General features: G+C 26.1%; 392 protein-coding genes, 32 tRNA genes, 6 rRNA genes, 2 other RNA genes, 3 pseudogenes, 1 CRISPR repeat array and 1 riboswitch (1 of these 437 only partly in view). Of the genes and pseudogenes, 243 read left to right on the forward strand and 192 right to left on the reverse strand.

The window, feature by feature from the left end:
• Positions 1-276: 276 nt before the first annotated feature.
• From dnaA to V2E26_RS00050, 10 genes are all read left to right on the forward strand, one after another.
• Positions 277-1,638 carry a chromosomal replication initiator protein DnaA gene (gene dnaA / locus V2E26_RS00005; RefSeq protein WP_330463425.1) on the forward strand — a complete coding sequence of 454 codons (1,362 nt, stop codon included), beginning with the start codon at positions 277-279 and terminating at the stop codon, positions 1,636-1,638.
• A gap of 18 nt (positions 1,639-1,656) precedes the next feature.
• Positions 1,657-2,760, forward strand: coding sequence for a DNA polymerase III subunit beta (gene dnaN, locus V2E26_RS00010; protein WP_330463426.1), 1,104 nt, complete (start codon positions 1,657-1,659; stop codon positions 2,758-2,760).
• Entirely contained in the window at positions 2,761-2,973 is a 213-nt protein-coding gene (locus tag V2E26_RS00015) for an RNA-binding S4 domain-containing protein (RefSeq protein ID WP_330463427.1), read from the forward strand. It begins immediately after the preceding gene.
• 78 nt (positions 2,974-3,051) lie between these two features.
• Positions 3,052-3,249: a 50S ribosomal protein L28 gene (rpmB, locus tag V2E26_RS00020; RefSeq protein WP_330463428.1), complete on the forward strand. Its 198-nt coding sequence runs from the start codon at positions 3,052-3,054 to the stop codon at positions 3,247-3,249.
• Positions 3,250-3,334: 85 nt separating this feature from the next.
• Entirely contained in the window at positions 3,335-4,048 is a 714-nt protein-coding gene (locus V2E26_RS00025) for a phosphorylase family protein (protein WP_330463429.1), read from the forward strand.
• Positions 4,049-4,067: 19 nt separating this feature from the next.
• On the forward strand, positions 4,068-4,838 hold the full coding sequence (locus V2E26_RS00030; RefSeq protein ID WP_330463430.1) for a TatD family hydrolase: 771 nt from the start codon (positions 4,068-4,070) through the stop codon (positions 4,836-4,838).
• 5 nt (positions 4,839-4,843) lie between these two features.
• Positions 4,844-5,608 (forward strand): 16S rRNA (adenine(1518)-N(6)/adenine(1519)-N(6))-dimethyltransferase RsmA, encoded by a 765-nt coding sequence (gene rsmA, locus V2E26_RS00035; protein ID WP_330463431.1) that lies wholly within the window; start codon positions 4,844-4,846, stop codon positions 5,606-5,608.
• A gap of 175 nt (positions 5,609-5,783) precedes the next feature.
• A tRNA-Cys gene (locus V2E26_RS00040) sits at positions 5,784-5,858 on the forward strand.
• Positions 5,859-5,864: 6 nt separating this feature from the next.
• Positions 5,865-5,941, forward strand: a tRNA-Arg gene (locus V2E26_RS00045).
• A 120-nt stretch (positions 5,942-6,061) separates the two neighbouring features.
• Complete coding sequence (locus tag V2E26_RS00050) at positions 6,062-6,271, forward strand: hypothetical protein (protein ID WP_330463432.1); 210 nt, start codon at positions 6,062-6,064, stop codon at positions 6,269-6,271.
• Positions 6,272-6,780: 509 nt separating this feature from the next.
• On the opposite strand, the gene V2E26_RS00055 is transcribed toward V2E26_RS00050, so the two are convergent.
• Together V2E26_RS00055 and V2E26_RS00060 are read right to left on the reverse strand one after the other, a co-directional pair.
• The gene (locus tag V2E26_RS00055) at positions 6,781-7,032 is read right to left on the reverse strand and encodes a hypothetical protein (protein WP_330463433.1); all 252 of its coding nucleotides are present in this window, start codon (positions 7,030-7,032) and stop codon (positions 6,781-6,783) included.
• 452 nt (positions 7,033-7,484) lie between these two features.
• Complete coding sequence (locus tag V2E26_RS00060; protein ID WP_330463434.1) at positions 7,485-8,060, reverse strand: Eco57I restriction-modification methylase domain-containing protein; 576 nt, start codon at positions 8,058-8,060, stop codon at positions 7,485-7,487.
• A 197-nt stretch (positions 8,061-8,257) separates the two neighbouring features.
• On the opposite strand from V2E26_RS00060, the gene V2E26_RS00065 reads away from it, so the two are divergent.
• Together V2E26_RS00065 and V2E26_RS00070 are read left to right on the forward strand one after the other, a co-directional pair.
• A complete protein-coding gene (locus V2E26_RS00065) occupies positions 8,258-9,052 on the forward strand; it encodes a dimethylarginine dimethylaminohydrolase family protein (RefSeq protein ID WP_330463435.1) in 795 nt (264 codons plus the stop codon).
• A gap of 680 nt (positions 9,053-9,732) precedes the next feature.
• On the forward strand, positions 9,733-10,074 hold the full coding sequence (locus tag V2E26_RS00070; RefSeq protein WP_330463436.1) for a hypothetical protein: 342 nt from the start codon (positions 9,733-9,735) through the stop codon (positions 10,072-10,074).
• 191 nt (positions 10,075-10,265) lie between these two features.
• On the opposite strand, the gene V2E26_RS00075 is transcribed toward V2E26_RS00070, so the two are convergent.
• From V2E26_RS00075 to gpmI, 3 genes are all read right to left on the reverse strand, one after another.
• Positions 10,266-10,391 (reverse strand): hypothetical protein, encoded by a 126-nt coding sequence (locus V2E26_RS00075; protein WP_330463437.1) that lies wholly within the window; start codon positions 10,389-10,391, stop codon positions 10,266-10,268.
• Between the two features lie 445 nt (positions 10,392-10,836).
• A complete protein-coding gene (locus V2E26_RS00080) occupies positions 10,837-11,598 on the reverse strand; it encodes a variable surface lipoprotein (protein WP_330463438.1) in 762 nt (253 codons plus the stop codon).
• A 101-nt stretch (positions 11,599-11,699) separates the two neighbouring features.
• The gene (gene gpmI, locus V2E26_RS00085) at positions 11,700-13,220 is read right to left on the reverse strand and encodes a 2,3-bisphosphoglycerate-independent phosphoglycerate mutase (protein WP_330463439.1); all 1,521 of its coding nucleotides are present in this window, start codon (positions 13,218-13,220) and stop codon (positions 11,700-11,702) included.
• Positions 13,221-13,564: 344 nt separating this feature from the next.
• Here gpmI and V2E26_RS00090 point away from each other — a divergent pair, with 344 nt between their 5' ends.
• From V2E26_RS00090 to V2E26_RS00105, 4 genes are all read left to right on the forward strand, one after another.
• Positions 13,565-16,294: a DUF885 family protein gene (locus V2E26_RS00090; protein ID WP_330463440.1), complete on the forward strand. Its 2,730-nt coding sequence runs from the start codon at positions 13,565-13,567 to the stop codon at positions 16,292-16,294.
• A 235-nt stretch (positions 16,295-16,529) separates the two neighbouring features.
• Positions 16,530-19,265, forward strand: coding sequence for a DUF885 family protein (locus tag V2E26_RS00095; protein ID WP_330463441.1), 2,736 nt, complete (start codon positions 16,530-16,532; stop codon positions 19,263-19,265).
• Positions 19,266-19,438: 173 nt separating this feature from the next.
• Positions 19,439-19,525: transfer RNA gene (locus V2E26_RS00100), tRNA-Leu, on the forward strand.
• A 2-nt stretch (positions 19,526-19,527) separates the two neighbouring features.
• Positions 19,528-19,603: transfer RNA gene (locus V2E26_RS00105), tRNA-Lys, on the forward strand.
• A 46-nt stretch (positions 19,604-19,649) separates the two neighbouring features.
• On the opposite strand, the gene V2E26_RS00110 is transcribed toward V2E26_RS00105, so the two are convergent.
• A complete protein-coding gene (locus tag V2E26_RS00110; protein ID WP_330463442.1) occupies positions 19,650-21,305 on the reverse strand; it encodes an ABC transporter permease family protein in 1,656 nt (551 codons plus the stop codon).
• Position 21,306: 1 nt separating this feature from the next.
• On the reverse strand, positions 21,307-22,431 hold the full coding sequence (cypl, locus tag V2E26_RS00115) for an ABC transporter thiamine pyrophosphate-binding lipoprotein p37/Cypl (RefSeq protein WP_330463443.1): 1,125 nt from the start codon (positions 22,429-22,431) through the stop codon (positions 21,307-21,309).
• A gap of 40 nt (positions 22,432-22,471) precedes the next feature.
• Positions 22,472-22,559: riboswitch (TPP riboswitch) on the reverse strand.
• An 88-nt stretch (positions 22,560-22,647) separates the two neighbouring features.
• Between cypl and V2E26_RS00120 the strand changes: the two genes are divergently transcribed.
• From V2E26_RS00120 to V2E26_RS00160, 9 genes are all read left to right on the forward strand, one after another.
• Positions 22,648-22,983, forward strand: coding sequence for a S1 domain-containing protein (locus tag V2E26_RS00120; RefSeq protein ID WP_330463444.1), 336 nt, complete (start codon positions 22,648-22,650; stop codon positions 22,981-22,983).
• Complete coding sequence (locus V2E26_RS00125) at positions 22,973-24,316, forward strand: glucose-6-phosphate isomerase (RefSeq protein ID WP_330463445.1); 1,344 nt, start codon at positions 22,973-22,975, stop codon at positions 24,314-24,316. The genes V2E26_RS00120 and V2E26_RS00125 overlap by 11 nt, the downstream gene beginning before the upstream one ends.
• Complete coding sequence (locus V2E26_RS00130) at positions 24,309-25,277, forward strand: lactate/malate family dehydrogenase (protein WP_330463446.1); 969 nt, start codon at positions 24,309-24,311, stop codon at positions 25,275-25,277. Before V2E26_RS00125 ends, V2E26_RS00130 begins: the two co-directional genes overlap by 8 nt.
• A gap of 98 nt (positions 25,278-25,375) precedes the next feature.
• The gene (locus V2E26_RS00135) at positions 25,376-26,119 is read left to right on the forward strand and encodes an ATP-binding cassette domain-containing protein (RefSeq protein ID WP_330463447.1); all 744 of its coding nucleotides are present in this window, start codon (positions 25,376-25,378) and stop codon (positions 26,117-26,119) included.
• Between the two features lie 194 nt (positions 26,120-26,313).
• The gene (gene mgtA / locus V2E26_RS00140; RefSeq protein WP_330463448.1) at positions 26,314-29,106 is read left to right on the forward strand and encodes a magnesium-translocating P-type ATPase; all 2,793 of its coding nucleotides are present in this window, start codon (positions 26,314-26,316) and stop codon (positions 29,104-29,106) included.
• Positions 29,107-29,258: 152 nt separating this feature from the next.
• Positions 29,259-30,230, forward strand: coding sequence for a ribose-phosphate pyrophosphokinase (locus tag V2E26_RS00145; RefSeq protein WP_330463449.1), 972 nt, complete (start codon positions 29,259-29,261; stop codon positions 30,228-30,230).
• The gene (rsmG, locus tag V2E26_RS00150; protein ID WP_330463450.1) at positions 30,202-30,921 is read left to right on the forward strand and encodes a 16S rRNA (guanine(527)-N(7))-methyltransferase RsmG; all 720 of its coding nucleotides are present in this window, start codon (positions 30,202-30,204) and stop codon (positions 30,919-30,921) included. Before V2E26_RS00145 ends, rsmG begins: the two co-directional genes overlap by 29 nt.
• Before the next feature lie 121 nt (positions 30,922-31,042).
• The gene (locus V2E26_RS00155; protein WP_330463451.1) at positions 31,043-39,403 is read left to right on the forward strand and encodes an ABC transporter permease; all 8,361 of its coding nucleotides are present in this window, start codon (positions 31,043-31,045) and stop codon (positions 39,401-39,403) included.
• A complete protein-coding gene (locus V2E26_RS00160) occupies positions 39,403-40,317 on the forward strand; it encodes an ABC transporter ATP-binding protein (protein WP_330463452.1) in 915 nt (304 codons plus the stop codon). The genes V2E26_RS00155 and V2E26_RS00160 overlap by 1 nt, the downstream gene beginning before the upstream one ends.
• Positions 40,318-40,357: 40 nt before the next feature.
• Here the strand turns inward: V2E26_RS00160 and V2E26_RS00165 are convergent, their stop codons facing one another.
• Complete coding sequence (locus V2E26_RS00165) at positions 40,358-41,122, reverse strand: hypothetical protein (RefSeq protein ID WP_330463453.1); 765 nt, start codon at positions 41,120-41,122, stop codon at positions 40,358-40,360.
• Positions 41,123-41,354: 232 nt separating this feature from the next.
• On the opposite strand from V2E26_RS00165, the gene V2E26_RS00170 reads away from it, so the two are divergent.
• From V2E26_RS00170 to V2E26_RS00210, 9 genes are all read left to right on the forward strand, one after another.
• Positions 41,355-43,538, forward strand: a complete 2,184-nt coding sequence (locus tag V2E26_RS00170) for a HinT-interacting membrane complex protein P80 (protein ID WP_330463454.1) — start codon at positions 41,355-41,357, stop codon at positions 43,536-43,538.
• Position 43,539: 1 nt separating this feature from the next.
• The gene (locus V2E26_RS00175) at positions 43,540-45,273 is read left to right on the forward strand and encodes a HinT-interacting membrane complex lipoprotein P60 (protein WP_330463455.1); all 1,734 of its coding nucleotides are present in this window, start codon (positions 43,540-43,542) and stop codon (positions 45,271-45,273) included.
• Between the two features lie 5 nt (positions 45,274-45,278).
• Positions 45,279-45,602 (forward strand): histidine triad protein HinT, encoded by a 324-nt coding sequence (gene hinT / locus V2E26_RS00180; protein ID WP_407942409.1) that lies wholly within the window; start codon positions 45,279-45,281, stop codon positions 45,600-45,602.
• Positions 45,603-45,640: 38 nt separating this feature from the next.
• Positions 45,641-47,107, forward strand: coding sequence for a lysine--tRNA ligase (gene lysS / locus V2E26_RS00185; protein ID WP_330463456.1), 1,467 nt, complete (start codon positions 45,641-45,643; stop codon positions 47,105-47,107).
• Positions 47,108-47,212: 105 nt separating this feature from the next.
• On the forward strand, positions 47,213-48,055 hold the full coding sequence (gene whiA / locus V2E26_RS00190) for a DNA-binding protein WhiA (RefSeq protein WP_330463457.1): 843 nt from the start codon (positions 47,213-47,215) through the stop codon (positions 48,053-48,055).
• 190 nt (positions 48,056-48,245) lie between these two features.
• Positions 48,246-48,350: ribosomal RNA gene (gene rrf / locus V2E26_RS00195) — 5S ribosomal RNA — on the forward strand.
• Between the two features lie 90 nt (positions 48,351-48,440).
• A complete protein-coding gene (locus V2E26_RS00200; protein ID WP_330463458.1) occupies positions 48,441-49,619 on the forward strand; it encodes an acetate/propionate family kinase in 1,179 nt (392 codons plus the stop codon).
• Positions 49,620-49,723: 104 nt separating this feature from the next.
• Entirely contained in the window at positions 49,724-51,556 is a 1,833-nt protein-coding gene (locus V2E26_RS00205; protein WP_330463459.1) for an ABC transporter ATP-binding protein, read from the forward strand.
• Positions 51,549-53,435: an ABC transporter ATP-binding protein gene (locus V2E26_RS00210; RefSeq protein WP_330463460.1), complete on the forward strand. Its 1,887-nt coding sequence runs from the start codon at positions 51,549-51,551 to the stop codon at positions 53,433-53,435. Before V2E26_RS00205 ends, V2E26_RS00210 begins: the two co-directional genes overlap by 8 nt.
• 76 nt (positions 53,436-53,511) lie before the next feature.
• Here the strand turns inward: V2E26_RS00210 and V2E26_RS00215 are convergent, their stop codons facing one another.
• The 8 genes from V2E26_RS00215 to V2E26_RS00250 form a co-directional block, all read right to left on the reverse strand.
• The gene (locus tag V2E26_RS00215; protein ID WP_330463461.1) at positions 53,512-54,204 is read right to left on the reverse strand and encodes a pseudouridine synthase; all 693 of its coding nucleotides are present in this window, start codon (positions 54,202-54,204) and stop codon (positions 53,512-53,514) included.
• On the reverse strand, positions 54,204-55,466 hold the full coding sequence (locus V2E26_RS00220; RefSeq protein ID WP_330463462.1) for a M20/M25/M40 family metallo-hydrolase: 1,263 nt from the start codon (positions 55,464-55,466) through the stop codon (positions 54,204-54,206). The genes V2E26_RS00215 and V2E26_RS00220 overlap by 1 nt, the downstream gene beginning before the upstream one ends.
• A gap of 67 nt (positions 55,467-55,533) precedes the next feature.
• Entirely contained in the window at positions 55,534-56,775 is a 1,242-nt protein-coding gene (locus V2E26_RS00225) for an endonuclease (RefSeq protein ID WP_330463463.1), read from the reverse strand.
• Between the two features lie 332 nt (positions 56,776-57,107).
• Positions 57,108-59,921, reverse strand: a complete 2,814-nt coding sequence (locus tag V2E26_RS00230; protein ID WP_330463464.1) for a DNA topoisomerase (ATP-hydrolyzing) — start codon at positions 59,919-59,921, stop codon at positions 57,108-57,110.
• Positions 59,922-59,935: 14 nt separating this feature from the next.
• Complete coding sequence (locus V2E26_RS00235) at positions 59,936-61,861, reverse strand: DNA gyrase/topoisomerase IV subunit B (protein ID WP_330463465.1); 1,926 nt, start codon at positions 61,859-61,861, stop codon at positions 59,936-59,938.
• A 58-nt stretch (positions 61,862-61,919) separates the two neighbouring features.
• Entirely contained in the window at positions 61,920-62,315 is a 396-nt protein-coding gene (locus tag V2E26_RS00240) for a hypothetical protein (protein WP_330463466.1), read from the reverse strand.
• A gap of 16 nt (positions 62,316-62,331) precedes the next feature.
• Complete coding sequence (thiI, locus tag V2E26_RS00245) at positions 62,332-63,489, reverse strand: tRNA uracil 4-sulfurtransferase ThiI (protein ID WP_330463467.1); 1,158 nt, start codon at positions 63,487-63,489, stop codon at positions 62,332-62,334.
• A gap of 1 nt (position 63,490) precedes the next feature.
• Positions 63,491-65,122, reverse strand: coding sequence for a hypothetical protein (locus V2E26_RS00250; protein ID WP_330463468.1), 1,632 nt, complete (start codon positions 65,120-65,122; stop codon positions 63,491-63,493).
• A gap of 85 nt (positions 65,123-65,207) precedes the next feature.
• Between V2E26_RS00250 and rpmG (V2E26_RS00255) the strand changes: the two genes are divergently transcribed.
• The 20 genes and pseudogenes from rpmG (V2E26_RS00255) to V2E26_RS00350 all read left to right on the forward strand — a co-directional run bounded on the left by rpmG (V2E26_RS00255) (position 65,208) and on the right by V2E26_RS00350 (position 88,273).
• The gene (gene rpmG / locus V2E26_RS00255) at positions 65,208-65,354 is read left to right on the forward strand and encodes a 50S ribosomal protein L33 (RefSeq protein WP_330463469.1); all 147 of its coding nucleotides are present in this window, start codon (positions 65,208-65,210) and stop codon (positions 65,352-65,354) included.
• 2 nt (positions 65,355-65,356) lie between these two features.
• Complete coding sequence (secE, locus tag V2E26_RS00260; protein WP_330463470.1) at positions 65,357-65,647, forward strand: preprotein translocase subunit SecE; 291 nt, start codon at positions 65,357-65,359, stop codon at positions 65,645-65,647.
• Between the two features lie 10 nt (positions 65,648-65,657).
• A complete protein-coding gene (gene nusG / locus V2E26_RS00265) occupies positions 65,658-66,236 on the forward strand; it encodes a transcription termination/antitermination protein NusG (RefSeq protein WP_330463471.1) in 579 nt (192 codons plus the stop codon).
• 25 nt (positions 66,237-66,261) lie between these two features.
• Positions 66,262-66,966 (forward strand): hypothetical protein, encoded by a 705-nt coding sequence (locus tag V2E26_RS00270; RefSeq protein ID WP_330463472.1) that lies wholly within the window; start codon positions 66,262-66,264, stop codon positions 66,964-66,966.
• Between the two features lie 78 nt (positions 66,967-67,044).
• Positions 67,045-68,004 carry a tRNA (adenosine(37)-N6)-threonylcarbamoyltransferase complex ATPase subunit type 1 TsaE gene (locus V2E26_RS00275; RefSeq protein WP_330463473.1) on the forward strand — a complete coding sequence of 320 codons (960 nt, stop codon included), beginning with the start codon at positions 67,045-67,047 and terminating at the stop codon, positions 68,002-68,004.
• Entirely contained in the window at positions 68,004-68,936 is a 933-nt protein-coding gene (tsaD, locus tag V2E26_RS00280; protein ID WP_330463474.1) for a tRNA (adenosine(37)-N6)-threonylcarbamoyltransferase complex transferase subunit TsaD, read from the forward strand. The genes V2E26_RS00275 and tsaD overlap by 1 nt, the downstream gene beginning before the upstream one ends.
• Position 68,937: 1 nt before the next feature.
• On the forward strand, positions 68,938-69,489 hold the full coding sequence (yihA, locus tag V2E26_RS00285; protein WP_330463475.1) for a ribosome biogenesis GTP-binding protein YihA/YsxC: 552 nt from the start codon (positions 68,938-68,940) through the stop codon (positions 69,487-69,489).
• Between the two features lie 105 nt (positions 69,490-69,594).
• Positions 69,595-71,578, forward strand: a pseudogene (locus tag V2E26_RS00290) (GGDEF domain-containing protein).
• Positions 71,547-71,984 carry a 50S ribosomal protein L9 gene (gene rplI, locus V2E26_RS00295; RefSeq protein ID WP_330463477.1) on the forward strand — a complete coding sequence of 146 codons (438 nt, stop codon included), beginning with the start codon at positions 71,547-71,549 and terminating at the stop codon, positions 71,982-71,984. Before V2E26_RS00290 ends, rplI begins: the two are co-directional and overlap by 32 nt.
• Before the next feature lie 51 nt (positions 71,985-72,035).
• Positions 72,036-73,484, forward strand: a complete 1,449-nt coding sequence (gene dnaB / locus V2E26_RS00300; RefSeq protein WP_330463478.1) for a replicative DNA helicase — start codon at positions 72,036-72,038, stop codon at positions 73,482-73,484.
• Complete coding sequence (locus V2E26_RS00305) at positions 73,484-74,866, forward strand: YitT family protein (protein ID WP_330463479.1); 1,383 nt, start codon at positions 73,484-73,486, stop codon at positions 74,864-74,866. The genes dnaB and V2E26_RS00305 overlap by 1 nt, the downstream gene beginning before the upstream one ends.
• A 97-nt stretch (positions 74,867-74,963) precedes the next feature.
• On the forward strand, positions 74,964-76,076 hold the full coding sequence (gene mnmA, locus V2E26_RS00310; RefSeq protein ID WP_330463480.1) for a tRNA 2-thiouridine(34) synthase MnmA: 1,113 nt from the start codon (positions 74,964-74,966) through the stop codon (positions 76,074-76,076).
• A gap of 63 nt (positions 76,077-76,139) precedes the next feature.
• Complete coding sequence (gene alaS, locus V2E26_RS00315; RefSeq protein ID WP_330463481.1) at positions 76,140-78,800, forward strand: alanine--tRNA ligase; 2,661 nt, start codon at positions 76,140-76,142, stop codon at positions 78,798-78,800.
• Complete coding sequence (ruvX, locus tag V2E26_RS00320) at positions 78,793-79,224, forward strand: Holliday junction resolvase RuvX (RefSeq protein ID WP_330463482.1); 432 nt, start codon at positions 78,793-78,795, stop codon at positions 79,222-79,224. The genes alaS and ruvX overlap by 8 nt, the downstream gene beginning before the upstream one ends.
• A gap of 3 nt (positions 79,225-79,227) precedes the next feature.
• Positions 79,228-79,551, forward strand: a complete 324-nt coding sequence (locus V2E26_RS00325) for a hypothetical protein (RefSeq protein ID WP_330463483.1) — start codon at positions 79,228-79,230, stop codon at positions 79,549-79,551.
• Positions 79,552-79,571: 20 nt separating this feature from the next.
• Positions 79,572-80,306 (forward strand): BC85_0335 family putative methyltransferase, encoded by a 735-nt coding sequence (locus V2E26_RS00330; protein WP_330463484.1) that lies wholly within the window; start codon positions 79,572-79,574, stop codon positions 80,304-80,306.
• A gap of 19 nt (positions 80,307-80,325) precedes the next feature.
• The gene (gene greA, locus V2E26_RS00335; protein ID WP_330463485.1) at positions 80,326-80,796 is read left to right on the forward strand and encodes a transcription elongation factor GreA; all 471 of its coding nucleotides are present in this window, start codon (positions 80,326-80,328) and stop codon (positions 80,794-80,796) included.
• 337 nt (positions 80,797-81,133) lie between these two features.
• Positions 81,134-82,654 (forward strand): 16S ribosomal RNA (locus V2E26_RS00340).
• Between the two features lie 176 nt (positions 82,655-82,830).
• Positions 82,831-85,730: ribosomal RNA gene (locus V2E26_RS00345) — 23S ribosomal RNA — on the forward strand.
• Between the two features lie 1,457 nt (positions 85,731-87,187).
• Positions 87,188-88,273: a M42 family metallopeptidase gene (locus tag V2E26_RS00350; protein ID WP_330463486.1), complete on the forward strand. Its 1,086-nt coding sequence runs from the start codon at positions 87,188-87,190 to the stop codon at positions 88,271-88,273.
• A 173-nt stretch (positions 88,274-88,446) separates the two neighbouring features.
• Here the strand turns inward: V2E26_RS00350 and V2E26_RS00355 are convergent, their stop codons facing one another.
• A complete protein-coding gene (locus V2E26_RS00355; protein WP_330463487.1) occupies positions 88,447-88,614 on the reverse strand; it encodes a hypothetical protein in 168 nt (55 codons plus the stop codon).
• Positions 88,615-88,848: 234 nt separating this feature from the next.
• On the opposite strand from V2E26_RS00355, the gene V2E26_RS00360 reads away from it, so the two are divergent.
• The 14 genes from V2E26_RS00360 (at position 88,849) to V2E26_RS00425 (ending at position 96,868) form a co-directional block, all read left to right on the forward strand.
• Entirely contained in the window at positions 88,849-89,637 is a 789-nt protein-coding gene (locus V2E26_RS00360) for a tRNA1(Val) (adenine(37)-N6)-methyltransferase (RefSeq protein ID WP_330463488.1), read from the forward strand.
• A gap of 1 nt (position 89,638) precedes the next feature.
• A complete protein-coding gene (gene metG, locus V2E26_RS00365; protein ID WP_330463489.1) occupies positions 89,639-91,204 on the forward strand; it encodes a methionine--tRNA ligase in 1,566 nt (521 codons plus the stop codon).
• 29 nt (positions 91,205-91,233) lie between these two features.
• Positions 91,234-93,141, forward strand: a complete 1,908-nt coding sequence (locus V2E26_RS00370) for an MIP family Ig-specific serine endopeptidase (protein ID WP_330463490.1) — start codon at positions 91,234-91,236, stop codon at positions 93,139-93,141.
• 149 nt (positions 93,142-93,290) lie between these two features.
• Positions 93,291-94,562: a GTPase ObgE gene (obgE, locus tag V2E26_RS00375; protein ID WP_330463491.1), complete on the forward strand. Its 1,272-nt coding sequence runs from the start codon at positions 93,291-93,293 to the stop codon at positions 94,560-94,562.
• A 64-nt stretch (positions 94,563-94,626) separates the two neighbouring features.
• Positions 94,627-94,703, forward strand: a tRNA-Pro gene (locus tag V2E26_RS00380).
• 5 nt (positions 94,704-94,708) lie between these two features.
• Positions 94,709-94,785: transfer RNA gene (locus V2E26_RS00385), tRNA-Ala, on the forward strand.
• 3 nt (positions 94,786-94,788) lie between these two features.
• Positions 94,789-94,865, forward strand: a tRNA-Met gene (locus V2E26_RS00390).
• 29 nt (positions 94,866-94,894) lie between these two features.
• A tRNA-Ile gene (locus V2E26_RS00395) sits at positions 94,895-94,970 on the forward strand.
• 2 nt (positions 94,971-94,972) lie between these two features.
• Positions 94,973-95,063, forward strand: a tRNA-Ser gene (locus V2E26_RS00400).
• Positions 95,064-95,069: 6 nt separating this feature from the next.
• A tRNA-Met gene (locus V2E26_RS00405) sits at positions 95,070-95,145 on the forward strand.
• A gap of 1 nt (position 95,146) precedes the next feature.
• Positions 95,147-95,223: transfer RNA gene (locus V2E26_RS00410), tRNA-Asp, on the forward strand.
• 1 nt (position 95,224) lies between these two features.
• A tRNA-Phe gene (locus V2E26_RS00415) sits at positions 95,225-95,300 on the forward strand.
• Between the two features lie 111 nt (positions 95,301-95,411).
• Complete coding sequence (locus V2E26_RS00420) at positions 95,412-96,215, forward strand: PQ-loop domain-containing transporter (protein WP_330463492.1); 804 nt, start codon at positions 95,412-95,414, stop codon at positions 96,213-96,215.
• Between the two features lie 143 nt (positions 96,216-96,358).
• Positions 96,359-96,868 carry a hypothetical protein gene (locus V2E26_RS00425; RefSeq protein ID WP_330463493.1) on the forward strand — a complete coding sequence of 170 codons (510 nt, stop codon included), beginning with the start codon at positions 96,359-96,361 and terminating at the stop codon, positions 96,866-96,868.
• A 60-nt stretch (positions 96,869-96,928) separates the two neighbouring features.
• On the opposite strand, the gene V2E26_RS00430 is transcribed toward V2E26_RS00425, so the two are convergent.
• On the reverse strand, positions 96,929-97,279 hold the full coding sequence (locus tag V2E26_RS00430) for a YigZ family protein (protein WP_330463494.1): 351 nt from the start codon (positions 97,277-97,279) through the stop codon (positions 96,929-96,931).
• Between the two features lie 35 nt (positions 97,280-97,314).
• Between V2E26_RS00430 and V2E26_RS00435 the strand changes: the two genes are divergently transcribed.
• The 22 genes from V2E26_RS00435 (at position 97,315) to rpmE (ending at position 129,931) form a co-directional block, all read left to right on the forward strand.
• Positions 97,315-98,211: an RluA family pseudouridine synthase gene (locus V2E26_RS00435; RefSeq protein WP_330463495.1), complete on the forward strand. Its 897-nt coding sequence runs from the start codon at positions 97,315-97,317 to the stop codon at positions 98,209-98,211.
• Between the two features lie 68 nt (positions 98,212-98,279).
• On the forward strand, positions 98,280-99,260 hold the full coding sequence (locus tag V2E26_RS00440) for a hypothetical protein (RefSeq protein ID WP_330463496.1): 981 nt from the start codon (positions 98,280-98,282) through the stop codon (positions 99,258-99,260).
• Positions 99,261-99,283: 23 nt separating this feature from the next.
• Complete coding sequence (locus V2E26_RS00445; protein ID WP_330463497.1) at positions 99,284-100,390, forward strand: ABC transporter permease; 1,107 nt, start codon at positions 99,284-99,286, stop codon at positions 100,388-100,390.
• 6 nt (positions 100,391-100,396) lie between these two features.
• Positions 100,397-100,975 carry a hypothetical protein gene (locus V2E26_RS00450; protein ID WP_330463498.1) on the forward strand — a complete coding sequence of 193 codons (579 nt, stop codon included), beginning with the start codon at positions 100,397-100,399 and terminating at the stop codon, positions 100,973-100,975.
• 144 nt (positions 100,976-101,119) lie between these two features.
• Positions 101,120-101,536: a 30S ribosomal protein S12 gene (gene rpsL, locus V2E26_RS00455; RefSeq protein WP_330463499.1), complete on the forward strand. Its 417-nt coding sequence runs from the start codon at positions 101,120-101,122 to the stop codon at positions 101,534-101,536.
• A 29-nt stretch (positions 101,537-101,565) separates the two neighbouring features.
• Complete coding sequence (rpsG, locus tag V2E26_RS00460) at positions 101,566-102,036, forward strand: 30S ribosomal protein S7 (RefSeq protein ID WP_330463500.1); 471 nt, start codon at positions 101,566-101,568, stop codon at positions 102,034-102,036.
• A gap of 48 nt (positions 102,037-102,084) precedes the next feature.
• The gene (fusA, locus tag V2E26_RS00465; protein WP_330463501.1) at positions 102,085-104,178 is read left to right on the forward strand and encodes an elongation factor G; all 2,094 of its coding nucleotides are present in this window, start codon (positions 102,085-102,087) and stop codon (positions 104,176-104,178) included.
• Between the two features lie 708 nt (positions 104,179-104,886).
• On the forward strand, positions 104,887-106,629 hold the full coding sequence (locus V2E26_RS00470) for a transglutaminase-like domain-containing protein (protein WP_330463502.1): 1,743 nt from the start codon (positions 104,887-104,889) through the stop codon (positions 106,627-106,629).
• Between the two features lie 689 nt (positions 106,630-107,318).
• Positions 107,319-109,514 carry a putative immunoglobulin-blocking virulence protein gene (locus V2E26_RS00475; RefSeq protein ID WP_330463503.1) on the forward strand — a complete coding sequence of 732 codons (2,196 nt, stop codon included), beginning with the start codon at positions 107,319-107,321 and terminating at the stop codon, positions 109,512-109,514.
• Between the two features lie 40 nt (positions 109,515-109,554).
• Positions 109,555-112,359, forward strand: coding sequence for an Ig-specific serine endopeptidase MIP (gene mip / locus V2E26_RS00480; protein ID WP_330463504.1), 2,805 nt, complete (start codon positions 109,555-109,557; stop codon positions 112,357-112,359).
• A gap of 161 nt (positions 112,360-112,520) precedes the next feature.
• Positions 112,521-113,018 carry a 50S ribosomal protein L10 gene (gene rplJ, locus V2E26_RS00485; protein ID WP_330463505.1) on the forward strand — a complete coding sequence of 166 codons (498 nt, stop codon included), beginning with the start codon at positions 112,521-112,523 and terminating at the stop codon, positions 113,016-113,018.
• 40 nt (positions 113,019-113,058) lie between these two features.
• A complete protein-coding gene (gene rplL / locus V2E26_RS00490) occupies positions 113,059-113,430 on the forward strand; it encodes a 50S ribosomal protein L7/L12 (protein ID WP_004417132.1) in 372 nt (123 codons plus the stop codon).
• A gap of 141 nt (positions 113,431-113,571) precedes the next feature.
• Positions 113,572-117,165: a DNA-directed RNA polymerase subunit beta gene (gene rpoB, locus V2E26_RS00495; protein ID WP_330463506.1), complete on the forward strand. Its 3,594-nt coding sequence runs from the start codon at positions 113,572-113,574 to the stop codon at positions 117,163-117,165.
• A complete protein-coding gene (locus V2E26_RS00500) occupies positions 117,165-121,619 on the forward strand; it encodes a DNA-directed RNA polymerase subunit beta' (protein WP_330463507.1) in 4,455 nt (1,484 codons plus the stop codon). Before rpoB ends, V2E26_RS00500 begins: the two co-directional genes overlap by 1 nt.
• A 143-nt stretch (positions 121,620-121,762) precedes the next feature.
• Complete coding sequence (locus V2E26_RS00505) at positions 121,763-122,761, forward strand: IS30 family transposase (RefSeq protein WP_330463266.1); 999 nt, start codon at positions 121,763-121,765, stop codon at positions 122,759-122,761.
• 314 nt (positions 122,762-123,075) lie between these two features.
• Positions 123,076-123,378 (forward strand): 50S ribosomal protein L21, encoded by a 303-nt coding sequence (gene rplU / locus V2E26_RS00510; RefSeq protein ID WP_330463508.1) that lies wholly within the window; start codon positions 123,076-123,078, stop codon positions 123,376-123,378.
• 3 nt (positions 123,379-123,381) lie between these two features.
• Positions 123,382-123,642, forward strand: a complete 261-nt coding sequence (gene rpmA / locus V2E26_RS00515; RefSeq protein WP_330463509.1) for a 50S ribosomal protein L27 — start codon at positions 123,382-123,384, stop codon at positions 123,640-123,642.
• A 104-nt stretch (positions 123,643-123,746) separates the two neighbouring features.
• Positions 123,747-124,226 carry an MSC_0623 family F1-like ATPase-associated protein gene (locus tag V2E26_RS00520; RefSeq protein WP_330463510.1) on the forward strand — a complete coding sequence of 160 codons (480 nt, stop codon included), beginning with the start codon at positions 123,747-123,749 and terminating at the stop codon, positions 124,224-124,226.
• Complete coding sequence (locus V2E26_RS00525) at positions 124,216-125,763, forward strand: MSC_0619 family F1-like ATPase alpha subunit (RefSeq protein WP_330463511.1); 1,548 nt, start codon at positions 124,216-124,218, stop codon at positions 125,761-125,763. Before V2E26_RS00520 ends, V2E26_RS00525 begins: the two co-directional genes overlap by 11 nt.
• Entirely contained in the window at positions 125,760-127,139 is a 1,380-nt protein-coding gene (locus V2E26_RS00530) for an MSC_0618 family F1-like ATPase beta subunit (RefSeq protein ID WP_330463702.1), read from the forward strand. The genes V2E26_RS00525 and V2E26_RS00530 overlap by 4 nt, the downstream gene beginning before the upstream one ends.
• Positions 127,140-127,272: 133 nt before the next feature.
• Positions 127,273-129,654, forward strand: coding sequence for a phosphoketolase family protein (locus V2E26_RS00535; RefSeq protein ID WP_330463512.1), 2,382 nt, complete (start codon positions 127,273-127,275; stop codon positions 129,652-129,654).
• A 67-nt stretch (positions 129,655-129,721) separates the two neighbouring features.
• Positions 129,722-129,931, forward strand: a complete 210-nt coding sequence (gene rpmE / locus V2E26_RS00540; RefSeq protein WP_330463513.1) for a 50S ribosomal protein L31 — start codon at positions 129,722-129,724, stop codon at positions 129,929-129,931.
• A 55-nt stretch (positions 129,932-129,986) separates the two neighbouring features.
• Here the strand turns inward: rpmE and V2E26_RS00545 are convergent, their stop codons facing one another.
• The 3 genes from V2E26_RS00545 to ileS all read right to left on the reverse strand — a co-directional run bounded on the left by V2E26_RS00545 (position 129,987) and on the right by ileS (position 133,586).
• Complete coding sequence (locus V2E26_RS00545; RefSeq protein WP_330463514.1) at positions 129,987-130,229, reverse strand: hypothetical protein; 243 nt, start codon at positions 130,227-130,229, stop codon at positions 129,987-129,989.
• Positions 130,230-130,336: 107 nt separating this feature from the next.
• A complete protein-coding gene (locus V2E26_RS00550) occupies positions 130,337-130,924 on the reverse strand; it encodes a signal peptidase II (RefSeq protein ID WP_330463515.1) in 588 nt (195 codons plus the stop codon).
• Positions 130,917-133,586, reverse strand: coding sequence for an isoleucine--tRNA ligase (gene ileS / locus V2E26_RS00555; RefSeq protein ID WP_330463516.1), 2,670 nt, complete (start codon positions 133,584-133,586; stop codon positions 130,917-130,919). Before ileS ends, V2E26_RS00550 begins: the two co-directional genes overlap by 8 nt.
• Positions 133,587-133,783: 197 nt before the next feature.
• On the opposite strand from ileS, the gene leuS reads away from it, so the two are divergent.
• Positions 133,784-136,189: a leucine--tRNA ligase gene (gene leuS / locus V2E26_RS00560; protein ID WP_330463517.1), complete on the forward strand. Its 2,406-nt coding sequence runs from the start codon at positions 133,784-133,786 to the stop codon at positions 136,187-136,189.
• 89 nt (positions 136,190-136,278) lie between these two features.
• Here the strand turns inward: leuS and V2E26_RS00565 are convergent.
• Positions 136,279-136,353, reverse strand: a tRNA-Gln gene (locus V2E26_RS00565).
• A 3-nt stretch (positions 136,354-136,356) separates the two neighbouring features.
• A tRNA-Tyr gene (locus V2E26_RS00570) sits at positions 136,357-136,440 on the reverse strand.
• Positions 136,441-136,713: 273 nt separating this feature from the next.
• On the opposite strand from V2E26_RS00570, the gene rpsJ reads away from it, so the two are divergent.
• The 33 genes from rpsJ to V2E26_RS00735 all read left to right on the forward strand — a co-directional run bounded on the left by rpsJ (position 136,714) and on the right by V2E26_RS00735 (position 158,249).
• Positions 136,714-137,022 (forward strand): 30S ribosomal protein S10, encoded by a 309-nt coding sequence (rpsJ, locus tag V2E26_RS00575; RefSeq protein ID WP_330463518.1) that lies wholly within the window; start codon positions 136,714-136,716, stop codon positions 137,020-137,022.
• A 92-nt stretch (positions 137,023-137,114) separates the two neighbouring features.
• Positions 137,115-137,921, forward strand: coding sequence for a 50S ribosomal protein L3 (rplC, locus tag V2E26_RS00580; protein ID WP_330463519.1), 807 nt, complete (start codon positions 137,115-137,117; stop codon positions 137,919-137,921).
• A gap of 2 nt (positions 137,922-137,923) precedes the next feature.
• A complete protein-coding gene (gene rplD, locus V2E26_RS00585) occupies positions 137,924-138,847 on the forward strand; it encodes a 50S ribosomal protein L4 (protein WP_330463520.1) in 924 nt (307 codons plus the stop codon).
• A complete protein-coding gene (gene rplW, locus V2E26_RS00590; protein ID WP_330463521.1) occupies positions 138,847-139,284 on the forward strand; it encodes a 50S ribosomal protein L23 in 438 nt (145 codons plus the stop codon). Before rplD ends, rplW begins: the two co-directional genes overlap by 1 nt.
• Positions 139,285-139,393: 109 nt before the next feature.
• Entirely contained in the window at positions 139,394-140,242 is an 849-nt protein-coding gene (gene rplB / locus V2E26_RS00595) for a 50S ribosomal protein L2 (RefSeq protein ID WP_330463522.1), read from the forward strand.
• Positions 140,242-140,523, forward strand: coding sequence for a 30S ribosomal protein S19 (gene rpsS / locus V2E26_RS00600; protein ID WP_330463523.1), 282 nt, complete (start codon positions 140,242-140,244; stop codon positions 140,521-140,523). Before rplB ends, rpsS begins: the two co-directional genes overlap by 1 nt.
• 1 nt (position 140,524) lies before the next feature.
• On the forward strand, positions 140,525-140,890 hold the full coding sequence (gene rplV / locus V2E26_RS00605) for a 50S ribosomal protein L22 (RefSeq protein WP_330463524.1): 366 nt from the start codon (positions 140,525-140,527) through the stop codon (positions 140,888-140,890).
• Between the two features lies 1 nt (position 140,891).
• Positions 140,892-141,632, forward strand: coding sequence for a 30S ribosomal protein S3 (gene rpsC, locus V2E26_RS00610; protein ID WP_330463525.1), 741 nt, complete (start codon positions 140,892-140,894; stop codon positions 141,630-141,632).
• On the forward strand, positions 141,610-142,047 hold the full coding sequence (rplP, locus tag V2E26_RS00615; protein WP_330463526.1) for a 50S ribosomal protein L16: 438 nt from the start codon (positions 141,610-141,612) through the stop codon (positions 142,045-142,047). Before rpsC ends, rplP begins: the two co-directional genes overlap by 23 nt.
• A 2-nt stretch (positions 142,048-142,049) precedes the next feature.
• Positions 142,050-142,250 (forward strand): 50S ribosomal protein L29, encoded by a 201-nt coding sequence (gene rpmC / locus V2E26_RS00620; protein WP_330463527.1) that lies wholly within the window; start codon positions 142,050-142,052, stop codon positions 142,248-142,250.
• Positions 142,250-142,534, forward strand: coding sequence for a 30S ribosomal protein S17 (rpsQ, locus tag V2E26_RS00625; RefSeq protein WP_004417011.1), 285 nt, complete (start codon positions 142,250-142,252; stop codon positions 142,532-142,534). The genes rpmC and rpsQ overlap by 1 nt, the downstream gene beginning before the upstream one ends.
• Complete coding sequence (gene rplN / locus V2E26_RS00630; RefSeq protein WP_330463528.1) at positions 142,527-142,895, forward strand: 50S ribosomal protein L14; 369 nt, start codon at positions 142,527-142,529, stop codon at positions 142,893-142,895. The genes rpsQ and rplN overlap by 8 nt, the downstream gene beginning before the upstream one ends.
• 2 nt (positions 142,896-142,897) lie before the next feature.
• The gene (gene rplX / locus V2E26_RS00635; protein ID WP_330463529.1) at positions 142,898-143,233 is read left to right on the forward strand and encodes a 50S ribosomal protein L24; all 336 of its coding nucleotides are present in this window, start codon (positions 142,898-142,900) and stop codon (positions 143,231-143,233) included.
• A 19-nt stretch (positions 143,234-143,252) separates the two neighbouring features.
• Positions 143,253-143,807 carry a 50S ribosomal protein L5 gene (rplE, locus tag V2E26_RS00640; protein WP_330463530.1) on the forward strand — a complete coding sequence of 185 codons (555 nt, stop codon included), beginning with the start codon at positions 143,253-143,255 and terminating at the stop codon, positions 143,805-143,807.
• A gap of 11 nt (positions 143,808-143,818) precedes the next feature.
• Positions 143,819-144,004 (forward strand): type Z 30S ribosomal protein S14, encoded by a 186-nt coding sequence (locus V2E26_RS00645; RefSeq protein ID WP_004417000.1) that lies wholly within the window; start codon positions 143,819-143,821, stop codon positions 144,002-144,004.
• Between the two features lie 2 nt (positions 144,005-144,006).
• On the forward strand, positions 144,007-144,417 hold the full coding sequence (gene rpsH / locus V2E26_RS00650; RefSeq protein ID WP_330463531.1) for a 30S ribosomal protein S8: 411 nt from the start codon (positions 144,007-144,009) through the stop codon (positions 144,415-144,417).
• A gap of 32 nt (positions 144,418-144,449) precedes the next feature.
• Positions 144,450-144,989 (forward strand): 50S ribosomal protein L6, encoded by a 540-nt coding sequence (gene rplF / locus V2E26_RS00655; protein WP_330463532.1) that lies wholly within the window; start codon positions 144,450-144,452, stop codon positions 144,987-144,989.
• 19 nt (positions 144,990-145,008) lie between these two features.
• On the forward strand, positions 145,009-145,356 hold the full coding sequence (rplR, locus tag V2E26_RS00660) for a 50S ribosomal protein L18 (protein WP_330463533.1): 348 nt from the start codon (positions 145,009-145,011) through the stop codon (positions 145,354-145,356).
• The gene (gene rpsE / locus V2E26_RS00665; RefSeq protein WP_330463534.1) at positions 145,356-145,991 is read left to right on the forward strand and encodes a 30S ribosomal protein S5; all 636 of its coding nucleotides are present in this window, start codon (positions 145,356-145,358) and stop codon (positions 145,989-145,991) included. The genes rplR and rpsE overlap by 1 nt, the downstream gene beginning before the upstream one ends.
• Before the next feature lie 38 nt (positions 145,992-146,029).
• Entirely contained in the window at positions 146,030-146,464 is a 435-nt protein-coding gene (gene rplO, locus V2E26_RS00670; RefSeq protein WP_330463535.1) for a 50S ribosomal protein L15, read from the forward strand.
• Positions 146,464-147,933, forward strand: coding sequence for a preprotein translocase subunit SecY (gene secY / locus V2E26_RS00675; protein ID WP_330463536.1), 1,470 nt, complete (start codon positions 146,464-146,466; stop codon positions 147,931-147,933). Before rplO ends, secY begins: the two co-directional genes overlap by 1 nt.
• A complete protein-coding gene (locus V2E26_RS00680; RefSeq protein ID WP_330463537.1) occupies positions 147,927-148,619 on the forward strand; it encodes an adenylate kinase in 693 nt (230 codons plus the stop codon). The genes secY and V2E26_RS00680 overlap by 7 nt, the downstream gene beginning before the upstream one ends.
• Positions 148,613-149,365, forward strand: coding sequence for a type I methionyl aminopeptidase (map, locus tag V2E26_RS00685; protein ID WP_330463538.1), 753 nt, complete (start codon positions 148,613-148,615; stop codon positions 149,363-149,365). The genes V2E26_RS00680 and map overlap by 7 nt, the downstream gene beginning before the upstream one ends.
• Positions 149,365-149,601 (forward strand): translation initiation factor IF-1, encoded by a 237-nt coding sequence (gene infA, locus V2E26_RS00690; RefSeq protein WP_330463539.1) that lies wholly within the window; start codon positions 149,365-149,367, stop codon positions 149,599-149,601. The genes map and infA overlap by 1 nt, the downstream gene beginning before the upstream one ends.
• A gap of 15 nt (positions 149,602-149,616) precedes the next feature.
• A complete protein-coding gene (rpmJ, locus tag V2E26_RS00695) occupies positions 149,617-149,730 on the forward strand; it encodes a 50S ribosomal protein L36 (RefSeq protein WP_002881082.1) in 114 nt (37 codons plus the stop codon).
• A gap of 6 nt (positions 149,731-149,736) precedes the next feature.
• Positions 149,737-150,105, forward strand: a complete 369-nt coding sequence (gene rpsM / locus V2E26_RS00700) for a 30S ribosomal protein S13 (protein WP_004416979.1) — start codon at positions 149,737-149,739, stop codon at positions 150,103-150,105.
• Positions 150,106-150,107: 2 nt separating this feature from the next.
• A complete protein-coding gene (gene rpsK, locus V2E26_RS00705; RefSeq protein WP_004416977.1) occupies positions 150,108-150,485 on the forward strand; it encodes a 30S ribosomal protein S11 in 378 nt (125 codons plus the stop codon).
• Positions 150,486-150,509: 24 nt separating this feature from the next.
• Positions 150,510-151,571, forward strand: coding sequence for a DNA-directed RNA polymerase subunit alpha (locus V2E26_RS00710; RefSeq protein WP_330463540.1), 1,062 nt, complete (start codon positions 150,510-150,512; stop codon positions 151,569-151,571).
• Positions 151,571-151,936 (forward strand): 50S ribosomal protein L17, encoded by a 366-nt coding sequence (rplQ, locus tag V2E26_RS00715; RefSeq protein ID WP_330463541.1) that lies wholly within the window; start codon positions 151,571-151,573, stop codon positions 151,934-151,936. The genes V2E26_RS00710 and rplQ overlap by 1 nt, the downstream gene beginning before the upstream one ends.
• A gap of 28 nt (positions 151,937-151,964) precedes the next feature.
• The gene (gene rpmF / locus V2E26_RS00720) at positions 151,965-152,162 is read left to right on the forward strand and encodes a 50S ribosomal protein L32 (protein WP_330463542.1); all 198 of its coding nucleotides are present in this window, start codon (positions 151,965-151,967) and stop codon (positions 152,160-152,162) included.
• A gap of 316 nt (positions 152,163-152,478) precedes the next feature.
• Positions 152,479-153,997 (forward strand): 16S ribosomal RNA (locus V2E26_RS00725).
• Positions 153,998-154,173: 176 nt separating this feature from the next.
• Positions 154,174-157,068, forward strand: a 23S ribosomal RNA gene (locus V2E26_RS00730).
• 182 nt (positions 157,069-157,250) lie between these two features.
• Positions 157,251-158,249, forward strand: coding sequence for an IS30 family transposase (locus tag V2E26_RS00735; protein ID WP_330463159.1), 999 nt, complete (start codon positions 157,251-157,253; stop codon positions 158,247-158,249).
• A 196-nt stretch (positions 158,250-158,445) separates the two neighbouring features.
• Here V2E26_RS00735 and V2E26_RS00740 read toward each other — a convergent pair whose 3' ends face one another.
• Positions 158,446-158,991: a deoxycytidylate deaminase gene (locus tag V2E26_RS00740; RefSeq protein WP_330463543.1), complete on the reverse strand. Its 546-nt coding sequence runs from the start codon at positions 158,989-158,991 to the stop codon at positions 158,446-158,448.
• 529 nt (positions 158,992-159,520) lie between these two features.
• On the opposite strand from V2E26_RS00740, the gene V2E26_RS00745 reads away from it, so the two are divergent.
• From V2E26_RS00745 to V2E26_RS00780, 8 genes are all read left to right on the forward strand, one after another.
• Positions 159,521-159,706 carry a hypothetical protein gene (locus V2E26_RS00745; RefSeq protein ID WP_330463544.1) on the forward strand — a complete coding sequence of 62 codons (186 nt, stop codon included), beginning with the start codon at positions 159,521-159,523 and terminating at the stop codon, positions 159,704-159,706.
• A 372-nt stretch (positions 159,707-160,078) separates the two neighbouring features.
• Positions 160,079-162,871: an OppA family ABC transporter substrate-binding lipoprotein gene (locus V2E26_RS00750; RefSeq protein WP_330463545.1), complete on the forward strand. Its 2,793-nt coding sequence runs from the start codon at positions 160,079-160,081 to the stop codon at positions 162,869-162,871.
• A gap of 22 nt (positions 162,872-162,893) precedes the next feature.
• Entirely contained in the window at positions 162,894-164,027 is a 1,134-nt protein-coding gene (locus V2E26_RS00755; protein WP_330463546.1) for an ABC transporter permease, read from the forward strand.
• A 21-nt stretch (positions 164,028-164,048) separates the two neighbouring features.
• On the forward strand, positions 164,049-165,359 hold the full coding sequence (locus V2E26_RS00760) for an ABC transporter permease (protein WP_330463547.1): 1,311 nt from the start codon (positions 164,049-164,051) through the stop codon (positions 165,357-165,359).
• A 2-nt stretch (positions 165,360-165,361) separates the two neighbouring features.
• The gene (locus V2E26_RS00765; protein WP_330463548.1) at positions 165,362-166,501 is read left to right on the forward strand and encodes an ABC transporter ATP-binding protein; all 1,140 of its coding nucleotides are present in this window, start codon (positions 165,362-165,364) and stop codon (positions 166,499-166,501) included.
• Positions 166,488-168,995, forward strand: a complete 2,508-nt coding sequence (locus V2E26_RS00770; RefSeq protein WP_330463549.1) for an ATP-binding cassette domain-containing protein — start codon at positions 166,488-166,490, stop codon at positions 168,993-168,995. Before V2E26_RS00765 ends, V2E26_RS00770 begins: the two co-directional genes overlap by 14 nt.
• Before the next feature lie 97 nt (positions 168,996-169,092).
• The gene (locus V2E26_RS00775; RefSeq protein ID WP_330463550.1) at positions 169,093-169,590 is read left to right on the forward strand and encodes a hypothetical protein; all 498 of its coding nucleotides are present in this window, start codon (positions 169,093-169,095) and stop codon (positions 169,588-169,590) included.
• Positions 169,591-169,633: 43 nt separating this feature from the next.
• Positions 169,634-170,362, forward strand: a complete 729-nt coding sequence (locus tag V2E26_RS00780) for a triose-phosphate isomerase (RefSeq protein WP_330463551.1) — start codon at positions 169,634-169,636, stop codon at positions 170,360-170,362.
• 186 nt (positions 170,363-170,548) lie between these two features.
• Here V2E26_RS00780 and V2E26_RS00785 read toward each other — a convergent pair whose 3' ends face one another.
• From V2E26_RS00785 to cas1, 7 genes are all read right to left on the reverse strand, one after another.
• Positions 170,549-171,547: an IS30 family transposase gene (locus V2E26_RS00785; RefSeq protein WP_330463266.1), complete on the reverse strand. Its 999-nt coding sequence runs from the start codon at positions 171,545-171,547 to the stop codon at positions 170,549-170,551.
• Between the two features lie 139 nt (positions 171,548-171,686).
• On the reverse strand, positions 171,687-172,538 hold the full coding sequence (locus tag V2E26_RS00790; RefSeq protein ID WP_330463553.1) for an FAD synthase: 852 nt from the start codon (positions 172,536-172,538) through the stop codon (positions 171,687-171,689).
• 46 nt (positions 172,539-172,584) lie between these two features.
• The gene (locus V2E26_RS00795) at positions 172,585-173,391 is read right to left on the reverse strand and encodes a YcsE-related riboflavin metabolism phosphatase (RefSeq protein ID WP_330463554.1); all 807 of its coding nucleotides are present in this window, start codon (positions 173,389-173,391) and stop codon (positions 172,585-172,587) included.
• Between the two features lie 17 nt (positions 173,392-173,408).
• Positions 173,409-174,248: a tRNA pseudouridine(55) synthase TruB gene (gene truB, locus V2E26_RS00800; protein ID WP_330463555.1), complete on the reverse strand. Its 840-nt coding sequence runs from the start codon at positions 174,246-174,248 to the stop codon at positions 173,409-173,411.
• 343 nt (positions 174,249-174,591) lie between these two features.
• A CRISPR array of direct repeats spans positions 174,592-175,090; the repeat unit is 36 nt; unit sequence GTTTTACTCTAATAAGAAATTGTACAGCACAAAAAT.
• Positions 175,091-175,095: 5 nt separating this feature from the next.
• On the reverse strand, positions 175,096-175,869 hold the full coding sequence (locus tag V2E26_RS00805) for a hypothetical protein (RefSeq protein ID WP_330463556.1): 774 nt from the start codon (positions 175,867-175,869) through the stop codon (positions 175,096-175,098).
• On the reverse strand, positions 175,869-176,207 hold the full coding sequence (gene cas2, locus V2E26_RS00810) for a CRISPR-associated endonuclease Cas2 (RefSeq protein WP_407942411.1): 339 nt from the start codon (positions 176,205-176,207) through the stop codon (positions 175,869-175,871). Before cas2 ends, V2E26_RS00805 begins: the two co-directional genes overlap by 1 nt.
• Complete coding sequence (gene cas1 / locus V2E26_RS00815; protein ID WP_330463557.1) at positions 176,194-177,063, reverse strand: type II CRISPR-associated endonuclease Cas1; 870 nt, start codon at positions 177,061-177,063, stop codon at positions 176,194-176,196. Before cas1 ends, cas2 begins: the two co-directional genes overlap by 14 nt.
• Before the next feature lie 195 nt (positions 177,064-177,258).
• Here cas1 and cas9 point away from each other — a divergent pair, with 195 nt between their 5' ends.
• The 3 genes from cas9 (at position 177,259) to V2E26_RS00830 (ending at position 181,094) form a co-directional block, all read left to right on the forward strand.
• Positions 177,259-180,789 (forward strand): type II CRISPR RNA-guided endonuclease Cas9, encoded by a 3,531-nt coding sequence (gene cas9 / locus V2E26_RS00820; RefSeq protein WP_330463558.1) that lies wholly within the window; start codon positions 177,259-177,261, stop codon positions 180,787-180,789.
• Positions 180,790-180,930: 141 nt separating this feature from the next.
• Positions 180,931-181,006, forward strand: a tRNA-Thr gene (locus V2E26_RS00825).
• A gap of 3 nt (positions 181,007-181,009) precedes the next feature.
• Positions 181,010-181,094: transfer RNA gene (locus tag V2E26_RS00830), tRNA-Leu, on the forward strand.
• 169 nt (positions 181,095-181,263) lie between these two features.
• Here the strand turns inward: V2E26_RS00830 and V2E26_RS00835 are convergent.
• From V2E26_RS00835 to V2E26_RS00850, 4 genes are all read right to left on the reverse strand, one after another.
• Positions 181,264-181,339, reverse strand: a tRNA-Val gene (locus tag V2E26_RS00835).
• Positions 181,340-181,341: 2 nt separating this feature from the next.
• Positions 181,342-181,417 (reverse strand) — tRNA-Glu (locus V2E26_RS00840).
• 4 nt (positions 181,418-181,421) lie between these two features.
• Positions 181,422-181,496, reverse strand: a tRNA-Asn gene (locus V2E26_RS00845).
• 109 nt (positions 181,497-181,605) lie between these two features.
• Positions 181,606-181,681, reverse strand: a tRNA-Thr gene (locus tag V2E26_RS00850).
• Between the two features lie 153 nt (positions 181,682-181,834).
• On the opposite strand from V2E26_RS00850, the gene V2E26_RS00855 reads away from it, so the two are divergent.
• The 12 genes from V2E26_RS00855 (at position 181,835) to V2E26_RS00910 (ending at position 191,256) form a co-directional block, all read left to right on the forward strand.
• A complete protein-coding gene (locus tag V2E26_RS00855) occupies positions 181,835-182,275 on the forward strand; it encodes a division/cell wall cluster transcriptional repressor MraZ (protein ID WP_330463559.1) in 441 nt (146 codons plus the stop codon).
• Entirely contained in the window at positions 182,269-183,183 is a 915-nt protein-coding gene (gene rsmH, locus V2E26_RS00860) for a 16S rRNA (cytosine(1402)-N(4))-methyltransferase RsmH (RefSeq protein WP_330463704.1), read from the forward strand. Before V2E26_RS00855 ends, rsmH begins: the two co-directional genes overlap by 7 nt.
• A 5-nt stretch (positions 183,184-183,188) precedes the next feature.
• Positions 183,189-184,238: a hypothetical protein gene (locus tag V2E26_RS00865; RefSeq protein ID WP_330463561.1), complete on the forward strand. Its 1,050-nt coding sequence runs from the start codon at positions 183,189-183,191 to the stop codon at positions 184,236-184,238.
• Between the two features lie 56 nt (positions 184,239-184,294).
• On the forward strand, positions 184,295-185,431 hold the full coding sequence (ftsZ, locus tag V2E26_RS00870) for a cell division protein FtsZ (protein ID WP_330463563.1): 1,137 nt from the start codon (positions 184,295-184,297) through the stop codon (positions 185,429-185,431).
• 83 nt (positions 185,432-185,514) lie between these two features.
• Positions 185,515-186,177: a 16S rRNA (uracil(1498)-N(3))-methyltransferase gene (locus V2E26_RS00875; RefSeq protein ID WP_330463564.1), complete on the forward strand. Its 663-nt coding sequence runs from the start codon at positions 185,515-185,517 to the stop codon at positions 186,175-186,177.
• 83 nt (positions 186,178-186,260) lie between these two features.
• A complete protein-coding gene (gene rplM / locus V2E26_RS00880) occupies positions 186,261-186,695 on the forward strand; it encodes a 50S ribosomal protein L13 (RefSeq protein ID WP_330463705.1) in 435 nt (144 codons plus the stop codon).
• Positions 186,695-187,093: a 30S ribosomal protein S9 gene (gene rpsI / locus V2E26_RS00885; protein ID WP_330463565.1), complete on the forward strand. Its 399-nt coding sequence runs from the start codon at positions 186,695-186,697 to the stop codon at positions 187,091-187,093. The genes rplM and rpsI overlap by 1 nt, the downstream gene beginning before the upstream one ends.
• 45 nt (positions 187,094-187,138) lie before the next feature.
• Positions 187,139-187,215: transfer RNA gene (locus tag V2E26_RS00890), tRNA-Ile, on the forward strand.
• A 135-nt stretch (positions 187,216-187,350) separates the two neighbouring features.
• Entirely contained in the window at positions 187,351-187,617 is a 267-nt protein-coding gene (gene rpsO / locus V2E26_RS00895; RefSeq protein ID WP_330463566.1) for a 30S ribosomal protein S15, read from the forward strand.
• Between the two features lie 102 nt (positions 187,618-187,719).
• Positions 187,720-188,247 carry a tRNA (cytidine(34)-2'-O)-methyltransferase gene (locus tag V2E26_RS00900; protein WP_330463567.1) on the forward strand — a complete coding sequence of 176 codons (528 nt, stop codon included), beginning with the start codon at positions 187,720-187,722 and terminating at the stop codon, positions 188,245-188,247.
• A 19-nt stretch (positions 188,248-188,266) separates the two neighbouring features.
• Positions 188,267-189,109, forward strand: a complete 843-nt coding sequence (gene ylqF, locus V2E26_RS00905) for a ribosome biogenesis GTPase YlqF (RefSeq protein WP_330463568.1) — start codon at positions 188,267-188,269, stop codon at positions 189,107-189,109.
• Between the two features lie 2 nt (positions 189,110-189,111).
• Complete coding sequence (locus tag V2E26_RS00910; protein WP_330463569.1) at positions 189,112-191,256, forward strand: SGNH/GDSL hydrolase family protein; 2,145 nt, start codon at positions 189,112-189,114, stop codon at positions 191,254-191,256.
• A gap of 183 nt (positions 191,257-191,439) precedes the next feature.
• Here the strand turns inward: V2E26_RS00910 and V2E26_RS00915 are convergent, their stop codons facing one another.
• The 3 genes from V2E26_RS00915 to V2E26_RS00925 all read right to left on the reverse strand — a co-directional run bounded on the left by V2E26_RS00915 (position 191,440) and on the right by V2E26_RS00925 (position 194,778).
• Positions 191,440-192,438, reverse strand: a complete 999-nt coding sequence (locus tag V2E26_RS00915) for an IS30 family transposase (protein ID WP_456238231.1) — start codon at positions 192,436-192,438, stop codon at positions 191,440-191,442.
• 136 nt (positions 192,439-192,574) lie between these two features.
• Positions 192,575-193,900 carry a signal recognition particle protein gene (gene ffh, locus V2E26_RS00920; RefSeq protein WP_330463571.1) on the reverse strand — a complete coding sequence of 442 codons (1,326 nt, stop codon included), beginning with the start codon at positions 193,898-193,900 and terminating at the stop codon, positions 192,575-192,577.
• A 197-nt stretch (positions 193,901-194,097) separates the two neighbouring features.
• Positions 194,098-194,778 carry a hypothetical protein gene (locus V2E26_RS00925; protein ID WP_330463572.1) on the reverse strand — a complete coding sequence of 227 codons (681 nt, stop codon included), beginning with the start codon at positions 194,776-194,778 and terminating at the stop codon, positions 194,098-194,100.
• Between the two features lie 211 nt (positions 194,779-194,989).
• Here V2E26_RS00925 and V2E26_RS00930 point away from each other — a divergent pair, with 211 nt between their 5' ends.
• Genes V2E26_RS00930 through V2E26_RS00945 form a run of 4 tightly spaced genes read left to right on the forward strand, consistent with a single transcriptional unit; the run spans position 194,990 to position 200,725 of the window.
• On the forward strand, positions 194,990-196,363 hold the full coding sequence (locus V2E26_RS00930; RefSeq protein WP_330463573.1) for a glycine--tRNA ligase: 1,374 nt from the start codon (positions 194,990-194,992) through the stop codon (positions 196,361-196,363).
• 29 nt (positions 196,364-196,392) lie between these two features.
• On the forward strand, positions 196,393-198,330 hold the full coding sequence (gene dnaG, locus V2E26_RS00935; protein ID WP_330463574.1) for a DNA primase: 1,938 nt from the start codon (positions 196,393-196,395) through the stop codon (positions 198,328-198,330).
• Positions 198,320-199,861, forward strand: a complete 1,542-nt coding sequence (locus V2E26_RS00940) for an RNA polymerase sigma factor (protein ID WP_330463575.1) — start codon at positions 198,320-198,322, stop codon at positions 199,859-199,861. The genes dnaG and V2E26_RS00940 overlap by 11 nt, the downstream gene beginning before the upstream one ends.
• 18 nt (positions 199,862-199,879) lie before the next feature.
• The gene (locus V2E26_RS00945; RefSeq protein ID WP_330463576.1) at positions 199,880-200,725 is read left to right on the forward strand and encodes a deoxyribonuclease IV; all 846 of its coding nucleotides are present in this window, start codon (positions 199,880-199,882) and stop codon (positions 200,723-200,725) included.
• Positions 200,726-200,846: 121 nt separating this feature from the next.
• On the opposite strand, the gene V2E26_RS00950 is transcribed toward V2E26_RS00945, so the two are convergent.
• The 6 genes from V2E26_RS00950 to holA all read right to left on the reverse strand — a co-directional run bounded on the left by V2E26_RS00950 (position 200,847) and on the right by holA (position 206,127).
• Positions 200,847-201,890: an aminopeptidase P family protein gene (locus V2E26_RS00950; RefSeq protein ID WP_330463577.1), complete on the reverse strand. Its 1,044-nt coding sequence runs from the start codon at positions 201,888-201,890 to the stop codon at positions 200,847-200,849.
• A 15-nt stretch (positions 201,891-201,905) separates the two neighbouring features.
• On the reverse strand, positions 201,906-202,058 hold the full coding sequence (rpmG, locus tag V2E26_RS00955) for a 50S ribosomal protein L33 (protein ID WP_004414614.1): 153 nt from the start codon (positions 202,056-202,058) through the stop codon (positions 201,906-201,908).
• A 166-nt stretch (positions 202,059-202,224) separates the two neighbouring features.
• Positions 202,225-203,067, reverse strand: a complete 843-nt coding sequence (pgsA, locus tag V2E26_RS00960; protein ID WP_330463578.1) for a CDP-diacylglycerol--glycerol-3-phosphate 3-phosphatidyltransferase — start codon at positions 203,065-203,067, stop codon at positions 202,225-202,227.
• Positions 203,057-203,581 (reverse strand): MHJ_0274 family protein, encoded by a 525-nt coding sequence (locus tag V2E26_RS00965; RefSeq protein WP_330463579.1) that lies wholly within the window; start codon positions 203,579-203,581, stop codon positions 203,057-203,059. Before V2E26_RS00965 ends, pgsA begins: the two co-directional genes overlap by 11 nt.
• 60 nt (positions 203,582-203,641) lie before the next feature.
• Positions 203,642-205,150 carry an alpha-amylase family glycosyl hydrolase gene (locus V2E26_RS00970; protein ID WP_330463580.1) on the reverse strand — a complete coding sequence of 503 codons (1,509 nt, stop codon included), beginning with the start codon at positions 205,148-205,150 and terminating at the stop codon, positions 203,642-203,644.
• Positions 205,151-205,158: 8 nt separating this feature from the next.
• On the reverse strand, positions 205,159-206,127 hold the full coding sequence (holA, locus tag V2E26_RS00975; RefSeq protein WP_330463581.1) for a DNA polymerase III subunit delta: 969 nt from the start codon (positions 206,125-206,127) through the stop codon (positions 205,159-205,161).
• Positions 206,128-206,285: 158 nt separating this feature from the next.
• Here holA and V2E26_RS00980 point away from each other — a divergent pair, with 158 nt between their 5' ends.
• The 3 genes from V2E26_RS00980 to V2E26_RS03130 all read left to right on the forward strand — a co-directional run bounded on the left by V2E26_RS00980 (position 206,286) and on the right by V2E26_RS03130 (position 208,928).
• Positions 206,286-207,020, forward strand: coding sequence for a YebC/PmpR family DNA-binding transcriptional regulator (locus V2E26_RS00980; RefSeq protein ID WP_330463582.1), 735 nt, complete (start codon positions 206,286-206,288; stop codon positions 207,018-207,020).
• A 91-nt stretch (positions 207,021-207,111) separates the two neighbouring features.
• A complete protein-coding gene (locus V2E26_RS00985; RefSeq protein ID WP_330463583.1) occupies positions 207,112-207,627 on the forward strand; it encodes an MAG0490 family ComEA-like DNA-binding protein in 516 nt (171 codons plus the stop codon).
• The gene (locus tag V2E26_RS03130) at positions 207,552-208,928 is read left to right on the forward strand and encodes an MAG0480 family ComEC-like protein (RefSeq protein WP_407942412.1); all 1,377 of its coding nucleotides are present in this window, start codon (positions 207,552-207,554) and stop codon (positions 208,926-208,928) included. Before V2E26_RS00985 ends, V2E26_RS03130 begins: the two co-directional genes overlap by 76 nt.
• Here the strand turns inward: V2E26_RS03130 and ligA are convergent.
• From ligA to V2E26_RS01010, 4 genes are read right to left on the reverse strand one after another with little or no spacing between them, the layout of a single operon-like run.
• Positions 208,909-210,903, reverse strand: a complete 1,995-nt coding sequence (gene ligA / locus V2E26_RS00995) for an NAD-dependent DNA ligase LigA (RefSeq protein ID WP_330463585.1) — start codon at positions 210,901-210,903, stop codon at positions 208,909-208,911. The two genes, V2E26_RS03130 and ligA, sit on opposite strands and share 20 nt — an antisense overlap.
• A gap of 2 nt (positions 210,904-210,905) precedes the next feature.
• Entirely contained in the window at positions 210,906-211,856 is a 951-nt protein-coding gene (locus V2E26_RS01000) for an energy-coupling factor transporter transmembrane component T family protein (RefSeq protein ID WP_330463586.1), read from the reverse strand.
• A gap of 19 nt (positions 211,857-211,875) precedes the next feature.
• Complete coding sequence (locus V2E26_RS01005; RefSeq protein WP_330463587.1) at positions 211,876-212,874, reverse strand: ATP-binding cassette domain-containing protein; 999 nt, start codon at positions 212,872-212,874, stop codon at positions 211,876-211,878.
• Positions 212,859-213,662, reverse strand: a complete 804-nt coding sequence (locus V2E26_RS01010) for an energy-coupling factor transporter ATPase (RefSeq protein ID WP_330463588.1) — start codon at positions 213,660-213,662, stop codon at positions 212,859-212,861. Before V2E26_RS01010 ends, V2E26_RS01005 begins: the two co-directional genes overlap by 16 nt.
• A 188-nt stretch (positions 213,663-213,850) precedes the next feature.
• Between V2E26_RS01010 and V2E26_RS01015 the strand changes: the two genes are divergently transcribed.
• Complete coding sequence (locus V2E26_RS01015) at positions 213,851-215,677, forward strand: hypothetical protein (protein ID WP_330463589.1); 1,827 nt, start codon at positions 213,851-213,853, stop codon at positions 215,675-215,677.
• A gap of 80 nt (positions 215,678-215,757) precedes the next feature.
• Here V2E26_RS01015 and hpt read toward each other — a convergent pair whose 3' ends face one another.
• The 13 genes from hpt to ruvA all read right to left on the reverse strand — a co-directional run bounded on the left by hpt (position 215,758) and on the right by ruvA (position 228,788).
• Positions 215,758-216,312: a hypoxanthine phosphoribosyltransferase gene (gene hpt / locus V2E26_RS01020; protein ID WP_330463590.1), complete on the reverse strand. Its 555-nt coding sequence runs from the start codon at positions 216,310-216,312 to the stop codon at positions 215,758-215,760.
• Positions 216,282-216,953, reverse strand: a complete 672-nt coding sequence (locus V2E26_RS01025; RefSeq protein ID WP_330463591.1) for a deoxynucleoside kinase — start codon at positions 216,951-216,953, stop codon at positions 216,282-216,284. The genes hpt and V2E26_RS01025 overlap by 31 nt, the downstream gene beginning before the upstream one ends.
• 151 nt (positions 216,954-217,104) lie before the next feature.
• Complete coding sequence (locus V2E26_RS01030; protein WP_330463592.1) at positions 217,105-217,977, reverse strand: bifunctional 5,10-methylenetetrahydrofolate dehydrogenase/5,10-methenyltetrahydrofolate cyclohydrolase; 873 nt, start codon at positions 217,975-217,977, stop codon at positions 217,105-217,107.
• Position 217,978: 1 nt separating this feature from the next.
• On the reverse strand, positions 217,979-218,155 hold the full coding sequence (locus tag V2E26_RS01035) for a DUF2188 domain-containing protein (protein ID WP_330463593.1): 177 nt from the start codon (positions 218,153-218,155) through the stop codon (positions 217,979-217,981).
• 130 nt (positions 218,156-218,285) lie between these two features.
• Positions 218,286-218,673, reverse strand: a transfer-messenger RNA (tmRNA) gene (gene ssrA, locus V2E26_RS01040).
• 2 nt (positions 218,674-218,675) lie between these two features.
• On the reverse strand, positions 218,676-219,107 hold the full coding sequence (gene smpB / locus V2E26_RS01045; protein ID WP_330463594.1) for an SsrA-binding protein SmpB: 432 nt from the start codon (positions 219,105-219,107) through the stop codon (positions 218,676-218,678).
• Between the two features lie 29 nt (positions 219,108-219,136).
• Positions 219,137-221,275 (reverse strand): ribonuclease R, encoded by a 2,139-nt coding sequence (gene rnr / locus V2E26_RS01050; protein WP_330463595.1) that lies wholly within the window; start codon positions 221,273-221,275, stop codon positions 219,137-219,139.
• Positions 221,276-221,282: 7 nt separating this feature from the next.
• Positions 221,283-221,537, reverse strand: a complete 255-nt coding sequence (gene secG, locus V2E26_RS01055; protein WP_330463596.1) for a preprotein translocase subunit SecG — start codon at positions 221,535-221,537, stop codon at positions 221,283-221,285.
• Positions 221,538-221,555: 18 nt separating this feature from the next.
• The gene (aspS, locus tag V2E26_RS01060) at positions 221,556-223,229 is read right to left on the reverse strand and encodes an aspartate--tRNA ligase (RefSeq protein ID WP_330463597.1); all 1,674 of its coding nucleotides are present in this window, start codon (positions 223,227-223,229) and stop codon (positions 221,556-221,558) included.
• Between the two features lie 6 nt (positions 223,230-223,235).
• A complete protein-coding gene (gene hisS / locus V2E26_RS01065) occupies positions 223,236-224,492 on the reverse strand; it encodes a histidine--tRNA ligase (protein ID WP_330463598.1) in 1,257 nt (418 codons plus the stop codon).
• An 18-nt stretch (positions 224,493-224,510) separates the two neighbouring features.
• The gene (gene secDF, locus V2E26_RS01070; protein ID WP_330463599.1) at positions 224,511-227,168 is read right to left on the reverse strand and encodes a protein translocase subunit SecDF; all 2,658 of its coding nucleotides are present in this window, start codon (positions 227,166-227,168) and stop codon (positions 224,511-224,513) included.
• Positions 227,169-227,245: 77 nt separating this feature from the next.
• A complete protein-coding gene (ruvB, locus tag V2E26_RS01075) occupies positions 227,246-228,193 on the reverse strand; it encodes a Holliday junction branch migration DNA helicase RuvB (protein WP_330463600.1) in 948 nt (315 codons plus the stop codon).
• Positions 228,171-228,788 (reverse strand): Holliday junction branch migration protein RuvA, encoded by a 618-nt coding sequence (gene ruvA, locus V2E26_RS01080; protein ID WP_330463601.1) that lies wholly within the window; start codon positions 228,786-228,788, stop codon positions 228,171-228,173. The genes ruvB and ruvA overlap by 23 nt, the downstream gene beginning before the upstream one ends.
• Before the next feature lie 106 nt (positions 228,789-228,894).
• On the opposite strand from ruvA, the gene V2E26_RS01085 reads away from it, so the two are divergent.
• From V2E26_RS01085 to V2E26_RS01095, 3 genes are all read left to right on the forward strand, one after another.
• Positions 228,895-229,443, forward strand: coding sequence for an inorganic diphosphatase (locus tag V2E26_RS01085; RefSeq protein ID WP_330463602.1), 549 nt, complete (start codon positions 228,895-228,897; stop codon positions 229,441-229,443).
• 141 nt (positions 229,444-229,584) lie between these two features.
• A complete protein-coding gene (locus V2E26_RS01090) occupies positions 229,585-229,998 on the forward strand; it encodes a hypothetical protein (protein WP_330463603.1) in 414 nt (137 codons plus the stop codon).
• A gap of 197 nt (positions 229,999-230,195) precedes the next feature.
• Positions 230,196-231,302 (forward strand): MHO_1580 family protein, encoded by a 1,107-nt coding sequence (locus V2E26_RS01095; RefSeq protein ID WP_330463604.1) that lies wholly within the window; start codon positions 230,196-230,198, stop codon positions 231,300-231,302.
• Positions 231,303-231,318: 16 nt separating this feature from the next.
• Here V2E26_RS01095 and nadE read toward each other — a convergent pair whose 3' ends face one another.
• Positions 231,319-232,092, reverse strand: coding sequence for an NAD(+) synthase (nadE, locus tag V2E26_RS01100; RefSeq protein ID WP_330463605.1), 774 nt, complete (start codon positions 232,090-232,092; stop codon positions 231,319-231,321).
• A gap of 138 nt (positions 232,093-232,230) precedes the next feature.
• Between nadE and efp the strand changes: the two genes are divergently transcribed.
• From efp to V2E26_RS01115, 3 genes are read left to right on the forward strand one after another with little or no spacing between them, the layout of a single operon-like run.
• Positions 232,231-232,788, forward strand: a complete 558-nt coding sequence (gene efp / locus V2E26_RS01105) for an elongation factor P (RefSeq protein ID WP_330463606.1) — start codon at positions 232,231-232,233, stop codon at positions 232,786-232,788.
• 1 nt (position 232,789) lies between these two features.
• Positions 232,790-233,101, forward strand: coding sequence for an MMB_0454 family protein (locus tag V2E26_RS01110; RefSeq protein ID WP_330463607.1), 312 nt, complete (start codon positions 232,790-232,792; stop codon positions 233,099-233,101).
• The gene (locus V2E26_RS01115) at positions 233,094-234,932 is read left to right on the forward strand and encodes a transketolase family protein (RefSeq protein WP_330463608.1); all 1,839 of its coding nucleotides are present in this window, start codon (positions 233,094-233,096) and stop codon (positions 234,930-234,932) included. Before V2E26_RS01110 ends, V2E26_RS01115 begins: the two co-directional genes overlap by 8 nt.
• Positions 234,933-234,939: 7 nt before the next feature.
• On the opposite strand, the gene V2E26_RS01120 is transcribed toward V2E26_RS01115, so the two are convergent.
• Positions 234,940-235,647, reverse strand: a complete 708-nt coding sequence (locus tag V2E26_RS01120; RefSeq protein ID WP_330463609.1) for a pseudouridine synthase — start codon at positions 235,645-235,647, stop codon at positions 234,940-234,942.
• A gap of 116 nt (positions 235,648-235,763) precedes the next feature.
• Here V2E26_RS01120 and V2E26_RS01125 point away from each other — a divergent pair, with 116 nt between their 5' ends.
• From V2E26_RS01125 to V2E26_RS01145, 5 genes are all read left to right on the forward strand, one after another.
• The gene (locus tag V2E26_RS01125) at positions 235,764-236,072 is read left to right on the forward strand and encodes an MG284/MPN403 family protein (protein ID WP_330463610.1); all 309 of its coding nucleotides are present in this window, start codon (positions 235,764-235,766) and stop codon (positions 236,070-236,072) included.
• On the forward strand, positions 236,056-237,186 hold the full coding sequence (locus V2E26_RS01130; RefSeq protein WP_330463611.1) for an MHO_1580 family protein: 1,131 nt from the start codon (positions 236,056-236,058) through the stop codon (positions 237,184-237,186). The genes V2E26_RS01125 and V2E26_RS01130 overlap by 17 nt, the downstream gene beginning before the upstream one ends.
• Entirely contained in the window at positions 237,186-237,704 is a 519-nt protein-coding gene (locus tag V2E26_RS01135) for an MHO_1590 family protein (RefSeq protein WP_330463612.1), read from the forward strand. The genes V2E26_RS01130 and V2E26_RS01135 overlap by 1 nt, the downstream gene beginning before the upstream one ends.
• A gap of 7 nt (positions 237,705-237,711) precedes the next feature.
• Positions 237,712-237,936: an acyl carrier protein gene (locus V2E26_RS01140; protein WP_330463613.1), complete on the forward strand. Its 225-nt coding sequence runs from the start codon at positions 237,712-237,714 to the stop codon at positions 237,934-237,936.
• Positions 237,937-237,973: 37 nt separating this feature from the next.
• Positions 237,974-238,048 (forward strand) — tRNA-Trp (locus V2E26_RS01145).
• 108 nt (positions 238,049-238,156) lie between these two features.
• Here V2E26_RS01145 and V2E26_RS01150 read toward each other — a convergent pair.
• A tRNA-Thr gene (locus V2E26_RS01150) sits at positions 238,157-238,231 on the reverse strand.
• Between the two features lie 85 nt (positions 238,232-238,316).
• Here V2E26_RS01150 and prfA point away from each other — a divergent pair.
• The 10 genes from prfA to V2E26_RS01200 all read left to right on the forward strand — a co-directional run bounded on the left by prfA (position 238,317) and on the right by V2E26_RS01200 (position 247,906).
• Positions 238,317-239,396: a peptide chain release factor 1 gene (gene prfA / locus V2E26_RS01155; protein WP_330463614.1), complete on the forward strand. Its 1,080-nt coding sequence runs from the start codon at positions 238,317-238,319 to the stop codon at positions 239,394-239,396.
• 1 nt (position 239,397) lies between these two features.
• Complete coding sequence (locus V2E26_RS01160) at positions 239,398-240,108, forward strand: peptide chain release factor N(5)-glutamine methyltransferase (RefSeq protein WP_330463615.1); 711 nt, start codon at positions 239,398-239,400, stop codon at positions 240,106-240,108.
• Between the two features lie 35 nt (positions 240,109-240,143).
• The gene (locus V2E26_RS01165) at positions 240,144-241,247 is read left to right on the forward strand and encodes a DnaJ C-terminal domain-containing protein (RefSeq protein ID WP_330463616.1); all 1,104 of its coding nucleotides are present in this window, start codon (positions 240,144-240,146) and stop codon (positions 241,245-241,247) included.
• Between the two features lie 70 nt (positions 241,248-241,317).
• A complete protein-coding gene (gene topA, locus V2E26_RS01170) occupies positions 241,318-243,162 on the forward strand; it encodes a type I DNA topoisomerase (RefSeq protein WP_330463617.1) in 1,845 nt (614 codons plus the stop codon).
• Positions 243,163-243,233: 71 nt separating this feature from the next.
• Positions 243,234-244,334 carry a hypothetical protein gene (locus tag V2E26_RS01175; RefSeq protein ID WP_330463618.1) on the forward strand — a complete coding sequence of 367 codons (1,101 nt, stop codon included), beginning with the start codon at positions 243,234-243,236 and terminating at the stop codon, positions 244,332-244,334.
• Positions 244,335-244,336: 2 nt separating this feature from the next.
• The gene (locus tag V2E26_RS01180) at positions 244,337-244,633 is read left to right on the forward strand and encodes a hypothetical protein (RefSeq protein ID WP_330463619.1); all 297 of its coding nucleotides are present in this window, start codon (positions 244,337-244,339) and stop codon (positions 244,631-244,633) included.
• Positions 244,623-245,291: a (d)CMP kinase gene (cmk, locus tag V2E26_RS01185; protein ID WP_330463620.1), complete on the forward strand. Its 669-nt coding sequence runs from the start codon at positions 244,623-244,625 to the stop codon at positions 245,289-245,291. Before V2E26_RS01180 ends, cmk begins: the two co-directional genes overlap by 11 nt.
• 2 nt (positions 245,292-245,293) lie before the next feature.
• Positions 245,294-246,610, forward strand: a complete 1,317-nt coding sequence (gene der / locus V2E26_RS01190) for a ribosome biogenesis GTPase Der (protein WP_330463621.1) — start codon at positions 245,294-245,296, stop codon at positions 246,608-246,610.
• A 2-nt stretch (positions 246,611-246,612) separates the two neighbouring features.
• Positions 246,613-247,590, forward strand: coding sequence for an NAD(P)H-dependent glycerol-3-phosphate dehydrogenase (locus V2E26_RS01195; RefSeq protein WP_330463622.1), 978 nt, complete (start codon positions 246,613-246,615; stop codon positions 247,588-247,590).
• Between the two features lie 19 nt (positions 247,591-247,609).
• On the forward strand, positions 247,610-247,906 hold the full coding sequence (locus V2E26_RS01200) for an HU family DNA-binding protein (RefSeq protein WP_330463623.1): 297 nt from the start codon (positions 247,610-247,612) through the stop codon (positions 247,904-247,906).
• On the opposite strand, the gene recU is transcribed toward V2E26_RS01200, so the two are convergent.
• The 4 genes from recU to V2E26_RS01220 all read right to left on the reverse strand — a co-directional run bounded on the left by recU (position 247,896) and on the right by V2E26_RS01220 (position 252,538).
• Positions 247,896-248,399, reverse strand: coding sequence for a Holliday junction resolvase RecU (gene recU, locus V2E26_RS01205; RefSeq protein WP_330463624.1), 504 nt, complete (start codon positions 248,397-248,399; stop codon positions 247,896-247,898). The two genes, V2E26_RS01200 and recU, sit on opposite strands and share 11 nt — an antisense overlap.
• Before the next feature lie 51 nt (positions 248,400-248,450).
• The gene (locus V2E26_RS01210) at positions 248,451-250,541 is read right to left on the reverse strand and encodes a UU173 family protein (protein WP_330463625.1); all 2,091 of its coding nucleotides are present in this window, start codon (positions 250,539-250,541) and stop codon (positions 248,451-248,453) included.
• Positions 250,534-251,382: an MAGa7180 family putative nuclease gene (locus tag V2E26_RS01215; RefSeq protein WP_330463626.1), complete on the reverse strand. Its 849-nt coding sequence runs from the start codon at positions 251,380-251,382 to the stop codon at positions 250,534-250,536. Before V2E26_RS01215 ends, V2E26_RS01210 begins: the two co-directional genes overlap by 8 nt.
• An 85-nt stretch (positions 251,383-251,467) precedes the next feature.
• Positions 251,468-252,538, reverse strand: a complete 1,071-nt coding sequence (locus V2E26_RS01220) for a hypothetical protein (RefSeq protein ID WP_330463627.1) — start codon at positions 252,536-252,538, stop codon at positions 251,468-251,470.
• Positions 252,539-252,752: 214 nt separating this feature from the next.
• On the opposite strand from V2E26_RS01220, the gene V2E26_RS01225 reads away from it, so the two are divergent.
• From V2E26_RS01225 to V2E26_RS01235, 3 genes are read left to right on the forward strand one after another with little or no spacing between them, the layout of a single operon-like run.
• Positions 252,753-253,700, forward strand: coding sequence for a hypothetical protein (locus V2E26_RS01225; protein WP_330463628.1), 948 nt, complete (start codon positions 252,753-252,755; stop codon positions 253,698-253,700).
• A 40-nt stretch (positions 253,701-253,740) separates the two neighbouring features.
• Positions 253,741-254,706: an ABC transporter permease subunit gene (locus V2E26_RS01230; RefSeq protein WP_330463629.1), complete on the forward strand. Its 966-nt coding sequence runs from the start codon at positions 253,741-253,743 to the stop codon at positions 254,704-254,706.
• Positions 254,699-255,874 (forward strand): ABC transporter permease subunit, encoded by a 1,176-nt coding sequence (locus tag V2E26_RS01235; protein ID WP_330463630.1) that lies wholly within the window; start codon positions 254,699-254,701, stop codon positions 255,872-255,874. Before V2E26_RS01230 ends, V2E26_RS01235 begins: the two co-directional genes overlap by 8 nt.
• A gap of 98 nt (positions 255,875-255,972) precedes the next feature.
• Here V2E26_RS01235 and V2E26_RS01240 read toward each other — a convergent pair whose 3' ends face one another.
• The 3 genes from V2E26_RS01240 to V2E26_RS01250 form a co-directional block, all read right to left on the reverse strand.
• Positions 255,973-258,072: a putative cysteine peptidase gene (locus tag V2E26_RS01240; RefSeq protein ID WP_330463631.1), complete on the reverse strand. Its 2,100-nt coding sequence runs from the start codon at positions 258,070-258,072 to the stop codon at positions 255,973-255,975.
• A gap of 276 nt (positions 258,073-258,348) precedes the next feature.
• Complete coding sequence (locus V2E26_RS01245; RefSeq protein ID WP_330463632.1) at positions 258,349-259,359, reverse strand: HxHSH motif-containing lipoprotein; 1,011 nt, start codon at positions 259,357-259,359, stop codon at positions 258,349-258,351.
• Between the two features lie 3 nt (positions 259,360-259,362).
• On the reverse strand, positions 259,363-261,228 hold the full coding sequence (locus tag V2E26_RS01250; protein ID WP_330463633.1) for an MAG3240 family lipoprotein: 1,866 nt from the start codon (positions 261,226-261,228) through the stop codon (positions 259,363-259,365).
• Positions 261,229-261,340: 112 nt separating this feature from the next.
• Here V2E26_RS01250 and V2E26_RS01255 point away from each other — a divergent pair, with 112 nt between their 5' ends.
• From V2E26_RS01255 to V2E26_RS01270, 4 genes are read left to right on the forward strand one after another with little or no spacing between them, the layout of a single operon-like run.
• The gene (locus tag V2E26_RS01255) at positions 261,341-262,294 is read left to right on the forward strand and encodes a ZIP family metal transporter (protein WP_330463634.1); all 954 of its coding nucleotides are present in this window, start codon (positions 261,341-261,343) and stop codon (positions 262,292-262,294) included.
• A gap of 26 nt (positions 262,295-262,320) precedes the next feature.
• Positions 262,321-264,681: an OppA family ABC transporter substrate-binding lipoprotein gene (locus V2E26_RS01260; RefSeq protein ID WP_330463635.1), complete on the forward strand. Its 2,361-nt coding sequence runs from the start codon at positions 262,321-262,323 to the stop codon at positions 264,679-264,681.
• Positions 264,674-265,138, forward strand: coding sequence for a variable surface lipoprotein (locus tag V2E26_RS01265; protein WP_330463636.1), 465 nt, complete (start codon positions 264,674-264,676; stop codon positions 265,136-265,138). Before V2E26_RS01260 ends, V2E26_RS01265 begins: the two co-directional genes overlap by 8 nt.
• 22 nt (positions 265,139-265,160) lie before the next feature.
• Positions 265,161-265,727: a hypothetical protein gene (locus V2E26_RS01270; RefSeq protein ID WP_330463637.1), complete on the forward strand. Its 567-nt coding sequence runs from the start codon at positions 265,161-265,163 to the stop codon at positions 265,725-265,727.
• Positions 265,728-265,807: 80 nt separating this feature from the next.
• On the opposite strand, the gene V2E26_RS01275 is transcribed toward V2E26_RS01270, so the two are convergent.
• From V2E26_RS01275 to cdd, 3 genes are read right to left on the reverse strand one after another with little or no spacing between them, the layout of a single operon-like run.
• Positions 265,808-266,371 (reverse strand): NAD(P)H-dependent oxidoreductase, encoded by a 564-nt coding sequence (locus V2E26_RS01275; RefSeq protein ID WP_330463638.1) that lies wholly within the window; start codon positions 266,369-266,371, stop codon positions 265,808-265,810.
• 27 nt (positions 266,372-266,398) lie between these two features.
• Positions 266,399-267,448 carry a helix-turn-helix domain-containing protein gene (locus tag V2E26_RS01280; RefSeq protein ID WP_330463639.1) on the reverse strand — a complete coding sequence of 350 codons (1,050 nt, stop codon included), beginning with the start codon at positions 267,446-267,448 and terminating at the stop codon, positions 266,399-266,401.
• A gap of 15 nt (positions 267,449-267,463) precedes the next feature.
• The gene (gene cdd, locus V2E26_RS01285; RefSeq protein ID WP_330463640.1) at positions 267,464-267,868 is read right to left on the reverse strand and encodes a cytidine deaminase; all 405 of its coding nucleotides are present in this window, start codon (positions 267,866-267,868) and stop codon (positions 267,464-267,466) included.
• Between the two features lie 187 nt (positions 267,869-268,055).
• Here cdd and rpsP point away from each other — a divergent pair, with 187 nt between their 5' ends.
• Genes rpsP through rplS form a run of 3 tightly spaced genes read left to right on the forward strand, consistent with a single transcriptional unit; the run spans position 268,056 to position 269,344 of the window.
• Positions 268,056-268,316 (forward strand): 30S ribosomal protein S16, encoded by a 261-nt coding sequence (gene rpsP, locus V2E26_RS01290; protein WP_330463641.1) that lies wholly within the window; start codon positions 268,056-268,058, stop codon positions 268,314-268,316.
• Positions 268,317-268,323: 7 nt separating this feature from the next.
• Entirely contained in the window at positions 268,324-269,001 is a 678-nt protein-coding gene (trmD, locus tag V2E26_RS01295) for a tRNA (guanosine(37)-N1)-methyltransferase TrmD (protein ID WP_330463642.1), read from the forward strand.
• Entirely contained in the window at positions 268,991-269,344 is a 354-nt protein-coding gene (gene rplS / locus V2E26_RS01300; protein WP_330463643.1) for a 50S ribosomal protein L19, read from the forward strand. The genes trmD and rplS overlap by 11 nt, the downstream gene beginning before the upstream one ends.
• A gap of 68 nt (positions 269,345-269,412) precedes the next feature.
• Here rplS and dcm read toward each other — a convergent pair whose 3' ends face one another.
• The 4 genes from dcm to tyrS form a co-directional block, all read right to left on the reverse strand.
• Positions 269,413-270,357 carry a DNA cytosine methyltransferase gene (gene dcm / locus V2E26_RS01305; protein WP_330463644.1) on the reverse strand — a complete coding sequence of 315 codons (945 nt, stop codon included), beginning with the start codon at positions 270,355-270,357 and terminating at the stop codon, positions 269,413-269,415.
• A gap of 43 nt (positions 270,358-270,400) precedes the next feature.
• Complete coding sequence (locus tag V2E26_RS01310; protein ID WP_330463645.1) at positions 270,401-270,802, reverse strand: Bsp6I family restriction endonuclease; 402 nt, start codon at positions 270,800-270,802, stop codon at positions 270,401-270,403.
• A 181-nt stretch (positions 270,803-270,983) separates the two neighbouring features.
• A complete protein-coding gene (locus tag V2E26_RS01315) occupies positions 270,984-272,051 on the reverse strand; it encodes an alanine/ornithine racemase family PLP-dependent enzyme (protein ID WP_330463646.1) in 1,068 nt (355 codons plus the stop codon).
• Between the two features lie 16 nt (positions 272,052-272,067).
• On the reverse strand, positions 272,068-273,309 hold the full coding sequence (gene tyrS / locus V2E26_RS01320) for a tyrosine--tRNA ligase (RefSeq protein ID WP_330463647.1): 1,242 nt from the start codon (positions 273,307-273,309) through the stop codon (positions 272,068-272,070).
• Positions 273,310-273,557: 248 nt separating this feature from the next.
• Between tyrS and V2E26_RS01325 the strand changes: the two genes are divergently transcribed.
• The 8 genes from V2E26_RS01325 (at position 273,558) to V2E26_RS01360 (ending at position 285,042) form a co-directional block, all read left to right on the forward strand.
• A complete protein-coding gene (locus V2E26_RS01325) occupies positions 273,558-274,439 on the forward strand; it encodes a DegV family protein (RefSeq protein WP_330463648.1) in 882 nt (293 codons plus the stop codon).
• 136 nt (positions 274,440-274,575) lie between these two features.
• On the forward strand, positions 274,576-276,780 hold the full coding sequence (locus V2E26_RS01330) for a putative immunoglobulin-blocking virulence protein (RefSeq protein ID WP_330463649.1): 2,205 nt from the start codon (positions 274,576-274,578) through the stop codon (positions 276,778-276,780).
• Positions 276,781-276,802: 22 nt separating this feature from the next.
• On the forward strand, positions 276,803-279,601 hold the full coding sequence (gene mip / locus V2E26_RS01335) for an Ig-specific serine endopeptidase MIP (protein ID WP_330463650.1): 2,799 nt from the start codon (positions 276,803-276,805) through the stop codon (positions 279,599-279,601).
• On the forward strand, positions 279,601-281,067 hold the full coding sequence (locus V2E26_RS01340) for an MSC_0624 family F1-like ATPase-associated membrane protein (protein WP_330463651.1): 1,467 nt from the start codon (positions 279,601-279,603) through the stop codon (positions 281,065-281,067). The genes mip (V2E26_RS01335) and V2E26_RS01340 overlap by 1 nt, the downstream gene beginning before the upstream one ends.
• Positions 281,067-281,576 (forward strand): MSC_0623 family F1-like ATPase-associated protein, encoded by a 510-nt coding sequence (locus tag V2E26_RS01345; RefSeq protein ID WP_330463652.1) that lies wholly within the window; start codon positions 281,067-281,069, stop codon positions 281,574-281,576. Before V2E26_RS01340 ends, V2E26_RS01345 begins: the two co-directional genes overlap by 1 nt.
• Before the next feature lies 1 nt (position 281,577).
• A complete protein-coding gene (locus V2E26_RS01350; RefSeq protein ID WP_330463653.1) occupies positions 281,578-282,486 on the forward strand; it encodes an MSC_0622 family F1-like ATPase gamma subunit in 909 nt (302 codons plus the stop codon).
• The gene (locus tag V2E26_RS01355; protein WP_330463654.1) at positions 282,486-282,962 is read left to right on the forward strand and encodes an MSC_0621 family F1-like ATPase epsilon subunit; all 477 of its coding nucleotides are present in this window, start codon (positions 282,486-282,488) and stop codon (positions 282,960-282,962) included. The genes V2E26_RS01350 and V2E26_RS01355 overlap by 1 nt, the downstream gene beginning before the upstream one ends.
• On the forward strand, positions 282,946-285,042 hold the full coding sequence (locus V2E26_RS01360) for an MSC_0620 family F1-like ATPase-associated subunit (protein WP_330463655.1): 2,097 nt from the start codon (positions 282,946-282,948) through the stop codon (positions 285,040-285,042). Before V2E26_RS01355 ends, V2E26_RS01360 begins: the two co-directional genes overlap by 17 nt.
• 40 nt (positions 285,043-285,082) lie before the next feature.
• Here the strand turns inward: V2E26_RS01360 and tig are convergent, their stop codons facing one another.
• Both tig and V2E26_RS01370 read right to left on the reverse strand, forming a co-directional pair.
• Complete coding sequence (tig, locus tag V2E26_RS01365) at positions 285,083-286,480, reverse strand: trigger factor (RefSeq protein WP_330463656.1); 1,398 nt, start codon at positions 286,478-286,480, stop codon at positions 285,083-285,085.
• Positions 286,481-286,529: 49 nt separating this feature from the next.
• Entirely contained in the window at positions 286,530-287,234 is a 705-nt protein-coding gene (locus V2E26_RS01370; protein ID WP_330463657.1) for a hypothetical protein, read from the reverse strand.
• A gap of 149 nt (positions 287,235-287,383) precedes the next feature.
• Here V2E26_RS01370 and eno point away from each other — a divergent pair, with 149 nt between their 5' ends.
• The gene (eno, locus tag V2E26_RS01375; RefSeq protein ID WP_330463658.1) at positions 287,384-288,760 is read left to right on the forward strand and encodes a phosphopyruvate hydratase; all 1,377 of its coding nucleotides are present in this window, start codon (positions 287,384-287,386) and stop codon (positions 288,758-288,760) included.
• 79 nt (positions 288,761-288,839) lie between these two features.
• On the opposite strand, the gene rplA is transcribed toward eno, so the two are convergent.
• The 11 genes from rplA to V2E26_RS01430 all read right to left on the reverse strand — a co-directional run bounded on the left by rplA (position 288,840) and on the right by V2E26_RS01430 (position 296,849).
• Positions 288,840-289,532, reverse strand: a complete 693-nt coding sequence (gene rplA, locus V2E26_RS01380; protein WP_330463659.1) for a 50S ribosomal protein L1 — start codon at positions 289,530-289,532, stop codon at positions 288,840-288,842.
• Positions 289,532-289,975 (reverse strand): 50S ribosomal protein L11, encoded by a 444-nt coding sequence (gene rplK / locus V2E26_RS01385; protein ID WP_330463660.1) that lies wholly within the window; start codon positions 289,973-289,975, stop codon positions 289,532-289,534. The genes rplA and rplK overlap by 1 nt, the downstream gene beginning before the upstream one ends.
• Positions 289,976-290,320: 345 nt before the next feature.
• Positions 290,321-291,319: an IS30 family transposase gene (locus V2E26_RS01390; protein WP_330463266.1), complete on the reverse strand. Its 999-nt coding sequence runs from the start codon at positions 291,317-291,319 to the stop codon at positions 290,321-290,323.
• Between the two features lie 141 nt (positions 291,320-291,460).
• Positions 291,461-292,060: an FMN-dependent NADH-azoreductase gene (locus tag V2E26_RS01395; RefSeq protein ID WP_330463661.1), complete on the reverse strand. Its 600-nt coding sequence runs from the start codon at positions 292,058-292,060 to the stop codon at positions 291,461-291,463.
• Positions 292,061-292,159: 99 nt separating this feature from the next.
• Positions 292,160-292,233, reverse strand: a tRNA-Gly gene (locus V2E26_RS01400).
• 2 nt (positions 292,234-292,235) lie between these two features.
• Positions 292,236-292,309 (reverse strand) — tRNA-Gly (locus V2E26_RS01405).
• A gap of 135 nt (positions 292,310-292,444) precedes the next feature.
• Positions 292,445-293,059, reverse strand: coding sequence for a hypothetical protein (locus V2E26_RS01410; protein ID WP_330463662.1), 615 nt, complete (start codon positions 293,057-293,059; stop codon positions 292,445-292,447).
• Between the two features lie 111 nt (positions 293,060-293,170).
• Positions 293,171-294,025, reverse strand: coding sequence for a putative cysteine peptidase (locus tag V2E26_RS01415; protein WP_407942414.1), 855 nt, complete (start codon positions 294,023-294,025; stop codon positions 293,171-293,173).
• Complete coding sequence (locus V2E26_RS01420; RefSeq protein ID WP_330463664.1) at positions 294,025-294,567, reverse strand: hypothetical protein; 543 nt, start codon at positions 294,565-294,567, stop codon at positions 294,025-294,027. Before V2E26_RS01420 ends, V2E26_RS01415 begins: the two co-directional genes overlap by 1 nt.
• A gap of 165 nt (positions 294,568-294,732) precedes the next feature.
• Positions 294,733-296,577 carry a restriction endonuclease subunit S gene (locus V2E26_RS01425; RefSeq protein ID WP_330463665.1) on the reverse strand — a complete coding sequence of 615 codons (1,845 nt, stop codon included), beginning with the start codon at positions 296,575-296,577 and terminating at the stop codon, positions 294,733-294,735.
• A 196-nt stretch (positions 296,578-296,773) separates the two neighbouring features.
• A tRNA-Arg gene (locus V2E26_RS01430) sits at positions 296,774-296,849 on the reverse strand.
• A gap of 146 nt (positions 296,850-296,995) precedes the next feature.
• On the opposite strand from V2E26_RS01430, the gene V2E26_RS01435 reads away from it, so the two are divergent.
• Positions 296,996-298,741: a S41 family peptidase gene (locus tag V2E26_RS01435; protein ID WP_330463666.1), complete on the forward strand. Its 1,746-nt coding sequence runs from the start codon at positions 296,996-296,998 to the stop codon at positions 298,739-298,741.
• Positions 298,742-298,853: 112 nt separating this feature from the next.
• On the opposite strand, the gene V2E26_RS01440 is transcribed toward V2E26_RS01435, so the two are convergent.
• On the reverse strand, positions 298,854-300,539 hold the full coding sequence (locus tag V2E26_RS01440) for a GIY-YIG nuclease family protein (protein WP_330463667.1): 1,686 nt from the start codon (positions 300,537-300,539) through the stop codon (positions 298,854-298,856).
• Positions 300,540-300,543: 4 nt separating this feature from the next.
• Positions 300,544-301,461, reverse strand: a complete 918-nt coding sequence (locus V2E26_RS01445; RefSeq protein WP_330463668.1) for a gamma-glutamylcyclotransferase family protein — start codon at positions 301,459-301,461, stop codon at positions 300,544-300,546.
• 277 nt (positions 301,462-301,738) lie between these two features.
• Here V2E26_RS01445 and V2E26_RS01450 point away from each other — a divergent pair, with 277 nt between their 5' ends.
• A complete protein-coding gene (locus tag V2E26_RS01450; RefSeq protein WP_330463669.1) occupies positions 301,739-303,532 on the forward strand; it encodes a hypothetical protein in 1,794 nt (597 codons plus the stop codon).
• A gap of 61 nt (positions 303,533-303,593) precedes the next feature.
• Here V2E26_RS01450 and V2E26_RS01455 read toward each other — a convergent pair whose 3' ends face one another.
• From V2E26_RS01455 to V2E26_RS01510, 12 genes are all read right to left on the reverse strand, one after another.
• Positions 303,594-304,205, reverse strand: a complete 612-nt coding sequence (locus V2E26_RS01455) for a hypothetical protein (RefSeq protein WP_330463670.1) — start codon at positions 304,203-304,205, stop codon at positions 303,594-303,596.
• Positions 304,206-304,217: 12 nt separating this feature from the next.
• Positions 304,218-304,312: signal recognition particle sRNA small type (gene ffs / locus V2E26_RS01460), an RNA gene on the reverse strand.
• A gap of 1,125 nt (positions 304,313-305,437) precedes the next feature.
• A complete protein-coding gene (locus V2E26_RS01465; protein ID WP_330463671.1) occupies positions 305,438-305,563 on the reverse strand; it encodes a hypothetical protein in 126 nt (41 codons plus the stop codon).
• Between the two features lie 137 nt (positions 305,564-305,700).
• Positions 305,701-306,303, reverse strand: coding sequence for a 30S ribosomal protein S4 (rpsD, locus tag V2E26_RS01470; RefSeq protein WP_330463673.1), 603 nt, complete (start codon positions 306,301-306,303; stop codon positions 305,701-305,703).
• Positions 306,304-306,498: 195 nt separating this feature from the next.
• Complete coding sequence (locus V2E26_RS01475) at positions 306,499-308,049, reverse strand: hypothetical protein (RefSeq protein WP_330463674.1); 1,551 nt, start codon at positions 308,047-308,049, stop codon at positions 306,499-306,501.
• Between the two features lie 6 nt (positions 308,050-308,055).
• The gene (locus tag V2E26_RS01480) at positions 308,056-309,624 is read right to left on the reverse strand and encodes a hypothetical protein (RefSeq protein WP_330463675.1); all 1,569 of its coding nucleotides are present in this window, start codon (positions 309,622-309,624) and stop codon (positions 308,056-308,058) included.
• A 6-nt stretch (positions 309,625-309,630) separates the two neighbouring features.
• Positions 309,631-310,554 (reverse strand): NAD(P)/FAD-dependent oxidoreductase, encoded by a 924-nt coding sequence (locus V2E26_RS01485; protein ID WP_330463676.1) that lies wholly within the window; start codon positions 310,552-310,554, stop codon positions 309,631-309,633.
• A gap of 28 nt (positions 310,555-310,582) precedes the next feature.
• Positions 310,583-311,533: a prolipoprotein diacylglyceryl transferase gene (gene lgt, locus V2E26_RS01490; RefSeq protein ID WP_330463677.1), complete on the reverse strand. Its 951-nt coding sequence runs from the start codon at positions 311,531-311,533 to the stop codon at positions 310,583-310,585.
• 69 nt (positions 311,534-311,602) lie between these two features.
• The gene (uvrA, locus tag V2E26_RS01495; protein WP_330463678.1) at positions 311,603-314,431 is read right to left on the reverse strand and encodes an excinuclease ABC subunit UvrA; all 2,829 of its coding nucleotides are present in this window, start codon (positions 314,429-314,431) and stop codon (positions 311,603-311,605) included.
• A 134-nt stretch (positions 314,432-314,565) separates the two neighbouring features.
• Positions 314,566-315,801: a hypothetical protein gene (locus V2E26_RS01500; protein ID WP_330463679.1), complete on the reverse strand. Its 1,236-nt coding sequence runs from the start codon at positions 315,799-315,801 to the stop codon at positions 314,566-314,568.
• On the reverse strand, positions 315,801-316,709 hold the full coding sequence (locus tag V2E26_RS01505) for an HAD-IIB family hydrolase (RefSeq protein WP_330463680.1): 909 nt from the start codon (positions 316,707-316,709) through the stop codon (positions 315,801-315,803). The genes V2E26_RS01500 and V2E26_RS01505 overlap by 1 nt, the downstream gene beginning before the upstream one ends.
• Positions 316,709-317,440: a hypothetical protein gene (locus V2E26_RS01510; RefSeq protein ID WP_330463681.1), complete on the reverse strand. Its 732-nt coding sequence runs from the start codon at positions 317,438-317,440 to the stop codon at positions 316,709-316,711. Before V2E26_RS01510 ends, V2E26_RS01505 begins: the two co-directional genes overlap by 1 nt.
• 135 nt (positions 317,441-317,575) lie before the next feature.
• Here V2E26_RS01510 and rmuC point away from each other — a divergent pair, with 135 nt between their 5' ends.
• Positions 317,576-318,985 (forward strand): DNA recombination protein RmuC, encoded by a 1,410-nt coding sequence (gene rmuC / locus V2E26_RS01515; RefSeq protein ID WP_330463682.1) that lies wholly within the window; start codon positions 317,576-317,578, stop codon positions 318,983-318,985.
• Between the two features lie 190 nt (positions 318,986-319,175).
• Here the strand turns inward: rmuC and V2E26_RS01520 are convergent, their stop codons facing one another.
• From V2E26_RS01520 to V2E26_RS01535, 4 genes are all read right to left on the reverse strand, one after another.
• Entirely contained in the window at positions 319,176-320,174 is a 999-nt protein-coding gene (locus V2E26_RS01520; protein ID WP_330463266.1) for an IS30 family transposase, read from the reverse strand.
• 154 nt (positions 320,175-320,328) lie between these two features.
• Positions 320,329-321,522: an elongation factor Tu gene (gene tuf / locus V2E26_RS01525; protein WP_330463683.1), complete on the reverse strand. Its 1,194-nt coding sequence runs from the start codon at positions 321,520-321,522 to the stop codon at positions 320,329-320,331.
• Positions 321,523-321,750: 228 nt separating this feature from the next.
• The gene (locus V2E26_RS01530) at positions 321,751-322,329 is read right to left on the reverse strand and encodes a diadenylate cyclase (protein ID WP_330463684.1); all 579 of its coding nucleotides are present in this window, start codon (positions 322,327-322,329) and stop codon (positions 321,751-321,753) included.
• A gap of 31 nt (positions 322,330-322,360) precedes the next feature.
• Complete coding sequence (locus tag V2E26_RS01535; protein ID WP_330463685.1) at positions 322,361-322,774, reverse strand: hypothetical protein; 414 nt, start codon at positions 322,772-322,774, stop codon at positions 322,361-322,363.
• 129 nt (positions 322,775-322,903) lie between these two features.
• Between V2E26_RS01535 and V2E26_RS01540 the strand changes: the two genes are divergently transcribed.
• Positions 322,904-324,097: a phosphoglycerate kinase gene (locus tag V2E26_RS01540; RefSeq protein WP_330463686.1), complete on the forward strand. Its 1,194-nt coding sequence runs from the start codon at positions 322,904-322,906 to the stop codon at positions 324,095-324,097.
• 221 nt (positions 324,098-324,318) lie between these two features.
• On the opposite strand, the gene V2E26_RS01545 is transcribed toward V2E26_RS01540, so the two are convergent.
• Positions 324,319-325,317: an IS30 family transposase gene (locus tag V2E26_RS01545; protein WP_330463687.1), complete on the reverse strand. Its 999-nt coding sequence runs from the start codon at positions 325,315-325,317 to the stop codon at positions 324,319-324,321.
• A 143-nt stretch (positions 325,318-325,460) separates the two neighbouring features.
• Positions 325,461-327,449, reverse strand: coding sequence for a V-type ATP synthase subunit I domain-containing protein (locus tag V2E26_RS01550; protein ID WP_330463688.1), 1,989 nt, complete (start codon positions 327,447-327,449; stop codon positions 325,461-325,463).
• A gap of 422 nt (positions 327,450-327,871) precedes the next feature.
• On the opposite strand from V2E26_RS01550, the gene asnA reads away from it, so the two are divergent.
• Positions 327,872-328,852, forward strand: coding sequence for an aspartate--ammonia ligase (gene asnA, locus V2E26_RS01555; RefSeq protein WP_330463689.1), 981 nt, complete (start codon positions 327,872-327,874; stop codon positions 328,850-328,852).
• A gap of 639 nt (positions 328,853-329,491) precedes the next feature.
• Here asnA and V2E26_RS01560 read toward each other — a convergent pair.
• From V2E26_RS01560 to metK, 4 genes are all read right to left on the reverse strand, one after another.
• Entirely contained in the window at positions 329,492-332,242 is a 2,751-nt protein-coding gene (locus V2E26_RS01560; RefSeq protein ID WP_330463690.1) for a hypothetical protein, read from the reverse strand.
• 259 nt (positions 332,243-332,501) lie between these two features.
• On the reverse strand, positions 332,502-334,472 hold the full coding sequence (locus tag V2E26_RS01565; RefSeq protein ID WP_330463691.1) for a V-type ATP synthase subunit I domain-containing protein: 1,971 nt from the start codon (positions 334,470-334,472) through the stop codon (positions 332,502-332,504).
• A 143-nt stretch (positions 334,473-334,615) separates the two neighbouring features.
• Positions 334,616-334,689 (reverse strand) — tRNA-Trp (locus tag V2E26_RS01570).
• Between the two features lie 46 nt (positions 334,690-334,735).
• Positions 334,736-335,875 carry a methionine adenosyltransferase gene (gene metK / locus V2E26_RS01575; protein ID WP_330463692.1) on the reverse strand — a complete coding sequence of 380 codons (1,140 nt, stop codon included), beginning with the start codon at positions 335,873-335,875 and terminating at the stop codon, positions 334,736-334,738.
• Positions 335,876-336,419: 544 nt separating this feature from the next.
• On the opposite strand from metK, the gene V2E26_RS01580 reads away from it, so the two are divergent.
• The 3 genes from V2E26_RS01580 (at position 336,420) to V2E26_RS01590 (ending at position 339,238) form a co-directional block, all read left to right on the forward strand.
• Positions 336,420-337,610: a V-type ATP synthase subunit I domain-containing protein gene (locus tag V2E26_RS01580; protein WP_330463693.1), complete on the forward strand. Its 1,191-nt coding sequence runs from the start codon at positions 336,420-336,422 to the stop codon at positions 337,608-337,610.
• Positions 337,583-339,064: a hypothetical protein gene (locus V2E26_RS01585; RefSeq protein WP_330463694.1), complete on the forward strand. Its 1,482-nt coding sequence runs from the start codon at positions 337,583-337,585 to the stop codon at positions 339,062-339,064. The genes V2E26_RS01580 and V2E26_RS01585 overlap by 28 nt, the downstream gene beginning before the upstream one ends.
• Before the next feature lie 98 nt (positions 339,065-339,162).
• Positions 339,163-339,238: transfer RNA gene (locus V2E26_RS01590), tRNA-His, on the forward strand.
• 6 nt (positions 339,239-339,244) lie between these two features.
• Here the strand turns inward: V2E26_RS01590 and V2E26_RS01595 are convergent.
• On the reverse strand, positions 339,245-339,820 hold the full coding sequence (locus V2E26_RS01595) for a thymidine kinase (protein ID WP_330463695.1): 576 nt from the start codon (positions 339,818-339,820) through the stop codon (positions 339,245-339,247).
• A gap of 130 nt (positions 339,821-339,950) precedes the next feature.
• Here V2E26_RS01595 and ychF point away from each other — a divergent pair, with 130 nt between their 5' ends.
• Positions 339,951-341,054, forward strand: coding sequence for a redox-regulated ATPase YchF (gene ychF / locus V2E26_RS01600; protein ID WP_330463696.1), 1,104 nt, complete (start codon positions 339,951-339,953; stop codon positions 341,052-341,054).
• Positions 341,055-341,085: 31 nt separating this feature from the next.
• Here ychF and msrA read toward each other — a convergent pair whose 3' ends face one another.
• From msrA to V2E26_RS01660, 12 genes are all read right to left on the reverse strand, one after another.
• The gene (gene msrA, locus V2E26_RS01605; protein ID WP_330463697.1) at positions 341,086-341,616 is read right to left on the reverse strand and encodes a peptide-methionine (S)-S-oxide reductase MsrA; all 531 of its coding nucleotides are present in this window, start codon (positions 341,614-341,616) and stop codon (positions 341,086-341,088) included.
• 121 nt (positions 341,617-341,737) lie between these two features.
• Positions 341,738-342,106, reverse strand: coding sequence for a F0F1 ATP synthase subunit epsilon (locus V2E26_RS01610; protein ID WP_330463698.1), 369 nt, complete (start codon positions 342,104-342,106; stop codon positions 341,738-341,740).
• Between the two features lies 1 nt (position 342,107).
• Positions 342,108-343,541, reverse strand: coding sequence for a F0F1 ATP synthase subunit beta (gene atpD / locus V2E26_RS01615; protein ID WP_330463699.1), 1,434 nt, complete (start codon positions 343,539-343,541; stop codon positions 342,108-342,110).
• A gap of 17 nt (positions 343,542-343,558) precedes the next feature.
• On the reverse strand, positions 343,559-344,434 hold the full coding sequence (gene atpG / locus V2E26_RS01620) for an ATP synthase F1 subunit gamma (RefSeq protein ID WP_330463700.1): 876 nt from the start codon (positions 344,432-344,434) through the stop codon (positions 343,559-343,561).
• Complete coding sequence (gene atpA / locus V2E26_RS01625) at positions 344,413-345,996, reverse strand: F0F1 ATP synthase subunit alpha (RefSeq protein WP_330463701.1); 1,584 nt, start codon at positions 345,994-345,996, stop codon at positions 344,413-344,415. The genes atpG and atpA overlap by 22 nt, the downstream gene beginning before the upstream one ends.
• Positions 345,997-346,009: 13 nt before the next feature.
• Positions 346,010-346,540, reverse strand: coding sequence for a F0F1 ATP synthase subunit delta (locus V2E26_RS01630; RefSeq protein WP_330463129.1), 531 nt, complete (start codon positions 346,538-346,540; stop codon positions 346,010-346,012).
• A gap of 3 nt (positions 346,541-346,543) precedes the next feature.
• Positions 346,544-347,098: an ATP synthase F0 subunit B gene (locus tag V2E26_RS01635; RefSeq protein ID WP_330463130.1), complete on the reverse strand. Its 555-nt coding sequence runs from the start codon at positions 347,096-347,098 to the stop codon at positions 346,544-346,546.
• 8 nt (positions 347,099-347,106) lie between these two features.
• Positions 347,107-347,415: an ATP synthase F0 subunit C gene (atpE, locus tag V2E26_RS01640; RefSeq protein WP_330463131.1), complete on the reverse strand. Its 309-nt coding sequence runs from the start codon at positions 347,413-347,415 to the stop codon at positions 347,107-347,109.
• 41 nt (positions 347,416-347,456) lie between these two features.
• Positions 347,457-348,272 (reverse strand): F0F1 ATP synthase subunit A, encoded by an 816-nt coding sequence (locus V2E26_RS01645; protein WP_330463132.1) that lies wholly within the window; start codon positions 348,270-348,272, stop codon positions 347,457-347,459.
• The gene (locus V2E26_RS01650) at positions 348,265-348,720 is read right to left on the reverse strand and encodes a hypothetical protein (RefSeq protein WP_330463133.1); all 456 of its coding nucleotides are present in this window, start codon (positions 348,718-348,720) and stop codon (positions 348,265-348,267) included. The genes V2E26_RS01645 and V2E26_RS01650 overlap by 8 nt, the downstream gene beginning before the upstream one ends.
• Before the next feature lie 126 nt (positions 348,721-348,846).
• On the reverse strand, positions 348,847-349,254 hold the full coding sequence (locus V2E26_RS01655; protein WP_330463134.1) for an MAG0920 family protein: 408 nt from the start codon (positions 349,252-349,254) through the stop codon (positions 348,847-348,849).
• 347 nt (positions 349,255-349,601) lie between these two features.
• On the reverse strand, positions 349,602-349,985 hold the full coding sequence (locus tag V2E26_RS01660; RefSeq protein ID WP_330463135.1) for a hypothetical protein: 384 nt from the start codon (positions 349,983-349,985) through the stop codon (positions 349,602-349,604).
• Positions 349,986-350,284: 299 nt separating this feature from the next.
• Here V2E26_RS01660 and V2E26_RS01665 point away from each other — a divergent pair, with 299 nt between their 5' ends.
• A complete protein-coding gene (locus tag V2E26_RS01665) occupies positions 350,285-352,426 on the forward strand; it encodes an ATP-dependent Clp protease ATP-binding subunit (RefSeq protein WP_330463136.1) in 2,142 nt (713 codons plus the stop codon).
• A gap of 37 nt (positions 352,427-352,463) precedes the next feature.
• Here the strand turns inward: V2E26_RS01665 and V2E26_RS01670 are convergent.
• Positions 352,464-352,539: transfer RNA gene (locus V2E26_RS01670), tRNA-Lys, on the reverse strand.
• 315 nt (positions 352,540-352,854) lie between these two features.
• Here V2E26_RS01670 and V2E26_RS01675 point away from each other — a divergent pair.
• Positions 352,855-354,468, forward strand: a complete 1,614-nt coding sequence (locus V2E26_RS01675) for an ABC-F family ATP-binding cassette domain-containing protein (RefSeq protein ID WP_330463137.1) — start codon at positions 352,855-352,857, stop codon at positions 354,466-354,468.
• A gap of 46 nt (positions 354,469-354,514) precedes the next feature.
• On the opposite strand, the gene V2E26_RS01680 is transcribed toward V2E26_RS01675, so the two are convergent.
• A complete protein-coding gene (locus V2E26_RS01680; RefSeq protein WP_330463138.1) occupies positions 354,515-355,774 on the reverse strand; it encodes a hemolysin family protein in 1,260 nt (419 codons plus the stop codon).
• A gap of 105 nt (positions 355,775-355,879) precedes the next feature.
• Here V2E26_RS01680 and def point away from each other — a divergent pair, with 105 nt between their 5' ends.
• A complete protein-coding gene (def, locus tag V2E26_RS01685; protein WP_330463139.1) occupies positions 355,880-356,437 on the forward strand; it encodes a peptide deformylase in 558 nt (185 codons plus the stop codon).
• 39 nt (positions 356,438-356,476) lie between these two features.
• Here def and V2E26_RS01690 read toward each other — a convergent pair whose 3' ends face one another.
• The 3 genes from V2E26_RS01690 to V2E26_RS01700 are packed head-to-tail and all read right to left on the reverse strand — an operon-like array spanning position 356,477 to position 362,001.
• Positions 356,477-357,598: a hypothetical protein gene (locus V2E26_RS01690; RefSeq protein ID WP_330463140.1), complete on the reverse strand. Its 1,122-nt coding sequence runs from the start codon at positions 357,596-357,598 to the stop codon at positions 356,477-356,479.
• A gap of 3 nt (positions 357,599-357,601) precedes the next feature.
• Positions 357,602-361,639, reverse strand: coding sequence for a DEAD/DEAH box helicase (locus V2E26_RS01695; RefSeq protein WP_330463141.1), 4,038 nt, complete (start codon positions 361,637-361,639; stop codon positions 357,602-357,604).
• Positions 361,639-362,001: a PTS glucose transporter subunit IIB gene (locus V2E26_RS01700; protein ID WP_330463142.1), complete on the reverse strand. Its 363-nt coding sequence runs from the start codon at positions 361,999-362,001 to the stop codon at positions 361,639-361,641. The genes V2E26_RS01695 and V2E26_RS01700 overlap by 1 nt, the downstream gene beginning before the upstream one ends.
• A 293-nt stretch (positions 362,002-362,294) precedes the next feature.
• On the opposite strand from V2E26_RS01700, the gene trpS reads away from it, so the two are divergent.
• Positions 362,295-363,299 (forward strand): tryptophan--tRNA ligase, encoded by a 1,005-nt coding sequence (trpS, locus tag V2E26_RS01705; RefSeq protein WP_330463143.1) that lies wholly within the window; start codon positions 362,295-362,297, stop codon positions 363,297-363,299.
• Positions 363,286-365,025: a threonine--tRNA ligase gene (thrS, locus tag V2E26_RS01710; RefSeq protein WP_330463144.1), complete on the forward strand. Its 1,740-nt coding sequence runs from the start codon at positions 363,286-363,288 to the stop codon at positions 365,023-365,025. Before trpS ends, thrS begins: the two co-directional genes overlap by 14 nt.
• Positions 365,026-365,081: 56 nt before the next feature.
• Here the strand turns inward: thrS and V2E26_RS01715 are convergent, their stop codons facing one another.
• From V2E26_RS01715 to V2E26_RS01735, 5 genes are all read right to left on the reverse strand, one after another.
• Positions 365,082-365,507 (reverse strand): hypothetical protein, encoded by a 426-nt coding sequence (locus V2E26_RS01715; RefSeq protein WP_330463145.1) that lies wholly within the window; start codon positions 365,505-365,507, stop codon positions 365,082-365,084.
• A 315-nt stretch (positions 365,508-365,822) separates the two neighbouring features.
• A complete protein-coding gene (locus V2E26_RS01720; protein WP_330463146.1) occupies positions 365,823-366,212 on the reverse strand; it encodes a hypothetical protein in 390 nt (129 codons plus the stop codon).
• A 213-nt stretch (positions 366,213-366,425) separates the two neighbouring features.
• Positions 366,426-367,166 (reverse strand): hypothetical protein, encoded by a 741-nt coding sequence (locus tag V2E26_RS01725; RefSeq protein WP_330463147.1) that lies wholly within the window; start codon positions 367,164-367,166, stop codon positions 366,426-366,428.
• Positions 367,167-367,384: 218 nt separating this feature from the next.
• Positions 367,385-368,023, reverse strand: coding sequence for a hypothetical protein (locus tag V2E26_RS01730; protein WP_330463148.1), 639 nt, complete (start codon positions 368,021-368,023; stop codon positions 367,385-367,387).
• A 9-nt stretch (positions 368,024-368,032) separates the two neighbouring features.
• Positions 368,033-368,740, reverse strand: a complete 708-nt coding sequence (locus tag V2E26_RS01735; protein ID WP_330463149.1) for a YgjP-like metallopeptidase domain-containing protein — start codon at positions 368,738-368,740, stop codon at positions 368,033-368,035.
• 149 nt (positions 368,741-368,889) lie between these two features.
• Between V2E26_RS01735 and rpsT the strand changes: the two genes are divergently transcribed.
• On the forward strand, positions 368,890-369,153 hold the full coding sequence (gene rpsT / locus V2E26_RS01740) for a 30S ribosomal protein S20 (protein ID WP_330463150.1): 264 nt from the start codon (positions 368,890-368,892) through the stop codon (positions 369,151-369,153).
• 40 nt (positions 369,154-369,193) lie between these two features.
• Here the strand turns inward: rpsT and rsmI are convergent, their stop codons facing one another.
• Genes rsmI through dnaX form a run of 6 tightly spaced genes read right to left on the reverse strand, consistent with a single transcriptional unit; the run spans position 369,194 to position 374,329 of the window.
• Positions 369,194-369,898: a 16S rRNA (cytidine(1402)-2'-O)-methyltransferase gene (rsmI, locus tag V2E26_RS01745; protein ID WP_330463151.1), complete on the reverse strand. Its 705-nt coding sequence runs from the start codon at positions 369,896-369,898 to the stop codon at positions 369,194-369,196.
• Entirely contained in the window at positions 369,888-370,763 is an 876-nt protein-coding gene (locus tag V2E26_RS01750; protein ID WP_330463152.1) for a DNA polymerase III, read from the reverse strand. The genes rsmI and V2E26_RS01750 overlap by 11 nt, the downstream gene beginning before the upstream one ends.
• Positions 370,763-371,404 carry a dTMP kinase gene (gene tmk / locus V2E26_RS01755; RefSeq protein ID WP_330463153.1) on the reverse strand — a complete coding sequence of 214 codons (642 nt, stop codon included), beginning with the start codon at positions 371,402-371,404 and terminating at the stop codon, positions 370,763-370,765. Before tmk ends, V2E26_RS01750 begins: the two co-directional genes overlap by 1 nt.
• A gap of 28 nt (positions 371,405-371,432) precedes the next feature.
• The gene (locus tag V2E26_RS01760; protein ID WP_330463154.1) at positions 371,433-372,023 is read right to left on the reverse strand and encodes a toprim domain-containing protein; all 591 of its coding nucleotides are present in this window, start codon (positions 372,021-372,023) and stop codon (positions 371,433-371,435) included.
• A complete protein-coding gene (locus V2E26_RS01765) occupies positions 372,023-372,316 on the reverse strand; it encodes a YbaB/EbfC family nucleoid-associated protein (RefSeq protein WP_330463155.1) in 294 nt (97 codons plus the stop codon). The genes V2E26_RS01760 and V2E26_RS01765 overlap by 1 nt, the downstream gene beginning before the upstream one ends.
• Positions 372,317-372,325: 9 nt before the next feature.
• Positions 372,326-374,329 (reverse strand): DNA polymerase III subunit gamma/tau, encoded by a 2,004-nt coding sequence (gene dnaX / locus V2E26_RS01770; RefSeq protein ID WP_330463156.1) that lies wholly within the window; start codon positions 374,327-374,329, stop codon positions 372,326-372,328.
• Between the two features lie 123 nt (positions 374,330-374,452).
• On the opposite strand from dnaX, the gene V2E26_RS01775 reads away from it, so the two are divergent.
• On the forward strand, positions 374,453-374,965 hold the full coding sequence (locus V2E26_RS01775; RefSeq protein WP_330463157.1) for a hypothetical protein: 513 nt from the start codon (positions 374,453-374,455) through the stop codon (positions 374,963-374,965).
• Between the two features lie 2 nt (positions 374,966-374,967).
• A complete protein-coding gene (locus V2E26_RS01780; RefSeq protein WP_330463158.1) occupies positions 374,968-375,393 on the forward strand; it encodes a bis(5'-nucleosyl)-tetraphosphatase in 426 nt (141 codons plus the stop codon).
• 197 nt (positions 375,394-375,590) lie between these two features.
• Here the strand turns inward: V2E26_RS01780 and V2E26_RS01785 are convergent, their stop codons facing one another.
• The 11 genes from V2E26_RS01785 to V2E26_RS01835 form a co-directional block, all read right to left on the reverse strand.
• Entirely contained in the window at positions 375,591-376,589 is a 999-nt protein-coding gene (locus V2E26_RS01785; RefSeq protein WP_330463159.1) for an IS30 family transposase, read from the reverse strand.
• 145 nt (positions 376,590-376,734) lie between these two features.
• Positions 376,735-379,308, reverse strand: coding sequence for a preprotein translocase subunit SecA (secA, locus tag V2E26_RS01790; protein WP_330463160.1), 2,574 nt, complete (start codon positions 379,306-379,308; stop codon positions 376,735-376,737).
• 86 nt (positions 379,309-379,394) lie between these two features.
• The gene (locus V2E26_RS01795) at positions 379,395-379,586 is read right to left on the reverse strand and encodes a hypothetical protein (protein WP_330463161.1); all 192 of its coding nucleotides are present in this window, start codon (positions 379,584-379,586) and stop codon (positions 379,395-379,397) included.
• A gap of 3 nt (positions 379,587-379,589) precedes the next feature.
• Positions 379,590-380,627 carry a carbohydrate ABC transporter permease gene (locus V2E26_RS01800; RefSeq protein WP_330463162.1) on the reverse strand — a complete coding sequence of 346 codons (1,038 nt, stop codon included), beginning with the start codon at positions 380,625-380,627 and terminating at the stop codon, positions 379,590-379,592.
• Positions 380,569-381,585, reverse strand: a complete 1,017-nt coding sequence (locus V2E26_RS01805) for a carbohydrate ABC transporter permease (RefSeq protein WP_330463163.1) — start codon at positions 381,583-381,585, stop codon at positions 380,569-380,571. The genes V2E26_RS01800 and V2E26_RS01805 overlap by 59 nt, the downstream gene beginning before the upstream one ends.
• Positions 381,585-383,540, reverse strand: a complete 1,956-nt coding sequence (locus tag V2E26_RS01810) for an ATP-binding cassette domain-containing protein (RefSeq protein WP_330463164.1) — start codon at positions 383,538-383,540, stop codon at positions 381,585-381,587. Before V2E26_RS01810 ends, V2E26_RS01805 begins: the two co-directional genes overlap by 1 nt.
• Positions 383,541-383,558: 18 nt before the next feature.
• A complete protein-coding gene (locus V2E26_RS01815) occupies positions 383,559-384,518 on the reverse strand; it encodes a thermonuclease family protein (protein ID WP_330463165.1) in 960 nt (319 codons plus the stop codon).
• Positions 384,519-384,580: 62 nt separating this feature from the next.
• Positions 384,581-386,695 (reverse strand): P68 family surface lipoprotein, encoded by a 2,115-nt coding sequence (locus V2E26_RS01820; protein ID WP_330463166.1) that lies wholly within the window; start codon positions 386,693-386,695, stop codon positions 384,581-384,583.
• A 297-nt stretch (positions 386,696-386,992) separates the two neighbouring features.
• Complete coding sequence (locus V2E26_RS01825) at positions 386,993-388,972, reverse strand: hypothetical protein (RefSeq protein WP_330463167.1); 1,980 nt, start codon at positions 388,970-388,972, stop codon at positions 386,993-386,995.
• Positions 388,973-389,102: 130 nt separating this feature from the next.
• On the reverse strand, positions 389,103-389,936 hold the full coding sequence (locus V2E26_RS01830; RefSeq protein WP_330463168.1) for a hypothetical protein: 834 nt from the start codon (positions 389,934-389,936) through the stop codon (positions 389,103-389,105).
• Between the two features lie 100 nt (positions 389,937-390,036).
• A tRNA-Leu gene (locus tag V2E26_RS01835) sits at positions 390,037-390,121 on the reverse strand.
• 127 nt (positions 390,122-390,248) lie between these two features.
• Between V2E26_RS01835 and V2E26_RS01840 the strand changes: the two genes are divergently transcribed.
• Positions 390,249-390,734, forward strand: coding sequence for a dUTP diphosphatase (locus V2E26_RS01840; RefSeq protein ID WP_330463169.1), 486 nt, complete (start codon positions 390,249-390,251; stop codon positions 390,732-390,734).
• A 56-nt stretch (positions 390,735-390,790) separates the two neighbouring features.
• On the opposite strand, the gene tsf is transcribed toward V2E26_RS01840, so the two are convergent.
• From tsf to arcA, 5 genes are all read right to left on the reverse strand, one after another.
• Positions 390,791-391,669 carry a translation elongation factor Ts gene (gene tsf / locus V2E26_RS01845; RefSeq protein ID WP_330463170.1) on the reverse strand — a complete coding sequence of 293 codons (879 nt, stop codon included), beginning with the start codon at positions 391,667-391,669 and terminating at the stop codon, positions 390,791-390,793.
• Between the two features lie 21 nt (positions 391,670-391,690).
• Positions 391,691-392,545 (reverse strand): 30S ribosomal protein S2, encoded by an 855-nt coding sequence (rpsB, locus tag V2E26_RS01850; protein WP_330463171.1) that lies wholly within the window; start codon positions 392,543-392,545, stop codon positions 391,691-391,693.
• A 241-nt stretch (positions 392,546-392,786) separates the two neighbouring features.
• Entirely contained in the window at positions 392,787-393,761 is a 975-nt protein-coding gene (locus tag V2E26_RS01855; RefSeq protein ID WP_330463172.1) for a hypothetical protein, read from the reverse strand.
• Between the two features lie 10 nt (positions 393,762-393,771).
• Positions 393,772-394,758: a hypothetical protein gene (locus V2E26_RS01860; RefSeq protein ID WP_330463173.1), complete on the reverse strand. Its 987-nt coding sequence runs from the start codon at positions 394,756-394,758 to the stop codon at positions 393,772-393,774.
• A gap of 119 nt (positions 394,759-394,877) precedes the next feature.
• Positions 394,878-396,110: an arginine deiminase gene (arcA, locus tag V2E26_RS01865; protein ID WP_330463174.1), complete on the reverse strand. Its 1,233-nt coding sequence runs from the start codon at positions 396,108-396,110 to the stop codon at positions 394,878-394,880.
• 337 nt (positions 396,111-396,447) lie between these two features.
• Between arcA and rpoE the strand changes: the two genes are divergently transcribed.
• The 6 genes and pseudogenes from rpoE (at position 396,448) to V2E26_RS01895 (ending at position 400,754) form a co-directional block, all read left to right on the forward strand.
• The gene (rpoE, locus tag V2E26_RS01870) at positions 396,448-396,714 is read left to right on the forward strand and encodes a DNA-directed RNA polymerase subunit delta (protein ID WP_330463175.1); all 267 of its coding nucleotides are present in this window, start codon (positions 396,448-396,450) and stop codon (positions 396,712-396,714) included.
• 34 nt (positions 396,715-396,748) lie between these two features.
• On the forward strand, positions 396,749-397,591 hold the full coding sequence (locus V2E26_RS01875) for a class II fructose-bisphosphate aldolase (protein WP_330463176.1): 843 nt from the start codon (positions 396,749-396,751) through the stop codon (positions 397,589-397,591).
• Between the two features lie 9 nt (positions 397,592-397,600).
• Positions 397,601-398,539 carry a hypothetical protein gene (locus tag V2E26_RS01880; RefSeq protein ID WP_330463177.1) on the forward strand — a complete coding sequence of 313 codons (939 nt, stop codon included), beginning with the start codon at positions 397,601-397,603 and terminating at the stop codon, positions 398,537-398,539.
• A 57-nt stretch (positions 398,540-398,596) separates the two neighbouring features.
• Positions 398,597-398,971: pseudogene (locus V2E26_RS01885) on the forward strand (thermonuclease family protein); the annotation flags it as partial.
• Between the two features lie 75 nt (positions 398,972-399,046).
• Positions 399,047-399,139, forward strand: a tRNA-Ser gene (locus tag V2E26_RS01890).
• A 589-nt stretch (positions 399,140-399,728) separates the two neighbouring features.
• Entirely contained in the window at positions 399,729-400,754 is a 1,026-nt protein-coding gene (locus V2E26_RS01895; protein WP_330463180.1) for a hypothetical protein, read from the forward strand.
• A 58-nt stretch (positions 400,755-400,812) separates the two neighbouring features.
• Here V2E26_RS01895 and argS read toward each other — a convergent pair whose 3' ends face one another.
• Positions 400,813-402,438 (reverse strand): arginine--tRNA ligase, encoded by a 1,626-nt coding sequence (gene argS / locus V2E26_RS01900; protein WP_330463181.1) that lies wholly within the window; start codon positions 402,436-402,438, stop codon positions 400,813-400,815.
• 435 nt (positions 402,439-402,873) lie between these two features.
• Here argS and V2E26_RS01905 point away from each other — a divergent pair, with 435 nt between their 5' ends.
• The 13 genes from V2E26_RS01905 (at position 402,874) to V2E26_RS01965 (ending at position 414,621) form a co-directional block, all read left to right on the forward strand.
• Positions 402,874-403,818: a DnaB-like helicase C-terminal domain-containing protein gene (locus tag V2E26_RS01905; RefSeq protein WP_330463182.1), complete on the forward strand. Its 945-nt coding sequence runs from the start codon at positions 402,874-402,876 to the stop codon at positions 403,816-403,818.
• Positions 403,819-403,820: 2 nt separating this feature from the next.
• The gene (locus V2E26_RS01910) at positions 403,821-403,982 is read left to right on the forward strand and encodes a hypothetical protein (protein ID WP_330463183.1); all 162 of its coding nucleotides are present in this window, start codon (positions 403,821-403,823) and stop codon (positions 403,980-403,982) included.
• Entirely contained in the window at positions 403,976-405,622 is a 1,647-nt protein-coding gene (locus V2E26_RS01915; RefSeq protein WP_330463184.1) for a hypothetical protein, read from the forward strand. Before V2E26_RS01910 ends, V2E26_RS01915 begins: the two co-directional genes overlap by 7 nt.
• 2 nt (positions 405,623-405,624) lie before the next feature.
• Complete coding sequence (locus V2E26_RS01920) at positions 405,625-406,839, forward strand: hypothetical protein (RefSeq protein ID WP_330463185.1); 1,215 nt, start codon at positions 405,625-405,627, stop codon at positions 406,837-406,839.
• Complete coding sequence (locus tag V2E26_RS01925; RefSeq protein WP_330463186.1) at positions 406,829-408,976, forward strand: hypothetical protein; 2,148 nt, start codon at positions 406,829-406,831, stop codon at positions 408,974-408,976. Before V2E26_RS01920 ends, V2E26_RS01925 begins: the two co-directional genes overlap by 11 nt.
• Before the next feature lie 91 nt (positions 408,977-409,067).
• Entirely contained in the window at positions 409,068-409,568 is a 501-nt protein-coding gene (locus V2E26_RS01930; protein ID WP_330463187.1) for a hypothetical protein, read from the forward strand.
• Positions 409,569-409,590: 22 nt separating this feature from the next.
• Positions 409,591-410,493: a hypothetical protein gene (locus V2E26_RS01935; RefSeq protein WP_330463188.1), complete on the forward strand. Its 903-nt coding sequence runs from the start codon at positions 409,591-409,593 to the stop codon at positions 410,491-410,493.
• 9 nt (positions 410,494-410,502) lie between these two features.
• On the forward strand, positions 410,503-411,852 hold the full coding sequence (locus V2E26_RS01940; protein WP_330463189.1) for a hypothetical protein: 1,350 nt from the start codon (positions 410,503-410,505) through the stop codon (positions 411,850-411,852).
• Between the two features lie 15 nt (positions 411,853-411,867).
• Positions 411,868-413,034, forward strand: coding sequence for a hypothetical protein (locus V2E26_RS01945; RefSeq protein WP_330463190.1), 1,167 nt, complete (start codon positions 411,868-411,870; stop codon positions 413,032-413,034).
• Between the two features lie 2 nt (positions 413,035-413,036).
• Positions 413,037-413,426 (forward strand): hypothetical protein, encoded by a 390-nt coding sequence (locus V2E26_RS01950; protein WP_330463191.1) that lies wholly within the window; start codon positions 413,037-413,039, stop codon positions 413,424-413,426.
• A gap of 17 nt (positions 413,427-413,443) precedes the next feature.
• On the forward strand, positions 413,444-413,671 hold the full coding sequence (locus V2E26_RS01955; RefSeq protein ID WP_330463192.1) for a hypothetical protein: 228 nt from the start codon (positions 413,444-413,446) through the stop codon (positions 413,669-413,671).
• Complete coding sequence (locus V2E26_RS01960; protein ID WP_330463193.1) at positions 413,664-414,224, forward strand: DNA polymerase beta superfamily protein; 561 nt, start codon at positions 413,664-413,666, stop codon at positions 414,222-414,224. The genes V2E26_RS01955 and V2E26_RS01960 overlap by 8 nt, the downstream gene beginning before the upstream one ends.
• Position 414,225: 1 nt before the next feature.
• Positions 414,226-414,621, forward strand: coding sequence for a hypothetical protein (locus tag V2E26_RS01965; protein WP_330463195.1), 396 nt, complete (start codon positions 414,226-414,228; stop codon positions 414,619-414,621).
• 39 nt (positions 414,622-414,660) lie between these two features.
• Here V2E26_RS01965 and V2E26_RS01970 read toward each other — a convergent pair whose 3' ends face one another.
• A complete protein-coding gene (locus V2E26_RS01970) occupies positions 414,661-415,443 on the reverse strand; it encodes a hypothetical protein (RefSeq protein WP_330463196.1) in 783 nt (260 codons plus the stop codon).
• 266 nt (positions 415,444-415,709) lie between these two features.
• Between V2E26_RS01970 and V2E26_RS01975 the strand changes: the two genes are divergently transcribed.
• The 4 genes from V2E26_RS01975 (at position 415,710) to rlmB (ending at position 419,613) form a co-directional block, all read left to right on the forward strand.
• Positions 415,710-416,669, forward strand: coding sequence for a tyrosine-type recombinase/integrase (locus tag V2E26_RS01975; protein WP_330463197.1), 960 nt, complete (start codon positions 415,710-415,712; stop codon positions 416,667-416,669).
• Positions 416,670-416,672: 3 nt separating this feature from the next.
• Positions 416,673-417,188 (forward strand): excisionase, encoded by a 516-nt coding sequence (locus V2E26_RS01980; protein ID WP_330463198.1) that lies wholly within the window; start codon positions 416,673-416,675, stop codon positions 417,186-417,188.
• Between the two features lie 524 nt (positions 417,189-417,712).
• Entirely contained in the window at positions 417,713-418,918 is a 1,206-nt protein-coding gene (cysS, locus tag V2E26_RS01985; RefSeq protein WP_330463199.1) for a cysteine--tRNA ligase, read from the forward strand.
• The gene (rlmB, locus tag V2E26_RS01990) at positions 418,918-419,613 is read left to right on the forward strand and encodes a 23S rRNA (guanosine(2251)-2'-O)-methyltransferase RlmB (protein WP_330463200.1); all 696 of its coding nucleotides are present in this window, start codon (positions 418,918-418,920) and stop codon (positions 419,611-419,613) included. Before cysS ends, rlmB begins: the two co-directional genes overlap by 1 nt.
• Positions 419,614-419,656: 43 nt before the next feature.
• Here the strand turns inward: rlmB and arcC are convergent, their stop codons facing one another.
• From arcC to V2E26_RS02010, 4 genes are all read right to left on the reverse strand, one after another.
• Entirely contained in the window at positions 419,657-420,592 is a 936-nt protein-coding gene (arcC, locus tag V2E26_RS01995; RefSeq protein WP_330463201.1) for a carbamate kinase, read from the reverse strand.
• Positions 420,593-420,594: 2 nt separating this feature from the next.
• Complete coding sequence (gene argF, locus V2E26_RS02000) at positions 420,595-421,638, reverse strand: ornithine carbamoyltransferase (protein WP_330463203.1); 1,044 nt, start codon at positions 421,636-421,638, stop codon at positions 420,595-420,597.
• A 208-nt stretch (positions 421,639-421,846) separates the two neighbouring features.
• On the reverse strand, positions 421,847-422,305 hold the full coding sequence (locus V2E26_RS02005) for a large conductance mechanosensitive channel protein MscL (protein ID WP_330463205.1): 459 nt from the start codon (positions 422,303-422,305) through the stop codon (positions 421,847-421,849).
• A 22-nt stretch (positions 422,306-422,327) separates the two neighbouring features.
• Positions 422,328-422,717, reverse strand: coding sequence for a hypothetical protein (locus tag V2E26_RS02010; protein WP_330463207.1), 390 nt, complete (start codon positions 422,715-422,717; stop codon positions 422,328-422,330).
• 163 nt (positions 422,718-422,880) lie between these two features.
• Here V2E26_RS02010 and V2E26_RS02015 point away from each other — a divergent pair, with 163 nt between their 5' ends.
• Entirely contained in the window at positions 422,881-424,698 is a 1,818-nt protein-coding gene (locus V2E26_RS02015; protein ID WP_330463208.1) for a ribonuclease J, read from the forward strand.
• Between the two features lie 67 nt (positions 424,699-424,765).
• Here V2E26_RS02015 and recO read toward each other — a convergent pair whose 3' ends face one another.
• From recO to lepA, 5 genes are all read right to left on the reverse strand, one after another.
• On the reverse strand, positions 424,766-425,431 hold the full coding sequence (recO, locus tag V2E26_RS02020; RefSeq protein ID WP_330463209.1) for a DNA repair protein RecO: 666 nt from the start codon (positions 425,429-425,431) through the stop codon (positions 424,766-424,768).
• Between the two features lie 39 nt (positions 425,432-425,470).
• A 5S ribosomal RNA gene (gene rrf / locus V2E26_RS02025) occupies positions 425,471-425,575 on the reverse strand.
• A gap of 38 nt (positions 425,576-425,613) precedes the next feature.
• Positions 425,614-425,838 (reverse strand): YneF family protein, encoded by a 225-nt coding sequence (locus tag V2E26_RS02030; protein ID WP_330463212.1) that lies wholly within the window; start codon positions 425,836-425,838, stop codon positions 425,614-425,616.
• A 1-nt stretch (position 425,839) separates the two neighbouring features.
• Complete coding sequence (locus V2E26_RS02035) at positions 425,840-426,736, reverse strand: MSC_0882 family membrane protein (protein WP_330463213.1); 897 nt, start codon at positions 426,734-426,736, stop codon at positions 425,840-425,842.
• Between the two features lie 11 nt (positions 426,737-426,747).
• Positions 426,748-428,550 carry a translation elongation factor 4 gene (lepA, locus tag V2E26_RS02040; RefSeq protein WP_330463214.1) on the reverse strand — a complete coding sequence of 601 codons (1,803 nt, stop codon included), beginning with the start codon at positions 428,548-428,550 and terminating at the stop codon, positions 426,748-426,750.
• Positions 428,551-428,634: 84 nt separating this feature from the next.
• On the opposite strand from lepA, the gene V2E26_RS02045 reads away from it, so the two are divergent.
• Entirely contained in the window at positions 428,635-429,498 is an 864-nt protein-coding gene (locus V2E26_RS02045; RefSeq protein ID WP_330463215.1) for a diacylglycerol/lipid kinase family protein, read from the forward strand.
• 11 nt (positions 429,499-429,509) lie between these two features.
• Here the strand turns inward: V2E26_RS02045 and V2E26_RS02050 are convergent, their stop codons facing one another.
• On the reverse strand, positions 429,510-432,368 hold the full coding sequence (locus V2E26_RS02050; protein ID WP_330463216.1) for a cation-translocating P-type ATPase: 2,859 nt from the start codon (positions 432,366-432,368) through the stop codon (positions 429,510-429,512).
• A 137-nt stretch (positions 432,369-432,505) separates the two neighbouring features.
• A complete protein-coding gene (locus V2E26_RS02055; protein WP_330463217.1) occupies positions 432,506-434,242 on the reverse strand; it encodes an APC family permease in 1,737 nt (578 codons plus the stop codon).
• A 188-nt stretch (positions 434,243-434,430) separates the two neighbouring features.
• Here V2E26_RS02055 and V2E26_RS02060 point away from each other — a divergent pair, with 188 nt between their 5' ends.
• Positions 434,431-434,961, forward strand: a complete 531-nt coding sequence (locus V2E26_RS02060; RefSeq protein WP_330463218.1) for a cysteine hydrolase family protein — start codon at positions 434,431-434,433, stop codon at positions 434,959-434,961.
• Between the two features lie 132 nt (positions 434,962-435,093).
• Positions 435,094-436,092 (forward strand): IS30 family transposase, encoded by a 999-nt coding sequence (locus tag V2E26_RS02065; protein WP_330463266.1) that lies wholly within the window; start codon positions 435,094-435,096, stop codon positions 436,090-436,092.
• Positions 436,093-436,290: 198 nt separating this feature from the next.
• Here the strand turns inward: V2E26_RS02065 and V2E26_RS02070 are convergent.
• The 11 genes and pseudogenes from V2E26_RS02070 to V2E26_RS02120 form a co-directional block, all read right to left on the reverse strand.
• Positions 436,291-436,380: transfer RNA gene (locus V2E26_RS02070), tRNA-Ser, on the reverse strand.
• A 73-nt stretch (positions 436,381-436,453) separates the two neighbouring features.
• Positions 436,454-437,008: pseudogene (locus tag V2E26_RS02075) on the reverse strand (DNA methyltransferase); the annotation flags it as partial.
• 24 nt (positions 437,009-437,032) lie between these two features.
• The gene (locus V2E26_RS02080; protein WP_330463220.1) at positions 437,033-437,539 is read right to left on the reverse strand and encodes a DNA methyltransferase; all 507 of its coding nucleotides are present in this window, start codon (positions 437,537-437,539) and stop codon (positions 437,033-437,035) included.
• A 306-nt stretch (positions 437,540-437,845) separates the two neighbouring features.
• Positions 437,846-438,256, reverse strand: a complete 411-nt coding sequence (locus tag V2E26_RS02085; RefSeq protein WP_330463221.1) for a hypothetical protein — start codon at positions 438,254-438,256, stop codon at positions 437,846-437,848.
• A 181-nt stretch (positions 438,257-438,437) separates the two neighbouring features.
• Complete coding sequence (locus tag V2E26_RS02090; protein ID WP_330463222.1) at positions 438,438-438,869, reverse strand: 23S rRNA (pseudouridine(1915)-N(3))-methyltransferase RlmH; 432 nt, start codon at positions 438,867-438,869, stop codon at positions 438,438-438,440.
• Positions 438,870-438,874: 5 nt separating this feature from the next.
• Entirely contained in the window at positions 438,875-440,701 is a 1,827-nt protein-coding gene (mnmG, locus tag V2E26_RS02095; protein WP_330463223.1) for a tRNA uridine-5-carboxymethylaminomethyl(34) synthesis enzyme MnmG, read from the reverse strand.
• A 5-nt stretch (positions 440,702-440,706) separates the two neighbouring features.
• Positions 440,707-441,033 carry a 30S ribosome-binding factor RbfA gene (rbfA, locus tag V2E26_RS02100; RefSeq protein WP_330463224.1) on the reverse strand — a complete coding sequence of 109 codons (327 nt, stop codon included), beginning with the start codon at positions 441,031-441,033 and terminating at the stop codon, positions 440,707-440,709.
• A 1-nt stretch (position 441,034) separates the two neighbouring features.
• The gene (infB, locus tag V2E26_RS02105) at positions 441,035-442,840 is read right to left on the reverse strand and encodes a translation initiation factor IF-2 (protein ID WP_330463225.1); all 1,806 of its coding nucleotides are present in this window, start codon (positions 442,838-442,840) and stop codon (positions 441,035-441,037) included.
• Positions 442,801-443,097 carry a YlxR family protein gene (locus V2E26_RS02110; RefSeq protein ID WP_330463226.1) on the reverse strand — a complete coding sequence of 99 codons (297 nt, stop codon included), beginning with the start codon at positions 443,095-443,097 and terminating at the stop codon, positions 442,801-442,803. The genes infB and V2E26_RS02110 overlap by 40 nt, the downstream gene beginning before the upstream one ends.
• Positions 443,084-444,691, reverse strand: coding sequence for a transcription termination factor NusA (nusA, locus tag V2E26_RS02115; RefSeq protein ID WP_330463227.1), 1,608 nt, complete (start codon positions 444,689-444,691; stop codon positions 443,084-443,086). The genes V2E26_RS02110 and nusA overlap by 14 nt, the downstream gene beginning before the upstream one ends.
• Positions 444,692-444,839: 148 nt before the next feature.
• Positions 444,840-446,996, reverse strand: coding sequence for a helix-hairpin-helix domain-containing protein (locus V2E26_RS02120; RefSeq protein ID WP_330463228.1), 2,157 nt, complete (start codon positions 446,994-446,996; stop codon positions 444,840-444,842).
• 147 nt (positions 446,997-447,143) lie between these two features.
• On the opposite strand from V2E26_RS02120, the gene V2E26_RS02125 reads away from it, so the two are divergent.
• Entirely contained in the window at positions 447,144-448,055 is a 912-nt protein-coding gene (locus tag V2E26_RS02125; protein ID WP_330463229.1) for a nucleotidyltransferase, read from the forward strand.
• Positions 448,056-448,616: 561 nt separating this feature from the next.
• On the opposite strand, the gene pip is transcribed toward V2E26_RS02125, so the two are convergent.
• The 7 genes from pip to V2E26_RS02160 form a co-directional block, all read right to left on the reverse strand.
• Entirely contained in the window at positions 448,617-449,558 is a 942-nt protein-coding gene (gene pip, locus V2E26_RS02130; RefSeq protein ID WP_330463230.1) for a prolyl aminopeptidase, read from the reverse strand.
• Positions 449,559-449,693: 135 nt separating this feature from the next.
• Positions 449,694-450,614 carry a DHH family phosphoesterase gene (locus V2E26_RS02135; protein ID WP_330463231.1) on the reverse strand — a complete coding sequence of 307 codons (921 nt, stop codon included), beginning with the start codon at positions 450,612-450,614 and terminating at the stop codon, positions 449,694-449,696.
• A complete protein-coding gene (locus tag V2E26_RS02140) occupies positions 450,614-452,782 on the reverse strand; it encodes a PhnE/PtxC family ABC transporter permease (RefSeq protein ID WP_330463232.1) in 2,169 nt (722 codons plus the stop codon). The genes V2E26_RS02135 and V2E26_RS02140 overlap by 1 nt, the downstream gene beginning before the upstream one ends.
• Positions 452,775-453,680, reverse strand: coding sequence for a phosphonate ABC transporter ATP-binding protein (gene phnC / locus V2E26_RS02145; protein ID WP_330463233.1), 906 nt, complete (start codon positions 453,678-453,680; stop codon positions 452,775-452,777). The genes V2E26_RS02140 and phnC overlap by 8 nt, the downstream gene beginning before the upstream one ends.
• 7 nt (positions 453,681-453,687) lie before the next feature.
• Positions 453,688-454,971: a type 2 periplasmic-binding domain-containing protein gene (locus V2E26_RS02150; protein ID WP_330463234.1), complete on the reverse strand. Its 1,284-nt coding sequence runs from the start codon at positions 454,969-454,971 to the stop codon at positions 453,688-453,690.
• A gap of 182 nt (positions 454,972-455,153) precedes the next feature.
• Positions 455,154-456,077, reverse strand: coding sequence for a primosome protein (locus V2E26_RS02155; RefSeq protein ID WP_330463235.1), 924 nt, complete (start codon positions 456,075-456,077; stop codon positions 455,154-455,156).
• A gap of 16 nt (positions 456,078-456,093) precedes the next feature.
• Positions 456,094-456,963: a DnaD domain protein gene (locus tag V2E26_RS02160; RefSeq protein ID WP_330463236.1), complete on the reverse strand. Its 870-nt coding sequence runs from the start codon at positions 456,961-456,963 to the stop codon at positions 456,094-456,096.
• Between the two features lie 413 nt (positions 456,964-457,376).
• On the opposite strand from V2E26_RS02160, the gene dnaE reads away from it, so the two are divergent.
• Both dnaE and V2E26_RS02170 read left to right on the forward strand, forming a co-directional pair.
• Entirely contained in the window at positions 457,377-460,355 is a 2,979-nt protein-coding gene (dnaE, locus tag V2E26_RS02165) for a DNA polymerase III subunit alpha (protein ID WP_330463237.1), read from the forward strand.
• Complete coding sequence (locus V2E26_RS02170) at positions 460,355-461,227, forward strand: 5'-3' exonuclease (RefSeq protein WP_330463238.1); 873 nt, start codon at positions 460,355-460,357, stop codon at positions 461,225-461,227. The genes dnaE and V2E26_RS02170 overlap by 1 nt, the downstream gene beginning before the upstream one ends.
• 20 nt (positions 461,228-461,247) lie before the next feature.
• On the opposite strand, the gene V2E26_RS02175 is transcribed toward V2E26_RS02170, so the two are convergent.
• On the reverse strand, positions 461,248-461,373 hold the end of the coding sequence (locus tag V2E26_RS02175) for a valine--tRNA ligase (RefSeq protein ID WP_330463239.1). The gene runs 4,752 nt beyond the window's last position; 126 of the gene's 4,878 nt are visible here — the last part of the coding sequence; its start codon lies beyond the right edge, outside the window — the gene reads right to left on this strand; the stop codon is at positions 461,248-461,250.

A 461,373-nucleotide genomic window follows, 5' to 3' on the forward strand; every position in this document is an offset into this window, starting at 1 on the left:
AAGCAAATTATTAATCAAAATTAATAAAATATCATAAGGTTTGATTAACTTTGAATTAGACAGAAGATGTATAAACTAATTTCTTAATTTAGAGATGTAGTTATCTACAAAAAAATTAATACTATTTTTCTAAATGTAAATTTATATAAAATCTATGAAAAATAGCTAATTTTTAGTTGAAAAACAGATATAAAAAATGTTGATGAAATGTCAATAAATGTTATAAAAAACGATTTTAAGTAAAATAATATTGTGTTTAAAATATAATTTTAAAATATGGAATATCAAGATAAAGAATTAGATTTGAATGTAAGAAACCAAATTTTTCAAAATGAGTTAAAAAACAATGCAAGCGATGCAATGATTTATAATAATTTTTTCTCAGTTTTAAAATTAGTAAGTGTTGAAGAAAGTAATGCTTATGTTATTGCTCCTGATGCAATAATTGATTATATAAAGACACAATATTATCAAACAGTTCAAAGGGCACTAATAAATACATTAGAAAAAAAAGTTGTCCTATCATTAATTTCATCCGTGAGTGAAATTGAACAGATAATTGATAAGGACAAAACTCAACAATTTATCAACAATCAAAAAGCAACAAATGTAAAAGACAATTTAACTTTTGAAAATTATGCAACTGGTAGTTTCAATAAAATTGCACTAAAAGCAGCTAAGCAAATATGTTCAAAATATGAAGATAGCTTTAACCCGTTGTTTATTCATTCGAATAGTGGATTAGGAAAAACTCATTTACTACATGCGATTGGAAATGAGTTAAAAAATAAAGGATTAAATTGTTTGTATATAAATCCTGATAATTTAACAAGAAGATTAGTTGAACAATTAAGATCAAAAAATCAAGAACAAATAAACAAAATAGTTGATGAATTAACTGCCTATGATTGTTTAATGTTTGATGATGTACAACAATATGGCAATAAAGAAAGTACGCTTAATGTTTTATTTAATATCATTAACACGATGAAATCTGATGAGAAACAAATTATTTTTTGTGCAGATAAAAGACCTAATGAACTCGGTGGATTTCAACAAAGATTTTTAACTCGTTTTGAAGGTGGATTAATAATAGAAATTAATAACTTAGAGTTAGATGATGTTATTTCAATTCTTAAATTTAAATTAAAAGAAAATGGTGTTAATCCTCAATTATGAGAAGAAGAAGCATTAAAATATATTGCAAGGAATTTCTCATCTTCAATAAGAGCATTAGAAGGCGCTATCAGCAGAATTAAATTATTCTCTGACGGAGATGATTTCTTTACATATGATATTCGAACGATGCAAAACATTTTTAAAAATGTGACAAGAAATACAGAAGCCATAACACCTGAAAAAATAATTGAAACTGTATGTAAGTACTATGGAATTGATAAGAAAAAAATTACAAGTAATACAAGAGTTCAAGAAGTAGTTATACCTAGAAAAATAATTATATATTTATTAAAAAATAACTTTGATTATACCCTTAAAGAAATTGGGCAAAAAGTAGGTGATCAAGCTCATTCAACTGTTATTGCTTCATTAAATTGAATAGAGGCAAATTTACAAAGTAATCCTTCATTAAAAATGGCAATAGAAAAAATACAAAATACATTAAAGAAGATAATTTAAGATAAGGAATTTTAAAATATGGAATTAAAAATAAAAATTAATAAATTGTTATTAGATAATGCAATTGAAAAAGTAGCAAAAGCAATTGATTCAAATCCTTTTATGCCTGAATTAAAAGGTATATTACTTGTTGCTGAAGGTAATAAGATAACTTTGATTGGTTCAAATAGTGCGATCAGTATAAAGCATGATATCATTACCTCTTTAGATGCTGAAATAATAGTACCAGGAAGAATTTTAATTGATCTTTCTTTATTTAGAAACATCGTTAAAAAATTAGATGGCGATATTATCTTAAAATCAGAAGAAAACAAGTTAGAACTAATTACTGAAAATGATCGTTTTTCATTAAATTTATATGATGTTACCGAATATCCATTAATTGATTTTTCTATATATGGAGACCAAGTAAAAGTAAATTGACAAAAGATAAAAAGTATTGTAAGAAATGTAGCTGTTTCAGCCTCATCGCTAGAAACAAATATAATTTTATGTTGTATAAATATTTCTGCACAAAATAATAAGTTAAAATTCGTAGCAACAGATAAATATCGTTATGCCGAAGAAGTTATTGATATTGAAGAAGATAATAATTTCAATATTTCATTACTAGCAAAAAATTTAAAGGATATTTTAAACTTTGATTATAACGGAGATGTAGTTTTAAATGTATCAGAACAAAAAATATCTTTCGAAATCGAAGGAACAACAGTTCAGTCAAAAGTATTGGATCAAGTATATATCGACGTATCAAAAATCATTCCAAAACAATTTGCTAATACACTAATAATTTCAAAAAGAGAATTAAATAATTTATTAAATAAAGCTTCAGTAATTATTTCAGAAAATTATAATAAGATAAGATTACATATATCTGACGATGTCTTAACAATTTCATCAACAAGAGAAGAAATCGCAAATGCTGAAATTAAAACAAAAAACTTTTCATACACTGATAGCGAACTTAAATTAGCCTTAAATTCTAAATTCTTAAAAGATGCAATTCAAAGTTTAGATGATGAAATTAAATTATCTTTAACTGCTGATAAAATGAGAATTGTAATTACTTCTGATTCTAATAAAAATTTATTCCATTTAATTACACCACAAAGAGGTTTTTAGATGAAAGTAGAAATTTTTGGAGAAGAAATTAAACTAAGTCAGTTTTTAAAAAAGGTAAATGTTTGCAGAACTGGGGGAATGGCTAAATATTTTTTAAATGTTCATACAGTTAAAATAAACGATAGAACACCAGATGGTAGAAATGCTAAAATAAGAATTGGTGATACAGTTTGAATTGATGAGCAAGTTTACTTTATAACACGTGCTTCATAACAAAAGCAACAAAAAAATAAAAAAAAATTAAATTAATATAAAATATTAACATACTATTTACATAATTAAGGAGATGCGATGCCAGGAAGAGATCAATTAACAGGTCAAAAACCATTAAGTGGAAATAAAAGATCACACGCTTTAAACACTTCAAAAAGAACATTTGACCTTAACTTGCAAAAAGTAACCGTTTTAACAGAAAACGGATCTAAAAAAACTGTCAGAGTTACTGCAAAAAATGCTAGAACTCTAAAGAAATACGGACTAGTTGCTTAATTTATATATATAATAAGTTCTTGGATTACCAAGAATTTTTTATTAATTATTTAATGTAAAATTTTTAAATTAAAGTAAGGTAAAAATGGAAAAAATAAGTTTAATCGTAATAGCTGAAGAAGAAGAAATAGAAATTAATAAGCAACAAAATCTGTTATTAGATTCTGTATTTTCGATTAATAATATAAGACTATTTTTGTACAAAAATTTAGTTTCATCAAAAGAGTTTGCATTACTTTTTTGTGGCGTTGGTAAAAGTAATTCAGCCTTTTCATTGACAAATAGCATTTGAGCATTAAAAGAAAAAGGATATTTAATAAACAACATAATTAATATAGGACCTGTTGGTTCTATACAAGATGAATCAATTGGGAATGAATTTTTGATTGAAAAGGCATATTTTTATGATGTCGATTTAACATATATTCCTGGATATAAACTAGGTCAATTACCAAATAATGAATATGATTTTATAACATCTGCTTCATTGAATAAAAAAATATCTATGCTTTATCCTAAAAAAATTCAATTAAAAAATATTTGTACAGCCGATAAGTTTTTTTTCAAACAAGATATCAAAAAAATAAATAATTTATTTACAAACGTAAGCTTAGTCGACATGGAAACCGCTTCCTTAGTTCAAATTGCTAACAAACTTAACATTGAAATTAGTATTATAAAAATAGTTTCTGATTTATTAAGTCATGGTGAAAATTATTATATAAGCAAAAAAAATATTTGAAAAAGCAAAGTAAATTCAGTGTTCAAATTTTTAACTGAAGAATTTATAAAAAATTAAAATAAAGAAAGAGAAAATAATGGAATTGAAATATATTGATGTTCATACACACCCATTTAAGGAATATTATGATGACCCATTTGCAATAGTATCAGAATGAAGAAAAATGGATATGGAAAAATTATTCATCGTTGGGACTAGCAAAGAAGATAGTCTTGAATTAATGGAATTATGTAAAAAAGATAAGGAATTTTTACATCCTATTATTGGAATTCATCCAACTTTGGCAAGTGGAAAAGAAGATGGTGCATTTTTAGAAACTATAATTGATAAAGATGTTATTGCGATTGGTGAAATTGGTTTAGATTATCACTATAATGATTCTCCTTCTAAAGAAATACAAAAAGAATCATTTATAGCTCAATTAGAAGTGGCTAAAAAACACAATATTGTTGCTATGTTACATATTCGTGATGCATTGGATGATGCTTTTGATATTATTACAAAAGAAGAATACAAAGATTTAAAAATTGTAATGCATTCATTTAGTGGTGATTTGGAATTTGTAAAAAGAATCTTACCTTTTAAAAATATTTATTTTTCAATTTCAGGTGTAGTAACTTTTAAAAATGCCAAAACATTGCAAGAAGCAGTTTTAAATATACCTATTGATCGATTATTTTGTGAAACCGATACCCCTTATTTAGCCCCAACGCCAAAGAGAGGACAACCAAATATAAGTCCTTATGTTCAATATACATATAAATATATTTCTAATTTAAAAAATATTAGCGAAGATGAATTTGTTATACAAATTAGAAACAATATTGAAAAAGTTTTTGGAGTTTAATTTTTATGGAAATAAAGGCAAAGAAAAGCTTTGGGCAAAACTTTTTGATAAATAAAAAAATTCAAAATAAGATTATAGATTCTTCAAACATTGAAAATGAAGATGTTATTGAAATAGGTCCGGGTTTAGGAGCATTAACAAATTTATTAATTAATAAAGTAAAATCGCTTGTTGCATATGAATTAGATAAGGAAATATATGAAATGTGAATCTCAAAAAATCTTGGCCAAAAAATAAAATTTATTAATCAAGATTTTTTAGAAGCAAACTTATATAGTATTGATAAAAGAGTTGTAGTTGGTAATATTCCATATAATATAACATCACCTATATTGTTTAAATTAATCGAAAATAAACAATATATAAAATCAGCAACAATAATGATTCAAAAAGAAGTTGGAGACAGATTAATTGCAAAGCCTAATAATAAGAGTTATAGTAAGCTGACTGTATCACTACAAAGTGTTGCAAATGTTCAAAAGATATTAATTGCAAAATCATCTGATTTTAACCCTGCGCCAAAAGTGGATTCAATGGTTGTAAAGATTGATTTTAATATAGATATTGATTTTGAATTAGAAAAATATTTAGATTTTATAAAAAGATGTTTCCAATTCAAAAGAAAGACCTTAATGAATAATTTGATTACTTCATATGATAAAGATAAATTATTAAAAGTTTTTCAAAAAAATCAAATCAATCTTCTTTCACGGCCAGAATCATTGGAAATTAAGCAATATATTTCTTTATTTAAAGATCTTGTTATTTAATTTTATAAAGTTTTTTTTATTAAAAATATCAATATAATATATTATAATAATAAATATATTTCAAAGATATATTAACGCACAACCCACAAGTGCGTTTTTATTTTTATTGCTTTATTATAAAAAAATAATAAAAAACTAAAAAAGAAGTATAATACTAGAGCAATAAATTAGTGTTGCCACCATAGCCAAACGGCCAAGGCATAGGTCTGCAACACCTTGATTACCGGTTCGAATCCGGTTGGTGGCTCCAATAAATGCGCCCGTAGCTCAATTGGACAGAGTGTTTGGTTACGGCCCAAGAGGTTGCGGGTTCGACTCCTGCCGGGCGCGCCAAAATCAGTGATGACCGAAAAAACGCCAAATTGGCGTTTTATTTATTTATTTTTTTTCAGCTGTAAAATTTCAACGTGTTAATATAAAAGTTATAAAATTAATTTCATAAAGAAAACTGCTATGAAAAAAGAAGGAAAATTAAATTCATTGAAAAAATTATGTGATTTTGATGGAGAAAAATTTGTTTCTAAAAAAGGTAAGAAATACGTTAATGCATTATCTGATTTATTTGAATTGAAAAATATTAATGATAAACCTTTTACGGAAAATGAAATAATTAATCAACCCACTTTGGATATTTTTTCATTTAAAGTCGTTAAAAGAATTTAAAAAAATATGTAAATTAAAGGCAGAACCACTTTTAATTATTGGTAATAAAAGAATAAATGAAAGGATTATCGAATTTGATTTTGAGGACGAGGAATCTAAAAATATTTTTGAAAATACACCAGGAGTCGTTTATATAATAATTTGTGAAATTAGAAAAAAAGAACATATTATCAAAATAGGAAGTACAAGACAACAATTTAAAGGAAGATTAATTTCATATAATTGTGGTGTTGTAAATAATTGACGAACCGCATCAACTACAAATATTAAGATTTTGCAATCAATGGTAACAACAAGAAAAACTTTCAATCTTTATATACTTAAGTGTTCAAAATATGTAAATTATAGTTGGCATAATGTTATTTCAACATATTTTGCAAAGCCGAATATTTAGCTTATGAAGATATACTAATAAAAGAGTTTGTTAAACAATTTGATAAAAAGCCATTGGCTTAATGTACAGGCTAATGCTACTAAGATAAGATAATTTATAATAAAGGTATCAAAATTTAATATTTTATTAATGATACAAGCTCATTTATTTCTGCTTTTTCTTCTTCTGTAAATTCAATTTTGTTGAAAAAATTTAAATGTTTTAAAACTTTTATATTATTAAAATTTCCAAATCTGCTTAGGTGAATAATAAGTTTAAATTCATCTTTTTTTATTATTTTTAACACGTCTTCAGCTTCTTTTTTTGAGTTAAAACTCATATAACCTACAGATTGAGTTATATTTACGTTGTGTTCAATGTAAGGCAAATAATAAGTTGATAAAGGAAAATAATTATTCAATTATCGTATATATCTTGTTTTTTACTTGAATATCTTATTTTTCTTGGTGTATGTATCGTTTTATAAATAAATTCATTAGTCTTTTCATCACTTAAATAGTTTCTCTGTGTATGATTGTGTAAATCACATCTATAATTAAAGGAATTTCATTTTTCGCTAATTATTTTTCTTATAATGCTCATTATATTATTGAAAATATATAAAGGTATAAAAGGAATATCCTTTAATATAACCCCCCCTTGAACATCTTTTTTTAAATAATTATTAATTATTGTTGTTTTATTATTTATTTTACTTTTTTGTCAAATAAATATAGTGAATGAAGACCCAACGCCCTTAAAATATTTTTTAGCATCATTATCTATAATTAGAAAGCTACCTTGTGTTAGTAATTTTTTTAGAGTTGTATTATTTGTATTTTAAGTCATTCAATTATTTGGTGTTATAAAACATAAATAACCACCGTCATTTAACATATCCATAGATTTTTCTATAAAATGATTGGAAAGACTCTTATTTTTATTGCCTCCGCCAGAATACGGAGGATTAGCCATAATTAAATCAAAATGATTATTTCATTCATCAGTTAACTCAAAAAAATTATTGTTTTGAATATTCTTTGGGTTTAGTAGGGTTTTGCAATTGTTATATCTTACCAAATTCATTTTCGTTATATCAAATATTGTCTTCACTTGTTTTAGTTCTACAATACGACCGAAGTTCCCATTACCACAACATGGGTCTAAGATTTTTAGATTCTTATTTTTCCAAAAATCACTTGGTATATAATCGATCATTTTTTTAACGCATTCCATTGGCGTGCATATATCATCGTTAGTTATTTTATGGCTATTATCATTATTTAATTTATTGAAGTAATCAAAAATATAATCTATTTCTCTATCGCCTATATAATATATTTTTGAATTATTTTTATCATTTTCTATATGGTTATTAATTTCAAAATTATCAACTACATCTATATATTTTGACATATGCTTTTACCTCTATATTTAATTATAATCAATTATAATTAATGACTAATAATAATTTAGTTTCATTTTACATAAACTAACTTTCATTTTAAAAAAAACATTTCCTACGACGTTTTTAATCATTAATAATCGGGTAAAATTAATATGTGGGTTAATAAAAACCCGCAAACAAATTTTAAGGAGCATTTACAAATAATATGACACAAATGAAAGATAAATTTAAAAACGTAATCGTTAAGGTACCTGCATCATCTATGGTTGATGGTATTACATCGGCCCCAGAATTAGGCAAACCTATTTACGATCTAGCATTAGTACAACACGGAAAATATATTGAAGCATTAAGAAGCTGTGGAGTAGAAGTAACAATATGTCCGAAGAATGAACAATTCCCAGACTCATGTTTCGTTGAAGATACAGCTGTAATAGTAACTGGGGAAATTGCTATTTTATCAAACCCAGGAGCATCTACACGTAATGGTGAAAAACATGAAATGTTACCATATCTAGAAAAATTCTTCGATAAAGACCACCTATTTAAAATTGAAGCACCAGGAACATTAGATGGTGGTGATGTTATGATGGTTGGAGATACATACTATGTAGGTATGTCTGAAAGAACAAACCGTGAAGGAATTCGTCAATTCCACAATATTTTAGCAAGCGTTGGAAAGAAATGTATTCCAGTACCAATGACTGAAATGTTACATCTAAAAACAGGTGTTAACTACCTAGAACATAATAATTTATTAATTTCAGGTGAATTCTTACACTATCCAACATTTAAAGATTTTAATCAAATAGTTGTTGATAAAAGTGAAGGATATGCAGCAAACTGTATTTGAGTAAATGAAACTGTTATTGTTCCAGAAGGATACCCAAATGTTTTAAAAGCAGTTCAAGACTTAGGTATTTATAGAGTTATTACATGTGACACCTCAGAATATAAAAAACTTGATGGTGGATTAAGCTGCTTATCTCTAAGATTCTAATTGATCATATTTAATTTAAAATGCAATAGGTAAAATCAAAGCCTATTGCATTTTAAATGCTTGAACAATAATGTTTTAAAAAAGGGATACTATAATTTTATATGAATATAAAGAGTGAATATGTTTTTAAATTTAATGGAATAAAATAACCAATTAAAATAAAAATAATTATTATTTTTTAATTAATTTTTAAACTATTTTATTAAAGCATTAAATGTTTCTATTTTTAAATTAGATGAGCGGTATATTAGAACATTTCCAAATAAGTTTTTAGGAGATAATTTAGGATAATATGATTTTATTAAGTACTTCGTTAACGGTTTCCTTGATAGTTTTAATTACAAATATATTAATAGGAGTTAAACAACATAGTCAATATTATTTCATTAATGAAACTCTAGATTTTCTTACTAAAAACAAAAAAATAGCACCGTTTAGTTTAAAAACCGAGTTATTTTGACTAAAGATAAGGATAATTACATTTTCGATATTGTTATTTTTTGCAAATTACTATATTTTTACTTGCAATTACAATCAAAATTTATTATCCATTAAGTAGCGGTAATCCAAATGTTAATTTTATATTTTTAGTATTTTTGATCCTTCCAGTATTTTTATTATATTCTTCAATAAAAACTTTTATGATATTAAAAACAAAGATTAAAAACTATAAGACAAATATGAATAAAGATGGAGATTGAGAAAATTATTATATTTCAATTGAAAAAATTAATTTGAATGACCCTATATTCAGATTTATTGATGAATATTTTTTAGGAAACAATATTAAATTAAATAAAATATTCAGTGTAAGTAACACATTTTTTAATACATTTTCCACCTTTAAAAAACTTAACAAAAAACTCTCAAAGATTGAATCAATTAATGATCGAATAGATTTTATTGATGATTTAATGTTTGCAAAACCATCAACTTTTCAGGTTGATAATAATATTTTAGATCTGGAACAAGTCAGTCTATTACGTTATAAATTAACAGAATTAGCAAATAATTTAAAATAATATTATAGAGAAAATATGAATATAAAAATATTGATAATTATTTTAGTAATTAGTATTATATTTACTAATTTATATAATTTTCTTTTTTATATTTTTATATTTAAAAGAAGGGTACTTCATTCCCTAAATGAAATTTCAATTATTGAGAATGAAAATTTATGATATGATAATTCATTTTTAAAAAAAATGTTTTATAAAAACGCTTTATATATTGTTTCTTGAATGGTTCCAAATATATTTTTATGTTGCACAACATCATTATTAATTGTTTTATTTTCGCGTCAAGAGTTGTCAAAAATTTTTCTATCAATTTTCATTATATTTAATTTTGTATTTCATACTCCTATAACTTCTTTCTTTTTTAAAGATATGAAATTTCTTAATAATCATGAAAAATTTTATAGATTTTTTAAATCACATAATTGTAATAAAAAACAATTTTTTTGACAATATAATAAATGAAGAAAAGTATGAACTTTTTATATCAAAATTAAATAACAATATTGACATAGAATATTTAGGCTTTAATGGAAAAGTTATAAAAAAATACCATTAAATGATCTTAAAAAAATTTTCTTTAGAAAAGGAAAGTTTATTCAATTTAATTTAGATAGATTTTTATTTATTGAACTTAAATATTTAAAAGTTAATAATATTGAAATTAATATGGATGAGCTTTCTTTCCTAAGATTATATTTAATCAAAAAATTTAATTAATTTAAAAGCACCTTTTTGGGTGCTTTTAAAACAAAATATTTAATCTTACCTTGTTGAAGGTGTTTCAGGTTTTGTAGTTGTATCTGAACCTTCATTTTCACTTGGTGTAGATGGTTTATCGCCTGATGTATCTGTTGTCTTATCAGGTGCTTCGGTATCTTTTTTCTCATCTAACTTTATTTTTTCTTCTTTAAAAGTATTTAGGGCTGTTTCTAAAATGGTTAAAGCATTTGTATAATTTTGAACAGAATCATTTTCGTTTCCAGCAACTGTTTTAGCGGCTTGAATTGCTTCATTTAAAGTAGCCTTTATTTCTTTATACTTTTCATCAGTAGCTTGTTTTACTTCTGCTTCTACTTCTTTGATTTTTTCTAATAGTTTTGTATTTGGATGAACAAAATCTAAATTATTTTGTTTTACTCAATCAGAAAAGGCCTTAATTTTTGAATATGATGAATTGAATAATAATTCAAAAGTTGTTTTACTGCTGATTGTTCTTGCCTTAACTGATGTAATAAGAACTGATAATATTTCAGTGATTAATGTATTAAATTTAGAAACAAATTCTTGCTTTTTATCAGCTTTATTTTCAAAATTATAATCAACATAATCAGCTTTTAATTGTTTTGTTTCTTTGTCATAATATCCATTAAAATTGCTTGATATGTTATCTAGTAATAAATTTAATTGTCTTACTTCTCCTTCATTTATTTCTACTTCTTTTGAACATGAAATAGAAATAGCAGGAATAATTGATAAGGAAGATAAACTTGCTAAACCAACTAATATTTTGTTTATTTTTTTCATAAATTCTCCAAAGTTTTATAACTAAAATTTTAAATTTTATTTATTTTTAAATAATAGTCTAATTATACATTAACTATTTAGTTTGTTTGGATTTGATTTTTTTAAAATCTTTTTAATAAGCTTTTTCCACTCATTTCCTTAGGTTTATCGATATTTAAATAATCAAGAATTGTCGGCGCAACATCACACAATGAGCCATTTTCTAATTCAATAGTCTTATCAGTAGTAATAAACATAACGGGGCTGGTAGTATGTTTTGTTGCAGGTTTATTATTTTCATCTTCAGTAATTTCAGCATTTCCATGATCTGCTGTAATAAATCATGTTATGCTATCTCTGTTTGCAATAACGTATTTCAATATTCTTTCAAATTGTTCATCTAAGAATTCAATAGCTTTAATTGTTGATTTTAAATTACCTGTATGGCCAACCATATCTGGGTTTGCATAGTTCATAATTACAAAATCAAAATCGGAAATTTTATCTAATAATTGATCTGTTATTTCTTTAGCAGACATATGTGGATAATCAGCAAATGACTCGGCCTTTATACTTTCTACTAATATTCGCTCTTGATTTTTAAAATTAATTTCTTTTCCACCATCCATAAAGAATGTAACGTGTGCATATTTTTGAGTTTCTGCTAATCTTAATTGTCTTAGATTATTATTTTGTATAACTTCTCCAAGTGGATTTTTTATTTCCATTTCTTTGAAAGCTATCAGCGAGTCTATTCCTTCGTATTTCATCATTGATGCAAATAAATTTACTTTTATTTTGTTATTAGGTTTGTAAGAATATAGATTGCTTCCTAGAATAAGGTGTGATAATTGTCTTGCTCTATCTGGCCTGAAATTAAAGAATAAAACATTATCATTATCTTTCAAAAATAGGCCATCTTTTGCTTGAGCAGGAATAAAAAATTCGTCATATATTTTTTGAGAATATTGATCATTTATATATTTATTAACATCTTCAAAAACATTTTCTGATTTACCTAGTATAGCACTTAAAGCAAGTTCGTTCCTTTCAAATATTTGATCTCTATCCATTGCATAAAACCTTCCAGAAATTGATGAAATAGGATAGTTAAATTCTTCTGATAATTTATTTAATACATTAAGTGAATCGTTTATTGATTGTGGTTTAACATCTCTACCATCACCAAAAATATGAATTGAAACTTTTTTTAACCCTTTTGATTTTGCAAGTTTCATTATTTCAAACAAATGATTATCTAATGAATGAACCCCGCCGTTACTTAATAATCCCATTAGATGTAGTGTTGAATTATTTTTAATTGAATCGTCAATTATTTTATTTAAAACTTCATTTTTTAAAAACTGTTTTGTTTTGATTTCATTATTTATTAATGATAAACCGGTATAAACTATTCTACCTGCACCGATGTTTAAATGACCAACTTCTGAATTTCCAATTTGTCCTTTTGGTAATCCAACAAATTCCCCAGAAGCTTGTAATACCGAATTAGGACACATTGCGAACAAATAATCAAAAATAGGGTGAAATGCTTGTGCATAGGCATTGCCTTGGTTTTCTTCTCTTAATCCTAGACCATCAATAACTGTTAAAATAACTTTTTTCTTTTTATTAGTATTCATATATAAAATTCCTTTTATTTTATAAAATAAGATTGTGATATAAATAAAATTATATATTGAAGTTAAGACGAAAAAAATTTTTAAATATTCAATTTAAAATAAATAATTTTTATCAATTTAGTTAAGTTTTATGCATTTTTTGGAATTATTGAATAAAAAGGTCTCAATTTAATTGTTTTATGTGAAAACTGTTTTTTAAAGTTGTAAAATAAAAATACCTGTTATTTTTAAAAAAGCAGGTAAAAATTTTTTATATTTATTTTACATTTTTAGTTAATTTAAGATGACTTCAAAACAGTTTTAAATTTAATAAATTAAATTATTTGAAAGGAAAAAAATTTTTTATGACTCCAAAAACAAAAAAAACTTTAATAACTAGTGCTATTGTAGGTGGACTAATTGCAGCTCCATTTGTTTTAACATTAACACCATGAGCAATACAAAAAAAAATAGTTAATAAAGAATATAGAGAAAATCCTTCAGCTTTCATCGAACGTACTAAAGAAAAAGCTAAGGCAGATAATCAAGAAATATTAGATAAAATTGAAGCTAAAGCTGAAATGATTGCGACTTTAGAAACAGAATACAATGCTATTGAAAACAAAGATAGCAATGAAGCCGTTGCTAAGAAACAACAAATTGATACGCTAAATCAAGAAAAAGCAACTTTAGAAGCTCAACTTAATGAAGCTATTGAAGAAGCTTTATATCCAGCTTTAGAAACATTAGCAGAAAATGGTGATGCTACTGTTAATAAGGACAATTACAAATATACAGCAAAATATGTTGTTAAATCTTATGAAAACTTTAAAAACGATCTTAAAACTTTAGGTGAAGAAGTAGATCTAAATTACCCTTCAAAAGAACAAGTTGAAAAAATTAGCGAATTTTACCAAGGATGAATTGATAAATTTAGCAAAATTAATCCAAATAACTTAGATGTTACATTAACTGCATGAGTAAGCGGTTTAAAATATGACTGAGAAATTGCTAAATCAATTTATGCTTCTGAAAGCCGTTTAGTAGGTTCATACTTAGAATGAGGTCTTTCATACGCTTATCCAGTAAACTCATTCTATGATTCAATAAGTGAAATCAAAGATGAAACAGCAACTAAATTATTAGCTAACCTAAGAGAAGGTATTGCTTCAAACGTTGTTTTATCAAAAGTTGTAATTAAAAATAACGTAAAAGCATTCTTATCAGCTCACTATGCAAAAGAATTACTAGAATTTGCTAAAGGAACTGAAGAAGAAAAAAGTGTTGCAGATATTATTGCTTCTTCATCATTAAGCGACGAAACAAAAGCATTCCATACTTTCTATGCTACAGAGTACTACAACGCTTCAACTCACGGCGTGGGTGAAAATCTACCTGAGTTAAAGGTATTTAAAACAAACAAAGACAATAAAGAAATCGAAAATACAATCGAATTATTTGATGAAACAGACTCAACAACTAAAAAAGTTTATGGTCTAGGATTAACACAAAAAGACTTAGAAGCTAAAAATGTTGGTCTTGCACACATGCCAGGTTCAGAAGAAACAACAGATGGTAAGAAAATTTATAGCTCAATTCTTAAATTCTCAACTACTTCTAACGACAGTGCACAAGATGTTTTTGAATCAGGATATACAACTTCAAAAACAGCAGCTAACAACATGACTTTAACTGCAAAAGCTGTAGCTAAGTTAATTACAGGAAGTGAAACAGGTGTTTGAGCACCAACAGTTAAATATGACGAAGATGGATTAGGCGAAAAAGAAGCAGCAGATGTACAACTAAACATTAGAAACGAAGCTGGCGAAATTAATTTAATTGAATTTAACAAATGAATGAACCAAGAACAATTCTTCTTTGGACGTGAAGATTCTTCATATTACACAGAAGAAAAGAAAAAAGAATTAGTTGAAGATGCTAAATTAGAAGACGCAATTAAGAACTTAAAAGATTTAGGATATGAATTTTTAAAAGATTCGGAAGAAAAATACGGTTCAATTACAAACAAACAATTCTACTACGGTGCTTTAGAAGCATTCAAGGGATATGGACAATTTAGAGAAACAACAATGCAAGAGGGATTTTCATACTTCCCTAACCAAGTTCCAAAATACGGTTTAACAACCTATCAATATTCAAGACGTGCTGACGAAGGTGTTGGTGCATATAATGAAAATTCTAAGGTTGAAAAAGATGGATTTGGGGCATTTATGTTTAATGCTGACCCATACTACAGCTTACCAAAATGATCAGTAACATCATTTGCTAACCACGAAAGTGTTATGGGACACCACAACCAAATTTACTATGCAGAACAATTCTTGAAAAAAGTAGACGGTTTAACAATTGGAAATATTTTCAATTACACGTCATACATCGAAGGATGAGCTCTATTCATGGAATGATTTGGAATTGAAGCTGGATGATATGGAACACCTGATTTTGCAAATGAAGATTACTACGCCTTACCTTCAAGTTTCAAAACTTCAAAAGGTATTACAAGTTTTGTAAAAGCTACAACAGCTGAAAATGTAACAGATGAGGAAGTTAAAGGTATTCAAGAACTTCATGGTGGAGTTTATTGAAAATTAGCAGCTAACGGAACTGAAATTACGGAAGAAAATAAGAAAGCTCACACTCTAAAAGCTGTTGAACTTGCAAACATGCTACAATACTACGGAGCTTTAAATGAAGCTCAATTACGTAATATGAGACGTGCAGTTGATACAGCATATCATGGTGATATTCAAGGTCAAGAAGATTTACCTGCAGGTGCATCAATTCAAGATGTAAGAAACTTCTTAAAAGCAAATTCAGCATTAGGAATTGGTGATATTACTTCAGAATCAAAACGTTACCTAAATCTACCAGGTCAAGCAACCTCATATAACTCGGGTAAGGAAGCTATGTTAAAACTATACGACAGAGTACGTAAATCAAAAGGTTTAACAAGAGAACAATTTGTTTCAGATAAAGAAAATATTAAAGAATTCTTAAATCTGTTATTAGAAACAGGTGCATTACCACTAGATACATTAAAAGAAATTGTTGAATTACATTACAATCTAAAATAATTAAATAGTTTATTTATTAAAATACCACGCGTTATGGCGATGGTATTTTAATTTGATACTGTTATTTTGAATAATAAAAAGTTAATAAATAGAAAATTAATAATTAACATATACAATTTATATTACCTACACAATATTTTAAAAGTAGGTAAATAAATTAATAAAACTAAACTAAAAAGAATAAAAATAGTATAAAAATATTTAAATTTTTAAAGGAATATAAAAAATTTTTATTATGACTTCACAAAATAAAAAAAGACTAATCATTAGTGCTATTACTGGTGGATTGTTACTAGCTCCAGTTGCTTTAACATTAACTCCATGAGCAATACAAAAATCATTAGTTACTAAGGCAAAAGTTCAAGCAAATATAAAACTTCAAGAAGACTATAAAAAAGCTGAAAACGAAGCTATTTTAGCAAACGCTGAACAAAAATCTACAATTGAACAAAAGACACAACAATTAGCTACACTTGAAGCTGAATACAATGCAATTGAAGATAAGAAAAGCGAAGAAGCAGTTAAAAAAGCTAAAGAAATTTCTGATCTTAAAAAAGAGCTTAAAAAATTAAACACAGAATATCAATCAGCAATTGACGAAGCAGTCTTTCCATTTCTTGAAAAATTAGCTGAAGAAGGCGATGCTTCAATTAATAACGAAAACTTTAAAAACACAGCTAAATATGTAGTTTTATCATATGAAAATTACAAAAAAAGCTTAAGTGAATTTAATAAAACTGTTGATATAAATTATCCTTCAAAAGAAGATATTAAAAAAATTAATGAATTCTATCAATCATGAATTGATAAATTTGAAAAAATTAATAAAAATAATTTAAACGTTACTTTAACAGCGTGAGTAAGTGGATTAAAATACGACTGAAGTATTGCACAAACAACTTATGCAGCTGAAGGTCGTTTATTAGGTGCTTGATATGAATGAGGTCCTGCATATGCATTCCCAGTTAATGCATTTTATAAAACTATAAACCGTATAAAAGGTCCAAGAGCTACAAAAGTATTAGCAAACTTAAAAGAAGGTTTAAATTCAAACGTTGTTTTATCAAAAGTTGTTATTAAAAATAACGTAAACTCATTCTTATTTGCAGATTACAAAAAAGAATTATTAGATTTTGCAAAAGGTACAGAAGATTCAAAATCAGTAGTTGATATTATTAACTCATCTACAACAGTTGCAGAAGAAACAAAAGAATTCCATAAATTCTATGTAACTGAATATTACAGTGCATCAAAACACGGTGTAGGTGAAAACTTAGAAGAATTAAAAGTTTATAAAGCTAATTCAATAAACGAGGTAGAAAACACATTAGAAATTTTTGATCAAACTTCAAACAGTGTAGTTTCTGTATACGGTTTAGGATTAACACAAAAAGACTTAGAAGCTAAAAATGTTGGTCTTGCACACATGCCGGGTTCAGAAGAAACAACAGATGGTAAGAAAATTTATAGCTCAATTCTTAAATTCTCAACTACTTCTAACGACAGTGCACAAGATGTTTTTGAATCAGGATATACAACTTCAAAAACAGCAGCTAACAACATGACTTTAACTGCAAAAGCTGTAGCTAAGTTAATTACAGGAAGTGAAACAGGCGTTTGAGCACCAACAGTTAAATATGACGAAGATGGATTAGGAAAAGGCGAAATAGTTGATCTAAAGCTAAACATCAGAGATGAAGAAGGAAACATTAACTTAGTTGATTTCAACAAATGAATGAACCAAGAAGAATTTTTCTTTGGTCGTGAAGATTCTTCATACTACTCAGATGCTAAAAAACAAGAATTATTAAGCGATCCAAAATTAGCAGATGCAATTAAAAACCTAAAAGAATTAGGATATGAATTCTTAAAAGATTCAACAGAATCATATGGTTCAATTACTAACCAACAATTTTACTACGGTGCTTTAGAAGCATTCAAGGGATATGGACAATTTAGAGAAACAACAATGGATGAAGGATTCTCATACTTCCCTAACCAAGTTCCAAGATATGGTTTAACAACATATGAATATGGAGCAAGAAGTAGTTCAGGTGTTGGAGCTTATAATTCATCAAGAAATGTCGAAAAAGACGGATTCGGTGCATTTATATTTAATGCTGACCCATACTACAGCTTACCAAAATGATCAGTAACATCATTTGCTAACCACGAAGGTGTTATGGGACACCACAACCAAATTTACTACGCAGAACAATTCTTGAAAAAAGAAGCTGGCTTAACAATTGGAAACATTTTCAATTACACTTCATATAAAGAAGGATGAGCTCTATTCATGGAATGATTTGGAATTGAAGCTGGATGATATGGAACTCCTGACTTTGAAAATGAAGATTACTATGCTTTACCTTCAAGTTTCAAAACTTCAAAAGGTATTACAAGCTTTGTAACAGCAACAGAAGCTTCAAATGTAACTGAAGAACAAGTTAAAGCTATTCAAGAACTTCATGGTGGAGTTTATTGAAAATTAGCAGCTAACGGAGCTGAAATTACAGAAGAAAATAAGAAAGCTCACACTCTAAAAGCTGTTGAACTTGCAAACATGCTACAATACTACGGTGCTTTAAATGAAGCTCAATTACGTAATATGAGACGTGCAGTTGATACAGCATATCATGGTGATATTCAAGGTCAAGAAGATTTACCTGCAGGTGCATCAATTCAAGATGTAAGAAACTTCTTAAAAGCAAATTCAGCATTAGGAATTGGTGATATTACTTCAGAATCAAAACGTTACCTAAATCTACCAGGTCAATCAACTTCATATAACTCAGGTAAAGAAGCTATGTTAAAACTATATGACAGAGTACGTAAATCAAAAGGTTTAACAAGAGAACAATTTGTTTCAGATAAAGAAAATATTAAAGAATTCTTAAATCTATTATTAGAAACAGGTGCTTTACCACTTGAAACATTAAAAGAAATCGTTGAATTACACTACGGTCTATAATATATTTTTTTAAAGTATATTAACTATTTATTTTAAATAAATTATTATAATAAAACTCAGGTTATTGATAATACCTGGGTTTTATTTATTATTTTAAGTTTTTTAAAAAAAATAAATTTTTTTGCACTTTTTTAAAAAAGTAATATAATAATATAGCATTAAATTTATTTAATGCCCAGGTGGCGGAATGGTAGACGCTACGGACTTAAAATCCGTTGGCTGTAATGGCCGTGCTGGTTCAAGTCCAGTTCTGGGCACCAGAGCGCCCTTAGCTCAGAAGGTAGAGCAAATGGCTTTTAACCATTGGGTCAGAGGTTCGAATCCTCTAGGGCGTACCATTTCAGGAAACTGACTTATAAAAAAACAGGAGATCATCCTGTTTTTTTATATTCATTTTTGTTTTGTTAATTTTAATCTAATTAAATATGAAACTAAACTTATAAATGCAATCACTAAGAAACCTATTCATAAATATGGTGCAATATTCTCGACATCATTAGCTCTGTTTAAATTTGTCTTTTGCCCTAATAATGATGACGATAATGAACCATAAGTAATAAAATTTCTAGTTATTTTTTCTAGTTCAAAACTTGCAAAAGTTATAAAGTCTAGTTTAATTTTAGGTCTTATATAATTTTTATAAATCCAAAAATTAGTATATTTTAATTTTTTTAATTCCTTAATTTTTGTTTCATTAACTAAATTTATAGTTTGATATAAATTCCTTGAAAGCGAAGCAGAACTGTGTATTGCAAATGCAAAAACAAAAGCTGCTGAAAATTCATTAAATAGATTTGATATTAATAAAAATAATATAACTGATGGAATTGAGCGAATAAAGATATTATAGTATTTATAAAATATACCAACCTTTTTGCCAACTAATTGCTTAGCCATCAAAAGCATTCTAAAATAAGAAATAACATAAACTAAAATAAAAGTTAAAAATACTAAAGCAAAAAGTTGTAATAATATTCAAATAATTCCATCATTAGAAAAGTCTCAAGTTAGTTTAGTTCATTCACCCTGGAACATTTTTGAAAAAAAGTTTGATGTTTCGGTTTTGTGAAAAGTTTGATTGCTTAAATTCTTAACTGTAATTACGGTTATTGTTAACCCAATTATTAAAAAAGCTACTGCTAAAACTTTTTTAATTAGTTTTTTAGTATTATATTTTTTAAAATTAATTTCATTAGTGGTTCTGTTTTCAAAAAATAATTTGTTGAAATATTCACTTATTACTTCAAGTAAAAATAAAAATGTAACAAGAATAATTAAAGGTATTAATAATTGAGAATAATCAACGGGATTGCTTTGAGGATTTGTTAAAATTCCCATACCTAAATAACCTAAATTAGCAAGAATTGCAGACCATCTTAAATTTGTTTCAAAAGCATAAAAGTAATAACTTATAAATTTTTTTCTAATTTGAGGTCATATTTCTAATCGAAAAGCTTTAAATTTTGATGTTTTTGATTTGGTTAGATGATAAAAAATATTAAAATTTGCATTCTCAATAGTTTGAGAAAAATACTCATGTAATCAAAGTCATGTAAATCAGCAATAAATCAATGTAATTGCAAGTTCTTTATCAAATGAAATTTTAAATAGGTATATGAAGAATAATTCAGGAAAAATTCTTAAAAATATAACTGTTATTTTTACAGGGATAGCAATATATTTTGAATTAGTTTTCATATTTGAAAAATAAGCAGTTAAAAAAGCAAATATAAATCCAAAAATTGTACTTAAGAAAACCAGCTTAATACTGTTTCATAAAAATGTAAAAGAAATTATAAATAAGTTTTGATTATATAGATTGCTATATGTAGAAGGTGTAAAAAAATCTTTTAAGCCTTCAAAAAATAGGCTTATTCCATTTCTTGAAAAACTAAAGTTAATAATATATATTGAAACAATTATTAGGGAAGAAATAATAAGAAAAAAACCTATTTTTCAAAACAGATTATACGGTCCGTTTTTCAAAATAGTGTTATTTAATTTTAAATGTTCTTTAAAAAATCCCTTTTTTAGTTCCATCTTAATTAAAAATTTCGTTGTATGGATTGATTACTTCTTCAACGTGATCATTAATGGTTTTATATCCATTAAAACCTACTGTTGGTCCATAATCATCCTGTTTTTCCCTTCACACATTAATTATAATGTTTTTTAAATCGTTTATTTCTTGATCATTAAAAGCTCTTTTATCGACGGCGATAATATTGTATTTTAGTGGTTCAGTTGCTGTTAAAAATTCAATTTTTGAATCATTATCTTCAGGAGTATATAAATTCCCCTTTTTATTATTTGTATAAGCAAAAGAAGCTAGTTCATCAAAAACAATATGGAATTTTTTTAGCGATCCTTTTCCAATATTTCTTGCCTTATCAATTGTATATTTATCTGCATTTTGTAATTTATCTTCAGCAAAAGAAGTGAATTTGTTGCCTTCTAAATTAAAGTGTTTTCTAAAAAGTTGCTCTTGAAGAATATATTTTGATCCGCTTGTTTGTTTACCGGTTATTAGACCAAAATTTCTAAATGAATTTCAATCTTTTTCATCTCATGCTTTTTTAATTGCATTTCTTTCATTTTCTGTTCCATGAATCATGATTAATCCACGATAATGTTCAACTAATTCATTTTCATTTGCATAAAAATGTTCATAAATGTTTCCATTTCATTTATATTCATCGTTTGTTCATTGTGTATAAGGTTTAGCTTCGAATAATTCTTGTGCATTTTTTGCAATTTGTCTAAGTTTATCGTCTTCCATACCGTTAGAATATTTATCATTGAAATTTTTATCAAACTTAAATGCTCTTGTTAATGTTTGGATAATTGGTAAAATATTGCTATTTTGATTTTCTTGCAAAACATAAAGCGGAGTTGTAATTACTCCTATGTTGCTTGTTCCTTTTTTTAATACTGAAACTAGATCATTGTTTTCTGCAATATACTTAATATCCATTTCAACCTTATTTTTTCTAGCTTCTTGATATTTTTCTAATATTTTATTAAAGAATTTGTGTTCTTTATTGCCAAATCATGGTTCATTAACTGAAAATAATAGCTTATTTTCTTGTTTGCATGAAATAGCTAATAATGGAGTTGCTAAAGCAACAAAGCCTCCTAATAATAAACCAATTTTTTTAATTTTCATCTTATAAAAATCCCTTCATATTTCTAAATATATAAAGGGATGCTAAAATATTGAAACTCACTACGCTGGTATTAACCAGATCAGTTAATGAGGGTATTTCTCAGCATTAAGCACCCCTGTTCTAAAAAAATTTTATAATAAATAATTTATTTTTTTGAAAGATACATTTATATATTTATTTAAATATATAATTAATATGTTGTTAGGAAGGTTAAAATGAATTATTCAGTTAATCAAATAATAAAAGCAAAAGTTACACGAGTATCAAAAAAGGTAGTTACATTCATAACAAAGGATTCAATAATAGGATATTTAAATATTCATGAAGTTAGCGATTACTTCATTAGCGATTTAAATCTAATGTTTAAGGTAAATGATATAAAAGAATTAAAAATTATTGAAATAATGCCAAATAAGGAATTAGTTTTTTCATTCAAAGCAATTCACCCAAAAGAGTTGAGAAACCCGTTTAGGTTTAAATTAGATAAAGATAACGCAAAATTTGATGCTTTATTAGATTTTACTAACAAAGGAATTAGTTATGGCGATTAAAAATAAAGTAGATTTTATTTGCGAACAAGTAATTGATCAAAAGGTATTTGAGGGTAAATATAATGATATCATTGAAAATATTAACTCAAAAATACAAAACAAACAAACAATAGGTCAAAAAAGTTTAGGATTCTTTGATGTCTTAAAGAATATTCAATCAAGTGATTATATAAAAATAAAAAAGATTGTCAAATTTCTTCATGAAGAAAAAATTGATACCTTAGTGATAATTGCACCTCAAACAATATGTCTTCAATCGCAAGCTATAATTGATTTAACCTTTTCGAAAAACACAAATTCTAAAAGCATTGAAGTTATTTATGTGAATGAAAGTTTTGATGGTATCGATATTGTAAAATTAATGCAATATTTAGAAAATAAAGCTTTTGCTTTAAATATTATTTCTAAAAACGGTGATGATTTAGAAAATTTAATTATTTTTAGAGAATTAATATCGCTTCTAAATAATAAGGTTGGAAAAAACAACGCACTCAAGTATATTTTTGCAACAACAAATAATAACTATGGGAAGCTATTTAATTTAGTACAAAATAAAAAATATAATCACCTAGTTTTATTAGATAATACAACAGCACGATTTTTAAATTATTCAGTTGCAACACTATTACCACTAGCATGTGCCAACATTGATATTGATGAATATATTACAGGAGCTAAAGAGGCAAACGAATACTATTCGAATACGAAATTATCAAATAATCCTGCTTATAAATATTCATTAGTTAGATATGTATTTAATAAATTAGATAAGAAAAAAGATGAAAAAGACATTTTCTCTATTGAAAACATTATAGTTTTTTCACCTTCATATAAAAAAATGGCAGACCTATTTTCAATGTATTTAAACTCAACATCTTATAGAAAATACAAAGGTATTAGAGTTGAAACTTATGTACATCCAAGTGATACGAAAACATTTACAAATTTATTCTTCGAAAAGCAGAGAAAGATGTTTGACACTCACTTTGTAGTAAAAAACCCGTACTATGATTATAATGTTGCAATAATGAATGATAATGAAGGTGATGAATTTAATTATTTAATGAAATATTCTTACAATAAGATAAACAAAACAATTGCTAAAGCAATAAAAGATTATCATTTAAGTAATCAAATCCCTTTTATTGAGATAATATTAGAGGATATAAGTGATAGAAGTATTGGATGATTGATAGCCTTTATTCACAGAGCTTCAATTATGACTTCTTATTTAATGAATTTTGATCCTTTTGAAGAAATAGGATTAAAGACTTACAATATTGAATTAACAAAAAAAATTACAGAACTAATTGGAGGAAATAAAAATGACTAAAATTGGAATTATAGGTGTTGGAGCAGTTGGATCAGCCTTCTTGTATGCTTCATTGAATAAATGAATTGAAGCCGATTATATTTTAGTTGATGCATTTGTTGATTATGCTAAGGCACAAGCAAAAGATTTAAATGATGCTGCATGTTCGATGCCAAACAATGGTTCAACATTTAAAGCTGGTGATTACACAGATTTAAAAGATGCTGAAATCATTGTTATTACTGCATCAGTTAAACCAAAAGATGGCGTTTTAAAAGATAGATTAGAATTGCTTACAGATAATGCAAAATTAATTGCTGACATTGGAATAAAAATAAAAGAATCAGGCTTTAAAGGAATTACAATAATTGCGTCTAATCCAGTTGATACGATGGCTTGCATTTTCCAACAAGTTACTGGCTTTGAATCATGCAAAGTAATATCATCAGGTACCATTTTAGAAACAGCGAGAATGAAAAAATTCTTATCAGAAAAAATTAATGTTAAAGCAGGTTCTATTACAGGCTTTGTTATTGGTGAACACGGTTCAAGATGCTTAATCCCTTTTTCAAAAATGAGAATTGGATTAGGTTCATTAAAAGACTGATTAGCAAACGGAACAATTACCAAGGAATGATTAGACAATCTAAATCAAAAAGTAAAAGATGAGGCTTTTGAAATAATTACAGGTAAAGGAATTACTAATTTTGGAATTGGTGAAAACTTAGCCGAAATTACTCAATCAATTTTAACTGACCGCCAATCAGTATATTCATTAGGAGTTAAACTACCTGAAGAATATGCAAATAGTGGAATATATTTTGGATTACCAGTTATTTTAGGAAAAAACGGTTATCGTCATTTACCAAAAATTAGATTAGAATTAGAGGAACAAATGATTTTTGATTCTTACTCAAAAGAAATGAAAGAAACTGCAATTCAAGTTTTAAAAAATTTAAACATTGAACCAGATTTTAAATAATTCATATATTATAAAAATGCCTAAAAATTAATAAATCATACAAGGCATTTTTATTTTTATATGTTTCTAAAAAATAAAATTTAAATATAATATTGATTATGAAAAAAATTGAATTTAATAATTATTCAGCATCCTACAAAAAAGATAAAGTTAATATTCTTAATAATATTAATTTAGAAATAAATAAAGGTGAAATGATTGCTATTATTGGAAAATCTGGTGTAGGTAAAACAACAATTTTTAACGCTCTTTTAAAACAATTAGATACAAAATCTGGTTATTTAAATATAGATGATAACAATATAGATTCTATTAATAAAAAACAATGAAAAAAGGTTGTTAGAAAGATAGGTTATTTATCGCAAGAAACAAACTTAATTGATTCTTTAAATATTTATGAAAATATATTACATTTTTATCCTAAATATAAAAATAAATTTTTCTCATTTTTTAAAATGATAACAAAACAGCAAAAACAAGAAATCTTAGAAACTCTTGATAATCTAGATATAGTTGATAAAATTTTTACTAAAATTTCAGATCTTTCTGGAGGTCAAAAACACAGGGTTGAAATAGCAAAATTATTATTAAAAAAGGTCGAAATTATTTTAGCTGATGAACCTACGTCGTCCTTGGATGTTAAAACTTCTAAAGATATCATGAATATTTTAAAAAATATTAATAAAAAATATAATACTACTGTACTTGTTAATATTCATGATTTAAGTATTATTCAAAAGTTTTTTGATAAATATATTTTTATTAAAAATGGCACTATATTTCAAATAGGCAACCCTAAAGATTTATCTAAAAAAGAAATGGAAAAATTATACGAATTATAGTTATAAACACTAGTTTATAACTTTTTTTATTTTTAAAATGGTGTTTATTGTAAAATTAATACATAAAATGAAAGGTGACTTAATGGAATTACAAAGTAGCGAACGATGTTGCATATACAATGTGTTTTCAGTAAGCACATTTTGTTAATCTTATAAATGCTACTTCTTTTATTTAAAAAATGAAAGGGGATAAAATGAAAAAGAACATTAAAAAAACAATTGTTGAAAACAATGTTTCTAAAATAAATAAGCAAGACCTTAAAAGAAATTTAATTAATCAAAGACTAGCTGAAGCATCGGAATCTGATGTTGATTTTCTATATAAAAAATATAACTCTACAAGTAAAGGTATTTTAAAAGAAGATATCGTTGATGAAAACCGTGATGAGTTTGGGGTTAACAAAATTTCTAAAAAAGGTTCTGATACAATTGGTAAAAGATTAGTTAGATCTTTCTTTAATTTATTCAATATTATCCTTTTTGTTTTAGCTATAGTATCTTCGGTTATTGATATTATTCTTCCATTAACTCAATCTAAACACGATGAAGTTAATTACATAACTGTTTCTATTATTTTAATACTTGTTTTTGCAAGTAGTATCATTCATTTTGTACAAGAACAAAAATCAGCATCTAGTGCTAACAAACTTATTGAAATCATTGAAACAACGTGTTTGGTAGAACGTAATGGTGTGTTAAAAGAAATACCAATGGATGAAATTGTAGTTGGTGATATCATTCATTTAGCTGCCGGAGATATTATACCTGGTGATGTAAGAATAATATCTGCAAAGGACTTATTCGTATCTCAATCATCATTAACAGGGGAAAGTGATGCTATTGAAAAATATAGCGATATTGATAAGAACAAAACATATGATAATATAACTGATCGTTCTAATCTTGCATTTATGGGTTCTAATATAATTTCAGGATCTGCAAAGGCAATAGTCATAGTAGTTGGGAATGATACATTTATCGGTAAAGTTGCTTCAAAACTTAATGAAAAACAGGTTCCTACAAACTTCGAAAAAGGCATTAAAAAAATATCAATAATGCTTACTGTAATAATTGCATGCGTTATCCCTATAGTATTTTTAATAGTGGGGCTTATGCATCAAAAAACAGAAGGTAGTGCAGCTTGAATTAATGCATTATTGTTCGGTATTTCAATTGCTGTGGGATTAACTCCTGAAATGCTACCTATGATTGTAACCGCTTGTTTATCAAAGGGTTCAATGGCGATGGGAAAGGCTAAAACAATTGTTAAAAATATTAATTCGATTCAAAACTTTGGCGCGATGGATATATTATGTACTGATAAAACAGGAACCATTACACAAGATGAAATTATTCTGGAACGCCATTTGGATGTTAATGGTAAAGAAGATACACACGTTTTAAAATATGCCTTTTTAAATTCGTATTATCAAACAGGCTTAAAAAATTTATTAGATAAATCAATTATCAATAGAACTCTTGATTTAGCAGATGAAGAAAAAACATTAGATAATTTAGAATTACATTATTTAAAAATCGATGAAGTTCCATTTGATTTTAATAGAAAAAGAATGTCTGTTTTAGTTAAATCATTAAAAAATGATAAGGTTACCTTGATTACAAAAGGTGCTGTTGAAGAAATAATAAATGTATGTAACAAAATTTATTTAGATGGAAAAGTTGTTCCACTAGATAAAAAAGTAGTTAAAAAAGTATTGAATAAAGTTGAGGAATTCAGTGAAGAAGGAATGAGAGTTGTAGCTGTTGCTTCTAAAAAATCAAATATTGAGGCAGTTGGTAAATTAAGTGTTGCGGATGAAAAAGATATGACCCTAATTGGCTATTTAACTTTCTTGGATCCTCCTAAAGATTCGGCTGAAGATGCAATTAAAAAACTACATAATTTAGGTGTTGAAGTTAAGATATTAACAGGAGATAATCCACTTGTAACAAAGGCTGTATGTTCAAAGGTTGGGATACCATACCAAAGAATTTTATTAGGTAAAGATATTTCAAGACTTTCAGATGTTGAATTAGCAATTGAAGTTGAAAAAACACAAATTTTTGCTAAATTAAGTCCTGACCAAAAGGCTAGAATTATTACTATATTAAGAAAAAATGGTCATGTTGTTGGATATATGGGTGATGGTATAAATGATGCCCCTGCAATGAAAGTGGCAGACGTATCTATATCAGTCGATACGGCAGTTGATATTGCTAAAGAATCAGCAAATATTATTCTTCTTGAAAAAGATTTAAATGTTTTAGCAACAGGTATTGTCGAAGGAAGAAAGACACATGCTAATATTAACAAATATATTAAAATGACAGTTTCTTCAAACTTTGGAAATATTTTTAGTGTTGTTATCGCATCTGCTTTACTTCCATTTATTCCTATGGCCCCAGTTCAAATTATTTTCTTAAATCTAATTTATGACTTCTGTTGTGGAACAATACCATGAGATAATGTTGATAAAGAATTTATTCAATCACCACGGCAATGGGGACATAAATCGATTTGGAAATTTATGTTATGATTTGGACCGGCAAGTTCGATTGTTGATATAATGGCGTTTTGTTTATTGTTCTTTGTAATAATACCAAGATCATTAAGTGGAACCACTTTTACAAAGATATCAGACTTTACTGCATTAAATGATGAACAACAAAAACTATTTAAGTACATGTTCTGAGCAGGTTGATTAGTTGTTTCTATGTGAACACAAACATTTGTAATTCATTTATTAAGAACTGATAAGATGCCAATATTTAAATCAAATTCATCTACTGCTGTAATTATTTCTACTCTTGGCGGTGTTGCGGTTGTAACGGCCTTACCATATATACCAAAAATTAATAGCTCATTACAATTAGCTCCTCTTCCAGCGGAATTTTATGGCTGACTTGCATTGCTTTTAGGAACATATACATTATTGGTTTTAATAACAAAAATAATATACAAAAAACTATATAAAGAATTTTTATAAAAAAATAATCATAATATAAAAATAAGTGCTAAATATAATGGTGCTTATTTTTATATTATTCTTAAAATAAAAACAAAAAATATAAAAAGAAAAGAACTTTAATATTAATATATTAAAATTTATTTGTAAAACTATAAAAGGAATTTATTAAAATGAATAAAAATGAAGACAATGTAATTATTTTTGGAATGGATAATTCCGAAAAGCTTGCAAAAGAAATAGGCGCATATTTAAATAAAGAAATTAAACCAATTAAAAAGATAACTTTCGCCGATGGAGAACAATTATTATATCCCGAAGAAACAGTAAGAAACAAAACAGTTTTTATTATCAACAATACTGGTAAGCCAGTAAATGATAACATAATGAGTTTATTAATTTTTATTGACTCTTTAAAAAGAGCTAGTGCTAAAAGAATTATTTGTGTTACAACATATTATGGATATGCAAGACAAGATAGAAAAACTAGCGGGAGACATCCAATTACTGCAAAATTAGTAGCAGATTTATTACAGACAGCAGGTGCTGATAAGGTTATAACCCTTGATTTACATAATGCATCAATTCAAGGTTTCTTTAGTATTCCAGTTGATGATTTAAGCGGTCAATTTATCTTTTCGAAAGAACTTAGATTAAGAGAAGACAAATTCGTTATTGTTTCTCCTGATCACGGTGGAGCAGTTAGAGCAAGACAATTATCAGAACTTTTAGATAGTGATGAACAAATAGCAATTATCGATAAAAGAAGAACAGGTCCAAACGTTTCGGAAATAATGGGTGTTTTAGGTAATGTTAAAGATAAAAATGTAATCATTTTTGATGACATTATTGATACCGGTGGAACAATTATTCATGCTGCTGAAACACTAAAAGAGCAAGGTGCTAAAAAGATTATTATCGCTGCTACTCACGGTTTATTTTCAAGAGGTTTTGAAATGTTTGAAAATAATCCTATTATCGATGAAGTTATGATTACAAATTCAACAGATCATTCACACCTTTCACATTTTAAGAAATTAAAAGAACTATCAATGGCAGAATTTTTAGGTCTTGTTATCAAGGCAAACATTAACAATACTTCTATAAGTGAAATTTATGAAAAGTATAGCAACGGAAAAATTTAATAATTTAATTAAAGAATTTCTACCTGAAGCTGATAACACTACTGTTTTAAAACTTTGAGACTATTATTTTCTTATCGAACAAGAAAATTCTAAATACAATCTAACTGGCTTTTATGAAGAACAATTAGTAAAAGAAGGGATAATCGAATCAATTTTAATATTTAAAGAAATTAATAAAAAAATATTAAATTTAGATGATAAAAGTGTATTAGACATAGGCTCTGGTGCAGGTTTTCCAATAATTCCTTATTTTATATATAATCCTAATTTTCAACTGACAATTTATGAACCAATGGAAAAAAGAGTAAATTTTTTAAATGCAGTTATTTTGAAATGTAATTTAAAAAATATAGTTGTAAAAAAAATTAGATCAGAGGATTCAAATGAAATAGAAAAATTTGATTTCATAAGTGCAAAAGCTGTATCGGAATTAAAAAATTTAGTTGAAATATCTAATCATTTAGGAAAAATTAATTCAACATTTTGTTTTCTAAAATCCTCTAATTTTAAAAAGGAAATTGATAATTCATCATGGATTAAAGATCAATTAAATATAGAATATAAAATCTTGAATTTAGATAAGTTTTTTAACATTAATAACATTCTAGTTTTTTATAGTAAGTACAGAAGTACGCCGAAAATTTTCCCAAGAAAATGGGCAACAATAATAAAAAATAATTTAAAAAAATAACATTAAATATGTCAAAAAATGATAGTGGCATATTTTATTTTATTTACCATAGATCACTTTTATTAAATAAATTATTTAATAAAATATATAATTAATTTATTCATTTTAGAAAGGTTTATATATGAAAAGACTATTTAAAGAGGTTTTTAGATCATTAGCTAAAAACAAAGTTACATTAATTTGTTTAACTATTCTTATATTTTTAACAACATTTTTATTCACTTTGTTAAATGATGTTAAGACATCTTATTCAAGAACAATCAATGCGTACGATAAGGTTTCGAAATTACATGATTTAACGGTTGATCTTGATATTAATCCGTCAGGAATTATTCCACATCAAGGTTATAATCAAATAGATGCTGATAATAAAACCTTAGTAAATTCACCTATAAAATTTGAATCATCAAGAAATGGTTCTGATATTTCATATACAATTAACCTTCCTGCTAATGAACAAAATTATATTAACGTTTCGAACAATATTGAAAATTGAAATATTGATTCTAGTTATTATATTTCGACTGAAGATTTTTTAAAAATTTATCACGAACAAACTAGCGGAGTTGTAACGAGTGTTGAGTTCGAAATAAATAAAGAAAACCCAAGTGAAGACAAAATTAGAGAATTTATTTTTTCTGGTGAAAATAGAAAATTTAAAGTTTATAAAAAAGATGGAAATAAATTTAACTTAGTAACATCAAAGAATAAAATATTACCAACCGATGTTATAACCCTAAAACACAATGTAAAACTTGGAGATATTATTACTATATCATATGGCCCAAAAGGCCCTTTTGGACAACAAACTGTTAAGGATACAGTTATTGAAGCTTCTCCGTTATTTATTAATACATTAACAAAAGAAGCCTCTTTCTTAACTGAGGATTATGACAATTGAAAATCGGAAGGTAATTTATCAATTATTTCTGCAAATGATGTTCTAACACTTTTAGGTTTTGAAAAAAATGACGAAGATCAAAAATGATACTTTAAGGATAATGCATATGAAAATGCAAAAATAAAGCTACAAGATGATAAAAAAACAACTGAATGAAACATAATAAATGACGACAATTTAGTTAATAACTTTACATTACAAGATTATGCATCACAAAAAGCAATCGAGTCAGATTCTCCTTTATTTGTGGAGTTAGAATCAAATAGAACATATAAAATACCTTTAAATTGAATTAGAAAATTAGAAAAATTAATTACCTATAATTGATATCGTTATGTTTTAAACTGAAATGAGCAACAAAAGGAAGAAAACTCTAACTGAAAAGGCTCATACTTCAAATTTATAGAACATTTTTATAAAAATAATAAAGCTGAATATGATAAAAAGTTGTATTTTTCATATTGAGACAAAACAATAACAACTAATTATTCAATTGGTGATAAATATACACAAAGTGTTTCAAAAAATGAGATTATTGATAAAGATGATTTAAATATTACTTTTAAAACACCATGAACAGGTGGAGAAGAAAATAAAAATATTCCTGATGAAAAAGAAAATCAAGAAAAATTTAATTTATGAAATATTAAACAAATTGAATTTAATAAGATTTCAAATGTTGAAGTAACTGAAGATGAATATTTATATGTTTCTGATGTTGAAAAATTAAACTCTTACCAAGATTTTATTAGAAACGGCGCTTTGAATTTTGCAAGATCTTCAATTTTAAAAGATATTGAAAGTACTGTTGGAAAAGAAAATTTAGGTATTAGAAAAACAGTTACAGTTGAAACGGTAAACGAAGAAGATGCAAAGAAAAATGTTTTTCACTTTGTCGATATTGGAGACAAAGAAAATAAATTATTAGGCTTTGAAAATAATGTTGGGAAATTATACAACGAAACACTTAACAAAACAATTTTACATTCAAGTATCTCTAATGAAAATGTAGATAAATTCTTATTAAAACCAGAAAAAAATAGCAATAAAATTGAAAAATTACCTTCTGTTTATACGAGAACTTTAATAGATACTATTTTCAAAAACTTCACTCCACATATTCAATATTTTAATGCTGATATTCGTTTTGAAAATTACTATGATTTCTTATCTAATACAAAAATCCCTAATTTAACAAACGGAAAGATTTTAGTCTTAACAACTTCTACTCCCGAAATTAAGAGAGGATTTGGATCGACAATAGTGGGCGCAATTGCAATGCCTCGTCCTAATAAATATATTTTCTTAAGACAAAGCAATATTGATGGTTTTTCAAACGAAATTGTTTGAAATAAAATATTAATAAATGATAAGGATTATTTAACGCTAGATGAAGTTTATAACTATTTAGTGGAACAAGATTACACTATAAGAGGTGAAATTGGTCCTAATGGTTGAGCTGTGGTTAATAATCAATTTAAAAACTCAATTAGTCTTCCTATTTCATTTGGAGCTATATCTAATGATTTAACTCAAGAAATAGTACAAAAAGACACAATTAAATCTCTTGTTGAAAGATTAAGAGCGGTATTCCTAGATACAGATTTTGCTAAATTATTTGATAAAAAAGATATATTCCGTTTATTTAAAGCTGTCAGTGATTCTGTTGAGGCAAATGGATTGCATAGATTATTAGCTATAGGTAAAACAAATCAATTTATTTTAGAAAAAACTATATTGGATATTATTAAATATTTAATAAAACCATTAGATCAAAAGAATAACCAAAATTTAGAATTTATAAACCTTAATGCTAATTCGTTTATTCATAATTTCTTTATTAAAGTATTTCAATACTTTAAGGAAAGATATATTTCTTCAGGTTCAAATCAAGAGGAAAGAGATACATACCTAATCTCGCAAATAAATAACTTAGGAGCAATATTTAATTTTTCAAAAGTTTATATCATTCCACAACTTAAACTTACATTGCAAGATATCTTTAATTATGTAAAAGATAAGGAACAAATATTTGATATATTAGGTGATATAGTTTCTTCTATTGATTTTATAAAATTTTCAGCAGTAATCAATGATTGATACGACAGACATCCATATAAACCATTCACATCAGTTAATGATACATACTGGACAATGTCTCATGAAAGAATGATCATTTCTTTACTTTCATCAGTTAAAGAAGAAAAATTCAAAAATGCAATTAAGAATTTAATTAATCTAGTAGATTTTTCTAAAATTTTAAACCCTGACGAAACAAGCAGTTATTATTCAAAATGAATCAGAGCACACATAAACGCTAATGTTGAAATTAGTCAAGAAACAAAAGACCAAGTTAAAAACTTCTTTTTGGCTTTAGATGGTAAAAAAGATAAAACATACTCAAATATTAATGAAGGTTTATTTAACATATTTTCAAATATAAGTATTGACCAATTTGCTAACTCATTAAATAAATTAATAAAAATTAATAATTATCCAATAACTGCTAATAATAAAATTTATAACGACTATAATACCGAATATTTGACTCAATCAGACTACTTAGCTGCATTTATGTCTTCATTGAACTTGACTGCCGATAATGAGTTTTCTTCAAGTAAAATAATTCAAATTCAAAATGCATTAATTAAAATATTTAATCTTTCTAACAAAACAAATAACTTTGTAAAAGAATTAAATATATCAATACCAGATAAAGAAGATGGGAAAATTTCATTGCTCGACTTAGCTGTTTTATCTAAACTTGCATTTCCAAATGATTCTTCTGTAGCAAGTGTTCCTTCTGTATATAATGTTGTGATTAATAAATATGATTTAACAGATATAAATAAGGTTATAACTAAAGTTGACAAAGCAATAACTTCAAATTCATTATTAAAACTTACCAAAAATGAATTTAACTTTATTAAAAATGAAGTATTAATAAATGATATTGAATTAAATAACCTAACTTTATTAAAAAATAAATTGTTAGCTTATTATTTATTTGTTGAAAAATTAAAACTAAAATCATTGAAACCAAAAGATGATAATTACAATTTTATTCTTGAAGATAATCAAGTTGCGCCTGAAACATATGGAGATCTTGCTTATTTATCAGCAACTATTGATTCAACAAACCCAGAAAAAGAAGAAGATATTGAAATTCTAAAAACATTACACAATTTATTAGTTAAATACTTTGCTTCTATATTTTTAGGAGAAAAAGAAAATTCAATTATTAAAAACAATTTTGTTTTACATAGCTTATGAATTAAGCTAGCATATTATTTAAATAGAATTGAACCTGATGAAGATAAGATAATAATAGATGAGGGAACTGGAAATAGAATAATTGAAAAACAATATAAAAATATTCTTACATTTGCCCAAATTAAATCGGTTTTAAAAGAAATTTATAATCTTGCTAAAAGCCAAGAATTTAATAGTGTAATTACTAATTTTGATAAGGTTATCAATCCAATTCCAAGTATGGGAATTTTAGGCAGTGATAAAGAATATAAAGCAACACTTCTAAAAATTCCATTTGCCCATGCACATACTAATTTAGCAAATAAAGAAGTTGTTGCATTGTTACAAAGTTCAAATGCAATTCAACAATTTAAATCAAATTTGTCAAATTTAAATATTGATAATGATCTAATTGAAAAGATTATTAATTTATTAATTAAAAATTCAAATGAATTAACTTATAACTTCGGTTATATAGCATCATCTTCACAAATGTCAACATATTACAATAATACATTAGAAATGTTTTTAAATTCATTTTTAAAAACAGATAATGAAGGAGAAATTAAACCACTAATAAATAACTCATATGAATTTGATCTAGCCTTTAAAATGGCGACAGAAAATTCAAAATTAAATAACTATTTAGCATTATTGAATATTCCAAATAATTTATTAAATCCATTAACACTATTAAGTTTTCCACAAATTCCTCTGTACTATGCATTGAGTCCTAATCCAGGTGAAGGAAATCTTGCTTATATTGTTAAAAAGATGTTAAACAATTTAAAATCTTCAAACATTCAAGACATAGTTTATCAAATTGAAAAACTAACACAAAGATTCGATAGTTCCTTAAGACATATTGAATCTAAAAATGACGATGCTGTTGATTTAGATATTTCAAGCTTTAATTATTTATTCAATCAATTGCTAAGAGATAAAAATGGTAATGAACTTGAAATGTTTGGATTGAATATAACATCATCTATAAAGAAACTGTTATTCAAAATCGTTGAACCTATTCAAATATCAAATTTAATTTCTTATTCAGATTCTGGTTCATATGTTGCAAAAGTAAATTATGGATATGCTTCAAAAAATAACAAAGAAGTTTATAAAGGTGATATTTCTAAATATTTATCTAATCCATATGAAATGCAGTTATTTATATCGTCATTAGATAGTAAATACAAAGTAAAAATTAATACTCAAGAGTATTTAATAATAGGCATTGATTCAACAGTTGATTATTTATATCCTGTTGTTAATGAAGAAAATATTCAAGTAGATACAAAATCACAAGCTATAGTTTATGTAAACTCAAAGGGATTTGACAGAATTTTTTCAGCGTACCCAACATTTGCAATTAAAACATATGCATTGGTTAAATCACCATTGGATGAAAGTGGAGATTATTTAAAAGGCAAAAGTCCTAAAGAATTGCAAGAAAAGTTTATAAATGATATTAATGTAATTAATCCAAATTCATTTAAAAAGGTATATTTAAGAGATGAATTAGATAGTATCAATCCTGAAAGACAAATTAGAATTGTGACAATTAGAGCAATTGTAAATTCTATTAAGAATGCTACACTATACTTAATAACTGTGTTAACAGTATTAGTTGCCTTTATTATATACTTCATTATGAAAAGATATATTGAAGCAAGAAATAAGGTTGTAGGTATCTTAAGGGCTCAAGGTTATAAAACAAGCAAAATAGCTATAGCATTTTGTGCCTTTGGATGAATACCAGCAATAGTTGGTGGATTAGCAGGTTATATTCTAGGATTTGCCTTACAAAAACCAGCTATGAATGTTTTATCATCATATTGGACGCTAGAAAATAATATAATTCCATTCCATCCAATTGCGATGATATCAACGATATTAGTTCCTTTCTTCTTTGTAAGTATACTAATATTTGCAATTACTACTTTATCTGTTCGTAAAAAACCAATTGAACTTATGAGCGGATTGACTGAGGTTAGTGTTGGAAATTTTGCTCAACGTATATCAGCAATGTTTAGAAAACTACCAGTTAAAGCTAGATTTATTGCTTCTATGGCATTAAATAATTTCTGAAAAATGCTTTCGTTATTCTTGGCCTTTTCAACAACATCATTAATTTCAATGTTTTTCTTATCTTCGAATAATATTTTTAATAAAGCAATAACAAAAACATATAAGGATAGATTATATAAATTTAAATTAGATTTAGAAAGCCCAACAACAGAAGGTGGTCCTTATGTAACATATAATAAAGATGATATCAATTCATTATTATATGTACCTAATGATTTGGCCGGAACTTCTTCGACAAGTGGAAGTCAATTAGATTATTCAAATCCAAACTTCTTAAGACCAGGACATTCATTCAATACTGATGTTATAAATAGACCATATGCGCCCACAGTTTTAACTAAGTCTTCATTAGATATTTTATTAGATTTATCGGTTGAACTTAGCCCATGGGATATTACTTATGCAAATATGCCTGAAACTCAAAGGGCCCGTGTTTCACAAATATTTAAGCGTGTTTCTAAAGAAATGCAAAATACTCAATATTTAATTGATATTACTAAGGTTAAAACTGGCGGAAATTATTTAGATATTTCTAATACTTCATTGGATAATATAATTGCAGTTAAGGATTTAGAAAAATTTAGAAGAGATGTTGAGAATCAATTACCTGAGGATATGAGTAATAGAAGCAGTTTCTTCTTCTTTACAAATGTCGCAACTTATGATGGTGGACAAAATGGTGGTCGTATCAATGAGCAATTTAAGTTTGTTGAATGAGATTCACTAAATGAAGTTTATTACAAACCAAAACCAGTATCTACTTCAAACTTTAGACAAGAATATAGAAACTTTTTAGTTGATGCATATCGTAAGATTCAAGGTTTAGATTTCTTTGTTTCATTTGGTGGAATTTATTGAAATGACACAACAAATGAAAAATATAGTTATGCAAAAGTTTCACACGACAATAAAGAATTAAAAATTTATGGATATTATGATGATAGTAAATTTATATCAATGCATAATAAAAATAATGAAGATTTACAACAAAAATTAGCAGATTACAAATTTGATATAAATTCAAACATTCCATTAATTGTAAATACTGTTGCTGAGAAGAAATATGGATTAAGTATTGGTTCAAAAATTGAGGTAGATTTATTAAATCATGTTGATAGATTTGCTTACAAAGCATTATTACAAAATGCACCTAAAACAAGATACACTTTCGAAGTTATTGATGTCTCTGAAACATATATAAATACTGAATTAATTACAAGAAAAGATATAATCGATAAGATTTTAGGATATGATACTTTATCAAAAAGATTAAGAGAGTCAAGAAAACAAGAATTATTAAATTCTATATTTAGAAATCCAGGAAAAGAAGAAAAATTAACTAAAGAATTCAATAGAAAATACGAAGCGTTCAACGGAATTTTATCAAACGATATTACCCCTGTTCAAACTATTGATACATTAACAACTTATTCATCAACAGGATTCTGAGGAGCAGCTTCATCGTTTGAAGTTGAAGGTGCAAGTGATCAATCAATTTGAGATTTCTTTAAACGTATATTCATATCTGATGAAAATTTAAATTATGTATCAGTTTATGAAAATAATGTAAATGCATATAATGAAGCACATCCAGAAGCTAAACTTTCATATAAAGAACAGTTATTTAAATTATTAGGAATAAATCAATTACAGTTTGAAAAAATAGTAAAAGAATCTAATTCAAATGAAGAGTTTAAAACAATAGCACGCGACGTTTTAACTAAGTTTTATGGAACTCAACCAGAAACAATATACGGCAAAAACATTATGTTTGGTGCATCATTCGATGTTAATAGTAAAGATATTGAAGCTGGATTTATTGTAGGTATCTCAGATACTGTAAATGTTGTCTTAGTTACATTTATTATAATGTCGTTAATTATTTCGATTATTATATTGATAGTTATTACAAATATTATGATTGCATCTAATCAAAAAGCTATTGCAACATTCTCTGTATTAGGTTATACAAATAGAGAAAAAATAATGTTATTCTTTGCTAACTTTGTTCCTGCAATACTGTTTGCATGTGTTCTTATGATACCAGCAACACTGTTATTGATTTCAGCATTTAATGCATTCATGATGTCAACATCACAAATCATATTACCACTTGTATTGCATTATTCAACAATAATAATTTCAGCTACAATTTGTTTAACAGTATTTATATTAACATCAATGGCTACTTGAAAGAGTTTAAATAAAGTAAAAGCAGTTGATGCCTTGAAAGGAAAATAATGGGAAGAAAAATAAAAAAAGATAAAACTGAAAATATAAATAATTTGAATATTATTGATATTAATAAACATAAAGAACCATTTGAAATTAAAGACGAAGGTTTAACTGTTAAAGTTTTAGATTCAGCAACATTAAAAAAATACAAACTAGCTAATAATAAACCACGTAAAAAAGATGGTTTAGAAAAAGAAAAAAATACTGATGATAATATTGTTGAAGTTATTGACGTTAAAAAAACATATTTATCAGGTAATGTTGCAACTGACGTTTTAAAGGGTGTTTCATTTAATATCAAAAAAGGCGAAATAGCAATTTTATACGGAAAATCCGGTTCAGGTAAATCAACCCTTTTAAATATAATTAGCGCACTTGATCGTCCAACCAGCGGTAAGGTTGTCGTTAATAACGTAAATTTGCCATATTTAAACGATAATAAACAAACCTTATTTAGAAGAGATAATATTTCATTTATTTTCCAAAACTATAATCTACTTCAAAACCTAAATAGCTATGATAATGTTGAAACTGGTTCTTATTTACAAAAAGATAAGAAAAAACATTTAGATATTAAAAAGTTATTTAAAGATTTTGATTTAGAAGAATGCATGTATAAATATCCATCTCAAATGTCTGGTGGTCAACAACAACGTGTATCTATTCTAAGAGCTATAGCTAAAAACTCAGATATATTAGTTGCCGATGAGCCAACAGGTGCACTTGATGAAAAAACTGGCCAAATTGTTTTAAAAATACTTCAAGAAATTAATAGAGACTATGGAACAACAATTATCATTGTTTCGCACGATCCCGATGTAGCTTTAATGGCTGATAAGGTAATTTATTTAGAATTAGGTCAAATTAAAGACATAATCATTCAAGAAAGAAAATGATTAATTGATAAGACAAAAAAATAACAATAATATTAAAAATTAAAGCCCAGTATATAATAGGGCTTTAATTTTCTTTTTCATCAAATGCTTCATATTTAATAATATTTTTTACATTAATATATCTTTTGTCTATTTCGATGTTTTTAATCTCATTTCATTTATTTCCATAGACATTTTTTAAATAGTTTTTATACTCATTAATAACATTAATCTTCATTCCATCTTTTTCAAAAATTCTTAAATGAAAATCGGTATTGGTTAATCATTTTTTTAAAAATGAGTTATTAATTATTGGTGATGTTATGATAAAACCTTCATATTTTTCATCGTATAAATATTCATTAATATCCTTATAATTTATAGATTTTAAAAAGGGCTTTACAAATTTAGATAATGTAATTTTGTTTTTAATTTTAGGTATATTTGTGTAATTAATCGTTGAATAAAATTGTGAGAATGACTTAATTTTATTTTTATTTTTGAAAAATTTTTTAATTCTTGAAATTGAGCTAGGAATGATTATATTTATATTTATAAAGGGACAATCATCATTTATTTTAAAAATATCATAGACAAATTTATTTTGCAAAGAAAAATAATCAGAATATTTAACCGAATCTAAAACCTTATTTGGATATAAATTCTTTAATTTTTCATAAGATTCAAATGTCATAAAAACTTCATGATGATCTGTTTCATTTCAATATTCCAAATCATTTACTAATGATAATAATGAATAATTATCCAAACTATACCATAAAGAATTTTTGTTGCAAATCTCAATAAATTCGGCTAGAATGGTATTTTTAAATTGAAAAATTTTAGTCATATAGAAATTATATTGTAATAATAGATATCATTAATTTTTTTTATTTTTTTTGCAATTTGTTGATAATTAAATTAATTTTTCTTCTTAAAATTAGACGTTTTTTACAATATTGTTTTGATAAAATAAATATATTAAAAAAGTGGTAAAATTATGTTTATATTCTTATTTATTTAAATAAATATGAATAATATAAATTTTTCAATGTTATTCAATATTGTTATGAAAGGCATATATGTCAGAAAAAATCAAAAAAACTAAAACAACTGAACAAAAAGCTAAAAGAAGAAAAGTTCTTTGAGGAACTTTCTGAGCAACTGCTATTTCTGCAGCTTTAGCAGCGGGAATAGGGATTCCTCTTGTTCAAGCATCAAAAGCATTACCTAAACCAACCCCTATTTTAGAAAAAGACAGTACAATCCTAGAAATTGAATTACCTGACGGAACTTCTAAAAAAATTGATTACGGTGATGTTGATAAAACCCCTACTTTAACAAATAAGAACAAAAATATATTTGAAGCAATAGAAAAAAATATTGCTAACTTTTTATACGAAAAAGAATATGAAGCCTCATTGTGATACCAAGCTGTTTATAATGCAAATAAAGCAAAAGTTGATGAAAAAACCTTTGCTCTAGATTCGATTGACAAAATTAAAGAAAGAGTTCAAAAAGAAATTGATGATCTTAAAAAACAATATCAAAAGCAATATGGCTTAGAAAAAAAATGAGAAGAAAAGTTTTTAGAAGCACTTTCAAGATCTGATTGAGGATCATCAAAGAATGAAACTCAAGCTTTAGAATATAGAGTTAATATCGAGGTAAACAAACATGCTTACCGCAGATACAAGACAGAAGTTAATACCGATTGAACATATGATGAATTAAAAAATGGTATTGTTGCTAACAAAGATGTTTTCTATGAATATAAGGGCAAAAAAGTTACAATAGCATCAAAAGGTGAAAAAATAATATTAGATTTTGCAAAAGAAAACAAAAACTATGTTTTACCTACAGAAGATTCAATCGAATCACAAACATCATCACAGTCATCGATTAAAATACCAATGTTTGTTACTAAATCATTCATTAAGGAATTTAAGGATCCTGAAAGATTTATTCAACCTTGAATTTCTAAAAAACAAGCTATTTTATCTGAATTTTCACTTTCAGCTCATCAAGATCAAACAGGAGCAGAAAAACCTTGAATCGTTTCAAAAACTGAAATTATTAATTTACTAAAATTCTCTTCATATATTGAAGATGAAACCCAAGTTAAAATTAAAGCAGCGATTGATGGACTAAAAGAATTTAAAGGGTTTAGTACACTAATTAAAGAAGATCAAATAACAGAACAAGATGAAAAAGTAGCAACAAATGATAAAAAATTAATTGAATATCTATCGGCAGATAAATCAAATTCATCTAAATTTGGTTCAAAAGGTTTTGTAAACTTAGAACAAACGATTTCAACAGCAGACCCATCATCTTATTTATCGTTGCTATCAATTTTATTAGGTGATGCAACTGAAAGCACTGGAATTTATAAATATACTGAAAAAGCTGATTTATTCAAGGATTTAAAAACAAACATAATTGGAGCCTTAAAATCTACACCAGATTTTGATAAATTAGAAAATGAATTTAAAAATAAATTAGAACAAGCCTTAACTTCTGAACCACAAACTAAGAATAAAACTGATAATTATGTTGAAGAATATTCTAAATATAACAACGAAGTAGAAAAAATCATTAACAACCTAGAAGAAAAAGAGTTTAACAAATTATTTGGAAATGCATTTAAAGACACATTTACTAAAGATGTTGAAGGGAACAAGGTTAATGCAATTTATAAAGTTGGAGATAACTTTGTAACTGTAAATTCTAAAGGTATATTAATTCAAAATTTACATAAATTTAGTTCAGTTGATTCAATTCAAAAATTAATAGTTAAAGATTTAGCAATTAAATCAAAAGCAAATTATAAAAATACATTTACATCGGAGTTATTTGATTTAAATACCATATTTAATGAAATCTTAAATTCTTCATATCAAATTAACGATCTTTTATCTAAAGAAGACTTTAAAACTTATTTAAAAGAGAAGAAATTCACTCCAATCGATTCAGATAAAGAAAAGAATTTTGAAGATCAAGATTTAAGTGGAGCTTTAGAATACATAAAAACTCTTGAACAAACAAACAAAACAACTATTGTAAATAACAAATATGGACAAATAAAAGAATTTATCAAGAAACAAATCGATCAAAATTTAGTTGCTGATTTTACATTTGATAATAACACGAATAAATTTAAAATTACACCACACACAAATCAAGATATTATTCCATACTTATTCGACATTATTGTTAAGTACGTATTAGAAGATAAACATATTGAAAACGAAGGAGGACAATAATATGAAAAAATCTACTAAAATATTCACTTCATTATTACCACTTTCATCATTATTAGCTCCTATTCTTGTCTCTTGTGGAAACAATGAAGGATCTTCTAAAAAAGAAACCCCTGGATATCAAACAGGATTTCTAAAACAACAAAGTTCTAAAAATCAACTAATACTTTCTGTTATTGATAGTTACTTAGAAAAATTTTATGCAAATGATTTAACTAACATTAATGAAAAAGATAAGATATTGAACGCAATTGAAAACAAAGAAAATAAATTACACAAAGATTTATATGATATTTTTAAATACTACGCCACAAAATTATTAGAAGGCAACCCTCAACTATTTTGAAATCTAAAACACGAATTAATTAAACTTAATATTGATACAGCAAATTACAATCCTGCTCCAGAAAATTTACCAAACGAAGATGAATTCATCTTTTTAATGAAAAATTCAAAGTTTTTAAGTTCAAATATTAGATTAGAATTAGAAAAACTATTAGTATCAAAACTATACCTATTAAAATCAAGAGAAGAATATAAAACTCTTACATTGAATGAACATGGTTTAGATAAATATCAAGTTAGTTTAGAAGAGGAAATGAAAAAAGATTCAACGACAAAAATAAAAAAAGATATTTATGAATCTTTAGATTTAACAAGCTCAAATCTTTATTTAGTTAAATATATTATTGAAAATCCGTTAATTCAAAAATGATCATTTACAGATGAAAAAGACATGAATTTAAGAGTTGGAAAAGCTAATGTTTCTACATTTGAGGATTTTAATAATTTAGCTAGCTATAATCCAAATAAATCACAACAATATGATTATAACCCTGTAGCCAAAAATCCAGAATACTTATTAAAAACTGGAACTTCTGAAGGGGCGGATGTATTAAAAACATTGAGAGCATTTTCGGGAATACAAGCCAACACTGAGGTATCAGGAGATTTATCAAATACATTATATTCAATACAAAAAGCTAAGTCACCAATTTTTGGTTTTGTCGATCCATCAACTAAAAAAGTTTTAGATCAAGATTATTTCAAATTTGCAAAAATTCTAAAACAAGAACAAAAATTACCAAAATTAAAAGCTTCAGCAGAATTAAAAAACAAACAAACTGATGAAGAAAAAATAAAATCATTAACTGCTGCGGATATTGAATTTGAAGGACTAACAAGAGATAATTCAAATCAAAGATTATTCACCAAAACTGTAACCTTAGATTCTAATAGCTACACTATGCAATTTGAGGTTATAGATTCAATTACTTTTAGTGGTCAGCTTTTAAGAGCTAAAATTAATTTGAGTATAAAAGAGCTAGGTGCAAGACATACATACGAATTCAGCACCGATCTTGAATATAAAGATAAAGAATTTGTTGATCAAACTGATTCAAATGATTACAACTTAGATAAATTACCTTCATTTATTGATATGATAAAAAACAATAAAATTGAAGCTTCATATGTTGTTAAAATAGCTCCTCTTCACCTTGAAAATAAAACTAAGAACTTAAAAGGCGAAGAGATTACAAAAAGAATTTTAACATTTGAAAATACTCCATGAAAAGAAGAAGATCAGCAAAATATATTAGCAAATTACATAGTTGTATCTAAGGGAACTTCTTTATTTAGAGAAGCTAACAAATATATTTTAGATAATCTAGGATTTAAACTATCAAACCTAAATGATGTAGTCTTAGAACTATTTAAAGTGGAAGGATTAATTTAATAAATATGGAAAAAGATACATTCCAAAGGATAATAGATCGTGAGATTCCTGCAACTATTATTTATGAAGATGCAGATGTTATAGCCTTCTTAGATATTGATCCAGTTGAAAAAGGGCACTTTCTTGTAACACCTAAAGAGTTCTCAGAAAACTTATATGATATTGAAGAAGAAGAATTATTAAAATTAATTTCAAAAGCAAGAGAATTAGCAGTTAGTCAAATGGAAAAACTGAATGCTTCTGGATTTAAATTAATAATAAATAATAACGAATCAGCTGGACAAGCAATTTTTAGAACACATATTCACATCATTCCTTATTATGATTAAAATAAGATAAGTTTAAAAGGATAATAAAAGGATTAAATATGGAAAGAAAATATTCAGAACAAGAACAAATTAGAAGAAACAAAATTTCTTTATTAGCTGACAAACAAATTAGAGCTTTCAATTCAACAATTAAACCAACTACCTCATCAAAAGAACTTGAATCATTATATTCAACAAAAACAAGAGAAGAAATTGACGAAGCTAAAAAAGAAGTAATTTTTAATGGTAGAGTTATTGCTCAACGTGGCCCATTTATTGTTTTACAAGATAGAGACGGAAGTATGCAAATTTATGTTGATAAAAAAACATTAGATGAAGTTTCGTTAGAAGTTTTAAAACAATTAGACTTAGGAGATATAGTTAGTGTTGCCGGGCTAGTTTCAAAAACTCATACAGAAGCTTTAATGGTTAAAGCAAAAAGTGTGATTTTATTAACAAAAGCTTTAAAACCTCTTCCTGATAAATACCACGGATTAGTTGATCCAGAAGAAAGAAGAAGACATCGTTATGTTGATACAATAGTTAATGAAAATTCTAAAAAAACATTTATTTTAAGAACAAAAATCATAAAAGGCGTTAGAGAGTTTTTTGATAATTTAGATTATTTAGAAGTTGATACACCTGTATTACAACCTATTTTAGGCGGTGCTGCAGCAAGACCATTTATTACATTTTACAATGCATTAGACCGTGATTTTTATTTAAGAATCGCAACTGAATTACCACTTAAAAAATGTATTGTTGGTGGTTTGGAAAGAGTTTATGAAATTGGACGTATTTTTAGAAATGAAGGTGTGGATAGCACACATAACCCAGAATTTACCTCAATAGAGTTTTATGAAGCATACTCAGACATGTGAGGTATGATGGAAAGAACAGAAGGTGTATTTAAACATTTAACTCAAAAATTAGGAATTGATAAAGTTAAATTTAATGGTTATGATATCGAATTTAAATATCCATTTGCAAAAATAAATATGGTTGATGCAGTTTCTTCAAAAATCGGTGTTGATGTTAGAAAATTAAATGATGAACAAGCTCTTGAGTTAGCTAAACAACATGGCATTAAAACAGAAAAATACTATAAATTAGGACATGTAATTAATGATTTGTTTGAAAAATATATTGAAGACACATTAATACAACCTACTTTTGTTTATGGTCATCCAATTGAAATTAGTCCTCTTGCTTTTAAAGAATTAGATGATGAAAGATTTACACAAAGAGCTGAATTATTCATTGGAACAAAAGAATTTGCAAATATGTTTACTGAATTATCAGACCCTATTGATCAATTGGAAAGATTTGAAGCTCAACTAGATGAAAGAGAAAACGGTAACGAAGAAGCAAATGAAATTGATTGAGATTTTGTTAATGCTTTAGAATATGGGTTACCTCCTACAGGTGGTTGTGGAATAGGTATTGACCGTTTAGTGATGTTATTAACTCAAAATGATTCAATTAGAGACATTCTTTTATTCCCTCAATTAAAAGATTTAAAATAAATAAAAATAAAAATTATGCTTACAAACGAGCGTAATTTTTTATTTTAATTTTTATAGTATAAATTATGTTAATATAATATAACCAAATAATAAGGTAATTAATCAATGGATAAAACATTTACACAAGAAATAAAGCAAGAATTAATAAATAGACCACTTACAAGACAGGAAAAACTGAATTTATTAAGTGGTGTTTTTGCTACTGCCAATATTGAAAAAAATGTCGCAAAATTAATTTTTAATAACAAAATTTTATCTAAATATATTATTAATTTATTAGATGAATTTCAAATAAAACATGATAGTAGAAGAAGAAATGACTTAATTATCGATTTATCTACTTTTAAAAATATAAATATTAAATATGAGAGAGACTATTTTTCAGGAATATTTTTAGCATCTGGCTCAATTTCTTCGTTTGAAAGTGCTTCAAACCATTTAGAACTTAAATTTTATAGCTTCGATAAAGCCTTAGAATGTTTAATTACTTTAAATAATTATGATCTAGAATTCAAGCTTCTAAGAAGAGATAATAAATTTTTAATTTATCTTAAAAAAATAGAAAATATATGTGATTTTTTAAAAGCTATTGAGGCAATTAATTCGTATTATCAATTAGAAGAATATAAAATTGAACGTGATTATTTTAATAATATAAATAGAATTACAAACTTTGACATATACAATCAACAACGAATAGCAAATGCAAATACACTATTTTTAGCAAACTATGATTTCATCATTAAAAATAAACTAACAAATTTATTTACTAAAGAAGAATTACAGTTTTTTAAAATCAAAAAAGCAAATTTAGATAGCAGTCTTGTAGATTTAGTTGAATTACTTGCACAAAAAAATATTTATAAGTCTAGATCATCATTGAATCACACATTAATAAAGCTTAAAAATAAGGTCCATAAATACGACTCTAAAAATAAAAATAAGTAGCAACTTTTAAATAAAATAAATCAAACTATAGCAAGATAGTTATATTTTTTGAATTTACATATATTATAAAAAAACAACAATAATCAGTGTTGAAACATAAGCGATCAAACATGTTCTATATTCTTAATTTCTAATCAAAAAATTTTTTTTAAAAAAATAAAATAAAATTTTTTTTCTGTATAATATTAAACGTAGCAACCATAACGAAGGGGTTCCACCTGATTCCATTCCGAACTCAGCAGTTAAGACCTTCAGTGCCGACGATACCAAAAGGGAAAATAGGTCGTTGCTTTTTTTATTTCTTTTTTAATAATTTGTTTATGCCTGTTTATAATATAATTTTTAAAATAAATTTATATTACATATTTTAATTAGGAGTTAAAACATGAGCAAGATTTTAGTAATTAATGCAGGTTCTAGTTCTATTAAGTGAACATTATTTAATAGCACATTAAATATCGAGGCAAAAGGAGTTGCACAACGTATAAAAATGAAAGAGGGTATCTTAACTCTTTCTTATAAAGGCAAAACTGAAGATTATAATATGCCTCTTCCTACATTTCTAGATACAGTTAAGCAACTTGTTATTCAATGAGAACAACATGGAATAATAAAAGATTTTAATGAGATTTCAAAGGTTGCATTTAGAGTTGTAAACGGTGGTCCGAATTTACAAAAAACTTCAGTAATAACAAATCAAGAGATTGAATGATTAAAAGAATCAATTGATCTAGCACCAGTTCATAACCCAGGAGCACTTGAAGCTATTATAGCATTTAAAACATTATTACCACATGCTAAGATGTCTATGCACTTCGACACATCTTTCCACCAAACCTTGCCTAAAAAATCATATACATATCCAATAGACAAAGAATTAACTGATAAATTAAAAATTAGAAAATATGGTTTCCATGGGTTAAATCATAATTTTATAGCTTTAAAATGTCAAGAAATTTTAAATAAAAATAAAGTAAACATAGTAAGCTTACATATTGGTAATGGAGCAAGTTTGTGTGCAATTGAAGACAGTAAATCAATAGATACAACAATGGGATTTACCCCATTAGCTGGTATAATGATGGGAACAAGATCGGGTGATATAGATGCTTCAATAATTCCTTATATAATGAAAAACACTAACATGAGTGTTGACGAAGTATTTAAGTCATTAAATGAAAAATCAGGAATGCTTGGAGTTTCACAAATTTCTTCAGATTTAAGAGACGTTCAAAAGGTTAAGGAACAAGATAGTCAAGCTGCTTTTGCAATTGATTTATACACTCAACGAATTGCTGATTATTTAATTCAATACTTAAATAAAATAGATGGAAAAATTGATGCAATAGTTTTTACAGCTGGTGTTGGTGAAAATGATTCATCAATAAGAAAAGAAGTTATCAATAAAATTAAATTAATAAATCTAAAAATAGATGATGAAAAAAATGCTGGAAGTAATTTTGCAGAATATAAAATTATTTCATCAAACGATAGTTTAATCCCGATATATGTAATAAGAGCTCAAGAAGAAGAATTTATTGCAAAGGAAGCAATTAATCTATAAAGACTTAGCATAATGAGCTTTGTCTTTTTTATATTAGCTTGGAGAAAATATTATAACAATAATGTTATAATAAATGATTATTGTAAAAAGAAAGGGAGGGGAATATGTTTAAACTTTTAAAATATATTGATAAAAAACTTAGATTTCTATCTTTTTTAGTTTTATTTTTAACCACAATTCAAGTTATAGCATTTTTATTCATCCCAATTTTTATTGGACAAATTTCCTCATTAATTGCTCAAAGGGCATTTATGGTTTCAAACCCTCATTTGCCAATTCCAGATTATGTTAATGTAACTATTTTAAAGATGTTTACCGTTTCAGGTACAATAAACGAAAGTTTAAAAAGTTTTTCAATTTATTTTGTAATAGCTTTAATTATAGGAACCATTTCAACTCTCGGCGGCTCGTTGCTGTCATCATATGTTTCAAATAAAGGCGCAAAACAGATAAGGCAAAAACTTTGAGAACATTTAGGGAATTTATCAGAAAAAGATATTGAACATTTTACACATTCAAAAATTATTACAAGATTTACTATTGATATAAATAGAATTCAAATGGAAATAAATCTTTTTTTAAGGTTGAGTATCATTGGACCATTTAATTTAATATTTGGATTAATTTTTGCACTATTAACAGATTTGCAACTTTCAATAACATTGGGAATTTTAGTACCTATTTTAATGATTACAATGATTGTTACAGGATTGCTGATTAAACCGATATTTTCAAGAGAGCAAAAAATGTATGAAAGGATTAATAACGAATCTCAAGAAAGTATTTTGGGTATTAAAGTAATTAAATCTTATAATTTAGAAAAAATTCAAGACAAAAAGTTTCAAGACCAAAATCAATCTTGACAAAAAACATCAAAAAAATCTTGAAATGCTTACAATTTAGCATTTGCATTTGTTAATTTATTTGCTAATTTGATTACAGCTATTATTCTACTTGCAACTGGATACATTGCAAGAAAGAATAATCCAAACGTAGCTGAATATAAAGAACTTATTTCAAGTGCAACTACATTTACTAATTATGTTATGTTTATAACGGTTGGAATAATAATGTCTACTTTTAGTATATTTTCAATTGTAAAATCAATAGTTTCAGCTAAAAAAATTAATGAAATATTCGACACAAAACCAGATATCAAATATGTACAATCGGATTTAAAAATTTCAAAAGGTCACATAGTTTTTGATCATGTTTCTTTTAAATATCATGAGCATGCTGAAAAAAACGTTTTAGATGATATTAGTTTCGAGGTTTTACCTGGAAAAACACTTGGAATTTTAGGTGTTACAGGCTCAGGAAAAAGTACAATTGCTAAGTTGATCAACCTTGATTTTAAAGCTTCATCAGGTACTGTAAAAATAGATGGTAATGACATTACCAAAATAGATACAAAATCTATAAGAAGTTCGATTTCACATGTTTATCAAAAACCATTATTATTGAGTGGAAGTATCAAAGAAAATCTTTTAATGGCAAAAAAAGATGCAACAGAAGAAGAAATTATTGATTGTTTAAAATCTTCTTCGGCATATGATTTTGTATTTAAAATGAAAGATAACATCAATGCTGAGATAAAACCGAAAGGAACTAATCTATCTGGTGGTCAAAAACAACGTCTATCAATTGCTCAAGGACTAATAAAAAAACCTAAAATTTTAATTTTGGATGATTCAACTTCTGCATTGGATGGTACAACTGAGGCAAATATAAAGAAAAATCTAAAAAATGATGCTAAGAAAAATGAATTAACAACAATTATTATTGCTCAAAAAATATCATCGATTATAGATGCTGATCAAATTATTGTGCTAGATAATGGAAAATTATCTGCAATTGGAAACCACGAATTTTTATTAAAAAATTCACCATTGTATTATGAGATTTCAAAAACCCAATTAGGAGGTCAAGATGTATAGTTTAGATCCTTTTAAAAACAAACTAAAATCAGATCTTTCTAAAGAACAAAAAAGAAAAATTATAAGAGAGCAAAAAAAATTAAAGTGGCAAGGTTTTAAACAATTAATAACCTATTTAAATTATCGAAAAGGAATAGTTTTTTGGATTATAACTTTTTCAATATTATCAGCAGCTTTTTTATCAGCAGGTACATTTTTATTAGGTTATATAATGGATAACTTTTTAAGTTATAACTTTTTATTTGGTTTTGACCCTTCTACAATGAAAGAAAATTTTAGTGAATTTAAGTTTTTAGGATATTTCTTTCTACTAATAACATTTTTCCTTTTTCAACAACTCTTTTCCCATATTTCTAATAAATTAGCAGTAAAATCAGGGATATTAGCTTCTTCTAAAATTAGGCACGATGCATATAAATCAATTATGAAAATGCCGATTTCTTTTTTTGAATCATTAAACACTGGTGAATTAATGTCGATTTTAACAAACGACGTCGATAATGTTTCGACTGGGTTAGCTGGTAATTTAAATACGATAATTTCAACAATTTCCATAACAATATTTTCATTTGGTTTTATGTTTTATTATTCAGCATATCTATCAATTATTACAATTTTGTTATTCCCATTATTTTTATCAATTATCTTTTTAATGATGAAAAAATCTATGCCTCAATTTCAAAAAAGACAAAAAAATCTTTCAAATATAAATGGATTTATTGAAGAAGGCTTATCTGCTCATCATTTAATTAGATCATTAGATTATAATGATGAATTAAATAAAAAGTTTGATGAAAAAAATAATAAATTATATAAATCATCACTAAAAGCAAATCTATATTCAGGAATTATGTGGCCATATGGAACTGTCGTTACTAATTTGTTGCAGTTGATAATTGTAATCATTGCAGCTTCGTTTGCAACTGCTGGTATAGGAACGGGTTCAAATAAAGAATTTAGTCCTGGATTAATTATGTCTTTTGTTCTTTATATAAGAATAATGTCTAATAATGTTGTTAGAGTTTTTGAAAATATTTCACAAGTTCAAATTATGTCTGTTTCATCAGTTAGATTATTTAATGTTATTAATCTTAAACCATTAATAAATGAACAAGAATTAGATGTAATTAACAATGAAATTTCGGGATATATTGAATTTAAGAACGTATCATTTTCATATTCAAATAATTCCAATAATTTACAACTTAAAAATGCTTCATTTAAAGCAAAAAAGGGTGATGTTATAGCAATTGTTGGTCCAACAGGTGCAGGAAAAACCACAATAATTAATTTACTAAGTAAATTTTATAATCCTATAAGCGGAGAAATATATATTGACGGCTTTAAATCAAATGAAATTAATGAGAGCTCATGAAGAGAACAGATTTCAATTGTATTGCAAGATACATTCTTATTTAAGACATCAATAATGGAAAATTTACGTTATGGCAATTTAAAAGCCACTGATGAACAAATAATAGAAGCAACTAAAATATCACATGCAAAAGAATTTATCGAAAAATTAGAAAATGGATATAATGAAATAATAACCGAAGGTGGTGCTAATTTATCACAAGGTGAAAGACAATTGTTAGCGATCACAAGAGCAATAATTTCAAATAAAAATATTTTAATTCTTGACGAAGCAACTTCAAATATTGATACAAGAACAGAAAAAATCATTCAAAACGCAATGATTAACTTAATGAAAAATAAAACATCATTCATCATAGCCCACCGTCTTTCAACCATATTAAACGCTGATAATATTTTAGTTATAAACGATGGGCAAATTGTCGAAAGTGGAACACACAAAGAACTGTTATCTAAAAACGGTTTTTATACAAAAATGTATAATTCATCATTTAATGAAGATTAAAAAAACATTGAATAATCTCAATGTTTTTTTATTTTAATCATCTAAATTTAAAAAGAATAAAAAACCAAAAAGTTTTTTAAAAAATTTTTTCTAAATCTTCAAATGAAATTTCTTTTAATTCACCAATTTTATGATTATTATCTAATATTAGTTTACCAATTGATACCCTTTTTAAAAATAAGACGTTATATCCAAAGAAGTTAAACATTTCTTTTACTTGGTGAAATTTACCTTCATAAATTGTAATATATCCTGTTTTACTTGAGATGAATTCAAAATCATATTTTTTTACAAGATAATTGTTAGAAATTAAAATAGGCTTAGGATGATGTGTTTTTATTTTTTCATCAATTTCTTTGTCTATTTCAAAATAATATCTCTTTGGTATTTCGTATTTTGAATTTATTATTCTATGACCCATTTTTCCATCATTACTAATTATCAAAAGACCTTCTGTATCTTTGTCTAATCTTCCATATGAAAAATATTCATTAGGATTTAAATCAATAATGTCAAATATCGTTTCGTTAACTCTGTCATAATTAGCACAAACATAACCTGAGGGTTTATTTAAAATATAATATTGATACTCTTTATAATCTATCTCAAAACCATCAATTGTTATTAAGTCTTTACATGTATTTATAGTAATAGGTTTTAATATTGTTTTATTATTAACTAAAACTCTCCCATCTTTTAACACTTTTTTGCATTCACTGCGAGAAATATTTAGAAATTTATTAATTATTTTTTCAATTCTAACATTCATTACAACTCTTCTTGTATTCTTATTAGCGTGTTAATATATATTTCAAGTGATTTTTTTATTTCATCAAATAAGAAAAATTCGTTTGGGCCATGCATTACGTGCATATATTTAGTAGATCCAAATGCAACGCAGTTTTTAACAATACGAGCATATGTTCCGCCACCTATTGCTATTGGGATTTCATTTGTTTTCATACCCTCATTATATGTATCTATCAATAGTTTTACTAATTTAGAATCCACAGGCATAAACATTGCATTTTTTGTTCCTGAAACTTCAAATTTCACGTTATTAAAATTTGAAGTTAAGTATTCTTGTATTGCTTTTGATACATCGTTTATACTCTTTGAAACAGGCACTCTAAAATCTGTCGTTATAACATGAGAATTTCTATTTGTTTTAATTATTCCTATATTAGCGGTTAATTTTCCAGAGAAGTCTTCAAAATTTTTAAATACACTCGGCATCGAAAAATCGTTATTTTTGAAATTGTTATGAATGAACTTGAATAAATCAAAGTTTATAAAATGACCCTTGTTTTTTAAAATTTCATTAATTGATTTAATTATTGCGTTTTCACCTTTGTTCGGAGTTGAACCATGTCCACTTATCCCATAAATAGTTTGTACCTCATCATTTATTGAAAAAGTTACTTTATCCGGAATTTGATTTGCTACGCTTCCACCATTTATTACAAAGTTATCTATTTTATTAAAAATAAAATTAGCTTGATATATTAATTTTTCAGCAAATATTAAAGGTCATTCTCCATCGGGTGTATATGAAACATCCGGGTGCCCAAAATCTTCTAAATAATATTTCATTGATTTCATAGTTGTTTCTTCTGAAATGCCGAAAATAATTCTTATAGTTCAATCATTACTAATTAAATTATTATCTAGAATATATTTCATTGCATACATATTTATTATTGCAGGTCCCTTATCATCTAAACTGCCTCTTGCAATAATTCTATCATCTGCTATAACCGGGACAAAGGCGGATGTTTTTCACTGTTTTTCATCGCCCGCAGGTACAACATCCAAATGAACTAAAATGCCAAGTATTTTTTTACCTTGCCCAATTTGAGCAAATCCATATCTGTTTTTACTATCTTTATAAGTTTCAAAATTAAATGATTTTGCTAAATTAAGAGCAAAATCTAATGCATCATTTGCATTAGATCCAAAAGGTAAATTATTATCAAGTTGTTCAACGCTTATTGAGGGAATTTTGCATATATTCGCAATGTGGTTTATCATATTCTCAAATTCGTTTTTATTTTGAATATATTCAACGTATTTTTTTATATTATTTCCCCTAATAAAATTAATTATTTATTTTTATAAGTTTCTTACCAACACCTTTATTATTAAAAATAAAACTGTTGTCGTTTTCAAAATAAACCTTGATCAATTCAGGGTAATCTATGAAAGGATTTCTATTTCCTTGGTGTTTGAAAATACCATTATTTCTATCGATATCAAATTGAGAAATTCCATCATTTTTATTTCATTTTAAATATGTTTTTAAATAGTTTGATTTTATCTTATATTTACCTTTTTGAAATTCAAATACTCTTGAACCAGATTCATTGTTTGCTATTGATTTATCACCGTATGTTAAAGCAAAATAGAAAAATACTCTTGCAATATCACCTTTAAATTCATCAATGACTTCAAATACTTTTCTTCCATCTTCAATTCCATTTCCAATTTTTGATCCATTGCTTGAAACTACATCACCATTTTTTGTTTCACCATAAGGAAAATTACCGTGTATTGCATTAACATATTTATCTGAAGGTCATACATGGTGTGCATCATTTCTCATCGGGCTTTGTTTGCTAAATCATGATTGTGCAATAATGTGTTCACGATTCATTCCAGCTCCTTCACGATTGCCTGTATCTCTATATTGTCCAAATCTAAAAGTATGTTTATCCTTTCCATTTGGTATTTCTGTATATAAATCTAGTACTGTGCCGTCATTTTCATAGTATTTGTCTACAAAAGCATCTTTATATGTTTCGTGTAGAGCTGCATAAGATCCTGTTTTATCACGATTAGCTACTTGTATTTTAAAGAGTTCGTTTCTTAGAGTTTCTCCACTTAATCCATTTAATGAACTATAGAATGAATTTGAGCTATCATATTCAATAGCATAACCAGATGATGTTGTTGGGGCAAATCCAGAAGCGGTAGTACTATTATCTTCATTTTCTGGTTTTGGTGTTTCTTTTTCCTCATCATTATCTTGATCTTCATTTGTAGAATTTTCTTGATTTATTTTATTTAAAAGTTGTGTTGCTTTCTCGATTAAAATTGTAAAGTTTTTTGTTTCTTCTAAAGAAAATAAATTTAGGAATTCATTTTGAAATTGTTCTTTTTTTGATGAATCTTTAATGTTGTTTAACTTTGTTGCTATTTCATTTTTTATTTCATGATATTGAATTTCTTTTTCATCTTGTTTTGTTTTAGTATTGCAAGCTGAGGAAATTAAAAAAGAAGCAGGAACAAAAGGTAATATCATTCCAAAAATAAAGCTTTTTTTAATATTATTTTTTTTCATATTTAATATTTCTCCAATAAGTACTGTTAGATTAGTTAGCAATAAAATTATATTAAATAATAGGATATTATTTATTTATATAGCTTGAAAAAATAAAACGTATGAACCTTTGTTAAGTTCATACGTAATTATTAATTGTTAAATTTATTCAGATTGTGCTTTTCTTGCTTCTCTTCTTAAATCACGAGCTCTTTCTTTAGCTAATTTTTTTGCTCTTTTTTCAGCTTTAACTTTGTTAGCTAATCTTACATCTTTTCTCATATTAATCCTTTCTTTGAATTCATCGTTTTGTTCACATTATTTAGGTTAAAAAAGATAATAATAAATTATAACTATTTTTTCTTAATTTGTTTAACTTTTTGTTCAATAATTGATAGATCAATATTATCCATCAATTGAATTTTTTCATCTAATGAAAGTTTGCTTCGATTATTTTTATTTTTACTTTCATTATCGATGGTTATAAAGTCTTCTTGAATTTCGAATAGCTCGATTTTATCATTTTCTAATTTATCATCACTTTTCAAATCATCTTCTATCAATTCTTCGTTTTTATTAGTGTGATAATATCTTTTGAATAAGGTTGTTTCAGTTGTTAATTCAATATTATTTTCGTGTTCTTTTTGATTTAAAAAATAATTTTTTAATTCTTCTTTTTTGTTATTATCCACATCAATTAATTCATTAATTTTAATATGTTGTATTAAAAATCCACTATTATTAAATTCAATGTTTAAATCGACTAATTTATCATTTTTGCTTCGATCTTTAATTATTTTTTCTAAACTTAATCTATTAATTTCATTATTTTTATCACTGTAAAATAATTCTAATTCTTTGGTATTTACTTCTAAACATTTTGGAATACAATTGTTTGCCTTAATAAAGTTGAATAATTTTGTTCCTCTATTGCTTCTATTTGTGTATTCGATATCACTCATTGATCATTGTTTTGCCATCCCACCTTCAGTTATCATTGTAACTGAGTTTAGTTTTGAACATGTTGCAAAAGCAGATACAAAAGTTTTTTCATTTGTTTGTAATTTTGGAAGTAATTTAATTCCTTGAGCCCTTAATGCTAAGTCTGTTGAAAAAACATTTTCATTTATTAAGAAATATGATCCATTGTTTAGTAGGATGAAAATATCTTTTTCATCGTTCCCAATTTTTGCATCAATCAATTCATCATCAGCATTTTTAAAACTGATACAAGTTCTTTTTTTATTTAACACTTTTGAATCAAAGTTAGCTATTTTGACTTTTTTTGCATACCCGAATTTAGATATTAAGATTATATTAATATACGAATTGTATGAAGTAATTTCCATAACTCTTATTACTTTTTCATTACTATCTAAATTTACTAATGAAGAAATGTGGTTACCTATTTCTTTTCATGCATTATCTTTTAAAACATGTGCTTCAATCACAAAGAAATTACCTTTGTTTGTAAAAAATAAAAGTTTTGATAGTGAATTTATTTTGTCGTAATATTTAATAGTGTCATTTTCTTTTAATTTATATGTTGAAAAATCGTTTGAATTAAATATTTTTAAGCTTATTTTTTTAATATAACCTTCTTGTGAAATAAAGAAATAAAAATCTTCATTTTTAGCTAATAATTTGTGATCAACTTCTTTATTGATTGTCTCATTTTTTATTTCTGTTTTTCTAGGTTTTGAATATTCATCCTTAATTTCTTTAAGTTGATTAATTAAATATTTATCAAATTCATAATTATCATTCAATAATGTTTCGCATCTTTTGATTAGTACTTCAAGATTATTTTTTTCTTCTTGGAATTCTATTTGATCCATTCTCGATAATTTGTATAATCTTAATTCAGCAATAGCAGTAGCCTGAATTTCGGTGAAATTAAATCTCTTCATTAAAGCAAGTATTACACCCTTTTTTGAATTATCGCTTTCTTTAATTAATTTAACAACTTCATCCGAAATTTCTGCAACTCTTATAAATCCTTCTACTATTTCATGACGCAATTTGTATTTTTGTCAATCATATTTTATTCCATTAGTATTAACTAATCTTAAATGTTCTAAGAAAGCATACAGAGCTTTATCTAAAGACAATAAACATGGAGCATTTTTATAAATTGCAAGCATGTTATAGTCGTAATTTATTCTTAATTTAGTTTTATTCATTAAGTATGTTAATATTGCCTCAGGATTTGAATTATCTTCTAATTCTATAAGAATTGATAAACCGTTTCTGTCGGATTGATCTCTTACCTCTTTTATCCCAGAAATAGTTTTTGAAGAAATAATCGAATCAATTTCAAAAACCATTTTTGATTTAACTACACCAAATGGAATTTCTAAAATTTCAATAGCAACAATATTACCCTTTTTATCTTCAATAAATCTATATTTGGAAGAAAGGGTAATTTTACCTCTACCACTCTTAAAAGCATCGACTATTCCGTTTGTTCCATAAATTATTCCCCCTGTTGGAAAATCAGGACCCTTTACATATTCCATTAATTGTTCAACAGATATGTTAGGTTTTTTTATCATCGCAATTGTTGCATCAATCAATTCACCTAAATTATGAGGCGGAATCTGTGTTGCAAAACCTGATGCAATTCCAACGGCTCCATTTACTAATAAATTAGGAAATAATGTTGGTAATATGACTGGTTCATATTCAGAATCATCAAAGTTAGGTATCATTGTTATAACTTTACGTTCTAAATCCTTCAACATTAATTCAGTTATTTTTTCAAGTCTAGATTCAGTATAACGCATTGCAGCAGCAGGGTCATCATCGATAGAACCCTTATTACCATGCATTTGTACAAGCGGGTAATTGCTTTTTCATTCTTGAGCCATTCTAACCATAGCTTCATAAACAGAACTATCACCATGAGGGTGGTATTTACCTAAAACATCCCCAACAATACGAGCTGATTTTTTAAATGGATCTTTATTTCTTAATTTAAGATTTCACATTGAAAATAATATTCTTCTTTGCACAGGTTTAAGTCCATCTCTTGCATCAGGAATAGCTCTTTGTTGAATAACATATTTTGAAAAACGAGAAAAACTACTACTCATTATTTCAATCATGTTTTTATCAATAATATTTTCAATTACCGATTCAATTTCTTTTTTACTGTTTTTATCCATAGTAATCTCTCTTATTATTTTTTATTTATTTCAAATTCATCAATACTTGAAAAGTCAATGTTGTTATTAATTCAAGCTTTTCTAGATTCAGAATCATCGCTCATAAAGGTAGTAATACTTCTTTCAGTTAAACCTTGGTGATCTATATTTACCTTTATTATTGATCTTGTTTCAGGGTTCATTGTTGTTTCTCATAATTGATCTGCATTCATTTCACCTAAACCTTTATATCTTTGTATTTCATAATTAGAATATTGAGAAGTTATTTCCTTTAATCCTTCTTCATCTCATGCATAGAAGTGTTTATTATTTGAATTTCTTATTGTTATTTTGTATAGTGGAGGCATTGCTATATATACCATTCCAGCTTCAATTAATTTCTTCATATATCTTCAGAAGAAAGTTAGTAATAACATTTGTATATGTGCACCATCAACGTCGGCGTCAGTCATAATAATTATTTTTCCATACTGAGAATTTTTAACATCAAAATCCTCACCAATTCCAGCTCCAATTGTATTTATTATTATTGCTAGTTCTTCATTTGCTAAGATATCAATTAACTTAGCTTTATCAGTATTCATAACAATTCCTCTTAAAGGTAAAATTGCTTGAGTTACTCTGTCACGACCCATTTTTGCAGAACCGCCAGCTGAGTCCCCCTCGACTAAAAATAATTCTTTTACTTTAGGATTTTTTGATTGAGCAGGCGTTAATTTACCAGAAAGAATTTTTTTAGAATCTAATTTATTTTTAACTTTTCTTGCTTCATTTCTAGCATTTCTTGCAGCCATTCTACCTTCATAGGTACGTTTTATTTTCTCGATTATCTTATCAGCCTCAGCCTTATTTTCATTTAAGAAGAAATTGAATTTTTCGCTGAAAAATTCTTCGACAGATTCCCTTGCTTCTGGGGTTCCTAATTTATCTTTTGTCTGACCGACAAATTCTAAAATATTTTCAGGAACTTTTAAAGATACAACTGCAATAATCCCTTCTCTTACGTCCAAACCATCGAAGCTAATTTTAGATTTTGATGAATTATTATTTTTTGAATATCATTCATTAATAGTCTTTGTTAGAGCAGTTTTAAAAGCAGTTTCGTGAGTTCCACCATCTCTAGTTTTAACATTATTAACAAATGAGTATATAGTTTCACTGTAATTTTCTGTATATGCAAGTGATATTTCGATTTCGATATTATTTTTTCCCACACCAGATGCAAAAAATACGCTACTTATGAATTTTCTTCCTTCACCAACAAAATTAATATATTCCTTAATTCCTTCATTAGTTTGGAATACAATATTTTCATTTGTATTTTCATTAATGTAGTTTATTTTTAAATTAGAAATTAGAAAACTTGCTTCTCTTAATTTTTCTTTAACAGTTTCCGATGAAAACTTAGCTTTTTTGAAGATAGTATAATTAGGTCAAAATTGAACCTTTGTTCCTTGTTTGTTAGTAGATCCTACCACGTATGTTTTTTGGGTAATTTTTTCTTGTTCAAATGAAGTAAAGTATTCTTTTTTATCTCTATAAACAGTTACTTCCATTTTAGAACTTAGAGCATTAACAACTGATGATCCAACACCATGTAAACCACCACTGGTTTTATAAGCCCCATCCCCAAATTTACCACCAGCATGTAATTCTGTAAATACTAATTCAACACCAGTCTTACCTGATTCGTGTTTGTTAATGGGAACTCCACGTCCGTTATCTTCAACAATAACTGATCCATCTTTTTTTAATATAACCTTAATATTGTTTGCAAATCCAGCTAAAGCTTCATCTATTGCATTATCCACTATTTCTCAAACTAGGTGATGTAAACCGTTTGAATCAGTTGAACCAATATACATACCGGGTCTTTTAATAACTGCATCTAAACCTTTTAAAACTTTTAAATCTTTTGCTTCGTAATTATTTGTGCTCATAAAATTAATTATATATTTTTTATTTATTTAATAAAAAATAAAACGTCAATATGACGTCTTAAATTCTAAAATTTTTGTTATTTTCTTCAAATTGATCATTAATTAAATTAATATCAGCTTGATAAAACTTATTACCTAATCAACATTTAATTTTATTATTTATCTTCTTATTTTTAGTGATTTTATATATTTTTGCAAAGTGTTTTTTTACTATGTATTTTATTATAAAAAATAAAGAAACCCATACTGTTAATAATATTGCACTAATTATTCCAAAGTATAAAGGGTAATTGCCTGTTTTAAATGAATTTGTTATTGCATTTAAGGTAAAAAATGTTATTCATAAAGCAGTAATAGCAATTGGAATAAGAATGATAATCGAGATTATGAATCAATATGCAACATAGGCTTTTTTGGATTTTGGATAGTCTTTAAGTTGTCTTAAAATACTCATGTGTTCTCTCCTTTTTTTAAATAATATCAAACTTTTTGATTATTATTTCGTTTATAACTTCATCTTCTAACTGATTTAATTTTTCTAATTCTTCTTCTAATTTTTTTACTTCTTCCCTATTTGGTTTGGTAACAGGAAATTTAGGAGCAAAAAGTTCGCATGTTTCACAAGCTTTTTGAATTGAGATATCCATTGTTTTAATATCGTTTGCAATCTTTATTGTTTCATTTTTATCAAACGTTAATAATGGTCTAAAAATTGGTAAATTACTTACTTCTGAAATTGTATAAATAGATTCAAGAGTTTGCGAAGCTACTTGTGCTAAATTTTCACCATTCGAAAGAGCTTTAATATTGTATTTTTCAGCTATCTTTTGAGCAATTCTATAAAAACTTCTTCTCATTAAAGTTATTTTATATTTTTGATTCGAAACTAAACCGATATAATTCATTATTTTAGTGTAATTAATTTGAAATAGGGTAGAAGAACCTTGATATTTAGTCAATAAACTGATAATATCATCGATTTTTTGAGTTGTTTTTTCATCTGTGTGAGGTGGGGTTATAAAATTTAAAAATGCAACTTTTAAACCTCTTTTTTGTAATAAGTTAGCAGCAACTGGTGAGTCAATACCACCACTTATTAAATGTAATACTCTGCCTGATGATGATACAGGCATGCCTCCTAACCCATTGATATAATTACTAAAAACATAGGTATATTTATCTCTTATTTCAATATATATTGTTAAATCAGCATTAGTTAAATTTACTTTTTTATCACTAAAATTACTTAAAATAATTCCACCAAAATGCATATTTAATTGTGAAGAATTTAATGGATAATTTTTATTATGTCTTCTTGAATTTATTGCAAAACTATTAAAGCTATTTTCTTTAGCAACCTCGATAACTAATTTTTCAATGTCATCTAAATTTGTAGATGTTTTATAAACAATTGAATACGATGAAATTCCAAATATGTATTTTAAAGATTTTAAATTCTTCACTGAATATTTGCAAAAAGCCCTGTCATATTCAACTTTTAGTTCTTCTTTTGGAATATATAGTTCAATATTTCTTCTTAATTGATTAATGAAATCTTTCTTATTTTCACCTTTAAGGGTTAATTCTCCATATCTTATTAATATCTCTTTTGAATGTTCACAATTCATATTATTTATCTCCTTTGTCATTTTGCTTTTTAACAGTTTTTGATATTATTTCATCAAATTTTTCCTTGTAAAATAAATTAATAAGTTCAGCATAAATTCTTTGATTATTTGGATTATTTGTGTCTTTATTATTTCTAAAGAAATTAGTTATTACGTTTTTACTTATTTTTATTTTTAAATTAAGTTCAATTACTAATAAATTAATTAATTTAATAATATTTTCAATTTGATTTTGCTGATAATAATTTTTGTAATTCTTCATACTTTGGTTAAATAAATTTTGATAGAAAATTATTTCATCTGTAAGTTTGTATTCAAAATTATGAAACGCAAAACAATTAATAAATTTATCATTTAATATTTCTTTATTTCCTTCAATGTTTCCTCCATTGAAATTTTGAATAATTTCTGATTGAATATTTAATATTTCTTTTATTTTTTTCAATAAAAATATTAGTTCTTCTTTTTTATTTTTGAATGAAATATCTTCAATTCTCTCAAAGTTTTTAGTCATAATAAACTTTAGATATATGTATTCATTATTAATAAAATCATTATATTTATTATTGTATTTTTTTAAGATTAAATTATTTTCCTTAATAAGTTGATTATTTTTTAATAATTGATTAATTATTTTTTTAATATTATCTTGTTGATTTTTTAATAATAACAAACTATTCATTTCGTTATTTAATAATAAATATTTTCCTTGAATTTCTTTTTCTAAATCATAAAATAAATCTAAGTATTTTTTATCTCATTGTTCAATAGTATTTTTTATTAAATCTTCTTTTAATGATTTTATTTTTTCTTCCAATTCTTTAATTTTTTCTTTGTTTATAACTTTTTTAAATATATTTTGATATTCATTTGAATATAACTCAACTAGATTTTTTAAAAAATTAAGAGGAGATTCAATATTTTTATTAATATAATCAAAATAAGCAATTCCTTTAAAAAAGCTTTTTGAATATATAGATAAAAGTTTTAATATTTTATTTTGATTATATAAATTTTTATTGTTTGAAAATAATATGTTTTGTTCAAAATCATTTAGTATATCATTTATTTCATTTTTTAAATTAAGACTACTTTTTTTTGCAAATATTAAAAAATCATTTTTTTGATTATTGGATATAAATTGGTCAATATCGAAGAATATTTTTTTTGTTTTTGTTAAAAAAATTATGTTTTTACTTATTTCATTACTTTTATCAAAAAATAAAATTAACGATTTTTGTTTATTTAAATTTAAACTTGTTTTTAGAAGTTTTTCTGAGTTTTGAATAATAGTTTTTGATTCTTTATATTTTTTTAATCAGCCTAAACCTTGATCATTTTTTATAAGCATTATTTTATTTAAATTAATTTTTAGTTTATCTAAATTAATTTCATAGTTGCAGATTTTATTAGCAATATCTTCTTCTAGTTTTTTATATTCAATGTTGTCTTTTCCTAATTCAAAAAATTGGTCATTTACTTGCTTTAATTTTTCAATATTTGAATTTATTTTTTGTATTTTTTTGTTCAGTATTTTTATTTTAAAAATAAGCATTTTTTTAAATAGTATGACTCCAATTATTATTAAAATTAGTAAAAATATTGGTATAGATATTCCTATTGATCATTTCATGATTATAAATTATATTTTATTAATCAATAAATTACGTTAATATTAAAATTAAATATTTTTAAAAAAAATATATAATTACACTTATATGAAAAAACAAAAGAAGATATCATTAGCATGTCAAACATGTTTACACAAAAATTACTCTGTTAATAAAAGTAATGAAAAAAGATTGGAAATTAAGAAGTTTTGCAAGTTTTGTAATGTTCAAACATTGCACAAAGAGGAAAAGTAATTATGAGCAAAGAAAATAATTTAAGTGCAGAAGAAAAAGAGTTTCAAAAGAAGGAACTAAAAAAACAAAAACAAATAATTAAAAGAAAAAAACAAGAAGAATCAAAACAAACAAGACTTTATACTTTTAGAAATTTAGTAAAAGAAATCAAGAGAGTAGTTTGACCTAAAAATTCAAAATCATGAAAATGATTTGGGATAACAATTGCTTTTTTACTTATCATGGCAATATTTTGTTTTTTAGTATCATTAGGCTTTACTGGCTTATGAAATGTAGTAGGAATAAAATCTTAAGGGGGATAAAATGCATACAGATTACAAATGATATATGATTTCAACTGTTTCAGGAAAAGAAGATAATGTTATCGAAGCTTTAACAAACAAAATTTCTTCTCAAGGGATGACAGATTTTTTTAAAGATATAAGAATTTTTAAAATGCCTCATCTATCAAACAAGGAATTAGAGAAAAAAACAAGAGGCGAAGAATTTACAGTTAGATATGTGAATATTTATAAGGGTTATATTTTTCTAAATATGATTATGACTGATGAATCTTGATATTTAGTTCGTAACACTCAATATGTAACCGGTCTAATAGGATCTTCTGGAAAGGGAGCTAAGCCAACACCGATAAGTGAAAAAACTTTTAAGAAGATGGTTGAAAAAGAAAAGATGCTTATTGAAAAATTTGAAGCCGGGGACATTGAGACAGCTTATAAAGAAGGAACTATTGTAAAAATTAAAAACGGAATTTATAAAGATGAAGTCGGCGAAATTATTAAAAATAATGATGTTGAGCAAAAAGCGTTTGTTAATATTGAGCAATTCGGAAGAAAAGTACCAACAGAGTTTTCATACAATGATTTAGAAATTTGCATATAGTTTGCAAATAAAGTAAGGATATATTATGACTACAACAAAAAAAATATTAATCGGATTGGCAACAATTTCATCAGTTGCTTTACCTATAACAGCAATATCATGTACAAATTCAAAAGCTCAATTAGAAAAAGAAATACAAATAGCTAAAATTCAATTAGCAAATGTTGAATTTGCTGATAATTTTGAACAACAATTCAAAGAAGGGATAATTATTGCTGAACAAGTACTTAAAGATGTTAATTCAACAGATGATAAAATAAAAAACACATACAATGAATTTATAAACAATTCAAAAAAAGTGCTTGAATTAAATAGACTTAAATTGCAAGAATATGCAGAGAATCAGCTTTCTTATTTTGCTGAAATTAATAAAGCAAAATTATATGCTCACAAAGTTTTATTTGAAGAAAAATATAAAGATTTAAAAGTGGAATTAGTTAATTCATACACTGAATTAGAAACAAAATACGAATCCACCAAAACTTCTATTTATACATCCGAAAAAACTGCTGAATTAAAAAAAGAATTATCAAAAATAATGGATGATATCAAGGCAAAAAAACAAGCACTAGACAATAATTCAAGTGCTGATAACGATCATAATCAAGATAATAGCCCAAAACCAGATAATTCATCAACCGAAAATGAAGAAGATTCAAAACCAACACCATCTCCAGAAAACAACGAAACAGAAGGATCAAACCCTTCTGCAACAACCCCTGAAAATTAATTTCTATTTCAACAAAAAGAAGAGCATTTTAAACCTTCTTTTTGTTTTTGTTAAAATTAAATATAAAAAGGAATTACTATGGGAAGAAAATTCTACTTTAAAGAAAATGAAGGATTAGATAAGATAGTAAATTATTTACTTTCATTTAAAAATTTAGAAGCAATATTGTTAAATGGAGAATTGGGTGCAGGCAAAACAACCTTAGCATCTTCAATAGCAAAAAAACTTGGTGAAAAAAAGACGGTAGTTTCACCCACTTTCAATACGATGATTTGCTATGATAAAATAGTTCATATAGATGCTTATAAGTTAAAAGGGGATTTATTTGCTTTTGAAGAATTTTTTGATGATAAGTTAGTTATTATAGAATGATCTAAAAATATAAATCATAATTTTAAAAACTTTTTTGAAATAGATGCAAAAATTGAAATAATTAATGAAGAAATATATCATGTTTTTGAAGTTATTACTACTCCTATATTAAAGGGTTTATTTGTCGAAACTTCTCTTGATGATTTTTTTGTAGCATTAGTTGAAAATGAAAAAATAGTTGATCATATTATATTGAAAAAACTAGTTAAAAAAACAGATCATTTTTTTGAAACCATTGATGAAATTTTAATAAGAAATAAGATATCAATTAATGATTTAAATGTAATTTATACAACAAAAGGGCCTGGAAGTTTTACCGGTTCTAGACTTGGCTTTTCTTTTGCATCAACAAACAAAATATTGCAAAGATTTGTAAATAATAACGATCTTCAAATCAAACTATCCCCAACATACGATCTATTTTTTAAGCAATTAAATTTAGATAAAATATACATAAAAGCAAATAAATACAAAGCATACAAGATATCAAAATCGGGTGTAAATGTCAATATTGAATTAAGTGATGAAATAGAAAAAATAAATAACTTTGATTATTCTAAAATTATTTATGATTTTTCAAGCTATGTCGATATTTTTAGTGATGTTAAAGATGTGCAAGAAGAAGAATTAGTTTATGCATCTGAACCTCAAATAGGAGGTATGTAATGAAAATTTTTGCTATTGAAAGTTCTCATGATGATACATCATTTGCAATTTTAGAAAATAATAATCCAATATGAATGAAAACAATTAGTCAAACAGAAGTTCATAAAGTTTATGGGGGAACAATACCGGAAATAGCATCAAGATTACATGTTAAAAATATATTGCTATTGCTCGAAGAGTTTATTAAGTTAGAAAGTATAGCTAAAAATATTGATTATATCGCTTATACAAAGGAACCTGGGTTAGTTGGGTCATTGCAAATTGGATATATTGTTGCTCAAACGATGTCAAGAATATATAATATTCCAATAATAGGTTTAAATCATTTGGAAGGTCATTTTTACTCAGCTTTTATTAAAAAAGAATTAGAATTTCCTGCACTTTGTTTATTAGTATCTGGCGGTCATTCTCAAATAATGTTGTACAAAAATGAAACAGAGTTTGAAATCATAGGTGAAACACAAGATGATGCTGTTGGTGAAGTCTATGATAAAGTTGCAAGAAAATTAGAATTAGGTTTTCCAGGGGGACCAATTATTGATAAGATTTGGGAAGAAAACAAAGAAATATACCAAGGTCATTTTTCTATACCAAAATTAGATAATGAATTTGATTTTTCTTTTAGTGGAATAAAAACAGCTGTGATAAATCATTATAGTAATTTAATAAATAGAAATGAAAAAATTGATATTAAAAGAATTTCTACTGAATTCCAAAACACAATCATTCTTTATTTAAAAAGAAACTTTGAAAAAGCAATTAATAAATATAATCCAAAGTGCGTAACATTATCAGGTGGCGTAAGTGCTAATAAAGGAATTAGAAATATGATTCTAGGTTTGCATAATAATGTTTATTTACCGGATTTTGAATATACAACAGATAATGCAATGATGATTGCTAGACTAGCTTATGAAAAGGTAAAAAAATAATATGTGAAAATTTATAAAAAGTTCAACATCACAAGAAAATTGATTAGATAATCCTGAAAGCGAAATAGTTTTTTGAGGAAGATCAAATGTGGGAAAATCTTCTTTAATAAATGCCTTGTCTAAGAATAAACTTGCAAAAACCTCATCAACCCCAGGAAGAACAAGATTAATAAATTATTTTGAAACTGATAATAAAAAAATAGTTGTTGATTTACCAGGATATGGTTATGCAAGTATGTCTAAAAAGGAACAACAAAAAGTAAGTGGAATAATTGATAATTATTTTAGAAATTCATCAGTAAAAAAAGTTGTTTGCTTTTTAATTGATGCAAAGGTTGGTTTTACAGCTATTGATCTTGAAATGATTGATTATATAAATTCTTTGAACATACCATTTGATATAATAATAACTAAAATAGATAAAGCAAATCAGTCCCAAAAACACCGAGTAAAAACCCAAGCTTTAACTTTTAAAAGAGAAATAAATATATTTTTAGTTTCATCGGAAAAAAAGATAGGTTTAGAAGATATAAATGAGTATTATGAATTTTAGGCAACCGCCTATTTTTCCTTTCTTTTTTTTAGAAATTAATTAATTTTAATTAATTATCAAAGCGTATGAGCAATATTTATTGACATTTTTTGTATAATTTAATTTATGAAGAATAAAGAAGATAAGAAAAAACTGATAATTTTAATAATACAAATAATATGCTTATTAATAATTCCAATGATAATTTTCTTTATTGGAATTATTAAGTTTCCAGAAAAATGAAGAACTCCACTTATTGCTATTTATTCATTATTTCTTGTGGCTTTAGGAATATCAACCTTTTTCATTGTTCGTAAGTTTTTGAAAGAATCACAGATTGCAAATAGAACATTAAATCAATATCTTCAAAACGAAATTAATGACCAAGGTTTGGGAACTATGATTTTTCTAAATAATGGTAAGATCATTTGAGCAACTAATTTCATTTTGAACAAATTTGGAAAATCAATTATCGGTAAAAATATTAAAGATGTTTTCTTGATTGAAGAATGAGAAAATAATAATCATAATTTTGTTTTTAAAAAGGATGATTATGAATATGAGGTGTTTGTTAATTTTGAAAAAAACATCGTTATTGTTAAGGATATTACAATTCAATCTAACTTATTAAGTGATTATAAAAAGCAACGTGTTGTTTTTGGTGAAATACATATCGATAACATGAATTTATATCAAGTTTCCTTAAGTCAAGAAGAGTTATATAAAATTTATTCTAACTTTGGTGCGATGCTTGAAGAAATATCAAGAAAAAATAATATCATTTATAGACAGTATGAAAATGGTAGATTCTTTTTATTAACAAATCAAGAGAGTTTAGATAATTTAGAAAAAACAAAATTTCAAGCATTTGAAATGCTAAAGAATAAGAACGTTTATAATGGTGTTAATTTAACAATTTCAGCAGGATTTTCTTATGGTATTTTTAAGTATGATATTTTAGATAAGTTAGCAAAAGAAGCGTTATTACAATCTAAAACTCGTGGTGGGGATCAAATAACTGTTTTAACGAAATATGAAAAACCAAGATACTATGGATCAAGTTCAGAAATTGATATAAATATGTCAAGAACTAATGTTACATATATTGCAAAGAATTTAATGAATAAATTAAAATCAAAAAATATAAATAAAGTAATAGTTTATGGACATAAAGATGCTGATTTAGATGCATTAGGATCATCTTGAGGTATTTATAAACTTGCAAAATCAATGGGAAAAGAAGCTTATATTCAAAATAAAACTTTTGATGATACAACACAACGTATTTATGATAAATTAGAACCGCTAGATAAACAAGTTTTTATCTCACCGAAAGAAGCAACAAATTTAAATGATAAAAAAACATTAGTTGTAATATGTGACACATCTGATGAAACAAGAATTGAAAATATTCAAGCATTCAAGGATATTGATAAGGAAAATATAATAGTTATCGATCATCATAGAATTGGTCTTAATCCAAAATTTGCAATGAGAGAAAATTTATATATTGATTCTTCTGCTTCTTCTGCTTCGGAAATAGTAACTGAAATTATTGCTATTACAAATAGCGATGAAAGAATTGATGTAAAAACAGCACAACATTTGCTAAACGGAATTTATTTAGATACAAAAAATTTTCAAAAACAAACTAGTTCCAAAACATTTTCTGCTGCTGCATTATTAGAAAAATGAGGAGCAAAAATATCGGTATCAGTTAATAATTTAAAATTTGATGAAAAAATATTTGAACAAGTTGCAGAATTATTAGAGAATTTAGAAGAAATTAAAGATGGTTTCTTCTTGGCGTATAAAAATATTCCAGTTGCACCCGACGTAATTTCGATAGCAGCTGATGAAATCTTACGTGTTAATGGAAGAAAAGCTGCTTTTGTTGTAGCAAAACTTCCTGGATTAAAAAGATGTAAAATGTCAGCAAGAGGAATTGAAACTAATGTTCAATTAATTGCTGAAAATGTAGGTGGCGGTGGTCATTTTGGTACAGCCGCTGCTGAAAGCGATGAAGATATAGAATTATTTGTAAATAATTTAAAACAAGCAATAGTGAGTGTGAAATAATGAAAGTAATAATAATAAAACAATACGATAAATATAAAGTAAACGAAATTTTAGAAGTAAATGACGGTTTTGCAAAAAACTTTTTAATTAAAAATGGGTATGCACAACCAGTTAATAAACAGACATTAGCAAATTTAGAAAGAGTAAAAAATAATATTGCCGAAGATTATGCTAAGGAAGTTGAAAAAGCAAAAGAATTAAAAGCAAAAATAGAAAAACTAACTCTTAACTTCTTTTTAAAATCAAACGGAAATATAGTTCATGGATCAATTACTAATAAAGCAATTGAAAAGGAACTTTCAAAGAATAATATTAAAATAAAACCACATGCATTAGGTAAGGATTCATATAATACATTTGGTAAGCATTATATAAATGTTAAATTACACAATGAAGTTAATGCAATATTACTAATTCAAATCTTTGAGGAAAAATAGTTTTAAATTTCTTAAATAATTCGAAATTAAAGGTAAATGAAAGGAATGAAAATGGATAATAAAAACGTTAATAATTCAAGAGAAACGGCGATAGCAAATAACGAAGTTTCTATTCTTGGGTTATTATTAGCTGAACCTGAAAGTTATTTAAAAATTGCAGTACTAATAAGACCTGAAATGTTTCATTTTAAAAGTAATCAGATTTTATATAGTGCAATTTCAGAAGTGTATAATAGATCAAAAAATTTTGACCTTTCAAACCTTTTAGTGTATTTAGAAGAAACCAAGCAAACAAATTTAGTAAATTTTTTATCAATGAATACACCAGAGTATTTAGGATATTTAACACAGAATGCAGGTTTTTTTAGCGAGTTAGAAACATATGCAAAAAATTTAATCGATCAATATAAAATTGATAAACTTACCCAGTTATTAGAAGAGACAAAAAATACGATAGACAACAAACCATTTTATATATCAGATCTTCTATCAAAGATTCAATTAGATATTATTAATATTGATATATCAGAAATTAATTCATCATACGAAAAAATTGGTGATACAGCAAATAATATCTTGCAACAAATATTGAGAAAAGAAGATAGTGATATAGGTGTTGGACTTCAACTAGGATTTCCTGAATTAGATGAATGTTTATTAGGATTAAACAAAGGAGATTTAACAATATTAGCAGCAAGACCCGCCATGGGTAAGACAGCTTTTGCTTTAAATATTGCAAATAATGTCGCAAAACAAGGAAAGACTGTTTTATTCTTCAGTTTAGAAATGTCTAATCCTCAATTAGTTCAAAGAATGATAGCAATCGATTCAAAAGTTCCTATTTATAAATTAAAAACAAAACTTTTAGATACAAACGATCAAAGAAATCTATCACACACAGTTGATGATATGTCTGGTTGAAATGTCTTTTTAAACGATAAGGCAACCTTGAATATTTCAGACATTACAACACTTTCAAAAAGATTTGCAAGAAATGCAAAAGTTGATTTGGTGATAATCGATTATTTACAACTAATCGGTGATAATTCTAAAAGATCACAAGAAAATAGACAATTAGAAGTTGCAAAAATATCTCGCTCGTTAAAACAATTAGGTAGAGAATTAGAATGCCCAATAATTGCACTTAGTCAACTAAGTCGGGGTGTTGAAAAACGTGAAGATAAAACGCCATTGATATCCGATTTAAGAGAATCGGGTGCAATAGAACAAGATGCTGATAGAATTATTTTCTTGCACCGTGATGATTATTATAAAAACAAAAAAGCAAATGAGGTTGATAGAAATTCTTCATTTAATGAAAATTCAAATCCTGCTGATAATATTTCTATTACAAATGTTATTGTTGCAAAAAATCGTCATGGAGCAACTAAGACAATTCAGCTAGGATTTTCACCTGAATATAATAAATTCGTTTATGCAAATTTACAAAAAAAACATAGTTTAAATTTCGAAAATATTAATAAGATAAAGGAGGATTAATGGCAGAAAGACAGATAAATGGTAAAAGTATTAAAAAAATAGATAAATCTGTTAAAAAGAAAAAAATAAGTTTGCAACAAAAAAGACAAGCTTATGAACAAAAAATGGCTATTTTAAATCCACAAAAAGTTAATATTTTTAACATTTGAAAAAAGTATCCAAAAAAAGTTTTATGAATGTTTGTGAGTGCATTTTTATACAACATAGCACTTACTGTTTTTCTTAAAAAAGCAGCAACAATTGCATCAGGAACATCTTCGTTGGCGCAGATAATAACATTTACAGCCCCTTCAACTTCACAATTTTATGGGTTATTTTATGTATTAGTTAATTTACCGTTAATGTTTGTTTTTTGACGAATGAACCCTAGAATGTTTATGGTATTAACGTACTATTGAATGTTATTTCAAGTCATAGTTCAACTTCTATTCATTGAATATAGTGGAAGAGGATCAAATCCAATTGTTAACTTTATTAATCAAAGAATGTCGTTTTATAATCCAGTTGGAGAAGCTAAATATTATTGAGACCCATTCGGTTTAGATACTCGTGTTGTTTCTCAATTATTATCTAGCGAACAAAAAACTGAAATTATAGCTAACATCTTAAAAAGCAACTATAATGGAAACAATGAAATAGTTTTATATTTTCAAAATCAGTTCTTCGCTAAAGATTTAGAATTAATTGCAAACAATTTAAGAAATATAGATAAGAAATTTATTGATCCAACTGTTGTTACTCAAGTATTAAATGGAACTGAAATATATGGTGTTTATGATGGACAAAATTGACCAGTTTTAGTTTATTCAATAATTGGTGGTGCCGCCGAAGGATTTGCTTCAATAATTGCATGAAGACAAAGAGGTTCAATAGGAGGGACATCTGTTATTTCAAACTTTATAGCTTATAAAAATAAAAAACCTGTTGGCAATGTATTTTTAATGGTAGCAATTTGTTTTTCATCATTCTCAACAATAGTTATAGGTTCATTAGAATATACAAGAAATATTACAGGACATGTTTGAGATAGTGATTTATTCCTAGTTAGAGTTTTAGGAACCATCTCATATTTATTGGTATTCTCAATGTTGGTTAATAAATTCTATCCAAAGTATAAAAAAGTTAAGATTGAAATATATACTAAACATCCAGAAATTGTTGCTGAACAATTTAAGAAAATTGGTTATGTTCACCCATTTAACATTTTTAATGGAGTAGGTGGGTTTAGTCATGAAGATTTTGGAAAAATCGAAACAGTTGCCCTTTTCTTAGAAAGAGATTTAATTCTTGAAGAAGTAAAAAAAGTTGATAAAACAGCATGAATTACTACCTCAAATATTCAAGGTGTATCAGGACAATTTGATACGTCATTTGTAGATTAAGAATCTTAAATAAAGGTTCTTTTTCTTTTCTTTTTCATAAAATAATTTTTATTTTATTAAAAACCTTATAATTTAATATATTTTAAAGAGGTATTAAATGTCAAAAAAAGTAATTTTAGGCATGAGCGGTGGCGTTGATTCAAGTGTGTCAGCTTATATACTTAAAACACAAGGGTATGATGTAGAGGGTCTTTTTATGAGAAATTGAGACTCGTTTTTGAATAATGATTTCCTAGGTAATAATGATATAAGAGAAGATATTTGTCCACAAGAGCAAGACTTTTTAGATGCAAAAGAAGTTGCTCAACAATTAGGAATTAAATTACATAGAGTTGATTTTGTAAAAGAATATTGAGATAATGTTTTTCAATATCTTATAAATGAATACAAAGTAGGAAGAACTCCTAATCCAGATATTTTTTGTAACAAATATATCAAATTTAAATCATTCTCCGATTATGCCTTTAACGTTTTAAAAGCTGACTATATTGCAATGGGACATTATGCAGAAGCAATTGATGGCGAATTATTTAGAGCATTAGATGATACAAAAGATCAATCTTATTTCCTTGCTCAATTAAGCAACCAACAATTATCAAAAGCGATATTCCCTCTTGCTAATATTTCAAAAAATGAAGTTAGAAAAATAGCATCACAGCTAAAATTAGCCACAGCATCCAAAAAAGATTCGACAGGAATTTGTTTTATTGGCGAAAGAAGATTTGCTAAATTTTTGGAAAATTATATACCAGCCCAACCCGGAGATATTATTGATATCTATACTAACAAAAAAGTGGGAAATCACCAAGGAGCAATGTATTATACAATTGGCCAAAGAAAAGGATTAAATCTTGGTGGATTTGAAAAACCATACTTCGTTGTAGGACATGATATTAGAAAAAAAATAATTTATGTTTCAAACGATGACCATCCAGAATATCTACTTTCAGATAAGATGATTGCAAAAGGATGAAATCAAATTGCAAAAGAATTTAATTTTCAAAATTTAACAGCAAAATTTAGATATAGACAACAAGATATAAAATGTAGTTTAAAAGTGCTTGAATATAACCAAATTGAAGTTTTATATGATGAAACAGAAGCTGTTACACCAGGACAACAAGTAGTAATATACGATGGAAAAAAAGTTGTTGGTGCAGCGATAATTGATAAAATTTTTTATAAAGGCAAAGAAAAAGAATTTTTATAATTTAAAACTAAGCTTAGCTTAGTATATGAATTAGAAGATAACATTATTAAATTAGGAGTTAACATGCTTACATCCAAACAAATTAGACAAATGTGATTAGATTTTTTTGAATCAAAAAAACATCTTGTATTAGAATCAAAATCATTAATTCCTCAAAACGATCCATCATTATTGTGAATTAATTCAGGTGTTGCAACCTTGAAAGATTATTTTAGTGGTAAAAAAGTTCCACCTGCAAAAAGACTTACAAACTCTCAAAAATCAATTAGAACTAACGATATTGAAAATGTTGGTGTCACTGCAAGACATCACACCTTTTTTGAAATGTTAGGAAATTTTTCTATTGGTGATTATTTTAAAAGTGAAGCGATTGAATTCGGATATGAATTCATTTTTGATGTTTTAAAGTTGGAAAAAGAAAAAATTTATATTACATATTTTGAAGAAGATTTAGATACTTATAATAAATGAATTGAGTTAGGAATTAGTAAAGATCATTTAATCAAAGGAACTCGTGATACTAATTTTTGAGATGTTGGTCAAGGACCTTGTGGACCAGATACTGAGATTTTTTATGATCGTGGGGAAAAATATGACAAACGTGGAATTGAGTTATTAATTAATGATATTGAAAATGATAGATATGTAGAAATATGGAATATCGTTTTTTCTCAGTTTAATAATGATGGAGAAAATAATTACACAGAATTAGCGACAAAGAATATTGATACTGGTGCAGGATTAGAAAGAATAACATCTATTTTACAAGACGCTCCAACTAATTTTGATACTGATTTATTTTTACCAATAATCAAAAAAACAGAAACCTTAACTAAATTTAACTACGACATAAATAATTATTTTACAAAGGATTTAAACCAAACTAAAATTAATACATGATTTAAAATTATAGCTGATCATATAAGAGCTAGCGTTAATGCAATTAATGACGGGGTAAGTCCTTCAAATGTTGGACGTGGTTATATAATTCGTCGTTTAATAAGAAGATCTTATCGTTCAGGTTTATCTTTAGGAATTCAAGAAAAATCATTCTTATACAAATTAGTAGGTGTTGTAAAAGATTCATTAATTTATGATATTGATGTTGAAAAGGTTTCAAAAGTAATTAAAGACGAAGAAGAATTATTTGCAAAAACTATAAAAGAAGGTGAGAAGCTTCTTGAACATGAATTAGAAAAAAGAGGATACATAGATTCAAAAACTGCATTTAAAATGTTTGATACATATGGTTTTCCAATTGAATTAACTGAAGAAATATTAAAAGAAAAAAATATTAAAATAAATCTAAATGAATTTTATGAATACTTAAAAGAACATCAAGAGCGTTCAAAGGGTAATATTGAAGCAGGAATGCAAAAAGTAATTAATTCACTTTCATTAATAAATGATAAAATTTCAGAATTTATTGGATATGACTACCTAGAATCACAATCAAAAATACTATACCTTTTAAATGAAGAAGAAAAAATCCCAAAAACTGAAAACGATGAATCTATATCTTATGTTATTTTAGATAAAACTCCATTTTATGCAACAAGTGGTGGTCAAAATCATGATTTTGGGTTCATTCTTCAAAATGGAAATAAACTTGAAATATTAGATGTTTTTAAAGATAAATATTGAAATCATGTACATGTTGTAAAAGGAAAAATTAATGACCATGATTTAGTTGAATGTTTTGTTGATAAAGACAAAAGAAAAAACTATGCAAGAAACCATAGTTCAACTCATATAATGTTTCATGCTTTACGTAAAACATATAGTAATGAAATAATTGAGCAACTAGGTTCAAATATTCACCCTGATTACTTTACATTCGACTTTGGTTTAGATCATCGTCCAACAAAAGATGAAATAAAGATGATTGAAAAAATAATGTCCGAATATATTTCGATGTCTGCAAAAAGAAACTATATTCTAACTTCAATTAAAAATGCTCAAGAACTTGGGGCATATATGACTATTGAAGAATCTGAATATCATGATGCAAATAATGTAAGAGTTGTAGAATTTGAAAATATAACTAAAGATTTATGTGGGGGAACACACGTTGAAAATTCTTCAGTAATTGAAAACTTTAAGATTGTTTCAGTCGATTCAAAAGGTACCGGGGTATATCGTTTAAGAGTTATTACTTCTAATTATTTAGTTGATCAATATTTATTAAATGAAATATTGGAAAAACAAAAATTATTAGAATCATTGATTAAAAATAATAAGGAATTAAATCCAAATTACAGTATTTCTTATTCTTTAGATATCCCACAAACGCCTGAAGAAAAAGAAAAACTTCTTGATCATTATGAAAAAATCGAAGAACAAATAAGAGAAACATATAAAAAATTATTAAAAGAAAAGAATAATGAAATTGTTGATATAAGTGTTTATAAATCTGAATTAATTAATGATATTAAAACATTTATTATTATAGAAAAAGATACAAATTTATTAAGAAAAGCAATTGTTCAGATTAGAGAAGCAAATTTTGATTCTTTGGTTATTGGAATGAGTAAAATAAGTGATAACAATTACTTTTTAATTGTTGCTTCAAAAAAATATGATTCAACCAAAATATTTAAAAACTTGACTTCTAATTTAAATGGTAAAGGTGGCGGTAATAGTATTGTTTCTCAAGGTTCTATTAATATTAATCTAGATGAAGAATCTTTAATAAGTAAAATTAAGGAATTAATTAATGCGTAAACTTTCTCTTGATTTAGGTTCTAAAACATGTGGTTTTGCTATTAGTGATATAAATAACATAATTGTTACTGGGCTTGAAAATTTTAGGTTCGAAGAATGACATTTTAAAGAGGTAATTAATAAAGTAAAATTTTACATTAATGAAAGTATTTACAAAAATGAAATTGATGCAATTATATTAGGTTATCCTTTACGAATGGATTTTTCTAAAAGTGAACGTACTAAGATGGTAGAAAAATTTAAATCAAGATTAGAAAAAGAAATTAACTTACCTATTTATTTTCAAGACGAAAGAGAAAGTACAATTTTTGCTGAAAATATTCTATACAACTTTGGATTAAATGGAAAAAAGCGGAAAGAAAAGAAAGATGTTTTAGCTGCTCAATTAATTTTGGAAGATTTTTTGAAATTAAAAAAAGGATAATTTATGAATGAAAATAACTTAAATAAAAAGAATGTAATAAAAATAATGACACCTGAGCGTCAAATTGAATTAGAAGACGGCTCAAAAATGTATGTGATTTTTGATTATAATGAAGCTGGCGATAGATATTTAGCATTATTATCTGAAGATGGTGATATTGTTTTTGCAGAGGATAAAAATAACTCATTGCAAGAAGTATTAGATGATGGAATTTTTGAAATTTTATCTGATTTATTGGGTGATTTTTTAGATGAAAATACCATACTTGACAAAGATGGTAATGAAATGCAATTTTTAGAAGAAGATCAAGAAGATAAGGAAAATTAAATTTATAAAAAAATAATATTATGAATGATATATTAAAAAAACATTATTCAATTTTTAATAATTCAAGCAAATTATCTCCACAAGTAAGAACTGGCCTAATAATATCTATAGTAATAGTGCTTACTATTGCAATAATTATTTTATTTTTAAGTTTTTTATACAAAAAGAAAGTAGCAAAAAAATATTTTTCGCCCAAAGAAGAGCTTGAAATTCAAAAAATAAAAGAAAAAAATCCTAATTATGGAATTGTTCTTCATGGAATAAAAAAATACTACCAAAATGACTTGAATGACTTTTTTGTTTGCTTTATCATAAATACAATATATTTAAATGATTATAAATATATATATATAGATGATTTAGATAACTATCTTGCTTTATCAATTATAAATTTAGCTAATACAAAAGTTTTTCTAAAAGGTGACATCGATAAAAAAATAAATGATAAATTAGCTAATGAATTTCCTGAATTAAATTTTAGTGATTTAAATTCTGTTAGCGAATTAAATAAAAATTATGATTTACAAATAATTTTGAATGAAAATTACGATCCGTTAGATTTAATAAATAAGCACACTAGTTTTTTAAATGAAAATGGTATTTTAATAGTTAGCTATAATAATAAAAATAAGTTAAAAATTTTAAAAGATGAAGCAAAAAAATATAACTTAAGATATGAAACTTTAAAATTCAAAAACAAAAGTGTTATACTTTTAGCAAAAAATATTATTAAAGAAATACTTAATAATAAATAATATTAAGGAGATGATTAAAATGGAAGATAAAAAAATTTATTTAACAAAAGAGAGTTTAGAACAATATAAAAAGAGACTTATTTTCTTACAAGAAGAAGCAAGACCTCAAGTAATTGAAGAAATAAAAGAAGCAAGAAACCAAGGTGACCTTTCTGAAAATGCTGAATACGATGCAGCACGTGATAAACAAGCTGCAATTGAAAATGAAATTTTAGAAATTCAGCACATTTTAGAAAATGCTATTCTAATAGATGAAGATACAACAGGATCACATATAGTAAAAATTGGTTCAACTGCTAAATTGCTAGACTTAAAAACCAAACAGGTTTTAACAGTAACAATTGTTGGTGCATTAGATGCGGACCCATTTAGTGGAAAAATTTCAAACTCATCTCCATTAGCTAAAGCGATTTTAGGACATAAAGTAGATGAAATAGTTGAAGTCGAAGCTCCTAAAAAATATAAAGTAAAAATAGAATCTATAATGTAATTTTTTATTTCTATATAAATAACGCAAAATTTATATCAGCATTTATATATTAATATAATAAATAACATAGCTATAATGAAAATATCTTTCACTTAAAAAAGGCAAAAACGCCTTTTTTATTTTATAAACTTTTAAAAAAGTAATATAATTAACCAGTACGCTTTTTTAGAACAAAAAATTGCTAGAAAAAAAATATTTTTTTTAAAACAAAATTTATTTATAGTGTATACTTCTATAAGCGCTCACTTTTGAGTGCATAAGAAAGATAGTTCTTTGAAAACTGGATACGAATACCATAACGTCAATTTTAATTTTATAAAACATAATAACCAAATCAAATTTTAAGAGTTTGATCCTGGCTCAGGATGAACGCTGGCTGTGTGCCTAATACATGCATGTCGAGCGAGGTTCTTTTGAACCTAGCGGCGAATGGGTGAGTAACACGTGCTTAATCTACCCTTTAGATTGGAATACCCAATGGAAACATTGGCTAATGCCGGATACGCATGGAACCGCATGGTTCCGTTGTGAAAGGAGCCTCAAAGCTCCGCTAGAGGATGAGGGTGCGGAACATTAGTTAGTTGGTAGGGTAATGGCCTACCAAGACTATGATGTTTAGCCGGGTCGAGAGACTGAACGGCCACATTGGGACTGAGATACGGCCCAAACTCCTACGGGAGGCAGCAGTAGGGAATATTCCACAATGAGCGAAAGCTTGATGGAGCGACACAGCGTGCACGATGAAGGTCTTCGGATTGTAAAGTGCTGTTATAGGGAAAGAACACTTGGTTGAGGAAATGCTTCCAAGCTGACGGTACCCTGTCAGAAAGCGATGGCTAACTATGTGCCAGCAGCCGCGGTAATACATAGGTCGCAAGCGTTATCCGGAATTATTGGGCGTAAAGCGTTCGTAGGCTGTTTATTAAGTCTGGAGTTAAATCCCAGGGCTCAACCCTGGCTCGCTTTGGATACTGGTAAACTAGAGTTAGATAGAGGTAAGCGGAATTCCATGTGAAGCGGTGAAATGCGTAGATATATGGAAGAACACCAAAGGCGAAGGCAGCTTACTGGGTCTATACTGACGCTGAGGGACGAAAGCGTGGGGAGCAAACAGGATTAGATACCCTGGTAGTCCACGCCGTAAACGATGATCATTAGTCGGTGGAGAGTTCACTGACGCAGCTAACGCATTAAATGATCCGCCTGAGTAGTATGCTCGCAAGAGTGAAACTTAAAGGAATTGACGGGGACCCGCACAAGCGGTGGAGCATGTGGTTTAATTTGAAGATACGCGGAGAACCTTACCCACTCTTGACATCCTTCGCAATGCTATAGAGATATAGCGGAGGTTAACGGAGTGACAGATGGTGCATGGTTGTCGTCAGCTCGTGTCGTGAGATGTTTGGTCAAGTCCTGCAACGAGCGCAACCCCTATCTTTAGTTACTAACGAGTCATGTCGAGGACTCTAGAGATACTGCCTGGGTAACCGGGAGGAAGGTGGGGATGACGTCAAATCATCATGCCTCTTACGAGTGGGGCAACACACGTGCTACAATGGTCGGTACAAAGAGAAGCAATATGGCGACATGGAGCAAATCTCAAAAAGCCGATCTCAGTTCGGATTGGAGTCTGCAATTCGACTCCATGAAGTCGGAATCGCTAGTAATCGCAGATCAGCTACGCTGCGGTGAATACGTTCTCGGGTCTTGTACACACCGCCCGTCACACCATGGGAGCTGGTAATACCCAAAGTCGGTTAGCTAACCTCGGAGGCGACCGCCTAAGGTAGGACTGGTGACTGGGGTGAAGTCGTAACAAGGTATCCCTACGAGAACGTGGGGATGGATCACCTCCTTTCAACGGAGTACACAATGTTATGGAAAAATTATTTGTATCCAGTTTTGAGAGATTTATCTCTCTTGTTCTTTGAAAACTGAATATCGACATTGAAAAATTAAATTATTAATATTTCAAAGTTTAGATCAACCTATAGAATATATCATACAATAGACAAACAATAGGTCTTATACTACTATTAAACAAGATAAGAGTTTTTGGTGGATGCCTTGGGTCTGGAAGTCGATGAAGGACGTGATTACCTGCGATAAGCCTCGGTTAGCTGGAAATATGCTGTTATCCGGGGATTTCCGAATGGGGAAACCTAATTGAGCTAATCCTCAATTATCATATCGATGAATTCATAGTCGAATGAAGAGACACGCTGTGAATTGAAACATCTCAGTAGCAGCAGGAAGAGAAAATAAAGAATGATTCCCTCAGTAGTGGCGAGCGAACGGGGAAGAGCCCAAACCAACATTCGTTGTTGGGGTTGTAGGACTACATTATAGAGTTACAAAATTTATACATAGCAGAATAAGTTGGAATGCTTAAACATAGAGGGTGAAATTCCCGTAAGCGAAATGTCTAAATCTCTTTGTAGTATCCTGAGTAGGGCGGGGCACGTGAAACCCTGTCTGAATCTACCGGGACCACCCGGTAAGGCTAAATACTAACCAGACACCGATAGTGAACTAGTACCGTGAGGGAAAGGTGAAAAGAACCCCGGGAGGGGAGTGAAATAGATTCTGAAACCAATTACTTACAGTTAGTCAGAGCCCGTTAATGGGTGATGGCGTACATCTTGCAGAATGGACCGGCGAGTTATGTCAACATGCGAGGTTAAGTGGATTAAAGCGAAGCCGTAGAGAAATCGAGTCTTAATAGGGCGCTTAGTATGTTGATATAGACCCGAAACCAGGTGATCTACCCATGAGCAGGTTGAAACTTAGGTAACACTAAGTGGAGGACCGAACCGTAGTACGCTAAAAAGTGCCCGGATGACTTGTGGGTAGGGGTGAAATTCCAATCGAACTTGGAGATAGCTGGTTCTCTCCGAAATAGCTTTAGGGCTAGCGTGTAGTGTTAAGTGATGGGGGTAGAGCACTGAATATGGAATGGCGGCGCCTAGCTGTACTGACTATAATCAAACTCCGAATACTATCATGAATTGCTATGCAGTCGGTACATCGGTGATAACGTCGATGCACGCGAGGGGAACAACCCAGATCGTCAGCTAAGGTCCCAAAATTGTGTTAAGTGAGAAAGGTTGTGGAGTTTCTTAAACAGCTAGGATGTTGGCTTAGAAGCAGCCATCGTTTAAAGAGTGCGTAATAGCTCACTAGTCGAGAGACTCTGTGCCGATAATTCAACGGGACTAAAACACAATACCGAAGCTACGGGCATGAAAATGCGTTAGGAGAGCGTTGTAAGGGCATTGAAGCCAGACTGTGAAGACTGGTGGAGCGCTTACAAGTGAGAATGCCGGTATGAGTAACGATTCAGAGTGAGAATCTCTGACGCCTATTGGGGAAGGTTTCCTGGGCAAGGTTCGTCCACCCAGGGTTAGTCGGGTCCTAAGACGAGGCCGAAAGGCGTAGCCGATGGACAACAGGTTAATATTCCTGTACTTTCTATAAATGTGATGGAGTGACGGGGAGGATAGTACTACCACTTACTGGATTGTGGGGCAAATAGTAACTGGGTTATGTAGGCAAATCCGCATAACTTAACCGGGAGCTATGATGCATAGTGAAAGGGCAACCAAGTAGCGAATTGGATGATTCCATACCTCTTAAAAAAGCTTCTAACATTAAGTTTATATGAAACCCGTACCGAGAACGGACACACGTCCCCAAGATGAGTATTCTAAGGCGAGCGAGAAAACCAATGTCAAGGAACTCTGCAAATTCATCCCGTAAGTTCGCAAGAAGGGATGCCCACCCTAAAAAGTGGGCCGCAGTGAATAGTAAGGGGGAACTGTTTATCAAAAACACAGCTCTATGCTAAGTCGTAAGACGATGTATATGGGGTAACTCCTGCCCAGTGCCCGAAGGTTAAGCAAAGGTGTTAGCTTTATGCGAAGCATTGATGTGAAGCCCGGGTGAACGGCGGCCGTAACTATAACGGTCCTAAGGTAGCGAAATTCCTTGTCGGCTAAATACTGACCTGCACGAAAGGAGTAATTATCTCTTAACTGTCTCGACATTGGACTCGGTGAAATTATGGTTCCGGCGAAGACGCCGGAGACCCGCATCTAGACGAAAAGACCCCGTGGAGCTTTACTATAACTTCATATTGGAGTTTGATTTAACTTGTGTAGGATAGGTGGGAGACTATGATGCTTGAACGCTAGTTCAAGTGGAGTCGACGTTGAAATACCACCCTTGTTACGTTGAACTTCTAACTTGTTACCATGATCTGGTAAGAGGACAGTGTGTGGTGGGTAGTTTGACTGGGGCGGTCGCCTCCTAAAGGGTAACGGAGGCGTTCAAAGTTACACTCAATACGGTCAGAAACCGTATCATAGAGCATAAAGGTAGAAGTGTGATTGACTGTGAGACCTACAAGTCGAGCAGGTGCGAAAGCAGGACTTAGTGATCCGGCGGTTCTTCGTGGAAAGGCCGTCGCTCAACGGATAAAAGCTACCCCGGGGATAACAGGCTTATCTTTCCCAAGAGATCACATCGACGGGAAGGTTTGGCACCTCGATGTCGGCTCATCGCATCCTGGAGCTGGAGTCGGTTCCAAGGGTTGGGCTGTTCGCCCATTAAAGCGGTACGCGAGCTGGGTTCAAAACGTCGTGAGACAGTTTGGTTCCTATCTGATGTGGGCGTTGGAATATTGATGAGAGCTACTCTTAGTACGAGAGGACCGGAGTGGACGTACCGATGGTGTGCCAGTTGTTCCGCCAGGAGCATAGCTGGGTAGCCAAGTACGGCAGGGATAACCGCTGAAAGCATCTAAGCGGGAAGCCCCCTCAAAGATGAGTATTCCCTATTAAATTCCTTATAGACTATGAGGTTGATAGGCTGGAGGTGTAAGTATAGCAATATATTCAGCTGACCAGTACTAATAAATTGATTGGTTTAATAGTAATTCTATAGAAGTAATCTAAAATTTAAATCGATATTCAGTTTTCAGAGAACAAAACTAAGAGTTATAATTGCTCTTTTTTTCTTTTTTTAAACAACATTAATTTTAAAAAAAATAAAATATTATAAAATGAGGATTATAGAAATAGTCTTTGTTTTTCTAAATAAAAAAATTTCAGTGAATTAAATGCCTCAATACAGGTACTTTTTTTGGTGATTTAAAACTGGAGATTAATTTAAATCGGCTGGTACGATCGACTTAATAATCATTGAGATTATGTGAATGTGTTGCACTATCATAGCTAATTTTATATATTAAATTATTTATAAGACCACATATTTTGTTCATAACCAGTATAACTAATTATATTTTTGAATTAAATTCGTAAAATTTGTACTATTCTTCGCCTGAATTCAAAACAGGAAATTATTACAATTGATAGTTAAAAAATTTATAAAAAATAAAGAAATATTAATTATCTTAAATTTCCTTACAAGTTTGGAGGATATTATAGGGCCTGATAGCCTGTAAAAATAGAGTGCTGAAATACTTGATGTTGCAACATTTGAAGGCTCTAATCATGCTATGATAGTTTATGGGTACAATAATTATACCGATTCGTTCTTATCATCAAAATGTTTTGGAAATTCAAAAGAAAATCGCACATTATATTCTTATTATGCAAATATTTGAGGATCATATTAGTTTTTTGATAAAATTGAAAAAACAAGATATTTAATACTTTCAAGAAAGCTTTTATTTATAAGGAAAATAAATTTAGTGGTAAAGAAATTGATGAAATGTTAAAGAGGCAAAGGTATGAATATAAAAAACTGTTTTTTACTTTTGATTTATTTCTAAATATAGTTTTATTTTTATTGGTTTTCTTTATTTTTGTTTATATTATTTGAACAAAAAATTATAATAAACAATTCGAAGAAATGACTTCAACACCGCTAGTACATAAAAAATATATTAATTGAAGATATTTATATCCAATTTCTTTCTCATTAATTTATTTATCTATTCTTCTATTACAGATTACAAAATTTTCTATTCTTATAAGAAATAAAAACAGGTTTTTACACAGTTTATTTCCAATGTTCTTTATTAATAAAATCAATTTATTAAATAATAATTTAAAGATTAATAAAGCAAATTTTATAGTATTTTTTGTTATATTAAATATTTCTTTATTATCCATTGTTGTGTCTGCAATTTTTAATATTATTTCAGATAAGGTTTATTGAAGTTTTATAGTTTTTATTTTTTACTTTTTAACAATTATGGTTAGTTATGTTCCAATTGTAATTTATTTTCATAAAAAAATACACTAAAATCAATTAGGTAAAATTTTACCTAATTTTTTTATTAAAAATATATAGCAAGATAACTTGCTTTAAATTTGCTACAATTTATGTATTAATTTAAATTATTAAAAAGAGGTATTAAATTATTATGGACAAAAAAGAATTATTTAAAAATAGATTAATTAAATATATGCAAATTGAGGCAATGTCTCGTTATGAAGAACCTGTTGTTAATGAATTAAAAGATTCATTAAAAGAATTTAACTTTGATGTAATTCGTGATAATCTAGGTTCTGTTATTTTTAGAAAAAAATCAAAAAACCCTAACGCCCCAAGAGTAATGATTGCAGCACATATGGACGAAGTTGGATTCATGGTTCGTAATATTGATAAAAAAGGGCAATTATTTTTATCACCAGTAGGTGGTATTTGGCCATCCTCTGTAATTGGTACAAAAGCCAAATTAGTAACTGATGAAGGAAAAACTTTTTTAGGATTATTTGGACACACAAGTATTCACATTATGCAAGAAAATGAAATTTCAAAAGCAATGACAAATAATGAATTATATGCAGACTTTGGATTTAAATCAGATGAAGACGCAAAAGCTCAAGGTACAGGCGTAGGTGATTTAGTTTATATGTCTGGTGAAACCATTTTATTTAATGATCCTAATTTAATTGGTGGAAAAGCCATGGATAATAGAGCTGGTGTTACTGTTTTGGAATATGTTGCTAAAGAAATCGGAAATAAGGAATTAGATGTTGATTTATATTTAGTAGGTACAGTTCAAGAGGAAGTTGGAACAAGAGGGGCTAGAACAAGTGTTTCATTAATTAAACCAAATGTTGCAATAGCATTAGATACATGCGCTTCACATGATACACCAAATACAATTCCTGGAAATACTAAATTATATCAAGGTGCAGCTCTAAGGATAAAGGACCGTGGAACAATGATGGATCCAAAATTAGTTAAAGAATTTCAACATATATCAAGAAAGTATGATATTCCTGCTTATAAATTTGTTGCAATGGGTGGCGGAACTGACGCACATGAATTGCAATTTGCCCACGGTGGAGCTGCAACATTAACAATATCATTACCACAAAGATATTTACACAGTCCAATTGGAGTTTGTGCTATTTCAGACTTAATGGCTGCAGGGGATCTATTAATTAATTTTCTTCAAGATTTTAGCGAAGAAAAATGAGACGAAATTAAATATAACTAATTTAAACAAAAGTCTTATAAGATGTAAGTTGGGCTTGCATCTTATTTATTTTTATTTTCTTCTTTGTAGCAATAACTTTATAATGTAGCAAAATATAAAAGTTAAATCCATTATAAATTGTTATTATTAATTCATTCCAACTAAAATATTAAGAACATTTAATATTAGCTAAATTAAAACCTTGCTAAAAGACTAAATCTAACAGTTGTAAAATATAAAAAATCAATAATATATGCATTCAAAATTGCGTTTTTAATAATGAAGATATTTCTTGCAATTCATTGTTTATCATCAAACTCAAAAATATAGAAGAAGCATTTCATTTTGGTTTTTTTTACCATAAAATAAAATTGTACTTAATAATGAAAAGCGATATATTTGAACTAATTATATTTTTTAACACTTATTCTTATAATTTAAGGTTTAATACAGAAACTAAAGAAATTTAAGTTATTTTTTAAAAATTTTAAAAAGTTCAAAAAAATAACAAAATGTTTTAAAAATATTATTAATTCAAAAATTAAATTCAACAACAATCTTAATTTTTAAAAATAATTAATTTATAATTAATTAATATGAAAAAAACGGGTGTTTTTAAGAATAATCTAGGATATGGTAATGACCTTTTTGTTTATCAAGACAAAGAGATGTTTAACTATTCAGTTGATACTATTTTATTAGGGAATTTTGTTTCAATTAATAGAAATGTTTCAAATGTTTTGGAGGTAGGCACAAATAATGGGGCATTATCAATTTTTATGGCAGCAAGATCAAAAAAAATAAAAATTGATGCAGTTGAGATTCAACAAAAGGCTGTTTTGCTTGCAAAGAAAAATGTTTCATTAAACAATTTAGATAGTCAAATAAATATTATTTATACTGATTTTAAAGATTATGCTAAAGAATATGCTTATAAATGCGGAAATAAACAGGCGAAAAAATATTCATTAATCGTTGCTAATCCACCATATTATAATGAGAACTTTAATCAGGTAAGAAAAACTGGTACTTATGAACAAAAATTAGCTACTCATGAAATAAATTTAGATTTAGAAACACTAATATCATTATCATCAAAAATTATTGAACAAAAAGGTTATTTTACTGTCGTTCTTCCAATGGCGAGATATGTTGATTTAATTTGCTTATTAAGAAAATATAACTTTGAACCTAAGAGAATTCAATTGGTTTTTACAAGAATTAATTCACAACCTAAATTTTGCTTAGTTGAATCAAGATTTAATTCTGGTTGAGGGACTTTTTATGAACCAAATATTTACTTACACAACGATGATGTCAACGATCATTCATATCGTTTAGAAACACAAAAACTTTATGTTCCTATTAAAGAAAAGGAGAAATAAAATGAGTAAAAAACAAAAGACTTTTTATATAACAACCCCAATTTATTATCCAAGTGGCAATTTACATATTGGTCACTTATTAACAACAACTCTAGCTTGAGTTTATAAAAATTATAAAAATAGTCAAGGATATAAAACTTTTTTTGCAACCGGTATTGATGAACATGGTCAAAAAATTCAAAAAAAAGCTGAGGAAAATAATTTAGATCCACAGCTATATGTTGATATGCAATCGGAAAAGTTTATTGATTTATGAAAATTGTTAAAAATAGATTATGACTTTTATAGTCGAACTACAAATAAAAAACATGAAGAAACTGTATTAAAAGTTTTTGAAAAAATGTATGAAAGTGGTTTTATTTTTAAAGACAAATACACCGGTCTATACTCTGTTAGTGATGAAGAATTTTTAACTGAAAGTCAAGCTATTTATAAAGATGGTAAATATTTTCACCCATCTTCTGGTCATGAACTTCAAACAATTGAAGAAGAAAGCTACTTTTTTAATATGAAAAAGATAGAACCATGAATTAAGAAATTTTTTGAGCAAAATCCTTCTTTTTTAACAAATAAAAATATTGAAAAAGAGCTAAACAATAATTTTTTAACAAAAGGTTTAGAAGATTTATCAGTTACTAGAATTTCATTTGATTGAGGAATAAAAATCCCCAAAGAAAAATATAAAGACGAAAAGCAACATGTTATTTATGTTTGATTAGATGCTTTATTCAGTTATTTAACGGCTTTAAATTTTTTAGAAAATGATGATAAAAATTATCAAGAATTTTGAGATAGTGGTGATGAAAGAGTTCATGTTTTAGCGAAAGAGATTTCTCGTTTTCATGCAATTTATTGACCAATATTTTTAGAGGCAATTAATGTTAATAAACCAACAAAAGAAGTTGTTCATTCATGAATTATTACTCCTGAAGGAAAAATGTCTAAATCAAAAGGAAATATTATTGAACCAATCCCGCTTGTTGAAAAATATGGTGCAGAAGAAGTGAAATATTTCTTTAGTTCACAAGTTAATATTGATAATGATTTCTCGTTTAGCGAAGAACTTTTAATTAATGTTTTAAACGCCGATCTTGCTAATAATTTTGGTAATTTAGTAAATAGAACCATTAAAATGATTAATCAAAATTTTGAAACTGGAACTTTTTTTAATGAAAAAAGCTTAGAAGAGATTGATCTAAATATCTTAAACTCACTTTATTCTTATTATCAAGAATATGAAAAAAACTTTGATTCATATCACGCTGATAAAGCATTTAAAGTAGCTATTAATTTATCTTCTAAATTAAATGAATATATCGATCTTACAAAACCATGATTACTAAAAGATAATTTAGAAAGATTAAATTCTGTACTAAACACATTATTGAACGGAATATATACTGTAAATTTAATGTTATCTAATGTAATGCCTGATAAATGTTCTAAAATTTTAGATTTTTTAAAATTGAATATAAATTCTAAGACAGAAATTATTAATTTCAAAAAATTTGATAATCTACCGCCATTTGCAGATGAAATATTATTTACAAGAATTGCTAAAAAGTAATTATAAAATCATAATTTATAAAAGGATAAATGAAAAAAAATAAAAAAATAAGCTTTATGTTTCTTAGTCTCACTCCATTGCCTTTATTAAGCATTGGTTGTGTTGAAGAAACAAATACAACTGATACAAAAAAGAAAGAAATTATTTTAGTAATAAATCAAAAACTTGGTGATTTATCGAATTTTAAAAATTCTTTAGTTGATGAAAAATATAATGAATTAAAAGAAAAAATAGAATTATTTTTAGCTAATATAGATCAAGAAAACCTAAACAATTTAAATTTAATTGAATTAACACAAATTAAAAATTCAATAGAAAAAACAATAGAAGAATCCGACGTTAAAAAACAACAAATAGATAACAAACAAAAAAAAGATACTAATCCAAAAACACCAGAGGAAGAACCAACACCTCCTTCTCCTAATCCTCAGTTTCCTCCAAATTTTCCAAATTTTGAAAATACGGAAAATCATAAATACCCTGAGTATGTAAATAAATTTAAAAAAGTTGATTCTAATATCTTGTATAAAGAAATATACGATCGTACATTTTCAATAAAATTTGGCACCAAAATACCAAATAGCTCCTTTATATCAAATGATAGAGGAACTGGATGATTACTTGATTATCATAAATTTAGTAATAGCGTAAATAAATATAAGCTTTTTATTGCAACAAACCTTCATGTCTTAGCAAATTTTAGTAATTCGCTTGATGAAGGTTTAAATAAGAAATTAAATTACTATGATCCAGCTGATGAAAAAGTTGTTGCTATAGGACTAGGCAAAACAAAAAACAAGCCAAATAATTTTAATAATATTGATAATCTAAACGGACCAAATATTGCAAATCAAAACAATTGAATTGCCAAATATTTTACTAATTCAAAAGAGTTAGAAGGCTATGATCATAGCGAACAAATTTTAGATACTAAATTCAGTGAAGCTATATCCCAACCGAAAATAGTTTTTGCTGCTTTTGATTTTATGAAAGATGAAGCAAATGCAAATTATCAAGATAATTTAAAAGCTAAAGCATTAGAAAGATATGAATATTTGAAAAACAATGATTTATTAGATGAAGAATATTTCAAACCTGCATATGAAAATTATTTCAAAGAAAAAAAACTAATACCAATGATGGTTGATATGGCAATTTTTGAAATTGATATTGATTTAGAAAAAGCAGATTCTACTTTAAAAACTTGAGTTGAAGAAGCTATTAGTGCATTAGATTCTTATTTAGATAGAATAAAAAATACTGATATTCTTCCAAATCAAGATAAAAACATTTCTAAATATATGCTAACAACCGATTATGTGTCAGCATTAAAAAAAGCACAAAATGAAAACAACTTATTCAACTTAGAAAACATATTTATTGGTGGTTATCCATACGAAAATCCAACAACTTCATATTGAATAAAAAATAACCCAAGCGAAAGATGATCAAAAGATATCAAGTCGTACAATCGTAGCCCGGTTAATGAAAAAACGTTTGCATTACCAAAAAATAATTGAGAAAGCAAACTTGAATTTGGTAATAACTTATCAATTTTTGATAAGTCTTGAAGAAGAATAATGGCTTCATGATATGGATATCATTATAACATTAATTTTTCTTCATTATATTATGGCGCATCTGGATCATTAGCATATAATGAATTTGGCCAAATGATAGGAATATATGATGCAGTAACCTCATCAGTAAGTTCTGGTGATTTATTGCAATATGGTGGAGTAGCTCCTTTTATTCAATCTCACGATTTAGAAGCAATTGATGGTAGCAAATTATATGCTTATAACTTGATTGATGCAACTGATAAAGAAAAATATTCAAAACAAAAAAATTCGTTTAGAGAAAATTTGAAAATTTTATATCCAAATGGTTTTGAAGACGGAGAAAATACAACCAAATTATTTGATAATGGGTACTAATTTGTACCCATTTTTATTTGTTTTTATCAATTTATTGAAAAATAATCATATCTTTTATAAAAAACAAATAATCTTAATATTAATAATAAACAAACATTGGAACCTTCTATAAATTATAAATTTATAGATTTTTTGATACAATTAAGAACATGAAATTTATCGATGAAGTAAATATATTAGTAATAGCAGGAAAAGGTGGCGATGGAATTATAAGTTTTCGTCGTGAAGCAAACGTTGACAAAGGTGGTCCTGACGGTGGCGACGGAGGAAATGGAGGTTCAATTTATTTTCAAGGAGATCCTGGACAAAATACTCTATTACCTTTTTATTATCAAAATAAAATAGTTGCAGAACCAGGTGAAAATGGAAAACCAAAGAACGCCTTTGGAAGAGGTGGAACTGATTTAGTAGTAAAAGTACCGTTAGGGACTATGGTTTATAAAGAAGGACAATTAATTGCAGACATTATTACTGAAGAAAAATATTTAATTGCAAAAGGCGGAAAAGGCGGAAAAGGAAATCTTAGATTTAAATCATCAAGAAATACCGCTCCTAGAATATGTGAAAATGGTACGCCAGGACAAAAATTTGACCTCTATTTAACTTTAAAAGTTTTAGCCGATGTTGGTTTTGTAGGTAAGCCAAGTGCTGGTAAAAGTACTCTTCTTTCTCAAATTTCCAACGCCAAACCAAAAATAGCTGATTATGACTTTACTACTTTGGTTCCCCAATTAGGTCTTGTAAAATTTTATGAAAATAATTTTGTTGTTGCTGATTTACCAGGTCTTATAGAAAAAGCATCTGAAGGTCGTGGGTTAGGAATTCAATTCTTAAAACACATCGAAAGATGTAAAGTAATTTGCCATATCATAGATTTCGGTGATGAAAATAAAGATCCTATTTCAGATTTTGAAATCATTAATGATGAATTAAAATCATACAATCTAAAATTAGAAAAAATGCCTCAGGTTGTTGTTGCAAATAAATCAGATTTAGAAGCATATGAAAAAAATGTTGAAGCATTTTTACAAAAATATCCAAATATTCAATTAATCAAAAATTCAGCGATATCTGATTCAAATATCGAAGAAATTAAAAAGCAATTATGAAATACATTGCAATCAGCAAAAGAAAATTCAGTTGATGAATTAAAAGACGATGAAGAAGTTGTTGTTATTAAGTTGGATAAAAAACCTATAGAAATTATAAAATTATCTGAAGACACTTATGAAATAACTGGAGATGATATTTATAAAATATATGACAAAATACCTGTTATTTCATTGGATAATTTATGAAGATTTAATTCTAAATTAAAATCTCTTGGTGTTTTTGAAATGATTAAAAATTCAAAAATTAAAGATGGCGATACAATAAAAATAAAAGATTATGAATTTGTTTGAAACACCGAAGATTTTTAAAAAAAATTTTAAGTATTTTTAAAAATAATATATAATAATAAAGCATTTAGCAAAAATCGTGCGTGGAGAAGTAGCTCAGCTTGGTAGAGCACTTGACTTGGGCTCAAGCGGTCGCAGGTTCGAATCCTGTCTTCTTCACCATTTATGGGGGGGTAGCTCACCTGGCCAGAGCGCCTGCCTTGCACGCAGGAGGTAGAGGGTTCGAGTCCCTTCCTCTCCACCATATGGCACTGTAGCTCAGTTGGTTAGAGCGTCCGGTTCATACCCGGAAGGTCAAGAGTTCGACTCTCTTCGGTGCTACCAAATGAAAAACCCAATAGGGATAAAAAGATGGACCCATAGCTCAATGGTTAGAGCAACCGGCTCATAACCGGTCGGTTACAGGTTCGAGTCCTGTTGGGTCCACCAGTGGGCAATTACCCAAGAGGCTGAAGGGAGCAGTCTTGAAAACTGCCAGGGGCTTCACGGCCCGCGGGGGTTCAAATCCCTCATTGCCCGCCATTATATAGCGGAGTAGAGCAGGCGGCAGCTCGTTGGGCTCATAACCCAAAGGTCATTGGTTCGATTCCAATCTCCGCAACCACGGTCCAGTGGTAAAGTGGTTTAATACGCTTCCCTGTCACGGAAGAGATCGCGGGTTCAATTCCCGTCTGGACCGCCATGGCTCTGTAGCTCAGTTGGTAGAGCAACGGACTGAAGCTCCGTGTGTCGCTGGTTCGATTCCTGCCGGAGCCACCATTTCAGAAATGACTTAACACCGAAAGGTGTTTTTTTTATTATTATTTATAATTATTTATTTTATTAATATAATAGAAAACAAAAAATATCATTACTGTATAATTTTTAGTTATGAACACGTTAGAAATTTTTATTCAAATTTTTGGTGCACTTGGTTCAATTGTTACTATTATGCTAGGTGTACCTCAACTTATAAGATTGCTAAAGACAAAGAAAGCTGAAAATATTAATTATTATTCATTTTGAATTTTTCATGTAGGTATTATTGTTTGAATAATATATGGAGTATTTACACCAAATGAAAATGGTTGATATATATTCTTAGCGAACCTATTCTGCTCATTTATCTATGCTTTCACGATGTTTTATTTATATTATTATAATAAGAACATATCAAAAAAACAATTAGGATACGCAGTTTTAGCTATAGTATTATCAGAACTTTTGGTAATTTCTTTATTTGGTGTTTTCTTGGTATTAGTACATCAAAAAATTAATCTTCAAATGTTTTATCCTGTTGAACCTAAAACAAATGTTTATATAGGTAAAATTGCAGTGTTTGATAAGACAAAATCATTAATAATTGGACTAATAACCCCAGCATGTACAACATTAGCATTTACACCTCAATTAATTAAAGGATTTAAAACAAAAAACTTTAAAGGCTTAAGTCCGTGAATGCCATTTTTATTTATAATAAACAATACTTGATGAATTCTATTTTTCTCTTTAAGTATTGTAAGAGCAAAACAAATTGGAACTGAATCGGAATTAGCAACTCTTAATGCATTAATAGGTGCTTTAATATGACAAATTGTTTCAACAATCGTTTATACGGCACAATTTTCATTAATACTTTCATATGAAATAAAAACGAAAAAACAAAACATCCAAAATCAAGTAATTACATCATAATTAATAAAAAAAACAAGAAGAATCTTGTTTTTTTTATTAATTTGTTAAAAAAATTATTGAAAAACCCACTTTTTTTTGAATGTGATTAAATTAAGTTGGTTTATAAATTATTTAAACTAAATAAAAATTTTAATAGGAAAAAAATGAAATTTAAAGTTAGAAAGAAAGAAACCTTTATTAATGCAGCAATAATTTTAGTATTTGCTACGCCATTTCTTATTTGATTTGCAGTTTGATCTGCTTTTTCAGCTTCTTTTGCAAGTCTTGTAAGGTCTGGGGATGAAGCATTGTTTAATTTTATTAAAATATTTCAATCTGCCGAAGATGTACTATCATTCAAAGAAGCTAGAACAATAGTGCATGTATTTTGCATAATCTTAACTATTGTATTCTTAGCTGTAATAATTCTTGATGCTTTTGTAATATACAGACTATATACTTTAAAAGAATTAGTTATAACTGAAGAAAATTTGGAAATTGTATACGAAAATAAAACAAAGAAAATTGCATTTAAAGATATACAAGATGTAATAGTAAGAAAATCGCATTACATAAGAATTAAATTCAAAAACAAATGATTACAGTTTGCGACAATATTATTTAAAGGCGAAAAATTCAAACAAGAGTTAATGAAGAAAATGTCTCAAATTTAAGATGTTTATCAACAAAATATAGTCTCTTTTTAAGAGGCTATTTATTTTCTAAAATATAAATTATTCATTATCAAAAAGTAATTTTGCAGCTTGTAAGTATGCTCTTAATAAATTACTTTTCCCAAGTTCTATTCCGCCAAAATATCTTATAACTACCAATAATTTATTTTCCATTTTTTTACTATTTAAATAAGTATAAAGAGGTATTCCAGCTACTCCTTTTGGTTCGCGGTCATCAGTATATCCATTAATGATAATATCATTATCTTTTATAATATAAGCATAAACAATATGTCTTGCTTTTTTATGTTCTTTCCAAAGGTTCTCAATTATACTTTTTACTTCTTCTTTTGAATTTATTTCAAATAAAATAGATATAAACTTTGACTTTTTGATTTCTAGAATCTTCATTTTATTATTATAACATTTGTTATAATTTTAAAATTATGTTAAAGCTTATTGTTAATTATTCTGAAAGAATTGATAAATATATCACAAATAATTCTGAAATTACAAGAAATGATATTCAGCAACTTATTAAAGAAGGAGCAGTATTTGTAAATAAGGTAAAAATTAATAAAAATAAATTTGTAGTCAAAGAAAATGATGAAATTGAAGTAATTAAGATAATTGAAAAACAGTTGAATGTTGAAGAACAAAATATTGAATTAGATATTGTATATGAAAATGATGATTATTTAGTTATTAATAAACCTTCTGGCTTAGTGGTACATCCAGCTCCTGGTCACAGAGACAATACATTAGTAAATGGTTTGATGTATCATTTCAAAAATAATTTAAGTAATGTTAATGGTTTATTAAGATTAGGTGTTGTTCATCGTATAGACAAAGATACAAGCGGGCTTTTAATTATTGCAAAAAACAATACAACTCATAATTATTTTGCTTCGCTGTTAAAAGAACATAAAATTAACAGAACATATTTAGCAATAGTCGATGGAAAAATTCCTAACAAAAAAATGCATATTGATTTACCGATTGGCCGTGATTTAAAAAATAGACAAAAATTTGCAGTAACTGAACAAAATTCAAAACATGCATATACAATGATAGAAGTTTTAAGATATTTAAAAATAGACAATAAGGACAAAACTCTTGTTAAATGTAATCTAAAAACTGGAAGAACCCATCAAATAAGAGTTCATTTAAATTATATAAAACACCCAGTTTATGGAGACCCTATATACAATAAAAAAATCGATGAATTTAATCAAAGGTTGCATGCGGTTGAGCTTGAATTTATTGATAACAATGGAAATAAAATGCATTTTGAAGCTCCGCTACCTAAAAAAATGCTTGATGAAATTGAACTTGCTAAATAAAATTAGGTTATAGTTTATAATTTATTTAATATTTATTATTTATAATAAATAAAGTTAAAAGGAGAATAATGAGAAGAATAGATTTAGCAGCCTATAAATCGACAACAGAGCTGTATGAAAAAAATAAAAAAAATATTAAATTAAGATGAATTCTATTTTCAGTTTTTTTGATTGCAATAGTAATCTTATTAACAGCAGCATTAATCGAATATTCTGCAAATAAACAAAATTACATCGCTAATTATTTTATTATTTTTTCTAAAAACAAGGCACCTTCTGAAGCGGAAGAGATATCAAAACAATTATATAATCAAAAATTTGCAATTTCTTTGGTTATGTCATTATTATCAGCAGCATTTTTCATCTGACATATATTTTCATTAAATTCCGCATTTAAGGCAAAAGATTTTACAAAATACTCTAGATGGCTTTCAATGCTTTATAGTACTATATTAATATTTACAATTTTAAATTTATTTTTATCAGGTTTTTCTATTTTTAGAATTCAAAGTTGAAATATAAACCAAATTTTGAGTCTTATTTTTACAATAATATTAATAGTTGGATACTTTACATTATATTGACCATGTTCTTCAATAATTAGAGCATTTAGAAACTTCAAAGTGCAACAACAATTTAAGGAATTACAAAATAATCCTATGATTATGTTTAATCAAATGTTTGGAAACCAATTTAATCAACCAAATAATATGGATAATGATATAAAACATTCTGAAAATAATGATTTAGATTTAAATAAATCAGAAGATAATGACAATCAAAAAATAAATAATGATGATATTGATTACCGTTCTCAATTAGAAACATTGGATAATGAAAAATTAATCTTGATGGCTGAAAAATTAAATATTTTTGATGCAAAAAGTCTTGAAAGAAATAAACTAATTGAAAAAATTATTATAATTTTCCAAAATTTAGATAAAAGCAAACAATCTAAACAAGCTCAAACTAATAAAACTAATGAAGCAAAAAATGAAGAAGAAAATAGAAATTCTTCGAACGATCAACAAGATGATCAAATAAATTAAAATGTTAAGAATAAAGGTTATTTATGAATGAAATATTACTTAGCCAAAATAATTCTGCCGAAGCTAGCAAAAGCTCTGGCCATTTTTTAATTTATTCTTTAGTTTTAACTGTTTTATTTATTGTTAATATTTATTTATTGATTAAGTTTTTTGTTAATTTCAAAAGAAGCATCGATAAAACAAAAACCATTTTAAAAGAATATTTAATAAAAAGGTATGTTCAGGGATTTAAAGTTAATAGCACTGCATTTTTTAATATTATTATGATTTCCTTGCTAACTTTAGTCCAGATAATTTTTTCAAGTGTTTCATTATCTAAAATATATTCGACAAATAATCAAAATAATAATACTTATGTTTCGTTTTTTGTTGCATCAATTGTGGCCGGGGCAATTTTGGCACTATCATTTGGGTTATCACTTTTGATAATATTTATCATTAAATTTAATTATCCACAGTACAAAAAGCACTTGGAAGAGATAAAACTTGAAACAATTTCTCTAAAGGAATCAAAATTAAATGAATTAGATAATAATTATCCAAAAAATATTAATATAGATTTTGACAAATTGAAATCATCAAATATATTATTATTTAATCTATTTAAACAATGAATCAAAAATTACAACACCCTAAATGAAATTGATTTCAAAAAACAATACAATATTTTCTTAGATCAACTTTTTAAAATAAATTATTTTGAAGAATTCATGATTAATGAACAAAAACAAAATGATTTAAATGAACAAAAAAATAATGAAAACAATCTAGAAAAAAATAATTATTTAAGTGTTGCTGAAAAAGAAATTGCTTGGATGCAAAAAGTTGATCAAAAAGCAAAAATAATGAACGATGAAAAAAATCTTTCAAAAATTTCAAAAGAAGAATTTAATAAAAAATATGAAGAATATGTTTATTCAGTAAGATCTCTTGATCCTTTGTATCAAAATACTTCTAAGAATTCTTGATTATTTTATCGTGATTCTCAAACCGAAGATCTTTTTTACAATACAAATACTGTTATATCATTTTCATTCAATGATGATTTGCAATTTGAAGAATATGAACTATTAGATTTTTTAAAAGTGTATAGAAATTGCTTAATTTCAAAATTCTTATTAACAAAATAAAATAATATGAACAAAAAAATACTCTTTACATCGCTTTTGATTTCTTCATCTTTTATACCACTAACTGTTGTATCTTGCAAAGAAATTAAAGATTTTAAATACTTAATTTTTAATAGTTTAAAAAATGAAATTTTAAGTTCTATAAATGACATAGATGATTTTTTTCCTTACACAAATGATGAAGAAGTAAATGATTTAAAAACTAATATAAATAATTTACTTTTATCAATGAAGAAAGAAAGATTAAGTGAAAATAATAATTTGCAAAACTTTTTAGATTCTACAAAACAAAAATTCAAAAATATTGTTAATGATTTTGTTGAATTAAAAACTAGAAAAATCAATTTAGTAAAAAAATATTTTGAAGAATTTTCGGATTTTACAAATTGGGTTTTCAATAATATTTTAGGCGAGGTAAAATATAAAGAATTAATAATTAAAATTAAAAATTATTATAATGACAATAATTTTAATCCAGAATGATCTATTAAACAAATTGAAATAGAAACAGAGAAACTTAAAAAATTCATTAATGATATAAAAAAACAAAAAGAAGAAATTGATGATAATCAAAGTAGCAATTAGCTACTTTTTTTAATTAAATAAAAAAATAAAAAAAATGTTGTACACCGGTTTAGTTGTTGTATAATTTATAAGTATTTTTAAATCATTTTTTAAAAATATTGAATATAAATAAAATTACAAACAAAATTAAATGAAAGGAAAAATATGCCTACAGTTGCTCAACTAGTTAAGCAAGGCCGTAAAGATAAAACAACTAAATCTAAAGCTCCTGCTTTATTAAAGATGTATAACTCTTTACAAAAAAAAGAAAAAGCTATTCCTGCACCATTTAAACGTGGAGTATGTACTCGGGTAGCTACAATGACACCTAAAAAACCTAACTCAGCTATTCGTAAATATGCCCGTGTTAGATTATCAAACGGACAAGAGGTTACAGCCTACATCCCAGGAGAAGGACACAACTTACAAGAACACTCAGTTGTTTTAATTCGTGGTGGGAAAGTTAAAGATTTACCAGGGGTTAGATACACAATAGTTCGTGGTACTCAAGATGCTGCTGGAGTAAATAATAGAAAACAAGCTCGTTCAGTATATGGAACAAAAAGACCAAAAAGTAATTAATTAGAAAGTTAAATAGAAAGGAAAAAAATATGTCAAGAAAACATAAAGCACCTGTAAGAGATGTTTTAGCAGATCCAGTTTTTAACTCAAAAATTATTACCAAATTAATTAACGCAATTATGTTAGATGGTAAAAAATCTGTAGCTGAAAGCATCCTATACAACGCATTTGAAATTATCAAATCAAAAACCGGAAAAGAACCATTAGAAGTATTTAACGCTGCATTAGAAAATGTAAGTCCTCAATTAGAAGTTCGTTCAAGAAGAGTTGGTGGTTCAAACTATCAAGTACCTTGTGAAGTTAGTGCAAAAAGAAAACAAACATTAGCTTTAAGATGAATTATTCAATATGCAAGATTAAGAAACGATAAAACAATGGAAGAAAAGTTAGCACATGAAATTATTGATGCCTCAAATAAAATGGGTGGAGCTATCAAGAAACGTGAAGATACCCACAAGATGGCTGAATCAAACAAAGCATTTGCTCACTTTAGATGATAATTATAAATTTATTTAAATTATTTTAAAGATTAGGATAAAAATAAATATATGTCAAGAGAATATAAATTAGAAAATTATCGTAATATCGGAATCATGGCTCATATTGATGCTGGTAAAACCACAACAACAGAAAGAGTTCTTTTTCACACAGGTAAAATTCATAAAATTGGTGAAACACACGAAGGTGCTTCACAAATGGACTGAATGATTCAAGAACAAGAACGTGGTATTACCATTACTTCAGCTGCTACAACAGCTTATTGAAAAAATAAAAGATTAAACATTATCGATACACCAGGACACGTTGATTTTACAATAGAAGTAGAACGTTCATTACGTGTTTTAGATGGTGCTGTTGCTGTTTTGGATGCTCAATCTGGTGTTGAACCTCAAACTGAAACGGTTTGAAGACAAGCAACAAACTATAAAGTTCCTAGAATCGTGTATGTTAACAAAATGGATAAGATGGGTGCAAACTTTAAAGCATCAGTTGAATCATTAAGAAAATTATTAGGTGCAAATGCACACGCAATTCAATTAAACATTGGTGAAGAAGCACAATTTAGTGGAATTATTGACCTAGTAACTTTAAAAGCTTATGAATTTGATGGTGGTGTTGACGAAAATATGAAGGAAATCGAAATTCCTGCACACCTAAAAGACGAAGCTCAATTAATGCGTTCATCATTAGCTGAATCACTAGCTGATTTTGATGAAGAAATTATGGAATTATTATTAACTGAACAAGAAGTTTCAGCTGATTTAATGAAAAAGGCAATCAGAAAAGCAACTTTAACCTCAGAATATTTCCCAGTTGTTTGTGGTACATCATTCAAAAACAAAGGTGTTAAATTAATGCTTGATGCTGTTGTTGAATACTTACCTTCTCCATTAGATATTCCAGCCATGAAAGCTTACAAAGGCGAAGAAGAAATTTCTATCCCAGCTTCAGATGATGAATTCTTCTCATCTCTAGCGTTCAAGGTTATGAACGACCCATTTGTTGGGAACTTAACATTCTTTAGAGTATATAGTGGTGTTATTTCAAAAGGTTCATACGTTGCTAACTCAACAAAAGGTGAAAAAGAAAGATTTAGCCGTATTTTATTAATGCACGCTAACTCAAGAACAGATATCGATGAAGTTAGAACAGGTGATATTGCTGCTGCTGTTGGTTTAAAATACACAACAACAGGTGATACATTAATCGATGAGAAACATAAAGATATTGTTTTAGAAAACATGAATTTCCCAGAACCTGTTATTTCGCAAGCCATTGAGCCTAAAACAAAAGATGCATCTGAAAAATTATCACTTGCATTACAACGTTTAGGAGCAGAAGACCCTACATTTAAATACTACACCGACGAGGAAACTGGACAAACAATTATTGCTGGTATGGGTGAATTACACCTAGACATTATTGTTGATAGATTGAAACGTGAATTCAAAGTTGAAGTTAGTGTTGGAGCGCCTCAAGTTTCGTATCGTGAAACAATTACAAAAGCTGCTGAGGTTGAAGGTATTCATAAGAAACAATCTGGCGGTAAAGGTCAATATGGTCACGTATGAATTAAATATGAACCAAATCCAGACGGTGGTTTTGAATTCATCGACAAGATTGTTGGTGGTAAAATTCCAAAAGAATACATCAAATCAATCGAAAAAGGTCTTAAAGAAAAAATGGAAATTGGTATTCTTGCTGGATATCCAATGATCGATATTAAAGCAACATTATTTGATGGTTCATACCATGAAGTCGATTCATCAGAATTAGCATATAAAATTGCTGCTTCTAAATCACTTACAAAGGGACGCGAACAACTTGGAACAGTTTTATTAGAACCAATTATGGACGTTGCTGTTGTTGTTCCTGAAGATTTCTTTGGTGATGTTATGGGTGATATTTCTCGTAGAAGAGGACAAGTTCGTGACAATGAAACAAGAAACGACGGAGCTCACGTTATTAAAGCATACATTCCTCTAAGCGAAATGTTTGGATATGCAACACAATTAAGATCTATGACTACTGGTCGTGGTACATATCAAATGTGATTTGATCACTATGAAAAATTACCACGTAATTTAGCTGATGAAATCATCAAAAAACGTGGTGGAAAAGTTTCTTCTGAAGAAGACTAATCTAGATAAAATTTATGATAATAATTTTAAGGTTTAAGGTGATTTAAATCTTAAACTCACAATAAAAAAGTTCAAGCGCAACATAAAGGCTTGAGCTTTTTTATTATATATTTTATTTTTTAAATTAATAATTCAAAAATCATAAATATTAAATAGTCATTTTTGCAAATGAAAATAAACAAACTTTATTATGTTAATCCGTGTTAAAAATAACTATTTAATATATTAAAAATACGTTTGTGGTGCTGTTTTCTAATTTAATATTTATAGCGTCATATTTATTATTTAATTAAAAACTATATCAATCCTCTTGTGTTATAGTATTAAAATTAAAGGAGTTATTGAATTATCTTATCAAAATTCTATTTCAACGTTCATTTGATGCTCTTCGAAAAGAGGCATAAGCTTTATCTATATAAATTTTATATTTAATCATCTGACTAAAATACATATTTTTCAAATTTAATTCCATTTTCATTTGTTATTAACTTTTATATTTTTTTAGCTCTGAATTAATTATATTTTGCGATTTACCTTGTGCTAGTCTTTATAAAATTATATGCTGACTTTATGTCAAAAAAACTTTTGCCATATTTTTGTTAAAAAACGTTTCAAAAATTTTGATTTTTTGTTATTTACAAATTTAAAATAATACTTATGCCTTAATCTTTTTTTGTAAAAAGTTTAATTATTATTATAATTATTACTATGAAAAAAATATTATTATCAACATTATTATTGCCAACTTCGCTTTATCCTTTAATTGTTGTTTCTGCAAGTAACGAAGATAAGAAATACCAAAAAAATTTATTCGAGAATAAACTGGGAATTGAATTCATTAAACAAGTTTCATTGGAAAATATCAAGAATTGAGATGACTCTTTGGGAAAGTATACTAATGAGGATAAAGGAGTAATAAAACAATTTGTTAAAAAGTTGATTAAAAACACAACAGATAAAAAATCTATAGCTAAAATTATACACAACTGAATTTGTGAAAATGTTAAGTATGCAACCGCTAATGGTCCTGCTCCAGAAATTGAACCAATTAAAGTATTAGAAAGAAAGGTAGCAGTTTGTGGAGGGTTTTCTAATTTATACAAAGTTATGTTGGATGAAGCTGATATTGCTAATGTTATATTAACTGGCAACTCTATTTATGGAGCTCATCAATGAAATTTGATTATTTTGGATGATAATGATATTTTTTATTCAGATGCAACATGAGGAAAAGCATATTTTGAAAAAACTATTGAAGATTTTTCAATAGATCATGAACCCCAAAAAATGTATGGTGTTTCTTTACAAACAAAAGAATTCGAGTATGAATTTTTTCACGGAATTTCTGTTAAAAAAATAAACAATATCGACAAACAAATTGTAAACATTCCTGATCAGGTTAACGGGTTAGAAATAACTTCAATATCTAATTATGCATTAAATAATGAAGAACAAAGAGATACTTTGTCTAATAAAAAACTAATAATAAACGTAGGTTCTAATATTTCAAAAATCGACTTCGAATCAGGAACATCATTGATTGAATCTTTTAAAATTAACAATAAAAATAAAACGTATAGTGATTACAATGGAATATTATATTCTAAAAATTACGGTACGCTTTTAAGTGTTCCGGCAAATTATAAAGAAGTTGTGACTATTCATCAAAATACAACTAATTTTGATGAAAAACAATCCTTCCGTGCGAATCATATTAAAAAAATAAATGTGGATAAAAAAAATCAAAACTATGCTTCTGTACCTTCCGAAAATCATATATACCCTCTTTATGACAAACAATTACAAAATGTAATTTCTATTCCTGGAGGAGCTAATGAAATTAGACTAGCAAAAGGTTCGATTTTAACTGATTTTATATTAAGTCAATATGATAATTTGAAAAAAGTAATATTAGATTTAGGAATTAATCAATTAAATGTTTTAGCATTTAATAATAGTAGTGTTTCTGTTATTGAACTACCTTATGATTTTCCAATAGAATTAGTAAGTGAAATAAAAAAAATTAATCCAAAAATTCAAATAAATGTAATTGAAACATCTAAAATCGCTCAAGCTTTAATAAAAGAAAAAGTTAATAACATAAAAATTATTTCTACAAAAGAAGCTTTAAAATTAAATGAGGATTGAGAATGGGTTACTAACAAATATGATATTAACTTTCTTGAAGTTGAATACAAGGAATTAATTGATGAACTTAAAAAATATAGTGAAAACATTTATACTACAAATATTGATGAATACAACCAAATTAAGAACAAAACACAACCTATTTTAAAACAAATTAATGAAAAAATTAAAGTAAAACAGAAGGAAACACCAAAGAAATATTTAAAATCTATTTTAATTTATACTTCAGTAATTGTTTTGGTGTTTATTGCTGTAATTTTATTAGTAATATTCTTAAAAAAAAGAAAAAATAAACGAAAATAATATGTTCTTTTGAACACAGCTAAATTTTTAAAAAATATAAATTAAAATATGGCGTTCAAACATTAGCAAGTAAAATGCGCCATATTTTTTTATCTTTTGTATGTTATATATAAACTAAAAAATCTATTATAGAAGTAACAAGTAAATAAACTATAATCTGTATAGTAAAATAATTAATAATTGTAATTTTTTGTTAAATAAATAAAAATCAATATGAAATAAGGTTAAAGTAATTTATGCAAATCTTATTTTTAAAGCAATCAAATTTATAAATAAATTAAATATAAATAATGAAATTAATAAGATAAGAAAAAGTGCTATTAAGGAGCTTAAATTTAAATCTTTAATTTATAACTGAAATTTTTAAAACTTACAGTTCTTTAAAAAATGTTTCTAAAAACAATCGCAATATTGAATAATAAAAAAAGATTTTAACAGTATGAATTATTATTGAAAAAAGATCGATAGAAATACTAAAGTTGCAATATAAAAAAATATAAAAAACGAAACATACCCGCTATTTACTTGATTTAAAATTTTTTTATAAACAAAAGAAATTAAGGCAATATCTTAAAATACATTAAAGAAAATAAACAGTATATATAAACAAACGTTCTAAATTTAGAGACCATTAATTATATAATTAAACTATACTATAAATATAATATGTAAGAACTTAGGAGTTAATTGTGAAATTTCTAAAAAATAAAAAAAGCAGAATAATTTTTTCTGCATTTACAGCCTTATTACTTTCATCTGTTGTCTTTGGATCGACAGTGTTTTTAACAAATCAAAAAAATAGAAACGGTATTGAATATAAAAACCCAAATGGTGCAAACCCAGAAATTTTTCATAAAGGAACTCCTGATACAACAAAGGCAAATATTTCGATTACAGATCGTAGATTAAAAGAGGCAGAAAATCCTCCGGTAGTTGAAGCTCCTAAACCAACCCCCACACCCGCTCCAACTCCAGTTCCCACACCACCCAAACCAACCCCTGTACCTCCTAAACCAAAGCCAAAACCTTCTAATCCAAATAAATCAAATAATGAAAGAGTAATAATAGAAATCAACGGCGTTAAGGTAGTTGCAGAAGTAACTCCAGCTCCTTCAAGACCGCTAGATCCTCGTGATATTGAAGCTGGTATTACAAATCCAAATCCATATTTAAATGTAATTGTAGGAAATATTAAAAGTGTCGAAGTAACTAAAGAATTAAAAGATGCAACATTAAATAGTCTGATCAATCATAAAACTGATGGATTAAAAAATTATTTTTCTGGTTATGTTGATGATTTGTTAGTTGAAGCAAACGATAAATATGATCCTGAATTAAATATAAAAAATAATTCATTAATTTGACAGAGATTAATGGATAAATTTAAACGTTTATTAGACAGTCCTAAAGTCGTTGATTTTTTACTACCAGAAGCCGCAATTGAATATAAAAAACCAAAGCAATTTTCAAGTATGAACATAAAATATGCTTGATTAATAAAACACCTTGATTATTCTAAATTCACAAAATTAGGTAAAGGAGCTGAAAAATATTTAAAAGAAGGTTATACAGCTTCACCTGATAATGCATATATTAATGAAAATGGTGAAATAGATTCATATACTTATTCTCCAGCTCCTGGTTATAATAGTGTTACTTCTAGAATGGAAAGAGATAACAAAGAAAGAAGAGCATTTGGAATCGAAGGATGATATGCTAGAACACCGCAAGATATTGCAGATGGAAATTATCGTGGATGAACAAAAACTGATGTTACAAGAAGCGAAAAATTCAAACAATTTAATGTTGGTAATGGTGATGGAATAAAAATAACAGAATTAGTTAGAGATAAACCTGAAGAAGGTAAATTGAATAAAGGATATATTGTTGAAATTGATGCTGCTAACTATGATGGTTATGAAAAAACTAAAAGATTGATAGAATCATTAAAAGAAAAAGGAATCGAAATAACATCATATCGTATTAAAAATATGGGTAAAAAAGATGTTAACCAAAAATTTAAGGAAATATTAAAAGCACTTCCTGATAAATTGCCTCAATTAGAACTTTTCTTTGATCATAGAGCAACTAATACATCTTCATTGATTGAGCTAGAAAACAAAAAAATTAAAGAGTTATCATTGTTTACCTTAGGAAATTCATTGCTAGATGATTGATCATTAAACCCTTGAGCAATTCGAAACGTTGAATGAGTTAATACTATTGATTATAATGTTAGCTGAGAAAATAAACAAGGAGCAGATATTGCGACAAGAATAACATTTAATACTCTTGCTTTTGAAGAAAGTGATATATTAAATAATTCAGCAAATAAATACGAAAGAATAAATAATGGTTTGCGTATGGCATATTATGTTAGAAATAATGAAGGTATTTTCCAAGGTGGATTTGGTCCTGGATTAAATCCTGATACCAATGAAGGCGGAAATAGTTATCCAACAAGATTAGATTTCTCTCGCGCTCCATCAATTAGAACATTAAAAGGCTTAGTATTTTATGATTACATTAAACCATCGAATAAAAAACGTAAATTAAAAAATGTTAAGTTTTATAGCAATAAAAGTTGGTATGAAGTTAGTGGTGACGATTTAGATAACGCACAATTTAATACCGTTATGGCTTTAGGTGAACCAGGATTTCCGCCGACAAAAATTGAATTTAGCAATGGTAGCATAACCCAAAATATAAGATTAATAAGTTCTAATACGTTAACAAGCTCTGCCTTATCAAATTTAAGTACTTTAATAAATTTATCTGGTGTTTCAAGAGAAATACAGGTTCCATCAGGTGCTGAAGATTTAAAAAGACAACTGCAATCAAATGGTTATTCAGTTACATATGCACAAGATGAAACATTCAATTAAAATGAATGATAAATTTAATCATTAACAAAAGGATAATAAAATGAAACAAAATAATAAAAGAAAGCTTAATAAATCTAAATTACTTTTATTTACAGCACCAATTTTTACAGCACCAATTTTTTCTTTAATTTCTTGCCAAAATGAAGAAGCAAAAGAAAAAGATGCATTACAAAAAGAATTAGCTAATCTAAAAACTAAAATAGAAGAATTAAAAACCGAAGACTCAAATTATAAATCTTCTAATGTTTATAATGAATCTATAAAAATAATTACAGACATCGAAGCTGTTTTAAAAAAAGAAAATATCACACTAATAGAGCTAAGAAAATTTAAAAATCAAGCTAAAAATGCTATAACTTCAGTTCAAGAAGAAATAAATAAAATAAAAAGAATAAAAGAAGAAAACGCACCTGAAGAAAAACCAGAAACAAATTTGAATTACAGTGATGAAGAATTTGATAGAGACTTTAGTGAAATTACAAAGGCTTTTAAATTAGAAGACAAGTTTGATATTTCATTTGAACATTTTTTCAACGGTAATAGAAAAGAAGACATTTATCCAAGTGAATTACAAAAAGCACCTACATCAATAAAAGTTAGTCCAAAGGATAAAAGTTTAGAAGAAAAAATTATTTTTTCAGTTGAAACAGTATTCTTGGATGATGATGCAAATCAATCGGGAAAAGCAAAAATTAACATTGTTTTTAAAAATAAAGCAACTTTAAAAAGGTTGAATCACTTATTTAAAATAGATGGGTTTAAAACTTCTTTCGATAATCTTGATAGAAATGGAGATAAACCCAACAACAAGTTTTCTGAAAATATAAAAAATTCAGAAATAAACAAATATATTTCATTTGATCAAAATCAAAGATTTAAATATGATAATGATAAATACGTTGATGGAATAAAATCATATTTAGCATTATCAGCTGGTATTCCTGATTGAAAAAACTTTAGAGAAAATATTAAAGCAACAGACGATCAAATAAGAAAGCATGACGAAAAAGCATCTCAGGTCGGGCAAGATTCATTTATTAATTCAGCATACAAAGGTTTCACAATTCCTTCATTTAAAGAAAACGGTGATGTTGCAGGCCTTGAAATATTAGAATCTGCTGAATTTGGAAAAAAAGAATCATGAGTTGATACATTAGGAAAAAATGAGCCATACAAAGCGACAGGATTAGCTAGAACTATTGTTAATGAACATTATCTTGAAATTGCTAAACAAACATTTTCAATTGGTTTTACATATTTAAATGATTTTAAAGATGATATTGCTAAACTACAAAATTCAATTAATCATTGAGAAAATCCTAATAATGCTGGTGAATATCGTAATTCAATTGATAAAAAAATCAAGGAATTAGAAGAAGCAAAAGCAGAAGTTGAAGAAGATTGAAACAAAAGAATTGAAGAAAATGAATATGAACACCTTGCTGAATCGCTTCAATCAGAAAAAGAAAAAGCATTAAAGAGATATGATGATGCTATAGCAGATTATAGAAAAAGAACAATAGAAAAAGAAATTGAACTGCTAAAGGAAAAAATAAAAGAATTTGAAAAAAGAGCTGGTCAAAAAAGAGAACGTTTATCAGAAAATGGAACTGCTTGAATTATGGATTTTGAGATTAATGAAAACGGTTATCCAACAAAATGATATTTAGGTACAAATTCACACGTTGCAAGAGCAATGATTAATAATTTAACTTCATTTTCTTTAACTAAAATCGATAATAATTTATCTGTCGGCTCTAAACTTAGAGTTTCTGAATTAGATAATAATATTACTAGATTTAGTTTTGAAAATCCAGGTGCTATTAAGAAGGTATTTGATGGAATTGACTATTTAAAAACAAGTCCAAAAGATTTCTTAACAGAAAGACAAAAAGCTAATTATCAAGATTTAGAAGAATTTGTTGACTTTGCTGTTTTAGAAATAGATTTTACAAAAATTGATAAGTTTTTTGCCACTTCAAATGATCAAAGTACTACAAATAATTATCCTCAATCAAACCAAGAAAAGTTTGCTGAAAAATTAGCTAAAGAGATTACAAATGATTATGCAAATCAACAAAGCAAACACATTAAGTTTAAGAAAAATTCATATCTTAACAATTATGATAGTATAAACTATCCTCTAAAAGGTGAATTACCTTCAAACTTAGATCAATTATATGCTTTAGGATGACCATCATCAAAAGCCGATTATTTTTTAGAAATTCCAAACAAAGAAACGAATGAAGATCAAATAGCTAGAAAAAGCACCTCATTTAGTTTATGAACAAACAGCGAGTATGAATATTTTAATGCAAAAATAACTGATGGTGAGAATGGACCATCTTCGTATCCAAAAGATAAATTAGATAGAGGGAATTTCTTATCATACCAAATCGGTTATCGTTCATTTAAGGATAAGCCAGGAGTCTTGGATACATTTATTTCAATCCCAAAATTAGGACAAGACTTTTACTATGTAGATGGGAAAAGATATGTTAATATGGCGCTTGCATATATGCCACGTAGATGAGCTCCAATAGGAGGTTCTTCAGGATCATCTATTAGAAATCAAAATAATGAATTAGTATCAGTTTATTATGCTACAAATACTTCAGCAATCGCTGGATTGTCAGCTGCATTTAGATCCGAAGGCTTTGATTATAAAGGATTATACGGAAAATATAATCTCCCACAATATGACTTAATTTATGGTTGCGGAAGAGAACAAAAAAATTCATATCGCGAAGCATTAAAAAAACTATATGAATCAACCAATATAAAAACTAATTTATTTAAAAACGGTTTAGATGAAATACCTAATGAATTTAAATTTAATAATTAATTAACAAGAACAAAACCGTTCTTGTTTTTATTTCTTTTAATTTTAATTAAAATATGGTATAATGCTTACGCAATATATGAAGACAGTAACGGCGAATGCTTAATAAAGTTACCTAGTATGTTAACCGTTTTTGATATTGCAATAATTATATAGGAGGAAAAATGAGTGCATTAAAAGATGCTAAGGTTTTAGTTGTTAATGAAATTTCAAAACACTTAAACGAATCAAAAGCTTTATATGTAGCTTCTTATAAAACACTTGATGTTACTTCTTTACAAGTTATTCGTAGAGAATTAGCAAAATATGGCGTTTTATTAAAAGTTTATAAAAACCGTTTAGTGAAACAAGCTTTATTATCAACAGAACAAGAATCATTGAATGATTTATTAGTTGGTCAAAATATTTTTATTTTTGCTAAAGAAGATGATTTAACAACTTTAAAAGCCTTGGTTAAATTTAAAAAAGAATTCCCTGCTCTTGAATTAGTAGCTGGAATTTATGAAAATAAAGTTGTTGATGCAAAAAATTTAGATGAAATTTCAAAACTTCCTTCATACGAAGAATCACTTATGATTCTTGGAAACTCATTACTTGCACCAATTAAAAATTTAGCAATTGGTTTAAATGAGTTAGTTAAACAAGGAAAAGTATCAGAATAATAAATATTAAAAATTAAAAAAATAAATTAAGGAGAAAATTATGGCTAAATTAACAAAAGAAGAATTCGTTTCAGCATTAAAAGAAATGAATATTAAAGAAGTTATGGAATTAGTTGAAGGATTAAAAGAAGAATTCGGTATTGATCCTACTGCTGTAGTTGCTGCTGCTGCTCCAGCTGCTGCTGAAGCTGTTGAAGAAAAATCAACATTTAACGTAACTTTAAAATCAGATGGTGGAAATAAATTAGCTGTTATTAAAGCAGTTAAAGATTTATTAGGATTAGGTTTAATGGATGCTAAGAAATTAGTTGAATCTGCTCCTGCACTATTAAAAGAAAATGTTAAGAAAGAAGAAGCTGAAGAACTAAAAGCAAAACTTGCTGAAGTTAAAGCTGAAGTTGTATTAGACTAATTTAAAAACATAAAAACTGGCTTATAATAAGCCGTTTTTGTGTTTTTTAATAGCACACGCATATACGTATGCGTATTACATATAACAAAAATAAAACTTAATATAAAAAAATAAAATTTAAATATTTAAATGAGGTTAGATATGAGTAATAAACCACAATATATTTTAAGAAAATTTGGTCCAATAACAGAACGTAGAGATTATTCAATTAGTCAAAAGAAATTCGATACACCAGATTTCTTAAAGATGCAAAGAGATTCTGTTGAAAAATTCTTAACTGTTGGGGTTGAAGAAGAATTAAGAAATATATATCCAATTGAAGCAAGAGGAAAAGTTAAAATTGAATATATCGAAAATTCAGCAACTTTTGAATATCCAAATAAAACAGAATTTGAATGCATTAAAGAGGCCAAGCAAAAAGGTTCTTCATATCATGGTAAGCTTAAAGCAAAATTAAAACAAGTTAATGAAGAAACAGGAGAGGTGACTCCAGCAGAAGTTGTTTTTGCTGAAATTCCAATTATGACCTATGGAGGTTCATTTGTTATAAATGGATCTGAAAAGGTTATTGTTTCTCAATTAATCCGTTCAACAGGAGCTTACTTTGGTGTTAATGTTAGAAATAAACAAGCTAACGACTTATTTAATAAAGTAGAAATAATCCCGCAAGTAGGTTCTTGGGTAGAAATATACCACAAGACTACTTCATCTAACCCAGATACAATAAAGGTACATATTGATAAAAATAAATCATTTTTATTATCAACATTCTTAAAAGCTTTAGGTTTCACTGAAAAAGGCATTAAAAAAATGTTCGGTGATATTCCTGAATTAAATGAAACATTAAGAAAAGATAAAACAACCGGAACAACTGATGATGAAATAACAAGAGATGCTCAGGAGACTATCTATCGTTTAATAAGAAAAGGTGATAGAATGACGGCAGAATCTGCTAGAAATCTTATTCCATCAACTTTATTTAATGAAAAAAGATATAGTCTAACGGAAACTGGACGTTTTACATTAAATCGTAAGTTAAATATTGCCGAAAGATTGGCTAATACATATCTTGCAGAAGATATTTTAAATATCGAAGGAATTGTTAAGTATCAAAAAGGTATATTAATAACATGAGAAATTGCAAGAAAAATTGCTGAAGAATTTAGATTAGGTATTTTACCATTGTGAAAATTACCTGACGTTGAAGCAAGTGCTTATGGAAGCCAATTAGATGTAGTTGGTAATGAAAAATTATCTCAACGTTTATCAGTTCCTAGAGTTTGAATCTATCCAACAGAAAACGATATGTTAAATGATATTAATAAGGTTCAAGTTTTAGGAAATGATCCAAATGCAACAGAGAATTTCTTATTAATACCAGACTTAATTGCAACAATTTCATACTACTTTAACTTATTATCTAATATCGGTGTTGACGATGATCCTGACTCATTAGTTAACAAAAGAATTGTTACAATTGGTGAACTTTTACAAAATCAATTAAGAATTGGTTTAATCAAATTAGAAAAAAATACCCGTGAAAGAATTTCTACAAAAGAAACTTCGAAAATCACACCTAAAAACGTAACTAATAACAAACCAATCTTTAATCAATTTAAATCATTCTTTAACACTTCAAAACTTTCACAATTTATGGATCAGTGCAATCCACTTGCTGAAATATCAAATAAACGTCGTATTACATCATTAGGTCCAAGAGGTCTTAACCGTGATACAGCTCAGTTCGAGGTTCGGGACGTTCACCCAACCCATTATGGAAGAATTTGTCCAATTGAAACTCCTGAAGGTCCAAATATCGGGCTAATATTAAACTTAGCATCATTTGCTGATATTGATAAATATGGTTTTATTAAGTCTCCATATTTTAAGGTTGAAAACAAAAAAGTTGATTTTTCTAGACCACATTATCTAACTGCAATTGAAGAAGCTGGTTATACTTTTGCACAATCAACAGTTAATATTGAGAATGACTTAATTGTTGATAAAGCAGTAATGGTTCGTCGTGATAATGAATATTTACAAGTCCCTGCAGAAGAAGTTGATTTCGTTGGTGTATCTAACCGTCAAATGACTTCGATAGCTGCATCAGCTATCCCATTCTTAGAAAACGATGATGCTAACCGTGCCCTAATGGGTTCTAACATGCAACGTCAAGCAGTGCCTGTTTTATTCCCTGAATCTCCATTAGTTGCAACCGGTGTTGAAGCTGATATTGCAAGATATTCATCAACAAACATCATTGCAAAATACGATGGTGTCGTTAGTTATGTTGATGCTAACGTAATTAAAATAACAAGAGAAGGATCAACTAAGAAAGATTCATATTATTTAAGAACTTTTGAAAGATCTAACCAGGGAACGTTAATTCACCAAGTTCCTCTTGTTAAATTAGGTCAAGAAGTAAAAGCAGGTGATTTATTAGTTGATGGTCCATCGATGAAAGACGGAGAAATGGCGTTAGGTAAAAACGTTTTAGTTGGTTTTACAACATGACATGGATTTAACTATGAAGATGCTGTTGTTCTATCTGAAAGATTAGTTAAAGATGATGTTTATACTTCAATTCACATCGAAGAACAAACTATTCAATTTAGACATTCTAAAGCAGGTGAAGATATTTTAACCGCTGATATTCCAAACGTTTCAAACCATTCAAAACGTTTCCTTGATGATAATGGAATTGTAAGAGTTGGTTCAGAAGTTTCAGCTGGTGATATCTTAGTTGGTAGAACTTCTCCAAAAGGCGAAGAAAACCCAACTCCTGAAGAAAAACTTATGGCCGCTATTTTTGGTCAAAAAACTGCTTCAAGAAAAGATACTTCATTGAAAGTAAAACACGGACACAACGGAACTGTTGTTGCTGTTGAAGTATTAAGTCGTGAACAAGGTGATACTTTAGAAGATGGAATTGAAAAAATCGTTAAGGTATCGATTGCTCAAAAAAGAAAAATTAAAGTCGGCGACAAGATGGCAGGTCGTCATGGAAATAAGGGTGTTGTTTCGATAGTATTGCCTGTTGAAGAAATGCCTTATTTAGAAGATGGTACTCCACTTGATATAGTTCTTAACCCACAAGGTGTTCCATCTCGTATGAACATTGGACAAGTTCTAGAATTACATTTAGGTTTAGCCGCTAAGAAATTAGGAACAAAATTTGTTACTCCAATTTTTGATGGTATAACTCATAATCAAATCAAAGACATTTTAGAAGAAGCTAATATTAATTCTTCAGGAAAATCTGTTGTTTATGATGGAAGAACAGGTGAACCATTCGATCAGCCAATATCAGTAGGTATAATGTATTACCTAAAACTATATCACATGGTTGATGACAAAATGCACGCTCGTTCAGTTGGTCCATACTCATTGATTACCCAACAACCATTGGGAGGTAAATCTCAAAATGGTGGTCAAAGATTTGGTGAGATGGAAACATGAGCTATTGAATCATATGGAGCAGCAAACTTATTGCAAGAATTATTAACTTATAAATCTGATAATATAAATGGACGTAATCAATTATATAATTCGCTTGCACGCAAAACAAAATTACCACAACCTGGCATGCCCGAATCATTTAATGTTCTAGCTTATGAATTAAGAGGCTTAGGAATTAAACTTGAAGCTCATGATGATGTTCAAGATGAAAATGATTTTGAAATAGAAAGAGTTGATACTAAATATCAACAAGATTGAGATGGAGGAACTGAGTAATGAAAAATAATTCAAAATACGATTTATTAGATGAATCAAAAATAACAAAAATTTCCTTATCTTTAGCAACTCCTGAGGATGTTGAAAGTTGATCACACGGTGAAGTTACTAAACCAGAAACAATTAACTACAAATCATATAAACCTGAAAGAGGTGGTTTATTTGATGAAATCATTTTTGGCCCAATGATTGACTACAGATGCCCAGTTTGTGGGTACAAATATAAAAGAATAAATGAAGGATCTTTCTGTACAAGAACTGAATTATGTAAACAAGAAAAAGTACAAATCCTACCTAAGATTTCACGTAGAAATCATATGGGACATATTAAATTAAATAGTCCTGTAGTTCACTTTTGATTCTTTAAGGTTGACCATTCAATCTTATATAAATTACTTGGATTAAGAATTTCAAGTGAAAACAGTCATGAAACGGTACGTAGAGAAGAATTAGAAAATCTAATTTATTACAAAAATCATATAGTTGTAGAAGATGGTGGATTAAAATCATTACCCAAAAATTTAATTATTGAAATTAATGATGCCGCTGTAATTTATAAAGAAGCTTTGGATGAATTATTAACACGTTTTGATCCAAAAAACCCAGATCATCAAGAAGCTTATGAAGACATTACTGAAACAATTGAACAATTAGTTGAAAAAGCAACTTCAAAAATTGGTCAAGAATATGGTATTGACTTCTATGAACTTAACGAAGTGATTGAACATTATTCAGATGCAAGAATTATGACTGGTGCAAAAGCTATTGAGTACCTATTAAAAAATCTTGATTTACAAGCTGAAAAAGCTTATGTAACTGAACAAATTAATCAATTAAATTTACAAGAATCAAAAAACCCAGATAAGTTTGCAACTACAACAAAACAAACTAGAGAAAAACTTTATAAAAGACTTCAAGTTATCAATGCATTTATTGAATCTAAACAATCTCCAACAAACATGTTAATTTATAATCTACCAGTTATCCCAGCTGACTTAAGACCATTAATTCAATTAGATGGAGGTAGACACTCAACAAGTGATATTAACGAGTTATACCGTAGAGTTATTATTAGAAACAATCGTTTGCAACAATGACAGGAAAAAGATGCTCCAACATTAGTTATCCAAAACGAATTGCGGATGATTCAAGAAGCAGTGGATGCATTAATCGATAACCAAAGAAGAACACCAAATCCTGTTCTTTCTAAAGATAATAGACCATTCAAATCAATTTCTGATGCTCTTACTGGTAAAAAAGGTCGTTTCAGACAAAATCTATTAGGTAAGCGTGTCGACTATTCAGGTCGTTCAGTTATTGTTGTTGGTCCTAATTTAAAAATGCATCAATGTGGTATCCCGCGTGAAATGGCTGCTAAATTATTTGAACCATGAATTATTGCTCGTTTAATTGATAAGCAAGTTGCAACAACTGTTAAAAATGCTAAGAAAATTATTGAGGATCAAAACCCAATTATTTGACCTCACGTAGCTGAAGCTATCAAAGGAAGATTAGTATTATTAAACCGTGCTCCAACCTTACACCGTTTATCTATCCAAGCTTTTGAACCGGTATTAGTAAGAGGAAAAGCTATTAGATTACATCCATTAGTATGTACTCCATTTAACGCTGACTTTGATGGGGACCAAATGGCAGTTCACGTTCCTATTTCTGAACAAGCTTTATTAGAAAGTCGTGAACTGATGTTAGCTAATAAAAATATTTTAGGTCCTAAAGATGGTGAACCTATTATTAACCCATCACAAGATATGATTTTAGGTTTATATTACTTAACAATTGAAGAAGAAAACGCATTAGGTGAAGGTAGAGTTTTCGATAACTATCAACACATGCTAAGAAGTTTAGAAGCTAAAAAAGTTTCTCTACATGCAAGAGTTGCTTTACCTGCAGAAGAAGTAAAAAATAATAAACTATTTAGCGGATTTTCAATTAATTCACAGCTTTATGTAATTTCTACAGTTGGTAAATTTATCTTTAATAATGTATTTCCTAAAAACTTCCCATTCATTTTTGACAATAAAGTAACTAAAGCAATTAATTTAGAAGAATACAAAAATGAATTTAATAAGATATATGTTGTTCAAGCTGGAACAAATATACCTCAATATATAAAGACACTTCCAACACAAGAAGCATTTAATAAGAAAAACATTGCTAAAATAATTCGTTATATGTTCGATAATTATGTTTCAACAATTAGTATTAGAAATGTAGCAAGTGTAATCGATAAAATTAATGATTTAAATGATTCTGATATTGTATTAGAATTCTTAAAATTAAAAACATATAAGGGTCAAAATTTAGAAAAAGACCATGCTGATTTATTATCAGAATTTGTATTGATTGAAAAAGAAAAACTTATTCAAGAAAATGAACAGAGATACAATGGTCAAACAAATGTACCTATTTCAGCTAAAGAAAAAGCAAAAATGCTTGATGTTGTATGATTTAAATATACAAACATAGTAGCTTCAATCTTAGACGATATTAAACAACTAGGTTTTGACTATTCAACCACTTCTGGTATCTCAATCTCATTCTCAGATATATTAGAAACTGATAAAAAATCAGTATATATTGCAGAAGGTGATGAATATATTAATAAATTAAAGAACTATTATAATTTAGGGCTAATTACTGATGATGACAGATATTCTTTAACGATTAAAAAATGAGCAGAAATTAAGGACAATATTCAAGAAGAATTACAAACAATTATCAAAAATAATCCAAAAAACCCTGTTATAACCATGATTAATTCAGGGGCTAGAGGAAATATTTCTAACTATGTTCAATTAGCTGGTATGCGTGGTCTTATGGCTAATAACACCAAGACAACAAAAGCCGATGCTAAGAATGATAGAGTTGTTAGATCAACAGTTGAGGTTCCAGTTAAATCATCATTTATCGAAGGTTTAACAGCATTTGAATTCTATTCATCTACACACGGTGCTAGAAAAGGTTTAACAGATACTGCTCTTAACACAGCTAAATCAGGTTATTTAACAAGACGTTTAGTCGACGTTGCTCAAAATATTGTTGTTAGACAAGAAAATTGTGGTTCTGAATATGGATTCTTAGCTAAAAATATCATTGATACTAAAACAAAACAAATAATTGTTTCATTAAAAGAAAGAATTGTTGGTCGTTTCACAAATAAACCAATTTATGATAAAAATAACGAGTTAATTTGTGATAGAAATGTTCTTATTACAAATAAAATAGCTCAAAAAATCATTGATGAAGGTATTGAAGAAATTGAAATTAGATCAATACTAGGATGTAATACACGTAATGGTGTATGTAAGATGTGTTTTGGTAAGGATTTAGCTACAAACCGTGTAGTTAACATTGGTGAAGCTGTCGGTATTATTGCAGCTCAATCAATTGGTGAGCCTGGAACACAATTAACAATGCGTACCTTCCATACAGGTGGGGTTGCTGGTGTTGAAGATATTACAGGTGGTTTCACTCGTTTAATTGAATTAATTGACGCCCACGAACAACCTTGAGGTAGACCTGCAACAATTTCTCCATATCAAGGTGTTGTTGTTGATATTGAAAAAATTGAAAAATCAGAAAATGATTTTATCGTTTCAATCGAATCATTAGACAGTCAAGATGAAAAGATTAAGAGATCAATATTAGTAAATACTAATAAAAAGCTAAGAGTTTCAGTTGGTGATGAAGTTAAAATTGGTCAAAAACTTTCAGAAGGTCCGGTTATTTTAAAAGAATTATTAGCATTAACAGATGTTATAACAGTTCAAAATTATCTATTGAAAGAAATTCAAAGAATTTATCGTATTCAAGGAATCGCAATCAGTGATAAGTATATCGAAATTATTATTAGACAAATGATGTCAAAAATAGTAATTAGCGATCCTGGTGATTCAAAATTCTTTGCCGGAGCAATTGTTGATATATTTGATTATCAGGAAGAAAATTCATTACTTCTTACAGAAAACAAAAAACCTGCATTTGGTAATGTTGTTATTAAGGGTGCTAAACAAGTTCCTCTACTATCGGATTCATTTTTAGCCGCTGCTTCATATCAAGAAACTTCAAAAATTTTAGTTAACGCTGCAATTTCTTCAAGAACAGATAATTTAACTGGTTTAAAAGAAAACATCATTGTTGGTAAAAAGATTCCTTCAGGTACTGCACTTTACTCATTTGAAGAACATTCAAAATATGACATTAAACCATCAATAAAATACTTTACTAATTTTGTTGAACAAAATGAAGAAGAAACAGAATTTTCAGATGATAATTTAATTGATATCGACGCCTTAACTCAAGAATATATTGAAGATCAAAACAATCAAAATGATTTAGAAGATGAAGAAAACACAGAATTCTACAACGAAGAATTTTCAGAAGAAGAAAGCGAAGTAGAAGAGATGATGGATGAATCATTTGATTATGAATAATTAAAAAACAAGGACGTTAAAAGTCCCTGTTCCTAAATTGAAAATTCAAGTGCAACACGTTTAAAGTAAAATTTAGATGTGGAACTTGAATTTTTTATATTAATTAAAAAGAAAAAGTTCCATTGGAACGGAACGGAACTCATATGAATTATACAATAAAAAAATATAACCATTTAACAGATAATGAAAGAATAATTATTGAAAATTATTTAAAGTTAAATTATTCTCTTCGTAGGATTTCGAGATTAATCGAGCGAAGTGTTTCGACCCTAAGTAGAGAAATAAAGAGGAATACAAATAGTTTCGGAACTTATGAATTTAAACACGCTAGTTTAAAAACAAGAGAAAGATCAAGACATAAGTATTATTTTAAATTCGTGGATAACCAAAAATTCAAAAATTTTTCTAACGCTTTTTTACAAAAATATGACAAAAAGTTTTTTGGTATAAAGTCAACATATAATTTTATAAAAACTAGCACAAAACACTGTTGTCCTTCTTTAAGAACGGTTTTTAATTGAATAAACACTAATAATTGAGTTATAAAAAAGTACGATAAATTAAGACAATATTATAAAAAAGGTGGTAAAAGAACAGCATCCGTAATAAAACGGCTTGTAAAATCTGCTGATTATGTTTTTCCAATATGAACTAGACCTAAATCTATAGATTTAAGACTTGAATTTGGACACTGAGAAGCAGATCTAGTTTTAGGAAAAAGAGCCAATGGATATAATAATGTTTTAACTTTAACTGAAAGAAAAACAAGAATAGGGTTTGCAAAAATAATACAAAGCAAATCACCAAATATAATTAATTCAGAGTTAAAAAAGATTATAAGAGATAATGAATTAGAAGTAAAAACAATAACAGTAGACAATGGTATTGAATTTGAAAAAATAGGTATTTTAGCCAGATGATTAAATATAAAGATTTATAGAGCTGAACCTTATGCATCTTTTCAAAGAGGCTCAAATGAACATTGAAATGGAATTTTGAGAAGAGAATTCAAAAAAGGTTTTAACTTTAATACTATAACTCAAGAAAAACTTGACTCAGTTGTTAACCAAATAAATAATATGACGCGGGAAATATTAAATTGGAAGACACCATTACAAACCTATTTAGAATATATTAAATAATTATTATTAACAAAAATTAACATAATAAAATTATGCTTATCTTCATTTGAAAAAATGAATATTTTCTATTTACTTTTTTTGATTTATTAATTTTAAAAAAATAAAATGTATAATAAAAAAAGCCCAAGGCATTGTGTTGCACTTGAACCTTCTCTTTGGGAACAAGGACGTTAAAAGTCCCTGTTTTTATTTTTATATTTAAAAATATAAATATTTTGATATAATTACAAGCGTTACTTATAGAGTAACCATTCTAAAAAGGTTATAAACTTTTAAAGTACCTTAAAGATGTGACAAAATATAAGGAGATTTTAATGTTTGCGATTATCGAAACTGGTGGTAAACAATTAATCGTTAAAAAAGGCGATATTATTTACATCGAAAAGATTGAAGGCAATGAAGGTGAAACAGTTTTATTTGACAAAGTTCTAGCTGTTGAAGATAAAATTGGTACACCTTATTTAGAAAAATTCTCTGTTTTAGGAACAATTGAAAAACAAGGTAAAGCAAAAAAAATAGTAGTTTATAGACACAACGCAAAATCAACACACAAACGTAAATTAGGTCACCGTCAACCTTATACAAAAGTACAAATTACAGAAATTAAGGAGAAATAAGACATGGCACATACGAAATCTGGTGGAACGACTTCTAATAGTAGAGACTCGGCCGGTAGAAGATTAGGCGTTAAAGCTACTGATGGTCAATTTGTATCAGCAGGAAGCATTATCTACAGACAAAGAGGAACAAAAATTTTCCCTGGTAACAATGTTGGAAGAGGAAAAGATGATACTCTATATGCTTTAATTGATGGAATTGTTAAATTTGAAAACAGAATTAACCGTAAATTTGCATCAGTGTATGCAGTTGAAGAAAAATAATGGCGATTGCCGTTATTTTTTTAATATAGTATATTAAACGCTTTAATTTATAAACTTTTCGTTATAATTTTATTGTTTATTAAATATTTTAAAAAAGGAATAAAATGGCAAGAAAACCAATAAAATTAATTGAAAAAAATAAAGAAAAAATATTATTTTGATTTGATGAAAGAAAAACGGGTCAAGAAAAAATAATTAGCTTTCATAAATTAATATCTACTGTATTATTTAAAAACAATTTTAAAAAAGACGATAATGAATTTAAAGATTTTATAAATTTAATAAATTCATCATTAAAAAATAAAGAGGAAATAGCTTTTGATAAATTTAGTATTAAATATGAATTTGTGCCGAAATTTAGCTTAGATAAAAAAATTCCTCTTATCATAAACCAACAAAACGAAATTAAAAATAAATTTGCAATAGCTTTTAATAAAGAGTTAAAAATGCTAATAGATGAACAATATTATGTAGAATTCTTGCCTAACATAACTTTATATAATTCATTAATAGCTCATGAATTAAAAATATATATTAATAAAGAATATTTCATAGATCCAGAAGGAGAAAAAAATGGAAAATAACAAAAAAACATCAGCATTTAAAAATCCTAAAATTGTTTCAATTTTTGGATACATTGTTGAAGTATTCGGTGAATATCCTTACGAACAAGGACAACAATTTGTTTGTGAAAGAGATAATCAAATAAAATTAATCTTAATAAGTGCAACAAAAGAACGTGCATTTCTATTAGCAAATAATGAGAATAAAGAATTAAAAATCGATGATACTGTAAAAGCGGTAGAAAAAAGCAATGTATTTACTTCTGCAGAACATTTTGGAAAAGTTATAGACATTTTTGGAAACGTTGTTTTACCTGAAAAACAAATAGTTAAACAAAAAGAAACAGATGTTGAAAGCGCTACATTTAAATTAGCTCATCAATTAATGAATGTCAAAACTTTAAATGAGCAATTATATACAGGATTTACTTCAATTGACTTATTAATTCCAATTGGTAAGGGGCAACGTGAACTGATCATTGGTGATAGACAAACGGGTAAAACTCATATTGCTATAAATGTTATATTAAACCAAGCAAAAACAAATACTAAATGTGTTTATGTTGCTATCGGTCAAAAGAAAGAAAGCATTTCAAGACTATATAACATTTTAAAAGAGCATAATGCATTAAAAAACACTATTATAGTTGATGCCCCTGCAACAAGTGCATATGAACAATATTTAGCACCTTATGTAGGGATGGCACATGCTGAAAACATCTCTTTAAAAGATGATGTTGTTATAATCTTTGATGATTTAACAAAACACGCAAATATTATTCGTGAAATAGCATTGCTAACAGATAAACCAGTTGGTAAAGAAGCTATGCCCGGAGATATTTTCTTTGCTCACTCACAACTTTTAGAAAGAGCGGGATCATTTGTTGGTAAAAAAACAATTACCGCTCTTCCTATATTACAAACTATAGACGGTGATATTACTTCATTAATTTCATCAAACGTAATTTCTATAACAGATGGACAAATTGTAACAAGTGCTGATTTATTTTCACAAGGTGTATTACCTGCAATTAATATTAATTTATCAGTTTCTAGAACAGGTTCATCAGTTCAAAATAGAATAATGTCTAAAGTTGCTTCAGAAGTTGGAAAAATATTTAAACAATATAAAAGACATTTAAAATTAGCTGTATTAGATTATGAACTAAACAAAGAAACAGCAGCTTTATTATATAAAGGTAAAATGATTGATAAAATGTTTATTCAAAAAGGATACTCATTATATTCAAATAAATTTGTTTTATTAATGTCTAAATTAATTTCTTGGACAATTTTATGAGGAATTAAAGATGAAGAAAAAGCTTTAAAATTCATTGATATTTTAATCGAAACTAATGAAGAAGCAAAGAATGCATACAATACAATTCAAACAAGTACAAACTATGATGATAAAATAATGAAAGATTTCTTTGCATATGCTTTAAAACAATATTCTGATTATTTAAACTTAGGATGAGATGTTGAATACGAACATGAATTTGTAGAATTTAGTAGTGAATACTTAGAAGAAGTAGCAAAAAGATTAGGAGATAAATAATGGGAAAAATTATTAAACTATGATCTGATATTGTTGAAGTAAAATTCAATAAAAAAGATTTACCATTAGTAAACCAATTATTAACAACAAATAACGGAAAAACATTTTTACTTGTAAAAAGAATAATTGATGAAGAAACAATTAGAGCTATTATTATTTATTCTTCTAAAGAAATTAATATAAATGACGAAATTATAAACACTAAACAAAGTTTTATGGTTCCTGTTGGTTTGGGATCAAAAAATAATATTTACTCATTTGAAGGAAAACCTTTATTAACCGATAGAAAAACTAATCCAAAATATATTGAAATGAATTCAATAATAAATACTGAAAGATATTTAGAAAACAAATTAGAAATTGTTGAAACTGGTATTAAAGCAATTGACTTTTTCATGCCAATTATTAAAGGATATAAATTAGGTATTTTTGGTGGTGCCGGTGTTGGTAAAACTGTTTTAATGAAAGAAATAATTTTCAATGTAAACAAAAAATCAACAAAAACTTCAAACATTTTTATCGGTTCAGGAGAAAGATCTCGTGAAGCTATTGAATTATTCAATGAATTAGAATCATCTGATTTGATGAAGAATTCAGCTATGTATATTTCAAAAATGAATGAATCTCCAGGGGCTAGAATGTCTATAGTTCCAATCGGTATTACTGCTGCTGAATATTTGAGAGATATCGAAAAAGAAGACGTTTTATTATTTATTGATAACATTTATCGTTTTGTTCAAGCCGAAAATGAAGTTTCTGCTTCTTTGGGTAAAAAACCTTCTGTTGGAGGATACCAATCAACGTTAGAATCAGACGTAGCAAACATTGAAAATAGATTATTCAAAAATAAGAACGGATCAATAACATCATTCCAAACAATTTTCTTACCTATGGATGATCTAAGTGATCCTTCAGCTGTAGCTGTGTTTAATCACTTAGATGGTAATCTTGTTTTATCACGTAATCAAACATCAAAAAATATCTTTCCGGCATTTGATCCTTTAGCTTCATCATCAAACTCAGTAGATGAAAAAATTATTGGTAAGCAACACTTTGATGCAATTATCGAAACAAAAAGAATTTTAAAAGCTTATAAGGATTTAGAAGACGTAATTATGATTCTAGGCTTCGATGAACTGGATGAACAAAGTAAAAATACAGTTAAAAAAGCTTTACAACTTGAAAACTTCTTCACTCAAAATTTCTTTATGACGGAACATTTTACTAAATCTCCTGGTGTTTATGTTTCACTAGAAGAAACTGTTAAATCTGTACAAAGAATTTTAGATGGTAAATATTTAAAACAAAGCCCTGAAATCTTTGCATACGTAGGATCAAACCTAAACATTCCTACAGATGAAGAATTGGGATTATAAAATGCCGGCTTGGCATTTTTATTTTTATAATATGAAAGTAATAGTCATAAAAATAAAATATATGGGGTAAAATATTAATACTATTTTATTTATTTATTTATTAATAGATTAATAAAACTTTAGTGGAGGAATAATGAAAACTAAATTTGACAAAATAGAATATTTTCAATCAATGGATAAATGATTTAGAGCTGCTAACTATTTAAGTGTTGCTCAAATATATTTAAGAGATAACCCTTTATTAAAAGAAGAATTAACAAAGGAACACATTAAGTTATACCCAATTGGTCACTGAGGAACAATTCCTGGTCAAAATTTTATTTACACTCATTTAAACCGTGTTATAAATAAATACGATTTAGATATGTTTTATATAGAAGGTCCTGGACACGGTGGTCAAGTTATGATTTCAAACTCATATCTTGATGGAACATATACTGAAATTTACCCTGAAATCACAGAAGATACTTTGGGTATTAAAAAAATGTGTAAAAGATTTTCATTTCCCGGAGGAACCGCTAGCCATGCTGCCCCTGAAACTCCAGGATCTATCCATGAGGGTGGAGAATTAGGATATTCTTTATCGCATGCAACAGGAAACATTTTAGATAATCCAAATGTAATTGCTGCAACAGTTATAGGGGATGGTGAAGCTGAAACAGGTCCGCTATGTTCAGGTTGATTTTCAAATTCATTTATTAACCCTGTAAATGACGGAGTTGTTTTACCAATCTTACATTTAAATGGTGGTAAGATTTCAAACCCAACATTATTATCAAGAAAACCAAAAGAAGAAGTGGAACAATATTTCTTAGGTTTAGGATGAAAACCACATTTCTTTGAATGATCTGAAGATAAAACAAATATTGAGATTCATCAAGAAATGGCACAGACAATAGATTTAGTAATTGAAGAAATTTTAGAAATTAAAAGGGTAGCAAAATTAAATGATGCAACTAAAGCAACAAGACCACAGTGGCCTGTTTTAATTGTTAGAACCCCTAAGGGTTGAACGTGTCCAAAAGAATGAGACGGGCAAGCAATTGAAGGAAGTTTTAGAGCTCACCAGGTTCCGTTACCAGTAAGTGCATTTAAAGTTGAACATATAAAAGAACTTGAAAAATGATTAAAATCATATAAGCCTGAAGAATTATTTGATGAAAATGGAAAAATAATTGATGAAATTAGATCTTTAGCACCTTTGGGTGATAAAAGAATGGGAAGCAATCCTATAACAAATGGTGGTATAAATCCTAAAGAACTTGATTTATCAAAATGACAAGATTTTGCTATTAAGTTAGATTATCCAGGTCAAATTAAAGGCCAAGATATGGTTGAACTTGGAAAATATATGGCTGATACAATTTTAAAGAATCCAACCAATTTTAGAGTATTTGGCCCAGATGAAACTAAATCAAACCGTTTATTTGCCTTATTTGATGTAACAAAACGTCAATGATTAGAAAACTATTCAGAAAAATATGATGAATGAGTATCACCAGTTGGAAGAATAATTGATTCTCAATTAAGTGAGCATCAAGCACAAGGATTTTTAGAAGGTTATGTTTTAACTGGACGTCATGGATTCTTTGCTTCTTATGAATCGTTTTTAAGAGTTGTTGATTCGATGATAACTCAACACATGAAATGAATGAAAAAATCATTAGAACTTTCATGAAGAAAAGATTATCCATCTCTAAATTTAATTGCAACATCAACAGCCTTCCAACAAGATCATAATGGATATACACACCAAGATCCAGGTTTATTAGGACATTTAGCTGACAAACGCCCTGAATTAATAAGAGAATACTTACCTGCAGATTCAAACACATTACTTGCAGTAATGGAAAAATCATTAAAAGAAAGAAATGTAATTAATTTAATTGTCGCTTCTAAACAACCGAGAGAACAATTCTTTAATGTAGACGAAGCAAAAGAATTGGTTGAAAAAGGTTATAAAGTTATTGATTGAGCATCAAACATAAAAGAAGGGGAAGAACCTGAGATTGTTTTTGTTTCTTCTGGGGTTGAGCCAAACTTAGAAACTCTTGCTGCTATTTCGATTATTAATTCACATTATCCAGATTTAAAAATTAAATATGTAAACGTTGTTGATTTATTGAAATTAAGAAGTCCTCATATTGATTCAAGAGGATTAAGTGATGAAGAATTTGATAAAGTCTTTACAAAAGACAAATTAATAGTTTTTGCATTTCATGGATATGAAGGTTTGATTAGAGATATATTCTTTACTAGAACAAACCGTAATCTAATAATTCATGGTTATAGAGAAAACGGTGATATTACAACAAGTTTTGATATTAGACAATTGAGTCAAATGGATAGATTCCATATCGCAAAAGATGCAATAGCTAAGCTATATGGAGAAAAAGGTAAAAGTTTCACCGATTTAATGGATAAAAAAATTAAAGAACATAATGAATACATTCACGAATATGGTTATGATATGCCAGAAGTAGTTGAGTGAAAATGAAAAAATATTAATGAGTAAAATTTATATTAATTTTATGGTAAAATATTTGCTAGTTAATTAACTTATATACTAAAAGGAGCAATCTATGCAAAAAGAAATTCATCCAAAATACGCTGAAATTAATGCAACATGTTCATCATGTAATTCACAGTTTGTTTTTGGTTCTACAGCTGAAAAAGTAACTTTAGATGTTTGCTCTAATTGTCATGCATTCTACACAGGAAACCGTACAGACGTTAAAGCTCGTGGTCGTGTAGAAAGATTTAACAAGATATTAGAAAAATCAAAAAAATAAGTTCTATTTCACTATTTAAATTAATATAAAAAGCCAATGAAAATTGGCTTTTTATTTATAAACAGTAATGAAATCCTACGTTAAACCCAACATTATTATCACCATCATCTCATTTAGCACTAAATCCGTCTTTTGTTTTTATTTCTCCTTTGGATGAGGATAGTGATCTTATCAACCCTACAGTTGATGTTATTGTTGAAGCAATAACAGGAATTGCGCCTATTATCGAAGAAATAAGTGCAGTAATTGCTATTCCACCTGAAATTTCATTACACTGTTTCTCATTTAATTTTTTCATCTTACCTCCTGTGATATTTTGCATATTTTTTTAAATATGAATTATCTTTTAAGAAAAAAATAAGAAAATAATAAAAAGTCGCCTCAGATTAAGGCAACTTTTTTAAATTATTTTACTTCAATATTATTTTGTTTATTCTTTTTATTTTTGAAGTGTGAAACTAAATTAATTAATGTGATTGATAATAAAATACCAACAGCACCTAAAACTAGTCACATATCAGCAAAATTCAAGACACCTTTATTTACTCAAGGAAAGTTCATTATATCTCTAACTCCACCAAATAAGAATCTATCTATCATATTTCCAAATGACCCTGAGCTTATTAAACCTAAAAATACTACGACAATTATTGATTTTTTTTCTTTAATAAATGTAGTTGCTCATAGAGCACCAAAAAATATGCAAAAACTTATTATGTGTAATATAGTTAGATTTGTTTCAAACACACCAATAGTAGTGCCTTCGTGTAAAATTGATTTAAAAATAATAAAACTATTTCCACTTTGATAATCAGTATCAACAACAAGATTTTCCTTATCTTTTCATCTAAATAAAAATTCTTTTGTTAATAAATCGATCGAAAGAAAAGCTAAAAAACAAAGAAGAAAAATACCTATGTTCATTAAAATAAATTTCCAATGAATTTTTCAATATTCTTTTGAAAAGTATTTTATTTTTTTCTCGTTATTCATTTATGACCAACTTACATCTTACACATATTTCTAATTCTTGATCAAAATCTTCTTTTTCAAAATGGTTTCAGCATCTTAAACATTTAAATGATTCAAGCCTTTCAACCTTATTTTCAATCCCAAACGAAACTTTAGCAACCATTAAAAGTTTTTGTAATGGAAGAGATTTAATAAATTGAGAATCAGCATTTACGGTCACAAAAGCTTCATTTTGACGCTTTATTTCTTGCAATTTAATTTTTTCTTCAATTAGTTTATAAATCTCATTTTTCAATTCAAAGAATTCTTCTCATTTTTCAGTTTCTACATTAGAGATTTTTTTATTCAAATCTCATTTTAATAAATGAACTGATTCTAATTTATTTGGTTCATTATAGTATGAATATACTTCTTCAATTGTGGTTGGTAAAATAGGAGCTAATATTAAAATTAATGATTTAATTATTTTTGCAAAAACAGTTTGAACTTGTCTTCTTTCTTTATCAGCTTTTTTGTTTAAATATAGGATATCTTTTGTAATTGAAATATAGTAAGAGCTTAATTCGATTATAAAGTTATTTACTTCCTTAATAACATTTACAAATTTATAGTTTTCATAAAATGTTGAAACTTTTGCTTCTAGATTATTTATTTTTTCTTCCATTAATAGGTGGATAGAATCTAATTTTTCTTCTTTAAAATCAAAATCCGAAATTCCACCAAGCATGAATTTTATTGTATTTCTTAATTTGCGGTATATTTCAATATTTTGTTCAAGAATTTTATTATCAATTGAAATATCGGCTGTATATTCTGAATTAGCAGCTCATAATCTTAAGATATCTGATCCATATTTTTCAACAACTTCTAATGGATCAACAGTATTACCTAATGATTTAGACATTTTTCTGCCCTTACCATCTAAAACAAAACCGTGTGATAAGAATGCTTTAAAAGGACTTTTATTTCTTCAAGCTACAGAATTAATCATCGAACTATTAAATCAACCACGGTATTGATCTGAACCCTCTAAATATAAATCAAAAGGCGCTTCTATTCCATTTGGTTTAACACCTAGTGATGTTGATCCTGAATCAAATCAAACATCCATAATGTCATTTTCTTTTGTGAATCCAAGATTTTGATATTTTAAAGGAAGTAATTCATCAACACTTTTTTCATATCATATGTTTGAACCATGTTTTTCGACTAGGCCTATAATGTGATCAAAAATTTCTTCATCCAATATAGGGTTTTTATTTTTATCATAAAAAACAATAATTGGAACACCTCAACTTCTTTGTCTAGAAATACATCACGTATCTCTATTTTCTAGCATTAATTCTAGTCTTGTTTTTGATCATTCGTTATATGTTTTAACGCTTTTGATTTCTTCGATTATATTTTGTTTAATTTGTTTTAATGAAACAAATCATTGTGGTGTTGCACGATACATTATTGGCTGATGTGTTCTTCAATCGTGTGGATATGAGTGCTTAATTTTTTTAAATCCTAAAAGTAAATTATTTTCTTCTAAAAATTTTCCAACAAGTGGATTTGCATCATCATAAAAAATGTTGCTAAATTGCATAGCCTTTTCGTTTAATATTCCATCATCATTAACATGCATAATTTTTTCAAGATTATTTTTATTTCCAATTAGAAAATCATCCTCACCAAAGAGTGGAGCCATATGAACTAAACCGCTACCATTTTCTAAAGTAACATGATGTCCTTCGACAACAGGACAAATTAAATTATTGATAGGACTTTTATATTTTATTCCTAAAATTTGCTCACCCTTAAATGAATTTTCAACCAGTTCATAATTTTCTCATTTACATAGTTGAGAAACTGATTCTAATAACTCTTTAGCTAAGATATACACTTGATTATTAACTCTTACTTTAATATATTCAAAATCTTTATTTATTGCAACACCTGAGTTAGCAATCAAAGTTCATGGTGTAGTTGTTCAAATAATTATATTTTCATTTTCTTTAATAATTTCATTTCCTTCAATAATTTTAAAGGCAACATATAAAGATGGAGAAATATGGTCTGCATATTCAACCTCAGCTTCTGCTAAAGCAGATTGTGATGAAGGCGATCAATAAATTGGTTTTAAATCTTTATATATCAAACCACTAAATAACATCTTTTTAAATAATTTTAATTGTTCTGCTTCAAATTTTTTATCTAATGTAATATAAATTTCTTTGAAATCTGTTAATAAAGACAATTTTTTAAATTGAGATTTTTGTTTTTCAACTTGGCTAAGTGCATATTCTTCGCAAGCTTTTCTTAATTCAAAAACAGAAAAATCCTTAGCAGTCATTTTTCTTTCTAATAGCATTTTATGTTCTATAGGTAAACCATGAGTATCTCAACCAGCAACAAAAGGGCTGAAAAAACCTTGCATATTTTTAGATCTAACAATAATATCTTTTAGTATTTTATTCAACGCGTGTCCAACATGTATATTACCATTTGCATAAGGAGGTCCATCATGCAATACAAAACTTTGATTTCCCTTATTTGAATCTAAAACTTTTTGATAAAGATTTATTTCTTCTCATTTTTTGTTAAAAATTTGATCTTTTTCAGGTAGGTTAGCTTTCATTGAAAAATCAGTTTGAGGCATCAATAATGTATTTTTATAATCTTTGTTTTTGGCTTCCATTTTATTTCTCCTATTTTATATGTTATTTTAAAATAAAATAATATATAAATTTTACAATATTTAAAAAATATAAATATATTAAATTAGGATAAAATTTTGATTTTTTATTTCCTATAAGCAAATATTTTGATTTATTTTTTATAAAAAATAAATATTTAAAAATGTTAAAAATGTTTAATTAATGTAAAATTATTAGCATGTATAATCACAAAATAATTGAAAAAAAATGGCAAACATTTTGAGAAGAAAATAAATCATTTAAAACTACAGAAAACAATAATAAAAAGGCTTATATTTTAGATATGTTTCCTTATCCATCGGGTTCAGGTTTGCACGTTGGGCATTTAGAAGGATATACCGCCACAGATATTATTGCAAGATATAAAAGACTTAATGGTTTTGATGTATTGCATCCAATAGGATGAGATGCTTTTGGTCTTCCTGCCGAACAATATGCAATAAAAACAGGGAATCACCCTGCTCCTTTTACAATTAAAAATATCGATAACTTTAGAAGACAACTAAAATTAATGGGTTTTTCTTACGATTATGATAAAGAAATAAATACAACAGACCCTAAATTTTATCTTTGAACACAATGAATTTTTAAAGAACTTTATAAAGAAGGTTTGGCTTCGATTGAAGAAATTGATGTTAATTGATGTGAAGGTTTAGGCACTGTCCTTGCTAATGAAGAAATAATTGAAGTAAATGGAAAAAAAGTTTCAGAAAGAGGTAATTTTCCAGTTATTAAAAAACCAATGAAACAATGAGTTTTAAAAATAACTGAATATGCTGATAAATTGCTTGAAGGATTAACTGATTTAGATTGACCGGAAAGCTTAAAACTATTGCAAAAAAATTGAATTGGCAAGTCAGAAGGTCATATTGTAAAGTGAGATATATTTAATTCAAATTATAAATTAGAAACATTTACAACAAGATTGGATACTATTTATGGGGCTTCAATGTTAATAATAAGTCCGGAGCATCCTCTTCTTTTAAAAATTACGACTCATGAAAATAAAAAAGAAATATTAGATTATTTAGATGTTGTTAAAACAAAAAATGAATTAGAAAGAACACAATTAAACAAAAACAAAAGTGGTATTTTTACAGGTTCGTATGTTATTCATCCATTAACAAATAAGAAGATCCCTATTTGAGTTTCTGACTATGTCTTGATGAATTATGGAACTGGCGCAATCATGTCTGTTCCAGCTCATGATCAAAGAGATTTTGAGCTTGCAAATAAATATAATTTACCAATTTTACAAGTTATTGAAGGTTCAACATTGCCTATAGTTGAAGATGGATTACATATTAATTCAGAGGTTGCAAATGGCTTGAACATCGAAGAATCAAAAGAAGTGATTTACAATTTATTAAAAGAAAAAAATATTGTTTCTAAAAAAATTAATTATAAATTACGTGATTGAGTATTTTCACGTCAAAGATATTGAGGAGAACCCTTTCCTGTTTTATTTGATGAGGAAAATAATATTTATTTAGTAAAAGAACTTGTTTCATTGCCGGATATTGATAATATAAAACCTTCGGGATCAACTGAAGGTCCTTTAGCAAATGTGAAAAGCTGAACTAATGTAAATATAAATGGTAAAAAATACAGACACGATACAAACGTTATGCCTCAATGGGCGGGCTCAAGTTGATATTTCTTAGCTTACATATTAAAAAATGATGATGGTTCTTATTTGCCTTTAAACAGTGAAGAAGCAAAAGAAAGATTTAATAATTGATTACCTGTTGATTTGTATATTGGTGGTCAGGAACATGCTGTTTTACATCTTTTATATGCTAGATTTTGACATAGATTTTTATTTGATAAAGGAATTGTAAATACTAAGGAACCATTTAAAAAATTAATAAATCAAGGTTTAATCTTAGGGCCAGATGGTCAAAAAATGTCTAAATCACTTGGTAATGTAATAAATCCTGATGGATTGGTTGAAGAATGTGGTGCTGATGCACTTAGAATTTATGAAATGTTTATGGGGCCACTTACAGAATCTAAATCATGAAATACTGATTCGTTGAATGGAATAAGAAGATGATTAGATAGAATTTATAATACAGTTTTAAATCTAAAAGATAATATTGATATTTCTATTAAAGACGAAAAATTAGATAGTGAAATTAATCAATTAATTTTAGATATCAATGAAAATATTGAAAAATATAAATTTAATATTGCTATTAGTAAATTTATGGTATTTACAAACTATCTATCAACATTAAATAAGATTAATTCCTCATATGTGATAAAAGTATTGGCGATATTATTATCACCTTTTGCCCCTCATATTTCTGAAGAATTTTTAGGTTTAATAAAAGAAAAACCTTTACAATACCAAACCTGACCATTTGCTGAAATCGATAAAATAATCTCAAAAAATCCGCAAATAGGCGTGCAAATTAATGGTAAAGTAAGAGGACAAATTGAAATTTTACCAACTTGAAATAAAGATGATTTGATAAAAAATGCTATCGAATTACCTTCGGTAAAAAAATGATTAGAAGACAAACAAATTATAAAAGTGATTTATATTGAAAATAAAATTTTAAACATAATAGTTAAATAATGCAAACGGGATTTACTTCCGTTTTTTATTCTTAACATTAAAAAATAAAAAAACAGCATTTGCCGTTTTTTTTAGTCATTTAAATGATTTGGCTGCCCTTGTTAGATTCGAACTAACGGATGGCGGTACCAAAAACCGCTGCCTTTCCACTTGGCTAAAGGGCAATATGGTGGAGGGGGAGGGATTCGAACCCCCGAACCGTGAGGAAGTGGGTTACAGCCACCCGCGTTTGGCCGCTTCGCTACCCCTCCAAATATTTGCATGATATATTATAATATAAAAAAAACTTTTTAGTTAAAAAAATCAAAATATTTTAACTATTCCTGTTTTTTGCATGTATTTGTTTTAACCATTTAACTTATTTGAATTTTTTTAATAAAAAAAAGATAAAAAAAATGTTTTTGATATAATTAATTAGCAACTATGCAAAGAAACATAAGATTGCGATACGCCGAGCTTAGTTGTTCATCTTGGATATCGATAACTTATGCTGAGCACTTCATTAATGAAGAAGGAGAACAAACATGGCAAAATTAGAAATTAAAATCAAGGCTTTTGAAGCTAGCTTAGTAGACGATGCTTCTAAAAAAATCGTTTTATTAGCAAAAGCTGAAAAAGCTAATGTAAGTGGTCCAATTCCTCTACCTACAAGAAAAGAAATTGTTACCATTTTAAGATCTGTTCACGTTAATAAAAAATCTCGTGAGCAATTCGAAAGCAGAACTCACAAACGTTTAATTGTTTTATCAAATGTTAGTGAAACATTAATTGATAAAGCAAAAAGACTAGAATTACCTGCTGGTGTTCAAATTAGTGTTAAATCTGTAGCTTAATATACAGATTATTATTTTTTTTAATAACATAGAAAAATAAAATTATTTTGAATGCTACTTTAAACAAAAAAATAAGTAAGAAAGGAAAAAAAATGAAAGGAATCTTAGGAAGAAAAGTTGGAATGACTCAACTTTTTACAAGTGAAGGTAAGTTAATTCCTGTCACAATAGTTGAAGTTAAACCAAATGTTGTTACTAATGTTTTAACCCAAGAAAAAAACGGTTATGTTGCAACACAACTTAGTTTAGAAGATAAGAAAAAATCTCAAATTAAGAAACCTGAAGTAAATTACTTTAAACAAGCAAATACAACACCTAAGCGATTCGTAAAAGAAATCCGTAACATGACGGGATTTAACTTAGGTCAAACATTAGATGCCTCAATTTTTGAAGGCGGAGATGTTGTTGATGTTACGGCGATTTCAAAAGGAAAAGGTTTTGCCGGAACCATTAAAAGATGAAACCAACACATTGGTCCTAAATCACATGGTGGTGGTGGTGGTTCACAACCTATTAGACAAACTGGTTCTATTGGTGATATATCTGGAAACAGAGTTTGAAAAGGCATGACAATGCCTGGTCACCTTGGAGCAGAACAAGTTACAATTCAAAACCTTGAAGTTGTTAAAAGTGATGCTGACAATAACTTATTATTAGTTAAGGGAAGCGTCCCTGGAGCAAAAGGTGCATTACTAGTTATTAAGAATGCTAAAAAATCAGTTCAAAAGAAAGCTGAAATTAAATTAGTAAATCTTAAAGAAGCTTTAGCAAAAAACGAAATTTTTGAACAAGCTAAGAAATACAACCTAGAATTAAACATGGAAATGTCATTAAAAGAAATGAAAAAAGCATTAGAAGATGCTATTGCTAACTCAGAGAATGTTGAAGGAGATAAATAATTATGGCTACAGTTGTTGATAAATACTATATCTCAGAGACATTTGATAAAGATAGAAACATTTCATTTAACTTCAAAAAAGCTAAGGAAAAAGTTTCGGGAAATTTCGCTAATTTTATAGATGCAGTAAATGAATTTATAAATGTTAGTGAAAAATCAGAAAATGATACACGTGTTTGATTCCACCGTAATGGTGCTTATAGTGGAAGTGTTAATTTAGAAAAAGCAAGAATTATTGCTAACAGAGTTTTAGAAGCTCACGTTGAAAATGAAAAAGCTATTGAATTTATAGAAAGTGAAAATTTAGTAGATAAAGCCGTTTCAAAATCTTCTAAAAAAGAAGAAGCTAGTGATTTACCAAAAAACGTGTTTGGATTAGAAAAAATTCATACACAATCAATATTCGATGCTATTTTAGTTGAGAGAGGATCAAAACGTTTAGCTACTCATAAAGTTAAATCACGTGGTGAAGTTAGTGGAACAGGTAAAAAACCATGACCACAAAAACACACAGGAAATGCTCGTGCTGGTTCATTAAGAAGCCCAATTTTTGTTGGTGGTGGTAGAGCATTCGGTCCTACAACTGAAAGAAATTACAATTTAAAAATTAATAAAAAAGCTAGAAAAAATGCTTTATTCTCAGCATTAACAATGCTAGCAAACGCAAACTCAGTTTTAGTTAGAGAATATGAATTAGAAAAAATTTCAACAAGAGCATTATTAGTTAAATTAAATGAAGATAATTTAATTAATTTAAATAACATCTTAATCGTATCTTCAAACGAAGTTGTTTTCAAATCAGCTAGAAATTTACCTAATGTAAATGTATCAAAAGTATCATCTTTATCAATCGAAGCATTAGTTGCTGCTGATGTACTAGTAATTAGTGAAAAAGATGTTAAATTCTTAGAAGGGATGGCTAAATAATGAATATTAATGAAGTTATTAAATATCCAGTTTTAACTGAAAAATCAGAAATTGCCAGAACAAATAAAAATGTTTATACTTTTGTAGTTGATAAAAGAACTAACAAAGTTGAAGTTAAAAAAGCTGTTGAATTTATTTTTGATGTTAAGGTTGAAAAAGTAAATATTATTAATTACGATAAGAAACCTGCAAGATTGGGAAGATTTTCAGGATTCAAAAATGCTATTAAAAAAGCTATTGTATATTTAGATGAAAAATCGAAAATAGTTTTATTTGCTGATGAAGCTAAAGAAGCTAAAAAAGCTTTAGAAGCTGAAAATGCAGAAACAAAAACTGAAAAAGTAAAAGAAATTTCTGATGCTGAAATAAAAGCAGCTGAAAAAATTAAAAAAGCTGCAGAAGCAAAAGCTAAAAAATCAGAAAAAGAAGAAAAATAATAATCTTGAACACCTATAAGATTATTAGTTAACATAAATTATGAAAAATTAGATTTTTTCTTAAAAGACAAATACAACAAATATTTTTAAGAAACGGAGAAAAAGACAAATGGCTATTAAAAAATTTAAAGCTTATACTAATGGTCGTCGTAATATGTCTTCTCTAGACTATCAAGCAAATCTAACTGGGCATAAACCAGAAAAATCATTGCTTGTTGCACTTCCTTCACATTCAGGAAGAAATAATCAAGGTAAAATTACAACTCGTCACCACGGTGGTAGATTAAAAAGATTTTATCGTATTATTGATTTCAAAAGATACAACAAGGACGGAATTGAAGCAACTGTTAAAACAATCGAATACGATCCTAACAGATCTGCAAATATTTCTTTAATTGTTTATCGTGATGGGGAAAAAAGATATATTATTAGCCCAAAAAACATTAAAGTTGGACAAAAAGTTATTTCAGGTGAAAATGTTGATATTCAAATTGGTAATAACCTACCATTATCAAACATTCCAGAAGGTACATTTGTTCACAACATCGAATTACAACCAAAACAAGGTGGAATTATCGCTCGTTCAGCAGGTAGTTCAGCTCAAATCTTAGGTAAAGATGAATCGGGAAAATACATTATTTTAAGATTAAAATCAGGTGAAGTAAGAAAAGTTCTTGGTGTTTGTCGTGCAACAATCGGTGAGGTTGGAAACGAAGAACACTCATTAGTTAATATCGGTAAAGCCGGTAGAAATAGATTAAGAGGTATAAGACCAACAGTTAGAGGTTCTGCTATGAACCCTAATGATCACCCACATGGTGGTGGTGAAGGTAAACAACCAATCGGTAGAAAATCACCTATGACACCATGAGGTAAGAAAGCACTTGGAGTTAAGACAAGAGCAACTAAAAAATCATCTAACCAATTTATTATTAGAAGAAGAAAGGAAAGTAAATAATGTCTCGTTCATTAAAGAAAGCACCTTTTGTTGATGATCATCTAATGAAAAAAGTTGTAGCTATTATTGATAATAAAGTTCCAAAACGTCCTATTAAAACTTGATCAAGACGTTCAACAATTTACCCAGAATTTATCGGTTTAACATTCCAAGTACACAACGGTCATGCGTTTATTGATGTGTTTGTAACAAACGATATGGTAGGTCATAAATTAGGGGAATTTGCACCAACTAGAACATTCAACGGTCACGGTGCTGATAAAGCAAAAGGAAAGAAATAATATGGCTCAAATAGTTAAGGCATCAGTTAAAATGCAAAGAATTAGCCCAAGAAAAGCTAGATTAGTTGCAGATTTAATTCGTTATAAAACAGCTACACAAGCATTAGTTATCTTACAAACAACAAATAAAAAAGCTTCATCAATTATTCTTAAACTTCTAAATTCAGCAATCGCAAATGCTACAAACAATTATGGATTAGATGCAACAAAACTAGTTGTTTCAAAAATTTTAGTTAATGATGGTCCTACTCTAAAAAGATTTCAACCTCACTCACGTGGTAGAGCATACCCAATTTTAAAAAGAACAAGTCACTTCTACATTGAATTAATCGAATTAAACAACGAACTAGATATGGAGGCAAAATAATATGGGTCAAAAAGTTAATCCAAATGGTTTCCGTTATGGCGTAACAAAAGCTCATAACACCGTTTGATATTCAGACAAAGCAAATTTTGCTAACTTATTACTAGAAGATCAAAAGATTTATGATTTCTTTGATAAAAAAGTTCGTGAATATTTAATAGGAAATGTTCAAATTAAGAGAAACCAAGCAGGAAATGTTATTGTTTATGTTTATACAGCTAAGCCAGCTGCATTATTAGGAACTAATGGCGATAACATTAAAGCTTTAACATTAGCTCTTAAAAAACAATTAAAAAACAAAGATTTAAATATTACAGTTGATGTAATAGAATTAAAAAACCCAGATTTAAGTGCAAGATTGTTAGCAGAAAACATTGCAGTTAAATTAGAAAACCGTGGCAGCTTTAGATTAGCACAAAAATTTGCTATTAAAAGTGCTATGAAAGCCGGTGCAAAAGGTATTAAAACTTCAGTTTCAGGCCGTTTAAATGGTGTTGATATGGCTAGAACAGAAGGTTATACTGAAGGTGAAATGAAATTACATACTTTAAGACAAGATGTTGATTATGCAGTAGCAAGAGCAAAAACAACATATGGAATATTAGGTATCAAGGTTTGAGTTTCACTTGGAGAAATTTTAGAAAACGGTAAATCACAAGCAAGTGCTTTAGAAAATAAAAACGAAAGAAAACCAAGATTAGTAAGAAAGGGCGGAGAAAAACATGCTTCAACCAAAGAGAACTAAACATAGAAAAATGTTTCGTATCCGTCATGACAAAACTAAAGCACACAGAAATAACACAGTTTCATTTGGTGAATTTGGTTTAAAATCAACATCATCAGCATGAATTAGTGCAAGACAAATAGAAGCAGCCCGTATCGCTATTACTCGTAGAATGGGCCGTGAAGGTAAAGTTATTATTAAAATATTCCCACACATGTCTAAAACATCTAAACCTATTGGTGTACGTATGGGTTCTGGTAAAGGTAGCCCAGATCAATGATTTGCAGTAGTTAAAGAAGGTACTGTGATGTTTGAAGTTAGTGGAAACCAAGTAGACACAATGAAAGATGCATTAAGATTAGGTGGTCACAAATTACCTGTTACTTGAAAAATAGTTGCAAAAGAATCAGAAACCACTAATGAAGGAGAAAAATAATTATGTCATACACAGAATTAAAGAAAAAATCAGTTGAAGAATTAACTAAATTATTAACTGAATTAAGAGCAGAATTATTTTCATTACGTTTCAAAAATGCAACCCGTCAATTAGATCAAACCCACAAAATTAATTTAGTTAAAAAAGATATTGCAAGAACATTAACTGCCCTAAATGCAAAAAAAGAAGAAGGAGATAAATAATGGAACAAGTTGTTAGAGAAAATCGTCGTAAAAAACTTGTTGGAACTGTAATTAGTACTAAGAATGAAAAAACTATTACTGTTATGGTAGAAACATACGAAAAACACCCATTATACTCAAAACGTTTCAAAGTATCTAAGAAATTTGCTGTTCATGATGAAAAAAATGAAGCAAAAATCGGTGATGTTGTTGAAATTCAAGAAACAAGACCACTTTCAAAAACAAAACATTTTAGATTAGTTGAAATTAAATCTCACGCTATTGGAGGAAATGAAAATGCTTAGTGAATTTTCAAGATGTAATGTAGCTGATAACTCAGGTGCTAAAGAAGTTATGATTATTAAGAACCTAGGTGGTTCAGTTGTAAGAAGCACAAACATCGGTGATGTTGTAGTAGTTACAGTTAAAAAAGCAATTCCTAATGGTGTAGTTAAAGAAGGTCAAGTTTTAAAAGCAGTTATCGTTAGAACAAAAAGAGGTATTTCTAGAGATAATGGTTCATACATCAGATTTGATGATAACGCAGTAGTTTTAATTAAAGAAGATGGTACCATGAGAGGTACACGGGTATTTGGTCCAGTAGCAAGAGAATTACGTGAAAAAGGATATTTAAAAATAATTTCATTAGCTCCGGAGGTTTTATAATTATGTCTCAAGCTAAAATTAGAAAAAACGATATCGTTTTAGTTATTTCTGGAAAAGAAAAAGGTAAATTTGCTTCTGTTTTATCAACAGATACAAAAAAACAAACTGTTGTTCTAAAAGAAATTAATATAAAAACAAAACACCACAAACCTTCACAAGAAAATACAGAAGGTAAAATTGAGAAAAAAGAATTTCCAATTCATGTTTCAAACGTTTCTTACCTAGCTAAAAAAGGAGCTCAAGGACAAAAATCAATAGGAACGAAAATTGGATGAAAAGTTGATGCAAAAACCGGTAAAAAACAAAGAGTTATGAAAAAAGTAAACAAGGTTATATAAATAAGGAGAAATTATTATTATGGCTAAATTAGAATTAGAAAAAAAATATTTAGAATCTGTTCGTTCAGAATTAGTTAAAGAATTTGGTTATTCATCAGTAATGCAAGCTCCTCGTTTAGAAAAAATTGTTATCAACATGACAGCCGGAAATGAAGTATCAAATTCAAAAGCTATTGAAGAAGTTATGGTTGAACTTTCTCAAATTACAGGTCAAAAACCATATCAAACAGTAGCTAAAAAATCATTGGCATCTTGAAAATTAAGAGAAGGCATGCCAATGGGTGGAAAAGTTACATTAAGACGTGAAAAAATGTGATCATTTTTAACAAAATTAATTAACGTTGCATTACCTCGTGTACGTGATTTTAACGGTACAAGTTTAAAAAGTTTTGATGGCCGCGGAAACTATGCAATAGGTATCAAAGAAGAAATTATTTTCCCTGAAATTTCATTCGATAAAATTCGTAAATTAAAAGGTATGGATATTATTTTAGTAACAAGTGCTAAATCAGATAAAGAAGCATTTTCATTACTAAAAAAACTTGGAATCCCATTTGCAAAAGGTAACAATTAAGGAGAATTACAATGGCAAGAAAAGCATTAATGATTAAAGCGGAACGTGAACCAAAATTCTCAGTAAGAAAATACACACGTTGCCAAATTTGCGGAAGAGTACACGCAGTATTGCGTAAATATAAAATTTGTAGAATTTGTTTTAGAGAATTAGCACACGAAGGAAAAATTCCTGGTGTAAAGAAAGCGAGCTGATAATTATGGCTATTATTACAGATCCAATAGCAGATATGTTTGTAAGAATTAAAAACTCTATTTCAAGAAAATATCACGAAGTAGTTGTTCCTCATTCAAACAAGAAAGAAAAAATATTAGAAATTTTTTCAAAAGAAGGTTACATAACTTCATACGAAGTTTTAACAAATGAATTTGGTTTTAAGGAAATTAAGATTTCATTAAAATACAAAGGAATGAATCAAAATCTATCTGCAATTACTGATATTAAAAAGATTTCAAAACCAGGTTTAAAAGTATATTCATCAGCAGATAAATTACCACGTGTTTTAAGTGGATATGGTACAGCTATTATTTCAACTTCTAAAGGTTTATTAACTGATAAAGAAGCAAGAAAAGCCAACTTAGGTGGCGAAGTTATTGCATTTATTTGATAATTGCTTATAAATAAAATTCAAGGTAAATTTATATGTCAAGAATTGGAAAAAGAATTTTATCAATCCCTTCTGGAGTTGAAGTTAATTTAGAAAAGAACCATATTACAATCAAAGGTAGTTTAGGGCAACTAGAATATACATTTTCACCATTAATTTCAGTAGTTATTGAAAATAATGAAATTAAAACCTTAAGAGCTAATGAAGAAAAAACTACAAAACAATTACATGGTACAACAAACGCAAATATTAATAATATGTTAATCGGGGTTTCACAAGGTTACAAAAAAGAAATCGAAATCAAAGGTGTTGGTTATAAAGCAACACTTAAGGGAAATGAAATTGAAGTTATTGCAGGTTACTCACATAATGTAGTTAAACAAATACCATCAAACTTAAAAGTTGAAGTACCAAAACCAACAAACATTATTATTTCAGGTATCGATAAACAATCAGTCGGTGAATTTGCTGCAAATATCAGAGATATTAGACGTCCAAGCCCATACTCAGGTAAAGGAATTATGTACAAAGATGAAGTTATTAGACGTAAAGAAGGAAAAACTGCTGCTAAGTAGTTTTAAATAGGAGATTATTATGTTATCAAGAAATGAAAAACGTAAAGCTAAACATTTAAAAATTACAAATAAATTAGCAAAAGGAACACAAGAAAGACCACGTGTAGTTGTATTTAAATCATTACATCATTTTTATGCACAAGCAGTTAATGATTTATCACATACAACATTAGCTTCATTTTCAACAAAACAATTAAGTACAAAAGGAAATAATATCGAGGCAGTTAAAGAAGTAGCAAAAGGTTTTGCTGCAAAATTAAAAGATGCAAAAGTTTCTACAATAGTATTTGACCGTTCAGGTTATATTTATCATGGTAAATTAGCAGCATTTGCTGACACACTGAGAGAAGAAGGGATTAAATTCTAATGGCTGAAGAAGTAAGAAAAGAAAATGCTGAATTAGCAACAGGAACAAAAGTTGTTTCAGCAGTTAAAAAGCAAGAAGTTAAAGAAAATTTAAAACCAAATACTGAAAAAAGAACATTTGCACCTAGAAAACAATTTAACCAAGCACCAGCTGTAAAATTATTTGAAGAAAAAGTTATTGATATCGCCAGAGTAACAACCGTTGTTAAAGGTGGAAGAAGATTTTCATTCTCAGCATACGTTGTTGTTGGAGATAAAAAAGGAAAAGTTGGATTTGGACACGGAAAAGCTAACGAAGTACAAGATGCAATTAAAAAAGCAGTTAAAGATGCACAAAAGAACGTTTTCAATGTTCCTGTAGTTAAAGGAACAATTCCACACGAAATTAAAGAAAAATTCCTAGCTTCAAGAGTACAATTACGTCCAGCCCCAAAAGGAACGGGTATTGTTGCTTCTAACACAGTTCGTGCTGTTGTTGAACTAGCAGGTTATACAGACATTTCAACTAAGACATACGGTTCAAGAACAAAACAAAATATCGTTCATGCAACTGTTAATGCTCTTAAAAAATTAAAAACAGTTGAAGAAATCGCTAAATTGCGTGACATTGATGTTAAACATTTATTAGCAAAATAAACTAAGAATTTTAAAATTAAGGAGATTGTTATTATTTTATGAAATTACATACATTAAAAGCAACACCTGGTTCAAGAAAAGTTAAACATCGTGTAGGTCGTGGACATGCTGCTGGTAAGGGAAAACAAGCTGGTAGAGGACAAAGTGGACAAACAAAAAGAAGTACAGTTAGACTAGGTTTTGAAGGTGGTCAATTACCACTATTTAGAAGAATTCCAAAACGTGGATTTAATAATGTTAACCACGTGGAATATCAAGTAGTAAATTTATCTTCATTAGAAGAAAGATTTGCAAACAACGAAATTGTTTCATATGAAACATTAGCAGCTAAAAACCTTATTAAGGGAAAATTACCTGTTAAAATTTTAGGAAGAGGAGTTTTAACAAAAAAATTAATAGTTACAATTCCAACTCTTTCACAATCAGCTAAAGATGCTATTGAAAAAGTCGGAGGAAAAATCGAGGTTCAATAATGGCTAAAAAATCAAAAGTAGAAAAGGAAATTTATAATAAAAGAGTTGAGAGAAAACTTGCAATTGATAAGTTTTTTGCTCAAAAAAGAAACTCTTGATCTGAGTGATGAAAAAACCATGGTCTTTTCAAAAAGATCTTATTCACTTTATTTATTATCGCCCTTTTCTTAGCTGCTGGTACGATTACGCTACCAGGTGTTGAATTAGCACATCAAGATAAATTGAACCAAGGTGATTTCTTTGGTATCTTAAACTTAGTGGGTGGTGGAGGATTAAGAAGATTCTCCATTGTTGCATTAGGAATTGGTCCTTTTATATCTTCATCTCTGGTTATGATGATTTTACAAACAAAGGCTTTTCCGGCTATTTATAGATTAAGTCAATCAGGACCCGTAGGAAGAATAAAAATTAATTTTATAACTTACACAGCAACGCTATTTTTTGCAATATTTCAGGCAATATTAATAACTAGAGCATTGCTAAATCCTACTGATAATTTTGGAATTAGATTTTCAGAAAATATAACTAATTCATTGGGTGAAAAAGGAACATTTGCCTACCAATGAATTATTCTTCCTTTGTTATTAGTAGCAGGATCTTTTTTCTCTTTATTTCTATCAGAACAAATAACTAATAAAGGTGTAGGAAACGGAACAAGTTTAATTATTTTTGTAGGTATTGCAAGTTCATTAGTTCCAACTTTCAGGCACGCTTTTGAATACTATATGCCTTCTGTTAAAAATAATAATTCTGTTATTTTGAAAGAAACATTAAACTTTATAGTTTATTTATTAGCATATTTATTAGTAATATTTGTAGTGGTGATATTCACTCTTGCTGAAAGAAAGGTTCCTATCCAACAAGTTGGTGCCGGATTGTCAAAAAGTGAAAAAGAATTAAGTTATTTACCAATTAAAGCAAACCCCGCTGGTATAATGTCTGTAATTTTTTCAATGATGGTGCTTTCGGTACCAACTATGATTGCTGGTTTATTTAATCCAGATACTAGCAGATATTACCAATGAGTTTATTCAAATCTTCAACTTACTCAACCATTAGGATTTTTCTTATTTGTTATCATTACATTTGGGTTAACTATATTAATGGGTATTCAACAATCTAAAATTGATAAGATAAGTGAAGATTTTGCAAAAAGTAGTACTTTTATACCAGGAATTAGACCTGGCGAACAAACTGAAAATTATTTATTAAATACCGTACTAAGATTATCGTTTTTCTCAGCTGGTTATTTAATAATATTAGGGGCATTACAATTTATTCAACAAATGTTTGGAATGCCAGCTCCCATCGCTTTTGGTGGGACATCTATAATGATTCTTGTTTCAACAGCCACAGAAACAGTGCAACAAATTCATGCAAGATATAAATCTCAAGAACTTGCAAGAAAAAGAAGAATGATTAAAGAATTAAAAGAAGTTTATGGTGAAGAAGAGGATTTAATATGATAAAAAGTTGTTGTTGTGATGCTAATAAAATCCAAACTAGCAAACCAAACCTAATTTTCATTGGGGCTCCTGGAGCTGGTAAGGGTTCGGTTGCAAATTTAATAGTTCAACACTTTAATTATTTCCAGCTTTCAACAGGTGACATGTTTCGACAAGAAATAAAAAATAAGACGGAATTAGGATTAAAAATTAAAAGCATATTAGATTCAGGCAAATATGTAGATAATGAAATCACTAATCATCTAGTTGAAGAAAAATTAAAAAATTTAGTAGGTCAAAAAATACCTTTTATCTTAGATGGATTTCCAAGAACAATAGATCAAGCTGAGTTCTTAGAAAAATTAGAGAAAAAAGGTGTATATATCGATAAGGTTATCTTGTTACAAATTACAAATGAGCAAATTATTGAAAGATTATCAAAAAGAAGAATTTGCCCAAGTTGTAAAACAATATATCATTTAGAATCATTTCCACCAGTAGATGAAAAATTCTGTAAGCATTGTAATACTGAAGTTGTAAAAAGGGCTGATGATGAAAAAGATGTAGTATTAAAACGTCTTTCTATTTACAATGAACAAACTAAATGTTTAATTGATTTTTATAAACAAAGAGATAAAGTGATTGAAATAAATAGCTATCAAGAGCTTAAAAAAGTTTATGAAGACGTTATAAAGGCTTTAAAATGATAAAAATTAAGAATCAAATCGAAATTCAAAAAATCAAAAAAGCCTGCTCAATCCTGGCAGAAGTTAAAAAAATATTATGAGACTTTATAAGTCCAGGTGTTTCTTTAAAAGAAATTGATAGCGTCGCTTTTAAAGAAATTAAAAAAAGAGGCGGAAAGCCAGCTTTCTTAGGTCAGTATGGTTTTCCTGGAACTTGTTGTATATCAGTTAATGAAGAATTAATTCACGGTATCCCTTCTGATTATGTTGTAAAAGAAGGAGATATTATTAAAATTGATACCGGAGTTATTTGAGAAGGTTATTATTCTGATTCAGCCTTTACAAAAGGAGTTGGAAATATAACCGAATCTGACGAAAAATTAATTAAGGTAGCAAAAGACGCTTTTTATGCAGGTTTTAATGCAATAAAAGTCGGAAAAAGAATAGGTGATATTTCGGCTGCAATCGGTAATTTCATTAGACAAAATGGATATTTTACCCCAGATGAGTTTTGTGGTCATGGAATTGGTAAACAATTACACGAAGACCCATATATTTCAAATGATGGAATTCCTAATACAGGTCCTATTATTAAAAATGGGATGGTAATCTGCATAGAACCAATGATTTTACAAAAATCAAAAAAAATAATGATTAAAAAAGATAATTGAACAGTTATTGATCCGTTGGGTTTTAATACTGCTCACTATGAGCAAACCATTTTAATAGATAATGGTGAAGCTTATATATTATCAGGAGATAACATTTAATGGGAAAAAACAAAAAAGAAAAAAAAGAAGAAGTTATTAAAATGACTGGTAAAGTCACTAAAATGCATTCAACAAAAAACTATGATGTTTTATTAGAAAATGATCAAGAAATAAAAGCATATATTTCAGGAAAAATGTCATTACATAATATCAAATTAATCCCTGGAGATTTAGTTGATGTTGAAATCAGTCCTTTTAATTTAACATTAGGTAGAATAGTTTTTCGCCATAAATAATTAAGGAGAAATTATATGAAAGTTAGAGCATCGATAAAACGTATTTGCAAAGACTGTAAAATAATTAAAAGACACGGTGTTAATAGAGTAATTTGCATTAACCCAAAACATAAACAAAGACAAGGATAAAATAAAATGGCTAGAGTTTTAAATATAGAAATTCCAAATAATAAAAAAGCTCGTATTTCTCTAACATATATTTTTGGTATTGGTCCAACAATTGCTAAGCAAATTTTAGCTGATGCAAATGTTGATGGAGAAAAAAGAGTAAAAGAATTAACAGAAGAAGAATTAACACGTATCAGAGATGAAGCTAAAAAATATACTACAGAAGGTGATTTAAAAAGAGAAATTAATTTAAACATTAAAAGATTAATGGAAATTAAATCATATCGTGGTATTAGACATAGAAAAGGATTACCTGTAAGAGGTCAATCAACAAAGAAAAATGCAAGAACAAGAAAAGGTCCAAGAAAAACAATCGCAGGAAAGAAAGGTAAATAATAATGGCTAAGAAGAATAAAAAAGTTGTTACACAAGGTATTGCTCATATACATTCAACATACCAAAACACAATCGTTTCTTTTTCTGATTTAAAAGGTAATGTTTTTGCATGATCTTCATCTGGAGCAATTGGTTATAAAGGAACCAAGAAAAAAACTCCATATGCTGCTGGTTTAGCAGCAGCTGCAGCTGTTGAAAAAGCAAAAGAATTTGGTCTAAAAGAAGTTTCAATTTTAGTTAAAGGTGTTGGTCCAGGAAAATCAACAGCCCGTAAACAAATTGAAACAAGTGGTTTTACAATAAAAGATGTTAAGGATGTAACTCCTACACCTCACAATGGTACTCGTCCTCCAAAGAAGATTCTTAAAAGAGAAAAATAGAAAGCATTAATAAAAGAGGATATTATGGAAAAAATTCAAAAAATTACTTATAAAGAATTAGTCGCTGAAAAAATTAATGATTTTAATACAACATTTGTAATCGAGCCTTTAGCAAGAGGTTATGCAAATACAATGGGAACAGTATTAAGAAGAACATTGCTATCTTCAATTACATCTGTTGCCCCGTTTGCTATCAAGATTAATAATGTAGAACATGAATTTCAAACAATTAGTGGTTTAAAAGAAGATGCGATAACACTTGTTAGAAATATAAGAAATATTCGTTTCGTTTATAACCCAGAATTATTTGAAAATGAAAATTTAGCAAAAATTTCATTTAAGTCTAATAAAGAAGGCGAAATTTTTGCTTATGATATTCCTAGTGTTCCAGGATTAGATATTGTTAATAAAGATCAATACATTGCAAATATCGCAAAAGGCGGATCACTTGAGTTTGATTTATTTTTAAGAAAAGGCCGTGGTTTTATTGATTTCGAAGAAAACAAGAGCGTAATTAGTCATTACGGATCAAGATTAGAATCATCAATAAAAAATGGACAGTTCTTAGCTATTGATAGTGATTTTAGCCCTGTTAAAAAGTGTGCTATATCATTTGAAGAGTTAAATTCATCTTCAAAATTAATTGAAGAAAGATTAAAAATAAATATTGAAACAGACGGAACCTTACAAGCAAAAGATGCAATCGAACAAGCTGCTAAAATAATTGTTGCACATTTCCAAATTATTGGAAATATAGATGCGCTTGAAACGGTTAAATTGTTTGAAGATAATAAAGAGAAAAAAGAAAAAGACATTAAGTCTTCAATTCCTATTGAAAAATTAAACTTAACTATAAGATCATTAAACGCTTTAAGAAGAGCTAAATACAATACTGTTGAAGAAATTATTAAATTAAGCGATGAAGATTTATCAAATATTAAAAATTTAGGTAAAAAATCTATTGAAGATATTATTCAAAAGAGAAATGAATGACTTGAAAGAACTGGTCAAACAGTTGAACAAAACGACGATTTCATAATTGAATCATTAGATCAAATTAATAATCTAGAAGAAGGTGATGAATAATGGCTAACCCAAAACAAGTATTCCGTAGAAATACAGAATGATGAAACCATGTAGAGAGATCTTTAGTAACAGACCTATTAGTTAATGGACAAGTAAAAACCACATTAGAAAGAGCAAAAAGAATTAGATCAAATGCCGAAAAAATGATTACATTAGGCAAAAAAAATACACTTTCAACACGTAGACAAGCAGCTAAGTTTTTAAGACTTATTCCATCAAAAGTTGAAAATAAAGATTCATTACAATATTTATTTGATGTTTTAGCACCTAAATATAAAGAAAGAAATGGTGGATACACAAGAATTGTTAAAATTAATAATCGTGCTGGTGACAATGCAAAAATGGCAATTATTAAATTAGTTTAATATATTATTAGGATAAGGAGAAAATAATATGGCTATAGTTCCAAAAAGAAAAACTTCTAAACAAAGAAAACATTTAAGAAGAAGTCATCACGCATTAGTTTCAGCTACATTAGTAGAATGTAAACACTGTAAACAATCAATTATCCCTCACCAAGCATGTAAATATTGTGGATTTTATAAAGAAGAAAAAGTTATTAAAAACGCTATTAATGACAAAATTAAATAATTTATTTTTTAATTTAAATAATAGGTTGAAAAACCTGTTATTTTTTTATTTTTATTTAAATATTTAATATATAATAATTAAGCTTTTAAATGAAAAATTATTTATTATTTATTTTCTAATCGACGTTTTTTAAATAAATAAAAATTTAAAAGTAAAAAAATATTATTTTTAATTTTAAAAAATAAAAAGTGTATAATACTAAATGTAGCAATTTTAAAGCTACTATAAAATATACTTATAGAAGATAGTTCTTTGAAAACTGGATACGAATACCATAACGTCAATTTTAATTTTATAAAACATAATAACCAAATCAAATTTTAAGAGTTTGATCCTGGCTCAGGATGAACGCTGGCTGTGTGCCTAATACATGCATGTCGAGCGAGGTTCTTTTGAACCTAGCGGCGAATGGGTGAGTAACACGTGCTTAATCTACCCTTTAGATTGGAATACCCAATGGAAACATTGGCTAATGCCGGATACGCATGGAACCGCATGGTTCCGTTGTGAAGGAGCCTCAAAGCTCCGCTAGAGGATGAGGGTGCGGAACATTAGTTAGTTGGTAGGGTAATGGCCTACCAAGACTATGATGTTTAGCCGGGTCGAGAGACTGAACGGCCACATTGGGACTGAGATACGGCCCAAACTCCTACGGGAGGCAGCAGTAGGGAATATTCCACAATGAGCGAAAGCTTGATGGAGCGACACAGCGTGCACGATGAAGGTCTTCGGATTGTAAAGTGCTGTTATAGGGAAAGAACACTTGGTCGAGGAAATGCTTCCAAGCTGACGGTACCCTGTCAGAAAGCGATGGCTAACTATGTGCCAGCAGCCGCGGTAATACATAGGTCGCAAGCGTTATCCGGAATTATTGGGCGTAAAGCGTTCGTAGGCTGTTTATTAAGTCTGGAGTTAAATCCCAGGGCTCAACCCTGGCTCGCTTTGGATACTGGTAAACTAGAGTTAGATAGAGGTAAGCGGAATTCCATGTGAAGCGGTGAAATGCGTAGATATATGGAAGAACACCAAAGGCGAAGGCAGCTTACTGGGTCTATACTGACGCTGAGGGACGAAAGCGTGGGGAGCAAACAGGATTAGATACCCTGGTAGTCCACGCCGTAAACGATGATCATTAGTCGGTGGAGAGTTCACTGACGCAGCTAACGCATTAAATGATCCGCCTGAGTAGTATGCTCGCAAGAGTGAAACTTAAAGGAATTGACGGGACCCGCACAAGCGGTGGAGCATGTGGTTTAATTTGAAGATACGCGGAGAACCTTACCCACTCTTGACATCCTTCGCAATGCTATAGAGATATAGCGGAGGTTAACGGAGTGACAGATGGTGCATGGTTGTCGTCAGCTCGTGTCGTGAGATGTTTGGTCAAGTCCTGCAACGAGCGCAACCCCTATCTTTAGTTACTAACGAGTCATGTCGAGGACTCTAGAGATACTGCCTGGGTAACCGGGAGGAAGGTGGGGATGACGTCAAATCATCATGCCTCTTACGAGTGGGGCAACACACGTGCTACAATGGTCGGTACAAAGAGAAGCAATATGGCGACATGGAGCAAATCTCAAAAAGCCGATCTCAGTTCGGATTGGAGTCTGCAATTCGACTCCATGAAGTCGGAATCGCTAGTAATCGCAGATCAGCTACGCTGCGGTGAATACGTTCTCGGGTCTTGTACACACCGCCCGTCACACCATGGGAGCTGGTAATACCCAAAGTCGGTTAGCTAACCTCGGAGGCGACCGCCTAAGGTAGGACTGGTGACTGGGGTGAAGTCGTAACAAGGTATCCCTACGAGAACGTGGGGATGGATCACCTCCTTTCAACGGAGTACATAATGTTATGGAAAAATTATTTGTATCCAGTTTTGAGAGATTTATCTCTCTTGTTCTTTGAAAACTGAATATCGACATTGAAAAATTAAATTATTAATATTTCAAAGTTTAGATCAACCTATAGAATATATCATACAATAGACAAACAATAGGTCTTATACTACTATTAAACAAGATAAGAGTTTTTGGTGGATGCCTTGGGTCTGGAAGTCGATGAAGGACGTGATTACCTGCGATAAGCCTCGGTTAGCTGGAAATATGCTGTTATCCGGGATTTCCGAATGGGGAACCTAATTGAGCTAATCCTCAATTATCATATCGATGAATTCATAGTCGAATGAAGAGACACGCTGTGAATTGAAACATCTCAGTAGCAGCAGGAAGAGAAAATAAAGAATGATTCCCTCAGTAGTGGCGAGCGAACGGGGAAGAGCCCAAACCAACATTCGTTGTTGGGGTTGTAGGACTACATTATAGAGTTACAAAATTTATACATAGCAGAATAAGTTGGAATGCTTAAACATAGAGGGTGAAATTCCCGTAAGCGAAATGTCTAAATCTCTTTGTAGTATCCTGAGTAGGGCGGGGCACGTGAAACCCTGTCTGAATCTGCCGGGACCACCCGGTAAGGCTAAATACTAACCAGACACCGATAGTGAACTAGTACCGTGAGGGAAAGGTGAAAAGAACCCCGGGAGGGGAGTGAAATAGATTCTGAAACCAATTACTTACAGTTAGTCAGAGCCCGTTAATGGGTGATGGCGTACATCTTGCAGAATGGACCGGCGAGTTATGTCAACATGCGAGGTTAAGTGGATTAAAGCGAAGCCGTAGAGAAATCGAGTCTTAATAGGGCGCTTAGTATGTTGATATAGACCCGAAACCAGGTGATCTACCCATGAGCAGGTTGAAACTTAGGTAACACTAAGTGGAGGACCGAACCGTAGTACGCTAAAAAGTGCCCGGATGACTTGTGGGTAGGGGTGAAATTCCAATCGAACTTGGAGATAGCTGGTTCTCTCCGAAATAGCTTTAGGGCTAGCGTGTAGTGTTAAGTGATGGGGGTAGAGCACTGAATATGGAATGGCGGCGCCTAGCTGTACTGACTATAATCAAACTCCGAATACTATCATGAATTGCTATGCAGTCGGTACATCGGTGATAACGTCGATGCACGCGAGGGGAACAACCCAGATCGTCAGCTAAGGTCCCAAAATTGTGTTAAGTGAGAAAGGTTGTGGAGTTTCTTAAACAGCTAGGATGTTGGCTTAGAAGCAGCCATCGTTTAAAGAGTGCGTAATAGCTCACTAGTCGAGAGACTCTGTGCCGATAATTCAACGGGACTAAAACACAATACCGAAGCTACGGGCATGAAAATGCGTTAGGAGAGCGTTGTAAGGGCATTGAAGCCAGACTGTGAAGACTGGTGGAGCGCTTACAAGTGAGAATGCCGGTATGAGTAACGATTCAGAGTGAGAATCTCTGACGCCTATTGGGGAAGGTTTCCTGGGCAAGGTTCGTCCACCCAGGGTTAGTCGGGTCCTAAGACGAGGCCGAAAGGCGTAGCCGATGGACAACAGGTTAATATTCCTGTACTTTCTATAAATGTGATGGAGTGACGGGGGAGGATAGTACTACCACTTACTGGATTGTGGGGTAAATAGTAACTGGGTTATGTAGGCAAATCCGCATAACTTAACCGGGAGCTATGATGCATAGTGAAAGGGCAACCAAGTAGCGAATTGGATGATTCCATACCTCTTAAAAAGCTTCTAACATTAAGTTTATATGAAACCCGTACCGAGAACGGACACACGTCCCCAAGATGAGTATTCTAAGGCGAGCGAGAAAACCAATGTCAAGGAACTCTGCAAATTCATCCCGTAAGTTCGCAAGAAGGGATGCCCACCCTAGAAAGTGGGCCGCAGTGAATAGTAAGGGGAACTGTTTATCAAAAACACAGCTCTATGCTAAGTCGTAAGACGATGTATATGGGGTGACCCTGCCCAGTGCCCGAAGGTTAAGCAAAGGTGTTAGCTTTACGCGAAGCATTGATGTGAAGCCCGGGTGAACGGCGGCCGTAACTATAACGGTCCTAAGGTAGCGAAATTCCTTGTCGGCTAAATACTGACCTGCACGAAAGGAGTAATTATCTCTTAACTGTCTCGACATTGGACTCGGTGAAATTATGGTTCCGGCGAAGACGCCGGAGACCCGCATCTAGACGAAAAGACCCCGTGGAGCTTTACTATAACTTCATATTGGAGTTTGATTTAACTTGTGTAGGATAGGTGGGAGACTATGATGCTTGAACGCTAGTTCAAGTGGAGTCGACGTTGAAATACCACCCTTGTTACGTTGAACTTCTAACTTGTTACCATGATCTGGTAAGAGGACAGTGTGTGGTGGGTAGTTTGACTGGGGCGGTCGCCTCCTAAAGGGTAACGGAGGCGTTCAAAGTTACACTCAATACGGTCAGAAACCGTATCATAGAGCATAAAGGTAGAAGTGTGATTGACTGTGAGACCTACAAGTCGAGCAGGTGCGAAAGCAGGACTTAGTGATCCGGCGGTTCTTCGTGGAAAGGCCGTCGCTCAACGGATAAAAGCTACCCCGGGGATAACAGGCTTATCTTTCCCAAGAGATCACATCGACGGGAAGGTTTGGCACCTCGATGTCGGCTCATCGCATCCTGGAGCTGGAGTCGGTTCCAAGGGTTGGGCTGTTCGCCCATTAAAGCGGTACGCGAGCTGGGTTCAAAACGTCGTGAGACAGTTTGGTTCCTATCTGATGTGGGCGTTGGAATATTGATGAGAGCTACTCTTAGTACGAGAGGACCGGAGTGGACGTACCGATGGTGTGCCAGTTGTTCCGCCAGGAGCATAGCTGGGTAGCCAAGTACGGCAGGGATAACCGCTGAAAGCATCTAAGCGGGAAGCCCCCTCAAAGATGAGTATTCCCTATTAATTCCTTATAGACTATGAGGTTGATAGGCTGGAGGTGTAAGTATAGCAATATATTCAGCTGACCAGTACTAATAAATTGATTGGTTTAATAGTAATTCTATAGAAGTAATCTAAAATTTAAATCGATATTCAGTTTTCAGAGAACAAAAAGAAGCACCTGCTTCTTTTCCTAAATTGAAAATTCAAGTGCAACACGTTTAAAGTAAAATTTAGATGTGGAACTTGAATTTTTTATATTAATTAAAAAGAAAAAGTTCCATTGGAACGGAACTCATATGAATTATACAATAAAAAAATATAACCATTTAACAGATAATGAAAGAATAATTATTGAAAATTATTTAAAGTTAAATTATTCTCTTCGTAGGATTTCGAGATTAATCGAGCGAAGTGTTTCGACCCTAAGTAGAGAAATAAAGAGGAATACAAATAGTTTTGGAACTTATGAATTTAAACACGCTAGTTTAAAAACAAGAGAAAGATCAAGACATAAGTATTATTTTAAATTCGTGGATAACCAAAAATTCAAAAATTTTTCTAACGCTTTTTTACAAAAATATGAAAAAAGTTTTTTTGGCATAAAGTCAACATATAATTTTATAAAAACTAGCACAAAACACTGTTGTCCTTCTTTAAGAACGGTTTTTAATTGAATAAACACTAATAATTGAGTTATAAAAAAGTACGATAAATTAAGACAATATTATAAAAAAGGTGGTAAAAGAACAGCATCCGTAATAAAACGGCTTGTAAAATCTGCTGATTATGTTTTTCCAATATGAACTAGACCTAAATCTATAGATTTAAGACTTGAATTTGGACACTGAGAAGCAGATCTAGTTTTAGGAAAGAGAGCCAATGGATATAATAATGTTTTAACTTTAACTGAAAGAAAAACAAGAATAGGGTTTGCAAAAATAATACAAAGCAAATCACCAAATATAATTAATTCAGAGTTAAAAAAGATTATAAGAGATAATGAATTAGAAGTAAAAACAATAACAGTAGACAATGGTATTGAATTTGAAAAAATAGGTATTTTAGCCAGATGATTAAATATAAAGATTTATAGAGCTGAACCTTATGCATCTTTTCAAAGAGGCTCAAATGAACATTGAAATGGAATTTTGAGAAGAGAATTCAAAAAAGGTTTTAACTTTAATACTATAACTCAAGAAAAACTTGACTCAGTTGTTAACCAAATAAATAATATGACGCGGGAAATATTAAATTGGAAGACACCATTACAAACCTATTTAGAATATATTAAATAATTATTATTAACAAAAATTAACATAATAAAATTATGCTTATCTTCATTTGAAAAAATGAATATTTTCTATTTACTTTTTTTGATTTATTAATTTTAAAAAAATAAAATGTATAATAAAAAAAGCCCAAGGCATTGTGTTGCACTTGAACTTTCTCTTTGGGAAAAGAAGCACCTGCTTCTTTTTTTTATTTCTTTTTTTATTTTATATTAAATTCAAGATCAAAATCATTTTCTATTTTTATTACTTCTATTCCAAATGAGTTAAATATTTTTAAACTAGCTTTAAAATCATCAGTTTGTGCTCTATATTCATTTGCATAATATATTTTTGAAATTTTAGATTGAACTATCATTTTTGCACAATTATAACAAGGTGAATGAGTTATGAAAATTGCTGAACCAGGCTCTATTTTTGAATTTGTTAAATTAGCATTAATTATTGCATTCACTTCTGCATGTACTACGTATGTGTATTTAGAATGTAAAACATCATCAGCATCATTAGGTCTATTTCATGGAAAAATTTCATCATTATCTACTTCTGTGTTGTTAAAACTTGTAGGCATACCATTATAACCTAACGAAATTACATAATTATTAGGACTTACTATGCATGCTCCTACCTTAGTGGTTGGGTCTTTTGATCTTAATGCGCTTAATTTAGCTAACGACATAAAATAAATTTCTCATTTTATATTATCTTTTTTATCATCAAAGATTATTTTCTTACTTTTTGAATTCATAATATTAATTTTATCATAAAAGGAAAATCAATTTTTAACCAGGATTATCTATAAGTTTATATCAAACATTAACGTTCATTTTTATTTTAATATCTTAAATTAAGTATTTATTTAAATAAAGTAAAATTTATATAATAAATAAGCTTAACTTATATTTATTATATATTTTGATATCATTTTATTTCTTTAATATCTTAATGTATAATAAATTCTAAAAAAACTTTTGATTTTATATTCTTTTTTAATAATATTATGTATTTATAAACAAAAAAAATCAAGCTCCTCAGACCTTGATTTAAATTATTCAGTGAAATAAGCAATTTGCTTTGGATAAGACATTAACTATGTTAATCCAACTTATTTAGTAATAAATTGAACTAAGAAAATTATAACATAATTAACAAAAATGAAATGTTTTTTAAAATTTTTTAATTAAAAAGACTTATTTTAAATAAAAAAACAGAAAAAATGAATTTTTTTGGGATTTTTTTTAAAAAATTGTTAAAATAATGGTCATAAAGGAAAAATGATGAACAAAAATTTATTAGTAAAAAACTATTCTAAGATGATGTTCACAGCTATTATGGCTGCATTTTTCGCTATTGAAATTATTAATTCTAACAAGAAGGATATTATTATCAACTGTGGCAATATTTCAGTAAATAACAATATTATTCTTGGAGGGATTTATAATGACACTCAAATTTTTAACTAAAAATAATTTTAATTTAACTCAAAAAATGCTTAGAGTTTATCTAAATTTTAATAGTATCTATCGTGCTAGAATAATGGCTTTTAGAGGTTCATAAATCATAGATTATTATATTTTTTTAAAAAAGTAGCCAAATATAAGAATATAAATAATTTAAAAACAAAAGCCAAATTACAATAATTTCAAACAAACAAATTAATATAAAAAAGCAGAAAAAATTAACAAAAAATACAGAAAATAAACTAAGTTTTAGACTAAATAGACCTAAAATAGGCAAATTAATTTATAATTTATCATGTAGTTTTATAAACTATTTATTAATAAATTAATAAATAAAACATAGTTTATCAAATTATAAAAATACGGAGATTAAATATGAAAAAATCAAACAAAATATGATTATCATCTTTAGCTTCTTTAACAGTTGGAGCAGTTCCATTACTTGTTATAGCATGTAAAGATGAAAGAAAAGATAGGTATGTGTTTGAATTTAGTTCACCATATACAGCGCAGGCATTTCTACATGATTCTTCAAGATCATACGGATCATTTATTAGTACATCAACAAACCACCATACATCAGTCGGTTTAGTTCGTGTTGAAACATTAAATGAACCAGAATTACAACACTTAACACTTAATCAAGGAGGTGAGAATGGCGTTGTTGAAACAAAAACATACATTGTAAATCCTACTTGAACAAGAAGAAAGCTGTCATTAGCAAGTGCTGTTGTTATTACAGATAAAAACGGCACTGTAACAACTTTTGATGCTGATGATGCTGATGTGAGATCTTCTGCACCTTTTACTGAAAATGGAATAAGCTACTTCAATAGCCCTTCTGTTGAATTAAAATCAAACAATGAAAAATCAATTAATAGCAGTAATTTCGATGAAAAATTAAAAACAGCTGCTAAATTACAATTTGTTGTTCGTGATGGTGTTCAGTGAGTAGATCAAGAAGGTAAAGCAACAAAATACGAAGTAAAAGCAAAAGACTTCTATTATTCATGATTAAGAACATTATCAGTTAGTGGTAATTTCAGACATGAAAATGGTGGTTCAAAACAATTAGATGATGAAGCTGTTATAGCATTATCAGATTTATCTTCTGCGGCATTTACTGATAAAGAAGAATATTCAAATGATTACTTATTTACATTATTTGGAATTGACCATTCTAAATTTAAAGTAGAAAATGAATTTATCCAAAATGTTAATGGTAAAGAAGCAGTTACATTTGAAAAATTATCAACCGAAGAAAATCCAAAATTTTCAGAATTCTTTAGTAAAACAATGTTAGCTGACTATACATTCTTCCCAGCTCCATCACAATACATAGATGAATCAAATTCATTGGATGAATTACCAGTTTATAACTCAATTGGTTTAAAAACTGAATTAACAAGACAAATAGAAACAAAAATTAAATCATTAGATAAGAATTCGTTTGTTTATAAATCTGGAGCTTACTGATATGGTGTGAGTTTAAAAAACACTTTATATGTTGGTCCATATTATATAACCCCACAAAAAGGTCAAGAATTAATTCTTAAAAAGAACTTACATTACTATGATAGAGAATTTGTTAATAGTAAAGATACAGTTAATGAAATTGTAAATATTTACAATAATGGTATTGATACAGATACATTTGTTAAAAGAACATTTGATAAATATAAACAAGGTAAATTATCTCAAATTGCATTTAGTGGTTTAAAAGATGCTCAACGTGAGGAAATATTACAAAATGGTGAAAAATATGGTTTAAGATTTTCAAAAGCAGTTAACAAAACCAATCCATTCTACCGTGAATTTTCTCATCCATTTGTTAAACCATTACCAGCAGGACAATCAGTTGAGTACTATGGATTTAATGATGCATTTGCAAAATTAATGTATGGTGGAACAAGAGAAGAGTTAAAAGAAGGAAAAAATGATCCACAAACATATATTGCTGGAACAGGTTTAATTTTCAGAAGTTTATTCAATGCTGCAATTAACTGAGATGAATTTGCATCACTAGCAACCGGTGGTCAAGGATTTGCGTGATTAGCAAAAGTTGCTGACGGTTCATTAATTGGTGGGAGTGACCAAAGTACCGCAAAATACAAAACTCCATACGATGCAAGAGAAGAAATTAACTCATTATTTGCTTTAAAATCAGATAAAAGTGGAAAAGTTGAATTTGGTAATTCATTAGGCAGCGAATTAAGTCCAAAAGAAAATGAAGAAGCTGTTAAAAACTTTTCAAGAAGAATAGACAAATTAAAATCAGCTGGATTTGAAATTTTAAAACAAGAATTACAAAAACTGTTTGAAGAGTTTGATAAACAAAACCCAGAACTAGCAGGACAACCTTTCAAATTTGAATATGGATTCCCATATGTTAACATTTCAAATGCATATAAAGAAGCCTTTAATGATATAGAACAAACATTCTTAGAATTAAACCCAAGATTACAATTATCAGTTTTCTTTACCGGTGATAAAAATGATCCTAAATTTGATGCATTCAGAACCGGGGGAGCTAATGGAACTGAATTAGTTTCATGATCATACGACTATGATGCTATTGGTTCTGGTTATGATGGTCTTTCATGAGGTGGTAACTTTATTCCAACATTAACATGAATAGCAGCTAATGATGAAGGTGATAAAAATAAATTAATAAAAGAGAATTATCCTGAATTACATAAATTAGCAAAAGCTATAGTTGAACATGCAAAAGAAGGAACATCACACGAATGAGTTGGATCAGTTCCTTTTGCAGATCTTCATTTAGTTGTTAATAATTTTAAAGGTTCAAGATTACCATACACAACTACATATCATTTTGAAAAGAAAGAAGGAGAAACTCATTATAATCTAAAAAGAAATGAACAAGGAAAAGCTGTTTTATGAAATGTTCCTGAAGGTAAACATGCAACTGAAGCATATGCTTGAACAGCATCATTCTGATTAGAATATGTTTCAAAATTAACTAATGAGGTAGCAGTTAAATTGATGGCTGAATTAACATCATTCTTTAATATTAACTTTACATATAATATTTTCAAACAAAGAAATGAATTTGGTAAGGTTTTAATACAAAATCATTTTTCAGTTCCTGATGAATCAGTTGTTGGTGTTTCAATTTATTCAGATTGAAAAGTTAAAAAAGTTTAATATTACTTTTTGGTATTAATAAATGTTTAAATATGTATATCAAAGAATAGCGTTTGCTATTCTTACCTTATTTATTATTACACTTGTAGTTTTTGTTTTAGTTAGTGCATTTGGTGATAGTCCTATTAAATCATTAGTAGAAAAAGCGTTCCAAAGTCCTAAAAACAAACATACATATGAAGAATTAACAATTCAATTTGAAACTCAATATGGATTAAGAGATGCAGAAGGAAATCTTATTCCTATTATCGTAAGATATTTCAAGTATTTAGGAAATGTCTTCCAAGGTGATTTTGGGTTTGTTATTAATAAAGAAAACAACCCAAGTCCTTCTGAATACTCTAATATTCAACAACTATTTTTCATTCCCTTAAGATATTCAATTAGAATTACACTACCTGCATTTATCATAAGTGCAATTAGTGGAATTACAATAGGAGTATTTGCGGGTTATAAAAGAGGAAAGTTATTTGATTCAGCAGCCAATGTATTTGTATTGCTTTTCATAGCTGTACCATCATTCGTACTTGCACCTATTTTGATTACAATATCTTTAAAAATTGGTATTCCAACTACCGTACCAAGAGATGCATTAGAGCCATCATTTGGTGAATTATTCGTATCATACTTACCGCCAGTGTTGATTATCACATTAACATCGATGGCTGCGTATGTAAGTTATACAAGAAACCAAGTTATTACAGTTTTAACATCTAATTATGTTTTAATTGCAAAAACAAAAGGTTTAAATCAAACACAAATTTTCTTTAAATATGTGTTAAGAAATATTTCTATCCCATTATTTAGTTTATTATTTGGATCATTCTTAGGACTTTTATCAGGTTCAATTATTATCGAAAAATATTGAGATGTACCTGGTACAAGTCAAGTTATAGCAAGATCATTCCCAACAGGTGAGATAAATATTATTATGTTCTCGACTATATTCTTTACAGCATTATCATTGATAGCTTCTATATTTGTTGATGTTATGTTTGCTATCCTTGATCCAAAAATTACTTATGCTTCAAAAAGTAAAAAGAATTATTGACTATTCTTTAAAGCATATTTAGAAAGAAAAAAACTTGAAAAAGATTTATTTGCAAAACAAGAACAAGAAAATCAATCACAACTACAAAATAATCAAAAAGCTTAATGAAAGGTAGGTTAGAACAAAATGGAAAATCTTATTGAAGAACAAATAAAAGAATTTAACAAGAAATACAAGATTAGTTCTGAACTATCTAAAAAATTTGGTTTTATTTCAGAAAAAGACAAAGTTCATGCTTCATCAATTGCTGGAAGACCAAAGAAAATGTGAATTGAAATTCTTAAAAGATTCTTTTCAAACCCAATAGTCGTAATTTCGCTAATAGTATTTACTTTCATTTTATTATCATCATTGATAATTCCTGCAAAAGCATTTACATCATATAAACCTAACTCACCAATTAATGAATACTCATTTATTGAATCGCTACCACCAGTTTATAGCCCGATTGTTTCAAAAGCAGTTACAACCAACGATACTATTTATAAGTTTTATATTAACTTAAAAGATAATATTTCAAAACTACCAGAAGCAGAACAAGTTCTTTGAAATAAATGATTTGCATTTTATTTAGATACAACTAAAATAAGTGCAAATAATAGTGGTCAATTATTTATGACCTATAATGCTTATAGTTTATTTAAAGCATCGGTTCTAAATGAATTATTATTTAAAGCTCAAAAAGCAGGTACTCCAATTAATGATGCACTTGTATATGGTGAAATTATTCCAAAAATCCCAGTTTTAAAAACGTATTTAGGAACTTCATCAAGTGGTTATGATATTTGAGTTACTACATGATATGCAACCTGAAGAGGTATTGAAATTGCTATTATCACAACGATAATTCAAGCTTTATTTGGTGTTACTTTAGGAGCTATTTTAGGTTTTTATGCAGGAAAATTAGTTGATACAATTATCATGAGATTAATTGATATATTTAACTCACCTCCAACAATTATTTGAATATTAATATTCGTTGGTATTTTTGGAACTAATCAAATATCATTGATATTAGCTATGTCAGTAGCAGGATGACCAGCGTTTGTTGGTATAACAAGAATGTACGTAATTACTGTTAAAAATGAAGAATATATTAGTGCTGCGAAAGCTATTGGTGCTTCTACACCAAGACAAATATTTATACACGCACTACCTGCAATAATTGGTAAAATCGCAAACTCATTTGTTAAAAATGTACCAGGAATTATTTTATGAGTAGCATCATTGGCATTCTTAGGTTTCTTTAAGAATTCAAATGATACTAACTTAGGTCAAATATTAATCGAATCAGCTTCGGATGCTGGTAGAAATATTTGAATAATTTTACTTCCAACATTAATTTTATTATTCTTATCGCTATCATTGAACTTCATGGCTTTAGGTATTCATGATGCATTAGATCCAAGAGTTATTAGTAAAGGAAAGAGAAAATAATCATGGCTGATAAAAAAATAATTAATAAAAAAATTCATAAAAGAAGTCATTTATTTTCTCAAATTCAATCTCAAGAGGTTTTAGAAGATAATAAACTTTTGGAAGTAAGAAATTTACATGTATCATTCCCTGTAGGTAGAAAGAAAACTATTCATATCGTTCGTGGTGTTGATTTAGATGTTTATAAAGGCCAAATTGTTGGCTTAGTTGGAGAATCTGGTTCTGGTAAATCAGTTACTTCTAAAACATTAATTAACGTTAATGAAAACGGGTTAGTAAGTGCAGATAAAATTCAAATTAGTGATCTTGAACTAAGTGGAATTTTGAAAAAAGAAAAATATTGACAACTAGTTCGTGGTCAAAAGATAGGTTATATTCCCCAAGACCCATTAACATCATTGAATCCGACACGTACAATTGGGAAACAATTATTGGATGCTTTGAATAATAATGTCGATTGAATGGACAAAACCTATACAGAGAAGAAAGAATATTTACTAGGTTTATTAAAAACATTTGGTTTAAGAAACGTTGATAAAATTTTTACAGCATATCCTCACACATTATCTGGTGGTATGAAACAAAGAATAGTTATCACGATGGTTGTTGCATTGAAACCAGATTTAATTATAGCTGACGAACCAACAACAGCTCTTGATCCTACTGTTCAAGCTAGTGTTCTTGCTTTATTTGAAGAAATTAGACAAAAAATGGGTATTTCAATAATACTAATAAGTCATAATATTTCAGTTATTGCTAAATTCTGTGATTTTATATATGTAATGTATGCAGGAAGAATTGTAGAAAAAGGTTTAAAAGAAGAAATTTTTACTCAACCAGCACATCCATATACTTGAGCATTAATTTCAGCAATTCCTGAATCAAAAGATGAAAAATTATATAACATTAAAGGAACTCCGCCAGACATGGCTAATTTACCAGTTGGTGATCCTTTTGCTCCAAGAAATGATTATGCGTTAGAAATTGATTTTATTAAAGAACCACCTTTAATTCCTATTACAAAAACTCACGCAGCGGCTACTTGATTATTAAGCCCAGAAGCTCCAAAAATTGAACTTTCAAAAGATTTACAAAAACGTTTAGATTTATTTAAAAAGGCTTTTAAAAATGACGGAAAATAAAAAAGATAGAAAAGTTATATTATCAATAGATAACTTAAAAAAATATTTTGTTAATCAAGGTATTATCAACAAAGCTGTTGATGGTGTATCTTTTGATGTTCATGAAGGAGAAATTGTTGGGCTAATTGGTGAGTCAGGTTCGGGTAAAACTACAGTTGGTCGTACAATTCTTAGATTATATGATGAATATAATGGATTTGTAAGATTAGAAGATAAAATCATTTCAGGAAAAAATATTAGTCATTCCTTAAAAAAATATTTACGTAAAAATGTTCAAATGATCTTCCAAGATCCACATGCTTCTTTAAATAGTCAACAAAATATATATACAATATTAAAAGAACCTCTATTAGTTAATGGCATAATGAAGCATAAAATACAAGACATTTTTAAAGACTGATTAGAAGTTAAAAAAGCTTTTAAATATACTTTCCAAATCCAAGCTATGAAATTGGAATTAGAAAACTATAGAGAAATAAACAAATTAGCAGAGCCATTTTTTGCAAAATGAACAAAACAATTTGAAAACTTTAACTTTGATAAAGAATTAAGTAGAGAAGATAATTTTTCAGCATTTTATGCTTATTTAGAAGAAAAGCAAAAAATGGAAAGTTTAATTATTAATAATATGTATTCTAATGCTTCTTCTTTAATTAATTTCTATTATGAAATGCAAAACAAATATAGAACTAAAAATCTAAGTAAAGAAGAATTATCATACGATATTGCAATTTCAAAATACAAAGAAATCAAGAAATTAAGTAAGTTATCTAAAAATCAATTTGAAATTAAAAATGAGTTATCAGCTTTAATTAAGAAAAGAAATGAATTAATAAAATTAAGAAACCAAAGAATTAAAGATGCAAAAAATACATTTTTAAATTTCACAGTTGAAAATAAACACGAAAAAGTTTTAGTTAATATTTCAAAACTTATGTCAACAGACTTAGATTATTATTTATATAATCTAAAAAATGAAAAACTTTTCAAAGCTAGAATTACAACCTTAAAAATCTTAAGAAATTCATTAAAATTATTAGACTTTGAAGATGTTAAAGAACTTGTAAAAGAATTAGAAGCTTATGTAAAAGAATTTTATGAAGTTAATTTATCAAAAATTAAGTATTCTAAAACTATGAGACAAGAAATTGATCAAGTTTTAAAATCGTCATTTAAATTTGAATTTTCTAAATACCAAGAAATTTCAAAAAGAAATGAAGAAAAATACAATAAACAATTATTATCACTAAATGAACAAATAGAAAATTTAAAATCAAAACTAGCAATTAAAGAACAACCAGAATACTCAAAAGAAGAATTAAATCAAGCTTTTGAAAAACTAAATGAATCAAAAAATATTTATTTAGAAGGACGTTCAAGATTTTTAGTTGATTATAAAAAATCAATTGATGATTTATATCAAAAAATTGAACTAGAAAAAAATGAATATAATCGTTTAGTTTCATTGCAAAAAAAATGTAATGAATTATATGAAAAATATAAAAATGATTTCTTTGCCTATGTAAAAGAAGAATTTAGCGAAAAAATTAAATCATTAGAACAAAGAAAAAGTATTTTGTTAACTAATCTGAAGAACGAAAACAAAAAAACAGCTAAAAATAAGGCTGATTTGGTACGTTTAAGCTCAAGAATTAAACAAATCAAAAAAGAACAAGACACAGTTATCAAAATGTATAATTCAGATATTACATTAAAAGAAGATACATTAAAATCATTTAATATCGAAAGAAATTATCTAAAGAAAGATATTAGAAACATTTATATTCTATTAGGTATTGATTTTAAATGAGTTGAAATGAACTTAAATAATAAATCTGAAGAAAATATAAATGTAGAACAAAAGAAATGAGCTAAAAGATTTAATTTATTTGATTATAAAATTTCATACCCAATTGCTAAATATTTAATTTCCGAACTACTTTATAAAATAATTATTTATCGTTCATTAGAAGATGTAGGTTTATTAAAACAATTTGCTTATCGTTATCCTCATGAATTTAGTGGTGGTCAATTACAACGTATAGTTATCGCAAGAGCATTGATAACTGAACCAAAAGTTATTGTTGCTGACGAACCAATTGCCTCCTTAGATATCTCAATTCAAGCACAAGTTGTTAACTTGCTAAAAGATTTGTGTGTTAAGAAAAACATAGGTTTAATCTTTATAGCTCATGACTTAAGTATGATTGAATATGTTGCCGATAATGTTCAAATTATGCACCTAGGTAAAATTGTTGAAAGTGGTGATACTGAGTCTATTTACAATAATCCTCTTCACCCATATACAATCAATCTATTTAAAGCAATACCAAAAATTTCAAACGCAAATGAAAAATTTGAAAACGTATCATTTAATTTAGATTATATTTATGAACAACAATTCCCAAATATTCCAGAAAATTTCAAAGTCGATGATAATCACTACATTTTTGGAACAAAAGAACAAGTTGAAAAATGAACTTCTAAAAAATAATCTACATGAATAGTGTTAGGTATTTATCCTAATGCTATTTTATTTTTAAATATCTCAACTTATTAAGTATAATTTTTATATTTAAAGGATTGTTATAATGAGTAATAATAAAAAAAATATAAATACAAAAGGTTATTGAAAAAGAAGTTGAACAATAGGCAACATCATATATTTTTTTACAAGTATTTTTTTAATGATCCTTATGATTTTGCTTACAGGTTTTTTAAAAAAACAGAATGTTTTTAAACAAACCTGATCTAATGCAATAACTGTTGGTACAATTACATTTTTATCAATTTCTATTTTGGTTTTAATGGCCAAAAAAGGAGTTGGTAAAGGATTGATAAAACCTTTAATTTTAACTTATCATAATATTAGAATTTCTTCAAGAGCAAAAAATAAATACGCCCCATATATGAACCAGTTTGAAAAAGATAAAATACTTGCAAAAGAAAGAAAAAATTATCAATTAGAACAAGATAAAAAAAATCTAAACAAACTTAAAAATGAATCCACAAATCTTGCATCATATTTAATAATTGCTAGTTCAGTATTGGTTTTAACTATAGGACTTATGTCAATTCATTTGTCGTAAATAAAAAAACTAGAATTAAATTTAATTATAATGAGGATAAAATATGAAATATTTAATAGGCAATTTTAAAATGAATAAAACTTTTTTAGAAGTTGAATCTTATATTGAAGCACTATCATTTTTAATTGAAGAAAATAAAGAAAACTTAAATAATATAAATATTGGAATAGCCCCATCTTTTGATAGTGTTTATTTATCGTATAACAACTCTGAAAGAAATTTTTTATTTGGATTACAAAACATTTTTCACGAAATAAATGGCGCGTATACAGGAGAAGTTTCTTTAAATGTAGCTAAAGAAGCAAATATTGATTTTATTTTATTAGGTCATAGTGAAAGAAGAAAATTATTTAATGAAACCGACGAAGAAATAAATAAAAAAATTTTAAAGCTTAAAGACACTAATATAAAACCTATACTTTGTATCGGTGAATCAATTGATGATTTTAACAATAATAAAACATTCGATGTTTTAAATAAACAATTAGATAAAGCTTTAGAAAACGTTAATGAATTTGGTAATATAATCATTTCATACGAACCCGTTTATTGCATCGGTAATGGTATAATTCCAAAGGTAGAACATGTTCAAAGTGTTGTTAATTTTATACATGAAAAATTTAGTTCAAATATACCTGTTTTATATGGTGGATCGGTTTGCTCTAATAGTATTGAGGATTTAGAAAAAGTTAAAGGATTAAGTGGATATTTAGTTGGAAAAGCATCATTAAATGCCTATGAGTTTATAGAATTAGCTAAAGAAATAAAATAAAAACTAAGTAATTTTTAAACTTAGTTCCCAAAGAGAAGGTTCAAGTGCAACACAATGCCTTGGGCTTTTTTTATTATACATTTTATTTTTTTAAAATTAATAAATCAAAAAAAGTAAATAGAAAATATTCATTTTTTCAAATGAAGATAAGCATAATTTTATTATGTTAATTTTTGTTAATAATAATTATTTAATATATTCTAAATAGGTTTGTAATGGTGTCTTCCAATTTAATATTTCCCGCGTCATATTATTTATTTGGTTAACAACTGAGTCAAGTTTTTCTTGAGTTATAGTATTAAAGTTAAAACCTTTTTTGAATTCTCTTCTCAAAATTCCATTTCAATGTTCATTTGAGCCTCTTTGAAAAGATGCATAAGGTTCAGCTCTATAAATCTTTATATTTAATCATCTGGCTAAAATACCTATTTTTTCAAATTCAATACCATTGTCTACTGTTATTGTTTTTACTTCTAATTCATTATCTCTTATAATCTTTTTTAACTCTGAATTAATTATATTTGGTGATTTGCTTTGTATTATTTTTGCAAACCCTATTCTTGTTTTTCTTTCAGTTAAAGTTAAAACATTATTATATCCATTGGCTCTTTTTCCTAAAACTAGATCTGCTTCTCAGTGTCCAAATTCAAGTCTTAAATCTATAGATTTAGGTCTAGTTCATATTGGAAAAACATAATCAGCAGATTTTACAAGCCGTTTTATTACGGATGCTGTTCTTTTACCACCTTTTTTATAATATTGTCTTAATTTATCGTACTTTTTTATAACTCAATTATTAGTGTTTATTCAATTAAAAACCGTTCTTAAAGAAGGACAACAGTGTTTTGTGCTAGTTTTTATAAAATTATATGTTGACTTTATACCAAAAAACTTTTTGTCATATTTTTGTAAAAAAGCGTTAGAAAAATTTTTGAATTTTTGGTTATCCACGAATTTAAAATAATACTTATGTCTTGATCTTTCTCTTGTTTTTAAACTAGCGTGTTTAAATTCATAAGTTCCGAAACTATTTGTATTCCTCTTTATTTCTCTACTTAGGGTCGAAACACTTCGCTCGATTAATCTCGAAATCCTACGAAGAGAATAATTTAACTTTAAATAATTTTCAATAATTATTCTTTCATTATCTGTTAAATGGTTATATTTTTTTATTGTATAATTCATATGAGTTCCGTTCCGTTTCAATGGAACTTTTTCTTTTTTAATTAATATAAAAAATTCAAGTTCCACATCTAAATTTTACTTTAAACGTGTTGCACTTGAATTTTCAATTTAGGAACTAAGTAATTTTTAAACTTAGTTTTTATTTTTTAATAAATCATTTTTTTGCCGTTTCGATGTCACTAATTTCAATTTTATCTTCGTGTTGAAAATTTATGTGTCTAATTAAAGCTTCAACCTCAACAAAAACCTCTTTATATTTGCTTGGGATAAGTTCTAAATCAAATATATATGCTTGATTTGTTTTTTCTTTATTGCTTTTATGATTAATTTTTATTAATCCGTGATATTCAACATCATCAATAACAAAATTTGATACATATATACCTGATCTTATTTTTTTTATATTATTTGGATAGAAAAAATTCATTTTTTCTAAATTTGTAATAAACGAATATTTTTCAATTAATAAATTATTAATTGCACTAATGTTTCCATCTTCGATTAAGTCTTTTATCAAAGAAGTTGAAATTTTTTGCTTTTGTATTTTTCTGTCATTTGAAACATAGACTTGAAAATATTTTTTTAAATAATCAATATTACCAATCTTTCTAAACCCAAATTTAAAATCATTTCCGCAAACAACTTTTTTAACTTTATTTTCCAATAAGTTTTTGCAAAATTGTTCGTGTGATACATTAAAGTTATTTATGTTATCATCAACTAAAAACACATAATCAAAACCTAAATTAAAAAGAGTATATAACCTAGTTTTAATTTGAAACACTTTTTCTTCTTTTGCAACTAATGATTTATAGCTTTGAGAAAAAAGCATAATTGCAAGTTTAAGTTCCGGGTTTGTGTTTCTTATGTCTTTTGCTGTTTTTACTAATTCATAATGGCCTAGATGAAGAGTTTCAAATGATCCTAAAAGCATGATAAGATCTTCATTATGATCAAATTTTTCTTTAAAATTTCAGTTAAAAATTTTCATATTTATAATTTTACCTTAATTATTTAAAGTAAAAAAAAATTACGACTTAGTCGTAAAATCCTTTTTCTTTCAGTTTGAAATATGGACCATCTTCAGTAACAGGCATACATATTTCTTTAGCAACGTTCTTGGTTACATCTTCACCATTACCCATAGCTACACCTAAACCAACATGTTGAAGCATTTCAATATCATTTTCAGAATCTCCAAAAGCAACCATTTCTTCTAATTTAATATCTAATAGATTTCCTAATATTTCTAAACCAACTGCTTTTGTAATCCCTTTTGATGATAAGAAGATACCACCATTTCAAGTTGCTAAGACTCACATATTCATCTTATTTTCTTCAAAGAATTTATTTAATTTTTTAGCTCATTCCTCGGGTTGATTTGAACTTATTGTAATTAAATAATTTTTATCATTTTGTGCTTCAAATTCTTTTTCTGAAATAAATTTATCTTTGTATGGTTGATAAAACCAGTGATCTATATTAAACAAATCATTATAATAACCTCATTTATCACCAACAAATGAAAATGATAATTTATGTTCTTCTGCATATTTTCTAAATTTTACAAAATCCTCATAATCAATTGTTTGTTCAAAAATGTATTCATTTGTTCTTAAATCTAAAATAAATGTTCCGTTAGCTCCAATGAAGTAATCAACATAATGATTGTGAATTTGCTTACCAACTGTAAAAATATCGCGACCTGAACATAAAACATTTATATATCCAGCTTCCTTTAATTTTCTAAACATTTCTTTCATTCTAGGAGTCAATTCATCAATCCCAAATGGTAATAATGTTCCGTCGATATCAAATACTATCATTTTATATTTATCATTCATTTTATCTCCCTTCGGGGCTAAAAAATTCGGTTAAATAAAACCTTTTCAAATTTTACCAAACCGTTTGTTATTTCGCCTCAGCCGATTATTTTGTTTTCATAAATAAACATGGCTTTATTATTAATATTTTTGAATCTTTCAAAATACACTATTTTTGACTTAATTTGCATTAATTCTGAATTATTAAGTGTATATAATTGTACATTAAAAAGTGATTTTATGTCCGTTATTTCTTCAAAAATAACTTCCTCATTTATTTTGATATTTCCTATAATTTCTCTTTTTAAAATATTCACAACAGCATCAGTACCTAGTATTAATCCAATGTCATGCACTAAAGACCTTATATAGGTTCCTTTTGAAACTTTTGTTTTAAAGGAAAAAGTTTGATTATCATAATCAAAATCCAGAAGTTTTAAATTAAAAATTTTAATATTGCATTCCTTTAAATTTACCTCAATATTTTTTCTTGCTAAATCATAACTTCTTTGACCATTTACTTTTTTTGCTGAAAATATTGGAGGAATTTGTTTAGTTGTTTTTTTAATTTTATTTAAGGCCTGTTCTAATTGAATTTTTGTTATTTTCTCTTTATTTTTAATTTGGAAAACTTCTTCCCCTTCATCATAGCTTTTTGAAAAGCAGTGTAGGGTTGCTTTTACAAAATATTCTTTTGTATCATTTAATAAATAAGAAAGTGTTTTTGTATCTTCATCAGTAGCCACGATCAAAAGGCCTTCCGCAAGAGGATCTAATGTTCCACTATGACCAATTTTTTTGATGTTATTTTCTTTTGCAAATTTTTTAATAGCAAAAAAACTTGATTCGCCCCGTTTTTTATTTATTTTAAAAAACATATTGTTATTCTCCTTCTTATTTATTTTTATATTAAATGCTGATTTATTATATCAAGGTTTTTATGAAAAAAAATACTATAAGTAATCGAATTTAACAGGCATAAAAAAATAAAAATTAAAATAGAATAAAAAACGAGCCAGGAATTTACCTGCCCATTCGTGAGTTATATTCATTTTAAAGCTTGATTGTTATACTAATTTATTTAATTTATACATTATATTGTAAAGATTTATTTTTTAAAAAATCAAGATAATTTATTTCTTATATAAATTAACTAAATAATTAAAGAAATTGTAATTAAACCTAAAACTCTAGAAGTATAAAAATAAGCATTATTGTTTTGTTCTACTCTAATAAGAAATTGTACAGCACAAAAATATCCGTTAGGTTTTCATTTTGGAAAAACATTGTTTTACTCTAATAAGAAATTGTACAGCACAAAAATAGCAACAAAACTGGGAATTATGAGTTTGTGGTTTTACTCTAATAAGAAATTGTACAGCACAAAAATTAAGTCCGTTCGTAGCTTCGGCTGCAATTGGTTTTACTCTAATAAGAAATTGTACAGCACAAAAATTTGAAAGTTATTTCTATGAGTCTGCAGTTCGTTTTACTCTAATAAGAAATTGTACAGCACAAAAATTTCTGCAGATTTTAAAATGTTAATAACTTGGTTTTACTCTAATAAGAAATTGTACAGCACAAAAATTGTTAACTTTAGTATTAATATCAGGGTTGTGTTTTACTCTAATAAGAAATTGTACAGCACAAAAATGCATTGATATTATCTAAAACTTTAAAAGTTGTTTTACTCTAATAAGAAATTGTACAGCACAAAAATGTCATTTATTTAAAAAAATTATTCTTTAAGTCATAAAAAATAAATTTAAACTCCTTTTCTTCTTTTTCATTAGAAAACAGAAGCTCATTTTCTGGTATTTCTCGATTTTTAATATTTTCAAAAAAATTTATTATAGGAGCACAACTTTTAATATCAAATATAATCTCCTGTTTATAAATTGCTACTAGTTCTAGTTGGTTATATGTTTTAACATATCTAGTGCAATCAGAAGTTAAAATTAAAAAATTTAAATTATTGTATTTGATGAGTGTTTCTATATTTATGTAGGGTAAGTTTTTTATTATAATTAGTGCTTTAAAATTTAAGGTACTCAAAATATCGAGTATATTTAATAAATTATTTTTACTAATTAGCAGTTTTTCATCAATGCTAAAGATAGATTTTATTAGTTTATTATTATCGATATCTTTAGATAAATATTTAAAACCAATTTTTAAATTAATTTGGTCGATAATACTGTCAAGTTTTTCTTGGTTTAATATCTCATTGACATTCCAATTCTCGTTATTATTAATTTTTTCTTGAATTCATGGTTTACTTATTGAATTTAGTATATCTGAAACATATGATAAATTACTTATTACTATGCAATCATTTATTGAAAAAATTCTTTCATTTATTTTAATTGATTTTGTATTCGTATTATTTTCATAATCCATTAAATTACGTATTAGATAGTCATTATTTTCCTCTTCTATTATTTTAAAATTGTATTTTGTTTCTAAGTTAAAGTTAATATCATTAAAAAAATTTCACATTATAGTCTAATATACTCCTCTTCTAAATTATATATTTCATTTTTTGCCTTGATACCATTCAATATTTCTATGTTTTGGTATTGTTTTTCAGTCAATAATAAAATCCTAACGTTTGAATTTTTGGGTATGAATCTCAAAATCTTTCTTTTTTCATTTTCATATTCTGTGTGCGTTGGCAAAATTTTTGCATAAATTGAATACTGTATTCTTATATAACCTAGTTTATATAAATGATTAACAAATTTATTGTACATTTTTGTATCATCATCGCCATTGTAATAAATATCGTACATTAGTAAAATACGCATTTCTCTTGTATAGACCTTAATCAATTTCAATATCGCTTTCTTCTAAATTTAAAAGTTCGTCAATAACGATTTCTATATATTTTGAAAATTTGATCTTTTTATTTTTATAAGTTATATGTTCATTAAAGGATTTAAATAAAGTTTCTTTAAAATCCTGAAAACTATTTTGAAATCCATCACAATGAATTTTATAAACTATTCTATCAATTCAAAATCTGAAGGGTTCCACAAGATCACAAGCCAAAGGGAAGTTATTATTAAAACTTTTATGAAAAAAAGATATTCTATTATCTAAACCCTTTGAACAAATAATTCTAGCAACTAAACTCAGTAGTACTGAATAACCATAATTTAAATAAATATTAATTTTATCTTCTGCATTCCTTTCTCTTATAAAATCATTACCAAACAATGTTAAAAAGTACAATTTAGCAGCATGACCTTCTCTGTTTGTTTTATCATATTCCTCAACATTTATCAAGTAATTATTCATTTTTTGTATATCTGATTTGTTAATTAAATTTAATGTCTCCAAATTGTAAATTGAATTTTCTATTTTGAGTTTTATTATTTTTTGTCAAATTAATGATTTGTATTTAATATCTCATTTAATTTGATTTTGAAAAACTTTATTATTATAGTATCCATTATGTGGGATTATAATTGAGTTTGGTAAATGATTTTTACATATTATTATGTTGACTTTTTTATCTACGAGCTCATTAATTACTGGAATAGATATATTTGCTCTTTCATTTTCAAAAATAATTACTGAAATATTATTTATTGGGATAATTATTTTTTCTTCTTTTTGTTTAATTATTAAATTATTTAAAAATAAGCTTACATATTCCGACTCGTTGATTTCTAATATTTTTTTATTCATTTTAATTCCTTTGATATAATAATTTTGTACAAAACAAAAATTTTACTCTAATAAGAAATTGTACGCCCAAAAACAAGGCGCTTTAAAAAGCTGCCGAAATTCCCGCATCGCGGGTTTTTTTTATTCATAAGCTTAATAAAAAATATTTAAAGCCCTATAATTAAATTACGTTATAACAATTAGAAAGGTTTGAATATGGATAAAAAGGATGTGACAATTGGTTTTGACTTAGGAATTTCCTCAATAGGATGATCTATCATTGATAATGAAACAAATGATATATTAAAATTAGGATCAAGACTTTTTCAAGAAAGACAAAAGGCTGATGAACGTCGTAATTTTAGAAGTATTAGAAGAAGAATAAGAAGAATAAAATATAAGAAAGAAAAATTCATTAATTTAGTCTTAAAGAATAAAAAAATTTTCAATTTTTCTTCGAAAAAAGAAATATATGAATCTTTTGAAAAAAACTCTACAAATTGACCTAATATACTAGAGTTAAAAAATGTAGCATTAAATAAAAAAATACAAAAAGATGAAATTATTTGGTTATTACATGATTATTTAAAAAATCGTGGGTATTTTTATGCAACCAACGAAGTTGATTTAGACGATCAAAAACAAGAAAATAATTTTCCGAGTCAATTATTATTAGAGTTTTTTAAGGAAAATAATTTTTTTAAATCAAATAGCTTTATATCTAAAGAAAATGGTGGTCATATTTTTTCTAATAAAAATTGATTAAAAGAAATTGAACAAATGTTAAAAGTACAAGAAATTGATGAAAAATTTTCAAAGGAATATATTTCGATATTTAATTATATAAGGCCATTTTCTGAGGGTCCAGGTAGTTTAAATAGCGCAAGTGAATATGGCATCTATAATTATGATGAAAATGGAAACGTTATAAAAAAATATGAAAATATTTGGGATAAAACAATTGGTAAATGTAGTCTTTTTGAAGAAGAAAAAGTTATTTCTACTGCATATCCTTCATATGAAATATTTAATTTGTTAAACGATTTAGCAAACATAAGATCCTTGGAATCCTTTGGTAATGTAAACCAATGATCTCTTGGCGTAAATGATAAAAAAGAACTATTGAATAATTTATTTTATAGTATTTTAAACACAAGTAGAACTCAAAATATAACAATAAAGCAAATAGAAAAAATTTTTGTAAAAGAAAATGGCTTGGAAGATGTAAAAGATAATATTACACAAAAAAAATTTTTAAAACAATTTGGATTAGAAAATAATCTAACACCCCTTAACACAATTAATAAATTATTAAAGATAATTAAGAGTTTTTCTTCAGCATATAATGAAATTGATATCGACAAAATATGAGTTGTTTTACCGATCTTAGATGATATATGTTCGATAATAGAGATTCCTAAAAAAATAGATGATTATTATAATTTATTTTCACAATATAAAATTATTGAAAAACTCTTTATTAATTCAGATCAAAAAGAAGAATTTATTAAACAAATTATTTCTAACAAAGAATTCAACTTCAATAAAAAAGGTAGTTTATCAAGAAAAGCGATAAATTTATACCTAAGCAGAATGAAAGATTTGAAACATAATTCAGAATTTATTAAATGAAATGACAAAAAAATAAGAAATATTGTAATTGAAAGAGATAAAAAAACAAGAATAAACCCTAATAATAAATATATAAACCCTTTTATTTTTGAAAACGATGTTTTATCTCCAGCGGCTAAACAAACATTTGAACAGGCCATAAAAGTGTTGAATCGAATTATAAAACTATATTCAAAAGAATACAACATTAAATCAATTGTAGTTGAAATGGCTAAAACTAAAAATGACCCAGAAACAATAAAAAAATATAATCAAAATAATGTAAAAAAAGATTATGAAGAAATTATTAAATTCTTACCAATAAATATAACTGTTGATGAATTATTAAAAAAGCAAACTAATTCATTACTAGAAAAATTGAAATTATATATTCAGCAAGATGGAATTGATTTATACTCAATGCAAAAAATGGATATCTTAGAAGTAATTAATTATTCAAACAATTTTGAAATAGATCACATTATTCCTTATTCATTATCGTACGATAATTCTGCAGGTAATAAAGTTTTAACCACAAAAGCTAATAATCAAGCTAAAGGACAAAAAACAGCAATGGAATATTTATTATTATTAAATAATTTTAATATCAATGAATATAAATCCAAATGTGCTCAATTATTTTTAAATAGAGACAATTTTATTAAGAATAAAAAGAATAGTGTTATTACGGAAAAAAACGCAGAGAAAAAATATAAGAATCTTACTTGGGATGACTTTGAGCAATCAAATAAGAACGAATTTATTAATAGAAATTTGAATGATACCAGATATGCAATTAAATTATTTGTCGAAACTTTACGTAAGCACTTCGATAATAAAGAAACAAAAATTATCGGGATAAATGGACATGTTACAAGTTATTTTAGAAATAAGTCATATTTACCAAAAAATAGAATTTTTAACTATCATCACGCAATTGATGCATCTATTATAGCCTTAATTATAAACAATAATAAATATTTAGCAAGGCTATTAACAATAGCCGACAATGAATGAAAAATTCTAAATGATCATCAAATGATACAAATTTTTACTGGTGAACTAAGAGAAATTACTGATTTAGATTTTAAGAAAAATATAATGGCACACTTCTTATCAAAGATTATTAAAGAAAAAATTAACTCAATAATTGAAAATAATTATAAATTAGTCCAATATTCTAGAAAAATTAAAATTATGGATAATTCCCCTCTATTTGATCAAACTTTATATGGATTAAAAAGAACAGAAACAAATAAACCCAACGAAGCTTATAAAGTTGTAAAAATAAATTTGATTAAAGATAACAATGAAAATTTAAAAAGATACTTCGATATTCCTATTTTGAATGAAACCAAGAATAAATACTCTGTTTTAATGGCTGAAAGTCATCCTAAAGAGTTTAATAATTTAAAAGAAATTTTTGACTCTTATAACTTAAAAACAACTGGGTTTGCTTTTATAGATTATATGAATGATTTAAATAATAAGTTTCCAGAATTAGTAACTAAAAAAATGATTGACAATGCTATTGCAACAAATAGAACTATTTTTTTAAATTTAAATAATATGAAAATTAGGTATTACAAAGATTTAAGAATTGTTCAGAAATCTTTAATTCCGCTGGATTTTAAATATAATAAAAACAAATCTTTTAAAGATAATAATTTTAGTTTATTTTCTTTAGTTTACAAAAATAAAAGTCATTGTTATAATTCGATACCTATTAATTTTTTAACGTATAAATTTGGTAGTAAAAGCAAAAATTTATTAGATGAAAGCATTTATAATAAAGAAAATTTAAATAAATATAAAATTAATCTAAAAATTAGTAATAGTGAAAAACCGTTGTTCATTATCAAAAAAGGAACAATTTTAAAAAGAAAAAATGCTTCAGAAAATTGATTTGAAAATTTATATTACGTATCAGGTATTTCTAAACAAGAAGATATGGATACTAAATATACTATAACAAATTTAATTAAAAATAGACCCTTAGATAAAAAAGACAAAGAAGAAATTAAGACTATTATTATTAGTAAATTAACAAATTCTTTATTAAAAGAATTTGAAATTATCTATTTAGATGAACTCGGAAATGAATATAAAGCAAATATTCCTGATTTAAATTTATAAATTAATTTTAAATGGCACTTGTAAGGTTTTAGATAACCTTTGTGGCGCCATTTATTTTTTATAAAATAATGTTCTGAAAAATAAAACTTTTTTATAAAATATTAAAAAATTATATATAATTATATAGCATTAAATGCACAAGCCGTTTTAGCTCAGTTGGCAGAGCAACTGACTTGTAATCAGTAGGTCGTAGGTTCAAGTCCTATAAACGGCACCATATGCGCGAGTGGTGAAATTGGCAGACACGTTAGTTTTAGGCACTAATGCTTTACGGCGTGAGGGTTCAAGTCCCTCCTCGCGTACCATATCAATTATTTGCAAGCCAAGGTTTAGTCCTTCGGCTTTTTTATTTTTTTACAAAAAAATAAAAAAACCTTATTACAGGTTCTTTATTTTCATTTATATTTTAAGGTTTAAATTTTCTGTATTTTCAACAAAAAAATGCCTGTAGGCATTTTAAGGTGCGTTTACAAATGGTGGAGAATGAGGGGCTCGAACCCACGACCCTCGCCTTGTAAGGGCGATGCTCTCCCAACTGAGCTAATTCTCCAATGGTGACCCTAGCGGGACTCGAACCCACGCATGTATGGATGAAAACCATATGTGTTAACCACTTCACCATAGGGCCATAATGGCGCCGACTATTGGGATTGAACCAACGACCAACTGGTTAACAGCCAGCTGCTCTACCGCTGAGCTAAGTCGGCACTCATTTAGTTAAATGCTTAATTATTATACTAAAAAAATAAATTTGTTTTAAAAAAAATATTTTTTTCTTAAAAATAATTTTGCCAACTTTGGTAATTATCAGCGTTATGGTGCTGGCTAGAGGAATTGAACCCCCGACCCACTGATTACGAATCAGTTGCTCTGCCGACTGAGCTAAACCAGCATGGTATATATTTTACCATTTTTTTAATTTTAATAATTATTTTTAAATGTAAAAAAACTCAATTTTTTAATACAAAAAATAGAAAAAAATCTTTTTTACAAAATAAAAGTTCAAAAAGTGCTAAAATATGGGTGATAGTGGGAGTAAGTGGAAATGTATGGAAAATATGAACGTAGTTTAGATGATAAAAACCGTGTTGTAATTCCTCCTAAAATTTTGAGCGAATTGGGTAATGAGTTTTTTATTACCATCGGTTTCGATAAACAGTTAATTCTTCGTGATAAAAAAGAATTTGAAAAACTTAAATCTAAACTAGATGAAAATAATTCTCTCAACAAAGATCTGAGAGAATTAAGTAGATTTATTTTTGCTAACACAGAATTGGTTAGTCCAGATAAATTAAATCGTATTATCATACCTAAACATTTATCATTAAAGGCCGCTATCAAAAAAGATGTAGTTTTCATTGGATCAGGAAATATATGTGAATTATTTTCTAAAGAAATTTATGATAAAAAAGAAAATTATTTTGAAAACGATGCAAATATAGACGACTTAGCTCAAAAACTTTTTGAACAAGGGGTTAAATTATAGAAAAGCATATCCCGGTTTTATTAAACGAAGTAATTGATTCGTTAGACATAAAGCCAAATGGTATATATTTAGATTTAACACTTGGCAGAGCAGGTCATAGCAAAAAAATTTTGGAAAAAATAAAAGAAAATGGTTCGGGATTATTAATTGCATTTGATAAGGATATTGAAGCAATTAATGAGTCAAGGCCAATACTTGAAAAAATAAGTAATTCATTCAAAATAATAAAAAGTGATTTTAGATATTTAAAAGAACATCTTGAATCAAATAATATTAAAAAAGTTGATGGAATATTAGCTGACTTAGGAGTTTCAAGTCCTCAATTAGACAAAATTGAAAGAGGATTTTCTTATTCACAAAATACTAAGTTAGATATGAGAATGGATTTAGATTCAACCTTAGATGCTAATGAAATAATAAATAATTGAGATGAAGAAAAAATAGCAAAGATTTTATACGAATATGGTGATGTAAAACTATATAAATTAGTTGCGAAATCAATTGTACAAAATCGCCCTATTAATACTTCTTTCCAATTAAACGAAATTATTAAAAAAGCACTTCCAGCTAAAGTTATTCGTCAAAAAAATCCATCAAAAGCAGTTTTTCAAGCAATAAGAATTGCAGTAAATGATGAACTAAATGCATTAGATGAATTATTAAATCAATTAAGCGATTTATTAAATATAAATGGCAAAATTGCAATCATAACATTCCACAGCAAGGAAGATGCAAAAGTTAAGAAGTTTTTCCAAAATCTTAATTACAAAGATCCAAAACTAAAAAAATTACCAATTCAAGACGACTTGAAGTGAAAACAAAAAATTATTTTTCCAGGTGAAATTGAATTGCAAAATAACAAAAGATCACACAGTGCAAAATTAAGAGTAATCACAAAAATAGGCTAATTTATATGAAAAAAAGTGTTGTTGTTGCTTACAAAATTGAAGATAATTTAATTTCGGTGGAAGTTATTGAACAAAATCACATCGGGAAAGTTTTAATTTATTCAAAAACAAGAAACAGCAACCTATTTAACCTATTTGAATACGATAATTTTATTGCAGAAACAAAAAACGAAATTGAATCAATTATTAAATCAAAAATTAAAGATGTAATAATAATATTAAAGAATTCTTCTAATTTATTAATACATAAAAAAATAGTATCTAATAATGAAATAAACAATAATTTTAATGAAAATGAAATAGCTAAAAAACTTTATTTATTCCAAAAGTCAAATAACTTATATTTATTTGATTATCTATATTTAAATAATACTAATAAAAATTTAATCGCCCTAAGATTATTGGATTGAAATATTGCAAAAAATATTTTTATTCTATTTAAGAAAAATAATTTAAATGTTTTAAGAATGTTTGATTATGATTATTTAAAAAATATTTCATTTGATTTTACAAATGAACAAAGAATAGCTAGCTTTGTAAGTTTAGAAGATCAATGCTTGAAAATTGAAATATTAAAAAATAAAGTAAGTATTCTAATTAAAACCTTTGATTTAGGAATTAAATATTTAGTAAAACTTATTTCAAATGAGTTAAATATAGATTTTAATAAAGCTTTCATCAAGTTTAATTTATGAGCTTTGAACCTGCATGCAGGGGATAGTAAAAAAATTGATCTTGTTGTAGAAAAATACTTAAATTTAGTTGAAAAAGAGATTAATATATTTTTAATACAAAATAAAATAGAATTATTTAAAAAGCAAATTTTATTTTCATCAACATTTAATTTATTAAAAAGTAATTTATTTAAAAACATAACCGTTAATAATGAATTTGAAAAAAATAATAAATTAATCAGTAGTGAAATGTTAGGAATTTTAACTTTAATAGACAATAAAGTAAATACTATTAAGGAAATGACTATAACATCTGAACTTTTTGTAGTTAATGAAACAAATAACAATGTAAAAAATTATTTATTTAATTACAAAAAATAGACTTATTCATAAAATTTTAAAACTTAAATAAATTTTATTTAGAAAGGAGCAACATAATGGGAAATATAGAAAATTTTAATTCAGTTGCTACTATCAAAGTTATTGGTGTTGGTGGTGGTGGAAATAATAGTATTCAAAGTTTATTAGATACTAAAATTGATGGTCTAGAGTTTGTAGTTGCTAATACAGATAAGCAAGTATTAGATAGATTTGATAAATCTTTAACTTTACAACTTGGAGACAAAAGAGGAATTGGTGCAGGTGCAAACCCTGAAGTAGGTAAAAAAGCAGCTGAACATTCAATTCACGAAATAAAAGAAAAAATTAAAAATGCAAATCTTGTTGTTATAACAGCTGGTATGGGTGGTGGAACCGGAACTGGGGCAGCACCTGTAATTGCAAAAGTAGCCAAAGAGCAAGGCTCACTAGTAATAGCTATTGTAACTACGCCATTTGATTTTGAAGGCGGAAAAAGAATAAGAGTTGCAAAAGACGGATTAGAAGAATTAAAAAAATATGTTGATTCATATGTTGTTATTTCAAACGACAAGCTTATTGAAAAATACGGTGACATTTCTTTTAGAGATGCATTTAAATATTCAGATAATATTGTTAAACAATTTATAAGAACTATTGTTGATATTATAGCAGTACCAGGTTTTATAAACCTTGATCTTGCAGATTTAGAAACATTAATTAAAAATTGCGGTGAAACTGTAATAGGTATTGGTGATGGAAATGGTGATAATGCTGCTCAAAAAGCTATGCTAAAAGCAATCAATAGCCCTATTTTAGAAAGTAGCATTAAAGGGATTACAAAAGCTATTGTATACTTTACATCTTCAAATAAACTTTCATTAAAAGATTTCAAAAAGGCAATCGATGAGTTAAAATCAGTTGCTGGTCAAAATATTGATATCATATTCGGCGTTGGCTCTCCTGTTAATGAAAATTCAGAAAAACTTGGTGAAATTTATGTTTCAGTTATTGCTACAGGAATTAAACAAAAAGCTGAGAATAACGACTTTCAATTAACTGAAAACAAATTCAAAGAAAATTACGCTTCTATTGAAGAAACAAGTGATTTTCTAACTAAGTTTCCAAACGAAAAAATAGAAATATCATCATTGGAATTAAGTGATTTTAACGATGATGATAGCAATGACTCAATTTGTAAAAATTTTAGAAATTAAATGATGTAAGAAATTAAATTTATATAAATTTACAAAAAGATCAAAAGAGCCTGATGGCTCTTTTTTTATATATAATTTTAATTATGTATAAATTTTTTTGTGAAAGTAAAGAAAACGATTATTTTATATTAGATGAAGAAACTCAAAAACATTTAAAAGTTATAAGAATAAAAGAACAAAATTTTTTAATAAATTACAATAATGATTTTTATTTATGTAATTTTGTTTTCCCAAATAAGGCAGTTATTAAAGAAAAATTAGATATTAATAATGAATTAGATTTTGAAATAATAGTAGCGCTCCCATTTATAAAACAAAATCATTTTGAAATTGCGCTACAGAAATGCGTGGAATTAGGAGCTACACAAATAATTCCTTTTGTTTCAAAATATACAGATAAATCTAATATAAATTTTGAAACTAAGAAAAATAGATATCAAAAAATAATTTTAGAAGCTAGTCAGCAATCTTTTAGAAACAAAATTCCTAAATTAGAAAACGTCTTAAATTATGAAGAAATTTTAAATATCAATATAAAAAATAAAATACTGGCTTACGAAAATAAAAAGGATAATAAGTTAAAAGTGATAAAAGAAGACACTTTATTAATAGTAGGTCCAGAAGGCGGATTTTCAAATGAAGAAATTGAAAAAGCTATTGATAAAAATGTTTCAATTGTAAGTTTAACAAAAACAATATTACGCACCGAAACAGCTATTATATATATGCTTTCAAAAATAATATAAACAAATTTTTTTCTGTTATAATTGATTAGCATAAATTTAGATTGCAATCAAAATTAAATATATTAAAAAAAGAAAGAGAAAGTATGCGTCAAACAACAATTATTAGAAAAGAATTAGTTGATAAAAAGTGATACATCATCGATGCAGCCAACGTACCTTTAGGTAGACTTTCAACTCTTGTAGCTTCAATCCTTCGTGGGAAAAATAAACCAACATTTACACCAAATGTTGATATGGGCGACAATGTAGTTGTTATTAATGCAAAAGATGTTCTTTTAACAGCTAAAAAAGATGAAAAGAAAATTTATTACCACCATACAGGATATCCTGGTGGATTAAAACAAATTACTGCTGCTGGATTAAGAGCAAAAAAACCAGAACTATTAGTAGAAAAAGCAGTTAGAGGAATGCTACCTCACACAAAATTAGGCCGTAAACAATTTAAAAACCTATATGTTTATGCAAACGCAGAACATAAACAAGTATCACAACAACCAACATTAATCGAGGTTAAATAATGGCAAATAAAATTAGATATTATGGTCTAGGACGTCGTAAGTCATCTGTTGCCAGAGTTTACTTAATTCCAGGTAAAGGAAATTTTGTAATTAATGGTAAAGAAGCAAAACAATACTTAAATTCAGATATCTTATTAAAAGATGCTTTAAGTCCATTTGCTGTTACCGAAACAGTAAATCAATTTGATGTTTTCGCAAACGTTAATGGTGGTGGTTTAACAGGTCAAGCTGGAGCTATCAGATTAGGTATTGCAAGAGGATTATTAGAAGCTTCTAATAATGAATATCGTAACAAATTAAAAGATGCCGGTTTCTTAACAAGAGATGCTCGTGTTAAAGAAAGAAAAAAATTCGGTTTGAGAAAAGCAAGAAGAGCAAGACAATTTTCAAAACGTTAATTTTTTTGTGGTATACTTATATGGGTTTTATCCCATATAGCTTATGCGAGCATAGCTCAGCTGGTTAGAGCACACGACTGATAATCGTGAGGTCGATGGTTCAAGTCCATTTGTTCGCACCATTTCAGGAAACTGATCAAGAACACGCTTAGACGTGTTTTTATTTTTTATGTTATAATTACAAACGAATACAAAGTATTCACTATTTAATACTTGGTGATAATCAAGATTATTGCTAGGTTTTGAAAGGAAATAAAATGGTTTCAAAAATTAGAAAAAGTGAATTAGTAAAGCAATTTGGTAGAAATGACAAAGATACAGGTTATTTACCTGTTCAAATAGCTATTTTAACTGAAGATATTGAGTCATTAAAAAAACACTTTGCTGTAAATAAAAAAGATTTACACTCAATGCGTGGATTCATGGCTAAAGTTAATCACCGTAAAGCGTTACTAAATCACTTAAAATCAGAAGATTATGCTTTATATCAAGCAACCATTAAAGCATTAAATATTAGAAAATAATATTAATGTATAAATTAATGTAATACCTAGCTTTGATAGCTAGGTTTTTTAATACTTTTTTATATAATTTTAATTTTTACTATTTATAGTAAAATTTTTACTATGATTAACATTATTTTATATCAACCTGAAATAAGCCCCAACACAGCAAATATAATTAGAACAACTTTTGCAGGAAAGGCAAAATTACACATAATTAAACCTATAGCATTTGATTTACATCCACATTGATTAAAAAGAAAAGCGGCAGGCCATTTTTTAAGTGAAATACAGCATGAAATTCATGATAATTATCAAAGATTTGTTGAAAAATATCATGATAAAAATATTTTCTATATCACTCGTTATGGATTACATAATTATGCAGAAATTAACTATAATGAATTATTAAAAAGTGATAAAGAAATTTGAATAATGTTTGGAACTGAGAGTACTGGTATTCCTAAAAAGATAATGCAAAATAAAATTGAAAATTGCTTAAGAATCCCGATGAACCCAGAGTGCAGAAGCTTAAATTTAGCAAATTCAGTAGCGATTGTTTTATATGAGATTCTTAGACAAAATAATTTTTCAAATTTATCATTATTTGAGGTTCAAAAAGGAAAAGATTTTATTTTAAAGAAAGATTAAATTTACTAAAAGGATAAATATGATTCATTGATTTCCAGGCCATATGGCTAAACAATTTAGACTACTTCAAGAAAAGCAAAAGTTATTTGACCTTTTTATTGTGGTTATGGATGCAAGATTACCAAAAAGCTCTTTTAACGAAGAGATTTTTAAAATTATTAATAATAAGCCAATTCTTTTTGTTTTTAATAAAGCAGATAAAGCAAACTTAGTCAAATTAAAGTCATTTATTTCTAAATACGAAAAGCGTGGTCAGGTTGTTATAACAAATTTAAAGAATAAAGATGGTTATAAAAAAATTAATACAGCATTAAACAATGAATATCAAAAATTTAAATTAAAGAATGATGCAAAAGGCAAATTAACACCTGCTTTAAAATGTGTTGTATTAGGTGTTCCAAACGTCGGAAAATCAACATTAATAAACACTATGTCTAAAACAAAATCCACTAAAGTAGGGGCTATTGCAGGGATTACAAGATCAGAACAATGAATTAATTGTAAAAATTATATGTTATTAGATACTCCCGGACTTTTGATGCCTAAAATCGAAAGTGATGAGGTTGGAGCTAAATTAGCTATAGTTGGTTCAATAAGACAAGAAGCCATTGATTTAAATGAATTAATTGTTGCATTATATTGTTTGATCTCGAAGTATTATCCCGAAAAGTTAGTTGAAATAAATTTAAAGCCTACTAAAAATGAAGAGGAAATATTTGATAATTTGTCTGAATATGCAAGATTAAATAACCTATTGCTAAAAAATGGGGTTTTAGATATTAAAAAAGGAATTAACCAATTAATAAATTACTTTAAAAATTTAGATAATGTTATTTTTGATATATATGAGGAAAATAAATAATTATGGCTGTTAAAGAAGAAACTAAATTTAAAATAAAATACGTTGCCCTTGGCGACGCTTTTTCAGCAGGATATAATTCTAAAATTGGGTTTCCTACAAATGGATTTTTAGACAATAATAATGAAATTAATGGATTGTGTTATCCATCAAATCTAGCAACATTATTTAAAAATGATAACAATTTTGAACTTGATAGCTTTTATAATTTTTCATTTTTAAATGGGTCGATTAATTTTTTAAAAGCGATTTATTCTAATGATAAAAAAATGTTGAAAAAAATGAGCAATAAACTGGATTTAATTCAGTCTGTCGATTGATTATCTTCAAATATTTTTAAAGGGTATTTCTCAAACTTTTTAAAAGATTGAAATATAAATAATAATGATTTCAATTTCTTTTTAAAAAAAATAAAAGAAGCAAATTTAATAACATTATCAGCAGGGTTTTATGATTTTTGAAAAAACTTACCCTTTAATGAAATTATTAGCTTACATAAATTCAGAAATGAAGTTAAAGATGAAGTGATTAAAGAAATTAAAATAAAAATAGATAGCTTGCAAGTTTCTATTCAAAATAATCTTATTGATTTAATTAATTGAATAAAAGAAATTAATAGAAATGCAAAAATTATTATTACAAATTATCCTCCATTACTTTTAAATTTAAAAACAGTAATTAATTCTTTTATAAATGTAGATAATAATGAATTTGACATTTATAATTTTTTACTTGAAAGTTTGGAAAAGATTGTTAAATTATCAGCTAAAAAAACTCAAGTTGATTTTATTGATATAAATGATGCTGATTATTGAAATCAAAATAAAGAATATTTATTTGAAAGTATTTTTTCAATATATCCAACAGAGAAAGGGTATAAAAAAATCGCATTTGATATTTATACCAAGTTGTTTATTAACGATAAAAAACTTTTAAATGATTTTAACAATATAACATTTAAAAAATCATATATAAGTGATAAAGCTTACTGAATTAAAGAACAAAAAGATTACATACCTATAAGCGAAACTACGGATAATATTTTTTTATTTAAAAATATCTATGGAAATAATAAAAATGAGAAAATATTTTCTCCAAATCCTACTGAATTAAAGCTTTTAAATAATCTAAATTCTGGAACTAAGATTAGTGATTTTATTTCTCTGTTTATAAGATATAAAAAATTCCTAATTAGTGATATTTCTAAAAAAATAATTAGTAATAAATTTAAAAAATCAGAAGAAACGTATGATAGTATAGAAAAGATATTAGATTTTTTAAATAACGAACAACGGTCAAAAGAAGCTATTTTAATACTATTAAAAAACCAAAAAATAGACAACATCCTATATATCATTGAAAAATCATTAGCAAATAAATACTTTGTCGATAATCAATCAATAGATTTTAATTTAATCAAAAAAGAAACTAGCCAAATTTTTAAAAAAGAACAAAATCTAGTTTATGATGTTCTAAAATACTTTTTCAGTTCGAGTTTAATTAAAGAATCAAAACATGATATCAAGGATATATTTAAATTATTAGTTAATGATTCGTTAAATACAACATTTTTAACATACCTTTTCAACATAAAAAATAATAAGAAATTTAAGAAAATCAAAAAATATTTATCATCTTTAAATTCTTTCAATGAATTGTTAGATTTTTTTATCGAATCATTAATAAATCATTCGGATATATATCTAAAATTGAATAATTTTGATGAACTATGAAAATATTTTATTGTTAAAAATAAATATAATTTATTGCATTTGTTTGATAAGATGTTTTTAGAGCTTACAGATGATGAAAAAATTGAAGAAACAGTTGATTTTTTCATTCAAGCTATTAAAAGTTCTATACGGTTAGAATTTGAAACTAAAGATTATAAAAACCTAAAAAATTCAATTAAAAATATCTTTATTATTTTTAAAAATAATCCTAAATATTTGAATAATATATTTTTAAAATTTTTAGATAATATTAAAAATTTCTCTTTGTATAATATGATTTTCCAACTTAAATCAAGAACAAAAAAAGCATTTAAGGTATCTAATTTTATTTCCTTAAATATATTTTTTATATCAGGGTTAAAAATTTTAAAAAATGCTTTAGTTATTAAAAAAATAATCAAAAAATATATAGTTTAAAAAATATGGGTTTGCCCCATCTTCCCAAAGAGAAAGTTCAAGTGCAACACAATGCCTTGGGCTTTTTTTATTATACATTTTATTTTTTTAAAATTAATAAATCAAAAAAAGTAAATAGAAAATATTCATTTTTTCAAATGAAGATAAGCATAATTTTATTATGTTAATTTTTGTTAATAATAATTATTTAATATATTCTAAATAGGTTTGTAATGGTGTCTTCCAATTTAATATTTCCCGCGTCATATTATTTATTTGTTTAACAACTGAGTCAAGTTTTTCTTGAGTTATAGTATTAAAGTTAAAACCTTTTTTGAATTCTCTTCTCAAAATTCCATTTCAATGTTCATTTGAGCCTCTTTGAAAAGATGCATAAGGTTCAGCTCTATAAATCTTTATATTTAATCATCTGGCTAAAATACCTATTTTTTCAAATTCAATACCATTGTCTACTGTTATTGTTTTTACTTCTAATTCATTATCTCTTATAATCTTTTTTAACTCTGAATTAATTATATTTGGTGATTTGCTTTGTATTATTTTTGCAAATCCTATTCTTGTTTTTCTTTCAGTTAAAGTTAAAACATTATTATATCCATTGGCTCTTTTTCCTAAAACTAGATCTGCTTCTCAGTGTCCAAATTCAAGTCTTAAATCTATAGATTTGGGTCTAGTTCATATTGGAAAAACATAATCAGCAGATTTTACAAGCCGTTTTATTACGGACGCTGTTCTTTTACCACCTTTTTTATAATATTGTCTTAATTTATCGTACTTTTTTATAACTCAATTATTAGTGTTTATTCAATTAAAAACCGTTCTTAAAGAAGGACAACAGTGTTCTGTGCTAGTTTTTATAAAATTATATGTTGACTTTATACCAAAAAACTTTTTGTCATATTTTTGTAAAAAAGCGTTAGAAAAATTTTTGAATTTTTGGTTATCCACGAATTTAAAATAATACTTATGTCTTGATCTTTCTCTTGTTTTTAAACTAGCGTGTTTAAATTCATAAGTTCCGAAACTATTTGTATTCCTCTTTATTTCTCTACTTAGGGTCGAAACACTTCGCTCGATTAATCTCGAAATCCTACGAAGAGAATAATTTAACTTTAAATAATTTTCAATAATTATTCTTTCATTATCTGTTAAATGGTTATATTTTTTTATTGTATAATTCATATGAGTTCCGTTCCGTTCCAATGGAACTTTTTCTTTTTTAATTAATATAAAAAATTCAAGTTCCACATCTAAATTTTACTTTAAACGTGTTGCACTTGAATTTTCAATTTAGGAAGATGGGTTTGCCCCATCTTTTTTATCCTAATATTCCGTTTTTTATTTGCGGATTTGAAGACATTTCCTTCATTTGTTTAGACATGCGTTCAAAATCATTAACTAACATATTAAATTCTCTTGGAGATCTTCCTGAACCTTTTATTATTCTATCTTTACGGCTTGAATTTTTTAAAAGTTTAGGATTCTTTTTTTCTAGTTCAGTCATTGAATTTATTAAATATGTATAAATTTTGAATTTTTTTTCTGCTTCCTCGATTTTTTCATCACTTACTTTATCAGCCATACCAGGTATTAATTTTAGGATACTTTTCATCTTCCCTAATTTTTTGATTTGAGCAAGAGAATTCATAAGATCATTTAAATCAAATTTTCCACTAATCATCTTATAGCCGATTTTTTTCATCATTTTTTCATCAACTTCCTCTGAAGCTTTTTCAATTAATGATAAAACATCGCCCATTCCTAAGATTCTATCAGCCATACGGTCTGGATAGAATAACTCTAATCCTGTTATTTTTTCGCTAACCCCAATGAAGGCGATAGGAACTCTTAAAAGATGAGTAATACTTAAAGCCGCTCCACCACGTGCATCCGAATCCAATTTCGTGATTATTGTACCGCTTAAATTTAGTTCTTCGTGAAACTTTTTAGCGGTATTAATAACATCTTGTCCACTCATAGAGTCAACTATTAAAAATATATAATCTGGTTTTGTTTGAGCTTTTATTAGTTTTAATTCATCCATTAATTGCTCATCAATAGCCAATCTACCAGCAGTATCGATAATGACTAGATCATTTTTGTGTTCCTCAGCAGCTTTTATTGCATCTTTTGCAATTAAAAGCGCATCATTCTCCTTCTTAGTAAAGAAATCTGTTTGTGTTTGTTTTGCAAGCTGTTCTAATTGATCTCTAGCAGCTGGTCTATAAATATCATCACCTACTAATAATGGTTTTTTAAAAATTCCCTTTTTTCTAAAGTATACAGCTAATTTTGCGGAAGTTGTTGTCTTACCTGAACCCTGTAAACCTACCATCATTATTTTTGTTGGATATGATTTTGGTTTAATTTCAATTGTTTGTTTTCCTAGTATATTTGTTAATTCATCTTTAAAAATTTTTAATACTGTTTGTTGTTGGTTTAGCTTTCCTATTATTTGACTATTCAACGCTTTTTCTTTAACTTCTTTTATAAAAGATTTAACAACTTCTAAATTAACGTCTGCCTCGAGTAATGCAAGTTTAACTTCTCTTAATATTTCTAAAATATCTTCTTCATTTATCGATAATTTTTTATTTATTTTATCGATAGATTTTTGAATTCTTTTTTGTATAAAATCTAACATGTATTTATTATATATAATAAATTTTAAAAAAAACAAAAGTGCCTGCAAAGACACTTCTTAAATTAAAGTTTAGCAATATGAGGGCATCGTTAGTATTCTAAAGCCATAAATCATTCCAATTATTATTCCGATTAAAGCTAATAATCCAAATATAACACTGATAATTATTACGATATTTCTTTTTTTCTTTGTCATAATTAAACTCTCTTCATTTCTAATGCAAATTCTACTTTTATAGTCTTCTCAGTGATTAAATTCTTAATTTCCAGAGATGATTTTTTGTTTTTATAATCAACAATTAAATTTAACATGTATTTAGGTTTTTGATTTTTAATAAAAATATGTTCAGTTATTAATTGTTTTGTATCACTATTAAAAACTTGACTTTGTTGTTTTTGAATTAATCTTCTATTGTTTTGATATCACATAATATTGTTTTCATTTTTTGTTATAAAACTATTGCCGTCTAAATCATTATTTTCAATAAATTCCATCAAAATGTCATTAAATAAATCTTTATTTATCTTTAACGTTACTGAAAAATAATCATCTTGATTTATATTTTTAATTTGGCATTTTTCATGTATTTTATTAAACACAAAATAAAATACATCATCTTCTTTTGTACTCTTAGAAATTTGCTTCGATTTTAAGGCACTTTCATTTAATGAAAAATACTTTTGTGCTTCTTCATTTAGCTTTGTTATTTTTGAATCGAACTCATAATTTTCTTTTTCATATTCTTTAGGCAAAAAAGGCTTTGTAAATGTATTGTAATCGTGTATTGCTATTCCGCCAAAATAAATTCCTAAAATTGCACTCGGAATCAAAACACCCGATAATGTTCCAAATAAAATTTTTTTATTTCTTTTATTCATATATTTTCCCTTTCTTACATTGCTATATATTAATTTTATTGTTAACATTCGTTTTTTTTTTTTTTTTAAAAACAAAAGAAAAAAAACACAATTTTGTACTTTTTGTAATAAAAATAATTCAAAAAAATTGCGCATATTTACTTTGAAATTTAACTTTGTGATACAATTTATATATTGTTTTTAACAATCTATAAAAAAAGTAGAGGTATCAATGTCGGTTAATAATTTAAAAAATATTCAAGATGTAATTTCACATTTAAAAAGCCAAGGTTTTGTTTATCAAAATTCAGAAATTTACGGTGGTGTTGTTAATACATGAGATTATGGTCCGTTAGCTACATCAATGATGACTCAAATCAAAAATATTTGAATTAATGAATTCATTAGAAAAGAAAAAAATTATCAAATAGATTCAAAAATCATTATGAACAAAAATGTTTGAAAAGCAAGCGGTCACATTGATAATTTTTCAGATTTTTTAATAGAAAATAAAAATAATAACAGAAGATATAGAGCAGACCACATTGTTAAGGAATTATTCCCTGAAATAAATGTTGAAAAATGTTCTTTTGAAGATTTAGAAAAAATAATTAAAACAAATGTTAAAAAATACGATGGATCAGAAACAGATTGAGGCATTATAAAACCATTTAATCTAATGTTTAAAACTAAAATGGGTGCAGTTGATAGCAATACATCAGAAACATATTTAAGACCAGAAACTGCACAAGGAATTTTTATTAACTTTAGAAATTTAACTAGAACTTCAAGAGCAAAATTACCCTTTGGAATTGGACAAATTGGTAAAAGTTTTCGTAATGAAATTACTCCAAGAGATTTTATCTTTAGAACAAGAGAATTCGAACAAATGGAATTAGAATTTTTCTGCGAAGAAAAAGACAGTGAATATTTTTATTCATATTGGATAAATAAATGTAAGCAGTTAGTAACTCTTTTAGGTATAAAAGAAAATAACATAAGAATCAGGCCTCATGAAGCAGAAGAATTAAGTCACTATTCAAAAGGTACAAGTGATATTGAATATTTATTTCCATTTGGCTGAGGAGAGTTATTAGGAATTGCTAACCGTGGAAATTATGATTTAAGCCAACATATGAAATTTTCTGGAGAATCTCTTGAATATTTAAAGGAAGACGGAAGTAAAATAATTCCGAGTGTTATAGAACCTTCTATTGGGCTTGATAGACTTTTACTAGCTTTATTAATTGATGCCTATGAAGTTGAAAAACTAGATAATGACGACGAAAGAGTTATTTTAAAACTTGATTACAAAATTGCTCCATATCAATTAGCAATATTACCTTTAATGAAAAAACAATCTGAAAAAGCAAAAGAAATATATGGAAAACTTTTAGATAATTCAAATTTAAGAATTGTATATGATGAAAGTGGATCAATTGGTAAAAGATATCGTCGCCAAGATGCAATAGGTACCCCATATTGCTTAACTATAGATTTCGATACACTTGAAAAAGGTACTGTTACGATTCGGAATCGTGATACAATGGGCCAAGAAACAATTTTAATAGAAGATATTGAAAATTTTTTAAAACAAAGAAACTAGTAATATAAGCTTAATTTTTTAAGGATTTAATGATTAAAGATAATTTGAATGTATGAGAGTTTGTTATTTCTAAAAACGACATCGTAAGTATTATTGGTGAGTATGTTAGTTTAACAAAACAGGGAAAAAACTACAAAGCTTGTTGTCCTTTCCACGGAGAAAAGACACCATCGTTTGTTGTGAGTCAGGACAAAGGAATTTTTAAATGCTTTGGTTGTGGTAAAAGTGGTAATGTTATTAAGTTTATCGAATTGAAAGAAAATATTAATTCAATAGAAGCATTAAAATTCTTGGCTAATAAACAAAATCTAGATTTAAACCAGTTTAGTCATTTTTTTGATAAAAACAAAGTTTCGGACGAACAGTTAAGAATTTTAGAAATAAATAATGAGGCAAATAACTTTTTTAGATATCAATTACTCTTTGAAAAAACAGAACAATTAAAAAATTATTTAAAAAGCAGAGGAATAGATGATTCTCTTATAAAAGAATTTCAAATTGGTTTTGCATCAAACCAAAAATCAATTTTTAATTCTTTGATCGAAAAGCAATTTAATTTATTTGAAATATCAAATTCTTCATTAGTTACAGGTCAAAATAATAAAAATTTCTTCAATGATCGTCTTATGTTTCCTATTCACAATTCTAATGGTGATGTAGTAGCTTTTTCAGGTAGAGATATCACAAATAATCAAATTCCTAAATATTTAAACAGTTCAGAAACCATAGTTTTTAAGAAAAATAAGGTTATGTTTAATTATTTCCATGCTAAAAATGAAATAATTGAAAAAAATGAAGTTTATTTGGTTGAAGGGCAATTTGATTGCATTGCATTATTTAAAGCAGGCATTAAAAACTGTGTTGCTATAATGGGTACTTCTTTATCTGTTGATCATATAAAGGAATTCCAAAACAAAACAATAAATTTATTTTTTGATAATGATCGTGCGGGAATAAATGCCACTTTTAAAAATTTAAAAATTATTCTATACTATTCAAAAAAATACAATCTTAAAGTTAATTTTGTTGAAAATAAAATAAATAAAGATCCAGATGAAATTTATCAAATAGATCAAGGTAAAACTTTGAATGATTTGTGCAAAAATAAAATTAATATAGTGGATTTCATCTTTAGAATTTTGAACGACATTTCTTTAAATCAAAAAAATTCAATAAACAAAAATGAAAAGTACAAATTAATTTTTGAATATATTTACCACTTAGAAAATTCATTAATCTTAATGCTTAAAGAAAAAGCGATAAACAACAATATCATTACTGCAGATTTGTTTGATTATTATATAAAAAATACTAACGATATTTTTGCAAGTGATTTATCTTTTAAATCAAAAATTTTAAACGAAGATAAATCCCAAAATAAAAATAGATTTGAAAATATTGTTAATAACAACGAAGAAGAATTAAACAATTTTTATTTAGATAATTTAGAAAAAAATAATCAAAATTTATTGAAATTAAACAAAAAAACATTAAAAAGCAAAAAAAATAACCAAATTGAAGATGAAATAAGTCCAAATTATGTTTTTCTTAAGGATATTTTAATACTGTGTTTATCGCAATCTGTATTTTTGAATCAATGAAAAAACAAAATATTTCATCAACTTGAATTAAAAGACAAAAAACAAAAAATAATTAGGAAAATCATTTCATATATCGTTAATAAGAAAACTCTTGGTATTGAAATAAATAAACAAAATTTAAGAAATTTACTTGAACAAGACATTCTTTTTTTAAAAAATAGCAATAAAGAAAGTTTAAGAATTGAATATCAGAGCTATTTAGATTTTTTAGATGAAATATTAGAGAAAAATATAAGCGAAAAATTATCAAACTCAACATATGAGTTTATATACGAAAGGATTGATGAATTTGTTGATCAAATTCACAAACTAAACAAGGGTAAGAAAATTCTTACTCTTAATAAGGGAGAAAAGTATGGAAAATAAAGATCTTGAAAAATCAATTGAATATACAGTTTCTATCATCGAACAAGAAATAAAGAAAATACAAAAAAAAGATTCATCTAAAAAAACATTTTCACAAGAAGAAATATTCAATATAATCGATAAAAAGAAGCTTTATGTTGATGAGGAAGAAGCAGATTTATTGTTATCTAAATTATTTGAAAAGAAATTAATTTTAAATAGTGTAGATGATGGTGATAATGATGATATTAACGAATTTAATGACGATTTAAATTTTAGTGAAGCTCAATTAAAAGATATAAATGTTGAAGAAATAGAAAATGAAGAAATTGATATAGATTCTGAATTTGATGATAGTTCAATGGTAAGAAATGATATTTTAATTAGTTCTAAAGACGAAGACACACTATACAGTGAAGATGATGAATATATTTCCACAAAAATAACTAGTGATTACGATGATGAAGATGATGAATATGATTTTGATTTAAATGATTATGATGAATTTGATAATTTAAACTGAGGAAGAGGAAGAAAAAACTCAGACGATTTCGATGCTTCAAAATTATTAAAAAACTATGATTCTGAGGAAATAAAAATAGGATCTTTAAGAAAGAATTCTGAAAATAGTAATTTATCTAACCGTTTAACAGAAACAAACGATATTGTTAAATGATATATGAGATGAATTGGTAAATACGGTAAATTATTAACTGCTAAAGAAGAAAGAGAATTAGCTGAAAAAATGGAAAATGCCAAATTAGCAAATAATGATTACAAGTATAAAAAAGCCCGTGATTTATTGGTCAAAAGAAACTTAAGATTAGTAATTAATAATGCTAAGAAATATAAAAATAGAGGATTAAGTTTCATTGATTTAATATCTGAAGGTAATTCAGGCATTATGAAGGCAGTTTCTAAATATGATTATAAAACTGGTTATAAATTTTCTACATATGCTACTTGATGAATAAGACAAGCAATAACTCGTGCTGTAGCAGATCAGGCAAGAACGGTAAGAGTACCGGTACATATGGTTGAAACTATTAACAAGGTTTTAAAAATAGAAAGAGAACTACAACAAGAACACGGATTTCCTCCTACAGACGAAGAAATAGCCAAAAAATATGGACAAGATTTCACGGCTGAAAAAGTTAGATATATAAGAAAAATAAACATTGATCCTATATCACTTGATAAAAATATTGGTAAAGAAGAAAATTCAAGTTTTTCAGATTTTGTTAAAGATGAAAGTGTTATTAGTCCAACAAACTTTGCATCTCAAGAAGAATTGAGTGTTATTTTAAACGAAATGATCAATTCACTACCCGATGAATCTGACCGTTTATTAATTAGAAAAAGATACGGCGTTTCAGATCCTGATGGCGAATCATATCGTCCTCATTCATTAGATGAATTATCAAAGGAATTGGGCATTACTAAAGAAAAAGTTCGTCAAATTGAAACCAAGGTTTTACGTAAATTGAAACACCCTCAAAAACGTAAAAAATTAAAAGAATTTTTCATTAATGAAAGTTATAATCTTGATTAATATTAATTAAGGAAAATTATGATTAAAATAGGAAGCCACATTAGTTTTTCAAAACCTGGATATTTAGTAGGTGCAGCTGAACAATCAATTGAAAACAATGCAAATTGTATGATGATTTATTTAGGTGCGCCACAGACAACTTTAAGAGTTAATAAGGAAAATTATCGGCTTAAAGAATATACTTTACTATACTCTAAAAGAATCAAACCTGAAGATATAATAGTTCATGCTCCATACATAGTAAATCCATCTAACCCTTCAAAATCTAAATTTGCTATAGATTTTTTAACAAAAGAAATTGAACGGATGAATTATATAGGTGCTAAATATTTAGTTCTTCACCCAGGCTCTCACACAACATTCAGTATTGAAGAAGCTAAATCAAGCCTAATATCATCATTAAAACAAATATTAAAGCAAACCAAAGATGTTGTAATTGCTTTAGAAACTATGGCAGGAAATGGAAGTAATTACTGTAATAATTTTGAAATATTAAAAGAAATAATTGAAACAATAGGTTCTAATAGGATGGCTATTTGTTTGGATACTTGCCATATATGAGATGCTGGATATAATATAAAAGAATATGCGCAATTTAAAAAATATTTAAAAGAAAATGATATCTTAAAATATATTGAAGTTATACATTTAAATGATTCATTAAATCCTTTAGCTTCCAAAAAAGATCGGCACGCTAATATTGATAAAGGATATATCGGATTAGATGCTTTAAAAATGTTTGTACATGACAAAGATTTTGAAAATATACCTATTATTTTAGAAACCCCTTATATAAACAATAAACCTCCATACAAAGAAGAAATTTCTTTACTTTTAAATAAAACTGAACCAACTCTATTCTAAGATTTAAATATAGAGTTAATAAAGAAGAAAAGTTCAATCAAAAAGGTTGAACTTTTATTTTATAAAATAAACTGAGCAAAATATTTACTCAGTTTATTAACAATATAAATTTTTGATTATTTTATTTATAATCTTCAGGTCTACTTAACACTCTAGAACCATCTTTTGTAACAAGAATTGTATCTTCAACTCTTGCTCCACCTAATCCTTCTACGTATATGCCTGGTTCAACTGTAATAATCATACCTTCTTCAAGAATAACGTTTCCAGATCTTCTTCCAACGCCTGGTAATTCATGAACATCTATACCAACACCGTGTCCGGTTGAATGAGTAAAGAATTTACCATAACCTTTTGATTCGATATAATCTCTACAAATTTTATCGATTTCAGATGTTTCAATACCTGGTCTAACAGCTTCTCTTCCTAATTTTTGAGCTTCTGAAACAATTTCTAGTATTGAAACAAGTTCAGCAGATTTTGGTTTACCAAAAAAGAATGTTCTAGTGATATCGCTTGCTCAACCATCGAATTGTGCACCGAAATCAACTTTAACTATATCACCATCAGCTAGTTTTCTATCTGTTGGGTGGTGGTGAGGTTCAGCTGCGTTGCTACCAAAAGCAACGATACTATCAAAGCTTTCTTTTTCTGCGCCAAAAACACGCATTAAATAACCTAGTTTGTTAGAAACTTCTAGTTCAGTCATTCCTTCTACAAGTATTTTCTTTAATTCTTCAAAAGCTTGTAATGAAATTAAACAAGCTTCTTCAATTTTCTTAACTTCTTCTTGATCTTTTCTTATTCTAAATTGTTTAGCTTTTACATTTTTAAATGTAGCTTTTGGCAACATTTGTTTGAAATAATCAAATGTTTGAACGTGTAAATAATCTTGTTCAATTCCAACTGTTTTGTATTTTTTCTTATCTAAAAAACTTGATAATGTATTTTGTTCTAGTAAAATAACTTCAACATTTTTAGCATTTTTAGTTGCATATTCAATATATCTTCCGTCCACAAATAAAAAAGCCTTATCTTTTTCTATTACGATATATCCGTCGCTAGTTTGAACTCCTGAATATCATAATCTAGTTTGTGGCGCTTCTGAAATAACGGCATCTAATTTTAATTCATCAAAAAGCTTGTTTAATTCTTGTTTTAGCATTCAAACTCCTAATTTTTATTTCTTTTCTTTATGTCCTGTATGTGCATTACATTTTGGGCAATATTTTGTTACTTCCATTTTTTCTGGATGTAATTTTTTATTTTTCTTTGTAATGTAGTTTTCCATTTTACATGATTCACATCTTAATGTTAATCCCTCTCTTGGCATAACTCCTCCTAAATTTAAAATATATTACAAGTATTAATTATTTAAAAATAATTATAAATTATATTATAAAATGCCTTATTATTACTCTTTTTTATAATTTATGTGACTTATAAAAAATAATATTTTTATTTTATTAATAAAATAAAAGCTAGTTTTTAACTAGCTATTAAAAAAAAGGTTCCTCATAAGTTATATTTTTTGAATTTTTATTTTTTTCTTGTTCTTTATCTTCGATAATTATTTCTTCTTTTGTTATAGTTTTATTATCTTTTTCTTCTTTTTGATTTTTTATATCTTCTTGATATTGTTTTGAAATACCTTTTAGATATTTTGATAAGTATATAATACCACTAATTCAAGATAATACCAAGCCGACAATTAAAGGAATATTAACGTATAATAGATAGGTTTCGTTTGTGCCGTAGCTTTTTGTTTTTTCAATATATTTAGTGATTCATGGGGCAGAGAAAGAAACCACTAAAATTGCTAAGGAAACAATTATTGTTTTAATTTTTCCTCATCAATTTGCAGCAACTTTTATATCTTTTTTAACTGCATAAACTCTTGCACCATCAACCAAAATATCTCTAATTATAAAAAGAATTACGATAGGTAAAAATGAATAATTCATCAATGATAGAAAAATAAGCATTAAAGTCGTAGTTATTTTATCAGCAATAGGATCAAAAATTTTACCGAATTGAGATATGGTCTTTGTTTTTCTTGCAATATAACCATCAACAAAATCTGTTATCATCGCAAAGATAAAAATAATTATATTTAATCAGTATATTGTAGATAGTGTTATTGGATATTGTTGGTTTCCTACTAACTTAATTCCATTGTATCAAAATGTACCACCATTTTTTGACACAAGTAAGAATGCTATAGACATAAGAATGATAAAAGGTATCATCAAGGCCATTCTTAGCACTGTTAGTCAATTAGCAACGCCAAATTTTTTTATTCTTTTTGTTTCGATTTTTGCTTTTTGTTTTTTATTCTTCATAGAACTTTCTTTCTAATGATTCTAAAGTTAATTTTTCTAGTTTGCTATTAAACTTTTCACTTGGAATTTTATTATATTGAAACTCAAAAAATTCAAGAACTTTAGGTATTTTTTTGTCTCATAAATTAGGTTGAGTTGTTGTTAATATTTCGGCATTTTCGACAAATTCTTTATATTGTTCATTATCGTGGAATGCTATTGCAAAATCATCATTTTGAATAAGTTTGATTAACATTCTTTTTGCACCATTTTTTATTTCACCCATCTTGCGATCTGTTGTCTTTGAATTAAATTTATTTAGTTCATTTTTTGTAAATCTAATAACTGTGTAAAAAGATAAAATAAATTCATAGAATAAATTTAATGTTTCGTTATTTCTTTTATTTTGTTCTTTCAATTCTTTTCTTTTAATTCTCTTGTTTTTTGTTGCTTTTCAAACGATATATGCAACTATTAAAATTAGAACCAATGAAAACAAAACATACACTACTACTTGTCCATTTCCTTCAAACATGTTAACTCCTTTGATTAAATTTATTGTTAAAATTATATATTAAAATATATAAACTAGATTTTAATTATCTTCATTTAGAAGAATGATACTTTCAAAAGGACTTAATTCCTTTGGCAATTCAGAATAAAATTTATTAGCATAACTACTTGAAAGAATAGAGAAATTATTCAACCCCAAAATTCGTTTATGTTTTTTGCTCAAATTTATTACAAAAACAATTTTTTTATGTAATAAATTTTTCTTTATATAAAAAACACCATTTTTGAACTGCATTATTGTTTTTGCGTTTTCAAAAAACATTTTATATTTAGAATTAAATGTTAAATTATTTAGAAACAGAACAAAATTGATGATACTATCACTATTTTTAAGTTGTTTTTCAACGTTATTTTCTTTATATTTAATTGATCTAAAAAAGTTTTTATTTTTATTCTTATTATTTATTTCCTTATCATCCCAAGCCATTTGTGTATATGAACTTCATTTATTAAAATAATTGTTATGAATAAAAAATTCTTCAATACTAATATTTTTAGATTCAAAAAATCTTTTTTCTTCATTATAATCTTCGTTATTGAAGTTGAAATTTTTTTCTACTTTAGCTCTTAGTGTGCCTATTTCATCTCCATAATATATACCGATTGAATTATTTCCGGAATATAACATCATAAAAAACGTTTTAGCACTTTCGTAAAAATAAGAATTTTCACTTCCTCATTTTGAAATGAATCTGCCTGATAAATTAGAGCCAAATGTAATGATAATATTAGGGCTTTTATTAAACAGGTTTAGAAAATTACATATACCTTTAAAATTTAGTTGTTTTTTATTTAAATCTTTAACTATTTCATTATTTCCTATTTTAGAAATTCAAGTTAAATATAGATAATCAAAACATTTACTTTCTTGTTTTAGCATTTTATTATAAAAACCAAAATTGTTATTATCTGTTTTAAAAATAACAGTCATTGTGGGTTTTTTTGTTTTTATAATTTTATAAATATCTTTTATAAATTTTAATTTTTCATCTTCTTTTAAACTTTCGAATGCAAGAAACTCAAAATTATCTAAGATAATTGCATCTGTGTTTAATCTTAAATAAAAATCTAAAATAGATTCAAAATATTTAATGAAGTTTGAAATTTCATATAAGCTATTTTCATCGATTTCTTCATTAATCAAATAAGGATCTAGTTTTGTTAAATATTGTTCATTATCTTTTTCGTTTAGATTATACAAACCCATCATATTATTTCAATTAATATATGATTGCTTAATTTTTTTTAGATTAATAATAGGTGCTATTTTTATTTTATTTTGTTGGAAGACCTTTATTAAATTTACATAGTCTTTAATTGATCCAAATTTATTTTTTATAATGCTAAGATCAAATGAATTTTCATATTGTTTTAATATGTCTTCTATTGCAACGATATTAATTCCTAATTTTTTAAAATAATCTATCTTACTTAAAACACCATTAAAATCACCGAAACCACTTTGGTTTGTATCTAAAAAATTTTCAAGAACTAATTCATACAATATTATTTTTTTAGTTATTTCTTTCATATATTTCCTTATTTTAATAAATTTAACTTAACCAAACCAATGAAAACAGAGCTATTAATTTTTCCTTTTCTAAAGTTGAAATCTATCTTTTGCATAGAAAGAATTAATTCATCAAGTTTTTTTGTTCCTATTTTATATAAAAAATCGATGTGAAGTTTTACTCTATATGGATGAATATTTAGAATTTTTGCAATCTCTTCGTTTTGTTTATTTTTTTTCCTTAAAACATGAATACTTTTTGCATTATATAGTATTGATGAAATTTGAGAAATTATTTGAGATTCATTTATTCCATATTCAATCTGCTCGTTAATTTTTTTAATTATTATTTGTGGTTTTTCCCATTTTAATATCGACTCAGGCAAAGCGAATTCAATATTATTTGAAGCAAAAAAATTATTGTCATCAATCATTTTTTTAGTTATATTTTTATCAATTAATAAAAGCTTTTTTATCTCAGCTTCAATTAATGATAAATTATTAGGCATATTAGCTAAAAAATCTAAAAGATCAGCATCTTTTATTGTACCGCCATTTTCCTTAATAATATTATAGGCAACAGAAAATATGTTTCTTTCACTAACTTTATTAACTTCTATAATATTACTTATTTTGCTTATGAATGTAAATGCTGATGAAGGTTGAAAGGTTTTGTCATATTTGTTTATTTCTTGTGAAAAAATATAGGTTATATTTTCGTCTTCGGAAGAAGTTTTTATTAATTCAATAAAATTATTTATAGAATTTTTTGAATACTTATTTTTATTGTTAAAAACAAACGGATTTTTTAAAACTATAATTTTTTTAGTAAAAAATAAACCAGTATTTCCTAATGCATCAGAAAGTTCATCCAAAGTAAAATAATCATAAAATTTAATTATTTCAATTTCTGATAACTCATCTTGATCAGTTTGGTTAATTATTTCGTTTATTTTTTTATTTATAAAATATTCTTCATCACCTTTTATTAAATACATATTTATTTATTATAGTATAAACTGATTGATTTTGAATAATTAAGAATAGCTAATATTTATTAATTCTAAAAATATTTTTAATAATTAATAATTAAATAAATGTAAAATATTTACATTATTGTTTTAAAAAAATTAAGCAAAAAAAACTGGAGATTAATATGTCAGGACATTCAAAGTGAGCAACAACAAAACATCACAAAGCTGCAATGGATTCAAAAAGAGCAAAAATGTTCCAAAAGTTTTCTAAGGAAATTATTGTAGCTGCAACAATTGGGGGACCAGACCCTGATTCTAACCCTGCTTTAAAATTAGCTATAGCAAAAGCAAAAGCAAAATCAATGCCAAAAGCTAATATTGAAAAAGCTATTTCAAAAGTTTCAGGTGGTTCAAAGGAAGGTGCTAATTTCCAAGGTTATCTATATTCAGGAACTGCATTCGGTGGAATTAATTTTGTTGTCAGTTGTTTAACAGATAACTTTAACCGTTTAGCATCGAATATAAAACATTATTTTAATAAATATAATGGTCAATTAGGAAAACAAGGCGTAGTTCCTTATGTATTCGATCAAAAAGGATTGATTGAGTTTTCAAAAGATTTAGTTTCCGAAGATGAAGTTATGATGACTGCATTAGATTCTGGGGCTGAAGATTTTAGAGTAGAGGATGATTTGTATGTTATAACAACAAATCCTTCTGATTTCCAAAAAGTAAAACAATCTTTAGATGAAAGTTTTTCTATCGAAAATTACGCAACAGCTGAAGTTACATATATAGTTAATTCGGATGTTGAAGTTGATGCAGAAAAAGCTGAACAAATCGAAAAATTTGTCGATCTTCTTGAAGATGATGAAGATATTCAAGAAGTTTGACATAATGCAAAGTTAATATCTTAATGATTTTAAAAGCACCTTATAGGTGTTTTTATTTTTCTCATTTTTTTCTTCATTTAGTTATAAAAAATGATTTTAGGTTTAAAAAATAAATATGAAAATAAAATTTAACAAGAAAAAAATTTTCTTAACATCAGGTTTGTTTTTGTTTTGTTCTTCTGTTCTAGTAACATCAATTGTTTTAAAAAAAGAAATATTATATAAAAACCCTGAAGAAGATATGGAAACTGAAGTCAAATACATAACCGTATTTGTTGAGGGTGCGGTTAAGTATCCCGGTGAATATAATTTAAAAAAGGGAAGCAATTATTTGGATTTATTTAAAGAAAGTATTTTGAAAAGTAATGCAGATTTATCTAATATTCAAAAATCTAAAGAACTAGAAAACAACGAAAAAATTATTATCCCATACTCTAAGAAATTTAAGTTTCATATTAGTGAAATAACAAATTATGAAATTTTAGTAGGAATGGGAATTAAAGTTAATATAGCAATAAAGGTTCTTGAATATATAAAGAAAGGATTAATAAAGCAATGAAAAGATGTATTACAAATACCTGGCGTTGGTGAAAAAACTTATTTAATATTGGAAAAAAATATAAATATCTAGATTTATTTTTGCCCTCACTAATCTCCTCTTTTTTATTATTTTCAATTATCAATAATGTTGAAACTATAATTGTTTCTTCCTTAATAATATTAATTTTTGTTTTAAATTTTCATTCTTTAAAATTTTGAATATTATTTTCAATATTTTCTTCTTGCATTTTTATAAGTTATATTATTTATCAAAATTTAGTTGAATCATATAACGATCAATCAATATCGGGTAGTTTTGTTTTAGAAAAAAATTTAAAAAATATATTGATTTTTAAATATAAAAATTTCAATTTTTTTATTAAAAAAACAAGGTTTATTAATAATATTAATATTGATGAAAAATACGAGTATGTTTTCTTTTTGAAAGGGACATTAAAAAAAATAAAAACTGCTTCATTATTTGAAATTAGAAACAATTTATTTTTTAAAGTAAATGAATTTGAAATATTTTTAAAAAACACATATCTTAAAAACAACATTTTTAGTACAAGAAATAGAATTGTTTTTGAATACTTAAATATTTTAATTTTGAATAAATTTGATAATAAATGAGATGTGTATAAACTATTGAGTAATCTTAATATTGTTCATTTTTTTACCATAAGCGGTTTTCATTTTAACCTAATTTATTTATTAATAAGAAAAATTTTTAGCAGGGTAAAAAACAAATTTTTTGTTGACGATTTAATTGCATTTTTTCTCTTAAGTATTTATCTTACAGCTTTGAATTTTAAAATTAGTGCCTTAAGATCTTTTGTTTTTTTATTTGTAGCTTTTTTAAATAAACACATTTTTAATAATAAAATGAATAATATTTCAATTTTGTGCATAAGTGCATTTATTATCGCCCTTATTAATCCATATTCAATTTTTTTATATTCTTTCATTTTATCTTTCTTAATAACATTAATAATTTTTATTACACTAGAAATTTTCAAGAATTTTAACTTTTATTTAAAAAGTTTTATTCTATTATTTATAACACACATTTTTTCTACGTTGCTTGTTCAAACTTTTAATAAACAATATAATCTATTATCGTTTTTTAATCAAGTACTATCATTGCCTCTAGTATCATTTAATTATATTTTTAGTTTGTTATTTTTTAAGTGAACTTGGATGATAGAAAAAATCATAATTGCACTAGATATCATTTTTAGAACAATAGAAGAATCTTCGATAATTATTTATTTAAATATACCTGATATCGTTTGCATTTTTATTTTTGTATATTACTTTTTGATTAAAAAAATGCACCTCCACGACGATATATTCCTTTGGAGGTGCAAAACTAATCTAGTAATTCATTAAAAGTATTTTCATTAATTATTTCTATATTATTTTTCTTTGCTTTTGTTAATTTGCTACCCGCACTTTCACCAGCAAGTAGGTAATTAACCTTAGAAGATATTGCGGATAAAACTTGCCCCCCATTTTCGATAATAATTCTTTCATAAAAACTTCGTGGCTTAGATAATTTACCTGTTATAACAAAGCTCAAACCATCCAATTTATTTGTTTTTATATTTTTAATATAAATAGGATTTATTCCTATATTAATAAAATTATTAATCATTTCTTGATTTTTTGCATCGCCAAACCAATTTATTAATGTATTAGTTATTTTTGATCCAATATCATGAAATTCTTCAAATTTGCTAAAGTCATAATGCAGTAGGTTTTCAAATCTCAATACTTTAGAAGCTATAAATTTTGCGGTTTTTTGACCTATTAATGGAATTGATAGAGCAAATATCCATTTTTCTAATGATTTATTTTTTGATTCTTCAATCGAATTTAAGATTTTAGAAATTGATAAGGTACCAAAACCTTCTAAATTAACTAGCTCGTTTTCATAATTTTTAAGTTTAAATATATCTATTATGCTATTAATAAAATTGTTCTTTTTAAAACTTATTATATTTTGAGAACCTAATCCAGTTATATCTAAAGCTTCTTTGGAAGCAAAGTGTATTATTTTTCTTGTTTCAATTTCAGGACAATTTTCATTTAAACAATATTGTTCAAGCCCTGTATCATTAAAAAATAATTCTTTTTTACAAAAAGGGCATATTTTTATTGGTTTAAATACGGATAAATTATTTTTATTTGATATACCGATAACACAAGGTATAATTTCACCAGCCTTTTTAATATATATTTCATCGCCAATATTTACGTTTAAATTTTTTATGAAATCATAATTATTTAGAGTTGCAAAATTAACTTTTGTACCCGATAATTCAACTTCTTCAAGAGCAGCGTTATATGTAACTAAACCAGTTCTGCCTATTGTTATAAATATATCTTTTAATATAGTTGAACTTACATCTGGTTCGTATTTAAATGCAATTGCAGAATGAGGAAATTTTGATGTATATCCAAGCTTATCATAATATTTTAATTCATTAAGTTTTATCACTATACCATCAGTTTCATAATCAAGATTTTGTTTTATATACTTAAATTTTTCAATATAATCATTTATTTGATTAATATCGTCTATTCTTTTTGATTCAATTGAAACATTAAAACCTAGATTCTTTAAAAAACGATATGAATCTTCCATGGTTTCTATATTGTGTTCTTCGGGATTTACTACGTAGTAAATAAAAGATGAAAGATTTCTTTCTCTGACTATTTTAGAATTAATTTGTCTTAATGTCCCTGAGGCTGCATTTCTAGGATTTGCCATCAATGGTTTTTCTTCTGATTCAAGTTTTTTATTTAATTTATTAAATTCATATATTGGTAAAAATATTTCACCTCTTACTTCAAGACTATTTTTATAGCTTATTTTCTTAGGTATATTTTTTATTTGAAGAATATTATTTGTAACATCTTCACCAACCGTTCCACTTCCTCTTGTTATACCTTGAACCAATTGTCCATCCTCATATTTAATCGAAATTGATAAACCATCTATTTTAGGTTCAATAAAAAAAGAAAAAGTTTGAGCAACCTTTTTTATATTATCTATAAACTTTTTAATTTCTTCAATTGTATATGCCTTATTTAAGGAAAGCATTGGGATTTTGTGTTCAACTTTAGTAAATAAATTAGACGCATGCGCATTGACTTTGTTTGTGGGTGAATTTTGCAGTTCTTCTTTAGAAAAAAGAAAGAAATAATCTTCTTCCATTTTTTTTAATTTATTAAACTCAATATCATAAATTGCGTCTGAAACCGACGGATTATCTAGATCATAATAGTTTTTATCTCATTCTGAAATTTTTTTCTGTAATTCAATAATTTTCTTTTTTATTTCAATATATTTCAAATCCATATTTAAACCTTTTGGAATGTTGATAATCATCAATTTGGTAATTGAATTGAATCAATTGAAGATACAACTATCAATGCTGTTAATCCCATTAAAATTATTGTTGATATTAAATCTCTTCAATTAGGTGATAATACTCTATAGTATGTTCTTTTTGAATATGGTTCATAACCCCTTGAAGTCATTGCATCTGATAGATCATTAGCTTTATTAAATGACGAAACAAATAAAGGAACCATAAGAACAATAAAAGATTTTATTTTATCTTTGAAATTTCCATTTTTAAAATCAACACCCCGGCTTGATTGGGCTTTCATTATTCTGCTTGATTCTTCTAGCAATGTAGGTATAAAACGTAACGCAATAGAGATTATCATTGTGATGATTTCTGTAGGAATTCTAAATAATTTTAGAGGGAATAACAGATTATTTATTGCTCTTGTTAGAAGAACAGGTTTTGTCGAAACAGTTAATACTGTTGTTACTAAAATAACCCCGTATATTCTTAAAAATATAGTTATTGTTCGATGTAATGAAAAAAGAGTAAATTGAAATACTGAATTAATATCATTTTTTGGTGCAAAATAAGTTACATTTATGATCAATTTACCTCTGTATATAACATAAGCATCAGCATTTGTTTCGCTTGAGAGCGGAATATATTTATCGATATCATAATACATCACTGCACCCTTGACGGTTAGCATATTTATTAAGAGTAGAAATAACGCAATATAAATTGGTAATTTTATTTTTTGGAATAATGATTTAATCGATTTTGTTGTTATCACATAGATAACCATGCTAAATAAAATTAATGTAGCTAATGTTATGTAATGTGAAGAAATGAAGAAAAGAATTATAAATAAAATATTAGCTAAGAATTTCAATCTTGGGTCTAATTTATGTATTGGGGTATCTATATTTAAATATTTACCCACTATGTTTTTTTGCATAACTAGTTTTATTCCTTTCTTATTTTTTTATTTGTTTGTTTATTTCTTCAGCAAGTTCTTCTATGTTAGTTACTTTTCCAATTTTAAATCCATTTTTATTCAATTTTTCAACGTAAGAAAGTAATCTTGTTGGTATCAAATTATTTTCTATTAGTAATTTATTATCGCTTAAAATATTATAAGTATTCCCGTCTTTTATAATCTTCCCGTCTTTAACAAATAATGTTCTGTTTGTTCATTTTAAAGCATTATCCAAATCATGTGTAACAATAATTATTGTTGTACCTTGTTTGTATAGATTATAAAATAATTGCAACATTTCTTCAACACCTTGAGGATCTAAACCAGCTGTTGGTTCGTCTAAAACTAAGAACTTAGGTTCCATTGCTAAGATACCAGCAAGCGCCACTCTTCTTTTTTGCCCTCCAGATAAATTAAATGGACTTCTTTTAAGATAATCGATAGGTAATCCTACCATTTCAATATATTTTGCAGCTAATTCTTTTGCTTTATCTTTTTTAATCCCCATTGATACAGGACCGAATATTATGTCTTTTTCTATTGTTGATTCAAAAAGTTGATATTCAGCAAACTGAAAAACTACACCAACTTGTTTTCTCAAAGCCTTTATATTTTTAATTTTTCTCTTTGTTTTATTGATTTCAATGTCGGTATAAATAATTTCAAGTTTTTCTTTTTTTCTTAATGTTTTAAATTCTTCTGATTTTATTAGATATTCTTGATATTTTGCTTCAAAATTTTCATCTTTTTTATTAGGTTTTTTTGGAGCTTTTCTTTTTCTAGATAAAGGTAAATCTTTAAAGTCAATACTTCCACTATCAGGAATTAATAAAGCGTTTAAATGTTCTATTAATGTTGTTTTACCTGACCCTGTCGGACCTATTATTGATATTGCTTCGGCTTCGTCTATTTCTAATGAAACATTATCTAAAACTTTTATATATGTAGGAAGTTTTTTGTTGTATTCTTTTGTTATTGAATTTACTTTAATTTGCATAAAACCCTCATTAATTTTTCACCATCATATGTTGGTTCAACGTTTTTTATCATTGTGCTTAATTTATAAATAAAAGGAGAATCTATTTTTGCAATTTCAATTATTTCAGGATCATTTAAAATTTCAATAGGTTTCCCTTGAGCAATAACTTTTCCTCCAGAAAAAACTATCAGTTTATCAGCGAGTAATGCCTCGTCCATATCGTGTGTTATTGAAATTAAAGTTTTGTCTGTTTTTTCGTGTAAGTCATGAATAATTTTGTAAATATCATTTCTACCCTTAGGATCTAGCATAGATGTTATTTCATCAAAAATAATTATTTTAGGATCCAAAGCAAGAGTTGATGCTATTGCAACTCTTTGTTTTTGCCCACCTGATAAATTTTGAGGTTCTCTATCTAAAAAATTGATCATTCCAACTTGATCTGCATACTTTTTAATAATTTCTTCCATTTCTTCATGAGACATATTTTTATTCTCTAACCCAAAAGCAATATCATCCTCAACGGTTGAGCCTATAAATTGGTTATCAGGATTTTGATAAACAATTCCTATTCGTTTTCGAATTTCTTTTAAATTTTCAGAATTTATTTCTATTCCATCGATAATTATTTTTCCGCCTGTTGCTTTATATATTGCTGCTAGTAATTTTGAGAATGTGCTTTTTCCAGAACCATTATGCCCCAAAATAGCAACATATTGCCCGTCTTCTATTTTTAAATTAATATTATCTAATGCAAGTTTTTTACTTCCTGGATATTTATAACTAAGTTTCTTAATTTCAATCATAAAAATAATTATATATTTTTATAAATATAAATTTAAAAAACTAACAAAACTATTTTTTTATAAAAAATAGCCTTAATTTGATACATATTTGTATTTTTTTGAAATAAAAAAATAAAAAAAGTACTTTTTAATATTTTTTAATGTTAAACCCTTAAAATTATTCATATTAAAAATATCGAGAAGCAAAAATGAAAAAATCTAAAAAAATTTTACTAACAATGAGTGTAATTACCGTTGCAGTTATACCAACTGCGATATTATCTTCAAAATGTGATAATAGTACTGCTGAGAAAAAAGAAGAATTGGAAAAAGAAACTAAATTAAGAGAAATTAATAATTTAGCAAATTCGTTAGAAATTAATTTTGATAATTCAAAAACAAGTATCGAAGAAGCTTTAAAAATAGAAAATTATAAATTTAATTTAAGTGCAGATAAGCAATTTGCACTAGTTAGTTTATCTAAAGTAAACGATAATAAAATTAAGCTTATTTTTAAAATAAAAGATGTTAATGATAGCAGCATAGTATCTCAAAATATAACAAGAGAATTTAACTTCGATTTTCAAAAAGACAACGAATTTAACGAACAGGGTTCAACAGTAAATGGTCTTGAAATAGATAATTATTCAAGCATAATAAATTTATTTAATTTAAACAAAGAACAATATATTGAAGAGGCAAAGAAATTATTAGTAGAAACAAAACAAAATGATAATGTTGAGATATCAAATTTATCTGTTGATGCTTATGATGAATCAGAGGGTACTTTATCAGTTACTTTTGATTACAAAAACAAAAACAATAACAAGGAAACAAAAGGTCAAACAGCAACAATTTCTAATTTCAAGAAAATAGAAGTATTTAAAGAAAATTTAATTTCAATATCAGCTAACAAAGAAAAATTAATAGAAGATAAAAAGAAAATAGAAACATTAGAAAATACTGATCTAAGTAATTATTTAAATATTACAGTATTAAGCTCGAATGGTGAAAAAAATAACATTTTGGATTTAATTAAAAATAAATCTGAAAAATATAAGTTATCAAGAGAAATTTCTTTTTCTAATTCAACTACAAAAGAAAATGTAAATTTTGAAATAACAGTTAATTACTTGAAAAAAATAACAAATCAAGAAGTTGAAACAATAACTAAAAAAATTGATGTTTTAAGAAAAACAATAGCTGAAAAAAACGTTTCAAATCAAGATATATTGAACTATATTATTGATAATAAAATAAATAAAAAAGATAACAATGATTTATCTAAAAAATTCCCTTCATCATATTTATATAACTTTAGAAATACAAAAAAAATAGCTCATAATTTTTTAAATAATTCTGAAGAAAATTACTTCGGTTCAAATAATAAAATAATACAATTTTCAAATGAAACATTAACTGTAGATGATATAGCTGGTACTGTAAATATTTCATTTAATTTAGAAATCGAAGAAGGTGGATCAAAAACTTTATCAAAAAGTAGAACATTTACATTTAATGGATTTAAACAATTTGATAATAAATACGGCGAAAATTTCCAAATTTTATTAAATTCAACAAGCGAAACCGGAAAAAAATTCATCCAAAAAGTTAAAGAAGAATACAAAAAAAATAATTCAAATGAATTAGAACTAGGACTAGACTGACTAAAAACTAATAGTATTATTACAGACAGCAATGTATTATTAAGATTGGTTGAGGATTCTTCAACAAAACAACCAAAGTTAGAAAACAAAACAAATACACTATTTACCCTGAATGCCGGCGGAAGAAACATACAAGAAACTATAGTACATGAAACAAAAATTCAAATCTTCGATGGAAAAGAAGAATTTGAATTAAATAATTTAGTTGCTAAATTTAAAAATTTAAAAATTTCAGAAATAAACAATAATAGAGTTTGATTTGAAGTTTATTATGATTTAGAAATTTCATTAAACTCATCTTCAAATCAAGAAATAATTATTCCTCAAAAATTCACGTGATTTTTTGATATTAATGAAAATAATAACTAAGAAAACAGAATATTAAATTATTATAAAAATGCAAAACTAATTACTTAAGTTTTGCATTTTCGTTTATTTAAAGTTAAGCATTATACTATTGTTTTTTTTATTGTTCCTATATATGGCAGTTGTCTCATTTTTTCATCTCAATCAAAACCAAAACCAACAACAAAATCGTCTTTTTTTATTAAAAATCCATAATTATCTGGTTCAAATTCGACAACTCTGTTGCTAGGTTTATTCAATAATGTTAAAACTTTCAAACTTTGAGGATTTCTCGATTTTAAAATCGATACAACTTTAGTCATTGTTCTTGCTGTATCAACTATATCTTCAACTATTAATACATCACAACCCTCAATATTATTTACTAAATCCAAAATTATTTTAACATTACCTGAAGATTTATCTTTTCCACCATATGAACTAGTTATCATAAAATCAGAAACAAAATCTACGTCAATGGTTTTAATAAGCTGTGCATAAAAAGGTAAACATCCCTTTAAAAGACCAATAATAATTAAATTCGAAGAATTCTTATAGGTTTTATTTACTCATTGGCTAAGTTCAAATATTTTTTCCTCTAATTGTTCTTGGGTAAAAAGAACTTTATCTATTCTTGGATCAATTGACGTTTTCTTCATTGTTCTTCCTCTTCGTCTATTATTTTTAATACAGTTTCAAAAACTTGTTCTTCGGTTAGCTCATTTGTATTTATTGTTCTAAAATTAAGTTGAAAATTGTCTGCCAATTCTTTAAAAATTTTATAATAGTTTTGATGTAAATTTTTAAAATATTCATAATTAATATCTCAATTTTCTACTTCTGAAGCTCTACCTCTTTCAAATATTCTTTTCTTAAAAGTTTCAAAATTTATATCTAAAAATATTACCAAATCAGGCATTTCTTCTTTTGTAATTAATTTTGTAAATAAAGCATCGTATGCTTCTAAATACTTAGGTTCTTTCTCTTTTAAAATAAGTTTTGCAAATATATAATGTTCGATTGAAAATCTATCTAAGAATAGGTGTCTATCTTTATTAGGTTTATCCATCAATTTTTTAAATATATCCGCAAATTTAGCAGAGTGGTTTTCAATAATGTAACTTTGAAATCCTATTGTTAAATTTTCCTTTTTTTCATATAATCATTTTAAAAATGTATTAAAAACTTCATCATCTTCTTCAAATTCTTTTAGCAATAACGAATTAGGATAATGTTCGATTAATTTGTTTGATAATGAACTTTTTCCCGCTGCTATCATTCCGCTTATACCAATTATCATAATAAACCCCCCAAAATATAATTTTATTTATTTTACTAAATCTTTATTTTCAAGTATAAAAAAAATACAAAATATATTCGAATATATCATTGTAATTTTTTTCTTAAAAACTAGTGGTAATTATTATATTAAATATTTATTAATTTAATTATTAATTAATTATTTTTTTATATAAATTAGTTTTGTTTTGGATATCGTATGCTTTTATCAAATTAATCATTAATCCTATTATGGTCATAGGGCCAATACCACCTGGAACAGGCGTTAATAAAGATACTTCATCTAAGTTTATATTATCTATGTTTATATCACCGACGATGCTATTATTTTTTAACCTATGAATCCCAACGTCAACTAATATAACAGATTTTTTAAACGAAATATTATCCAAACACCCTCTTGCTCCGGTTGCTACTATTAAAATGTCATTTAGATTTATATCATCTTTGGGAGTGTTTATATCATAACGTCTAACCTTACAACCTAATTGTTCTAGGTAATTTGATAAAGGTTTACCCACTATCTTGCTTTGTCCCACAATGCCTATTTCTTTATTTATAAAATCAACATTATAATCTTTTAAAAGCAATATTATACCTAAAGCAGTTGCTGGGATGAAACTTTTTTCATTCTTAATATAATTTGATTTTTGATTAGTTTTTCCAAGACCATCAATGTCTTTCTTAGGATTTATATAATTTAATAATTTATCAGTGTTCTTCACTTTTTTAGTTTGTAAAGGTAATTGCAATATAAAACCTGTGGTTATTTTGTTTAGTTTTTTTATTGCTATTTTAATTTCTTTTTCACTTGCATTTTCTTTTAACTTTATAAACTCTGTTTTAATTCCTAAACTTTGTGCGATATTTAACTTGTGCTTAATATAAATGTTAGATTCTTCAAAATTACCTACTTGTAAAATACCTAAAATTGGCATATTATCTTTTGCCAAATTTTTAATTTCTTTTAATATTTTTTCTTGTAATTTTGATTTAGTCTCTTTACCGTTTAGATACTTAACCATTTTAAGCTTTTCTAAATGCACCAGTTTTACTTTGCACATTTATTGATGTTGTATCTTTTAAAGATTTTGCATAGTCCATAGCTTCTTTTTGAGTTTTAAATACTCTTAAAGCCCTTTGACCCTTAGGATTTTTAACTGCTCATCCATCAGGATGATTTACAACTAATCTAACTGCCATATATAACTCCTTATTGCAAATTTATTATTATATATTATAAGATTAATACTCTGTTTTTTGTTTAAATTTAGTATATTTTTAAATAAAAAAACTAGTGCTATTTTTTTCACTAGTTTTGGTGTTTTACACATGGTGGAGATGCGGGGAATCGAACCCCGGTCCGCACAAAATCATAACCTTGCTTCTACAGTTTAGTTTATTTTTGCATAACTTATTAATTTTAAAATAAACAAAAAATCATTAATAAGTTTTAGTTTAGTAAGTCGCTTAGTTTTAACTAAAAAATTATTAAGCCTAGCCCAAACCACAAAATTCTTATAACGGGCCATTACAAGATTTTGACCAATTTAAAATTAAGCGTAAACTGGGTTTAATTTATTCATCATAACATTTGTCACGAAGAATTCTTTTTCTTTATTTTCTTCTAAGTTTGCATTTAAAAAGCCTAGAAAGTATTATGGTTTACAAGACCACTGCAACAAAATTAATCAAGAATACGTCGAAGCCATTACATCCCCATTTAATAAATTTTATTTAGTTCTTTTTTTAAATCTTGTTGTTTTATTTTTTCTCTTTTATCGTATTTTTTTAATCTCTTTGCTAATGCTATTTCGAGTTTTATACGATTATTTACTCAATAGATACTAACGGGTATTATTATTAAAGATAACTGCGTTGCATAATTTTTTAATCTTAAAATTTCCCTGCTATGCATTAATAATTTTCTTGATCTATCAAGCTCACCTTTTACAAGCATATATTGAGAAATGTTCATATTATTTAGCCAAATTTCATTCTTATTACTAATTGAACAAAAAGCATTATCTAGTTTTACATTTTTTGCTCTCAAGCTCTTCACTTCTCAACCTAAAAGCGAAATACCCGCTTCATATGTGCTGTGTATTTCGTAATCAGAATTGACAAATTTGTTTTTAGCAATTAATTTCGGCATAAATAAAATTATAAACAATAAAAAAAACATTAACATATTTTAGCGTTAATGTTTCCTTTGTCTCTTTCGATCCCACTTATTTCGATCTTGTAATTATTACCAACTTTAAAAAAGTATTTATTCCCTTTAGCCTCAAAATTTGAAACCTTAATAACTTCATCATCACTTAAATCTTCAAATCTTATCAGCACACTTGTTTGGAACTCATCGATGTTGAAAAAAATACCAAATTTTTCAATAGAAATAGCAGTTGCATCAAATTTTTTACCCTTAAGATTATCAAAAAATTCAGCTTTTCTAATATCGACTATATCTCTTTCTACAGACATTGCTATTTTTTCGCTTTCAGAATTTAAAATGGCAATTTTTTCGATATCTTTTTTAGTTTTTTCATATTCTTCGATATTGAAACTTTTATCTGTGAATAAATATTTTTTAATAAGTCTATGAAGTAATAAGTCAGGATATCTTCTTATAGGAGAAGTAAAATGTGAATAATTTTTAGAAGCTAATCCAAAATGTCCTATATTATCTGACGAATAAATTGCTTTTTGCATTGTTCTTAATAACGCACTCTTCATATATTCATCTAAATGTTTACTTTTTATTTTATTAACCATTTTTGCGAAACTTAATGATTCGCCATCAAACGAAACTACTACATCTTTAAAATTTGCGAAATTAATTAATTGTTGAAGTTCTAATAATTTTTCATCAGAAGGTTTTTCGTGAATTCTGTAAATAGATGGTATTTTTTTATTATTCATAATTGATGCAATGGTTTCATTTGCTCTTACCATAAAGTCCTCGATCATGTTTTCACTTTCGCCTTCTTCGCGTATTTTTATATCTATTACTTTATTATCTTTTATTATGATCTTAGGTTCCTTTATTTCAAAATTTACATATCCTTCTTCAAGTTTGCACTTTCTTATTATTTTTGAAATATCTCTACTATCGTTCAATAATTGCTTAAGATCCTTGGGTAATTCTATTTTATTTTCAAAATATTCATTAACTTGATTATATGTTAAACGGTAATTTGAATTTATTACACTATTATAAACCTTAGCATTAATATTATTACCATCTTGATCAATTTCTAATTCCAATGTAATGGTGCATCTATCGACGTTTGGATTAAGCGAACAAATACCATTGGATAATTCAAATGGCAACATTGGTATTACTTTGTCAGGTAAGTATATTGATGTCCCTCTTTTTAAAGCCTCTAAATCTATTGCACTTTCCTCTTTTACATAATGTGATACATCAGCAATATGTATAAATAACTTAGTATTATTGTTATTTAATTTGTAACATGAAATTGCATCGTCAAAATCTTTTGTATCAAGTCCATCAATTGTTACAGTTAATAAATTTCTTAAATCTATTCTTTCACTTATTTCATCTTTTGAAACATAAGTTGGTAATTTTAATGCTTCGTCTAAAACATCATTAGAAAAATTTAAATCAATTTCATTTTCTGAGAAAATTCTTTTAAAAGGGTATTCAAAATCATCGGTAGAGCTAATAATTTTATTGAAAGAAATTGCTACGCTTTTATCGTTTGGATTCAATATTTTTGCTTCTATTATTTGATTAGTAGTTATATCTTTTGGAATTTGAAAATCATTTAGGATTTTAAAATCAGCTTTATCCTTATCTGCTAGTGGCTCAAATGAGTATTTATTTTTTATATCTTTTTTAATATGCCCTACAATAATTTTTCTTTTATGATTTATAAGACTAATTATTTTAGCTTTATACATGATTTCTTTATTTTCATTAAAATAGTAAAAAATCATTGCTTCAACAGTATCGCCATTTAAAATATTTCTTAATTCAAAAGGAAATACAATAGCTGCTTTTGAAACATTGTTTTCATCATTAAAATTAATAAAACCTAAACGTTTATTAGTAATTGCTATTTCTGTTTGTATTGTTTTAATATAAAAAATTGGTATATAAGTGCCATTTTTTCTTTGTTCAACTTTATATTCTTCGCTAAGTTTTTTTAAAATGTTAGTAAGTGAATTATTATATTTGGGTTGTATTCTTATTTTTTTTGCAATTTCTAAAAAACTTAGACCCAGCGGGTTTTTTTGAATTAATTTCAAAATAACTTCTGAATCTAAATTTTTTGTATTTTTGTATTCAAACTTCATTTTTAAATTATCCTTGTTGTCAAACAACGCGAAGTATAATTGCAAATAAAAACATTAAAATACCTAACGAAATCATTGATCATTTTAGAACTTTTTTGATTCCACGTTCCTTTGAAATTTTAAATAAATCCAAATCATTGCTTCCTACCAACGCTCCGCTAAAACTATTAGAATCAGGGGCCATCATAAATGAAATACCAATTATACCTAATGATATTATTGTTAAAATTACTACCAATATTCAAACAAGTGTACTACTCATAAAATCCCTCCTGTCTTATTATTTTTTAATTTCTAAATTATATTCTAATAGTTGTTCTTTGCTAATATCTGAAGGTGCTGATGTTAATAAATCAACCCCTTTAGCATTTTTTGGAAAGGCAATAACATCTCTTATCGATGTTGAATTTGTTAATATCATTAAAATTCTTTCAATACCAAAAGCTATACCGCAATGTGGTGGTAATCCGTATTCAAATGATTTTAAGAAAAAACCAAATCTTGAGTTTTGTTCTTTTTCGGAAATGTTTAGTATATCAAACATCGTTTTTTGGGTTTTAATATCAAATATTCTTATCGATCCCGAACCAAGTTCAAAACCATTTAATACTAAATCGTATGATTTTGCTTTAACTTTATCAAATTCACTAGTTTCCAAATATTTTAATGAATCTTCTTCAAATTGAGTAAATGGATGGTGAGCGGGCACATATCTCTTTGTTTCTTTATCCATTTCAAACATTGGTCAATTTACAATTCATAAAAAGTTTAACTTTTTAGGATCTGCCAGGTTGTATAAATCATTTAATAATGTTCTAATAGCACCCAATGATTTAAGAACATCCTCTTCAATGTCACCTGATGAAATTAATGCATATGATTTTTTATTATTTTTAGCTTCTTCTGTTTTTGAAAGACCAATTCCAACTTCGCATGTAGCACAAGATAAATCTAGTATTTCGAAAAAATCACCATTATTTTTTTTGAATGTTTCATTTATTAATTTTATATTTTCATTTACATCTCTATCAAAGATAATGGCTTTAACAAATTTTCTATTAAATTTGTGTCTAAATTGTTCTGAATAATCTTGTATTAAAAATTCATATCTTGTATCAGGTTTATCATTACCATAATGCTTCATTGAATAATCAAAATCCATTCTAGGAAATTTTTTACTTATTTTAAATCCTAATTCTGTTAATACACTATTTCACATTTCTTCACATAATGTAAAAATATCTTCCTGACTCGCAAAAGAAATTTCTATATCTAATTGAGTAAATTCTGGCTGTCTATCTTTTCTTAAATCCTCATCCCTAAATACTCTTGCTAGTTGGAAATATTTTTCAACACCCCCAGCCATTAAAAGTTGTTTAAATAATTGTGGAGATTGTGGAAGAGCGAAGAATTTACCTTTTTTTCTAGTTGGAACTAAATAATCTCTTGCACCTTCAGGGGTTGATTTTCCCAAAATAGGTGTTTCTACTTCAATAAACCCTTTTTTATCAAAAAAATTTCTCATAAGCAAAAGAAGTTTATGTCTCAGTCTTAAATTTTCTGAAACTTTTTGGTTTCTTATATCTAAAAATCTGTATTCTAATCTTAAATCTTCATTAGCTGAATTAGTTTTGTTATTATCGATATCAAATGGAATTTGTTTTGAAGAATTTAATATTTTATAGTCTGAAACGAATATTTCTATTTCCCCAGTTTCTAAATCGGGATTAATTTCTAAACGCTTTTGAACTATTCCACTTACCTTTAAACAACTTTCCTTAGTAAGTAAAGGATCTGAAACATTTGTAAAAACTAATTGTACAATACCTGATGAATCGCGAAAGTCAACAAACATCTGATTTTTAAATTTTCTTTTATTTGCAATTCAACCAAATAATTCTACTTTTTCATTTAAATTATTTAAATTTAATTTTCCGCAGTAAGTAGTTTTCATAATTAATTAAAGCTCCCTTATTTTGTTTTTAAAATCTTCAATATCCTTATATTCAAAGGTGATTTCATTTAATTCGGTTTTAACTTTTATTTCATTTTCCCTTGAATTTAATTCTTTAAAAATTAAAAATTTTGGTTTTAATGAATAATTCTTTTTAAACAATTGATTTATGTTTGTTTTTGAATTTATTAGTTCAACGTTGAATTGTTGTCTTAAATCGTATGCAATTTTTAGAATAGAACTTTTTTCTTCTTCATTTAAATACCCAATTAAAATATCAACTGTATTTTTTAAGTTTGAATATTTTTCTTTATTGAACAAGATAATTTCTGAAAGTCTATCAACACCAAATGCAAATCCTATAGAGCCAATCTTGGGACCTCCAAAAGTTTCAATCATGCCGTCGTATCTTCCGCCACCTAATATTGTTGATTTAGAACCCAAAGCTTGTGAAGTAGATACAAATTCAAAAACTATATCAGTATAGTAATCTAATCCTCTTACTAAATGTGGGTTTAATTTATATTTAATATTAAATTTCTTTAATAGTTCTAGTAAGCTATTGAATTCTTTCGTTTCTTCTTCGCTTAAAAATTCCAATAAAGTCGGAGCATTTTTTACAAAGTCTTTTTCCGATTCTTCTTTATCATCTAAAATTCTTAAAACATTTTTTTCTAAACGAACCTTAGAAACATCATTTAAATCATCTTTATATTTTTTGAAATATTCTTTTAAATAATTAATATATTTGTTTCTACTTTCAAAACTTCCTAAATTATTTATTTCCAACACAAAATCGTCTATTTTTAATTCGTGTAAAAAATCATTAGCAAGTTTTATTGCTTCAAAATTAGAAAATACCGATTTTTCTTCAATTAATTCAACCCCACCTTGAATAAATTGTCTATATCTTCCTTTTTGGGGTCTTTCATATCTAAACATAGGTCCGAAGTAAAATAATTTAGATTTTGCAAGATTATTGATTTTATTTTCCACAAACGCTCTAATAGTAGAAGCAGTTGCCTCAGGTCTTAAACATATTCTTCTATTACCGTTATCATTAAAGACGTACATTTCTTTGGTTACAATATCACTTGTTTCACCCGTTGTTCTTACAAAAAGATTGTAATCTTCTATTATTGGTGTTTCGATATAATCAAAGTTATATCTTCTGCTAACTTTTTCAAAAGTGTTTCTAATGAAATTCAAAACTTTTGATTCATCTCCGAAAATGTCTTTAGTACCTTTTAGTCTATTAATCATTAGGCCTCCTACTTAAAATTACATTGAAAAATCATTTATACCAATAAATACTTGTTCTTGAATTTTCTCTGTTGCTCAGAAATTATTTTGAATTCTTTTTAATTTGTTTTTGTATTTATTGTTTAATAATCTTTCTCAAATTCTTGGCATTACAAATAAGTTTAAGTATCACAAAATCATTAATGATGATGAAATAATAACAACTGTGTTAAATGATATATTTACCAATAAAAATGGTGCAGTTAATAACATTATTACCCCAAATAACATATTGAAATTTTGGATAGAAATCATATCTGTAATTATTAATTTGAAAATACTTCTTATTTGATCTTCTTTATATATGAAATTTTTTGTATTAATATCTTTCTTGATTTCTGATTTTATTCTAGATGAAATTAAAGTGTGATCAATTGTATTTATAAATGTTGCAAACAAGATTCCTGCAAACATATAAACATCAATATGAGTTCTAAAAATTGCTAAGAATGATATTATTAAAGTTATTAAAATAAATTGCTTTATCACATAAATAATTGATGATTGTAATGAATATCTAAATGATAGATATATAGCTATTGATATATTTACAAGGAAGATCAATAAAATATTTCATCCTACCGTTTGTAATGCGGTTGTATTTTTTAATAAATTAGAAGTTTTTATTAGTTCAACATTAGCATAATTTTTTTCTTCAAAAAAGTTTACTAAGTCATTATTTATAAATTCATTAATATTATTTTTTGAATAAATTAATAATGAATTTAGACCATCTTCATTTATTTTAATATTTTGAATTGTTATATCCTTACCAATATTTTTGCTACTTGTTATAAATTCGGTTATATCATTCATTATCAAAATATGTGAATTTCTGCTTTCGTTATTTTTAAAATCTAATCCAATTGAGTAAATGAAATTATTTTTAAAATTATTTCCTAAATTTAGACCATTTACAAATGAATTATCTTTTATTGCAAACGTTGAATATGCAATTAGCCCTACTACAGCAAATATTATTAGGGGAATTATAAAGAATTTTAACTTGAACAAATTATCTAACTTACTTGATAGTTTGCATACTCTTGTCTTCGAACAATGTACTAAATGTTTTTTATTATCAAAGAATTCTGTTTGTATTATTGATTTAAATATAAGCGGATTTAATCCAATAATTATTGTGGCAATAAGAATTGCTCCAACTCCAATTGTTGCTCCTATTGTAGTTGAGTGATTTATATTTAAATAGAAAGATACTATCGAAGCAATTGCTAATGTCGCAATCACATCCAATCCGAAAGAAAATGTTTTTTTGGTTGCCTTGTTAATTGCTTTATTAGTATTTGAGCCTTCTCTTATTTCTTTATTGAATATTTGCAGTTTTTTAGCCAATAAGTTAAATGCGATAAATAAAATAATTATAGTTGATAATACAATTAATGAATTAATCATTACACCAAAAGCGGTTAATATTGATAAAAATACAAATATTAAGAATGCCATTGTTATACTTGCAATAATGCCCAAAAATCTATGTTTTAAAACCAAGAATAAAGCCATTACTGCAAATGAAATTAATATAAGTATTCCATAATAGTCAAATTTATAAGCTTTTTTTGTTTCAAAGTAAGAAAATTCTTTATCCAAAACAAATGGTGTGTATGAAAAGTTAATTAATGATGTTAATTGCTTATTTGAATAACCATTTGGACTATTGTTGATTAAATAAAATATTGAATCTCGTTTCTGTGATGAAATTAATGAAACTGGAGAAACAGAAGAAATCAAATATCTTTGAGCATTTATGGAATTTTTTAATATCGGATCAACTGAACTTAAAATATTGCCATCTTTATCTCTAGTTATTTCCTTATCAGGATTATTTTTAACGTAAGCATATCTAACAGGATTTTTACCAGCTTTTTCTCAATTTTCACTGTCGTTTTCAATCGCGTTAGCAATAAATTCATCTAGATTTAATCAGAAATAAACTTTATTTTCTGGTGATTCTGGATTTTGGTTTTGTCCTTGAAATCCTCTAATTCAATAATCATATGCTAAATGAGTAAATTGATCTCAAGCATAACTATTTAATTTTATTTGAATTCTATCCGCATATCCCTGAGGGATTTTATCGCTTGCAGGATTTGGATCCAAATCCATATTAAAGTTTTTTGAACCTTCTTCGATTAAATTATTTAAACCTTTTTTTTCAGATGGAGCTGAAGAATTTTGATATCTTCCTTTGTAAAAAAGTGGATTACCGTTGTGATCAGTAATTGTTAAATATGGTTTATTAACCAACGAATTAATTAATTGTTTTTTTGAATCGTCGTTTGTTGCGTTTAAACTTTTCACTTCAATTAAATTATTCTCAAGAAGATTAACATCAAAATTAGAAGTTAACTTATCCCCCTTCTCTTGTAAATATTTTTTAACATTTTCTGCAATTTGATAAGGTGTTAGCGTACCTTTAGAGTTAGATTGAAATTTATCCTCTTGTATTTTTAAAACAATTTTTGAGCCTATAATTTCTTTGTTTGTAGAATTATTTTGTTTTAATGTTGGATTCAAATAGAATAAAGATCCGAACACAGTTGCAATAATCATAATTAAAAGAATAAATATACTAAATACTCATTTTACTGCAGGACTAATCTTACTTTTTTTATTCATGAATACAATTATATAATAATTGTTATTGTTTTTTACTATTACTTTTTATAAAATGTTTAGTATTTATGATTATTTATTTATGTATTTATATCATCTAAGTATTGCTCGCCTTCTTCGGTTATTTTTCTTCCTCTTGCCGTTTTTTCAATAAATTTTTTTATGATAAGTGTCGGTTCTAACTCGTTTATAATTGTGCTTTTATCATCTTTTAATATCGAACTTATTGTCGCTAATGATGCCGATTTGTTTTTAAAGGTATTTTTTAGTATTTTTAAATATTCGATTTGAAAAACATTTAAGCCCCCTGGATAAACTTCTAAATAATTAAATGCTTCGAATACCAAATTAATATCTATTAATTCCTTATTATTGAAAATTGAAAAATCATAAACTCTTTTAAGCAAATTATTAGCAATTCTAGGAGTAAACCTACAATTCTTAGCTATTTCATTAATTGCATCTTCATTAATTCTTATTTTATTTCTATTTGCTGAATTTGAAATTATTTTCTTTATTTCTTCAATGTTATAAGGGACTAATTTTCCAATGTATCCAAATCTATCCTTTAATGGATTTGAAATTAAATTAAATTTTGTCGTTGCACCAATTAAAGAAAATTTATTTAAATTTAAACGCATAATTTTCATATCGCCTTCAACACCAATTGGTAAATCAATAACGTAATCCTCAATAGCAGAATATAAAAGTTCTTCAATATTTTTACTTATTCCATGTATCTCATCGATAAATAAAATATCATTTTCTTTCAATGAAGAAAATAAAGTTAATAAATCACTTTTTTTCTGTATTAATGGACCCTGAACATAAATTATGTTTGTTTTTATTTCGTTTGCAATTATTTGAGCTAATGTAGTTTTTCCAAGACCAGGAGGACCATAGAAAAGAATATGATCAATCGGCTTGTTTTGTTTATTAGCTGAATTAATCATTACTTTGAGAGTTGAAGTTATTTTACTTTGCCCAATGAAATTATCAAAAGTTTTAACCCTGAATTCTTGTTTCATTCTGTTTTTTACTGATTATTTTGATTGCATTTTCAACAGATTCTTCAATGTTGTTGGTTAGTTCCATATTATCCAAAGCTAATTTAATTTGATTATTTTTAAATCCTAACATTTTCATAGTTTCTTCAAATTCTTTTAAAAATAAGCTAGATTTTGTTGTTTTATTAAACTTATCCATTTCTTCGCCACTCATTTTTGATATAAATTTTTCATATTTGTCTTTAAAAGTCAAAAGTATTGAATTAGCAATTTTTGATGAGACAAAAGGAATTTTCGTCAATTCTTCTTTGTTTGAATTAGCAATATAGTTAATAATATTTTCTCACCCTATGTTTAAAATTGAAATTGCTGTTTTTGGCCCTAATCCTTGAAGAGAAATTAAATCTTCAAAGACAACCATTTCCTTAAAATTTTCAAACCCATATGATACTTTGTTATATTCGTTTATTATTTGCGAGACAAATATTTTCCTTACATCACCTACTTTAAATCTAGATATTTGAGGCACATAAATTAATTCGCCTCTACCATTGTGATCTAGAATTAAGTAATTTGTATTTGTATGTACAATTTTTCCATATAAATATACCGTCATTTTTTCCTCCACCTTAAAATATAATTTCTTTTGACACAACAAAAAGCAATAAGTGAAAAAATAAGTAAATTATTAAGAAAAGCTAAAAATTGATAAAATTAAATTTATGAAAAACATATTAGTAAATATAGAAATTCCAAAAAATTCAAAAATTAAATATGAATACGATAGAAAAACAGGAAAAATTAAAGTTGATAGAATTTTAAGAGAAGGATTTAGATATCCTGCAAATTACGGATATATTTCAGAAGCTTTAGATTGAGATGGTGACGAATTAGATGTTCTAGTTTATTCTCCTGAAGAATTTATGCCCGGAGTAGTTGTAGAAGCTAGAATTATTGGCGCTATGAAAATGATTGATTCAGGTGAAACTGATACTAAATTAATTGCAGTTCATGCTGATGATTATAGATTAGATCATATTAAATCACTTGGAGATATCGATAAGATGTGATTACGTTCAGTAGAAATTTTCTTTAAAAACTATAAATATTTTAAGGGTCCAAATATTACCAACGTTTCAGGATTTGAAAACATTGAATGAGCCGAAAAAGAATATAATGAATGTGTTGAACTAATGGAAAAATATGGCTCATTAGACAAAGAAGAATTTATAAATAAAATGAAGGAATTACATCCAGATAAGTACATTTAAAATGCAACTTTTTTAGAAGGTTGCATTTTTCTTTGAAATTTATTAATTTTTTTTATATTTACAAAATATAAAAGTTTTTTCAATGTCTCACGGCTTTGTTTATTTTTAAAAAAACAATAAAATAAAAACAAAGGAGATATTTTGGCTAAAGAAAAATTTAAAAACTTATTTTTTATAAAACCTATACTAAAAGATTTATTAAAAAATATACTAAGAAATGCAAATACTAAAAATATTGAAAATATTAAACTTATTGAAAGTTTGGATGAAAAAGAAAGAAAAATAGAACTAGAATTTATAAAAAGAGTTAGAAACTTTGAATATATAAAAAATAGTAAACTTATAACAAATGAAACAATGAAAAACTTTATTATAGATACTATAAATAATTTGGATGAAATTGATAGATCTATACTCTTAACAATTTTGTTTAGAAAAGATTTAGAAAATATCAGTTGAAAAACTTTTAATATTTCAAAATCAACATTTTATAGAAGAATTAAATTCATTGAGAAAATGATAAAGTGGTGCTTTTCTATAACAGATAGTTATTAAAATCTAAAATAAAAGAAATGGTAGTTATTTGTATTTCGGTACAAATTAACATTCCATTTTTTGTATTTTCCAAAAATGTAATGGGATTAAAAAAATTTTTATTTATAAATAAAAAAAATATAAATTTCAACTTTATTTAATATCTTTAATTGAGTGCTTTAATAAAAATGCCATAAACTAGGCAAAAAAGGAAAAAAATGATAGCAATTTACAATGAAGCAACAAACGTTATTAAGAATAAAAAAATAATTGAATACAATGAAAAAGTATCAGCTAAGATTTCAAGACAAAAAACAGTAAAAAATAAACTATTAGACTTTGGTCTTGAAAAAAATGAAAAATTTAACGTTGAAATCATTAGAAATTTCAATAATAATACTTGAGTAATTGAATTCACAATACCTAAAAGAGCTTACGATAATTCGAAATATAAAGAAATCGAACTAAATAAAAAAAGGTTAAAAATTGAAGATATTGAAGAAATTTCAGATACAGAATTAAGATTTAGAACAAATAAATTTATTGATGGTCTTCCTATTAAGTTTTTAGATTTAGGAACTTTAGATTTTAATTTTTATTGAAAAATAAGAAAAGAGTATTTTAATAAACTTGCTTTTAAAATTAATATAAATATTCTAAAAAATAATATTGATACTAAAAAAATTAATGCGATGGAACATAATTTAAAGTTCAATTTTGTTGAATCAATTAATTTCTCAATAGAAGAAAATCTAAAAGATGATGTCAATCCTTTTGAAACAAACATTGGATATTATAATAACTTAATTTATAATATAAATTTTAATAATATGAAACAAAATACCTTTTTCTATAAAGCGCTTGAGCAAAATATTGAATTAAAGAGCAAAAATAGATACTACGTTCCAAATAAACAATATCAATTTTCTTTTTTGGACAAAGTTATTGTAAATGAAGGTGATAAAGAAATGTTTATACCTATAATAACAGAAATAAATTATCTAAATAAATTTAAGAGCAAAATTAATTATTATGTTGATAGGAACAATAAATGACTAAAAGACAAAAAAGAATTTATTGAAACGTCCGAAAATACTTTAAGAGGTTATCATATTCCTCCAAAATTCAATGGTAATATAAAATTAAAATATCAAATAAAACAGAAATTGATAGACGGATTAGATTTTATAAAATACGAAGAAAACTTTTCAAAAAAATTGTTTGATAATGAAGATGGGATTATTAAATTAGAATGTCTCGCATTAAAAACCAATAATGATTTCGAGGAATTAAACTATTCAAATTGAACAAAAAAGATACTATAAAACATTTTTCGATGCTTTAAAGTATCTTTTTACTTTTTTTAGGACCCTTAGGAATTATTTTTCTTTTATGCTGTGTTTTTTTGAAATTCTTCTCAATTTTAGCCTTAATTTCATTGTTTAATGTGTTTTTTGGTTCAAAATAAGATTCAAATTGATCATAAGTGAATCCAAGTTCATCTTCATCATATTGGTTATCTAATAAATTTGCACTTGGTTTTTTGTTCATTATGCTTTGTGGGACCTTAAGAATTTTGGCCATTTTATAAATATCACTTTTGAATAAATTAGCAAAGGGCAAGATATCACATGCTCCATCTCCTCACTTTGTAAAGTAGCCTAAATAGTATTCATTAAAATTATCAGTACCTAAAACTAAAGAATTATTTTGCTGTGCCTTTGTGTACAAAACATTCATAAAAAAACGAGATTTTGAATTAGCTTTAATTCAATCGTTGGATAAGTGAAACTTTTTAGAAAATAAATCAAATTCCTTCGAAATGTTTATTGTAATAATTGAATTATTTAAAATTTTATTTAGCTCTTTTATATCTTTTTCATTTTCAGTATCTTTTTTTGTTTTAAGATAATAAAAGTGTGCATTTTCTTTGAAAATTTGGTGGCATATAACTGATAAAGTAGCACTATCAATTCCTCCGGAAATTCCTAATACAATACCAGAAGCATTCGTACTTTTTACTTTTCTATAAATTCAACTTTTTATTTTTTTTATTAATTTTTTATATTCTAAAATTTCGTTATTTTTATTACTAATTTCTTTCTCTTTAACCATAATAATAATTTTAATATTAATTAAATAAAATTTAATTTGTTTTGATATTTATTAATTTATAATTTTGTATATTTAAAAAATAAAATTAAATTTAAATAGTATTTGTAAATATAAATTTAAAAAAATAGAGGAGATAAAATGATAAACGTAAATGACTTAAAACCAGGTGTGACATTTAAATTAGACGGAAATATTTATGTTGTACTTGAAGCGCAACACTCTAAACAAGGTAGAGGACAAGCTAATGTTAAGGCGAAAGCTAAAGACCTAAGAACAGGATCTACAACAATCAAATCTTTTACAGGTGGAGATAAAGTAGAAAAAGCTATGATTGATAAAGTATCAATGGATTATTTATATAATGCAGGAGACTTTGTAGTTTTAATGGATCAAGAGACATTTGAACAAATTGAAATTCCTGTTTCAAATCTTCAATGAGAATTAAATTTCTTAAAAGAAGGAATGAAGGTTGTTGTTAGAAAATACGAAACAGAAGTATTAGATATCGAATTACCAGCTAACGTAGCTTTAGTGGTTACTGAATCACCAGACGCAGTAAAAGGAAATACTGCTCAAGCAGCTCAAAAGAAAGTGACTTTAGAAACAGGTTTTGTGGTTGAAACTCCTTTATTTATTAAAGAAGGTGAAAATATTTTAGTTTCAACTGAAACTGGAAAATACGTAGGAAGAGCTTAATATGAGTAATTTTATTTCAGTAAATACAAAAATGAATTTTGATTTTAAAGTGGAAGAATCTACAATTTATGAAGCAATTAATCATTTTTTTAAAAATCAAAATAACATTGTTTTAATTTCTGAACCTAGGATAGTTATCAATGAAAGTAAAAAAAATATTGATATTTTTATCAAATATAAATTAAAAAAGAATTCCATTTTATCTTTTGAAACAAAGAAAATGATATTTATGCTTGAAGAAAGGATATACTCATTAATTAACGTAAAACCAAATAACATAAATGTAATTTTTGAGGGTATTGAAAATGTTTAAAAATAAAAGAATAAATAAACTTGCAATAGATAATATAAAAATAAATTCCCTTGCTCAAGTTGCTAAAAATAAAAGTAGTAATATAGCAATTAATATAAGTGCACCAAAAATATTTCACGCACTTTTTGCTTTTCATTACAAATTCGATATTGAAAATCCTAACTGAGTTTCAAGAGATAGATTTATTCTTTGCAATTCCGATGCAAACCCAACATATTATTCAATATTATATCTTCTAGGTTTAATTAACAAAAATGAAATTGAAAATATAAATAAGCCAAATTGTCAATACAGCAATTTTTTAAAAAGAAATGACAAGCTAGGAATTGAAATCTCATCATATAAACACGGTTATGGGATCGCCGAGGCTGTCGGCATTGCGATTGCTCAATCTTATTTATCAGCAAACTTTAAAGAAATAAGTCATTATACTTATGTTTATGTATCAAATAAGGATTTGGAAAGTGGCGTTGCTATTGAGGCATTACAATACGCAGGATCAATCAATTTAAGAAAATTTATTGTATTACACGATTCTAATTCTTTATTAAGTAGCTATAATGAAAATAATTTTTTCAATAATAAAAAAACATACGAATCATACGGTTTTAAATACATTAAGGTTAATAATAACGATTATAAATCAATCTCAAAAGCAATAAGCAAAGCAAAAAAATCTAATAAACCTGTTTTTATAGAAATAAAAACTTCTTTAGGTGAATTAAGTATTAATAATACAGAAAACTATGATTTAAAGACTTCATTATTAACATTTGATCAAATAGATGATTTTAAAGAAAAAACGAACTTTAAAAAAGGTGATTTCTTCGATACATATCTTGAAGTTGTTGATGAATATAAAAAAGTTTTTGTTAAAAATAATAATATTTTCAAAAAATGAACACCTTCTGATAAATTAATTAATTTCTTAAACGAAGAATTAAAAGAAAATGTGAATGATAATTTTTTATCAAACACAAGCGATATAGATTCAAATTTATTTACAATCATTAGTAATATTTTTGATAAATACAAAAATACTTTTGCTCTATCATCTTTTATTTCAACCCTTATAAAAGTTAAAAATTCAAACGGGGTTCATGAATTTAACAATCGAAACGGAAGATCGTTATTATTAGGAATGAAAAAAACCGCAATGGGTTTAATTGCGAACGGTTTATATAATCACTCAAATATGAAACCATTTGTTTTTAATTCATTATCATATGCTGAAGCATTAATACCAAGCATTAAAAAAGCGGTATCAGATAATTCAAAAATTTTATATATATTAAATAACGATTTAAATACCTTAGCACAATCAAATTCCTCATTCCAAGAAGAAGATCAAATTAGTTTATTATCTCAAATAGAAAAACTAAAAATATTGTATCCAGCAGATTTAAATGAATTAACAGGAGCTATTGAATATTTTTTAAATAAATCAAATTCTCCTGTTGTAATAATATTAAATTTTATTAGCAATTGAAATTGTGAACAAACTTCTAAGCATAAATTTATTTCCGGTTCATACTTCTTGTTAAAAGGCAATTCAGAATGCACACTATTGGCAAAGGGATCAGATTTACAATTAGCTTATAAAATAGCTAAAAAATATGATTTAAATTTAATTTCAATTTCTAACGATGAAAATCTTGAAAAATTATCATATAACAAAAAGTTAGCAATAACCTTCACAAAAGATATTAAAGATGGCTGAATGAAATATGCTAGATATAATTTAAATATAAATAATTCAAACAATAAATTCAAATCAGATTTTAATTACATTGAAAAAGCTATTAAATCAATAATGAATAAAAAAAGTTAAGGCCTACTTAACTTTTTTTAAACTTTTTAAAATAGTCTAATTCATTGTTAGTTAAACTTCTAAATTCACCTATCTTTAAACTTTGATCAGTAATAATTCCATATCTTTTTCTATGAAGTTTTCTTACAAAATTATTAACTAATAAAAATAGATTTTTAACATGATGATTTCTTCCTTCATTTAAAATTATTGAATAGTTCAAATCATTTATTTTTTTAACTTTTTGTTTTGAAAATATTCCATTTAATTTAACGAAGTTTGAATTTAAATAAGATAAATCTTTATCAGTTAGTGGTTTTTCTAATGTTGCTATATACTCTCTTTCGATATTAGATGAAGGATGGGCTAATAAATTAGCAAAATCACCGTCATTAGTTATCAAAATAACACCAGTTGTATTAAAATCAAGTCTTCCAATTGAAAAACAGTAATCTTCTATTTTCATTCATTCAAAAATTGTTGTTCTATTTTGAGGATCTTTTAAAGTACAAATAGTATTTTTTGGTTTATTTAAAACATAGTAAAATTTTTTTTCTTTTTTTCTAATAATAGAATTATTAATTTTAATTTCATCATCATAACCCACTCTTAAACCTATTGTTGCAATTTTATTATTAACAAAAACTTTTCTATCATTTATTAATTTCTCAGCTTCTCTTCTAGAACAATATCCATACTCAGAAATTATTTTTTGCAATTTAATTTTATCTTCCATATATATTCCATTTAACACTTGTAAAAATTAATATTTATATTATAAATATTTTTATTCAAAGTTTCAACTTTATTTTTTTGTTTTATTAATTTTGTTTAATTGAATTAGGAGAAAAAATGTTAGAAGATAAAATTGAAAAAATAAAAAATATGAGTTTGCAAAGTAAAAGAGAATTTATTTATAATTTTTGTCTGAATCAAAAATTAAAACAATTTCAAAATAGCAAAAATAATATCAGAAACATAAATATGATTGACTTTTTTATAAATTCATTAAGTGAAGATTATAAAAAAATATTTATAGAAGATTTTTTAACAAAGAAAACCGATCCTTATTGATATTTAGAAAATTGGTCAAAAAATTCATACTACAAAAAAATTAATTATTTAGTTAATCTGTTTATTGATTATGTTAATTGTTCATAATAAAAACATCGACCAAAATAATGATATTAATAGAAATGTTTGAACTGAAGAGTATTTATTAAATGCACAACAAAATAAATATTTAGAAAATTGAAGTAGTGTTAATGAACTTACAAAGTTAAAAATTAGAAGGATTATACAAAGCGATGATTTTATAATCACCTTTGAACATTTTAATAATTTAAAAAATGTTCAAGAAATAAAAGTTTCAGGGTTTATTAATAATAAAAATGTTGAGTTTAAACCTGTTTATGATTTAAATGTCGGTAGATTTATTTTTACATACAATAGCAACTTAGATAGCAAGAATAAGCTTGAATTTAAAGATATAAATAATTTAAATTTTGAAATTCAATATAAAGTTAATAATTATTGATATCAAACAAAATCATTTTCTTATTGAATTAAACCTAATAGTCGTTCTAAAAATATATCAATAAATAATGAAACTAATATAGAAATTTTAAGCGAAATAATAATAACTTCCTTACCTGATAGGATAGATAAAAATTTAATTAACCACAGTTTCGAAACTAAATATTTAAATTTATCGTTCAAACCTAGTATTTTAAAGCAAGCTTTTTATAATACAAAAATATTAGATTTAAGGATAACTAAATTTAATAAACAAAATAATGAATTTTTTATTCTTGATAATAGCGACATTTATGACTTAAAATTTTCAGATTTATCAATCTTAAACAATTTAAAAAATAAGTATGAAATTAAGTTAAATTATCAATCGTTTAATTCTATGCAAGTTAATGTAGATTCTTATTCATATTTTGATAAATATAGCAATGATGTGATTATTAATAATCAAAATCCAAAATCAAAACCGGGCCTTTTAATTCCGTTGAACTACAGTGGGGTTTTTGGCTATGAACTAAATTTTAATATAGGGAAAAATCTAAAGAACTTTAAGTTATCTTATTCGCAAGAAATAAATAAACCGTTTTTTGGATTAAATAATGGATTAATAAGATTAAAGACAAAAAATATTAAAGGTTGATTGACTGATGAAAAATGAATCAAAATAAAATACGAAAATTTTAATGAAATAATAAATAGTGCAAATTCATTAAATAACATTGAGGAAATAGGAGATAAATAATGAAAGAAAGAACAAAAAAGATATTACTATGAACTGGAATAGGGTTGGTAGTCGCTTCAACAATAGCAGTTGCTACAACATTTGTTATCATGAAAGAAAATAAGAAAAAGGAAGAAACTCATAAAAATATAATTGACAATAATATAGATACTGATAAAAAAAGTTCAAAATTAAAAAATGAACTAGATAAAGAAAATGATAATGAAGAAACTAGGGATGAAGAATTTTTATTAGACGATAAAAATAAAAAAGAGGTTGATTGAAGAGAAATATTTCCTGATATCAAAAGTTCCGATTACTATGATAAATTAAATTATCGTGACGGACAAGCATGAATTGATGAAGATATGATTGTTTATATAATAAAAGATATTTTGAATCGTATGCTTGTGACAAATGGAGAAGTGAATTATGCATACAAACAAATTGATGACCAAAATTTATTAATAACTTTTAAATGAAATAATGATGATGAAAAAAGTTCCATAACATATAAGATATACACAAATAAGGTATAATTATGTAATGAATTTTAAAGAATTAGTATTTAAAGAATTGAAAAAATTAACAAAAAAAACTTTTGATTTAAACACTCAAATAAAAGAGTTAAACATCGATAGTCTTGATTTGGTTATTTTAGTTTCGGATTTAGAATCAAAATTAAAAATAGAAATAAAAGATGAAGAATTAATGAAATTAAAAACAATTGAAGACATTATAAATATAATTGAACAAAAACATATAAAATAATAAAAATACGGTAAAATATTTATCGTACCATTTATTTACGGGTATAGTTCAATGGTAGAACAACGGGCTTCAACCCCGTGTGTTGTGAGTTCGAGTCTTGCTACCCGTGCCATATCATTTGTTAAAATGAAAATAAAAACAGCGTTTGCTGTTTTTTCTTTTTAAATTTTAATATTTAGCAATATAATAATTCTCTTATTTTTTTGGCACGTTTAGTATATGGTGCCGTCAACTGGAATTGAACCAGCGACCCCTTCCTTACCATGGAAGTGCTCTGCCCCTGAGCTATGACGGCGAATGCAAAATTCTGAATATTATTATATAAAAAAATGAGTATTATTTTTAATAATTTTACATTAATTTAATATACTTATATACATATGGAAAAGACAATGTACGAATCACTTTGTTCTATAAAAAAACAATATTTAGAATTAGAACAAAAATTAAACGACCCAGAAATATATAACAATATTAAACAATACACAAAAATTGCAAAGGAAAAATCTGATATTGAAGATATTTATCTAAATTTTAAAAAATATCAAGATATTGAAGAACTTTATTTGTTATCAAAAGACATTCTATCAAATGAGAAAGATGCAGAATTAATTGAACTAGCAAGAGGGGATATTGATAATCAAATTACGCAAATGAAGGATCTTGAAGAAAAAATAAAAGAGCTTTTATTACCTGTGGATGAAAATGATAAAAGAGATGTTATTGTTGAAATAAGAGGAGCTGCCGGAGGAGATGAAGCTAATATTTTTTCAGGAGATCTATACAAAATGTATCAAAAATACTCTGAAGAGATGGGTTTTAAGACAAAAGTTATAGATTACACATACGGATCAGCCGGAGGATATAGCCAAATAGTTTTTAGTATAAAGGGTGAAAAAGTTTTTTCTAAGATGAAATTTGAACGAGGAGTACATAGAGTTCAAAGAGTTCCTGCAACAGAAACACAAGGTAGAGTTCATACTTCAACAGCAACGGTAACGGTATTACCTGAAATAGATGACGATGTTAATATTGTTGTTAAACCAGAAGATATTGAAGTTGATGTTTTTAGATCATCTGGAGCCGGGGGACAATCTGTGAATACAACAGATTCGGCAGTTAGAATAACACACAAGCCAACAGGGATTGTTGTTACTTCACAAGATGAAAGAAGTCAAATCCAAAATAGAGAAACTGCTTTAAAAGTTTTAAAAAGTAGATTATATGAAATTGAAATTCAAAAAAGAGAAGAAGCAGAAAGTGGTTTAAGAAAACTTGCCGGAACCGGAGATAGAAGTGAAAAAATAAGAACTTATAACTATCCTCAAGACAGAATTACGGATCATAGAATTGGATTTTCAACTTCATTAAAAGTTGTTATGGAAGGTGATTTAGAAAAAATTATCGAAGCATTAATTGCGGATGAAAAAGCAAAAAAAATTCAAGAAGCAGGTTTATAAAATGATTGATAAAGAGGTATTGCTACAAGAAAAAAGAAGATATGAGCAACCTCTTTTTATTTCAAAAAAGGAAGCAAAATTATTAAAAAAGGATTATCCTGTACAAAAAATAATTGGATATCAAACAATGCAAAATGTGCATATAAATATATCATATAATGTTTTAATTCCAAGATATGAAACAGAAGAGGTTATCATCGAATCTTATAAATATGTTAATAAAAATTCATCAGTTTTAGATCTATGTTGTGGATCAGGTTTTATTGGTCTTGCAATAAATAAGAACATTGGTTGTAAAACGACTTTTTCAGATATTTCATCTCAAGCAATCAAACAAACAAAATTAAATATTAAAATTAATAATTTAACAAATTGCAAAGTAATAAAAAGTAATTTATTTAAAAAAATAAATGAAAAATTTGATCTAATAGTTTCTAATCCTCCTTATTTAAATAAAAATGATAATTTTCCTAATTCACTGAGATGAGAACCTAAAAAAGCCTTATACGCAAAAGAAAAAGGGTTATACTTTTATAAAAAAATTATTAATGAAGCAAATAAATTTCTAAATGAGGATGGAAAGTTAATTTTTGAAATAGATGAGTTTTCAAAAATATGAATAGAAAAGGAATATCCAAATACAACTTTTATAAAAGATATTAATAAAAGATATCGAATTGCAGTACTTGATTATAATAGTTTAAAAAAATAGCACTCTAATTAAAAATGTGCTAAAATTTTTCTATTATGGCTAAAAAAAGAGATTATTATGAAATTTTAGGTATTGATAAAAGTGCAAGTGAAAAAGAAATAAAAAGCGCTTATAGAAAATTAGCAATGCGATATCATCCTGATAAAAACAGCAGTCCAGATGCAGAGGAAAAATTTAAGGAAATATCAGAGGCTTATGAAATTCTTTCTGATCAAAACAAGAGATCTAAATACGATAAATTTGGTCATTCTGCATTTGATCCTAACTCATATTCATTTGGAAATTCTGAAGATATTTTTTCGAGTTTTTTTGAAAGTTTTGGTTCAGGATTTTCTGGAGCTGATTTTTTTGGTGATATATTTGGTTCATTTAATAATTATGAAGCTGAAAATAAAAGAGGCTTAGATTTACAACTTGTATTAAATATTAACTTTGAAGATGCAATTTTTGGTAAAGAAGTAGAAATTAACCTAGATAAATATGACATTTGTGATTTTTGCAATGGTAGTGGTGCGGAAAGCAAAAACGATATTGTATCTTGTATGGATTGTAACGGAAGTGGAAAAGTACATCAAAGAATTTCAATATTTTCAACGATTAAGCCTTGTAAGACTTGCAATGGTTTGGGTAAGACAATACATAAAAAATGTCATAAATGCAATGGTAAAAAATCAATTAAAAATAATGTGAAACAAAGAATTTCAATTATTCCTGGTGTTCAAGATGGGGATACAATAAAAATAAATGGTTTAGGAAAACCTTCTTTAAACTGACATATGCCAGGAGATTTATATATAGTTTTTTCTATAACTCCAAGCAAATTATTTAAAAAGAATAATAATGATTTATTTATTACTATGCCCCTTTCTTTAAAAAGTATTTTACTTGAAGAAAAAATATTGATTCCTACACCATATGGAAAGACGGAATTTAAACTAAATCATGACTTAAAATTAAACGAGCCAATTAAGATAAAAAACGCTGGTTATCCATATAAAAATTCAAATCATAAAGGTGATTTATACATTAATTTAGATATTTATATCCCAAAATTGAGCAAGGAAGAAAACAAACAAATTAATGAACTATTTAAAGATAAACAAGATGCAAAACGAGAAGAATGATTAAAAAAATTCTAGTCGTTTTTTTAATTTAATTTTTTTATGTTATTATTATTGTTTATAAAATTCAAAATAAAAGAGGTCTTATATGTCTGAAAAAATAATGATTGTTGAGTCGCCAAATAAAGTTAATACAATTCAAAAAATTGTTGGTGATAATATCAAAGTTATAGCTAGCGTTGGTCATATTTTAAAGCTATCAACTAGTGGTCTTAATAATTTAGGTATTGATTTTGATAATTGAGAACCAAAAATGATACCTGATCCATTAAAAAAGACCATAATTACAGAGCTTAAAAAATCAACAAAGTCAGCTAATGAAGTTTTAATTGCAACCGACCCCGATAGAGAAGGTGAAGCAATTGCAAACAATTTGATTACATTGTTAAAATTAGAAAAAAAATACAAACGTATTAAGTACAACGAAATTACAGATGAAGCCATTAAACTTGCAATTGAAAATCCTCTTCAAATTGATAGTAATTTAGTTAATGCACAAAAATCTAGAAGAATGTTAGATCGTATAATAGGTTTTAGATTATCTCAATTAATGAAACAAAAGGTAAAAAATGCTCCAACAAATCCTTCAGCTGGAAGAGTTCAATCAATTGCTTTAAAACTGGTTTGCGACAAAGAAAAAGAAATTGAAAACTTCGTTCCTATTTTATATTCAAAAATAAATGCATCTTTAGATAATCAATTAAGTGCTTCATTATATATAAAGGAAAATAAGGAATTTGATGACAATACTTGAATTTCAAACCAAAAAGCACAAGAAATTTATGATGAATTATTAAATTCTAATCAACAGCTAATTGTTGATGATATAACAATTTCCAAACGTAAAGAAAGTGCATACACGCCATTTAAACAATCTATATTGTACAAAGAAGCTAAATATAATTCAAAAGTAGTTCAAGCATCGGCTCAAAAATTATTCGAGGCAGGACTAATTTCTTACCCAAGAACAGATTCAACAAGATTAAGTGAAGCCTTTATTATAAAAGCTAAAAAATACATAGAAGATAACTTTGGAAAAAAATATGTTGCCAAAGAAATAAAGGGATTTTCAGGCCAGCAAGATGCCCATGAAGCAATAAGACCCACAAATATAAATTTAACCCCATCACTAGCTATTGAAAAACATAAATTGAATGAAGTTGATTCTTATATTTACAAAATAATTTATGATAAAACTATCATGTCTTTAATGACTTCTCCTGAAAAACAAATTTATAGATTTAATCTTGTAAATGGTAATAATAATTTTAGAATGTCTTTTAGCCAAGTATTATTTGATGGTTATTATGCATACTCAGGAAAGGAAGATTTAATCAACATACCAAATCTTAAAGTTGGAGATAAATTAAAGGTTAATGAGTTTATTAAAGAAGATAAACAAACCCTTCCTCCAGCAAGATATAACGAAGGGTCATTAATCAAAAAATTAGATGATATTAAAGTTGGAAGACCTTCAACATTTGCATCAACTATTTCTGTTATTAAACAAAGATTATTTGTTGAATTAACTGATGGATATTTAATTCCAACAGAATTTGGAAAAGTTGTATTAGACAAATTATTAACTAGTTTTCCAAAAACAATAAATGAAGAATATACAGCTAAAATAGAGGGAAAATTAGACTTAATTTCTGAAGGAAAAGAAGATTATAAGACTTTAATGCAAAAGTTCTGAGATAGCTTTAATGAAAGATATGATGATATTAAGGATTCTATTAATATCACAGTTTTAGAAAATAATAAATTAAATGAAAATTGTCCTCAATGTAATGCACAATTGGTATATAGATACACAAAAATTAAAAAACAAAAATTTATCGGGTGTTCAGCATTCCCATCATGTCGTTATATTAGGAATATCGAGGATAATACAAAGAAATTCTTCAGAAGAAGAAAAACAAGTAGTAAATAAAATACATTGGTCATTAAAATACTAATGTATTTTATTTTAAAATTACCTAACATTATAGTAAAATAAGTATCATGAAAAACAAAAGTAGGAAAGCTAAAAAAATATCTGGTATTTGAACAATGATAGTAATACCAACATTAACACTAGCTGCTGTTGGTGGTGCAATTTATTACGTTGTTAAAAATAGTAAAAGTATTCAAAAGGAATTCTGATCAGTTGAAAAATTTAACGAAAGTGTTAAAAATATCAAAATTTCAAGTGAGATAATCGGATCATTAGAAGCTAAAAATTTATATAATGATTTTCAAAATCAAAAAAGTGTTGCTAAAAAACGAATTGATGCTTTTTATGAAAAATATCCAAATTTAAAAGATAAAAAAGTTTTTTCTTATGAGGATAAACAAATATTAAAAAATAAACCTCAAGAATTTGACGCAAATTCTTTTTTAAAAACAAAAATAGATACTAATTTAGATTTTGAAAAAACAAAATTTTTAGATTTTAGATTTACTGATTTAACACTTATAAATGGTGAAGATTCTAAATTAAAAGTTCATTTTGAAGTATTTTTAAATTATGAATACGCAAGAGGAACATTTGAATTGAATAAAATAAAATCAACTCCTAATTCTAAGTATTATTTTAAATCAAGTCAAGACATCATTTTTCTATCAAATAGTTTAAAAACTTATCCAGGATCAAAATTTTATAATGAATGATCAGAAAATAAACAAGAAGCAGAACAAATTATTAAAAAATACGATAATATAAATAAAAATTTAGAGACCAAAATAATAAAGCTTGATGAGAGACAAAAAGAGCTAACTTCAAAAGAAAATAGAAGTGAAGAAGAAAATGAAGAATTAAAAAGTATTCACGACGAAATTCAATCATTAAAATTAAAACAATCTCAAACTTTTGAAAGTGAAGAATTTAGAAAAGAAATATTTGATTGATTTGAAAAAATATTAGATAAAACCGATGCTTTCCAAGACATTTATCCAAAAGATGATTTTAAAATAGTTCCGTTTATACAAGAAAATATAGCTTATGTTATTTGAAACCCTAAAAAAGGTTTAAATGAATTAACAATTAAATACATTTTTGTTCATAAAAATAATAAAGACATAAAAAGTGATGGAGAAATTAAAATTTTTACATTGGATGTTTAATAATGAAAGAAGTAGATAATCAAAATAAAAAAATTTCATCTTTAATATCAAGTAAAAAACAAGATATTAAAAAACTGTTATCGATAATTAAAAAAGAAAAAATCGAATTAGATTTCGATGAAGAAGTGATTAATGGATTAGATAAATTTGAAACATTAAACGATCTTTTTGCAATCGAAAAAATCATTAAAGATCTTCAACAAGTTGATAATAAAAATATATCAAAAAATAAAATTAGCATAGATCCAAAATATTATGAAATTGAAAAAAATTTAGAGGAGGCTAAAAATGGAAAATAAAATAAATATAGCTATCGATGGTCCTAGCGGCGTTGGCAAAACAATAATGGCCAAAATGCTTGCTAAAAGATTGAACTATAAGTTTATTAGCAGTGGTAATTTATACCGAGCAATAGCTTATAATGCCATTAGTAAGAAAATCGATTTAAAAAATGAAGAAGAAATCAATAATTCCTGAAATTTTAATGACCTTTACATTTCTGAAGATGAAAATGTATTTTTAGATGGTAAAGATATTACCAAAGAAATAAGGGAAGATAGAGTATCATTGGTTGCTTCTTCGATTGCAAAATTTCAATCAGTACGTTTAAAAGTAAATGAATTTATTCAAAAATTTGGAAATAAAAACAAAGGAATAATAGTAGATGGTAGGGATGCTACTTATAGAATTTTGCCTAATGCCGAAGTTAAATTTTTTCTATGAGCAACTCCTGAAGTTAGAGCAGAAAGAAGATTAAAACAAAATGATATTTTGGGTATAAAATCAAACTATGATGAGATATTAGAATCAATAAAAATCCGTGATTACAACGATATGAATCGAGATATTGATCCTTTAATCGTTAGTGAAGGAAGTATAAAAATAGATTCAACAAATATGAGTGTTGAAGAAAATTTTAATGTTATGTTAGAAGAAATTTTGAAAAGGATTAATTAAATATGAAGAATACAGTAGCATTAATAGGAAAGCCAAATGTCGGTAAATCAACACTATTTAATAAAATAATAAATAAAAGAAAATCAATAGTTTATGATAAACCCGGCGTTACAAGAGATAGAATTTATGACACAGGAAAATGATCTGGATACGAATTTAACATTATTGATACTGGCGGAATAACTCAAGAAACAGGTAATTTTAAAGAAGATATAAAAAAACAAGCTGAAATAGCTATTAATGAGGCTGAAATTATTGTTTTTATATTAGACGGAAAAGAAGAATTAACATCTGAAGATTTTTATGTAGCAAGCTTACTTAGAAAAACGAATAAAAAAGTTTTAGTTGCAATAAATAAACTTGAATCAAATAATCTAGGGGTTTTTGATAGTCAAATTTATAAATTAGGTTTTAAAGATATATTTCCAATAAGTGCTATTCATGGAGATGGTATAGGTAATCTTTTGGATGAAATGATAAATAATTTAAATTTTAAAAAAAAGGAAGAAAGCAAAAACTTTAAATTAACAATTTTAGGACCTGCTAATGCAGGTAAATCAACATTGTTAAATACTCTATCAAATGAAGAAAGATCAATTGTTTCGAATATCGCAGGAACAACAAGAGATTCAGTATCAACAATAATTAATATAAATGATGAAGAATTCGAAGTCATAGATACTGCAGGAATTAAAAGAAAAAGCAAACTAACAGATAGTATTGAACATTATGCTTTAATGAGAGCAACTGATTCAATAAAAGAGGCGGATTTGTGTCTATTAATGTTAGATGCAACTGAAGAAGTAAGTCATTTTAGTCAAAATATTATTGGAATTGCTTATGAAGAAAAAAAGCCATTAATAGTAATTGTTAATAAATGAGATTTAATCGAAAAAGATACAAATACAATGTCTAACTACAAAAAAAATCTAGCAAAAAAATTAAAATTTGTAGATTGAGCTCCTGTTGTATTTATTTCTGCCAAAAATAAACAAAGAATAAACAAATTAAAAGATGAAATAATAAGAGTGAAAAATAATATATCACGAAAAATTAACACAAATCAACTAAATTCAATAATGATGACTGCTCAAATGATAAAACCTGCATCTCCTATAAAGGGTAAAAGATTATCGATAACATTTTCAAAACAAATAGAAGCTAAAATACCAAGTTTTTTACTTTTTGTAAATGATATAAAATGCGCACACTTTACATATTTAAGATATATAGAAAATCAAATAAGACAAAATTATGATTTTTCTGGAACACCAATTAATTTAATTCTAAAAAATAAAAATAAAAAAGAGGAAAAATAAACATGATAAATAAAATTGCAATACTCGGCAGCGGAGCCATGGGAACTGCTTGCGGTAATATTTTATTAGAAAATAACCACGATGTTATTTTCTATGGAATTAACGACAACGAATTAAACGATTTAAAAAACGGCTTTAATAAAAAGTATTTTTCAAACCCTTTATTTGGAAAATTCAAAACAACAAAAAACTTAGAAAAAGCTGTCGTAGATGCAAATTTTATTATCATAGCAATACCTTCTAAATTTATTCCTGATGTTTTTGAAAAATTACTTAATTTAATAAACAAAAAAACAATAATAATTAATGTTGCAAAAGGGTTTTGACCTAATACAAATGATTTCATTCATAGCAAGATGGAAAAATTATCATCAAATAATAAGTATGTAATTGATATAGTCTCATTATTGGGCCCATCTTTTGCAATAGATATAATTAATAAAAATATAACAATAGTAAATGCTATTTCTAAAAATTTAGTATCTGCTAATAAAGTTAAAAAAATATTTTCAAATGATTGGTTTGGAGTATCCACAAATAACGACGTAATTGGAGCAGAAATTGGATCGTCATTCAAAAATATATTAGCGATAGCCTCAGGAATGATGGAGGGTCTAGGTTATTCTACAAATACACAAGCTGCATTATTAACCTTTGGTTTAAAAGAAATGAAGAAATATGCTATGTTTTTAAATGCAAACGTTGAAACGGTTTATGACCTATGTGGAGTTGGCGATTTGATACTAACTGCACTTTCTGAAAAATCGAGAAATTACAGATACGGAAAAATGTTTTTCAAAAATAAAATCGACGATAATTTAGTAACAGTAGAAGGTTTATATTCATTAAAACATGTTTATAATCAGATTAAAAAAGAAAATAAAAAAATAAAATTGCCTTTAATCGAAGCAATTTACAATTTAGTATATAATAAAGATAATCCAAAAAAAATAATAAAAAACTTAATGAAAAAAATATAGTTTTGGCAAAGAAGGTAAGATGACAAAAAAAGAATTAATTAAAAAAACATCGGAAGAAACGGGTTTTCAACAAGCAATGGTAGAATCGATTTTTGATCAAATGGTTGATATATTAATTGAAGAAATGGCTAGATCAAAACAAGTTACTATCTCTGGTTTTGGAGTTTTTTCTTCAAAATTTGTTCCTTCAAAAGTACAACAACACAATATTACAAAAGAAAGTATTGAAGTTCCTGCCAAAATGGATCCTAGATTCAAATTCTCAGATGTTTTAAAATCAAAAGTGGATGAAATTTATCAAAAAACTAAAAAGTAATATTTTCTATAATATTCAAAATACCAGGGAAAGAAAGTTCAAGTTTTTTTCCATTTAACAAAGCTTCTTCGAGATGAAGAGCTTTTTTATTTTGTATTATTCTTTTTAAATCATTATGCATTATCAAAATAAATGTGTTTGCAAATTTAAAATAAATTATTCAAAATGCTACGCCATCATGCTCGCGTATAAAATCAAGATATTTTATTTGGTGCTCTTTAATGTTTTTTAAAGGTAAATAATCTTCTTCTGTACTTTTTGCCTCGAATGCTATATACCTCCCCTTATAAACACCATAATAATCAACTGAGCTTTTAGAGGAAATAATTGCACTTTCTAAATTTAACTTTTTGTCTTGTAATTTTACTGATTTAAACGTTATATCTAAATTTTTTTTATGAAATATAGCAATTTTATTTTTGAAATAAAATTCGTTAGTTTGATTAATTATTGTTTCTAACAACATGCCTCTATTTTTAAATATCGTTATCATATAAAAATTACAACAAAAAAATAAGGAATGTTTTCCCTACTTTTTCTCATTTTATAAGTCGTATTTTTTAGAATTTTTAAAATATTCCTCTTTGTTTTTCATTAAATATTTTATTAAATCAGCAGTCATTAACATAGCCATTACATCATTATGACAATATTTTTTTAAATCGTTAATTATTTCATTTCATTCATTATCTTTTATTACATTCAAGGCTCTTGAGGCGGCTGTAATTAATGCTGATGAACCATTTTTTATATTTAATTCAGAATACGGTATTATATTATGTTTTAAATATTTTCCTAACTTATTTTGAGTAACAAAATATTCTATTTTTTTGATTGAATAAGAACCGTTAATGAAACCTAAATTTATTATTCTGTCGTTAACATATAAATTTTGTCTATGACTTGAAAAAACATTGCACAAATCTACCAATTTACTTGTTATAAATAAGATCTTATCTTTATAAATTTCTAATTCATTTTTTGTTATCTCATTTTTGTAATAATAAATATATAACTTATCCAAAATTTCATTCAATCTTGATCTTTCATATGAAATATTGTAAATAATATAATATGAAATTTCTTCATCATATAAGTCGTCTATTATTTTTTTATAAGTACCCAGATCAAAATGAAGAGGGTCATAAACATAGTCTATTGATTCATAAATCTCATTATTTTGAGTTTTTATAATTGATGTCTGTGATATAACTTGATTTCATGCAGGCAAATAATCTATAAGTGGAGTAGGTATTGTAACTCCTTCAAAATCAAATCATGCAATTTTTGCTTCGCTATCATTTATTACTTTATATTCATTGATAAATTCGATGTTAGGGTTTATTGAAATTAAGTTATTTTCATAAAATTCTTTTATCATTCTTCGTTTTAAAACACCCAGGTTTTCATCTAATCCCGATATTGCCTTTAGTATTTTTTTCTGGCCAAACTTATAATCAGGAAATTGCTTTTCAAAAATTTTATTAAACCATTTATTTGAATTGAAATTGTCTATAAAATCATCTTTTGTGATTTTTCAATCCACAGGAATATTATCCTTATTTTTTATCAATGTTAAAAATTCTTCAAATGAGCAAGTATATAAACTATTTTTATTATTGTTATCATCAACACCCAATTTTTTATCATTAAAATTGTAATTTGCAAAAACTAAATTAGATAAAACATGTTCAATTATTGATAAATTATCTTTTTTAGCCCTTTTAGAGGAGTAATTGAAATTCGGGTTTGCAACATACAAATTTTCTATTTCTTCTTGCGTGTATTTTTCTTTATTTTCTTTCGATAAAGAAACACCACTTTTAGATGTTGAACAATATTTAGTTAGATAAAATTCTAATTTATTTTTTCTTATATTTTTATCTTTTAAAAACTTTGGCTTTAATAAAAATATTTCATTTATTTTAAAAAAATTAGCAATTATTTTGAAATCAAAATATGATTTTAGTAGATTTTTCTTCTTTGTTTTATTAGAATATATCAAATTACCAAAAGTATTATTTTTTAAATCAGCAAACATAACCTTGGAAATACATTTTTCGTATTCAAAAACAGGGTTAATTATTAATCAACAATTATCATCTATGGCTTTTTTAGTTTCTAAAACCATTTCTTCAACCCTTTGTTTTATTGAAATAAATCTTATTTTTTCCTTGGGAAATTTAAATTTATTTTTATAAAAATCAATTAGATAATCAATAGCCAATTTTGAAACTTCTTCAATTCCAGAAGACAATATTGTTAAATCATTAAATATACTAAATAAATAATGTAATTTATCTCCGTTAATTTTTTTTAAAACATTCTTTTCAAAAGTTGTATCAGCAAGTAATTTATTTTTCAAAAAATCTATTTTGTCAAAAGAATTGTATTTATTTAATTCTAACTTTGATTTATCGTCCAAATTAGGGATTATAAGCTCATCAAATATATTTTCAATCTTTTCAATTTTGAAATCAATAAAATCATAATCACTTTGCAAATCTAGATTATTATCATCAGTTTCGTCAATATTATCCTTTAAATCGTCAATATTATTATTAAAAATAATGAATGGTTTTGTGGTATTTGCTATTAAAAAATCAGAAAATGTATAATTTTTTTTGTTATTCATATTCAGGAACTGCCTTACCGACTTTTACTCATTCTAAATATAATTCTTTTCATTCATCAAAATTTTTACACGACAAAAATTTTACTATATCAATATCTGTTGATTCTTTTCATTCCGGACTAATACCTAATTTTGTATATTTTTCAAATCATTCCTGACAAGTTTTGATATCGTCTAATACTTGTTTTTCATTTACTTCAAAAAATCAATTTTTAACCACTCTTTTTTCTATATCAACTAAACTTGGTTGGGCGTAATCTTCTTCTTCTAAGAAACAAGCAACAATGGTAAATTTTTTAGCGCCAATTAAATAAGAATATAATTGAGCTTGCTTAATATAAGAAATATTTATATTATTTTGATTTCAACTATCTAATTTTTTAGCTCCTACTGTTTTTATTTCAATTACTAAATTTTGTTCTTTTAAAAATCCATCTGGTAATCCACCAAATAATAAATTTTCTTTAAAATAGTCATAATTGTATTCCTCTGCATTGAATCTTTGTATTTTAAAAGAATATTTTTTTTCAATTTTTTCCAATATTTTAGGTTCAATTGCAACACCTGCATTTGTGTATTTTGGATCTAAAACTGGGAACCTAAAATTACATAGTCTTGTGAAGGCTGTAAATTGACTATTAAACTGTGTTAATTCTAAAATATCACCAAGTGATGATCCTGTTATTTTTCTGAACCCACCCATTTGACCTGGTCTAATAGACAATAATTTTTTATGATAATTTTCTTCAAGTTTTATAGTTTTAGAATCATAATCAACAAAGTATTGTTTCCCATTATAAAAGTATCTTACTGGTATTTTTATTTGTTTTAAATCTGACATTTCAATTCCTTAAATTTATATAATAAATTTTACATAAGTTATAAGTTTTAAAAGAAAAAAGAAACTTATAACTTGATAAGTTCCTTTAAAATTTAATTTTCTTATATTTTTTAATAATGTCTTTATAAACTTCGGATACATCTTCGTAATAATTAGGTTCTTCAATATTAATCAATCGTATTCTATTAATTGATTCTGATATATCATCGGCCATATATAGTTTTTTTCTTCTATTAAATTTCTTTCAAATACTATAATATTCTTCAAATAATACATAGTATTCATTTCTCGTAAGTCAAGGAGAAAAACAAGTCATTATTTCTCTTAATAAAGAAAATAATATTAGTATTTCAGAGTTATACATATCTGTTATAACAATATATTTTTTTTGTCCAAAAACAAATGATAATGCTCTGGTAAAAGTTTTTTCAATATATGGTAATTTTATAATTTCAATATTTCTTTCTTTTAATATTAAAGAAACTTTTGAAATTTTTTGGTCAAATGAGCTTTGTTCAACAAATAAAATATCAAAAATCTTAGAAATTATTTTTTTAGGAAGGTATTCTCTAAATCTTTTAGTTTCAGGCGAATTTTGATTCTTAAAATTTTCTTGAATAAATAGCTCACAGAAACGAATAAAAGGCAAACGATATGACTTATTAATTTTGTTTCTATTAATAAAAAGGTTGTTTGATATTTTTTTAGAATATTCATCAGGGTTGATGGTTCCATAGTACTCATTTAAAAATTTTAGAATTTCACATTCATCTAAACTTTCGTTTGGTTTTTTATCAGTAATAATTTTTAAAAAAATATCATTTTTCTTTATTATTTCTCAACCAAATAATTTAATTATCTCTGATGTTTCCAAAACATTTGACGTATTCATTTTCTTTTTAAAGAAATATCACTTATTTGTTAAATAACCTATTTTTAGATCAAATAATATTTCTAAATTTTGCATTAAATTTAAACTTACATCCTGTTTTAAGTCATTTAATAAATTGAATAATTTTCTTCTATCAATTTCAGTATTTTTGCATATATCTGTTATTTTGAATTTCTTGATTTTTAAAATATTTTTTAAAAAATCACCAAAACTCGTGCATAAATTGATCTTAGATTCAATTATTTTTAAGTCTTCTTTACTCATAAATTTTATTTGCCTTTTTTAAATAATGCTATACTAATTCATTAAGCTAATCTACCTTAATATTAATAAATTATAATACTCATTATTTTGTTAATAAGAATTTAATAATTAATTATTAAACTTAATGACGCATAATTAGGTTTTAACAAAAAAAATAAAAATATAGTAATTATTTTTTTGTTATAATTTAAATATATTTTTAATAGGAGAATATATGAAAAAAAGCTTAAAATATTCATTAACATCAATGACATTACTTTCGCCATTTGCGATTGCCTTAATATCTGCATCATGTAATCACAATGAAAAATATGATCTAAACCAAAATATAAAAGAATTAAAATCATATACAGTCGAACTTGAAAAAATTATCGATTTTGAAGAAGAAGAATTAGAAAAAAATAACGCAAGTAATCTTTTAGCCCAAATAAATGAAATAAAAGAAGATGAAAATGATTTAAACAAAGTAAAGATTTTATTAAAAAATACTAAAGAAGCCATAAATAGTTTTAACGAAAGAAACAAGCAAGAAAAATCTGGTTTAGTTATTAATAAAATTGTTTTAAATCAAGAGGAAGTTATTGCTTCAAGTGTCGTCGAAGAATTAAAAAATACCAAAAATTGAAACGAAGTTAAAACAATATTTAATAAATTTTCAATTTCAGTTGAAGAAAAAGAATTAAGAGAAAACGATGAATTAACAGTCGCATCATCGACACATGCTCATGACGAAGAAGGAGAAATTCATCTAGACATTAATTTTAAACTTTCAGGATCTAAAGAAAGATTTACATTACTTGGATTTAAGAAAGTTGAACCTTTTGTTGATTTTTTAAACTGAAAATTTGCTTTAGAAGTTTCAAAAGAAATTGCAGATGAAGAACAAAAAACATTGATTGAAAAATTAAAGGCCGAACAACAAAAAGGATTTAATGACTTATTTAAATACTTAAATACCTTTACAATTGTTGAAAAAGTAAGAAATAATCATCCAGAAAATGAATTTAAAATAATTTTTGATGATCAACAAAATCTTACAAAAGTCGAAGAACACAAATTATTTTTATATTTAAAAGCCTACCAAACTGGACAAGAAGAATCCGATGCTACAATTTATTTAGTAATAAATCTTGAAAAAGATAACGAACACCACGAAGATTAGAATTAATTAAATTTTATAAATAAAAAAATAGGAGCTATTTATGTTAAAAATTAACAAATTAAATTGACTACAAAAAATAGTTTTCTATTTTTTTATTTTATTTATTGCTATAACTATCATTTTCTTTGCAATAAACATCTTAATAGAACCTCAAATTAAAAAAAATATTGAAACATATTCATCAATATCTCAAAGTTATTTAATGAGATATAAAGATTTTTGAATCAACCTATTTACATTTAATCCAGGTAAGATTTATTCTCATGAATTAGCAAGTGTAGAAAGTAATATTTTCTTACTATATTTATCACAATTTAAATGAACTATTTTAATTAGCTTTTTCATTTTTGTTTTTAGTTTTTTATTAGGTAATATATTGGGAGTTATTTCCGCTTATAAATTCAATAAATCATTTGATACTGCCATTTCTATCTTAATTTCTTTTTTAGGAGCATTACCACTATTAATAATTGCTATTTTAGCAATTTCAGCTTCTTCTTTTTTTGGATATCCTTCACAATTTTTAAATAATAAATTATCATTTGCATCATTAATTGTTCCAATATTAATATCATCATTTCCAACAATTGCAATTTTCTTTTCTAAATCAAGAAAAATTACTTTAGAAATATTAAAATCAAATAACTATTTATTTGCAAAATCATATGGTTTAAATAATAGACAACTATTAAACAAAGTTATTTTAAAACAACTATTTATTTCTCAACTGAATTTGTTTTTTGTAATATATACATTATTATTTACGATCACTATATTAATAGAAAGAATTTTTTCTATACCTGGTCAAAGCTTATTAATATCATTTGCCTTTAAAAAAGGTGAACTTGATATCATTATGTTTTACTTTATTTTTAATTTCATACTATTGTCATTGTTAATTACCATAAATAATGCTATTATTAAAAAATTGAACCCTATCTTGGATAATAAAAAACTTTTTCTATTTAAAAATATTTTTAGATTTAAAGGGGGTAAAAATGAATAACCTCTTTAAATTTGTTGTGAATAAAAAAACAAACACAAAATTATATACAACACATACAACTCAAACTAAACAATATTGAAAAAGATTCTTTAAATCTAAAATTAATTTATTTTGATTTACAACATTTTTATTAATAATATCTGCTTTAGTTATTGCATTATTTTTCATCAAAAATTCTCCAAGTGCATCAATAGATGATAGAACAAATTTGGTAAATAATTTGCCCTCTTATTTTAATCAAACTATTACGAGAAACTTTAACAGAGGAGATGAGCTTGAATTTATTAGAAATATTGCTGATTTAGAATATAAAGAAGCAATAAATAACCATCGTAATTTAATTTTTTGAATAGATTTTGATTCATCTAAAGAAATAGGTGGGAATCAAACCGTACATACAGATATTGTTACATTAACTTACAATCCATACAATTTAATAAAAGCTATAAATTTCTTAAAACTAAATGAAAATAATTTCCAAATAAAAATACCAAATGGACTATATTTAGGTACAAATAATCAAGGTATAGATATATACTCAAGATCAATTATTTCAATTTGAATAACTATTTTGGTAATATTTATTTCAATATTTATAAATATATTTATAAGTTTTAATTTAGCAAGTTTAATTAATTTTTATCCAAACAACATTTTTATAAAATTATTAGATAAATTAATAAATACTTTAAGCATAATACCTGAAATAATTTGAGTGTTCTTACTTTCAATTTTTATAGGAACTAATTGATATTCGCTTTTAGTTTCTTTATCATTGGTTTGCTGAGTTTCATACTACAAGTTCGCTAAGGATGAAATAAAAAATATGATGTCCAAAGAATTTATAATTGCTTCTAAATCAATTGGTTCATCATATTGAATAATTGCTTATAGACATATTTTTAAATACATATTTGCAAATTATTTAATAATGATGGTTGAAAGATTTTCAATAAATATATTAATTGCCTCTTCTTTATCGTTTCTTGATTTTATAAATGAGAGCAATAATCTAAATATTGGAACAATTCTAAAAGAGGCAATAGGAATAGCTAGCCAAGATCCATCTTATCTAATTTTAGTTTCGACGTTCATAATTCTATTTTCATTAAATCTTAAATTATTATCCTCAGCTTTTGCAAATACCTTTAATCCTAAAATTAAGTAAAACATTTTAATTAAGTAATCAATTTTTTATTAAAAAAACGTCTCAGTATTATCTGAGGCGTATTTTTTTATTAACTTATTTATTTAATACTTTTTCATTTACTTTACTGGTTTATATTTTTTATGTAATATTAATCCTAGATGATATATTTGAAAAATAGAAACTATCGAGAATACTGATACCGAAAGAAATATTAATCCTTCAAATAAAACGATATTTCTTTCATATAACAATGTTATTGAATGTCTTTTTTTATCAACTAATCCTTTATTTTTACCATAGAAATGTTTAAGGTTTCATAGAATGCCATTTACTGATTGAATTAATACTGATATATAGATAAATGATAAAAACAATAGAAAGGCATTAACATAAAATAATGAATACATAATTATTTTATTTTGCTTATTTAAATTTTTATTCTTTAATTTAAATGTTGAAAATAAAACTATAAAAAATATACTTAAAATTATTAAAAATATTAATATTAATATTCTAAATTTATTAAATCAAAATATTTCAACTGCATATTCATAACTTTCGTCTAATTCTGTTGCACTCATTGCATTTGAATGTAAGAATCATTGAGTATATGATAAAACTAAAATAAAGATTGTTAATATTATAAGAGAATAAAATGACAATGCTGTTGCTCATTTTATTTTAGAAACTTTTATTTTTATCCATTTTAAATACCTCATATAACCTTTGTTTATCGCGGCATCAAAACCTAAGATAAGACCTATAAAAGCTAGTAGAATAGCAATAACAATAAATATTCAAATTATTATTTTTGTTCTTCTTTTCATTATTTTAATATATCCTCCATCTCTTAATAAATTAGTTATTTCAATTCCTGTGTATTTGTTTCCGTTGAAATTAAACACTTTTTCTAATTTGCCTGCAAATTTATTGTTTATTGCAAAATTATAATCATATTTATTTCTTGAATATTTCGTTATAATCATTTGACTGTAATTACTTCCTCAACCATAATTACATAAAAATCTACCATCATCATAAGCTCCGTAAGCAACTACCACATGACCATTATTTCAAAATTTATTGTTATCATCTTCTCATTGTACTCCAGTAAAACAGCAACCTAAAGCAGTTGGCTTTTTGTACTTATAAACTGAAGATCAAGCACTATTTAAGTTATCATCTCCTCAATATGAGTAATTTATTTTTGAATTAGATCATTTATTTCTCAATATAGATTCAGCTATGTATTTAGCATGTCATCAATAATTTACTCCATTTCCAAATCAGGTTTTTTGATATAGGTATTTTAAGAATTCATCGTCCAATCTTGGACTTACATTATTATTAATATTATATTTTAAACTTCAATTATCTTCAAATAATGAATCTTTTAAATCTAAAAATTTACTCTTTTCTCATTCATTTAAATATCCTGATCCTTCAAAAAACTCATTGTACATGATTAGCATATTAATAGCCACATATCCGCATATTCCCCCGGATGAAGATTTTAAATAATTTTCCTTATTGATGTAATAGGGTGTAAATTGCTTAAAATAATGATGCTCTTCACTTTCGTTTGGATTATATGAATTTTCATCAGAGTTATAACCGAATGTATTATAATCTCCAGTTTTAAACCATCATGAATTTTCTACCTCTTTATCAGCATAAATTAATCCATTTTTTTCAGGTTTTATTTTATACTTTTCAAATTCTTCTTTTGTTTTTGCGGTTCTAACCATCTCAAGATCTTCATCTTTAAAATTTGTAAAATCATTTGACTTTTGTTTTTTTTCACGTTTATGATCTCCGGGTCATGGTTTATCCCTATTTTCATACTTTGGGGCCACAGAAAAACTCCCATAGTCATGGTAATTTAATCTAGTGGCTTCAAGATAATTGAAGCTAGATAATTTTATGTCAGGATTTACCTCATAAATTTTGTAATCAATATCACTTATTATTGAATAACCTTTATCTTTAAACCAAAACATTTTTCCTGAAGAAATACTTGGGATTCAGCTAGTTATTTTGTAAGATTTAATTATTTCTGCATCTTGTCTTCCTGTTAATTTTATAAAATCATACAGTGCATATTTCTTTTGTTTTTCTTCGTCTATTTTTAAATTATTGTCGTCTATTTTAGCAGACATTGCTACTAAGGGTAATGTTGTTAAAACAGGCAATAATATTAATTTTATTTTTTTCAATTATTACCTCCTTTATACCTATAGTTATAATACTAAAAACAAAAAAATGGTAATAACCAGTAAAAAAGCTTAAAAAAAATACAAATTTTTATAAATTTGTACAAAAAATTAGGTTAAAAACTTTTTTTATAGACTTAATTAAGAAATTTTAGGTTGTGTTATTTTATATTTTTTAAAATCTAAAAGTTTATTTATTAAATAGTATTCATGCTATTTTTTTCTTTAATTAATTTATTTATGATTAACCTTTAGTGTCTTCTGATTTTTTTCTAATATTTATTCTAAATTAATATTTTTGTCAATACCTTCTTGTTTTGCAATAGATAATAATATTTCTTTTATTTGATTTAATGAACTTGTGCTTTCTTCTTGAAAATTGATATTTATCAAATTATTTTCTTGATTGAAATCCATGTCATTTTCAAATAAATTAATTATAAATTCAAAATCTGATTCGTAATTTTTTTGTCCAATATTATCAATTACATTATCTTTTAAAATTAAGAAATCATTTTTAAATTCATTGATTAAGTTTTCATCTTTTACATTCTTCTTAAGTAATAAATGTCAAAGACCCATTTCGAATATTAAATTTATTATAGCATGTGAATGACTGTGTGAGTTTTTATCACTTTCAATATTTATTGTTTCCAAATTATCGATTGTGGAAATTTTAGATTTATTGAATAAATTATTTTTTAAAAAATCTCATGATGAATTTATTGCTTTTTGTAATTCACCCAAATTAATATCAATTCCACTAAGTCTTTTATCAATGATTTCTATAAATTTTAAAAATTGTTGATTATCAAAAACTAAATTCACATCATTTAGCACTGCATCAACGTCTTGAAAAATTAACTGATATTTATCAAATAGTTTTGCCAATTTCGTCTTTTCTTTACCAAAATTTTCTAGTCATTTTTGGTAAAAATTTTGAATTGCTTCAGCATTTTTAGGATTACCTTGATCAACTATTAGAGCCGACACTTTATTTTTAAATGCTTCAATTTTTCTTATAAATTTATAATAATATTTTCTGTAATTACGATAAGTATTTTTTACACTTGTAAAGATTTTAGATATTTTTTTTAAATAAATTTCTTTGATATTATTTGTAGAAATGTTTTTTAATTGTATTTCCTTTGTATTATCTTTATTATCTAATGAACTTCCTAAAGATAAATCTTCTTTATCATTAGGGTATTCAATACATGAAATGGTTATCAAAGGCAAGGGAGTTAATAAAGTAAAAAGTGGTAATAGAATCTTTTTTATTTTCTTCATAGTTTATTTTTCCCTTTCAAAATTAATCAATGTAAAATCATTTTTTGTTTCCTCTTCGTCAAATCCTTTGAAGTAATTTCAATACAACGAAGCAGTAGCTACTAATTTTTCTTCATTATTGATAAATTTATAATCAGTATCATTTGCAAATTCAATAAATTTAAGTTCAAAATATAATCTTCCTAACTTATTTTTTTCAGGTATTAAATTAATATCAATTCTTTTTATTCCACTGAGTGTTTTTCCTTTTTTATTTTCCAATGCATATGCTAATAAATAATTATTTACATATGAATTAAAAACTTTTATTTGATATGAATCATTATTCAACAATGAAGCTTCAAAATTTCTTCTACTATCGTTGTTTCAATAATTAAATAATTCAGTCATTTTATTAGAAGCATTTGTTAATCCTTGCATAAAAGCAGTTTGGGGATCATTAGAAATAAAATCTTCCAATTTAATGCCCGATGGAATACCTGTGTTTGTTGGCTTAAATGAATAAATATCATCAGGATTTATTTCTTGCGGAATTTTATTATTAGTAATCATACCTTTTAATCTATGACCATGATCGTCAAAATTCGAACTAATTCAAACATATTTTTGGAAACTACCATCTTTCTTAATGACTTTAACAATTGCTTTAAATAATTGATTTGTATCAAAATAATCACTAAATTCAAAATCGATTACCTTATATTCTAAGTCTTCATCTTTTTTATATTCAGGAATTTTGATTGTAAATATTTCATCTTTAAAGGAATTAAAGAAGTACATTAGCCCTTTTGCGTTTCAATAATCTGGAGAAGTTGATGATTTTATAAAATGGTTAATATTATCTATTACGGTTAAATATTTTTTACCATCAATATATAAAAGCGGGTTTTCAACATAATCTGAAAATAAAGGAAGTTCTTCGTTTAAACCTTTTAATCCAACTCCAAACTTTCCATTTGTTGCATAGCTCCTAAATCCATTTAAATAATATTTATTATTTTTTTTATCCTCTTGCAATAATTCATTATTATTTCAATCTTTGATACTCTTAATTTTAAAAGAAATATAATCTTCATTTGAAGTAAAAGATTTAATAATTTCTGCCTCAGCTCAATTGATATCTATTCTAGCAACATCAACATTAAATTTATTTAAGTATAACTTTAATAGTTGATTAAATGTATCTCTTTGTTTTTTGTGTTCATTACTTAAAAAAGTATGTGCTTGAATATATTGCGGCTGTATCCAATCAGAAAAAAAAGTTTTTTCATTTTTATGATTAACCAAATATCTTTTATTCATTGTTGAGAAATTTAGCTTAATATCTTGATTTAATCTAAATATAATTGTCTGTAAATCTTCGAAATAAGGATCTCTAATTCTATTAAAATCCTTTCCATAAATTGTGGATAGATTTGAAAACCATTCATCATTAAAATCACCGGCAGAATCAACATCGTCGAATGTATATTCGTTTAAAAAATCATTGATATTGCTTTTTGAATTTGAATCAAAAATTCTTATATTATCATTATCGGTAATATGTTGTTTTCAATTACTTCTTATTGGAAAATCAGGTACATATTGAACTCATATATTATTTTTTAATAAAAACATTTTTTGATCTTCAATTTTTACGCCATCAAAAAAATGTTTACCATTTTTATCAAAGTGGTAAAATATTTTTTTATCTTTTTCTAAAGATGCAATTTGGTTAAGACTTAACCTATTTAAAAATAGCCTTGATATTTTATTAATATCTAAATATACTTCTTTTTTATTAGGATTTGAACAACTTGCAACTGCGATAGGAACTGTTGAAAATGGTAAAACTGAAATTGCACCAAAAAATAAGTTTTTAATTTTCATAATTATTAATTTTATCACTTTTTTTTATATTATAGTTATAAAATTATTGTATAATAATTTAGTTTTAATTAACATTTTAATTATTATTAAAAAGTTTAAAAAAGGAGGAAAAATGATAATAACTGGGCAAAATACAAGTTTTTCTAGTAATTTTGAACTTATATTATTTTTAAATTTACTTGTTTATATCCCAATATTAATGTCTCTTCCTTTAATAATGATGGGAATACTTGCTCTAATTAAAAATAAAGATAAAACAAAAATAAAAAACACTTCTTTAATCTACATGTATGCATTTTCAACCGGAATGTTTTTGATGATTGGAGCATTTGGATTTTTAAGAGAAGGTTATGAGATCGCTAAAAACTTTACACATGGTGGAAGTGCAAAATTTGGATCCGAAATAAATAGAACCCTTGTAATTGTTTCAATAATAGGTCTAAGTTCTTTAATAGGTTTTACACTTGTTATTGGCGGAAGATATCTATTTATTAAAAAATTAAAAATAGATCCTCATTCAAAACACGAAGATCACAATCATTCAGATCACTTAATTTCTTTTAAAGACGTTGATAATCCAAAAGCCGCATGACTTGCAATACTTTTATTATTAAGTCACAGAATTATTGATGGTTTCTTTATTGGGTATTCTATTTTTAAAATAATAAGTGCACAAAATACATTTTCAAGTTCATTGATGTTGTTAATAACTTTTACAATCCATATTTTGATTGAGATGGCAATAGTTTATTTTAGACAAATTCAATATGGTGAGAAAAAATCAAAAGCTATTTTATATAACTTTTTAACTTTCCTATTAATTATTCCTTTTGTATTTTTAGGAGCATTTACAGGAAGATTTTTAAATAATAATTTACAATGAATTCAGTCAGCATTGTTAATAATGGGTGGTTCAATCATAATATTCACAGCTGTGTTTGAATTAATACCTGAATTTATTCACATTAGAAATAAAGATACAAAAACTTTGTACCGTACATTAATTATTTTTGGCTTATCAATTGTTTTAACAATTATGTTATTAAGTTTTCACACACATTTATAAAAAAATGAAAAAAGGAGATTAAAAAAATGAAAAAAATATTTTCTTTATTAAGTACAACATTTTTATTAACTCCAACTTTTTTAATAGCATGTCAAAAAAATGATTTTAATCAAGATAAATATCATTTTATTGAAAAAAATAACTTTGCAAATGACTATAAAGACTTTAGCTATCTTGCAAACAACTACGTATCTAAAAATATACATGAAATTAATTTAGCAACTTCTGCTAAATTATTTCGTATAAAATCAAGCAATCAACCATTAATTGATTTTAGAGATAACATTGTAATCATCCCTTCAGAACTTTCTTATAAGTTTGAATGAGCAAACCAAATAAATATATCAACCGAAAACAATGATTTTATTTTTTCTAACGACGAAATTGATGATGTTCAATATGAATATGAAAATGATAATAAAGAAAATGGTATTTTTAAACCAAAAAAAGAAAAAGGAAACGGTTTTGATAGCCCCTTTTTATTTATTCCTTCATCAAATCAAAATTCTATTAACCACAATGATTTTAAAAAAGCATTACAAAATGCAAAATCAATAGAAATTAAATCAAAAAATCTTGATAATGTGTGAATTGATTACAATAAGAAAAAAGCTAATCAAGATAATAAAATTAATATAAATTCTTTTAGACTTGGTTTATTTGCTAATTTATTAAAAAATAAATCTTTTAGACACGGTTATGTCGAAGAAAAATCGATTAACATCGATCAATATAAAGATATGAATAATAACATTGATGGATTTGATTTATATCAATATTTATATGACAAAAAAATTGACATTAAAAAATTATTTGATTTTAGCGAAGATTCAATAACTTTGAAAACTCTTGATGATTCATTTGTTGATTGAACTGATATTTTTGAAAATCTTTTTATAATTCAAAATTATTTTGATGCTATACCCTTTGAAATTATTTATAAAAATTACGGAAATCCAATGGATAATATTAATTGATTTTTTGAATATGGAAAAAGTTTTAAAGATAGGTTGTTTGCATCAAATTATTACATTTCAAAAATGGATAATAATGAAACAATTCTAAATATTAATAAAAACTATATTAATAATGAAAAAAACATTCCAAACAAAATAACAATTCAATATAATTCCTTACCATTATCACCAAATACTTTTTCATTACAATCATTAAATGCTTTTAAACAAAATATAATTTCAAAAATAGATTATGAAACTTTAAATATTGACGAAAAACAATTTATATTGAATAATTTTAAGAAATACAATTTTTCATACTTAAAAAATTACAATAGATTTTCTATGAATAATCCTATTATAATTAACTATTTACCAAACTTAGAAACTAAGTTAATGAACAAAACTTTTATTAAAATGTTTTACGGTTTGAATAAAAGTAATAATTTAGAAATTTCTTCAAAAAATATTTGATTCCAAAGTCTTTTTAATAATTTGATAAATCAATATGCTCTTGTTGAAAATAATAAAGATATTTGATTATCACAAGCCCCAGAAAATTTAAAACTTGAAGGAAAAAATAAGGTATTAAATATTGAAGAAATTAAAGATGCTTTTATTAATATTTCAAAACCTATAATATTTGATCACAAAGGAATTAAAATAAAAAACACATTCCAATATCAAAATAAAAATAATTTAACTAATCCAAATTTAATTTTTATTGAAGAAAAAATAAAATCAAATTGATTTGATGAAATTTCAAAAAGTCTAAAAAATATCTTAAATGATTTTTTTACAAGTAACACTAATGATAAAGAAGCATTTGTTAATATTCCTATTTTAATAAAAACAAAAAATCAATTTGTTGAAGATAGACTTCGTTTAATAAAAAAAATCTTTAATTCAATTGATAGAAGGTTAAAAATAGAAATAACACCAATAGATAATTTTGAAAAATATAATATCTTCTTTAAGTCTAATAATTCAATCTACAAGGAATCGAAATTCAATATTTTCGAAGGTAATTCAGTTGAATATTTATATTCACAAATCTTAAATAAAGAAAATAACTTATCTATTTTGTTAAATACACTATTCGAAGGCAAAGAAGAATTCAAAGAAATTTACAAAGAATTAATCGTTCTTAAAGAATTTTTAAATTTAAATAAAATTGATATAACACAAGATTTAAGTGAGGAAAGTAAATCATTATTTAGAAATTATTTAAGTAATTTAAAAATAGAAAATCAGTTAAATCTAATTAATGAAATTTCTAACTTAATTAGTTATACTATTTCATTTGATAATCAAATTAATATTGATAGTTATTCTAAAATAGTTTTCCAAAAGCATTTTGAAAAACCAATAGGATGAAATAATTTAAACTACTTCCAAGATATAAAGATAAAAGGAGAAATTAATGAATAAAAATAGAAAAATATTATTATCATCACTTTCAACAATCAGTTTAGTTTCATTACCATTAATTTCACTTTCATGCGTCGATAATAACGAAAGAAAGGAAAAAGTCCAACTTTTAACTTCTTCACAAATACAAGAAATAGTTAATAAATTTGACTTTAGATTAACAGATGATGGCCAAGAATTGGTTAAAAATAATGCTCTAAATGATTTATGAGATAAATTAACAAGATCAAGAGACAATACTAAAAATAACTCACAGTTGATTATTAACTGAAATGATGAATTTAAAAAGAATTTTGCTTTTAAATTCCATAAATTAAATGGATTTGGTTCATCTCATAAGTATAATTTTGAATTAATTTTTGATAATCAAACTCCTGCAATTAAGTATGAAATAATATGTGTGGATAGAAACGATGAAAAAGAACATGAGGGAATTGTTAAATTAGAAATCGACTAATTTTACAGTATAATTTAAATATATGAAAAAAAGAAAATTAATGATATCCTTAGGATCAATAATAGGTGTTGCAACTCCTCTATTTGTAGCTTCTTGTGGTAATAACGATAAAAAACAATTAATTGATGAAAAAGAAGAAACTTCATCATCTACTACCGGCAAATCTGAAACTACAACAAATAGCGGTTTCCTATCTTCTTCGCAATTACAAGAAGTAAAAGAATCATTCTTATTTAATTTAACTCCTGCAGGCCAGCTTTTGAGTTATGAAGAAAGAATGGAAATTATTAAAAAAATAAGAAAAGATAGTTATCCTCAAGATTCAGGAGTATCTAGCCAATCAATAACACCAGAATATACTTTTAACAGAGTTCAACAAAATGAACAATTTAAAAAATATTTTAATTTTGTTAGTGTTGAAGGCAAAAAATTTGGATACTTAAATGGTCATAAATTAGAAATGGAGTTCGTTGTTGAAGACAATATAAAACATAAAACAGCAATTAGATATGTATTAAGATGTCCTGATAAAATATATAAAGGTAGAATGGCTGTAGAAGCTGAAGAATATATATATTTAGACGAATAAAATGAATAATAACATATAGAAAAAAGTTAACATTGCACAATGTTAACTTTTTTAATACTTTAATTTTGTTTAATCGGCGCTTATTTAATTTTTGAGATTATTTTTTTAATTATTTGTTCTCTTTCTTCTTTGTTATGTTTATATAATTTATCAATTCTTTTAGCTTGTTTTAATTTCATACCTGTAAATCACGATATTGCTGTTTTAATCATTCTAAAATCAGTGTTTTTATATATTGTGGTTATAAATCAAGAGGGTGCATCACACGTTGAAAAAACTCTTACTATTTTGTTTTTTAAAAGTTTATCTCATCCAGACCCATCTTTACGATAAGAAAAAGCAAATCCTGACTGAAAAACATTGTCTATATAACCTTTTAATAAAGCAGGGATTGACCCTCATCAAAGCGGATAAAAGAAAACAATTTCATCTGCTCATTTGATTTTTTCTTGCTCTTCTTTTATAATGTTTAATTGTTTTTCATCTTGATTATTTTTGATTAAAATAGGATTTAGTTCTAAATCGATTAGATTAATTTTTTTAACATTTTTTCCTAGTGTTTTTAATTTTGCTTCATAAGCTTCGGCTAAAGAATTATTAAAAGATTCCTTGGTTGGATGTGCCATTATTAAATATACATTCATCTTAATCCTTAAAATTATTTTTTTTATTTAAAAAGAAACTTTTTCATATTTTGAAAATACTTTTTTGATAACATCACAAATTTCACCTTTTCTTTCTTGATGCTTAATTTGTTCACATTTTTTAAAAGCCAATAAACCATCATCAATTGCGGAATAATTAAAATTCATTTCATTTTTTATATTTAAGTACGTTTGAGAATAAATTTGATCAATCTGTTCTTCATTTTTGTTTTCAAAAAAACAGTGAGTTATTTCATGAAGAATGTAATTAAAAATAAATGCTTCACAATTGTAAATATCTGAAACAAAAATCATTCTTCTTGCACCTTTATGAAATGTAATTGCAGCTATATCACTTTTATCAATAAAAGGCATCGTTATTAATATTATTCCTTTTGTTAAAAGATAATTTTGTAATTCAAATATTTTTTGTTTAAAGGTTTTAGATTCATTGCAAATAATTTTGATTACTTTTTTATAAATAATTTCAAACGTGTTTTTTCTAAAAACTCCAATTTGTTTGTCTTTAATTGCATCAAAAACTGATAGTTCACAAAATCTTATTCAAACCTTACTATTTGGATTTGCATAAATACTTTCATCTGCTAAAGCATTTTCTTTTAAATATTGGTAATAATTTTTTAGATCAGCAACACCATAAAATCTATTCATTATCATTAATTTTTTACTGATAGACATATCTTTTGTTAGCTTTATATTACCAACAAGCGGTAAGCTTGGATTTTCAATTATAAAATCCTCGCCATAGTTTTTTAGAAGCAACTCAATATTTTCTGCTTCTACTTTTTCTTTATTTGCATAGATTGAATATACCTCAGCAAGCGTTCCTAATTCAAGATTAAATACATTTTCTAATCCTTCAATTATTGAAATACTTAAATTCACGTTTGTTTTACTGTTAATTATGATGTAAACATACTGAGTGCTTAATCCTAATCTTTGAGCTAATTCTTTTTGAGACATTGAAAATTTATTTAAGTAAAATAAGATTTCTTCACCAAAATTAGTTCCGTGTAAATGAATATGCTTCAAATCGCAAATGTGATCTAATTTCATTTGTTTCTCCATTGTTTAGATTTCTTTAGCAATAATATCTTCTTCTTTTACTCCAGAAGGTAATAATTCTTCCATAGTAAAAGTTAATTCTTGTTTTAAATCAGTTGAATGTAAAATGATTTTTGCATTTGATAATAAAAATTGTGACATAACTTGTCTGCAAGCTCCACAAGGATACAATACTTTGTTTAAATTACTAATTATGTGTAATTCCTTAAATGTACCAACCTCTGCACCATGAACGACTGAGCCAAATAATGCTGAACGTTCCGCACATAATCCACTAGGATATGCAGCATTTTCACAGTTCACACCATAATATTCATTTCCATTTTTATCGATTGCTACTGCAGCGACTCTAACTTTTGAAAATGGGCTATATGAGTAATTTAGTTTTTCTTTTAATAGTTCTTTTGTCATAATACTATTATTTTACCACTTTAAAAATTCAATTTCAAAAGAGTTTAAACTATGTTTAAAAAAACTAGTAAAAAAATAAAAAAATATAAACTGTTAAGTATTTTTGCTTAACACTTTTTTTTATGGTAAAATATTTTCATAAATTTAAAAAAATATAGATTTAATGCAAAAAAAAGAAAGGACAGCCATGGTTAAATTAAGATTAAAAAGAACCGGTAAAAAATTTCACGCTACTTATAAAGTTGTTGCATCTGATGCAAGAGCTCCGCGTGATGGTAAATTTATCGATGAATTAGGGCACTATGACCCACATACAAAACAATTATTTTTAAACGAAGAATTAACAACAACATATTTAAACAACGGTGCTAAACCAACAGAAACAGTTAGAACTCTATTAAAAAGAAATGATTTCTACAAAAAATACATTGAAAATAAAAACAAATAATTAAATTATGAAAATAAACATACTCACATTATTTCCAAAGTACTTTGAAACATTTAAAGATTATAGTATTATTGCTAAGGCAATTAAGCTTGGACACCTAGAATTAAATATTATTGATTTTAGAACTTTTTCTAAAGAAAAAAGAAACAAAGTTGATGATACAGTTTATGGTGGCGGTGATGGTATGCTTTTACAAGTAGAACCAATTGATTTAGCTTTAGAAACTGTTCCTAATAGTTATAAAATTCTAGTCAGCCCTCAAGGAAAAACTTTTGACCAAAAGAAAGCTCATGAGTTATCAAAATATAATGAAATAACTTTAGTTTGTGGTCATTATGAAGGTTTTGATGAACGCGTTTTAAATTTTGTTGATGAAGAATTATCTATTGGTGATTTTATTCTAACTGGAGGAGAAATTCCAGCTATGGTAATCACTGAAGCAGTTTCAAGATTAGTTCCAGGAGTATTGAGAAAAACCAGTCATCAAAATGAAAGTTTTGAAAATGAAGGATTGTTAGATTATCCTCAATATACAAAACCTGCAGAATATAAAGGTTTAAAAGTTCCAGCAGTATTATTATCAGGAAATCACAAATTAATAAAAGAATGACGTGATGAGCATGCTTATTTAAAAACTTTGAAAAATCGTAAAGATATAATAGAAAGGATTAAAAATGAGAAGTAATTTATTAGAACTTGTAGAAAAAGATCAAATTAGAACCGACTTACCACAAATTAGAGAAGGTTATGTTGTTAGAGTTCACGTTAGAATTAAAGAAGGTGATAAAGAAAGAATTCAAGTATTTGAAGGTTTAGTTATTGCTTCTTATGGTGAAGGTATTAATAAATCTATTACCGTTAGAAAAGATTCATATGGTGTTGGTGTTGAACGTGTATTTAAGATTAACTCACCTTTAATTTCAAATATTGAAGTTACAAGAAAAAATAAAGTTAGAAGAGCTAAACTTTACTACATGAGAGGTCTTAAAGGAAAAAGCACAAGATTGAAAGAAATCAAAAGAAAATAATTTATATTTTTTTAAAAAAGCACAGTCAATGTGCTTTTTTTATTTAATCTTGAAAATCGAAAAAATGTTTATAGTATTTTTATAATATTATCAACTATCCTTTTGATAACAGAAACAGATACAGAATTACCTGCTTGTTTATATAAATGTGAATTAGCAATGTTGGGTAATTTATATTCCTTAGGAAATCCTTGAAATAAAAAGCATTCTTTAGGAGTTAATTTTCTAATGCCTTTTTTAGTTATTATTAGAGGAACATTATGCCCGCCTGTGCCCATATTAGCTGTTAGAGTTGGACAAACATTCGATTTGTTCTCTCTCACGTATTGTCTTCTCCATTGATAAACTGTTTTATCATTATTCATTTTTTCTTCCAAAATATCAAAATATTTAAAATTATCTTTTGTATAGAAATATTTATCTTCAACAATTTCATAATCTATTAAATCAGTAATTTTATTATTTAAATGTATGGGTTTTGGAGACTCAAATTTTTCTCAGATTTTTTTATCTTTAAAAGCAATAATATAAATTCTTTCACGATTCTGAGGAGTGTTTCCGTATTCCATGGTGTTTAAAACTTTGTACTTTACATAATATTTTTGACTTTCTAGTGATTGCAAAATGATTTTAAAGGTTTTACCGTCATCATGACTAACTAAATTTTTAACGTTTTCTAAAAAAATTATTTCAGGTTGTTTTGCTTTAAAAATTCTTTCTAAATCAAAAAATAGATTACCGCGACCTTTTTCGTCATTAAAACCTTGTCTATATCCAGCAATCGAAAACGCTTGACAAGGAAAGCCAGCAATCATAATATCAAATGAAGGAATTTCTTCTTCATTTATACATCTTATATCTCTATTATCTACTGTTAAATCAAAATTATTCTCATAAGTTATAACGGCATTTTTATTATACTCATTTGCATAAATAACATCACCTAGTTTTTTAAACCCTAAATCAATGCCACCAACTCCTGCAAAAAAACTTGCAATCCTATATCTTTTCATTTTTATACCTCTGTAAATAAACAATAATTCAAGTTTAAAACTTTTAAAATATTTCAACATCTCCTGTCTTCATATCTATAATTGCGTAACATTTTTGATTTTCGTTCTTTATTATTTTTTCAATAATAGAAAAACGCGGTCTTTGCCCTAATGATTGTTTTTGATTAAAAGTTTTATATTTATTTACTCTAATTATGCCCAAATTTTCTATTGGTATTCTATAGCAATAAAATTCATCTTCTTCCAAATTTGATCTTAAAAATTCTAATATATCAAATGTGCTTTTAGGACCAAAAGAAGTTAAATCATCATCATAATTGCTGGTTGCTTTTATTTGTACTTTTTTATTATCAATTGTAATGGCGTCTTCACTCCCACCGCACGAAGATCTTAATTTATAATTATTCAATATGCAAGCTAAATTCTCGGTTATAGCCTCATGCAAATTGACCCCTCTAGTATAATGCTTTTTGATCAATGAATTTAAGTCTTTTACATCTCAAACACAAACTCTGTATTTTTATTTCTAATATTTTTCATAATTTCTTAATAAATTATAAGAACAATTTGATTTATAAAATTACTTATTTAAACTTTTAATAAAAAAACATGTTATCAAACATGCTTTATTTTTCAAATTCTTTTTCAACATATGAAGAGTTAAATAAATACAATAAACTTCCTCAGTCTAAATCAAATTTTATAATATCACCAGGTTTATATTCAATCTTACTATCTTGTGCATTAATAATTAAATGATCAGATGAACCACCTAAGATTTTTAAATCCTTGTCGTATGGAATCATAGCATCAAACATAGTATCTAATTTACCAATTCCTAGTATTAATCTTTTTATATCTCCTATATCTTCAAAATAAGGAACATGACCAAAAGCATCTATTCCACAAGCACCTATTGGTAATGAAGATTTAAAATCAACTTCAATAACTTCAGCCTCACAACGGAAAGCATCACGATACATCCCCTTTATAGTTTCACGGTACATATCTTCTGTTCCAAAAATCATTGCAAATCCCATTCTTAGCACATTTATTTCTTTTGGCATTCTATCTTCTCAAACCATATGTAAGCTCAAAGAGTTACCACCAGACATATGAGTTAATTTTATATTTAATTCATCTTCGATTTGGTGTTGTAATTTTACAAATTCTGCCATTGATTGGTCTGATGGAATTCTTGCACCATAGCAACCAAAGTTGCAACCTAAACCAATTAATTTAACACCCTTAAGATCTTGTATTTTTTTAGCTATCTCTAAAGTTTCTTCAGGTAAATAACCTTCTCTTCTATCGCCTAAATCTACCATTAAAACAATTTCGTGTGGCTTTAAATTTTTTTCTAATACATAATCACTTATCTTTTCAATTACATTTATATCACCATTTAACGATGAATCACACAATTCTAACATTCTAGGAATTTCTGAAATCATTGGAATTCTTAAAAGCTGTTTATGTCCTGGAATATCTTTATAAATTTCAAAATTATCCAATCTTGAATCACCAAATTTTTTTATTCCGGCTTCATGATAAAGTTCAGCCATTCTTCTATTTCCACAAAAACCTTTTGTTACGGCTAAAACATCAATATTTTGTTTAGAACAAATTTCAATTGCTTTTTTAACATTATTTTTAAATTTTGTTTCGTTTATAACAATCTTAGGAAAACTCATTATTTATCACCTTACATTACATTATTTTATTTTCTAATATATAAAAATCTTTTTTGCCTTTTTTCAATACAGCATATTTGCCATTGTAATTTTCAAACTTGATTATCTCATTTTCATCTTCAATCACTTTATTATCTATTGAAAATGATTTCTTACTCAAAAATTCTCTTGTTTCTCGATTTGAAGAAGTTATATTTACTTCTTTTATAAAATCAATAAATTTTGTTTCTTGTTTGATACCAAATGTTGGTATAGTATTCTTGATTAATTCAAGATCAGCTAATGTTAAGCTTTTGTTACTTTTTGAAAACAATATTTCACTAATTTTTTTAGATTGATTTGCATATCTTAAACCATGAATATTTTTTACTACTTCAAAAGCTAAAGTTTTTTGAGCTAAACGTTTGTATTTTGCTTCGTCGTGTTCAGCCATTATCTTTTCAATTTGATTTAATGTTAAAAAAGTTAATGTTTTTAAATATTCATCCACTTTTGAATCTGCCTGGTTTAGTAAGAATTGATATAAAGCATATGGGCTTGTCATTTTTTTATCAATTCATAAAGACCCACCACCTGTTGATTTACCAAATTTTGCTCCATTTTCATCAGTTAAAAGATTAATTGTTAAAGCAACAGCATTAGCACTTTCACCATGTATTTTTCTAATAAATTCTAATCCAGTTGTAATATTGCCTCATTGATCAGAACCGCCAGCTTGAATTCTAACGTTGTATTTTTCGTATAAATTTTTAAAATCTCAACCTTGAATTAATTGATAACTAAATTCAGTAAAAGTAAGTCCGTTATTTAATCTCGTTGCAATACTTTCTTTTTCAAGTAAATAATTTACATTTATTAATTTTCCAACTTCTGATAAAAAATTAATAAGACTCATATCCTTATAGAATTCAAGATTATCAATAACAGTTAATCCAAATTTCTTTAATTGTTTTTTAATAGCATTTTTATTTTCTTTAATTGTTTTTAGATCTAAGAATTTTCTTTCACTATTTCTAAAACTTGGATCTCCAATCATTCCAGTAATTCCACCTAAAATTGCAAAAACTTTATAACCTTCATTTTTGAAACGCAATAAAGTTGCAATTTGCAAATAGTTTCCTAAATGAAGACTTTTGGCAGTTGGATCAAACCCGATATAAACACCTGAATCCTTTGGAATATTTAAAAATTTATCTTCATTTGATAAATTATTAAGAATTTTTCTTTGTCTTAATTCTTTTATAAAATTTGATGGCATATATACCTTTCATTTCTTTGATATTTTCTATTTAATTCCATAAGGAATTTATAGAAAAGAAAAATATTAAATATTACTAATTATTATATATAAAAGGTTTTATCTTTAAATATAAATTTCCATCAACTTTTAATGATTTATTAATATTTAATTAATTAAGGTTAAAAATAAACAATTTCTATTTTAAAAAAATAACATATATAATTGTTATATTAATCAACATATAATTTAGTTATTTAGGAGAAAATATGAAAGTTAAAATAATTGTAGATTCATCTTCAGGACTTACCGAAGCACAAGCAAATCAATTAGGTTGAGGTTTCATTCCGCTACAATGTCAACTTGATGGAAAAAATTACTTAATTGGAAAAGAAATTTTCATTAAGGATTTTGCTGAAATGTGAAATAAAAATAGAAAAATGGATGCAGCAACTTCAGCATCATCACCTGCTATAAACGAACAGGTTGTTTCACAATATTTAGAAGAATATGACAAAATTTTAATCTATTCAATCTCAAAACACTTATCTTCTCAAAATTCTTTTTTAATTACTCAATTTCAAGATAATGAAAAAGTTTTTATAGTTGATTCTAAAAAACTTTCCTTCTTAATTTTAAAAGATTTATTAACATTTGAAGAAGAAATTAAAAATGGAATACCTTTTGAGGAAGCAATTAAAATCTTTGATGAAAACAATAAAAAATTAATATTAATTCCTCAATTTAATGATGCATTAGTAAAAGGTGGAAGATTATCAAAAGCAGCTGCTGTTGTAGCTAAACTTTTAAAAATAGTTCCACTTATAGCTTTTGATAATGGTAAGTTAGAAAAAGAAGGAATTGGAAGAGTATTTACTAAATCTCTTGAAAAAACTGTTTCAGAAATGTGAAGCCAAAACAAAGATAATATTAAAAATAAATATTTATTCGTTGCACATGCTGAAAATCAAATGATCGATAAGCTTATTGAATCATTTAGATCAATTATTAATGATGAAATTGAAATCTATTCTATTGATTTGCCTGTCGATATATCTGTTCATACGGGAATTGGAGCGGTTTGTGTATCAATTGTGGATATCGATGAAAAAATAAAAGATAAGTTCTTACATTACTGTAAAAAATGATAAGTAGGCAATAACATTGCCTTTTTATTATTTTTTTATAAAAAAATAAGTAGTAAAATTTATATATTGTTTTTAATTTAAAATCATAATATTTTAAAGATGATTTTAAAAAATAAAAGTATTTAATGGATGGTGAACTATGGCTATATTTAAAAATAAAAAACGTAAAATAATGTCTTTGATTTTTAGTGGAACATTAATTGGATCAGCTGTTTTTGGTTCAGTTATTTTTGCGTCAAATCAAAAAAATAAAAACGGTATTGAATATAAAAATCAAAATGGAGCAAATCCTGAAATTTTCCACAAAGGCACGCCAGACGTAACAAATGCAAATATTTCAATAACGGATCGTAGACTAAAAGAAGCTGAAACTCCCCCGGTGGTTGAACAACCAAAACCTACACCAAAGCCAACACCAGCCCCAACGCCCACACCTCCTAAACCAACTCCTGTACCACCAAAACCAAAACCTACACCCCCCAATCCTAATAAACCTAAATCTACAGAAAGAGTTATTATAGAAATTAATGGGGTACAAGTAGTTGCTGAAGTAACTCCGGCCCCTTCTAGACCGTTAGACAAAAGAGATATAGATGCAGGTATTACAAACCTAAATCCTTATTTAAATCATATTGTTGGAGATATTAAAAACATAGAAGTTACTGAAGAGTTAAAAAACGCTACTGCTAAAGATTTAGTAAATAAAGAAGGAATTGGATTAAAAAATTACTTCTCTAATTTTACTAATGATATTTTATCTGATCCTTCACCACAATTTGATCCTGAAGCCCATATAAGAAATAATTTTGCAGTATGACAAAAAATACTAGATAAATTTAAACGTTTATTAGATAGTCCAAAAGTTATTAACTTTTTAACTCCTGAAGCCGCTGCTGAATATAGAAAACCAAAACAGTTTTCAAGTCAAAATGTAAAATATGCCTGATTAATCAAAAATTTAGATTATACTAAATTTAATAAATTGTCAAGGGGAGCAGAAGCTCAGTTAAAACAAGGTTTTACAGCAACTGCTGATAATGCATATATAAACGAAAATGGAGAATTAGATTCATATACATACGAACCTGCTCCTGGTTATAATAAAGTAACTTCAAGAATGGAAAGAGATAATAAAGAACGTCGTGCTTTCAGTATTGAAGACCACTGAGCTAGAAACCCTGATGATATTAAAAATGGAAATTACAGAGGATGAACAAAAACCGATGTTACAGATGATCCTAAGTTTAAAAAATATAACGTTAGTCATGCTGATGGAATTTCAATTGCTGAATTAAAAAGAGATAAACCTATTGATGGAAAACTAAATAGTGGATATGTGGTTGAAATTGATGCAGCAAATCAAAGTGGTTATGCTAAGACTAAAAAATTAATTGAAGAGTTAAAAAATAATGGCGTTGAAATTACATCATACCGTATTAAAAATATGGGTAAAAAAGATGTTAACCAAAAATTCAGAGAAATATTAAAAGTTCTACCTGATCAATTACCTCAATTAGAATTATTCTTTGACCATAGAGCAACAAATACATCTTCATTAATTGAATTAGAATCAAAACATATTAAGGAATTGGCGTTATACACTTTAGGAAACTCGTTATTAGATGATTGAACCTTAAATCCTTTAGCTTTAAGAAAAGTAGAATGAGTTAATACAATGGATTATAACGTTAGCCGTGAAAATAAACCTGGAGCAGATATTGCTACAAGAATAACTTTCAATACTCTTGCTTTTGAAGAAAGTGATATATTGAAAAATGAACCAGATATCTTCAAAAGAATAAATGAAGGTTTAAGAATGGCATATTATGTTAGAAATAATGAAGGTATTTTCCAAGGTGGATTTGGTCCCGGATTAAATCCTGACACCAATGAAGGTGGCAATAGCTATCCAACAAGATTGGATTTTTCACGTGCACCATCAATAAAATCATTAAAAGGCATGAAGTTTTATGACTATATTAAAGCAAGCAATGCAAGCCGTAAATTAAAAAATCTAAAATTATTTAACAATAATGATTATTTTGAAATATCTGGAGATGAATTAGATAAATCTCAACTTAGTACAGTTATGGCAATTAATGAGCCACCAATGGCACAACCTAAAACTAAAATAGAATTTAGTAACGGACAACTAACACAAGCTATTAGAATTTCCGGAACAAGCAGATTAAGCAACTTAGCATTAACAAACTTAAGCGTTCTATTAAGATTAACAAAAATTTCAGCACCAATTCAAGTATATGAAGGTTCAAATGAACTTAAATCTCAACTTGAATCAAATGGTTATAAAGTAGAATTTGCAAGCGACAATTCTTTTAACTAAATCAAAAAATTAAGGAATAAAAATGAATAAAAAGAAAAACAAAATAATTCTTACGTCTTTTATTATATCTAGTATCGCATTTTTACCAGTGGTTGGTTTAATTTCTTGTGAAAACGAAGTTTCGAAAGAAAAAAGATTAGTAAAGGAAAATATTGATAACCTTGAAAAAGTATTAAACAGCATCCGTGAAGAAAACAAAACTTCTTATAATAGCAAGTCATTTGTAGAAGCATTTAGTTTAATAAAAGAAACTAAACAACTAATAGACAATTTTCAAGGTGATTTAGTCGAATTAAGAAAAATAAAAAATGTTATTAAAAAATTAACTGCCGATTTAAATGCTGAGTTAGAAAATTATAGAAAAATCAACGAAGCTAATGATAATAAACCTTCAACTGATCCAAACTTAGAATATCCTAATGAACAATTTGAAAGTGATTTTAGAAATCTAACTTCATCAAAAAATATCGAAGACAATTTTATTCTTTCATTCACAAACTTTTATCCGCAAAGAGAAAAAAGTAATATTTACCCAAGTGAATTGCAAAATCAAACTTCAAGTCTAGGCGTTAAATCTAAAAATGAAGACTACAACAAAAAAATTGAATTCATCGTTAATAATATTATTTTAGAAAATGATGCAAATACTACTGGAAAAGCAAAAATAAATTTAGTTTTTAGAAACAAAGCAAATAATAGCCAGAAAAACTTTATTTTTGAATTAACAGGTTTAAATAAAAACTTTACCAACACAGATAGTCAGGGTAATAGACCAAACAATAGAGTTTCGGATGAAAAAATTGAAGAAACAGATTTTGACAAATATGAAGCTTTAGATCAATTTGGCCGTTTTAAACATGATAATGATAAATATGTAAGCTCATTAAAAAGACATTTAAGTTCAAATGGTTATGATACACTAGCTAAATTTAGACCTAATTTAAATATAAACAATTCAGATAAACAAGCTTTTGATGCAAGGGCAGAATCATTAAAATTAGATACTTTTGATAATTCTGCATTCAAAGGTTTTACCCTTCCATCATACAAAAGCGATGGCTCATTTGATGGCTTAGAAATTTATGAAAATGAAACAGGTAAGCAAGCCAGCTTAATAGATTCATTAGGTAAAAAAGATATTTATAAAACAATTGGTCTTGCAAGAACTATTGTTAATGAACATTATTTAAAAATAGCTAAACAAACATTTTCATTATCTTTATCAAACTATAAAACATGAGAAACAGAAATTAATGAAAATAAAAAACTAATTGAGTTTTGAAGAAATGAAGCAAATGAAGATGAATTTGTTAAAAAGATTAATGAAAAAGTCGAAAAATTAAAAGAAGATAGAAAAGCTGTCGAAGATGACTGAAATGAAAAAATAAAAAATAATAATGATGTTCATCTTAAAGAAGCTTATGAAAAAAATAAAGAAAAAGATTTAAAAACTTATGATGATGCTATTTCTTATTACAAAAATCATACAAGAGCAGCTGAAATAATAAATTTAGAAAATCAAATCAGGGAATGAGAAATAAAACGTAATGAAAAAAGAGAAACATTGACGGAAGCTGGAACAATTTGAATTCTAGATTATCAACCTACAACAAATGGTAAGTATCCATCAAAATGATATTTTGGTACAAATGCACACGTTGCAAAAGCTCTAACTGAAAATTTATCAGCTTTTTCAATTACTAAAATAAACAATGATCTTCAAGTAGGTGCTAAATTAAGAATTTCAGATATGGACGATAATATCACAAGATTTAGTTCACAAAATAAAAATGCAATTAAAACTGTTTTTAGCGCAACTGATTATTTAAAAACGTCCCCAAAACAATTCTTATCAAAAAAACAACAAGAAACTTTTAAAGATATTGAAGAATTTGCAGATTTTGCAGTTATTGAAATTGACTTTGATGAGATGTCTAAAAACTTCTTCGCTATTTCAAATGATGAAATGGTTGATAATAAATTAAGAACAAAGCCAAACTTTAATTTAGCAAAAGAAATTACAAATGATTATGCAAATAATCAAGATGTACATATTAAATTTAAACAAAATTCTTACTTAAAAAATTATTCAGAAATCAATTTCCCATTAAGGGGTAAAGTTGGTGAGAATATTGATAATCTATATGCATTGGGCTGACCTGGTTCAAGAACTGATTTCTTCTTAAAACAATATATTGATGATGATCAAAGAGAAAGAGCAAAATTTGGTAATTCATTTAGTTTATGAACAAACAGTGAGTATGAATATTATGATGCAAAAATTACTAGTGGTGAAAATGGTCCTTCTTCATTTCCAGAAAATATATTAAACCGTGGTAGTTTCTTATCATATCAAATAGGTTATCGTTCATTTGCTGATAAGCCTGGAGTTTTAGATTCATTTATAAGTTCTCCTACAATTGGTGGAAAACTATATGAACAAGATGGTAAAAAATATGTAAATATGTCTTTAAGTTATATTCCTCGTCGTTGAGCTCCAACAGGAGGTTCTTCTGGCTCATCAATAAGAAATCAAAACAATGAATTAGTAGCGGTTCATCACGTTACAAATACTTTTGCTAGAATAGGGATTTCTATAGCATTTAGATCAGAAGGTTTTGATTATCGAGGATTATTCGGTTCATATAACCTGCCACAATATGACTTGATTTATGGTGGTGGAAAACAACAAAAAAATTCATATCGTGAAGCATTGAAAAAATTGTATCCAAACCTACAATCAACCAATTTATTTAAAAATGGGTTAGACGATAATAATATACCAATTGAATTTAAGTTTATAAACGGAGGTACAAGATAATGGAGTCTAATAAAACTTCATACATTACAGAAAAGAAAATTTATGATGATTTTGAATCGATGTTAAATAAGAAGAAAAAAAATTCATTGGTTTCTACATTAAAAATCATCTTGATAACTTTCTTTTTAATAAGTTCAAGCTTAATACTATTTTTTGCACCATTAACAATTTTTTCAAGTAAATTATTTTTTAATCAAAATATTGAATATTTTCTTGAATTTTCTAATTTAACAACAGAAAGAATTAACTACCTAGCTTTATTTAGAATATTTTTATTACTAGGAATATATTTATATACTATCAATAAAAACTTTTCTAATATTTTTACACATAAAGAATCAACAAAAAAATACATACCTTGATTTATTGTGTATCTACTATTTTCATTTGTTTCTTTGATATTACTTTTTACATTTTTTAAACAAGGAACAATGGATTATTATGCTCTTGCATGAATTGCTTTCCCGCTTTTATTAATTGATATTGCTTATTCAATTTATACATATAAATTAAAAAGAAAAACAAATCCTTTAGTTTATAAAAATAGCAAAGCAACACTTATCTCAATAATTTCAAGAATTATTCTAGTGTCATCATTTTTATTAATTTTATCTATTTGAGTATTTTCAATAAAAGGTGATAAAAACGATTTTTTAAACAATAATATTGTTCATCGTTTCTTTGTTGATATGTTTTCACAAAAAGATTCGCTAAACTTATTTTACATAATTTTATTTACAGCATTAGTCGCAGTGACAATATTTGGAATTAACTTCGAAAGAGTTATGCTAATTGCTTCTAAACAATATAAAACTAATGAAGCAAAAGAAAAAATTCTTTTATTTATCGCCTTGAGTTTTACATCTTTGATTTGATTTATAAGAGCTTTATTTTATAAATCAAGCTCAGAGGTTATAAAAGCTGATGAACCTTCAAAAAATTACTTATATTTAATTGGTTTAGTTTTTATAAGTATTTTCTTTGTTTTATACTTATTATTTAATTTTCTTAAGAAATTAAAAATTAATGGGGTTTTATTAAATACTATTTTAACAAGCTTTGTATTGACACTAATTTGAATAACAACAACAATTGTAAGCTTAAAAAATAATGAAATCCTTGTAACTAATGTAACACTTTTAGTATCAACATTATTTAGTGGTGTGATATTAATAATTTACAAATTAAAAACAACAAATGAATCATTATACACATCAATATTCTTAAAAGCTTCAATAACATTCATGATTACAACATTAGTTGTTAACGGATTAAATGCTTTATTACTTTCAAATAATAACCAAAGTTTTTACAATATATCAACATTATTATCATTAGACCAAATATTTGTGATAGCAACATTATCAATATTAATTACATTCAATATTTCAACAGTTATTAATTTAATAATAACCTTAAATACACTTACTAAAAAAAGCAAAATAACCAAAGGAAGTAATAAATAATGAAAATAGATAAGAAAAAATTATTATTACAAAAAGAAGCTTTAGCAAAAGTGGAATTAATTAATGAAAAATTTGATGAAATTTTAAGAAATAAAAATGTAATAAGCAATGATAAACTAATGTCAACAATCCTTTTAAAATCAACAAAAAGTTTTAAAAGCAAAGAGGTAACAAAATTATTAAACTTAATTAAACAAGCAACAACAAACAAATTTGATCTAATATTTGATGAATTAATCATTTCTTATAAATTAGATCAATCATTAAACAATTTATTTTTAGTACCTTATATTTCAAATGAGATTTCTACCAACTTTGAATCAATTAATTTAAAATCAAATAATTCAAATGATAAAGATAATCTAATTCAAATTTTTAATAAAGAAATTAAGGAACTATTGGAACAAGATTATTATGTAGAAATTTTAGATAATATCATTATCAAAAAAGATTTATCAAATAATATAGTTGAAATATTTTATAACAGCAAAAACATTGTAGGGTGATAATATGCATTTAAAAAAATGAGAAGAAAAATTACAAAACTTACAAAATATTTCAACCAAAGTTAATAACTCAAAAAATATTCTTTTGATAGATATAATGAAATTAACTAAAAAAATAAAGTTTAATATTTCAAATGCTTTATTAAACATTAATTTAATTAATGCAATTAAAGAAAAATATGCAATAAAAAATAAACTAATTAATGATGCTAATGATAAAAATAAAATATCTAAAAAACTATCTAATATTTTTAAAAGTAAATCTACTCTTTGAATATATCTAACTGAAAAACAAAAATACTCAACAGATTCATATAGTAGATATGAAAAAAGACTTCTTGAAGTTGTAAATGCTAAAAAAGACGACTTTATCGTTATTGGTGAAAGAGCTTTAGAATTTTGTAAGCAAAATAGCTTCAACGTTATCAAATCATTTAACGAAGAACAAAAAGCAGATAGAACACTTCCTTGAATTCTTTCACAATTTGTAAAAATTTTATATATCAATAACAATTACAGCAAAGTAAACTTTGTTTTAAATACTAACAAAAATTATAATAGCTACTTTACAATATTACCAATCGACCAATTCGACGTTAATAAATTAGTAAACGAAGAAGAAACACAAAATAACAAATTCGATATTACAAACTACAAAATTTATCCGGGCATTGAAGAATTTATTGAAAACGAAATTAATATATTTTTAGAAAATGCTATTTATTCATTAATTATTGAATCATCATTTTATAATGCAAAAAACGATCTTGTTACAACAAATAAGATAATTAATCAAATTGATGAAGAAATTTCAAAGATCAAAAAGAAAATAGTACGTACAAAACGGGAAAACGAAATTGAAGAAATTGTTTTATTAACAAGATCAAATGAAGGTTTTGGAGGTATTAAATAATGTCAAATCAAAATCAAACATTTAAAATAAATATTAATTTTTTAGATAATAAAACACTTTCAATAAGAAACGGACAATTATTTATCAACATAGACGATGAAGATGAATGAGCAAAAGCTGATTTGGAAGCTATTATGGCATATGAAAATACTGTTGTAAAAATTAAAGATTTAAATGATCAAAAAGAGTTTTACTTATTTTTAATTAATACAAACATCATCATAAAAGATAACATAATTACAATTAATACATTCAATAAAATGACTGTTTATAAACAAAATAATAAAGCGTCTTTTAATAAAAACGAACTAAGAGAAGTTGTTGAAAAAATAAATTACCTAGAATCATTACAAAAAATCGGTTTAAATCTAGACCAATTTATGGAACAAAAATTGCTAAAACAAAAACTATATATTTTAAAAATTCAAAAAAATTTAAAACTTGTAAAAGAGAATGATTATGAAATTAAAAAATAAATTATTATCACTAGGTTTATTATCTCTAACTGCATTTTCTCCACTTGCAGTTATTTCTGAAAGTTTCGACAAAAATCAAGAAGGCGAAAATAATAACAATAATGATCAAAACAAACCAGCGCCCAAAAATGCTGAAAACTTCGATGAATTTTTAAACATAGCAAAAGAAAAAGTTTCAAAAGCCGTAGAACAAGTTATTGATTTAACAATTCAATACCTAGATAATGAAAAAGGTAAATTATTAAAAGATTTAGATAATGATTTTAAACCTAACATTGAAAAATTAATATATATTCAAGTTTTAAAACAACATCTAGAAAAAAATAAAGAATCTTTAAAAACCGAGCACTCAAATAACTTTGGTTTCACCGTTGTTTTTCCATACATAATGTCAACAGATAAAAATTACAATATTTCTACTGTTGAATACGATGGGCAAACTTTTGAAGATATTAAGGTTGGTAATGTTGAAAAGACAAATTATTCTAACCAAATAAAACCAGATGGTAAGATAACCAAAAAAGGTGAAGAGTTAAACACAATAACAAAAGAAAGATTAGAAAAACTAATTAAGGACTACTTTGGAGCTTTAACACCTGAATTACCAAAAATGATGTTCAATGAAGAAGATGTTCCAAAAATTGGTGAGCATATAAACATTAATTTTGGAAGCTGACAAGATAATGAGAATACAATAAATGGTTTTAGCTTTACACATCCAAAAGAATTTGCTTCATGAGAAGAATATATAGTTTCAAAATTACATAAAAAATTCTTAAAATTCGACCTTGAGCAAAATAAAAATTTTGTTTTAGACGAAGAAACAGAAAAAAAAGAAGATGAACCTATTAATAAGCCTGATTTAGTGCCGGGAGATAAACCAAACAAAAAGGTTGAAACCGAGGAAGATATTCAAGCGCTACCTAGCTTATTACCAAATGTTTTCTTCGTTCATACTTCAAAAACTGCATCTAATTTAAAAACATATTTTGATAATGCAAGTAATGAAGATAAAAATAAAATGTTCTTCTTTAATAATCCAATAAACACAAGATATGAATATTCAGTTACTTCATTAGAATCAAAAAATAATACATCATTAGTAGCTACTGTAAAAATAACCGATAGAGTTGATACTAAAAAATCGCGTTCATATAAGATTGAAATAAACATCGATAATTCAAAAGAACAAGAAGCAGTAAATTATGTGTATGAAAAAATAATTTCAGCTAATAAAAAAATGTTTTCGCAAATGTTCACAGCTTTAGGAATAGATGATAAAATCAATTATTCTAAGTTGAGAAATGACATTTTACGTGATGCATTATACAATGTAGTAGGAGCAGGTGTTGCCGTAACTAATTTCGACCAGTATGTTGAAAAGGCAAACTCATTAGTTGCAAAAGCTGCTGAAGATTATTTAAGAAATGGTGAAAATGAAAACAGCATTCAAAATAATATTCAAAGATCTAAATATCTACTATTGACAAGTTTATTTTCATCGACAATAAATAATTATGATTATTTTTATAGCTTATCAAGTTCTTTAAAATTTGTTTTATTAAGATTTAAAGAAATAATAAAATTAAACAGTGAAATTATCAAAAATAATTTTGATGAAAATGGATATGATTTAAACGTTGTAAATCAATATTATGATTTAATTAATAAAAAGATTTCACGACTTATTGCTTCGACAGGATCAAGAACATTAAATATTTTTAATTGATATGATTATTACACAAAAACAATTAAAGAAATTATGGATAATTTTGCAACCTTAGCATTAATGGTTGATAATAAAAAATTAACAGAGAAAAAAGATCAAGATGAATTTAGTGCTGCTTATTTCCAATCTGAAGGTGAAATAAAAGAGGGCAAACAAGTAGGTAAGAAATCATTGAACCAACTTGGATATTCTTTATTGGGTATCTCAGCAGTTATTGCATTAGCATCAATAATTTTTACATCAATTAAAAGACAACAATTAAAATCAGCTAAATTAAAGAAGTTTTCAATATTATCTATAAGTATTATTTTAGCGTTATTTATTACTTCAATATTAATGATAATTTTATAAATTAAAAACACCAATTAATTTAATGGTGTTTTTTTATTATTTATTTTTTTTCTACTGATTTTGCTTTAGCTTTTTCTACTAGTAGTTTTTCAACTCTATCGTTATATTCTTTTACTTCTTTATCAGCTTGTTTGTAAAGTTCAAATGATTTTGGATCATTTAATTCAGCTAATCTTTCAAAAATATTAATTGATAGTTTGCCTTGTTCGAATTGTTTGAATGGTACAAATGTTTTTACTTGTTCTGGTTTTATACCATATAATGAAGATAACTCATTAATTCTTGCTTCGTATTCTTCATTTGAAACATGTAGTTTTTCTTCGTCAACTATTTTTCCAAAAACAAATGATTTAATTAAATTCTTTTTAGCTTCTTCTTTATATAGTTTTATAATTTCATCTTTTGATGTATTTGTAAATTCAATATAATCTTTTTCGCTAATACCTTTTTGTTTTAGTTGGTTAACAAATCCTCTGTAGTATTTTTCAGCTTCTTCATTAACAATTATTTCAGACATTTTAATTGTTGTACCGTTAATAACTTCATTTATTGATTGATCAACAAAAGATGAACTATTTAAATGTAATTTTTCTTTTAAAGCATTAATTTTTATATATTCATCAAATGATGCTAAATCATTAACTAATGGATTAACTTTTACTTCTTGTAAGAATTGTTCATTAATTTCAGGATAATTTGATGTTTTGATTGAGTTAATTGTAACTCTAAACACAACGTCTTTTCCTGCTAAATCTTTAGCGTGATATGTTTCAGGGAATTTTAGATTTAGATCTTTTGTTTCGCCTTTTTTAAGACCGATCATTTGTTCTTCAAAACCAGGAATAAATTGTTTTGAACCAATAACTAGATCAAATTTTTCAGCTTCTCCTCCATCAAATTTTTCACCATTAATAAAGCCAGTAAAGTCAAAGTTAACATGGTCATTTAATTTGATTGGCTCTTCAGAATCTAACATAACAACATAATTTTCTAGTAGTTTATTTTTAGATGTTTCTAATTCTTCTTTACTTAATTCTAAAGAATTTAATTTACTTGATATTTTTTTGTAATTACCTAATTTTACTTCCGGAAAAAGAGGAAATACAAATTCAAATACTGCTTTTTCTAATGTTAGTTCTTTAACATCAAATGATGGTCTGTAGTTTTCAATAATCTTATCATCATCATTTAATTGAGTAATAATATGGTTTTTATAAACTGATTCAAAATTATCATTTACTGTCTTGTCATAAATTTTAACTGGATCTATACGTTTTAAAGCTTCAAAAAGTGGTGCTTTACCTTTTCTAAATCCTGGTACTGTTACTTGTTGTGCTAATGATTTTTTTGCTTTTTCAACAGCTTTGTTTCAATCATCACCTTCTAAAACATAGTCAATTATTAACTCTGTGTTTTCTTTGTTATATTTTCTTGACATTTTTTTCTCCTTGAATAAAAAATATTGTAAATATTATAACATTATTTAATTATTTAAATAATGAATATAGTTTTTTCTCATCTGAAGTTAAATCTTCTTCATTCTTTAAACCAAACAATACATCTGTAACGTTAATAATTGTTTGATATTCATTGTTTGTTCGATTTTTTAATAAATCAATTCAGTTTTGAAATAAATAAGCACTAAATACTTGACGAGCAATTTTACTTTTTGCTACATCTTCTTTAAAAAGATTTAATATCTCTTTTTCTAATTTAGCTATAGATTCATTTTTTAAAAAAGAACCATCTTTTGAAGGATTAATTATTTCATTTTCAATCTTGTAATCAAAATCAATTCCTTTTGATTGTAAAAGGTCATAAATTAATGTTTGAAATCCTTTATTATCAAAATCTTCTCCGCTGAAAAAATATTGAAATTCAGATTCAAATTTTTCAAGTTCTCTATTTTTCAACTCATTATAACCTAGCATAAAAACGTAATCCATTTTTTTGTTTTTTAATGAATTAATTAATGATAAAGTATCTAAATTTGTTTTTGTTTTAAGGTTATTTTTTTTAATTTGGAATAAAATTGTAGTTCTAAAAGCATCAATTTCGTTTTGCATGGCACTAATTGGAAATTGTTTTTTACCTTCATCTAGAAGATAAATTGCTTTTAATGGGTCTTCATATCTTATATTGCTAATTTCGTCTATAAACTTATTAAATTCTTGTTCTAATGTATTGCTCATAAAAAGAATTTTACACTATTTTGAGTGTAAAATTTTCTTAATTTTAATAATGATATTATTAATATATCTATAATTAATTTATAATTTAATATATAAAAACCTAAGACTGAACAAAAATAATTTAATGTGATTAAGGAGTTTTAAATAATATGTCTAAAATTAAAAAAATATATGCTTATGAAGTGTTAGATAGTAGAGGAAATCCAACAGTTAAAGTAGAAGTTACAACAAAAAAAGCTTTTGCTGAAGCATTAGTACCTTCAGGAGCATCAACAGGATCTAAAGAAGCTTTAGAATTAAGAGATAAAAATACAAAATATGAGAGCAATTGATTCGGGGGAAAGGGTGTTCAAACAGCCTGTGATAATATAAATAATGAGATTTCAAGAATTCTTGTGGGGATTGATGTTAAAAAACAAGAACTAATTGATAATTTAATGATTGATGCAGATGGTACTGAAACTAAATCAAGATTTGGTGCAAACGCAATATTGGCCGTATCTTTAGCCTGTGCTAAAGTCGCTGCAATCGAAACAAAACAGCCATTGTATCAATACTTAGCATCACTTAAAAAACTTGATAATAATTTATTTAGTTTACCAGTTCCCATGTTAAATGTTATTAATGGTGGAGAACACGCTTCAAATACAATAGATTTTCAAGAATTTATGATTATGCCTCTTGGAGCTAAAACCTTTAAAGAATCATTACAAATGGCTAACAAGGTATTCCATACACTTGCTAAATTATTAAAGAAAGCTGGACACGGAACACAAGTAGGCGATGAAGGTGGATTTGCACCTAATTTACACACTCACGAAGAAGCATTAGATTTCTTAGTTAATGCAATTAAAGAGGCCGGATATAATCCATCAACAAAAGGTGAAAATGCTGTTGCAATTTGTTTAGATGCTGCTTGTTCAGAATTATTTAATGAAGAAACAAAAACATATATTTTCAAAAAATTTAAGAAAGCAGTTCTTGAAAAAAGACAAGGATTTGAAAAATATGCAAAAGCTAAATTTGAATTTACTTCAGAAGAATTAACAAATTACTTTGGAAAATTAATAGATAAATATCCTATTATATCAATCGAAGATTCACACCATGAAAACGATTGAAACGGTTTTATCCAAATGAAAAAAGAGTACGGTAAAAAGGTTCAATTAGTAGGTGATGATTTAATTGTTACAAACCCAAAATATATTCAAATGGCTATTGATAAAAAAGCAATTAATGCATCATTAATAAAAATTAACCAAATTGGATCATTAACAGAAACAATTAAAGCTATTCAAATGTCTCAAGCTGCAAACTTCGTTCCTGTTATATCACACCGTTCAGGTGAAACAGAAGATACTTTTATAGCCGATTTGGCTGTTGCATTTAGTACAAACGAAATTAAAACAGGTTCAATGTCAAGAACTGATAGAATTGCTAAATATAATAGATTAATAAAAATAGAAGATGAATTAAAAGAAAGAGGAATTTATTTAGGTGAGAAAGCCTTTTCTAACTTAAAATAAAATAATTATCGATAAAATAAACTGCCCTAAAAAAGTTAATTAAAAAAGCCTAAACAGAATTTGTTTAAGGCTTTTTTAATTAATCGATTTTAACTTTAACAGCTGCACCCATAGATGTTGAAACAACAATGTTTAAAACGTATGTACCTTTAACTGTTTGTGGTTTTAATCTTTTAACAGTTTGGATTAATGTTTCAGCATTTTGAACTAATAAAGCTGTATCCATTGATTTTTTACCAACAGAAGCATGGATAATTCCACCTTTATCTGCACGGTAATTAGCTTTACCTTTTTTAAGTTCTTCAACAGCTTTAGCTGGATTTGTTGTAACTGTACCAGTTTTTGGGTTTGGCATTAAACCTTTAGGTCCAAGTTTTTTACCATATTTACCTAAAACTAACATCATTTTAGGATCTGCAACAATAACATCAAAATCATATTTGTCTTGGTTTAAAACTTCTGGTAATTCAGATGATGAATAAACTAAGTCAGCTCCTGCTTCTAAAGCAGCTTTTTGAGCACTCACTTCGTCAGTAGCAACTAAAACTTTAACTGTTTTACCTGTACCGTTTGGTAATACTACAGCTCCACGTAATTGTTGGTCAGATTTTCTTGTATCTAGGTTTAGTTTAATAGCTATATCTAATGATTCATCAAATTTTGCAAATGATGCTTTTTTTGCTAAATTAATAGCATCTACTAATGAATATACATCTTTTTTGTTTACTAAAGTTTTTAAAACTTTAGCATTTTTAGTAACTCTTTTAGCCATTAGTTAGCACCACCTTTTAATCATTCTTCATATCCATCAACAGTAATACCCATATTTTTTGCTGTACCAGCAACTTGACGCATTGCAGCTTCAATTGAATTAGCATTCATATCTGGCATTTTGTATTCAGCAATTTCTTTTAATTGTTCTAAAGAAATTGACCCAACTTTTTCTTTGTTTGGAACTCCGCTACCTTTTTTTACTTTTGAAGCTTGAACTAATTTAAATGAAGTTGGTGAAGTAAATAATTTGAAATCAAATGATTTATCTTTGTATACAGTTATTAAAACTGGAACAGGTTCTGATCCTCTTTCTCTTGTTTGGTCATTGAATGCCTTTGTAAATTCAGGCATGTTAATACCAACACCAGCTAGTGCTGGACCTGGTTTAGCTTGGCCAGCCATAAATTGTAATTTGGCTTTTTTAACTATTTCTTTTGCCATTTTAAAATCCTTTCGATAATTGTGGTAATAACGAATTGTTTATTAATTCTTCCACTTTTTTGGCAATTTTACATTGCAATAGCAATTATATCAAAAAAATGCATTTTAAAACTCTATTTTTTTTCTTAAAATTTAATAAAAAAAAAGAGAAATTTTTAAAAAAACTTACTTATATTAATAAGTAACCCAAAGAGAAGGTTCAAGTGCAACACAATGCCTTGGGCTTTTTTTATTATACATTTTATTTTTTTAAAATTAATAAATCAAAAAAAGTAAATAGAAAATATTCATTTTTTCAAATGAAGATAAGCATAATTTTATTATGTTAATTTTTGTTAATAATAATTATTTAATATATTCTAAATAGGTTTGTAATGGTGTCTTCCAATTTAATATTTCCCGCGTCATATTATTTATTTGGTTAACAACTGAGTCAAGTTTTTCTTGAGTTATAGTATTAAAGTTAAAACCTTTTTTGAATTCTCTTCTCAAAATTCCATTTCAATGTTCATTTGAGCCTCTTTGAAAAGATGCATAAGGTTCAGCTCTATAAATCTTTATATTTAATCATCTGGCTAAAATACCTATTTTTTCAAATTCAATACCATTGTCTACTGTTATTGTTTTTACTTCTAATTCATTATCTCTTATAATCTTTTTTAACTCTGAATTAATTATATTTGGTGATTTGCTTTGTATTATTTTTGCAAACCCTATTCTTGTTTTTCTTTCAGTTAAAGTTAAAACATTATTATATCCATTGGCTCTTTTTCCTAAAACTAGATCTGCTTCTCAGTGTCCAAATTCAAGTCTTAAATCTATAGATTTAGGTCTAGTTCATATTGGAAAAACATAATCAGCAGATTTTACAAGCCGTTTTATTACGGATGCTGTTCTTTTACCACCTTTTTTATAATATTGTCTTAATTTATCGTACTTTTTTATAACTCAATTATTAGTGTTTATTCAATTAAAAACCGTTCTTAAAGAAGGACAACAGTGTTTTGTGCTAGTTTTTATAAAATTATATGTTGACTTTATACCAAAAAACTTTTTGTCATATTTTTGTAAAAAAGCGTTAGAAAAATTTTTGAATTTTTGGTTATCCACGAATTTAAAATAATACTTATGTCTTGATCTTTCTCTTGTTTTTAAACTAGCGTGTTTAAATTCATAAGTTCCGAAACTATTTGTATTCCTCTTTATTTCTCTACTTAGGGTCGAAACACTTCGCTCGATTAATCTCGAAATCCTACGAAGAGAATAATTTAACTTTAAATAATTTTCAATAATTATTCTTTCATTATCTGTTAAATGGTTATATTTTTTTATTGTATAATTCATATGAGTTCCGTTCCGTTCCAATGGAACTTTTTCTTTTTTAATTAATATAAAAAATTCAAGTTCCACATCTAAATTTTACTTTAAACGTGTTGCACTTGAATTTTCAATTTAGGTTACTTATATTAATAAGTAAGTAAAAAATTAAAATACTGATGCAATTTTTTTAATAATATCTTTTTTAGTTTCTACAACTTCTTCGGCAGCCATTTTTATAAATGGTTCAGTTTTAGTACCATCTATTAGAATTGTTTCATTTAATGTTGCTCCTAAGAAGTTTCAAACTCCTTCTAAATAAGAAATGTGACTTGCTCATTGATATCATCCAAGCGGAGCTCCTTGGGTTGCAATGATTTGTACCTTCAAATTATTTAATAGTCCAATTGATGAACCTTTGCTTGCATATTTATAAGAAAATGTTTTATTAGCCACAGCAATTCTATCAATAAACGATTTTAATACGGTTGGAACATTAAAATTAATCATTGGTGCCGATATAACTACTTTATTAATATCTTTTAATAATTCAATATATTTATTTGAAAATTCTTCGTTATAAAATACTGAAAAATTATTAGAATTCATTGAATTATTAGACATTTCTAAATCATTTAAATCAAGTTCAATTATTTCATCATTTGAATTATTTTTTTTATATTCATTTAAAAAATATTTTGTTGCAGTAGTTGATACTGATTTTTCTTCCACTATTGGTGAAGAATATAAAACTAATATTTTTGACATTTTAAATCCTTTACATTTGCATTAAAATTGATAAATATAACATTAATATTATATTGATAATAAATAAAAAAACTTGGACTTTACCAAGTTTTTTTAATATGGTGCGGATGAAGGGAATCGGACCCTCGTATTCAGATTGGCAACCTGATGTTCTACCATTGAACTACATCCGCAATGGTGCAAGTGATGGGAATCGAACCCACGTAGTTAGCTTGGAAGGCTAAAGTTCTACCATTAAACTACACTCGCGAATTGCGATATATATTATAAACCAAAAAAATGATTTTTTTAAAAATTAAAAGTATTTTTTAATTAAAAAACAAAATTAAAATAAAATGTCTTTCTTAAGAAAATTTTTCGTTATCGAAGACATTTTATTAAAACTTACTTTTCTACTATAGTATTTAAATTGTTTTTGTTATTTAATCCTTTGTTAATTATTAGTACCATATGAGATATTTGATAGAAGGAAATTAATGTAAATAAAGAAATTAAGATATATAAAAATCCTTCGTATTTATTTAAATATTTTTGATAGATTTTATTAGTTACATTTTTTTCTTTGTCAATTAAAACTTTTCTTCAGTTTTTATAATAGTATTTTAGATTTCATAGAACATAATCTATCGAGTTTATTAACACGCATAAAAATATAAATGATAAAAATAATATAAATGCATTAATTGAAAATAATATGTATAAAATTCTTTTGTTTTTCTTATCTAAATTTGTGCTTTTTTTCTTCAAACAAATAAACAAGACACATAAAACAATTAAAGCTATTATTACTAAAATTAATAAAAAGGTTCTAAATGGTGCAAATCAAAAAATTGCCATTCCATTTTCTGATTCTTCTCCATCAATTTCTACAGAAGTTTCAGCATTATAATCAAAAATTGATGTAGTATATAAAATTGTCAAAATAAATAATGTAATTACTAAGAATGAGTATAGTGACAAAAAGGCTATTCAACTATATTTAGAACTATCACGTTTCATAAAAACCCGCAAACGATTTTCAGGTATCAGAAAAACCTATAATAACCCCAGCTATAAATAAAGCTGTAAAAATAGTTGCCACTATAATAAATATTGTCTGTTTCGTACTCATTATTTAATATACCCCTTTTCTTTAAGTTGTTTTGTCATTTCTATTCCTGTATACTTTTGTCCATTTAAATTAAACGATTTTTCTAATTTATTAGATCATATATCGCCAACACCAAAACTATATGAATATTCAAAATGTTCATCATATTGTGTTATTATCATTTGAGAATGGTTTAAACTTCATCCATAATTACACAATATTCTACCATCTTCATAGGTTCCATATCCGACTATCGCATGACCACCATCCCAAAATTTACTTTGATCTTCATCATACGAAACACCAGTATATCTTCCTGTAAATAATGTTGGTTTATTTTGGTTTGTAATTATATCTCATGTTAATTTTGGACCATTAGATCCTAAATAATAGTAATTAATTTCAGAATTTTTTCACTTGTTTCTTAGAATTGATTCTGATATATATTTTGCTTGTCATCAATTGTTAAGGCCACCGCCAAACCAAGTTTTTTGATATAAGTATTTTAAAAAATTGCTATTTAGATTTGGAATTATACTTAAATTAATGTTATTTTTTAAATCTAATTTATTATCAAAATTATCGCCTTTTAGGTTTAAGAAATTGTCTTTTTCCCAAATATTGTAATAACCAGATCCTTTAAAAAATTCATTGTACATAATTAGCATATTGACTGCTACATATCCACAAATACCACCTTTAGCCCGTTTCATGTAGAAATGCTTATCTTCATAATACGAAGGGAATTCCTTAAAATAATGATATTCAGGCAGGTCTTCAGGATTAAACGAATTTCTTACACTATTAATTCCGAAAGAATCATAATCAGCACATTTAAATCATCAAGAATTTTGTACTTCAAAATCTGAGTAAATTAGGCCATTTTTTCTTTACGTATCTTATTTTTTTTATATTCATCTGCGGTCTTAGCAGATTTTACTGCTTTATAATCTCCCATTTTAAAGTCTTCAAATTGCTTTGATTTAATTATTTTATTTTTATTTCGTTTATGATCTCCTGGTCAAGGTTTATCCCTTGTTTCAAATCTTGGTATCTCTACAAATCTACCATGTGAAATATAATTTAATTTATAAGCTTCTTTAAAATCAAAGTCAATTAACTTCATATCAGGATTTACTTCATAAACTTTGTTGTTAATATCGCTTATTACTAAGTATCCTTTATCTTTGAATCAAAACATTTTACCAGTTTTTACTTCATCGATTGAACTTATAATGTTATATGTTTTTATAATTTCCGTATCTTGTCTTCCTGTTAATTTTATAAAATCATATAAAGCAAAATACCTTTGTTTTTCATCTTTGTCTTTAAAACCATCATTGTCTATTTTAGCAGACATTGATACTAAGGGTAATGTTGTTAAAACAGGCAATAATATTAATTTTATTTTTTTCAATTATTACCTCCTTTATAACTACAGTTATAATACTAAAAATAAAAAAATGATAATAACGAATAAAAAAATGTAAAAAAAATACAAATTTTACAAATTTGTACAAAAAATCAAGTAAAAAGTTTAATTTAATAGAATTAAATAATAAGTTTTAAGTTTCAATTTTTATTAATTCTTCAAATCTAAAAGTTTATTTAAATAATATTTATACTGTTTTTTTCTTAAATTGATTTCTTTAGGCAATCCTTCTTTGATATCTTTAGCATATATTTCTAATTTATCAAGAATTTCAACTATTTTATTTTGAATTTGGATAGAAGGAATTGATACTGGAAAATTTTTCATTTCATTCATTTTCAGAAACGAAAGAGAATTATTTCTTTTTTGCTTTCTAAACAAATTACCTATTTTAAAAAATAAATAATACATAAATTTAATATTTATTTTATTAGCATCAATTTCTTCTTTCAAATAAAATGCTACCAGCTGATCATTACATACAAAATCTGTTGTTATTAAAGCATGATTACCAATACTTGCTGTTCTAGATAATATAATAGAATTCTTAGGAAAAATTTTTCTTGCTTTTGCTACTTTTTCTATAGAAGAATTTAAAATTGTCCCATTAATTCTGAGATCTTCTAAAGTAAATCAAGAGATAGACCCATTATTTCAATTACTTTTATCCGTCTTAAGAGGAGTAAAACCACCAAAAATTTCAAAAATATCAGATAATTTATATTCTGTTAAATCCAGCATCAGTTTTCATTCCAACATATTCAATAATTCGATGAATGAACTACTTAGCTCTCTCTCTCTCTCTCTCTCTAGAATATCATCAAAAGTTAATAACATTTCATGATAATAATCAAACTGTTCTTTTCTTTGTTTTATCTCAAGTGGTAGCCCAGTTTTTATATCTTTTGTATAAGTTTCTAGTTTATCTAAAATATTTGCAATTTTATTTTGAATTTCAAGTGACGGGATAGAAATCCTAATATTTTCAACTACATTAGACATTAATTTATAATTACTTGTTGATCTATTTACATATTTTGGAAATGTTATTTTTAATAAATATGAGAGATATTTAATACTCATAACTTTTGAATTTTTAGGTTTTAATATTCCACAAATATTTGTTATTGAAAATTTATTATTTCTATAAAAAACTGTTCCAGCATATTGTCCATCTGTTGTTCAGGTTATATACTCCCCATCATAATCATAAGTATTGATTTTTCCTAAAATTCCATCATTAGCGGTTTGGGAAGAATAAACAGGATATTTGCCAGGATTATCTTTTATATATTCTTTTGAGTATATTTTTCCTCTTGAAATAACAAAAATTTCAGAAAGAGAAATTCTTTTAACATTCGTATCTAATTTTTCTTTTGAATTTAGATTCATAATATTTTTTAATAACATTTCATTGTTAGAAAAATCTAATAATGAGTTTAAATAATAATCATATTGTAAGTTTCTAAGGTCTAACTCTGTTTCTAACTCTGTTTCTAACTCTGTGAACTTATCTAAAATATTGACAATTTCTTTTTGTTTTTCAAGTGAGGGTATTGATATTGACATTTGTAGTATTTTTTCTTTTTCAATACTAAACGGAATAGCATTCCTATTTGAAATATTGTAAATTTTGTGTTGATTGCCTTTTAAAAAATAATATAAATATTTATTTAATATTATTTCCTCTTTTGGTTTTAAACAATAACAAACATCATTAGCTCAAAATCTTTTTGTTTGATAATTCACAAATCCAGCCATTCCATATTGAGCAATTGTAATCGTATTTGATTCTTGGTTATATTTATCAATTTTTCCCATTGGTTTAATTCCACCACTAATTACATCAAAAGTACCATTTTCGACTAGTTGATTCTTAGTAATTCTTTTACCACGTGAAATCTCACAAACTTCATAAAGTTTTAAACTTTTAAGTTCTTTATCATTATTTTTTAATAATTTAAAATCAATATATTTTCCAAATGCATTCTTCATATTTCATTCCTTAAAAAAACAAATTATCTGGTTATTAGATTTATTATCTTAAATTATATTAAATACTTAATTTAATTTATAAAACCTTGACGTAAAAACAAAATAAAAATAAACGAGAACAAAAAAGTTAAAGTAAATATTTCTTAACGTTTTTTATTATTATTTAGGTAATTATAAAATTGAAAATAAAAAAAAATGGCGATCGTGGCAGGATTCGAACCTGCGACCACATGCTTAGAAGGCACGTACTCTATCCCCTGAGCTACACGACCGTCGCATATAATATTTTAGCACAAAAAAAAATTTGAATTAATTTTTATTCATATTTTTTGATTGGTTATCAGGTAAAAATTCTCTTTTAAAAAAGATAAATTAAAATATATAATTTTTATAAAAATAAGTTATGGAGTTTAAAAAAATGAAAAAAAAATATTTATTTATTAGCACGTTACCCATTATATTAACAGCAACTTCAGCGGTATCTTGTGTATTTTTTGAAGATTTTGGTTTAAATATAGATGATATCATCTCTTTTAAAAGTGATAAATTTAAGCAGGTTAGAGCAGATTTTAAGAATTTTTCAAAAGAACATTACAATATTAAAAGTAAATATATTAATTTATATTTTGATATTAGTAATCAAGCTACTCAAAAAAATTATTCAACAGAACCATATGTATCGATAGAGGATATGGTAAAACATTTAAATGGTTTCTTTAATATAAATGGTTTTAAAAAATATAATATAACTAATAACAAAGTTATTTTTAAAAATCAAAATGGTAATATGGAATTAGATTTTGATAAACAAACAATAAAGTTATCAAGTGAATCGTTTTTTAACTTTGTTGTTTCATCAAATTCCACAAACTATTCTAGGTTTTTAAAAGTATCAAGCATTAAACTAATAAATAAAGAAGAAGAAAAGGAAGAAATAATTTTTGATTTAAAAAAATATAATATAAAAATCTATAATGAATCAAATAAGGTATTAATTCCTTTAAATATTTTTAACACGCTTTTTTGTAGCCAAAACTATTACAACCTATATTACAACGGAAATAAAAATGTTTATGGAAAATATTTTAACTTAAATGAAAATGACAACAATATTAAAGAATTAAAAAATTTTGATTTTTTTAACAAAAACGAAACAAATGAAAAACGTTTATATAATTTAAATAATCTTATTTTTACTCTTGATAATTTTTATGGCTTAAAAGAATATAAAAAAATAAATTCATTCGAAGATTATACTAGAAAACTAAAATCACAATTATTAAGCACAGAATACGAAACATATAATAAGGCATACACAAAATTAATTTTTGAAAATTTAAATGAATTACATTCAAGTATTGATCTATTAAGTTTAAGCACGCCAATTAATAAAAGAATTAGAGATTATATTGAAAATATTGGTCAAAGCAGAAGAGAACACATAAATGTATATAATTTTCTTGAACAAAAAAGTGCAAAGCTAAGAGAACAATTAAATAATAAAAAGTGAAACATTTACAATAACTTTGCCTATATCACATTAAGTGGGTTTAGAACTGCACCAGATAACCAAATTAATAATGGTCAAGAAGAAAATGATTCTTTTGAATACATGCATTCTGTACTAAACAAAATATCAAAAGAACACAAAGAAGTAAAAAATATAGTGATCGATTTATCTAGAAACGGTGGTGGAAATATTGGTGCAATGTATCGTGTTTTAGGGTTATTAACAAACAAAAACATCGTATCTCACGAACACTCATCTTTGTCAAATAAAAAAGTAACTTATGAATATAAAGTTGATGCAAATAAAGATGGAAATTATAATGATAATGATGCATTTTCACAATATAACTATTATTTTTTAATTTCTAAAAATACTTTTAGTGCTGGAAATTCTTTTTCAGGAATTGTTAAAGAATTAAACATAGGCAAAATAATAGGACAAAAATCAGGTGGCGGAACTTCTTCGGTTCTTCCAATTGTTCTAACAGATGGAACAGGTCTTACAATTAGTTCCTCATCTATGTCATTATATTTTGATAAAAATATAGAAAAAAATCTCGAAGAAGGTGTTGATCCTGATATTAGTTTAGAATATAATGATTTCTATGATTTTGAAATATTAGATTCAATTATTAATAATAAAAATAATAACTAAATTGCCAAATTTAAAAAGAATGAAACTCAAATATTAAAGTTTCATTCTTTTATTTTTATTTATTTTAAATAATTTAAAATCTGACAGTTTAATTTAATAAAAAATAATTGTTTTATATTTTGATCTTCAAAATTTCTGTTGCAATATCTAATGATACAAACTTTGTTAGCGTCTTTAAATCTGATTTTAATATTTCTTCGTATGAGCCAAAAAAATCAAGTAATTTTTCTTCTGTTTTTTGCCCAATTCCTTTTATATTTGTTAAAGGGCTAGTTATTAAATTTTTATTATGTCTCTTGTTATATCATTTTTTTGCATATTGGTCAACGTCAAACTGTATTTTTGTCAAAAAATTTATAATTTCTTCATCTTCAATTGTGATTTCTTGGAAATTTTGATCGATAATTTTTGAAAAAGTATGTTTATTATTTTTAACTAATCCAAATACTTTTATTTCTATTTTTAAATCATCCAATATTTTTTTAATAGCTTTAATTTGTTCGATTGAACCATCAACTAAAATTGTTTCAATTTTTTTATGGTAATACTTTAAAAAGTTTTGAGCATTTTGTTCCATATAATAATTATCTGAGTTTCCAAAAAAATCTTTTTTTAATATAAAAGCTCTTTTTAATTCTCTTAAAATAGATCCGTTATGATATACAAATGCAGCACCTACTACTTCTTTGTTTCTAGCGATAAATGAATTATCAAAGATTACAAATTTTGACAAATCTGCTTTTAGTAGATTTGTCATTTTTTTTACTATTTGAGTGGTATTGTTTTTAGATTTGATTAATTTAATTTTATTTTCAATATCGTTTTTAGCATTTTCATTTGCTATAGCTAATAATTTTTTACTTAAATAAATTTCTTTGCTTATTCTTTTGTTTATTTCTTCATTAATAAAGCAATTTTTAAAATTAAAAGGTAATATTATAGAATATGGAATTTGATTTTTTTTATAATAATCTTCAATAAAGTTAGAAAATGTATCAACTATTGTTGTTTGAATTTCAAACTGAAAATCTGTCTTTGAAATTAGAAAAGAAGATCGATAATGCATAATGGTTATAAACAAATTTTCTTTATATTCATATATTCCAAAAACGTCAATATCTTTTTTTCCTTTTAATTGTAAGTTTTGTTTATTTTCTTCTTTATAAAGATAATTATGTATTTCTTGGTAATCAGCGGCCGATGAATAATCCATAATATCTGAAAAGTAATTTATTTTTTTTATCAATTCATTTTTAAAATCTTTATCAAATTTTATTATTTTCTTAGCTTTTTCAAATGTCTCATCAAGTTTCTGTTGTGAAAAATTTTTAATTGGTAAACCTTTTTCATAAAGTAAAATTCTTCTCAAATAATCCATTAGTAATTTATATTTACTATGTTTTACCAATGGTCCATAATATAAGGAGTTTTTAGTTTTCTTATAATTATTAACTAATTTAATGGTAATTTTTTTATCACTTTTTGTAATACAAATATAAGGAAAAGTTGCCTGTGTGGGCAACATAACATTGTACTTAGGTTTATACTTATTTATCATGTTAGTTTCAAACATGATAGCTTCCATTTCTGTTTGAAAAACGACTGTTTCAAAAGAAGAAACTTCATCCAACATTTTAGGTGTTTTGTATGAGTTTCTCATATTTGGATCAAAATATTGGCTCATTCTAGATTTAAGATTTTTAGCCTTGCCAACATATATTATTTTTTGATTCTTATCTTTTCAAAAATATACACCTGGATTTGTAGATACTTTTTTTATTAAATCTTTATCTATCATATTTTTACTTATCTAAATTATCTTCAAGAGCATTAACAAGAATATCTATTCTCTTGAATGGATCAATATCAAAATCATTTAAAATAATTTCATATGCCTTGTTATCATAAATACCAAATTTAGGCTCTTTGCTTTGCAAATCTCTTCTTAAATTAATATATTTAAGTGGGGTTTTATCTTGTAAGAAGCTTATATCAAAGTTATATAATGGTTTGAATTCTCTTGTTATTTTTACATTTTCAATTTTGTCTTCAAAGGCACGGTAGTAGAAAATGCTGTTTAAATTATTTTTTCTTCCAATTGAAATTAAAAGTCCATAATTTTTCTCTTTAATTTTCATAGCTAAAACAGCATATGGTTCAACTAAATAATTTTTGTTTGTTTTATCATCTAAAATTAAAGCAAAATATGGATGAGTTAATGATTTTATTTTTTCCATTTCATCATCATTTAATTCATATAATATCGCATTATCAACCAATGGGAAAAGTTCGTTTTGTTTTTCTAATTCAATAAATGCTTTTAAATTCATCTCATTTTCATTTGGCGAATTAGAAAATACCATATCATCAGTTGCAAGATAATATTTACCATATTCCAATTTAGTATAAACATAAACATCTTCAATAATTTCGTTTGTATCTGTAGTAATTACATTGACCTGAAATCTTTGATATTGTGGAAACATTTCTCATCTATCAATCATAAATAGCTCTTCTTTTGTTATTTCAAAAACAGTTCCTTTAACTTGGTGAGCAATATCTTTTTTTAATAAGAAATAATTTGTTTCATCCACACACTTCGCATAACCATTTAAAATCGCTGGTTTTCTTATAACATTCGGTGATAATAAATTTTTATAAAATAATTCATCTTGAATTGTTCCGTATGAAAATAAATATATTTTTTGTTCTTTTTCCATTATGTACTCCTTAAAAAATAATGATAAAAAAATATTTGTATTATTAAATTATATTTAATATTTTGGTTTTTAAATCTTAAAACTTAAAAATAAAATATTATGATTTTTTAATGTTTAAAACTATGGAATTTTTATTTTGTTTTGGTTTCTTTTAGAAATATATTTTTTAAAAGAAAATGAGAAAAATACAAAAACTCAAAAAAGTTTTTTTTTTTTTTATTTTGCTATAATTTTTTAAATAATAAATAAAAAAAATCAATTAGGATTAAGGTAAAAAATGAAAAAAACAAAACTAAAAATATTATTAGGTTTTCTATCTGTTGGTGCAGCAACTGCTTTAGGTTTTAGTATCGCTCCATTAATAAAGGGTTGCGTTAATAAGAATGAACCAAAAGCCCAAAAGAATGAATTTGAAGAAGAACTTAAAGAATTAAACATAGAAGCTGACGTTATTTTAGATAAATCACTGAATTTAGAAAGAGAAGTTGAATTATTAGAACTTTTAGAAGAACAAAAACTAATTTCAGAATTAAAAAGTAAATTAGATATTTTAAACAGTAAAATTCAAGAGAAAAATTACACTGAAGATGATTTTAGTGATATTTATTATCAAGAAGGTAAAAAAGTTTTACTTCCAGAAACATTAAATAATGAAAAATTAGTTCTTGCTACTCAAAAGAACTTAGAAAAAGCTAAATTAGTTGGTTCAAATTACGTAAATAACCTAGATTCTTGATACACAGAAGAAGAAAAAAATAAGTTAAAAGAAGCTATTGAGTCTTCAACAACAATAGAAGAAGTTATTGAAGCTTTAAAATCAACAAAAGAAATAGCAAAAGAAAGAGAAACATTTTTAAACAATGTAGAAGCTTCAAATTACTTTTCACAAGATGCAAAAGAATTTATAAAAGAAGAGTTCAACAAACACAAAGATCAAGAAAAAATCGAAAACTTTATCGACAGTTATACATATGTTGAATCAATTAAAAAACATTTCTTTGATGCTCATTTAACTGACGAAGCAGATTTTGATGAAGCTATTAAGTACCAATTTAGAAATGAATACTTAGGAGCAGTTAATGTTGAAAAAATTAAAGAACTTGAAGATAACTTTAATGAAAGCGTTGAATTAAAAAATCAATTACTAAATGTAACATTAAAAGAATATAAAGATATAATCGAAGCTGATAAAAACAATATTCATAAAACAGAAGATTCAAGTGTTGCAAGATTAGTTATGCAAACACAAGCATTAAGATTATTATTTGTTTCAACCAAGGAACAAATTCAAAAAGCAAGTGAAGACATTAAATACTTAATTTCAATTGCTGATGACCAAGAAGAATTAGAAAAAGTTTATTTTAAAAATAGATTTGAAAAAAATGATGAATTAGATAGTAGTGAAGAACACAAATTCGGACCACACTTTGCTTTATCATTTATATATTCTGATGAAAACTACAGACCATTTGAGCAAATTTTTGAATACGAATTCAAAGAAGAAGATTTTACAACAGAAAATAATGCTCATTTAAATCCAATTTTAATCGACAGACACAATGATAAAAATATTTTTATTTTAAATTGATTTGACGATAAACAAAATGATGTTGCAGTACATCCACACTTTGTTAATGTTTTCAACTTTACAAGCCCACTATTTAACTTTAGTGAAGGTATTAAAAACTTAGAAGGAGCAAATGGTTTTAGTTTCTATCATCTATTTTCAGGTTTCTTTGCAGAAAAAGATGTTGAAAAATTCAATAAACAATATTTAATTAAATCTCCATTAATTAAAAAGCTATTCCAACACATCAATGACCAAAGAGTTATAGAAAAATATAATGAATACTTTGAAGCAAATAACGTAGATGTTGAAAAAGCTGTAAAAAGAAATCAATACTTATTAAAATTAATAGGTGAAATATATTCTAACAAATTAAGTTTAAAAGAAATTTTAAGAAACGAAGTTATTATTGAATACTTCAACTACGGCCAAACTGAAGAAGAAGATAAAATTGAAGAAAACTTAAAGAAATTCTTAGAAGTTTTAGACAGAAACATTGAATAAAACAGTTCAATTCTCATAATTAAAAATCAAGGATTAATATCTCCTTGATTTTTAATTTAACCTAGTTTAAATTAAAAATTGCTTTTTCTATATTCATAACAATTATCGTATTAATAAAGTAACTTATTTGAGAGTTTTTATCTAAAAAGGTTTCATTTGCTAATTTAAGTTTATTCACAAAATTATCGTATATAAAAATTTGCGAATCTAAATCATTTGCATTTTTTTGTTTCTCAATTAATATTTTTGCTTCTTCTTCGATCATATAAGGATCTCCAAAAATATAATAAGGGATATATTTATCGCCATGATTATCAAATAATATAAGTGCTCCACCTTTTCCATTGTCTTTGATAATATTTAATAAATTATTAAGTTGGTTTAACTTAAATTCATTTATGCGATTATGATTTTGTAAATTAATTATTATTTGATTATCTTTTTCAAACTCTTTAAAAAATAATTTATACGAACTAATAAAATAAACATTTTCCTCAAAAAATATATCATTCAATTCATTATCATTTTTTAAATACTTGCTTACAGAAATTGAATTATAAAACTTAATGTTGGAAACTTTTTTATAAATTACAAAATCGCCAAGTTCTAAAATTGGATAAATCGAATAATTTTCTTGATTTTTTACAGGACTTAGTAATGTTGAACAAATCATTATTTCTCCTTTTTAAAATAAAAACCACAAGACACTGCACTTCTCGACATGGCTGCTATATTTCTATCCTGACCAGTTTACAAGGTTGCTGTTCTCATGGCTTAATAATTATACTATATTTTTATTGATTAATCTATTGTTCTGCTTTTTTTGTTAAATAACAGTTTAATATAAACTGTGTTAAAACTTTTTTATATTTTTTTATTACAAATCTTCACCATCTAGAAAATCACCAACACCAATGCCTTCAGCTTTTAATTTATCATCTTCTGATTTCTTTTCTTTCTTAGCTTTATCTAAAGCTACAGCTACTTCTTTTTCTTTTGTTTCATAAAATTCTTTGTTTTTTGAATTTTCTTCAGCAGTATCTATTTGGTCTTTTATTTCTTTTAATTTCTTTTCTAGTTTAGATTTAACGTTTTCATATTTTTTATCTGAAAGATCTACTGTTGCAAATTCGTTTGCTTATTTTACTTTTCTTCGTATTTTGCTTTTGCTCTTCTATTTCTTTATTTGCAATTTCTTGATCCTTTTGTGTTCTATCTTCTTTAGCTTTAGCAATAGCTTCACTTATTTTTTGAGTAGCAAGATCGAAGTCTTCTTTAGAACTATCATCATTTATACCTTGACTTGCAGTATTTTTTTCAGTTTCTAAAGTTAATTTAATTTCTTCATATTTTTCTTGACTTAATTAAGTAATTAAATCATTTGCTTCTTTTGATTAGCTTCATAAGCTTTTACTGATGCCTCTAATTCTGTGTCTTGTTTAATTTTCTTTTCAACTATTTTATTGAACGTTTCACTTAATAAAGAAGTTTTTCATCGTAAAATTCTTTTGTGATTGATTCCTGTTTTTTTAATTTCTTCTTTAATTTCAGTTAATTTTGAATCTAATTCCGATTTTAAAATAGCATATTTTGTACTAGATAATTTCGTTGATGAATAGTTTTCAACTTCTGCTAATTTATTTTCATACTATTTTTTTGAAGCATTAAATAGTTCTGCTTTTTGATTGTGTTGAGCTTTTTTTATTTCTAGCTGTTTCAAGAGCAGAATTTAATAAAACTGTAGCTTCTTCATGATATTTTTTTCCACTATTTTCATTTATTTTAGAAATAGCTTGTTTCTTTGATGCTTCTAATTCATCTTTAATACCTTTATATTTTTCATCTGCTAAATCAGTTGAAGAATAAGAATTTAATTCTTCTATTTTTTTATTGTATTTATTCTTTTTAAGCTTTTAATTCAATATTTTCGTCTTTATTTATTAACGCAACTGCCGTTGTTGTTCCAGCAGTTATTGCAACTAGGTCTGTTGGTATATCAATTCATAACATTAGTTTTTTTGATTTATTCATTTTTATTTCCGTCTAAATTCAGTTTTATTTTCAATATAATTCTTTTTTTATATCTCAATTTATATATAAATTTCAAAAATATTTTGGTTTTAATTTATAACATAAAAAAATAAAAATGTGCAATAGTGCACACTTTATTAACGTCTGTTGTAGTACTCAACAATTAATGATTCATCAATTTCTTTTGCAAATTCGTTTCTTTCAGGTAATCTATTAAATGTAACTTTATTGTTTTCACGTGTTAATCATGCAGCTGTTGTCATTACTTCTAATGCATCTTTTAAGTTTGCATTATTTTCTAATGAAGCTTTAATTTCGATAACTGAACCTGGTTTAATAATCATTGAAGGAATGTTTGCTTTGTGTCCATCAACAATAACGTGGTTATGGTTAACAAATTGTCTTGCTTGTGCTCTTGTACGTGCAAATCCAGCTCTAAATACTAGGTTATCCAATCTTGACTCAACTAATTGAAGTAAGTTTGTACCTGTAACTCCGCCTTTTCTTGAAGCAACATTAAATAAATTTTTGAATTGTCTTTCATTTAAACCATACATAAATCTTACTTTTTGTTTTTCATACATATGTAATTGGTAATCTGATGGTTTAGATCTTTTAGCACCGTGTTGTCCAGGAGCTGTTGTTCTTTTTTTACCTTTTGTGAATTCTTTATTATTTTCTAAAAGAGATGTTCCATATCTTCTAGATTTTTTAAAAATTGATCCTAAAAATCTTGACATATTTTTCCTTTCAATATGCAAAGACAATTTAATAATTCTCGATTATATTTTTTTCTCTAATGATTTCGGCATACAGCTTACTTACTTTCAAATTTAAAACAAAGAAAAAACATTTAAACAATATTATTATGCTGTGTCAATGCGTCAAAATTATACAATATTTTTAAAAAAAATACCAAATATTATATATTTGGTTTAAAAATTTACTAACGGTGTTTTGTATTTTAGGCAAAACTTTTGCATAAATTTCTTTATTTTTTTTGCAATGTTCCCTTTTGTTTTTTCTTTTTCTTGAACTAAGAAAACTAATTTTGAATTTGAAAAATTATATTTTATTCCCATTCATTCATTTTTGTGGAAATTAATTTTTGCGATATATTTTTCGTTGTTATTTTTGTAATAATCTTTTATATTTTCAATCGATGAAATTTTTAATAAAGCTATTGTGTCTTGAATATATAATTTTGTTTCAAAATCTGTAATATTTAACTCATGACATTCTAATTCAAATTCATTAATTATTAATTTATTACTTTCATTAACATTTTGATTATTTATATCCTCAAATTTCATTCCTTGAGTTTGATAGTAATTTAGCATATCGATCAAGATATTAAAAAATATAAATGAATCGTATTTAATTTTTTTATTATTTTTTAAATAAACATTATAGCTTTCATCAAAATATAAAAAATTATTTTCAGTATGTTTTTTATTCTCGAATTTTCAACTAAAATCTAGATTAATTTTATATCTTGAACAGATATTAATTAAATACTCTTTTTTTACAAAATGAGAAGCATAAATATTGCTTATTTGTTTAAATTCCTCATTTGTTTGAACATAGTTATTGATAAAAGATAAATAATTACATAATAAATTACTTATATCAATCAATTTATAAACAAAAGAATATTTGAAGGAATAATCTCTTCTATATAAAAACAGTTTTTTATAATCATAAGAAAATTTAAATAAATATTCAATGTTTTTTAAAGTATTTTTAAACAATATAGAGTATTTAATTTGTTCAGGTTTTTCATCTCTAATATTGTTTTTTAGAACCTTATATTCAACATCGTTTTTTCCAAGTATTTTTTTTATAAATGTATTTTGTAGCGGTGAATCAATTATTGCTATTTTAAGCATATGATTTGATGTATTAGTAAATTTATTAATAAGTAAATAGTTAGTATACTCATTTAATAATTTATTAAAGTTTATATACTGGTTTGGTGTTGTATTTTCTTTAAATGATTCCATTCTTATTTCTTTATACTCTTCAATGATTGAATTAATAATTTCACTACTTAAAGGATCATTATTTTTATTAAAAAATGATATGCAATATTTATCTTCATCATTGAATTTATGAAGATAAATTGTTAATAAAAAAGATTCAGTTAATGTGTTGCTAAATGACAAAAAAGCTTCTGTTACAGGATTATTTTTTTCAAATGCTAAAACCTTAATTTGTTTGCTAGAAATTTTTTGAATTATTTGTTTTTCAAAAAAAGAAAGGTATTTATTACTTCCATCGTTTGCAACTAAAATATTTGCAGAAATTGATTTATTTTTTGAAAAAATATTGTTAAATGCTTCGAATAGTAACAAAATTGTTATTTCATTAAAATTATTAAATCCTGCTCCAATTTTTCCAATTATACTATTGTGTCTAACGCTAAAATATTGAGTTTCTTTTGAATCTCAATTCTCTAAATAATTTGAAAAAAGTTTAGTTTTCATAAATACCTACTTTATTAAATCTAATAATCTTAAAATAAATTGATAAATAGCTTCCTTAGTATTTAATTTATTTTTAGCATTTAATAATAAATTATTAAATGCTAATATTTTTATATTTTCTCTAAATTTAGCACTAATTTCATCGATTGGATCTGTAAATGGAAATAATTTATCATTAAAAATATTATCTAATAATAAATTGTAAGCTTCATTTTTGTTATTGGTAATATTTTTGTATTTTTCATAAAAGTTATTAGTTGGAAATACATAACCTAAACTAAGGGATAAATATTCAATAGGACTTAAAAGAACTTCACTTTTATTATATTCCCATGGTAATAAATTATTTTTATCATACAACCATCTTAAAAATAAATCTATTACTTCATTTTTTTCTTTAATATTTGATTTTATTATTGACAAAAAAGTTCCTTGCATAAAATATGAACCATTTTTTTGTTTATCATCTTTTCTTATGGGCACATTTTTTATTAAAAAATTTTTGTTATTTGTTTCAAAAAAATCCTTATAAAAATCAAAAACTCTAGACGTTATAATTGTAAAAAACTGGTTGTTTAAACTTTCTATATTATTCTTATTTTTGATTTCGATATTAATAGTTTTATCTTTTAAATTATTATAAAAATTAGATATAACATTTTTGAAATTATCATCCTTATTTAATGCTTGATAATAATTTAAATTATATTTATCATCATATTTTAAAAAGTACTTTTGATAATCTGAACCAATTTCTTTGAAAAGTTGTTCAAATAAAAAGTTTTCAACATGTCTAACGTATAAAATATCTAAATTATTTTTTATTATTGATTCATTTATTAATTTACAAAAACGATTAAACTTAATATCTTCTTCAAATATTGACTCATCTAGTTTTAAATCTCAACTTATTATTTTCTCTTTATTAAAATTAAATTTAAACGATTCACGTTCTTCTTTATTGAAATCTTCTATTATTTCTTTATACATTTTTAGATTTTTAAAATTTAAGATATTTTGATTATCAATATTATTTAACATTATATATGTATATAATGAGTTTAAATAATGTCCTAAGATTTTTTTATTTATTATCAAAATCTCTGAGCTTATACCAATGGGTAAACTATAAATTTGATCTTTATTATCAAAACCTAAACGGTTGTTATAATTAACTATTTTTTTATCCAATCCAGAAATTTCTAAAATATTATCTAATTTATAAAGTTTATTATTACGTTTAATTTCAGAAAGAATTGATGGATATGAAATAACTATTGAGGGAGTTCGTTTATCATTGATATTCATTTCCAAACTAACTTTATAATTTATTTCTTTTTTATTAAATATATTTCTAATTTCTATTTGATTATTTTTATATTTTAAATCAAGAGTTTGATTGAAACGATTAATAACATTTTTAAAAGCTTCAAAAGACTTTTTTTCATGAGATTCAACAAATGGTATCATTATTGAAACTTTTTCTAATTCTTTATTATCACAAGAAATAGAAAAAGCCATTGATAATGGCAAGGTTGATAATGAAGCTATCTTTAAAATGTCTTTCTTATTCATATTTTTTTATTCTTGAGTTTTTAATATTCTTGATGATATTACTTTTGCAACAATGGTTCCATCATTTGTAGCAGTTGTTATTTGTCTAATGTCTTTTTCAATAACGTCGCCAATTGCAAAAATATTTTTTTGCTTTGTTTCCATATTTTTATCAACTATTACAAAACCTTTTTCATTTAATAATTCCTTATCTGTAATAAATGATGTGGCTGGCTTAAATCCGATATATGGAAATACTCCTTTTATATCCATTTTTGTTTCAACGCCATCAATTGTTGCAACTATAGATTCTAATTTATCATCGCCTTCCAATTTATTAATTACTGAATTATAATGGACGAAGATATTTGAATATTTTTTAACATCTTCAACTATTCTAGCTTCAGCTCTTACTTCATCACGTACAAAAATATGTACCTCCGATGCAGTAGATGCAAGGTAAACAGATTCTTCAAAAGCTGAATTTCCGCCACCAATTATTGCACAAGGTTGATTTTTAAATAGTGCTCCATCACAGATGGCACAGTATGAAACTCCTCTATTATTAAACTTTTCAATGTTTTCAACAGAAGTAGGAACTAAGTTAACCATTCCACTCGCTATAACTACAGCTTTTGCTGTATATTCATCATTATTTTCCAAGATTACAACTTTTTCATTATCGGAAACATTTTTTATATCAACTACTTTTCCATATATTTGTTTAGCACCGTTATTTTTAGCTTGATTTAACATATTTATTGATAACTGAATTCCACTAACAAATTCATAGCCTGGATAATTTTCTATCTTTGATTGTTGAACCATTTTGCCTCCAGGTGCATATGATTCAATAAACCCTACATTGTAATTATTTCTTGAAAGATATAAAGCTGCTGTTAATCCTGCAGGTCCAGCACCAATAATTAAAACATCAAATTTTTTATCCATAATTTATCTCCTTATAAAAAATTAAACATTAGCTTGTGCTAACGTTTATATTTTCTTTTTCATCATTTTTTTGTAATGCATTAAAACTACTTTTAAATAAACGTTTTTTATTATTTTTTGGTTCATAAACAATAAAGTAAAAGAATTTATGAGTTCATTCTTTGTTGTATTTATAAACTTTATATACGTTGTAATTTAACTTAACTACAAATTCAAAAATAACAGTTAATAATAATCCAACGATGATGTATAAAGCTGATATTACTTTATAAATGTTGTAGCTGTCTTCACGTAATGGTTCCATTCCAAAACGTAAAATTCCGTAGAATAGTATATATAAACCACCGGTTGTTCCAGGTTTTAATCAATTGTAATTATTAAGAATTCAAACTAGAATAATATAACTAAAGAAGTTAGCAATAGATTCATATAAGAATAAAGGCATACGGTAATTACCATTGATATACATATGATCTCTAATTAATTTAGGTAATAATTTGAATGCTAATGAGTTTTCACTCATAACTTGCCCATAAACCTCGTGGTTTGCAAAGTTTCCTCAACGACCTATAACTTGACCTATTAAAACTGCAGGTAGGATAATTGAAAATGCCTTTTTAAGATCAATCCTTTTTGGGTTTTTTGAAAAAATGATATAGATAACACAGCATATGGTTGCAGTTATAACACCACCATGGATTGACAATCCACCTTCCCATACATAGAACATTTTATATCACGGCCCATTAGCCCATCCTTTATATTCTATCAACTGTTGGATAACAAAAACAAATCTAGCTCCGATGATAGCGGTCGGTAATGCTATGAAGATTAGTATTGCTAATTGTTCAAAAGAATACTTTTCTCTTCTTCAAAAATAATATACAGTAAGAATTGAAGCTAGCATTCCAAGCATCATTGTTAAAGAATAAACATAAAATGGGCCTACTTGCAAGCTTATTCCTGCATAATCTTTCATACCTTTCTCCTTTATTTTGATTTTTTATTTAAAAATAATTTATATAAATTATATTTAAATTTTGGATTATTAAGAATTTTTTAAAATTTTCTTTAAATACATACCAGTGTAAGAATTATCATTTTCAGCTACTTGTTCTGGAGTTCCTGTTGCAATTATCTTACCACCAAGCTTTCCACCTTCTGGACCTAAATCGATAATATAATCAGCGCATTTAATAACATCTAAATTATGCTCAATAACAATTATAGTATCGCCATTATCAACTATTCTATTTAGGACATTCAATAAATTTTGAACATCATATGGATGTAGCCCTGTTGTAGGTTCATCTAAGATATATAATGATTTGCCGGTTGGTTTTTTTTGTAAATAAGTTGCAAGTTTAACACGTTGTGCTTCACCACCCGACAATGTTGTTGCATTTTGACCTAATTTGATATATCCCAATCCAACATCTAATAAAGCTTGTAACTGTTCTCTAATTTTTGCTCTTTGAACAAAGAAACCATACGCTTGTTCAACAGTCATATTTAAAACGTCGTTAATTGATTTTCCATGATATTTTACTTCTAAAGTTTCAAAATTATATCTTTGTCCATCACAGTGATCACAAGTTACAAAAACATCTGGTAGAAAATGCATTTCAATTTTTATAACCCCATCCCCTTCACATTTATCACATCTTCCACCCGGAACATTGAATGAGAATCTTGATTTTGTATATCCTCTTATTTTTGATTCTTCAACGTTAGCAAAAATATCACGAATATCATCGAAAACTCCAGTATATGTAGCTGGATTTGAACGAGGAGTTCTGCCTATTGGACTTTGATCTATTTTTATTAATTTATCTATTTCTAAAAAACCTGATAATTTATTATTCGATTCTTCATAACTTTTTTTGTTTAAATATGAATCTAATTCCTTTACTAGTTCGTGATTTATTAATGAAGATTTACCTGAACCCGATACACCTGTAATTGCAATTAATTTTCCCAGTGGAAACTTAACATTTACATTTTTTAAGTTATTCGCAACAGCATTCTTTAATGTTAATACTTTTCCATTTCCAGATCGTCTACTGCTAGGTATTTTAATTTCCAAGGCTTTAGATAAATATTGACCTGTTATACTGTCAGGATTAGACATAATTTTTTGTATATCTCCGCTTTCAACAATCATCCCACCGTGTTCACCAGCTTTTGGGCCTATATCAACAATAAAATCAGCCTGTCTAATTGTATCTTCGTCGTGTTCTACAACTATCAATGAATTACCTATATCAACCATTTTTCTAAGTGAATTAAGAAGTTTTTCATTATCTTTTTGATGAAGTCCAATTGATGGTTCATCTAAAACATACAATACACCTGTTAGATTTGCTCCTATTTGAGTAGCTAATCTAATTCGTTGAGCTTCTCCTCCTGATAAAGTTTCAGCCTTTCTATTTAATGTTAAATATTGCAATCCAACATTTATTAAAAATTCAATACGATGTTTTAATTCAATTAATATTAAATTTGAAATTTCCTTCTCGATATTTGACATTTCAATATTATTTAATACTTCTTGTAATTCTTCAATTGATTTATTACAAATTTCATAAATATCTAAATTATTGATTTTTGTGGCTAAAGCAAATTTATTTAATCTCTTGCCTTTACATTCATCACAAGGCATATCCGAAATGTACTTTGAATAATAAACTCTTGCCTCGTTTGATGAAGTATCAATGTATTTTCTTTCTATTTTTTCACAAACACCTTCAATATGTTTAGATCTTTCATATCTATTTCCACTTTCAGAAATAATTGTGTATGAAATATCTTCAAAAGAACCAAATTTTAATATTTCAAGTTGTTCCTTTGTTAAATCATTTATTGGCAGGTCTTTATCAATATTATAAAAAGATAGTAATTTATCAAATTCTTGTCACTCCATATTAGGGGTATTCATAAAATTTTTATAAAATAAAATAGCTCCTTGGTTAATCGATAATTCCTTATTAGGACAAATTAAATCTCAAGATGCTTTTTGTAAGATTCCTAAACCTTTACATTTATAACACATCCCATTTGGTGAGTTGAATGAAAATAATCTTGGTTCAATTTTTGGCATATCAAAATCGCCGTGTTCACAGCTGTGAAAAATTGAGTATGTATTTTTGTTTCCGCCTACTACTTCAACAGATACTAAACCATTTGAATATTGTAAAGCAATTTCTATCGCTTCAGCAACACGTGATTTTATTTCAATATCATTAGACAATGTAAAACGATCTATTATTAAATCTATGGTTCATTTTTTGTTTTTATCTAATTTAATATCATTTTCAAGTTCTAATATTTCGCCATTTGCTTTAATTCTTAAAAACCCTTCTTTTTTCAATTTTGCAAGAATTGTTGCAAACGAACCTTTTTGATTATTCACAATTGGTGATAATATAAATATTTTTGAATTAGCTTTTTGATTCAAAACGTGATTGATAATATCCTTGCTTTTTTGAGCAGTAATTTCTTTTTTATGATTAGGACAAAAAGGCTTACCTATTCTCGCATATAACAATCTTAAATAATCATATATTTCAGTAACAGTTCCCACTATTGATCTTGGATTATTATGAACTGTTTTTTGTTCGATAGAAATAGCCGGACTCAATCCTTCGATACTATCAACATCAGGTTTTTTAGTCCCACCTAAAAACTGTCTTGCATAATTTGATAAACTATCAACATATCTTCTTCTTCCTTCTTCATATATGGTATTAAAAGCAAGTGAAGATTTACCCGAACCTGAAAGACCGCTAAATACAACAAATTGATTTCTAGGTATTTCCAAATTTATACTTTTAAGATTATTTTCTCTGGCATTTTTAATTACTATTTTGTTTTTCATATTAAATATAATTATATTTAATAAAATGTAAAATAACTAATTTAATTTTAATTAACTAAGATTTAAAGTATTATAAAAAATAAAAAATCTATAAGATAAACTTATAGATTAAATATTTATAATTTTTTATTAAACTAGTTGATATCATCATCATTATATTTTTTAGTATTAATTTTGTGTTCGTTTTTACCACCGTTATATTTTAGATCTTTATAAGCTTCTAAAATATCTGTTATAAACACTTCTTTTTCGCTCTCTTCTATAGGTAAGGCTTCTAACCCAGTAGCAAAATTACCATTATTCATCTCTAAAACAAAATCTTCTAAAATTTCTCTAACTCTTTCTTCACCATCTTCAATGTTCATATTTAAAAGCATTCTTGCAAATTCATATATAAATTTATTACGCATACTTAAAAATGCTTCTGAATTTTGGAATGATTGTAGATCTTCAATAGTTGTTGCATCGGCAATTTTTTTGAAAAATTCTTTTTCTTCGTCTGTAGATTTAAACGAAACATCATCTATAAGTGACCCCACCGAAGATGGTTCGATTTTTTCTTGTTGGAAAGAACTAAAATCTGCCGGGATTTCCATTTCTTCAAAACCTTGAAAAATAGTTGTTCTTCATTCATAAGGTGATCTAATTTCTAAAGGAACTGTTGAAAGCTCAGGTTTAGACATTATTCTTTCAACCAAAAATTTATCATGATATTCTGTAGTTAAATATGGTTTAGTATTTTCTAATTCAAAATATGCAAAATTGGTTTTTGATAAAATTCTAGATATTTCATATCCTTGTTTTGAATTGGCATTTAAATTTTCATACATTTTAACTTTATTTATATCAAACTTATAGTCTTTTAAATTTTTTAAAAAACTTTTATCAAATTTTTGTTTTTCTTTAAACATTGATTTATCTGTTGATTTTATTAAATTAACTTCAAATGATAAAATTGAAAAATCTGAAAGAATAATAGTTAAGTAATTTTTGGTTTGTTGATTTCCAAAGTATTTTTCGTTATTAAATAAATAATCATCATTACTTATGATTTGATTTTTTAAAAATCTAGTTTCAAGATATTGTTTTGTTTCATAATTAACATTATTTTTTTCATTAATTTCATTATTATGCAGTTCAAAATCAAAAAACGAATAATAATTGCTATCTTGTTCTCCAAATATACCCATAATAAAACCACCTAATTCTTCGAAGGTTAGATTATCAGATACAACTGTATTTAATTCTTTTTCTTTCTTAAGCTCAATAAATTTGACAAGATTAATGTTAAATTCTTTTAATATTGGTGAAGCAACATCAACGTTTTTTACTGTTAAATTGTAATTATTTCCTATTCTTTTTATTTTCATTATTTTTCTCCTTCTAAAAATTCGTGTAGCATATGTTTTCTTGCTATATTTTTTAAGCGATATAAATAATCTAATATTGCTTCTCCTAGACCATTTTGTACTACATCACTTGTAAATAATTTAGCTATCTTTAAAGGCTTTTCAGTAGAATTTGCCATCGCATATGAGTAATTTGTTAACTGCAACATTGGAATATCGTTATTACTATCACCAATTGTCATTACATCTTCTAATTTAACGTCTAAATCATTATATTCATTCTCAATTAATCACTTTATTGCTGAGCCTTTATTAATATTTTTAGCATTAATTTCAATATTGCAATGTGTTACTATGATTTCGATATCATCATTTAAAAATTCTATTTCTTTATAAATTTCATTAACTTTATTCGATATATTACATTCATTTATTGGCTGTTGTGAATATATTTCGATCTTTATTGGGTTAATTAGCTCATTACTATATTTTTTAGGAATAGTTTCCTGTTTTTCTTTACTTATAAAATGATAATTTAATATTTCATTATTTAAATTAGGTGAATCCTTTAGATAAAAATAATTATCATCATCTCAAAAAATCATTTGTAAATTAAGTCTATTAGCAACATCAATTAAGTCTTTTAGAAATTTATAATCTATATATCAACTTTTTAAATGTTGTTGTTTTTTAACATCATAGATTTGTCCGCCTGATGAACATAGTAAATATTTAACATCTAATTTTTCAGCTAATTCTAGCATTCTTTCCCGAACAGGATTACCTGTACAAATATTAAAATCAGCATCGTTTTTTATTGCAAATTGAATATCTTTTACTGTGTTTTCTTTTAGATCAAATTTTTTATATATTGTTCCATCAACATCCGAAAAAATTATCGGCTTTTTATTATTAGTTATTGAATACATTATTTCTTTAATCCTTTCTTACTTTTAAACGCGACCTTTTTTCTTTTAATTAATATCGCTATTAAAATATAAAGTAATAAACCTCCAATTGCAATCGTCGGCACAACATAACTAACTATATTTCAAACATTATTATTTTTTTTAGCATTTTCATATTCTTCATTAAAAAATCAATGACCATATAAAACTATTTTAGATTTTTCAAAATATTTAATTTTTTGAATAGTCGTACTTTCTTTTAAATGTTTTTTATTTGTTAATCATGTTCAAACTAATATAGAAGCTTCTGGCATAGGCAGTTTTTGAGATCTTAAAACTATAATCAATTTTTCATTGTCATTTTTATCTTCATTATACTTATCTAAAAGTTGATTAAATTCAGCTGATAAATATTTAGTTCTTATTTCATCATTATCAATCAAAAGTGATTCTTTTGAATTTAAATTTTCCGTTTTTTCATTTATTTCGAGTTTGCTTAAATTATCACTATCTCATTCAAAAAATGATTCATATGTAAAATCTTTATAATTTAAATTATTCTCCTCAAATTTTTTTGATAAATTAAAATCTTTTCAATCTAGCTTAATAAATTCTTGTTTTATTAAATCAATATCATTTGAGCTTTTGTCCTTTATTTTATTTGTGTCTTGACAAGAAATAGATATCATAGCTACTGGAAAAATTGGTAATGTAATCATAGACGTTAATAATAATTTATTTTTTTTATTCATAATTACATTAAATTTTATATTAATTACGGTTATTATTTTTAAATAAAAATAATATTGAGACTTTTAAAAAATAAAAAATATTATCAAACAATATAAAATTATTAATAATAAATAGAATAAATTTGGAGTTTTTATATGAATAAAGAAGCAATTATTTTAATAGTTTTTTCTTCATTAATTTTAGTGATATTACTATCTTTATTAATTTTTATAATTATTAAAAAAACAACTAAAAATAAGGATGTTTTAGCTCAAAAAGATATGTTATTAGCAGAAAATGAAAAAAACTTTTTTGCATTAAAATTAGATTTAGAAAATAAGTTAAACAAAATTAATGATGATCTAAAATACAACATTGAAATTATATTAAATAAAAAAGTTGATAATCTTAAAGAAGATTTAAATAATAAAGTAGTTAATTTAAATAAGTTTCAACAAGAAATGATAAAAGATAACTTAACCTCAATTTTAGTTAATATAAAAGAAAATAACAAAATTCAAAACGAAGACTTTAATAAATTATCATCCTTAGTTAATGAAAATATTAATAAGAAACTTGAAGATATAAGTAAAAAAAATATTGAATGATTTGAAAATATCAAAAAAAATATAGACGAACATTTTGAAGATAAACTAACAAAACAAATTAAAGAACAATTTGGAAATATTAAAAATTCAATGGATGAAATGAATAAAGGAATGATTCAATTTAGTACTATTGAAAAAAGTGTAATTGATTTAAATAAGACATTTTCAAATAGTAAAAACGTAGGAAATTTTGGTGAATTTACATTATTACAAATTTTCCAAAATCACTTTCCTACATTGGAAAATAAATTATGATTCCAGCAATATAAAATTGATCCAAAAACAGATGAAATTGTTGATTTCGTAATTAAATCAAAAATGCAGATTGATAATAAGGAACAAGAAATGATAATTCCTATTGATTGTAAGTTTCCGCTTGAAACATGAAATAATTACATCAATCAAACTGATGAAAATGCAAAAACAAATTCACTTAAATTATTGAAATATAATGTACAAAAAATGGCTAAAAGCATTAGCGAAAAATATATTAGAAAAGATAAAAAAACCACACCTTATGCACTAATGTATTTACCTTCTGAATATATATATTCAACTCTTATTAATGATTATCAATTTGTTTCAGCTCTGTTTCAAAATTACAAGATTATTTTACTAGGTCCAACTTTTGTCATGGCTTTTATATACAGTTTCTTTATTCAAAGTCAAAACTATCAAGTTTCAAAAGATATTGAAAAAATTAAAAATCTATTTATTGAAGTTCAAAGAAATTATAGTTATTTAAATAAAAACATTGTTGATGGCTGGTCTTCAATTAATGATGCAAAAGAATCTATTGAAAAAGCTTATGGTTATTCAGATAAAATAATTAATAAAATAAATAAAAATGCACAGCATTTAGGTGTAGAACAAACAAAATTAACCAATAGTTTTTTAAATAAAGAAAATAAAATTAAAAAACTTGTGGATTTAGAAAAATCAAATGAAAATGAATAAAAAATATATTGCCCAAAAGAGCAATATATCCCAAAGAGAAAGTTCAAGTGCAACACAATGCCTTGGGCTTTTTTTATTATACATTTTATTTTTTTAAAATTAATAAATCAAAAAAAAGTAAATAGAAAATATTCATTTTTTCAAATGAAGATAAGCATAATTTTATTATGTTAATTTTTGTTAATAATAATTATTTAATATATTCTAAATAGGTTTGTAATGGTGTCTTCCAATTTAATATTTCCCGCGTCATATTATTTATTTGGTTAACAACTGAGTCAAGTTTTTCTTGAGTTATAGTATTAAAGTTAAAACCTTTTTTGAATTCTCTTCTCAAAATTCCATTTCAATGTTCATTTGAGCCTCTTTGAAAAGATGCATAAGGTTCAGCTCTATAAATCTTTATATTTAATCATCTGGCTAAAATACCTATTTTTTCAAATTCAATACCATTGTCTACTGTTATTGTTTTTACTTCTAATTCATTATCTCTTATAATCTTTTTTAACTCTGAATTAATTATATTTGGTGATTTGCTTTGTATTATTTTTGCAAACCCTATTCTTGTTTTTCTTTCAGTTAAAGTTAAAACATTATTATATCCATTGGCTCTCTTTCCTAAAACTAGATCTGCTTCTCAGTGTCCAAATTCAAGTCTTAAATCTATAGATTTAGGTCTAGTTCATATTGGAAAAACATAATCAGCAGATTTTACAAGCCGTTTTATTACGGATGCTGTTCTTTTACCACCTTTTTTATAATATTGTCTTAATTTATCGTACTTTTTTATAACTCAATTATTAGTGTTTATTCAATTAAAAACCGTTCTTAAAGAAGGACAACAGTGTTTTGTGCTAGTTTTTATAAAATTATATGTTGACTTTATACCAAAAAACTTTTTGTCATATTTTTGTAAAAAAGCGTTAGAAAAATTTTTGAATTTTTGGTTATCCACGAATTTAAAATAATACTTATGTCTTGATCTTTCTCTTGTTTTTAAACTAGCGTGTTTAAATTCATAAGTTCCAAAACTATTTGTATTCCTCTTTATTTCTCTACTTAGGGTCGAAACACTTCGCTCGATTAATCTCGAAATCCTACGAAGAGAATAATTTAACTTTAAATAATTTTCAATAATTATTCTTTCATTATCTGTTAAATGGTTATATTTTTTTATTGTATAATTCATATGAGTTCCGTTCCGTTCCAATGGAACTTTTTCTTTTTTAATTAATATAAAAAATTCAAGTTCCACATCTAAATTTTACTTTAAACGTGTTGCACTTGAATTTTCAATTTAGGATATATTGCCCAAAAGAGCAATATATTTTTTTGTTTTGAAACTATTTTGTAATTTTTGTTACAGTTCCAGCCCCAACAGTTCTACCGCCTTCACGGATTGAGAATCTTGTTCCTTCTTCAACGGCGATAGGAGCGATTAATGTAACTTTTAATTCTACTGTGTCACCAGGCATAACCATTTCACGTTGTCCGATGAATGAAATACCACCTGTAACGTCTGTTGTACGGAAGTAGAATTGTGGTTTATAGTTTTGGAAGAATGGTGTATGACGTCCACCTTCTTCTTTTTTAAGAACATAAACTGTAGCTTCAAATTCAGTGTGAGGAACGATTGTTTTAGGTTTTGCTAAAACTTGACCACGTTCGATTTCTGATCTATCAACACCACGTAATAATAAACCAGCATTATCACCAGCTTGAGCTTCTTTTAAGTTCTTTCTGAACATTTCAATACCAGTAACAACTGTTTTCTTTGTTGGTTTTAGTCCAACGATTTCAACTTCTTCGTTTAGTGTTAGAACACCACGTTCAACTCTACCTGTTGCAACTGTTCCACGTCCTGTAATTGTGAAAACGTCTTCGATAGCCATTAAGAATGGTTTTTCTGTTTCACGTTTTGGTTCTTCGATGTATGAGTCAACAGCTTCCATTAATTCCATAATTTTTTCTTCATAAACTGGATCACCTTGTAAAGCTTTTAAAGCTGAACCAGCGATAACTGGAGTGTTGTCACCATCGAATTTGTATTCGTTTAGTAAATCACGGATATCCATTTCTACTAAACCAATCATTTCTTCTCTTTCGTCATCCTTAAACATATCAATTTTGTTCAAGAAAACAACGATCTTAGGAACACCAACTTGTTTTGCAAGAAGAATGTGTTCACGTGTTTGAGGCATAGGACCATCTGTAGCAGCAACTACTAAGATAGCACCATCCATTTGTGCAGCACCTGTAATCATGTTTTTAACATAGTCAGCGTGACCTGGACAGTCAACGTGTGCATAGTGACGTTTTTCTGTTTGGTATTCGATGTGTGAAGTATTAATTGTAATACCACGAGCTTTTTCTTCAGGAGCATTATCGATAGAAGCATAGTCTCTAGCTTCTGATAAACCTTTTTTAGATAAAACTGTAGCGATTGCTGCTGTTAATGTTGTTTTACCATGGTCAACGTGTCCAATTGTACCAACGTTAACGTGAGCTTTTGAACGGTCAAAATCTACTTTTGCCATTTTTATTCCTTTCTTTATAATATATTTTTAATATTTAAGATTTGAAAATCTTGATTAAACGCGTTTAACCACCTAAGCATAGCCTTTCATCTATGTCCTGTCCAATATTATGCGTTTAATATAAAATAAGCAATAAAAATTATTTTAACAAAAATATAATTTTTATCCTCAATATTTTACCAAATAACAAGTGTTTAAAATATATTTTAAAATTTAAAAATATTAATTTTACTTAGTGTCTTTAAAAATTCTTCCTAAAATTGATTGTAAATTTTCAATTGGAACGGCTTGAAGAGTTCCGTTTTCTGCCAATGTAATCCCACCGTTTTCTTCACTAACAATTAATGTTGATGAATCTGACATTTCAGAAATCCCAAGAGATGCTCTATGTCTTGCACCGTATTTATTATCAATTGATTTTTTTGTAATCTTATAGAATGTAGCAGCATAGTAAATCTTGTTATTTCTAATTACTACCGCACCATCATGTAGCGGACTATGTTTATTAAAAATCGAGATTAAAAGCGAAGATGAAATATTTGCATCAAGAATAATTCCATCAGTTCTTAAAAGATCTAAATTGTTATTATTTTCAATAGTAATAATAGCACCTGTTTTTGTTTTTGATAACGCTTCTAAAGCTTCTTTTAATTGATAAATTATTCTTATTTTAGTTGAACTTCCTAATGATTTTTTAATTGTTTTATTCTTCTTGATTGCGTTTATAACTACAATGACATAGTTGATTAAAATCGCCAAAGCAATTATTACAACAATTCCCAAAATAATATAAATAGCTGTATTCATAAATAATTTCCTTATCTAAATAATAATTGAATTAAGTAATTTTTCCAGTAAGGGCCAAAATAATTGTTAATAATATTATTTGTATTAAAACAAAAACAATAATTAAAATAATTCTTTTACTCTTAGAAATTGGTTTAGTAGTTTCAGCAAGAGGTGATTCAGATCATTTTTCAAACTCTTTATAATTTTGGTATTTAGCTCTTAATTGCTTTTGTCTCTTCTTTGTTTTATCAATTAGATCTTTATTTCTTTCGTCCATTATTTTCATAAACCTTATTTTTTGGAAGAATGAAAAAACATCCATTTCTGAATAATTTTTATAAAACTTAGCGTTTTTTTTGTATGCTTGGAATTCAGTTATAACTTTTGAAATACTGTCACTTTCTGGGTCATACTTTAATGTTCTTGTATCTTTTTGCTTTTGTGCGTTTAAAATTTTTGACATGCTATTTAAACTCCTTAATCCAACATAATGTAAAATAGAATGCAGATTTTATTAAATTAGAATAATTTTAATTATAATTTATAATTATTTTTAATTAACATTAAATTTTATATTAAATTAGGAGATAAGATGAAAAAAACAATAAGAGACATTGAATTAAAGAACAAAAAAGTCATTCTAAGAGTTGATTTTAATGTTCCAATATCAAATGGTGTTGTGATGGATACCAAAAGAATTGATGCAGCAATTCCAACAATTAAATATATTTTAGAAAATGGTGCTTCTTTAATTATTATTTCTCACTTAGGAAGAATTAAAAGCGAAGAAGACAAAGCTACTAAATCATTAAAAGTTGTCGCCGAAAAATTCTCACAAATTTTAGGTAAGGAAGTTAAATTTATTCCACATACAAGAGGCAAAGAAGTCGAAGAAGCTGCGAGAAACTTAAAAGATGGGGAAATAATATTTTTAGAAAATACACGTTTTGAAGATTTAAACGATAAAGCTGAATCAGGTAATAGCGAAGAATTATCACAATACTGAGCAAATTTAGCTGATGTATATGTTAATGACGCTTTTGGAGCTTCTCATAGAGCTCATGCTTCAACGGCCGGTATTGCAAAATATGCTAAAGAATCTGCACTTGGTTTCTTAATGAATGACGAAGTTAGTCATTTAGAAAAAATACTTGACGGTTTTGAAAGACCTTTTGTTGCAATTGTTGGTGGTGCAAAAGTTAGTGACAAAATTAAAGTTTTAGAAAAACTATTTCACGTTGCAGATAAAGTATTGGTTGTTGGCGGAATGGCTTATACTTTCCAAAAAGCATTAGGACACAAAATTGGAACATCAATTTGCGAAGATGATAGAGTAGAAATGGCAAAACAATATCTAGAACAATATAAAGATAAAATTGTTTTACCAATCGATAATGCTTATACTGATGAATTTGCTGATAAAACACCTTTATTCACATCAAAAGATAATATTGATATTCCTGATGGATATATGGGGCTTGATGTTGGAACTCAATCAGTAGAATTATTTAACGAAGTTATTTCTTCAGCAAAAACAATTTTCTGAAATGGTCCTGCCGGAGTTACAGAATTTAAAAATTTTGAAAACGGAACAAAAGGAATAGCTATTGCTATTGCAAATAATCAAGACGCTTATTCAGTAGTTGGTGGTGGTGATTCAGTAACTGCAATTAATAAATTAGGATATCAATCTAAATTTAGTTTCATTTCAACCGGTGGCGGTGCTTCTATTGAATTTATTCAAGGTAATAAAATGCCAGGTTTTGAAGCGATCCAAGATAAATAATTTAATATAAAATTAAATTAAATTAAGTGTATGTAAAAAACTTGCTTTTGTGTAGCAAGTTCCCAAAGAGAAAGTTCAAGTGCAACACAATGCCTTGGGCTTTTTTTATTATACATTTTATTTTTTTAAAATTAATAAATCAAAAAAAGTAAATAGAAAATATTCATTTTTTCAAATGAAGATAAGCATAATTTTATTATGTTAATTTTTGTTAATAATAATTATTTAATATATTCTAAATAGGTTTGTAATGGTGTCTTCCAATTTAATATTTCCCGCGTCATATTATTTATTTGGTTAACAACTGAGTCAAGTTTTTCTTGAGTTATAGTATTAAAGTTAAAACCTTTTTTGAATTCTCTTCTCAAAATTCCATTTCAATGTTCATTTGAGCCTCTTTGAAAAGATGCATAAGGTTCAGCTCTATAAATCTTTATATTTAATCATCTGGCTAAAATACCTATTTTTTCAAATTCAATACCATTGTCTACTGTTATTGTTTTTACTTCTAATTCATTATCTCTTATAATCTTTTTTAACTCTGAATTAATTATATTTGGTGATTTGCTTTGTATTATTTTTGCAAACCCTATTCTTGTTTTTCTTTCAGTTAAAGTTAAAACATTATTATATCCATTGGCTCTTTTTCCTAAAACTAGATCTGCTTCTCAGTGTCCCAATTCAAGTCTTAAATCTATAGATTTGGGTCTAGTTCATATTGGAAAAACATAATCAGCAGATTTTACAAGCCGTTTTATTACGGATGCTGTTCTTTTACCACCTTTTTTATAATATTGTCTTAATTTATCGTACTTTTTTATAACTCAATTATTAGTGTTTATTCAATTAAAAACCGTTCTTAAAGAAGGACAACAGTGTTCTGTGCTAGTTTTTATAAAATTATATGTTGACTTTATACCAAAAAACTTTTTGTCATATTTTTGTAAAAAAGCGTTAGAAAAATTTTTGAATTTTTGGTTATCCACGAATTTAAAATAATACTTATGTCTTGATCTTTCTCTTGTTTTTAAACTAGCGTGTTTAAATTCATAAGTTCCGAAACTATTTGTATTCCTCTTTATTTCTCTACTTAGGGTCGAAACACTTCGCTCGATTAATCTCGAAATCCTACGAAGAGAATAATTTAACTTTAAATAATTTTCAATAATTATTCTTTCATTATCTGTTAAATGGTTATATTTTTTTATTGTATAATTCATATGAGTTCCGTTCCGTTCCAATGGAACTTTTTCTTTTTAATTAATATAAAAAATTCAAGTTCCACATCTAAATTTTACTTTAAACGTGTTGCACTTGAATTTTCAATTTAGGAACTTGCTTTTGTGTAGCAAGTTTTTTTAAATTAATTTTGGCTGTCTATTTCTTGTTTTTCAGTTTCTGCTTCATTAATATCGTTTTCGAATGCTGAATTAATTTGATTTTGTAAAGTTTGTAAATAATCTAATCTATAAATATCAATGTTTTCAAATTGTATGTATTCTTTTTGATTTTTTTCATATTTAGCCTTATATGAAGAAATTTTTTGATCTAGTTTGATTTTAATATTTTGATATTTCTCTTCATTTAAGTCATTAGATAATTTATCTGCTCTTTTAATTAATTCATCGTGTTTTTCAACCGATTCTTTATCAAATGAGAAAATTCAACTTTTATCTTCTATTTCGAGTTCAACTTGTGAAAACGAATAGAAGAAGGCGTCAAAAAATGATTTTAGTTGTTTTTCGTCTAGGTTAATAGATAATTTAGAATCAATAAATTCTTCTGGATTATCAATAATTTTTTTAGCATATTCATATCTTTTTTTTGCAGTTTCTGATAAGTATTTATTTTTATAGACATCATTTGTCTCAATTTCTTCAAAAAAAGCTTCAACTCCTGGCTGAACATAATTTTTAATGACAGATTTAATTGTATCAATATATAACTGTCTTCATTTAGATAATGATAAAGAAATTATTTCTTTAATTTTTTCATTTGCTTCTGAATAAACTTGATCAGCATTTTCTTCTGTTTTTTGTTGTACTTTTTGTTCTTGTTCTTGTTTAACTTTTTGCATTTCTTTTACTATTTTTTTATAATTTTGTCTAATTTTGCCATAATTAACTACATCTTGTGTCTTATCAAATCTTGCAATTAGCTTATTAATTTCAGCTAAGCTATTATTATATTCAGCTTCAGGTGTGATTTCTGTATCAGAAATTTCTTCTTGATCCTTTTGTTCCTTATCATTTTTAGCTTTTTCTAATGCTTCACTTAATTTTTGGATTTTTTCATTATAGAAATTAATACTTTCACTAATATTAGATGAATTATGTGAACTAACTTCAGTTTTTATATCATTTAATACTTTGTTTAATTCTTCTTTAATTGATTCGTATTTTTCATATGCTAAATCATTATCTAAATAATTTTGAACTTCTAAAGCCTTGCTATTATATTCTTCTTTTTTAGCTTCTAGATTATCTAATTCTTGTTTTTTATTTTTAAAATTATTTAAATCTTCTCTTAATTTAGGTTGTTCAGTAAGATCTCAAGATAAATCATCCATTTCTAAATATTGATTAACTTTATCAGTTGAATATTTAGTATCTAAATTATCTTTTACCTCTTGAATTAAATCTGCATAATAATCTTTATTCAAACTTTCTAAAAGTGATAAGAATTCTTCTTTTTGTGCTTTTGTTGAGTTAATTTTATTTAATTTATTATTGATTTTTTCCAATTTAGATTTAATATCAGCTAAAATCTCATCTAATTTATTAACAGCATTACTGAATAAAGAAACTGATTTTGTTTCCTCATTTTCAACATTGGTTTTTACATTGTTTGTTTCTAATGTTAATAAATCTTTTAATTCTTTAATTTTCTCAAGTTCTTCATTAGATAAGTTAGTATTACTATATTGATCGATTTCTAAAAGTTTATTTTCATAAGCCTCTTTTGAAGCGTTCAAATTAGCTATACTATCATCCATTTCAGCCTTATCTGCTAATGCTTTGTCAATTGCTTTTTGCAATAATTTGATTGCATTTGCATAATCAGCTTCATTACTTGATTCATTTATATTAGCAGTAACATTATTTCTTGAATTTTGTAATTCATCTTTAATGCTTTGATATTTTTCATCATTTAATTCATTTTCTAGCAATGAGTTTAATTCATTTAGTTTATCTAAATATTTTTGTTTATTTAAAATATTTAGATCTTTTGCTTCATATGAAGTATTATTAGATTTTTTAGAAAACAAAGTAGCAACCGTTATTGTTAAAGCGGTTGTAGCTATAGCATTTGAAATGCCTAATCACATTAATAATTTTTTTGATCTTTTCATAAATTTTCCTATTTTTTTAGTTGGTTATAATTTTTTAAATATATTATAAATGAAAAAAAAAAAAAAAACAGTCTAAAAATATGGTATTGATAGGAATTAATTGCTGGGTTTTTACTCTTATTTAAACAAAATATTTACTGATATTTTTTTATTTTATTTGATGCCAAACAATTCTTGCATTAGATCGCTTGGGATTTTTTTGTACTTATAAATTAAAAAATAATATTTAAATTTTAATTTAAAGTATTTTTTAAATCTCTTTTTTTGTAATTTTATAAATTTAAGATAATCTTATTCATTAAAGCCTAAAATAATATAAACCTATCATTTTCTATTTTAAAAAATAATCTAGATTTAAGGTTATTTTTTCACTAAATAATATACAAATATAAAACTATAATTATTTTGTTAAAATTTAACATATGAAAAATATAAAACTATCCTTGAAAGAAACGCAATTTGCTATTGAAAAATTAAAAGATATATTCTCAAATCAACTAAGAAAAAGATTAAATTTAACTAGAGTTTCTGCTCCGTTGTTTTTAAGTACAACTAGTGGACTTAACGATGGTCTATCCGGAGAGCAAGCAGTAACCTTTAGACCAAAAAATATAAATGAAGATTTAGAAATCGTTCATTCGTTAGCAAAATGAAAAAGGGATGCGTTATCCCGTTATAATTTTTCATTATATGAAGGTATATATACTGATATGAATGCTATTAGACAACAAGAAGATATCGACTTAACTCATTCTTTTTATGTAGATCAATGAGATTGAGAATTAATAATATCTAAAGATGATAGAAATATTTCTTTTTTAAAATCAGTTGTAAAAAAAATATACAAATGTTTAAAAAATACAGAAAAAACCATAAACAGAATTTATAGTTCATTAAAAAATAAACTTCCAAAAAATATTACATTTATAAGTTCAAAAGAACTTTATAAAACCTTTCCAAATCTTAATCCAGAACAAAGAGAACTTGAAATTGTTAAAAAATATAAAGCTGTTTTTATTTACCAAATTGGAAACGAACTGCCTGATGGTATACCTCATTCAAAAAGAGCAAAAGATTATGATGATTGAAATTTAAATGGTGATATTGTGGTTTATGACGAAATAAACGACATTGCTTTGGAATTAAGTAGCATGGGAATAAGAGTGGATAATATTTCTTTAGAAAAACAATACAACCTCAAAAAAGAAGAAATAGAAAAAATTAGCCCATATCATAAAAATATAATTAATGATAAATTACCACTAACTATCGGTGGCGGAATTGGACAATCTAGAATCGCAATGTTTTTATTAGAAAAAAATCATATCGGTGAGGTTCAAGTAAGTGTATGAGATGAGAAAACAAAAAATAAAGCTATTGATAATAAAATTATCTTATTATAAAATTTATTTAAATGACAAAGAAAAAAGTAGCATAACATTGTGTTAAACTTTTTTCTTTTTTTAAGATTAAGCTGTAATAAAATAATAAAATTAAAGTTAAAATATGTCAAGATTTTAGTAAAAAATATGTTAATCGATTTTATAAATTTTATAATTAACAGGTTAAATAAAACATTTTTCTAAAATGTTAAATATATAAATAGGTTAATCATATTAAAGAAAACGATATAGCTTTATCTGTAATTAATAAAATAATATAAACCTTCTTAAATATTTATATTATCAGTTAATAATGATTGGGACTTAGTAGTATAAGATCTTAAAACTGACAAGTCATTTAAAAGCAATAATAAAATTATTAACCACTCTGATTACTAATTTAATTTATTTTTAATGTATATAGATAATGTTAAAACTCGGTACTAGAATTTCACTTTTACAATTATAAATTTTCTAGCTAATAGAGAAGTTAAATACTTATGTTTTACTATAAAAACTGAATGTTTTAATAATTTAGACTACAGTCAAACAATGTTTTAAATTTAAATAAAAAAATCTTCACATCTTTATTGTTGTGAAGATAAATAATAATTAAACTATTATTTTTTTAGTAGTTTATTTGGGGTTAATATAATAATATTAACTAGAGTGTTCAATTTTATTTTGAATTTCCCCAATAATTCTGAATACAGTTCGATTATAATCATATTCTTTATTACGTTCATTATCAATTCAATCAATATATTCTTCTTTTTCTTCTTGAGATATTACATCTGTTGAAAGAATATAAGGTTTAATATATTTATCTATAAACTTGTTATTTTCTCTTTTGATATCTTCTAAACGGTTTGCATCTTTAATTACATTAATCCATTCTTCAAGATCTAAAAAGTCAAATGAAACAGCTTCCGTTCGAATATAACGGACATATTCACCTTTTTTATCGGATATTATATCTAAATCTGTTTCTAATTTGTCTAATTCTTCTAGAGAATTAAATTCATTTGTTATGATAAAATTTTTTCAATATGTATAGCTATTTTCACCCATATTTTCTCTATTTCGATTGCGTTCTAGTCTATTCGTAATATTTCACTTTCTTAAACCGGTTTCACGGTAATATTGCAAAATTTTATTAGTTTCATCGTATTCATTAGATCTTTTACTAATGAAAATTTCCCTTATTTTATCATTATATTCTTGTGTAAAAAATTCTTTGTATTCTTCATAGATATATAGAAATTGTTCTTTTTTGTTATTGTTTCTTTCAAGAAGTTCATATACTTTATATGAATTTTCATAAATTTCTCTACCTTTTAAAGAACCTATATACGTTGATAATTCTTCTAACTCTTGTTTGTTAATTCACTCCATTTTATCTATTTCCAACTTGTATTCTTCTTTTTTAGCACCTAATTCTTGATCTTCATTTTTTGCATCTAATAAAATTGCATCAATTGAATCGCTATTATTTGCATTATTAATATTTTCTTTTAATTGTTCTTTCTTTTCATCGTCTATATTTGATAAAGAATCAATTTCTTCGATTGCTCTGTTTTGTTTTTCTGTTAATTCATTATCACTTGAATCATCTGGGGAATTTGGATTAGTTGAATCATCTGTTTTAGCATTATTTTTATCTTCTGCTTCTTTAATCAATCTTTCTACTTCTTCTTTTGTATCAGCTTCGGTTATTTGGCGTTGATAATCATTTTTTTCATCTTCATCTAAATTTTGTAAAGTTTCTAATTTATTTAAAGCATCTTCTTTGGCCTTATTTAAATCCTTGGCTTTTTCTAAAACTTCAGCATTCTTTTCGTGTGTTTCTGAATTTGTTAATTCTTCTAGTAATGATTCTTTTTGTTTGTCAGAAAGATTATTTAAATCATTAATTTCTTCTTTAAAGTTATTTTTTTCGTCATTTAGTTTCTTTAAATTATCTATTATAGGAAGTATGTCGTCAGGAGATGATGCTGAATTAACCTTTTCTATTTCTTTTTGTTTATGTTCATCTGAAATTAAGTTAAAGCCATTAATATCATTGATTGCTTTAGCTTTTGAATTAGCTAACTCAATTTCTTGTTTTATTTGTCTTAATTGTTCAGGTGTTGTAGCTTCATTAATTTTGGTTGCAAATTCTTGTTTTTGATCTTCTGAAAGTGCGGTTGCAGAATTTAATATATCTCTAACTAAATCTTTTAATTTGTTTAATGAATTATTGATATTCGAATTTGATGTATTTTCTAAAGCTGCTATTTGATCTGCTACATCATCATATCCAACTGTTGAGACTTTTTCTTTAAGTGTGTTTAAATCATTAGCTGATAATGTATTAGCTTCGTTATGTTTTATTTCTAATTCATCAAAATCATTGCTTGAATCAATTTGATTTTGTGCGTCAGATAATAATTCCTTTATTCGCTCAATTTCATCGTTAATTTCTTTTTTAATTTTTTGTTCTCTTGATTTAAGTTCTTCAATAACATCATCTGATTTTAGCGTTAGTTCTCTTAGTTCTTCATTTTTTGCTAAAACTTCTGGATCGTTTGTATTTTCCTTAATATAATCGTTTGTATCTTTAGAAACAACTAGTTTATCTTCAAAATCTTTAATTAATTCATTCAGTTCTGATAATGATAGATTGTCATTTTTTGATTCTTCAATTTTTTGGTTTAGAATTTCTTTTTGTTTTTCTATTTCTTCTAAAAATCTTTTTCTTTGTTCATCTTCTGTAGGTTTTTCTGCATCTTTAAGTAATTTTTTAACTTTTTGTTCTGCTTCTTCTGCTTTTTTACTTAGTTTAGCTAAATTATCAATATGTTCTTTCGAATCTTTGGCTTTTTCTTTTGCAAGCTCAATTTCTTTTAGAGCATTTTCTAATTCTTCATTAGCCGCTTTTAACCCTGGAACATTAATATCAGATGTACTGTTTAATCTATTTATAGCTCTTTCGCTTGTGATTCTTGCTTCTTCGACAACACGATCAAGTTCTTTCTTGTTTTTATCTCATTTATCTTTTGAATCATTAATTTTATTTTCAAGGTTTTTAATAGATTCATCAAACAAATTTAGTGAAGATAAAATTTCAGGATCATTTTTTAGATCACCCTTATTTAGTTGATTAAATAATTCTTTAGATTTAGCCAAAATTTCTTCAGCTTCATTTATAGCTGTTTTTAATGTATCGACAGATTCCTTGTTTTGTTCTAACTTATTAATAGCATCATTAACTTTTTTATTTGCAAGATCGATTTCAGAAAGAATGTATTCCTTATCTTTTTTACTTAAACTACACTTTTGTGAAATAAAAGATATTGAAGCAAATAATGTTGTTAATGCAGCTGTTGCAATTCAAAGTGATAAAATTTTTCTTCTAGTTGATTTTTTCATATTTTTTCCTAAATGTTTATTATTTAATTTCAAATTAAATTATGAAATTATTTACATTATACCATATATATATATATATATGGCGTTATAATCGTGTTTTTTATAATGTTATTTAGCTATTTTTGTTTTTAAAATTAATGAATTTTTTATTTTTAACAATAAATATACAAAATTTAATAATTAAAAAAACATAAAACACACGTTGCAAAACTATGTGTGTTTTATGTTTTTTTAAAATTTATTAATAAGAATTTTAATTTTAGTTGTTATCAACGCTGTTTTTATCATTTTTTGCTTTATCAAATGCTTCGGTTACTAAATTATTTAAATGATTAATTTTGCTAGTTAAGTCTTCTGCCGAATGTAGTTCTGGAACTTCAAATTCAATGTATTGTTTTATAGCTTTTTCATATTCACTTTTATAATTGTTACCTTTTTCATTTAATTCATTCTTAATTTCGTTATATTTATCTTTATTTAACTGATCTAATAATTCGTCAATAGATTTAAATTTTCCTAAAAGATTATCTTCAACTTCCTTCACTGGGTAAAATACTCAATTAGAAGATTCTAATTCTCCTTCAAAATTTGAAAATGATTGATGAAAATAATGTCACCAGTCAGTTCATGTTTGTTTTTCTGTTAAATCTAATGATAATTTTTCATCTAAAAATTCATCTGTATTCATTCTGTTGAGTATAAAATCTATTCTCTTAAATATTGAATCAGGCAATCATTCTTTTGTTATTTCCCCACTTTCTATTCTGTCAGTAAAATATTCTTGTATAAGTGGTGAAAGGTTTAAAATTTCTTTATCTAGTCAATCTTTGAAATATTCTTTTCTCTTTGCAAGCGAAGAATTAATTTCTTCTAATATTTTTGTATTTGCTTCTTTATAAATTTCATCAGAATTTTCTTCAGTTTTATTATTTACTTTTTCTACTTGTTCATCCCTTACAGAAGTCATAGATTCAATAATTTTTTTATAAACTTTTTTTGCTTGAGTTGATTTAGCTGATTTAAATCTTTCGATTAGCTTATTAATTTCAGCTAAGCTATTATTATACTCAGCTTCAGGTGTAATTTCTGTATCAGTAATTTCTTTTTGATCCTTTTGTTCCTTATCATTTTTAGCTTTTTCTAATGCTTCATTTAATTTTTGAATCTTTTCATTATAGAAATTAATACTTTCACTAATATTAGATGAATTATGTGAACTAACTTCAGCTTTTATATCATTTAATACTTTGTTTAATTCTTCTTTAATTGATTCGTATTTTTCATCTGCTAAATCATTATCTAAATAATTTTGAACTTCTAAAGCCTTGCTATTATATTCTTCTTTTTTAGCTTCTAGATTATCTAATTCTTGTTTTTTATTTTTAAAATTATTTAAATCTTCTCTTAATTTAGGTTGTTCAGTAAGATCTCAAGATAAATCATCCATTTCTAAATATTGATTAACTTTATCAGTTGAATATTTAGTATCTAAATTATCTTTTACCTCTTGAATTAAATCTGCATAATAATCTTTATTCAAACTTTCTAAAAGTGATAAGAATTCTTCTTTTTGTGCTTTTATTGAGTTAATTTTATTTAATTTATTATTGATTTTTTCCAATTTAGATTTAATATCAGCTAAAATCTCATCTAATTTATTAACAGCATTACTGTATAAAGAAACTGATTTTGTTTCCTCATTTTCAACATTGGTTTTTACATTGTTTGTTTCTAATGTTAATAAATCTTTTAATTCTTTAATTTTCTCAAGTTCTTCATTAGATAAGTTAGTATTACTATATTGATCGATTTCTAAAAGTTTATTTTCATAAGCCTCTTTTGAAGCGTTCAAATTAGCTATACTATCATCAATTTCAGCCTTATCTGCTAATGCTTTATCAATTGCTTTTTGCAATAATTTAATTGCATTTGCATAATCAGCTTCATTACTTGATTCATTTATATTAGCAGTAACATTATTTCTTGAATTTTGTAATTCATCTTTAATGCTTTGATATTTTTCATCATTTAATTCATTTTCTAGCAATGAGTTTAATTCATTTAGTTTATCTAAATATTTTTGTTTATTTAAAATATTTAGATCTTTTGCTTCATATGAAGTATTATTAGATTTTTTAGAAAACAAAGTAGCAACCGTTATTGTTAAAGCGGTTGCAGCTATAGCATTTGAAATACCTAATCACATTAATAATTTTTTTGATCTTTTCATAAATTTTCCTATTTTTTTAGTTGGTTATAATTTTTTTTAAATATATTATAAATGAAAAAAAAAAAAAAAAAACGGTTAAATTTTAGAAGAAAAAGCACTTATAGAAATTAATCTAAAAGTGCTTGCTTAATTCATTTAAGATATGGCAGGGGATGCAGGAATCGAACCCGCACAAATGGGTTTGGAGTCCATGGTTCTACCACTAAACTAATCCCCTAAATGCATAATATTAATTATAATTTAATTTATGCATTTTAAAAAGATTAATTTATTTTAAAATATTTATTTATTTCATCTATTTTATCTACTTTTTCTCAAGGTAAATCTAAATCGTTTCTACCAAAATGACCAAATGTTGCAGTTTGTAAATAAATTGGTTTTAATAAATCTAATGTTTTTATTATTCCTTCAACACTTAAATCAAATATTGAATAAACAGCATTGATTATTTCTTTTTCACTATATTTTGAAGTTTTAAAGGTTTCAATATAGATTGATTGAGGTCTTGGAAGTCCTATTGCATATGAAAGTTGTATTTCAATTTTTTTAGCAACTCCGGCAGCTACTAAATTTTTAGCTATATATCTTGCCATATATGCAGCTGATCTATCGATTTTGGTTGCATCCTTCCCTGAAAATGCTCCGCCACCATGACGAGCAAATCCACCGTAAGTATCTACAATAATTTTTCTTCCAGTTAATCCTGTATCTCCTACAGGGCCTCCAATAACAAATCTTCCAGTAGGATTAATTAATAGTTCATAATCTAAATTGAAATTATATTTTTTTAAAACATAATCCACAATATTTGTTTTAATAAATTCTTTAAATTTTTTATACACAAAATTTTCTTCATGTTGTATCGACATCAATATTTTTTTAACATTAAATGTATTGCTTTCATCATCATATTCAATTGTAACCTGGCTTTTCATATCAGATTTCGCATATGGAAATTTTTTAGCTCTTCTAAGGTTTTCAGCACGTTTTACAAGTTCGTGTGATAAAACTATTGTTCAAGGCATATAGAATTCATTTTCATCTGTTGCATAACCAAATAAAATCCCTTGGTCTCCAGCACCTAGTTCTTTTGTGCTGCTTTTGTCCACACCTTGAGCAATGTCAGGACTTTGCCCTGTAATTGCATTTATGATCTTAAAATCATTTTCTTTATAACCTAATGATTTTAAGATTTTTCATGCCTCTTTAATAGTATCTATATAACCTTTTGTTGTGATTTGGCCTCCAATATAAATTAAATCATCATTTGCAATAACATCACATGCAACTCTTGAATATTTATCCTTTTTAATTAAAGCATCAACTATCGCATCTGATATTTGATCACAAATCTTATCAGGGTGACCTGCACCAACTGATTCGCTTGTTAATAATCTTTTCATAAATAATTCCTTTCTAATTTGAATTAAAAAACATAAAAAAACAACTTTGTTTATTAGTAAGTTGTTTTTTAAAAATTGCATAAACATTAATGATACATGTTAGATTTAAATCTCTGACTATCCACCTTATTTTTTTAAAAAACAGGTTGGCATGTTTCACGGCTGTCAAGCTAAACAACTCTTATATGTATTTTAATTATAAAAATTATTATACCATTAATTATTTTTATCAAAAATTATTACTGATAATATTTAAATTATTTTTAAAAATATTTGGATTAAAAAAAGAAATATTAATCAATATCAAAATACCATATTCTTTTAAATCTTAATATCAAAAAATCTATTAAGTATTAATAATTTTCGTTTTTTTTTTTTTTTTTATATTTAGTAAAATATATATAATTTCATACATTAAATTTGAAATTAAATTCTAAAGTATAAATTAAATATTAGAACATTTTTTAACTTAAAATAAGTTGTGTTTTATTTTTGTCAACATATTAGTTGATAAAAATAAAAGTTAAATAGGAGAAATGATAGAATGTCAAAAAAAACAAAAAGAAAATTATTATCAACCTTGTTTGTTCTAGGTGCAACTACAACATTATTTGCATCAATTATTCCTTTCCTAAAAGGATGCAATAATACAAAAAATATAACTATTCAAAAAAATGAAGAAGAAAAAGAAAAGCAAGATAATGATAAAAAAGAAGAACAAAGCATTGATAAAAAGAATCAAGAAATTATTGATGATTTAATAAGATTAAACAGAGAATCGGATGATTTTTTTGAAATTTCCAAACAATTAAGTAATAATAACTATGAACTAGAACAATTATTAGAAATAGAAAATAAAGCAAAAGATTTATTTATTTTTTCAGCACATGTTAATAAAAAAATAACCGATAATCAATTAAATAAAAATCATTTTAAAGATTTAGAGTTTGCTGAAGGTAAAAAAGTATTAATGCCTATTGAAGTAGAAGATAAAAAATTAAATACCAGTTTAGAAAATATCCTAAATGAAGCTAAAAAAATAGCTAAAGCTATTGTTGATAATAAGCAAAAAATATCAAATGACCAAAAAGAAGTTTCGAAGGAAGAAATTGACAAATTAAATACAGTTACTGAAATTATTGAATATTTAAAATTAAAAGAAAATGAAGAAAACAAAAGACCTGAAGATGAAATTGATTTAATAAGATTAAACAGGGAATCAAATGAAATTTTTAGAACTTCAAAAAATTTTGAGAATGAATTTGTAATTTCAAGCATTGAAACAGATAAAAGAGAAGAATTAAATGAAAATCAAAAAGAAGAACTTAGCAAAGATTTTGGTTCAATTTTAGATACTTCATTAAAAAGACTTTTAGATTTTAAAAATGAAATATTAAGTAAAAAAGAAGATGCTAAAAATGTTAATGAAAAAATCAATAAATTAGGTAAAAAAGAAGAGGACTACGAAGGCGTTGAATACGAAGAAAGTAAAAATGTATTAATGCCTGAAATAGTTGAAAACAAATGATTATCCGAATCATTAAACACTACTGTTGAAACTGCTAAGAAAATTGTTAATAATGCAATTAAATTTAATGAACAAGATGATTATGAAAATAAAACTATTTTTTCCGATTCTCAGAAACAAGAAATTATATCGAAGAAATTATTGAATTTAGTAAGAAAATCAAAGATATTGAAACATTTATGCCTTCAACTAAGAATGAAAAATTAAAAGGAACTCACTGAAGATTTTTCTCACCAGTTTCGATTGATGAACTGATTAAAGGAAATTTCTCGGGATATAATGGTTATTATGATAATAACTTAACCGCAGGATTCAAATTTAATGAACTTCACTCATATACAAATAAAATTTATGAATTAACTAAGAAAAAAGAAGAATTTTACAATGAATTTATTTCAAAACATATTAACTATGATAAGTCAATACAATACTTCTTTAGAAAAAAATTATTTCACGCTAATTCAATCGATGAAGTATTGCAACTAAAACAAGAGTTTTTAGAAACAATTGAACTTAAAAAAGATGTAATCGAAAATTATTTTAAACCCTTAATTATTAGAAGAGAAGGACTGTCAGAAAAAGCAATAGAACTTCTGCAAACAAATAGATTACAACAAAATTTATTTCAAGGTTTAAACTTTGTGTTCTCTAAAGATTCTATTAACGAATATAAAGATTTACTTGTATTCTTGAAAGAAAATAAAGATGATGCAATTTGAGATGAAAATATAAAAATATATAAAGAAGAATTACCAGAGCAAAATTTTTTAAATAATATTTTTTCAAATACATATGATGAATATAATAAACAATTAATCGAAAAAAGCGGAAATGAAGAATATTCTTCATACTACGAAAATGATCAATTATATTATAACTATTATCTTAAATATGACAAAATGCATGTTGGTTGATTAAGCACAAGTGGTCCTGATAAAGTTATTTTATTAAACAATTTAATTGACCTTGGTGATAAAGAAGTTATAATTCAAAATCCAACAGCAATATATAAACCTTTTATCAATCCATTGTTTAAGGATTATGAGTTCAAAAATGGTGAAATTAATGAATTTAATTCTACAATTACACTTTTTAAATTACTGATACATCAATTTAAACCGCAATATCAAATTGATAATAGAAAATATATGAATAATCCTGAAAATGGAAATTGAAGAAAGATCGAATATTCTAATTCATTTATCAGTCAAATTTGACTTAATTTTACACATGAAAAAGTTCTAGATATGAATGAATGATTTAAAAATAGTCATTATTCTTTAGAAAATAATGATTCTTCATGATGAGATGAAACATTAGAAGAAATGTCTAAGGATACATCAATTAAAAATATTCATAAAAGACATGAATATTTAACTAACTGAGTGAATAAAACTGAATTTAGTGTTGAAAATCTATCCAGTGATGATATATTTATGGAATTTTTCATCTCACTTTATTCAATAGGCGAAGAATATGGCAAATCTGACTACAATAAAGATAATCTGCCTTATAAATATAGAGATGGCTTACCATTAAAAAATAGTTTCCCAAAACCTTATAACCACTATGGAAAACAAATTTATAGATTTGCCAAATATATCGATCACAAAATAAATATAGAAGAAAATCAAACTGTTGACTATATTGAAGAATGATAAAAAAATGCCCAAATTTAAGGCAAAACCTTATAAATGGGTATTTTTTATTATTTTATTAAAAACATATTATTTATGATATAATTTTTTAACAATTGATGGCGTTCGTGGCGAAGTGGTTAACGCTCCGGGTTGTGGCTCCGGCATACGAGGGTTCGATCCCCTTCGAACGCCCCATTTTTTTTATTCTTTTTTTACTTTATTAGCAAGTATGTGACATCTTCTACATCTTGCTTCATATTCATTAAAGTCACCAATATAGTTTAATTCATTATTTTTAATTTTTCTATAAGAAGTTGTTGCAATATTTTGACAAACAACACAAACTGCTTGTAATTTAGTTACAGTTTCAGCCATCGCCATTAAATCAGAAATTGGACTAAATGGTCTTCTTAAATAATCTTGATCAAGACCTGCAATTATTAATAAATATCCTAAATTAGCAAGATCGTCTGCTACTTTTATTAAATCTTGGCCAAAAAAATGAGCTTCATCAATTAAGATAGCTTGATACTTATCATTTTTTAATAAATTATAAATATCATTAATATTTTTTAATGTGTGAGTTTTTTCTTTTAAACCTGATCTGCTTACAATTTCATCCTCCGAAAATCTATTATCATATTCAGGTTTAATTAATAAACTATTAAATTTAGCATAAGATAAAGTTCTTAAACGTCTTAATAGTTCTTCACTTTTGCCACTGAACATTGGTCCTGTAATTAATTCAATCATTCCATTAGAAAATTTTTTATACATGCAAAACCCCTTAACTATATATTTTTTTAATAGACTAATAATAATAAATTTTATTATTATTTTTTATATATTTCATTAAAATTATAAATATAAAATTTAGCTATTTCAAACCATAAAGGAGATTAATTTTATGTCATTAAAAGCTGGTATTGTTGGATTACCAAATGTAGGTAAAAGCACACTATTTTCTGCACTAACATTAAATGAGGCTGAGTCTGCAAATTATGCATTCACAACAATCGAACCAAACGTTGCGATTGTAAATTTAGAAGATAATAGATTGCATAAATTAGCTTCTATTGTAAATGCTAAAAAAATTGTTCCGGCAACTTTTCAATTTGTAGATATTGCCGGTCTAGTTGAAGGTGCATCAAAAGGTGAGGGATTAGGCAATAAATTTTTAGCTAACATTAGAGAAGTAGATGCTATAGTGCATGTTATCAGATGTTTTGAAAATGATAACATAGTGCATGTTAAAAATAAAATAGATCCTATACATGATTTAAAAATAATAAATTTAGAGTTAATCCTAGCAGACCTACAAATGGTTGATAATATAATAAATAGAATTTCTAAAAAGGCTATTAATTCAAATGATAAGTCGTTAAGATTTGAATATGATCTGCTTTTAAAAGTAAAAAATATTTTATTAGAAGAAAAAATGTTGAAAAACATTGAATTTAGTGAGGAAGAAAGACAAATAATAAAAAATTATCAATTCTTAACAATTAAACCAACTATTTACGTTGCAAACCTAGATGCATCAACATATAAAAATATAAGTGAAGCTAAGCATTATTTAACTTTGAAAACAGAAGTAGAAAAAAATAATGAAATCATCATTCCAATATGTGTAAAAATAGAATATGAGCTTTCAACTTTTTCAAAAGAAGAGAAGGAAATATTTTTAAATGAATACAATATAAAAAAATCTGGATTAGATGAAATTATTTCAAAAAGTTTTTATTTATTAGATCAATCAACATACTTCACCGCCGGTGAAATAGAAGCTAGAGCTTGAGTATTTAAAAACGGAATGAACGCAGCAGAGTGCGCTGGTATCATACATACTGATTTTGAGAAAAAATTTGTTAAGGCTGAAGTTATTAAATACAATGATTATGTCTTATATAATGGTGAAAAAAGCGCAAAAGAAAATGGAAAAATGGCTTTAGAAGGCAGAAATTATTTAATGCAAGATGGTGATGTTTGTTATTTTAAAGTTGCAAAATAATTAAAAAAGCTAAGATGTTGAATCTTGGCTTTTAATTAATTTTATTTCTAAATTCGTTTAAAATAAGAAGATCTTTTTCATTAAAACTTCTATCCGCACTTAAATTTATATGACAATAACCGTTAGGATTTTTAAATAAATAGTTTTGATGATATTCTTCAGCTAAAACAAAATGATCAAGCGGTAATAATTCAACATAAAACTCGTCATAGTTGTTTTTTATGATTTCAAAAAATGTATTTAACTTGACTAAATCTTCATGATTTTCAAAATAAACACCGGTTCTATATTGAATTCCTATATCTCCACCTTGTTTATTTAAAGAGGTTGGATCGATTATTTTAAAGAAATGTAGCAATATTTCTTCTAGCGAAACTATATTACTATCGTATGATATTTTTACTGTTTCGGCATGATTTGTATTTTTTAAGTTTTTATACGTTGCATCGATTGTATTACCATTTGCATAACCCACTTTTGTATCTATTATCCCATCAATTTTTGAAAAATATGCTTCAACACCTCAAAAGCAACCACCAGCTAAATAAATGTTTTTATTCATTGTTTAACTCCTTTATTTTAAAAATAGAATAATTATAAATAGTTATCAATCCTTTTTTAAAAAATACAGAGTATTTGAATTTTGTTTTAGAAAGTTTTTAAAACAAAAAGTTTTCTGTATTTTATTTTTTTTGCTGTGCAATTTTTTTCTTCAATACAAGTTCTTCAATGACTGTATATTTTGTATCATTTTTTTTAAGAATTTTAGTTTCTAAATCAAAAGGTTTAATATCAATATGATTAACTATTAATGAAAGAAGATTGTTTTTAAATTCAACAATGCCTCTATCAATGTAAAATACTTTATTTTGATTGTTAAGCTCTTTTATTATTATTCGTGAAGGGATTAAAGCTGCTAAAAATGGAAGAGCTTGATGCATAAGACCTATTTGTCCCTCTGTTGTTGTAAATGTAGCTATGCTTGCTTCAGTTTCATAATAAATTCCACTTGGCGTACTTATTGCAATATTTATTGTCTTGTTTGAACTCATATTATTTTTCTATTTTATAACCTAATGACTTAGCTTTTTCAATAACATCTTCAATTGTTCCAACATATAAAAATGCTTCTTCTGGTAAGTCATCATATTTACCACTTAGAATTTCTTTAAAAGATCTAATTGTATCTTTTAATTCAATATATCTACCTTGGATACCACTAAATTTTTCAGCAACGAAGAATGGTTGAGATAAGAAACTTCTAATTCTTCTTGCTCTTGCAACTACTTTTTTATCTTCTTCCGAAAGCTCATGCATACCTAGGATGGCAATTATATCTTGTAGTTCTTTAAATCTTTGCAAGATATTTTGCACCTCACGTGCAGTATTATAATGATCTAATCCAATAATATTTGGATCCATCATTCTTGAATTTGACCCTAAGGGGTCGATAGCTGGATAAATACCAAGAGCAGCAATATCACGATCTAAAACTGTTTTTGCATCAAGATGCGTAAATGTTGTTGCAGGAGCTGGATCAGTCAAATCGTCTGCAGGCACATAAACGGCTTGTACGGATGTTATAGAACCTTTATTTGTTGATGTTATTCTTTCTTGTAATTGCCCCATTTCTACCGCAAGAGTTGGTTGATATCCAACAGCTGAAGGCATTCTACCTAGTAGGGCCGATACTTCTGAACCAGCTTGTGTAAATCTAAAAATATTATCAATAAAAAGTAGCACATCTTGTCCCATTGTATCACGGAAATATTCTGCCATTGTTAAGGCTGTAAATGGCGCTCTCATTCTGGCTCCAGGAGGTTCATTCATTTGACCAAAAACTAATGCTGTTTTATCTAAAACCCCACTAGCTTTCATTTCGTGATATAAATCATTTCCTTCACGTGTACGTTCTCCAACACCAGCAAAAACTGATAGACCACCATGTTGTTTTGCGATATTGTTAATTAATTCCTGAATTAAAACAGTTTTACCAACACCAGCTCCACCAAACAGCCCTATCTTTCCTCCTTTAATATAAGGAATTAACAAGTCAATAACCTTAATACCTGTTTCAAATATTTCTAGAGTTGATTTTTGCTCTTCAAAAGTTGGTGCGCTTCTATGAATTGGCATTTTATTTTCAAATTCTCCGCCTAGTAAATCAATAGGATCTCCTAAGACATTAAACATTCTTGATAGTATTTCCTTTCCTACAGGTGCTGAAATAGGTCTTTTTAAATCAAGAACTTTCATACCTCTTCTAAGACCAATTGTTAAACTCATAGCAATAGTTCTAACCGTATCATTTCCAATATGCTGAGCTACTTCTAATATTTGTTTATTATTAGGATTTTTATCATCAATAACTTCTAAGGCATTAAGCATTTTAGGAGCATGACCCTCTTTGAATCTAACGTCAATAACTGCTCCTAAAATTTGTGTAATAACACCATAGTTAAGTTCTTCTTTTTGTTTATTACTCATTTTAAAACCTTTCTTTATTATGAATTAGAACCATTAACAATTTCTGTTAGTTCTTGGGTTATTTTTGATTGACGCGAACTGTTGTATTCAATTTTTAAATCATCAATCAAATCTTCAGCATTATCTGAGGCTTGTTCCATAGCTGTTCTTCTTTGGCTTGTTTCTGCTAATTTTGCATTAATCAATGCATGAAATATTGAGGCTTCAAAGAAGATTTTGAATGAATTGATTAAAATAGTTTCAGGATTTGGTTCAAAAATAATATCATTAGATAAATTTTTATCATTTTCTAATTCTTCATGTGCTTTTATTGTTTCAGGCGAAATTGGAAAAATTTCTTGCACAATCGGATCTGCTTTTAATGGATTTTCATAATTTGTATAAATTAATTTAACGGAATTTAATAAAGAAATTTCAAGAACATCATATATTTTTTCTGAAACCACTTGAGCTATTTCGTATGTTGGATTATCACCAATTTGTGTTAGTGTTTGAATGATATGAAATTTTTTATTTTTTTCAATTAAACTTAATAATTTTGAACCAATAACAATTAAAATATCATCACCTGTTACTGTTTCATTTATTTTTTTATACATTTCAGAATTAAAAGATCCACATAAACCTAAATCACTTCCAAAAACAATGTATAAATTTCTTCTTGCTGTAAATTTTCAAGCGTGCTTATTTAATAGTTTATCTATGTTTTGTGTTGAATTTTTTACTAAATTAATAAATATTTTTTCTACATTTTTGAAGTATGACTTAACTTCATTTATTTTGTTTTTAATTTTTGAAAATTTGGCTGTAGCAACTAATTCCATTGCTTTAGTAATTTTCTTAGTTGAATTAATAGAGTTAATGCGTTGTTTTATTTTTTGTAAGCTTTCCATGGTAATTCTGGAACTGGAATGTAATTATCTTTATTATATAAAGGTATAGTTTTGATAAATAAATCGTTAAAGATAATAATTTGATTATAAATTTCTTCAATTAACTCATTAGTTCAATCATTTGATTCATCTATTTTTCTTAAAATCTTAATTGCATCAGGTTGAGTTGCAAAATAGGTTAAAATATCATCACGATATTTAATAATACTGTTTTTAGGTATAACATTTATTAAACGATACTTAGCTAAAAATAATAGAATAATTTGCTGTGAGGGTGAATATGGTGAAAACTGCTTCTGCTTTAATAATTCATACACTTTAGAACCGTGATCTAAGATAATTCTTGTATTTTGATCTAAATCAGATCCAAATTGTGCAAATGCTTGCATTTCATTATATTGAGCTAATTCAAGTTTTAAGCTTGAAACAATTTTTTTAGTCATTTTGGTTTGAGCTGCCGAACCGACACGACTAACTGAATAACCAATATCGATTGCAGGTCTTTGACCTGAATTAAATAATGATTCCTTTGTAAAAATTTGACCATCAGTAATTGAAATAACATTTGTTGGAATATATGCTGATATATCTTCTGCTTGGGTCTCAATAATTGGTAAAGCAGTGATCGAACCACCGCCATAATCATTATTTAATCTTGCTGATCTTTCCAATAATTGAGAATGCAAGTAAAATACGTCACCAGGGTATGCTTCACGTCCAGGTGGTCTTCTTAATAATAATGATAATGTTCGATATGCAACAGCGTGTTTTGATAGATCATCATAAACTATTAAAACATTTTTACCTCTTGCCATTCATTCTTCGGCAATTGTAACACCAGTATATGGTGCTATATATTGTAATGGAGCACTTTCGGAAGCTGATGCAGCAATGATAGTTGTATATTTTAAGGCGTCGTTTTTTGATAACTGATCTACTATTTGAGTAATTGTTGAATTTTTTTGGCCAATTGCAACATAAATACAGTAAACATCTTTACCTTTTTGATTTAAAATTGCATCAATTGCTATTGCTGTTTTTCCAGTTTGTCTATCACCAATGATCAATTCACGTTGGCCTTTGCCAATTGGTATTAAAGCATCAATTGCTAATATTCCTGTGTTCATCGGTTCCGAAACTTCTTTACGAGTCATAACACCAGGGGCAATTTTAAAAATAGGTCTATTTATTTCACCTTCGATCTTAGCCTTGCCATCAATTGGTTTCGCTAGTGCATTTACAACTCTTCCTAACAAGGAATCTCCAACTTGTACAGAAATAACATCATGAGTTCTTTTTACGTGTGAATTTTCGACGATATTTCTATCATCACCCATGACAACAACACCAACTAATTCTTCTTCTAAATTAAGTGCCATTCCCACAATTCCGCAGTCAAAAATTAATAATTCACCATATTCTACATTGGTTAAACCACTAACTAAGGCAATACCATCACCAACTGTTATAACTCTACCAATTTCGTCATAACTTATATCTTCATTAAATTCTTTGATTTGATTTTTAATGATTGCTGACAAATCATTTGGTTTTAAAGCCATATTTTTCCTTTCATTATACTAATGATTTAATCTTGTTTAATTTACCCAAAACAGAATTATCAATTAAGTATTCATCTACCTTAATTTTGACACCACCAATTAAAGATGGATCAATTATATTTTCCAAAGTGATATTCGATTTTAAATCTAATGATAATTTTTGTTCTAATTTTTTAATTTCAATTTCAGTTAATGGTTTTACAGAATATATATGCCCATACTTAATATTTAATTTTTCATTAGATAATTCAACAAAACGATGAAAAATAATATCTATATATTTAACAACATGTTTTTTTGTTGCTAATTTTATTGTATTAACAATATAAGGATGATATGAGCCGAATGCATCATCAATTAACTTATATTTTTTTTCTTCTTTTATATCAAATGAGTTTAATATTTTTAAATACTCTTTATTTTGTTTTAAAACTTTAATAATAGTCGCTGATTCGTTTGTTATTTCGATTAATTTGTTTGATGATTTTGCTAAATCAAATAAAGCAAAAGATCAATTATTTATAATCTCATTTAATTCAGTCATAAATTATTTATCAATAACTTCATTAATCATTTTAATATTGTCACTATCTTTGATTTCACGAGAGATAATTTTTTTTGCTATCTCAACTGCGTTTTCCATGATAATTTTCTTTTGTTCAATATTAAATTCTGCTCTTTTTTTATTAATCAAAATTTCAGCCTGTTCTAACATCATCTCAGCTTTTTTCTTAGCTGTTGCTGAACCACTGTTTACAATTCTTTCGCTCTCAGCTTTAGCATTATTTATAATAGTTCTTGCTTGATTGGTTGCTTCAATAATTTTTTTATCATGTTCTTCTTGAACTTTTAAAGCATCATCTTTTGCTTTAATTGAAGCATCAATATTTTCTTGAATAAGTTCTTGACGCTTTTTTACCATTTTCTTAACTGGTTTATAAACTAAAAATGTAATAATAACAGTAACAAGCATTAAAACTATTAAAGAAAATACAAATAATGGTCAGTTAAAAGTTAATCCAGAAAAGGTTTTTTCAAGCTCTTCTGAAACACTTCCACTTCCTTCATAAATCTTATTTAAGATTGAATCAGGGTTATACATAATTTTTATTATATAAAGATTAATAATAAAGCAATAACTAAACAATAAATAGATGCTGTTTCAACAATAGCTAAACCTAAAATTAATAATGTACGTACTTTAGATAAAGCTTCAGGATTTCTCCCTACTGCTTCACAGGCCTTAGCAACAGCAATACCTTGTCCTAAAGAAACAACTCCGGCACCACAAATTGCAAGACCTGCTCCTAACATTGTTAAACCATAAGCAATAGGATAATTTTGTGCATCTTTTTCACCTGCTTTTGTGGCATCAAAGGTTTGAATTATTTCATTAATTTTATTTAATTTATCAATCATTTTTTTCTCCTTGTAATTTGTATAAAATAAAGTAATTAGCTTTAGACTTTAATATTTTGAATTTCTTTTGTCTCTTCTATGTTTTGTTTATTCTTAATAATTTTTCTTTTTCAATCGCGGATTTTTTTCTTATGCTTTTCTTTAACATCTACCTCAGCAGCTTGGGACCAATAAGAAATTGTTAGAACAACAAAAACAAATGCTTGTATTGCTCCACCAAATAGATCAAAGTATAAATTAAATGCGGGTAATACTAAAATTCCAAATGGATTGAAGGTTACTGCTTCTGATGTGGCTGGAACTCCAATTATTTTTGCTCAAATATTATTTAAAAATATCGAAGCAAGAGAAACTAAAACAACTCCACCGATTATGTTTCCATAGATACGGAAAGTCATTGAAATTATTGGAGAGTAATTAGATGCAAACTCTAATGGATTTAATAATTTAATTATGTATTTTATTTTATTGTATGCAATCCCAACTCCGGCAGTTCCTAATCAAGAAACAACAGTTGCTGCTAAGACAGCTGACAATGATGATCCTATAGGTGCTAAACCGATAATTGATAAAATATTTCCAAAAAATATAAATACAAATAAAGAAATTAAATATGGGTTAGCTTTTTCAAATTTTGTTTCATGCGTTTCACTTATAAAATTATCTCCACCGATTATTGCAGTTTCAACTAATACAACCGCTGCTGAAGGTGCTTTGTTTGCTTTTTGTTTTTTTACTGCAATATAAATCAATATTGATAAAACAAAAGTAATAAATACTAAACTAATTAATGAAAAAATTTGATTGCTATTAATTTCTGATGAACCAAATCAATTAACTTTTAATAGTTTATCCATTGTTCTCCTTTCTTTTATTTTTTATAAATAAAACAACTGCTCAAGCTATAGAATAAATAGACATTAATAAATATGGAAATGTCATAGCAATTGTATTAAACGGAAAAAAAGCTACATTATATAATTCATTATTAGAATTAACATGTACATTTATCCAAATAAATAAGCTAAAAATACATCCATTAAAAATAATCAATAGTAAAAAAACTAAAATAGCAATAAACTTTTTAATCTTATATTGCTTTTTATCTTGGGTTTCTAAACTATTTTTTACTAATTTTAAAACGATTTTTAACGATATTAAGAATAATAAAAAACTAACTATACCAACTAAATGTCCTAATAGCAATGAATAATCAAAAAATGATACTGAAGCTAAAATAAGAAATAAAGAAATATTTAATGTGGTATAAGTTATTCAAAAATTTTTTACATTTATTTTATTCATGCTCAAATGGTTATAAAAAATAACCTAAATAAATTATATTACTTTTTATTTATATAAAAAGTTATAAATATTAAGAAATTTAAAATTAAATTTTATTAAAAATAAAAGCCACTTTTATAATGTCCTTTATTTTGTTGTATTAAAAAGTTTATCTCTATTTTTATATACATAAGAATAATCATTTATCTTAAAAACCTTATCCTCAAATGCAATATCGTTGTAATTAAATATTAAAAAATAATAAAATTCATTATCCAACTTATTTTTGCTTAGTTTATGAAATTGTTTTTTTCAATTTTTAATTTTAATTTTAAACATCACATCATAAGTTTTATATACACTAGTAATAAAAGTCATTTTTAAATGATTTAATTCAAATTTTTTTAGTAATTCATCATTATTTGATTCAATATTTTTAAATAAAATTCCATCTAAAGAATCATTTTCTTTTTTTCATTGTTTAAATTCATTTTTAATTTTAATTTCTTTAATTATTAAAATTAAATTGCACAGAAGAACAGCCAAACTTAGCACAAATACTAAAATAATTAAAATAAAAAAGATAATAAGCTCTTTGAAAAATACTCCATCTATTTTTGGTATATATGGTGCATTAATTGAAATAAAAATTATTGATAAAATACAAAATATTATGGAAATAATTAAAAAACTTATTTCACAAATATAGATCTGGTTATTTTTTTTATAAAAAGTTTTAAAAAAATGATGAATTTATATTTAGCTTATTTGTTAAAAAAATCTGTGAAGTTCCTTTTTTTATAAAAATATTCTTAATTTTCCTTGAAAATACAAAAGCTAAAAGGGTATAAAAAAATACAATAAAAAATATACTAATAATAAGAAATATAATTGAAAAGTTTTTAAGTAAGTTTAAATTCATCATTTAAAATTTCCTTTAAAAAATATATAAAATATTTTTCATCATAATCTATGTTGTTGATTTTTATCCCTTTGTAATTTAAAAGCAAAAAATAAGTTAATTCATCTTTATCTAATGTATTATTTTTTAAAAAACGTTTTTTAGAATCTGAAAATTTCTTAGAATAAAAATGCATTTCACTATCTTTAAAAATCGGTATCCTTATTTCCATTTTTTCATTCAAGATCGTATATTTAAAATGTTCAAAATTTTCAGGTTTTTCAATATTTAGAGAAGAATTTAAAGGTAATAAATTATTTTTTTCTTCTCAATCTTTTACATCTTTCTTTATACTGTTTGTTTTTACTATATTTTTAGATATCAATCATAATGGTTCGATTAAAAATAAATAAAAAGGAAGAATAAATAAAAACGAATTAGAGCTAAATTCCTTTGGAAAAAAAAAATATAAAACTAGAAATGTTATTAGTGACGAAATAAATAAAAAAGTATATAACTATTCATTTTAATTAAAAATATTAAAAAAATTATAGTACTTAATTATCTAAATCACCGTAAAAAAACATCTTCTATTTTTTAGCACTTTGATGTTAAGAGTGCTAAAAAAATGATATAATAATATTAGTTTTTAATTAGAATTAATTTTATAAATAGGAGAAACATATGCACGCATCTTGAACACCTTATGAAGAAAAAGATGAAAAAGATCCACTTTTAAAATACGGAAGAAATTTAACCGAGCTTGCGCTTGAAGGAAAATTAGAACCAGTTATTAATAGAGATGACGAAATCAGATCGTTGGTAAGAATTTTATCTCGTAAAACTAAGAATAATCCAGTTTTAGTTGGGGAACCTGGCGTTGGAAAAACTGCAATTGTTGAAGGTCTTGCAAGAAAAATTATTGAAAATCAAGTGCCTGAAAATTTAAGAAATAAAAAAGTTTATGAATTAAACATAGCTTCAATTGTGGCTGGAACATCGTTCCGTGGGCAATTTGAAGAAAGAGTTCAATCTATATTAAAGAGTATTCAAAAAGCAAATGGGGAAATTATTTTATTTATTGATGAAATACATATGATTGTAGGCGCCGGAAATACTAGTGAAGGAAGTATGGATATAAGCAACATGCTTAAACCAATGATGGCAAGGGGCCAACTTCATCTAATTGGAGCTACAACGTTAGAAGAATATCGTAAGCATATTGAAAAAGATTCAGCATTAGAAAGAAGAATGCAAAAAATATTCATAAATGAACCAACAATCGAAGACACAATAACAATTCTTAGAGGAATTAAAGAAAGATACGAATCATTTCACGAAGTTAAAATAAAAGATGAAGCTTTAATAGCTGCAGCTAATTTATCAGCTAGATATATTTCTGATCGATTTTTACCTGATAAAGCTATCGATTTAATTGATGAGGCTGCTGCTAATATAAAAACTGAAATGAAATATATTCCAGAACAAATTGAAAAATTGAATAATGAAATTGTTAAATTAGAAATTGAAAAAGTTGCAATCGAAAAATCGATTACCCAAAAAAAAGATGATGAACGAATTAATCAAATAACAACTAATTTAGATAACTTAAAAGAAAAACATAAAGTATTAACCGATCAATGAAATAAGGAAAAAGATCTTATTGCTAAATTATCATCATTTAAAGATAAAATTGAAGAATTAAAAAGACATCTACCAATCTTACAATCTGAAGGCAAGTTTGTAGAAGCTTCTAAAATAATGTATGTTCTTTTACCTCAACTTGAAGATTCTAAAAAAGAAACTGAAGAAAAATTAAATTCCTTAGAAAATAGATTAATAAAAGAAACTATTGACGAAGAAGAAATTGCAAACGTTGTAAGCAAATGAAGTAAAGTGCCTGTGAATAAACTATTAGAAACACAAAAAAATAAGTTACTAAATTTAGCAACAAACTTAGCAAAAAGAGTAAGAGGACAAGATGAAGCAATAAAATTAGTTTCTGAAGCAATAAAAAGATCAAAAGCAAAAATAAATGATCCAAATAGACCTATAGGTTCATTCTTATTTCTTGGGCCAACAGGAGTTGGAAAAACCGAGCTTGCAAAGGCATTGGCCTATAATTTATTCGATGATGAAAATCACATAATTAGATTAGATATGTCTGAATATATGGAAAAACATTCAGTATCTAAATTAATAGGCACTCCTCCAGGATACATTGGATATGATGATAATAGCGGACAACTTACTGAAAAAATTAGACAAAATCCATATTCGATTATTTTATTTGATGAAATAGAAAAAGCACATAGCGATGTATTAAATATACTACTTCAAATATTAGATGATGGGATCTTAACAGATAATAAAGGTAGAAAAATTAACTTTAAAAATACAATAATAATAATGACCTCAAATGTCGGTAGTGAACAAATAATGAAACAAATGCCAACTAAAGAAGAATTACTATCTATATTATTAAAAAAATTCAAACCTGAATTTATCAACAGAATTGACGAAGTTGTTCCATTTAATCAACTTGATTTAAAAATTGTGCAAGAAATTGTAAAACTAGAGCTAGAAAAATTAAACAAGCGTATCTTTGAAAATATTAATGCTAGATTATCTTATGACAAAGAAATCTTAAAATTCATAGCAAAAAAATCATACAATGTTGCTTTTGGTGCAAGAGTAATTAAAAGATTTATTCAAAATAATATAGAAAATAAAATTGCGGACTTAATATTAAATAATGAAATTAAAGAAAATTCAATTATCGAATTAGGAACTAGTGAAGACAATTTAAAATTTGAAATATTCTAAATTAAAAAAACAAGGCTTTATACCTTGTTTTTTTATATGGTACATCCTGTGGGGCTCGAACCCACGACCCAGGGATTAAGAGTCCCTTGCTCTACCGACTGAGCTAAGGATGCTTATTTAAAAGCAGTATAATTATAAACTAGTTTTTGTTTTTTAAATACCAAAAATAAAAAAACATATATATTTAAAATAACAAACAAACCAATTAACATATTAAATTTTAGTGCTCTAATAGATAATTTGAACAAAAGAGCTTTTTAAAAACTTTTTAAATTTGTATTTTATTACCATATAAAATTTATTATTGTTGCTAAAAAATACTATACATTATCGACGTTAGACATATAACTTATTAAGAGATAAACATCTTAAAATATTAACGTTAAAATTGGTATAATTTAAACTAATTTAATCACAAGGAGGGTATTATGTTGGATGTTTGTGGAATAAGTAAAATTTTTCCTGATAAAAAATTATTTTCAAATATAAATTTAAAGTTTTTACCAGGTAATGTATATGGGATTATTGGAGCTAATGGTGTTGGAAAATCAACATTTTTAAAAATACTAAGCGGCGAAGTTGAAGCTAGTGAAGGTCAAATAGTAAAAGATAAAAATGCTAGAATGAGCGTTTTAAGTCAAAACCAAGATGAATTTAATGACTTTAATGTGACTGATGTTGTTATCATGGGTAACAAGGAATTATATGAGATCAATATTGAAAAGAATAAAATCTATGAAAACCCTGAAGCAACAATGGAAGACTATGAAAAAGCAAGTCATCTAGAACAAATATATGGAGAAATGGGTGGATGAAACGCAGAAAACGATGCCCAAACATTATTGTCTAATTTAGGTCTTGAACCAGAAAAATGAAACATGAAAATGTCTGAATTAAAGGCAAATGAAAAAGTTAAGGTTTTACTTGCAAAAGCACTATTTGGAAACCCTGATATATTAATAATGGATGAGCCAACTAATAGATTAGACCTAAAAACTATTAAATGACTTGAAAACTTTTTAATGGACTATTCAAATATTGTTATTGTTGTTAGCCATGATAGTGATTTTTTAGATGCAATTTGTACTCATATAATTGATATTGATTATTCAGAAGCGAAACTATTTGTTGGTAATTATTCATTTTGAAAACAATCAAGTCAATTGCTAATTGAAATGCAACAAAAAACTAATTTAAGAAAAGAAGAACAAGCTCAAAAACTACGTGAATTTATTGCAAGATTCTCAGCTAATGCCTCGAAATCAAAACAAGCAACTAGCCGTAAGAAATTGCTAGAAAAAATTGTTATAGATGAATTAAAGCCATCATCAAGAAAATATCCTTATATTAAATTCGAACTAAACAGATTACCTGGAAAACAAATTTTGAATGTTCAAAATTTAACATACAAAAATGAAGCAGGAGATGTATTATTTGAAAATGTGTCATTTTCATTAAAACCAGGTGATAAAATGGTAATCGTTGGAAATGATGATATCGCAAAAACAAGATTACTTGAAATATTGATGGGAAAAAGAAAAGCAACATCTGGAACTGTCGAATGAGGAATTACCATTTTCCCTAACTATTTTCCTTCGAATAATCAAGAATTCTTCCAAGAATCAGAAACAATTATTGATTGATTAAGTAAATGACCATTAAACAACACTACACAAGAAACTAAAGATAATAGTGATGCTAGAATGAGAGCTTTTTTAGGCAGAATGCTTTTTTCAAATGATAGTGTATTCAAAAATGTTCAAGTAACTAGCGGTGGTGAAAAGGTACGTTTAATGATGTCTAAATTAATGTTAGAGGAAAGCAACTTTTTAGTATTCGACCAACCACTAGACCATTTAGATTCAGAATCAATTGATAGCTTAATTGAAGGTATTAAATCATATAAGAGCTCATGTATTTTTACAACTTATAATAGAGCTATGATAAAAGAATGTGCTAATGTAATTTTAGAAATTAAACCTAAATCTAGTTTTCTATTTTATGGAAATTTAGATGAATACGAAGAAGCTATGGGATACTAAAAAAATACCTAGAATTTAGGGGATGATCCAAAAATTCTAGGTATTTTTAATTACTTCAATCAATCTCAATATAATCAAATTTTTTTTCTTTTGATTTTCTTTCTAAAACCTTGAAAGTTATTTTATCATCTAATGTGTATTTGGTATTTTTTCTTAAAAGATGACCAACTTTATTTTCCAATCAAACTGACAAAGTTTGATTTTTTTCTTTTTCATCTAATTCATAATCCAAATAATCTTCGAGCTCAAGCTGTTTTCATAAAGTTTTCATTAGAACTGTACCCTTGGCTTCTGAACGTTCTAAACTAATCTCATAAATTTGTTCATCATTATCATATTCATCGTATATTTCGCCAACAACTTCTTCTAAAATATCTTCTATTGTAATAATACCAATAGCCTTATCATCATTATTACTTTCTGTAACAAATGCCATTTGTGCTCTTGATTGACGCATTTTTTCTAATGCAACAGATAATATAGAATTAGCAGATACCCTTGGAACCGTTTTAATATAGTTCATAATATTTCCTCTTTGTAAGAAGAAAATATCCTTAAGCAATAATATACCAATTAATTCACCGTCTTTTTCAACCGGGATTCTTGAATAGTTGGTTTCTTTAAACATAGATAATGCTTCTTGCATTGTTGCTTTAGAACTAATAAAATCAACGTTTTTTAATTTAACATAATGTTGTGATACCTTTGTTGAATCAAGGTCTAAAACATTTTGAGCCATAGCAGATTCTTTTATTTCCAATACACCTTCATCTTGTGCAATATTTAAAAGATTTTTTACATCTTCCTCAGTATTTGTAATATAAATTTTTTTACCAATTTTTGAAATTGGATATGTAATTGGAATAAAAATTCAATATAACATTTCTATAAATCAATAAAATGATCTAACAGTTTGCTCGGGTCTATGTTTAGCAATTAACTTAGGTATTATTTCAGCAAACAAAACAATTATTGGTGTCATTACAATTGTTGAAATAATTGATGCAAGTCCTACTTTTGAAGCTCCAAAAGCTTGAGTTAATAAATAAGCTAACAATGTTGAAGAAGCGATGTTTACTAAATTATTGGCGATTAAAATTGTTCCTAATGTTCTGTTAAAAAAGTTATGTTGTTTTTCAATTATTTTATAACCTTTTACCTTTTTTTCAACCATAGTTTCAATCTTAATTCTTGATAAAGATGTATATGCTGTTTCGGTAGCAGAAAATATACCTGATGAAACAAGTAAGAGGATTAATGATAATATTAATAATATGTACTGTCAAGTATTGAGGTGAATATCCATTTAAAATTTCTCCATTTAAAAATTAATAATTTAAATTAAATACAATAATATAAATATTAACAAAAAAAATTATTTTAATAGCTTATTTCTTTATAATGTTATATTATGTTTAAATTTGAAGATGTAAAACTAGTTCAATTACCTGAAAAAATATTAAGAGAAAAATCTCAAGATGTAGAAGTTCCTTTATCAGAAGAAAATATAAATCTAATTGAAAAAATGATTTTTCACGTTTCAGATAGTCAAAAACCTAATACTAAATTTAGACCTGCTGTAGGGGTTGCTGCTATTCAATATGGGATACCTAAGAATATTTTTTATATTTTAATTGTCGATCAAAATAACAATGTTATTTTTAATGATGCTTTAATAAATCCAAAATTAATTGGTCATTCAAGCCACAAAATTTCACTTTCTGAAGGCGAAGGATGCTTAAGCGTTTCAGAAGAATGACCAAAACAGGCAGGTTATGTACCAAGATATTCAAGAGTAATTATGGATGCATATTCTTACTTTGAAAAAAAATGAAAAAGATATGAAGTAAACGGATATACTGCAATTGTTTTTCAACACGAATATGATCATTTACAAGGTAATTTATTTATTGATAGAATTAATCAAAAAAATCCATGAGAAAAAGATAAAGATTTGGAAGTTTTATAATTAAAAATACACCGCTATATTTCCTGGCGGTGCATTTTTTTATTTTAATTTATCAAATAATAATGGAACTTCAAATTGTATTTCATCTTTGCTGAAGTTAGGCTTTATATAAATTCCATATTGAGTTTTATATTTTCCTAGTTTCTCAGTATGAGTTGATAAGGTTATTACTCTTGCTTTAAAACTTAGAATACTGTTGGTTTTTCAACTATCATCATCTGTATCAAAGTTTTTAATTTCAATTGGTGAGGTGAAGATAATTGGGGAATAAAAGTTATTTGTTTCAGTAATAAAGTTAGAAACTATTTGCATGTTTTCTAAATTATCATTTATTTTGAATTGTTCATTAAATAATCAAGAAATATCTATTAAGCTTTTAAAATCTTGTTCATTCTGTCTTATAAGGTTATTTATTTTTTCGATGTATTTTTTAAATTCATCTTTATATTTATTAATTTTTTCTTTTGAAAAATTATCATTAATATTTATGGGTAAGAAAAGTTTATAAAGAATTTTTTTCTTTAAATCATTTAAAAAATCATCATTGAATTCGTTTTCTTTTGAAATAACATTATTTTTATCGTATTTAATAGTTTTTTTAGAAGTTAATAAAGGAAAGTTTCTAACAACAAATTCAATAGGGGCATTTCCTTCTTCTCTAAAAACTAAATCAATAAATAATGTATTTTGTGATACTGAGTCAATTACAAAATTTTCGTACTGCACTGATCAGTTTTTATTTTGATTTTTATTGACAAAAGTTGCATATTTAGAAAAAATTAGTTCATAATTTTGCTTACTATCGTTATTTACAATTGTATTAATTAAATCTTCAGGAGTAGAATTAATTGTTTGATTTTCATTAATTTTTATTTCGATAAGATTGTTTGATGATTTTAAATTTGTAAATGAATGTTTATTAATTTTTGGATATCAATAAATCAAGGCCTTTGATGGTTTTGATAATTGAATCGCAACGGTCGCAGATAATACCGACACTAATGCAACTGAAGAAATTGATCAAAATAGTATTTTTCTTGTTCTTTTGGATTTTACTACGGCTTTTGCATGTCTTTTATGTTTTAATTGATCTTCAGGACTAACATCTTTATCAATCGAGTCAACTCAATCTATCTCTAAATCATTTTTTTTCTTTTTCATAATCTAATCACCAATATTGAATTCAGTTGTTTTTTCATCATCATCAACTAAATTAAAATCCTCTATCACATCCATCGCATCATTTTTAAAATCTTCATTTTCATTCGTTTCTTCTTCGTTGTTTTTTGAATGAGTTTCAACAAAAATGTTATTCTTTAAACCAAAATTACTTAATCTATATTTATTTTGATCTTCATCATTAATACTATTAAAATCTAAATTATCATCCGTTAACTCTGTTGTCTTTTCGATTGTGAAATCAATAGTATTGTCGTTAGTTTCAATTTGAATATTATCATTTGTTTTAGATAAATTTAATTCATTTATAAATTCTAGAGTCTTAGAATCATTTATATCGACACTATTGTCAATGTTGAAGTCAATATTTTCTTCTTCAATATCATCATTAGATAAATGTTTTAGATGTTTTTCATCTTCTTCTGGCTCTTCAAATTTATTATTGTCTAAACTATCATAATTTTCAATAATTTGAGAATTATTGGTGTTTTCTTCAACATTCAATGAATCTAAGGTTATATTTTTTTCTCCTAATGAAATTTCAAATTCATCAATTTCATTTTCAAAATTATTTTCAATATTTGATTGATTTTCCATTTCATCAATTTCATTTAAAAATTGTGAATTATTCAAATCTTCTTGCACATAATAATCATCTATCTCATCAATATTTGATTTTATGCTTTCTTCTTTTTTAACTTCTACATTAACAGCATTATCAATAATAGCAATACTTTCTAATTTGACTGGTTCAATTTTTGTTTCATCCTGTTCAATATTAGGTTGTTCTACAATGTTTATATCGTCTGATTCTGGTTGAACAATATTATTAAATTCTTCACCATCTGCACTGTTATTTGGCAGAGTATTTACATTATTTAACATAAACTGATTTGTTTTTAACTCAATTTCAACCAATGAGCTTACATAATTAAAGATTTTATTTTTAATTATTGGTCATTCTATTTCTGACATTGTAATAATAGGATATTCTTTTGATTCTAAAAAGTTGATATTATCTTTAAAAATTAAATATTTTCTATAATCATTTTTATATGAGAAATTATCCAGAATAAAGCCTTGAACTAACTTATTATTTAATTTGTTAATTAAAACGATGTCAATAGATTTAGTACCCACTGAATAATTTGTTTTAAACTCAAGATTATTATCTTTTAATAACTTCTTTAATTCATCTAAAACGTCAACTTTAAACTTTAAATCTTCAGGCATTGATATTAATTTTGTAGCTAAAAAATCTTCAACTTCATCTAAATAATTTTTTTGGTCATTTAATGGTAAGTCTAAAAACTTTAATCAGTCTTTAAACATTATCATATCAACTGTAGAACGTTCGGTTATTTCGATATCATCTGCATAAATCGATTTTACAACAAACACTTTTTCTTTTGCTCTGGATATAGCAACATTTAAAGCATTCTTCCCACCTTTTCTAGCAACATATGTATTATATAAAGCTGTATTTTTATCATACACAACAGACATAATAACCAAATCAGCTTCATCACCTTGAATATTTTCTATATTCTTAATTACTAATTTTTCGGATGAAATTGCGTCTTCTAATAATGGTTCATTTCCAAAAATTCTATTAACTAAATATTCTTGCTGTTTAACGTTAAATACTAAAATAATTATTTTATTGTAGTTTAATAAATTTTCTTTTGCAAGTTCAATAACTTTTTCGCCTTCAGCAACGTTCATACTGTTATCTCATTGTCCATCTACTTGAAATACTTCTATTGCTTTATCATTTGATAATGAAAGTTCATAATTATCAATAACATCTAATTTAGAATCGTAAAAATGTTTAGAAGAAAAAGTCATTAATGTTGCTTTTTTAGAACGATAATTTTTATCTAATAAAAGTGAATAAACACCTCTTGCTTTAGCATAATCTAATAACGATTCAATATTACCAAAATCATCTTCTTCATCAAAATTATAGGTTGCTGAAAATCATCTTGTAGGTTGCATTTGTTGACTATCACCTGATAGTATTTTTCTTTTTGCCAAATATAAAATAGGAATACCTTTTTCGATAAACATTTGTGAAGATTCATCTAAGATTGCAAAATCAAATTCTTCTTTTTCTCACATTGATAAATCTAATTCAGGAGTTGTAACAATTATTGGAAATAAAATTTTTATCATTTCCTTATGTTTATGGAAGAATTTGTAAGGTTTTAAATGTCCTGTTCTAATAGCCATCGCAAACGCAGTATATTGTGACTTTTGTTCTTCTGTAAAATTAGTCATTTTTTCAAAAGTTTTTTCAAGCAACATCCTAACAATGGTTTTATCATCATTTAATGTTATTGTTTTGTTGATCAATATTTTTTTATACTCAGATTTAAACTTTTCTATTTCTTCAAACGAAACAAGATTAACATATTTTAATGCTTCATTTACATCGATAGTCATCAAGTTTTCATCAGAAACAAATATTTGAGCCATCTGTTTTATTATTTTTGGAACTATTGTAAAGATATTTCATTTTTTGTTGTAATTGGTTTCATATAATCTTTTAACAATTGATTTCTTATCATTAAAGGAAGGATCAAAATTATATTTTAATTTTCGATCTAATAATTTAAGGTTTTCAAAGGTTGTTTCCGAAAAATTACCATTCATTATGGCACTATAAAAATTAATAATATTTGTTAAATTTGGGGTTTCTTTTATTAAATTAACATTATCAACATATTTTTCATCTTCATCGCTGAAAATAGAAAATCCTTCTTCTTTTTTTGAAGTTTGATAATTTTCTAATAAATGTATAAATTCTCTTAATGGTTCATAGAAAGTTTCTTGTCTTAAATTTTTATCATTTAAGGCAAATAAACAAAATATCGATAGCTTTTTCATTCTATTTCTCAAAACATCCAAAGCAGCCTTTTTTTGACTAACAACAAGAGCGGTATAACCTCTTGCAATAATATTTGCTATTAAATTAGAAATAGTTTGAGATTTACCAGTTCCAGGAGGACCTCAAATTATTGTATCTTGATATAAAGAAGAAACTGTTGCTACATCTTGAGAAAAGTTTGTTTCTTGGATTTTAAACAATTTAAATTTATTATCAAAAATTACATGATTTACTTTTTCTCTATATAAATTCTTGTTAAAGTTTGGATTTAATATTTCATCAAATTCATTATTTTCAATTATTTTTTTCATTTGATTTCATAAATATCCAGAAGATACGTTATAAAAACCAAGTACTATTCCTGAGTGAAATTCAATTGATGTATTATCAATATCCTCAACAGTTAAATTTTGAATACCTTTTTTCAAGCTGTCAGGCATTTTGAATAGTGGAGTTCAAATTGTTTTAAACTTTTCAAATACTTCTTTGATTGAAAGGTTATTAAAATCAAAAGAATCAACATTTAATGAAAATCCTTCTTGATTTAAAAATGTAACAAGCTTACTATTTACACGGATATCTGAGTTTGAATGAAGATAAACTAATGAATTTTTAACTTCAATTATTATTTCTTTAAAAAATAAGGGTGCATAAATTGTTTTATTCTCTGTTTTTATTGATATGTAAAAAAAACCAATATTCAGTGGTCAAATATTTGTTTCAATATTTATATTTTGGGCTTTATTTAAAATTTTCTTTCATTTAACAATAGATTTTTGGAATTCTGTTTCCTGGTTTGAAATAATAATATTTTTTGCTTTTTCAAAACTTGAACCAAGCATTTTAAATAAATTATCATCAATTCTCTTGTTGTATTCTTTAAAAATAGCAACAACCTCAGTTTTATTTTTAGCATAACTAACTTTTTCTGCAATATTTCTGTTAGCAACTTCAGTTAAAACACAATTAATGTTAAAGTTATTATAGATTTTATCAAATGTCGATTCACCAAAGTTTTTTAAAACGTCAAAATATTTTTCATTATCTATTGAACTAAATAACGAAGAATCGAGGGTATCAATGTTTAATAAGTTAGCCATTAATGTTTGATATTTAAAATTATTTGAACTCATTATTTTGCCTCATTGATTAATTCATCTATATATTTTGCAGTATTTCCTACAACCAATGAAATACTTTTGCTTTGAACTGTAATTCCAGTTACGCCATCTAGTTTTTTTAGTTTTATTAAATCAATTTTTTCTTTATCATAAAAGCTAATTTTTAAAACTTTTTGCGTTGAAGAAACTCTTTCTATATTTTGATTGCCACCTAAATATTCGATTAGTTGTTTAAAATCAAAACTTAAATTTGTTTCTTTTGTTAAATAGTTTTTGATTTTTGATTGTCTATATTTTTTTTGTCAATAAATTAAAATAAAACCAAACGTGATTACTATTAAGAAAAAATATAAAAATTTATTCTTTTTATTCATATTCCGCACCTTTCTTGAGTTAATTTGTTATTTACTTTTAAATTATATTTTAATTTATAATTAAAATTTAATTTTAAGACAATAAAAGAAAAAATAAGAGTAATTTTTTATTATTTATAAAACCCAGATAATATTTTTTTCAACTTATTTTAAGGATAAAAAGAATTAATTGGTATTTAAAATATACTATCTTTAGTAAGTTATTTATGAGAATATAATTTTTTTTAAAAAAAATTAATATAATTTATAAAGATTTTGAAATTTGTTTTTATATAAAAACAAGGAGATAATATATGGATAAAAAAAGAGTTCTAAGCGGAATAACTGCAACAGGTAAATTGACGCTTGCAAATTATATTGGTGCTATTAAGAATATGGTAAAACTTCAAGATGAATATGATAGCTATATTTTTATCGCTGACCTTCATGCGCTAACATTGCCAATTGAACCTAAGATATTGGAAGAGAATAGAAGAAATATTTTTGCTTTATATATCGCGTGTGGAATTGATCCTTTAAAATCAACAATATTCTTTCAATCAGATGTAATGGAACATGGCCTAATGAATTGATTGATTCTAACAAATACAACAATTGGTGAACTATCAAGAATGACTCAATTTAAAGATAAATCTTCAAAGGTAAAAACAGCGAATGGTATGGAAACAATTCCTACAGGACTTTTAATTTATCCAACATTAATGGTCGGTGATATACTACTTTATAACCCAGATTTAGTTCCTGTTGGAATAGACCAAAAACAACATGTTGAATTAACAAGAAATTTAGCACAAAGATTAAATAATAAATTTAAATTAGATTTCAAAATTCCTGAACCATATATACCAAAAATTGGAGCAAAGATAATGTCTTTAGTTGAACCTACTAAAAAAATGTCTAAATCTGATACAAACGAAAAAGCTTCAATATATCTTTTGGATGATCCCGAAAAAGCTTATAAAAAAATTATGAAAGCTGTCACTGATTCAGAAGGAAAAATATATATTTCAGACGATAAACCTGGTATAAAAAATTTATTAAGTATCTACTCTTCTTTAAAAGATATTTCTTTAGAAGAAACAGAACAAATATTCAAAGACAAAAATTATGGTGAATTAAAACACGAAGTAGGAATTACGGTTAAAACATTCCTAGAAGATGTTCAAACAAAATATACGCAAGCAATAAAAACTATTGATGAACATTCTAAAAACGGAGCTAAAAAAGCTTCAATGATTGCTACAAAAAATTTAAATAAATTAATGAAAGGAGTAGGTTTAAAAAATGAAAGCAAATAATAAATTAAATCACTCAACAAGCCATCTATTAGCTGCTGCTATTTTAAAACTTTATCCAAATACTAAATTAGCTATCGGTCCTGCTATAGAAGAAGGTTTTTATTATGATTTTGAATTTGAAAATTCAATTTTAGAATCTGATTTACCAAAAATTGAAAAATTAATGAAAAAAATGGCGGAACAAGGTTTTGAAACAAAAAAAGTAGGGGGGGATTTTTTCTCTTTCGATAATCAACCTTATAAAAAAGAACTTTATGATGAATTTTTAAAAGACGGAAAAGAAATTACTTTTTTCCAATTTGTTCATCCTAAAACTAATGAAATTTTATTTACTGATTTATGTGCTGGTGGGCACGTTGAAAATACTAAAGAAATTAAACATTTCAAACTTCTTTCAACCGCCGGTGCTTACTGAAGAGGTAACTCAAATAACAAGATGCTAACTAGAATATATGGAACATCTTGAGAAACAAAAGAAGAATTAGATAAATATTTAGAAATATTGCAAGAAAGAAAAGAAAGAGACCATAGAAAAATAGGAAAAGATTTAAACCTATTCTCATTCAATCAACTTTCAGGTCAAGGATTACCAATTTGATTGGAAGACGGAATGAAAATACATAATTCAATTAAAAATTATGTATTAAAACTAGACAAAAAATATGGGTTTACAGAAGTACTAACACCGCATTTTGGTGAAAAAAAATTATATGAAATTAGTGGACATTGATCTCATTATCAAGATACTATGTTTAAACCTATTTCTATGGAAAATGAAATGCTTGTACCACGTCCAATGACTTGTCCTCATCATATAATTTTATTTAATTCAACAAGAAGATCATACAGAGATTTACCAATTAGATATTCAGAACAATCAAGATTATATCGTTATGAAAAATCAGGAGCATTAACAGGACTTGAAAGAGTTAGAGCTATGGATTTAACAGAAGGTCATGTTTTTGTAAGACCTGATCAAATTAAAGATGAATTCAAACATCTATACAATATGATCTTAACAGCACTAAATGATTTTAAAATCGAAATAGACCACGTATCACTATCATTAAGAGATCCTAATGACAGTGAAAAATTCTTCAACGATGATCAAATGTGAAATAAGGCAGAAAATGATTTAAGAGAAGTATTAAATGAATTGAATATTGAATACAAAGAATTTATTGGTGAAGCTGCTTTTTATGGACCAAAAGTTGATTTTCAAGTTAAAACTGTTTTAAACAAAATTATTACAATGTCAACATTACAATTAGACTTTTTATTACCACAAAGATTTGAAATGAAATTTATAAACGATAGAGAAGAGTTTGAAAGACCAGTTTTAATACATCGTGGATTAATTGGTACTTACGAAAGATTTATTGCTACATTATTAGAACAAACAAAAGGCGTACTACCATTTTGATTAAGCCCAAGACAAATAACAATTATTCCAATAACATCCGATTTAAATGAATATAGTAAAAAATTATATGATGAATTTTTAGATCTTGATTTTAATGTAAATATTGATCTAAGAAATGAAAGAATTAACAAAAAAATTAGAGACGCTCAAATACAAAAAACAAAGTATATTATTATAATAGGGAAAAATGAGGTTGAAAATAATATACTTTCAGTAAGAGAATACGGAAGTGATGAAACTTCAAATTATACAAAAGAACAATTTATTCAAAAAATTTTCGAAATTAAAAGAAACCTAAAATAAATAAAAAACATCCTTAGATTTGTAATCTAGGGTTATTTTTTTATTTATTATCTAATTTATCTTTTTCTTCTCGAGCTTTTGTTAATGAGTTTTGTACTTCTTCTTTTTTTATTATTGTAGTATTCAACAGTTTTTTCGTCGTATGTTTTATTTTCAATATCTTTTTTAACTTGCTCTAGTTTTGTATCTAACTCATCTTTTATTGTTGAATATTTTTCATCTTGTAATGATGTATTTACATATTCTTTAGCTTCTTTAATTTTTTCATTTAATTTTTTTAGCAGCTGTTTTTTTGATAAACTATCTGGAAAAATGGTTAATCTTCCACCTCTTGCACGTCCTATTGCTGTTTCTAAACCTGATATTTTTTCATCATAAAATTCAGCAGTTCTTTCGTTTTCGTGTTTAGATTCTACTTCTTCATGTATTGATTTAATAGAATTATATGAATTATACTTTGCATATTCGTATTCTGGATCCAAAAGTTTATCAGTTGAATAATTTTCAGTTTTTTTCTTTTTAGCTTCGTAAGATATTTTTGATGCCTCTTTTCTATCTATTTCATTTTTTCAGTTTTTGCATATTCAAGCGCTTTTTCTAATTCTTTTACTTTTCCCTTATAAAATTCATCAGTTTTAGTTTCATTTGATGCATCGGTACCGTTGTATCTATTTCAGCTATTTTTTGATCTAATTCTGATTTAATATCCTTATATTTATCATTATTTAAATCATTATTGAATAATCTTCTGCTTCTTTTTTCTTAGCTTCGTAATCTTTTTGAGCTACAGAAGAAGTTTAACTATCAGAATTACCATCTTTGCTGTCTGTATTTTCATCCAATGTTTTCTTAGATTCTTTTGCTTCGTTGATTGCATCTTCTAATAATTTAGTAGCGTCTTCATAGTCTTTTTTAATGCTATCTTTATTTATACTAGCTGTTGTTTGATCTTTCTTTTCTTGTAATTTTGATTTAATGCCATTATATTTATCATCTTCTAATTCTTTTAAAAGTTTATCTACTTCATTAACTTTCTTTTCGTATTCTTTTTTACTTTTTAATAAATCAACAACATTATTAGATTTAGAATTTTTCTTTAAAAATAATGTAGAAACAGTAATTGTCAACCCAGTAGCTGCAATTACATTTGCAATTCCTAATCATAATAATTTCTTAGAGTGTTTCATTTTATTCCTTTGTCTATAATTAATTTTTATTTATTTATGTATATACATTAATATTAATACAAAATATTAAAAAATATTTTTTTAATATGAAATAAATCTAAATTTCAATTGTAATTAAATAAAACATCGCTTTTTGTACATTTTATAATATTAAAAAGCTAGACCTTATAATTTGGCTAGCTTTTTAAATAAAGTTTTACAATCAATAATTAATTATATATTATGTGTTAAACGTAGTGAAATTAAAATTACGTTTGCTACTATTAAAACTGTTAAGATTGTAAATAGAATTCAGAAAATTCTTTTATCTCTTCTTGTTGTACCAAAAAGTGATGAAGTTTTCTTTGTGCTTGAACATGGACAAGCTGTGCATGATGAAGCAAAACCTGTAATTACATATTCATATGATTTTGAAGTTTTACCTTCGTGTTCTAAATGATATGTAATAACAACTGTATTTTCAAGTTGTGAAACTTTTTCAATAACTGTTGCGTATTTTGATTGTGATTTAACGTCTAATGCTGAAACTTGTGATGCTTTTTTGTTAGCTGCATCTTCAACAAAGAATGTTGTTTTTGAAGCTTCGTTATCTAGATTTACAACTGTTTTCTTAACTGCTTGTTTTTTAGCTGGAGCTGGTTTATCAACCAATTCTGCTTTTTCAATAAATTCAATAGCTTCTTCGCTTTTAACGCTTTCAGCTTTGATTTTTTCAACAATAACACGTGCTTTAGCGATGTTAACACTTCCACGGTATGCACCGTTTTGGTGGAATCATACACGAGTGTCATTTTTAGTTTTTTCACTAACTCTGATAAATTCTAAAACAGCGTCAATAAATTCCTTAAAGTTACCTGAAATTTTTTGGTTAGCTTTTTTAAAGTTAAATGACACATTTCTGTTTTCATCAAATTTTTCTGAGATATAGAATTTTTCTAATGTACTTTTTGCCATTATATTATCTCCTTTTTTTTATTTTGTTACTATATTTTTTTATACGTATACACCAATATTTTAATGTAAATTTATTAAAAATAAATAATTTATTCAAAAAATATTGAAAAAACAACCATTTATATTGGTTTAGCATTGATTTTTATCCATTTTTTCAGTCTTTTTCAATATATTGATGATTTTTTTTCAATGTATTGAATTTCATTGAAATAGATTGATTATTTTACTATTTTGCTTCTTAATAATTCTTTTATTTTAACTACATTTTCATCACTAATAATAGGCTTTAATTCTTTTTTAATGTCGTATAATAAGCTACATAAATTTTCAACATTTGTAAATACTAAATGTGATGGGTAATTATTTATATCAAATTTTGAAACAGATTTAAAAACTAAAATACCAACTATTGGAAGATTTAATGGTAATATAGGTATTAACATTTCGATATTTTTATTAAGATTTCAAAGCAGGTTATTTATACATACTTTGTCCTTATTTGAATGAAGAAATCATTCTCTGCTATTAAAATCACCTTCTATTTGTGTTCCTTGATCATTAAATTCGTTTATCACAAACAGACCATAACTATTAACTAAAATTTTTCCTGAGCTAAATATTTTATTACCTGATGATAAATATTTAGAATTATCTATAAATTCATTATTTTTAATAATTGTTTTTACTTTTTTTATTTCATCAATTAAATTAATTTTGTTTCCTTCATTAATTACTTCGTTTGTTTGAATTCTTTTTTTGTTTTTAAAATGACGAACAATTACAAATATATTTAAAATTATCAAAATTAATAATATCGAATATATTATACAAAGCATAATAATCATTTGTGTATCCATTTTAACTCCTTATTTAAAAATATGGTTGTTTAGTTTTTGTTTTATATCCTTATAATTAGGTATATATTTTTTTAGTAAATCTCAAAATTTTTTTGAATGATTAGGGAATGATAAGTGGCAAATTTCATGATAAGCAACATATTTAATTATTTCATCCGAAAAATAAATTAAATCAGTACATATATTAATCTTATTTTTATCAATTACAATCGAAGCTCAAGAACTTTTTTTATTTCTAATTGAAAATGTTAGATTATTTCCTTTATTATAAATTTCATTTAAGGCATTTGTAGTAAATATTTTAAATTTTTCAATCAACTTAAGTTCTAAATCTTTTTTAATATATTTTTTTAAATTATCTAAATTAAGTCTTTTAGGTAATTTTATAAATTCATTTATCTTATCGTTATAAATTATAATAAGATTATCTACAATTTTATAATTAACTAAATTACCAAAATAATAAAATTGTTTATTTTCTTCATCTATTTCTAGCTTGGCTTTTTTTCTTAATTTATTTTTATTAATAATCTTTAACATTGTATCTTCTAAAAAACAATTAAACTTTTTAGAAGATATATTAACAACTGAACCCCTGATAAAAAAAATATTATCCTGAAAAGTCAAGTAAACATGTTTAGCATTAGTATAAAATATTTTCACTTCATATTCAATATTATCTATATATTTTTTGATTACTTGATCAGGTTTTTTCATACAAATATTTTAATAAAAATAATATTTTTATTTTTATTTACGATAAAACTATTAAAAAAATAAAAAATATTAAGTTAAATATAAAAAAAAATATTTTTTTATGTAAAATTAAATATGCTAATTAATTATTTAGCAAGAAAGGCAAAAGAATGGCAAATATTAAATCAAAACAAAAAGCAATATTATCTAACGAAAAAGCTAATGCACGTAATTCAGCTATTAAATCAACAGTTAAAACAGCTATTAAAAAAGCTAAATTAGCTGCAACATCAAAAGATGAAAAAACTGCTGAATTAGTAGCCAAAGCACACCATGAAATTGACAAAGCTGTTTCAAAGGGTGTTTTACACCAAAACAATGGTGCTAGAAAAGCCAGCCGTTTAGATGCATTTATTGCTAAAGCCAAAAATTAATTTTTTTAAACTAATAATAAAAAGTCGGTTATCCTGACTTTTATTTTGCATATTTATTTACCTTAATGTGTTTTTCTTTTTTTATCAAAAATACTAAAACAAATTCTCCTTTAATACTTTGATTTTCTAAAATAGAAAGAATTTCTGATGGTCTGCCCCTATAATCTTTTTCATGCAATTTTGTTAATTCTTTACATAAATATAGTTCTATATTGTCATTGAAAACATCTTTAAAATCATTTAATGTACTGATAAGTTTATAAGGTGATACATACGATACATATGTTCCTGGTTCAAACTTTTTTAACTGATTAATTCTTTCTCCACTTTTATCTTTTAAAAATCCTAAGAAAGAAAATGTTGAACCAAGGTTAGATTTTATAAATGCATGAGTAAATGCTGTAGGGCCACCAATTACATCAACAAAGATATTATTTTTGTTAGCCTCACTTATTAAATTAAAGCCTGGATCTGAAATGCACGGCATTCCTGCATCAGAAATTAATGAAACATTTTTACCTTCTAAAATAAGAAAAATGATTTTTTTTAAAATAAGTTTTTCATTAAATTTATGATATGAAATTAGTTGTTTATTTTCAATATTAAAATGTTTTAAAAGTTTTTGACTATTTCTAATATCTTCGCAAAGTATAATATCTGATTCTTTTAAGATTCTTATCGCTCTTAAGGTTATATCTTCTAAATTACCAATCGGAGTCCCTACGATATTAAGTTTATAATCCATACAATTCCTCCAATCTTAATAATAGAGAACTTTTTTGTAAATTAAAATTTAATCCATAATCAAGATTTTCTTTTATTTCTTTTAATAAGTCAATTATTTTAAAAATAGGGATATAATCAAATTTTTCTTTATTAATTTTTTTAATATCCAAAATAACTAAATCCTTTAATCCTTTTTTAAGTTTATAAATATCTAAATAGCAAAAAATCAAAAAGTTTAATAAAACTTGGTTATTCTCAAAACTCAAATTTGAAATAATTAACTCTAATAAACTATCAATTTGTTTATAAGATAGATAAATACAATTAACTATGTTTTCGAAAATTTCTATATATTGTTCTTCATATTCAATATTATTTTTTAAAAAGAATTTTTCAAAAGGCTTTTCTTTTGTTTGATCAGTTGTTTTTAATTCGTTTATTTCAATTATAAAAGCTCTTGATTTAACAGTTTTTAAAACTTGAGCAATATAGTTGGAAGACATTAAAATAAGAGTGTTGTGAGGAGGATTTTCAAGGAATTTTAAAAGACTATTTAAAGATTGCTGAGTCCCGTTTTCAACTTTGTTTATTATTAAAATTTTCTTTTTATTTTTTGAAAAAATCGATGTCTCTGTTGTACTTGAAATAGCATCTAATACTTCTTGTTTTCCAATAGTATCATCGTTACCGTTAATATAAAAATAAAGCTCGCCAAACTTTATTTGATTAAAGTTTTCAAACTTTTCGTTATTTATAGAATTAATAAAATATAAAAAATAAGCATCAAAATTTTTTATATTTTTTGATGAAATTAAATATACTTGATTTAATTTATTTTCTTTAAGAGAATTGTCAATTACATTTTTAAAAACGAGGTTATTCATTAGATAACTTCTTCTTTAATTAGAATATCAATCACTTTATTAAATAGTTCGATTATTGAACAATTAGCATCAACGATGCGATATTTATCAGGATTTTTTGATATTACTTTTTTGTATGATTCTCTTAGCGAAACATAATATTGAATGTCTGAAGTTTCTAATCTATCCATTCCTTCGCGCATTTTTGTTATTCTTTCAACTGAAATAGAAGGTTCTAGATCAAAAAATATTATGAAGTCTGGCTCAGTTTTATTTGTTGCAATTTCATTGATAATTTCAACTTTTTCAAGTGTTGCATCCCCTAATAAACCTTGATATACATAAGATGAAGTTGTATAACGGTCTGTGATAACATGTTTATTTTCTTGAAGAGCTGGTCAAATACCTTTTTCTAAATTTAGTCTTCTACTTGTTGCAAATAATAATGCATCAACCATTGAACTAAATGAATTTTCATTATCTAAAATAAGCTGTCTAATTTTTTCGGCTTCTTTAGAAAAAGCAGATCCTGGTTCTCTTGTGAAAACAAAATTATCTATTAATTTTTTTGTTATTAATTCATTTTTCAACATTTGGATAATTGTAGTTTTTCCTGAACCGTCCATTCCTTCGAATGCTATAAACTTACCAACTTTACTCATAAATATTCCTCATCTTATAAAAATTTAACTATATTATTTTTTTATTTAAAATAGACTGTTTTAAAGATATTGGATCAATTGATTCAATTGACATTCCAAAAGGTATCCCAATTGATAATTGATATACTTTTATCCCTTTAATTCTATCTCTGATTTGTTTTTCTAAATACCTCATTGTTATTTGACCATTTAAATCAGTATTTAATGCAAGTATTAATTCTTCACAATCTTTTGCATTTTCTATTAATAAATTTATTTTTTCAATAGTTTTATCTTCGATTTTTTTTAAATTTATATTCTCTGAAAAAACAAAATATTTTCCTTTTTCAATATCAAGTGTTTCAAATTTATCAATATTTAAACTATCTTGAACTACAAATATTTTTTTAGATCTTTTTCTTTCTTCACAAATCTTGCAAATATCTTGGTTTGTATATGTTAAACATTTAATACACTTTTTTGTTTCATTTTGAAGAGTAATTATTTTTTGAAATAAATCATTTGTATAATCTATTTTGTTTTCTAAAAAAAATGAAATTATTTTTGAAGCTTGTTTTTTAGAAATTCCAGGTATTTTATTTATTTGCTCAATTATTTGTTCTTTTAATTCATTATTCATTAAAATGGTAATCCTGAATTTGAATATTTATTACCTATTTCATCATATGCAACATTAACTTTTTCAATAGCTTCATTAACCGCTAACATAACTAAATCTTGAATCAATTCAGGATCTTCTGGGTCAATTAATGCCTCATTAATAATAATTTCAGTTATTTTTCTTTCACCACTCATTGAAACCTTGATACCTTGTTTTTCAACAATAAAGGTTTGTTTAGCAACTTCAGCTTCATCTTTTTCCATTTCGCTTTGAATTCTTTTTGCGTTTTTTAACATTTCATTTATATTCATTTTAATCTCCTATTTTTTTGGTTCTTTTACTATATCACCAAATAACTTTTTAGCATATTCTACATTTGGACTGACCTTGTTTCTATATTTTTCTAAACTTGGTAGGCTTATCATTTTAATTTCTTCATTCTTCTTAGATATTCAATTTAATTTACAATTTTGAATAGCCATTTCCATTTGTTCTTTACTGATAGCAACAATGTTTGTATATCTACCAAAGATACTATTAATTGCTTCAATAAAATCGTCATCACTTCTTTTTAAATTAAGCTGATGTACTTTTAATATATCATCAGATCTAAGAACAATCAATTCATTAATACTAAAGAAAATTTTAAATCCAGTCAATAAACTAATTAAATTTGAGTATTCTTTTTTAATTCTTTGTTCAAGAATGCTGTAATACATCGTATCTAAATCAAGTTTAGAAGTTCCTTTGTAATTATATAATCCCATCTTGATATATTGGTATATAAAAGCAAGTTTATTAACATCTTCTTGTTCCAACTCTGGTTTAATGATATCAACTGTTTTACTTAGTGAGACATCATTACTAAATTCAGTTGTAATAATGTCATTTAATAAATCATTATTTTCATATTCACTAGTGGTTTCTGCAATTAATATTTCTGAAGTTTTTTCTAAAATGTTATCGATATTAATTTCTTTAATACCTGATTGTTCTAATTCTTCTTTTATCTTATTAATTTGAATTTCATCTTCTGTTTCATATGAATTTGAAATATTAGCAAGGTTGAATATTGAATTAAATTTATCATGATTATCACTAGTATTTTTTTCTTCATTTAAAATCGTTTCATTTACTAATTGAAAATCTTCTGCAGATTCGTTATTTAATTTTGTGTGTTCAATTTCTTTTTCTTCAATAATACTATTTATATTATCATGATCAATGATTGAAGATTTGTGTTCTTTTTTATTAATTGAAGCCATTTTTAATAAATAAAGTTCTATTATTTCTTTAGGGATGTCACTATATTGTGATTCATTAATTGCACTCTGAACTATTTCGATGTATTCAAAAAGTATTTTATCGTCTATATCCAATTCTAGAATTTTTTCAACAGTTGCATACTCTAAAAGAGTTTGATCATCTGTTTTTTTATAAATTACATAATCTTTTAATGTAGTGAATAATTGAGAAATTATTTTTTCAACACTTGCACCATTATCTACTAAATGATTAAATTTATTTATCAATAGTTTAGAATCGGAATTATGTATGCATTTTAATAAAAATCATATATTTTCAAAATCTACTATTCCAAATAATTCTTCAATTTCTTTAGTTGTAATAACTTTATTAGAACAATAAATTGAAATTTGATCAGCTATACTTAATGTATCTCTAAAACTGCCATTTCCTAAATTTACTAATAATTTTATTGCATCCTTATCTGCTTGAATATTTTCTTGCTCAAAAATATAATCAAGTTGATTTTCTAAAATTTGTTTATCAATTTTTTTAAAGTTAAACCTTTGCACTCTACTTAATATTGTTAAAGGTATTTTTTGCGGATCGGTTGTAGCTAAGATAAAAACAACATGCTTTGGTGGTTCTTCAATTGTTTTTAATAAAGCATTGAATGCCCCTTTTGATAGCATATGCACTTCATCTATAATGTATATTTTATATTTTCCGTTTGTTGGAAGATGCTTTATTTTTTCTCTTAACTCTCTAATATCATCAATACCTGTATTTGAAGCTGCATCAATTTCAATAATATCCATGTTTTTATCAACAGACAAAATACATTGCTCACAAGGACTTTCATCAATTCGATGTTGACAATTTATTGCATTTGCAAATATTTTTGCCGTAGAAGTCTTTCCGTTGCCGTGTGGGCCACAGAATAAATAAGCATGACCAATCTTATTTTCCCTAATTACATTTTTTAATGTTTCTATAATATGTTGTTGGCCTTGAACTTGTTCAAAAGTTTTTGGACGATACTGACGATATAATGCTAAATATTTTTTTTCAAGTGACATTATACCTCCCTAAAATATAAATATATTTTACCAAAATTCAGGAGAGGCCAAAATTAAAACTATTTTTTATATTAATTTAAGAAAATATAAGACTTCATTCATATCATATATAATAATTAAGATATGAATAAAGTAGATAAAACAATTAAAAATATAAACAACAAAAATTTTCTTTCTTTTTTTATTCTAACTATTGTTGCATTATGTATTTCTATATTTCAAATAATTGCAATTAGTATTTTTAAGATAAAAATAAGTAGATCTATTTTTATTTCTATTTTAATAATGATAGTTTTAACTATTTCAATAATTTTATTTAAAACTTTTTCCTTTGCTTTAATCTATAAAGAAAGAAATAATTTAAATCATAAAAAATTATTGCGCATATTATTTGGTCTAGTAATAACATCATTAGTCTTTGCATTATTTTTTATTATTATAATTTTCTTACTTAACTCAACTTATAACGAATTTTTGAAAGCCTTAAATCAAAAAAATACCAAATTAGCGGAAGAAAATAAATTATTTTTCAATAATTTAAAAATTGTTAAATTAATTTTAGATTCACTGTTATTTTTGAATATAATTACAGTATTAAGTATAAATATTTATATCAAAAATAAAGGTGGTATATAGATATGAAATTCGATAAATCTTGTGGTGCTGTAGTCCTTAGAAATGTTGAATCTAAATTATATGTTTTATTAGTCCAACAAACTGCTGGACATTGAACTTTCCCCAAGGGGCATGTTGAAAATAATGAAACAGAAATTGAAACTGCTTTGAGGGAAGTTAAAGAAGAAACAAATGTTGATATAAAAATAATTGAAGGTTTTAGAGAAATAAGTAAATATTCACCGTTTTTTAATATAAGTAAAGAAGTTGTTTTTTTCTTAGCAGAACCCATTAATTTTGATATCAAAAATCAAGAAGGTGAAATTGATGTTGTTGAATGAGTTGATATCGAGGATGCACTTGTTAATAAATTAAGTCATGAAATAAATAGAGAAATATTAGAGAAAGCAGTTAATTTTTATATAAATAATTGTTGAAAATATAAATAAAAAATAAACCTCCAATAATACTTTGGAGGTTTATTTTCCCAAAGAGAAAGTTCAAGTGCAACACAATGCCTTGGGCTTTTTTTATTATACATTTTATTTTTTTAAAATTAATAAATCAAAAAAAGTAAATAGAAAATATTCATTTTTTCAAATGAAGATAAGCATAATTTTATTATGTTAATTTTTGTTAATAATAATTATTTAATATATTCTAAATAGGTTTGTAATGGTGTCTTCCAATTTAATATTTCCCGCGTCATATTATTTATTTGGTTAACAACTGAGTCAAGTTTTTCTTGAGTTATAGTATTAAAGTTAAAACCTTTTTTGAATTCTCTTCTCAAAATTCCATTTCAATGTTCATTTGAGCCTCTTTGAAAAGATGCATAAGGTTCAGCTCTATAAATCTTTATATTTAATCATCTGGCTAAAATACCTATTTTTTCAAATTCAATACCATTGTCTACTGTTATTGTTTTTACTTCTAATTCATTATCTCTTATAATCTTTTTTAACTCTGAATTAATTATATTTGGTGATTTGCTTTGTATTATTTTTGCAAACCCTATTCTTGTTTTTCTTTCAGTTAAAGTTAAAACATTATTATATCCATTGGCTCTCTTTCCTAAAACTAGATCTGCTTCTCAGTGTCCAAATTCAAGTCTTAAATCTATAGATTTAGGTCTAGTTCATATTGGAAAAACATAATCAGCAGATTTTACAAGCCGTTTTATTACGGATGCTGTTCTTTTACCACCTTTTTTATAATATTGTCTTAATTTATCGTACTTTTTTATAACTCAATTATTAGTGTTTATTCAATTAAAAACCGTTCTTAAAGAAGGACAACAGTGTTTTGTGCTAGTTTTTATAAAATTATATGTTGACTTTATACCAAAAAAACTTTTTTCATATTTTTGTAAAAAAGCGTTAGAAAAATTTTTGAATTTTTGGTTATCCACGAATTTAAAATAATACTTATGTCTTGATCTTTCTCTTGTTTTTAAACTAGCGTGTTTAAATTCATAAGTTCCAAAACTATTTGTATTCCTCTTTATTTCTCTACTTAGGGTCGAAACACTTCGCTCGATTAATCTCGAAATCCTACGAAGAGAATAATTTAACTTTAAATAATTTTCAATAATTATTCTTTCATTATCTGTTAAATGGTTATATTTTTTTATTGTATAATTCATATGAGTTCCGTTCCAATGGAACTTTTCTTTTTTAATTAATATAAAAAATTCAAGTTCCACATCTAAATTTTACTTTAAACGTGTTGCACTTGAATTTTCAATTTAGGAAAATAAACCTCCAATAATACTTTGGAGGTTTATTTTTTTATTCTTTTGGTTTTAATATTGATTCTAATTTAACTTTAAATTCTTTTAATATTTCTTCTTTCTTAGAATTTAAGATTTCTTTAATTTCTTCTTCAGTTTTTCCTTGGTCTTCTAAGTGTTTTCTTTCAGAATCAACTAAGAAATCAATAAAATTATTTATATTATCAATATTTTTATTTAAATTATCAGAAGAATTATTTAATCAAGGTAATTCAATTTGACTATTTGATGATGGTAATCCTTCATAATTATTTAGAAGATTAGCACTACATTCTAATGCGATTCTATCAGTTAATTCCTTGAATTTTTTTGATCCTAATTTTGTATATATTTGATATGGATTTTTTTGTGCATATTGAACAAGATGAGTACTACGACGCAACTTATCCATAATATTAATATGATCTTGTCACCCTGAGTCAAAAACATTTAAAATAATATTTCTTTCAGATGTATTTAATGAAGTTAAACTGTATTTTTCAATGATATTTTGTCTTAATTTATCATATTCTTTTTTTCATACTGAAACAATATAAGAAACAAGTTCTTCTTTATCCATTTTTTTAATTTCATCGATTTGGAATTTATGATTAGTTAATAACATAAAATTCTTATTTAAATAATCAACAAAATTAGCAAAGTCCATTGTGTCATTTTTTTGCACAAAATAAGGATTATTTACAATTTGTTTAACAGATACTTGAAACATCTTATGAATTATTGAACCTAAGTCATCTCTATTTAAAATTAGATCACGTTGTTCATATATTAGATCACGTTGTTGTCTAATAACGTCATCAAAATTTAAAACACTTTTACGACTATCGTAATTAAAGCCTTCGATTTTTTTCTGTGCTCTTAAGAATGCTGAACGAATTGCTTCACCAGGTATTGCACTTGAACCATATTCTTTAAAAATTTCTTTTCATCTATCTTGAACTGAGAAACGTAAGATCAATTGATCATCTAAAGAAAGGAAGAACTTTGTATAACCTATATCTCCTTGACGGCCCGAACGACCTTTTAATTGGTTATCAATACGACGTGATTCTGCTTTTTCAGTTCCCAAAACATATAAACCACCATTTTCTATAGCCTCTTTTGTTGGTTTAATATCGGTACCACGTCCTGCCATATTTGTCGCGATAGTAACAGCTCCGGCTTCTCCGGCCTTAGAAATAATTTCAGCTTCCGAAGCATCTTGTTTTGCATTTAAAACAGTATGAGGAATTTGTTCTTCTAATAAATATTCATGCAATACTTCTGAATCTTCAACTTGGGCAGTACCAATTAATATCGGTTGCTTACGTTGATATGCTCTTTTTACTTCTTTTACAACTGCTTTTCATTTTGAATGCATGTCTACATATATTTCATCTTTATCATCAACTCTGACTACTGGTTTATTTGTAGGAACAACATTAACTCTCATATTGTATATATCAATAAATTCTTTTTCTTCGGTTTTAGCAGTACCAGTCATACCGCTTATTTTTTTAAATAATCTAAAGAAGTTTTGATATGTAATTGTTGCAAGTGTTTTAGTTTCTGATTCAATATCAACACGTTCCTTAGCTTGGATAGCCTGCTGTAAACCTTCTGAGTAGGCTCTTCCTTCCATAATACGTCCTGTAAATGAATCAACTAACTCAATTTTATTATTTCTAACAATATACTCAACATCAAGCTTCATAACCTTATGTGCTCTTAATGAGTTTTGAATTCTATGTACTAACTCAGAGTTTTCTAAATCATACAAATTTTTAAAGTTAAAGTATTTATTAGCTTTTTCAATACCTTGATCAGTTAAATAAACTGACTTAGATTCTTCATCAATAAAGTAATCATTTGAATTTAATGTTCTTACAAAAAGGTCGGCAATAGTATACATTGTACTTTCTTCATGATCACCACCAGAGATAATCAATGGTGTTTTTGCTTCGTCGATTAAGATTGAATCAACTTCGTCTAGTAAAACATAATCTAATCCTCTTTGAACTTTTTCTTCTTTAGACATAACCATATTATCACGTAGATAGTCAAATCCTAGTTCAGAGTGAACTGAATAAACAACATCACATGCATATGCTTCACGTTTTAAATTAGTATGCATTTGAGCTTTATTAATTCCTACAGTTAAACCTAAAAATTTAAATACTTGACCCATTTCTTCAGCATCACGTTCAGCAAGATATTCATTAACCGTTGAAACAATAACACTGTTTCCACCTAATGCATTTAAATACACAGGAGCAATTGAGGTAATTGTTTTACCTTCCCCTGTTTTCATCTCAGCAACTGAACCTAAATCTAAAATAATTCCACCAATCATTTGGACATCATAAGGACGCTTACCTAAAATTCTTTTTGTAGCTTCTCTTGAAACTGCAAATACTTCAGGTCTAATATCATCTTGTGTTTCACCAAGTTTTATTCTTTCTTTAAACTCAATTGTTTTATTTTTTAACTCTTCATCAGTTAGTTTTTGAATTGTTGCTTCTAATTGGTTAATTTTTTTTAGAGTGTGTTCAGCAATTCTCATTTCAGTAGATTTGAACTTTAAAAATTTCATAATTTAATATTTTATATTAAATTTAGATAAATTTAGATAAATTAAAAGACAGCTTATAAATATGCTGCCTTTTTTAAATAATACTTTTAACTAAATAATCTTAATGTATCTTGATTAAGTATTGTATAAACACCTATAACTAATCCATAAATTATGAATGCTAAAGCAACTAATCCAACGATAACAACAGATAAAATTCCAACTATTTTTAAGACTTTTTTTGTAGTTCTGCTAACTTTTTGTTTGGTAGATAAATTACTATAACTTTTATATTCCATATCTTATCCTTTTGTTGCATTTCCTTGTCTTGAAATTGCAGCCATAATTCTTTTTCTTAGAATAAAGTAAACCACAATCATAGGGATAACAGCCAATAATGTAGCAGCCATTCTTACTGATAATATAGTTTGTACTTGTCCAGGAGCAACTTCATGTTTACCTGTTGTAAATAGTCATAAGTTAATTGGAGCATAATATCCTGCTGTTTCTCCAGGAGCTGAATCTCATAATAATGCTGGTCATGTATATGAGTTTCATGAAGCTAAAGCTGTTAATATTATAACTGTTCATGTTGTAGCTTTTACCATTGGTAAAGCTATGTTAAAAAAGTATTTAATTCCACTAGCACCGTCTAACATTGATGATTCTTTAACTGAATTTGGAATTGCTTCAAATGCATTTTTATACATATAAGCATTGAAGATTGAAGTTGCAAATGGAACGATCATAGCAACTATAATAAATGGGTTACCATTTCCAATTCATCCAGCTTTTGAAACTAGTGTATATTGTAATGAAATAAGTGTAATTTCTGGTATTACCATTAATGATAGAAATAGACCAAAGAAAGCACTTTTTCCTCTTCAATTTCTCATTGATAATGCATATCCTAATGATACTGCAAAGAATAATCTAACAACCACTGAAATAGATGTATATCCTGCGGTAAATACAAGAGATTGTAAATAACCTTCTTTTATTGATTTTGAGAAGTTAGATCAATTTAGACTTGTTCCTAAAAAAGCTCCAGAGAAAGTCTTACCGTTTTGAACATACTTAGAGTGTTCAAATGGTCACCAAGCTATTTTAAAACCTTGGTCTTCATAGAATTTTGGATCTACTAATGATTGCTCAATCATAAAGTAAAATGGAAGAATTATTAAGAAACTAAAAAACGTTAAAATCGCAACTTTGAATGACCATTCAAATATTTTTCCTAACACATTTGTTGTTGTGTACGGTTTGGTCATCAACTCTTGTTTAGATTTTAAAACTGATTTTTCTCTTTTGTATCTCAGCTTTAAGCTTGTTAGCAACATTTTTTTCTCCTAACTTGATTTTTAGTTTGTAGATTGATGATACTGATTTCTTAAGTGAATATGAAATTGTAACACCTAGTATAAATAAGAATACCGATGCAGCCATGGCTCTTCCAAACCCTGCTGTAGCGAATCTTACTGCTTGGAAAATATAGATTAATAAAGTACTTCCTTGTTCAGCTATAGCCTGACTTGCGTCGTTGTTATATAAAGCAAGTGGGAATACTTTAATACCATTAATAATGCCTATAGTAAATAGAAATGAAATTGTTTTTTGAATAGATGGTAGTGTTATTCTAAAGAATTGTCTAGAACTTGAAGCTCCATCTATTGCAGATGATTTATATAAATCTGGATTAACTGATAGCATTGCAGTTGTCAAGATTAATACTTGAAATGCTAAACCACCTCAAACACCTCTTATTAAAATAACAATAAAAGGATTTCATCTGCTACCCGAGCCATATAGTAATGGGAACAATGCCCCTTCTGACGATTTACCAAATAATGCAGTAAATGTTAAGGAAACAGCAACAGCTCCAGTCATATATGGTAGGAAAAATACTGTTTGTCAAAAGCTACGAGCGTGTTTTCTTATTATTGTAGCAATTGCTGAACTTATTAAAATAGAAATAGTTAATCCAATTGGTAAAGCAATAACTGCATATAGTAATGAGTTAATTATTGCTGTGTGGAACTTAGGGTCATTTAATATACCAACTGTTCCTTTTGATTTGTAGTAATTATCAATTGACCATCCGTATTCTCTAAATGATGATGGTGCTCTAAATGAACCAATAATAACAAATATAAATGGAATAATTACCATAAATAATAAAACTATTAAAGATGGCAACATTAGTAAGAATGGTTTCCAGAATGGAGTTCTGGTATTTAAAATACTTAATGCTTCACCAGTTTTTTTAATACGGTATTTTTTTCAAAAATAAGTGTTCATTAAATTCTTTCCTTACTATCAACATCAAACATATGGTACAATTCTTCTCTTTTAATTGATAATTTTACTGTTTCACCGATTTCGTATTTAGTTTTTGCACCTAGGAAAACGTTAGCTATTTTGTTTATTTCTTTAATAAATATTTGAGCTTGAATCTCTTTACCTAAATATTCAACTAGTTTAATATCACCGGTAATAATTCCCTTTTCATCTTCAATCAATGATTCTCCACGGAAACCTAAATCAATAGTTTCTTTTTCATATCCTTTTGGAGCTTTTGTTAATTTTTTACCTGAATAGTATACATAACCATTTTTAACTTCTGTTTCAAAAATTGTCATTTCAGGCATACCAAGGAATTTAGCAACAAATTCATTCTTAGGTTTTAAATATAAATCCATTGGAGCACCTATTTGTTGTACCTTAGCAGTCGACATACAAATAATTTTGTCACTAATTGACATAGCTTCTTCTTGGTCGTGTGTAACAAAAACTGTTGTAATACCAAGTTCTTGTTGAATTGAACGTATTCATTTTCTTGTAGAAATACGTAATTTTGCATCTAGGTTTGATAATGGTTCATCAAGTAAAAGAATTTTTGGTTTTTTAACAATTGCTCTAGCGATTGCAACACGTTGTTGCTGTCCTCCAGATAATTGCGTTGGTCTTTTACCTAAGTTTTTTGTTATTTCAACTCTTTGTGCAACATCCAATACATCTCTAACTATTGCTTCTTCAATAGTTAAAACATCTTTACTAAATATTTTTATTTCTTTTTGCAATTCTTCAGGAAGCTTTAGAGCTAATTCATTTAATGCTTTTTTAACATTAGTGCTTTTAATTGCTTTTTGTTCAAAAATTGGTAAAAGTAGTTCTCTAATTTTTTCTGAATAAACGGTTTGAGTTTCTTTTTCTACTAATTTGATACGTTTTTTAATTTCTTTAATTTGTTCATTCAAAGGATCTGCTTTTTGTTCGGCAAGTTTCGAATTTAATTTTTCTTTTGCTTCTTTAACTTTTTGTGTATATTCATTTTTTGTTGAATTATATTTTTCGACATAAGCTCTTTTAAGTTCTGAAATTTTTTGTTTTAATTCATTCTTAATTGCTGTTATATCATCTTTATTTTTTTGTTTTAATGAAGCAATTTCTGAATCAAAATCATTATCATTTAATTTATCGTTAGCTATCGCGATTTCTTGTCTATCTTTAATTTCGTTTAAATTCTTTTCAAGTTCTTTTTTAAAATTAAAGATCGAATTCTTCGCTTGCTCTTTGCTTTCTCTAATATCTTTTAAAACTTTTTTCGTTAAGTTTGATAATAAAGCAGTTTTTTTAGTCAAAATGAAATTGTAATCGTTTAATTCCTTATCAATAATATTATTGAAATTTGTTTTTAATTCCGTTAAGTAATTTCTTGTTTCTTTTGGATTATCAATTGTGTGATATAACATTGTTCTTGTCTCTGAAATTACTTCTTCGGGAACGTTAAAATATTTGAAAACTAATTCAAATATTTTTTGTTGAGCTAATTTAGATTTTTCAATTGTTTCTTCTTTTCAATGTTTGTCGTTTAATAGTGGGAATGCTATATTATCATACACAGTCATGTGTGGGTATAATGCATAGTTTTGAAATACTAAACCTAATTCTCTTTGTTGTGGAGAAAATTTAGTAACATCAACACCTGAGAAAAATAATTTTCCTGATGTAGGACGCAATAAACCTGATATAGCATTTAGCGTAGTAGTTTTACCTGAACCCGATGGCCCTAGTAAAGTAACTAATTCACCTTTTTCAATAACGAAAGACGCATTGTCAACTGCTAGTGATTCACCAAAGTCAATTACTAAATCTTTAACTTCAATGGCAGGAACTAGTTTTTTTGCTTGATAACGTTCTTTTGAAAAGCTATGAATATCACTTTGTGTTAATCCACTGTTTGCTTTTTCCATATTTTTTCCTTGTACTTTTTATTTTTTATTATTTACTTTATCTAAAAATTCATATATATTGTTTTGTGCGTTATTAAATTTTTTAGCATTGTTTTTTTCGATATTAAATGGATATAGAAATTGATAAGCATCACTCATTAACGATGATCCATGAGCAATGTATTCTTTTGCTAAATCCATTGGAGTATAGAATTTTATATTTTGACTCGTTCCATTCAATACTACATTAACCCCATCCTTAGCATAAAAGCCTCGTTGCTTAGTATAACCGTGATTAAATGCTCTAGCAATATAAGGTAATAAATATGACTTAATTGATGATTTTTTAATTTTTTCATAGTCAGTTATAAAATTCTTAAGTTCGTTATTATTAATTCTTGGTAATGTTCATCCATTTGCTAGCATATTAATGCTGAAGTTTTGTTCGTAATTTTCACCAAAGAATAAGTATCCAATTTTTCTATCATATGATCCATCTGACCAGTTTTCAGATATTATTCTGACTCTTGTGTTTGCTGGTAAAATACTTTCAACATATTCACTATCTAAATGTGCAAGTTTTTTTTCTCTTTCTGTAACGTCACGAACATTTTGTTCTAATGTATCTATTAATGCTATTCTTATTTTAATCTCATCACCAACATTAAAAGCTGTTGTTCTTTCGTTTTTTTCTAAAACACGAACTAGCATTGTATCGCCATCATAAATTTTAACAATCTCTGCATCAATGGCTGAATAAACTTCTCAAAGTGAGATATTAACAGTTTCTTCTTCTCTTGTTTCAAGGTTTTTGATTCTTGTTATATCAACTTTTTGATCAAAAATGTTTCCAACCTTATCGATATTTTCCTTTTCTACACTAAATGTAGAATTTAATTGCAATTCATCGTAATACTTAGCATCTTTATTTACACAAGAAATAGCAACTAATGGCATTGCTAATGTTGGAGTTAATAAGAAAAATGGTATTTTTTTCATGTAAACCTCTGCGAAAAAACAAACACATCTAAAAAGTGTGCATGTTTTTCATAAACTTATATTTATTTAAATAATTCGTGAATTTTAGCTAAAAATTGCTCGAATGTAACTACTTGATTTGCTGCAACTGAGCCAACAAGATTTCTTCCAGCTGTTCCAATTGCATCTCTTAATTTATCCGATAAAACTGATGAAATATCTTCAGCAGCTTGATATTTATCGTCTTTACCAATTAATTTAAAGTTATCAAAAGCAATCTTGTTTGCTTCATTTAATTTTGAATGTGCTGTATTTCCATCTTGGAAATATGTAGTTGTTGGCGAAATATAGTTACCATATTGGTTGAATGCATCAATTGCGTGAATATTTTGGAAATTTTGTTTCTTTTTATCTCTACCAATTGAAATATTTGAAATGTTTTGATTAAATAATCATTTTACAAATAATTTGGTTGCATTATTTTCTCTTTCATTTGCATGAACTAGAACTAATGAAGGTCCTTGAATGAAAACAGATTTTTTATCTTCTTTGCCTTTTGTTAAAGGAGCACTAATTCAATCAGCATCTTGTTTATTTAATAATTTATCTGCTGTAATTGTTTCTTTTTGTACTAATGAAGGATCAATTAAAATATATTTCTTACCATCATTTTTAAATATTGTTCCAAGAGCAATAACTTTTGATCTATCCGATTCTTGTACAGCGTATTTTTTATTATTTGAAAATATAATGTTTGTTCCATCAAAATCTAATTGATACAATTCATAATTAGGGTGTTCTGTTGATTTTGTAGTAACTGTTGTTTCTGCTTCTTCTGATGAGAATTGTTTATCAAATCTTCCGACAGTTGTACCTTCTGGTAAATTAAATGCAAAAATGTTATTAGTGTATTTACCACTTTTAATTTTTAATTTAATTCCTTTTGCTTTTTCCTCTTCATTCGAAGCGCTCAAGGTAGCTTCGTTAGAAACTGTATTTGGTTTTTCACCAATATATTTAATTTCTTGATTTCCATCTCTTACAAATGTATGAGTAAATCCTGCTGTCGAACCAATACTAATAGCCATTTTATGTCTAGTTAATAAGTTTGAACCATATGAACCACCACCACCAATTCAAACAGCACCAACTTTAATACCATCAAAAATTGTTTGTAGTAATTCCTTAAATAAAGTGTTTTGTGCAGTGTTTTCTTCTAAGAATGATTCATAATCATAACCACCAGTTATTTCATGAGCTGAAGAAGGTGTTATGTATTGTTGTGATTTATCACCTTTTGTCTTAGAAACGTTCATAACATTAATAGCTGATGCTAATGAGTCAATACCGATTATAGCTTTATTCAAATCTGCTGGATATAATCTTTTTGCTGCTATTGCAAATTTAATTAATTCTGCATATGAAGTAAAAATATCATCAGAAAGAACTAAATTCATTTCTTTAATAGCTTTATTTCTTGAATCTTCATCTGTTGCTTTTGCATTTTTTCAATCTTCATCAACAGCCTTACCATCAGATTCTTTAACGCTTTCATAGTAATCGATGTATTTTTTCAATAAGGTTGTATTTGTACCTTCTGTGTATTGAACGCCTTCAATTTCTTTTAATTCTTTTAGCATTTTTCCAAGTACAACTTTGTTAACTGCTTGCATTTCTGAAGAACGTGAAAACGGAACAACTCATTTTTCATTCTTTTGTATATTTCCACCGATTTCTTCGTTTACATTTTTGAATGCTGGGGCGATGCCTAAGGATTCATATGTTTCATTATCTAAACTTAAGTTCATGCTGTATTGAGCTAAAATTGAAGCTGCTGTTGGGTAGTTAACAATAATATTTCAAAATGTTTTTTGTTCCTTAGCTGATAATTTTGTTGTTAAAGGACCTGTACTGTATCCATTTGGTAGAAAATCAATCGCTACTGGTAAATAACCCTGATTTACTCTTTGTAATTTTTCTTCATCTGTTCCTGAATTTAGTCAATTATTATATTCAGCAATAATTGCTTTCATGGCAACACCTTGGTCGTTTGTTTCAGAAAATCCTGTAGCAAGTTTTAATATACCATCATCTACTTGATCAAATTTTGCTTCTTGCTTACATGAAGCTAAAATAAGAGGTAGTGAAAATGCTGATAATCCGCCCACTGAAATTAAAAATTTTTCAAATTTTTTCATTTTTTACCTTTCAATATAAATTTAATATAAAAATTTATGAATAAAAATAACTAATTTATAACTATAAATAAAAATACAACAACAATTAGAACACTAATCGTTGTTGTGCAATTGTATATATGAACTTTTTATTTTGTAATTCACATAATATATTTTATTATATTTTTATTTTATAAAATAAAAAATATGCAAATTACAAATTTTAACTTATAAACTAAATTTATAATAATAAAAAGAAACAAGAACTAAGTTCCTATTTTCTTTGCTTAATGATTAAAAATCATATTGATTAATTAATTAAAATAATTCAATTTCATAGATTGTTGTTTTGCCGTTAAATCTAAAAGGAATTACTATTTTTCCATCAGTTTTTTTATCAAATGATAATGCTTTTCTTGAAGAATTAGCATCTCCTGGGAATTCTATTTCTTTAGATTTTAGCATGTTAACAAATTTTTCATCAAATAAACCTGCTGTAAATGGTATTGTAGCAGTTTTACTTTTTGGTCCAAATGACAATGAGTTATCTTTTTTTGTTAATTTTATATATCCAAAGAAGTGTCTATTTTCAATATTGTCAGGTATTACAGTATTTGATAATTCATTAATTTTTTGTTTATTTTGATCACTAACTTCCATTTTTAAAATAGTCTTATTATTAATCATTTCAACAATTGCTTTTTGTTCTTCGGTTAGCTCTTCTTCTGTATTTTCTGCCTCGTTTTCAGTCTCATTTTCAACTGGTTTTTCTTCAGCATTTTTTGCTTTAATTTCATCGAATTTAGTTTGTAATGCTTGAATTGCTTCACTAATTGAGGCTGAAGTTGAATTTTCTTCTTCAACTTTAGCTTTTTGAGTATTTAGTTCATTTTCTAATGCTGTTTTGTCTTCTTCTTTGTCTGTTAGTTTTGTGTTTATATATTCTTCAACTTGGGTTTTTAATGTATTAAAGTTTTCTGTAGCTGTTCTTTTTGCTTCCGCTTCAGCTTCAACTTCTTGATCCTTTTCGCTTTTTGCGTCAGTTGCTTTTTGAATTGCAGCTGATATTTTTTCTGTAGCAGAAGTTAATTCTTCGCTTGTTGAAGTATCTGTTATGCCACTTTTAGCTTCAGTTAATTCGTTTTCAAAAGTGGTTTTTATATCTGCATATAAATCCCCTTCTAAAGATTTTTTAAATTCTTCTGCTACTGCAGATTTTGAATCATAGCTTTCTTTTGCTTGTGCCTTTTTAGCTTCTTCATCATCTTGTGTATTTTTTGAAGTTTTTGCTTCTTCCAATGCTGTGGTTAAACTTTCGGTTTTTGATGTATAAAATTCTACTGTTTTATTTGATTCCTCAGCTCGTTGAACCTCTGTTTTAACCTTATCAAGTTCACCTTGTAATTTATCTTTAATTTCTTTATATTTTTCATCCTCTAAATCTTGTGAAATATATGTTTCAACTTCGGTTATTTTAGCTTCATAAGATTCTTTTGAAGCTTCTTTTAGAGCTATTTCTTCATCAATTTTTGCTTTTTCTGCATTAGCTTCATCAATTGCTGATTGTAATGTTTTACTTGCTTCGTCATAGTTTTCTTTTGTTGAAGTCGCATTAATCGATGTTTCAATTTCGTTAATTATAGATTCTAGGTTTGTTTTTACAGATTGATATTTATCTTCTGTAATTTGATTTAAAACTTCTTTTGCTTCAGCTAGTTTTGATGTATATAATGCTTTTGTATCTTCTAATTCTTTTGTTTCTTTTGCTTCAGCTAGTTTAGAATTTAGTTCATTTTTTAATGTTGTATATAATTCTTCTGTTTTACTTTCATCATCAGCTGTTGTTTGAGGTTCAATTTCAGCTATTTTTTGTTCTAAAGTTTCTTTTATTGAACTATATTTAGCATCAGATAGCTCGTTTTTGATATATTCTTTTACCAAATTAATAACGCTTATTAATTCTCTTTTAGCCACATCTTTTTCAGATTCTTTTGTACTCATGAAATGTGATGTTTCTGCTAAAAATGTTTCTAAAGCTTTTTGAATTTCTTCTTTTGTTGATTCTTTTGAATTTAGGACTTTCTCAGCTTTTGCAATAGCTTCTAATAGTCCCTTTCTTTGATATTCGGTTAGATCTTTATTTGTTTCTAATTCTTGTTTGAATTTAGAAATTTCTTTTTCTAACTTATTGTCTTTTTTGTCTTTTGTATGTAAAACAATAGTGGTTGCAGTAACAGTTAGAGCAGTTGCTGCTGTAAGTATGCTTAAACCGATTAGTATCTTACTTGATTTCTTCATCTTTTTTGCCCCTTATAAAAATATTTTTATATACTTAAATAATATTATAAAAATTCAATAATTAATCATAATTTTAATTAAATTGGTTGTTAGATAAAAAAATAACTAGACTTTAAAATCTAGTTCATTCTTATCTTTTAATTAATGCAGATGATAAATATTTGTATTCAAAATTATTAAATGAAAGAAGGTAAAAGTCATTAAATGAATTGTAATTTTTTACCTTATTTAGTATGTAAAATTCATATATACTAATTGAAATAGATAATGAAAAAGTGTTGGCAACAAGAATTATTAATATTCTAATTATTGCTGAAAGGGGTTGATCTTCATTTCCTTTTTTATACAAGATTCCAATAACTGTTATTAAAATGGATTTAAAAACTATAGGCGCTAATATATCTAAAAAAATAATTCTTGTAATTGCAATTTTTCTTTGTTTATTAAAATTAGGAGTAATAAATGAATGAAGAGCAAAATCTTTTTCAATTTCATTTATTAAATTTTTATATTGAGGAGATGTTATTGTGTAATTTAATATGTTAGCAACAACTGAAATAAAGGCAGTTTTAGTTAATTGTTTTGTACTATTTTTCCCTTTATATATTTCAAGAGGTATTTTAAAATCTTTAAAGAAAACAAACTTAGATTTATTTTTTAATGAATTTAGATATGAATAATATGCAAAGTAATCTCTTATAAAAAGCCTTTTTATCAAATCTAAAAAAGTAAATGCTAATAAGATTGTAAGCATTCCAGAAATTAGTCCAGCAAAAATACTAACTAATACATCATTTACCACTTTAAAATTATCATCTTGAGAATATTTATTCTCAAAAATAGCAACAATATAAGTTATTAAAATTCAAACCATTATAATTGCTGATAATAATAAAATTAAAAATCAACTTGAATGTAGTTCGTGTTTTTTTATCTTCTTTAATTCTTGTTTTTTGTTGTTCATTTTATATCCTAGCTATTTAAATATTATATAAAATATAATAAAAAACGCTTGTATATTTAATAATAAGCGTTTTTGTAATTTGGTATATTTTTGATATATATGGTGCTCCAGACTGGACTTGAACCAGCACGGCTCTTAACCGGTTGATTTTGAGTCAACTGCGTCTGCCATTCCGCCACTGGAGCATATTTAAATATCTTAAATATTATAAATTATTTTTAAGATTGGTTAATATATTTTAAAAATAAAAAATTAAAATTAAAAATTTAATAAACTAATTTTAAATCAAATATATGGACTATAATTTTACATATGAATTTAGAAGAAATTTTTGAAGCCCAAAAAAAATTAGATAAGGCTTTTTTAGATAATATTACTAACAAAGATAAAAGATATTTCGGCACTAAAATAGTTATCGCATTACTAGTTGAATTGGGAGAATTTGCAAACGAGGTTAAAGCTTTTAAATATTGAAAAAAAGATAAAACTATTGATAAGTTAAAAATGCTTGAAGAATTTGCAGATGGTATTCATTTTATAACAAGTATCGCCTATCCCCTTGGGATAAAACCTATATTACAACCTTTTATAAAAAATAATAATTTTAATTTGCAACTAGCTCATACTTATAAATTATTTACAAATCTATTAAAATCTAAAACTGTAAAAAATGTTTTAAAGGCTTATGAGGCTTATTTGGGCCTTGGGTTATTAGTTGGGATTAATGAAGAAGATATAATTAATTCGTATCGTAAAAAGAATGAAACAAACTATAATCGAATAAAAAATAAATATTAAAAAAACTAACCAAAATTGAGGTTAGTTTTGTTTTTTTATAAATAAGAGTTAAAAAATTATTTGGCCATTTGTTCTGCAACTTCAGCTGCAAAATCAACTGTTTTTTTCTCAATACCTTCACCAACTTCAAATCTTTTAGCATCTACTAAAACTAGTTTTGAATCTGATAAATATTGACCAACCGTTTTACTATCATCCATTACAAATGGTTGGTATAATAAAACACCTTTTTCATTAAGTTCTTTTTTAAGTAATCCTGCTTTAATAGATTCTTGAATTTTTTCAGGTTTATTTGCAAGAGCTGGATTAGCATCTAATCTGTCATGAATTTCTTTTAATTCAATTTGGCATAAGCATTTTTCACTTAAATGAGATGGATTTAAAGCTGTAATGTGCATTGAAACATTTCTTAAGGCTTCTTGATTTGATCCTTCTCCTAAAATAATTGTTGCAACTCTATTGTTGGCATGTGTATACGCAGCAACAACTTGATTTTCACCAGCACTGAATTTTAGTGCTCTTCTTAAAGAAATTTTTTCACCAATTTTTGCTGTTAATAAACTTGTGTGATCTTCGATTGAAACACCATCAATTTTAATAGCTAATAATTCTTCTTGACTTGCAAAATCATTATTAAATAATGCTTCAGAAATTTTGTTTGCAAGATCAATGAATAATTCATTTTTTGAAACAAAATCTGTTTCTGAATTAAGTTCAAAAATAACTGCTGTGTTTTCTTTTACAACTGCTCTAACAATACCTTCGGCAGCAATTCTTCCTGCTTTCTTAGCGGCTTTTAAAATACCTTTTTCTTGTAATCAATCAATTGATTTTTCAACGTCGTTATCATTTGCTTCTAAAGCATTTTTAACGTCTAAAAAACCTAAGTTTGTTCTTTCTCTTAATTCTTTAATTTTTTTCAAATCTACTGACATATTTAACCCCTTACTTTAAATTTATTTACTTTCTTGACTTCTTGATTCTGTATTTCTTGAAAATCTTTTTTCTTTGTTTTCAACAGATCTTGGGTCTTCTGGAAGAACTATTTCTTCATTTGATTTATAAGCAAATAATTGAGCTTCACCTCTTGCTGAAGCAATAGCATCAGCTAAGATTGTAATAATTAATGTTAATGATTTTGCTGAATCATCATTTGCTGGAATAACAAAATCTACTAAGTCTGGGTTTGAGTTTGTATCGTGGATAGCAAAAACTTTTAATCCTTTTCTTTTTGCTTCTCTAATTGCAATTTCATCTTCAATAGGAGATGCAACGATCATAACTTGAGGCATTTGTGATCTGTTAGCTAATTTTCTAATACCACCTAAGTTTTTTTGTAATTTAGCAATCTTTTTATCATTTAGAAGACCTTCTTTTTTGGTGTACCCTTTGTATCCATTTTTTTGTAATTCTTCTAATCTTTCTAACTCTTTAACACTTCTAAAAATTGTTTGTGAGTTTGTTAATGTTCCACCTAATCAACGTTCAGAAACATAAACCGAATTTGTTCTTGCTGCTGCTGATTCAATAGCTGCTTTAGCTTGTTTTTTTGTACCTACTCAAATAAATGAGATTGGTTTTTGAGCCATTTTATTTAATAGCTTGTATGCATACTCTAATGTTTTTTGAGTTTTAGCAATATCAATAATATGAATTCCTGATCTCTTTCCATAAATGTATTGTTTCATTTTTGGATTTCAACGGCTTACTCTGTGACCAAAGTATGTTCCAGCTTCTAATAATTTTTCTCTTGAAACAATAACAGGTTCAGATGAAACTTGTTTTTGTTCAACTACTTTTTGTTCTGACATATTTTTCCTTTTAAAATTTTTATTTATTTGTTTTTCTTCCTTTTATTTCTAACAGTTAACACTAAGAAAGCACACGCTAACTGAATTCACAAAAGTGTTTGATAAATTAATATGTAATATGAATAATTTATCGATACCTTTTAGATTAATTCTAATTAAAAAGTACTTTCATATTTTAACATAATTTAAAAATTTATTTTTAAATAAAAAAACTGGTTAATTACAGCCCAGTTTTTAGGTATTATAAATCAATATAATTAAATATTAATTTCATTAAACCCTTGTTATTTACAAAAAAATTGTTTTTGCATATTTTTAAATTATTTTTTACATTTTTTAGTTGTTCTACAACTTTTGGTTCGTTGCTATTCTTGAATTTTGAAAAGAAATTACCATCAAGGCAAGAAACATAATGAAAATTTTTATTTTCTTCATTGTATTTAATAAATTCTATAATCTCATTTAGTTCAAGATTTTGAGCTCCACCAGAACCGTTTATTATTTTATGCTCAATTAAAAAAATATGTTCATTAACCTTTATTAAAATATCGGGATTTTTAAATTCTCTATTTTCTCTAAATTTAAAAGATATTGATTCTTCTTTCAAAATATAATTAAACAAATTAAGTTGTCCTTTATCCGGCAATATATAAGATAATTTCATTTTCTTAAAATCTTCTAATTCATTTGTTTTTTTAAAGCCGAGTGGTTTTAAAAAGGATTCTATTTTTTCTATGCCAATATTTGATTTTCTTCTACTACTAGATATATCAGACATAACTTGCAAAACAATATTACTGTATCCATGAAACTTGTAAATTTCATGACGGTTTTGAATATATAATCTAACTATCTTATCGATCAACGACAACTTATCACTATGTGGTAATGTATTTTTATTCTTAAACTGATAATAAGAATAATTTAGAACTTGAAAATAAGAACAAAATGGAGAATAATTTATATTCTCGACATTTTCCAATATTGAAATAATGTTATTTAATATTTCTACTTTTCTTTCGTTGTTTGTTTTACTAATATTAATAATATTTTTATATTCTTCGATGTAGTTCAATAACTTTAAATTTGAAACTACCAAATTATTTTCTTCCTCATCTTTATTCTTATTAATTACAACGACTCCACCTGGTCGATCAAAGTCGATGATTTGCTCTTCATGGTTTAAACTATATAAAAAGTAATCTAAATTATTCATAATTTATAAACTATTCCTTATCAATTAACTCAATAGATTTTTCAATAATTCATCTTGCTAATTTAAAGTCTAATCTTCTCCTTCTTACTCCATTTTTATTATTACCCTTAAATGGTGTTAAGATAACATCGTATGATTTTTCTCTTATATTCAACAAAATTTCATTACATTTATTAATAAGTTTTATTCTTTTATTAACTGGAATATCTACATATATTAAACTAAAATTTCTAGAAGATATTTTTACCTTTCGTTCTCAATCATAGTTGAATTTTTCTTTAAAATCAAAGGTAATAAAATTAATTGAATTACTACTATCAATAGCCCTTAACCCAAGCCATCCATTTTTATCATTAAAATTTATTTCAATATTGTTCTTTGGTTTTTTTCTATTATTCAAAATGTTTTGAAGATTATCTAAATATTTTTCGCCCTTGTAAATTTTTATCTTAGAAAAATCTTTATCAATTCCATCAAAGCAAACAACACATATAGGAACTTCGGTATCTGTGAATGGGTTTTGTTCAATTATTGTAATTGACGAAACTAAATTCATATTCCTAAAATTAGAATTTATGAATGATTCAGGAATTATTGCAACCGAATATTGTTGAGCTTTTATAATTCTATCAAGTGCTATTAGATAAATATCGTCATATTCAGATTTTAAAAAATAATTACTTAAATCAATATTTTTTCTTGAAGCCGAATGTTTTGCAATGTATGGAGGGTTTGTAATAATTATTGCATTTTTTATTGTTGGAATCGACAATAATGAATCATTTTTTTCTCATTTTAATTTCTCATCAATATCCAAACCTTTTATTGTCTTAAAATTAAGAATATCTTTTGCAACATTTAATAAGTCTCCTTGACCTGCAAAAGGATCGTATGCGATATCGCATTTACTATTGATTATAAAATTAAATATTTGTGGTTTTAACCACAATGATTCTTTTGTAAAAAATTGACCTAATTTAATTTTTTCATTGTTCATTTCCATAACCTAAATAAAGGATAAAAGCAATATAAATTAATTTTAACAAATAATAAAAATATCCCCAGCAAAAGCCGAGGATTTTTAATATATAAAATTAAATAATTTTATAGTAATTACTATCACTTAACATCTTTACGTGATAAAGGCATTGACATACAACGAGCATTTCCCATACCTAATGATAATTGGTTACCGTGGAATGGAAGCACTTTAATACCAGCAGCTTCTAAAGCAGCGTTTGTTTTTTCGTTACGTGAGTAACCAATTACAACACCTGGTCTAATTGCTAAATAGTTTGTACCATCAAAGTGTGTTTCTCTTTCGATATCGATTTGTGAAGCACCTTCTCCAGCAATAGGAATTAAGATAGGTTTTTTGTTAATAATTGATTCTAATAATCCTTCTAGAGGTAAACCATTTTCAACTGGTTGTGGTTCTTCTCCACCGTTTACTAAATCATAGTCTCAGAATTTAAATACGTCATTAGCAATTGGTGAGTACAAGAATTTATCTTTGTCTAACATTGTTAGTCATGTGTCTAGGTGCATTAAGTTTGTTCATTTTGGAACATTAATTGCAACAATACGTTTGAATTCACATTCTTTGTTAGCAACGATATTTTTAGCTAATAAAGTAACTGTTTCTAAGTCTGTTCTTTCTGAAACACCAACTACTAGTGTATTGTTGTTGTAGATAAATACGTCTCCACCTTCGATTGATAATTTTAATGAAGGGTCGTAGTATCATGGTGTGTTAACTAGTTTAGGGTGATTTGAGAATACAAATCTTGAGAATAATGTTTCACGTTGTCTAACTTTGTAACGCATGTAGTGAATTGTTACACCATTACCTACTGATGCAAATGGGTCACGTGTAAAGTATAGGTTTGGCATTGGGTCAACGATTAATTCGTGGTCTGCTTCAATACCTAAGTCATACTTAGTAATACCTGCCATCATCATTTGAATTAATTCTCTTGTTGATTTGATTGATTTTAAGTATGTTCTTACAACTGATTTTAGTTCTTCTGTTAAAACAGGTTCTGAATCTTCTAAAAATTCTTCAATTAAGTTATCTTTAGCTTCTTGTGATGCTAAATCATATGTTTCAGTAACTAAATCTGTTAATTCAACAACATTAATGTCGTTTGCTTTTAATTCAGAAACAAATAATTTGTGTTCTTTTCTTGCATCGTGGCTTTCTAAGATAGCTGAGAATAATAATTCATCTAATCTAGCTGGTGTAATGTAGTCAATTTCACGTCCTGGTTCGTGAACTAAAACTGATTCTAATTCACCGATTTCTGAGTAAACGTGAATTCCTTTAAATTTACTGTCAAATACAGACATTTAATTTTCCTTTCTAATAAATGATGTTATATGTATAAATTTGTTTTTTATATCAAACTTGCTAAATTTATACAGCTTAATTATACTACAATTTTAGTTTTTGTACTACTACGCAACTTTAAGTTAAAAAAATCTATAAATTTGTTAAAAAAATATACTAATTATCAATTTTTGAAGATTAAAAAATTAGAATAAGAAAAATTAAATTCACTTTTATTTTCTTATTTATTTTCTTAATTTTTCTTATATATGATTTAATTTATAGATTTTATATTTATAATATATTTATTATTATAAAATTAGTGATTATTTTAATTATTATAAATGAGGTAAGATAATGGAAAAAAACGAATACAAAACATTACTTGATGTAGCAGAAGAAATATTAAAAGATAAACAAAGCTTAGATTTTTATACATTATTTAATTCAATTCAAGAAATTTTATTAGAAAGATGAAGAAATGAAGCTATTGAAAATACTTCTGATGAACAAATATTATTAAAAAAACGTGGTGAACTATATAGATTATTAACAATTGATGGCAAATTCTTTCACAATGCTGATGGAACATGAACAACAATAAGACCTGATTTTAAAAACTAGTCTTTTTTAATCGACTAGTTTTTTATTTTTTAAAATGTTAGTAAACGCAAAACAAATATTAAATACAGCATATAAAAATAAAAATGTTGTTTTTCATATCAATATTAATAATCTAGAATGAACAAAATTTGTTTTATTAGCCGCAAAAGAAACGAATAAACCTATAATCCTTGGTGTAAGTCCATCAGCTGCTAAATATTTTGGAGGTTATAATGTTTGTTATAACCTTGTTTCCTCGTTAATTCAAGATTTAGAAATTCAAACTCCAGTTTGCCTACACTTAGATCATGGTAATTTTGACGATTGCATAAAAGCAATTGACGCAAATTTTCCATCAGTAATGTTTGACGGAAGCAAATTGCCTTTTGAGCAAAATTTAGCATTATCAAAACAAATATATGAAATATGCAATAAAAAAAATATTTCATTAGAATGTGAGATAGGAAGAATCGGTGGTGTTGAAGATAATGTTGTAAGTAATGTAGTTTATACCAAAATAGAAGAAGCTTTAGAATTTAAAAAAATAGGAATTGATATGCTTGCTGTTGGAATTGGTAATATTCATGGTGAATATCCAACCGATTGAAAGGGTATAAATTTTGATCTTTTAAATCAATTAAATAAAAAATTAAAAATGCCTTTGGTATTGCACGGGGGTTCTGGTATTTCTAAAGATGATATTAAAAAATGTACAGAGTTAGGAATTGCAAAAATTAATATCAACACCGAATTACAAATTGAGAATGCAAAGGCCTTAGAAGAATTTATAAAAAATAATGACATAATGAATAACAAAAACTACAACCCAAGAAATCTATACAAAAAAGCTAACGAAAGTATTTTTAATAAAACAAAAGAAATATTAAATCAATTTTAAGGAGATTAAATGAAAAAAAATAAAATAAAATTATTAAAAATACTAGGTTCAGCATCTCTAATTTCAATGCCTTTTTTGCTAGTTCAATGCATTAACCAAAGAACAAATGATACTAATCAAAGAATTGATGAATTAAAAAAAATATTACAAGATTATGAAACAACATTAATCGATAAACCTTTGTATGAAAATATTAATGAAATAATTAAAAAAGATATAAGTTTTTTTTCTGTAAATAATAACTTTTTATATTTAGATAACTTATTAAAAATTGCCAAAAAAGTATTAACTAAGAAAGTTTATAAAAATTCAATACCTAATAAAATCATTAAATTTAATGAAAAACTTAATGTAATTTACGAAGTTTGGACTTCAATAATTAATAAAAATAAATTAATTGATGATATTGAATTAAAAGATTTTGAACAATTATTTATAAAAACAAGAGAAGATTTAACAATTAAAAAAGTTTATAACGAACAAGAGTTTGATGAAATTATTAAAAAATTTGTTATCGTTGCTAAAAAAATAAGAAATTATTACAATAAAAAAATAAGCCAACACGCTATTGAATTTAATACTTTATTCACAAAAGAATTTCCAACATTAATAATAAAAAATAATCTAATACAAAATAACGATTTAGATTCAATTTTTAATATTGAACCTAAGAAAGATGATGAAGAAAATAATGATCCAAAACCTGATGGAAATACTAGTGACAATGAAGAAGATGCAGGTAGCAATAACAAGGATAAAGAAATATATTTAGATAAAAATTCCATTTTTGTTAATAAAAAAGAATATTTAATAAGTAATTTCTTTGAAGAAGAAAAGGCTGTTGAAGTAAGTATTAATGAGATAAGTGATGGGGATACAGCTAAATTTATTTCTACACGATCAAGCGAACAATACAAGGTAAGATTTTCTGGAATAGACACTCCTTAAACATGAAGAAAAAACAGTAATGGACAATTTGTTCCTACAGAAGGTAAACAATATAAATATGGACAAATTGCAAAAAAATTTACAACTTCTAATTTAGAAAATGCAAAAAAAATATGGGTTATTCCACAAACTACAAAAAGCGAAAAAAATGTTGAAAATAACAAATTCTTCTTTGACCATTATGGACGTGTTGTTGGCATCATTTTGGTTATGAAAAAAGATGGAAATATAATATGTATCAACAAAGAATTAGTAAAGAACGGACATTCTAAGGTTGCATTTATCTCATTACAAAAAAATAGTAAATACTATACGAAAAATGAAAATTATTATACGTGGATAAAAGATTTTGAAAAAGAAGCAAGACAAAAACAAATTGGTATTTGATCAGAAGATATAAAGGAAATTTATCCGCCAAAAAATAGAAGATAAGAAGTTTTTGTTTCTTATTTTTTATTTTATTTTAACGATATTTAGTATATAATTTACATTGCTTAAATTAATGTTGGGTAAGTACTCAAGTGGTCGAAGAGGCGGTCCTGCTAAGACTGTAGGGGTGTTAAAGCACCCGCGGAGGTTCGAATCCTCTCTTACCCGCCATTTTTTTATACTTTTTTTATAAAAAAAATAAATTTAATATATATAGATAGAAAAAACATATATGATTTTTCTTTTAAAAAAGAGGTAAAAACACGGCAAAAGCATAAAAAGAAAAATATTTGATGGGTTAATTATTGGAACAGCTGTAACGGCTGTTGTTTTATCAATAATACATTTTATTAAAAACTGCAGCGGAAAAAAAGCTTTAGATAAAAACGACTCGACAGAACAAAAAAAATCCAGATGCAAATGATACGAAAAAAGAAGATAAATCAAATAAAGAAATTGATAATTTTTATGAAAATTTAGAAAATTCAAAATGTTATTCTTCATCCACAAAAAGACAAATAAGAAATAATTTTGATTCTATCAATCGTGATGAACAAAATAAAATTATAGAATTTATCAATAACTACAATGATATTACAAAAACTAAAGAAATTTTTTATGAAAACAATCTTTCAGAAGAAGCTAAAAAAGATGAACCAATTAAATACTTTACAAGATTAGAATTTTTAGACCAAATAGAATCTACTGGCATAGAAGAAGTTACAAAAGATTTTAATGAAAAAATTGAATTAAAAAAGAGATGTTCAATTGATTAGAAAAAATTCAAAAAGTCGTTGATAAGGCTGTTGAGGAAGAAGGTATTACCTGACATTCAAGATTTCTTCAATATTTTCACATAGCAATTGAACAGCATAATATTTTACTTGCGAACACTAAAGAAGAATTCGATAGGTTCACTAAGTTTATGAAAAATGTATATGAAGTAATCGATGACGTTGCAAAATTAGAAAAATACATTTATGATTATTGAGAATATGTTGAGAATAAAAGAGATATAAAGAATAAAAATTTTTCAGTAATGGTTAGTGAAATGAATATTCATTTAGCAGAAAAATTTTCTGATTTTATTTATAATATGACGTGAATTCTAAAACCAGAATTTGAAGATTTAATTGTCAAAGGTGGTTTATATACAATCGAATACGATAAAAATCAGCAAGAAAATTCTTCACCTGTAGAAAAAGGTTTTTATTTGGAAAAATTTAATAATTACCCTATTTTTATAAACTTAATAGCAAGAAATAAAGAATTTGGAATTAACGAACAAAACAATGAAAAAACTGAACTTTTAGGTCGCGATAAAATTATTTTCCCAATATTCCTAAGATCATATGATATTAAGAATGAGATTTTTACAAAAGAATATTTTGATTTTGATGGTTTTTCACTTGGAAGTCAATATTATTGGTTTTTACTATCGTCACTTTTAACAAGAAATATAGTAGACACAGAGTACACACTTTTTGATGTGCCACTTGATGATATTAATGAAGAAATAGTAAAAGAATTATTTATTAATATTAACGATGAGGTGGTTATTGATTATTATCAAGATTACTTTAATTCAAAAAATGTTGATAAGAATAAACCTATTAAAAGAAATAAACTTTTAGAAGATGTAACAAAGAACCAACTTAAAAATTTTAATGAAATTGTTAAAAATGATATTGTTTTAGAATTTTATAGAATGGTTCATGACACCACTACTGTTGAACAAGTTAAGGAAAATGTAAATAAATTTATTGAGTTTTTAGATAAAAAATAGAAGAACAAAATAATTAAATATTTAAAAAAACATCACAACGGAGTGATGTTTTTAATTTCTACATTTTATTTGGAATGTCTAAGTCCATTAATTTCATTGCGTCAGCTAAAACTGTTTTAACTGCATTTACTAAGGCCACATAACTTTCTTGGTTTTCTGAATTCATTACTTTTATATTTGAATAAAATGAATTGAATGCACTAGCTAATTTTAATAAATATGGAGGTAATAAATTAACCTTGTATGTTTTTGAAATTGTGCTAATTAAATCTGGGTATTCTTTAAGTTCTGCAACTAATTTTTGAGAAAATTCATCATCTAAGTTTGTAGCTTTTGGATTTGTATAATCAAATTTTTCAAGTAATTGAACACAACGAGCATGAGCATATTTTATTATATACATTGAGTTTGTTTCGTCAGCGCTTGTAACTTTTTTAATATCAAAATCAATTTTTGAATTGTATGATCTTTCAATTAAGAAAAATCTAATAGCATCCTTACCAACTTCGTCCATTAATTCTCTTAAAGTTAATGATGTGCCTAAACGTTTAGACATTTTAATTTCTTTTCCATCCTTCATAACTCTAATTAATTGAAATAAGATTATCTCAAGTTGTTCTCTTCTACATCCTAAATCTTCAAATGCAAATTTAACACGTTCAACATATCCTGAGTGATCTGCACCTCAAATATCAATAATCATCCCTTTTTCAGGATCTTCTAACTGTCTAAATTTTTGTTCATGATATGCAATATCTGCACATAAATATGTAGAATCTCCATTCCCTTTAATGATAACTCTATCTTTATCGTCTTTCCCACCTTTTGTGGTTTGTAGTCATGTTGCACCATCTTTTACATAAGTTGTTTTTAATCTTCTTATAGCTGGTCACACCAAATCTTTTTCATATTGAGCTTTTTCAGATGTATATAAATCAAACCAAACACCGAATTTCTTTAAATCTTTTTCAATGTTTTTCAAAGCAAAATTTCTACCAAATTCTCTAAAGAATGCTTCGACTTGTTCTGTATATTCTACATTCTTATATTGTTCCTTATATTCTTCATAAAATGCTTGAGCAAATTCAACTATGTCTCCACCACGATATGCATCTTCTGGTAATTCATATTCTGGATTAAAAATTTGTTGATATCTTGAAAAAATTGAAATAGCTAATTTATTCATTTGATTTCCATAATCATTTACAAGATATTCTCTAATAACTTCATGTCCGGCTTTTTCTAAAATATTACATAATGTTGCACCTATAGCAGCATTTCTTGCGTGTCCAATATGTAAATAACCTGTAGGATTTGCTGAAACAAATTCTACATTTATTTTACCTTTATTTTCTTTTGGAAGACTTCCGTATTTATTTCCTAACTGATTAATTAAATTTACAGTATCAGATAACACCGAATTTGAAACTCAGAAATTGATGAATCCAGGTTCAGCTACCTGAATTTCACTAATTTGTTGATACTTATTTAAATCAATATTTCTTACAATATCTTGTGCTATTTCAATTGCTTTTTTGCCTAGTTCCTTTTGTAAAGTTAAAGCAATATTTGAAGAATAATCTCCGTAGTTTTTTGCCTCTGTCAATACTACATTTTTACTTATTTTTAATTTTTCTAAAGCTTCTTCTATTGAGCTTATAATAATTTCTTTTGCCGTCTTCATATTTTATTATTATATAATAATTTTCCCATTTAAAAAGTACTTGATCAAGGAATATTATTTTTTTTGATTATTTAACTAAAACAATAGTCTTTCACAAATAAATTATTAATTAAAAGTTTTATCCTAAATCTCTCTATATTAATTAACTTAATGAATTTGAACAGACTTTTTGTATGTTCAACATACGGTTCGACTTCACCTCCAAAAAGCCTGTTCAAATTCATAATAGCCCAACTCAAAATGGTAGAGATTTAGGATGTATCTCTCACACAAGAACAACACTAAAATCTAGGTATTTTATGACTATATAATACTTTTTTTACCTCCTACAAGTACTTTATAACGAAATTTAAGGGATTTGTAAGGGGTAAAAAAAATAACCCCAATAAAACATTTAATCTTACCTAGAAAAATAATTAAATCAAGGAGACACAAATGGAAAACCCGAAAGCTAGTACACTAGGCTACCATTGATTAGATAACCAACTTAAAAATCCAGAAAAGTATTTACTTAATTACGAAAACTCATTGCCAACAAACATAAAAGGTTTAGACTCCGTTTTGCACGGCTTAATAGAAGGACAACTATATATCCTTGCAGCTCGGCCTGCAGAAGGGAAAACAACGCTAGTTCTTAATATTATTTTACGAACTTTAAAAAATCTAAAAGATAATGAAATAGTTATTTTTCTTTCATTAGAAATGTCAGCAACAGAAATACTTAGCAGAATTCTTAAAATAGTTAATAGTTACAATATTGGAATGGATATAAAAGAATTAGCTGCTAAAAAGAGACTATTAATCATAGATTATTCTCATTCAAATGTAAAAAATATTAAAAAAATAATCGAAGAAGAGCAAAAAAATAAAATAGTTAAATCTATTTTTATAGATCATTTACAGCTCTTAGAAACCGATAATCCTAACTTACCTAGATATGAAAAGATGACACAAATCACAAGAGAATTAAAAATTGTTGCAAGAGAAACACATACAAATGTTTTCGCTATTTCTCAACTTAGTCGTGATGTAGAAAGAAGAACACAACGTGATTCTAATACAGAAATACAATTATCAGACTTAAGAGATTCTGGGTCAATTGAACAAGATGCTGATGTCGTTCTATTTCTTTACAAGCCAAAAATGAGAAATGATAAAAATGGATACAAGGTAGAAAATACTAATCAGTATGTAATACAAATAGGAAAAAATAGGAATGGACCAACTACTTCTATTAGCTGTTTATTATTTCAAAAAAACTGTTTATTTAAATTTAAAGAAGATTTTCCAATAAAACAAATAAAGGAAAATAATAAAAATGATTATGAAAAACAAAATTATGTTGCAGATGATGAAAACGACGGCTTAGCATGGGAGTAAGTATGGAAAATAATAAAAAACATTTTTGTTGTGTTTGCAAAAAATCAGCAAAAAAGAAATGAAATGATAGATGAGCATGTAAAAAACATTTTGAAAATGTAATTGATTATTGTCAAGAATATGACATCTCTTGATTGCAAGAAACTGGAGCAAAATTATGATAGTTAATAATAAACCTCCTGTTTTTACTGAAGAAAAATTAAAGGAAATATTACATTACACCGATTTAGAAAATAATCCCGCTTATGAAGCATATAAAAGCAATACAGTTTTTGAACTCCACTCCGGAGCAAAAGGCGTTTCTAAATCATTTGGTCAAGCAATTATAACTATTTATAGACTGGTTAATGATATAAGGTTTTGTAGCATGTGGACTAGAAATCAGTATAACCATATTAAAAAAACTTTACGACCAACTTTTGAAAAGGCATTCAATTTTTTAAAAACCGTACACAATTTAAATTATGAACCCTTTATCAGCGTTTATGATTCCGGTGTTTATTGAGACTATGATGATGGTGGACTAGGTAGAGCTATTTATTTTGAAAACTTTGAAAAAATTCAAGCATTCCAAGGGATCACATTAAAAAATAATAATTTTCTTTTTGGCGAATTAGTTTTAGATGAACCGATTGAGGATCCTAGTGATACCCTTAAACTACCACATCAACTTGAAGAACTTTATAAGCTTCAGGAAAGTAAATTACCTCTTCTAATAGCTAACACGGTTTCACGTCTTAAAGCACCAGAAGATTTTCAAATAAAAATTAAGTTTCTTTATAACATTTTTACAACAGATCATTGAATTGTAAAAAATTATCATAATGAAATAATAAAAATAACCTTGGCAAATAATAAACTTAACAAACTTGTTGAAGAAGAATTAATAAATAAACATTTTATACAAGAAATCGATAAAAGTTTTAAGTCTGACCTTGGTATTTCTGTAACTATGTATTCTAAATATTTCATTCCTAAATCCGAACTATCAGAATACCAACTAAAGCAATTAGACTCACTCAAAAAAGATGATTATAAAATGTGAGCAATTACGGTTTTGGGATTTGCATTCGAAGACCCTAAGAATCGCCCTAATTATTTTCTAGAACCATATTTATTCTCAAAAAACGGAAAAATATTAAAAAGCATAAAAGTTATTAAGGAATTAGATGACATCCCTGATGAATCAATTTTAGGAGTTTTTGATGGTTTCGACCCGGGCCTTAGCGACAAATCAGCATGAGTTAGATCATTATTGTTATCAGATGGTTCGGTTCTAATTTGAAAAGCAGTAGATGATTTAGGTGGAAAAATCAAGAGAAAAACAAATAAGCCAAGAACTATGATTAATGAGCTATTAATTAATTTAATCGAAGATTCAAATAATGAAATAATGAATAAATATTCTCGCAAATTAGTTAACAAACAAATTCACTCTGTTTTGCTAACTGATAATGATATTATTGCTGAATCTATAAATTTACTTTTAAAAGAAAAGAAAATTAAGGCTATTTGTGGATTAGCAAACAGGCGTGATACAAATTCTCAAAAATTTGGAATTATAAATCGTCAAAATTGACAAAAATGAATTTTTAAAAATAATTTAATTAATTTTAGTCCATCAAGTATTTACCTGATCAACTATCTAGCAAAACAAATTATTTTACCCGACGAAGATAAGCGAAACGAAATGATAAATAAAGAATTTTATGACTTAATTAATGCTTTCGAAATGTCTTGTTCAATTTTATATAGGACTCAATACGCTATAGCTAAGTTAAAAACTAATAAGGAGGTTAATTAATAATGAGCAAAGCACAAATGACTTTATCCGAATTAATGAAATCATCAAATAATGTTACAAATGATATTTTTGATATTTTAAATGTTAATAGACCAAATTCTAAAGAGGCTTATTTAACTTTAGGAGCTAAAATTCAAGCAAACACTCTTGCATTTAAATTACCCGATGTTAAATTTAAAGATGCTGATATTCAAAAACTTTGAGATGACTTTATAACAAGAAATAAATTTTTAGAAATTATTCAACAACTCGAAACAAATTTATACCGTAACGGAATTTATGCTATTGGAATTTCAAATAATTTAACTATTTTTTTAGCAAAAGTTCAAGAATATAAGATAGTCGAAAATAAACTTGTTAAGTTAAGTATTATCATCGATACTATAAACCATCAAAACCAACAGTATGACATAATTAAGGAATATGACTTATTTAATAGGGCAAATAATAATATTAATGATTTATATGTATCAACATATGCAAAACGACGCTATGATAACAAAAACATTAGTCTAAATAGTTTTAAGGAATTAAATTTTGACTATTTAGATGAAAAAAAGCAAAACTATATACCTTGAATAATTTTTAAAAATAACTATTTATCAAATTCAGAAATAGATGATGTAGACAGCTCTTTATTTAAAATGTTGGATAACTCTCTAGAGTGCTTGTTGCGTGATAATTTCTGATCTAATCCTTTTATATTTATAACCGACAATTTTGCAATTGATTCTGCACAAAATATTAAGGATGCTGTTTATGATTTTGGGAAAAGAGTCATTCAATCTAATAGTCTAAGTTTTAATTCTGTTGGAAATCCTATTGAGTTTCACCAAGGCAGTTCAAATACACAATTCATTATTCAAAAAATTGATAAATTAAATTATTTAATTAAGGATCAAATGTTTTTTAAAATGAACTCTGCAGATTTTGGCACTAAAAATATGCATAATGCTGAGTTTGAAAATCTTAATTCTAATTTTAAAGCTTATGTTGAATCAAAGGCAAATTCGCGTGAAGAATATTATGGTGATTTTATTAAATTATTTTTAAGAATTGTCTTAAATAAGGAAAATATAGAATTTGAAGTAACCGTTCCTAACTCAACAAAATATCTAAAAAGTAAAGAAGCTATTTATACAAGCGATATTAATGGTATTGCTTTAAATAACGGTAATGAAATAAATATAAAAAATGAGGATTCAAATGATGATTAAGGTGCAAGATTATTTTAACGGCAACGAAATCACTTTATATAAGTACAAAATTACTAATTTAAAAAATAATCAATACTTAGATTTATCTATAAGTGAAACAAATTCAATAGAACTTGAGTATTACGGGATTATTAGAGGACAAATTGAAAATTCATCACCGATAATTAAAGAAATGCCTAATGGTGAAACTACAACCTTATTGGAGTATATAGAAGATTTTAACTTTACATCAAATGACACAGTTTATGATCCTTTAAACCCACAAGAGAAAGGCTTTTATTTATTTAGTTTTAAATCGCCTGATGATATTGATTATGATGTTGATAATTTCTACTATATAAATAATGGTTCCAGTGTTCTATATGACACAGAAAGTTATGAAACAGGTAATAATTTATTTGAAATCAATTTTTCTAATGTAAAACAATTAAAAAACTTTGATTCTAATCGAATTATTTTTAAAAAATATAGTGATTCTACACAAAATGTAAATGTTGTTGAAATTAAAATTCCAAACTCAATGTTAATAAGTGATATTTCATTTATAGGAACAAAAAATTCAATAGATGGTAAAAAAATAAAAAATTTTTCAGCACAACCAATTTTAGAAAATAATTTAAAACAATCAAATTTACCAAACATTTATTTTTATCCAAGAATTATAAACCCGATTAAAGTTGAAGCTGATTCAGTTTATTGATTTGATTCCTTTAATAATTATTTAAGATTTGTTTTTGATTTTGGTAGTTGGAAACTAGATAGATCAACATTTAAGAAGAGGATAAAAAATTTTACTAACAATTATGGAATACAAGCAAAACTAGATGATTTATCAGAAAAGTTTTTTGAAACATTAGAACGTTGTTATTATGTTACAAATTCAATAATGACCTCATTTGCAGGTTTTAGTGACAGTGAAAAAAATACTTTTAGAGAAACTATTTATAATGGAAATAATATAAAAGAATATACGGATTGACAGTTCAAAGTTTTTTTAGATGAAGCTGATTCCTTAGGAAATGAAGATATTTTAATGTGTTTCAAAACATTTATAATGATGTGCTCAGGTTTTTTTCAAAGTTCTTATTGTTTAAAGGGTGGCTTTACCGAGGAACACAAAATGTTTTTACCATTTTATGTTACTTCTTTAAATATTTCTGAACGTACATTTTTAAGTTTTAACCTAAATAGTAATTTTTATGTTAGAGAAAAAGAAACTAATAATCCTTCATCCGAAGTTTTAAAATTAAGTCCCAAAGAATTTCTAAATCGACATAATATTTTTAAATTTGGAACAAACACAATTACCCTTCCTTTTTTACCAAATCAAATTTCAGAAGTGGATATCTCTAATAGTCCTTTAGATTTTAATACATCCCAAAGTTTAAATTTTAATTTTTTACTTTGAGCGCCATCTGATATTCCTTACTTAAATGATTATGTAAAATACAAGAAGTTAGAAAACAATAATGTTATTACAAAAAAAGTGGAATACATATCCGCAAATTTGGATGGTATGTTTGCTCCTGAATTTCAAAGAAAAATTTTTGAAAGGCATGTAGCTGGAAATACACCTATTGAAAAATGAAAACCTGATCCTATTTATGTACCATATGATAGATGATTCGGCACTGCTAAAGACGAGAGAAATTGATATTTTATAAAACACAAAAAATTTGATGAAAAATTACAAAATTACCCTTTAAAAGATTTTTATTATTTGGAAGAACCTCTTGAAAATTGAAAAGTTAAAAATGTTATTGTTAAATTAAATAACCCTGTATGTAAATTAGACAGAGGTGGACATGGAAGCAGAGCACAAATAAGATGCGAATATACGCAAGTTCAATTCATCTATAAGACTATTTGAGACCTAAAGCAAACTGACGTTAGAATTTATAGTCCTAACTTCTTATATTCCAATCAAGGTGAATATTTACAAAATAATGATATAGAAGAAAAAGAATTAACAATGAAGCTTCTTTTTGATTCAGATTTTAATTTAGAAAAAATTAACTTGAAATCAATTTATGCAGATTTAATCAAAATTAAAACAAACAAGGATCATGAATTTAGGGAGTATAAACTTTCTTCGTCAAGTAATCCACTTAACACAACAACTAAAATTTATATTTAATAAAAAACTTTTTTGAGAAAAATAATGAACAAACGAACTACTGCGTTTTCAAATAAAGATAGAAACATTATAAAAATATAAGGAGAATATAATGAATATTATTGACAATTTAGCAAACTTATTTGAAATGACAAACGAAGAAGTTGAGGCTAAGTTAAACCTAAAGCAAAACTATGAGGCTAAAGACATTGCTAAGGCTTTAGGAGTTTATTCTTTATTTACAACTAAGGAAGAACATGGAAAGTATGTTGCTGAAAAATTAGCAAATAAAGAGAAACAAATTTCTGATAATGCAAAAGTAATTGAAGAATTAAACAATAAAGTTGTAAATTCAGAAAAATGAACAAACAATTTAAAAACTTTAATTAATAATGAGTGAAAGAAACTTGGAATTAAACGTTCAATAGAAAAAGAAAATATTGATTTTAATAATTTAGATTTTAATAATTTATCTAAATCATTAATGGATTATGCAGATAGTGAAGGTCTGGCATACTCAAAACCAAATTACAATTCTTTTGTTCAAAATAATGAAAACATAATAGAAAATGAAATAGATGCCATCTCAGTCGGTGGTGCTGTTAAAAAATAAAAAATAGACAAAGGAGAATAATATGGCAAACTTATTAGAAAAAGTTGTCGCACAAGCATATGAATCAGAATCAAATTTTACAGATCTGAAACTTTCTGATTTACATAATGCTGAAATTTTAAAAAATTTTGTATCAAAATCATTAATTATGGAGGCAAGCCGTGATGTTACTCTTAGCAAACAAGATATGACCTCAGCTTGATTCTCTGATTTATTAGGTGGTACAAAACGTAAGAAAACCAAGCTTGGAACAGGAGATTTTGATAAGTTCTCTATTTCTGCTCCAATTAAAGTTGATTGAGAAGAACCTTATGTATATGCAGAAGGACTTCCAGCTTATGCAAAAGATAACTTTCCAGCAACCGTAGCACAGAAATTAAACGCATTTTTAGAACAAGATTCAAAAGACTTTGAACGCGCCGGATTTGCAAAATTAGAAGCAGCTGCAAAAGCAAATCAAACTTTTAGACCAATTGAGTTAAATGTCGACAAAACTTCAGGCGAAGACTTATTTAAAATAGTAGTTGGTGCTGCTGACGCAATTACTCAACTCGTTGATAAGAAACACGGAATTGATTTAGTTGAACCTGAAAAAATTATTATTTTTGCAAAACCAAATATCTTAAGTAAAATTAATGGTTTTGCAATTAGAGGGGATCACGCTACCGAAGGACTTAAACAAGGTGCGTATTCAATCGGAACGCTTGGTGGGTACACAATCGTGCCTTGTCCATTTCTAAAAGAAACAAGCGTAACTATAACCACAACAAATTCGATGGTAAATGCAAGAAAAATTATTGCTGCTTCTGCAGGAAAAATTGACAATCTTTCTTCTGATTTAGGCGCATACTTAGAAACAACGGGGTTGTCAGAAGTAATTAAAAAAATGATTCCTACTGCAATTATTCATAAATCTACTCTATAGTTTTTTAATATGCTTAAATATGGGAAAAATATTGCCTTATTAAAACCACTACCGGAATTAAAAAAACCCGAACCGTCTGCAATTGTAAGATTTTTTCGGCATTTTTTAGACTTTTTAGGCGATGTTGTTATTTCAATAATTGAAAAAGTTATTAATTTTGCTACTTTAGGAATAAAAATTGTTGGTGATTTAGTTGAAATTGCACTTGGGGCGATTAAAGATATTTTTATAAATGTTATTTTTGGTGAAAAAATAGATTGAAAACAAATAGGTATAAATACATTATGACGTCTAGGAACAACAGGATATGTTTATGCTGGTAGAAAATTTGTTAAATTTGTAAAAAATCTTTCTCCTAAGGCTTCAAATGTTTTAAACTGGTTTCGCAAAACAGGGAAGTCAGTTTGAAATTTAGTAAAAAATCCATCAAATATTCCTAGATACGTTTTAAATAAAACAGTTTATTTTTTTACTAAAAAAATGAACAAATCTCAAATTTTTAAAAAATTGGATCTAAAAAAAATTAAAAAAGTAATTAGAGGAATAATAAGACACTCTATCGGATTATCTGTTTTTATTAAGGGAATGATTAATTCAAAAAATAAAACAGATTTTGTAATTAGAAGAGGAATAAATTTCTTAAAATTTGGACAAAAAAGAATTATTAAAAAACTTTTTCAAAGAAATGCTCGTAAAAACATTTTGAGCTTAGCTAAAAATAATAATCAAAGCGTTAAAGCTTATGAAAAAGTACTAAAAAAAGCAGATTTAACTTGAATACCTTTTAAAGATTCTAATTGAATAGATGGCGTTAAAATCGCATCTACTAGCTGAATAGAAAATGAAAATGACTCAAAAATTTCCTTTTATACTTTTTTTAATTCTGAAGTTAAAAAACCACCTCTTTTATTTATAGATAGGCCAATTGATGAATTTAATAGTTTTATAACCGCAGCTTCAAAAGGTAAATTCTACTTAGACAATTTTGCCTGAGGTTGAGAAATAGGAAAGGCAATTAAATTACAAGAAAAAGAACAAAAAAACACTAAAACATATTTCTGAATTAAAAACTTAGATAGCAAGAACTCAAAATATAGTAAACATTTTTTAAGTTCAATTAGTTCAATCGAAGAAAATCAAGAAGCTGCTTTAGAAGCATTTAGAAACAATTTTAAGGTTCTTTCATCAACCAAAAATAGATTCCTAGGAAATAAAATGGTTGTTCAATTTGATAATGAAAAAATTCGCTTTTATAAAAAAATGACAAAAAGCATTTACAACAAAACTTTGCTCAATAATAAAACAGTTAAAAAAACAAGCAAAATAATAAACTTAAAAATAAAACCAAAAAGGCTTTAAACAGGAGGTCTTATTATGGATAAGAATAAAATAATCAATTGATTAGATATTTCCTTAGAAAACTATAACAATTATTCCAATATTTCAAATAATTTTTTTATACCCGCAAAATTAAAGCGTTTTTACAATGAAGAAAACGAAGAAGAAATTGCTCAATGTTTTGTAAATGTTGTATGTTCTATATTTTCACAAATTGATCTAATTGTTGGTTTAAGGGTTAGCTGGGCATTTGAAAATACTTCTACAAAAGAAGATTTTTCCCGTTTAATAAGTGAATTTCGAAAAAATAACCTTAAAAAAGCGATTTATGAAGAAATTAACTTTAGACTTTTATCTAATTCTTTTCCAGAATTTAATAATCGGCAAGATTTAATTTCAAATAATATAAATAGAATTGGTCTAGGAAAAGACTATTCCACCATTGAGAGTCTTTTATCACCATTAGCAGCTGGATATATTATTAGTAGTGCTTGAAATAAAATTGAATTAGAGTCACGTGCAAGTAATATTAGTTATTTCGATTTTTTGGATAAAAACGTTAAAAAACTTAATGATCAAGTTTTAGAATTAAAAACAAAAATTTCTAAAATAGATGAAAAAACAATAAACAATAATAATTTAGATCAAATTCAAGAAACTCTAATGAATACTGTGCAAAGTGCTGCGAATAAATCAGAAAATGATTTGCAAATTTTAAAAACAAACACAGAAGAACAATTTTCTGAGCAAGCTGAAGTTATAGTCCAATTAGGCAGAGATGTTACTTTGCAGTCTGAAAAAATTACTAATAATATTAATAAAATTAGAACTTTAGAAACCACAACAGAAAATAAGGCTGATAAAAATAATGTTTATAGTAAATCTGAAATTGATACCAGATTAAGAACTGTAACAACATCACAAACGATAAATAATGGTAATGCAAAAAGCCCCAACGATTGCCGTAAAATCGGTATTTTTGCAGGTAATTTTTTAGCTACTGGTTCTCCTAACTCAACCGCTACAAGAGGAACTATTATCAACTTAACCACAAAACATGATAGTCAAGGAACTTTTCTCCAATTTTTTATCTCTGAGAATGAAAAAATTTTTATGCGTACATATATAAATAATAGTTATACTTCATGGCAACAATTAGGATTGATGAATTTTGATGGTCGTGTTTTAAAAATAAAACTTTAATTATGATAAAAGTAAATGATCAAATTGCAAATAAAGTGTTAATCAATGGCACAAATATAGAAAAAGTGCAGGTTAATAACGTTACGGTTTTTGAAATAATTCAGTGTACAATTACAGCTGAACCTAAAGGGCGTGGTTATATCGATTTTACCTTCCAAAATCACGGTAAAACTAAACTTAGTATTTATATTACTGAAGATACTGGAAGCATGTCAGATAATCAGATAATGACAAGACATACCTTATGGGTGAATCCCGACAGTTCTAAACGGTTTTCTGTAAGAGATTTTCTAACGCCACAAGATTATTTATTTTATATTAACAACGGAATGAATTGAATTGTTGAAAAAATTATTAATAATGACGGAGGTGGTTCTGACAGTTCTAATTAGAACCTATACTATTCATAATGTTAAATAATGACTTTTTAATTAAATGATACAAGATAATTGATTCTCGTTATAGTTTAGTACGAAAATATAAAATTGAAAACGGGCACAAAATCAAAATAAAATGACCAGTTGCAAAAATGATTAAAAATACAACAAATGAAAAATGAAAAATTATTTGAGATGAAAGTCTTGAAATAGATAAAGATTTCAACATAATAGTGACCGAACATGAAAATAATGAATAAAGAAATTGACGACTTTATTGCTTCCGAGACTTTTAAGAATCTGACTAAAAATATACAGATTGATGGTATTTTTTTAGGGGGATCTCGATATTTTGGTGTTAATTCTGAAAATTCTGATTATGATTTGATAATTGTTAACTCAACATTTAAAAAAAATTGACGATTCTATTTAGAAGAACAAGGGAAAAAAATAGATTTATTTTTTGTGCCAGATTTAAGAGCTGAACTAGATAACAAGGTTTTTGAACTAGTAAAATTATATATTTTACTACGTCCAGGCAATTCTGACATTCTAAAAAAATTTGAATCCGAAAAACCTTATACTAAAAAAAAGATTATTAATTTAATAAAAAAATATTTTTTAGATTATTTAAGCAATTTTGAAACAAAACCTTATAGAAAACTAGATTACCATTTATGTATGACAAATATGCTAATGCATGATCGAGAAATAGATATAGAAAATATTAAAAAACTAAAAAATACAAGAAAGAAAAATGAATGGTCTAAAAAACAAATTTTAGAACTAAAAAAATTAATAGAAGGAGATTAAAATGACAGAAAATATTGAAAATATAATTAAACTAACCGCATCTTTTGTTTCAATTGTTGGGTTTGTTTTAGGAATTATTTACTTTATTATTTATTCATTTAAAAAGAAAGGTAATAAAGAAGAAGCTCTTAAAGAAATAACTGACAAACTTCCGGAATGAATTAATCAAGCAGAAGTAATGTTTTCGAAATTTGCACCCATGAAAATGGGATCTCAAAAATTCGCTTGGGTGATGGAAATTGTTAAAAGTTTCTTGCCAAAAGACAAATTTAGAGGATCAAAAAAACAAATTGGAAAACAAATTAATGAAATTGTTGCTGAAATGAACGCAAATGAGCCTAAAATAAGTCATAAGAGCGATTCTGAAGCAAAGCAACCATTAACTTGACAAAGATAAAGGTAAAAGAAAATACGCGCTTATACGTGCGTATTTTTATTATATTTCAATATCAATATAAAGTTTTTTAATATAAGAATTTAAACCATCAAAAAAATTAAAGTGCAGTAAAACATTTTTTAATATTATTTTTTCCGTTTGAGTTTGCTCTATTGTAGGTAATGGGTCGGTTTTTGAATACCCATTTATTCAAAATAATCCATATTCTTGTGATTCTCAATTTCCAGTATAAGAACTTTGATTTAGTATAAAACGATATTCATCTTTAGTAAAATGTCTAAAAAATAAATTCCAAAAATAATATTCAAATTCCGTAGGTTTTCTATATCCTTTTTTATGTTCTTCTGGATCATAACTATTAAGTTTAGATAAAAAATCATACCCGTTTAATCAGGACACGCCTAAACTTGTATAGAAACCATATAATCGCTCTTCTTCGCCTCTTAACTCAAATTCATTAGGTTCTTTATATAATAATTTATATCGCTTTTCAAATCATCAATGACGTTCACTAGAAAAAAATTTTGGAAAAAAAATAATCTTTTCATCAGATGATAAATATTTAATAACGTTTTGTCGAACTGTTTCAACATCAACTTCCTTAAATCAACCAGAAGAATATAAAATATCATTGATAGTTCATCTTTTTGGAAATTTTTCAAGCATTTTGTCTAATTTTTTATGGATAATTGGAGCTATTTTTCTAGGATCATTTTTAATTTTAGCCAAAACTATTGGTACTGTTATCCCACTAACTAAAACCGTTGCTGTAGGAATTAAAATAGCTGCTGTAAGCTTTCCAACACTTAATTTCTTTTTCATAAACAAAATTTTAGCATTAATAATATTAAAACAAATTAAATACGTAAAAAAGGATAATAATTTTTTTATAATACTTTTTTGTTATATAATATTTGCAGTAGGAAAACGGACTTCCTTATCATGAAAAATAATTCCTACTACTAAAAAACTAATTTAAAATAAAAAAATGCCTAGGAAAACGGACTTCCTAAGCAAGGGAATTATACCATTAAATATTATTATTACTTGCTTTTTGTGAGGTTTTTTCCTAGCGAAAGGAAAATACTATGTCAATGAAAGAAAAAATTCAAATTTTTCTAACCCAAAATTATCCTAATCCAAATACTAGAAAAATAGCTGCAATTGCATTAAAAAGAATAGAACATTTGAACAAAATTGATATAAATAAAATAAATGAAATTTATAATAACATTCCTAAGTCAGTTCTTTCTAATTCGAGCAAAAATACTGAGCTTGCATTTATTAAAAAATTTATAAAAGTATTAGGCACTGCAAATAATACTTTCTATAATGAACACCAATTGATTAAATTTGAAAATGATTCGAAGCCCAAGGCAACATTCACAGCCACAGAACTTGATTTAATACTAAAGGAACTACAAGAGTTTAATAATCGTGAATTTGAGCTTATCTTTAAATTATTATTGCACAATGGTTGTCGTTTAGGAGAATTTGTTAAAATCCCATGAAACGAAATGAAAAAGTATAATTTTGAATATTCTTTTAAAGCTTCGAAAAACGGAAACTATAGATCTATTTTTGTTCCAGAAGAGCTACAACCAATTTTAGAAGAAGTAAAAATAACGTACGTTTACAAAAGCATTCAAAACTTATTTAAAAATTTTGAAATTTTCTTCAAATCAAAACACCCTGATTTTAAAAAAAGAATTACAGCACACATACTTAGAGCACAACTTATTACAAATATGCATATGCGTGGACTTAACTTAGGTGAAATACAATGTGCAACAGGACACGTTAATCAAGCTGTAATTTCATCACGTTATATCAAAACAAATAGTAATTATCATAAACAACTACTAGAAATAGGGAATATGGATCCATTAGAGGCTTTAGACGTTCAAAAAATGAAGAGCGAGATAAAAACACTAACTCAACAAATTTCTGTTCTTAAAATTGATTTCATAAGTAAGGATAATTTAATTAAAGAACAACAAGAAATTATAAACAAATATAAAAATCTATATGGGGAATTGCAAGAATAATTAATGGAAAAAACTAAACTAAAAATGCCCACTTGAAAAGAGCTACAATTAAATATAAAAGCACTTTTAATTAAGAATGATCCTAAAACCTTTGAAGAATGGAAAACGTTATTTCAAAAGGAATTTCTTTTTAAACTTAAAAAATGGATGAGAAATAATAATATCGATTTTCAACTTATACCAAAATACTATAATGTTTTGTTTTATTGGTCTTTTATTAATCACAGAAGAGAAGAAGAATTAATTAAATTACTTACAAAAAATAGTTTTCGAGCTAGTCGTACAAAATTAAAAACTGATGCTATTCTAAAAATAGATTTATTTCTAGAAAAAGATAATATTAAATATGCTGTACAGCTTAAGAATCAAATTAGTAATCTTACAAGCTTCGAAAAACGGAAAATAATCGAATTTTGCAAAAAACAAAATCTAATACCGGTATTAATAATAAAGCAACAAAATAAATATAAATGTTTTAATTTATCTAATAATTCTGAAATAGAATTAATAAATAATTAGGTTTTTTAGCATATGCGCGATTAAGATGCATATGCTTTTTATATTATTATTAATTGTCATGTGTGCATTTTTATTAGCACACATGACAATATAATATATATTTAAAAAGTAACGATAATAATGTAGTTACTTTTTAAATATATTAATAATGTATTTAATATAAAACATTATAAGTTTTATATTAAATACTATATATAGTTGTTTTATATATATTATTATATATAAAACAACATATTATTATATATATTATATATAATAATAGGAGCGAATGGAATGAGCGACGTAAAAAAAGAAATAAAATAATAAAAAAACAAAAAAATTTAAAAAAGATAAAAAACGTCGCTCTTTTAAGGAAAATATTAAAAAAGTTAATAAAAACTTCAAAAATGTTAAAATAATTATGAAAAACTATTAATTTAAGGTGCTTTTTTGGTTAGAAAACACAAAAAAGTATTTTAAAAAAGTACTTTATAAGTGGTTTTATTATTATATAATAAATTGAATTTTTCATATATAATGTTGCTATGAAAAAATATTATTTATGTGGTCCTACAGTATATAATTATCCGCACATTGGAAATATTAGACCAGCAGTTACATTTGATATTATGATAAGAGCTCAAAGATATCTAGGAGAAGAAGTTTTTTATCTACACAATATTACCGATATTGATGACAAAATAATAAAAAAATCAATTGAAGAAAACAAAAGCGAACATGAAATAGCTAAAAAATATGAAGATTATTATTTAGATTTATTTAAATCATTCAATCTTGAAATGCCAACAAAAATTATAAGAGTAACAGATTCATTGGATGATATGTACAAATATATTCAAAAAATGATTGATAAAGGTGCTGCTTACCAGGTTGGAGGCAATGTATTTTTTGATGTTGATAAATTTAATAAAGTATATGGATCAATAAGTAATCAAAAAATTGAGCACTTAATTTCAGAAGAAAATAACGAATATGGTAAAAAAAATTCAAAAGATTTTGCATTATGAAAAGAAACTGAAGTAGGAATTAAATATAATAGTCCTTTTGGATTAGGAAGACCTGGATGACATACAGAATGTAGTTGTTTTATTGATAAATTTTTTAACGGTGAAACTATTGATATCCACGGCGGAGGTATTGACCTTATTTTCCCTCACCACGAAAATGAAAACATTCAACATTTTTCTATCTATAATAATCCTATTTCAAAAAATTGAATTCATTTCGGAACTTTAAATTACAAAAATCAAAAAATGTCTAAATCAATAGGTAATTTAATCTTCCCTCATGATTTTTTAAAAAAATATAATCCCGACACATATAAACTATTAATGTTATCTACAAACTACTCAAAACCAATTAATCTAACTGATCAACTTTTTATTTCAAATAAATCATTAGTTGATAAATTTATTCAAATAAACAATATCGTTCAAATTAAAGAAATTAACAATGAAATTGATAATGAGAAAGTAAATGAAGTTATAACATATATAGCAAATTTAAACTTTTCACATGCTTACAAGGAAATAATGAATCTTTCAAAAAATGAACTATCATTTAATACTTTTTTAAAAATAATGAATATATTAGGTTTTGTTTTTACATTAAATAAAGTAAGTGAAGAAGACAAGAATTTATATAAGAAATGAAAGAATTTATTAAATGATAAAAAATATGAGGAAGCTGATAAATTAAGAGATATTTTAAAAGAAAGAAAACTAGTGTAATGAAAAATTTTATCTATGGAAAAAATTCTGTTTTAGAAGCTGTAGAAAATAACTTCCCTATTAACAAAATTTATTTATTAAAAGGTGTTGAAAATAAAAATATAAAATTTAAAAATATAACTTATCTTTCAATGCCTGAAATGAATAAGATAATAAAAGGCAATCATCAAGGTTATATTGCTGAAATTGCTCCATTTAATTATTATGATATTCATACAATTATCAAAGATAAACCTAGCAGTGTATTAATCTTAGATCATATACAAGATCCTCAAAACTTTGGTGCAATAATTAGATCAGCTAATGTTTTTGGAGTTAAACATATTATCATTCCAAAGGATCGCTGTGTTGATATTACTCCAACTGTCTTAAAGATATCTTCTGGTGGATTTAAAAATATAAAAGTAATTAAAGTTTCAAGTTTATTTGATGCTATTGAATTTTTGAAAAAAAATAATTTCTGAATTTATGCAACTGCCTTAAATGAAAAAGCAAAAAAACTTTCTGAAACAAATTTTAGTTTCCCAGTAGCATTGATAGTAGGAAATGAAGGAAGTGGAGTTTCTAAAACATTATTAAAACACTCTGATGAAATTATTTATATTAATCAAGACAACGAATCGGTTCAATCACTAAATGTTTCTTCGGCAACTTCGATATGTCTTTATGAATTATTCAACCAAAAAATAAAATAGTCGAGAATTAAAACTCTCGACTTTTTTATATATAAATTTAAAATTAATTTAAAGTAACTTTTGTACCAATTTTTTCGGCAATAATGTCTTCTAAATCTTTTAAATCTCCGATAAAGGCAGCTTTTCCACCTTCTTCAACGAATTTAATAGCAGCTTGTACTTTTGGAAGCATACTTCCAGGTGCAAATTGTTTTTCTTCGATGTATTTTTCTAATTCAGCTTTGTTTACTTGTTTTAGATCTTTTTGGTCTGGTTTACCAAAGTTTACCTTAACAAAATCAACAGCAGTTAGAACAATAAAGTAATCTGCATTTGTTAAAGCAGCCATTTTTGCTAATGCAAAGTCTTTATCGATAACACCATCAACACCTTCGATGAAACCATTTTCATCTTTAACAGTAGGGATACCTCCACCACCACCAACGATAACTGTTGCACCAGAATTAATAGCATTTTTCATTTGATTAATTCCTACAAAGTTAATTGGTTTTGGAGAAGCAACAACTTTTCTAAATCCACGTCCTGCATCTTCAACAATAACGCTATTTGGGTTAGCTGCTTCTGCTTCTTCCTTAGAATTAAAGAATGGACCAATAGGTTTTGTTGGATTTAAAAATGCAGGGTCTTTTGGATCTACTAATGTTTGTGTTAATAAATATAAAACTTCTTTATCTTTTAATCCTTCTTCTTCGAATGCATTAGTAATAGCATTAACCATGTGGTATCCAATGTAACCTTGTGACATTGCACCAGCTTCTGGTAATGGAACTAATGGTGATTTAGGATTAACTGAAGCTGCACTAACAAAGCCGTTGAAAATCATTCCAACTTGTGGACCATTTCCGTGTCCTACAATAACTTCGTGTCCAGCTTTAACTAATTCAGCAATTTTTTTAGCAGGGATTTTAACTAATTCTTTTTGTTCAGCAGGATTATTTCCTAATGCGTTTCCGCCTAATGCAATAACAATTCTACTCATAATTAGTATCCTATTGTAGCTAGAATAACAGCCTTAATTGTGTGCATACGGTTTCCAGCTTGTTGAATTGATTTGTTGTATTTTGATTGGAACACTTCATCAGTAACTTCCATAGCACCTGTTGCAACAACTGGGTATTTTGAACCTAATTTTTCTTTTATTTCTGATGAGAATAAAGTTTTGTCATCGTGGAATGCTGGTAAGCAGTGTAAGAAAATAACACTTTCTTTAGCAGCTTTCATCATGGCCATATCAACTTGGAAAGCTCCTAATTCTTGAATACGAGGTTCAAATAATTCAAATGGTTCTCCTAATGATACTCAAACGTCTGTATAGATAGCATCCGCATCTTTAGCAGCTTCTAATTTGTTGTCTGAGAATGAAACTGATCCACCGTTACGTTCAAATAATTTAAGAACTTCTTCATAAACGTGTTTGTGGTCTGGTCCATTTTTAACAATTTCTCATTGTTCTTTTGGTCCACACATAACAATGTGAACACCAAAGAATGCAGCACCTATCATTAATGAACGAGCAACGTTGTTTTTAATATCACCTGAGAAAACAATTTTCTTTCCTCTTAGGTCTCCAACAAATTCTTTAAATGTTAAGTAGTCCGCTAACATTTGTGTTGGGTGTTCAGCGTCTGTTAAACCATTTCAAACTGGAACACCTGAATATTTAGCAAGAGCTTCAACATCTGATTGTTTGAAACCACGGAATTCAATACCGTCATACATTTGTCCTAGAACCATAGCTGTATCTTCAACTGATTCTTTTTTACCAAAGTTTGATCCTGTTGGTCCGATGTATGTACAGCTTGCACCTAAATCAGCAGCAGCTACTTCGAAAGCACAACGTGTTCTTGTTGAGTCTTTTTGGAACATAATAACAATGTTTGCTCCTGTTAAAGGACGGTTGTTAACATGTAATCCTTGCATTTTAGCTTTCTTTAATTCTCAAGAAAGATCTAAAAGATAATTAATTTCATCGGTTGTGAAGTTTAGAGCTGTATCTAAACTACGACCTTTTAAATTCATTGGCATATAATATAAATCTCCTAGTATATTTTTTTTATATGTTTTTAATTTTTAGATAGACTTTTAGTGTTTTTTTAATATAAATAAAACACGTTTAAATTATAACAATTTTTACGCTTTTTTAATATTTTGATTTTATATTTAAAATATAAAACAAAAGTTAATAAATAATAGGTAAAATAAAAGTCAGCAGTTTCCTGAAGGCCTATTTTATTTATTTTTTTGTTTCTTCTTTTGATAGAAATTCATTCATTTTTTGTAATTCTAATAGAATTAATTCCTCGGTTGTTGGAACCACTTCTTCAACTTTTTCTTCTTCAATTGGTTGTTTTTTTGCTTTATGATAAACAACTGTATTTCTTATTAGATAAAATATAAATAAACTAATGAAAATAAATGTCGAAACAATAATGAATTGAATTAATGCGGCCAAAAACTCACCAATTAATATATTACCAACTTTAATTTCTTTAACTTCATTGACGTTGAATAATGAAGTAATCGAAGCCATTATAACGTCTTTTGCTAATGATGAAACAACAGCACCAAATGAAGCACCTAATAATAACCCAATAGCTAACATTATAATGTTTCCACGTTTTAAAACTGAGTTAGCATCCTTAAAGGAATTTCTAATAATTTTTCTTTTTTGTTCTAATTCTTTTTTTGTCATTTTATATCCTTTTTATTAAAAATTATGATCTTTTTTTTGCGATAATACCAATATTTCCTATCCATGAAAATAATCAAAGTGGTTTTATTATTAATGATAATAATAAAATTATTTTTCCAAATGTTTGTGTTTTTCAACTTGCTATTGAAATTATGATTATATCTAATATATATGTTAATATTGATAAACCATAGGCCGCAGCCAAACAAATTCCCCATTTAGCATTTTCTTTTAAAATTATTTTAAAATCATTATACAATTCATCAAGATTGTCTTTGTTATAACTTTTATTGTGTTCAGCTACGAATTTCATAAAAGCTGTAATAATAAAATACAAACTAATTGCAATCAAAATAATAGAAGTAATTTTAAAAATTAATGTTGCAATCGATAATTTTCTCTCACTCGTCATTTAACTCCTTAAAAAATAAATAATTTAATTTATTATTTATTTGCTTCTTATTATAATTTATAAATACATAATTATTAAAATAATTATAATATATAATATTTATTAAGTTATTTTTAGCAAGATAAACATGAAATTTTAAAAAATAATATATGGAGGATTTTATATGAAACCGACGAAAATTTTTGGTTTAGGAGGAATGCAAGAAATAGGCAAAAGTACCTTGATTATTGAATATGATCAGCAAATTTTTATTATCGATACAGGGATAAAATTTTGTGATAGCTATGTAACTGGGGTAAATGGCTCTATTCCTGACTTTACTTATTTAACAGAAAATCAACATAAAGTTCAAGCTTTATTTATTACCCACGGACACGAAGATCATATTGGTGGAGTTCCTTATTTAGTTCAACAAGTTGATGTTAAAAAAATATACGCACCAAGAATTGCAATTCAATATTTAAAACTAAAATTTTCAGATATGAAAATAAAGACCAACGTTGAATTCATTGAAATTCATAAAGATTTAGTAGCAGAATTTGGTGAATGTAGTGTTGATTGATGAACAGCACAACATTCAATTCCAGATGCTTTTGGTGTAAGAATCAAAACTCCAAATGGTAGCTTAATGATGACTGGAGATTTTAGATTCGATTATACTCCAATTGGTAATTTAACAGATTTTTCAAAACTTAAAAAAATAGGTGATGAAGGTTTAGATGTTTTATTTTCAGATTCAACAAACGCGATGAGACCTAATCATTCGCCATCTGAAAGTGATATTCTAAAAGATATAAAAAAATATATGCTTGAGGCAGAAAAGAAAATTATAATCACTGCTTTTGCTTCAAATCTAACTAGAATTAAGGCTATTATTGAACTAGGTGCACAACTTGGGAAAAAAGTTATAGCATTTGGTCGTTCGATGATTGATAATATTGATATCGGTAGAAGATTAGGATACATTAATGCACCTGATGAAGTATTTATTGATAAAAAACACCTATCTAAATATGATGATAATGAATTATTAATATTAACAACAGGATCACAAGGTGAAGAAATGGCTGGTCTTGCAAAGATGTCATATGATAAACATCCAAATGTAAGTATTAAACCTAAAGATACAGTAATTTTTTCATCAAGTCCAATACCTGGTAATAGATCAAAATGTGAATTGTTAGTAAATAGATTATATAAGTTAGGTGCGATTATTAGAGAAAATGGAATTGATGGATATCTTCATACATCAGGACATGCTTATAAGGATGAACACCGTAAGATTTTTGAACTAACAAGACCTAAATACTTTATGCCTTACCATGGTGAATATAGAATGAGCGTCGTACACGGATACACAGGTGTTGAAAGTGGTGTAAGACCAAATAATATAATAATTGCTAAACTTGGTGATGTATATCATTTAGTAAATCACAACATCTCTTTATCAAATGAAAAAGTTTATTTTGGTCCTGTTTTTATCGATGGTAATATTCTTTCAAAAACAAACTCACAAATCATGAAAGAAAGAATGGAGCTTGGTCAAAATGGGTTTGTTCATGTAATAATAGCAATTAATAAAGAAAAAAATATTATCCTTGGAAAACCTCGTATTGTTTCAAGAGGTGCCTTCTTTGTTAAAAATTCTTTACATTTAATTGAGGAAGCAAAAAGATTAGTACATGGTGCAGTATTGTACACTATAAAAAATGAAAAAGATTGAACAATACCTAAAATAAAACAACTAATTGTTGATCGTTTAGATCCTTTCTTCTATAAAAATAAAAGAAGAAATGTAGTTATTATTCCAACTATCTTATTTACAGAACAAAAAGAAGAAAAAGATAATAAGGTAGCTAAAAAAGAAACTAAACCAAAGTCAGTTAAACAATCAGTAAAAACTGCTAAAATTCAAGAAAAAGTTAAATTAAAAAGAAAAGAAAAAAGCATAGTAAAAGAAAATACTGAAATTAAAAAATAAAATAACCCCAAAAGTTTTTCCTGAAAAAGGATTATCTTTTGGGGATTTTTATATAAAATTAAAATCTTTATATTAATGAACTTAGAAATTCAACTATCATTAGATTAATTTTTATAGCCTGTTTTTCATCGATATTATTTTTATAAAAATTAAAATCTTTGTTTAATCAAAAAACTGATTTTAAAAAATTTATTTCCTTTTTTGAAGAAGAATGAAGATTACAAATAAACCCTCCCTTGTAAAATTCAAAATCTATAATATTATCGACATTTATGCATTCAACACAACTTTTAAAATTTGGTCTATGTCCTAATTGTTCTAAAAAAGATAATAAGATTAAAGAATAAGAATGATTTGGTTTTTCTTCAACATTATTTAAAAAAAGTTTATAGGTTTCAATTAATTTATCTAAGTTGTTATTATTCATAAAATTTAAAAAATGATTAACATTTTTAAAAATATCTTGTAATAAGGGGTTAATAGGAAAAAAGGAAATTAATGTAGCTCTTTTTAATGTTGCAATTTTGCCCATTATTTTAGGTTTTATTATTTCAAGATTAACCAAACCTAACAAAGGGATATTCAATTTATTTTTTGAATTAGGTTTTTGAATACCTCTTGCAAATAAAAAAAACAATCCTTTTTGTGTTAAAACCTTAATTACTCCGTCATTATCACCGTGATTTTTGATTGCTAAAATAATTCCTAAGGTTTCAAATTCTTTACTTTCCATAATATTAAATTTTACTTATTTGATAAAAAAAGAAATAAAAAAAAGCAACGACCTATTTTCCCTTTTGGTATCGTCGGCACTGAAGGTCTTAACTGCTGAGTTCGGAATGGAATCAGGTGGAACCCCTTCGTTATGGTTGCTGTATGTATAATTATACATAATTTTTTTTATTTTGATAAAAATTATTTTGCATTTTTCATCGAACGCATAACTTGTCTAATTTGTGCTTCCGATGCCTTACGTCCCATTTGTTGGAACATAACTCTTATCATTTTTTCATTAATAGGTGGGTTTTCTTTTAATTGTTTTTCAAATTTTTTCTTTGTTATAAAGATTGCAGCTATCGCACCAATAGCTGCAAATAATAAAGGTAAAATAACTAATAACGCAATTCCTCAACCAGGCATTTTATTTTCCTCTCCTTGCAATTCTTTTGACTAATAATAAAATAATAATTGGTATAACTAATAAAATTAATATACTTAAGAAAAATATTTTTGCTCAAAACTTATGAGCTTCAGATTTTTTGGCGGTTAAATCACTATAATTCATTACTTCATTCCCAAAAAATAATTGAACATCAACTATTCTTTTTTTACGGTGAATTGTACCGATAATAAATAATAATAATACCATTAGCATTATACCACAAAGAATATAAACTAATAAATCAGGGTTAGAGAATGAACCATGTATTCAACTCTTAAAATCTAATAAACCTCATTTTTGATCTTTTAAACCTCAAAAGATTAAGGTAAATAATCCAACATAAAATAATATTGCAACTACTAATCAGGTTCTTCTTACTTGTTTTAGAGTTAGTTTATAAGGTAAATTAACAATAAACGGCGGACTATAACTTACTCCTTCAGATAATTGTTCTCTATAATAAATAATCGACTTATTAATTGATGAAAATTCGATAGTTTCAATAATCAAAAATGTTAATGATAAAGATCCAAATAAAACAGGAACTATATATCATCCTCATGGAACTACTTTTTCACCTTCTTTTAAAAATGATAAAAATAGTGAGGGAGCTAAACCAAATAGTAATGAAGATATTAATGAAATTATAAAAGAGACTGTTAAGATTGAAATATTAATTTTCTTTATTCTTTTTTCACTTCTAAAAACTTTGTAAATTCCATTAGGAATAATTCCTAGAGGATCTAAGGTTTTATTAATATTTGAACTAATTGACTTAGTTTTAATATCTTCATTTGACATATTATTTGTATTCAAGTTTTCACTAAAATTACTTATTGATTCTTGATTACTAGTAATTATTGGTTTAATATCCATAATTTCCTCCTTTATCTTTTATTATTAGAAGCATCAGTCTTCAAGATTGCTAAGAAAGCTTCTTGCGGAACTTCTACGCTTCCTATTTGTTTCATTCTTTTCTTACCTTCTTTTTGCTTTTTAAGTAGCTTTTGACGTCTTGTAACGTCTCCACCATATAGTTTAGCAGTAACATCTTTTCTATAAGCTTTAATTGTTTCTCTTGCTATTATTTTACCGCCAATTGCTGCTTGTATTGGAATTTCAAAGTTTTTTCTTGGAACTACCTCTTTTAATTTTTCGGCTAGTTCTCTACTTTTAGCATATGCAAAATCTCTATGTGCAATTAAAGATAATGCATCGATTTTTTCGCCATTAAGCATAAAATCAACTTTAACAAGGTCGCTTTCTTTAAGACCAATATGATCATAATCAAAAGAAGCATAACCTTTTGAATAGCTTTTCATTAAATCAAAGAAATCAAAAATTGTTTCATTAAGTGGTAGCTCATAAATTAATCTACGACGTTTTTCATCTAAATATTCAATATCGATGTATTTCCCTCTCTTTGATTGGCATAATTCCATTATTGCTCCAATATATTCTTCTGTAAGCATAATAGAAGCCTTTATATATGGTTCTTCAATAGATTTTATAATACTTCTATCAGGAAATAATGATGGATTTGTGATATATTCAACTTCACCGTTTGTTAATGTTATAACAAATTCAACTGATGGTGCTGTAGCTAAAATATCAAGATTAAATTCTCTTTCTAATCTTTCTTGAAGAACGTCCATATGTAACAATCCTAAAAAGCCAATTCTAAATCCAAAACCTAAAGCTTTTGATGTTTCAGGTTCTCAAACAATTGAAGAATCTGATAAACTAATTTTTTCAAGTGCATCTTTTAAGGCATTATAATCTCTTGTATCAACCGGATAAAATCCAGTATAAACAACTGGTTTCATCTTTTTATATCCTGGAAGTGGATATGAAACTTGATTGTTTAATAAAGTTATTGTATCTCCAACCGCAACATCTTTTACATCTCTAATTGATGCGGCAATTCATCCTACTTCTCCAGCTGTTAATTTTTCTTTCTTTTCTTCACTAGGATTTTTTACGCCTAATTCGGTTACTGTATATGATTTTTTGGTTTGCATAAAATAAATTTCATCGCCAACTTTTAATTCACCATTAAAAATACGTGTGTAAATAACCACACCACGATAATTATCGAAATAACTATCAAAAATTAAACCTTCAAGTGGCTTTGAACTATCTGCTTCTTTTGGGGCTGGTATTTTTTTAATTATTGCTTCGATTACTTTATCGATATTTGCACCTGTTTTGGCTGAAATTAAAATTGCATCAGATGCATCAATGCCGATAATGTTTTCAATTTCTTTTTTTACTCTTTCAGGATCCGAACTAGGTAAGTCAATTTTATTAATTACAGGTATTATTTCCAAATTATTTTCAATAGCTAAATAAACATTTGCTAAAGTTTGAGCTTGAATACCTTGGGTAGCATCAACTAATAAAAGAGCTCCTTCACATGCTGCTAAACTTCTATTTACTTCATATGTAAAATCAACGTGCCCAGGAGTATCTATAAGATGAAAAATATAGTCCTTATATTTTATTTGGACAGCATTTAATTTAATTGTTATACCTCTTTCTTGTTCTAAATCCATAGAATCAAGAATTTGTGGTTTAGATTCACGTTTTGTAATTGTTTCAGTATATTCAAGAATTCTATCTGCTAATGTACTTTTCCCATGATCAATGTGTGCAATTATTGCAAAGTTTCTAATTTTCGAGTTCGTCATATTTTTATAATTATATTTATAAAATACAATTTTTATAAATATTTTTATTTCTTATTTTTAAATTTTTTTTATATAATAAGCATTATGCTTTATATTTTATATAACTCATTATCCAAAAGTGGAAAAAATCAATCTAAGATTTATAAAAAGGTTTCATTTGCCGTTAAGAAAATCAATGATCCTATACTTAATGTGATTGATGTCGTTAAGATTAAAAATTACAAAGAATTACTTGATGAATTAAAAGATGAAGATAAGATTGTAATCATCGGTGGTGATGGAACATTAACACATGTTATTAATGCTTTAAAGCAATGCAAAAAACAACCTCAAATCTATGCTTATAAAGCAGGAACAGGAAATGATTTCTTAAGAAATATAAAACAACAAAAAAATATTGAAAAAATTGGTAATCATTTATATAAATTAAATTCTTTTATAAAAAATCTACCTACTATAAAATCAAATAATTTAGAAAGATATTTCTTAAACGGCGTTGGTTTTGGAATCGATGCATTAATCGCAAAAACAACAAATGAAGAAAAGAATAAGAATTTAAAAACTTCATTTTTTAAAGTTACTATAAAAGCATTTAAAGAATATAAACCTTTAAATAACATAATAATTACCGTGGACGGAAAAGAGTACAAATATAATAATGTCTATTTAGTTTCGATAATGAATGGGCCTTTTTATGGAAAGGGAATGAAAATTGCTCCTAAAGCTGATTTATTGTCTGATAAATTAAGTGTTATTATTATTCATAGCTTAAAAATTAGAAGAATATTAAGCGTTTTTGCTCTGGTTTATACTGGATTACATACCAAAATTAAAAACGTTGAACAACTTTTTGGGAAAGAAATTTATATTAAAAATATACCTAATAATTTTTCTCAGGTAGATGGGGAAATATTTGAAACGACCGAAACAATTGAAATAAAAAAATAGAAGACAAACTTCTATTTTTTTAACATTTTTCTTTCTTTTGGACTTAATATCATTTGAAAATCTTTGATTAAATTGCTTTTGTTTTTCTTTTTTTCAAGTAATAATAAAAACATTTTATGAACAAAATAAATAGGTATTAAAATAAGTGGTAAGCCTAATCCATAAGCTAAAAGTGTTGGTGAGTTAATTAGGTTTTCATAACCTTTAAATACAACAGTTATTTTTTTAACAAAAGCTACTAACAAAAGAAATGCTAAAGAAAAAATCACTGATGCATAAACTTTTCAATAATAAAATGGATTAGACATTATTATAGGTTTTTTAGACATTAAATTAATTGAATTAAATGTCGCTGTTATTCCTAAAACTAAGAAGGCAATCGTCGAGGCTGATCTAATAATATCTTCACCAGTATCATTATTATTAAAAGATCACAAAGCCCCTAGGTAATAAGAAATCATTGATAAAATTCCAATTAATGTTCCTTGTCATAAAGTATTTCAACCCATTCCGTTTGCAAATATGGATTCATATTTTGAAATAGGTCTTTTATTCATATAATCTTCTTTTGAATTTTGTAAACCTAATGCAATAGCGGGAAATCCATGAGTAAATAAATTTATTCATAGTAATTGAGTGGCCGATAAGATGTAAATATCTTTACCTTTTAAGGGTTCTCAATCTTTAAAAACAAATTTGAAGATTAATAATCCAAAGAATACAAGTATAACTTCTGCGATTGATGTGATTAATAAATTTTGAATTACATTTTTTATTTTTTGATATATTGAACGACCATTTTTAACAGCTGACACTATCGTTGAAAAATTATCGTCGGCTAATATCATATTCGCAGCTTGCTTAGATGCTTCGGTTCCTGTTATACCCATTGCACAACCGATATCAGAAGCTTTTAATGCCGGAGCGTCATTTACCCCATCGCCTGTCATTGCAACTACTTGATTTCTTTTTTGTCATGCATTTACAATTCTTAATTTATCTTCAGGTTTTACCCTTGCATAAACTGAGTATTTATCAATATTATTAGTTAACTCTTCATCGCTTAAGTTTTCTAATTGACTACCTGTAATTGCTAAGTCACCTTCATTATAAATATTTAAACTTTTTGCAATAGCAACCGCTGTGTTAATATTATCGCCTGTAATCATTACCGGCTTAATTCCAGACATTTTGCAAACTGCTATCGCATCTTTTGCTTCTTCACGTGGTGGATCAATCATTGCTACTAATCCATCGAAATTTAAATTATTTTCTAAAAAATCTAATTGATAATCTAAATCTTTAGTTAATAAAATGTCAAGTTCTTTTTTTGTTATTTCTTTTGAAGCTATTGCTAAAACTCTATATGCATTATTTGCCCATTCATTATTTATTTCTAAAACTTTATCTTTGGATTTTTCGTCTAATAATGTTCTATTTATAAGAACATCAGGAGCTCCTTTGATAATAACTTTTAATTTATTATCTATTTTATTTATAGAAGTCATTAACTTTCGATCTGAGTCAAATGGTAAAACATGTATTCTTTCATATTGTTTTTCAAGTTCTTTTTTTGTTTTAAAGCTTGAATATTTTTCTAACTCATATAAGAAAGAAACCTCAGTAGGATCGCCAACTGGTTTATATTCATTATTTTCCAAAGATAGATTGGCTTCAGAGCATAACGAACCATATTCAATTAATTTTAAATAGTTATTGTTTATTTGATTATTACTAAATTTTTTATCATCTAGATTATATAAATCTATAATGGTCATTTTATTTTGTGTTAATGTTCCTGTTTTATCAGAACAAATAACTGCACAACTTCCTAATGATTCAACGGCCATTAAATCTTTTACAATTGCTCTTTTTTTAGCCATTCTTTGTACGCCGATAGCTAAAATAATTGAGGTAAAGGCAATTAATCCTTCAGGTATTGCGGCTACTGCTAACGAAACTCCATTTATAATTACTGTGCTTCAGAAATATAATTCTTTATAATGTGCTGTATTAGGAATGGCAAATAATATTTGCATGATCATACTTCCTAAAAATAAAGCAATACCAACATAGCCAAAAATCTTACCTAATTTATTAATTTTTATTTGTAATGGAGACATTGCTTCTTTTTGTTGTGACACTAAAGATGAAATTTTTCCTAGTTCAGTTTGTTGTCCTATTGCAGAAACAACATAATATCCAACACCAGTAGCAATTATTGAAGATGAATATAACATAAACTTTCTATCTGCTAGAGGTAGTTGCATATCCCTTGGAGCAAGATGATCTTTTAATGATGGTTCGCTTTCACCAGTTAAAGAAGATTCTATTGATGATAAATTTGATGAAAAAAGTAAATATCCATCGGCCGGTACTACATCGCCAGCTTCTAGCATAACAATATCCCCAATTGTCACATCTTTTGAATCTATTGAAATTAATATTCCATTCCGAACTACTTTTGCTTGTAGGGGATTTAATTTACTTAAGGCATCTACAGCTTTTGCGCTTTTTATTTCCTGGATTGCACCTACTAAGGAATTAGTCAAAACTACAAATAATATAATTGAAGGTTCAATAAATTCAACAATTAATTCTGTATCAAAGACCCAATTATGTCTAGAAGCACTTATTAATGCAAAAATATATGACAGCATCGCTGCACACATTAATATGATTACAAGAATATCCTTAAACTGTCCTAAATAAACTAAAAAAGGGTTAACTTTTTTAGATTTTTTAATTTCATTATTACCATATATTTTTTTTCTTGATTCTGCTTCTTCGGTAGTTAAGCCTTTTTTAATATTAGTTTGTAGTAATTCGTTTCCTACTTCAGGATAAATCATTTCTTTCTTTTTCTTCATTTTTTAATATCCTTCATTATTAACATTAAATTTAATAATTTTAATAATGATATTTTACATTATTTTTAATAATAAAAATAATAAAAAGAACCAACGCATATTGCATTGGCCTTTCTTGCAAAATTAATCAAACATAATTAACGTGCAGTTGCGTATGAGTTTAGAACTAAATTATTTAGTTCTTGAGCTTCTTTAATATCTGCTAATACACATGGGCAGTAGTCTTCTGCTACACATTCGCAGTATTTACCAGCTAAAATTCTTTCGTATTTAGCTTTCTTGAATAATGCTATTTGTTTTTCAATTGGAGTTGAAGCAAATAGGATTACCATGTATAGAGCGAATAGTCCTGATGTTGCACCATAAGCAACTAAGTCAGGTGTAAATGAAGCTTTTGCAGATTCTTCAGCTTTAACAAATTGTGCTAGTGTTAATCCTAATGAAATAAATGGATCTAACATCTTGAATAGAAGTGTTAATAGAACGATTGTTACAGCTGTAATACCAGCTCACATTGTGTGTTTGTTCTTTTGAACAGCAATGAAGTTTTTCTTTCTGTTTTCGATTGCACCAATAATTGCTAATGCAATAAATACGAATGCAAACACAGCCATTCAGTCAGCCATTAAGTCTGAGAATGATAGTAATTTACCAATGTTGTGTCCGTATACTCCACCATCAGCGTCATCAACGCCTCATAGGTCGATGTAAGCATATGAACCAATAATTGTTAAAATAACCATAAATGGTAATGATAAGAATAGACAGAATAGAGCACCAACGATTGGGGTCTTACTGTTTTTCATGTATCTGTAAGCTTTTGCAGGAATGTAAATTTCCCCTTCTTTTACTAAGTCTTCAACGAAACGTGTTGCTCACATTGAGAAACCGTTTAGAACACCTAGAACACCAAAAGCGATAAATACGTTTAATACACCAAATGCTCATCCATGACCTTTGCCAGCTAATAAGCTACCAAAGTCATAGAAACCACCTGATTTAGCTCCTAATGACATAGCTGCAGCTATTAAAATGTAAATACCTGTCATTGAGAATAAACCAACAACTAATGCAGCAGGAGTTTTTTCTGGGTTCTTCATTTCTGATTGGATACCAGCTGAAACGTAGAATCCATCAAATGCGAAGAAGATACCAGCTAGAGAACCAAAAATTCCTAATACTGGTGTTAATTTTAAGAATGATGTTGAACTACTATTAAATTTAAATAATGTTTCTTTAGTAATAGGTGTTCAAATCACTGCATCAGCACTAGTATCTCCTAAACGTTTTGCAAAGAAGATAAATCCAATAACAACGATAGCTACTAATGGAATAAACTTAACTGATGTGATAATTAAGTTTTGAATGTTTCCTGCACGTCCACTTAGACCTGCTGAGAATAACATTCATAATGTTAATACTAATCCAATTACAAAATATAATCATGGAGCTGATGTAGTTCCACCAAAGTTTGTGTTTCCACCGAAACCATCAACAGCATCTTGGAATTGTACAATTACATAGTAAGGCATAAAGAAGTATGTAAATGGTAGATATAGATAAGTCATAAAGAACTTATTAGCTTTGTAAATTGCTAAAGTATTGAATGCTTTAGATCAACCAATCATACCTAAGTTGTCGTTACGTCCTGAAGCTACTTCAACTAGAGCTAGTGCTAAAGTAACAACAGCGAAACCAGCAATTAATCATGTTACAAGTGCTAATGCAATGTTACCTGCTGAATATTCAAGAACTGATTTAGATCTTAGAAATATACCAACACCTATTGTAGCACCGATAACAACAAGAATAGCTGCAAAGAAACCAATTTTTTTCTTTGTGTTCGAAGTAACAACCATTTGTTCTTCGGCCATAATATTTCCTTTCATATAAATAAAAATAAATAAAATTCGAACTTTAGATACATCAACATCTTATATTTATATGTCCCACAACAGATGTATCCAACTAAAATTATATTTTATTTTTTTGAAATGTTAAAATATTCTTATAGTTCCTTTTATTATAAATAAAAGAAATTTCTTGGAGGTTTTTGAATAATATGAAAAAAATAATATTCGTTGTTGATATGTTGAAAGGTTTTTGTTCAATAGGACCTTTAGCAAGTAAGCATATTAATGAAATTGTTCCTAACATTGCTAATTTTTTAGAAAAAAATAAAAATGAAAGAGTAATTTTTTTGTGTGATTCTCATTCAAAAAATGATGTCGAAATGGAATCATATCCTCTTCATTGTTTAAATAATACAAAAGAAGCTGAAATAGAAGATTTATTAAAACCATTTGCAAAAGAAATTATTAAGAAAAATACAACAAATTCATTTTTAGCAATTAAAGATAAGAAAATTTTTGAAGAATATGAAGCTTTTGAAATTATTGGGTGTTGCACTGATATTTGTGTTTTGCAATTTGCTTTAACTTTAAAAACGTATTTAAATTCAATTCATTTAAATAAAGATGTTATTGTTTTTGAAAATTTAGTTGATACTTTTGATTCAGAAAATCATAATCGAAAAGAATATCACAATTTTGCTTTAAAACTAATGGCAAATGGGGGAATAATTATAAAATAAAATCAGGAATTTCCTGATTCCTAAATTGAAAATTCAAGTGCAACACGTTTAAAGTAAAATTTAGATGTGGAACTTGAATTTTTTATATTAATTAAAAAAGAAAAAGTTCCATTGGAACGGAACGGAACTCATATGAATTATACAATAAAAAAATATAACCATTTAACAGATAATGAAAGAATAATTATTGAAAATTATTTAAAGTTAAATTATTCCCTTCGTAGGATTTCGAGATTAATCGAGCGAAGTGTTTCGACCCTAAGTAGAGAAATAAAGAGGAATACAAATAGTTTCGGAACTTATGAATTTAAACACGCTAGTTTAAAAACAAGAGAAAGATCAAGACATAAGTATTATTTTAAATTCGTGGATAACCAAAAATTCAAAAATTTTTCTAACGCTTTTTTACAAAAATATGACAAAAAGTTTTTTGGTATAAAGTCAACATATAATTTTATAAAAACTAGCACAAAACACTGTTGTCCTTCTTTAAGAACGGTTTTTAATTGAATAAACACTAATAATTGAGTTATAAAAAAGTACGATAAATTAAGACAATATTATAAAAAAGGTGGTAAAAGAACAGCATCCGTAATAAAACGGCTTGTAAAATCTGCTGATTATGTTTTTCCAATATGAACTAGACCTAAATCTATAGATTTAAGACTTGAATTTGGACACTGAGAAGCAGATCTAGTTTTAGGAAAAAGAGCCAATGGATATAATAATGTTTTAACCTTAACTGAAAGAAAAACAAGAATAGGGTTTGCAAAAATAATACAAAGCAAATCACCAAATATAATTAATTCAGAGTTAAAAAAGATTATAAGAGATAATGAATTAGAAGTAAAAACAATAACAGTAGACAATGGTATTGAATTTGAAAAAATAGGTATTTTAGCCAGATGATTAAATATAAAGATTTATAGAGCTGAACCTTATGCATCTTTTCAAAGAGGCTCAAATGAACATTGAAATGGAATTTTGAGAAGAGAATTCAAAAAAGGTTTTAACTTTAATACTATAACTCAAGAAAAACTTGACTCAGTTGTTAACCAAATAAATAATATGACGCGGGAAATATTAAATTGGAAGACACCATTACAAACCTATTTAGAATATATTAAATAATTATTATTAACAAAAATTAACATAATAAAATTATGCTTATCTTCATTTGAAAAAATGAATATTTTCTATTTACTTTTTTTGATTTATTAATTTTAAAAAAATAAAATGTATAATAAAAAAAGCCCAAGGCATTGTGTTGCACTTGAACCTTCTCTTTGGGAATCAGGAATTTCCTGATTTTTTCATTGTTATATGATATGGCGGGCAATAAGGGATTTGAACCCTTGCGAGCTATTAACTCCTAACAATTTTCGAGACTGTCCCCTTAAGCCACTTGGGTAATTGCCCATTTTTAATTTATTTCTTTACTTAAAAACAAATTATAAACTAAATAATAAAAAAGTTTAAGCCTTAAAAAAACTTAAACTTTATTTTTTGTATTTCTGTATTCTTTTCTAATATCATCAATTAATATAAATTTATCGTTTTGCTTCACATATAGATGGTTAAAGCCATTTACTCTATTTTTTTTATTCAACATCTTAGTTGCTATCGAATGCATAGATTCAGTTTCACCTTCATATAATAAATATCCTTTTTCGTTTACTAAAACTGCTTGATTATTATTTTTAATATTATAAAAAATTTCATTTATGCTAAATAATTTTTTTTCAACCATTTCTTTGAAGCTAATTTTTAGTTGTTTAATGTCAAAAACTGCTTTTTCAATATCTCCAAAATGAGACCGTACATTCTCTAATCTTTTTAATCCATATTCAATATATTTATTTTCTTTTTCAATCATTAAAAAATTTCTATTAGTTTTTTTAGCTATATATGCAGTAGTCATAGTACCTCCAAACGGATCTAATATTAGATCATTTGGGTTTGTAAATAAAGTAATTATTCTATACAATAATGCTTCTGGCTTTTGGGTGTTATGCAATTTTTTGTTTTGATCATCTTTAATTCTTTCCTTACTTGAACAAACAGGGAAAGTTTAAATGCATCCCATTTGTTTTCCGCCATTTATATATTTTTGCAGTTTTATAATGGAAAGTAAATTTTGAACTCTTAGACTTTTTAGCTCATAAAATTGTCTCATGGCTATTGTTCAATCTAGTTCCACCAAAGTTGGGAGTAGGATTGCTTTTTTTCAAACAATATCATTAATCACTCAGTAACCTAATTCTCTTAGAATGTTACCTATCTCATAAAACTGATTGCATACCGGCAATAATGCAAATCGACCGTCTTTTTTTAATGTTCTTCTAACCTCATTCAATGATTGTCTTGTTCATTCTTTATATTCCTCAAAAGAATTAAATTTATCTCACTCATCATTGCAACCTAAAAATTCTTCTCCTTCAACACGATATAACTTTTTATTATTATCAATTTGCATAAAATAAGGAGGGTTTGCAAAACAAAAATCAAAAGTTTCATTTGGAACTTTTTTTAACACTTCAATATAATCACCTTGAATTATTTTATTTTTTATATCCATTTTGCTCCTTTATTTTTTCTCTTATTTGTTTTGCTTTTTCTAAATTATTTCCATCTGAAAAAAGTTCGTTTCTTAAAATTTTGTATATATCTAAGTTTGAATTTAATTTAATTCAATGTTTTTCAGAAAGTTTAGATAAAGCATTTAAAATTTCTTTGCTTTGATCAAAACTAGGTATATTTATTTCATTATATGCATTATTTTTTTATATTCTAAAAGTAAAGATAACAACTCATTTCACACCTGTTTTCCTTTCTAAAAGTTTTTAAAAACTCTTTCCCGTAAAATAAGCACGTGCTCACATTCTTAATATTTATATCATTTAATTTTGTTGAATGAAATTTTTATTTTATTAAATGCATCATCAACAAACCACATTATTCCATTTATATGAACATCTTGATATATCGAGCTTAATAATTTTAATTTATTATAAAAATTTAGAAATGGTCTTTGTTTTTTTGTACTATCATGATCGTCTCTTATTTTCATTTCAACAAGATAAATCTTTTTGTCATTTACTTTAAATAAAAGATCAGCTTTTAATGTGTGTTCTAAGTCTTTTGTTGATATATCATTTGGTAATATTTGAAATCCCAATTTTTTAATATATTTAGTAATTAATTTTTCAATAATGTTTCCAAACTTTATTTCTCTACTTTGGGAAATATTTTGTATTAATTTAATTTTAGGGCTCGATAATCTAAAGGCCCACAATATCCGTTCGGATTGTTAATTATATTTTCTAATAATTTAATATAAAAATCTTCTTTATTATCTACTGAGTCTATTATTAGGTTACAAAATTCATCGTATGTTATTATCACTTAGACCTCTTTAATTGAAATTAAATTTAATAAAAATTAAACAAAAAAGTTATGCATTAAACATAACTTTGTTATTTATGGTATTTTATATTTTTTTTAATTGCAAGACCTCTATAAATTTGTTCAATTAACATTAAGCGGAACATTTGATGTGGAAATGTCATTTTAGAAAATGAAATTTTATTACTAAACTTACTTTCATCAACTCCATTTGATCCACCGATAACAAACGTTAAATTATCTTCGATAAAAAGGTCAGAAAATTCTTCGCTAGTCATTTGTTTTCCTTGTAATGATAAATATATAATTTTTGAATTTTTAGGTATTTTGTTTAGAATTAATTCAGTTTCTTTTGCTATTTTTAAATCAATATTATCATTAACAATTTCTTTTATTTCAATTAAATTAATTGTTGCTAAGTGATTTATTTTTTTTAAATAATTGTCATATATTTTTTTATTATCTAACGTAAGTGAACCTACAGCTATTAAATTTATTTTCATAAAAATTATTTTTTTCTATTATTTAAATAAAACATTAGCATTTGAATATCTGCTGGGTTAATCCCACTAATACGTGTTGCCTGTCCAATTGTTGTAGGTCTTATTTTTTCTAGTTTTTGTCTTGCTTCGGTAGCTAAATTTTCAACCTCATTATAATTAATATCTTCAGGTAATTTTAGATTTTCTAATCTAACCATTTTTTCAGCAGCTGTTTCTTGTTTCTTTAAATAACCATATAATCTAACTTGAATTGTTATTTCATTTATATATGGATAATCTTCTCCTAAGATATCCTTTGGATTAACAGCAGGATTAGATAATAATTTTAAATATGATTGACCATTTGAAACATTGTATTTAATTCCAATATCACTTTTTGATGAAACATATTTATTTTTTAATTCTTCTATTTTATTTTGAATATTTTCATATTTTTTATTTACAGCTTCATATTCTTCAATAGAAATCATTTTATTATCATAAGCGTATTTAGATAATCTTTCATCTACATTATCATTTCTTAGAAGCAATCTATATTCAGCTCTACTAGTTAGCATACGGTATGGTTCAGCTGTACCTTTTGTAACAATATCATCGATTAAAACACCGATATAACCATCACTTCTTTTAATTTCTAATGATGGAAGATTTTCTATTTTATTAGCTGCGTTAATACCAGCTATTAATCCCTGAGCCGCAGCTTCTTCATATCCACTAGTTCCATTTGGTTGGCCTGCTGAAAAAAAGTTTTCAATAATTTTAGATTCTAATGATTTATATAGATTTAATGGATTTATTGCATCATATTCTATAGCATATCCATACTTTTGAATTCTTGCGTTTTCTAAACCTGGTACTGATCTAATCATTTCATCTTGTACATCTATAGGCATTGATGTTGATAAGCCATTAATATACATAATATCTCCACGAGCAGTTTCAGGTTCAAAAAATACGTGGTGAGTTTCTTTGTCTTGGAATCTTACAATTTTATCTTCAATGCTAGGGCAATATCTTGGACCAACGCCTATGATAATTCCTGAATAAAGTGAGCTTTTATCTAAATTTTTTAAAACTATTTCTTTTGTTTTAGCAGTAGTATGAGTTAAAAAACAAGAGGTTTGTTCATCTAATTTAATGTTTGTTTTAGATGAAAAACATAATTCAGTTTTATCTAATAATTCTTTTTCTACCTTTGAAAAGTCAATACTATCAGTATAAATACGGCATGGAGTACCAGTTTTTAATCTTTGTAACTCAAAACCATATTTTTTCAAATTTTTAGATAGTATTGAACTATTTTTCTCGCCATCTGGACCATCATTTTTAATGTCTGTTCCTCTTAGAATTCTTGAGTTCATATAAACCCCAGTAGTCATAACTGTGGCTTTTGAATATAGTTTACCATGTTGAGCCGTTTCAACACCAATGCATTTTTTATCTTCAACTATTAAATCTAAAACTTCATCTTCGATAAGAGTTACATTTTTTTTGCTTTTAACGGCTTTAAAAATAATATCTGAATATTTATCTTTATCAATTTGTGCTCTTAAAGATCAAACAGCAGGACCTTTTGAAGTATTTAACATCTTTATTTGTATCATTGCTTCATCAGCAAAAATGCCCTGAACTCCTCCAAGGGCATCGATTTCTCGGGTAATAATTCCTTTTGCAGAACCCCCAATTGAAGGGTTGCAAGGCAACATTGCTAATTTATCTTTATTTAATGTTATTAAGGCTACATTTAAATTTCTTTTTGCTAGTGAAAAAGTTGCTTCGATTCCGGCATGACCGCCACCTATAACAATAGCATCATACTGGTTATTAATCATTTTAATTATTTAATCTCTTTTAAAATTTTTTCAATTCTCGCGGCTTCTGGTTCAACTGTATCAATTAAAAATACTAATTCAGGTAGCTTTTTGTATTTTCAGCTTTTTGCTACTACTGAGCGAATGTATGGGGTCATTGAAGTCACTTTGTCAAAGTATCTTTCTTTATCCTTAAATAAAGTAATATATACTTTGGCGTGTGAACCATCATTTGATAAAATAACGTCATTAATTGCGATATTTGTTACATCAAAATCTTTTAATTCAAAAAAACTATTTCCAATTAATTCTAATAATAATTGGGTTTTTCTTTCGTGCATAATTGTGTTCATATTAAACTAATACATCCTCATAAAATTTTAATTCATCATCTACTTCTATTTTATCAAAATCTTTAACGTGAGTACCAAAATCGAAACCTTTTTCTACTACCTTAACATCATTTTTTTCTCTTTTTAAAGAACTTATTGATCCTTTAAAAATGCTTTTGCCTCTTCTAAAAACTTCAACTTTACAAAATTCTTTTGCAGAACCTTCAAGCATTTTACATCCAGCAATTGTTCCAACTTTTGAATAGAAAAATAATTGTATAACTGTTGCCAATCCAATTTGTTTTTCTTCATAAACTGGTTCTTTTAATGTATTAATAATTGATTCTAATTCTTCAACTATTTTATAAATAATATTGTGTGAAGCAATTTTAATTTTTTTATTCTCTGCTAGTTTTTTAATTTCACTTGAAATATTAATATTAAATAAATAAATTCTTGAATTTGATGCTTCAGCAAGTAATAAATCAGCTTTTGTTAATTCTCCTGCTGTTGCTCTTATAACATTAACTGAAATTTCATCATTTTTAATTTTTAAAAGTGTTTGTTTGATTGCTTCAGCAGTCCCTTGAACGTCAGTTTTTATAATGATATTCAAAGTTTTTTGTCCATCTTTTATCGAAAAAGAATTTTTCTCACTCAATTCTCTTTGTTTATTAATAAATGATTTTTCTTCAGCTAATTTTTTAGCAAATTTTTCATCACTTATAACAATGAATCTATCTCCTGATAAAGGATTTTTATTCAAACCTGTTATAACACAAGGTGTTCCTGGTAAAACTTTTTGTAATGGTTTGCCATCAACTGAGGTTAAACTTCTAATATTTCCATATTGCCCACCAGCAACAATGAAATCTCTAGGTAATAAGGTTCCATTCTCCACAATGATAGTAGAAACGACACCTCTTCCTTTGTCAATTTTAGATTCAATAACTGTTCCAAATGGATCACGGTTTAAATTAGCTTTTAAATCAAGTAAATCAGATTGTAAGAATATTGATTCTAAAAGTAAATCAATATTTTCATTTTGCATAGCTGATCCATAAATAAATTGGTTTTGTCCTCCTCATTCTTCACAAACTATATCATGCTCACTTAATTGACTTTTTACTTTTTCAGGATCAGCGCCTGGTTTGTCCATTTTATTTACAAAAACAATGATAGGAACATTAGCAGCTTTTGCGTGGTCAATGGCCTCAATTGTTTGAGGTTTAACACCATCGTCAGCTGCGACTACAATAATAACTATATCTGTAACTTTTGCACCTCTAGAACGCATTTCTGTAAATGCCTCATGTCCAGGTGTATCAAGAAAAGTAATTTTACGTCCGTTATATTCAACTTGATATGCGCCAGTGTGTTGTGTTATTCCTCCAAACTCAGATGCTAAAATATTACTTTTTCTTATCTGATCAATTAAAGTTGTTTTACCATGATCAACGTGTCCCATTATTGTTACAATTGGAGGACGTGTAAATAAGTCGTTTGGGTCATTAGTAATTTCTAATTTATCAAATAAATTATCAGCATCAACAGTTTCTTCTTTTCTAAAATCAAGATCATAATTTAAACATAATTCAGCTATTTCCTCTTCATTTAAAAAAGTATTGATAGTTTTCATAACACCTTTTTTAAAATAATAAGTCAAAATATTAGCTGCTGTTTTATTAATTTTATTACTAAATTCACCAACTGTTAGAGGGCCACTAAAAATAAATACACCATCTTGAACTTTTGTTTCGACAACATTTAGTTTTTCTTTAATGTTGTCTACATTTGATGTTCTTTTATTGTTTTTTTGCTTACCCATTCTTCCACCTCTTTTCTTAACTTTTCATATATTGGTTCATCAATTTTTTGCCTGAAAGCTTTGTTTAATAAGTGTTTTTTGAATAATGAATTAATTTGGTCTGGATTATCTAGACAATACGTTCCTCTCCCTTTTAATTCAATATTTGGATCAAAATAAAAATTATTATTTATTTTTGCAAATCTAATTAGTTGAGATACAGGATAAATTTTTCCATCAACTATAGACTTACGAGAATATTTTTTATCAATCTTCATTATCTAAATCACTTAAGTCTAAGTCTTCTAATCCAGCACTTAAATCAGCATCTTTTTTGAAATCTTTCATCTTTGTAGATGTTATTTTTTCATAATCTTCTTCAATTTCTTTTTTATCTTTAACTACAACATCTTTAATGTTTTCTGAATAAACATCGTAATCAGGATCTTCTTCTATATTGAAATTAAATTCATTTTGAATTTCTGACAATGCTTTTTCAATATCGTCATCAATATTTGATTCATATAATTGTTTTTCAAAAACTTGTTCTGTTTGTTGAGCCTTTTGTCTTAATTCGGCCAAATCTTCATCAAATTCAGAAATATTAAATGAAGAATCTAAAATTGAATCAAATGATTTTCTTGCAGGCTTTTTATTAATTGGTTTTAGATTTAGTTTTTGACCTTGGTATTTTAACTTAGCTTCTTCTTCACTAATATTAGCCTTTTCGAAAGTGTATTGAATTCCCATTTGATCAGCTTGAGCCTGAGAAATTATGTCTAAACGACTCTTTGTAAGTTCAGAAGCTAAGCGAACATTTTGACCTCTTTTACCTATTGCAAGTGTATGTTGAGCATTAGGCACAATTACTATATAGCTCTTAAATTGTTCGGTAGAATCTTCTTTTTCTAGAATATCAATAACTCTTGACGGACTTACTGCGTTCATTACAAATTTTATTTTGTCTTCGTCATATAAAACAACATCAATTTTTTCATCTTTTAATTGTTTTGAGATTGCTTCAATTCTTTCTGAGTTTTTACCAATTACAGTTCCTAATTCTTCAAGGGCAAAAGGAGCTGATTCAGTTTTTCTAATTGCAACTTTTGCTCTTTCACCAGGAATTCTAACAACTTTAACTAATTCCACGTAGCCTAATGCAACTTCAGGTATTTCTTGTTCAAATAATTTATTTAATAGTTTAGATTCGACTGATGAAACTAAAACTTGAGCATTTTTTGATTCAGGTTTTACTTCTTCGATATAAACATCTATTAAATCACCTGGTCTTAAATTTGCAAGCAATCTAAGATTTGTAGTTGATGGGGGCATATATGCAACTGTACCATCTTGAAATTCCATTAAAGTTCCAGTTTTTGTTATATTTGTAATTTTTGCCTTAACAATACTTCCAATTAGATTTATATATTTATTAAAAATCATTTGCTTTTCTAATTCGCGAATTTGTTGATTAAAAATACTTAGTATTTTTTGATAATCTCTCTTATGAAATCTTTCAAAATCAATTTCATCCGAAATAATATCTCCTTCTTCGATGTTTGGATTTATTTCTAAGGCTTCCTTAATTGTGATTTCAATACATGGACAAAAATTATCTTTTTCCTCGTCTGTTTTAGGTTCTTCAGTAACAATTTTTGTGTGGTTAATAATTTTAAATTGTTTATTTTCTTTATCAATAATAAATTCAAGTTCAGCATCAGGATCATATTGACCTAATATAACTTGTTCGACTGCACCTTTGAATAAATTAATTACAATATCTTCATCAATTCTTTTAATTTGTGAAACATTATAAATCGCATTAAATATTTCTTTAGCTTTTAATGCTGTATTTGTACTTTTGATGCTCATATTTTCTCCTTTATTTAAATTTTATTACAAAAGGATTGGCCAAAGCGACCAACCCTTTTTAATCTTGATTAAAAATAGTATGATTAAATTTTAATATAAAAATGTAATTTAGATTATAAAAAAACTAATTATTATATTTTTTTATAATCTATCAAATTATTTTTCCTTGTAATTTTAAGTTATTTTTGTCGATATCAATAATTTTGATATTTATATTTGAACCAATTGAAATCACATCTGAAGGATGTTTGATAAAATGGTTTTCATCTTTTTTCATATTTCTTATATGAATTAACACATTTTCTTTTAATCCTATATATGCAAAAACACCAAAGTTTGTTATATTTTGAACTTGGCCTATAATTTCTTGGCCTATTTGAATATCTTCAAATCTCAAAATTTTATCGTTTACTATAAAACCTGATTTATTGTCTCTAATATCTTTACCTGGAGCTAATAAAGAATCAATTATTAAACTTATATCATACTTACTTGAATTTAATTTATTAGATAATTCTTCGATGTTTGCTGATTTTAGTGTTTCTACATCGATATCTTTCAGGTCAATTTCTAATTCTTTTACAACACTATCTGCTAAATCATATAAATCAGGATGAATATTTGTTTTATCGTAAATATTTTTTGAGTCATAAATTCTTAAGAAACCAACTGATTGTTCGTAAGCTTTCGGTCCCAATCCTTTTACTTTTTTAAGTTCATTTCTTGATTTAAATACACCATTTTCATTTCTATAATCTACGATGTTTTGGGCAATGGTTTTAGAAAGCCCAGAAACATATTCTAAAATAAATTTAGTTGCAGTATTTAAATCAACGCCCACCATGTTAACTGCCTTATCAACCTTGAATGATAATTTTGATGCTAATTGTTTTTGATTTACATCATGTTGATATTGTCCAACACCAAGTGATTTAGGGTCTATTTTAATAAGTTCATTAAGTGGATCTTGAAATCTTCTACCTATGTTTATTGCTGACCTATATTCAAGTTCAAGATTAGGAAATTCTTCTTGTGCAATTTTTGAAGCTGAATACACAGAAGCCCCAACCTCACTTACTATTGCAAATTTAGTATCAATATTAAAACCTTTTTCTCTTCTTACTTTTAAAAGTTTATCAACAAATTCCTCTGTTTCTCTACTTGCGGTACCATTTCCAATTACAATTAAATCTACGTAATATTTAGATAATATTTCATGGCATTTTTTTACAGCTTCTAAAAATTTATCTTTTGAAGAAGAATGTGGATAAATAATAAATCCTTCTAAATAATTACCATTACCATCTAACATTGCGCACTTACAACCATTTAAATATCCCGGATCAATTGACAAAATGCTTTTATTTTTAACAGCTGGTGATAACAATAAATCTTCAAGATTTTGCGCAAATAGTTCTATAGCTTCTTTTTCTGCTCTTTCAAATAAATCAGCCTTTATTTCTCTAATAATCGAAGGAAATATCAAACGATCTAAGGCATCTTTGATTGATTCATTAATTATTTTTGCAGTTCTTTTGTTAATGAAAAATTTGTTATTTAAATGGTAAATTATTACTTTTTCATTAAATTCAATTGTGTAAGATAATATTTTTTTATCCTCACCTCTTGTTATTGCTAAAATTCGGTGGTTTGGTATTGTTTTAACTTTTTCATTATAGTCATAATATTGCTTAAATGTTTCTTTTTCATCTTCAACATTTTTCTTTTTTGTGATAATAGTCCCATAATTAACTAATTGATTTTTAACAAAATCACGTACAAGAGGATCTTGGGAAATATTTTGAGCAATTATAAATTTAGTTTGTTCAATTACATCATCTGTATTTAATAATGTTTTATTGTCAATGTATTTTGCAGCTTCTTTAAAAACGTTAAAATTTTCATCCTTATTATTTAAAATAAGGTCAGCAAAAGGACCTAATCCAAGAGCTAAGGCTTCAGTAGCTTTAGTTTTTTTACCAATTTTAAAAGGTTCATAAATATTCTCAACTTCTTGTTTCGTTGAAGCTTGTTCTATTTTTTTAGCAATTTCTGGATCTAGCAATTTCTTTTCTTCTAGTATATTTTTTACATATTCTTTTCTTTTTTGTAATTCTACATCATATTCATATAAATTAAAAATACTTGCTACTTGTTCTTCATCCAATCCGCCCGTTACTTCTTTTCTATAACGCGAAATAAAGGGAATTGTTGCACCGTCTTGCAATAATTTTAATGTTTCAGCAACTTGATAATCTTTTATATTAAGTTTTTTTGCTACGTTTTTAACCGATATATCAACCATATTTCCTCCGTTTTTTTATTATTCTAAATTAGTATTTTAAATTATAAGACAAATAATGTTTTCGTTAATTTTTCTAAAATTTTTTTTAATATAGTTATTTATAATTTAAATAAAATTTATTTTTATTTTTTTAAAGAGGTGGATGAAATGTTAAGAATAGGATTAATAGCTGAATTTAACCCATTTCATAATGGTCATATTTTTTTATTAAAAAAAATTAAAGAAATATATCCTGATTCAAAAATAATAGTCGCCCTTTCATCTAATTACACTCAACGCGGAGAAATAGCATGTTCCTCGTTTTCAACAAGAAAAAAAATATGCAAAAAATATGGTGTTGATAAGGTTATAAAATTAGATTTTGAAACTTCGACACAAGCAGCACATGTTTTTGCAAAAGGTGCAATTGATAAATTAAATAAAAATAAGATTGATGTTCTGTTTTTTGGAACTTCAGATACAAATGACATAAATAAATATATAAAAGCTTCCAAACTAATTAAAGGGAATAAAGAACAATATGATAAAAACGTTAAAAAAATATTAAAGACAGGTAAATCATTTATTTTTGCTTGTTATGAATCTCTAAAATTATTCCTAGATGAAAAGGAAATACCTGAGGACATTTTAGGATTTGAATATACTAAATATGTTATTAATAACAATATAAATATTAAATTAAATTGTATAAAACGTTCTATTTCTCATCATTCACAAGATATAAGTGATGAATATGCTTCTGGAACAAAGCTACGCGAGATGATTAAAAACAATGAAGACATATCCAAATTTTCTCCTCTAAAAATAAAGAAGGTAAAAAGAATAGAAGACACTTACAAAAAATTTAAAAAAATTATTGTAAAAACAAATGCAAACAAACTTTCAAAAATTAAATTAATGTCCGAAGGAATGGAAAATTTATTCAAAAAAAATATACAAGCTAATTCTTATGATGAGTTCATAAATTTATGTACTTCGAAACGCTACACATCTTCTAGAATTAAAAGGGTTTATTTGTATGTTTTGAAGAAAAAAATCAAAAAAAATCAAACAAATTAGTTAAAAAAAACGAAAAATGCTTCGTTTTTTGTTTTAGCAAACAGTTAAAAATACTAAATATTACAAAATATATTTGAAGTAGTTATATAGATTTTAATACTATCAATAAACTAATCAAGGGAGATAAAACATTTCTCTATTATGCTAATACTGGAATTGATAAAGAGTATGCGAGATTTGACTAAATTTGATAAGAGATTTAATTGTTTAAAAAATGATTAAATGATAATGATTTTACAGTTGAAAATTTATCACAAAGTGAAATTTTCTTAGAATTATTTAAGTCTGTTAATGTTGAATATTTAAAACATAAATATCTTTCTGCTTATGTGCGAGCGATTATAATTACAAAAGATTGTGAGATTACTCAAGTGAAGAAAGAACTGTATTAGGTTTATTAAATGGAGTGGAAAATTATATCTATCAGCTAATAGAAGTTGAAGAAGGAAAAGTTTCAAAATATTTTAGAAAAATGATAATTAAAAACTTCACCTAATTAAGCGAAGTTTTTTTAAATTTTGTTTTTTATAATTTTAGCAATTGATTATACATTATTAATATCTAATTAGATGCTAGTATTTTAAATTCTTCGGTGGCATCAACTAATGCTTGTGCAATTTCTTCTTCTTTTGAAGAATGGCCCGCAATAACAAAATATAACTTTGAATTTTCTAAATTTTTGTGTAATAAATAAGCTCCTTCGGGTCTACAATCCATATCGTATCTACCATGAATAATTATTGTAGGAATGTGTTTTATTTTTTTGATGTTATTTAAAATATAATTGTCTTCTAAAAAAATATGATTAATAAAATAATGGTTTTCCAACCTTGCAAGTTCTAGGTTTGATTTATCGTTAGATAAAATTGTTTCAATATCTAATAATGGTTTTAATGTAATTAATCCTAATTCTCATTTTGCTCAATGATAAGCGGCCTTATAAGCAAGTTTTAAATCTTTACTGTTTAAATATTTGCTGTATGCTTTTATTAAATCATGTTTTTCATCTTCTGAAACAAAATTTGAAAACTCTTCATAAGCTTCTGGAAAATAATGTGAAGCCCCTTTTTGATAAAGATATTGGTCATCTTCATATCTACCTAAGAAAATTCCTCTTAATATCATTCCACTTACACTTTGAGGATAATTTATAGCATAAATTAAACTTAAACAAGACCCTCAAGATCCACCAAATAAAATTCATTTATCTATTTTTAATTCTTTTCTTAGTTTTTCCATATCTTCAACTAAGTCTAATGTTGTATTATCTTTAATTTCTGCTGATGGAATAGATTTCCCACAACCTCTTTGATCAAATAAAATAATTCTATAATGTTTAGGATCAAAATATTGACGACTAGATTCAGAAATTCCTCCTCCAGGACCACCATGAACAAATAATATTGGTTGTCCTTTTCGATTTCCAACTTCTTCATAATAAATACTATGAATATCACTAACCTTTAAATGCCCACTCTTATAAGGTTCTATGGGTTCAAACATAATAATTCCTTTCATTTATATTTGTATTATTAAATTATATATAAATATTTTGGCTAATCAGCTCATTAATGTATGAACAAAAAGAAGGACTTAATATTATTACAGACCTTCTTTTTAGATTTAAATTAATGTAATTTATTTACTTTTATTAATAAAGTTAAGAATTTCGTTTAATTTAGTTAAATCATTTTGTATAAATCCTGAAGAATTTAAATGTCCTCCACCACCAAAGGCATTAGCAACTTTTGATACATCAAAATATGTTTTAGATCTTATTTCGCAGCGATAATCGCCTTCTTTTCTTTTTAGAAAAGCAAGAGAAACCTCAGTAGTTGATTGTTCAACAAACTTAGCAACCAAAGGTCTTGCAATGTCGTTTGAAACTTCTTCATCAACTATCATATAAGATACTAAACTATTAACTTCAACATTTTTAATAGCTTTTAAAATAAATAAATTTTCAGCTTCATTAAGTTGCATCTTTTTTAATAAATTATTATAATCAAGACCCTGATCCATTAGAAATTTCATACATTCAAATGTTTCAGAATTAACATTTCTTTCTTTAAAAAATTCTGTATCTGTAATTATTGCAACAGCTAATGCTTCAATAACTTTTTGATCAGTTTTTAATTTTAATATCATTGCTAATTTAGTCATTAACTGACCAGTAGCCGGTCAAAAATCACCGCCAATTTCAAATAGTCATTTACCTTCAAAAGGATGATGATCAATTTTTAATGATTCTTCTGTTTTGACTCTTTTGTCATATATTCTTTTTTTTGTTGAAGTATCAACAACTATTTTTAATGAACTATCAAAAAAATCTTGATCAACTAATTGTATTTCTTCATCGCTTAAAAACATTAAATTTCTAGGGTAATCCCCGCCCGAAATTCTTACATTCTTACCTTTTTCATTCAAAAGAATCAAATGTTTTAATGCAACTGCTGAGCCAAGTGTATCACCATCAGGTTCAACATGTGTAAATAATGTTATATTTTTAGCCTTTTTAATATATGTTCAAAATTCAGTAATTTTTTGTTCTAAATTCATTATGTTCTCACTATCGATGCTTGTTTTTCAAAATAATTTTCAATAGCTATATTAGCAGATTTTTTAGCCATTCTTTTTCTTTTAAATCAATTTTTTATACTCATATTATTTTTCATTACACTATCATATGTTTGTTTATAAATAGAAGAAACATCATCTTTTACTAGCTTTATATTATGTCTATAAAGATCAATATATTCTTTCTTTTTAGAATTTAACTCTTTTAAAAGAATATCATCAGGTAAATTCTTATTTTCAATTCAATATTTATAAATAAATAATTTATTAAACTTATGAAAAGCAATCATGTAATTTGCATAGTATTTGTCGTTTGCAAAATTGATATTATTTGTTTTAGATATTGCTAATGATTTAATTAACATATTTCTTTTAAGAAGTTTTTTAAATCACACATCTTGGTCAAAGAAATAACCAGTCATTAATTTTGATCTTACCATGTTTGAAATTTGTTCCAATATTAGTAGCACTGCAATGGTAAATAATAAATATGAAGATAATTTATCTCAATTATTTGAATCAGATGAATAAGTGCTAATTTGGAAACCAAAATCACTTGCTCCTACTGCGCCTATAACAACTGTACTCTTGAAATTAATTTCAACTCTATATAAAAAGTTCGATAAGGCTTGAGGAAGTATTGATTTTATAATTACAAATTTAACTTTTTGGAATCAAGTAGCTCCAAGGGAGTCAAGAGATTGAAATAGTTTATTTGGTATCTTTTCCACAGATTCCATTATTAATTTTCCAAGCATACCAATTGAGTGAATACCTAAAGCTAATACCCCGGCAAAAAGTTTTGAATCTTTTGAAAGTATTAAGAATAATAACGCAAACGTAAATGCTGGTATTGCTCTTAATACAATTATTAATAACTTGAATGGGTATGAAAAATATTTATTTATGTTTTTTGATGCTAATATTCCAAGAATTAAGGCAAAGAATAAACCAATTATAGAAGAAGCTATTGAAACCAATAAAGCATCAATACCTAGAGGAATAACGCTTGTTTTAGTACCTTTTCATTCTCCTCCAAATAAACTCCAATCTGGATTAAATAATTTTTTGATACCATGTTTAAATTGATTAATTTTTGTAGAGTTTCCAATGTTTCATTCAATTTGTGTCAATGAGGCAATAATTAAGGAAATAACAAATATTAAAATAAATATTTTAAAAATAAACATCTTAGATTTTTGACTTTTTAGTTGTTCTAGTTGTTTTTTATATGGTAATTTTTCATCAATCGTTGGATGTTTTTGTGAATAATCTAAAATATATTTTTTAATTAAGAAATTCAAAGTTTCAATGAATATCATTAAGGTTATTAAAGTTCATAGAACTATTGACATATGTGAAAAATTATGTTCCACAGCATATTGATCCGAAAGAAGCTGTCCTATAGTTCCAATTCCTACAATTGAAAGAATAGCAGCAAATCTTACAACCATTTCAAATGAATAAAATCCATATGAAACTATTCTTTTCATTAAATATGGTAATATCGCGCTTTTGAATGCTAAAGCCTTGCTATTACCAATAGCTTGTGCTCCATAATAAGCACTTGTATCATATGTGTCCAAATCTTCATACAATCATTTGCTCATTAAAGAACATACAAATATTGCGATTGAAAAAGTTGCAGCTAAGCTTTTTGAAAATAAGAAGAAGAATATAAAAGCAAATACAACAGGTGGAACTGCTCTTATAATCGACATTATTATTCTAAAAGGCAAGTATATAATTTTGTCTTTTATAAAGTTTTTAGAACTCAATAAAGCAATAGGTACAGAAAGAATTATTCCAAGTATAGTACCTAAAATTGAGTACGAAACTGTCGTTCATAAATATTGTAGACTTCTAATAAAGGTCTCAGTAGGTGTAAATGTTGAAGCACCAATCTCTGCTTCTTTATTAACCTCAAAAAAATGTCCTATTTGTCTTCAAAATTCTTTTCAGTTTTGAAAATCGGGCTTTATAGCAATTATCATTGATATTACTAATATAAAGATTATTGTTCCACCTAAAATTTTTAATCAAGGAAACTTTTTAGTAACTTTTTGATTATTAATATCAATAAATTTTGGATTAAAATAATTAACTATAGACTCATTAAATAATTTAAATTTAGCACTTGAATTATTCATTATTTTTATTTTCACTAATTTTATCTAAAATTTCTTTTTGAATTATTTGTCTCTTACGTCTATTTTCAATAAATTGCTCTTCATCAAATTGCTCTAATTTTTCGCCATATATTTCTTTTAACTTAGTTAAATCCACTTTTTCTCAACTATCATTAAAAATAATTCTTCCTTTTTTTACACCTATTATTCTATCAGCATATTGCAATGCTAAATCAACGTGATGTAAATTTGCTACAACAGTTATTTTTTCTAATTTATTTGCAAATAGAAAGCCATCCATAACGCTTTTAGCCATAATAGGGTCCAAAGCTCCTACAGGTTCATCAGCTAAGATTATTTTAGGTTTTTGAGCTAATGTTCTTGCTAGTGCAACTCTTTGCATCTGCCCACCTGATAAATCTTTAGCCATGTCGTATGCATTTTCTAAAATATTTACTTTTGCAAGACATTGATAAGCAAGTTCAACATCTTTTTTACTATATAAACCAAAAAATGCTCTAAATTTATTCATTTGTGGAAGTCTTGCAGAAAGAACATTTTGTAAAACTGAAATATTTTCAACAAGATTATAGTTTTGAAAAATAATTCCTACTTTAGTTCTAAATTTTCTTAATTTGTTACCTTTTAAATTGTTAACAAGGTAGGGACCTACTTTTAGAGTCCCTGAAGTTATACCGCTTATTTTATTTACTGTTTTTATTAATGTTGTTTTTCCTGCACCCGATAATCCAATAACGGCAACGAATTCTCCTTGTTTAATTTCAAGGTTAATATCACTTAATCCTTTAGTACCATTTGGATATACTTTTGATGCATTTTCTCAAACGATATTTCAATCTTCTTTAAAAGATTGTTTATCATTAATATTTATATTTTTATCTTTGTTTTTGTCAGACATTATATTTTTATGATTTTAAGAATGTTTTAAAACCGATAAAATGTTTCTTAAATCATTGTTCTGGATATGTAAATGATGCGGCTGAAGTTGTTGAAGTATAACCATAAATAACATGTTTACTTACATCATCTCAATTTAATTGTCAATCTGAACCTTGTTCATCTAATGCTTTTTTAACAATTTTATAGATTTCTGAATTCTTGTTAACATAAATATATGAACGGTAGAAACCAACCTTTGGTAAGTCAGTGCCATCAGCTAAAGAATCAACATGAGCCTTTAATTGTTCATTATATCCTTCTGTTGTTGCTTGTGGGTTTGAAGCTGCTTCTTTATTTATATACAAGTTATTATTGTTAAATGTTTTGTAATTATTAAATGCTTCTACTAAAAGTTTTTCATCATTAAATTTAGGTGCAGAAGAATTTTCTTTACTCATGTAAGGGTCAATAATTTGAACATTTCTTCCTGCTTGTAAGATAAAACTTGAATTTCCAGATAATTTAGCTCATGTATCAACCGGTAAAAATGCTACGTCTATTGATTTTGATTTTAAAGCAGATGCAGCTGCATTGTAATCACTTGAAACTGAAATTTCAATATTTGTAATTGATTTTTCCATAAAGAATCTAGCCAATTTTTCAGTTGCTTTTTGTACTAATGATGCATCTGAAGATGGAATAAATTGAATTTTTAACTTTTTATCAGCTGATACTGTCGAAAATGTTTTGTCTGTTTCATTGTATGAAATATATTCACTATCACCTGTTGGCATAGTTGCATATGCCTTTTTAGATTCACCAAGAATGTTATAAGTAATTTCTGATTCGAAACCTACAGGAGTATATCCATCGTGGTTATAAATTTTAAAAATACTATTTAATTTATTATTTGAATCTTTATATGTTAAATTACCTTCAACACCGCTTTTAGCTTCAGCTCCGGCACTATTAACTGCTAATATTAATAGCTGTTGAATAGCTTTAATATCTCCTAATTTTAAGTCTGATCTTGCTTGAACTCCGTCGTTAGAAATATAGTTTGTTGCCCCGATAACTACTAAATCTTGTGGATTTGTTTTTTCATAAAATCTAGCATCTGCTCATGCTCCTGCCATAGTAATACTTTTGTTTGCTAATTTTTGCATTTGATCAGCATAACCATTTGTTTTAATTGCCTCAAATGACTGCTCAGGTTGACATTGAACAGAAATAAGCCCTAATGCAACTGGTAAAACTGGTGTTGCAATTAGAGATGATAATAAAAATTTTCTTTTTGTTGTATTTTTCATTTTTCCTCAATCTTTTTTTAATTTCTTAATTCTTAACTTTACTTTAATTTTTTTAACAAAACAAATTATAAAAAAAGGAAAAATAAGTATAAAAAAAACACCTTTTTTATTAGTGTTTTTAGAAAAAATACAATTATTAAAAAAATATTTTTTTATCGGGCTTAAATATTATATATAAATTATTAATTAATTATTATCTTTTTAAAATTATTTATTATTAAGTTTCTAAATAATTCTTCCAAATCGTTTTTTTGATCTTTTGAATAATAGTAGCTTGTTAGTAGTTTTGTTTTTTTATTTGTTATATCTCTTGAAGAAGAAATTACCGTTGAAAGTGTTTTTAATTTTCGTGTTGCAAAAATATTTATTAAATAATCAAAGAATCATTGTGGTTTTAGTCCTAAAGATAAATTTGAAATTAATAATACATCTACCTTATTTAAATAAAGCTCAATTGATTTTTTTTCTTCAGCATTGGAAGATAAATAATTAAATAAATCGTTTGCTGAAATAAACGCAACGCTTTTATCAAAAGAAATTCCATTCATAGCTGCGATATATTTTAAAATGTCATTGCCGACTGACATACTATTATCGTATAATCATATGTTGTAGCTAAATTCAGGAGATTTAAAAGCATTTTCTAATGTTTCTTTAATTCCTAATGATTCTTTTGTTTTGATTAATGAATTAATATAATTTTTTATATTACTTTTTGACTGAGAAAAAACTTTAGTATCATTCATTGAAGAAGATGAATAATTATCAAAATAACTTTGAATGTTAGGATCTAAACTTGTTATCGATGTTAATCAAAAATTATCAATCAGTCTACTCTTTTGAAACATTGAATCAGCAGAATAATCCTCTGCTAAAAAACCATAAATATCAACAAATAGCTTATATGAAGGTTTAGAATTATTTTCAATTACATAATCGTGATATCTTTGTAATATCCCCATACCTTTTTTTATTTGATAATCATTTAGGTTTAATCTTTTAATTTCATCAATAATAAAATCTTTTGATAAAACTTCTTTTTTTAATTCTTCAACATTTATTTTATTATCAAATGAAATAACACTTTCTAATATTTCTTTTTTCATTATATCCTCTCAAAAATTAATCATCTCATGATAATCCATCATCTAAATTATGAGAGATTTCTTTAAATTTAGGGGTAGCAAAGTTTATGCTTGTATTATTTTTAAAATTAATAACTTGAGATAGTTCATTATCAATTAATTCAGCCTCAAATAAGTTTCTCTTAGCAAAATCATCTGCAATTTTTAAAATATAATTGCAAACTATTGAATTATTTACTGAAATAGAATATTTTATAAAGCAATTAATAGCTTTATCATCAAAGTTTAATAACTTAATTTTTTTAAGCATTAGTATTTGTGATGGGCTCAGTTCTCTCTTGGTGTAATTAAAAATATATTCTTCAGAAGATAACGTATTTAATAATTCATCTTCATTAACCAAGGTAAAATCAAATGTTTCAATTGATTTTAGCATATTCTTATCGCAATTAAATACATCAAAAAATGTTTTTGATACATCATTCATGTTTTTATTATCAAAATAATAAACTGCATGTTGTTTAATTAATTCATTAAATTTAATTTCACCAATTTTATTTTTTAAAATATTAGCAATTAAACAATTATTAGAAATTTCATTAGCGTTTAATGGTTTTATTAATTTAAACAATAAATTTCCGTCCTTATCTTGAAATGTTTTAATAAGACCTAAACCTTCTAATTTATTTTTAGTTTCTTCTAATTCAAAATAATCTAATAATAAAAATTCACTTGTCTCATATAAATCATGTTTTTTTAATTTATTAATATTATATAAATCAAATAAATGATGATAAAAAGTAATTCCTAAACTTCCTATTATAGGAGAATAAAATGTTCTTAAATTAATTAAATCATTAGAATTTATATCCGCTGAATTATCAACAAAAAATTTAACTTGATTCATTTTACCCTCCTTCTTATTTTTTAATAAATTTAGTTTTTTCTTTCGACCTGCAAATAATTTTATGAGACTAATTCAATAAAAAGTCTCAATTTTTTATACTTTTTTTCTAATGTAATAAAATAGAGCTTTTTTATAACAAATTTCATTTTTAGTTATCTTCTAAAAATCAGCAATTTTTTCAAAAAAATATAAGTTTTCTACACAAAATTGTCGATAAAATCGTTATAAAAAGTCATAAAATTATGCTAAAAAAAGCTATTGTAAAAATATCATTAAAAATTAAGAAGAAAAACGGCTTTTTACTTAAAAAGGTGTTAAAAAATACTTAAAAAATTGCTGATATTATAATCTTTTGAACACACTCTTTCTATAAATTAAATTAATTATTTTTTTATATTATTTATAATTAAAACATGAAATTATATAACCTTCATTTAAAAACAATTTTTTCATTTTTTGAAAGTACTATAACTGTTGATGATGCTATAAAAAAAGCTAAGGAAAATGATATAGATTACATAGTTTTTACCGAAAAAAATCATTTTTTTAGTCTAGGAGAAGCAAATAAGAAATGTTTAGAAAATGGAATTAAACCCATTTTCGGATTAGAAACTTCACTTTTTGTAAATGAAGTTCCTTATAAATTTGTTTTATTTGCAAAAAATAAAGAAGCTTTTATTACACTAAAAAAAATATCATATCGTTTATTAAATAATGAAAAAATTACCTTAGAAGAAATTCTAAGTTTTAATGATATTTTTATAATTGAAAATCCTAACCATAGTTATTACAAATTAACCAACAATATAATTAAAAATAAAAGCTATTATGTTGGTATTTCTTTAGAAGAAATTAACAATGATAATTTAAATTTAAATGAAGAGGTAAATTATTTAATTTTTAACAATTTTATTACTCTTGATATTGAAGATTATTCAATTATCAGCTTGCTTAAAAAAATGAACAACGATGAAGAGAAAATACAATTAGATCCAGGTTTATTTTTTCAATTTGATCCAAAAAATAAATTAGTTAAAAAACTAGTCTTAAAAACTAATGAATTTATTAAAGATTTATTTTTTTCATTTGAAAAACAAAAATACGAATTGCTAAAATTCAAAAATGATCAAAATTTAAGTTCAAAAGATTATCTTAGATATTTAATTTGAAAAAACATAAATGGAAATGAGGATTTTATTAATCTTTTTAAAAATGAAGAGTATAGATCAAGGCTAAAAAAAGAATTTGAAATCATCACATCTTTAGAATTTGAAGATTATTTTTTAATCATTCAAGACTGAATAAATTGAGCTAAAAATAATAACATTGCAATAGGTCCAGGTAGAGGTTCATCTGCGGGTTCTTTAATTTCATACATACTTGGAATTACAGAAATAGATCCAATTAAATATAACCTTATTTTTGAAAGATTTTTAAATCCAAAAAGAATTTCTATGCCTGATATTGATGTCGATGTACAGGATGATAGAAGATATGAAATAATAAATTATTTAGTAAATAAATATGGAGAAGATAAGGTTTCAAATATCATAACGTTTTCAACATTAGGTAAAAAATCAGCAATAAGAGATGTCTTAAGAGCTTATGAAGTTTCTCCTACGCAAATTAATCGTGTATCAAAACTAATTTCTTCAGACGAAACTAGTTTGTCCGAAGAAGCTAAAAAGAATTCTGCTTTTATGTATGAGCTTATGCAAGTTAATAAAAATGATGAAGAATTTGCTGAACAAATAATTAACCAAACATCAAAAATATCTGGTTTTTATAGACAAATTGGTACTCATGCAGCTGGAATTATAATTTCTGATAAACCATTAATTGAATCAATTCCCTCTTTCAAAAATGATGAAGAATTTGAACAAACTCAATTAAGTATGGAATATCTAGAATATTTCGGTTTAATTAAAATGGATATTTTAGGTCTTAAAACCCTTAGCACAATTAAACAAATTGAAGAAAATATAAAATCAAATTTAAATATTGTTATAGACTGAAAAAAAATCGATTATAACGATCAAAAAACTTTCGAACTTTTATCTTCAGGAAATACTGCTGGGATTTTTCAGGTTGAAAGTCCAATAATGATAAGAGCTTTAAGGAATATTAAAATTAACTCATTCAATGATATAAGTGCTGTTATTTCACTTAATAGGCCCGGTCCTATGGCTTATGTTACAAATTATGGAAAAAGAAAATTTAAACAAGAAGAAATTCCATCAATTTCAAAAGAATATGATGAAATCGTTAAAGATACATATGGAATAATAATCTATCAAGAACAAATTATGGAAATTGCTCAAAAAATTGCAAGCATGACTTTTGAAGAAGCCGATGTTTTAAGAAAAGTAATTTCTAAAAAGCAAAGTAATGAAATGAATGAAATAAGAAATAATTTCATAGCAAGGGCACTCAAAAATAATTATTCTTTACAAACTTCATCAAGAATTTTTGATAACATCGAAAAATTTGCTGATTATGGATTTAATAAATCTCATGCTGTTGCTTATTCAATGCTGACCTTTAAAATGGCATATCTAAAAGCTAATTACCCTCTTCAATTTTATGCCTCGTGTATTACAAGTGCAAACGGTGCTCAAGCGACAATATCAAAATATGTAAATGAAGCAAGAGGAATGAAAATTCAAATAATAAGTCCTGAGATTAATTTATCAAATGACGTTGCGACTATAAAAGACAAAAGTATAATTTTACCTTTTTCACTAATAAAAGGGATTGGACCTGAGATTATTAAATTAATTATTGAAAATAGAAAACAAAATGATAAATACATAAATTTTTTACATTGTATTTTATGTCTTAAAAATATAAAATCTGTAGGTAAAGCAACTTTAGAACTTTTAATAAAATCAAATTGCTTTAGAAACTTCAAACTATCTCAATCGACAATGCTAGCAGAAATAGATAACAATTCTAATTCAATGATTTTTATAAGTCAAAATTTAGCTAAAACCTCAAATGAAATACTAAATAAATTAATTGATAATAATCCAAAAAACTATTTAGATGATGATGAAAAAGTTTTAGAAAAAAATGAAATAGATTTATTGGGCCAAATGTACAACTTTTCATCAACTAAAAATTATGAAGTGAATGGAAATCGCTTAATCGATACAAGAATTAATAATGAATATGTAATGGTTGTACAATGTATAAATGTTGTATTAGGAAATGATAAAAGAGGAAAAGCATATCAAAGAATTGACCTACAAGATTCTACACAAAAAGTTGTTGCTTTCATGTTTAAAATAAATACTGAACTAAATGAATTAAAAAATAAATTAATGAAAATAAAATTCATAAGAAAAGATGATAACAAAATTCTTTTATTAGATTGAAAGGTAATTAAATAATGAATAAAAAAATATTAATAATTGATGGAACATATTTAGCATATCGTTCTTACTTTGCAATGAATAAAAGTAATGTTATTCTAACTGACGAAAACGGATTTTCAACTAATACTATTCTCCTATTTTTTAGAACTCTTTTTACTCTAATTAATGAACACAAACCTACACACTTGTTTATTGCTTTTGATGCTAAAGGAAAAACTTTCAGACATCAAATTTATAATCAATATAAGGACGGCAGAGCAAAAATGCCTATCGAATTTTATAAACAAATGGACTTAATAAAAGATATTTTGAATAATCTAAATATTACAAATATTGAAAAAGAAGGATTTGAGGCTGATGATTTAATTGCTAAGGTTTGTTCTTTATACAATGGCGAACAAAAATTAATTTTCTCAGCAGACCAAGATTTAAATCAATTAATAGATGAAAATACTAATATTATCAAGAAATATAAGGATACGATAATCATACTTAATCTTCAAAATTTCAAAGATATTTACGGGTTTGAACCTTATCAAGTTGTTGATTACAAGGCAATAGTTGGAGATAGCAGCGATAACTTTTTTGGAATTAAGGGAATAGGTCCTAAAACTGCCATTAAATTATTAGAAGAATTTGAAACTTTAGAAAATATATATTCAAACTTAGAAAATATAAAACCTAATTGAGCAACTAAATTTGAAGAATTTAAGGATATAGTTTTTAGAGATCAAAAAATTGCTAAATTAGTAACTAACTTTGATCTTGAAAACATAAGTTTAGAAAATCTTAAAATTTCAAACATTAAACCTAGTGAAAAGGCAATTGAAATCATTGAAAAATATCAATTAAATTCAATAAAAAAAGCAGTAATGAAATTTAAATAAAAATTTGGCGACGCCAAATTTTATTTTGATTTTTTCTTTAGTTCTTCTTCATAAAACTCTAAGTTTTTTCTATACATCGACAGCTTTTCTTCTTTTTCTTTAATTTTATCTGGTGATGCATTTTGCATAAACTTAGGATTGTTTAT

Origin of the sequence: Metamycoplasma gateae (assembly GCF_036352135.1) — a bacterium.
GTDB classification, from domain to species: domain Bacteria; phylum Bacillota_I; class Bacilli_A; order Mycoplasmatales; family Metamycoplasmataceae; genus Metamycoplasma; species Metamycoplasma gateae.